Consider the following 458,072-nt stretch of genomic DNA (forward strand, 5'->3'; position numbering starts at 1 on the left):
GGTGAATTCGTCTACCTCAAGCGCAGAGGTGGCATGGCTTGCAAGAGGCGCAAGGGTGGAAACAGCGATCAGCGATAGGCGTTGCAGCAGCATGTAAGTCGTCCAGGTTTTGCAGTGGTTTAGGGGGTTTAACCTGCCCCATTCGGGGCAGCGGGGGTCTTGTTGTGCAACTGGCGGCTATCTGGCAATTGCGTCCAGATTGCGGCCCTTATTTGGTCTGCGCATGGCGACGGCGCAGAAACGCGACGCGATGACTTTACGGGGAAAGTTCCGTCTTTCCTGTCATATGTGCGGATTGGCTGGCATGAGTGGTGACCGGGGGTTGACAACAATAGTGTCTGAATGAAACCTCGGAAATGTTGGGAGACATTGGAAAATTCACAAAGCTGCACCTGCTGAACGGCAGACCGTAAAAGGAATTCCGGCAGACGTCTGGAATAACGTGCAGACGATACGAAATCCTTCTCCCCCAAAATAAGTTGGGAGTTCTTAGATGAAAAACAGCAGCAAGCTTAGCCTCGGCGCATTTGTGACTGCGGCCATGATGGCTCCGGCGGCCTATGCCGAAGAGTTCATTACAATCGGCACAGGGGGTGTGACCGGCGTTTATTATCCGACAGGTGGTGCAATCTGCCGTCTGGTGAACAAAGGTCGTAAAGAACACGGCGTGCGTTGTTCGGTCGAATCGACCGGCGGTTCGGTCTACAACATCAACACCATCCGCGAGGGCGAGCTGGAGTTCGGTGTGGCGCAGTCCGACTGGCAGTATCACGCTTACAACGGCAGCTCGAAGTTCGAAGAGGCGGGTCCGTTTGAAAACCTGCGCGCGGTATTCTCGGTACACCCCGAGCCGTTCACCGTTGTGGCCCGCGCTGATTCCGGCATTGCCAATTTTGAGGACCTCAAAGGCAAGCGTGTCAACATCGGCAACCCCGGTTCCGGTCAGCGTGGCACGATGGAGGTTCTGTTGGGCGAAATGGGCTGGACCACCGGTGATTTCGAATTGGCGACCGAATTGAAGGCGGCTGAACAGTCGGCGGCTCTGTGCGACAACCAGATCGACGCAATGGTCTACACTGTTGGTCACCCGTCCGGCTCGATCCAAGAGGCCACCACGGCCTGTGACTCGGTTCTGGTGAATGTCAGCGGCGACGCCGTTGACAAGCTGGTCAATGACAACTCGTTCTACCGCACGGCAACGATCCCCGGCGGCATGTACCGTGGCTCAGACGGTGACACGGCAACCTTTGGTGTTGGTGCCACCTTCGTGACATCGGCGGACGTTTCGGAAGATGCGGTTTACGCGGTTGTCAGCTCGGTCTTCGAAAACTTCGATGACTTCAAAAAGCTGCATCCGGCGTTTGCCAACCTCAAGCCCGAAGAAATGATCGCGGACGGCCTTTCGGCGCCGCTGCATCCGGGTGCCGAGAAGTACTACAAAGAAAAAGGCTGGGTTCAGTAAACCTTGCCATAGCAGGGCGCCTTTGGGCGCCCTGCCACTCAAAACCCGTATCAAACGGGTGAATCAGAAGGCCAAAAAGGCCGCGACGGGGAGACTTCCATGAGTTCCGATTCACAAACCAATCGTCCGTTATCCGAAGAAGAACTGCAGGATCTGGTCGCCTCATCCGACGCGGGCGGACGCAATCCGGTCGGCAATGTCGGAATTTTTCTTGCGGTTGTGGCCGCAATCTGGTCGATCTTTCAGGTCGTTCTGGCGTCGCCGCTGGCGAACTACGTGCTTCCCGGAAGTGTTGTGAACAATGCCCGCCAGTTTCACTTGGCTTTTGCGATGTTCCTGGCCTTTGCGGCTTATCCGGCGCTGAAGTCCAGCCCGCGCGACTACATCCCAATTCAGGACTGGATCATGGGCCTGTTGGGCACGTTCGTCGCGCTTTATGGGTATTTTTTCTATAACAAGATTGTCGATGCGGGCGGTCTGGCCGACGACACGGACAAATGGGTTGCGTTGGTCGGCCTGCTGCTGCTGTTCGAGGCCGCGAGACGCGCGCTTGGCCCGGCGATGGCGATCATCGCGACAATCTTTCTGGCCTATGTCTTTTTTGGTTCTTCCGAGTGGGTGCCCGAGGTTATTCGCTGGAAGGGTGCCAGCCTGAAAAAGGCCATGAGCCACATGTGGATCACGTCCGAGGGTGTGTTCGGCATTGCTCTTGGCGTTTCGACGAAATTCGTCTTCCTTTTCGTCCTGTTCGGTGCCTTGCTCGATAAGGCCGGGGCAGGGAACTACTTTATCAAAATGGCGTTTGGCGCCCTTGGCCACCTGCGCGGTGGTCCGGCCAAAGCTGCCGTTGTCGGGTCGGCAGCCACCGGTCTGATTTCGGGCTCGTCAATCGCGAACGTTGTGACCACCGGAACCTTCACGATCCCGTTGATGAAGCGCGTTGGATTCAGCAGCGAACAGGCGGGCTCGGTCGAGGTTGCCTCGTCCGTGAACGGACAGATCATGCCGCCCGTTATGGGGGCTGCGGCCTTCCTGATGGTGGAATATGTCGGCATCTCGTATGTCGAGGTGATCACTCACGCCTTCCTTCCCGCGGCGATTTCTTACATCGCGCTGGTCTATATCGTGCACCTCGAAGCCGTGAAGCGGAACATGCCGACTCTCGGAGATCGCGACGTTCATCTCGCCCGGACCGTCGTCGGAATGCTGTCCTTCTTCCTTGTGTTCGCCGGTCTGTGCTACGGCTCGCAATTCCCTGTCGACGCGGTGACGTCGTGGGTGCCCTCGGCGGCTGGTCTCGTCCTCAGCCTGATCGTGTGTGCGGTCTATGTCGGCCTTTTGTACCTGGCCGCGCAAGTTCCCGATCTGGAGCCTGATGATCCGAATGCCAAAGAGGTGACGCTGCCCGTTATCGCGGACATCTACAAGGCGGGCTTGCATTACCTGCTGCCGATCATCGTGCTGGTCTACTTCCTGATGATCGAACAGAAATCTCCGGGCTTGTCGGCCTTCTGGGCGACGTCGCTGTTGTTCGTGATCCTGTTGACTCAGAAGCCGCTCAAGGCGATGTTCCGTGGACAAAGCAACCTCTACGACACGTTCATCGATGGGGTGGCCGACTTGTGGCAGGGCCTGATCGACGGCGCGCGCAACATGATCGGCATCGCCTTGGCGACGGCAACAGCGGGCGTGATCGTTGGCACGGTTACACTTACGGGTGTCGGGCAAGTCATGGCTGATCTGGTCGAGTTCCTGTCGGGCGGCAACCTGATCCTGATGTTGGTCATGGTTGGTCTTCTCAGCCTGATCCTTGGAATGGGGCTGCCGACAACGGCGAACTACATCGTTGTCAGCTCGCTGATGGCAGGCGTTGTTGTCGAGCTGGGTGCGCAAAGCGGTCTGATTGTGCCGTTGATCGCGGTTCACCTGTTCGTCTTCTACTTCGGTATCATGGCCGATGTGACACCGCCGGTTGGTCTTGCGAGTTTTGCCGCCGCCGCCGTATCCGGCGGCGACGCGATCAAGACGGGATTCACCGCGTTCTTCTACAGCTTGCGCACCGTGGCGCTGCCATTCGTGTTCATTTTCAACACCGATCTGCTGCTGATTGACGTGACATGGGTCGAAGGGATCGTTGTCGCCATATTCGCAACCATCGCCATTCTGGTCTTCACGGCCGGCACGATGGGTTATTTCCTGACCCACAGCCGCATCTACGAAAGCATTGCGCTGATCTTGGTCGCTTTCGCGCTGTTCAGGCCCGATTATTTGATGGATCGGGTCGCGCCTCCCTTCACATCTGTCGAGCCAGCGGCGTTTGTCGAGACGATAGGCGAGACGCCACCGGGGACCGAGATACGTCTTGTGATCAGCGGTCCGGACTTCGATACCCTTGAAATGACGGATACAACCGTCGTCGTTCCGGTTGGAAGCGAAGAAGGCGGTGCGGCGCGTGTCGAGGCGATGGGCCTTCTGATGTTCGAAGAGGACGGTCTTATGAAGCTGGAGGAGCCAATGTTCGGCTCGCCGGTCGCAGATGATCTGGATATCTTCGACTATTACGGTGATGACGCCGTTCGCCTGACCTCGGTCAGCCTGCCATCCAGCCAGCCGCCCAAGCAGCTGATGTACATCCCGGCACTGATCCTGTTGGGTCTGATCGCCTTCCTGCAACGCGGCCGCGCCGCAAGACAAGAGGTGCCCGCATGACCAATTCTGTTCTTTGTGCCATCGACATCAGCAACGGCAATCTGGACGCGCAAGTTCTGAAGAAGGCGGCATCTTTGGCTGATTTCGAAGGGGCCGGGCTCGACGTGGTGACGGTGCTGCCCGACTTTGGAGAGTCGTTTGTGAGCAGCTTTTTTGAGCCGCACCACCACGAACAGGCGATGGAGGAGGCGCAGGAAAACCTGACACAGCTGTGCATCTCGACGTTGGGGGAAGACCGCAATGCGTCGATCCGGCACGTTGTTGCAACCGGAACGGCTTATCAGGAAATCCTGAAAACGGCCGAAAGCGCGGGCAGCGACCTGATCGTGATCGGGGCGCACAAGCCGGACCTGAAAGATTATCTTTTGGGTCCCAATGCCGCCCGTGTTGTGCGGCATTCGAATGTGTCGGTTTACGTTGTCCGGTAAGGGACCTCAGTAGCCTGTCATTTCAAGATAGCCCTGCCCGGTGTGACTGCCTGAAACGCGCACCGGGCCCTCCCAGTACTCAAAGCGTGTGCCCATCCACGCGCTGGGCGTGATGGCATTCACGTCAACCTCAACCCCCTTGTCCGGCAGGGATACGCGCCACCGTGTCGGGACGTCCCGGTCTGCGACGTTGTGCGTCGCCAAGGGCGTGAACTGCACCGATCCGTCATCCAGCGTGGCGCTTTTCCCATCCGCTTCGATCCATGTTGCCGAGGTAAAGTCGCCTCGTTCCCCCCGAAGCCGGAATGCCATGAGCTTCTGCCCGCTGTCGAAGCTGAGCGAGAACCAGTCCCATCCGCTTTGATCCTCGGACAAGGGTTGAGACGACCATTCCCGATCCAGCCACCCCTGTCCGGTGACAGCGACATCGCCGGTTGGCAATCGCAAGACACCCTCGACCGTGTAGAACGGTTGAGAATAATAGTGGCTGGCCTGACCGTCAGCAGATTTGACCGAGTAGCCTCGGTCGCCATGAAACACCAGTGGGCCCGATGCGGTCAGCGTCAGGTCATAGCTGAACTCGGTACCGCTTGCGGCCAGGGCCAAATGATCCAGTCCGTCGCCCCGCATATGCCAATCGTCGATCCAGGCGTCGAACGGGTCCGCTTGAACACCGGCCTGCCCGATGCCACCGCGCGACAGCCGTTCTGAAAAATAGTGGTTGTCCGGTGTCGTGACAGCGGCGTGACCCATCCAAAGCTGCGGGCTTTGCCACCCGTCGCTTTCGAAAGGCTTCAGGGCCGAGCGAAACAAGGTCCATTGTATGCCATAGTCTTGCCCGTCCGCGCCCTGCAGGTTTGCCGTCAGGTACCACCACTCGATGCGATAATCGGGATGCGGGCCATGATCTTGCGGGAATTGAAACTCGTACCCGGGCTTGGGTGTGCTGAACCCTTCGGCGCTGGTCCCCAAACCGGCATAGCCCTGTGCGAAGGCACTCAACGGGAAAACCAGAAACACCAGAAGGGCCCTAACGTTCATTGGCAAATACCTTCAAAAGATCTGCAGGCGGCAGACGCAACAGGCGCAATGCGGGCAAGGCGGCGGCGACGGCTGCCGCCAGCATCGTAAGAAGAAACAAACGCAACCAGTCGGCGGGAAACAAGTGCATTGGCAGCCGCCACCCGAATGCCTGTACATTGATGACAGCCAGCAATACCCACGCCAACAAAAGGCCCAGTGGCAAAGCAAGGACAGCAGTCAGGCCCGCCAACAGCACACTACGCACCAGCTCCAGCCGGGCAAGCTGTGCCCGGGTCTGGCCCAGAGCCCAGATCGGCGCGACCTGAGGTAAGCGTTGTGTCCAAAGGGTCAACAGACTTGTCAGAATTGCGAACCCGGCGACGCCCAACGTCAGAACGTTCAGCGCGGATGTCACGACAAACGTCTTGTCGAAAATCGCCAGTGATTGGGCCTTCATGGCGCTTTGTTGCACCACGGCAGACGTGGGCAGGCCGAACCTGTCTCTGAGCGTTTGCGCCAGATCGGTTGCGACCGAAGGGTCCACCCGAATGCCAAAGCGGCGAGTCGGAACCTTTGGCACGATACTGTCCAGTACGGGCATGGCGACGATAGCCTGCCCGGTTGGGTTGCCGTAGTCGGAATAGACGCCGACGATCGGCAGCGTGTGATCGGGGGGAAGGGTCAGAACATCTCCCGGCCAAAGGTTTGCACGACGGGCCAATTGTTCGTTGATCAGAACAGCCCGGTCGTTGTGTACCCGCGCCCATGCCTCTGGCGAACGTGCAATCAGGGGCCAATGCTCGCTGTAGGTCGGGTCATCCACAACACCGTACAAGAACAGCGGGCCGGTTTCGTGGGGCAGTTCGACACTGCGGATGGGCAGAATTGCGTCCGTTTTTGGCGCCAGCCACTCAGAAATCAGCTGACCCTGTGCGTCATCTCCGGCGGTTATGTAAAGCTCGGATACCAACCGTTGATCGAGCCAACCGGTAAAGGTCAGACGAAAGCTTGATACCATTGTGCCCACGCCGATATTGGCGGCCAGCGCCAGCAAGAGAGCCATCATAGCCAATGACAGGCCGGGCAACTGAGACCACATGTCCGCCCAGACCCACTGCGCGACAGGACCGTTGGCGCGTCGCGACAAAGCGGCCAGCAACAGGGAAAGCACCAAGGGCAACAGCAGGGCCGCACCGGTCAACAGGCCCGCCAGCATCACGAACCCGGCCAAAAGCCCGCCGAACATCGCAAAGCAGATGCCGCCACCGGCGATCATGGTGACGCCTGTTACTGCCGTGATCCGCCAGGACGTTGCGCTGCCGCGCCACGCCTGGACCCCGGGACCGGCCAGAAGTGGCATTTCAGACAGGCGCCACAATGCGTGAACGCTTGCTGCCAGCGTGCCCCCAATGGCCATGAGAAGGCCGGCCAAAGCCCAAGCCGGGCGCAGAGACAGCTGGCCATCCACGGGCGCGCCGTAGAGACCACGCAGCGTCGCGGCCACATCGGGCAACAGGGCCCCGGCGATGAAGAACCCCAGCACCAGGCCCAGCACGCCGCCAACAAGTGCCAGCGTCACAAGTTCGAACAGAATGATCCGAACCAGGTGCGGCATCGCGACCCCGAGGGCCCGAAGGGTTCGGATCATGCCGCGACGATGGGAAAAAGCCAATCCGACCGTTCCGTGAACGATGAACAGCCCAACTGCAAAGGACAGCAATCCAAACGCCGACAGGTTCAGGTGGAAACTGTCCGTCAGTTGCGCTGTGTCCAATTGCGAGGCAGGGCTGGTGCGGATCAGGCCGGGGGCGACGTCACCCAACGACGGTATATCCAAAGGTTGCTCCGGCAGGACAATCAGGCGGGAAATCTGCCCTGATCGGTCCAGCAGGCTTTCGGCGACGCCGATATCGGTCAGCACAAAACTGGGCGGCAGGGCCGTGCTGACAATTACGGGCGGATAGCCGTCTAACCCTTCAAAAACAGGCGCAAGGTCGGGTGAAACAAGCAGACGTCCCGGCGCGGTCAAAATGTCGGCGGGCTCTGGCGGTGTCGCGCTTTGTTCCGTCTGGGTCACGGCGGGCAAGGCGGGGGCCGAAACCATGTCGATGCCCATCACACGCACAGTCTGACCCTCTATACGGATCGACCCATCCAGAACCGCAGCGACCTGCCAGCCCGCACGCCGCAGATCGACGTATCGCGACAGCGATATGCTGCCGGCAGGATCGCGGATTTCGTCGAACTGACCCAGTGCAAGCTGGTCGCTGGCGCGCGCATAACTGGCGCGGGCCTCGGCATTGATGGCCTGTACGGCAGACCAAAGCCCGGTCGCCAAAGCGATCCCCGTAAGCAGCGTGACCAGCTGCAGCCGGTGCATGCGCCAATGAGACAGCAGGACCAGAAGGATCGCGCGTGTCATGTGATCTTGCCGCCTGAAAGATGCGCACGTCGGTCCAACCGGGCCGCGATGTCCATTGAATGCGTCACCAAGAGCAGCGCAGCACCAGTTTCAGCGACAAGTCCGAGCATCAGATCCAGAACAACGGCGCTGGCGGTTTCATCCAGGTTTCCGGTCGGCTCGTCCGCCAACAGCAGGGCCGGTTTTGACGCCATCGCGCGCCCAATCGCGACCCGCTGTTGCTGCCCACCGGACAGATGTTCGGGATACCGATCCACAAGCTCGGTCAGGCCCAGCCGATCGGCCAGATGCGCGACCCAATCCGGATCGTATCGGTCGGCAAGACGTGCGTGCAGCGCAAGGTTTTGCGCAACGGTCAGCGAAGGGATCAAATTGAACTGCTGAAAGACCAGAGACAGGCTGTTACGCCGCAATTCGGCCCGTCCGGCATCGTCCAATGGTGACAGGGGGCTGCCCTTCAGCGTGACCTCGCCGCCGTCGAACCCGTCCAGTGCGGCCGCCACGTGCAGCAGTGTGCTTTTGCCGCTGCCGCTTTCTCCGGTCAGGGCCAGCGTTTGCCCGGCATCCAATGACAGTGACACATCGTTCAGAACGGGCCGCCCGCCGGGATAGGATTTCCGTACATGGTCAAGTGTCAGCAGCATGATCAGCCTCATCCGGTGCCCGACACAATGTGCAACCCGCATCGTATCTGTCCAGAGTGGTGATTGGTGCCATTCGCCGCAGGCTCCGACCGAGTGCAGGGTTGTCCTGCGCGGCGTCAGGGCGCATTCTGCTCCGACGACCCAAGACCAGCAAAGGATCAATTACATGTCTCTATCACAGCAGATTTTCTGGGGGAGCCTGTATTTGGGGATCTGCTTTCTGATCGAAATCCTGCTGCTGACGTGGAGCGTTCTGATCATCCGCCGCGTGTTGGAGAAATGGGAAAACAGAAGCACGGTCCTGACCACAGCCGGGCCAATTTGCATCGCGCTTTTGTTCATCGTTCTCACTCATACAGTGCAGGTCTGGATATGGGCCATCGTCTGGGTCACGCGAGATGTTTTGCCGGACTGGAACTCGGCGCTCTATTTCTCGCTGGTGACGTTTACCACACTGGGATACGGGGACATCGTTCTGGGTGATGGGTTGCGCATATTCGGGGCATTCGCCGCTGTGACCGGGCTTTTGGCTTTTGGCTTGTCGACGGCATTCCTGGTTGCCTTGATGACCCGGGTCTTTCAGGAAAAGTTCATCAATTAGAGAATTGGCGCCACCAGCCGCGCAAGCGGGGCGCCATAGCGGATGTGGACCGGTTGCTGGGGCAGGCGGCGGGTCAACTCGTAGCTATTGCCGAAATCGGTCTCGAGCATGTCGGAAACAGCCTTGGCCGCACGTTCGTCAAAGAACAACGCCATCGCTTCAAAGTTCAGCCGAAAGGATCGGTTGTCGAGATTTGTTGTGCCCACGGCCGCCAGAGTGTCGTCGACCACGAACGCCTTTTGGTGAAGGAACCCGTCGGTATAGCGCAGGACCTTGACCCCACACTCGCGAATTTCATCGAAATAGGCAAAGGCAGCAAGCCAGGGCAATCTGTGATCAATAACCTCGGGCACCAGGATGCGCACATCCACACCCCTCAGCGCCGCATGCTGCAAGGCAGACATGATGTCGATATCGGGCACGAAATACGGAGAGGCGATCCACACGCGCTCCTTGGCTCCGGCAATAGCGGAAAAGAACAGCATCGAACCGGTTTCGGTCTCGTCACCAGGACCCGTCGCGACCAAAAGTGCGTTCATGTCTTGCTCAGATTCGCTGCCAGCCCAATCCAGTTGATCAATCAGGTCTTCGTCGCGCGCCCAATGCCAGTCTTCGGTGAAAATCAATTGCAACTGGCGAACGATGTGCCCGGTCATCTTGATGTGCGTGTCGCGCCAGCGCCCGAAGCGGGGGCTTTGGCCCAGATACTCGACACCCACGTTATGACCACCGATGAACCCGGTTTCTCCGTCAACAATCACGGTTTTGCGGTGGTTGCGATAGTTCAGTTGGAACCGGAAATTCGGACCCCGCTGTTCGCGCGGGGCTGCGACGTCGATGCCTTCGTCGCGCATCTTGGCAATGTAGCTGTCCGGCAGCCCATAGCTTCCGACCCGGTCTGTCATGAACCGGACGTGAACACCGCGTTGGGCCGCGGCAATCAGTTTCTGCTGCAACTGCTGGCCCAATGCATCATCGCGAACGATGTAGAATTGGATCAGAATATAGGATTCAGCCGCGTCTATGGCTTCAAAGATCGAGGCGAACGTTGCGTCTCCGTCAATCAGCAACTCAGCACCGTTTCCGCGGGACACCGGCAGATGTGCGAGCGCTTCGAACGGGCGGGGATTGATCCGCATTTTCTGCGGGTCCGGGCGCGAAAAATCAGCGAAGGTCTTGATCCCTTCGACAACCCGCTCGCTTTCACGCCGCGCGATGCGATAGCCGCGAAATCGGTGATGACCCAAAAACAGATAGGCGGGGACTCCGATCATCGGCGCGGACAAAAGAAACACCACCCAACCCACGGCACCCTGCGGCGTACGTGCGGTCTGCGCCGCACGCACGGAAAAGACGACCGCCGTGCAGTAGAGACCAAATACGAATAGCGAAACAAACAAGGTCCACATCAGGGCGACTTTATCCGGGTCGTTCAGTTCGCCCCAGTGTAGACGCGTGACCAGTCGTTCGCCATATCAACAATGACCCATCCCATGTCAGGGCCCTTGTCCAACCCGTCGACAAGCTTTCCAATCGGGCTTTCGCGGTCATAGGCCCATTCGCGTTCGGCGTCCGTATGGTGAACAAGGATCCCAAGACGCGGCCCGTCGCCTGTGGTTGTCCATTGCATCATTGCAAAGTCGCCATCCGAGTTTCCGCCAGCCAGAATTGGGCGGCGCCCGATGGTGCGTTCGATGTTTATGGGTTTGCCTTCCTTGTCGTCGATAAAGGCAATACCCGGCGCCTTGGAGATGACCGGTGTTGCGCCATCCGTGTCAAATGTCGTTTCGCCGTACGTGCCCAGAACTTGTTCCGGCGGGATACCATAGGCTTCTTCCGCGAAAACCCGCATAAAATGCAGACCGCCGCCCGAGACTATGTAGGTTTTGAACCCCTCGTCGCGCAAATAGCGCAGCAGCTCGACCATTGGCTGGTATGTCATCTGATCATAGGGCAGGCCGGTATCTGCGTGTCGGGCACTGTCCAGCCAGTTGGCAACATCAAGCTGGAAGTCTTCGACGCTCATGCCCGAATGTGACGCGTTCACGACTTCGATCAGCGCATCATGACCACCCTGCAACACCGTCGCCAAATCGCCTTTCGCCGCCGCCTCCAATGTCGGGCTGCTGAGGATCGAGGGATCATCGGCGGCCATTTCTGCAAGCCGATCCATCGCGAAGATGAACTGGAAATAGACAGGCTGCTCTGCCCAGAGGGTGCCATCGTTGTCAAACACAGCGATCCGTTCTGCCGGCGTCACGTAATCCGTGCCTTCCGGGTCGGTCACGGCGGTCACGAAGTCGATGATCTGTGACTTTGTTTCCGTGCTGTTCCAACTTGGCAACGGGTCGGCGTGGGTTGTGAATGCGGCACAGGACAAGAACGCGGTTAGAAAAAACTGTCGCATGAAATTCTCATTCGTTTCTCAGATGAAAAGGGCCGCCACGTCTGCGGCGGCCCTTGGGATTTGATGCGTTCGTTTTAGTTGTTTGTCGGCGTGGTCAACTTCTCCATCACCTGATCCAGGTTAAAGCTTGCCGCTTTCTGGCGCGGCGGGAATTCCTGGAACGTGGACAGGAAGTTGCCGACGTATTGCTGTGCCGGGACCAGGAAGTACGCGCGATCCAGCAGCCAGTCGTAGTAGGTGTTGGACGTGCGGTATGCCCGCTCATAGGGATCGCGACGCAGGTTGACGATCAACGGAATGCGCAGCTCGGTCCAAGGCTCGATCCACGCGCGCAGGGTTGCCCAGGCTTTCTGCTCGAGGAAGATCAGCTTCCAGTCGTCGTAGCGCAGCGCCGTCAGGTCGCCGTCATCCGAGAAATAGAAGATCTCGGCGCGCGGGCTTTCGGTGGTTTCACCTGTCAGCAGGGGCAGGATGTTGTAGCCATCCAGATGCACCTTGTAGTCGCGGCCCATACCGGACGAGCTATAACCGGCTTTCAGCTTTTCCTTAATGTCGGGATCGCCGGCAACCGCAAGATAGGTCGGCAGCCAGTCCATGTGGTGGACGATCTCGTTCGTGACCGAGCCTGCCTCGATCTGACCGGGCCAGCGGACCATCGACGGCACACGCCATCCACCTTCCCAATTGGTGTTCTTTTCGCCCCAGAACGGCGTCGCCGCGGCATCGGGCCATGTATTCATGTGCGGACCGTTGTCAGTCGAGTAGTGCACGATGGTGTTGTCCGCGATGCCAAGCTCATCCAGCAGGTCCAGCAATTGTCCGACATGCATGTCATGTTCGATCATGCCTGCCGTGTATTCGTCGGCAACGCCTCCGACAATCTCATTCGCCTGCGCGCGCATCTCGTCCTTGACGTGTGTCCGGAAGTGCATGCGCGTGCCATTCCACCAGACATAGAAGGGCTGACCCTGCTCATGTGCACGCTGGATGAAATCGATCGCCGCGGCGACAGTTTCGTCATCCACCGTTTCCATACGCTTGCGCGTCAGCGGCCCGGTGTCTTCAATCGTGCCATCCGCTTTGGACTTGATTACGCCACGCGGGCCATAGGCCTCGCGGAAGGTGCGCCCATCGGCGAGAACCATGTCGCCGGGATAGTCTTCATTTTCCGGTTCTTCTTCGGCGTTCAGGTGGTAGAGGTTCCCGAAAAACTCGTCAAATCCGTGGTTTGTGGGAAGATGTTCATCCTTGTCGCCAAGGTGGTTTTTACCGAATTGACCGGTGACATACCCGTGGTCCTTCAGCAAACCGGCGATGGTCGGGTCTTCGACCTGCATGCCAAGATCGGCACCAGGCAAACCAACTTTGGAAAGGCCGGTACGGAACACTGATTGGCCCATGATGTACGAGGACCGACCAGCGGTACATGACTGCTCGCCGTAATAGTCGGTGAATATCATTCCCTCTTTCGCAACACGGTCGATATTTGGCGTCTGATACCCCATCAGGCCCATCGTATAGGCCGAGATGTTGGATTGACCGATGTCATCCCCCCAGATCACCAGAATATTGGGCTTTTGATCCTGTGCCCAAGCGGGCACTGCCAGCGCAACAGCGACAGACGCCACAGCAAAACGACGCAAGCTGCTGCGCCATGTGTCTAAGATAGAACGAGGTGGTGACATTGTGTGCTCCTGAACTGACCGGGTCTTAATGACCCCTTGATTGAAAACTCATTGAAGGCGACCCAGATAGCGGAACGAGCTGCCGTCAAGTTGCTGATTCTCGGCAGGAAAAATTTGGACTAGACCGGGAATCGAACGCATTTATCTTAGGATATGATAATGACCGGAAACCTATCATATGATGAGATTGAAGAATACTAATGTTTGATAATCCGGGTGATAAACAACTGCTTCTTGGCTCTGCCTGGTTGTCGGCGCGGGATGCACGATTTCAGGAAGACCTGCTGGAATGCGGGGTCAAGAAGAACTTCGAAACGGGTGAAGCCCTGTATCATTTCGGTGATCCGGCCAATGGCGTTTACGGCGTGTTGGACGGCGCGGTTCAGATTACGGCTCCCGCTGATGATGGACAGGAATTCGTTGTCCATCGTCAGGGCGGTGGGTTCTGGATCGGCGATCTGGCGCTGTTTGCGGGTGCGTTGCGCCTTGTCAGCGTCGTCGCGACACAGGATACACGCACTTTGTTTCTGTCCAGCGCGCGCGTGGACCGGTTGATCCGGGACAACCCGGAATATGTTCGCGATTTCTATGCCTTGTCGCATGAGAACATGCAAACCGCGCTGCGGATCATGGCCAATCTGGCGGTGACGGGAACCGAGAAACGGCTTGTGCTGCGACTGCTGCATCTGGACGAGGGTTCATCGAAATCCGACGGGTGGATAATCGTGTCGCAGGATGAGCTTGCGGAAATGGTCGCCGTTTCGCCGCCGACATTGCACAGAACGCTGCATCGTTTGGTTGATATGGACCTGATCGAGCTTGGCTATGGGCGGGTCCGCTTGAAAGACCGCAGAAAACTCATTGCAAGCTGTCAGAGCTGACCTCAGGGGTTGAGCGGAGGCAGTTGTTCGGTTTTGGGCCGATGGGATTGCCCGAGAAGGCCCAAGGCAGACTTTGCGGCTTGCCAGTGTTCAACTGTGTTCAACGCATGCACGCCGTAACGTGCCGCCCCGATCTGCGTCAGTTCCCGTTCAAGATCCGCAGCGGTCGCAGGTGACGCTGCACGCGCTTTCCAAAGGTCCAGCGCCGCATAGGTGGCGGACAAGTTCCTCTGCTGAATGGCTTCTTTCAACCGTTTCAAAGCGAACTCCGGTGAAGACAGGTATTTTTCGCGGCGCGCATGGTGCCAGGCAACGACCCTTGGGCGAGACCAACGCACGAATGCCCAAGCGCCCAACGCGGCAACCGCGGCCCAGATTGCAATCGTCGCAAGGGTCCTGGCATCCGGCGGTGTCCACTTGGGAGGTGCAAGCGTCAGATCAATGGCGTCTATCTCGATTGTCTCGACCTGATTGGTGCCGAGATTGTACCACTGAACGGATATAGCAGGCAGTTGTGTTTCGCCGCCGTCCTGCGCAAGGTAAACGACCTCATCCTCGCGCTGACCCGAAAGGATGCCCCTGTCTTCGCTCTCGGTAAAGCGCGGTTCCTTTGGATAAGCCTTCAGCAACGGGTCCTGAATTACCGGAATCAGATCGGGGACCAGCATGGGCGTGGTTCCAGTTATCTCTGCGGTCAGTCGGCGCGTTATGGCCCCGCCGAATTCCATGTCGGTTCCCCCTTCGATCTGCTGGTCCAGACCAAACCCGGTCGCGATTATCAGCGGGTTCAGATTGCGGGCGGCGTCGGGGACATCCGCCGTCAGCCTGATATTCGGCAGTTCGACGCTGACTTTGACCGGTGCGTTGGTGTCCGGATCGGCGAAGGTGACGCCAATGGATTGTGGTCCCAGATCGACCTGTCCGGCGTTCAACGGATACAACCGATAACTGCGCTGAACGCCCGACCATGTTTCGCCTTCTACAGTTTCGCTGATTGGGCCCGTTGCCCGTTCCGGCAGGCGGACCAACAGGTTCTCTTGCTCCATCGATGGAAAGACCGGCGGTTCGGGCATGAAAGTCGGGACCAACACCTTGATCCTGACCAAGGCCGGTTGTCCGACCGTCACGGCCTCGGTGGGCGTCTCTACGGTGATTTTCGGCTGAACGTCAGTCTGCGCCAGCAGTCCAGAAGGTAAGAGCATCATGAGGAACAGAATGTATCTCATTGCTGTTGCTCCTGATTTTCCAGCAGAAAGCGATTGCGCAAGAAATCCTGCATATCCGTGTCAATCGTACTGATCCATTGATCGGCAGACAGGGCTTGGGCACCGTCTGTCGGGGCTTGCACGGTGGTGTCCTCGCCGCGACCGGCCTCGTTGTCGAAAACCGTATCGTCGGCTCCAATACCAGCCTCTTCGCCCGTGTCGGATTGCTCGCGTGTGGTTTCGACAAAAGCCAGGATTGCGTTTGCAACCTCCAGATTATGCTGCGCTTCGGGCCAGTCCGGTTGCCGTTCCAACGCGGTCTCGAACGCGGAAATCGCAGGCCGGTATTCGCGGTTGCGGATACGGGCCATGCCTTCAGCAAACGCGGCGTCCGGTGTGTCCAGTTCGGCGAAAATCGCCGCGGCCTCGGGGTATTGCCCGGCTTTTAGATGGGCATAGCCCTTGTGGTAGGGGTCCTTAAACAAATCGGCGGCATCCGCGTATCTTTTCTGGTTCATCGCAATCTGGCCTTGCTGATCCGGCGTCAGAAACCAGTCGCGCCAACCGCCGGCAAACGCGGGGCCAGAGGGCGGTATCAGGAGCAGCGCCAAAAAGGCCCAGCGTATCACCCAACCTTTCCGGAACCACAACAACGACAAAAGCGCCGCGGGCCAGGCCAGTATCCAACCGCGATCCTGCCAATCCAACCGGTCGTCGTCATCAAGTGCTGCGGAATAGGCCGAGTGAATAACACGTTGCAGCCGCGCGATATCCCGGTCGTCCTCTGAGAACGGGACGACAGTTGTGTTACCCAAGCCATCCAATTGTGCGACGCGCTCACCATTGGGGCGCATCGTAAGAACGAAAACCGGAGCGGTTGCCGCCTCGATCCCCGGCACTTGGGACGGGTCGATATCGTCCAGAACGAACAGAATAGCGCCGGGTGTCTCACTATCGCTCAGGATCGTTTCCGCAACGGACAGTGCATCGCTTGCGGCATCGCCGGGTTTTGGCATCACCGCAGGGGTCAGCCCCTCCAACAACGGACGCAGAATGTTCGCATCTTCTGTCAAAGGGGCCACGCGGTGCGGCGTGCCAGCATAAGCAATCAGGGCTGTTCGTGCGTCCGCACGGGCGTTTATCAAATCGGTGATCTTGAATTTGGCACGCTCAAGCCGCGACGGAGGCAGATCAGCCTCCTCCATGCTGTCGGTCACTTTCAAGGCAATGACCAAAGGCGCGGTGTCGGCGACCAGAGGATTTGGCGAGCGGGACCATGTGGGGCCGGCTGCTGCCAACGCAATCAGGATGGCTGCAATCATTGCGACATCAATCGGATAAATCCGCCGCGTGTCGTCTGCGCCCAGTTGAAGCGCCTCTGCCAGGTGCGGGGCGATGCCCGATGCCGAATTGGCTTGTTTCGAGGGCTTTGGCCGGATCAGCCACCAAAGCAGACCAATCGGGGCCAAGAGAAGCAGCCATGCCGCCCGAATGAAGTGAAACTCTGACAAGGCGTCGATCATGCCAAACCTCTGCCCCGGTGTGCGACGTGCAACCCTGTCGCGCCCACCAAAAACAGCAACAGCGCCAGGATAAGCGGATAGTGCGCCAGGCTTTCGCGCGGGCGATAGCTCTGTGTTTCGACGATCCGTGGGTTGAGCTGGTCGATGCGTTGATAGGTCTGCGCCAAAGCGTCTTCATCATCGGCATAGAAATACGCGCCTCCGGTACGATCTGCGATGTCCTGCAAAGCGCCCAGATCAACGCGATCCTCGCCCGACGCTTCGGGGTCGCCGACGCCAATCGTGTAGATGACAACGCCCTTGTCGGCTGCAATTGCCGAAGCATTCACAGGAGTCATACGGCTGGACGTGTCGGCGCCATCGCTCAGAACAATCATCAGGCGCTGGTCGACTTCGCTGGACTCAAATGTCCGGATACCAAGGCCGATCGCGTCGCCCAAAGCGGTGTTTGGCCCGGCCATTCCGACCTGAGTTTGATCCAGAAAGCCATTCAAACTGTTCAGATCTTCGGTAAACGGGGCCTGCACAAAAGCCCGTGTACCGAATATGATCAGCGCCATGCGATCTCCCTGCCGCTGGGCAATGAAATCGCGCAATACATCCTTGACTGCGGCCAATCTCTGTTTCGGAGTTCCGTCCGTCGACTGGAAGTCACGCTGATCCATTGATCCCGAGATATCCAGGGCCAATACCACGTCGCGGGCCGATTTCTCGATCACAACCGGTTCGCCCAGCCGTTCCGGTCGGGCAAGCGCGATCACCAGCAAAACCCAGATAAGGACAACCAAAACCGCAGGGAACCTGGCCCGATTTGGGATGATTGATCCTGCCTGTGGGTCAACACCGGCAGCTTGCGCAACGTGGCGGAAGAAAGGAATACGAATGGCGCTGCTTTCCTCGCGATGAGGGGGCGCAAGGAAATAGATCAGCAATGGAAGCGGAAGCAAAAGGAAAGCCCACAAAGCAGCGAATGTGATCATCGCGCGTGCCTTTCCCGTTTGTGGGTTTTGACCCAGTGCTTTGCAAGTGCGGTCACTTCCGGGTCCGGCGCGGTTGGCTTGTAGGGCGCTTCGGTCAGGCGTTGATACGTGCTTGCAGGAAATCTATTTTTTTCAGAGGTTTGTCTGAGAAATTTCAACCAATCGTCGCCGTACAGCCCAGCAATTTTTCGACGCGGGTAGGCAACCAATGCAGCACGGCGCAGAACCTCTGCGGATTTTGTCGCGCTGATGCCAGGGGCTGCAAGTTCGGTCAGCGCTGCGCGTCGGTACGCGTTAGACCGGCGATGCCTCAGGACCGTGAGAAGGCCCGCGACGATGCAGATTGCCAATAGAACGGCCAGTACGGCCCAGCCCAACGTTTGCGGCGTCATGGACACCGGGGCGGGCACCGGTGCCGGTTCCAGCATTGCCAGCAGTTCGACAAGGGATTTGCCTTCGACATCCACGCTCATCAGCGCCCTCCACGGTGGCCGAACAGCCGCAGCATCTGATCCAGCGTGGGTTCAGCCGTCGTCAGCGGAACAATCGGGAACCCATAGCGGCGCGACCAATCCTTCAGCCGCGCGAGGCGATCATCGAGCGTATTACGGATGCGCTGCGACAGGCCGGGGTCGGTGCTGTCCAGTTCGATCTGCTCGTTCCCGTCGGACACTGTCAGCTTCAAGCCGGGGGCCAGTTGTTGCGCGCTGGGGTCCGAAACCTGGAACAGGATCAGGTCATTTGCGCGGGCCAAACGGCGAAGCCGGGTTTCAGACGCGTCATCAATGCCGTCAAAGTCCGAAAACACGCAGACAAGCGCGTTGGTGTGCACAATACGCGCGGCTTGGTTCAAAACGTCGTTCAGAAACACGGTAGGCTCGCGCCGCATGTCCGCCCTCAGGCTTACGTTCAATGCGCCCACGGACGATAGAAACTGGCTCAGCGCTGCGGCGCGGCGTTGGGGGCGGTGTTCCGCCAGATCGGTGTCACCAAACACAACCCCGCCGACCCGGTCACCCTGTCGCAATATGCAGTGGGCGGCGATCGCAGCCGCTTCGGCCGCAATCACTGATTTCATATAGACCTGCGTTCCGAAAAACATTGAGACACGCTGATCCACCAGCAAAAGAGCCGGACGGTCGCGCTCCTCCGTGTAGATCCTTACATGCGGCTCGCCTGTCCGTGCGGTGACCTTCCAGTCGATTGTGCGAATGTCGTCGCCGGGCATGTAATTGCGGAGTTCCTCAAAGTTCAGCCCTCGACCGCGCAAGCGAGATGCGTGGCGACCGTTCAGAATCGAGCGCGCCGGTTGCCGCGGCAGAAGGCTCAGCGCTCGCGACCGGGCACCAAGGCGCAATAGATGGTCCGCGTCGGCGTGGATGCGAGGATCACTGCGATATGTGACGCTCTGGGCCACGCGTCACGGAAGCGCCACAAGGCGCAGCATCTCGGCGGTCACGTCGTCGGCTGTTTTGGCCGCGCCCTGCGCTTCAAAACTCAGCGTGATGCGATGACGAAAAACGTCATGTGCTATCGCGCGGATATCGGCCGGATCGACATAATCACGCTGGTTCATCCAGGCATGTGCGCGACCGCATTTGTCCAGCGCGAGCGAGGCGCGGGGACTCGCCCCGATTTCGATCCACGCGGCCAGTTCGTCGCTTAGCGCGGCGGGTGTCCGGGTTGCCTGGACCAGATCAGCCATGTACCGATCCATCGCATCAGACACGTGCACCTGGCCGATTTCCGCCCGCGCAGCAAACACCGCGTCCTGAGGGATCGCGGGCGCTGGTTCCCCAGAAGATGCGCCGCTTGCCGCGTTGTCCTCGCCGCGCACCAATCGGATCACTTCAACCTCGTCCTCGACCGGGGGATAGGTGATTTGCACATGCATCAGAAACCGATCCATCTGCGCCTCGGGCAATGGATAGGTGCCTTCTTGTTCGATCGGGTTCTGCGTCGCCATCACGATGAAAAGCGGTTCCATCTTGTGCGTCGTGCCTGCCACGGTGACTTGCCGCTCCTCCATCGCTTCGAGCAGAGCGGCTTGCACCTTGGCTGGGGCGCGGTTGATTTCGTCCGCCAGCACAATGTTGGCAAAGATCGGGCCCGGCTCGAAACGAAAGGTGCCGCCATCGTCGGTTTGCTGAAAAACCTCGGTGCCGGTCACGTCCGACGGCAACAGATCAGGGGTGAACTGAATTCGGCTGAAACGTGCGTCCAGATTGCGTGCCATGGCTTTCACGGCGCGGGTTTTGGCGAGACCGGGCAGACCTTCGATCAGCAGGTTTCCGTTGGCCAACATCCCGATCAACAGGCGGTCAATCACCTCGGTCTGGCCGATAATGGACTGTCCCATTCGGGCCTTGAGATCATTTATCTGATTAAGTGCATTCATCATTCGGTCCATTCGACGTCAATTGAGAATCTGCGTGGCGAGACTGGCGTTGGCTGAAAATATTCCGTGATGACGGAATGTTAGCAGGCTTTGTTTCGCCGATCCACCGTCATATCCGCGCTGCAAGGTACTTCAGATCGGCCCTCAACTCCGGGCGGACAGAGCCGGTGTTTGGGATATCCCGCAGTGTTTCCAGCCAAAGCGCAGGCGGCTGGCGCCCCGCCGCCCTGTTCCAATTCAGACCGCGCAGAATGTGTTGTGCTTCGGTCTCCAGCCGGTCTGGAATGTCGAAGCCATTCAACGTTGCCCAAACGCCGCTCCAAAGCCGTCCGACGGACCAGGGGTTATAGCCACCGCCGCCCAGAACCAGAAACCTTGGTGCCAAATGCATGAGCGCTGCGGCTGTTCTCCAATGGCAGTTGTTGGACAAGGCAAGACGCGACAGCGGGTCTTCGGCTACCGCATCGGCCCCACATTGCAGAACAATCGCTTGCGGTCTGAACGCGTCGGTCGCGGGGAGAATGAGATGGTCGAGGATGAGCGCGAATTCGTCATCATTCAGGTTTCTTCCGACAGGCAGGTTCAGCGCCGCGCCACCGGCGTCGTCGTGTAGTGCGCCGGTGAAAGGCCACCGCCGCGTCTCGTGAACCGAGATCATGCGCACGCGACCCGAACCGTGAAACGCGGCCTCGACCCCGTCGCAGTGATGGGCGTCAATGTCGACGTAGACAATTCGATCCAGCCCCATTGCCTGAAGCGTCAGTATCGCCAGCACCGGGTCGTTCAGATAGCAAAACCCGTTGGCCCGATCGCGTAGGCCGTGATGGGTGCCGCCGGCAGGGTTGTACACAATACCGCCGTCACGGATCAGTTCAGCGCCCAGCATGGAACCGCCGGCAGCGGTTGCCGGTCGGCGGTACATTTCGGGAAACACGGGGTTGGACAAGGTTCCCAACCCATAATTCTCGCGTACGGCGTCGGTCACGTGTTGCGTGTCTTCAGCTTTTTGCAGTTCGGATATGTACTCCCGCGCGTGAAATGCGCTGAGCGCGCTTGGTTTGGCGCAAGGGCTGACCCGATAATTCCCGGTCGTCAGCCAGCCCAGGGCACGGCAAAGGTCGATAACGGTCGAAACGCGCGGAATTGCCAGCGGGTGTTTTGAACCATAGGTGGAGTTCCGATAGATCTCGGACCCTATGAAGACGGGCGCCTGCATCGCTCAAAGGGTAGTTTTTGGCCTGTTGTCATCACCCAGACGACCGTCCAGGGACATCAGAATAGCCACCGGCCTGAGTGCCGGGATGTGGCTGAAAATGATCAGGATGCAAACCGTCAACGGAACGCTCAGGAACGCGCCGATCAATCCCCACACCGTGGTCCAAAAGGTCAGGGCAAGGATGACCAGAAAGGTCGACATATTCAGCGACCGACCCAGCATCGCGGGGTCCAGAAAGTTGCCGATCAGGAACTGTATCGTTCCGCAACCCAGAACAATGATCAGGAACGGGCCGATGGTTTCGAACTGCACGAGGGCAATCAAAGCAGGGAACAGAACCGCGATGATCGACCCGATTGAGGGGATGAAGTTCAGTGCAAAGGTCAGCACTGCCCACGTTTCGGCATATTCAAGGCCCAGAACGCGAAAAACGGTATAGCTGATGCCAGCCGTAGTCAGACTTATAAAGGTTTTGACACCAACATACCGCTGCAAGCTGTAAGAGATCGCGTCCAACACCGATGCAAATTCGCTGCCAAGCTGCGGGTTGCCCGCCGCCAGCTGGATTTTCTTTCGAAAGGCGAGACGCTCGGCCATCAGAAACGCGACATACAGGCTGATCAGGAAGAATTGATTAAGCAGCGATGTCGCGCTGCCCAGCAAAACACGCGCCACGTAGGACATATCGATACTGACGAGATTGTCGCGAATGAAGGTTGTCACATCGTTGCCCACCAGCCCGGTGATGCGGTTTACCGCGCCGTCGAACTGGTTTTCATAAGTATTGATGGACCGGGCGAATTGCGTGGCCTGGCTGCCCAATATGTACATGATCATGAACAAGCCGGCCAAAACCACTGTGACGCCAGCGATGTTCGCCAACCAGACCGGCATTCGAGTCAATGAGACGACCCGGTCGCTGAGTGCCATGATCAATACGTTGACCAGCAGTGCCATCGTCAATGGGATCAGAAATCTGGCACCCGCATAAAGCCCGAGAACGACCAATGTGGCGACAATTGCGATGTCGCGCAGCACCGACAGTTTGAGGCGCGGTTTAGCCTGATTGTCTTGCAACTCGGACGGCATGGGCTGACCCTGATCGACCTCGCCGACCCGTTCCGGCCCGGCGTTCCTGTCGGCGATCCTGCACGGGATAGGGGGATTGTGCAATCCGCTCAGCCGGTTATGGAGGGAAATTAACCACTTGTTTGGGATTGGTTGTTCTGTCTGCCACAAAGGCCGGATAGGCTACGGGGATGAGACTCGGCGCGATTCTGGTGAATAATCGATTTCTGCGCGGCCTGTGGTTGGCCCTGACGCGGTTCAACGACAAGAATGCATTCGTCATGAGCAGCCATGTCGCCATGTCGCTTATGATGGCGCTTTTTCCATTTGTCCTGTTCACCGTTGCACTGGCGGGTGCGCTGTCTCAGGGGTATGTGACCGACGAGTTGATCGAACTTATCTTCGGCGCGTGGCCCAAGGACGTTGCCGAACCCATCGTTAAGGAACTGCGCGCAGTGCTTGAGGGCGCCGGGTCCGGCGTAATCACATTGGGCGGTTTGCTTGCAATCTATTTTGCGTCCAACGGGGTCGCCGCCGTACGCAAGGCGATGACGCAGGCCTACCATGATCAGGACACCTGGCCGTTCTGGAAAGCCCGGCTGCTGTGTTTTGCATTGGTGATTGCGGGCGGTGCCGGCATTCTCGCCATTGCTGCGGTCGAAGTTGTTTTGCCCGTTTACACGCGGTTGGTTTCTGAAAAAACGGCGGTCGACGTTGGTGGCTGGCTGTCTGTAGACCGGTTGCGTTGGACCTTCACGGTCGCGGTTCCGGCCGGTACGGTGATCATTGCCCACCTTGTTTTGCCAACGCGGCGACACAAGCTGACGCAAATTTTGCCGGGCGTTGTTCTGACGCTCGCTCTCTGGGCGGCGGGTGGCTGGGCGTTTTCGGTCTATATTGCGCAATTTGCAACATACAGCGCCACGTATGCAGGGCTGGCAGGGGCGATGGCTGCGTTGATCTTTCTATATCTATGCTCGGCCATGTTGATCCTCGGGGCCGAATACAACGGCGCACTGATTGATCTCGCCAGTCAGTCGAACCCGGAAAGCGGCGCTGAATGAAGGGCTGGTTTGGAAGTCTGTTGCTGACCTTCGCGTTGCTGGCGCAGGCCGGGCAGGCACAGGATTATGTCGGGTCGGACACATGTGTTGCATGCCATCAGGACGAAGCGGCGGATTGGGCCGGTTCGCATCATGCGCTGGCGTGGACCAACGTGGACGCCGGGCACGTTCTGGCAGATTTCGATAACACAGGTTTCGACCACGACGGCATGTCCGTTTCGTTTCTCAAACAAAACGGGTCCTTGCTGGCCGACGTAACTGAAAAGGATGGGGTCACCACCCGATACCCGGTTCATTCGGTTGTGGGCATATCGCCGCTTCAACAATACCTCTTTGAAACCGAACCCGGCCGATTGCAGAGTTTTGACGTTGTCTGGGATACGGAAAACGAGCGTTGGTTTCACCTCTATCCGGATCAGGACCTGCCGCCGGATGATGGGTTGCACTGGTCCGGGCCTTACAAGAACTGGAACGCACGTTGCGCAGAATGCCATGCGACCGGGTTCATAAAGAACTATGACTCGGTAACACGCAGGTATTCGTCGACACAGTCTGAAATCGGCGTCGGGTGCGAGGCATGCCACGGCCCCGGATCGGCGCATATCGAATGGACGACTGGCAAGGAACTGGACGATGGGCTGAACGAGTTTGGTTTTTTGATGAGTTGGGGCAGGGGGGATACGGAGGCCGAGATCCAGCAATGTGCCGGATGCCATTCCCGGCGTGAGGCATTCGGCGATGGCAATCCGCTGCCGGGAACGCCTTACCATGATGCATACAATCTCGCCGTACTCAGGCCGGGTCTCTACCATCCTGACGGGCAGATTCTGGACGAGGTTTATGTCTATGGCTCGTTCCTGCAGTCTAAGATGTACGACAAGGGCGTGGGATGCATGGACTGCCACGAACCACACAGGGCCGAACTGCGTGCCGAGGGGAACGGAGTGTGCACGCAGTGCCATTCGCCAGGGGGCAACCCGGACTTTCCGACATTGAAACTTGTGGATTATGACACGCCCCAACATCATCACCATGCCGAGGGTTCGGACGGCGCGCAGTGCAAAAGTTGCCACATGATCGAACGCGTCTACATGGGCGTGGACGGACGCCATGATCACAGTTTCCGCGTGCCGCGCCCTGATCTGGGACTGGACGAAGATGCTTGCACAGACTGCCATACAGATCAGAATCAGGATTGGGCGGCCCGTGCGATTGAGCGCTGGTTTCCTGAGTCGGATCACCGCGGTGTGCACTTCAGTGCCGCGTTCCAGGCCGCCTCGACGGGGCTATTGCAGGATCCTGCGGCGTTGATGTCCATCGCTGAGAATCCCGAATTCGCGGGGATTATTCGGGCCACAGCCCTTTATCTGCTTCAGAACTTTGAATCCCCCGAGGTGGCTTCTTTGCTCGCGGCCAGTCTTTCTGATCCCGATCCGTTGGTCCGTGCCAACGCGGTGGCCTTGCAGGGGGCAGCCCCAATACCGGATCGAATTGCTCGGCTGGAACCTTTGTTGTCAGACCCGTCGCGCAACGTTCGCTTGGCGGCGGCCAAAGAGTTTCTGTTGATCCCGCCAAACGCCCTGACACCAGATCAAAGACCCCAAGTGCAGCAGGCCGTAACCGACTGGCAACGCAGCACGTCACATCGGCTGGATTTCCCTGAAACCCATTTGGTTTTGGGCGGCTTGGCCCTGTCGTTGCGCAATGCGCAGGCTGCCGAAGGCGCGTTCCGCGAAGTGGTCGCGCTTGACCCACAACGCGCCGAGGCGTGGCCGATGATTGTTCAGCTGGCCCACATAAACCGAGGCCCCCAGGCGGCGGTCGAGGCGCTGGGCGAGGGGTTGTCCATCCTTCCGGACGATCCCAACCTTAACCAATTGGCACGGCAATACGGTCGCTAAATCGGCATCGAACAGACCGAATTGCGCCACGTTACCGGCGAAATTGCAGGCTATGCCGATGGTATTCGAGTTATCTGTTGGTGTCTTATGCCGGAACGTTTCGCCACTAAAGTCCAACCCCTGGCCGGCTCACGCAAGGCCAGCCTTGATGAGCGGATTGCCGAACTGCGATCCAAAAAACCCGTGGATCTGAACCACGGAGAGGCGCTGATGCTGCAAGGCATGGCATCGTCCTCGCTGCGCCAACAGCGTATTTCCGGCAACAAGCTGCACTGGGACTAGGCGCTACCCGCGAAATCCGGTGGCAACGACGAACTTTTCGGAACTGTCCGACCGGGATGCGGGAGGTTTCACATTCGCCACTTTGGTGAACTTCTGCTTGAGCAGCTTTTGCAGGTCGCCCTCAGCCCCGCCCGCCAGAACCTTGGCGACGAATGTCCCGCCTTCTTCCAGAACGTCGAAGGCGAAATAGGCAGCTGTTTCACAAAGGGCCATGATGCGCAAATGATCTGTCTGTTTATGACCCGAGGACGCAGCGGCCATGTCAGACATCACGACATCAGCCTTGCCACCCAGCCAGTCTTTCACCTTCTGATCGGCGTCATCTTCCATGAAATCCAGCTGGTGAATCTCGGCCCCTGCGACGGGCTCGACCTCTTGCAGATCGACACCCAGAACCGTCCCGATGCGCTTACCGCTTTTCTCGCCCAACGCGTTCACACGCTTGACGGCGACTTGCAGCCAGCCACCCGGCGCACACCCCAGGTCAACTACACGCGCACCGGGGACCAGAAAGCGAAATTTCTCATCCAGTTCCAGTATCTTGAAGGCAGCACGCCCGCGATACCCTTCAACCTGCGCGCGCTTCACATATGGATCGTTCAACTGCCGCTCGAGCCAGCGGGTCGAGCTGAGCTTGCGCCCACGCGCAGTTTTCACCTTGACCTTCAGGTCGCGCTGCCCGCGGCCTGAGGTGTTCTTTCCACTCGGTGTCTTCGCCATCAGAACGGTCCGTCTTCCAATACACCGTCCGCGCTCATCTGGGCATACAGCAAACCCTCGCGCAGCCCCCGGTCCGCCACGGAAAGGCGGTCGGTGGGCCAGCAGCGCAGCAGCGCCTGCAAAATGGCCGAGCCGGACATGATCAGGGCCTGCCGGTCATCGCCAATGCGAGGGTCCCGGCGTCGCCCGTGAGGGCCGAGTTCTAGATAGCCTCGTATCACTTTGTCAATCTGATCGCTGGTCATGCGCAGCCCGTCCACCTTGGTCCGGTCATAGCGCTTGAGCCCCAGATGCGAGGCCGCCACTGTGGTGACGGTGCCGCTGGTGCCGACGATCTGGAACCCCTCGCGGGCCTGTTCGTCCTTGTAGGGTGCAAAATCGGCAAGATTTTCCTCGAAAAACCAGCTCATTAACGCAAACCGCGCGGCATCGTCTTCGACGTCGTTGAACTGATCCCGCAAGGTGGCGACACCCAAAGGCACGCTGATCCAGTCGACAACTTTCGCCGCTGGGAAGGGGCTGTCCGAGGTGTGAAACCCGTTGTGCAGCCGCATAATTGCGGCGGGACGGTCGCGGCGGGGAACAGAGGAAATGTCTATCCAGACCAACTCGGTCGAGCCGCCGCCGATATCGACGACCAGCAATTGCTCGGTCTTGGTGGACACCAATGGCGCGCAGGAGATGACGGCCAGGCGGGCTTCTTCCTCGGGCTGGATTATCTCAAGCGTCAGACCGGTTTCGCGTTTGACCTGCCGGATGAAGTCGCGCGAGTTCTTGGCGCGGCGGCACGCCTCAGTCGCGATCAACCGCATACGCCTGACCTTATTGCGCTTGAGTTTTTGCTGACAAATCCGCAGTGCCTGAACGGTGCGCGCCATGGATGCCCGCGACAGCCGCCCGGTGCGTTCCAAACCGGCACCCAATTGCACCGACTTGGAGAAGCTGTCCACCACATGGAACCCGCTGCCCTTGGGCTGGGCTATCAACATGCGGCAGCTATTTGTCCCCAGATCCAGTGCCGCATACAAAGCATCCGGATCGGGTCTTGCCGGCGCGGGGCTTTCGACCGCTTTCGGGAACGCGCCCGCACCCTTGGGACGCTTGGGCGCCATCGTAACGCCCTCCGATTTTCGAGTTACCCCGACCATAGGTCGCGCAATTCAATCACGCAAGATGCTCATTAAGGTCATTAGAATTTTGATGTTCGGATTCGGGGCAGGGGGCGATACAAGCTGCGACATCCCGTTGTGGTCAAAAACGTCGCTGCAAATGCGTCGTGTGTCGAAAATCGACTGACTTGATCCCACATACACGTTTAGAACCGCTCCATCTGGCTAGGAGGAATCAACAGCGATGCCTGACGTCACCATTGTTTACTGGCGCGACATTCCCGCTCAGGTCATTGTCGGCAAAGGCCGTCGGGGCGCAAAGCGGCAGCTGGAAGAACGGTTTGAACAAGCCATCGACCGCGCCGCCATGAAGGTGAATGCCAAGGACAGTGATGCCTATCTGGCCGAATGGCGCAAAGCCGATCCTTTCGCGGTTGAGGGCGATCCGTCCGAAATTGCCGAGGCGGAAGCCGTGCGTCTGGAAACGGAATACGATCAGGACCGTATCAAGGCTCTGATCGCCAATGACGGTTGGGCATGAGCCCGAGACAGCTATGGGAGGCCGCAATGGCTTTGCTGAACTTCAAGAAACGTGATGCGGTCGAAAACGGGCCGGTCAATCCGACCGTCGAAGCCTTTTTGCAAGGCTATTCGATCGAGGTGATGCCCCGCACCGCCGAAAAGGTCGAAGATTTCCGCGCGCTGCTGCCCGAAGGCACCCGCGTCTACATCGCCCATATCGAGGGCACGCCGATCGAAGACATGGTCAAGACCGCCAAGCGCATCGCGGCCGAAGGTTATCCGGTCATGCCGCACTTCCCGGCGCGGATCATCAAGGATGCGGCGACGCTGGAAAACTGGATTTCCATGTATCAGGGCGAAGCGGGCGTTGAGCAGGCGCTGTTGCTGGCTGGCGGCGTTGATAAACCGCACGGAGACTTTGACAGCTCGATGCAACTGCTGGAAAGTGGTCTGTTCGACAAGGCGGGTTTTAAGCGCCTGCACGTGGCCGGTCATCCCGAGGGCAACAAGGACATTGATCCCGACGGTTCGACCAAGAACGTGGATGATGCGCTGCGCTGGAAACAGAAGTTCAGCGAAACCACCGATGCAGAAATGGCGCTGGCCACTCAGTTTGCATTTGACGCCAAGCCGATTATCGCGTGGGCGGACAGCCTGAAAGAGGCTGGTATTGATCTGCCGATCCATATCGGCATCGCAGGCCCGGCCAAACTGCAGACCCTGATCAAATTCGCCATCGCCTGCGGCGTCGGCCCATCGCTGAAGGTTCTGCAAAAGCGCGCGATGGATGTGTCCAAGCTGTTGCTGCCGTATGAGCCGACAGATGTGATCACCGAACTGGCCAATCACAAGGCGGCCAACCCGGACTTCAACATCACCAACGTCCACTTCTTCCCGCTGGGCGGGATCAAGACCAACGCCAACTGGGCGATCAATAATGGCGGCGCCTCGGCGAAGCCAGCCAATGCTTAAGGAACGGACATGACCCGTACAGTCGTAGAATCAAAAACAAAAACCGCCGTTCTGGGCTTTGACGAACCGTTCTGCGTGATCGGTGAACGGATCAACCCGACAGGCCGTAAGAAGCTGGCTGCCGAGCTGGAAGCGGGCGATTTCTCGACCGTTGAAAAAGACGCGTTGGCGCAGGTTGCAGCAGGCGCGACCGTTCTGGATATCAACGCGGGCGTTGTCTACAACTCGAACCCCAACCCGAACGAGACCGAGCCGCCGCTGATGACCAAGATTGTCGAGTTGGTGCAGGGTCTGGTCGATGTGCCGCTGTGCATCGACTCGTCGGTTCCGGGGGCGCTTGAGGCAGGTCTTGAGGCGGCTGAGGGCCGTCCGCTGCTGAACTCGGTCACGGGCGAGGAAGAGCGTCTGGAACTGGTTCTGCCGCTGGTCAAGAAGTACAACGTGCCGGTTGTGGCAATCTCGAACGACGATACGGGCATTTCGGAAGATCCTGATGTGCGCTTCGCGGTTGCAAAAACGATTGTTGAACGTGCAGCCGACCACGGCATCCCTGCGCATGACATCGTTGTTGACCCGCTGGTGATGCCCATCGGCGCGATGGCAACCGCGGGCCAGCAGGTGTTCGCGCTTGTCCGTCGCTTGCGCGAGGAGCTGGGTGTGAACACCACTTGCGGTGCGTCCAACATCTCGTTTGGTTTGCCAAACCGCCATGGTATCAACAACGCTTTCTTGCCGATGGCGATGGGCGCGGGCATGACCTCGGCGATCATGAACCCGGTCGCTCTGCCGGTGACCCAAAAGAAGATTGCCGAAAAGAAAGAGGCCGTTGCGGCGGCTGGCATCATCCTGCCTGAAGGCATGGATGACGAGACGTTCGTGCAGATGTTCGGTCTGGGCTCGACCAAACCGCGAGCGGGCAAAGAGATGGAGGCCATCCGCGCCGCCAACCTGCTGACCAATAACGACGCGCATGGCGGCGAGTGGATCAGGTTCAACAAATCCCCGGACGAAGCCGGTGCATCCGGCGCGGCGGGTGGTCGCCGGGGTGGTGGGCGTCGTCGCCGCGCCTGATCCGGCACAAAGTATTTGACACACAGGCCGGGCCGCGCGCCCGGCCTTTTTCGTTTGATATGGATCAAGGTCACAAAACGCACGGCACGCGACATTGGAAAAGGGTTTGTCCAACAGTTAGGAGCCGCGATGACCTTCGCCCCACCAAAACTTTCCGATGTCGATCTGTCCCTTCGGTTGAGCAAGGGCAAATACCTGGAACGCCTCGTGGACTTGCAAAGTCGCTTGGCACGCATTCAACAGGCATTCCTGTTTCATGGCCTCAAGGGTGTGATCGTATTCGAGGGGTGGGATGCGGCAGGTAAGGGCGGCACGATCCGACGGATCAGTCAGGCGCTGGACCCGCGCAGCTTCAAGGTCTGGCCAATCGGTGCGCCGCGCAATTACTACTTGAACCGCCACTATCTGTTGCGCTTCTGGGAGAGGCTGCCGCCCGAAGGTGCGATCTCGGCCTTTGACCGCAGCTGGTATGGCCGCGTGCTGGTCGAGCGGATCGAGAAGTTCGCGCCCGAAGAACGGTGGCGCGCGGCCTACCGAGAGATCAACGACTTCGAACGCATGTTGGTGCACGACAACACGCGGATCGTGAAACTGTTTTTCCACATATCGCCGGATGAACAGATGAACCGGTTTTCCGAACGTTTGCGCAATCCGCTTAAACGGTGGAAACTGACCTATGAGGACTTCCGCAATCGCGAGAAATGGGCTGAGACCGAAACGGCCGTCGACGACATGTTGGAGCGGACTTCGACGCGGATCGCGCCGTGGCAGGTGATCCCGGCAAACAACAAGAAATACGCGCGGATTGCTGCCATGACGGCAATTGTTGATGCGTTTTCTGACGGGGTGGATTTGAACCCTCAACACCTGGACCGAAAGACGCTTGAGGCGGCAGATAGACTTCTGGATGTCGATCAGGATTTGATTGACAGCCTACGCGCACGGACCGAGTAGTTGCCGTTGGAACCTTGGTTTGGCGTTGCGCTGGTCCGGTTCAGTTGACAGGGATGTCCTGCTTCAGCTTCCCGGTCGTTTTGTCGAAAATCAGAATACGGTTATCGTCCGTGACGACGGCGTACCAGTTGTTTCCGATGGTCAACGCCTGTGCGCGCGCACCGTCTGGCAGATCGATTTGGTCCGGCAGTGTCGGCGCCCTGTCTGATAAGCGGATGACAATCAGTGCGAAGGTCACTAGAACCCCGCCAATCATCACCGCGGTCAACAGCATGACCATGCGTCGCAACAATCGCAGCTGAGGCGTTTCCTGCGGTTCCTGAGGATCGGAAGGGACAGTCATGGGCACCCGCCTGATAGAATTTCGCATTGCGGCCGCGCCGCCACCCCGCCTTGATAAGGCGCTTTCGCGGGATGTACCAGATACGGAAAGCCTGTCGCGTACCCGTCTGGCGCGGTTGATCCAGGAAGGTGCAGTTTCGGTCGACGGCACCGTCGTCAGTGATCCCAAGGCCAAGGTTGCAGAAGACGCCCATATCGCGATCACGGTCGCAGAGGCTGAAGACAGCCATATCGGCCCCGAGGACATACCGTTGGAAGTGGTTTACGAGGATGATGATCTGATCGTCGTGAACAAGCCGGCCGGGATGGTCGTGCATCCCGCGCCCGGATCACCCAGCGGAACACTGGTGAACGCGTTGCTGCACCACTGTGGCGATGCCTTGTCCGGGGTTGGCGGTGTAAAACGACCGGGGATCGTGCACCGCATCGACAAGGATACAAGTGGATTGCTTGTCGTTGCAAAATCCGACGCTGCGCATCAGGGATTGGCCGAACAGTTCGAGGCTCACACAGTTGAACGCCGCTACCTCGCGCTGTGCTACGGTGTGCCCGACGCCAACGACCCCCGCCTGCGCGGCGTGAAAGGCGTCAGCTTTGAGCCCGGTAATGTCATGCGTCTGACCACCCAGCTGGCGCGGCACAAAACAGACCGGCAAAGGCAAGCTGTTCTGTTTCATGGCGGAAAATACGCCGTGACGCGTGCACGGGTGGTCGAAACCTTTGGTGATCCTGCGGTTTTGTCGCTGATCGAGTGCTGGCTTGAAACCGGACGGACGCACCAAATCCGCGTGCATATGGCACATGCGGGGCACGGGTTGGTGGGCGATCCGGTTTATGGCGGCAAGCGAAAACTGGCCATTCGCGCCATTGACGCGGAAACCGCCGAAGCCGTGCGCGGTTTCCCGCGCCAGGCCCTACATGCCGCTGTTTTGGGTTTTGAGCACCCGATCAGCGGTGCTTTCTTGCGCTTTGAGGCCGCCTTGCCGCAGGACATGGACGTTTTGCTGGACGGGTTGCGCCGGCAGATGTCATAATTCGCAAAGACGCGTGATTACGATCTTATCAGCTTTTCTTTATCAATGGTTAATAGCACACTGTTACTGGTTCCTCTTGAATGTACCTGGTTGCGTTACCATATCCTATGTTAATGGATTAAACATTTGTCCAAGGGGCAGAATTAAATGGCAAATTACTCGAATCTTCCCGCGCCGACGCCTGAGGGTGGTCTGAACCGCTATATGCAGGAAATCCGCAAGTTTCCCCTGCTGGAGCCGGAAGAGGAATACATGCTGGCAAAGCGTTGGGTCGAAGAACAGGATACCGAAGCGGCGCATAAAATGGTGACGTCGCACCTGCGTCTGGCCGCCAAGATTGCCATGGGTTACCGCGGCTATGGCCTGCCGCAGGCCGAGGTGATCTCGGAGGCGAATGTAGGTCTTATGCAGGCGGTCAAGCGGTTTGACCCTGAAAAGGGTTTTCGTCTGGCAACCTATGCCATGTGGTGGATCCGTGCTTCGATCCAGGAATATATCCTGCGGTCCTGGTCGCTTGTGAAACTGGGCACGACGTCCGCGCAGAAAAAGCTGTTTTTCAACCTTCGGAAAGCCAAGGCACGTATCGGTGCTTTGGAAGAGGGCGATTTACGCCCCGAGAACGTCAAAAAGATTGCCGAAGATCTGGGCGTTACCGAAGACGAAGTCATCAGCATGAACCGCCGGATGTCCGGGGGCGACGCATCGCTGAACGCGACCGTTGGGTCCGAAGGCGAAGGCACGATGCAATGGCAGGATTGGCTGGAAGACGAGGACGCTGATCAGGCCGGTGACTACGAGGCGAGAGATGAGCTTGAGGCCCGCCGCGAATTGCTGACCGCCGCGTTGGACGTGCTGAACGACCGAGAGAAGGACATTCTCACTCAACGCCGCCTTATGGATCAGCCTGTGACGCTTGAGGAACTCAGCACACAATACAACGTCAGCCGTGAACGCATTCGCCAGATTGAGGTACGCGCATTCGAGAAGCTGCAAAAGAAAATGCGCGAACTGGCACGCGAAAAAGGAATGCTGGGTAAAGTCTAACCCCATTAAACTGCAGGTGCTTTCAAACCGGTCCGATCCATATCGGGCCGGTTTCTTGTTGCGGACGTTTCAGTTTCACCGTGTCGTTGCGCCCAGTTAGGGCGTTGCGGTAGCCCGCGCATTGCGCTAGCGCTAACGCTAACGTGCAGTCACGCGTCAGGAGGGTCGTCATGCAGAAACCGGTTCAATGGGGCATTCTGGGGGCATCGAAATTTGCACGACAGCACATGGCACCGGCCATTCAATCCGCAAAAGGTGCCCGGCTGGCGGGTTTGGCCACATCAAACGCCGCAAAGGCGGAACCGTTTCAACACCTCTGCCCGGATATCTCGGTTTTTGACAGCTATGACGCGCTACTCTCTGACCCGGGGATAGAGGCCGTATATATTCCGCTGCCCAACCACCTGCATGTCGAATGGAGCCTGAAGGCTATGGATGCGGGCAAGCATGTTCTGTGCGAAAAGCCGATGACAATGCAGGCCAGCGAGTTCGACCAATTGATCGCGAAACGAGATCACACCGGCCTGCTGGCTGCCGAAGCCTACATGATCGTTCATCACCCCCAATGGCAACTGACCCGCAAACTTGTCGCGGATGGCGCGATTGGCAAACTGGTCCATGTGGACGGGGTTTTTACCTACGACAATCGATTGGACACGGAAAACATCCGAAACCGCCCGGAGACGGGCGGCGGCGGGTTGCGGGATATTGGTGTCTATACGATCGGCAGCACCCGATTTGTCACCGGGCAAGAGCCGGTCGATGTCAGATCGTCGATCCGGTGGGAAAACGACGTGGATGTCTTTACCGAGATCAACGCCCGTTTCCCCGACTTCACCTACCACACCTACGTCTCGACCCGGATGCATCCCAATCAGGCGATGGAGTTTCACGGCGAAGGCGGCGTCATCCGACTGACCGCGCCATTCAATTCGCGGGTTTTTGGCGAAGCGCGAGTCGAATTGCACCGGCCGGGTTTGGAACTACAGGTCACGCGCTTTCCCGGAGATGATCATTACGCGCTGCAGATCGAGGCTTTTTGCAATTCGGTGCGAAACGGAGATGATTATCCATGTTCATTGGAGTTCTCGCGCGGCACGCAGGCAATGATCGACCGGGTTTTTGAAAGCGCCGAGACCCTTTGACCGAACCCTTGCAAACACTGCGTGGGCAGGCCTAATCTATCTGCCACCACTGCAGGAGAGATGTGATGGCGGGCGGTTGGGCGCGTGACGGCGCGGTAAGCGAACAGATCGAAGCATCCATTTCGGATGAATTGGCGCGCATGCAGGCGTTAAAACGCCCTGTTGGCGAAAGCCTGACGCATTGCGCGGAATGTGACGAACCGATTCCCGAAAAACGACGTCTCGCCCTTCCGGGCGTCAAACTATGCCTGGACTGTCAGCAAGAAAGGGACAGCGCGTTCAAAAGTCGTGGTGGGATCAACCGGCGTGGCTCAAAAGACAGCCAGTTGAAGTAAGCCACAACGCCATGCAGGAAGCGCCCGAAAAACGCCCCTTGTGGTTTCAAAGCGGGTTGGTTTTAGGGTTCGCGGCCGCATTCTTGTGGGGCACCCACAGCGTCATCGTCAGGTATCTGACCTCGGATCTTGGCGGGCTACAGATTGCCGTCGCAAGACTGTTCATCGCCGCACTGGCAATCTATGCGATCCTTCGTGTTTTGCGCGGCTCTGTTTCAATTCAGATGTCGGACTGGAACTTGCGGTTGGCTGTCCTGTCCACAGTGGTGAACTATGTCCTGTTTCATGTCGGTCTCGAATACACCGGCGCCGCCAATGCAATGGTTCTGGAAAACACGGCACCTTTCTTTGTACTGGTTTTCCTGTATTTTTTTGCAAAAGCCCCGGTCGGAAGAACCGAGTTCCTAGCGACATTTCTCGCGATCTTGGGCGTTTTCTTGACTGTGTTCCAGGACTTTCAGGGCGGCGGAGACCCGCTGTTGGGCGACGTGATGGAGATCGGGGCAGGTCTGAGCTGGGCGGTTTTCCTGATTTCCAGCAGCCGAGCCATGCAAACCTCTCAATCCACCGTCGAGCGGTTGAATTTCCTGTTCGGCGTATTCCTGTGTTCTGCCATTCTGATGACACCGGTCGCCATATTTTCGATGCAGGTTCCGTCGGCGGAAGATGTGTTTTTTCTTGTCCTGCTGGGCGTATTGCCGACCGCGCTGGCATACTATCTGTGGTACGAGGCAGCAGCGCGGTTGTCGACCCTGACGGCGACCTTGCTGTTTGCCTCGTCCGTGGTTTTTACTTTCATCAACGCCGCAGTTTTCCTGGGCGCCGCGATAACCGTACCGGCAGTCGTGGGTGCAGCGTTAATTGTCTTCGCTATTTTCCTGACAACGCTTGGTAAATCGGATGGGTGATGCGGGCCGTCCGGCTTGTGCACGGCCCGTTGCCCATCACGCTTCCATTGCCTCCAGTTCGTCAATGAAGCCGGATATCATCGACAAACCCTTGTCCCAGAATTTCGGATCGCTCGCATCCAGGCCAAACGGGGCCAAAAGCTCTTTGTGGTGCTTGGAACCACCGGCGCGAAGCATTTCGAAATACTTGTCTTCAAAACCGTCTGCGCCGCTTTCGTAGACCGAATACAGCGCGTTCACCAAGCCGTCGCCGAACGCATAGGCGTAGACGTAGAAAGGGGAGTGTACGAAATGCGGGATGTACGCCCAGAACGTCTCGTACCCATCCATGAATTCAAATGCGGGTCCAAGACTTTCGGCCTGAACGCTCATCCACAGGGCGTTGATGTCATCCGGGGTCAGCTCGCCCTCGCGCCGGGCGGCGTGGAGTTTGCATTCAAAGTCATAAAACGCGATCTGCCGGACAACCGTGTTGATCATGTCTTCGACTTTGCCCGCAAGCAACACCTTGCGCTGCTCGGGTGTCTCGGCCTGATCCAGCATCTTGCGGAAGGTCAGCATCTCGCCAAAGACGGACGCTGTTTCAGCGAGGGTCAGCGGCGTGGAAGACAGCATTTCACCCTGATCGGCGGCCAGAACCTGATGCACCCCATGACCGAGCTCATGCGCCAGCGTCATGACATCGCGGGGCTTGCCCAGATAATTGAGCATCACGTAGGGATGCACTTCGGTCACTGTTGGATGCGCGAACGCGCCCGGTGCCTTGCCGGGCTTCACAGCTGCGTCGATCCAACCCTTCGAAAAGAAGGGCGATGCGATTTCACCCATACGCGGGTCAAACGCATCATAGGCATCCATGACCGTCTTTTCGGCCTCGTCCCAGCCGATCACGCGGGTATCTTCCATTGGCAAGGGCGCGTTGCGGTCCCAGACCTGCATGACATCCAGACCCAGCCACTTGCGTTTCAACTCGTAATACCGGTGGCTCAGCTTGGGATACGCGGCGACAACCGCCTCGCGCAGGGCTTCGACCACTTCGGGTTCGACATCGTTTGACAAATGGCGGCCGGTTTGCGCCGTAGGCATTTGACGCCAACGGTCCACAATCTCTTTTTCTTTCGCTTGCGTGTTATGTACGCGCGCGAATGTCTTGATGTTGCTTTGAAACACTTGGGCCAGCTCGCGCGCTGCGGCTTCACGCATTCCGCGATCTTGTTCCGTCAGCAGGTTCAGCGTGCCTTCGATATTCAACTCTTCGCCATCTACCGTAAAGGTCAAACCGGCGATGGTTTCGTCAAACAAACGCTCCCACGCATCACCGACAACGCCCAGATCGTGCAGGAATTTTTCCAACTCATCAGACAGCTGATAGGGCTTCATCGCTCGGATACGGCGGAAAACGGGTTCATACCGGGCGAGATCGGCATTTGCTGCAAACCGCGCCCTCAGAACGTCGTCGTCGATGCGATTGATCTCAAGCGTGAAAAAGACCAGCGGCGTGGTGAAGATCGTGATCTTTTCCTGCATATCGGACAGGAACTTGGCGCGGTCGGCGTCCGTGGTCAGCTGGTAATAGCGCAGACCGGCAAAAGACATGATGCGCCCGGCAATTCCGTTTATCTTTTCGTTGCGTTGAACGCAGGTCAGCAGATCGCCAGCATCCAACTCCGCCAGCTTCCCTTCGTAATCCGCTGCAAACGAGGCGCATTCGCCCTCAAGCCAATCCAGATCGCGGGTCAGTTCCGGCGCGTCCTGAGAGGTGTAGAGATCGGTAAGATCCCATTCCGGCAGATCGCCCAGATTGTCAGCACCCCCGACAGCATTTGCATCACGGACGGGAAAAGGAAGATCGCGCATGGAACACCTCGAACAGCTTTGATTTGCAAACATTTAGGCGCGGGCCGCCGGGATCACAAGCGGCCAATCCTCTACGCGCTTACTGTGATAGAACCGGTTGTCGTTGCGTGTCAGAGCAAGCAGCCGTGAAATGCGCGGCCATTTGATCCAGTACCGGGCCGCGAACCTCGGGCGCTTCCATCAGCACTTCGTGTTCGCCGTCGGGAATTTCGACCAGTGTTCCACCAGGCCAGTCGGCCATACGGGCCCGGATGGCTTTGCGGTCGACAATCTGTTCATGGCTGCCCAGAAAAGTCAGGCAGGGGGTTTGCGGTGCCGTCTGCTCCATCAGCCAAGCGCATTCATCCAACGCTTCGCGTAGCCAGATCGTCGATGGCGCGCCAAGGGCAAGTTCGGGATGAGCCGCCAGTTGATCCTGCATCATCTTGTACATTACCGGATCGCGCGTCAGTACGTTACCCTCGAACGGCTGCGATGCCACATAGCTTTCCAGCGACGTCGTCGGAGGTGTTTTTTCGCCCAATCCCACGCGCGGCCCCCAATAGGCGGTCAATCGACTAAGTGGCTTCATGAGCGGCGTAAAGAAGATGCCCCACATCGGCCCGGTGAATGCGCAGGCGGCAAAATCGTGGCCCGCCAGTACAGCGCGCAACCCGATTGCGCCACCCATTGAATGGCCGATCACATGCCAGGGCTTTGGCAGGCCAAGCTCTGCCGCCAGGTCCAGGGTGGACTGCACGTCCTTTTGATAGTCAGGGAACTGGTCCACATGCCCGACGCGCGGATCGTCCAGCAGGCGGTCCGCCAAGCCCTGACCGCGCCAATCGACCGCGAGGCAGGCGAAGCCACGATCGACAAATTCGCCCGCCGTGCTTCCATACTTTTCGATGTATTCAGTCCGACCCGGGAACAGCATCACCGTGCCGTTGGGTGCGTGTTCAGGCAACCAGTGGCCGACGCGAATACGCTTGCCATCCGATGTTGTCACCCAATTGGCCTGGCCACCGGCAGGTCCACCGGCCACGTCTTCAAAGAAAGGGGCCGGCGAAAACTCCATCAGGCCAGCACCGAGGCAAGTTTCATGGCAATCCCCATGTCTCCGTCCACGCTCAGCTTACCGGACATGAACGCGCCGGTGGGGTTCAGGTCGCCGCTGAGGATCTGTTCGAAAGTGTCCGCGTCCGCACTAAGGGTAACATCCGCGTCTTCATCGCTAACCCGTGCACCGTTCTCATCCAGAATGATAGCGCCCAGATCGGCGATGGCAAACTTGGCCGAGGCGTCAAATGCCCCGTCTGCCAGTTTTTCGTTCAGCGCGGCTGCGGCCTTTTCCAAAGTGTCGCTCATGGTGTTCCTCATTTTGTTGGTGCGCCGTGAATGGACATCCTCGGTCGCAACGCTACACTGAACATTGTTATGAGCATTGCAATCTACAATCTCAAAGGTACCGTCGCGGCACTTTTTGCGATAGTCACGTTTTCCACCATGTCATCGGCTCAGCAAGCCGATCTGCGCGACGAATCCGCGTTGTTGGAACAGTTGGCACAAGCCACACCTGAACAAGCCATAGGGTTGGATCGACAGTTGCAGGCGCTATGGTCGCAATCCGGGTCCGCCTCGGCGGATTTGTTGCTGGAACGCGGACGCGAGGCGCTGGATGACGGCGATGTAGACGCGGCGATCGACCATCTGACAGCGCTGACGGATCATGCACCCGACTTTGCCGAAGGATGGCATGTACGGGCGTCGGCCTTTTTCGGTCTCGAGCGTTTTGGAATGGCTGCCGCCGATCTTGAGCATGCCCTGACGCTGAACCCCAATAATTACGACGCAATCTATGGGCTGGGCCTGATCTTCGAAGTATTGGAGCAACCTGAGAAAGCCTATGACGCCTACACGCGTGCGCTGGCTATACATCCCCATCATGAAGAAGTAACCAATGCCGTGAATCGGCTGAAGCCGCAGGTTGAAGGCAAGGCGCTGTAAGTCACGGGGCGCAGGGGGCAAAGGTGAGCGGGTCATCCCGAATCGTGGCCGTTCTGGGTCCGACGAACACAGGTAAAACCCATTACGCAATCGAACGTATGCTGGGGCACCGAACCGGTGTGATCGGTCTGCCGCTGCGTCTGCTGGCGCGTGAAATCTATGACAAGATCGTCGCCGTGCGCGGCCCGTCGGTTGTCGCGCTTGTTACGGGCGAAGAGCGAATCGTGCCGCCGCGCACCCAGTATTGGGTCTGCACGGTCGAGGCGATGCCCGAAGGCATGGGCGCGGATTTTGTTGCGGTCGACGAAATTCAGCTGTGCGCCGATCCCGAGCGCGGCCACGTCTTCACGGATCGCCTGCTGCGGGCGCGTGGGACCAGCGAAACGCTTTTTCTGGGGTCCGACACCATGCGCGGCCCCATCGCAGCCCTTGTGCCCGAGGCGCAGTTTGTCCGGCGCGAGCGTATGTCGCAGCTGGTCTATTCCGGTTCAAAAAAGATCAGCCGTATGCCCGCGCGCAGCGCCATTGTCGGATTCTCGGTCGAAAACGTTTATGCCATCGCCGAGCTGCTGCGCCGCCAAAAAGGGGGCGCGGCTGTTGTGATGGGCGCGCTCAGCCCACGCACACGGAACGCGCAGGTGGACCTCTACCAGAATGGTGAGGTTGATTATCTCGTCGCCACCGACGCGATTGGAATGGGCCTGAACCTTGACGTGAACCACGTTGCTTTCTCGTCGCTGACCAAGTTCGACGGTCGCCGGATGCGGCCCTTGGCTCCGAACGAACTGGCCCAGATCGCGGGTCGCGCGGGGCGGGGTATGTCTGACGGAACCTTCGGAGTGACCGGCGAAGCCCCGCCGCTGGATGAAGGCGTCGCGCAAGCGATCATGGACAGCCGTTTCACGCCGATGAAAAAGCTGAACTGGCGGAATGCCGCCTTGCGGTTTGGCTCGGTTGACGCGCTGATCGACTCGCTTGAGGTCGGCCCAACGGGTGAGCATCTGACCAAGGCCCGCCCGGCGGATGATCTGAATGTTCTCAAATCGCTCTCGCAAGTGATCGAGGTCATGGCCCGCGCCAGCGACGGGCAATCCGTCAGATTGTTGTGGGATGTATGCAGAATCCCTGACTTTCGCGGCATCAGCCACGGCGAACACGCCAGCCTGCTTGAGGTCATTTATGGCCATCTGCACGAACGCGGCTCGATCCCTGATGACTTCATGGCCCGCCAAATCCGCCGCATTGACCGGATGGACGGGGATATTGATGCGCTGTCCAAAAGGTTGGCATATATTCGCACCTGGACATATGTTGCGCAACGAAACGGCTGGGTGCGTGACGAATCCCATTGGCGTGAGGAAACGCGCACTGTAGAAGACAGGCTGTCGGATGCTCTGCACGACCGTCTGACACAGAGATTTGTGGACCGGCGCACATCTGTTTTGCTGCGCCGGCTCAAACAGAAGGAGGCCCTTTTGGCCGAAGTAAATGACAAGGGTGAAGTGACCGTCGAAGGTGAATTCGTCGGTCGTTTGGAAGGGTTCCGGTTTATCCCGGACAAGGCTGCGCAGGGAACCGAGGCGAAAGCCCTGAAATCCGCGTCTCTGCAAGCCCTTGCGCCGCAATTCCATCTGCGTGCCGACCGTTTTTACAACGCGCCCGATACCGAAATTGATTTCACCGATCAGGGTGGCCTGATGTGGGGCGAATATGCCGTCGGCAAGCTGGTTGCCGGGGCAGAGCCTCTTAAACCCGTGGTCGAGGTTTTTGTAGATGAGGCCGCTGGCCCGGACGTCGAACAAAAAGTGCAGCGCCGGTTGCAGCACTTCATCGACCGCAAGGTGGCTGCGCTGTTCGAGCCGCTGTTGAACCTGTCGCGCGATGAAGAACTGACCGGTCTCGCCAAGGGCTTTGCCTTCCGCATGGTCGAGGCTTTGGGCGTGTTGCCGCGTGCGCACGTCGCGCAAGAGGTGAAGGATCTGGATCAGGACGCCCGTGGCGCGCTGCGCAAACACGGCATCCGCTTTGGCCAGTTCACCATCTTCATGCCGCTGCTGCTGAAACCCGCGCCCACGCGCCTGCGTCTGGTGCTTTGGGCGCTGTCCAGCGGTTTGCAGGAATTCCCCGAAGCGCCGCCGCCAGGACTGGTCACGGTCCCTGTCGCCAAGGACGCGCCGCAGGGCTATGACACCATGTGCGGCTACCGCGATGCCGGCGAGCGGTCGATCCGCATCGACATGCTGGAGCGTTTGGCCGACATGCTCCGCGCCGAAGACAGCCGAGGCGGGTTCGAGGCCAAGCCTGACATGCTGTCGATCACCGGTATGACGTTGGAACAGTTCGCCGACCTGATGCAAGGGCTTGGCTACAAAGCCGAACGCGGTGAGCGCGAGAAGGTCAAACCAACCCCGGCTGAGCCCGTGCCCGATACAACGGAAGCCGCTACGCCTGAAACCGCGGCAGATACGCCCGAGCAACCTGTCGCCGAAGAAAACCCGGCCCCGGAAACCACTTCGGAAGAGGTTGCCACACCCGCCGAGGCATCAGCCGAGGCCACCGAAAGCCCAGAGGCCGTAGCCGAGGCTCCTGCGACTGAACCGGCATCGGATGAGCCGGAGGTCGAGGTGTTTTTCACCTTCACCTGGGGCCGCCAGCGCCCGCAAAACCGTGGCCCGCGTCGTGAACAACGGCAGGGGCAGGGCAAGGGGAAACCGCGTGGCAAACCTCAGGAAGGACGCGGGAAGCCTCAGGGCAAAAAGGGCGGCAAACCGCAAGGGGCCAAAACCTTCTCTTCCCGGCCACCCAAGAAAGAAAAGGCGATCGATCCCGATAACCCGTTCGCAGCCGCGCTGATGGGTTTGAAGGACGGCAACTGATCTCTGATGGCCGAGGCCAAGCTGCGGATCGACAAATGGCTCTGGCAGGCGCGGTTCTTCAAGACCCGCAGCCTCGCCGCCAAACAGGTCAGCGGTGGGCATGTCAGGTTGAACGGAAACCGGGTGCTGAAGCCTGCGCAGGCGGTCGCGCCCGGTGACGTTCTGACCTTCCCGCAGGGTCGGATCGTCAGGGTTGTCCGTATCGAGGCCCTCGGCGAACGGCGTGGACCCGCGCCCGAGGCGCAAGCGCTGTACTTTGATATAACCGAAAAGCAGGACGTGCCGCCCAAAAATCCGGGATTCGAGGGAAAAGGTCGTCCAACTAAGAAAGAACGGCGCGCACTTGATCTTTCTCGCACCCCCAAAGGGTGATCTGATCTTGAAGAAGGCCCTTGTCTGGATTAGCTAATCGCCAAAGCGCAAACAGGAAACAAATAATGACCTATGTCGTCACCGATAACTGCATTGGCTGCAAATACACTGACTGCGTCGAGGTGTGCCCGGTGGATTGTTTCTATGAAGGTGAAAACGCGTTGGTCATTCACCCGGATGAGTGCATCGACTGCGGCGTTTGTGAACCCGAGTGCCCCGCAGATGCGATCCGACCGGACACCGAGCCGGGGATGGAGCCATGGGTTGAGTTCAACCGCAAGTATTCGGAAATGTGGCCCGTGATCGTCACCAAGAAAGACCCGCTTCCCGAAGCCGAAGAGCGGGATGGCGAAGAGGGTAAACTTGAGAAGTACTTCTCCGAGGCACCCGGCGAGGGCGGGTAAGCGATTCGCTTACTGAACCGAACGGTTCGAAACCCAAGTGACTGCGCAAAGCCCTGATAATCAAAGGGCTTTCGGTCTCTTATGCATCGCAGTCTTTCGTATGTCGCATTTTTGTGATATACTTCGAAGTTGAACGATGAATGAGATGGGGAAAACTCCGTAAGTATGTTTGCTTTGGAGTTCTGAATTTTTGAACAATTGACTGCCTGACCGGGCCAAGAATGGCGCGGGTCGGTGCGTTTTGTTGTCTGTTCTCCGCTCTTTAACCAAGGATGAACCTGAATGTCTAAGTCGAAAAAGCTTGAGTTCCGCCCGAACGATTATGTCGTCTACCCTGCGCATGGCGTGGGCCAGATCATCTCGATCGAAGAGCAGGACGTCGCGGGATTCACGCTCGAGCTGTTTGTCATTTCCTTTGAGAAGGACAAGATGACGCTCCGCGTGCCAACAAACAAGGTCACCGAATCCGGTCTGCGGTCGCTCAGCTCGCCGGATGTGATCAGCCAGGCGATGAAGACCCTGAAAGGCAAGGCCAAGGTGAAACGCGCCATGTGGTCGCGTCGTGCGCAGGAGTATGAACAGAAAATCAACTCGGGCGACCTGATCTCGATCGCCGAGGTCGTACGCGACCTGCACCGCACCGATGATCAGCGCGAGCAGAGCTATTCCGAACGTCAGCTATATGAGGCCGCTCTGGAGCGTCTGACCCGTGAGGTCGCTGCCGTTTCCGGAGCCGATGAATTGTCGGCGGCCAAGCAGGTTGACGAAGTCCTGACCTCGCGCGCAGCCTGATCGCAGGAAAGCCAATTCAAGGGTCGTCCCAGTATAGGGGCGGCCCTTTTTGTGTCATCGCGCTTGGTATACCGGTAAGCGTCGGGTATTTTCCTGCGAATGCAGGAGGATGCGGGGTCATGATGAAGCAGGCTGTGAAGTTTCTCTACATCAGCCACGAACCGGTATCGGTCTGGTTCCGCTATGGTCTGATCCTGTTCGATATCGCATCGATCATCTTTTTTGTCGCCACTGCCAACATCCCGCACGGGCCGGGCCTGACAGCGGCCAGCCTTGGTGTGGGTCTGATCATCTTGCTGGATTTCTGCGCGCGCCTGTGGATCGCGAAAGACCGCTGGAAACTGCTGCGACAGATCTACACGCTGGCAGATATTGTGGTGATCGTATCCCTGTTGCTCGACCCGTTCTTGACTGGGAATCTGGCTTTCCTGCGGATATTGCGCGCGCTGCGGCTGATCCACTCCTATCATTTGCTGAGGGACCTGCGCCGAGACAGCCCGTTCTTCCGCACCCACGAAGACGCGGTGATCGCGGCAATCAATCTGTTGGTGTTTGTCTTTGCCACCTCGACGGCTGTGCTGGTGTTCTTCGTCCCGGAGAACACGCAAACACCCTACATCGACGCGCTCTACTTCACGATGGCGACGCTGACGACGACCGGTTTCGGGGACATCACGCTGAGCACACCCGGCGGAAAACTGTTTTCGGTCTTCATCATGGTGGTGGGTGTCGCGCTGTTTGTGCGTCTGGCGCAGGCGATCTTCATCCCCCAGAAAGTGCGTTACAAATGCCCCAGCTGCGGATTGTTTCGGCACGATCCAGATGCCGTGCATTGCAAACACTGCGGTGCAACCCTGCGGATCGAAACCGGTGGATCGGGTTAAATCGAAGCCACCAGAACCAGAAGAAAGACGATCTCGGTAACCTGTTGCGTGGCGCCCAAAATATCCCCGGTCTGTCCACCGATCTTGCGTTTTGCGATCCTCCCAACGATGGCCGCGGCGAGCAACGCAAACAGCATAGGTACGATGGCTGACCACCCCAGTAGCAACAGCGACAACACCGCCGCCAAACCCAATCCCGCAAATACGGCAGAGAATGGCGGGACACCAACCGAGTGGCTGAGCCCCGATTGCCGCGCATTGGGCAGTGCACGCATCAGCGCGGGCATTGCGGCGCGGGAAAACAGGCAGGCGGCCAGAACTCCGGTCAGCAGGCCAGACCCAACAAGGGCCGCGATGGTGGTGATCCGCAGAAGTTGGGATAACAGCAGGGCCAACACGCCATAGGTGCCGATATGGCTGTCCTTCATGATCTCCAACCGGCGTTCAGACGTGTATCCTCCCCAAAGCCCATCGGCCGTGTCAGCCAACCCGTCCTCGTGCATCGCGCCGGTGGTGATGATTAGGGTGGCGACAATCAGGCTAGCCGTTCCGAAAGTGGGCAGATGCGCCCAGATCGCGATCCATGCAACACCACAAGCAAGGGCCGCGACCACCAGACCGGCGAAGGGATAGGCCCATGCGGCGCGCGATTGGCGGGCAAACGCATCTTCGGGCAGGCGCGGCAGTGGCAGGCGGGTCAGAAGCACCAGCGCCAGCGGGATATCCCACAAGGAAAACGGGGCGGTGTCGTTTTTGTTCACTCCCAGGCCTTTCCGGGTCTTGTTGCTGTGCCAGCATTGGTTAAACACACACAACCACTCTGATGCAACGAGGCTTTCAATGCTGCCTGAATTCAATGATCTGAACAGTTTCCGCACTGCGCTGACCGGCGCACCTGACCCGGACGCGTCTGCGGCGCAGGGCGCGGAGGAACGCAACGGGCAACTGACCAAACCACCGGGCGCATTGGGGCGGCTTGAGGATCTGGCGATCTGGTACGCAAGCTGGCGCGGCGATGCGCGGCCACAGATCAACGCGCCTCAGGTCATCGTGTTTGCGGGCAATCACGGAGTGACGGCGCAAGGTGTGTCCGCATTTCCGCCCGAAGTGACGGTGCAGATGGTCATGAATTTCGAACATGGCGGCGCGGCGATCAATCAACTGGCCAAGGCTGCAGGTGCAAAGATGGACGTGCATGCGCTTGAGCTGGACCGGCCCACCGACGACTTTACGCAAGGCCCGGCCATGAGCGAGGAAGAGTTGCTCAGCGCCCTGCGCACCGGCTGGCAGGCGCTTGATCCGCAGGCTGATCTGCTGGTGGTCGGAGAGATGGGGATCGGCAATACCACTCCAGCCGCGGCCATTGCCTGCGCCCTGTATGGCGGTGAGGCCGATGATTGGACCGGCCGCGGCACAGGTGTCGACGATGCAGGCCTTGCCAACAAAACGCGCGTGGTGGCGGAAGGTGTGGACCGTCATGGCCGCACGGATGACGGGCTCGAAATTCTGCGCTGTCTGGGTGGACGAGAGATTGCGGCCATGGTAGGCGCAATTTCCGCAGCACGCGTGCTGCGCATCCCCGTCATTCTGGACGGGTTCATTTGCACCGCAGCGGCGGCTTGTTTGGCGCAGATTTCGCCTTCGGCACTGGATCACGCGATCGCAGGCCATCAAAGCGCTGAAGGCGCGCATGGGAAAATGCTTGAAAAACTGGGCAAAGAGCCTTTGCTCAGCCTTGGTCTGCGGTTGGGTGAAGGGTCAGGCGGTGCCTTGGCGATCAACATCCTGAAAAGCGCGATTGCTTGCCATTCCGGTATGGCGACATTTGCCGAGGCAGGCGTTTCCGACGGGTGATTAATCGGCCTGACCGGGCTTCGTCGCGGGTCAGGCGGATTTCTTGGCGTGTTCTTCGGCAAGCTCCAGCAGTGCTGTTTCCAGATCCTTTTCCAACTCTTGCGCGCGCTCGATGTATTTCTTGTTGTCAGCAGTCGGCATTCCGGGAATCCAAAGCTCGGCCAGTTCGCGCACGGATGCGCGGTCGTGATGGTAAAAGGTTTGTTCGGCCTGCGCGGCTTCGTATTCTGACAGACCGATGTTTTCCAGCACGTAGCGGCCTGCGCGCAACGAGCCATCGAACATCTCGCGCACGATGTCATTGGCGCCCGCCTGATACAGTTCGTACACATGAGTGCGGTCGCGGGCGCGGGCAATGATGTGCAGGTCGGGCCGCTGGCGGCGAGCATAGCCAACCAACCGAGTTACCTGTTTGCGGTCGTCCATCGCCGCCACAAGGACAGAGGCTTTCTCGATACCCGCGGCACGTAACAGTTCGGGTCGGGTAGGGTCCCCCAGGAACCCTTTGACGCCGAACCTGCGCATTAGCTGAATGGTCTCGATATCGTGGTCCAGAACCACGGTCTTGAATCCGCTGGCTTGCACCAGCCGGTTCACGATCTGACCAAAACGGCCGATACCTGCGATGATGACGGGCCCTTTTTCGTCAATCTCGTCCGGTTCAACCGCAGGTCCGCTGTCGCCCAGATGACGGGTAATCTGGTCGTAGATGATGAACAATAGCGGCGTGATCAGCATGGTCAGCGCGATAATCATCAGCAACTTTTGAGACAGATCAGGCGGTATGACGTTTTGCTGCGTTGAAAAGGCCAGCAGGACAAAGCCGAACTCGCCCGCCTGTGCCAGACCCAAGGTGAACAACCAATGGTCACGCCCGCGCAGTTTGAAGGCCCGCCCGACAACAAACAGGATGATCCCCTTGGCAAGAATGACCAGCAGCGCCAAACCGACCAATTCAAACGGGTCGTTAAAGAAATACCCGACGTCTATACCGGCGCCGACTGTGATGAAAAACAGGCCCAGGAACAGGCCCTTGAAGGGCTCAAGGTCGCTCTCCATCTCGTGCCGGAATTCCGAGCTGGCAAGCACGACACCGGCAAGAAAGGCTCCTAATGCGGGTGACAGGCCGACCAATGTCATCAGGAAGGAAATGCCGACCACGATCATCAGTGCCAGCGCGGTATACATCTCGCGCAGACGGGTGGTGTGGATGAACCGAAACAAGGGGCGCGTCAGGTAAACGCCGGCCACTATGACAAAGGCGATTGCACCAATCGTCACAAGCGTGACGGCCCAGCCGGGTAAACCTTCGACCAACGACAGGGTGTGATGCGCATGATCGTCATGGGCAGCCACGCCGCGATCAATGGACCCGTCCTGTTCGATATGCACCATTGCGGGCAACGCCAACAGGGGCAGAAAGGCAAGAATCGGGATGACCGCAATGTCCTGCGTCAACAGGACGGAAAAGGTCGCCCTGCCGCCGTTCGTTTGCATCAGTCCCTTTTCTGACAGGGTCTGCAAAACAATCGCGGTCGAGGATAAAGACAGCGTCAACCCGACAGCCAGAGACACGGACCACGGGTGACCCGCGTAGAGGGCGACGCCCGCGATGGCCAGCGTCGATAGCCCAACCTGCAAACCGCCAAGGCCCAGCAGTTTGTCGCGCATGTCCCACAGGGCGCGCGGCTCCAATTCAAGCCCGATCAGGAACAGCATCATGACAACGCCGAACTCGGCCACATGCTGAAGGTTCTCGGTCTCGGCTCCGACCAGACCAAGGATGGGACCGATCGCGATGCCCGCCGCCAGATAGCCCAGAACGGATCCCAACCCCAGCCGCGCTGACAAAGGTACGGCAATCACCGCCGCTGCCAGATAAATTGAGGCTTGGTACAGGAATTCGTTCATTTTGGTCCTTCCCGAGACGTTACGTTGGCAAAGGGGCGTCGCGTTTCAATTGGTCCATCACGATCTGGCTTTGCACCCGTGCAACTGCAGGATGCGGCAGGATGACCTCGTGAAGCAAGCTGTTGAGGGCTGAAAGATCGTCGCAATAGACATGAAGCAAGTAATCTGCCTCTCCTGTCATCGTCCATGCGCTGCTGATCTCGGCGCGTGCATTGACCATTCGGGCAAAGCTGGCGGATTGCTCGGGCCCGTGCGTGCCAAGATGAACCTGGATAAAACCCTGAACCTGCAATCCCAGTTTTAATGGGTCCAAGCGCGCGGTATAGCCGGTGATGTACCCTTCGGCCTCTAACCGCTGGCGGCGACGTCCCGCCTGACTGGCCGAGAGGTTGAGTACATCGCCCAATTGCTGGGCTGTCAGGTGCGCGTCGCGCTGCAGGGCCGCAAGCATTCCAATGTCTATCCGATCCAGCACGTGCGGCGTTTCCTCAATATTCGACTGATATATGCGGGTTTTGCGCGTATTTATCCAGTTTACACGAAAACAATGCGCAGAAACAGCATGGATTAAGGCGTATTTTTGAATCAGCAAAGAATTTCCTGTTTTTGGAGGACATCATGGGCCCTTTCCCGCACAACGCCCCGAAATCCGTCATCAGCGATGAAAACCCGGCCGGAACCGACGGGTTTGAATTTGTCGAATTCGCACATCCCGACCCGCAGGAGCTGCGGGATTTGTTCGCCCGTATGGGATATGACTATGTCGGTTATCACCGCAATTCACCCAAGGTCGAACTTTGGCAACAGGGCGATGTCACATACATCCTGAACGCGGATCCCGACAGCTTTGCCGCCAAGTTCGCGGCTGATCACGGCCCGTGCGCCCCATCCATGGGGTGGCGCGTGGTGGATGCGCAGAAAGCGTTCGAGCTTGCGGTCGCAAAAGGGGCCGAACCCTATGATGGCGCGGACAAGACGATGGATGTCCCCGCGATCAAGGGCATTGGCGGGTCACTGATTTATTTTGTTGACCAATATCACGATACATCGCCCTACAACGAAGAATTCGAATGGTTGAAACAGTCCAAGCCGCGCGGTGACGGTTTTTACTATCTCGATCACCTGACCCACAACGTGTTCAAGGGCAACATGGACAAGTGGTTCAAGTTTTACGGCGAATTGTTCAACTTCCGCGAAATCCGCTTTTTCGACATCCAGGGCAAGTTCACAGGGCTCTACAGCCGGGCGCTGACATCCCCTTGCGGTCGTATCCGTATCCCGATCAACGAAGACCGGGGCGAAACCGGCCAGATCGTTTCGTACCTGAAAAAGTACAATGGCGAGGGCATTCAGCACATCGCGGTTGGAAGCGACGACATCTACAGCTCGACCGATGCAATCGCCGGGAAAGGTCTGAAATTCATGCCCGGACCAAATGAGACATATTACGACCTGTCGTATGAGCGGGTTTCGGGACACGAGGAACCGAAGGACCGGATGATGAAGCACGGCATCCTGATCGACGGCGAAGGCGTCGTGGATGGCGGCGAGACAAAGATACTGCTGCAGATCTTCTCAAAGACCGTGATTGGGCCGATCTTCTTCGAATTCATTCAGCGCAAAGGCGATGACGGATTTGGCGAAGGCAATTTCCAGGCCCTGTTCGAGTCCATTGAGCGCGAACAAATCGAATCCGGCGAAATCTCGGCTGCATAGCGCAAGCAGTACGTACGCATCAGGAATTGGTGCTCAGCCGCGCGGCATTTTCAAAGTTACGTTTTTGCCGCGCTTCTGATACCGCAATTCGCTGTCGCCAATCGCCACGACTTTGCCGCCGTCGATCCGGTCGCCGATTTTCAGCTTTTTGTAGCGACCACTCGGCAGGCGGACCAGAGCGCGCCGATTGGCTGGCGTGCCATATACGCCAATCAGATTCAGGCGGCGAAGATTGATCGCGTTATCAATCGTTGCCTGCCGCGCCACAGATGCAGTCGTCGGGATTTTTGGCGAAACGGCTTTGGGCGTAAAAGAACCGGGTTCGTTCTGCGGTGTGGCCACATTCGCGGTCGAACCGAGGTTGGCCGTGCTTGCGCTTGCGGTCCTCGGGGCCAGGCCGGCGGGGCGCGATTTGGGTCTGGGCACGCGCACGACAGCCAACGCCGTCGGCGTGTAATCAATCTCTGGTTCGGCCTTCAGCGAAGCGGGACGCAGTTTGGGGCGAACTACAGCCAGTTCTGCGCGTGATCGTCCGCCCAGTTGTGTGCGCTCAAACTGATCCACCAGATTGTCGGGCCGTGGACGGGGGCGAAATCCGGAGAGCCTCTCATCAGGCTCCACGGGTTCGGGTTCCGCTTCGAAGCGAACGGGTGGCTCTGGCGGAACCGAGGAGGGGCGGCCCTGATAGACCATTATGCCATCGGGGTTCAGCGCGCCTTCTGGCGTAGCGACGACAAGACCACGGTCATCCAGATCAAATTGCTGGTCCTGCGTGCTTGGTGATGCGGGTTGATCAAACGGTTGATCCGTCACAAGGCTGTCGGCATGCGGCAAGGCCAATGCATCGACCGACAAATCGGAGCGATCGATTGAGGCCAAATACACGTCTTCCGTTTGATCCAACTCTGGCGCAATGAGAACACCCGGCGCGGTTGGCGCCGCGCCTGTGAAGTCGCTGAACACTGTTTGCGGCGCATCGTCCCGAGAGATTGCTTCGACCGGCTCTGGGGCCATATTCAAAGCCTCAAGAATTGCCGGATCGGTTTCGGAGGAAGGGTCCTGATTTTCGGGTGCTGTCTGCGGTTCAACGCTGAGCGCTTCCAGAATGGCCGCGTCCGTCGCGGACAAACCTTCCGAGGGTTCGGGTTCAGAAATGTCTGGCAGCGGCTCGGGCGCGGGCTCTGATGGTTCGGCGGCTGCAACCTCTGTTTGCGGTGGTTCCACGGCCTCGGGTTCAGGTGAGGCCTGCGTCACTTCCTGATCAACGGGCGGGTCGTCTGGCCCCATCAGGGACCATGCGCCAAGTGCCATGCCCAAAAACACGGATGCAGCAACTGCCGGGATGGCAAACCGTTTGATGTCGCGCGCGGGTCGCTGCGCGTTGGCTGCTGCGATTGGGGTCGATCTGAATTTTTCCGGTTCAGAAGTTCCGGCTATCGCATGTACGGGCGGTTCCGGCTCGGCGGAGGGTTCCAAATCCTCGGGTGAGTCAGCCGGGACGGGCTCAGGGGCGGTATCTTCCTGTGTCAGGTCATCTTGAATTTGCAGTTCAGGTTCTGCCGACGGAACCGAATCCGACACTAAGACCGGTTCTGCGTCGTCAGAGGAATCCACATCGGAAGAAGGCTCCGCATCGGGAGTGGGTCGCGCATCGGAAGTGGGTTCCGCATCATCAACCGGCCACTCAAACAGATGTCCCTGAACCGGGGAGTCCGCCTCTCCGCCAGCGCGAAAGGTCTCGGGGATAAAGCCATGCGAAACCGCAAAGGCTCGCGCCTCTGCCAAGGTTTGACGCGCTACGGCGGCAACGTTGGATTCTGTGCCGGCGGACACGGTGGAATAGGCAAGATCAGCAAGCGCGTAGGGCGTGGCATCGGCCAACGTGGTCTGTATCCTGGTGTCGGCGTCTTCGGGCGACAACCCTTGTGTATCGACCGTCAACAAGCGGACCTGATCCGGTGGGATAACCAACGCACATCCAAGGTGATTGGCAAGCGCAAAACCCTGTTCCCGCAGCGCCTGTATCTGTTCCGACAAGTCGGGCGCATCCAAAGGAACGGTGCCCAAGCAATACCAGTCACCATCTGACTGGTGATGCAGTGAAATGCCGTTTTCAGAAAATGACAGCGCAAAAGCGGGTTTCATAATCCGGATGAACCATAATTGTCAGTTTCATTGCAAACGCTTTGACGCCCGCCGCAAGAGCATAAAGCAGGAAACTGCCGAGGGAAAGAAAAAGCCGCCACTCCCCCTTGCCGTGTACTGCCCAAAGACCCCATCTTCAGACCATGTCAGCAGGAGGGATCACCTTGAAGACACTTGCTTTTTTGGCCGCAATCTCCGCAGCGATGGCGACCTTGCCCGCCCATGCGGAAGAACGTCGCATCACCGTTAGTGGCACCGGGGTTGCACTGACCACGCCGGATATGGCGACATTGACACTTGGCGTGACCAATCAGGAGGAAGAGGCGGCGGCCGCGATGGAGGCGACATCGGCGGCGGTTGCTCAGATTTTGAAGCGGCTTGAAGATATGGGACTTGAAGCCCGTGATATACAGACGCGGGATTTGTCCCTTTCACCGGTCTGGGCTGGTCGCAACGGACAGGGCACCGAACCACCGCGTATCACCGGGTTCACCGCATCCAACCGCGTTCTGGTGCGTGTGCGCGATCTGGATAACCTGGGTCAAATCATGGATGCCGTGATCTCGGACGGTGCGAACGACTTTGGCGGGCTAAGCTTCAGTGTGCAGGACCCCAAACCGCTGGAAGCCAACGCGCGTGCCAAGGCCGTTGCGGACGCAATGGAAAAGGCCGAACAACTGGCACAAGCGGCCGGTATCACACTGGGTTCCGTGATGTCGATCAGCGATCAGGCCAGCGGTGTGCGGCCCGTGAACCAGATGCGAGAAATGGCCATGATGGACTCGGCAGGTGTGCCGGTTGCCGGGGGCGAGGTTTCGGTGTCGGTCAATATCTCGATGGAGTTCGAAATCGCAGACTGAGTCACCTGTTGGCGCGGGCCATCAACGGCTGACGTTGCTGGCCCGATGCATCGAAATTGTCGGGCGATAACCAGGTTTCGAACGCCGTTCGAATACCGGGCCACTCGGTGTCGAGAATCGAGTACCAAGCGGTATCCCGATTGCGGCCTTTGTAGTGGGTCGCCTGACGGAAGATCCCCTCAAAGGTGAAACCCAACCGCTCAGCCGCGCGGCACGATGGAGCGTTCAGGGAATCGCACTTCCATTCGTAGCGACGATATCCCAATTCATCGAACACGCGGCGCATCATCAGGTACATGACCTCGGTGGATTTTGGCTTGCGTTGCAAGAGCGGCGAAAAGTGAATGTGGCCCACTTCGATCGCGCCGGCAGCGGGCTCGATCCTGAGGTAGGATGCCATCCCGATCGGTATGCCATCTTGGTCCAGCACCGTGTGAAACATCGGGTCCGCATCGCTGCAATTGGTCTGCGCCCATTCGACAAAATCAGCCTCGGTCTGAAACGGGCCATACGGTAAATAGGTCCAGTTCCGTCCATCGGCATCCTTGGCAAACGCCCGGTAAAGACCGGGCGCATGTCTGTTCACATCAAGGGGCACGACCGAACAATACTGACCTACCATCGGCGTATAGGGCGGGGTCGGGCGCGGAAACGTGCCCTTGACCGGCTTGCCGATGGGTTGGCCCAGTTCATTTGTGTCGTGTCCGGCCATGGTTTTACGCGCTGGCCTTGGACAGGGCTTGATCCAAATCCGCGATCAGGTCGTCCGCGTCCTCGATACCGATGGATACGCGCACCACGTTCGGGCCTGCGCCCGCGGCTTCTTGTTGTTCCGGCGTCAGTTGGCGGTGTGTCGTCGAAGCCGAGTGGATGATCAGCGACCGCGCATCGCCGAGGTTTGCGACGTGGCTGAAGATCTCAAGCGCGTTCACCAACTTGATACAGGCGTCATAGCCACCCTTCACAGCAAAGGTGAACAGGGCACCTGCGCCGCGCGGATAGTTTTTCTGCACACGGTCGTAGTAGGGCGAGGAGGGCAGCCCGGCATAGGTCACGTACTCAACGCGATCATCGTTTTCCAGCCATGCCGCAAGTTTCTGCGCGTTTTCAACATGGCGTTCCATCCGAAGGGACAGAGTTTCGATTCCCATCAACGTGTAATGCGCGGCTTGGGGGTTCATCGTCATGCCCAGATCACGCAAACCAATCGCGATTCCGTGGAACGTAAAGGCCAACGGGCCAAACGTTTCATGGAACTTCAACCCGTGATAAGCGGGCTCTGGTTGCGACAGGGACGGGAACTTGTCATTCGCCGACCAGTCGAATTTGCCTGAATCCACGATGCAGCCGCCGGTTACGGTGCCGTTGCCGGTCAGGTATTTGGTTGTCGAATGCACGACCAGCGTCGCGCCGTGCTCGATCGGGCGGCACAGGAAAGGCGTCGCGGACGTGTTGTCGACAATCAGCGGAATGCCGGCCTCATCGGCCACGTCGGCCAATGCGCGAATGTCAGTGACATAGCCGCCCGGATTCGCGATGGATTCGCAGAACACGGCCCGTGTGTTTTCGTCAATCGCGGCCTTTACAGCTTCGAGATCGTCGGTATCCACGAACGTCGCCGACCAACCGAAACGTTTGATCGTCTGGCTGAACTGCGTGACCGTGCCACCGTATAGACGGGTTGAGGCCACGACATTGCAGCCGGGTCCCATCAGCGGAAACAGCGCCATGATCTGTGCGGCGTGACCGGACGAGCAGCAAACAGCGCCAACGCCGCCTTCCAGCGTGGCGACGCGTTCCTGAAGAACCGCGACAGTCGGGTTCGTCAGGCGGGAATAAATGAACCCAACCTCTTGCAGGTTGAACAAAGCTGCCGCGTGATCGGCATCGCGAAACACATAAGCGGTGGTTTGATAAATGGGTGTCTGGCGCGCTCCGGTCGCCGGATCGGGGCGTGCGCCCGCGTGGATCTGCAGCGTATCGAAGCCGTATTGGGGACCGTCAGACATAGTGAAATCTCCTGTGGGAATCCTTGGTGCTGGATGTCTAGGGCATTGACCGCGCGCGCACAACGCCACTTTCAGCGCTGCCAGAGCCCCTTCGACTTGATCGCTTTGCGAATGGCCTGTTCGCGCTGGGGCAAGTTGTCACGATCAAACATGTCGCGGATTTTCCGACCCTTGCCCTGAAAAACCAGCTTTTTGATCGGATCGTAGGTCTTGAGCACTTTTTTGATCTTGTTTGGTGCGCTCACCGTTTCCAACACGTCGATTACATGATCCGCTTCGCGGGCATAAAGCAGCGGGAAAAGGCGGTAGTGGCAACTGACCGACCCGTCCAGAAACCCACGAGGCAGCGCGTCGCGCCCGCCGCCGAATGAATGAATGACCAAAGGCAAAGCGACCTGATCAAGCCACGGCTCCAGTTTTTGGCCCGTAAGCTCTGGGATTTCTTCGTCGCGAAGGACGCGTGCGAATTCCAGAAAACGCGCTCCGAAAAGGCGGGGACTCTTGTAGTAGAAGTAACCCGCATTAAAATAGAGAAACCGCCGCCAATACCCATCGGGTTGGCTGGTATCCAGTGAGCTTTCGAAATCCAGGTCGAATCGATCATACAAGGCGCGCCAAATTGCTTCGTATCCGGGGCCATACAAAGTGGGCTTGGGCCATGTGCCTTCAACCTTCAACGAAGCGCCGGGCCGGTCAAAGTCAAAAGGTACGTCCGACAGTTCACCTGTTATCAGTGTATCGCTGTCAAAAAAGACGAAAGGTTCGTTCTCTGGCAGGGCCAGTAACGCCTCTATCTTGTTGCCCTGTGGATAGTCCTCTCCGAAGACGTGGTTGTCGAAGCGCACGATCTCGGCCCCCAGATGTTCGAGCGCCTTCAGAACGTCCGGATTTTGTATGCCGGGATCGGTGTTCCAGTGTTGCCCTGCCTGTGGCACAGCCACGATCAGGCGTCCGGAAAACGATGGCGACGAGTGGCGCAGGGATGCGGCGAACAGGACGGCTTCGTATTGAATGCGGTTGTTTTGTCCGATGACGACGACGTTGAACTTTGGAAGGTTCGCCTGCATTAATGCGCTTTCTGGTTGTGGCCTTTGTCGCGGGCCCGCTGATCCGGGATTACATGAACCGGGATGAAGGGTCAAAACCAGATGTTCGCGCCGGTTTGAATTTCGCAAGCCGCGCGCCATGTTGTGTGCAACGACAAGACAGGAGATCTCAGATGCGGATCAATGCAGATTTCAGCAAGCGCGCCGCTGTCCATTTTGAGGATACCGAGTGGGTTGCGTCTCCGTCAGCCGGGGTCGAACGCAAGATGTTGGACCGGATCGGGGACGAGGTTGCCCGCGCCACCACCATTGTTCGGTTTGCTCCGGGCAGCGCATTTGCTGCGCATACACATGATGGTGGTGAAGAGTATCTGGTTTTGGATGGCGTCTTTCAGGACGAGACCGGAGATTTCCCAGTTGGCAGCTATGTGCGCAACCCGCCAACCACGTCGCATACGCCGTCCGCCAGCGAGGGCGCCACAATTCTGGTCAAGCTGCACCAGTTTGATCCAGCCGACCGCACCGAGATACGCCGGTCGATTAACGACACGGGCAATGTGAAACTCTTTCAGGATGCACACGAGGATGTGCAGGTGCAGGATTGGCCCGCCGGAGAGGTCATCCCATTGGATGCGACCAAGGGGCTTGAGGTGTTTGTCGTCGACGGAAGTTTTGCGGAATCGGGGGAAGACTTCTTGGCCTGGGACTGGCTTCGCTTGCCGCCTGGCACACACTCCGAAGCCATTGTCGGCGAGGGCGGGGCGCGGGTTTGGATGAAATCCGGGCATCTCGGCGGACTGGTTTGATCCACCGTTAGCCTGAAAATCAGGCAAAACTCTGACAAATCCGGGATGTGCCGCCCGGATTTGTCATTTTTTGACCAATTGGCAAATTTTACCAATTGATAAAAAATTTCATTGTGGCAAGCTGACCTGCATAACATTCATATCTACAGGGAGTAGAGTGATGGCACAGGGCCAGATGGCACCCGGGATCGTCTCCGGGCGGCTTTCCAGCGATGAGCTGACCTCGAATTTCACCGATCTTCATCCGCCATTGGCCCCGCATGAGGCCGCCGTGGCTGCAGATCGATGCTATTTCTGTTATGACGCGCCATGCGTGACCGCCTGTCCGACGGATATCGATATTCCGCTGTTCATCCGCCAGATTCAGGCCGGACAACCGCAGTCGGCGGGGCGCACCATTCTTGAACAGAACATTCTGGGCGGCATGTGCGCGCGCGTCTGTCCGACCGAGACCTTGTGCGAAGAAGCCTGCGTTCGTGAGGCCGCCGAAGGCAAGCCGGTGGAGATCGGGCGATTGCAGCGATTTGCTACGGATGACGTGATGGCCTCGGGCGTGCATCCGTTCGAACGCGCGGCCCCAACTGGAAAGACGATTGCCGTCGTTGGGGCAGGTCCCGCCGGACTGGCTTGTGCGCATCGGTTGGCGATGCTTGGTCATGATGTTGTGATCCACGAATCCAAACCCAAACCCGGCGGTTTGAACGAATACGGAATCGCGGCTTACAAATCGACCAACGACTTTGCGCAGGCCGAGGTCGACTGGCTGCTGAAAATCGGTGGCATTGCGATTGAAACAGGTTCGGTTCTGGGTGAAACGATCTCGCTGGATGGGCTGGTCGAGAACTATGATGCCGTTTTCCTGTCCATCGGTCTGGCGGGGGTGAACGCGTTGCGCACGCCGGGGGCCGACAAGGACGGTGTGCGAAACGCTGTGGACTTTATCTCGGACGTGCGGCAGGCGAGCGACCTTGCACATCTGCCGGTCGGGCGGAACGTCGTCGTGATCGGCGGCGGCATGACGGCCGTGGATGCCGCAGTGAAATCCAAGCTGTTGGGCGCCGAGCATGTGACCATCGCCTATCGCCGCGACCGCGATGCGATGGGGGCCAGCCGGTACGAGCAGGATCTGGCAGCCTCGCACGGGGTCCGCATCATGACGAACGTTCAGCCTGTTGCCGTGCATGGAAACGGTTCATCCGCCGAGATTGAGTTGGAGTACACCTCCAGCACAGGTGGCACCCTGACCGGGACTGGGGAAACGATCCGCCTGCCCGCTGATCAGGTGTTGAAAGCGATCGGGCAGCAACTGGATGGTGCGCCGGATGGCCTGACCCTTGAAGGCAACAAGATCGCGGTAACCGGCGCGGGACGTACATCACTGCAAAGCGTCTGGGCTGGTGGTGATTGCGCGGCAGGCGGTGACGACCTGACAGTGACGGCAGTTGCCGAGGGGCGGGACGCCGCAATGGACATCCACGCAACGCTGGTTTCGTGATAGGGTAAGGCACTCAACCCACATTGTGTTGCCGAGGTATCGCCATGTCTCAGATCGAAAAAGCCGTCGCCCGTCACTATACGACCGGGGCATTGACTGACAGGGTACGCGATGCCCTGATCGCCAGCGGTGTCGACCCCGACGCGGCCACTGTTGCCGATCTGAAGGCGGGTGATGAGTTCCACACCGGGGGGGTGGCGGCGACCGACAACCTGTTCAACCAGTTGTCACCAACCCATGCGACCCGCGTGCTGGATATCGGATGCGGGATTGGCGGCACCTCGCGCTATGTGGCTGACCGTTATGACTCGACCGTGACCGGGGTCGACCTGACGCCGGAATTTGTCGAAACGGCAAAAGCGCTTAGCGATCTGGTCGGGCTGTCACACAAGGTCGATTTTGTGGAGGGCAGCGCGCTGGATATGCCCCTGGACGATGCCGGGTTTGATCTGGCCATCATGTTGCATGTCGGCATGAACATCGAAGACAAGGCGGGTCTCTTCGCCGAAGTCTCTCGGGTTCTGGCGACCGGCGGGACCTTTGCGCTGTTCGACGTGATGGGTGGGCCCACGGCTGAACCGCTTGCGTTCCCGTTGCCGTGGTCGACGCTGCCCGAAACGTCTTTCGTACACGCACCAGAGGTTTACAAGGAAGCCGCCGAAGCGGCAGGTCTGACCTTGGAAACGGAAAACGACCGCACCGATTTTGCGCTGGCTTTCTTCGAGGAAGTCTTTGCGAAGGTGGCCAAGGACGGACCTGCGCCCTTGGGAATTCACCTGATGATGGGCGAAACCGCGCCCGAGAAATTCCAGAACTACGTCGCAAATCTAGAGGCCGGGCGCATTCGTCCGACCGAGATGATATTCAAGAAAACCGGCTGAGCCGGTGAGGAGGACCCATGGCCGACCTGACAACAGATTTTCTGGGGATTTCCAGCCCGAACCCGTATTGGCTGGCCTCGGCCCCGCCTACGGACAAGGAATACAACGTTCGCCGCGCGTTCGAGGCCGGTTGGGGCGGTGTGGTCTGGAAAACGCTAGGCGAGGATGGCCCTCCGGTCGTGAATGTGAACGGGCCGCGTTACGGGGCCATCTACGGTGCCGACCGCAGGTTGTTGGGACTCAACAATATCGAGCTGATCACAGATCGCCCGCTTGAGGTGAATCTGGAAGAAATGGCGCGCGTGAAAGCGGATTACCCGGATCGTGCGCTGATCGCCTCGTTGATGGTGCCCTGCGAAGAAGGCGCGTGGAAAGCCATTCTGCCGCGCGTGGCCGAGACGGGTGCGGACGGGATCGAACTGAATTTCGGCTGCCCGCATGGCATGAGCGAACGGGGCATGGGCTCGGCCGTGGGGCAGGTGCCCGAGTATATCGAGATGGTCACGCGGTGGTGCAAAAAGCACTATGACCGCCCCGTCATCGTAAAGCTGACGCCCAACATCACGGATATCCGCAAACCGGCGGAGGCGGCAAAAAACGGTGGCGCGGATGCGGTGTCGCTGATCAACACGATCAACTCGATCACCAGCGTCAATCTGGATACGTTCAGCCCCGAGCCCTCGATTGATGGCAAAGGCAGCCATGGCGGTTACTGCGGTCCGGCTGTGAAACCGATCGCCCTGTCGATGGTGTCCGAGATTGCCCGCGCCGAAGCCACGCATGGCTTGCCGATCTCCGGCATTGGCGGCGTGACGACCTGGCGCGATGCGGCAGAGTTCATGTCGCTTGGGTGTGGCACGGTTCAGGTTTGCACCGCCGCCATGACCTATGGCTTCAAGATCATTGATGAATTGACGGCGGGCTTGTCCGAATGGATGGACGAGAAGGGTTACACAAGCGTCTCGCAAATCGTTGGGCGCGCCGTGCCGAATGTCACTGATTGGCAGTATCTGAACCTCAACTATGTGGCCAAAGCCAAGATCGATCAGGATCAGTGCATCAAGTGTGGGCGCTGCTATGCGGCCTGCGAAGATACCAGCCATCAGGCAATTTCGATGTCACCGGATCGGGTGTTCGAGGTTGTCGACGAAGAATGCGTGGCCTGCAATCTGTGCGTTGACGTTTGCCCGGTCGAAAGCTGTATCTCGATGGTGCCGATGGAAGCGGGTGAGGTTGATCCGCGCACCGGCAAGGTTGTCGAGCCGGAATATGCCAACTGGACCACGCATCCGAATAATCCGATGGCCAAGGCTGCAGAGTAGGGAAAACTGGTATACCTGAACTTCTGGCGCGGCGTTACACTGCGGCTGACAGACATGATCAAAGGAGAGTGTCATGCCAGCGTCACCGCCGGGCCGGAATAAGGGTGGCAACCGGGTCTCCAAACTGGATCGGGATCAGTCGAAAAAGAACGTCGCTTTGTCCAAGGCAAAGCAACGGGACGCGATGGCCGCCAAGAACTTTGTGCAGCATCAAAAGCAGATCAAGAAAGATCGCGACAACATTGAAAAGTTGAAAAAATCCATTGATGGCATGCTGGCGAAGCTAAAGCAGGACCGGACCCTGGATCGTCAATTCCTGGGGCAAGTCATCAAGAAGGTCAAAGCGCTTCAGAATTTTGATCAGTATGTGAAAGCCTCGGAAAAACAGCATTCGGCGGGAGTTCAACAGCCCAAGATGTACACGGCCATTGTCAAAGATGCCGGTAAGGTGCCCAAGATAAACACGGTCAAAACAATGGGTGATTTCACGATACTGCTGGCGATGGCGATCGTCATTCTGAACCGGATCTTGGCCCTGAAGCCGTCCAAATAGCTTTTGGAATTAGGGTGTAAGCAGCTTTCGATACAGCGTGTCGATAAACGGTTCCGCGCCCTCGAACGGGTCCTCGTCGCCCAGTATCGCGCGGACCTGAACGTCAAAATCCGCATAATGCTGGGTCAGTGCCCAGATCGAAAAGATCAGATGGTGGGGGTGAAGCCGTGCAATTTTGCCTTCGTCCATCCAGCGGGTCAGAATCTTCGTCTTTTCGTTCACAAGGGTCTTGAGGTCATGTGACAGCGCCTCGTGAATTCGCGGCGCACCCTGGACCAGTTCGTTGGCAAACAACCGGCTTTCGCGCGGCAACTCGCGGCTCATCTGTAGTTTGCGATGAATATAGGACAGAATCTCGTGCATCGGGTCTCCGTCCGCATCGAGGTCGTGAAGCGGAGCCAGCCATGTGTCCAGCAATCCAGACAAAAGCGCGGTGTGGATCGCCTCTTTCGACGGGAAATAGTAAAGCAGGTTCGGTTTGCTGAGCCCGGCTTCGGCGGCGATCTGATCGACGGTTGCACCGCGGAACCCGTGCGCCGAAAAGACGTTCAATGCGGCCTCAAGAATCGCGGCGCGATTCTTCTTTTGTATGCGGGTTGGTGCGCGGTCTTTGGGCATGTTTCCAACGTGTCAGTTTTTGCGCCAAGTTGGCGCGAAACTTGCCGAAAAAACCGGCTGTGTCGCGCAATTTCTTGACTGATGTCGAACCCGTGATAGCGTGAGTTTGACCAGATGGTCAAATCAAGACACCAAAAGCGAGCAAATCGCAAGCAACAGGGAAACAGACCATGGTGGCTCCGGCGCAGAACCTCAGGATCAATGGCGACAGGTTGTGGGACAGCCTGATGGAAATGGCCAAGATCGGACCCGGTGTTGCGGGTGGCAACAACCGCCAGACACTGACGGATGAGGACGCCGAAGGACGCGCGTTGTTTCAAGAGTGGTGCGAAAAAGCCGGGTGTACGATGGGGCTGGATCAGATGGGCAATATGTTTGCCCGCCGCGAAGGCACTGACCCCGATGCATTGCCGGTCTATGTGGGCTCGCATCTGGATACCCAGCCGACAGGCGGCAAATATGACGGGGTGTTGGGCGTTTTGGGCGGGTTGGAAATCATTCGAACTTTGAATGACTTGGGCCTCAAAACCAAGCACCCGATCATCGCCACGAACTGGACAAACGAAGAGGGCACGCGATACGCGCCGGCAATGCTGTCTTCGGGCGTGTTTGCGGGAATGCATACGCAGGATTGGGCCTATGACCGTGAAGATGCCGAGGGCAAAAAATTCGGAGACGAGCTGCGGCGCATCGGATGGCGCGGCGACGAAGAGGTCGGCGCGCGCAAGATGCACGCCTTTTTCGAACTGCATATTGAACAGGGACCAATACTTGAGGCCGAAGGAAAGGATATCGGTGTTGTAACCCATGGTCAGGGTCTAAGCTGGACGCAAGTGACGGTGACTGGAAAGGACGCACATACCGGGTCGACGCCGATGCCGATGCGCAAAAATGCGGGCCTTGCGATGGCGCGGATTCTGGAGAAGGTGGACGAGATCGCCTGGTCACACGCTCCGCACGCGGTTGGTGCAGCCGGGCATATCGATGTCTATCCGAACTCGCGTAACGTCATTCCGGGCAAGGTCGTTTTCACAATCGATTTCCGCTCGCCCGATCTGGCTGTTATTCAGGACATGGAAAGCCGCCTTCGGGTGGCGGCGCAGCAAATCGTGGATCAGATGGGCCTGCAGGTCGAATTCGAGAAAGTCGGGGGTTTTGACCCGGTGGAATTCGACCCGGGCTGCGTGGCCGCAGTGCGCGGCGCGGCCGAGCGATTGGGGTATTCGCACAAGGATATCATTTCGGGCGCGGGGCACGACGCCTGTTGGATCAACCGGGTGGCGCCGACCGCAATGGTGATGTGTCCCTGCGTCGATGGGCTGAGCCACAATGAGGCCGAGGACATCAGCAAGGACTGGGCGGCAGCCGGAGCTGATGTTCTGTTTCATGCGGTCGTCGAGACGGCAGAGATTGTGGAATAGGGGGCGCTGCCCCCGTCGCCCACAGGGCGACTCCCCCGGGATATTTTTGGCCAGATGAAGCAAGCGGCGCAGACCGCATCAGGGAGTTTAAAATGAGCACTGTTATCAAGAACGGAACCGTTTTGACCGCCGATTTGACCTATAAGGCGGACGTAAAGGTCGAAGGTGGCGTCATTACGGAAATCGGGCAGAACCTGAAAGGGGACAAAGAGCTTGATGCCACCGGGTGTTATGTCATGCCGGGCGGGATCGATCCGCATACGCATCTTGAGATGCCGTTCATGGGGACCTATTCCAGCGATGATTTCGAAAGCGGAACGCGGGCCGCATTGGCCGGGGGCACGACCATGGTGGTGGATTTTGCGCTGCCCAATCCCGGTGAAAGCCTGCTGGATGCATTGAAGCGGTGGGACAACAAGTCGACGCGTGCCAATTGCGATTATTCCTTCCACATGGCGGTGACCTGGTGGGGGGAACAGGTGTTCAATGACATGAAGACCGTTGTGGAAGAGCGTGGAATCAATACGTTCAAGCACTTCCTTGCCTACAAAGGCGCGCTCATGGTGAATGATGACGAATTGTTCGCATCGTTTACACGGCTTGCCGAGCTTGGCGGCGTCGCGATGGTGCATGCCGAGAACGGCGATGTTGTAGCCGAACTCAGCGCCAAGCTTTTGGCCGAGGGCAATACCGGCCCCGAGGCGCATGCCTATTCCCGTCCGCCGCAAGTTGAGGGCGAGGCGACCAATCGGGCGATCATGATTGCCGATATGGCCGGCGTGCCGCTCTATGTGGTGCATACGTCTTGCGAGGAGGCGCATGAGGCCATTCGGCGGGCCAAAATGCAGGGCAAGCGCGTTTGGGGAGAGCCTTTGATCCAGCATCTGACACTGGATGAAAGCGAATACTTCCATCACGATTGGGATCACGCAGCGCGGCGCGTGATGAGCCCGCCGTTCCGGAACAAACAGCATCAGGACAGTCTTTGGGCGGGCCTCCACTCGGGCACCTTGAGCGTTGTGGCCACCGATCATTGCGCTTTTACGACCGAGCAGAAGCGGTATGGTGTTGGTGATTTCACCAAGATCCCAAATGGCACGGGCGGGCTTGAAGATCGCTTGCCGATGCTTTGGACTCATGGCGTGAATACAGGGCGTCTGACCCCACAGGAGTTTGTGGCGGTGACATCGACAAATATCGCCAAGATATTGAATTGCTATCCGAAAAAGGGCGCGATACTTGTCGGGGCGGACGCGGATATCGTGGTTTGGGACCCTGAGAAATCAAAGACGATCACCGCCGATACGCAGCAGTCGTCCATCGACTATAACGTGTTTGAGGGAAAAGAGGTCAAAGGCTTGCCGCGCTTCACACTGACCCGTGGTCAGGTCGCTGTTCACGATGGTGAAATTCAAACGCAGGAGGGGCATGGCACCTTCGTGGCGCGCGAGGCGAACAGCCATGTGAACAAAGCCCTGAGCACGTGGAAAGAGCTGACTGCACCACAGCCGATCGAACGATCGGGTATTCCAGCGACAGGCGTATGACGTCTTTTGACCACGGCGTCAGTGGTCAAAAACACTATTTTTCAAGGCGATGGAATGAATACTGAAAGCACGACCCGGCCGGTTATCGAAGCACAACAGCTGGACCTTACTTTCCAAACCAATGACGGGCCGATCCACGCTCTGAAAGATGTGAACCTGACCATCGACCGGGGCGACTTTGTCAGTTTCATTGGCCCATCCGGCTGCGGTAAGACTACGTTTTTGCGCTGCATTGCCGCTTTGGAAAAGCCGACCGGGGGAACATTGACCGTCAACGGCATGACCCCAGATGAAGCCCGACGCAAGCGCGCATACGGTTATGTCTTTCAGGCCGCGGGCCTGTATCCGTGGCGCACCATTGCCAAGAACATCAAACTGCCGCTCGAGATCATGGGATATTCTGCATCCGAGCAGGAGGAAAGGGTGAGCAAAGTTCTGGAACTCGTTGATCTGAAAGGGTTTGGCGGCAAGTTTCCGTGGCAGTTGTCGGGCGGTATGCAGCAGCGGGCCAGCATCGCGCGGGCCCTTGCATTCGATGCAGATATTCTGCTGATGGATGAACCCTTTGGTGCGCTAGATGAAATCGTTCGGGATCACCTGAACGAACAGCTTTTGGCGCTTTGGGACAGAACCGGAAAGACGATCGGGTTTGTCACGCACTCGATCCCTGAGGCGGTGTATCTGAGCACCAAGATCGTGGTCATGAGCCCGCGTCCGGGGCGGATAACGGATGTGATTGACAGCCCTTTGCCGCGCGAACGTCCGCTCGACATTCGGGACAGCGCGGAATTTATTGACGTCGCTCATCGTGTCCGCGAAGGGCTGCGCGCCGGGCATGGGGATGATGTTTGATGTCGACCGATGCGATCAGAAAAGCCACGTTTGAGGATGTTCCGGCATGTGCGCATGTCATCGCGACGTGGGTCACACGCACCGATTGGATGCCAGCAGAATTGTCCGAGGCAGAACTGGCGCAATTGATCGGCGATGCCTTTCCGGCACGCGAAATCTGGGTCGCCGGAGACCCGGTCGATTGCTATATGTCCATAGACCCCAAGGCACAGAAGGTGGGCGCCTTGTATTGTCTGCGGACCGGTCAGGGGATGGGAAAACGGTTGCTGGATCAAGCCAAATCCGGGCGCGATTTCCTTTGGTTGACGACCCATGAGCCGAACAGACTTGCCCAGAAATTCTATCGGCGTGAGGGATTCGTGGCGACGGGCACTGAACCCCCCGTTCCGCCCGAAACCTTACCGGTCATTCGGATGGAGTGGCGCGCATGAAGCAGGTTCTCGCCGTTTTGACCGTCGTCGCCGTCATCGTATTGTTTTGGTACGGCAGCTGCATCCCGATGAACATAAAGGGTGCCTTGACGGAATTGGAACGGGATGGGGCCGAGGTTCAGCCGCCCAAGGCAAGCGCTCGCCGCGATTTAGGCGAATTTGGGCTGGTTCTGAACAACGCTTTTGCCATTCCCGCCACGTGGGATCAAAAGAAGCCGCGCCTTCCATCGCCGCATCAAGTGACGATTGAACTGTGGGAGACGACGATCCAGAAAAAAATCACATCCAAACGCTCGTTGATTTATCACGGTTGGGTCACGTTGAGCGCGACGATGCTGGGCTTTGTAATCGGCACCGGGCTGGGTGTACTGCTGGCAGTCGGGATCGTGCACAGCCGAGTCATGGACCTGTCGGTCATGCCTTGGGCGATTGTGAGCCAGACCATTCCGATCATTGCGCTGGCCCCGATGATCATTGTCGTGCTGTATTCGGTCGGGGTGCAGGGGATCATACCCAAGGCGATCATTTCCGCGTATCTGAGCTTTTTTCCCGTGGTCGTCGGCATGGTCAAAGGACTGCGCAGCCCGGATGCGATGCAATTGGACCTGCTGCGGACCTACAACGCCAGCCGTTCGCAGGGGTTCTGGAAGCTACGCCTTCCCGCGTCGATGCCGTATCTGTTCGCCTCGCTCAAGATCGGAATCGCGGCCTCTTTGGTCGGTGCAATCGTTGGAGAGCTCCCGACCGGAGCGGTTGCGGGACTTGGCGCGCGCCTGTTGGCGGGCAGCTACTACGGCCAAACGGTGCAAATCTGGTCGGCCTTGTTTGCCGCAGCCATTCTGGCGGCCTGTCTGGTCGGATTGCTGGGCCTGATCGAAAAATCAGTGCTGCGGCGGATGGGGATGGCGCAATGATACTGGTGATTGCAGCCATTGTTGTTTGGGTCTTTGGCTGGTGGCTGAACAGCCGACTTGCAAGTGGGCCTCAAGCTGACAGCCAATTGGTTCGGTTCCTGGCGCCATTGATTTTTGGGCTGACGATCATAGCCGCATGGGAGCTTGTCGTGCGCGGCCTGGACGTGCCTCTGGTCATCCTTCCCGCACCATCCGCGATTGCCTTGCGCTTTGGAGACAGCCTGCCGATCCTATGGGCGGACTTCGTGCAAACGATCCTCAAAGGTGCGCTCAGCGGCTACGTCATAGGGTGCGGGGCGGCGTTCCTGATGGCCATTGCCGTCGATCGTTGGGATTTTCTGCGCCTCGGCCTGCTGCCGGTGGGCAATTTCGTTGCGGCCCTGCCAATCGTGGGCACCGCACCGATTTTGGTCATGTGGTTCGGGTTCGACTGGCACTCAAAATCCGCTGTTGTGGTCGTGATGGTGTTCTTTCCGATGCTGGTCAATACCGTGGCGGGCTTGCGAGAGGCGACTGCGATGCAACGCGACCTGATGGAGACTTATGCGGCGACCTATTGGCAGAGTTTTTTGAAACTGCGCCTGCCTGCAGCGATGCCCTTCATCTTTAACGGGCTCAAGATTTCAACGACTCTGGCCCTGATCGGCGCTATTGTCGCAGAATTCTTCGGCTCGCCCATCGTCGGGATGGGGTTCCGGATTTCGACAAGCGTGGGGCAATTGTCACTGGATATGGTCTGGGCCGAGATCGTGGTCGCCGCTTTGGCGGGTACAGCGTTCTATGGTCTGGTGGCAGGGATCGAAAAGGCGGTGACATTCTGGCACCCGTCGCAGCGCGAACAATAAAAAAATCTACAGACCCCATAAAACGGGGCAATCATAAGCAACTAGGAGAAGTGAAGATGAATAAGCTACTAAGCGGGGCGGTCGCCGCCTTTGGTCTGGCAGCCAGTACGGCGTTTGCGGCGGATGAGGTGACATTGCAACTGAAGTGGGTCGGGCAGGCGCAGTTTGCCGGGTACTTCGTGGCCGAGGCAAAAGGCTTCTATGACGAAGAGGGGCTGGACGTAACGATCAAGCCCGGCGGTCCGGATATCGCACCGGAACAGGTTATCGCCGGGGGTGGCGCCGACGTGATCACCACATGGATGGCGGCCGGTCTGGCCGCGCGGGAACGGGGTGTGCCGCTGGTCAACATCGCGCAACCCTTCAAAACCGGCGGTCTGCAGGTCAACTGCCTGAAATCGACTGGTGTAGAGTCGCCCGAGGATTTCCCAGGCCGCACGATGGGCGTCTGGTTCTTCGGCAATGAATATCCGTTCTACGCCTGGATGGCGTCGCTGGGGGTTGAAACGGATGGGGCCGACGAAAACGGTGTTACCGTTCTGAAACAGGCGTTTTCAGCCGATCCGCTGATTCAGGGGCAGGCCGATTGTATTTCGACAATGACATACAACGAATACCGCCAAATCCTGCAGGCCGGTATCACGCCCGAGGAGCTTGTGACCTTCAACTACCTGCAGATGGGCTTTGGCATGCTCGAAGACGGTTTGTACGTCATGGAAGAAAACCTGAGTGATCCTGAATTCGTCGACAAGATGGAACGGTTCGTCCGCGCTTCGATGAAAGGTTGGGAGTATGCGGCGGCAAATCAGGAAGAGGCTGCTGAAATCGTGCTGGAGTTCGATGAGACCGGTGCGCAGGAACTGGACCATCAGGTTTACATGATGGGCGAAGTCGCCAAGCTGATCGAAGGATCAACCGGCGCGCTGGACCCTGCTGATTACGAACAGACCGTCAAAACGCTTCTGTCTGCCGTGTCCGCTGAAAATCCGGCTATCACCAAAGAGCCTGAGGGTGCGTGGACGCACCAGATCACGGATGCCGCCCTGAACTGACGGCTTCCGGTTGGCAATTTTGAACGCGGCCTCAACCGAGGCCGCGTTTCTCGTTCGCATTGTCGTGTTTGTTACGGCACTTGACGGATAACGGCCTAGGTATTCTCATGTAAATCGCCGCATTTCCTGCGGTTTCTGTGATAGATGGGAATTAATGCAAGGATTTGCATCAGAATTCGCAACTGCCACCACTCTGATCCTGACAGGGGATCCAGAGCTTTGGTCGATTGTGCTATTGTCCATGCGGGTTTCGGTTTTTGCGGTTTTGATTTCTGCGGTCATTGGCATGCCAATTGGTGCGGCTTTGGCCGTCGCACGCTTTCCCGGGCGTCGCGCCACGATTGTTCTGATGAACGCCCTGATGGGTCTTCCACCGGTTGTCGTTGGCCTTCTTGTTTACCTTATGTTGTCGCGGTCCGGTCCTTTGGGCGTGTTGGAATTGCTTTACACGCCAACCGCGATGATCATCGCGCAGGTTGTTCTGGTCACACCCATAATCGCCGCGTTGACCCGCCAGGTGGTCGAATTGCTGGCCGAGGAATACGCCGAACAGCTGCGGTCGTTGGGCGTGTCACGGCTGGCATCGGTTCCGGTGCTGCTTTGGGATGCGCGACTGGCGCTCGTCACCGCGTTGCTGGCCGGATTTGGGCGCGCAATTGCCGAGGTTGGTGCGGTGATCATCGTCGGCGGCAACATCAACCATGTCACGCGGGTCATGACGACGACCATCGCCTTGGAAACCTCGCGGGGGAATCTGGCGTTGGCTCTGGCGCTTGGCGCTATCCTTATCGGGATTGCGGTTGCGGTTAACGCCTTGGTCAGCGCGCTGAGTTTGCGGGCAGAACAGGAAGGGTTGCGCCATGCGTGACTTTCCAACAGAGAATGGTGGCGCGTTGCAGGTCGAAAACATCCAAATCGCCCGAAACGGCACAGCCCTGCTGGATGTGCCGTCCCTGCGGCTTGATGGACCCGGGCCGACACTGCTGCTCGGTCCAAACGGCGCAGGAAAAAGCCTGCTGTTACGTTGCCTTCACGGGTTGATTACCCCGGATCGCGGTCGCGTTCTACAGGGCGGAGAGTTGCTGAACCAGGCTCATCGGGCCCGGCAGGCGATGGTGTTTCAACGCCCCGTCTTATTGCGCCGTTCGGTTGCCGCGAATCTTGATTTTGTTCTAAAGCGCAAGGGCTTTCCCCGCGCCACTCGCAAACATCAGATTGCCGAGTTGCTGGCGGAAGGCGGTCTGTCCGACAAGGCGCGGCAATCTGCCCGGTCGCTGTCTGGCGGCGAGGCGCAGCGTCTTTCCATATTGCGCGCATTGGCGTTGTCTCCGGACACGTTGTTTCTGGATGAGCCGACCAGCGCGCTTGACCCCACCGCGACCCAGACGATCGAGAAAATGATCCTGCGCGCCTCGTCCCGCGGGGTGCGCATCTTGATGGTGACGCATGACATCGGGCAGGCCCGCAGGCTTGCAGCGGATGTCGTAATGATGCAGGGGGGGCATGTGGTTGAACACGGTGCCGCCCGGCGGGTATTGAACGCCCCGGAAAGCGCAGCCGCGCGCCGGTATCTGGCCGGCGGGTTGGTTACCTAGTTCAGAATTGACGGAGAAATTCTATGATCCGAAACCTGATCCGGGCCGCCTCTGTCTCGCTTGGCCTTCTGGCACTTCCGGCCAACGCAGAAGAACCATTCATTGTTGTTCAATCCACAACGTCGACCCAAAACTCTGGCCTGTTCGAGCATATCTTGCCGTGGTTTGAGGCGGAAACGGGGATCGACGTGCGCGTCGTTGCCGTTGGCACCGGGCAAGCGATCAAGAACGCCGTCAACGGTGACGGAGATGTGTTGCTGGTACACTCAAAAGCCGACGAAGATCGGTTTGTCGCCGAAGGTTGGGGCGTCGAACGCTTTGACGTTATGTACAACGATTTCGTTCTGGTCGGGCCTCGAACAGACCCGGCCGGAGTGAAAGGTGGAGACGATATCACCGGCGCGCTGACCGCAATATTCGATGCTGAGGCACCCTTTGCTTCTCGCGGGGATGACAGCGGCACGCATAAGGCCGAGATTCGATTTTGGGCCGATGCGGGCATCGACCCCACCGACGCCTCGGGCACTTGGTACAGAGAGACAGGATCAGGCATGGGGGCGACGTTAAATGTCGCAGGCGGCATGGGCGCTTACGCGCTGACCGACCGTGCCACGTGGTTGACGTTTGGAAATCGCGGCGATCTTGAAATTCTCGTTGAAGGCGACCCGCGCCTGTTCAACCAATATGGCGTGATACTTGTAAATTCCGAAAGACATCCGGGTGTTCGGGCGGCCGCCGGGCAACGTTTCATAGACTGGCTGATCGGGCCGGATGGGCAATCTGCGATTGAGACCTACACGCTGGATGGTGAGCAACTTTTTTTTCCGAACGCTGAGTAAGCCGGCGTGTCAGCCACTGGCACCGTTATGGTGAATCTGACCCAAACCGGACACGTCATACCCGCCCAACTCTTCGGCGCGTTGTAAGAAACGCGGCGCATGCAGAAAGTCGATCAAGGTCAGCATCGGCGTTTCAAAAAAGGCGCGACGCCAGATTGCCAGATCCAGCCTTTCGGTATGCGTCGGCTGAAAACCCAACCCATAAAACTTGGCCAAAGCACCGATGCCAAAACCAACCTCGGCTTTGCCGTCACGCAAGGCGAGGGCCAGCTCTTCCTCGGTGCGGGCGCAGACCGGCAGCGTATCCAGATCGTCCCGCGACAAATCGTTGAGCGCCAATTGCGCGTCGAACAGACGTTGACTTGCGGCGCTGTCCTGACGCAAAACAACCCGGCGGCCTTTTAGGTCCGCAAACTGCTGGATGCCTTCGGTTTCGGGTGCCAACAACAGCCCTCGCTGGCGTTGCGCGATTTCGTACAGGATGACGGGCGCTTCTCCCAACGCGCCCTTGACCGAGGTTACGTTGAACCCGTCTGCCTCATGGATATGCAAAACCGTCGCCTGCGCAGTTCGATCACTCAGGCGGTTCAAACCGTCAAACGAGCCGTCATAATAAGTTGCCAGACCCGAGCCGCTTTCGCGCAGCGCCCAATCGAGCAACGGGTCATGACTGCCTGCAACGATTGGGGGCAGCGGCGGTTCGGCAACTTGCGGCCCAGACCGCGACGCGTTCAGCCATGCAACGACCTCGACCTTGGGGAACAACAGTTTGCCCATTGCGCGAACGCACGGGACCTCGCCCGAAGACGCAAGGTCATAGGCTTTTCGCTCGCCGATTCTAAGCAGGTCAGCAAGCTCGCGGGTGGTCAGATATTCGGGCATTCAATCGAGGCGCACAGCCGGGCCTGACCCCGCGTCTGCGGCGCTGAATCCGATCCGGTCCAGTGCAAATGGGGCAGCGACGGTGATCACAACCATCGCAGCGACGGCGGCTAGAAAGGCTTTCATAGTCTCCTCCGGCTCAGTCCTCAGGCGCGGTGGCGCGGCGCATGAACGCGATCAGATCGATGCGGTCCTGTGCGCCGGTGATCCGCTGCATTGGCATCTTTGAACCCGGAATGTAGTGATCCGGGCCCTCGTCGAAAAGAGCATTTATCGTCTCTTCATTCCAAATGATATCAGAGTCTTGCAACGTATCCGAGTACAAATAGTCTGGCAGGCTGCCCGCTTTGCGGCCAAATATCTTATGCAGCGTCGGGCCTGCGCGCCTTTGGCTGTCGGGACTCAGGCTGTGGCAGATTGAACATTTGCGGGTGAATTGACGCTCTCCATTGTCCATTTGATCGGGGTTCTTCAAAAAGCTGGGTTCGGACGCTGCCATTTGCTCGTGCTCCGACAAGGCAGCAACCGGCCAACTGTACATTGCCTCATCAATGCCCCCGGCGTGGATGTTTTGCCCGTCCGCTGAAAAGGACAGCGCCCAGACCGGCCCACGCAGCGTGGCGCGGAAGTCTTGCGCGATACGCCAATCACCCGTGTCGATGACCATGATGTATCCCTCACCATCACCGACCGCCAACAACCTGCGATCAGGGCTGAGGGCGAGGGCCAGGATCGGTCGGCGGTCCAGCGTAAAGTCACGCTCTTCGCCGCTGCTCAGATCAAGGATGCGCGTGACACCGTCCACAGCCCCGTAGGCAATCCAGTTGTCCTGTGCGTTCAGCACCAATTCGTTGATGCCAAAGCCATGCTCGACCAGCCGGTCAATTTCTTGCCTGCTGGCGACATCCCATAAGCGCAGCGTACCGTCGACCCCGGCAGAGTAAAGCTGCGACCCGTCCGGAGTAAACGCAACCGCATTCACGCCGCTGCCCGTTGGACCAAGCATTGACGGCGATGAACCGTCGACGGGCCAAATTCCGATGGTGCCGTCCCAACTGGCCGTTGCAACATGCGTTTTTGAGGCGGCAACGCCCACGATCTTACCCTTGTGCCGCCCGACGATCTGTCCTCCGGGCCATTGACGCAGAGTGAAGTCGTCACCAGCCGAATAGATCGCCGTTCCATTGAAGACGACCGAGTTCACTGCGGCCTCGTGCCCTTCCAGCCATTCGGGGGACTGGTCCGTCCAGATACCGACCGAATTGTCAAAGCTTGCTGTTGCGATACGTCCGTCCGGCGCGGCGGCGATGCCCATGATCGGACCGCCATGACCTTTGAGCGTAAAGAACTCGGCCATCGCGGGCAGCGGCACCAGGGCCAGCGCCAGAACCAGATTTCGCATTTATTCCGCGGGTGAGGCCGCCTGTTTTCCGGCCTCTTTGTCCTGCACTTCCTCCAGCCACAGCGAATGGTGTTCGCGGGCCCATTGCTCTTCTACTTCGCCGGAACCCATGGCATCAAACGCACCCTCCATGCCCACCGATCCGAGATAGATATGGGCCAGAATGATGGCGATAAACACATAGGCGACCATGACGTGCCAGACCTGTGCGTACTGCATTTCTTCGTGCGGTGACATTTGTTCCGGCAGGCTCAGCCCCAGCATCTGGGGGATTCCGGTCGAATTTGCGACCGAGAATGTCTTGGCAAACATCGGCATTTCAAACGGGAACAAAAGGGACAGGCCGGAAAGGCTGATGGAAATACCCAGCAGCACACAGAGCCAGAAGATGATCTTTTGCCCTGCGTTGAATTTCCGCGCAGGCGGGTGACTGCCCTTGGTAAACAGACCGCCGCCTGCGGCCAGCCACTTCAGATCGGTGCGGTTGGGGATGTTGTGCACGATCCAATTGACCGTGATGATCAACAGTCCCAGCATAAACGCCCAGGCAAGGTTGTTGTGCAGCCATTTACAACCTTGGGCTATGACCGCGAAACCTTCCTTGCCGAACAGCGGTATCAGAAAGTCGCGCCCATAAAGCGTGATCAGCCCGGTGATCGCCAGAATGACGAAAGACCCGGCGAACATCCAATGCCCAAACCGTTCGAAGCTGGAAAACCGGGTCACTGTGCGCCCGGTTTTTGTGCCGTCGATTTTGATCCGTCCGCGGATCAGGAAAAACAGCACAAGAATGGCCAGCATTCCGCCCAATATATAGGTGCCGTATTCGCGCAAGGGGCCGGTTCGAAAGTTCAGCCACCACATGCCGCCGTCCTGAATCAGAACGCCGTCTGCGGGGCCTCTGGACGAGACGCTCACATCCGCCGATCCGAACCGAAGGGCGCGGTACACGTCGCTGTCCGAGGCAACTCCGCTTGGGCCAAACTGACCCAACAGGCCTTCGACATTGCCTTGGCCGGTGTTTTCTGACCGAAAGTTGTTGTCCACTGCCTCGCCGCGCTGTCGTGCCAGAATGTCTTCAAGTGTCGATGCACCTCCGGTCGCGGTACGGTCGCTTTCTGCGGCGGGGGTCTCGGTCTCGGCAGTTTGTGCGACACCGATCTGGGCAAACCCAAGTGTTAAGACAAATGCAAGGAGTAAGCGGAACATCTGGACCTCGGTCTAAATTCCTGAAAGGACGACCCGCGCTTGCGGGTCGTCTTGTGCTTGATGAAAGACGCGGTCTTAGCCGTCTTTCTGGTCGTAGGCTGTGCCCCAACCCCACGCGCCCGAACCAAACCCGCGCGCAACGACACGCTCACGGTAGATGGCTGAGACCACATCGCCGTCGCCGGCAAGCAGGGCCTTGGTGGAACACATCTCGGCGCAGATGGGCAGTTTGCCCTCGGCGATCCGATTGCGACCATATTTGGCGAACTCTGCGGTCGAGTGCGTTTCCTCGGGGCCGCCGGCGCAGAAGGTACATTTGTCCATCTTGCCGCGCGATCCGAAGTTGCCCGCCTGCGGGTATTGCGGCGCGCCGAACGGGCACGCGTAGAAGCAATAGCCACAGCCAATGCACAGGTCCTTGGAATGCAGGACGACCCCTTCTTCGTTCTGATAGAAGCAGTCGACCGGGCACACCGCCATGCAGGGCGCATCCGAACAATGCATGCAGGCCACCGAGATTGAGCGTTCGCCCGGGTCGCCGTCATTGATCGTCACCACCCTGCGGCGGTTGACGCCCCACGGCACTTCGTGCTCGTTCTTGCACGCGGTGACGCAGGCATTGCACTCGATGCAGCGTTCGGCGTCGCAGAGAAATTTTGCTCTTGCTGCCATTTTCTCTTCTCCTCCTTACGCTGCCCAGATCTTGCAGAGAGTCGCTTTGGTCTCCTGCATCTGGGTTACTGAATCATAGCCATAGGTCTGGGCGGTGTTGGTGCTTTCGCCCAGCACGTAGGGATCGGCACCTGCAGGATATTTCGCCCGAAGGTCCTCGCCCTGGAAATGGCCACCAAAGTGGAACGGCATGAAGGCCACGCCGGCACCGACCCTGTTGGTCAGCATCGCCATCACCTTGACCTTGCCACCCTCGGGACCTTCGACCCAGACCTGCGATCCGTCCCGAATACCAAGGTTGTTGGCATCGCGCGGATTGATCTCGACGAACATGTCCTGCTGCAGCTCGGCCAGCCACGGATTCGACCGGGTTTCATCCCCGCCACCTTCATATTCGACCAAACGACCTGACGTGAGGATTATCGGATAATCCTTTGAAAAATCGTTTTTTTGGATCGAAGCATAAAGGGTAGGCAGGCGATAGGCGTGCCGGTCCTCGTAGGTCGGATAGTCCGCCACCAGATCGCGCCGGTTCGTATAAAGCGGCTCGCGATGCAGTGGGATCGGGTCCGGGAAGGTCCAGACGACTGCGCGGGCTTTGGCGTTCCCGAAGGGTGCGCAGCCATGCTCGATCGCGACCCGCTGGATACCGCCGGACAGGTCGGTTTTCCAGTTGGTCTCTGGTCCCGCAACGGCGTCGATGGCCGCGCGTTCCTCAGCCGTCAGATCACCGTCCCATCCAAGGTCCATGAGCATCTGCATCGTGAATTCAGGGTATCCATCCTGAATTTCCGATCCAACGCTATAGACCCCTTCGGCCAGCAGGTTGTCGCCATCACGTTCCACGCCAAAGCGCGCGCGGAAGGTCAGGCCACCTTCGGCCACCGGTTTGGACATGTCATAGAGGTTCGGTGTCCCTGTATGACCCATTTCCGGTGTTCCCCAGCAGGGCCAGGGCAGGCCGTAATACTCGCCGTCGTTGGGTCCGCCAATGGCTTGCAAAGTGGTTCTGTCGAACGTGTGCTGGTTGGCCATGTGGCTTTTCAGTCGTTCCGGCGACTGACCCGTGTAGCCGATGGTCCATAGGCCCGAGTTGAACTCACGCGTGATGCTTTCAACATTCGGAGTTTCCGGGTCTTCCATCTCGATATTGCGGAAGAATCGATCCGCCCAGCCGAACTTGTTGGCGAACTTGGCCATGATGACCTCGTCCGGCAGGCTTTCGAACAGCGGATCCACCACCTTGTCGCGCCATTGTAGCGACCGGTTCGATGCCGTGACCGAGCCACGGGTTTCGAACTGGGTACAGGCGGGCAACAGATAGACGCCGTCGGTGCGGTCATGCAGAACGGCCGAGACAGTTGGGTACGGGTCGATCACGACCAGCATGTCCAACTTCTCCATCGCCGTCTTCATCTCCGGCATCCGCGTTTGCGAGTTTGGCGCGTGACCCCACAGAACCATGGCGCGGACGTTGTTGTCCTGATCCATGTTGGCCGGGTCTTCCAGTACACCGTCGATCCAGCGGGAAACAGGGATGCCGCGCTCATTCTGCAGCGGTTTGTCCTTGCCTTCCTTATCCTTGATCGTGGCGAACTGACCCGCCAGCCATTCGGGCTCTTCGCCCCAGACGCGCGCCCAGTGACCCCAAGCCCCTTTCGACAGGCCGTAATAGCCGGGCAGGGTGTGAGACAGAACACCAAGGTCGGTTGCGCCCTGCACATTGTCATGGCCGCGGAAGATGTTGGTGCCGCCACCCGATGTGCCCATGTTGCCCAGAGCAAGCTGAAGCACGCAGTAAGCGCGGGTGTTGTTGTTGCCGTTGGTGTGCTGCGTTCCACCCATGCACCAGATCACGGTGCCGGGCCGGTTGTTGACCAGGGTACGCGCAACGCGCTTGAGCTGCGAGCCGGGCACACCCGTCACACGCTCGGTTTCTTCCGGGTTCCAGTTCGCGACTTCGGTCCGGATCTGGTCCATGCCCCAGACGCGGGTGCGGATGAACTCCTTGTCTTCCCAACCGTTGTCGAAGATATGCCACAACATGCCCCAGATCAGGGCAACGTCAGTGCCCGGACGGAAGCGGACATACTCATCCGCGTGCGCCGCCGTGCGGGTAAAGCGCGGGTCGCAGACGATCAACGGGGCGTTGTTCTGCTCTTTCGCGCGCAGAACATGCAGCAGCGAGACGGGGTGCGCCTCGGCCGGGTTGCCGCCGATGATGAAGATGGCCCGAGAGTTGTGGATGTCGTTATACGAATTGGTCATGGCGCCGTAGCCCCATGTATTCGCAACACCCGCAACGGTGGTCGAGTGACAGATACGGGCCTGATGGTCCACGTTGTTCGTGCCCCAATACGCGGCGAACTTGCGGAACAGATAGGCCTGTTCGTTGTTGTGCTTCGCGGAACCCAGCCAATAGACGCTGTCCGGCCCGGATTCCTCGCGGATGCTCATCATACCGTCGCCGATCTCGTTGATCGCCTCTTCCCAGCTGATGCGCTTCCACTCGCCGCCTTCCTTTTTCATCGGATACTTGAGGCGGCGTTCGCCATGGGCATGCTCGCGAACCGCGGCACCCTTGGCGCAATGTGCACCCAGGTTGAACGGGCTGTCCCAGCCGGGTTCCTGCCCGATCCAGACACCGTTCTGCACTTCGGCGACGACAGTACAGCCGACCGAGCAGTGGGTGCATATGGATTTGATATTCTCAACGGCCTGATTGGCCGCTGTCTGGGCGCTGGCTGGCGTTACGGTTCCACCCGTCGCGCTGATCGCGGCCAAACCGCCAATCGTCAGGCCCGATCCACGCAGGAACGCGCGGCGATCGACAGTTTTCTCGCCGATCTGGGACAGGATACTTGTCCGCTGGGGGCGTCTCGCAACCCCGTTGGTCTTTTTCCTAAGCATTTCTTTCCTCCCTTGCTGGCCACGAACATCATGGCTGGCTTGGTACTGCTGATGCCGACATCAGGGCCAATCGCAACCGTCAGTCGGGTGGTGACATCGTCCGGTTCGCAAACCGGGCGCAGTCGGGGCGGGCTAGAAGCGCGCGCTGTCCAGATACGCGCGCGTGTGCGCGGTATCCTGCATCCGGGTTTCATCCGTCGGCAGCTCGGCTGCTTCGGCTTTCCCGGTCAGGCTGGCGGCGGCAACAGCAGCGGGGGCTGCGGTTCCGGCCAGTTTCAGGAAGTCGCGGCGGGTTGCGCCTTCTTCCTTGGTCTTGCTCATGGGCTCCTCCTGTCCCAATTGCGGTTTGGTGCCCGTTGGGGCACCGGCGAATGGCGGGCTAGGCCGCCGTCATTCGAAACGCCTCGCGCTCGATCTCCATGAACACCCGACCGGCTGTCCCGACCGAGGCATACAGAACCGAGTTTTCGGCGCCTTCCAAATCTGAATAGAAATGCGCGGCCCAGGGACCGATATGCTTGTTCCAGAAGGCGCGCTGCTCATCCAAACTGGCTGCGGGCCCAAAGCGACCGACGATCATTCCAGCCATCATTTCCATGAGCGAGGCGATGTTGTCTTCGGGTTCAAACACGTTTTGGGCGCGCGTTATCCCACGTGCGGCCATGTCATTGCGCAGCTGCGCCAGCGGCTTTTCGTTCAGGAAGCCAGTGAGATAGAAACTTGCGTAGGGCAACAGCTCGCCGCGCCCAAGGCCAATGAACAACGCATTGAATTCCCGCTCGGCTGCGGCGGGTTTTGTCACCTTGGCGACCCGCGCCATTGCCTGAATAGCTTGCCCCAGATCGGTCTCGTCGCCCGACAGTCCGGTCACCTGATCCAACAGCATCTGATCGGGCGGCGCGGCCAGAAGCAAACCCAGAAAGTTATAGAAATCCGCGCGCAGGCGATCCTCGGCCGAGACATCCAGAGTTTGCGCATCACTTGCGGTCATTCGGTCATCCTTCGAATTCAAACGTCATACGGCGTGGGGCAGGCGGCAAGTCTGCTTCGACCGCCTCTTCCGGATCAGGCACCAAAACGGGTTCGGGGTTTTCTTGGGGCGCGAGCGTTGCCAGTTCGGCCTCAGGTTCGGGGTGGTCGTCTTCGAAGTCCACTTCGTCGCCGTCTTCCGCTTCAGTCGCAAGCGCCTCGACGTGGGCGAGCATTCCTTTTCCGATCTGGTAGGCGGTCTGCATGTTCTCGATCACGCAGGCGGCGTCGGTATAATCCTCACCATAATCGACAAGCCCATCCACATTGGCGAGCACAGGGTTCAGCCGCCATAGACGGCGCAAGGCGCGGCGGCGCAGGCGGTCCGGAACGGCTTTGGCCATAAAGCCGGATACGTCGTCACCCGCTTCTAGTGTATCGGGGTCCGGCAAGTCGAACTCGGCCAGTATCTCGGCGTCGGTCTTTTCTTCCAGCTCGGTTCTCTGCTGGGCGATGATCTGTTCTTCGACGGCTTGGGCATCGGCCTCGGCTTCGGCTTGGACAGCGGCTTTGCGCCGAGACCAGAAATCGCTGACCTGGCTCATTGCAGGACCCTCCGCGGCGCGCGAAACACGTCCGAGTCCTGACGAATGCGCGCATCGCCGCGCCCGTCCTCGACCAGATCAACGCGTTTCTTGTCGCGACGGCGCTTAACGAACACCTCATCCTTGTGGTGCTGCAGGGTAAAGTCGCGCACCCAGGCGATCAGGCCCTCGCTCATCGGGATTTTCTCAACGATCTCCTCGCCCGTGTCGGCGTAGTCCTGACCTTCGAAAGGCGAAGCGGTCACGAGAACGGCGTTCAGCGGATGCTCTCCTTTCAACTCGTCCCGCAAAACCAGATACAAGGACGGTTGCCCGTCGGACAAATTCACCATGTAGGCTTCGGTTTCATCGGCCCAAAGCGTCAGCGGCAGAGTGGCCGCGTGATATTCGACAGCCTCACCTTCGCGCCGCAATTCGACCCAATCCGCAGGACCTGCACCCGGCAATGCAGCGACCGCACGCCAGTTCCATCGCGCCCAACGGGTCACGCCGGGTGTTTTGCGCACAATGATGCCGACGGGCATGTCAACTTGGCTTGCGGCCTTGGCCACTGGCTCCTCCCCGAAAAGGCTCTCCCATGCCTTTCTCTTGGTGTACTATGGTACATAAAGTGGCGCTGTGCCAAGTCCACTTGGCGTGGAAAAATGTCGCTTTCACCACGAATTTATTCGTTAATCTTTTGGCTTGGCGACACAGAGCCCGAAAAGGTGAAAGATAGTGCACAATTTCCGCTCGGTTTCTGTGCATTCGCATTGCCTCCGCCCGCATTCGGTCTAAGGTGCGGAGAAGCAGCAAGCAGTCCGAGGGAGGGGCATGGCCAGCAAGCTAATACTTTGCGATTGCGCGGGGACGCAGTCACTCGACGCCGAACGGATTTCCGGTTCGTGCGATGTGGCCTGTTCGAAAATTCACACTGCTTTATGCACGCAAGAGCTGGACGCCGCCGCCGCCTTGCTGCAGCAGGGCGATCAGATCGTTGTCGCGTGTGGACAAGAGCAAACGGTTTTCTCGGAACTGGCCGAAGAACTTGAGGTCGATCAGCCGGGTTTCGTAGATCTTCGCGACAGGGCGGGCTGGTCCGAGGACGGGCAGGACGCGGCGCCCAAGATGGCTGCGTTGGCGGCCGAAGCGTTGTTGCCCCAACCGATGACGCCGGGCGTCGACGTGATCAGCGAAGGCACTTGCTGCATCGTCGGCCCTGGTTCGGTGGCATTTGACCTTGCCGAACGTCTGTCCGCCACATTGGCCATCACCGTTTTGGTTACCGATGACACAGAGCCGCTCAGCCGTTCCTATGACGTCGTTCGGGGGCGGTTGCGCGGATTGTCCGGGGCGCTGGGCGGGTTCACGCTGCGACTGGATCAGGTTCAACAACTTAAGCCCGGCGGTCGCGGCGCGTTTCGTTGGACGCCACCACGAGATGGCGCAACCTCGCGCTGTGATATCGTCGTCGACCTGACGGGTGGAACGCCATACGTTCCCGCCCCTGAAAAGCGCGAAGGGTATTTGCGTGCCGACCCGCGTGATCCGCTTGCGGTGGCAAACCTGGCATTCGAAGCCGCACAGTTGGTCGGCACATTTGAAAAGCCGCTTTATGTCCGGTTGGATGAAACCCTGTGCGCGCATTCTCGGGCCGAGCAGGTGGGATGCTCAAAGTGCTTGGACATTTGCCCGACTGGGGCGATCACGCCCGCGGGCGATCATGTTGCAATTGATCCGATGGTTTGCGCCGGGTGCGGTGCATGCTCGGCGCTGTGTCCGTCCACCGCCATAACCTATGAGGATCCGCCGGTTTCGGCGGTCTTGTCGCGAATGCATATCCTGGCAAGGACCTATCGGCGCGCCGGTGGCAAAGCACCCCGCCTTTTGGTGCACGATGCGCATGGATTGCAGATGATCCAATTGTCCGCCCGGTTCGGTCGCGGCCTTCCCGCTGATGTCATCCCGCTCGAGCTTAATTCGATCGCGGGCTTTGGTCATGCCGAAATGCTGGCCGGGCTGGCGCATGGTTTTGCCCGCGTGGATGTACTGTTGGCTCCAAAAACAGAAAGGGATGCGTTGGGCCGCGAATTGCGGCTGGCGCAGGCAATAGCCGGGGAAGCCGCCCTTGGTCTTATTGACGAAACCGATCCCGATGTGCTTTCCGATGTCCTTTACGGCCAGACCGTGCCTGTTCCTTTGACCGACCCGGTGCTGCCTTTGGGAAACCGCCGCCAAATCGCGCGCCTCGCGGCGCAGGCCTTGAACCCGGGTGCGGTTGCGCCTTTGCCGCTGCCCGAACACGCGCCTTACGGTGCGGTTGCGGTGAATACTGACACATGCACGTTGTGTCTAAGCTGCGTTTCGCTGTGCCCGTCCGGTGCATTGATCGACAACCCGGACAAACCGCAGTTGAATTTCCAGCAGGATGCCTGTCTGCAATGTGGGCTGTGCAAAACGATCTGCCCCGAGAATGCAATTGCCCTGATCCCTCAGTTCGACTTGTCGGACGCTGCCTTGTCACAGAAGGTGCTGAACGAAGAGGAGCCCTTTGAATGCGTCGAATGCGGCGCGGCCTTTGGTGTGAAATCAACGGTCGAACGGATCATGGAAAAGCTGTCGGGCACGCATCCCATGTTCGCGACCTCGGATCAGGCGCGCATGATCCAGATGTGCGACGATTGTCGGGTAAAGGCGCAGTTTCAGAGCCAGGATAATCCCTTTCAGTCCGCGCCCAAGCCGCGCGTTGTCACGACGGACGACTATTTCACGAAACGAAAGGATCATTGAAGTTGCAGCGGCGCGCCAAGATCTGCCGCACGCATCCCCGAAACGAACGCAAGGATGGCTTCGAGGTCCTCCAGTGTCATCTCGACCGGGTGGATCGGCGACGGGCGATCGACGGCAAAGGGCGGGGTCACGTCTTTGACCTGCGTGAAAGCAGGGTGTGGGTTGAGGGCAAAGAAAGCTTCAAACCGTTCGGACCAGTCCGGCAAGGAACGCAGCACTGCAAACGAGGGCGTGGACCCCAACCCGTTCAATCGGTTCTGGGGGCCGATGACATGGCATCGACCGCACAGCGACATCGACAATTCCTGGCCTCGGACAGCGTCCCCATCCACGACCTGTTCGGTCTGGGTCACGGCAATCTCGATGCTGGCACTGAACGGTTCACCCTGGGACGGCGCAAAACTCTCAACCGTTCGTTTGCCAATGTCCGAAAGCAGCCATTCGCGAAACCGGATTTGATCGGCCTCGTCTTCGACTTGAAGGTGATAGACTGTGCCGCCGCGTTGGAACACCGCATCGCCGGGCGGGGCATCGGACAACACCATCTGGCCATTTTCGTCCGCAATCACGCGAATGCCGGTCTTGAGTGAGAAGCGAGGAAGAATATGTTTCAAAAGACCCGAGTCCGACACTTCGTCCGGGGCCGCAAGGCCCAGCACCTCTTGCGACCAAGAGGGGGTGGCAGAGAGCGTCAGGCTCAGGCACAAAAGGGCAAAGCGCATGGCTAAACCTAGCGGGCGATGTGCAAATGCGTCAAATGAACTGAACGAGACGGAGACACATGCAATGAGAAGCAGCCACATGGTTCGGCAAATCAAAGAGTTAGTGGCATGAGTGTCCGCGACGCGGTTCTTGCGAACCTCAAAAAGATCATGGACCCGGTTTCGGGTCAGGACATTGTCAGTGCCGGTGTCGTGCGCGCGCTGAACGTTGAAAATGACTCGGTGCGCTTTGTGCTGGAGATTGATCCAAAGCAGGCGGAACGCATGGAGCCCGTGCGTGCCGCGGCCGAGCAGGCGGCACAGATGGTCGATGGTGTGGCCAAGGTTTCAGCCATGATGACGGCGCATTCCGACAAGGCTCCGCCGGATTTGAAGCCCAAACCCAAACCATCGCAAACCGGGCCGCAAGCTGTTCCGGGCGTTGATCGCATCATTGCGATCGCTTCGGGCAAGGGCGGTGTGGGCAAGTCAACCGTTTCAGCCAACCTCGCCTGCGCTTTGGCTGCTGAAGGCCGACGTGTGGGTTTGTTGGACGCGGATGTTTATGGGCCATCGCAACCCCGGATGCTGGGTGTTTCTGGCCGTCCCGCCAGCCCGGACGGAAAGACCATCCTGCCGCTGCGCAATCATGGCGTAACAATGATGTCTATGGGCCTGATGACCAATGAAGGCCAGGCGGTCGTTTGGCGCGGGCCTATGCTGATGGGCGCGCTGCAGCAGATGATGAATCAAGTGCAATGGGGGGCCCTTGACGTACTGATCGTCGATTTGCCGCCCGGCACGGGTGACGTACAACTGACGCTGAGCCAAAAGTTCAAAGTGGACGGGGCCATTGTTGTCTCAACCCCGCAGGATGTCGCGTTGATAGATGCGCGCAAGGGGATCGACATGTTCAATCAACTCAAGACCCCCATTGTTGGAATGATTGAGAACATGTCGACGCATATCTGCTCGAACTGTGGCCATGAGGAGCATATCTTTGGGCATGGTGGCGTCGCCGCCGAAGCCGAGGCGTTGGGGGTGCCTTTGTTGGGTGAGATCCCATTGCATCTGGACATCCGTCTGACGGCTGATGGTGGAGCGCCCATTGTCGTCAGCAAACCCGACAGTCCGCAGGCCGAGGCATTCCGCTCGATCGCGCGTGACATGATCGCCAAGGGCAACGCATGAACGAGCCGGTGTTCCCCCCTTTGCTAACAGGTCACCCGGTGCAGGGTGGGGAGGACCCCTTTGAGCGTGCGCAGGCAATGGCTGCCCTGGGCTGTGATGCCGGAACGGTCGTGTACAGCGTGCAGGCTGATCGTTTGCGCGTCGCAATCGTTTTGGCCCCCGAAGTGTCCCTGCAGGACGCGATGGCCATGCTGCCTTTGTGTGCGGTCGGTTTCCAGAATGCGCTGGGCGCTCTGGCTCCGCCCGAGGTCGCGGTGCACCTAGGATGGGACGGATTGATTTGCGTGAACGGCGCCAAATGCGGGCGGTTCAAAACAGCCGCGTCTACCGCAGACCCAGATGCGACACCGGACTGGTTGATCGTGGGTTGGGATCTGGCGTTGCTGCAAACAAGCGACGCACCGGGCGAGACACCGGATGTAACAGCGCTTTATGATGAAGGCTGTGCCGACGTGTCGCCAACGCAGCTTGTGGAAAGCTGGTCGCGCCATATGCTGACATGGCTCAACCGTTGGCAGGACGAGGGGAATGCACCCTTGCACGCAGAGTGGATGGGATTGCTGCGCGGCGTGGGTGAGCCGATCGGGGATCAGGGCGTATTTCTTGGGACCGATGAGCGGTTCGGAATGCTGATCCGAAGCGGGGCCGAAACGCATTTGCGCCCCTTGACGTATTTGTTGGAGACCGCCTGATGAAACTGGCCCGCGCAATCCACTTTGACGAAAGCGACATGAATGTCTTTCACTCGCCGGCCCGAACAGGCGAATGGTGCATCTCGGGCGGGTTCGAGTTTTCCAATTGGGGCGAAGGCGATCTGGAAGGCAAGGCGCGGCAGGCGTTTTCCAACGGATGGCTGGGGCTTGAAACCTTTGGCCGCGTTACGTTTGTAGCGGTCACGCAGATTGAACCGGCCGAGGTTGAGCAGGTCGAACAGAACCTTGCCGAACACTTTGTGCGCCTTTACGGCGCGCCATCGGTCGAGGCGGCTGCGGATGTGGCGAAAACCGAAATCCAACATATGTCCGAGATGTGCGAAGACCATGCGCCCAACACGCTGCTTACCGTTGTTCGCGAACTCACCGGGGCAGGCGTGCACGAGGCGTTTCGGGTCATCACGCCGCAGGAAACGCAGTTGGAGGCACTGGCCGTTCACGGATCACTTGACGAGTGATCAGATAAGGTCCGCAAAACCGCCGAACTGCCCGCGCTTGAAAATCAGTCCCTGACCGGGGCGGTGCATCGCTTTTTCGACATGACCGACCAAAATCAGATGGTCGCCTGCATCGTGCACATTGGTCAACCGGCAGTCAAAACGGGCCAGACAGTCCGCCAAACGCGGGCGGCCGGCCTCGTCGGTGTTCCAATTGGCATGAGAAAAGTCGAACCCGTTGCGGGCAAATTGCAGGGCCTGATCGTGCTGATCCTGTGCCATGACATGAATGGCGTAATGCGCGCAGGTGCTGAACGCGTCAAAGCGGTTGGAGTCTTTGGCCAGACACCAAAGCACAAGCGGCGGATCCAGAGAGACCGAAGCAAAGGAATTGACCGTGATCGCGGCAGGCCCGTCATCGGTGTTGGTGGTCACGACGGTTACACCGGTGCCGAAACACCCAAGCGCATCACGGAATTCCAGACTTTGGTCAGGACCTGGTGTGAATGTTGTTTCCGTCATCTGGCGCTCGTCAAAAGGTCTTGCATCAGGTGCCATGCGGCGCGGGGATTGTCTATGGAAAGCTGCACCTGATCAGCTTTTTCGCTTAGTTCAGGTCTTCCAGCAACCGCCCGTGTTTGCGGGTTTCAACGATGACGGCACCGAAAGTTGTCATCCCGCGCGCCTTCAACATCGGCAGCATCCTGACCAACGCCTCGGCCGTGGCGACCGCATCACCCAATGCTGTATGGCGCAATGCCTCGGGAATCGTGACTTCGAGGCGCTCGCACACAGCGTCCAAAGTATGTGTCTCGCTGGCGCCGAACAGCACCGCGGACAGCAGCACAGTATCCAGAATGGGATGGTCCCATTCGACCCCCATGCGACCCGCGTGACGATGCAAAAATGCCATGTCGAAAGGCGCGTTGTGCGCAACAATGACGGCGTCCCTGGCGAATTGGTGAAAGGTTCGACCGGCCTGTGCAATGTCGGGCGCGCCTTGAACCATCGCATCGCTGACCTTGTGAACACGGGTCGAAGCCGGCGGAATCGGAATGCCTGGATCGACCAGAGTGTTCAATTGCTCGCCGGTCACAATCCGGCCTTTGACGACGCGGACGGCGCCGATCTGTACGATCTCATCCTTGTGTGGCAGCAATCCCGTGGTTTCCGTATCGAAGACAACGAAACACAGATCGTGCAGAAGGCGATTGTCAAAGGCGTCATCGACCGGCGTGTCCAGCAAGTCGAAATCATAGATCAATGGACGCGCCTCGTTTGGCCGAATACGAGCCGTGCTGTCATCGAAAATCAGCATATAGCCCGGCGCGTCGCCCAGGGGTTTCATACGCGCCGCATAGGTCTGTTTGCCTTCCGCACTTGTCAGTGTGCAAGCGACCTCTTTCCCGGTCTTGTTCATCTCGGCATAAGCATCCGTCAGGCCCGTGCTTTCGAGATAATCGAACAACGAAGCATTGAGACGTGGATGGGCGATCTGGGCCAGGACTTCTGCCGCTTGAGCATCATAAAGGACAATCTGATGTTTCGGCCCCGCCAGCAGCATCGCGACCGGGATCTCTGTCAGCAGCGCTGTCAACCGTTGCTTCTCGGCGGCCAGATGCGCTGTTTCGGCGGCGACAGCCTCGGCCGTTGTCAGCGCCGTATCGGCAACCTGTTCGGCCAACCCGGCGGCGGCGGGGGCCAGATCACCAAGATAGCGTGCGGCCTTCAGATCCACATCCGTGCTCACGCCTGCATGTGCACGGGCACGCAACTGCGCTGAAAGACGTTCGATTGGCTTGGCCACATTGTCATCAAAAAGCAACCAGACCCCTACGATCAAAGCAAGCAGCCCGAAGGCGATCAGGATCTCGGCAAAGACATAGGCGCCGATCAGATCGGGATCATCCACACGCTCATAACTGACCCAAAGCGCAAGCGAGCTGACACCAATGCCGCCAACGGCAATCAGGCAGAAGAACAGGAAAATCCTGACGCGCAGGCTCAGATCGCTCAGCATGATCAGACCCCGCAGGTGGCCTCGACGACGGGATCATTGGCGTCGACCTTGATCCAGCTGGCATTCAGCAATCGCCCGTCATCACCGAATTCGGCACCGTCCGCAAGGTTGGCACGGCTGTTGTCGGCGCAGTTCACGGCGACGGGCATTTTGGATACCGGTGCCCAGCGGCCAAAGAAATACAGGTCGACAAGCCTTTGATCCGGAACATCATTATTGGTGCGAACCGAGACAGTGTCGATCGCGGCAAAGCGATCAACAAACGGCATCGCATAGGTCCAGGGTCGGTAGAATGCGCGGCTTTCGACCTCCTGCACGACCGACAATTCTTCGGGCAAGGTATCGCGCGTGCGATCATACCAAGAATATTCGCTTGCAATGGTCATGGCGATCATGCCCGTGCCCGCCGCGACCGGAGCCGCCCATCGAGGCAGACGCCCGCCGGTCAGTTTGTTCAGCACCATCACAACACCCGCGAACGCAAAGCCCGCAAAAATTGTGCCGATCAATTCCAGAAACATTATGCCTCTCCGTTCTGTGGGCGTTGTCACCCCTTTTGCCGACTGTTCCTGACCCGGTCAGCCCAGCATGCCTTTTCCATGACCAACCGCCGACTGCATGGTTTTTACCACAACAAAAGCGTCGCGCAGATGACTTCGCTCAAAGTCCGAAAGATCGGATGGCGGTAGATAGTTGTCCGGTGAGCCGCCGGATTTTGCCAGTTTGACCTGATGGTTCAGCCGGGTCTCGGCGATCAGATCATAGGCATCCAGCAAATCGCGCGCGCCCGAGTGGCTGAGAACACCGGTTGTTTCAGCCGCCTTTAGTCGCGCACGTGTATTCGCCTCAGTCAGTTTTCCCTGCAAGCTATAAACGCGCGCGAGGTCGACCACGGGCACAACGCCATTGTGCTTCATGTCCAACGTGTTTCGATGCTCGCCTGATCGAATGGTTGCAAATCCGCGCAACAATCCCAAAGGGGGCGTATGTTTGAGCGAGTTCGAGATCATGTGAGCGACGAAAATCGAGTTTGCATTGGCTTCGGACAGCGTCTCGCCCTGCAGGTCTTCAAACAATTCAAACGCGCCGCCGATGGGACGCAAGTCAAACATCACAGACGCCAGCATCTGCGCCTCGGGGTTTGGTTTCGCGATCCAGCCGCGGAAATAGTCGCGCCAGACACTCAATGGCTGACACCAGCGCGGATTGGTGGCCATCATCTCACCGGGGCAATAGAAATAGCCGCAAGCATCCAGCCCATCCGATACGAATTTTGCCAGATCGGCGAAGTATGGCATGTCGGCCTCGGTCACCGCATCATCCAGAATTATGCAGTTGTCCTGATCCGAAACACCGGTTTGCTCCTGCCGTCCCTGTGATCCACACGCCAGCCACAAATAAGGCACAGGCGCCGGCCCAAGTTTGGCTTCGGCCAGCGCCAACAACCGCCGCGTGGCCGTATCGGCAATGTCGGTAATCAGGCGCGTGACAATTTCGTGACGGTTTCCACCCGCGACCAATTGCACCAGCAGCTGTGGAATTTCCGCGGTAACATCGGCCATTTGATCGGCTGTGTCAGCATGGGCGATGCGCCGCACCAGTTCCGCTGAATTCACGGCCTGATAGTGGGTCAAATCCGTCTGGGTCACGATGCCGACCAGACGACCGCCCTCGGAAATCGGGATATGGCCGATCCCGCGTTCCATCATGATGTGCAGCACGTCCGAGCCGATGTCGGACGGCGACAAGGTCACCGGGTCCCGCGTCATGATCGCGGATATCGGAGTGTCTGCAGCCAACCCTGCGGCCACGTATTTGCCGGATATGTCGCGCAGTGTTGCAATACCCAACAATGTGTCGCCTTCGGTGACGCAAAGCGAAGAAATATGCTTGTCCCGCATGATCTTGGCCGCGTTCTGCACGGGCATGTCGGGCGGGCAGGTGGCCGGATTGTGCGCCATCAGCACGTCAATCGCGCTGGTCGCAAGGCTTTGCGGGCCGCTGCGTTCACCTCTGGTTCGATTAAAGAACTTCGAAACGACGTCGTGATTGTTCATCAGTTCACGCACCAGTTCAGGTGGCAGAACGATCAAAACCGAAGGTGTGTGCGTGCGAGCCTTGGTGGCCGCTTTGCCGTCTTTCAAAAGACCCCGCTCGCCGAACGAATTGCGCAGACCCAGATGGGACACGACCGAGCCGTTTTCGTCGGTGATTTCGACTTGTCCTTCGTAGATCACAAAAACGCCGGGCAGGGGGTGCCCCAAATCGTAGATTGCGGCGTCTTCATCCACTTCCCAGACTTCGATCTGACGGGCCAGATCGTCCAGCGCGTCGGCGGGCAGGGCATCATAGGGGTGCACGGATTTCAGAAACCGGGTGATCTGATCATGGGACAGGGGCATTTACGCTCTCCGGGGTTCTGAAGAAAAATCCCGCCCGGTGGAATGCCGGGCGGGAACAGTAAGTCGAAAGACGCGGTCGAAGACAAGAGCCGCCGACCGCATCACACTCAGTGATCCTGAGCTGCGCCCGCACCGCGGGGAATACGCACGCTTTCGACCAGGTCCTTGATCTCCTGCGGTGTCTCTTTGGTCATGCCTGCAACAGTGTAGGCAACCGCAAAGTTGATCATCGCACCGATCGCGCCGAACGAGGTCGACTTGATCGGACCCAGCAGCGGGTCTGCATCGGTGAACGAGTTGGTTCCCGGAATGAACAGCCAACCTTTGTGCAGGAAGATGTAAACCAGGGTCACAACCAGACCAGCCAGCATGCCGCAAACCGCACCCGTGTTGTTGATGCGGGTCGAGAAGATCCCCATCATCAGCGCCGGGAAGATCGAAGCTGCCGCCAGACCAAAGGCCAAGGCCACCGTTTGTGCTGCAAAGCCCGGTGGGTTCAGTCCCAGATAGGTTGCAACAACAATCGCAACGGCCATTGCGATCCGCGCCGCCAACAGCTCACCCTTTTCAGAGATCGACGGGTTGATTGCGCCTTTGACAAGGTCGTGGGACACCGCCGAAGAGATTGCCAAGAGCAGACCCGCAGCCGTTGACAGAGCAGCCGCAAGACCACCTGCCGCGACCAGACCGATCACCCAACCCGGAAGGTTGGCAATCTCGGGGTTGGCCAGAACCAGGATGTCACGGTTGAACTTGGTAAGCTCGTTGCCGACCCAGCCTTTTTCTTCCGCAAGTGTTTGCATTTCGGCATTCTGATCGTTGTAGTACTGGATCTTGCCGTCACCGTTCTTGTCTTCCCAATCCAGAAGACCCGTCTTCTGCCAGGTTTTCATCCAATCGTAACGCGGATCGGTGTCGATTTCTTCAACAGAAACGGCGCCACCTTCGATGCCACCGTTGGGCCACATCATGTCGGTGATGTTCAGACGCGCCATTGCGCCAACCGCGGGGGCGGTCAGGTACAGCAGTGCGATGAAGACCAGCGTCCAGCCAGCGGACCAACGTGCGTCAGACACTTTCGGCACGGTGAAAAAGCGCATGATCACGTGCGGCAGACCGGCAGTACCGATCATCAGCGACAGCGTGAACAGCACCATGTTCAGCGTGTTCGAATGGTGTGCCGTATAGTCGGCAAAGCCGAGCTCGGTCACGATGGCGTCCAGCTTGGTCAGCAGGGGCTCACCACTTGCGGTGTCACTGAACAGGCCCAGCGCCGGGATCGGCGTGCCGGTCAGCTGCAGCGAGATGAAGATTGCCGGGATGGTGTAGGCGGTGATCAGCACGCAGTACTGAGCGACCTGTGTGTAGGTCACGCCCTTCATTCCGCCAAACACCGCGTAGGCAAACACGACACAGGCACCGATCAGCAGACCGGAAGTGTTCGACACTTCGAGGAAGCGGCCGAAGGCCACACCAACGCCGGTCATCTGACCGATCACGTAGGTCACCGACGCAACGATCAGACAGATCACAGCAACGATACGTGCTGTCTGGCTGTAGAAACGGTCGCCGATGAATTCCGAGACGGTGAATTTGCCGAACTTACGCAGGTAAGGCGCAAGCAGCAGGGCAAGCAGCACGTAGCCGCCGGTCCAACCCATCAGGAAGGTCGAGTTGTCATAGCCCGTAAAGGCAATGAGGCCCGCCATCGAGATGAACGAGGCCGCAGACATCCAGTCCGCTGCTGTCGCCATACCGTTGGTGACCGGGTGAACGCCGCGGTTTGCAGCGTAGAACTCGGATGTGGAACCCGCGCGGGCCCAGATCGCGATGCCGATGTACAGCGCAAAGGACGCGCCGACAAACAGCAGGTTGATGGTAAACTGGTCCATGGCTCGCTTACTCCTCGTCGACGCCGTATTCGGCGTCCAGCTTGTTCATGCGCCAGGCGTAGTTGAAGATCAGCACCAGAAAGACCAGGATTGATCCTTGCTGAGCGAACCAGAAGCCCAGATCGGTACCGCCGATGGCGATGCCGGACAACAACGGACGCAGCAGAATGCCGAATCCGAAAGACACCAGCGCCCAGATCGCGAGGCTGATGTAGATGAGGCGCAGGTTGGCCTGCCAATAGCCCTTATCGGACTGGGCGGCCTGCGCGGAGTTTGATGATTGATCCGCCATCGCGGGTTCCTCCTTCACTTCCTCGTTGGGCGGCCCATTGCTCAACTCCTCCAGTGCGTCGGACCGCTTCTCTGTTGTGCCAAACGCAGTGTCACGTCAGGCAAGACTTCCCTGGTCCGCCAAGGCGGGTCCATTGAAGTATTCTGTTTTAGGATCAAAGCCCTGGGGGCTTCTCTCCTCCCCTTAACTCACGACTTCGCCAACGATTCCTTCCAGATCGCCTGCGATGTCATTGATCTTGCCCATGGCGTCGACGCGTTTCAGAACGCCGTGGTTTTGGTAGTAGTCGATCAGTGGCGCGGTCTGCGCGTGATACGCCTTTAACCGAGACGCCACTGTTTCCGCATTGTCGTCGGCGCGACGCTTGAATTCGGTGTTGCCGCACTTGTCGCAGACGCCTTCGACCGCGGGTGTTTTATAGACATCATGATAACCTTCGCCGCAGCCTGCACAGGTGTATCGGCCCGAGATCCGCGTCACCATTTCGGCATCCTCAACCTCAAGGCTGATTGCGGCGCTGACTTTCTGATCGGTTGCGGCCAGAAGACCATCCAAAGCTTCGGCCTGCACGGTCGTGCGCGGGAACCCGTCCAGTATGACACCCTTGGCGCAATCCGGTTCGGCAATGCGATCGCGAAGGATGGCGATGACGATCCCGTCGCTGACCAGATCGCCCGCCTCCATCACCGCTTTGGCAGCTTTGCCCGCCTCGGTCCCGGCAGCCACGGCGTCGCGCAGCAGGTCGCCGGTGCTGAGTTGAACCAGTCCAAACTTGTCCTCAAGCATACGCGCCTGTGTACCCTTCCCGGCGCCCGGAGGGCCGAGAAGGATCAGAACAGCAGGCGTTGTTGTGGTGGCAGCGTCCATCACACCCTCACTTGTTCGCGCGGTTCTGGATCAGGTCGTCGACAACCGACGGATCAGCGAGCGTTGAAGTATCACCCAGCGATCCAAAGTCGTTTTCGGCAATCTTGCGCAGAATGCGGCGCATAATCTTGCCCGACCGGGTCTTGGGCAGGCCGGGGGCCCACTGGATAACGTCCGGCGATGCGATCGGGCCGATCTCGGTCCGCACCCATGTCCGCAGCTCTTTCAGCAACTCATCGCTGGGTTCGCGATTATTCATCAGAGTGACGTAACAATAGATGCCTTGCCCCTTGATTTCATGGGGATATCCCACCACGGCGGCTTCGGCGACAGCAGCATGGGCGACCAGTGCGCTTTCCACTTCGGCGGTGCCCATCCGGTGGCCGGATACGTTGATCACATCATCCACGCGGCCCGTGATCCAGTAATCGCCATCCTCATCACGGCGGCAGCCGTCGCCGGTAAAGTAGTATCCTTTGTAGTCCGAGAAATAGGTTTTCTCGAACCGTTCATGATCGCCCCAGACGGTGCGCATCTGACCGGGCCAGCTGTCCTTGATACAAAGAACACCTTCGATGCCGTTGCCCTGAATCTCGACACCGGATTGGGGGTCCAGCACCACCGGTTCGACGCCAAAGAACGGCTTCATGGCCGCACCCGGCTTCATCGCATGCGCGCCGGGCAGGGGGGTCATCAGGTGCCCACCGGTTTCGGTTTGCCACCAGGTGTCGACGATTGGGCAATTGCCCTTGCCGACAATCTCATTGTACCAATTCCAGGCCTCCGGGTTGATCGGCTCGCCCACGGTGCCCAGCACCTTGAGATCACTCAGATCGTGCTTTTCAACCCATTCGTTGCCCTGACCCATCAATGCGCGGATTGCGGTCGGAGCGGTATAGAACTGGTTTACCTTATGCTTTGCGCAAACCTCCCAGAACCGTCCGGCATCGGGGAAGGTCGGAACACCTTCGAACATCACGGTGGTCGCGCCGTTCGCTAAAGGGCCATAAACGATATAGCTGTGCCCGGTCACCCATCCGACGTCGGCCGTGCACCAGTACACATCGCCGTCATGGTAATCGAAGGTGATTTCGTGGGTCAGCGAGGCGTAAACCAGATAGCCGCCTGTTGTGTGGACAACACCCTTGGGCTGACCAGTCGAACCGGACGTGTAGAGGATGAACAATGGGTCTTCGGCCGCCATCTCTGCCGGAGCGGAGTAATCATCGGCTTCAAGCGCCATTTCGTTGTAGTCAAAGTCGCGACCATCGATCCACGTTGTCTGACCGCCGGTGCGCTTGACGACAAGGCACTTCACCGTGTCCTTGCAGTGCAGTAGGGCCGCATCTGCGTTTGATTTCAGCGGCGTTTTACGACCGCCGCGCGGGGCCTCATCGGCAGTAATGACCACTTTCGCGTCGCATCCGTTGACCCGAGCGGCCAGTGCGTCAGGGGAAAACCCGGCAAATACAATTGAATGGATGGCGCCGATCCGGGCACATGCCAGCATCGCGTAAGCCGCCTCGGGGATCATCGGCAGGTAAATGATGACGCGATCCCCTTTGCGGACGCCCAGCGACTCCAAGATGTTTGCCATGCGGCAGGTGCGACGGTGCAGTTCGGCATAGGTGATGTATTGCGCCGCATCGTTTGGATCATCCGGTTCCCAGATGATCGCGGTCTGATCGCCGCGGGTTTCCAGATGCCGGTCAAGGCAATTGGCGGATACGTTCAGTGCGCCATCCGCGTACCAGTTGATTTTGACCGATCCAAAATCATAGCTGACATCCTTGACCTGGGAATAGGGCTTGATCCAATCGATCCGTTTTCCATGTTCTCCCCAAAACGCGTCGGGATCGCTGACGGAGGCCGCATACATGTCCGCATACGTGTTGGCGTCGACATGCGCCCGCGATACGGTTTCTGCGGATGGCGGATAAGTCTTGGCATCTGCCTGGGCAGCGGTGGTCATCTTTGAGGCTCCTCCCTCTGGACTGAATCACATGGATCAACGCCGCCCGTCGTTTTGGCTTTGTTGATCCGGCTCCTCCCGGTTTTGAATAATACGGAGATCAGAAAATAAATAAATAAAATGCCGTAATCCTTGAATTTGTTTGTAAAGAAATTTCGCGTTCCCCTGGAATTTTGTAAACTTTCCCCTCATGCGGGTGGCCGATAGCTATGATAAAAAGGGGTGAAGTGTGTAAACCGACTGCGCTGGCAACCGCGCGGATGGCCCGCAGGAACCACAAGGGTGTGCGTATTGCACCGATGCAAAGACCGCCCGTAGCAGGGGTTGGCAGTCCAACGACGACGCGCTAGCTTTCGGATCAAGCGCTTCGGGAAATGGGCGCAGATAAGGGAGAGATCATTATGAAAAAGATGTTGAGTGGCGCGGCAGTTGCCGCCCTTGGGGTGGCTTTTGTCACCGAGGCTGCGGCGACAGAATGGAACGCCTCGGTCTGGGGCAAACGCCGCGCGTTCACCGAGCATGTCGAGAAATTGGCAGAACTGGTCAACGAAAAAACCGGAGGCGATTTCACCATCAATGTCAGCTATGGCGGCCTGTCCAAACCACGCGAAAATCTGGACGGAATTGAAATCGGCGCGTTTGAAATGGCGCAGTTCTGCGCCGGTTATCATCGCGACAAAAACCGTGCAATCACGGTTCTGGAGCTTCCGTTTTTGGGCGTGAACAATCTGGATGAAGAAGTGGCCGTCAGCCATGCGGTCTATGATCATCCTGCCGTCAAAGACGAGATGGCGCAATGGAATGCGCGGATCATCATGACCTCGCCCATGCCGCAATATAACCTTGTGGGAACTGGTGATCCCCGGGATGAACTGGCGGATTTCGACGGAATGCGCGTCCGCGCCACGGGTGGCCTAGGTCAGGCTTTTGAAGCCGTTGGAGGTGTTCCGACATCAGTACCAGCCACCGAAGCCTACAACGCGATGGAATCCGGCGTCGTTGACACTGTGGCCTTTGCACAGCACGCGCATTTGTCCTTTGGCACGATCAACGAAGCAGATTGGTGGACCGCCAACCTGAACCCCGGCACGGTGAATTGCCCGGTTGTGGTCAACATCGACGCGTATGAGGCGTTGTCGCCAGAGCATCGCGAAGCGCTGGACAGTTCGGTTGATGAAGCGATCGAGCACTATCTGGCGAATTACGGCGGCCTGCTTGAGCAGTGGGACAGTGTCCTTGATGAGAAAGGCGTTGCAAAGATCAACATTGACGACGCCGTCATTGATGAGTTCCGCGCCAAAGCCGCAGACCCGATCCGTGAACAGTGGATCGCGGATATGTCGGCGCAGGGCCTTCCGGCCCAAGATCTTTACGATCTGGTCCAGGCGACTTTGCAACAGCAACGCGGCGGTAACTGATCGTCACTGCCGGGCGCTTTCGGGCGCTCGGCTTCTACTAAAGACAGGGGTTCACCGGAATGGCAGGACAGGCCACGGTGTTGGAAGACGGCAGCCTCATAAGCCGTCTGGACCAGCGATTGTTGCGACTCGAGAAACTTCTGGCATTGATCAGCGGATTGGCCGTGTTTGGCCTGATGGTTCTGGCCGTTGTTTCGGTCAGTGGGCGGAATGCGATAAACGCGCCGCTCCCCGGGTACGTTGACTGGATCGAGCAGGCAATGCCGCTGATCGCGTTCCTTGGCATTTCGTATGTTCAGCGGGACGGTGGCCATATTCGAATGGATATCGCGATTTCCCGTTTGCACGGTCGGGCGCTTTGGCTGTTCGAGACGATTTCCGTGGTGTTGATCCTTCTTTTGATGATCGCGTTGGTCTGGGGCAGCTGGTCTCATTTCGATCGGTCCTTTGATTTCGACGCACCGCTTTGGAGCCGCGACAGCTCGATCGACATCGGCATCCCCCTCTGGCCGGCCAAACTGCTGGCACCCGTTGCGTTTTCGGTGCTGTGTCTACGCCTAGTTCTTCAGGTCTGGGGCTACGGAAGGGCCTTTGTATTAGGGCTGGACCATCCCGTTGCCGTGCCGTTGATCCAGGACGCTGCCGCACAAGCCGCGGCCGAGGCGGAACAGTTCGAAGGGCGTTCATAACTCATGGATACGATTGATATCGGGCTTTGGGTCACGGGCGGCCTGTTGGTTCTCGTCGTGGCCGGGATGCGTGTAGCCTTTGCCGCGGGACTGGCGGGGTTGATCGGGCTGATCTGGATTTTCTGGGCAAAGTTCGGGTATGACCCCGAGCGGTTTGGCAAGGCAATGACCGTGGCGGTCAAAACCGCAGGGCAGGTGCCGCATTCCAAGGTCGCCTCTCATACCCTCAGCCTGATCCCAACCTTCATTCTGATCGGATACCTTGCTTATTATGCCGGTTTGACGCGATCCTTGTTCGAAGCCGCCAAACGGTGGATTGCCTGGGTGCCCGGTGGCTTGGCCGTGTCGACCATTTTTGCAACTGCGGGATTTGCCGCTGTGTCCGGAGCCTCGGTTGCGACGTCGGCCGTGTTCGCCCGGATCGCGATCCCCGAAATGCTGAGCGTCGGGTACAACAAACAATTTGCAGCCGGCGTTGTCGCCGCCGGGGGAACGTTGGCCTCGTTGATCCCCCCATCCGCAATTCTTGTGATCTACGCGATTATTGTAGAGCAGGATGTTGGAAAGCTGCTCTTGGCGGGGTTCATTCCCGGCGCGTTTTCGGCCCTGATTTATGGGTTGTTGATCGTTGGCATCGCCGTGATTTTCAAGTCAGTCGGTCCCCCGGTTACAGGATTCTCGTGGAAACAACGTTTCGCCGCATTGCCGGGCGCACTGCCCATCGTTGCCGTAATCCTTATTATCATCTGCTTTGTCTATAACCCGTTCGGAGATCAGGCCTGGGGCACCCCAACCGAAGGCGGTGCAATTGGTGCTTTCATCGTCTTTTGCTTTGCCATGTTCAATGGCATGCGCTGGTCCGAGCTCAAATCCGCGCTTCTGGAAACGGCGAAACTGACGGCGATGATCTTCGCGATCATCTGGGGCGTTTTGATCTACGTGCGCTTTTTGGGGTTTGCCGACCTTCCGGGAGCGTTCTCGGACTGGATCACATCGCTTGAAATGTCACCGATGCTGATCCTGATCTGCATCCTGTTGGCCTACGCCGTTCTGGGCATGTTCATGGACGCAATCGGAATGCTGCTGCTGACTTTGCCAGTTGTCTATCCCGCGGTCATGGCCCTGAATGGGGGCGAAACAGTCAGCGCCGCCGATAGCGCATTTGGCATGTCAGGCCCGATGTGCGCCATCTGGTTCGGCATTCTGGTGGTCAAGATGGCCGAGTTCTGCCTGATCACCCCACCCATCGGCCTGAACTGCTTTGTGGTTGCCGGGGTCCGCCCGGACCTGAGCGTGCAGGATGTCTTTAAAGGCGTCACGCCGTTTTTTATCGCTGATGCGCTGACAATCGCTCTGCTCGTCGCGTTCCCCGGTATCGTTCTGTACCTGCCGTCGCTTGCAGGTTGAGGGATTTTTGCGAGGCTCTGCCTCGCGCTCCGGGATATTTGAGGCCAGATGAAGAGCGGATCCCCTGCTTCATCTGGCTAAAAATATCCCGGGGGAGTCGCAGCTTGCTGCGGCGGGGGTAGAGCCCCCAACCCGATTTTCATTCTGCGCGCATCAGCATACCAAACAGGTCGCGCGGGTCGTCGGGATCGGCCAGCATATCCAGTGGTTCGAAAAATTCGGTGCCTTCAATCGCGCGTTTGACATAGCGAAGGGCCGAGAAGTCTTCGATTGCAAAACCTACACTGTCGAACAGGGTGATCTGGCGGTCATCTGTGCGACCCTGTGCCTGTCCGGTCATGACCTCCCACATTTCGGTCACCGGGTGATCCGCCTCAAGCGCCTGAATTTCTCCTTCGATACGTGTCTGTTCTGGGTATTCCACGAAGATGTCCGAGCGCAGCAGGATATCTCGATGCAATTCCGTCTTGCCTGGGCAGTCGCCGCCGATGGCGTTTATGTGAACACCGGGGCCGACCATGTTGTCGGTCAGGATGGTGGCGTATTTCTTGTCTGCCGTGCAGGTGGTGATGATCTGCGCACCTTCGATTGCGTCTTCGGGCGTCTTGCAGGAAATCACGTTCAGACCTTTTCCCTTAAGATTGGCCGCACATTTCGCCGTTGCATTTGGATCAGTGTCATACAGCCGAACCGTGTCGATCCCGCACATGGCCTTGAACGCCAGGCATTGAAACTCGGACTGCGCGCCATTTCCGATCATGGCCATCACCGTCGCGGACTTCGGAGCGAGGTAGCGGCCCACAAGACCCGAGGTTGCCGCCGTGCGCAGGGCGGTCAGCATCGTCATTTCGGTCAGAAGTGTTGGGTAGCCCGTGTAGACATCGGCCAGCAGGCCGAAGGCGGTGACGGTCTGCAACCCCTCGGATGTATTCTTGGGGTGTCCGTTGACGTATTTAAAGCCATAGGCCTCACCATCCGAGGTTGGCATAAGCTCGATCACGCCATGCGGCGAATGGGCGGGAATGCGCGGGGTTTTGTCGAAGCTTTCCCAGCGTTTGAAATCGGCCTCGATCTGCGCCGCGATCTGGGTGATCATCGTCTCGACACCGATGTGATGGACAAGTCGCATCATGTTGTCGACGGAAACAAAAGGAACAAGGGCCTTTTCGGACGGTTGCATCATGCACTCCTAACGACGGGACAGGTGGATGCCGGCGATCATGCAGCGCACCGATCCACCGGCGGTTTCGATTGTGGGGACAGAAAGGGGCAGCGGCGTGGCGCTGCCCTCGATAATGGAAATCTGATCGGGGCGAAGCGCCTGAAGCGCGCGGGCCGAAAGGGCCAGGACCAAACCATCGCGTCCGCTCAACTCGATCGCGTTACCGGCGAAATTAGCGATTTGTTCATGCGTCAGGTCGATGACGGTGCGACCGGACTCCTCCAGCCGCGACCGAACCGTGGCGCGGCGTTCCGCGTCGGGGATCATGTCGAGACAGATCAGCGCATACTGCGTGCCGATGCCCATCAGCACGTTTGTGTGGTACACATCGCGCCCGTCGCGATCCCGTGCTTCGAAGGCGATCGGTTCATAGTTAAAATGGGTACAGAACCGTTCCAACAGAACCGGATCGGCGCGGTTGGATTTCACCGTGTAGGCGATGCGTCCGACGTGATCCAAAACCATGGCGCCCGTGCCCTCAAGCGCAAGGCCGTCTTGTTCAAGGCCCGAGTAATCAATGATGTCCTGAACCCGGTAATCCTGTTTCAGCATCTCGATCACGTCGCTACGGCGTTCGCGTCGGCGCGACGGGACGAACATCGGGTAGATTGCCACATGGCCACCGGGATGGGTGGAAAACCAATTGTTGGGAAACACGCTGTCAGGCGTGTCGCGGTGGCCGTCATCGTCAAAGACATGGACGGTTACCCCGGCGGCGCGCAGTTGCGCGACAGCTGTGTCGTGTTCGTCTCGTGCGGCGATTGAGGTCGCTTTCGCTGAGGCGTCTGCCAGTGTCTGGAATGCGTTGTCGTGGCTGGTTTCGGGATTGGATTCAAACGCGTGGGGCCGGATCATCACCACGGCAGACGGGGACTGAAGTGAGTGCATCAGAAGCTCCGGGTCGGGCGATCAAAAATGCGGCGCCCCATCAACGAGGCGGTAAGATCGACCATCAATTTTGCGGTTCGGCCCCTCTCATCAAGGAACGGATTCAGTTCGACTAGGTCCAGCGAACAGACCAACCCGCTTTCATGCAGCAATTCCATCACCAGATGCGCCTCGCGCTCGGTCGCGCCGCCGGGGACGGTGGTGCCAACGGCCGGTGCTATTGACGGATCAAGGAAGTCGACATCCAATGAAACATGAAGGACACCGTTTGCCGCGCGCACCTTGTCGAGAAAGGCATTCAACGGCGCCTTTATCCCATGCTCATCGATGCTGCGCATATCGGCCAGCATGGCTTGGTCTTTTTCCAGTAACGCGCGCTCGGCTGGGTCGACGGATCGCAGACCGATCATGCCGACGCGGTTCGTTGGAACGGGTGCGGTCAACGCCGGGAACGCATCAAACCCCGGTTGGCCGGTGACATAAGCGACCGGTGTGCCGTGTAGATTGCCGCTGCTGGTACTGCTTGGTGAGTGAAAGTCGCTGTGGGCGTCCAGCCAGAGCACGAAAAATGGCCGTCCGATCTGCGCAGCATGAGCGGCCATTCCCGAAACCGTTCCCATCGACAAAGCGTGATCCCCGCCGAGGATCACGGGCATCCCGTCTTGCGCGGCATCCTGCACCGCACGTGACAGTGCCATGGTCCATCCGACGCATTCGGGCAGGGCGTAAAGGTGCTCGTCTTCGGGTATTTCGACGGGGTCGGGTGATGTGTCACCCACATCCGTGACGTCATGCCCTAGATCGGCAAGGGCCTGATAAATCCCGGCAACGCGATAGGCGTCCGGACCCATCCGGCAACCCTGACGCCGTTTTCCTGCGTCCATCGGTGCGCCGATAAGTATCAGTGATTTTTTGTCCATATGCCTATTTATCGACGCAGGATGGGTTGCGAGAAGAGTTCAAAATGCTCAAAAAGAAAGGCAGTAACTCGTAATGGGAATTCGCTTTGGACGAATTGGATAACAAGCTGTTGAATGCCTTGAACCGGGATGCCCGCGCATCGCTGTCTGAATTGGCAGAAACCCTTGGTGTGACACGAACGACCGTGCGCAGCCGCTTGCAGCGTCTCAAGCAATCCGGTGAAATTGTCGGATTTACAGTCGTGACCCGACAAGCCGTTGCAGAAAGCCCGGTGCGTGGATTGATGATGCTTGAGATTGAAGGTCGCGGAACTGAACGGATCATGTCGCGGATCGCGGCGCTCCAGCAGGTGAGGGCGGTGCACTCCACCAACGGCAGTTGGGATCTGATTGCTGAAATCGGCGCAGAAACACTGGCGGAACTGGATGGAATTCTGTTCCAGATCCGTCGCATGGACGGAATCAAACGATCTGAAACCAACCTGTTGCTGTCCACCCGAAAGGGCCGGTCCTAGCGCACGGGCGGTAACTGTTTGACCGGTCAGAGATTTGTGTCAATCTCGGTGCAAAGCCCCGATGTTGAGGGTTGCACAAAAAGCAGGACCAAGTTGATGACCACACAGGCCGCACAAGACGAATCGACGCCCGTACGCTTGGCCGAGAAGATCACCGCGCTGCTGGAGAAACCGATTGTTCGCATCGCGGTACCGGTTCTGATCACGGTGATTGCGCTTGTCGTGCTGCATGAACTGTCTGCCCATGTGAAATGGACCGAGGTCAAAGCTGACGCTGCGGACAAGCCCTGGCGCTTTTTGTTGTTTGCCGTGTGTTGGACAGCGTTCAGTTTCTTTTCGCTGTCCTTCTACGATGTCCTGGCCGTGCAGAGCGTCGCGGACGGAAAGGTGCCATTGCCTGTGGCAGGTATGGCAGGGGCAAGCGGCTACGCCGTATCGAACTGTCTGGGTTTTTCATACATAACCGGAACGGCAATCCGGTACCGGATTTACGCATCGTTAGGGTTGGATCTGGGTCGCGTTGCAGGGGTTATCGCAACCTCATGGGTGGCGTTTTGGATGGGGCTGGTTCTGGTTCTGGGCCTTCTGCTGACGGTGCATCCCGACGGCATTTCCAAAGCACTGCCCATCAGCGAAACGTTCGAGACCATAATTGGCCTGTGCCTTCTGACCGGGTTGGTGGTCCTGTTTGTCTGGCTGTCGCGCGGCGGGCGCAGGTTTGGTTTTGCGGGGATTGAATTCAATCTGCCTGGCGGCAAACTGGCCGGTCTGCTGACGCTGGCCGCGATCGGCGACCTGTTCGGCGCTTCCATGGCGCTTTATGTGCTGATGCCCGACGATCTGGGTGTCGGCTATCCGTACTTCTTTACCATTTATATCGCAGCGATTGCCGTGGGCATCCTAAGTCATGCCCCGGGCGGCATCGGTGTATTCGAAGCCACCTTGATCGCAGGTTTGGGCGCGTCCGGGCGCTCTGACGTTATCGCGGCATTGCTGCTCTATCGTCTCATTTACACGTTCCTGCCCTTTGCCATTGCGACCTTGTCTATCGCGGTTGCCTCGGCCCTGACACAACGGCATCGGATCGGCGGGGCAGCAACGTGGGTCTACCGGGTGATCCGACCCATTGTGCCGATGGTGGCCGCCGGGGTGGCCGCGGTTGCAGGCGTGATCCTGCTGGTCTCGGGCGCTTTGCCGGCAAGTTCGCAAAACCTCGGGGTTCTGCGTGAAGTTTTGCCCCTGTCATTTGTCGAAGCGTCGCATCTTGCTGGCAGCGCGATTGGTGTGCTGCTGCTGCTGGTTTCGCGCGGTCTTTTCCGCAAGCTTTACCGCGCCTGGGTCGTCGCTATGTTGCTGATGCTGGCGGGGTTCTTTGCCTCGTTGGCCAAGGGGCTGGACACGCATGAAGCCATATCAATGCTGGCCACCATTGCGTTGTTGGCGATGTTCCGCGGCGCGTTCTACCGGGTCAGCGGGGCTTCGATCTTTCGGCTGAACATCCCTTGGCTTGTCAGCGTGATCGCTTTGCTTGCGGTGATCTTCTGGATCGGCCTGTTTGCCTATTCTCACGTGGAATACCAAAACGCGCTTTGGTGGGACTTTGCGTGGAAGGGTGACGCGTCGCGGTTTCTGCGCTCAAGCCTTGTGGTTGCGGTCATCGTGGGAATTGTCGCAGTGACATCCCTGTTCGGGCGGGACATTCCCGAGCCTGTGCGTACCGAAATCCCGCCGGTTGTCGCCAAGCTGGCATTGGAGAGCGAAGATACCGAGGCGCAGATTTCGCTGACGGGCGACAAACAATTCCTGATCGCGCCTGATGACAGTGCGTTTCTTGCCTATGCCGACACGGGCAACGCGCTGATCACCAAAGGAGAGCCGGTTGGCGATGAAACGGCGGGCAAACAACTGATCTGGCAGTTGCGCGAACGTGCGGATCGTGAAGGCAAGCTTTGCGCGTTTTACAGTGTGTCCACCAAATATCTTCCCACCTTCCTGGACCTCGGACTGTCGATCCTGAAAATCGGCGAAGTGGCGCGCGTACCGCTCAAGGATTTTTCGCTGGACGGAAAGTCGCGCAAACGCTTCCGACAGGCCAAAAACCGCGCCGAACGGGAAGAATTTGTCTTTGAAATCATTCCCAAGGAGCACATGGGGCCGGTCCTGCCGGAACTGCGCAAGATCTCGGACGATTGGCTTCAGCAGAAAGCGGGTGAGGAAAAGGGTTTTGCGCTGGGCGGGTTTGACGATGATTACTTGTCCTATTTCGACTTTGCGGTCCTGCGCGACAGTAAGACCGGCAAGATCTGGGCTTTTGCCAACCTGTTTCAGGGCGGGAACAAGTCCGAACTGTCACTGGATCTGATGCGGTATGAACCTGACAGCCCCAGTTTCGTGATGGACGCCTTGTTCGCAAACATGATGGCCTGGGGATCCGAGCAGGGGTTCCACTGGTTCTCGCTCGGGGCCGCGCCGTTTTCGGGCATCGAAAACCGGCAACTTGCCTCGCTGTGGAACCGCATCGGCGGGTTTGTCTATGAACACGGCGAGCAATTCTATCACTTTGAAGGATTGCGCGCGTTCAAGCAGAAATTCGACCCGGAATGGAGCCCCAACTACCTTGCCAGCCCTGGTGGTTTTGCCGCGCCGCGTATCCTGTATGAGGTCAATATTCTCATCTCGGGCGGTCTTCGTGGACTGACCAAATAGGTATCAGTTCAGGCTGGCGCGGGTCGGAGTCTGCTCCAGTAGATCACCCCAATCCGTGCGATACGCCATTTCTGCCAGAACCGTTTCAGGCAGGAATTCGCGGTTTTGCCGGATCTGCCATCCGCCCCCCAGACCTTTGTAAACGGCCACCAGATTGGCCGAGACCTGTTGGCGTGCCTCGATCAGGTTCGCCTGAGAACGCAGCAGCGCGGTCTGTGTATTCAATATCCGGGAATAGCTGGCGATCCCGTCCCGGTACTGGTCAACTGCGATTTCAGCAGCCCGGCGCGAGGCATCGACACTGTTTTGGTACAGCGCGACCTGTTTGCGGGATTCAGTGTATGCGACCATCGCGCTTTCCACTTCGGAATAGGCGGTCAGAACGGTGTTCTGATAGTTTGCGATCAATGCCTGATAGGCTGCATCCTGTGCGCGGACATTGTTCTTGATCCGCCCGTAGTTCAACACGTTCCAGACAACGCCCGCACTGGTCAGCCCCGTGACGCTGTTGGAACTGAACAGATCCCGCCCGCCGGACGCCTGCAGCCCGAACGATCCCGAAAGGATGAATTGCGGATAGAGATCGGCCATCGCGATGCCGACTTCGGCGGATTGCGTGGCCGCCGCCAGTTCCGCCGCCCGCACATCCGGGCGGCGGCGCAGCAGCTCGGTCGGAACGCCGACTGCCACGTTGGACCGTGCGGTGGGGATACGCCCGGAATTGCCAAGCAATCCGGTCATGCGCGACGGCGTCGTACCCAAAAGAACCGCCAACGTGTTCTTGGCCTGTTGCAGGTCGCTTTGCAGTTCGGGCACGAGCGCCTTGGTATTGTTCAGCAGCGCGGTGGATTCCTGCACGTCCAACTCGGTCGTCACACCGTTGTTGAAGCGCAACTCGGTCAGGTCCAGCGATTCCTGTTGCAGTTGGATGTTTTCGCGGGCGACGGCCAGCGCCTCCTGCAGCGACCGGATATTGATGTAGATTGCGGCGACGTCGCCTGTCAGCGTCACAAGCGCATCGTCGTAATTGGCCACCTGCAGCGCCAGATTGGATCGCGCGGCCTGAACCCCGCGACGTTGCGCGCCCCAGACATCAAGCTCCCATTGCGCATCAAATCCGACTTGCGACGTTGAAAACTCGGTATCCAGCGGGATGATGCGCCGAATGTCCGAGATGGGGCCAAGGTTTTCGCTGATCCGGCGTTGTTCGATCGATCCTCCGGCAACTTGCGACTGCGGATACAGTTCGCCAAAGGCGATGCCCAGTTGAGCGCGGGCCTGCAAAACGCGGGCACCGGCGACCTGCAGGCTCAGGTTCTGCGCATAAGCTTCGGCAATCAACCGGTTGAGCGTCGGGTCGTTGAACGTTTCCCACCATTTGACGACCGGAGCGCTGCGCGAGGTCAAACCGCTGGCGTTGGCATTGGGGCTGTTGACCTCGATCCACTGTTTGACCACAGGAGAGTTCGGGCGGACGAAATCCGGCCCGACCGGAGCGCAAGCGGCAAGAGTTGCGGCGCATATGGCAGTACCCATCAACCGGTGGAGTGTCATGGCACGCATCCTCAGATATCCAATGGCCGGATGAAGTTGGCGAACGAGTAGAGGCGGATGTTGATACGTCTCAGAAACTCAAAACTTTTGCCTTGGCCTGTGTAGATTGCCACGGCTGCATGACCACCTGCCGGGAAAGTGTGACCTTCGGGGACATCCACGGTGATCTGGACAGCAATCCGACCCGGGATTTTGGGCAGTTCAAAGCCGGGCAGGCGACCTGACGGCAAGTATTGCCCCTGCCGCGTGGCCCACCAGATCGCCTCGACCTTGCCGGAAAGGATCTCTCCGGGATACAGGTCCAGCGCCACCTCGACCGGCTGGCCGGGTTCGACGAATTTCAGGTTTTGCTGCCGGAAGGTCGCAAGGATGTAGGGCGCGTCTTCGGTCACGAAACTGGCGATTGCACCCAATCGAATGTCACCCACAACAAGACCCGGACGCGCCTGTTGCGAGACGATCATGCCGTTTTCCGGCGCGTAGATCGTCGTGTTTTCCAGAAAATACTCTGCCTCGGACAGTTGGGCCTGTGCCTGAAGGATACCGGTGTTCACACCGTCTATCTGTGAGTCCAGCGCCAGTTGCGACTTTTCCAGATTGGCCTCGGCCTGATTGACCGAGGCTTGGTCTTCGGTGACCTGTTCATTCCATCTGTCCAATTCGTCCTGCCGCGCACCCCCTGCCGGCACAAGGTTTTCGTACCGTGCCTGTTGTGTCCGCGCATAAGCCAGCTGCGCATTTGCGCGCTCGACCGCTTCTGTCGATGAAATCACGTCTTGCTCAAGGATTTTCGCGTTCTGTTCGGCCGCCACAAGCTGGGCCTTGGCATTGTCAACCGCCAGTGAAAATACTGTGTCGTCAAACCGGTAAAGCGGATCGCCTTTGGTCACTATGGTGTTGGGTTCCACCAACACCTCGGTCAGGATTGTTGGCTGGGTCAGTCTGGGAACGATCTGGATCGTCGAGCGGACAACATGGCTGTCGACGGAAAACGGCTGGAAGAACCGCAAGGCGACCAAAAAGATCAGCAGCAGATGCGCACCAACCCAGAATGAGACAATGCCCCAGGTGATATTGAATTTCAGCCATTGCGCCTTGAAGAAGATGAACCAGACGAAAATGATGTAAAAGAGCGTGATGCCCAGGGCGACGAACATTTTACTTTAATTCCTTTGGGCTTAGCTCTTTTCTGCGTCATCGGATTTGGGCAGGTATTCGTCCTTCACCGTTCCGCCCAACCGCTCGATTTCCTTGCGAATGGCCTCTTTTTCTTCGTCTGTTCCCCGGCGCATATCGACGGTTACGCCGTCATGGAAGGCCCACATGAAAGCATGGACCCAAGGGACAACGGCCAGAAAGCCCATCCAGCCCATGATCTTTACCGCTTCGGCATGGGGGTGGTTGCGTTTGATGGCTATGCGGCCCGGCAGACCCATGAGGAACAAAAACAGCGCCATGACTGCTGCAAGCAGCAAGATCAGTGCCACGAATGTCAGGTAATCGTAGTAGCCGAGTGGCTGTCCCAAAAGTCCCATGCTCGCGCCTCCTGTTGGGAAGGTTGTCCTATCCTCAATTGTTGGTGCCCGGTTCGTCAATCAGTTTATGGCCTGTCGGCAAGTCCGTGCAACCGGTTGGACCGCAACCTTGGCTGGTATTCTCGAACCGTACCACGCGCCAATTGGCGGTCGGTTTTATAGTGTCAGGACCAAATGTGTCTGACAAGGCGCCAGAGCGTTAAGATTTCGGCCACACAGGTGAGGCAGATGCGACGTCATTGACGGATGCAGACAAAAAAAACGCCCCACGTGTTAGGTGGGGCGTTTGATGAATTTAAGCATATGTTCAGGCGGCCTCATCGGCGGGTTCAGGTCCGCCTTTGCTGCCCTTGATCCATTCGCGCAGTCCTTGCATCACGGCATAAAGGACAGGCACAAGGATGACGCCCACAAGCGTTGCAGCCAGCATTCCGCCAAACACCGCCACACCGATTGCCTTTTGGCTGGCCGCGCCGGCCCCACTTGCCGCCAACAGGGGTACTACACCTAAAAGGAAGGACAGTGCCGTCATCATAACGGCGCGGAAACGTTGGAACGCGGCCTCTGCAGCGGCGTCTTTGATCGACAATCCCTTGGCCCTTTGTTCCATTGCGAATTCGACGATGAGAATGCCGTTTTTCGAGGCCAACCCGACCAGCATGATCATCCCGATCTGGGTATACAGGTTGATGTCACTCCCAACGACGGCAACAGCCGCCACAGCGCCGAACAAGGCCACGATAACGGACAGCAGAATGGAAACCGGCATGGTCCAGCTTTCGTATTGCCCGACGAGGAACAGATAGCCAAACAGGATCGCCAGTCCGAGAATGACGATGACGAGCCCACCTGACGCCAATTGCTGTTGCGCGGTCCCCGTCCATTCAAAGGCATAGCCGGGCGGCAGGGCGGTGGACGATTCCTCGGTCATCACATTGATCGCATCACCCGTTGACAGTCCTTCGGCGGGCACAGCGGTCACCGTGGCCGACCGGAACAGATTGTGCCGTTTCAGAAGAACCGGACCCAGGACATTTTCGACGTCGATCAGCGTGCCAAGCGGCACCATCTCGCCTTTTGTCGACCGCACGTAAAGGTTCGAGATGTCCTCGACATTGTCGCGGTACGAGCCGTCGGCCTGAATCATCACGCGATAGACACGGCCAAAGAGGTTAAAGTCGTTCACGTAGTAGGACCCAAGCTGAGCCTGCATGGTCTGGAAAATCTCGGCCACCGAAACCTGCAGTGTCTTCGCCTTTTCCCGGTCAAGGTCGACGAACAGCTGCGGTACGTTGGCCCGGAACGTCGTGTAGGCCTGGCCAATTTCGGGTCGTTGGTTGGCCGCATAGACGAAAGATCCCACGGCCGAGGCCAGATCCTGCGGCGTTCCTCCTCCGGTCTGTTGTACTTCCATCTCGACGCCGGCCGACATCCCAAGGCCCTGAATGGGCGGGGGGTTGAAAGCAACGATCGAGGCAGCAGATTCAGCGTTGGCGATGGCCAGAACCTTGCCAAGGATTGCATCGGCGCTCAGGTCTTCTTCCTGGCGTTCATCCCAGTTGGTCAGGTTGACAAAGATCGCGGCGCCGTTGGTCGTTGTGCCGTTCAACAGTGAATAGCCGTTGACCAGAACCGTACTGGCCACACCCGGGATCTGACGAATTTCGTCGTCCAGCCGCGCGGTTACCGTCTCGGTTCGCTCCAGCGTGGCCGCGTCGGGAAGCTGGATGTCGACAAACAGATACCCGTTGTCCTCCAACGGGATGAAGCCGCTTGACGTGTTTGACATGATCGTTCCGGTGCCCGCGGCGAGGGCTGCGATGATACCCAGCGAAATCACCGGCAGGATCAGCAGTTTGCGCACAATCGCAACATAGCCACCGCGCACCGTTCCGATGAACTTTTCGAACAAGGCCAGCAGCCCTTTGGGCGGGCCAGACCGCGCCTGCAGAACCAACCCGCACAGGGCGGGAGACAGCGTCAGCGCGTTGATCGAAGAGATCACAACTGCGGTCGAGATCGTGACCGCGAATTGTGAATAGAGCCGACCCGAGATACCCGGCATGAAGGTCACCGGCACGAAGACCGCCAGCAGAACCAGCGTGGTCGCGATGACCGGCCCGGTGATCTGTCCCATTGCCTTGCGGGTTGCCTCGGCGGGGGGCAGGCCCTCATCCGCAATGATACGTTCGACGTTTTCGACGACCACAATGGCATCATCAACCACGATGCCGATGGCCAGAACCAGCGCAAACAGCGAGATTGTGTTCAGCGACATCCCGAACAGCAACAGAAAGGCGAATGTCCCAATCAGCGAGACCGGGATCGCCACCGCCGGAATGATTGTCGCCCGCCAACTGCCTAAGAAGACGAACACGACCGAGATAACCAGAATGAAGGTCAGGATCAGCGTTGATACCACGTCACTCAGCGATTGCTCGACAAAGTCGGTGGTGTTGAACGGGACCTGGTACTCCACATCTGTCGGGAAAGATCGGGAAAGGCGTTCCAACTCGGCTTGCACACGCTCAGACACCGCAAGCGCATTTGCGCCGGGGGCCTGATAAATGCCGATAACGGTGGCCGGTACCGCCTGGAAATAGCCCGACGCCGAATAGAACTGTGCGCCAAGTTCAACCCGCGCAATATCGCGAACCCGGACGATTGACCCGGCGTCTCCGGTGCGAATAACGATTTCGCCAAACTCTGCCGCAGACGTCAGGCGGCCCTTGGTCTTGATGGTGTATTGAAAGGTCTGTCCTTCCGGAACCGGAGGTGAGCCAATCGATCCGGCGGAAACTTCGATGTTTTGCTCGCGAATGGCGTTGATGACATCGCCCGGCGTGATCGAAAGTGCGGCCATTTTGTCCGGATCCATCCAGATCCGCATGGCATATTCCAGATTTGTCAGAACATCCGCTTTACCGACACCCTGAACCCGCGCCAGCGCGTCTTTGAGGTTGATCGAGGCATAGTTGGACAGGAAAACGCTGTCATAGGTGCCGTTGGGCGAGGTCAGCGTCACGAGCAAAAGCATGTTGGTCGATGCTTTTTGCGTGACAACACCAGAGGAGGTAACCTCGGTCGGCAGAGATGACATGGCCTGAGCCACGCGGTTCTGCACGTTGACCGAGGCGATATCCGGGTCGGTGCCGACTTCGAACGTTACATTCAGCGAGTAAGACCCGTTATCCGATGACGTAGACGTCATGTAGATCATGTCATCGACACCGTTCACCTGCGCCTCGATGGGTGCGGCAACGGTGTTCTCAACCGTCTCGGCATTGGCGCCGGTATAAGTGGTCGTCACACTGACGACAGGCGGCGTGATGTCAGGGAACTGGGCGACGGGCAGAACCAGATAACCGATGCCGCCCATGATTGTCAGAACAAGCGAAATAACAAGCGCCAGCTTGGGCCGGCTGATGAACAGGGCTGAGAACATCCGTTATTCTCCCGGCTGTTCAGAGGCGACAACCGCATCAACGGCAACACCCGGACGAACCCTTTGCAAACCTTCGACAATCACGCTTTCACCTTCGCGCAAACCGTCCAGCACAATGACGGCCGACCCGACGTTGTCGCCGGTGGTGATGTAACGCTGTTCGACCATCTGTTTGTCATTGACGACCAACACGAAATCGCCGCGTTGGTCGCGTTGCAGCGCTGCTTGCGGGATCAGAACCTGCAATGTCGGCTCCAGCGCTTCGATCTGGACGCTGAGGAACGCGCCGTCGATGATCAGTCGATCCGTGTTCTCGAATTCGGCACGCACGGTTATGGCCCCGGTCAGCGGGTCGATCCGGTTGTCCACAAAGACGATTTCGCCTGTTTCATCCAGATCGGTGCCATTGGGCAGGGTCACGTGAACGTTGGGGCTTTTGTTGCTTTCCGCCAACGAGGCGGCGTTTTCGCCATACTGCTCGAGAACCGAGGTGAACTGCTTTTCATTCAAGGAGAAATTGACATAGATCGGTGCTTCGCTGACCAGATTGACCAGCGGCGGGTTGGTCGGGCCTACGACGTCGCCAACGCTGGTTGTAACGCGCCCGATCCGTCCGTCGAATGGCGCGTGTATCTCGGTGTAGCTCAGATCAAGTTCGGCCTGCTGGATCGCGGCATTGGCCGCTTTGACTTCGGCCTCGGCCACCAGCTCATTTGCGCGGGCGATGTCGCGTTCCGACTCGGGTGTGGCATCGCGCCGATACAGTTCTTCCTTTCGGGCCAAATCGACCTTGGCCAGTTCCAGATTGGCCTCGGCCCGGTCCAAATCCGCTTTACGCGCATCAAGCGTGGCCTGATAAAGGTCGGGCTCGATGGTGAACAGCAGGTCGTCTTTCGTAACCAACGCCCCGTCCTGCACGTTTTGCGTTTCCAAAAAGCCGTTCACCCGCGCGACGATGTCGACCTTGTTGATCGCTTCTGCCCGGCCAATGAACACGGCCTCGTCCGTGATCTCTTCGGTATAGGCGGCGGCGATTGAAACCTTTGGGGGGGCGGCGTCAGTTTGATCCTGTGCCACAGCAAATTGGGCAGACCCAAGGCTGACCGCAAGCGCAAGCACCCCGGATGGCCTGCAATGGCTGAGTATCGAGTTCAGGAAAGCAAATGACATGGTGAACGCCCCGTTCAAACTATTAATCCCGCGCCCGAACAGCTTTGCCACCCGGACGAGTCGTTTTGTTTTGAGATCAGGATGGCCGTTTTGCCCGAATTTCTCAAGCGCGATGAATACTCGATCAATTCAGACGCTGCGCAATTTTCTATTTGTGGTGGCACACTTATAGCGGCTCACCCCGGCGGCGCATCGGGCCCGCGCAGCCGTTCAGTCGTTTAAAGCAATAAGTCCGGGGACAATTCAGGCCCCCGGTCCCATTCGCGCGGAACCTGACAAATCAGGTGCGAATTCCGGCAAAACGCGTTTGCCAATCCTCGCGCTGTTCATCCGCTATTTTGGCGAACAGAACATCGGGAACCGTGAATTCGTGGCCGGCGGGCAGGGCGCTCAGGGCGCCGTCAACGTCTTTGGGCCAGCTGGTGTCCAGCGTGTTCATCGCGCTCAGCATCCGAGCCGAGGCATCGGGGATGAACGGTGCGCTCAGGACGGCGTAAAGCCGGATCAGGTTGAGGCCCAGCCGAACCTGCGCAGCTGCCTGCTCAGGGTCTTCCTTAAAGGTCGACCAGGGGGCCGCTGCCTGCAGGTATTCGTTCCCGGCAACCCAGATCGCCCGCAATTCCTGAGCGGATTTGCGAACCTCCATCGCCTCCATGAAACCTTCATAAGCCCGCACACGTTTGGTCAGTTCCGCGATCAAGGCTTGTTCGCGCTCGCCATACGTGCCGCCTTCCGGAACGGCTTCGCCGAATTTTGACCGGCAGAACTTGGTGATACGGCTGACAAAGTTGCCCAACACGTCGGCCAAATCCTTGTTTACCGATTGCTGGAAATTCTCCCACGTGAATTCACTGTCGCTGCTTTCGGGCGCGTGACTCAGAAGCCACCAGCGCCAGTAATCGGCGGGCAGGATTTCCAGTGCCTGATCCATGAACACGCCGCGCCCCTGAGAGGTCGAGAACTGGCCGCCATCATAGTTGAGGTAGTTGAACGATTTCAGGTGGTCGACCAACTTCCACGGCTCGCCCGATCCCAGGATCGTCGCCGGGAACGACAGCGTGTGAAAGGGCACGTTGTCCTTTCCCATGAACTGAACATAGCGCACGTCATCCGCACCCTTGTCCGTCCGCCACCAGCGTTCCCACTCGGCATCGGTTTTGCCGTTCGCATCCGCCCATTCCTTGGCGCAGGCAATGTATTCGATGGGCGCGTCGAACCAGACATAAAAGACTTTGCCCTCCATCCCCGGCCAATCCTGATCGCCCTTCTTGACCGGAACACCCCAGTCCAGATCGCGCGTGATGCCACGGTCCTGTAGACCGTCGCCGTCATGCAGCCATTTCTTGGCAATCGAGGTGGTCAGGATCGGCCAATCCGTTTTGCTGTCGATCCACGCATCCAGCTGATCTTTCATCGCCGATTGACGTAGATAGAGGTGCTTGGTCTCGCGCACCTCAAGATCGGTCGAGCCTGAAATGGCCGAGCGCGGATTGATCAGGTCGGTCGGGTCCAACTGCTTGGTGCAGTTTTCGCACTGATCCCCGCGTGCACGTTCGTAACCGCAGTTGGGACAGGTGCCCTCGATGTAACGATCGGGCAGGAAGCGGCCATCGGCGTTGGAATAAACCTGCTTCTCGGTCACTTCCCGGATCAGCCCGGCTTCATCCAGTTTTCCCGCGAAGTGTTGGGTCAGTTTCTTGTTCTGCTCACTGGACGAACGGCCAAAGTGATCGAAGCTGAGGCCAAAACGGTTGGCGATATCGGCCTGAACATCATACATCTCGGCGCAGTACTCAGCCACGGGTTTGCCCGCTTTCGCAGCTGCGAGTTCCGCCGGCGTACCATGTTCATCCGTCGCACACAGGAACATGACCTCGTTTCCCCGGCCACGCTGATAGCGTGCGTACAGATCAGCGGGCAATTGCGAACCGATCAGGTTGCCGAGGTGCTTGATCCCGTTGATGTAAGGGATCGCCGAGGTGATGAGAATCCGAGCCATGTTTCGTTTCCACGTATCTAACTGCGCGCCCGTCTACCTTATGTATTCCGGCAGCAAAAGACCGGCTTTCATATTGACGTCACTTTAAACAGCGATGCACGCGAAAAACCTGACGCATCCGGCGCTCGGATTTCGTGCAAAACCGCAGCTAAATCTTCAAAGGGTCGAAGTTTGAGATCACAACCTCTTGAATTCTTTGCAATGACTTCCCATCTGTATTGCATACAAAAGTATACAATAACGGGGACATTCCGCTGATGTTCAGCTTTTTTCTCGAGGGTGCCTTTGTGCCCTTTACCATTTCGCTTGCGCTGTTGTTCGGCCTTTTGGGGTTGGAACTGATTGCGCTGCTTTTTGGTGCAAGCCTGATGGCGGGAGATGGCGAGGTTGATCTGGACGTGGTCGATACCCCGGACTTGGATGCTGCCGACTTTGACCTGGATATCGAGGCGGATGTCGATCTGGGCGAGTTCGAGTTGGCTGAGCTGGAGCCGGATATGCCAGCAGACGCGCCGGTCAGTCCGCTTGCGTGGCTTGGCATCGGTAAAATGCCCTTCATGATCTGGCTGGCGGTTTTGCTTGCGGGCTTTGGCCTGTCTGGCATGGGTCTGCAACTGACCCTGCGCGACCTATTGGGTTTCGACCTGCCCAGTTGGATGGCGGCGATCCCTGCCGGCGCGTTCGGCCTGTGGTTCGCGCGCGGTTTTGGCAGCGTCTTTGCACGTTTGTTACCCAAAACCGAGACACAGGCGATGTCCGAACGGTTGTTGGCCCGCCGCCGTGGTGTCATCACCCAAGGCACTGCTTCGCGCGGACGACCGGCTGAAGTGCGCGTGATGGATCGGTTCGGCAACACCCATTACCTGCGCGCAGAGCCGCTGCAGGACAAAGACACGCTGGAACAGGGCACGGATGTCCTTGTTCTGCGCGACCGACGGCGGGACCGGTTCGTTCTGGTCGGCTTGTCGGACTAACGAAATTTCAAACCCCAAGACGGAGGATTTTGCATGGAACTCACTTTCCTGATAACCACAGTTGCGACCATTTTGGCCGTTGCACTGTTCATAGGCCTTGTTCTTGGCAGGCTTTACAAACGCGCGACCCGCGAAGTCAGCCTTGTGAAAACCGGGGCGGGCGGCAAAAAAGTCATCATGGATGGCGGTGTGATCATCGTGCCGCTTCTGCACGAGGTCAGCCCGGTCAACATGAAGACCCTGCGCCTTGAGGTGCAGCGCAGTGGCGAGGCCGCATTGATTACCAAGGACCGGATGCGTGTGGATGTGGGCGTGGAATTCTACGTCTCGGTCATGGCCACCGAAGAGGGCATCGCGCGCGCCGCGCAGACGCTCGGGGATCGTACCTTTGACGTCGAACAATTGCGCGAGATGATCGAAGGCAAACTGATCGACGGTCTGCGTGCTGTGGCGGCCCAGATGACAATGGACGGTTTGCATGAAAACCGCGCTGACTTTGTTCAGGAAGTGCAGAATGCCGTGTCTGAGGACCTATTGAAAAACGGTCTGTCGCTGGAATCCGTTTCGCTGACCGCGCTGGACCAGACGCCGTTTGAAGCCCTGGATGAAAACAACGCCTTCAACGCGGTGGGTATGCGCAAGCTGGCCGAGGTGATTGCGGTGTCCAAGAAAGAACGCGCTCAGATCGATGCCGAGGCCGAGGTCGAAGTGCGCCGCGCCGCGATGGAAGCGGAGCGCCAGAAGCTGCTGATCGAGCAGGATGAGGCGCAGGCGCGGATTGAGCAGACGCAGAAGGTCGAAACCCTGCGCGTGGCGCAAGAGGCAGAGATTGCTGCTCGGACCGAGGACTCGGTACGAGAAACCGAACATGCCCGTATCGCGCGTGAAGAAGCCATCCGGGCCGCGGATATCGAACGCGAGCGCAAAATCCGCGAGGCCGAAATCTCGAAAGAGCGTGAGCTTGAGGTTGCGGAGCAAGAGCGTCAGATCATTATCGCGCAGAAATCCGAAGAGGAAAGCCGCGCGCGTGCATCCGCCGATCTGGCCCGTGCGGAGGCGACGAAGGCAACCGAAGCTGTAGCAACCGCGCGCGAAGTGGCCGAGGCCGAGCGTCAAAAGCAGATCGCGTTGATCGAAGCGACCCGTGAAGCTGAACGTGAAGCCACCGCGATCCGCCTGTCGGCGCAGGCCGAGAAAGAGGCTGCCGCCGACCGTGCCGAGGCGCGTCGGGAGGAGGCTCAGGCCGAAGCAGATGCGCTCAACATCCGGGCGGAGGCCAAGAAGAACGACATGCTGGCCGAAGCGGAAGGTAAGCGTGCGATTGTCGAGGCCGATAATGCGCTGTCTGCCGAGCAGATCCGCATGAAGGTCGATATGGCGCGGATCGAAACCATGCCGTCGATTATCGCGGAAATGGTCAAGCCCGCCGAAAAGATCGACTCGATCAAGATCCATCAGGTCGGCGGGATCGGTGCTGCCCAGAACGGTGCGGCCGGCGGTGACAAGCCGGTGGTCAATCAGGCACTGGATTCGATCATGGGCATGGCTGTTCAGATGCCCGCTTTGAAGAAGCTGGGTGAAGAGCTTGGTTTGTCGATGGAAAACGGTGTCGGCGGTGTTGTGAACGGGGCGTTGGAACAGACACCTGAGCCGGTAGACGTTGTCGACGTAGCAGACGGTGAAACCCCGCCGACGCAGTAAACCCCGACGGGGCCGGGATCTCCCGGCCCTGCTTTTAGTCTTCTCGCGACTTTTTCAGCAGCCGCCCGATGGTGAAGGATGTACGCGGGGCATACACATAGTTGGTGCGCGCCTCCGGGGTGGGGCGCGACCGCATTCGGGCGACACCAAACACAATCAACCCAAGATGCCCCACGGCCACAAAGCCAAAGAGGGCGCCCGGCCCAAATTGTTGTATCAGCGTGGATGAGATGTAAGGCGAGGCAATCGCACCCAACGCGTACCAGAACATCAAAGCTGCGGCCAGTTCAACGCGCTGTTCCGCAGTGGCAAAATCGTTGGCATGGGCTGACGAGACCGAAAAAATCGGGAAGGTCGTCAATCCAAAGAAACCGGCAGCCAGCATTACGCCCAAGGTGCCGGAACCGCTGGCAAACATGGTGACGCCGCAACTCAGAACGGCGGCGGCGGATAACCAGACAAGCACCCAGCGCCGGTCATATTTGTCCGCCAGCCAGCCCAACGGATACTGCGCCAGGGCACCGCCCAGAACGAATGAGGCGAGGAAAAAGGCGATTTGATCGACGCCCAACCCGACTTCCTGCCCGTAAACCGGGCCGACCATCCGGAAAGATGCAGAACTGAGGGCGGAAACGATGACGCCTGCAACAGCAAGGGGGGAATTCGTCCAGGCCAGTTTTGGGCGTAAGCGCGGTGCGTCCGGCGTCTTGGGCTGGCTTGCCCGTGACAGTGTAAGCGGCAGCAGCGACGCGCAACACAAGATCGCCAAGATGTTGTAGGAAACGTACGAAGCCGGCGGCAGAACAGCGATTATCAACTGGGCGCACAGAGAGGCCCCCAGATCGGCGATCCGATAACTGCCCATGACGCGACCACGGGATTTGTTCGTGACTTTGGCGTTCAACCACGCCTCGATCACTGTGTAACAGCCCGCGACGCAGGTGCCCGAAGCGATCCGCAAGACCGCCCAAATCCGAGGATCCTCGGTCAATGTGTGCCCCAGCAGTCCCATCGCACCAAGGGCTGTACACACCGCGAAGGCGCGGGAGTGGCCGACGCTGCCCATCAGGCGCGGCACCCACCAGCAACCGACAAAGAACCCGATGAAATGCGCAGACCCCAAAAGACCGATCTGTTCCGTCGAAAAATCCAGCGTCAGTCCCGAGATCGCATCTAACGGACCAACACCACCCGTCGACAGTTGAAGAAGAATGACCGAGAGAAAAAGGGCGGCAAAGGAAATGATCGTGCGCATAACAACGGCAGCATTACCGCATCGCTGAGTATTGCGCGTGACAATTCGACCTTGCAGCGTCGTTTTTGTCTTTTTTCAATCAGGATTGGCGAACAAGTTCGGCTTGAATGTCCAGCGACACCGTATCGTCAACCAGGTCAGGATATCCCGAGGCACCAAAGGCATGGCGATCCAACGCGCCGGCAAGACGGATTGAGAGCGCGCTCAGATCATCCGCGTCGCTGCCGGGGCGACGGTACAGGCTCGCTTGCAGCGTTACCGGACGCGTTACGCCGCGTACGGTCAGGTCACCCGTGATCAGCGCACCTTCCGATATTCGGCCATTTGGGCCCAATTGAATACGGGTCGAGGTGAACCTGATCGTGGGATGCTCTTGCACATTCAGGACATCCTCGCTCAGCATCGGGCCGCGGGCAAAAGGCAGTTTGGTACGCGCAGCAGCGACGTTCAGAACCACTGTGACCTTGCTGTTTTGCAAGCGTTTCGTGTCAATTTTGATGTCAGCGTGCTGGATCGGCATGGTGCCGGACTGCGAAATTCCCGAAAGATCGAAGGAAAATCCGACGGACGTGCCGTTTTGGGTCAGTGCGTACGGAATGACCGAGGCATCAGCGGCGCGAACCAAAGGCGCGACCGTCAGGCCCGCAACGAACGAGCGCCGTGTCAGAAATCTCATACCGGAACCTCCTGACTGCGGGGTCGTGAACGCCCGATTATGAACAATAGGATGGCAATATTGAGGCCGTTCCATAAAATCCCGTTGATAAAGGCCAATTGATAACTTCCGGTTAAGTCGTAAATCCAACCTGACATCCAGCCGCCCAAAGCCATGCCCAGGATGGTCATCATCATGACAAATCCAACCCGTGCACCGGCCTCTTTCGGTGGCATGTACTCGCGAACAACCAATGCATAGCTTGGCACGATGCCCCCCTGGGCCAGACCGAATAGCAGGCTGATAACGTAAAGCTGTGCCAGACCGTCATACGGCAGGAAAAGAAAGAGGGCGATGCACTGCAAAACCGAGCCGATGAGCAAAGTGTAGATTCCACCCAGCTTGTCGGCGACCAACCCCGATACGATGCGGCTGACAACACCGCCCATTAACATGAACGACAGCATTTCTGCGCCGATAACCGGACCATAGCCCAGACCCACACAGTAAGAGACGATGTGAACCTGTGGCATGGACATCGCCACGCAACACCCGATCCCGGCCAGACCCAGAACATATTGCAGTGCCCGAGGTGAGATGCCGACGCTACGCGCGTTGATCCGGGCTTTGCTGGCGGCCGCGTCGTGCGCCTCATCCGGAACCTGACGCCGCAAAAGCAATGACAGGGGAATGACGACGGCCAACGTCACGACTGCCAGGGTCAAATAGACCTGCTGCCATCCATCCCGCACCAGAATGCCGGACAGCAAAAGGGGCCAGATTGCGCCCGACAGGTAGTTGCCACTTGCGACCAAGGCCACGGCGATGCCGCGTCGTTTCATGAACCAGTGGGATATGTCGGCGATCAGTGGGCCGAACCCAATCGAAGTTCCCAGTCCAAGAAACAAGTGTGCGACTGAAAGAAGGACCATGTTCGGTGACAGCGTCGCAACCAGAAAACTGAGGGCGCTGAGCGCAGCGGCCCCGATCAACGCTTTTGTAACGCCCATCCGGTCGACCAACTGGCCCAACCACATATTGCCCAGCGCAAAACCGATCATGGCAAGCGTATAGGGCATGGATGCCTCGGCCCGTCCCGCGCCGAACTGTGCCTCGACTGCGGGCATCACGACGATGACCGCCCACATTCCCACATTTGCGACTGTTGCGATCAAAAGTGTGATTGCGAGGCGCAGCCATGAATAGCCACTGTCATGTATTTCGTGATTCATGGGCGCCACGCTAGGGCGCGGATTGCGATTTTACCAGTCACAAGTTTTGTGATTGAAATTGTGTGGAAATTTTTTGGGTATGGGGGCTTTCCCCACGCCCTCGGAGCGCGTCATTTGGTGGCGGTCCGAGGGTTGATTGAAAGGGCTGAAGCCATTGGCTGCCGAGCAGCAAACGGTGAATGCCTAGAGCAGCCGTATCGCCATGCCGCCATCAACCGCGACCGGAGCCCCTGTGACAAAGCTTGCGCGATCCGACAGCAGGAACAGCGCGGATTGCGCAATCTCCTTCGGATCGGCCATACGTTTCATGGGGTGCAATCCGGCGATGAAGTCGTGCGTTGCTGTGTCTGTGCCGGCCATTTCCGTCTTCGTCCCACCCGGCAAGATCGTGTTGATGCGTACACCGTTTGCCGCGTGGTCAGAGGCCAATGACTGGGCAAACCCAATCAGACCCGCCTTTGACGCGGCATAGGCCCCCATACCGGGCATGCCGCCGTTGCTGAAACCAACAAAAGTGCTGGTGAAGACAATGGACCCTTCACCTCGTTTTTCGATTGCAGGTATCTGTGCTTTTGCGGCGTAGAACGCGCTGGTTAGGTTTGTCGTGAGGACGGATTGCCAGTTTTCGGATGCCATTTCGGGAATTGGCCCCATCTCTCCCACGATCCCGGCATTGTTGAACGCGCCATCAAGGCCGCCAAATTCCTGCTCGGCCAGGTCCACAAGGGCTTGGGCATATCCTTCGTCGGTTACGTCGCCGGACAGGCAGACGGCGCGGCCCTTGTTTTGTGCAATCTGGTCGACAATCGCGCTCAACTGCGCCGTGCGTCGTGCGCCCAGAACGACATTTGCGCCTTCTGATGCAAAAAGAAGCGCCGCCGCCGCGCCGATTCCGCTGCTTGCTCCGGTAATGATGATGGTTTTGTTTCCGAGTTCCATAGTGATGCCTTTCGATGGTGTCGTGCCTATCGACTAAGCAATCAGGGGTGTTCTGAACGACCCGTTTCTTGCGGGTGTTCAACGGCCTTGTTTCAATGAGCAGGAAACGGGTCGGAGAAGGAAACTCTTGCGAAAATCTGTGGGGCTTCCTAGCCCGCCTATGACCCAATTCCGCTGTTGAGTTTTTTGACCAAATCCGGACCAGGCAGGATGTTGCGCTGTCTCAGGAGGTGTCCTCGGTCGCAACGCGTCTCAGATGCAGTCCGGCGCGTGATCTGGTCTGGGTGGCGTGCCAGCTGATCGGGGGCAGGGCCCGGGCGCGGCGGCGGGTCAGGGTCCAGCGGCGGGCTTCTGCGTGATGTTTTGCAGCCATGTGCCACCGCGTCTCGACCCCTTGCGCACCACCGTCTCCGGGCGTCAACAACAGCCCCAGCTGAGCTTGTCCCATCGAACCACCTTGTTCAGCAGCCAAATGCATCCGTCGCACCGGTGTCAGCCCCGGCGCGCCGGGCAGGTCACCGATGATCAGCGGGATGGCCCCGCTGCGCAGCGCCTCTTCCATGCACCACAGCAGATCCTCGGCGCGGGTGGGGCGGACAAAGATGAACCGGGCCGGGTCTGCAAAGGCCATCATCCCGTCTGGGTTCAACTGACCCGGCTCCCATGCGGGTGAAATCCACAAGACCGGCCCCCGCGCCTGACCGGCCAGCCACATGGCAAAGCTGCGGCGGGCGGGGCCGCACGCCTCGTGAACACGGGCCAGCTGCAGGGTGATCTGCGGGTGCAGGCTGATCCCCGGTGCCTCACGTGCAGGTTTACGGCTTAGAAGATGTGTAGACATGCCGCCAATCTAGCATGTTCCTATTTTGTTCTCAATCGTCGAGTTGGGCCGCCGACCCATCAACGCGACAAAATCAAACGTCCATTTGCAAACTGAATGTTCGAGAACCGGTGCAGATAGTCCATACCCAGAAGCGACCGATGCAACTCACCCTCGTTAACCCAGGCCGAGACGTTGGTGTCGGTAATTGGTCCCAGCGTCAGCGTTTGCAGACGCACGGGCGCGGTACGCACTTCCCCGTTTGCTGTGGCAGCGCGGCCGAAATAGTTCAATTGATCGGGGTCTATGCCAATGCGTTCCGCGTCCTGTTCGCTCAGGACAATCTGACTGGCGCCGGTGTCGACAAGAAACGTGATCGGTTCTCCGTTTACGGACACCGGAAGATAGTAGTGACCGTCCTGTGCACGGGGCACCTCGATCGTTTCGCCGGTTACGGTCATCTGAGGGGCAGGGCCAACGGTCGTGCGAATGTCTTCCCACAAGCCGACAACGGCAATCACACCAATGAAGATAAAGACCCACGCCATCGCCTGTTGCAGCGTTTTATTCAGCGTTTCGCGGTTTTGCGAAATGAACCAAGCCACGACGGCTGCGCCAAGCAGGCTCAGATACGCCAAACGTGCAATGCTATCGCCATCCATACCAATACCTTTACCCGTTCACACGATTATATATGGGCATTTATGACGCAAAACCAAAGGCCTTGAGGCCATCCAGAATGAACTGAACCGACAAGGCCGCCAAAAGCATTCCCAACAGCCGGGTCAGAACGTTAAGCCCGGTCTTCCCCAATATCCGTGCGATGAGGCCACCGGACAGGAAAAACACAAAAACCACCGCCATGACCGCCAGCATCACGGCACATGCCGCAGCTATTCCCGGGATTCCGGGGTTTTGTCCGGCCAGCAGGATAATCGTGGCGATCGAACCGGGGCCTGCAATCAATGGAATGGCCAACGGAAAGACAGACGGGTCAGGGCGCTCTTCTTCTTCGGCGCGGTTTTCGCGCCGTTTCGTGCGCCGCTCGAACAGCATGTCGAGCGCGGTCAGGAACAAAAGCGCGCCACCGGCAACGCGGAAAGCCGGCATGGAAATACCGACAAACCCAAGCACCGCCTCGCCAAAGGCCGCAAATGCGATCAGGATGAACACGGCCGTCAGACAGGAGCGGATGGCGATTTTCCGTCGGGCGGACGCCTCCATGTCTTGCGTCAGCGCAACGAAGATCGGCGTGGTTCCGAACGGGTCAATGACCACAAACATCGTCGTAAATGCGGTTATGAAAAACGCCAATTCGATCATGCGGCGTTCTCGGCGTTTTCAAGGCGTTCTGCGGCGGCAACCCACAGTGCCTCGGCCTTGTTCATGGCCTCGACCACTTCGGCGAATTTGCGGTTCCAGGTTTCAAGATCGTTGATCCGGTCATCCTCATACAGCGCCGGATCAGCCAGTTTCGCTGAAAGTTTTTCGTGCATATCCGTCAGCTTTTCGATCCGATCCTCGCATTTGCGCAGATCGGCGCGCAGGGCCAGCATGGCATCGCGCGAGGGCCGCTTTGGCTTTGCGGTCTGCGGCTTTGCCTTCACCGGCTTGTCACGGGCCAACAGCATGGCGCGGTAGGCTTCGAGGTCACCGTCATAGGGTTTGACGGTGCCGTCAGAGACCAGCCACAGCCGGTCTGCCACCAGTGACAGCAGGTGCATGTCGTGACTGACCAGCACGACCGCGCCGGTATAAGTGGTCAGGGCCTCGACCAATGCCTCGCGGCTTTCGATGTCCAGATGGTTGGTCGGTTCATCGAGGATCAGCATGTGCGGCGCGTCGATTGTGGCAATCAGCAAAGACAAACGCGCCTTTTGCCCGCCCGACAGCCGACCGACCAGCGTTTCCGCCTGATCGGCGTTCATCCCGAACCCGGCCAGACGTGACCGCCACTTGCCCGGTGCCTCATCCGGGCGCAGTCGTCGCAGGTGATCCAGCGGTGTTTCGTCCACATGCAGTTCATCCACCTGATGTTGCGCGAAATAGCCAATGCGCAGCTTGTTGCTGCGCGTCATCTTTCCGGCCATCAACGGCAGTCGGTCCGACAAGAGCTTGGACAGCGTCGACTTACCCTGACCGTTCTTCCCCAACAGCGCGATGCGATCATCCTGATCAATGCGCAGGTTCAGGCGGCGCAGGACTTCTGTCTCACCATAGCCCGTCACACCGCCTTCAATCTGAATGATCGGCGGCGACAGTTCCTCTGGCTCGGGGAACGAAAACGCGCGCAATGCCGCCTCTTGCGGGGTCGAGACCAGTTGAATGCGTTCGATCATCTTCAGGCGCGATTGGGCCTGCACCGCCTTGGACGCCTTATAGCGAAAGCGATCCACAAAGCTCTGCAAATGCGCGATGCGAGCCTTTGCCTTGGCGTTTTCGGACTCCGCCTGCGCCAGACGCTCGGCCCGGCGCTCGGCGAACTTGTCGTAGGGCACCGCATAGTAGGTCAGCTTGCGGTCTTCCAGATGAAGGATCGATCCCACCGCACGGTTCAGCAGGCCCCGGTCATGGCTGATGATAATCACCGTGTGGGGATACTTCGCCAGATAGCTTTCCAGCCACAGCGCGCCTTCAAGGTCGAGATAGTTGGTGGGTTCGTCCAACAGCAACAGATCGGGCTGCGAGAACAGCACCGCCGCCAGTGCAACGCGCATCCGCCAACCGCCGGAGAAATCCGAGCAGGGTTTTTGCTGGTCTTCATCATCAAAGCCCAACCCCTTGAGGATCGAGGCTGCGCGCGCCTCTGCAGACCACGCATCAATATCGGCCAGACGGGTCTGAATCTCGGCAATACGGGCCGGGTCTTCGGCGCTGTCGGCCTCGGCCATCAGTGCGCTGCGCTCGGTATCGGCGGCCAGCACCGTGTTGATCAGCGAGACATCGGACGAAGGCGCCTCTTGAGCGACCCCGCCAATCCGGGCGCGTTTTGGCAGGACGATATTGCCGGACTCCAGCGCCAACTCACCGCGAATCAAGCGAAAGAGGGTTGTCTTGCCTGTCCCGTTCCGTCCCACAAGCCCAACCTTGTGACCATCGGGAATGGTGGCACTGGCCCCATCGAACAGCGGGCGACCTTCAACGGCATAAGTTATGTCTTCGATCCGTAGCATGCGTGGTGTGTGGCCCAAGCGGCTTGCCGGGTCAATCCACCAAGGGCGGGAGCACCCAACCTTGTACTTGGCAGGGCCCAACCGACGCTGCATACTCACAGCATTTCGAACAAACTGATACTATCGAGGGTTGAGATGGCCAACATTGTGGTGTGCTGCGACGGGACCTGGAATTCTGCCAACAACAAGGATGGGCAACTTCCTGCTCCGACAAATGTCCGCAAGTTCTTTGCGGATGTGGCCGAGAAGGATGACGAAAACGTCGCGCAAAAAACCTATTACAGAAATGGTGTGGGAACCAGTGGCGGCGTCTTCAAGCGTTTGCTCGGCGGGGCGATCGGGCTTGGGTTGGAAGACGGCATCAAGAGTGCTTACAAGTTTCTGTCCGAAACTTATGAGCGCGGCGACAAGATTTTCCTGATCGGCTTCAGCCGGGGTGCCTACACCGCGCGCAGCCTGGCAGGTATGGTGTGCAGCCTGGGCCTGTGCGACCTGACCAACCCAAACCTGTCAGAGGAAGAAAAATGGGCCGCCGTCCGTGCGGCGCTGATCCGTTATCAGACCGAAAAGAAAGATGGCAAGGTCGGCTTCATGCAACGGCATGTCTGGCTGAAACAAACCAAAGAGTTGCAGGGGTTCGATTTCGATCAGGAGGTGCCCGTCCACTTTCTCGGGGTCTGGGACACGGTCGGTTCGCTTGGCATCCCCGATGATCTGGGCCTGTTGAAAGCCCTGATCGGTGATCCGCGCAAACACGCGTTTCATGACACCAAGTTGAGCGACAAGGTCTCTCATGCGCGCCATGCAGTTGCAATCGATGAACGCCGTGTGGATTTCACCCCAACGCTCTGGACCGATGTGGATAGCGGTCAGGCAAAGCAGGTTTGGTTTCCCGGAGTACACGGTGATGTGGGCGGCAGTTATTCAGATCACGATCTGGGCGACCTGACTTTGGAATGGATGATGCGCGAAGCCAAAGACAAAGGTCTGGCTTTTCGCTATGGGGCATTCGTGCGGCTGACAGATAATCCGCAAGGACAGATGCACGACTCCGTCACCGGCTTGTTCAAGGTGCGGCGGACCCGTCCGCGCTCGGTCCCCAGCTTTACGGCCAAACATGACGACCGCTCGGAACTAAGCGCTCCAGCGCTTGTGCGGCACCGGCGCCCGGCGCAGGGCGAGGTGGCATACTGGCCCTGCCGGCATCTGCAGATTGGTGAGTCCGTGCCCCTTAAGATACGCGCCGGAGAGCGGTGGAATCGCACGGGGCTGTTCATCGAAAAAGCGGGCCATTATCGGTTGCAGGCCGAGGGCGAGTGGTTGGATGCCAGTATCAAGGCTGGTCCGGAAGGTGCATATGACGGGTTTCATGTTGCAAAAGGGGCTTACCTGCTGGCTGCGCTGCCCGAGGCGTATCGAGGTGCGTTGCGTGCGTTCCGGCAGACGCGCAATGCCGACAATTCCTTCTCGCGCCGCTTGTCCCGTGCCCCATGGTTCGCGCTGATTGGCGTGGTTTCCAGCGGCAAAGGTGTCAACACCGATACCAAGAAATTGGATACGCATCAGTATTTCGAGATCGGACGGGACTACGATCTATTCGCCGAGGGTGATGGGTTTCTGTATGCGTTCGCCAATGACGCCTGGGCGACGTACGGAAACAACGCCGGGCATCTCACTTTGAGGGTTGAACGGGTCGGGTAAATTTGGCCTGCCCCAAGGTGTGTTCAAGCCCGGGGTGATGTGTTAGCGCTGCTCCGATTGGATTCTAACGGTTTGAATATGCGAGCGGCCCAGACGCCTCCTTCATTGTTTACGCTGATTTTTGCCACGGCGCTGTCGGTTCTTACGCTGAATATGTTCCTGCCGTCGCTGGCGCATATGAGCGAGGATTTCGGCGTCGATTATGGCCTCGTGAACCTCTCGGTTGCGGGGTATCTGGCCGTTTCTGCGGTGCTGCAGCTGATCATGGGGCCTTTGTCGGATCGCTATGGTCGCAGGCCGATCCTGTTGATTAGCATGACGATATTTGTCGCGGCCTCCATCGCCTGCGTGATGGCCGAGTCGATCTGGGCTTTTCTTGGGTTTCGAATGGTTCAGGCCGCTGTTGTGGCCGGTCCAGTGCTGTCCAGCGCCTCGATCCGCGACCTCTATCCGCCTAACGAGGCCGCCAGCAAACTGGGTTATGTCGCGATGGCGATGGCGCTTGCCCCCATGCTTGGCCCGATGCTGGGCGGCGCGCTGGATATGCTCTTTGGCTGGCGTGCCGGGTTTGTCCTTTACTCGGTGCTGGGCGCGGGTTTGCTGACCCTGCTTTGGTTTGACATGGGCGAGACCAACACCAATCGCTCGTCCACCTTTGCGGCGCAGTTGAAGGAGTATCCGCACCTGTTTCGCGCGCGCCGGTTCTGGGGCTATGCGCTGTGTGCCGCGTTTTCGATTGGCGGTTTTTTCAGCTTTATCACCGGCGCACCGCTGGTGGCTGCTGCCTGGTTCGACCTGAGCCCTGCGATGCTGGGGCTGGGTATCGGGATCATCACCGGCGGCTTTATGGTCGGGAACTATATTACCGGGCGCATCGCTGCGCATACGAAGCTGACAACCATGATACTGATGGGCAGGATCGTTGCCTCAACCGGGCCCTTCATCGGGTTGCTTTTGTTCATTGCCGGTCTGGGTTCGGTCTGGGTGTTCTTCGGCTCTGCCATCTGCGTCGGATTTGGCAACGGGCTGACCAACGCCAACGCGTCGGCGGGCGTCATGTCGGTGCGTCCGAAACTGGCGGGCAGCGCTGCCGGGCTGTCGGGCGCGATGATCGTTGCGCTCGGCGCGGTACTGACCTCGATGACCGGGGCTTTGGTCAGCCCCGAGAATGGGCCTTATCTGGTTCTGGGAATGATGTGCGCGAGTAGCTTCATCGGTCTACTGGCGGTGCTTTATGTACGTCGCGTCGACCGCTTGGACCCGCTGCCGGATGCGATCTGATCACCGGGACATCATAACACTTTTCATAGGGCAAATACCGTGATAGGCGGCGCGCGATGGATTTCGGCGCACACCTTGCGCCACATTGTAAGGAGAGGCCGACATGGCACTGGAACGCACATTCTCGATCATCAAACCCGATGCAACCCGCCGCAACCTGACCGGCAAGATCAACGCCAAGTTCGAAGACGCGGGCCTGCGCATCGTTGCGCAAAAACGCATCCACATGACCAAGGAACAGGCCGGCAAGTTCTACGAAGTGCATGCCGAGCGCCCGTTCTATGACGAACTTTGCGAATTCATGTCGTCGGCTCCGGTCGTTGTTCAGGTTCTGGAAGGCGAAGGCGCCATTGCCAAGAACCGCGAAGTCATGGGCGCAACCAACCCGGCGGACGCAGCCCCCGGCACCATCCGCGCCGAATTTGCTGAATCGGTCGGCGAAAACTCGGTCCACGGTTCGGACGCCCCCGAAACCGCGGCGGTCGAGATTGCCTATTTCTTCTCGGGCATCGAACTGGTCGGTTAATCCCGGCATTTGTCACGATCTGGTCGCATCCGGTAACTGGTGCGGCCATTTTTCTGTCTGAGTGCCGTTTTGAGCATCACGCGCTCTCGCGCGGGCGAAGGGATTGGTAGCATGTCTGAAAACAAGCGAATTGTTCTTTCCAGCGACCATGCCGCGATAGGTTTGCGTAAGGCCATTGCAGATTACATTCAAACCAAAGGGTGGGACGCGGTCGATATCGGGCCAATCACGTCGGAAAGCACCCACTATCCAAAACACGGCGCTGCGGCGGCTCACAAAGTCGCCTCGGGCGATTGTCGGTTTGGCATCATCCTGTGTGGGACCGGTCAAGGGATCATGATGGCCGCCAACAAGGTTAAAGGTATTCGTTGCGGTGTTTGCTGCGACCCCTTTTCGGCGCAGATGATCCGGGCACATAATGACGCGAACATGTTGGCGCTGGGCGCGCGTGTCATCGGAGACGGATTGGCGCTTGAGATCGTGGACGCGTTTTTGAATACGGAATTCGAAGGTGGGCGCCATGAAACACGAGTCGAAATGATCTCTTCGCTAGAGCAATAGCGTCCATCAGATCTTTTGCAGATCCTGCGGCGCAACCCGCACGCCAATTGCATCCAGATCCGAAATCAACTGAGATTCCGGTCCTGTGCTGACGCTGGCTTTTATGGCGTCGAATCTTTGGCGCAGCGCTTTCTTTTCCTCGCCCTTGCAATCATTCCAGGGGCGACCCTGCAATCCCATAACAAGAACGTAAAATCCGATGAAATGCGGCCGTGTCCCGGCCTGCAACAAACGGGTATATGCCGCGTCCGCCCCCAATGCGCGCAAGTCTTGTGCAGAGTGGATTCCCGCTTGTGCGCAGGCTTTTTCAAAGGCCGGGCCCAGATTTCGGATTGAAGAGACGGAATCTGACATGAGGCTGTCTTTATCACGAGGCGATGCGCTTTCGCCATCTTGGATTGAAGATGATCGGCATTCCGCAGCTTTGCATTGGATTTACAACAATTGGCCTTGCGAACAGAACCAAGCTGCGCTTTCATGACGTCATGCTGTCATGAGGATTGCGATGTCCAAGAACAAAGACGCGGGCGAAAAGCCAGGCAAAGGCAAGAAGAATACGTCACTCAGGCTGGATGGCAAAACCCTCAAGGCTTTGAAAATTCGCGCAATCGAAGAAGGGACCAGCGTTCAGAAGATCGTTGAAAACCTTGTCGAGGCTTATCTTGAGCAGTCGGGGAAGAAACGGTCATGACGGGCAATCAGTCCGCCTTTTTCGTGGTGCCAGATGGTCTGAGCGCTGAGACCCTCGCGCAGGCTCTGGATCGCTACACCGTAGAATCGCGACCGCGGCAGCCAGAACGGGCCTTTGCGCTTTTGGATTGCCACGATCAGTCCTTGCAGCAATCGGGGCGCTTGCTGATCGAAGCCGCTGGTATGCTGCGGCTTTATGACAACCGCGGTGACAGCGTATCGCAGCGCCTGAAAGGACGCGGGCGGTTTCCCAAGGACTTTCCAGAAGGTCCGATGAAACAGGCGCTGTCCGGCTTTCCCAAGCTGCGGGCGCTAGGCGTTGTTGGCGAAGGGCATATTAGCCGCGCCGATTTTCTTGTCTTGGATGAATTGCAAAAAACGCAGGCTAAATTGCATGTTACAGCGCTTTCTTCACCCAACGAAAGGGTGGAACTTGTGCAAGTCGAAGGGTTGCGCGGATACGATCGGGCGTTTTCGGCGGTCAGTTCTGCCATAGCCGGTATCAAAGGCGCACAAGCCGATGTGGCGGCGGTTTTCCCCCAGCTGTTTCCGGGGCAAGCCCGCTATCAGGCCAAGCCACACATCCCGCTTGGAAAGACAGAGCCGGCATCTGAGGCGGCAACAGACATCATCAGTACCTACCTTGGCGTTGCCCGTCAGAACGAAGCCGGTGTCATCAAGGACATCGACACCGAATATCTTCATGACTACCGGGTTTCCCTGCGTCGTATCCGATCTGTGCTGAGCTTGTTCAAGGGCGTGTACTCCGAGGCAGAGACGGCAGGTTTGAAACGCGTATTTTCCGACCTGATGCAGCCAACAGGACGGGTTCGCGACCTTGATGTTTACCTGTTGGAGAAAGAGAGTTTCTTCAATCTGGTTCCGGTATCCCTGAATGCAGGACTGGAAGAGATGTTTGACGCTTTCCAAAAGGAACGCGCGCGGGAGCTGAACCGGTTGTCACGCTGGCTGCGCGGATCGGAGTATGAAAAAACCATGCGATCTCTGGCCGCTCGTTTTGAGAGCGCCACAGACTTGGCATCGGGTCCGAGCGCGAATTTGGGGGCTTATGAATATGCCTGTGCGCTGATCTGGAAACGGTACCGAAAGGTCTGCAAATTGGCCCGCAGCATCACGCCGGATACCCCGGACGAAGTCGTGCACGATCTGCGCATTCACTGCAAAAAACTGCGCTATTTGATGGAATTCTTCGGTCCGTTGTTTGACGACAAGGGATTCAAAACGATCATCAAGCCCTTGAAAAGGCTGCAGGATAACCTTGGGCTGTTCAACGATTGCTCGGTCCAGCAAGAGGCACTGTTGGAGTTTGTCAGTACGTCCAGTGGGCGATCGGGTCAGATTAACGGGCAACTCGCAATGGCAGTTGGCGGTCTCATTGCAGTTTTGGACCAAAGGCAGCGGCAAGAACGGGATCGGGTGATCGCGAATTTCGAGCATTTCGACAGCCCTAAGATTCGCCAACTGTTCCGAACCCTGTTTCATTCGGCGAAGGAGTGAAGAATGAAAACCATTGCGTGCTACAGCAACAAGGGCGGCGTTGGAAAAACCGCGACATCAGTGAACCTGGCCTACGCATTTGCGCAGGCGGGTCAACGCGTTTTGTTGTGCGATTTAGATCCTCAGGGCGCGTCGGGTTTCTATTTACGCGTCAAACCTTCGAAAAAATTGACCGAGGCTCGGTTCTTTGAAGACGTAAAACGATTCACCAAGTCCATTCGGGCCAGTGATTTCGAGGGGCTGGATGTGCTGCCTGCGAATATGACCTATCGGGACTTCGACGTCTTTTTGTCCCGCATGCGCAATAAACGCTCACGGCTCAAAAAGGCGCTTGTTTCCGTGGGCGGCGATTACGACGTGATCGTTCTGGATTGCCCCCCGAACTTTTCCACTTTGTCCGAGAATATCTTCAAGGCTTCCGACCTGATCGTGGTGCCGGTCATTCCCAGCACGCTGTCCGAGCGCACATTTGAGCAATTGATTGGCTTCTTCGACGCCCACAAGCTGCCCAAGAAAAAGATATGTGCCTTCTTTTCTATGGTGCAACGGCGAAAGAAACTGCACCTCGAAACGATGGAAACGATGCAAAAACAATATCGAAAACGATTTCTGAAAACGGTGGTTCCGTTTTCTGCTGATATCGAACGCATGGGCCAATACCGCGCCCCGGTATTGACTTATGCCGGTCGCAGTGTCGCGGCGTCGGCCTATAAGTCTTTGTTCAAAGAGATCAAAAAAGGGGTAGGACCCGTTAAATGAGCATGGAAATCGAGCGGAAATTCCTGGTCGCCGCCATGCCGGACTTGAGCGGGGCGAAAAAGGCAGTGGTGCGTCAGGGCTATTTGACGGCACCCGACGATTCAACCGAGCTGCGGTTGCGGCAGAAGAACGATGTATATTTTCTGACGCTCAAAGGCGGGGGCGATGTTGCACGGGTAGAACGCGAAGCCGAAATCACAGGCGAACAGTTTGCCACCTTCTGGCCCGAAACGGCCGGGCGCAGGGTTGAAAAGGAACGCTACACCGGTGCCTTGCCAGACGGCCATACTTTTGAGTTGGACGTGTTTTTAGGCGATCTTGCGCCCCTGCGCTTGGTCGAGATCGAGTTTGCGTCCGAGGCCGAGGCGTTGGACTATACGCCGCCGGATTGGTTCGGCGCTGACGTATCGCGCGATAAACGTTACAAAAACAAAACCTTGGCGATTGACGGGATCCCCGCTTAATCCGAATTTGCCAACTTCAATGTTGTCTCAAGACCCGGCTGGCAATTGCGAGCCTTGAACGCGCCGCCGTGCATGTGCGAGATCGCTGCAACCAAGGCGAGGCCCAAACCGGCATTGCGCTGTGTCCGGGCAGGGTCGAGCGTCACAAACGGCATTTGCAAGCGTGGCAATTCGGTTTCCGGAACGCCGGGCCCACGATCACGGACGCTGAGCAATGTGAACGGGCCATCCTCGCGGATGCCGATTGTAATCGCCGAGCCGTAAGGCGCATACCGCATCGCGTTTTCCAGTAGGTTCGACAGGGCCTGAGACAGCAACGGGCGATGTCCCTGTATCGGGTCGGCGGTGCCAACGACCTCAAGCCGGATGCCCTGATCCGATGCGACGGGGTCATAAAGTTCGACGACGTCATCGGCCAACTGGCGCAGGTTCACCGGCTCGAACTGTTCCCGGCCCAGACCAGCCTCGGCCCGCGAGATTTCCGTCAACTGGGTCAGGACGCGAAGCACGTGATCCACTTCTCCGGTGGCACGCGCCATATCGACTTCTCGCTCAGCGTCTGTTTTGCCGGGTTCGGACAGCGCCTCGACCCGTTGCCGCAGACGCGACAGCGGAGAACGCAGATCATGTGCAATCGAATTAGAGGTCGTGCGAAGGTTGCTGATGAGTTCCTCGATCCGGTCCAGCATGTTGTTCAGGGTCCCTGCGACCTGATCAAATTCGTCGCCGGTACCGCGCAGCGGCATGCGCAGCGACAGGTCCCCGGACACGATGTTGTCCGCGGTGTCCGCAAAATCCTTGAGGCGCGAGAAAACCAGCCGTGTCAGCAACCAACCCGTCAACAGGCTCAGGGCAAATGCCGTAAAGAGGGCAAGACCGACGGACCGAAGCAGAATGCGGTCGAATTGCTGGCGCGCCAACGCATCGCGCCCGACCAAAAGGCGCTCGCCGCCGGGCAATCTGATAGAGGCAGCCGAAATCGGTACGTATTCATCGGTGTCGCCCTTGCGAAGCTGCAACTCGACCCAACCGCTGCCTGCCACAACATCGGCAGGCCAGCGCGCGAGGTTTCCAGCCAGCTTTGTGCCCTGCCGCCCGGTCAGCAAGTACAGCGCATCCCGGTCGGCTGCCGTGGGCAGGCGTCTTTCAATCGCGTTCATCAATCCGATCAGACCGCGACGTTCGTATTCGTCGGCAAGGCCGGTTAGTTCGGCGGATACAACCGAACGCGTTTCATTCGCAATCGTGCGATTTGCCGTAACATAGACCATCGCCAGTATAGTCGCGGTCAGCAATGTGCTCAGAACCATACTGGCCAGAACCAATCGTGTCCGCGAGTTTTTCAGCGAAAGCAGTATGTTATGCATCCGATACCATGTATCCGGCACCCCGGACGGTTTCAATTATCGGATCTGCACCTTCCTCGTCCAACTGACGCCGCAGCTTTGAGATATGGACATCGACCACGTTGGTGTTCGGGTCAAAGTGATAGTCCCACACGCCTTCCAGCAGCATCGTCCGCGACACAACCCGGTTCTTGCGTCGCAGGAAAAACTCGAGGATCTGAAATTCGCGGGGGGTCAGGGTGATCTCGCGGTCTCCGCGCGTGACTTTCCGGGTCAACAGGTCCATTTCCAGATCGCGGCAGGTCAGCGTCGGGGTTTCCTCGGCCTCCTGCGGGCGCCGCAACAGCGCCTCGATCCGGGCATGCAGCTCTTGGAACGAAAACGGCTTGACCAGATAGTCATCCGCGCCAGAGCGCAATCCTTTGACACGTTCGTCCACCGCACTCATGGCGGTCAACATCAGAACCGGGGTTTTCAATCCCGCCGCCCGCATCGACTTGATCAATGACAAACCATCCAATCCGGGCAGCATCCGATCAAGGACAACGGCATCGAACCCGCCATCCGTGGCGTGGTACAGCCCTTCGCGTCCGTCCGATGCGGCTTCGACCACATAGCCTTCCTCGCTGAAGCCTTTGGCGATGAAGTCGCGTGTATCTTCGTCATCTTCAACGATCAGCAGGCGTCTGCTCATGGTCGGGGCTCCTTTTACTCGTGATATAAACATAGTCTCTCTCTTAAAAAAACAGGCCGGGTGCGCTGCCGCACCCGGCCGCTCCGTCGGTACGTGGACAATCCGCACCGTTCGGAACAAGCGCGCCAGATTTCCCCATCATGTGGCGCACTTGAGGTTTGGTGTCAGACGATCTCGACGGCGACGAAGATCTGATTGCCGCCACGGTTGATCAAAAGCAGCGCCGGATCGGTTTTTTCGCTTTCCAGTGCCGTTTTCAGAGCGTCAGGCGAAATTGTGTCCTGACCACCCAGCCGTACAATCACATCGCCACGCTGCAAGCCGGCTTTCGCCGCCGGGCTTTCCGGCTGCAGATCGGTCACAACCACACCATCCACGGTTTCGGCAACGCCCATTTCGGCACGCGCGGTTTCGGTCAGCGGTGCGACCGTGACGCCCAGCGAGGTGCCTTCGAGCTTGTCGTCGACGCTGCCATCAACCTGCGCCTCAGCCGACTGATGCTGACCGATGGTGAGTTCGATCTGCTGTTCCTGGCCGTCGCGCAAAACTGTCAGAACGCTTTCGCTTCCAACTTTGGTTGTGCCAACCAGGATCGGCAAATCGCTGCTTGAATCGACAGGCTCGTCATTGAACGTCAGGATCACGTCGCCTTGTTGCAGTGTTCCGTCGGCCGGGCTGCCGTCAACGACATCAGACACCAATGCGCCCGAGGTTTCGTCGATACCCAGTGCCGCGGCCAATTGCGGGCTGACATTCTGGATCGAAACGCCAAGCCAGCCGCGGCTGACCTGACCGTCGTCGCGCAGGTCGGACGTAATATGGTCCACGATGTTGGACGTCACGGCAAAGCCGAGGCCCACCGATCCGCCGCTGGGCGAGTAGATGGCCGAATTCACGCCGATCACTTCGCCGTCCATGTTGAACAGCGGTCCGCCCGAGTTGCCCTTGTTGATGGCAGCATCGGTCTGGATGAATTCCGCATATGGACCTTCCGAGATGTTACGCCCCTTGGCCGACACGATCCCTGTGGTCACGGTCGAGCTGAGGCCGAACGGGTTGCCGATGGCCACGACATCTTCGCCGACGCGGATGACGTCGCTGTCGCCAAGCTGAACGGCCTGCAGGCTTTCACCTGCGTCGATTTTCAGAACCGCTATATCGGTCAGAGGGTCGGTGCCAACAACTTCGGCCTCGAACGTGCGGTCATCGTTCAGACGAACGGTCACGGTGTCGGCACTGTCGACAACGTGATGGTTGGTGACGATGTACCCGTCTTCATCCAGCACAAAGCCGGATCCCAGACCCTGACCAGGGCCGCGGTCGGGCATTTGAAACCCTTCCGGCCCACCAAATCGTTTGAAGAATTCCTCAAAGGGATGCCCTTGAAAATTGAACTCTTGGCCTTGCGCAGGTGCGGGCGCGGCTTTTTGTTCAGCAATGACTGTCACGACCGAAGGCGACACGCTTTCGACCAGATCGGCCAGCGCCTCATCGGCCATCGAGGGCAGGGCGGTGGTGGCCAGCATGGCCGCCCCCAGCGCACCGGCTCCAACCCAATTGGATGTGCGTGGGAAAAGCAGTGAAGATTTACGGATGCTCATTATGACTCCTGTCTGTGTTAGGCGGTTCGATCCGCGCTTATGAACCGGAGATGACCTGTGAGTGTTGGAAGAACCTGAGCAAAAGATTAAGAAACCTTAATTTTGCCACTTTCCGGGTGTGTTGTGGCTTGGTGCCGAAGCGCTCGACAGTCAGAATCACGCGCATCGGATTCGCTCGAATCGGTGGATTGTCGCCGATATGGGTATCAAGGGCGCAAAACGGTTGAATTGAATCTGTTTTGTTAACAAAGAACCTGTTTTGAATAGGCGCTGCCCGGCTTTCAATTTCAGGTTGATTTGACCGTCTATCGACCCTCAGGCTGAGCCCATAGAAATCAATAAAGTCAGCGATTTACAGTTTATTTTTGACCTCTGCCACCGGATGAGCGGGATTTGCTTGACCTAGGGTAATGCAACCTGAACAAGATTCTTGACTTTCGGGATGTTGCGCTTTTGCAAGGCCACCTCCTCGAAAATTAACCGATATCGCCAATTTTACGTTGTTTGATCGCAACTGATGGGCGACGATGATCCTGCCCAAGTGAGGGGGCCTGCGGCACTAGGGGGTGTCAAAGGCATATCTCAGTCTCCAAAGCGCGGAGCGGCATGTTAACGAGGGGGTCTTGTTTAGGTTAGGCAGCGAAAAAGTCTGGAGGTCGTCAAGACCGAATGGCTGCGCTTGTTGAGATTGGTGAAAGTGGTAGTCCTGTTTTTGGGCAGCGGCCCGGTCTGAAAAGGCCGGGTCGCTTTAGTTTTGGCGATCAGTCGAAAAGGATCAGTGGCGCGCGCGCCATGCTGCCCAGTCTTCAGGTGTGTCCAGATCCTGCAAAGCTCTCATATCCGGCAGGGGATGATGATGTACCTTACCGCGGCATGATTTGACGACGGATTGCGCTCCGTCATCGCCGCGCAAAGCCGCCAACGCGCCAAACAACGACTTGTGGAAGATGACCGGATGTCCGGGCACGCCATCCGTTGTCGTCGCGCGCCAAATCAGATTGTCGGGGTGCGTGTCCACTGTTCGGGCGACATCGCTCAAGTCCTGAGCGCTCAGGTCCGGCAGGTCTGAAAGCAGCACCATTACGGTCTCTGCGTCAGGTGCAACGCGCGCCAGCGCGGCACGCAGACTGGCGTTCATACCCTCGACCGCGTCCGGCACCGGCACCATTTGTACGCCCAGTCCTTCCAATGCCTCGTACCGTGGGTGCGGGGCGGGCGGCAGTGCCGCGAAGACTGGGCCCACAGACAATGCCCGCTGGGCCGTGCGGCGCAGCAAGGGCGCGCCGTCAATGGGCTGCATCAACTTGTCGACGCCGACTCCCATGCGGCTGGATTGGCCAGCGGCCAACAGAATGACCGGAACAGGTTTCATGCCATAAGACTGCGGTTTGCAGGCGGAACTGTCATCCCATTGAATTCAATGCCACGGCGTCGGGTCAAAGCGGCCTGACTTTCAAACCGGTGATCCGGTTCCCTTCGCGGGCCGTGACTTCGAACCGGAACCCGTGGAAGGAAAACACCTGCCCGGTTGTCGGGATCATCTGCGCCTCGTGGATGACCAGCCCCGCGACGGTGTTGGCTTCTTCGTCGGGCAAAGACCAGTCCATCGCGCGGTTTACATCGCGGATGGTCATGGCGCCTTCGATCAGGAATTGCCCATCGTCGGTGCGCGTGACTGGTACATCCTCTTCAAGGTCAAACTCGTCCGCGATCTCGCCAACGATTTCCTCCAGGATATCTTCAAGCGTGATCAATCCGCGCAACGATCCGTATTCGTCGACTACCAGCGCGAAATGGCCGTGCATCCGCAAAAACTCTCGCATCTGGTCGTCCAGCGTCGTCGTGTCGGGCACGAAATAGGGGTCATTTGCGACCTTGGAGATATCGAAGCTCTTCAAGAGCTGTGCGTTACCTTCGGCACCGGCTTGCGCATACATGGCACGAAACAGATCTTTTGCGTGGACGACGCCAACGATGTTTTCCGGTTCGTCCCGAAACACCGGCAAGCGCGTGTGCGGGCTTTCGAGGCACTGTTTCAGTATCTCTTCGGGTTCGGCATCGGCATCGATCATTTCGATGTTCGACCGATGCAACATGATCTCTTCCACCGTGCGGTCGCCAAGATCGAGTGCCCCCAGAATTCGGTCGCGATCCTCTTTTTCCACCACGCCTTCCGAGTGGCCAAGTTGTAGCGCGCCGGCGATTTCTTCGCGCACCGCCAGAATGTTGCTATCCGGATCAATCCGAACACCAAAGACACGAAGCACACCGCGCACCAGCAGACGGACTGCCGCGACAACAGGCGAGAAAACAGTGACAGCAACACTGATGACCGGGGCAACGGCCGCAGCCGCTTTTTCGGCATTGGTGATGGCGTAGGTCTTTGGCAGCACTTCGGCAAAAATGAGCACCAGCAGGGTCATAACCAGCGTCGCCAGCGCAACGCCGCTTTCCCCGAAAAGCCGCGTGAAAAGGGCCGTCGCAAGCGAAGCCGCAAGGATGTTCACAAGGTTGTTGCCAAGCAGGACCGAGCCGATCAGGCGCTCGTTGTCGTCCGTGATGTCCAGCGCCTTTTGCGCCCCCCGCGACCCCTTGTCCGCCTGTGCCCGCAACTTGCCGCGGGATGATGCGGTCAGAGCAGTTTCTGATCCGGAAAAGAAGCCCGACAGGACGAGCAGCAGAAGGATGGAGCCAGCGGTAATCCAAAAAGCGCCATCAAGCAAAGAAGGGGTGGGTTCCATCGGTCCTTAAGTTATCTAGTTGCTGCATCCGTTATGGGGGTGCGGTCCCCTGCGATCAAGGGGTTAGCCCTTGTCGGCCCCTTCATCTTTCGCCAATGGGTGATGTTCCAGCACCAGTTCCGACAGTCGTTCGTCCAAAACGTGGGTGTAAATCTCGGTTGTGGCGACATCGGCATGGCCAAGCAATGTCTGGATCGACCGCAAATCCGCGCCATTGGCCAGCAGATGCGTCGCAAAGGCATGGCGCAGGGTGTGCGGCGTGACTTTTTCCGGAGAAACTCCGCCTTGAACCGCCAATTCCTTAACGAGAAGAAAGAACCGGTGCCGCGTCAGGTACCCCGATTTGCCACGCGACGGGAACAGGAACCGGGACCGCTGCCCGCCCTCGGATACGGTTTGATCCTCGGCTGCGTCGCGAAACTCAAGCCAAGCGGCCAAAGCGTCTCTTGCGGGTGGGGAGAGCGGCACCATGCGCTCTTTGCCGCCTTTGCCCAACACCAGCAACATGCGCGGGTCACCGCGTGCGGATGAAACGGGCAATGATACCAGTTCGGTCACACGCATCCCGGTGGCGTAAAGCAGTTCCATCAGGCAGGTGTTGCGCACCTTGTCCGCCGTGCTTCGGCCCGTTCGACGCGCGGCCTCCAGCAGCTTGTCGACCTCGGACACGTCCAGCGTCTTGGGAAGGCGTTTCTGCCGTCCCGGGCCTTTGATCTGGATCGCGGGGTTGGAATCGCGCCAACCCTCCTCGAAGGCAAACCGGTAGAGTTGTTTGATGGCCGACAAGCGCCGTGCGCGGGTCGACCGCGACAGTCCTTGCGCGTCGCAATCAATCAGGTAACCTTCGATTTGATCCCTGTCCGCGGCTTCGAAACTTGCCTTGTGACGGTCCAGCCAGCCGGAAAAGTCCTGCAGATCGCGGCCATAGGCCAGCAATGTGTTTGTCGCGGCCCCCAACTCTGCTGCCTGCGCTTCGAGAAACGTCGATATCCATTGGTCCTGCGAGGATGGCGCAGACATGGTCAGGCTCCGTTCAGGATCATGAGATGCAGCGCTGCCCGCCGGGCCGTATCTTCAAGCCCGACACGGCGGAAAGCGGCAATCGCGGCTGTCAGGTCCACCAGATTGCCGCGTGCGCCATGATCGAACAGGATCATGGATTCCAAAATGGCCTCACCCAGCTGCGAATTGTGCAGCATTGCGTCGATATCCGACGGGATGGGGGGCGACCAGGCAAACCCTTCGGCTATGGCATCTGCCAAGGGGGAAGGGGACTGTGCGCTGCCCGGATCACCCATCGCCAGCGCCGCCAGAAACGGGTTCTCGTCCGGGCCTTCGGGAACAGAACGCGCCGCTTCTTCGTAAAGCTCGGACAGCAACAGGATACGCCAGCGCAGGTTTTCAGCCTCGGCGTCTTTCATCGGCAGGTTCGACAATTCCTTGGCGAACAATTCGGCAAACGGGACCTCAAGGCCAACGCTGTGCATTTGGTCCCAAACATCCATCAAGCGCTTGGCAACCTCGCTCCGATCACCCGATTGCAAGGCTTTTTCGAATTTCTGAACAGCCGCCACGCGATCCCATACCGCGCCAGACGCTGCCGGAGAACGCTCGGTATAAAGACCCAGCAACTGGTTGGGCGTCAAAGCGCCAATGCGGGTCAGACGCTCTGCCGCTTCGATCTGCGCTTTCCACCCGGCTACATCGCGCAGATCCGCGTTGGCAAAGGCGCGGGGCAAAGGTGCGGTGGGCAGCCGTTCCCCGATTGCCTCGAACATGCGAAAGGTCAGCGGGTCGGGGTCTTGAGGCACGGGTAGGTATTCCGCCCCCTCAAAAAGTTCCGGGCTTAGAAAGCGGTCCAGCAGGGCCAACTCCTCGGGCGGCAGAACGTCCAGCGCATGCGCAGCTTCAAGCGTCAACGCGGCCGAAGCCCAATCGCCGCGCCGTGCCCTACAAAAAATCTGCGCCGCATAGTCGCGCGACAGGTTCGGTTGCGCGATCAGTGCGCTGCAACTGCGGTCTTCGTCGCCGGTCAGCAAGGTCGCGTCGAACCACTGCTTGAATCGGCTCTGTGAATCCGTCGGACCGGCCAGTTGAACCAATGACTGCACGGGATCGGCAGCCCCCAATTGTATCAGCCGATCCAACCGGGCCATCAGCAATACATCTTTGGTTTCCGGACCAGAGGGGGGACGCGCCTCGGACAAAAGCAGGGTGAACAGAAGACGTTGCAAGGCCGGGTTCGCTTTGACCGGCACGCTTCGTATCAGTTCGGCCAATCGAGCCGGGTCGCTGCCTTGCCACATGCTGACCGGCAGGCCCGTAACCGATGACGACACCAACCCAAGCGGCGGCGATAAGGATTCAAGCGGCGTGACCTGCACATCCGGTTGCAATCCGGTCTGCGTCACCGGAGGCTCAAGCAGAACCGTGCCAGGCAAATTCTCGGGCGGGTTGGTCAACCAGTCGATGACGGACAGGGGTTCTGACGTCTGAGCGTGCGCCGTTCCGGTCAGAAGAAGCGCCAGCAGGGCAGGCCTAATCAGCATTCAGGATGACCGGCTCTCGGATTTCGCTTTGCGGTGCGGAAAAGTCCGCGCCGAAGAAGGGCCCGATATAGGCGTACCCAACCAACCCGATGAAACAAAGGCAAATTAGGTAAATCAGGAACTTTAACAAACGGCCCATGGCTCAACGCTGCCTCAATTTTTGCTTTTGACCAAGTTATAACTGGCATTTTTCACAAGATCACGTCATTCACGATGAAATGAGCGAAATTAAGCATAATCCCTCGGTGGCCGGTTCTGCGCAGCGATTTGATCTGCACAAAACGGTTGTTTTGGTCGGCATGATGGGTGCTGGCAAGACGGCTGTGGGGCGCGCGCTGGCTGCGCGGCTTGGCGTGCCGTTTCTGGACAGCGATGCCGAGATCGAATCGGCGGCAAATATGACGATCCCCGAGATCTTTGCCCGCGACGGGGAAGCCTTTTTTCGCACAAAGGAAAGCCAGGTGATCGGGCGTTTGTTGGATGAAAAAAAGGGCATTCTTTCAACCGGCGGGGGTGCCTTTCTTTCCGATGCCAACAGGCAGATGATTTCGGACCGGGGCGTGTCGATTTGGCTGCGAGCTGACCTTGAAGTGCTGTGGAATCGTGTGCGCCACAAGGATACGCGGCCGCTTTTGCGCACGGATGATCCGTACGGGACGTTACGGGCGCTGTACGAAACACGCGTTCCGATTTATGCGCAGGCAGATCTTGTGGCGGACTCGGATGGTGAGACCGCAATCGAGGATATGGTGGATCGGGTATTGGCGGCATTGGTCACGCGCCCGGATGTTTTGGAACGGAATTAAATGCATCAAACGGTACATGTTGAACTGGGCGAACGGTCTTATGACGTCGAGATCGGACCGGACCTTTTGGCGCAGGCAGGCGCATGGATTGCACCGTTGCTGCCGCGTCCTCGCGTCGCTGTTTTAACGGACGAAAATGTGGCCAAGCTGCATCTGGACGCGCTTAGGGATGGATTGAGCGCGGCTGGTGTGGATATGACGGTTTTGACCCTGCCCGCGGGAGAGGCCACGAAAAGCTGGCCGCATTTCGAACGCGCTGTCGAGTGGTTGCTGGCCGAAAAGGTTGAACGCCGTGACGTGGTGGTTGCCTTTGGCGGCGGTGTCATCGGCGATCTGGCGGGGTTCGCAGCGGCGGTCATGCGACGCGGCGTGCGGTTTGTGCAAATCCCGACCTCGTTGCTGGCTCAGGTGGACAGTTCGGTAGGTGGCAAGACGGGGATCAACGCGCCGCATGGCAAAAACCTCATAGGATCCTTCCATCAGCCGTCTTTGGTTCTGGCAGACACCTCCATCCTGAGTTCGTTGACGCCGCGGGACTTTTTGGCGGGATACGGCGAAGTCGTGAAATACGGGCTTCTCGGCGACGCAGAGTTCTTTGATTGGCTTGAGGTGAACGGCCCGGCCTTGTCCGCAGGTGACATGGCCGCACGCGTTCAGGCCGTCACGCGGTCAGTGCAGATGAAGGCTGATATCGTCGCACGGGACGAGACCGAACAAGGCGATCGGGCGCTTCTGAACCTTGGTCATACCTTTTGTCACGCGTTGGAGGCGGCCACGGGCTATTCTGATCGACTGCTGCATGGCGAAGCCGTTGCGATCGGCTGCGCATTGGCGTTTGAACTCTCGTCACGACTTGGACTGTGTGCCCAAGAGGACCCAAGCCGCGTGCGTGCGCATCTGCGCAAAATGGGAATGAAGACCGATCTGGCCGATATACCGGGTGAATTGCCGGGTGCAAACGCGCTGGTCGATCTGATGGCGCAAGACAAAAAGGTGATCGACGGGCAGTTGCGCTTTGTTCTGGCGCACGGCATCGGACATGCGTTTGTAACTTCGGACGTCCCGCGCGAAGCGGTCCTGTCCGTGATCGAAGACGCATTGGCCGTCTGTTGATTAGGACTCAACGCCCCTGAATGACCATCAACTCGCCGATGTGTTCGCGGGTGATGTAACCCACCATTTGACCGGCTTTGGTGCAAACGGCTACGGCTGGGGCGCCTTTGTGCAGGCCTTCCAGCACTTTGTTCAGACTGCTGGTCAACGTGACCGTTGGAACGTCGGTTTCCATCAGAGACAGCGCTGAGTCCGAACGAGGGTGTTCGCTGGCAAGGGCTGCCAAAAGCCGGTTGCGTGTCACGAAGCCCATCAGACCGCCATTTTGATCCAGCACCGGAAACTCGTGCTGAGTCGTGTGAATGACCGCCTGCGCGGCGGTGTTCAGTGTATCGTTGGGCGACAGGGCGCGATACTCGGTTATCATCGCGTCGCGGGCCTGGAACTTTCTGGAGGCCGCGCGCAAAGCGACATCCTGACTTTCGGCATTGGCTGCGATGAACACAAACACCGCGATCAGCACCAGAATCGGATTGCCCGACGTCAGACCCAGGAATCCAAGACCCACGGCGACGATCTGGCCGCTGATAGCGGCCAGCCGTGTGGCTTTGACGCGATCCATTTTCAAGCACAACAAGGCCCGAAACACCCGACCACCATCCATCGGAAAGGCAGGGATCATGTTGAACGCGGCCAGCAACAGGTTCACATAAGCCAACCGACCAAGAAGGTCCGCGCGCGCCGAGTCCAGTTGCGCGAAGGCATCCAACTGCGTGCCTGCGCCCAGAAGCAAAAGGATCAACCAGATCACGATATTCACTGCCGGACCGGCCAGCGCGACCCAGACCTCCTGCATCGGTTTCTGGGGCATTCGTTCCAACCGGGCCAGCCCACCGATGGGCAGCAAGGTAATGTCCGGCGTGCGAATGCCATAGCGCCGCGCCATCAGCGCGTGACTGTATTCATGGGCCACGACACATGCGAACAGCGCCAGAACGAAAAACAGATTCTCAACTGCTGCGGTCCAGCCGCCATCGGCGTAAGCAGCAAAGCCAACCCAGGCCAACAGAAGAAAGAAGGTGACATGGACCCGCAGCTCTGAGCCGAATAGCCGACCGAGCGGGTAGGACCATGCCATGAGAAACCTCCGGAGTATTGGGTGAGTTCAGGGTAACATTAACCCGCGGCGATTGCTTGCGGGAATAGGCATTCAGTTCGGTAAGGCAGAGGAGATTTGCCTTTGTCGCGGTGCTTGGCGCTAAGGCGATCACTGGCGTATGTCCGGCCAAAAGCGATCTAAAGGTCGCCACTTTGGGTCAAAGAACCAGTCTCATCAAACGGTCGTTTTTTGCCGTATGGAGCTTGCCTTTGGGTCAAAGCGTGGGGCCTCTTACGCGTCCTTTCGAAGATTAAGGTCAGACAATTTGGTGCTTGGTTTATTGCTGTAAAGCGCGCCGGGTGACGTGAACGCACCCATTGCGAGCCATGATGCGGTTTTTCAGTGCACAACCAGTCCGACAACGCCGCTTCGCGAATTGCGCAATTTGTGGTAATACTGGGAAACATTTTTTCTCGTTTGAAGTTCTTACCAGTAAACAGGCTCACCTTGTTCGACCGGGCCGCACAACAGTTTTCTATTTCGATTTTCGCGGTACGACATGGAAAAGATAGACGAAAGGCTGCATGCCCGACTGGATGAGTTTCTCAGGGCTCAGGCCGGGGAAGATGTGGTCGGGGACCCCGGCGCATTTGTTCTGGATGTCAGGATTCGATATGAAGGCGACCCCGCCGCAATTCTTGCAGCCGGTGTCATGCGCGCAAGCGTCTATCCCCAGACAGTTTATGGCGAGATCAGGGTTTCTGACCTTCCCGCGATAGTGGAAATTCCAAACGTTATCCGGGTTACGCGACCGCTGGAGATGCGTGACTTTCTGGATGAGAGCGTTCCTGATGCCAAAGTCCCGGCTGTCTGGACCGGCTCGCCGGGTTTTACCGGGGCAGGCGTTGTTGTCGGCATCATCGATTCCGGGATCGACATCACGCATAACTGCTTTCGCAGACCCAATGACGGTGCTACTCGGATCGAGGCGATATGGGATCAGACCGTCAATGTCGGACCAAACCCATCAAACTTTTCGTACGGAACCGAATACACCGAAAGCGATATCAACGATGCGTTGAACGCGGACGACGACCTGCCATCGAACACTTTCAAACATATCGACAGCAGCGGGCACGGCACACATGTGGCTGGGATCGCGGCCGGAGATGGTTCGCAATCGGGAAACTGTCATCTCGAGGATCATTATCGCGGCGTCGCATTTGACGCCGATATCATAGTGGTCAAGCGCGGCAGCCAATCCTCGGCGATCCCGGATGCTGTCCAATACGTCTTCGATCTGGCGGGTAGCCGACCGGCCGTCGTCAATATGAGCTTTGGCGGGCAGGGGTCGGGACATGATGGCACTGACGACGACGAAATAGCCATCGACGCGCTGCTCAATCCCAATACCGGCATTCCGCAGGGACGGGTTGCCGTTGCATCTGCCGGAAACGAGGCCGACGATGGCCAGCACGCGCATAAAACGCTCGCGGCGCAAAGTACCGAAGAGATGCGCTTTACCATCTTGCCCGGTGATCGTTTCACCTTCGATGGGTTTGTCTGGTACGGCACATCGCAGCCGCCGGGGCAGAGTAATCCGGGCGATGGCTCTCAGGCGGATATCAGTCTGACGCTGCATGCGCCGGACGGCTCAACGGCTTCGGTAACGTCGACGGGCACAGAAACCACAACGCTGTCTGGAATGAGAGTTCGCCTCGCCGGGCGCCGGAACGATGGGCGCCCTGACAGACATCGAATTCGCGTCTTCATCGAGCCTGCGATCGGGAGCACGTTGATGGCCGGTGAATGGCGGGTCGAACTGGAAGAAACCGGCAATGGCACCGCTGGCGGCGAAGCAACCGAGGTCGATTTCTGGATAGACCCCTGGCATCAATGGCGCGGGCGCGACACCATTTCGGCCAGCGGCAGTCGTACGCTCAGTTTCAAGGTCGGTGAAAACGTGACCGGCACCGGAAACTGTAGGATCAGCTATACCGGCAGCGGGCGCCTTTCGGTCAGCCTCACGACGCCGGACCCCGACAGCACACCTACGGTGACCGCAAATGCAGGGGCAGTGACGCATGATGCAGGCGACGATCACAAAGTCGAATTCAACTGCCAGACAAACGCGCCCTCGAACGGAAATCACCGCATCGAGTTTTCGATTGCCGCCAAGGGCGCCGGTAAGACCGTCGACAAAGGGGACTGGACGGTGACTCTGACCGAAACCGCGGGTCATAGCGTCGATTTCACCGCAGTTTTTCCCGAGGACAGGCCGCATACCACTGTTGAGGACGATGACGGGAACTCGGAAACCGTCGAAAATACACCCAGATTCATCGAAGCGGATCGTGATCCGGGTCGAACTGTCGGCTCGCCAGGCACAGGCAACAGCGTAATAACTGTTGGGGCCTATGAAACCGGCACGGATAACCTCGCAGGCTTCTCATCGCGTGGTCCTACGATTGACGGGCGCCAGAAACCCGAGCTTTCAGCGCCGGGTGTTGCAATCACCGCGCCCAAAACACGGGTCAAGGACGCCTGCTGCGTCTCGGATTGTTGTGAGACGTTTTACACCAACAAACAGGGCACCAGCATGTCAGCGCCCCACGTGGCCGGCGTTGTTGCGTTGATGCTTGAACGAAACGGCGCGCTGACTTTCGAGCAGGCGCGAACGGCTCTCATGGACACGGCGGACGCCGTGGCCGGTGCCAATTCCGACCACTGGGGCAACGGCAAACTGAACGCCGAAAACGCCGTCGGTCATGCGCTTGTTTCTGCTGGTGGCGGGGGCGGAGGCGGAGGTGGCTCCATCGCGCTTTCGGACGAAAACGACCCGGTGTTTTTGCCTGGGCGCGCCACATGGCCGCTTCAGGTGCCGACGACCGAACGCATTGATGCGCTGACACGCATTCTGGCCAGCAGCACCAGCGGCTCGGCTGTTGCGATGCTTGTCAGCACCCATTTCGATGAGGTCAAAGCGATCATCGACAACTCGAAAAGGGCCGCAGTGGCCTGGCATCGCATGCATGGGCCAGAGCTTATGCGCATTGCATTAAGCTGGCAGGGTAATCGCCGACCGATCATTCCCGAGGCGATCAACGGAAACCCGGTCCGAAACGGAATCGAGCGGCTGCTGTCCGCCGTTCGACCGGGTGCCACGCCGGAGCTACGCGCGGCAATGGTGCGATACGCGCCTGTTCTTCTGGCGCTGCCGGGTTCCACGCAGAGCGAAATCGAAGCCCTGTTGGGGGTCACAGATGGCAGATGAAGGCACACTCGAAGCGCTGGGTCGCAACCTTGCATTTGCATTCGAACCGTTGGTGGATCGTCTGTCAGACGGCAATCTTGAGGGTTTCTTTTCAGAGCTGGGCCTTGCACCACCCGCAGCGGTCGCGAACGCGCAGCCGGTCGGGAACGCAGCCGCAACAATCGCGGGTGCGATATCCGCGATGCCGTCCGCGATCGCGGCCTTAGAAGCGGCGGTTCAGTCCGAGGATGCCGGTCAGATCGCCAGTGCCGGTGCGGATCTGTTGCGCGCGGTTCTGGATGCGGTCCGAGGGATAACGGATCTGGGCAATGCCGTGGATCAGGCGGCCGGTGGGTTGAGCGCAGCCGAGCGGGCCGCAGTTCAGGCGTTCGCGGCGGAATTGCCGGGGCGGATCTTTGACTATGTGATCATCGAGTTTATTCGCAGGGCGCATTCCGGCAGTCTTGATGTCTTGCGATTGATCGGCCTCGTCGATGATCAGGTTACATTGCCAGCCGACAGCGCACCGCTTGCAAGACCAGCGCGTCAACGACGCCTGTCGCCCGAGCGTTTGCTGACGATGCTGACAGACCCCGAGCAATACTTGCGCGACCTCTTCCAATGGGGTGAGGCGGGCTTTGACGGCTCCAGGATTTTTCCGCGTATTCAGACACTGCTGGAAAACTATGACACGCCAACAGTTCTGTTGACCGAGCCCGGTTCGCCGCCGGTGTTAGAAGCGTTTATTGCCCGGTTACAGGCAGATAACGGTAATCCGCCGGGCCTGAATATTCGGCTGCGCGTGCCTGCCATTGCAGACTTTGAGCGCCAGTACCGTATTTCGTCGACCATCTCGTTTCTGATGTCCACCAGCGCGCGGTTCGACGCGGGAATGGGCATAACGCTTCGACCACCGCTCGACGTGTCCTTGGAACCGATATCCGGGGACGCGACGTTGGATTTGCTTGCCGGGCTTGAGATTGGCCGTGAAGACGGCGCGATGGAAATCATCGGTCAAACGGGCGGCAGTGGCCTGTTTCTGGAAAGCTTCTCCGGCAGTTTCGGCGTCAGCGGATCGTGGAGTGTGGGCTCAGGTCCGCAGATCGAACCGGCAATCCGGGCGGCGCTGAATGGTGGGCGGCTCAAGATCGACTTTTCCGAGGCGGATGGGTTCTTGAAAACCATCGCGGGCGGTGTCCAAATCGACAGCGAATTCAATTCGGGCCTGTCCTGGACACCATCGAATGGGGTCAGTTTCGAAGGATCGTCAGCCATCGAAGTGGCGATCCCGCTGCATCAGACCTTGGGGCCCTTGAACCTGCAGACGCTTTACCTGATCGGCGGCATTGGCAGCGGTGGGTCTGTCACGCTTGAAATGTCCAGCGGCTTCTCTGTCGAACTGGGGCCGCTTCAAGCGGTCGTGGATCGGTTCGGGGCACAGGTTGAATTGACCTTCCCGTCAGATGGCGAAGGTAACCTTGGGAAGGCCGATCTGGGCTTTAAACTGAAGCTCCCGACGGCGGTTGGGATGTCGATTGATGCAGGTGCCGTTCGGGGTGGCGGATTTCTGAGCATCGATCAGGACCGTGGTGAATACGCCGGTATTCTTGAGCTGAGCATTCTCGAACTTGTCAGTGTCACGGCCATCGCGGTCATATCGACAAAACTGCCCGATGGCGAAGATGGGTTTGCCTTCGTGGCCATCATAAGTGTCGAGTTCAATCCCGGCATCCAGCTTGGGTTCGGCTTCACTCTGGTCGGCGTCGGCGGGATTGTCGGTCTGAACCGCGAAGCGGATATGGAGGCGATTGCCCAAGGGGCCACGTCCGGTTCGGTCGACTCGGTGTTGTTCCCCAAGGATGTGATTGCCAATGCGCCAAAAATAATCAATGACATCAGAACCTTCTTCCCACCGGATCAGGGCACGTTCCTGATTGGGCCGATGATGAAATTCGGATGGGGTACGCCAACGTTGATATCCCTGTCCGTCGGGGTGATCATCGAAATCCCGGGCGCGATCGGGATTGTGGGCAAACTGACCATCGCCATCCCGGACGAACGCGTGCCTCTGATTATTATCAACGTGGCCGTACTGGGCGAGATTGATTTCGACAAAAAGCATCTGTGGTTTCTGGCGGTTCTTTATGAAAGCCGCGTCATCTTCATGCCCTTGCAAGGGGGAATGGGCGTGTATGCGTCCTGGGGCAGCAATTCGCAGTTCATCATAAGCGTCGGCGGGTTCCATCCGCGATACGATGTTCCCGTTTTGCCATTCGGAGACATCCCGCGGCTGGCGATCAATATCCTCGATACGCCCGTGGCAAAGGTGCGGGTGCTTTGCTATTTCGCGGTGACATCCAACACCGTTCAATTCGGTGCGCGGGCCGAGCTGTATTTCGGCATCTCAATTGCCAAGATCGAGGGACACATCGCGTTTGACGCGCTGTTCCAGTTTTCGCCCTTCTATTTTGTCATCACGATCTCTGCATCGCTGAGCGTAAAGCTGTTCGGGGCAGGGCTGTTTTCGGTCCGCTTCCGGGGCGAACTGGAAGGACCGACGCCTTGGCATATCGAAGGCACCGGTTCGATTTCAGTGCTGTTCTGGGATGTCGATGTCGATTTCTCGCACACCTGGGGAGAGGACGAGGATACCCGACTCCCGCCGATCTCGGTCATGCCGATGTTGGTCGAGGAGTTTTCGAAGGATGAGAACTGGACCGCAGAACTGGCCAATGCAAATCAATTGCTGGTCACGCTGCGTCCAGTTGATGCCACGACCGAACTTGTTCTGCACCCAATCGGATCGCTCCGGATCACGCAACGCGCCGTTCCGCTGGAGCTTACGCTGGACAAGATCGGCAGTCAGCGCCCCGATGACGCAAACCGGTTCAGCGTGGATGCGGTCTCGGCCGGTGTTGAAAAACGCGCGACGGTCAAAGAGCAGTTCGCCATCGGGCAGTTCCAGGATCTGGGTGACGGCGATCGGCTGAGCGCGTCCGATTACGAGCAGGAAGAGGCAGGGCTGGACTTGTCCGTTACGGGCAATCAGACCGCCACGAGCTATGCGACCAAGCGCGTCGTGCGCTATGAAACCATCATCATCGACAGCGCGTTGCGGCAAGTGTTCCTGTTCTTCGAGGCGTTTACCAACCTGTTTTTGCACCTTCTTTTGGGAAATTCAGCAGCGCGCAACGTATTGTCGGCGCAGACGCAGGCGCACAAACACCTCTATGACGAGAAGATCAAGGTTGACCCGAACGCATTTGTTGTCGTCAACCTAGCGGACAACACCGCTGTGGCGGATGCCCCGGTCAGCTTTGCCTCCAGAGCGCAGGCCCGCGAGTACATGGCGGAACAAGGTCCGGCTTTCGCGAAACAAGCCCATATCGTGCGTCCGCACGAAATGCGCGAAGCAGCATGAGGAAGGCCCGCAGATGAGCGATACGATCGGCACCTATTCCTTCCTTCCCTGGCTGCGGTTGGGCATCGCGAACTCAATCACCGCTGCGGATGGGGATGCTTCGGTCACGCTGCGTGCAACGATCCCGGTCGACCTTGAAATTACCGGCAAACCGGTCGAAGGCGAAACGGATTTGACGGCCACGGTCAGTCGCAATGTCCAGATGTACGGACCCGGAGATATTGTCGGTATAGACGCGCGGTCCATCGTCAAAAATGAACCTAAAGACTGGATCACCAACTTCGAGCCGAACTACCTGCCGTATATCGAGTTTTACGAAGAGGATTTTCCCTGGCGCTATACGCCTGCGGCACCGGACACAAACCTGCACAGGTTGCGCCCATGGATGGCTTTGATCGTTCTGAAAGAGGATGAATTCGGCGATCTTCCACCTATCGGTTCCCGCCCCTTGCCCGCGATCGAAGTGACGGGCGATCCGGCGCTTGCCTTTCCGCCTTCTGATCAGCTTTGGGCGTGGGCCCATGTTCACGTGAACCGCGACCTGATCCGGCAGGATGGCGTTGTATCCGCCGACACGCCGGCAGCTGTTGATGCTGCAAGATCGCGGTTTGAAAACGTCCTGTCCGCCAATCCGGACAACGCTTATTCTCGCATCGTGGCACCCCGTCGGCTTGAGGCAGATACCGGGTATCACGCCTTTCTGATCCCGTCTTTTGAAACAGGGCGTTTGTCCGGGCTTGGTCTGACCGACGATCTGTCCAATGCTGCGCTTTTTGCGACGCTATCTGCGTGGGAAGATTATGCCGGGCGTCCGGCGGGGAACCAACATCCCTATTACCATCGCTGGTATTTCCGGACCGGCGCTGTTGGGGATTTCGAGTATCTGGTGCGCCTGCTGGAGCCCCGGCCGCCAGACCCGCGCCTTGGCCGCAGGGACATGGATACCCAAAATCCGGGATCAAACCTGCCCGCTATTGCGATACCCGAACTCGATGGTGTTCTGCGATTGGGCGGCGCGTTGAAAGTTCCAAAGGAACGACTGAACGATGATCAGGAACAGGAAGCCGAGGATTATGAGTTCTGGGCTGACGGCAGGTTCCCCGAAGACTTTACCGACGCAATGGCGCGTCGGATCAATCTGGCAGATGATTATGTGCGCGAAGGTGACCCGGACCCGATCATCACGATGCCGCTCTATGGTCGTTGGCCATCGCTGCATGACCGCCTGAGGTTCGAACCCGACGACTCTCCGGTGCCGCAAGGCGACAATTGGGTTCATGAACTGAACCTCGACCCTCAGAACAGGGTTCCCGCCGGTTTCGGCGGGGATGTCGTGCGCAAAAACCAGGAAGACTATATGGACGCTGCCTGGGAACAGGTCGGTGACATAATCGAGGCCAACAAGCGTGTGCGATTGGCAGCGCTGGCACAAGCCAGTTCCGCCGTTTGGCACAAAACGCATCTGAGCGGCACAAATACACTGTCCTCTGAACGGTTCCTGAGCATCGCGGCCCCGGTTCAGCGAAGAGTCGTGTCGGCGGGATTGAACCTGCAGCACCAGATCGCGACAAGCGCAGTGCCGCGCGCGGTGATGACGGCGCCGTTTCGCAGAATGCTGCGGCCCCGCGATCACGTCGCCGTGCAGGCCGGTTTCGGTGATCCCAAGGGCCCGGACCAATTGATCGACCGCATTAACTCGGGCGAGGTCAGCCCGGCTCCGCCGCGCCAGACGCCTGAGGATCTGCCGACAAAAGAAGAAGCGGCCGAGGGCGTGGAAACGCCGGGCATCCCGAACTGGCTTGCCGATCTGGTGAACCGGCATCCTTGGCTGCGTTTGGTTCTGACCCTTCTGTTCGCTTTGCTTGGCCTGATGCTTTTGGTGATCATTCCAGCGCTGGGGATCGTTGTCCTCGTCTTCGCGGCTGCCGTTTTCGAATTGCTTAGAAGGGCGGAAGCCGCCGGTGAACTGATTGATGCAGCTGGTGAAGAAGGCAACAGGCCCGAAGTCATTGACGCCCTGCCCAATTTCCCGGATTTTGAGATCAGGTTCCCGGACGACGGCAAACCTGACCCGGTTCCAGCGCCCGGCGCTGACAGTGCCGAAGCGACACGTTTCAAGCTGGCACTGAAAGACACTTATACGTTGACGAGCTTCAGCGCGGACCTGGGCACGCTGCCGCCCCGGCCACCTATCAGTATATCGGGAATTGCGACGGCCACGTTTGACGCGATCAACCCAGAAATCACCATTCCGGCATTCACTTTCGGGGGGATCACGATCCCTGGCTTCCTGGCCGACATTCAGTTTGAACTGTTTCGCGAGGCGATGGCTTATCCGGTTTTGGACATCCCGATGTACGAACCTCTGGTCGGATTGTCGGATGAGCATTTCCTGCCCAACATCGACAAGATACCGCCCAATACGATCACGCTGCTGGAGACAAACCAGAAGTTCATCGAAGCGTATATGGTGGGCGCGAACCACGAAATGGCACGAGAGCTACTGTGGCGCGAGTACCCGACGGATCAAAGGGGAACGCCGTTCCGGCAATTCTGGGATCCCACTGGTGCTGTCGTGCGTGATGAGGGTCTGATAGGATCTTTGTCGGCCTCGAACACTCTGACAACCGGGACGCCCGAAGACCGTCGCGAGAAACTGCGCGACATCCCACCGCTGCATTTGTGGTCGAGGTTCTCGAACTTGGGTGAACATGACCACCGCGAAGAAAACCCCGGCGAATCCGAGGAAGAGGCAGTTTTGGTGATCAAGGGCGAGCTGCTCAAACGTTATCCCAACACTGTCATTTACGCGCAGCGCGCCCGGTGGCAACTGACGGACGGGGAAATTGATGCAACACTGCCGCGCCTGCTTGAGGACGAAGGGTCAGAAGCCGAAATTCTGCGTACACCCCTGTACGAGGCGCGGGTCGATCCGGATGTGACCTTTATCGGGTTTGATCTTACAACAGCCGAGGCACAAGGCGGCACCGGTGAGGATGGCGATGATGATCCGGGTTGGTTCTTTGTAATCAAGGAACGCCCGGGGGAACCCCGTTTCGGCTTGGATATCGAGCGCGAAGGGTCGTTGAACCTGTGGAACGATCTGGCATGGCCGGACGTTCATGACCCAGTCACCGACAGCGGGTTCCTGCAGATCACCGGCGCGTCGCCCACGCTGGTTTTGCCTGCGGAATTGCCCGAAGAACTTGCCGGCAGCGAGGACGAGACCACGCCTGCCGAAATTCAACATGCCGAGGATGTTGGCCTTCGGTGGCATCCGAACACCAACGCGGCGGAACTTGCCTACATCCTGTATCAGGTGCCAGTACTGGTCGCCGTTCACGCGCGCGAAATGCTACCGAACTGAGGAGGGACAGATGGCTGAATTTGACGATATCCGCCTTGACCTGTCCGAGGCCCGCGCCAGCACGCATTTGGCAGGCCGCGAGTTGTTCCGCATCAAGCAACGCCGCAAGCGGTTGGAAGAAAACCGCAGCCGCCAAGCACGGGTCGCGCGCGAAGGTCAGACAAGCCCTGAACTGGCTGAATTGGATGCTCAGATTTCGGACCTTGAAGGCAGAATTGAAGCAGGTCGTGCGAGGTTGGATCAGGCCAAACTGGCTGAGGCGGACATCTATGGCCGGTTCGAGATATTTACCGACCCGCGCGAACGGATCGAGTTGCTGAACGACAGAACGCCGATCCTGTTGATGCCATTAAGGATTGAGACCCGGTTCAAGCGTGCCGACGAGCACGACGGGGACAGCGATGAAATGTGGGTGCGGGTCTATCCCGATGACATCGCGGTTGACGTCTTCGAGGACACGCTATCCGTCACCGAAGCACAGCAAGCCCGATCCTTTTGGGCCGATCTGTGGTCGGCAGGGGGCGCAGAGGCGGCCGAACGGGCGGCATGGTCGACGCTGTTGGGCGGGCAGGGGTCCGGACGCTCTCATTTCGTGACCGAGACGTATCGCCCACTGAACGAGGCGGAAAAACCCGTCCCGCCAGAGGACACCCCGTGGATCATTCTGAGCGTTGTTTCACAGCCGGCTCTGATCGAACCGGAAAGAACGGCTGTGGGCGATTTTTGGTCGGCGATCTGGTTGGCTGGCGACGATGTCGCGGCTCAGACCGCAGCCTATGATGCATTGCGCCTGACGTTGGGTGACGATCGCGCCGAAGAGATTCAGCGCGACTATCGGCCACGCAACCTGACGACTTTGCCCCCCGATGGTACTGAACGGGGTGACACGACGGTCATCGTCTCGTTCCTCGACTTTCCGACCGATGACGAAATTGATCTGCGTCTGGAAGGTTGGACCCAGGCACCGCAGGTTCATTGCATGCCTGAACGGCTGGTCCTTCTGGGTTACAACAACGGCCAGTTGGACCTAGAGCGCATCGGCAACCGCATTCCGACACCGTTGGCCACCGGGCCCGATCCGTCGGCGGAAGAGGACGTGCAACTGAAGGCCGACGAAGTTGGCAACATACGTCCCGATCCAGAGTTTGAGTGGGTCACGGATTTCGGAAAGGCGATCGAAGTCGGAATGGGATGGCGCGTGCCACTGGACCCGGTGGCCTTTCGTACCGGGTTCGATCGTCTGCTGGTGATTGGCGTTCGCATGCGCTCGGATCAGGCGGACGGTCAGGAGTGCCTTGAGACACTGTTGGACCACCATCACCGATCCAAAGGCGGGCTTTCCATTCTGCCGCAGGGGCGTCCGACGAACAATGTCGAGACCGAAGGCGCAGCCTATAGTTGGCGCGAAGATCCAAATGTAAGCTTTGATCACTATTTCGGCGATGCGCCAGACGACCCAACCAGCTGGACTCAGAAGACGGACGGGCGCTGGTTGGCCGAAATGCTTGGTCTCTCGCCCGCGGCGCTTCGGGCTGTTCCTTTCTATGGCCATACGGACATCTGCGATGCAATGGCGATGAACACCGCGTTGTGGCCTGCCACACTGGGGCACTTCATGGAAAGCGCGATGCACCCGGTGTTTGACGAAGACACGGTCGAGGACACGCGCGAGTTTTTTGTCCGCCATGTGCGGGCCCGTGGGCAATTGCCCGCCATTCGCGTCGGGCAGCAACCTTACGGTATTCTGCCCGCAACCGTCCGGTCGCGTATCGGCTGGCTCAGAGGTGCGCGGGATCCAATTGGGTCGGCACCAACCGCAGCGCCTTTGCAATCAAACTTCCTGCTGCGTCTTTATGGATTGCTTCGAAGGGTCGAAACGGACCTTGAGCCCCAGCTGGAAAAGGTTTCGTTTGTTGGCAAAGGCGGCGTCGACCGGCATCAGGCGTTGCTGGATGTGCTGGGTCTGCATGCAAACTCGGTCGAGTTCCAGCAGCGCTATGGCGAAACCTTTGCGCAATTCTACAATCGCATGTCCCTGATGGGACCAACCGGGGCATTGTTGGCGTTGGCTGTTTTCAACGGCTTCCGCGCGTCGGGCATCGGGTTGCTCGCGTCGCTGGGGTTCACGTTTGATGAACAGGAAGACATCCCCGATTTGCTCGAGAAGATTTTCTTCGACCGTGTGAATCAGCTTAAGGGCCCGTTGATCGACGATCAGGACCTATCAGAAACCGACCCAATCAGAGCGTACACGGAAGGCGGTGAAAACTATCTGGATTGGTTGCGCATGGCAGCCGCGTCCTCGCATGACACACTGCGCAAACAGGAAGGGTTTGCCGATGGCCCGCCAAATGCGCTGCTCTACCTGATGCTGCGCCACGCGCTTGACCTAAGTTATGTTGAGATCAGTGCCCGCTTGTTCCGAAACGCCGGGATCATTTCGGCACAGGATCACATGGCGTTTCGGCGCGAGCCCGCATTTGTCGGCATCCAGGACGAACTATTAGCTCAGCCTCAGTCTGCTGGCGGCAGCCGCTGGCAGTACCTGTACCGCAACGACATTTCCATAACCGGAAACGCGCAGCGCACAGTGGGCACGTTCATTCCGACGGTTCTGAATACGATGGTGGCGACGCAATATCTTGGACGCCAGCTTGACGCCATCGATCACCTTGCCTCTCGCCCAACGGCCGCGCTGGAGCGTGCCTTTGTTGAGCATCTTGATCTGTGCACGTATCGGCTGGACGCGTGGTATGGGGGTCTGCTGAGCAAACAGCTTGAAGACTTGCGCTATGGTCAGTTCGTAGAAAACGAAGCCACGCCAGGGCTTTACCTGGGGGCTTATGGCTATCTGGAAGAGGTCAAGCCCGAGTTCAAGTCGTTGACCCCGGTGGATCTGCCCGATGAGCTGCAAGAGATATTCGGCCCCGGTCGCGACTTGACCACCGACAGTACGAACCAGGGCTACATTCACGCACCTTCGCTGAACCATGCGGTGACCGCTGCCGTGCTCAGAAACGGCTACATTTCGAATGCGACGCCAGAGAACCCCGACAGCCTCAAGGTCAACCTGACGTCCGAGCGTGTGCGACTTGCGCTGTCAGTTATTGATGGAATGAAATCGAACCAATCTCTGTGTGCGTTGCTGGGTTATCATTTTGAACGTGGTTTGCACGACCGCCATGATGTTGAGGTCGATGAATACATCCTCGACCTGCGCAAAGTGTTTCCGTTGTCGGGTGAGCGCCTGAAACCCACGCGCACGCCACGCCTTGACGGGATCGGGCGAAGAATTCGCATGAACCGGGTTGAGGCCAAAAACGTGATCGATGGACTGGCGCTGGTCGAGCAAATGGCAAGCCCCACGACGAATGAATACCCGTTCGGCAAGTCTGAGGACCTGCCCGAAGTGCCAGACATCCCGCAAACTGCCGTGAATGCAATCAATGAAGAAGCGCGCCGGATTGCAGACATTGCGGACGCGGTGGCCGACCTTGCGATGGCGGAAAGCGTACATCAGGTCGTTCAGGGCAACTATGACCGCGCGGGTGCTGTGCTGGATACCTACTCCAAAGGAAAATTCCCCGACACACCGGATGTCATAAAAACCCCCAGGTCAGGCGTTGTTTTGACCCATCGAGTTGCGCTGCATCTCAGAACGGGGCTGGATCCCAATGATGCTGCGCTGACATCGCCTCGCGCGCAGGCTGAACCGGGTTTGAATGACTGGTTGTCCGGACAGTTGCCCGATCCGGCCCGGATCGCGGCAGAAGTGACATTGACGGATCCGTTGGATCAGAGTGAATCGGTCGTGAGCGTCACGGCGGGTGACCTTGGCCTTTTACCGCTTGATCTTCTTTACCTGCTTGACCCTACAGCCGAACGCGCCGCGCGCACGCTGGATGATTTGATAGAAACCTTCGTCATCACGACCCAGGCACCGCGCCCGGATGTGGCGATCAGTATTTCTTACCGCAGGCGGATCGGAACGATCCCGGATCATGTGCCCTTCTTTGAACTTGCCGCGCTGACCCGTGCGCAACGTAAACTACTCTTGCGCACCCGGCCTCTGCGTGTGAGCGACATGAGCATGGTTGCCGACACTGTACGCGATGCCGATCTCGCGCCGATTCTGAACCGGGACCGCATTGCGCGTCCACGCGCGGTTCTGAACGGGGAAATATTGTCGCTGGTTGCGGTTCGCGACCCCCTGCAGGCGCGCGTTGATGCAGAGGAACGCGATCAGATCATTTCGGAAATTGATCAGACAATTGCGGATTTCGCTGCGCGAATGGTCCCTCTGACGGTCTTTGACAATCAGGGGACCGGAACCGCAGCGGTGTTTGCAGACCGACGCTCTATCGCGACCGAGGTTAAGGAAAAACTAACCACGACGATCGAACGGCTGGATACGGCGCTTGCCAGTTTCGACCAACTCATTGCCGATTTTGACGGCGATCCGGGCGCCGATCCCGCAGACCGTTTAACGCTGTTACACAACGCGCGACGTTTGATTATGACGGATCGCTCGGCAATACCTCCCGCCGACCCCGAAGATTTCAGCAATGATCTGGCCGGGCCTGCACGCACAGCATTTGTCGCGCATCGCGATGCATTGGAAACGCTGCACAACACCGCGCCGAACCTATCCGCTCTGTTTGATGGGGCGGTAGTGCTGGCAACGGCGAATACGGCGTTTGATCTGGAACCTGTGGACCTGACCGATGCCGGGAACAGGATCGTTGCACTGGCCGAAGATATGGCTGTCCGCGCGACGGCGCTGATTGACGACCTGACCCGCAGGCGGGATGCGGTTGACGCACAGCTTGCGGCACATGACGCCGCAGCCACTGGCGATCAGCGGGTCGAGGCGTTGGATAAGGCCGCAAAGATATTGTTTGGTGACGAGTTCAAGATGGTTCCGGAGTTTGCGCTGCCGCAGTCTCAGGGTGATGAATGGGCGAACGCGTGGGGCTTGGGGCCACAAGCCGACACATCCATTCTGGATCACCAGCGCACAACGTTGGGCAATCCGTTTCCCGTTGATGACTGGTTCCTGGGCGTCGCGCGTGTCCATGAGCGCCTGCATGATCTCGAGGCAGCAGGTCAACTTGCCGAGGCTTTGGCTGGTGCCGAAATCGAATTGCAACCTGTACAGTTCCCGCATCGTCCCGACGTACCCTGGCTGGCCGTGGCGTATCCAAGGGAAAACCCTGATGGGTCCGAATTCATAATTGATGAAGACAAGCTGCTTTACACGGGGCACTTCCGCGATCCGTTCAATGCGTCAGCACCGCAGGCCGGTCTTCTGATCGAAGAATGGACCGAGACAATTCCCAGCCCGAGCGAGGACACTGGCCTGGCCTTCCATTATGACCGCCCCAACAGCGAGCCGCCGCAGACCATGCTGCTTGCGTTGACACCGCAATACACCGGTGAATGGCGATGGCAGGATCTGGTAGATACGGTGCATGAAACGATGGATCTGGCCAAGAAGCGGGCAATTGAACCAGACCATATCGACACGACGGCATATGCCCGCTTCCTGCCTGCATTGCTTTCAACGGTTACGCTTTATCCGATTACCGCGCAGTTGAACTTTTCGTTCAACAACAATCTGGCATCCACGTTGAATACCGGAGGATCAGATGAATGAGTTTGTTGCCGTTTCTGACCTGAGGGCCGTCTTTGACAAAAAGCGCGTATTGCCCACAATCGTGCTTTGGAACCGTCTGGAAGGACGCCCGCGCACCCACGATTTTGATCGTGCGCTGAAGGCGGAAATACGCGATCCGCTTTGGATGCTGTGCAAACAGTGGCAGATGGGAGAGTTCAGGGGCGATGATGCCGGGTCTCCGGTGACGGCAAAGATACATGCCGAAACAACTGAACTTACCAAATACAAGGCCGCAAATGATCCGGTCGAAGCGTTCCCCGATGATGTACCGCTTGAGGCGCGGGTCGAACGTCGCCCGGTGCGCTTTTCACGCGCGGGCGGGCCGATCGCGTTCGACTTGCGCGTGGCACTGGGTAAGCGATGGCTTCGATTGATTGCCGGTATCGAGGCCGGATTGGAGCAGCAGTTTCGCGACGCGTTGAGCATCGCTGAGCCGGACCCGGACTCGCCGGACGACGCCGCAATCGCAGCGCATCTGGCGGCATGGCAGCATGTCGCGGCTCTTGCCGGTCGCGCGCTCGACGGTGGCGCGCTGATCGAACATCTGGCCGTTCCCGGAAACAGGGCCGTCGATTTGGTGACCTTGGCGGATGCCACAAACGAAGCCGCCGTGGATGCCGCAGAGGCCGCTTTTCTGGCGGATTACGCGCGCAATTTCTACCAACCACCCCCGGATGCGGGCACTGCATGGTTGCCAGAAAGAATGGAATACGCTTTTGAGGTTTCCGCGCCAAAGGGTGGGACCGAAAAACACCTGGTGGCCGACGGGTATCATCACGGGCACCTGGATTGGTACAATCTCGACATTGACCCGCGCGGGCAGGGGATCGGTGATGTTCCTGATGCGCCACTGCCAGAAGATGTCGAACGCACGCATACTTTCGGTTTTCTGCCCGGTCCGATTCAGTTCGATGGCATGCCGCATACCCGTTGGTGGCGGTTCGAAGATGGCCGCACCAATTTTGGCGACATTGACCCGGACACAACGGATATCAACAAACTGCTGCTCATGGAGTTTGGCTTGGTTTACGCCAATGATTGGTTCTTGTTGCCGATCACCCTTCCGGCAGGCACGATATCCAACATCGCGGGTGTCAGCGTGACAAACGTGTTCGGTGAGCGCACGTGGATTGAGGCAGCCGGTCGCGGAAACGACGAAGACTGGCAACGCTGGGCGATGTATGGTCTGGCGACCGCAGGCGACGCGAATGTCCCTGCCGATCAAAGCTTGCTGCTGTTGCCGTCCGTGTCGAAAATTCAGGAAGGTCCGGCGCGCGAAGCGGTGCAGCTTACGCGGGACGAGATGGCAAACATGGTGTGGGGTATCGAAACCAAGGTCCCGATGGCCGATGGCTCGGCCAGACGGGGTATCATCGCCGCCCGCGAGACCCGACGTTATCACAAGCGCATTATTGAGGCCGCAATCCCTGACGAGCCTCCGGCCCTGCCTTTGGAAAACGAGGCCAACATCCGCTACCGCGCGATGACGCGGGTGCCGGAAAACTGGATCCCATTTGTTCCCGTTCACATCGAGGGTTCGACCCGTGAAGTCCAACTGCGCCGCTCTGCGCTTTTGCGCGTCATCGAGGACGATCCAAACCCTGCTTTGCCAGTCAGGCCCCGCACAGATCTTTTGCGGCACAACCTCGATCTGCCCGTTCCAGAAGGCTATGATGTTTTCGAAGAAGAGGTTCCGCGTGCAGGTGCCAAGGTGACCGAGAGCTTTCAGCGGTGTCGCTGGTATGGCGGCGAGGTTTTCCTTTGGATTGGTCGACGCAAAACGACGGGACGCGGCGAACGTTCAAGCAACCTTGCCTTTGACAGAATACGCCGCAAATCCCGCAGATAGCCGCGGCACCTTCGTTGTCGGGGCAGGGCTTCCACGAAATCCTGCTACTGTTTGGCAGGTTTCTTACATCTCAAGCCTTGAACGCGCGTATCAATGCGCAGGTCGATGTATCATTGCAACGCGCCGAATCGCGGTACCCGCAGATCGATCAGTCCACCGCGCTCTGATGAAAATCCCCGGAAATATGGTTCCGGGGATTCACTTCAACAAACGATTCTGCGCGCTGGACAGCCAGCCCGAACACGGGCACTGCTAGAACGGAATCTCGTCGTCGTCGATTCCGCCTGAGGCAGGGGCGGGCGCGCTGGACTGACCGCTGTATGGATCGTCATAACCGCCGCCAGCCTGACCGCCGCCGTATCCACCGCCGCCGCCTTCGCCGCGGGCATCCAACATGACTAGAGTTGAGCCGAAACCCTGCAACACGACCTCGGTCGAGTATCGATCCTGACCCGATTGATCCTGCCATTTACGCGTCTGCAACTGGCCTTCCAAATAGACCTTGGATCCTTTGCGGAGATATTGTTCAGCGACCCGCACGAGGCCTTCATTGAAAATCGCGACCGAGTGCCACTCTGTCCGTTCGCGTCGTTCGCCAGTATTTCTGTCTTTCCATGTCTCGGATGTGGCGACGCGTAGGTTGCAGACCTTTCCGCCGTTCTGGAACGTGCGCACTTCGGGGTCGCGACCCAAGTTTCCGACCAGAATGACTTTGTTGACTGACCCTGCCATGAATTCCCTCGTTCTTGCATATGGTGTTTAGCGCCCGAATCTTGCGCGATACTCTGCTGCCGACCCTATACGTCCTGCGTCATGGTTAAAACATGGTTGATAGCGCAACGGTGGGCATGAAAATCTTACTGCCACGTTTACCAACCTTTCATTTTTGCTGTTAATACCTATAATCCGTCTGGTTGTTGAGCGAGCGGGATTGCTTTTAATGCGTGTTCTGGTTTGTGGGATTGCGGCTTTGTGTCTTTGCCTGACGTCTTTACCGGCGCAGTCACAAGCATTGTCATCCAAGAACCGCAAGGCGATATTCCTCAAGCAGGCCAAAGTCTTGGACAACCGCGCCTCAACGCAATACCGCGATTCCGAACGCTTGAAGCCAAAGACGAAAAGCAAGGGCTTTTCAAAACGTTACACAGGTAACTACAAGGGTCAGTTCTTGACCCATGCCCGCAACGCAGCACGCCAGCACAATGTTCCGGAGGAAATGTTCTTGCGGCTGGTCCAGCAGGAAAGCGGATGGAATCCCCATGCCGTCTCTCACAAAGGGGCCTTGGGATTGGCGCAGTTGATGCCGCAGACGGCGCGATTGCTGGGCGTGGACCCCCACGACCCGATCCAGAATCTGGAAGGCGGCGCGCGCTATTTGTCATGGCAATATCGCAAGTTCAAATCATGGCGCCTGGCACTGGCTGCCTATAATGCGGGTCCCAAAGCGGTCGAAAAGTACGATGGCGTCCCGCCATACGCCGAGACGCAGAATTACGTGAAAGTGATCTGGGGCGGCTGATTTAGTCCGGCAAATTTTGGGTAGGCACACCCTGTACACCCATGCTGGGGACGAAGACCATCGGTTAGTCCCCTATGAGGGCAAATGGCGGGTCACCTACAGGCCGACCGAATTGCCTTCATGCCCAAGCTGCAAAACCTCATTGGCCGGGCGTGACAAGGGCGCCGGAAAAACCGACGCCCCTTGATCATTCAAGCCGGGTCATTCTGCAGCGATCTTGATGACCGGCTCCATCCGGGCCAGAACGTCCTCGGCCAGATGGCATTTGACCTGATGCCCATCCGCGAGCGTTTGTACGGGCGGCACGTGCGATTCACAGCGCCCATCCGGCACTTCGGACTTCCAGCGACAGCGTGTCTGGAACGGGCAGCCCGGAGGCGGGTTCATGGCCGAAGGAATGTCGCCTTCAAGCACGATATGCTGTTTCTCGATTGAGGTGTCAGCAATAGGAACCGCGCTCAGCAACGCCTCGGTATATGGATGGTAGGGCGGGCTAAAGACCTGATCCGTTGTTCCCAGTTCAACGACATGGCCCAGATACATAACCATCACCCGGTCACTGAGGTAGCGCACAATGGACAGATCGTGGCTGATGAACAAAAGGGTCGTCTTTTGCTCGCGCTGGATTTCCATCAACAGATCGGTCACAGCAGCCTGAACCGACACGTCCAGAGCGGATACCGGCTCGTCCGCAACAACGATCCGGGCATCCCCGGCAAAGGCACGCGCGATACCGACGCGCTGTTTTTGTCCACCCGACAGCTGACGTGGCATGCGATCCGCAAAGGCGCGCGGCAGTTTCACCAGGTCCAGCAGTTCCAGCATGCGTTTCTTGCGCTCAGCCTCAGAGTTGCCGATGCCGAATATCTCCAACGCACGAATGATCTGACGACCAACCGTCATCGACGGGTTAAGCGTATCGAACGGGTTCTGGAACACCATCTGAACTTCGCCGACAGTCTTGGCATCCCGTTCCTCAATCGGAACATCCTCGATGTTGCGATTGTCCAACAGGATCTGCCCGTCTGTTGCGGTCTCAAGCCCCATGAGGACCTTGGCGAAAGTAGACTTTCCGCACCCGGATTCGCCAACGATCGCAAGGGTTTCGGACTCGTGCGCCTCGAAACTCAATGTCTCGTTGGCCTTCACGACCTTGGTATCGCCGCCACCAAACAAGGCGTTTGCGGCAACCTCATAATATTTCTTGAGGTTGTCCATTTTCAGAACGGTTCGGCCAATCTCGGCTTTCTCTTTCTGCTCGCCAACGGTAATCGGCGCGTTCCAATCGATCTCCTGGAACTTGAGGCACCGTGTGTGGTGACGGTCGTTTCCGGGAACGGCTTCCATCAGGATGTCCTTGGCGTCACAGCGACCCTCTTCGAAATAGTCGCAGCGCGGGCCAAAGTTACAGCCCGGAGGGCGCTCGTGCGGCAGAGGAAAGTTCCCCGGAATGGCAACCAACGGGCGCGAGTTCTTGTCGGCCCCCGGCAATGGGATCGAACGGAACAGCGCCTGCGTGTAGGGGTGCTGCATCTCGTCGAACACATCCTCGATTGAACCGCGCTCGACGGCCTCTCCGGAATACATGACGCACAGCCGGTCACAGGTTTCCAACACCAGCCCAAGGTTGTGCGAGATGAACAGCATCGAGGTGCCGTATTTCTTGCCCAGATCCTTGACCAGTTCGACGACTGCGGCCTCAACAGTCACGTCCAACGCTGTCGTCGGCTCATCCAAAATCAACAGCGCAGGTTTTGACATCAGCGCCATCGCAATCACGATCCGCTGCTGCTGACCGCCAGACAATTGGTGCGGGAAGGAATTCAGCATGCGTTCGGGGTCGGGCAGGCGCACATCGGTGACAACCTCCAACGCGCGGGCGTAAGCTTCTTCCGACCCAACGCCCTCGTGGATCATCGGCACTTCCATCAACTGTTTGCCAATCTTCATCGCCGGATTCAGCGATGCCATCGGCTCCTGATAGATCATCGCGATTTCATTGCCGCGAATGTCGCGCAGTTCTTCGGTGGTCATCTCACCCAGATCGCGCCCCTTGAACTTGATCGAGCCACCGACAATACGCCCGTTCTTACCAAGATCCTGCATAACGCCCAGCGCCACGGTGGATTTACCGCACCCCGATTCACCCACCAGCCCCACGGCTTCGCCGGGCTGCACGCTGACCGAGAAATCCATAACGGCCGGAATTTCTCTCAATCGCGTGAAAAACGAAATCGACAGCTTGTCGATCTCCAGAATTGGCCCGTCATAATCCGCCAGTTTGTTCATCTTGTTACTCCTCGCGAGAGTCCGGGGGATCCCCTTCATCTGGCTAAAAATATCCTGGGGGTCTGGGGGCAACGCCCCCAGCCACTGTCACATCAGTCCTTCAGACTTTCTTCGCGCAGACCATCGGCCAGAAGGTTCAAACCAAGAACCAGCGACAACAAGGCCAGCGCAGGCGGAAGGGCGGGGTGCAGGTAGATCGACAAGAGCTTGCGCCCTTCGTTGATCGTAGATCCCCAATCCGGGCTTTCCGGCGGCAGTCCCAGTCCAAAGAAGCCCAGGGTTCCCAAAAGGATCGTGGTATAGCCGATGCGCAGACAGAAATCGACGATCAGCGGGCCGCGCGCGTTGGGCAATATCTCCCACAGCATGATGTACCACGGACCTTCGCCACGGGTCTGAGCCGCGGCAACATAGTCCCGCGTTTTGATATCCAGCGCCAGTCCGCGCACGATGCGGAACACGGTGGGCGAGTTCACGAAAACCACCGAGACGAACACCACCAGAATACCGCCTGGAATGTCGAACAGGTCCAGATAGGTCGGCAGACCCCAGATGCGATAGCTGTCCGTGTTGATGATGTAGCCACCGGTCGAGATCAGCGACAAGTAGAACCACAACGCAACACCCAGAACCCCGATCAGCAGAGGGGTGCGGAAATTCGGACGCGTGTAGAAGCGCGAATTCAGCAAGACCGCAAGGAAGATGATCGGGAAAATGAACAATACCGCCGCCATATAGTTCGGCACGCCGGTTGCCACGATCTCGGGCGTGACCAGCAGGTAGAACAGCAGGATGACCGGGAAGGCGAGGATCAGGTTGGCGAGGAACGACAGCAGTGTATCAAGACGACCACCATAGTATCCTGCCGGCAAGCCCAGCGTGATACCCACCATAAAGGCAAACATCGTCGCCAGCGGGGCGATCTGGACCACGATCCACGCGCCTTTGACCATACGGCTGAACACGTCGCGGGCAAGGTTGTCACCGCCGAGCAGGTACCAGGCGTATTCCCCGTCCTCGATACTGGGCAGCGGGGTGCCCGGCACTTTGTTCTTCATCCCCGACACCTGATCCAGCGGATCATGGGTGACGATCAGGTCAAGAGCGCCGAAGACGCCGGTGAAGACCCAGAACATCACAAGGCCAAAGCCGATCATACCGATGGGGCTGTCAAACAGTTTGCCATAAAGGCCCAGCTTGCGTTTGAACGCGATCGACATGGCGTAGAGTATGATGAGCGACAGCCAAACAGGCAGAAATTGCTGGGACATCGCGCCGATGATCCCGGCACTTGTGCCCATGAGGATGCCCAGAACGATGTAGGCCACGGCCAAGGCCACACTGGCCAGAAAGCTGTAGCGCAGCGTCGATTGGATCAGATTGCGAACGCCCGAGGTCGAACTCAGCGTGCCGTCCGCGTTCACCGTCATCTGGGGCTCTGGCAAAACGATGCTGGCCAGTATCCAGACGAGGATCGACAAGGCCATCAATGCCAGCGCGATCATCAAAAGCGGGTTCAGAAAGGCGATAGAGCCGGTCCAGGTAAGAGGTTCCATGTCCTATCCTCCCTTATGAAATGCGGATGCGCGGGTTGAGGTAGACATAGCCGATATCCGATATCAGCTGAGTCACCAGCACCACAAAGACGGACACGACCGAGATCGCCAACAACAACTGGATGTCGTTATTGCCCGCCGCCTGCACCAGCGCCCATCCGAAACCTTTGTAGTTGAACAAGGTCTCGACGATCACCACGCCATTCAGCAGCCATGGGAACTGCAACATGATGACGGTGAAAGGCGCAATCAGCGCATTGCGCAGCGCGTGTTTCATGACGATGTTGGGAAAAGACACACCCTTTAGTCGCGCCGTCCGGATGTACTGCGCGGTCATGACCTCGGTCATTGAGGCGCGTGTCATCCGGGCAATATAGCCCATCCCGTAAAGCGCGATTGTCAGCACCGGTAAGAAGAAATTCTCGAAGGTCGGGTTCTCCATCGCCTGGGTCGCCGTCCCCTTGAACCATTTCAATCCCACCGCTGAGGATGTGAATATCGCGATGAAGATAACGCCCGACACGTATTCGGGGGTTGCCGTCGTCGTAATAGCAAAGGTGGACAGGGTCCGGTCCGTGGCCGAGCCTTCTTTCATCCCCGCAAGAATGCCCAAGATCAGCGCCGACGGGACCATAAGAAGCATGACCCAGAACATCAGCCGGCCGGTCAAGGCAAGTCTTGTTCCAACAACGGTCGAAACTTCTTCCTTGAAGACTGTGGAATAGCCCCAGTACCCTTGCAGCAGGCCGCAGAATCTGGGCGCTTCTTCCGCAGATTGCCCCGGAAGAATACATCTGCCCTGAACGGTTCCGTCTTCGTTTTCGTACCGGAACGACGGCAGGACACCCAGCCATTCGCCGTATTTTATGGGCGTTGCCTGAAGGTAACCGTTTTTTTCAAGATAGCTGCTGACCTGCTCGTCCGACATTCTGAAGTTGCCCTGCGTCTTCGCGAGCTTTTCGAGGTTCGGGTAGAGGTTGGTCAGGAAAAAGACCAGAAACGTCAGACATAATGCTGTCAACAGCATGATGCCGACGCGCCTAAGAATAAATAGTCCCATGTTAGCCCCTGTTGGTAGGCTAGCGTAAATGCCGAGAAGCCCTACGCTTCGCTGTTTTTATGGTCGCCTCACTATAGGCGAAAAGGCCGCGCCTTTCTGGCGCGGCCTGTTTTTTTGGCTTAGGAGATGAGGCCGAACTTATAAATCTGCGGCAGGTCCGCGATGTGCTTTTCGACACCCACCATATTGTCGCGGTGGTGGCGCATCGCCGTCCGCCAATACGGCTGGATGACAACACCCTCTTCGATCATGATGGCCTGAAGCTTGGCCATTACCTCGCGACGCTGGTCCACGTCGGCGATCGAGTTCGCCTCGGCAAGCAGAGTGTCGAACTCTTCGTTCGAGAATCCGGACTCGTTCCAAGCAACACCTGACTTATACGCCAGTGCCAGGATTTGCGTGCCAAGCGGACGGTGGTTCCAGTTCGTGGACGAGTACGGGTACTTGGTCCAGTCGTTCCAGAAGGTCGATCCGGGAAGAACCGTGTGCTTGGCCTTGATGCCTGCATCGTTCAATTGAGCAACAACAGCCGCTGTTGTGTTGCGGCGCCAGTCGTCGTCGATTGATTGCACTTCGTGCTCGAAGTCACCCATGCCCGCTTCGTCCATGAGGGCTTTTGCGCCAGCCGGATCATACGGGATACGTACAATTGACGAGTCATACTCGGGGTGCATCGGGCCAACGTGGCTGTTCTCAGCAGGGATGCCGTAGCCGGACATGCCGAGTTCCAGACATACTTCGTTGTCGACCGCCATGGCCAATGCCTGACGCACACGCTTGTCGGCGTAGATTTTGTTGCCATCTGCGTCTTCGGCCAGCTGGTTTGGGCGAATAACGATCGTAAAGCCCGACGGGATTTCCGAGCGGACAAGACCGATACCATCAAAGATGTCGACAAATTCGCCAACCGACTCCCAGTTCATATCGATCTCTTCGGCCTCGTACGCAGCAAGGAAGGCCGCAGGGTCAGTACCGTAGTCGATGAACTCGATGCGGTCGATATAGCCGCCCTTGCCGGCTTCATAACCCCACCAGTCGAAGTCTTCGTTGCGAACCAGAACGCCTTTAACACCGACCTCGTGGCTTTCGGGTTTCATGAACCCTGTGCCGATCGGGTTGCCGAGCATGTCATTGGCGTCAAAGCTGCTGTGCACGATTGCTGCCGGATAGTCGGCCATGCCCGGAATGATGGTGATGTCCGGCGCGTTGCACTTGAGCTTGACAGTATGGCTGTCGACAACGGTGATCGCGCCATCCGACGCCATCTGCGTGCCTTCATCGATCAGCGATGCCATGCGCGACGCCATCGAGTTCCCTTCGAGCGTGGCGTCACACCAGCCGGTGATGTTGCGCGCAACGTCTTCGGCGGTGAAATCATCGCCATTGTTCCACTTGACGCCTTTGCGCACGTTCAGAGTGTACTCTGTCGCGTCGTCGTTGGCTTCCCAGCTTTCCAACAGCATGGGCTTGAACGAACCGTCATTGTTGTACTCGACCAGATATTCCAGCCAACCTGCGGTGAAGGTTGCGATCTGGGTCCAGTCATATGTACGCGGGTCTTTCAGTGCGCGTACTTCCATCTGGTAACGGATTGTGCCACCGCGCTGGGCTTCCTGCGCCGCAGCGGGGGATTGAAGTCCGATCAATCCGTACGCGGTCGGAACGGCCACACCCAGTGCCGTTGCGCGCGCAATGAATTCACGTCGGCTCAGATGGCCGTCGCGATATTCCTGCGCGTGCATCTCAGCCGCCCAGTGCACCTTTTCTTCGGTGGATAGTTGATTACTCATAGATGTCTCCCTGTGACACTGATTTTTTGATTAACTTTTGCGCTACGCGACCCGGGTCGAGCCGGTCGGTAGGGCGAAGGGTTCTGACTTTCGGATTCTTTGCATCCCCATGTCGGTATTCGGCACCACTTTTTCGGCAACGTCAATGTTCGGAATCGTCATCAATTGTACAAAAGCGACATTCTCCGGGAAAGTCACAGCGGATCACCCTAAAGCCATTGTGATCAGGTAAAGGGCGCCAATCCGGAAATGTGTCTCTGATCGCGGCCCTTCGAAGGGAAAATAAGTATTTGTAAATTAACAAAAAGGACGGATCTCTACGCCGCCTGCACCGAATGCCAAAGCTTCATTCGTGCCCGAAACCACGTTCGTTGCCGCTTGGCGAACTGCCGGGTCGCGATTGTCGCCCTTTCGCGGGCCTGATCAAGCGTCATCTGGCCCCTCAGATAGGCCGACAGTTCTGGCACGCCGATCGCCTTGAACGCTGGCAAAATTGGATCATACCGATCCTGCATCGCGGCCACCTCGTCCAAGGCGCCCATGTCGAGCATGAGGTCAAATCGGCGATTGATGCGATCCGACAACCAATCCTTGTCGGTTTCAAAAACAATGGGGACTGCATCGGCAAGATCCAGAACGGGCGCGGGCGTTTCGTCCTGCCAATCAGCCAGCGGGCGCCCGGTCGCTGTCAGAACCTCCCAGGCGCGTTGAACACGCGCCCGATTGTTGAGGTCCAGCCTTTCCAATGTGCGCGCATCGACGTCTCTTATCAACTCGGCCAGAGGGATCTGATCGGCCTTCGCCCGAACTTCGGGCGGGATTGCCGGAATGTCGGCCATGCCTTCGGTCAGCGTGGTGAAATAAAGCCCCGTGCCGCCGACGATGATCGGACGTTGGCGGCCAGTCAACAAAGGCGTGACTTCCCGCAACCAGTGACCCGCCGAATATGTCTGATCGAACGGAACGTGTCCGTAAAGAAGATGGTTCGCGCGGGCTTCTTCCTGGGGCGATGGACGGGCTGAGATGATGCGCCAACAGTCGTAGACCTGGCTGGCATCGGCATTGACGATCACACCGCCAAGACGTTCTGCGATCTGCAATGCTAGCTCGGATTTACCAGAGGCTGTTGGGCCTGCGATCAGCACCGGTTTGTCGTCAGGTATGGGGGGCAGGCGATCCCAAAGCCGGGTCTTTGACATGTCGGCCATTTCCTGGTGCCTTATTCCTTACCATCCGCATTGAACCTGCGGAGGTTTTGCTTCATTTTGCGCCGGAAATAAACCCGTGCCAGCCCGGAGCGCAACATGACCCTTCCCCCCGCCATTGAAACCACCGAGATGCCGAAAACAAAGTACAATCGCGTGATGCTGAAAATCTCGGGCGAGGCGCTGATGGGCGATCAGGGATTCGGACTGCACCCGCCGACCGTTCAGCGCATCGCGCAAGAGGTCAAATCGGTTCACGATTTGGGCGTGGAAATTTGCATGGTGATTGGCGGCGGCAACATCTTTCGCGGATTGTCAGGTTCGGCGCAGGGGATGGAGCGGACCACAGCAGACTATATGGGGATGTTGGCCACGGTGATGAACGCGCTGGCCATGCAGTCCGCGCTGGAAGGCGTTGGCGTCTTCACGCGGGTGATCTCGGCAATTCGGATGGACGAAGTGTGCGAGCCCTATATCCGCCGCCGCGCCGTGCGCCACCTGGAAAAGAAACGTGTCTGCATTTTCGCTGCCGGAACGGGGAACCCTTATTTCACAACAGATACTGCTGCGACGCTACGTGCCAATGAAATGGCATGCGAAGCCATCTTCATGGGCAAAAACGGTGTTGATGGCGTCTATGACAAAGATCCTAAAACGCATGACGATGCCGTAAGGTACAAAACCGTCAGCTATGACGACGTTCTGGCCAAGCGATTGCGGGTTATGGATGCGTCGGCGATTGCGTTGGCGCGCGACAACAATTTGCCGCTGATCGTCTTCGGGCTGGATGAACCCGGTGGATTCCGCGGCATATTGGCCGGCGAGGGGACTTACACCAAGGTTCAGGGATAGCGCTTTCGACCGCAGCCAGACATTAGAATAGCTGAGAAACAAACAAGAGCCGAGGCATGCGCACACTGGATATCGACTTCGTTCGGGCACAATTCCCCGCATTCTCGGAACCAAGCTTGCAAGGACAGGCATTTTTCCAGAATGCCGGCGGATCATACACCTGCAAGCCCGTCATTGACCGGCTTTATCGTTTTTACACGCAGCGCAAAGTTCAGCCTAATTCTCCTTTCGAGGCCAGCCGGTTGGGCGGCGAGGAAATGGATGAGGCCCGCGAACGCCTTGCTGCGTTGCTGGGTGTGGAAACGGACGAACTGAGCTTCGGTCCATCAACCACACAAAACACCTACGTTTTGGCGCAGGCTTTCCGGCAATGGTTGAACCCGGGTGACGCTGTCGTTGTAACGGATCAGGATCATGAGGCGAATTCCGGACCATGGCGCAGGCTTTCCGAAGACGGCATTGAGATCCGCGAATGGCGGATCGACCCTGAAACCGGCACGCTAGATCCGCAAGACCTTGAAAACCTGCTGGACGAACGTGTGCGCCTGGTTTGCTTTCCACATTGCTCAAACGTTGTGGGTGACATCAATCCGGTCACGGAAATAACCGCAATCGCCCACGCAGCCGGAGCGTTTGTGTGTGTCGACGGGGTATCGTACGTCCCGCACGGGTTCCCGAATGTAGGTGAATTGGGGCCGGATATCTATTTGTTTTCGGCCTACAAAACCTACGGCCCGCATCAGGGTTGCATGGTCATTCGGCGCGCGCTTGGTCAGATGCTTCCCAATCAGGGGCATTATTTCAACGGCGATGTTCTCTACAAGCGTTTTACGCCAGCAGGCCCCGACCACGCCCAGATCGCCGCAAGTGCCGGAATGGCTGACTATGTTGATCTTCTGTGTGACCATCACCAAGGTCCGCAAGCTGGCGCAGCGCAGCGCGGTGGCTTTGCGCATGATCTGATGCGTCGACACGAGACTGGGTTGCTTCAGCCGCTGTTGGATTCGGTCAAGAACCGAAACGCTGTCCGGCTGCTGGGCCCAGCAGAGGCTGTGCGCCGCGCGCCGACCGTTTCACTGGCCCTGAACCGGGCATCTTTGCCGGTGGCGGCTGAATTGGCGGAACACGGCGTCATGGCGGATGGCGGTGACTTTTACGCAATGCGTACCCTGCAGGCGATGGGCATTGACCCCGATCAGGGTGTGCTTCGCCTTAGTTTCACGCATTACACTTCGCAACAGGAAATCAACCAGTTGCTCGAGGCGCTTGACCGGGTTTTGTGATCCGGGTTCAATCCTGTTTCGTACCCCTTGAAAAAACAGGGAAATGTATGGAACCCGAGCACCCTCCGATCATCATGTGGTTCAGGCGCGATCTGCGCTTTTCTGATCATCCCGCTTTGCATCATGCTACGGCATCCGGGCGTCCCATCCTGCCGCTGTACATACTGGATGACCAGGTTGATGCGTTGGGTGCGGCACCAAAATGGCGGCTGGAATTGGGGCTGGAGGGTTTTGGCGAGGCTCTGAAAGACCTTGGCAGTCGGTTGACCCTGCGGCGCGGACCGGCCTTGGACGTTTTGCTGCAGTTGATAAAGGAAACCGGCGCGACATCCGTTTTCTGGACCAGAGCCTATGATCCCGGTTCCATCGAACGGGATACCCGGATCAAGGCCGAACTGACGCGTCAAGGGATTGAGGCACGATCCTTTGCCGGTCATCTGCTGTTCGAGCCTTGGGACGTGGCGACAAAATCGGGGCACCCATTCCGGGTTTTCACACCGATGTGGCGCGCCGTAAGCAATCGGGACATCAGCACCCCAGCCGCTGCGCCGTCCGCTTTGACGCCGCCGACTGTATGGCCGCTGTCGGACCACCTTTCACAGTGGCGGCTGGGTTATGCCATGCATCGGGGCGCCGCAGTTGTTCAGCCCTATGTACAATCGGGCGAAGCCGCGGCGCTGGCGCGGCTGGACGGCTTTCTAAGCCGTATTGGCAACTACGCAGGGGACCGGGACACATTGGATAAGGACGGAACCTCGGATCTGTCCGAATACCTGTCCTTGGGAGAAATTGGCCCGCGAACGATCTGGCACAGGGTGCAGACCGCCGCTGCATTGGGCGCGACCGGCACGGATGCCTACCTGCGGCAACTGGTCTGGCGCGAGTTCGCCTATCATTTGATGTATCACACGCCACATATGCTGACCGACAACTGGCGGCCGGAGTGGGAAGGCTTTCCCTGGAGCGACGACGCCACCACCGAAACGGCCCAGGCCTGGATTCAGGCGCGGACGGGCATTCCAGTGGTCGATGCAGGGCTGCGGCAGATGTATGTCACGGGGCGTATGCATAACCGCGCCCGGATGATTGTCGCCAGCTACCTGACCAAGCATATGTTGGTTCATTGGAAAGTCGGGATGAATTGGTTCGCGGACTGTCTGATTGATTGGGACCCTGCCGCCAATGCGATGGGCTGGCAGTGGGTCGCCGGATCAGGGCCGGATGCAGCGCCGTTTTTTCGGATTTTCAACCCGGAAACCCAGCGCGAAAGGTTCGACCCGAACGGGGACTATGTCAGGCGTTGGATTGCGGAACTTCAACCCAACCCATGCGCCGAGGCGTTGGCCTATTTCGACGCCGTGCCGCAGTCTTGGGCGGTGTCACCGGATACGCCGTACCCGGAACCAATTGTAAGCTTGCGGGATGGACGCGCGCACGCGCTCGCGGCGTACGAAAGCAGAAAATCACCAGTAAGGAATTGAAAACTTGCCAGAAACGAAATCCCGCCCTAGCCTTGCAACGCAACCGCAGAGGGGAGAGCGGATGTTCCTGACGACCACACAAGGGCAGGAAAACCTGCCAAGGTATTTTGCACAAGTCTTCAAGATGCTGGGCAGTATGAATGCCGGTCGTCTTGACATTGCGCTGCCGGATGGGCGCGTTTTCCGCGCCGATGGGCGAGAGCCCGGCCCTGTGGCGCGCGTCGACATCCATGATCCGGACATTTTTGCGCGTCTGGTCCGCGAAGGCGAACTTGGGTTCTCGGATGGTTACCTGGAAGGTGATTGGAGCACACCCGATTTGCGTGCCTTCATGGATCTTGTCCACCTTGGAACGGAAACCGTCTATGACGATTTTACCGGCAAGTTCCTTGTTCGGGCATACGAGCGGCTTCGGTTCTGGTTGCACCGGAACAACAGGTCGCAAGCCAAAAGGAACATTTCTTACCACTATGACTTGGGCAACGCGTTCTATGGGTTGTGGCTGGACGATACCATGACCTATTCAAGTGCGATTTTTGAAACCGGGCAGGAAAGTCTGGAAAAGGCACAGACCGCCAAATACGCGAGCCTTGTGGATGAAATGGGTGCGAAACCCGGCGACCATATCCTTGAAATTGGTTGCGGATGGGGTGGTTTTGCCGAATACGCCGCAAAAGAAAGGGGTCTGCGCGTCACCGGCCTGACGATCAGTCAAGAGCAGTTGAAGTTCGCAACGGAGCGTATTGAAAACGCAGGGCTTTCTGACTTGGTTGACTTCAAGCTGCAGGATTATCGTGACGAGCGCGGGCTTTACGATGGCATCGCTTCGATCGAGATGTTCGAGGCCGTGGGACAAAAGTATTGGCCGGTCTATTTCGAAACGGTGCGAGAGCGTTTGAAACCGGGCGCGCAAGCGACTTTACAGATCATCACTGTGGCCGATCATCGCTGGGAAGTTTACAAGAACGGCATTGATTTCATTCAGAAGTACATCTTTCCGGGTGGGATGCTGCCGGCCCCAAAGATCCTCAAGGAACAAATCGGTATGGCTGGTCTGGAAGTGGTCCGATCGAAGGAATTTGGCAAAAGCTATGATCTGACCCTGCGGCGCTGGTACGAGACGTTCAACGCGAAGTGGGACCAGATATCCGACTTGGGTTTTGATGAGCGTTTTCGCCGCATGTGGAATTATTATTTGACCGCCTGCGGCGCAGCCTTTGACACGGGTAATTGCGATGTGACACAGATCACGATAGCAAAACCCAGTTAAAGGACGGACTTAACGAATGCCTACTGCCGCACGCCTTGTCGCCTCAACCTGTTTGTTGGTGGTGGCGTTCTTGGTTTCGTCAATGATCATGGCAAACGGGGAAGAAGGTAAGTCCTACGGGTATTTTCCGTTCGTCAACATGGCGCTTGGCGTTGCCTGCGGATGGGTCATCATGGGTAAACGGGCAGGTCGCGGCTGGACCGCGGGTCTGAACAACGGCCTGACCGGGGTTGCGGCGCTTGTGTTCTGGGGCCTTTTTGTTCAAGGCACCTATGAGATGGTCCAACAAGCCATGCGCAACCGGTATGGTGGTCCGTTTGAGGCTGTCATCGCCATCTTCGAACTGGGTGTCGGGTTCGCAAGTCAATTGGCGGCGTCCGAAATTATCCTCACACTGATCGTCGGAGCGATCGTGACGGGGTTGCTAACCGAAATCGCCGCGCGGCGCTGGAATTAACCGGCATACGCGCTGCACAAGGAACTTCAAAAAGTGTCTGATCTGTTTTTTTATGGGACGCTGCGGCACAAGCCGTTGCTTGAACTGGTTATGGGACGCCCGATTGGCGAGTTGTCCGTAACGGAAACCGTGTTGCCTGATCACGCGGTCTATTCCGTCAAGGATCACTTTTTTCCTATGATTGTGGCCGAGCCCGGCAGCACCGCGCAAGGCATCATCGCTCATGGGCTTGACGAAAATGATCTGAACCGTCTGGCCTTTTATGAGGGTGGCTTTGACTACGCGTTGGAACCTCGCGACCTGTTGACTACTGACGGTCGAGTTTTGCAGGCCGAGGTGTTCTTTCCGGCACCGGGCGTTTGGACACCGGGTAAGCCATGGTCTTTGGATGAATGGGCCAGCGTATGGGGGCCCGTGACGGTTTGTGCTGCGGATGAGGTTATGGCCCACTACGGTCGGGTGGAAAGCCAGGTTATCGCGCGCAGTTTTCCCGCAATTCGGTCCCGCGCCTGGGCGCGTTTGGCCGCGCAGGAACGCCAAAAAGGCCCTTCGCAAACCTCTGACGCGGACATTGTCGTCCATCAGCGTCAACGGGCGTATATCAACTACTTTGCGATGGAAGAGGTCGATTTGCAGTACCGCCGCTATGACGGTTCAATGGGCCCCACGCTTAGCCGCAACGCTCTGATGCAGGGCAGTGTCGTCGTTGTGCTGCCATACGATCCGGTGCGAGATGTCGTTATGATTGTGGAACAATTCCGCGCGCCGGTGTTCATGATCGACGATCCGGAACCGTGGATGTGGGAAGCTGTTGCCGGAATGATTGATCCCGGAGAAACACCGGAACAGGCCGCAATCCGCGAATCCCGCGAAGAGGCACATATCGATCTTTCAGCGCTGGAGTATGCGGGCGGGGCCTATTCATCCAGCGGCTCTTCGACAGAATTCGCCCATCTGTATGTGGGACTGGCCGAGTTGACCGAGACGACCGACAGCGGCGGCGTCGCCGATGAAGGCGAGGATATTCGAAGCAAAATTCTGCCATTTGACGAGTTTATGGATTTGGTGGATCGCAATGCTTTCAAAAATCTCCAGCTTTTGACACTGGCGAATTGGCTCGCGCGTCATCGCGAACGTTTGCGGACCTGACTATCCCCGCTTGTGGTCGGGGCGGGGCACCTGTAAATCTTCAGCGATACCAAATGACAAGAGGGCGCCATGCGCATTGCACGAGACCTTGCCGACGCAGTCGGAAAAACGCCGTTGATCCGCCTGCGCCGCATCAGCGAAGAGACCGGCTGCGAAATTCTCGGCAAGGCCGAGTTCATGAACCCGGGACAATCGGTCAAAGACCGTGCCGCGCTGTATATTATTCGCGACGCGGTGGCGCGTGGTGAATTGAAACCGGGTGGCACGATTGTCGAAGGGACGGCAGGCAACACCGGTATCGGTTTGGCCCTCGTCGGTGCGTCGATGGGCTTTAAAACAGTAATCGTGATCCCCGAGACGCAGTCGGAAGAAAAGAAGGACATGTTGCGGCTTGCCGGTGCGCAACTTGTGCAAGTCCCGGCCGCGCCGTACCGCAATCCCAACAACTTCGTTCACTACTCCCGTCGTCTGGCCGAAGAATTGGCGCAGACGGAACCCAATGGCGCGATTTGGGCCAATCAGTTCGACAACGTGGCGAACCGTCAAGCGCATGTCGAGACGACCGGGCCGGAAATCTGGGAACAGACCGAGGGCAAAGTGGATGGTTTCGTGTGTGCCGTAGGCTCGGGTGGGACATTGGCGGGCGTGGCCGACGCGTTGCAGCCAAAAGGCGTAAAGGTGGCTCTTGTCGACCCGATGGGCGCTGGTCTCTATTCCTACTACACGACGGGCGAAATTGCGATGGAGGGCGGCTCGATCGCCGAGGGCATCGGGCAGGTCCGCATCACCAAGAACCTCGAAGGCTTCAAACCTGACTTTGCGTACCAGATGACGGACAATGAGGCGCTGCCATACATCTTTGACCTTCTGCGCGAAGAGGGATTGGTCATGGGCGGCTCGACCGCGATAAACATGGCGGGGGCCGTTCGCCTGGCCAAGGACCTGGGACCCGGGCACACAATCGTGACGATCCTGTGCGATTATGGCACGCGCTATCAGTCGAAACTGTTCAACCCCGAGTTCCTGCGCGAAAAAGACCTGCCGGTACCAGATTGGATGACCGAGGCCCCCCGCAGTATTCCCGGCGTGTTTGAGGACGTGTGATGCCGCGCCAGGTCCGCCTGTTTCTTGCGCTGATCGCGGTTTGCCTGATCAGCCTTGCGGGTGCGGCCTCGGCGCAACTTACCGATCGCCAAAGCGACTACTACCAGGGGTGGCTCAGCACGGCGGACCGCGCCGAGTCGGTGATCGAGGCCAATCGGGCTTCGGATGCCGCCTTGGAAAATCTGCGTTCGGAAATAAACGATTACCGCGAAGACTTTAACGTCGCCCGCAGCGCCAATACCGACAGAATCCAAACCTTGGAAGGGCAGCTGAAGGCGCTGGGCCCAAAACCCGAAGAAGGGTCATCCGAGCCTGAAGATATCGCGCAGTTGCGCTCGCATCTGAACGAACAACTCAACAGTCTTCGCGTTCCCCGGATCATCTCGGAAGAGGCATACAGCCGCGCCAACGGTCTGATCAGCGAAATCGACAGGATCATTCGGGACCGCCAAAAGAAAGAGTTGTTGGAGCGCGGTCCGTCTCCACTTAACCCAGTCTATTGGAAACCTGCATGGGTCGACGTGCAGGAAGCTGTTCGGGCGCTGGCCAACGAGACGATCAAGAACCTGCAGACAGACGTGGCACGAGAGCAATTGCACCAGCGCGGCTTGGGCATTTTGCTTTTGGTCGTGATCGCCGGTGTGCTGCTGGTTTACGGACGTCGCTGGTCCGAGGTCGGTGGGGATTATCTTCGCAAGCTTGGCGGTCGTGGCAGCGGCGTATGGACCTTTGTGATCTCGCTGTTTCGCATTTTACTGCCGTGGCTGGGCGTGTGGGTTCTGGTGCAGGCCATTATCATGACAGGCGTTCCGGGCCTGCGCGGAACGCTCTTGATCCAGAACATTCCCTATTGGGCTGCGATTGTCTTTTTCTATGACTGGATCGGTCGGCAGATCTACCTGATGGGGGCCGCGCAGAATTTCAATCGTTTGTCTGCCGCCAAGATCACGGAACTGCGCGTCTACATCGACCTGCTGGCGATGATGTTGATCTTGCACGAACTGGCGATCTTGTTTGAGCAGATCGAGAACATTTCGGACGCGACCCGTGCCGTTGTCTCGTTCCCGGTGATCGTCGCTACGGCGCTGCTGCTGCTTCGGGTCAGGCAGGTCAGGCAACCCGCCCGTCTGGCCGAACAAGCAGATGTGGAATCGAATGCACGCGCCGCCAGCATCTATCAGGTCATAGAGTTCCTGCGTCGCGCTTTGTTCCTGTTGGGTATCGTGTCGCCGATCCTTGCGGCGTTTGGCTATATCAACGCAGCGGAAGCAATCGTTTTCCCAACGGTTAAAACTTTGGTCCTTATCGCTGCGCTGGTGATCCTGCAACGCTTCTTCAGCATGCTGTACGGCTGGATCACGGGGCAGGGCGAGGCTGCGCGGGACTCTCTGTTTTCGGTCCTGATTGGGTTTGCGCTGGCGATCCTTTCTATCCCTGTTTTGGCCCTGTATTGGGGCGCACGGGAAACCGACCTGCTTGAGGCGTGGTCGCGGCTGCTTTTGGGCTTTAACGTCGGCGGCGTAACAATCTCGCCCAGTAATTTTCTGACCTTCGTTGCGGTCTTTGTCATCGGTTACACGCTCACGCGGCTGTTGCAGGGCGGATTGCGGAACTCGCTGCTGCCCAAGACCAGCATCGATCCCGGCGGTCAGAACGCAATTGTTGCGGGCACTGGCTATGTCGGTATTTTTCTAGCCGCGCTTTGCGCGATCATGGTGGCCGGGTTTGATTTGTCCTCGCTCGCCATCGTGGCGGGTGCCTTGTCTGTTGGTATCGGTTTCGGGCTGCAAACCATCGTTTCGAATTTTGTCTCTGGCATCATATTGCTGGTCGAAAGGCCAATCTCGAAAGGGGACTGGATCGATGTGAATGGCATGATGGGATACGTGCGCGACATCTCGGTCAGGTCAACGCGGATTGAAACCTTTGACCGATCGGATGTCATTGTTCCCAACTCAGACCTGATAAGCGGCGTGGTGACCAACTATACGCGGGGTAACACGATCGGGCGCGTGATCGTTCCGGTTGGGGTGGCGTACGGCACCGACACCCGCAAGGTCGAGACCATCTTGGGCGAGATTGCAAACGGGCATCCCATGGTTTTGGCCAACCCAGCCCCTAGCGTGGTTTTCCAGGGGTTCGGAGCAGATTCCTTGGATTTTGAAATTCGTGCCATCCTGCGCGACGTAAATTGGGTGCTGTCGGTCAAGTCCGACATGAACCACGAGATCAACCGCCGCTTTGTCGAAGAAGGTATCGAAATCCCGTTTGCGCAGCGGGACATCTGGTTGCGAAACGCCGAAGTTCTACGCGAGGGCAGAACGCCAAAGCCTGCGGGCACTCTGGATACCACGCCTGATCAAACGCAATCCGACCCGGTTCAAATGACGGAAACGGACCTGGATTCCGGTGACGGCGACGAGCTGTAACTCTGCTGCATTCGGGCCTTGCAAATCCCGTTTCGATGGTCCAAATATCGCCGGCACGGAGAGGTGGCCGAGTGGTCGAAGGCGCACGCCTGGAAAGTGTGTAGGCGGGAAACCGTCTCCAGGGTTCGAATCCCTGTCTCTCCGCCACAAAATACCTGTAAGATACTGTTTTTATATGATTATTGTATTCACTATCGGCGGGTATCCCCCAATTAGCCCGCCATAACGCAATTGTCTGGAGTGCATTCACTTAAGCGATTGCCAAGTGTGAGCCGATTGCGATCATTGAAGAATAGAGGAATTTCTTTACAGCTTTGAACTGAGAAATTTCTTGGCTTTGATCATGTAATGTGATTAGCGCTGCTTTGGATAGGTTGAGTCAAAAGGCGTAGATATGGTGTTGAAAACTTTTCAAAACAAGTCACCGACAACCTCTGTAGAAAAGCCGCCAGAAGAGACACACACCGTAGAGAGGCCAAAAGTCATTTCGCTATCTGACCCATTGGCAGAACGAGTGACCTGTAATGACAGTTTGGTTCTGCCTCACCTGACAGTGGTATAAATTTGATCCACTATCGAAAAGAAATAGACGGATTACGTGCAGTTGCCGTTGTCTCCGTCATTTTGTACCACGCAAAGTTGGAGCTCTTTGGCCGACCGCTGTTTGGTGGCGGCTTCTTTGGAGTGGACGTATTCTTCGTGATCAGCGGATATCTGATCTCAAAGATCCTTTTCGTTGAACTTCATGAAAACGGGCGGATTGACCTTGCAGCCTTCTATGCTCGACGGGCTCGCAGGATTTTACCCGCGTTGATTGCTGTTAGTATAGCCACGTTGTGCATTGGCTGGTTTTTTCTTCTACCTGCCGACTATGTGGATCTAAGTTCAAGTGTATTAGCGACGTTCCTGTTCATTTCGAATTTTTTCTTCTATTTTGAAACCACGGAGTACGGAGCCGATGACGCGCTCCTGGAACCGTTCCTCCACACTTGGAGTTTGGCTGTTGAAGAACAGTTTTACCTTGTTTTTCCAGTGCTACTTCTTGTTCTATTTATGTGGCAACGTAAGTTACTTTTTACTTGGCTAATTGGGCTTTTGATCGCCAGTTTTGTCTCGGCGATCTACTTTACAAGAACTGATCCAGACCTGAGTTTTTTTCTTCCATTCACCAGAGGTTGGGAACTTCTGGCGGGTTCGATTGTGGCTTATAGTGAAAAATTGAATGTTTCGCGTAAACTAAGATTTCAAGCAAAATGGTATGATGCTTTCGCCGCCCTTGGAGCAGGGATGATCATTTTGCCGCTCTTTTTGGTCCATTCGATCGCTCAACATCCAGGCTTTATCACAGTCTCGTCAGTGATAGGCACATCCTTGATTTTGGCATTTGGTTCGGAGCGCGGTATTTTAGGGCGGTTGATGTCATCACGCCCCGCGATTGCAATCGGTCTAATCAGCTATTCCCTCTATCTGTGGCATTTCCCGGTTTTTTCTTTCGGGCGAATGCTCAGCGGTCAGCAGGACCTAGTGGATAAGTTAGTATGGGTCGCCATTACGGTTGTGTTCTCAATCTTAAGCTATCGGTATGTTGAAAGACCGTTTAGAAATCGCGATCTCATTCCCCGTCGCGTATTTGCACGATGTCTCAGTTTTGGCCTTGCGTTAGTGCTAAGCTTTAGCGTTATGACGGTCTACTTTGGAGGTTTTGCTTTTCGTGTACCTCAAGCTTTGAGGCCATATGCAGGAGAAGTTGGCTACCGAACACTAGAGAATGACGGCAAACGATGCCATAATCACCCTAAAGACGTTTGCACTTTTGATATTGACCCGAGTAAGCCCGTGTCTGTGATGATTGTTGGAGACAGTCACGCAGATAGCTTATCGAGCGATCTTTATACCAAGCTTTTGTCTCGCGACATCGGAAAATTCATTCAAATCACCACTAGTGGCTGTCCAATAATACTTGGGTTTTCTATTAAGGGGCGAAAAACATGTACCTTTGAGCGTGTTCAAGAACGTCTTAAAACCGTTGAGTATATGGGGGGAAGAGAACGTTTAATTGTGATATATTTTGCCCGAACACCCGTGTATTTATCCGGTGTCCGTTACGATGGCGGACCAGGCAGAATTGAAGAAGGGCCACCTTTCAAGCACGTTATCTCGGGTAGCCGTGAACAGAATCTCATTCGTACGTTGGACCGCATTTCGCAGGTCTCTGAGTTGATAATTGTCTATCCTATGCCAGAGTTGGGCGTTCATGCTCAACGATATTTTTTGGACCGAATTCGTCCTGTGTTCCCCGGGAAACTGGAGCGCGTAATGGAGAACGAACCGCTAAAAGTATCCGAACAAGTGTTTCGGGAACGAGCGGCCAAATCGTTCGAGGTACTGGATCAAATCACTATTCCAGAAGGGCAAAGAATCTACCCCCATGAGTTTGTTTGTAAGTATGAGTTGGAGGGTTGGTGCTACGCCCATGACAGCGAGCAACTGTTTTACACCGATAGCAACCACCCAAATTGGATACTAGCCGACCAAATAAATAACAGAATTGTTGATCAGATCGACAAGATGATTTCGGTGGGATCAGTTACTAATTAGTCTAGCAGGAATCAGAAAGTCTCATGTTTTCTCGTAGTCGACAAAACCGACACAACCGGCAAAACCTGTCCGCAAGTGAGTTCTGTCAGTTTTGTCGGTTTTGTCATCGGGCTGGTCACGGTGGTGCCTGGTGGATCATCGGATTGGCAATGTAAAGACGCGACCGCCGCCCGCCATTGACGCAAATTAGGTGCTATTCAATCGGGTGAGATCGCTTTTTTCTAGGGACTTGAGGGCCGCAGGTAACTTTATGACGACGGGACTCTGAACAAAGTCGACCGGGCGGCTCCCTGAACCAGATACTGCTCACCGGTTTGTTGCGGAGAATAGGCGCAATTGCAGGAACGACCACGACATGCTGCATTGTCGTCAACTCAGCGCTTACACTATGAGAACGGTTTCTAGAAATTTCTTTATAGCTTAATGCCGTTCTGCCAATGCAAAATCGGAGCCTACTCTCTCCGCCACATCATCTACTGTTCAGCCCAACCGTGATGACCCCTTGCCGCGTTTATGGCTCTGCATGCAGGGTGTTTTGAGAGCTATCGGCAAGGAATCACAAACGCATGGGTGAAAAGTCTGAAAACACAGCCGTGTTTTTGAACGGCAGCCTGATGCGGCATGTGGTTCGGATGTCTTTGACGACCAGCATTGGTTTGATGGCGATCTTCGCCGTCGATTTCGTTGACATGGTTTTCATTTCGATGCTTGGCAACGATGCCTTGGCCGCGGCTGTCGGTTATGCCGGTACGCTTTTGTTTTTCACCAACGCCATAAACATCGGACTGTCCATCGCGGCAGGGGCACTGGTTGCCCGGTCGCTTGGCGCAGGGCGGCCTGACGAGGCAAGGCAATTTGCGTCCAGCGTGGGTGTCTTGGGGATTTGCATAGGTGTTCTCGTATCCTTAGCCGTTCTTGCAAATGTCGATTTCCTGTTGTCCATGTTGGGTGCACAGGACGAGGTTCTGCGCCTTGCGAGCAGGTATGTGACGATAATCCTGCCAACGATGTGGGTCATGTCGGCCGCTATGACGTCGATGGCAGTTCTCAGGGCGCATGGCGACGCACGCCGGTCGATGATGGCCACGATTTATGGTGGCGTAGTCAATGCCGTCCTGGATCCGGTTTTGATTTTTGCCGTGGGACTGGGGCTGGACGGGGCCGCCATCGCCTCGGTCATTGCGCGCGTCACCATGCTGGCCGCGGCGCTTTTGCCCGCGTTGCGTGTGCACAAAGGGTTTTCACGCCCGTCGGTTCGGAAAGTTGCGCAGGATTTCCGAGCGGTAAGAACGATTGCGATCCCTGCGATCCTGACAAATATCGCCACGCCCATCGGCAACGCAATCGTCGTGCGCGAGATTGCCGAATATGGCACGGACGCTGTTGCGGGAATGGCGGTGATCGGGCGGCTTTTGCCTGTGGCATTCTCGGTGATCTTCGCGCTGTCCGGGGCAATCGGGCCGATCATTGGCCAGAATTTTGGCGCCGGACAAAATGACAGGGTCCGCGCCGCATTCCTGGCAGGAATCAAATTCACCGGCACCTATGTTCTGGCCATGGCGGCTGTGCTGTTCCTTCTGCGCGCGCCCATAGCAGACCTGTTCGATGCACAGGGGGAAACACGGGTTCTGATCTACCTGTTCTGCGGGCCGCTGGCATTGGCCTCATTCTTTAACGGTGTGATCTTTGTGACAAATGCCAGTTTCAACAATCTGGGCCATCCCGTTTATTCGACTTGGATCAATTGGGGACGACACACGATTGGAACGTGGTTGTTTGTCGTGATCGGTTCGCACCTTGCAGGCGCGCCGGGTGTTCTATTGGGGCAGGCATTTGGTGGCGTCATCTTTGCCGGGATCGCATGGCTTCTGGTGAACCGTGTTGTATCGAACTTGTCGCGCCCGCGCCCGGCTGAACCATTCTCGGACCAGGGACGCATACACTCGCTCTTTGGCCGTCGCGGCTGGTAGAGAGGGTCGCTGACACGCAGCTTGCAACGTATTGGTTCAAAACCGTTAACAAAACTCGCAATTTGATATAACCTTCCAGTGTTATTGCAATTTGCGGTCCGGTTAGTGTTGTGAGTCAAACGATCTACGAAAAGTACGGCGGGTTCAAAACCATCAGTCGTATCGTGATGACCTTCTACGAGATGGCGTTGGAGTCCGATGAGATCGGGTTTCACTTTGAAGATATAGACCTGCCCCGATTGATCGATCACCAAACCAAGTTTGTCTCTTCCTTGGTCGGCGGGCCTGCAGCGTTCAGTGACGATCGGATCGAAGCTGTACATCGGAACCTGAATATTTCGCACGCGCATTTCGACGAGATGGCGGCGCTGTTCAGCGAAGCGTTGGAGATGCACGGCATGGCGGTTCACGATATCGAGGTTGCGCTGAGTGCCATCGAGTCGAAACGTTCGATTATCGTCGCGCGGGATGCTGCATGAGTATTCTGGCAATCAACGAACACCTGCTTCGGGCCATCGGAGTAGGGGTTGCAGTTTTGCGGGCCTCGGACCTGACGTTCGTGTTTCACAACGGCCCGTTTGCCGAATGGTTCGGAACCCCGGCGGAAGGGCAGACGTTGCTGGACCTGTTGCCTGATCTGGACGCAAAGGAACTGGATGACGTCAAACAATCCGGCCTGCGTTACTCAGTGGAGTTGCAGATCAAACCAAAGCGTCGGACGCTGATTTTCGCGACTTCGGTTTCCCTGGCGAATGGGCTGGAAGAGCAGGTGTTGGTTGTCGAATGCCAGAACATCACCCGAATCCGCGAACTTGAAAGCATGATCGACAGTTACTCGACCATGGTTGAACGCAATACACGCGAGTTGGAACGCGAAAAGGAACGGGTCGAGCGTCTGCTGCTGAACGTCATGCCGCGCGCCGTATATGAAGAGTTCAAGACCTTCGGCGTCGTCACACCGCAACTGTTCGAACAGGTTTCGGTCGTGATGCTGGACTTTGTCGGCTTCACGGATTTTGCCGCCAAAACTGACCCGACGGTTACGCTGAGCGAGTTGAACGACATATTTACAGCTTTCGACCGGATCGTCGAACAATTCGGTTGTGAGCGGATCAAAACCATTGGAGATGCTTATCTTGCTGTGTCCGGAATGCCGGATGCTACGCCGGATCATGCGACCGCTGTCGCCCACTGCGCGGTTAGATTTCTGCGGTATCTGGAACGGCGCAATGAAAGCCATCCACATAAATGGCAGGCTCGGGTTGGACTTGGCATGGGGGCCGCCGTCGGTTCGGTCGTTGGAATTCAGAAATACGTCTATGACGTCTTTGGGCCTGCAGTGAACACTGCTGCGCGTCTACAGGTTTTCGCAAACCCGATGAACATTGTGGCCCCGGCAGAGATGAAGTTTGCCTTAATCGATGAGTTTCAGATCACGGATATTGGCCCTGTGGATATCAAAGGTATGGGGCTAATGGAGTTGATCAACGTCACCTCTCGCCTGAATACGCCCAAACCCAGTCGGGTTTTGTGACCCGGTCATTCGTCCGGTGCGACCAAGCCCAAGCCACGCAAATAGATTCCGATGCCCGATTCCAGCAGGTCTTCCGGAGGGAAAGGTGACGTCGCCCCGGTATTTCGCGCATAAAGTTCGACGACCCCATGACTCATGGCCCAAATATGGGCGCTGAACATCGACGCAGGCGGGCGTTTCTCGGGCGGGATATGGCGCGACAGGTCGGCGGCGGCCTTTTCCAGAACGTCCTTGGCGCGGTTTGCCGCCATCGCCAGTTCGGGCGTGCGGTTCAGGGAAATGCCGCTTTCGAACATCGCGATGTAGTGACCGGGGTGCTTGCGAGCAAACGCCAGATAGGCGCGCCCGGTCGCCTCGAACGCCGAAAGCGCCGATGGTTGCCCCTTGTCATAAGCATGCTGCATCAGGTCCGAAAACATCTCGAACCCCTGGCGCGCCGCCTCGGCGATCAGATCCTCGCGCCCGTGGTAATGGCGGTAAACGGCTGCGGGGGTGACGCCAGCTGTCTTGGCGGCCTCGGACAGGGTGAACCCGGTGGGACCTTTTTCTTCGATCAAGGAAAGCGCAGCCTCAATCAGGGCCTGTTTCAGATTCCCGTGATGATACCCGCGTTTTGTCATTCTGGCGTCAGCTACCTTTTACTAGAGGCCAACAGATAGACCAACATGAAGGCACGTCCAACCTGTGAAAAACGGTTTGCCGTCAAGGCGCTATGCCTCCCAGATTTCCGGACCGCCACTGATTGAAGGATCCGGTTCGCCAAGGGCTTTTTCGTTCTTTTCGTCATAGTCGAGCTGGGTCAGCACTGTTCGAATGGCGGCCAGCCGTGCGCGTTTCTTGTCATCGGACCGCACGATCGTCCAGGGGCAGTTCTCTGTGTGGCTGCGCGTCAGCGTTTCCGAAATCGACTGTGTGTAGTCGTCCCACTTTTCCAAACCCGCAATGTCAATCGGGCTGAGTTTCCATTGCTTCAAAGGATCGGTTTCGCGAGCCAGGAAGCGGTTCAACTGCTCTGCCCGGCCGACGTTCAGCCAGAACTTGAACAGATGGATGCCGTCGTTCACAATTCCCGTTTCAAGCGGCAGAACCTGCCGGAAAAACCGCTCACGCTCCTCGGGCGTGCAAAAACCGAAAACGTTTTCAACAACGCCCCGGTTGTACCAACTGCGGTCGAAAAAGACGATTTCTCCGGCAGAGGGGAGGTGTGGGATGTATCGCTGAAAATACCATTGGCTGCGTTCAGCGTCCGAGGGTTTGCTCAGCGCCACGTTGCGGGCGCCGCGCGGGTTCAGGTTTTCGCGAAACCGTTTGATCGTGCCGCCCTTGCCAGCCGCATCGCGGCCTTCGAACAGGATGGCAATCCGCTGGCCCGTCTCCTTGACCCAGGATTGCATCTTGACCAGTTCGATCTGCAAAGCATCCATCTGCTCGGCATAATCCTTGGTCTTCATCTTTTCCGGGTAAGGGTAGGTGGGATTGACGATATCGCCTTTTTTCGAGTCCTCAATCGCCTTGCGGATATCTTTGGGCGCGTCGTCACGAAAGTACTTTTCGATTGCGCCTTTCTTTGAACGGGTCATGGGCGGCCTCGCGATAAAATCTATAACTTACTATGGATTACCGAACGGTTTAACGCAAACCTGCGCGCTCGGCCGCACGGTCAATGGCGGCGGCAACTTCGGGTGCCGAAACGACTTGTGGCATGTGGCCCATGTTATCAAGTTCAACCAATTCTGCGCCGGGGATCTGCTCGATCAAACGTTCGGAGTGCCATTCCAGCCCAACTGTTGTGTCGGCAGTTCCGTGGACAATTTCCGTGGGTACGGAAATTTCACCGTAGCGGGGTTGAAGCTCGGTTATTTCGACCAGTAGATTTGCGCGCTGTTTGGCGTTCGCGTGCATTGACGCGCGACGGGTCGTCAGGCCCGGGCCGAAGTGTTCCGCATAGCCGTCCGGCGCCTTTTGCGGGGCGAACACGGCATCCAGCGCTTTGTCGACAAACCAGTCCGGCACGAAGGCGGAAACAAACGGCAGTACGATCGCATTACCAAGGCGCGTGGCCGCGATGGTATTGAACGCATCCAGCGGCGTCTCCCACGGAATTGCAGCCGGTGCGATCAGGACAAGGCCCGAGATCGCTTGGGGGCGTGTCACGGCCCATGCCAGCGCGACCGAACCGCCATAGCTTTGACCCGCGACAATCGGCTTGTCCGCACCGAGTTGCGCGGCGGCTGTTTGCAGGATTTCCGCTTGTTCGACAATGGTTTCACCGCTTGGGTTAAAGCTTTGTGAATAACCCAGACCGGGGCGGTCGAAAACGATGACACGATAAGACTTGGCCAGAATCGGTGCGAGCGCAAAGGTCATATCGCGGGTGTTCCCGCTGGAGCCGTGGATCAGTACCACATCCGGGCCATCCCCCATGACCACTGCATGAACCGCGATTCCGCCGACATCCAAGATCTGACCTTCGGGCGGAAATGCTGCTTCGGTCCTTGCTTCGTTTTTGGACGCCCGCCAAAAGGCCGTTACCCACGCTGCGGCCACCAAAATCAGAATAATGACAGCGACGCGCATCATGGTGGTTCAGGCCCTTAGATCGGTTGTGTCCACACCTATCCGGTCTATGTCGAACGGAGTGGTCTCGTAGATTTCGCTGATCCAGTTTCCATACAACAGATGTGCATGGCTGCGCCATCGGTTCTGCGGCACCTGACTGGGATCATCATCCGGGTAATAGTTCATTGGCACGTTGATTGGCGTACCATTTGCAACGTCCCGATCATATTCCTGCTTCAGCGTATCGCTGTCATATTCGAAATGGTTGAAAATATAGAGCGCGCGGTGCGCGGGATCTTCGATCAGGCACGGCCCCACATCGTCGCTGCCCAGCAGGGTTGTCAGGTCATCGGTTGCGTCAATCTCGGCTTGTTTCATCTCGGTCCAGCGGCTGACCGGGATCACGCAGTCATCAGAAAATCCGCGTAAAAACGGGGACGCCGGGGCCAGGTTGCGGTGTCGGAAACACCCAAAGGCCTTTCCGTCAAGCATGTGCTTTTTGACGTTATGGAAATGATTGATCATTGCCATACCGCCCCAACACACGCCAAAGGTCGAATGTACGTTGGTCTGCGTCCAATCGAACACTTCGCGGATTTCGTCCCAATACGTCACATCCGGAAACTCCAGATGCTCGATCGGGGCCCCGGTGATGATCAACCCGTCGAACTTTTTGTCCTTCACGTCCTGAAAGGGACGGTAGAATTCGGCCATATGTTCGGCGGCCGTGTTCTTGGTTTTGTGCTCGGTCATCCGGATCAGAGAAAGCTCGATCTGCAACGGGGTCGCGCCAATGAGACGCGCGAACTGGTTCTCGGTCTGGATTTTCTTGGGCATCAGGTTCAACAACCCGATCCGAAGCGGGCGAATGTCCTGCCGGGCCGCGTGATCCTCGGCCATGACCATGACGCCCTCTTGGGTCAGGACGTCAAAAGCGGGCAGGTCGGAAGGAATCTTGATAGGCATTGGGTCACACTGTTGAAGCTGTTGAGGAAATTCGGAACTTATGCGCGGGCGGCGCGGTTCTCAAGGGCCCGTTCGATCACGTCATCGAAATCGCCGGAATCGCGGATTTGGCTGACGTCGCTGGCCGCGATGGTCAGGCCCCAGTTCGCGGCCATCGCCTGGTATCTGGGCCTGCGGTGCGCCAAAGCCCGTGCGTAGGTCCACCGGATGAACGCATCCGGGTTCACGTCAGTCTCGGTACAGCCCTGCTGTTCCAGGTAGTCCGACCAGACCTGATTCAGGAACTCGGCCTGGTACGACATCGGTTTAGGGGCTTTGTCGAACCGGCGGATCAGTTCCTGTGTGTGCGCCTCGTCGCCCTCGATCCAGATCATCAGGGTGTGGCGGGACAGTTCGGTCAGAATCTGGTCGTTGGGGTCATTTGGGTCCCCCCATTCGCAGATCGACCCGCCGGTATCGCAGATGAAATTGGGGTATTGGTACAAGCGCTCGGCGCGATCAATGAAGTACTTGGTGTCCAGCAGCGCATGTATTTCGGCAAGTCGGAACTGCTCCTGCCGCCGCCGATACTCGGACATCTCAAGCCCGCCCCGATCAGGATCGCCGGGCTTACCCAGATAGGTCGATACCGGAGTCAGATTGTCGAAAGAGATATTGGAGCCGATGTAAATTGAGTCCGACAGCAGAAGGTCCCGCAGAAACGGGACTTTCATCGCCTCGGTCTTGGCATTGTCCGTGATGTACTCGCCCATGTACCGCGTACCGATGCGGTAGTCGATCGAATAGTGGAACCAGTCGCCTGCATCCCGAAGGATATTCGATACATAAGTCTTGCCCAGCCCGGACATGCCGAAAAACAACACTTTCTTGCGCGCTGCATCGCGCCAGTCCTGAGCTGAGGTATAGATCATGTCTCGCCGTCCCTTGTTTTGCCCTAGCTAGAACGGGCCGAACCCGGCGTCAATCTTGTCTGCTTGCCCGGTTGAGGATGAGGAGGCCAACGGCGAGAACTGCGAACCCCGCGAAAGCATTGGGGGGCAGAGATTCGTCGCGGATGACGCTGCCCAACAAAATTGCCACCGGTGGGATAATCAACGTCACGAGCATCAGATTGCCGCTGCCGGCAAGCGCAAGAACGCGGTAGTACAGCAAATACGCCCCGGCGGTTGCGATGACGGAATAGTACCCAATTGCAGTCCAGGTTTTCCACGGCAAGTTCAGGTCCGGCACACCATCGACGGTTACTGCAAGGGGCAGCATCAGAACGGTCGAGGCGGTCAACATGCCGGCGGCTGCGATTTGCGGCGGCAGGGCGCCAAGATAGAGGCGCGCCCAAACTGCGGCAAACGCATAGCATAACGTGCCGGAGAGGATGGCCAACTGACCAAGGTTCGACGGGTTGAGACTGGTAAAATTCCCTAGGCCAATCGCAATTGCGACCCCCAAAAACCCCAGACCTATGCCCAGAAACCGCATTTTGCTTAGTCGTTCATCCTGAAAAAACAGGGCGGCCAACAAAACGCCGAATACGGCGGTCGCGGCGTTCAGGATCGAAGTCAGACCTGTCTCGACATAGAGTTGCCCCCATGCCATCAACGAAAAGGGCAGGACGTTGTTCAGCAGTCCCATGACCAGAAAAGCCGCACATATGCGGGGATCTTTGGGAACGGGCAGGCGCCTTACAAAGATGTAGGCCCACAGCACCAAAGTGGCCCAGAACACCCGGTGCAGGACCGAGGTCATGAACGGGACCGTGTCCAGTGCGATTCGAATGGATAGAAATGAGGCCCCCCAAATCACACCCAACAAGGTGAGTTCGGCCCAGGCCTGTGGCGTCAGTGTCTTTTGCGTCGTCATGACATTTGTCTGTCACGTCGATCCGCGCGGCGCGACCCGTTTTATGCGAAAAACCCCGCCGGTATGGCGGGGGTTTCCCGAAATCAGAGTGGTTGCGAAATCAGTCCAGGGCGTAGGTGACCTGAATGCCGACGCTCCACGCGCTGTTGCCGTCGAACGTGGCGCGGTTGTCCGGCCCGGTGCCGTTCGCTGTTGCATCGCCGATGTCGGTGTAGCGGATGCCACCCGAAACCTTCGCTCTTTCGAACGAATAGGTGCCGCCCAGGCCAATGCTCCAGAACCCGTCTGTCGGACCAAGGTTCGAGACCGAGTTGCCTTGCGACGTTTCATAACCAAGGGTCACAGCGCCCGAAAACTCTTCGGTGAATTGGTAGCCAAGACCGAGGGAGTAGGTGAACGTATCCTCTTCGTAGTCGACAAGGTTGACACCGGTCAGCCCGACATAGACCGGGGGTGCATAGACGGTCTGCGGCCAGTCGACCCAGCGGATCGAACCAAACAGCAGCGTTTTGGGTGCGACACCCGTCTGGAAATCAAGGTTGATCGACTGGGGCGAAACGATTTCGCTGGACGAATCCGCGCTGACGCGGCTTGCGGCCAGACCGGTTGGTGTAAAGCCAACCACATCGTTCGCTTCGGTCTGCGGCAGGTCGTGCGTGATCTTGGAGTTGTAGGTCAACGCGACCCGGGCCGCGATGTCAGGCCGTTCCCACGCGACACCAACAACATATCCAAAGTCGATTTCTGCGTCGGTTTCGACCCGATACCCGCCTTGCGGGAAGGGTGTCGACGATCCGCCTGCGATCGGTACGGATACGCTCGCTTTCAATCGTTGCGCACGTACGCCGCCGATCACGCTGAAGCCGCCGTCAAACTTGTAGCGCAGCAACGCGGTGATCGACTCGGTTTCGGCCTTAGCGCGCAGAACGTCGGTTGTCGCGCCCGGAATTCCCGCCAGTCCGACAACGTTCTGCGACAGCGGGTACGCGGCTGAATAGTCGATATCGGCCCCGAACGGTTCGTCATAGACAAGGGCAAAGTCCAGCTCTTCGGTCAAAGCTGTCTTGTACGCCAGATGTGGTGTCCAGAAACTGTTGGTGACATTGCCCGAGTCGATGGTCTCGCCAAATGTCGGGCTGAGCGGTATCTGATCTTCCATCGAGCCTGTGACGTCTGGTCTGGTGTACGACAGACGGAACTGCACGACCGAGCCTTCTTCGAACAGGATGTTCACACCCTGACCGCTTCGGTCCAGTCCACCGGCCTGTACGGCGGACGCCCCGACACACAATGCGCACGCTTGTATCAGCGCCTTTTTCATTTATTCCTCCCTTTCACTGTCCGATTGCCTGTGATCCACGCTTTGTGCGTATTCCCGGCAAAGTTTCCGGGTATTAACTCTCTTAAACCTTAATTTACCGTCAACCGGTGACGGAACGTTACTTGGAAAGGGTGTCCTGCCGAACTGTTGCGGAATGGATACGGTTTTCCGAGTGAACGTTGAGAAAGATGCCTGAGAAGATCACGAAGGCCCCAAAAAGCGTCCAGTGATCGATGGGCTCGTGGTACAAAATCATCCCCACAATCGCGATAGTCGGCAGACGCGCAAAGTCGAAAGGAACGACCACTGTTGCCGGGGCAATCGCCAGCGCGTTTGTGATGCAATAATGCGCCAGCAAACCCGCAAGCCCCACAAGCAGCAGAAACGGCGCGGTTCTGGCCGTCGGCAAAGTGATCTGGCCGTCTAATCCTGCAGCAACCAAACCCAGCGCGGCCTGCATGACCGTCAGCCAGAACATGATGCATCCGATGCTTGCGATCCGGGTGAGGGATTTCGTGGAAATCGTTGTAAGCGCGAAGAAAATCGCTGACATTGCCGCCGTGATCATTCCGGCGCTTATCGGAACCGCCCCAGGTCTGGCGACGATAAGTATCCCCGCAAATCCGATCAGAGCCGAGGTCATTTTCAAGGCTGTCAGGCGTTCTTTCAGCAACAATGGCGAAAGCAGAATAACCCAGATCGGTTGGGTAAATTCCAGTGCAAAAACCTGCGCCAGGGGGATCACGCTGACGGCATAAAACCACAGGTTCTGCCCGGTGAAATGAAGCACGTTCCTTACCCCGTGGAGGCCCAGTTTCCGGGTCGTTACCTGATGCCATTTTCGCGTCATCGTCAGGACCGTTGCGACGACGAAAATCCCCACCAAACTGCGGAAAAACATGATTTCGAACGTATCATGCGTAACACTAAGCTCGCGTCCGGCAACCGCCATCGACGAGAAGGACGCGATCGCGCCGGTCATCCACAGCGCAGCCTTACCGATTTGGGCCTTATCGCTCATGATCGATCCCGCTGAAGCTGTGTCTCAACATATTGAAATTTATAAGTTTTAGTAATTCAGAAGCGAAAGATGTCGGGGTGCATCACGGGATTTTTCATTCCCACTCTATCGTGCCGGGAGGCTTGGATGTGATGTCGTAAGTACATCTGTTGATGCCTTTGACCTCATTGATGATGCGCGTTGCGGTCTCGCCAAGGAATTCGTGGCTGAACGGGTAATAATCGGCCGTCATGCCGTCAACTGACGTCACGGCACGAAGTGCGCAGGCATAGTCATATGTGCGGCCATCACCCATGACACCGACGGTTTTGACCGGCAGAATCGCCACAAAAGCCTGCCAAATGTCATCGTATAGGCCGTGTTTGCGAATCTGGTCGATATAGATCGCGTCGGCTTCGCGCAGGATATCCAGTTTCTCGCGCGTGATTTCACCGGGGCAGCGGATCGCAAGGCCGGGGCCGGGGAATGGATGGCGACCGATAAAGCTGGCCGGAAGACCCAGTTCGCGCCCCAGTGCACGTACCTCATCCTTGAACAATTCGCGCAGGGGTTCGACAAGCTTCAGGCCCATTTTCTCGGGCAGGCCGCCGACATTGTGGTGCGATTTGATCGTGACCGACGGACCGCCCGAGAAAGAGACGGACTCGATCACATCGGGATAGAGTGTTCCCTGCGCCAGAAATTCGGCCCCGTCGATGGTGTCGGCGTATTTCTGAAAGACGTCGATGAACAGCTTGCCAATGATCTTGCGTTTGGTTTCGGGGTCGGACTGGCCTTCCAACTCGCCAAGAAACAACTCGGTTTCGTCGGCATGGATGACCTGCAGATTCATATTGTCGCGGAACATGCCAACGACTTCCTGCGCTTCATTTTTGCGCAGCAGGCCGTGGTCGACAAATACGCAGGTGAGCTGATCGCCGATTGCTTCATGGATCAATGCGGCTGCGACCGAACTGTCGACACCGCCTGACAGGGCACAGATGACTTTTTTATCGCCGACCTGTTCCTTGATTTTTTCAACCATTTCGGCGCGGTATGCCCCCATGGTCCAGTCGCTTTTGAACCCGGCCAGTTTTACAAAGTTCTCGTAAAGCTTTGCACCCCTTGGGGTGTGGTGAACCTCGGGGTGGAACTGAACCGCGTAAAAGTGGCGATCGGGGTCTGCGGTAATGGCGTAGGGAGCGTTGGGGGAAGTGCCGAAGACCTTAAACCCCGGTGCGATTTTGCTGACGTGATCGCCATGGCTCATCCAGACCTGCTCGTCCCCTTCAGTGAACCAGCCGTCCAGAATATCCAACTTGGCGTTCGGGGTGACAAAGGCGCGGCCGAATTCGGCGGTGCCGCCGCCGCCCGAGATTTTGCCACCTTCGACGGTGCCGCCCAGTTGGTGCATCATCACTTGCTGACCATAGCAGATGCCAAGTATCGGCACGCCATAGTCAAAAATCTCTTGCGGTGCGCGCGGTGAGCCGTCGCGTGTCACGCTGTCCGGACCGCCCGAGAAAATGACAGCGCGGGGCGCCATCTTGCGGACAAAGTCCATCGTGACGTTCTGGTAAGGGTGAATTTCACAGTAGACGTTCAATTCACGCAGGCGTCGAGCGATCAGTTGCGTCACCTGGCTGCCGAAGTCGATGATCAGAAGGCGGTCATGGGTGTCTTGGGTCATGCTTGGCTATTAGGTCGCAAGCCTTGCTTGTGCAAGCGCAATGACGTCAAATACGATGATCGCCTGAACATTGGCGCAAAGGGAATGCGAAATGACAGGAATTTCGTACCGGGCCGCGTCGCCTGATGACACCGAGGCCATTCAAACCTGCATCGCGCGGGCCTATGCCGCCGCCTTGCGCGACATTGCCGATCTGCCGGACGTGACCAGTGGCGTGCGCGAGGACATCGCAGCAAACACAGTCACTGTTGCGGAAGAGGTAAAGCGAATTTTGGGCGTCGTCATCTTTGGGGAAACCCCGGACGCGGTCATGATTTTCAATCTGGCCGTTATACCCGAGGCGCGGGGGCGCGGCGTTGCGCGTCAACTGCTTGACGTAGCCGAGGCGTCGGCGCGTGGCAGCAGCCATTCCTTCTTGCGTCTCCGCACACACAAATTGATGGAAGACACCCGTTCGATCTATGGCCACCTGGGCTGGTCCGAGGTCGAGGTATCCGGCAACACTGTGCTGCTTGAGAAATCCGTGGCCTCACCCGTAACCTGACTTGATCGGGGCTGACACCGTTCATGTCGCTTTTTCCCCGATTACGCCGCTATGAACCTTCGGAACGAAACACTGATCTTGTAACTAACCAGTCAACAATGACCATTCAGACGGGATAATCTCATGTCAGAGGCAAGCACCCGCCGCAGGGCGCGAGGTGGCGGAGGCGCAGCGCGCCGGGCCGAACGTACCGCGGTTGTTATCGAAACGGCGAAGTATATCGAGCGTAACATTCCCAATTTCGAGATTTTGAACGAAGAAGCCCTGGAACTGATCGAAGCCAATGCGGAAACGGTTCTGGCAGAGGTTGGCGTCAATTTCGTGGACAATCCCGGCGCCTTGGAGCTTTGGCGCGAGGCTGGTGCAGACATCGACGGAGAACGCGTCCGCATTCCGCGAGGATTGGCGCGTCAGCTGATCAAAAGCGCCCCATCCGAATTTACCCAGCACGCACGCAACCCCGAGAAGTCGGTTGTGATCGGTGGGCGCAATCTTGTTCTGGCACCGGTCTATGGCCCGCCCTTCGTGCGCGATGCGCAGGGCGGTCGCCGCTATGCCACGATGGATGACTTCAATAAGTTCGTGAAGCTGGCCTATATGTCGAAATGGCTGCACCATTCCGGCGGTACCGTGTGCGAGCCTACGGATGTGCCCGTGAACAAGCGCCATCTGGATATGCTGATGGCGCACATGACCTTGTCGGACAAACCGTTCATGGGGTCGGTCACGGAACCCAGCCGGGCACAGGACTCGGTCGAGATGTGCGAGATCCTGTTCGGTAAAGAGTTCGTTCAGGAAAACACGGTGATGACCTCGCTGACCAACATCAACTCGCCGATGACATTCGACGACGTCATGATGGGGTCACTGGAAGTCTACGCGCGCAACAATCAGGCCTGCATCATTTCGCCCTTTATTGTTGGCGGCGCGATGGCACCGGTCTCGGTGGCGGGAACGTTGACTCAGGTTCTGGCGGAAGTGCTGGCGGGCGTGGCCTACAGCCAACTCGTACGCCCCGGTGCGCCAGCCATCTTTGGCGCGTTCGTGTCTTCGATCGACATGAATTCGGGCGCGCCCACCTTCGGAACGCCCGAGGCGTCCCTGGTCACTTATGGTGCCGGTCAACTTGCCCGTCGCCTGAACCTGCCGTTCCGGTCGGCAGGTTCGTTCTGCGGTTCAAAACTGCCGGACGCGCAGGCGGCTTACGAGACGGCGAACTCTCTGAACATGGGGCTGATGTCGGGCGTGAACTTCATGCTGCATTCCTGTGGATGGCTGGAGGGCGGCCTTGTTGCCGACTTTGAAAAATTCGTTATGGACGCCGATCAACTGGGTGTGCTCCACGGACTGGCCAAAGGCATAGCTTCGGACGAAAACGCGCTTGCGCTGGATGCGATCCGCGAGGTGGGGCCGGGTGGCCATTACCTTGGTTGCGAGCACACGCAGGCGAACTTCAAAGACGCGTTCTGGAAGTCTGAGCTGTTGGATTACAAACCGTTTGAAACGTGGGAAGAAGAGGGCGGTCGCGATACCCGCACTTTGGCTTCGTCGCGGGTCGAGCATTTGCTGGCGAATTACAAACAGCCGCAGATTGATCCCGATATTAAGGCGGCATTGGACGCTTATGTTGCCGAGAAAAAAGCGTCCATGCCGGATGCGTTTACCTGATCACTGAAATTGCGCGGTGCGGCTGGAACAGTACAGCTGCGCCTCGCCAATCAGTGCAATCATAAGATCAAGATGACGCACCAAGGAATAGGCCGCGTCATCCTCTTGGCGTTGCGTGTTCACGTCCTTTTCGAGTTCCATCAGCTGAACGATCGCTGCGCCGGATCCCGGCAGTGATCCGTAACCCAAAAGCCGCTGCAGATGCCTGTCCCGGTCATAGTCCTGTGCCCCAATCTTGGCGGCGCGCGTCAAAAGGCGTGGTCGGCGAAGGGCGGAGATCATCGTCATCAAGTCCTGCACGTGGGGGTCCTTTCCATTCCGGATTGCGGGGAAAGGTGTTGCACAACTTAAGCGGGTGTTGCTGTGTCCCACTTCGCGCCGAACGATGGCTTCACAACTGTTTATCTTTTTGAATCAATTCTGCCGCTTGTCGTCAGCGATTAACGAACAAGTAACAAAACCGATTCTAGTTAGAATTGGTTAACTAAAATTCCGCCGACGAACGCACATGGTTTGGTTGGTCGACAAGGGCGAAGATCTATGGAAAACAGCACGGCTTACACAGTTCCTGCATGGGTCCCTGAAGGGGCTCAGAGATATCTGGATCATACCGAGGCTGGCCGATCCATACGCGATATCGCCCGCTCGGCGGGATGCCATGCATCGACCATCCTCAGGCAGATCAGGCGGATCGAAACACGCCGCGATGATCCACTGGTTGACGCCGCTTTGCAATCACTGGCGCAGACGCACTTCCTGTCAAATGACATGCAAAGCACGCAGTTCGGGGCCGTTGCGGACCAAGAGTCGGCACAGGCAGTAGCAGATACGGAATTTGATCGTGAGGCGCTTCGCGTCCTGCGTCGTTTGTGTGAGACAGGCGCGGTTCTGGCCGTTGCCGAGGATATGGACAAAGCCGTCGTCGTAAGGGATGGCGGTGAGAATGGAACCGCGCGCACGGCTGTTGTTGATTGTTCGGTCGCGCAGGCAATGGCTTTGAATGATTGGATTTCCTGCGACAATCCGGGCCGAATATCGCGTTACCGCATCTCGACACCGGGCCGCGCGGCGTTAAGTCAATTGGTTGCGAAGTCCGAAAATCAGGCCCGCACACGCAGTGAATTCGGCATGTCCGAGGCTCCCTCTGCGTTTCAACATCGCCCGGCGTCGCCCGATACACGCGCAGCGCAAGCTCAGGCGCAGCGGCGCATGCGCTACAGCGCCGCTGAAAGCCCGTTGATTGCGCTGTCCCGAAGACGCGACCGCCAAGGCCAGCCTTTTCTGGATGAAACGCTTGTCTCTGCCGGTGAACGGCTGCGCGAGGATTTTGAATTGGCCCAAATCGGCCCGCAGGTCACCCAGAACTGGGAACGGTTTCTCTCCGGTGGCGTAGGTGAAGGAGCGTCGCGGGATGAATTTGCCGGGCAGGGTTCCTCAGACGCGCGCGACCGCGTGGCGCGCGCGCTTTCCGAGCTTGGACCGGGTTTGAGCGACATCACACTGCGATGCTGTTGTTACCTGGAAGGATTGGAACAAACAGAAAAGCGTATGGGCTGGTCGGCGCGTTCGGGAAAGATTGTCCTGCGCATCGCGCTGCAGCGTCTCAAGCGCCACTACGATGAACAAGCCGAACGGGACCGAATGATCGGCTAAAGCGGCGGCTCACATCCATAGTCATCTGTTGTGGATCGTACGAAAAATGATAATCAGAGGTTATGAATTTTACGCTCAGGCAATTGCAGTACTTTCGCGCTGTCGCGGAACAACGGAATTTCGGCCGAGCGGCGCAGGTCTGCCATGTGTCTCAACCGGCCTTGTCAGTTCAGATCAAGGCGTTGGAGGAGGTGATGGGTGGTCCGCTGTTCGAGCGGCAGGCCCGCGACATCCTGCTGACCCCTTTGGGTCGCGATGTTCTGGACCGCGCAAGGCAAGTCCTGAATGCGGCCAGTGCGCTTGAACGCTTTGCGCGGGATCACTCGGTCGGGCACAGGTCCTTGTCGATCGGAATGATTCCCACGGTCGCGCCTTATTTGCTGCCGGGAGTGTTGGCCGGGCTGCGCACAGGCGATGTTTCCTTGCGCGTTCAGATACGCGAGGCCAGAACCGAGCGGCTGTTGTCGCTATTGCGTGCGGGTGAAATTGATGCGGCCGTTCTCGCATTGCCATCAGGTGGTGGGGATCTTTTTGAGGAAACGCTTTTCGAAGATCGGTTTTTGCTGGCTGGCAGCCCGGATCGCGTGGCGCGGATGGGCCTGAACCCGGACGCGCTGCGCCCGGTCGATCTGGCATCGGCGCAATTGATGCTGCTCGAAGATGGCCATTGCCTGACGGATCAGGCCCTGGAAGTCTGCGGCAAGGATCGAACCAGTGGTCAGATCAATATGGGCGCATCGTCGTTGGCAACGTTGTCGCGCCTTGTGGCAGAGGGGTTCGGCCTGACGCTAATGCCCGAACTTGCCGCCCGATCCGAGACCGAAGCCGTGCCGGGCCTGCACCTTTTGCGCTTTGGCGCGCCGCAACCTTCGCGCACGATTGGTTTGGTGCGCAGGTCTTCGTCTGCTGACGAGGCCTGGTTCTCGGATTTGGCACAGGTCATTCGCGAGGTAGGCGAAGGGATCGTCAACGACGCTCGCGCCTGAAAAAGGCCCGCCGCTTGCAGGCCTCTAACACGGTATCTACAGATCAGGCGAGCGCAGGTTCGCGCGCTTCGTCCAGATGCTTCATCAGGTTTTCTGGCGAGGACTCGCCATATGGGTCCTCAGGGCAGTTATCCATCAGTCCGGGTTCTTCGAACCACGCCTCGACGACGCCGTGATTCACGATGGCCGCATAGCGCCAGGACCGCATTCCGAAACCCAGATTGTCCTTGTCGACCAACATACCCATCTTGCGGGTGAATTCCCCCGATCCATCCGGGATCACGCCGACGTTTTGCAGGCCCTGATCCTGGGCCCATTTGTTCATGACAAAGCTGTCATTGACCGACATGCAATAAATCGCGTCGATCCCCTTGGCGGCAAAACCGGCAAAACCCTTCTCAAAACCCGGCAGCTGATAGGTCGAGCATGTCGGAGTGAACGCACCCGGCAGCGAGAACAGGATAACACGCTTTCCGGCGAAGTAATCGGCGGTAGTCTTGTCTTCCCAGCGGAAGGGATTCGGACCGTCGATTGTGTCATCGCGGACACGTGTGTGAAAGGTGACATGCGGAAGCGTCGTGCCGGCCTTCATGATCAAACTCCTGTGATTCATGTGTTGGTCCGGAGTTAGTTAAAATGATTCTAAGACGCCTTCAATGACGGAATTTCTGCATATGCATATTCAGCTTTTCTGCTGTAAATTGCTAATTTAATGACACAAAATTAACCGCGCCGAAAAGGTTGCTGCGTGTGCAAAACAGCCAGGCATAGCGGCGTTGCGTCGCTGCTATGGTGGCCATGGGCAAACTATGTTAGGCACAGTTGAGTTGACCCATAGTCAGGAAAGCCGCCCGTGCGTGATCTGAAAATTCCCGAGCAACGTCATCCTGAAAAGGCCCACCGCCCCGACAATGCGCAGCCTAAAAAGCCCAAGTGGATTCGGGTGAAGGCACCGGGCGGCAAAGGGTATGCCGAAACACATCGCATCATGCGTGAGAACAATCTGGTCACGGTCTGCGAAGAAGCGGGTTGTCCCAATGTTGGCGAATGCTGGAGCCAGGGCCACGCCACCATGATGATTATGGGCGAAATCTGTACTCGCGGCTGCACGTTCTGCAACATCGCGACGGGACGGCCCGACACACTGGACGTGTTCGAACCGGGGCGCGTCGCGCATGCGGTCGAAAAGCTGGGATTGAATCACGTCGTGATCACTTCGGTCGACCGGGATGATTTGAAGGACGGCGGGGCAGATCATTTCGCGCAGACCATTCGCGCTGTCCGTCATCGCTCGCCCAAAACGACGATCGAAATTCTGACGCCCGACTTTCTGAAGTGCGATCCATCGGTGCTGGAGACGGTGGTCGAGGCCCGACCGGATGTCTTCAATCACAATCTGGAGACGGTGCCGGGGCTGTACCCACAGGTTCGCCCAGGTGCACGTTATTTCCATTCGCTCCGCCTGTTGCAGCGGGTCAAGGAAATGGACCCGTCGATGTTCACCAAATCCGGCATCATGGTCGGGTTGGGCGAGAACGAACAAGAAGTCCGGCAGGTCATGGATGACATGCGCGCGGCGGATATCGACTTCCTGACGATTGGCCAGTATCTGCAACCCACGCCAAAGCATCACGGTGTCGACCGGTTTGTGACCCCCGAAGAATTTGCGGCCTACGAGAAGGCGGCATTCGGCAAGGGTTTCTTGATGGTGTCCGCAACGCCTCTGACCCGGTCTTCTTACCATGCCGGAGATGACTTTGCCCGTTTGCGCGAAGCGCGGCAGAAAAAGCTGAACCAAAGGTGACACCGCAGGAACTGGCGTGGTTGACGGCGCGTCGACATGAACTGCACCAACACCCCGAGGTTTCCGGCGCCGAGCAGGACACTGCAGCAACCATCCGCAACCTGTTGAACGGCTGTGCCCCTGACCGTGTGCTGACAGGGATCGGAGGTCATGGCGTCGCGGCGGTATTCGACAGCGGGCGCGATGGTCCAACGGTCGCAATTCGGTGCGAATTGGACGGGCTGCCGATCCAGGAAACCTCGGATCTTCCTTATGCCTCGACCCGTCCGGGTACGGGGCATCTTTGCGGCCATGATGGCCACATGGTCATGGTTCTTGGTGTTGCCCGTGCCTTGGCCAACGACCGGCCAGCGACCGGATCGGTCGTTCTGATTTTTCAACCGGCCGAAGAAACCGGGAAAGGCGCAGCGGCATATCGGGACGATTCTCAATTCCAGTCCATCGCGCCGGATTACGTGCTTTCGCTGCATAACCTGCCGGGGCTGGAGCTTGGCGCGGTCGAGCTGTGCAAGGGAGCGACCAATTGCGCCTCGCGCGGTATGCGGATCGGATTGACCGGTAAGACGTCACATGCCGCTGCGCCACAGGATGGCGTTTCCCCCGCGCAAGCCCTGGCCGGATTGATCCCGTCACTGGACGATCTGGGGCAGGGTGGTGCATTGGACGACACTTACGCGTTGACCACCGTGACACACGCCAGTCTGGGTGCCGCGACTTTTGGCGTCGCGCCCGGAGATGCGGAATTGTGGGTAACGCTTCGGGCTGTCACGGACGGGCGCATGGCCGAATTGGTTCGTTCTGCAGAAACGCTTGTTGAAAGTATAGCGAAGGATCAAAACCTTGACGTAACTATTGAATATGACGACATTTTCGAGGCTTGCGCCAATGATCCGTCAGCGGTCGCGGTCTTGGCGGGCGCGTGCGCGTCACAAAACGTGCCCTTGCGCATGTCGTCGCAGCCTCAGCGGTTCTCCGAAGATTTCGGGCAGTTCGCCAAAGGGGCAAAATCCGCGATGTTTTGGTTGGGTGCGGGGGTCGATCATCCGCAATTGCACAACCCGGATTATGATTTTCCCGATGCTTTGATCCCCGTGGGAACCGGCATTTTTATGGCTGCAATTACGCGCCTGCTGGGACCTGTCAGCCCTCGATAAAACGGACTTTACCGATGAAGGGCAGGTTTCGATTGCGCTGCGCGTAGTCGATGCCGTAGCCGACCACAAACTCATCCGGTATTTCGAAGCCAATCCAGTCTGACCGAAAATCGACCTCTCGGCGGCTGGGTTTGTCCAACAGTGCAATAGATTTCAACCGCTTGGGTTTGCGGCTGCGCAGCAGTTTCGTGACGTGGTTCAGCGTATGCCCCGTATCCACGATGTCTTCAACGACCAGAACATCGCGCCCTTCGATTGCGCCGCGTAAGTCTTTGAGAATACGCACTTCCCGACTGCTCTCCATCGCATCTCCGTAGGATGAAGCCTCAAGAAAATCCACCTCGATCGGCAAGTCCAATTCGCGCACCAGATCGGCAATAAAAACAAAACTGCCCCGAAGAAGGCCAACGACGACCAGCTTATCGGTCCCTTCGAATTCACGGGTTATTTCGCGGCAAAGTTCCTCTATTCGGGCGGCAATGGCCTTGGCCGAGATCATCTCATCTATCACATATGCGCGGTCGCTCATCGCTGCCCCCTTGATCTTTGGCGCGCAACATACGACATGACGCGCCATTGTCACCTGCAAATGCCGAAAGCCATGCCGACCCATTCCGAAACTCGAAACCTGCCGTACACCGCCCAGCAAATGTATGATCTGGTGGGTGATGTCGCGCGCTACCCGGAGTTTCTGCCATGGTGCGCTGCGGCCCGAATCCGGCGCACCTATGAGGCGGGTGAGGGCAGAGTGATGGAAGCCGATCTCGTGATTTCGTTCAAGGTCTTTCGCGAGCGGTTCGGCAGCCGTGTGACCCTGTTCGACGCGCAAAAACGGATCGATACGGAATATCTGGATGGTCCGTTCAAGTACATGCGTTCGGATTGGCAGTTCGAGGATGCACCCGACGGGGGCTGCGCCGTGTCTTTTCACGTTGATTTCGAGTTCAAGAACGCGGTTTTACAGGGGATCATCGGCGTTGTTTTCAACGAGGCGATGCTTCGCATCGTCCGTGCCTTTGAAAAGCGGGCAGCCGACCTTTACGGCTGACGCTTTACCCGGCGCGCGCCCGCGCTAGACTGCGCCGTATGACCGACTTTACCGCGACCCTAGCCGAGTTTGCTGCCGGCCCTGTTACAACAACGGCCCAGGCGCGTATCATCACCTCTCTGTCTGCATTGGATTGGCTGGCCGTGGGGCGGGCCGGAATTGATGAGCCAGTCTCGCGCATCATTCGTGAGATGATTTTGTCAGAAGGAGGGGCCGAACAAGCGCGTTTGTTCGGGGGCGGGGCCGCGCCGTTGCGCGCGGCGGCTTTGGTCAACGGCACGATTTCGCATGCGTTGGATTATGACGACACGCATTTTGCGCATATAGGCCACCCATCTGTGGCGGTCTTTCCGGCCACGCTGGGTATTGCCGCTTTCGAGGACAGGCCGGTTGTCGACCTGCTTGAGGCCGCGTTGGTCGGAATGGAACTGTCCGTTCGCATCGGCCTTTGGTTGGGGCGCGATCACTATCAGGCCGGGTTTCACCAGACTGCGACAGCGGGCGCTTTTGGCGCGGCGGTTGCCGTAGGTCGCATCCTTGGTTTCGACGCGACCCAAATGCGTCAGGTTTTGGGGCTGGCGGCCACCCGCGCGGCGGGGCAAAAAACTCAGTTCGGTACGATGGGCAAACCCTATAACGCAGGGCTTGCAGCGGCAAACGGGATCGAGGTTGCGTTGCTCATCCAAAATGGATTTCAACCCAATGCACAGGCTCTGGAAGGTCCCTATGGATTCGGCGCGACCCATGCCGGAATGAACGATGTGGCGCGCGCAGTAGACGGTCTGGGTGACGAGTGGCTTTTTGAAAGCGTCAGCCACAAATTTCACGCGTGCTGTCATGGTCTGCACGCAGCTCTGGAAGCGGCGCGCGATCTGGATATCGCCGAGCCCGAGGTGGCTGAAATCAAAATCCGAACCCATCCGCGATGGATGAGTGTGTGCAATCAACTGGCGCCGACAACCGGTCTGGGGGCCAAGTTCTCGTACCGAACTGTCATAGCGATGCAGGCGGTAGGATACGATACGGCTTTGCCGGCAAGTTTCTCGGATAAGACATGCGCCGACCCGCGCCTGATATCGCTGCGCAACAGGATCACGGTCGAAGCTGATGATACCCTATCCGAAACACAAGCCCGACTGGAGCTTTTGCGGCGGGACGGCGTTCGCCGAGAAGCCGAGCATGACCTTCTTGCGCCCTTGTCCTTGCCGGACCGAGAGGACCGGGTGCGCGAGAAGGCGTCAAAGCTGATCGGTGCAGACGAGGCTGACGCCATCTGGTCGATGCTGCGCACTGGCGGGCGTGCAGCGGACTTGGCAGACAGGTTGGACGATTAGACCACGCGCCAGTGCAGCGGGAATCCCGGATCGAACACTGTCACCGGGCCGTCACCCGAGTCGATTTTGGCCGGGTATTCGACCGGATCCCCCTTGGCCAGTGTGATCGTGTGCGCGTTGACCGGAAGTCTGTAAAAGGCAGGGCCGTTCAAGGATGTGAAACCTTCGACCTTGTCCATTGCATCCGCGCGGTCGAAAACCTCGGCCACCAGTGACATGGTGTTTGTTGCCGTGAAACAGCCCGCGCAGCCGCACGCCATTTCCTTGTTGTCGTCTGTATGCGGGGCGCTGTCCGTGCCGAGAAAAAACCGCCGATCGCCCGACGTTGCCGCTGCAACCAAAGCCAGCCTGTGCTCCTCGCGCTTGGCGACGGGCAGACAGTAATAGTGCGGTTTGATGCCGCCAACGAGGATGTGATTGCGGTTGATGATCAAATGATGCGCCGTGATGGTCGCACCAAGATCGGCCTCGTTCGCTTTGACATAGTCTACGCCGTTCGACGTGGTGATATGCTCCATCACCACACGCAGGCCGGGTGTGGCCTTGCGGATTGGGTCGAGAACGCGGTCGATGAAAACGGCCTCACGGTCGAAAATGTCGATTTCGGCATCCGTGACCTCGCCGTGTACGCACAGGGGCAGACCGATCTCGGCCATACGCTCCAGCACCGGCCGGACATTGTCGAAGTTCCGAACGCCCGAAGCCGAATTCGTCGTTGCTCCGGCCGGGTAAAGTTTTACTGCTTTGACCAGACCATCCGAATAGGCCGCGGCCACATCATCTGCGTCTGTATCCTCGGTCAGATACAGGGTCATCAGTGGCTCAAACGTCATGTCATCAGGCAGGGCGGACATGATCCTGTCGCGATAGGCAGCGGCCTGATCGCCGCGAACTACCGGCGGCACAAGGTTTGGCATGATGATGGCGCGGGCAAAATGACGTGCGGTTTCGGGCAGGACGGCCTGCAACATCGCGCCATCGCGCAGATGTAGGTGCCAGTCGTCGGGGCGGCGGATCGTCAGGGAATTGGTCATGGCACTCCGCTAGCACAGCCACTGGGAAAGACCAACCGGACCTTCACGCCTTGCGAAAAAAACTTGTCAACCGAAAGGATCGCCGTAGCTCTCAAAGGCGCAAGGGCTTGACGACCATGAGGTTGCATGACCTGTTAACCGGCAAGAAGGTGAGGGGCCCATGACACAGCCGAATTCCATAGATGCCGTCCAGCAGATGCTGACTGATCAGGGCTATGTCTGTGGTCGGGCGCTGGCGACGGTGGTTTTCCTGTCACTGACATTGGGGCGCCCCTTGTTTTTGGAAGGCGAGGCGGGTGTCGGGAAAACGGAAATCGCAAAGGCGCTGGCATCTGGCCTGAACCGCCGTCTGATCCGGTTGCAATGCTATGAAGGGCTGGATGCGTCCTCGGCGGTGTATGAGTGGAACTTTCCGGCGCAGATGATCGCAATTCGCACCGCCGAAGCCTCGGGAGGCGCAGATCGGGGCGTGTTACAGACCGAGCTGTTCTCGGACGACTACCTGATTGAGCGTCCGCTTCTGCAAGCCATGCGGCCCGACGAAAATGGCGCACCGGTTTTGCTTATAGATGAGCTTGATCGGACGGACGAACCGTTCGAGGCATTCCTGCTTGAGGCGCTCAGCGACTTTCAGGTCACGATCCCCGAGTTGGGCACGGTCAAAGCGCCCCAGCCGCCGATCGTGATTGTTACCTCGAACCGCACGCGCGAAGTGCATGATGCGCTCAAACGCCGCTGCCTGTACCACTGGGTCGACTACCCTGATTTTGACCGCGAAATCGACATTCTGCGCGCCCGCGCACCCGAGGCGGCAGAAGCACTCAGCCGCGAAGTCGTCGCTTTTGTTCAGCGCCTGCGCACCGAAGACCTGTTCAAAAAACCGGGTGTCGCGGAAACGATTGATTGGGCAAAATGCCTGCTTGCGCTAGATGTCCTGAACCTCAGTCCCGAGGTGATTGGCGATACGCTGGGCGCGGTCCTGAAGTACCAGGACGACATTCAAAAACTTCAGGGGTCCGAAGCCAAGCGGATTCTGGATCAGGCAAAAGCCGATCTGGAACCGGTGTGATGTTGTATCGTTTGATACCCCTCATGACACAGCGCCCCTGTGGTTGCTGATGGCAGAGCAGCTTCCTCTCGACATCCCCGACAAACCCAAATTGGCGCAGAATATCACGCATTTTGCGCGGGCTTTGCGGAAGGCCGGGTTGCCGATCGGAACGGGGCGCGTCGTCGATGCCATCCGCGCGGTGCAGGCAGCAGGCTTTACCGAGCGGCGCGACTTTTACTGGACGCTGCACGCCTGTTTTGTCAGCCGTCCAGAACATCGCACCGTGTTTGCGCAGGTCTTTCGCCTCTACTGGCGCGATCCACGCTATCTAGAACACATGATGTCGATGATGCTGCCTGCTGTTCGCGGTGTGCAGGAAGACCGCAAAGCTGACGCGGCAGAAAAACGGGCTGCCGAGGCTTTGCTTGACGGCGTCGAGCGGGAACAGCCCGAGGCGCAAGATCAGGAAGACGGCGAGACCGAGATTGATATTGATGCGACCCAGACCGCCTCATCCGAGGAGCGTTTGCGCAACCTCGATTTCGAGCAGATGAGCACAGCCGAGGTCGCGCAGGCCAAGCGGGTGTTGGCGCGACTGAATTTGCCGGTTCAACCCATCGCCTCGCGCCGGGGGCAAGCCAGTCATCTGGGTCATCGCATCGACCGCGCGAGGACGTTGCGCGGCGCCATGCGTCAGGGTGGTGATCTGCATCAAATCGCCTTGCGGCAGCCAAAACCGCGCTGGCCCAATCTGGTGGCGCTGTGCGACATATCTGGGTCCATGAGCCAGTATAGCCGGATTATCCTGCATTTCCTGCATACGGTCTCGAACGCGAAAGGTGCGGGTTGGGCCAGAGTACATGCGTTCACGTTCGGCACGCGTCTGACCAACATCACGCGCCATTTGCATCAACGGGACGTTGATGCGGCGCTGGCGGCGGCAGGGGCCGAGGCGCAGGACTGGGAAGGCGGCACCCGCATCGGCGATTGCCTGCATCAGTTTAATCGCGACTGGTCGCGCCGCGTGATGGGCCAGGGCGCGGTCGTCCTGTTGATCACCGATGGTTTGGAACGCGGCGCACCCGAGCAACTTGAAAAGGAAATCGAACGGCTGCACCTGTCCTGCCGCCGTCTGATCTGGCTGAATCCGTTGTTGCGATGGGATGGGTTCGCGCCCAAGGCGCAAGGCGTCAGGTCAATGCTGCCGCATGTCGACAGTTTTCGCGCCGGGCACTCGATCGCGTCGCTCGAGGATCTGGCCGTCGTGATATCACAACCCGACGACCAGGGTCAGAAAGCGCGGTTGATGGCCGCGCTGACAGATTGAGCCTTATGAAAGCTGTTCTTCGTTGCATTTGCGGGCCATTTCCATGGCCTTGTATGTGCCGGTCAAATCGACCGTGAAAGCGAATTCCTTTTCGGGGAAAACGATCATGACTTCTTTCCTGGCAAGATCGTCGGCAAATTGAGGATCGTCAGACAGGACATAGCCGCCGGAATAACCTTTAGTGATGTTGCCTTTCATGCCGGTGGCTTCGCCGACATAGATGTTGTCGCCCAACAGAATGGCAACGGCTTCTTTCTCGCCGCGTTTGATATCTGTCTTGGCTTTTGTGAAAACACCGACATAGCCAACGCCGCGGTCTTCCGTCAGACCCATCTGGACCACGTTTTCGTTGTCGTCAACGGCCTCGATCAGACAGGATTTCTTGTCTTCATCAATAAAGACTTTCCAACCTTCGACCTCGCCATAACGCAGGAATGTGTCTGCGGAAACGGTCGTGGCAGCCATCAGGCCGATTGTTGCGGCGATTGAGAAAATGCGTTTCAACTCTCTGTCTCCGTTTGAAAAAATAAGGGGGTCGCGCAGACGCACGTGCGTCTTGCCCACTTACGCTAGAACCCGCGCTAGACATAATCAATGTTTTATCTGTTTGAATGTGAAATGGGCGGATTACCGATCTGGCCTGGCTCGGCCACGGGCTTCGGGACCGCCGATCCTGTCCGTGCGCTTTTCATTGCCATAAAGCTCCCTATGTTGGATCGGAACACCGCCGGAGGTTTCGATGAACAGATTCGATAGCAGCCCAGAAACGGCACTTGAATGGTTTCGCAGCGGCACAGGTGCGGCGCTGGCCACCGTCGTGCAAACCTGGGGCAGTGCCCCACGGCGCGTGGGCTCGCAGCTTGTCATTGGTGGGGATGGCCGGATCGAAGGTTCGGTTTCCGGTGGATGCGTTGAAGGGGCGGTTATTGTCGAAGCGCTGGAAGCCATCGAAGAAGGCGAGGCGCGCCTTTTGGAATTTGGCGTCAGCGACGAAGACGCGTTTGCCGTAGGCTTGGCCTGTGGCGGAACCATTCGCGTTCTTGTCGAACCTGTGGGCAAAGTGCTGCCCGAGGCGATGCTGGCCGACCTTGTCGAAGCGCGGGCGAACCGCCAACCCGTTGCATACGAGGTGAATGTCGAAACCGGTCACCGGGCGCTGCGACGCAATACTTATGCGGATCGTCTGCGCATGGATCGGTCCGGGTTTGAAGAAGATGGCGAAACCTTTGTTGCCGTTCACAATCCGCCACTGCGACTGATCGTTGTGGGGGCAGTCCATATTGCGCAGGCATTGGTGCCTATGGCGCGCATCGCCGGATATGATCCGGCCATCGTCGATCCGCGTGAGACGTTCGCGTCGTCGTCGCGGTTTCCCGGCGAACGCATACTTACAGATTGGCCGGACGAAGCCGTCGTACGCCTCGGCCTGGATTCCCGTACGGCGGTGGTGCTGTTGACGCATGACCCGAAACTTGACGATCCCGCCTTAGAGGCCGCATTGCGAGCCGGGGTGTTCTACATAGGTGCGCTGGGATCGACCCGCACGCATGCCAAACGGGTCGATCGGTTGACCCATGCCGGCTTTTCGGAGGAAGAGATTGCCCAGATACATGGCCCAATCGGGCTGGACATCGGGGCCGCGGATCCGTCGGAGATTGCGGTTGCGATCCTTGCGCAGATGACGGCTGTTCTGCGGGGCAAAGCGTGAAGTTTGGCCCGGTCCCCGTTTCGCGGGCTCAAGGCACAATCCTGGCGCATTCTGTCAAGGCGGGGGATCGCAAACTGCGCAAGGGAGTCCTGCTTACCGGCGAACATATTGCAATGTTGGCACAGGCCGGTCTGTCCGAGGTGACTGTTGCGCAGCTCGAACCCGGCGACCGTCACGAGGACGATGCGGCCCAGTTGCTTGCGTCGGCTTTGGTTCCGGACCCGTCAGAGGCCAACCTGCGGGTGACCGAGGCGTTTACCGGGCGAGTGAACCTTTTGGCCGAAGGGCCCGGCGTGGTCGTACTGGATGTTGGTGCCCTGGAGCAGTTCAATCGCGTCAACCCGATGATCACGGTAGCAACCGTTCCGCAGTATCAGCAGATGGGCGCAGGCGGCATGGTCGCGACGATCAAGGTCATTTCCTACGCGATTCCCGGCGAAGACGTTTTGCAGGCCGCCAAGGTCGCACAAGCTGCGATCCGACTGGTAACGCCAGTGGTTCGGACGGCTGGTCTTGTCGTCACGGATATCCCCGGCGGTCCGCCCAATGAAAAAGGAATTGCTGCAATCCGCGGACGGGTGGAGGCGTTGGGAGTGAACCTGGCGGATGTAAAGATTGTCGAACATAAAGCAGATGTTCTGGCGGATGCTCTGGCTTCGGTCGATGGCGAAGTCGTCATGATTTTGACCGGCTCGGCCACGTCCGATGAACAGGATGTCGCGCCGCAGGCGGTGCGGATCGCGGGCGGTAAGGTGGATCGTTTTGGAATGCCCGTTGATCCCGGAAACCTTCTGTTTCTGGGATCATCGCAGGGTCGTTCCGTGATCGGCTTGCCCGGATGTGCACGCTCTCCCGCGCTGAATGGCGCGGATTGGGTTTTGTCGCGGGTTGTCTGTGGGATCGAAACGTCGGGTGATGACATTTCTGCGATGGGTGTTGGCGGGCTTCTCAAGGAAATCCCGTCCAGACCGCAGCCCCGTGCCAAAAAACGCATGTGACGTTACGGCACTTTTGTCCTTCCGTTTCTCCGACACAGAGTCAGAGAGTCAGACCGCGAACTTGCGGAAAAATCGGACAAATAATTTTGTTCTCAAATAAAAATTCCCGTGTTTAACTCGAACACAAGGGAGAAACATAAAATTGGGAGGAACTCATGACACAGGTCTCAATGACCGTGAATGGAAAATCCGTGAGCGGCGATGTGGAGGGCCGGACCCTGTTGTCCAGCTTTCTGCGCGATCACCTGTCACTAACCGGCACGCATGTCGGGTGTGACACGGCGCAATGCGGGGCATGCGTCGTGCATGTCAATGGCGAGGCGGTTAAATCCTGCAACATGCTGGCGCTGGAAGCTGATGGTACGGACGTCGGCACGATTGAGGGTCAATCGAATGCGGATGGTTCGTTGAATGTCATCCAGCAGGCGTTTCAGGATCATCACGGGCTTCAGTGCGGCTTTTGCACTCCGGGCATGGTGATGAGCGCCGCCGCGTTGCTGAAAGAGAATCCGCGCCCGACCGAAGCAGAGATCCGCAAGTATCTGGAAGGCAACCTGTGCCGCTGCACGGGCTACCACAATATCGTGAAGGCGATCATGGCCGCTTCGGGTCAGGACGCAGGCAGCATCGCTGCCGAGTAATGCCGCTGCGGGCGTAGGAGGAGACGCCCGTGGGATGACATAGGGTGCACAAGCATCCGTTTATGGGAGGAGAACAAGCAATGCCCAAAGACAGTGGCATCGGAGCCAGTTCCAAGCGGCGCGAGGACGTGCGCTTTCTGACCGGAGCGGGCAACTACACCGACGACATCAACGTACATGGCCAGGCCTATGTGTTTTTTCTGCGATCCGATATCGCGCATGGCCGGCTCAAATCAGTAGACACGTCAGCGGCCGAGGGTATGCCGGGCGTAGTCAAAGTGTTCACCGGCAAGGATTTCGAAGGTGTGGGGGGGATGCCCTGCGGCTGGGAGGTCACCGACAAGCACGGCGCGCCGATGCAAGAGCCGCCGCACCCCATTCTGGCGCAGGGCAAGGTGCGCCATGTGGGTGATCCCATTGCCGCCGTTGTGGCAGACAGTCTGGAACAGGCGCGTGACGCGGCTGAGGCGATTGACGTGGACATCGAAGAGCTGACCGCCGTGATCGACATGAAGGCCGCCGCGCAGGACGGTTCGACGCTGGTCCATGACGATCTGAAGAATAACATCTGCTATGACTGGCAGCTGGGCGAGACGGATGATGCCAAAGTTGATGAGGTCTTCGCGAATGCGGCCCATGTGACGACGCTGGATCTGGTGAACAACCGTCTGGTCGCCAATCCGATGGAACCGCGTGTCGCAGTGGGTGAGTACAAGCGCGGCACGGATGAGTACACGCTCTATACGACGTCGCAGAACCCGCATGTGATCCGTCTGCTGATGTGCGCCTTTGTTCTGGGCCTGCCCGAGCACAAGGTGCGTGTGGTGGCCCCGGATGTGGGTGGTGGCTTTGGCACCAAGATCTTCCATTATGCAGAAGAGGCCTTCTGCACCTTTGCCGCCAAGGCCTGCAACCGCCCGGTCAAGTGGACGTCGAGCCGGACAGAGGCGTTCATGTCGGACGCCCATGGTCGTGACCATGTCAGCAAAATCGAACTCGCGTTGGATGCGGAGAATAACTTCGTTGGTCTGCGCACCAACACTTATGCAAATCTGGGCGCGTACTTGTCGACCTTCTCCAGTTCGGTTCCGACATGGCTGCATGGCACGCTGATGGCGGGCAACTACAAGACGCCCGTGATTCAGGTGAACGTGAAGGCGATGTTTACCAACACGGTGCCAGTGGATGCCTATCGCGGCGCGGGTCGCCCCGAGGCGACGTTCCAGCTGGAGCGTGTGGTGGACAAGGCTGCGCGCGAGTTGGGGGTCGATCCAATTGCCCTGCGCCGTCAGAACTTTGTCACCCAGTTCCCCTATGACACACCGGTCGCGCTGACCTACGACACCGGGGATTACAACGGGACGATGGACAAGCTTGAGGCCGCTGCCGATCTTGCGGGCTTTGCCGCGCGCCGTGCGCAAAGCGAGGCCAACGGCAAACTGCGTGGTCTGGGCATCAACTGCTATATCGAGGCCTGCGGGATTGCGCCTTCGAACATCGTCGGCATGCTGGGCGCGCGCGCGGGTCTTTATGATGCCGCAACCGTGCGGGTGAACGCCACCGGCTCGATCAGCGTCATGGTTGGCGCACACAGCCACGGGCAGGGGCATGAGACTGCATTCCCGCAGGTCGTCGCCGACATGATCGGTATCGACGAGTCGATGGTCGAGATCGTGCATGGCGATACCTCGAAGATCCCGTTTGGCATGGGGACTTATGGATCGCGCTCGCTGGCGGTCTGTGGTTCGGCCATGGTCAAGGCGACCGAGAAGGTGATCGAGAAAGCCAAGCGGATCGCAGCACATCTGCTGGAGGCGTCCGAGGCCGATATCGAACTGAAGGACGGTCAGTTCAGTGTGGCGGGCACCGACAAATCGGTTGCTTGGGGCGATGTGACCCTGACCGCGTATGTGCCTCACAACTACCCGTTGGAGGTGGAGCCGGGGCTGGAAGAAACCGCGTTCTACGACCCGGCCAACTTCACCTTCCCGGCGGGGGCCTATGCCTGCGAGGTGGAAGTTGATCCCGAGACGGGTCAGGTTTCCGTGGAAAAATTCACGGCCGCAGATGACTTTGGCAATATCATCAACCCGATGATCGTCGATGGTCAGGTGCATGGCGGGATCGGTCAGGGTATCGGTCAGGCGCTGTTGGAAAACTGTGCCTATGACGAGAACGGCCAACTGCTGAGCGCCTCGTACATGGATTATGCCATGCCACGCGCGGATGACGTGCCGTTTTACGGCGTTGATCATTCCAGCCAGACGCCGTGCACGCACAACCCGCTGGGTGTGAAGGGCTGCGGTGAGGCAGGTGCGATTGGCTCTCCACCGGCAGTGGTCAATGCGGTTCTGGACGCGCTGAACTCGGGCGGCAAGGCGGTCGATCACATCGACATGCCGGTGAGCCCGTCGCGTGTTTGGGCCGCAATGAACGGTTGAGAGGTTGGCGTGCGAGGGGCCAGCCCCTCGCGCTCCCCGGAGTATTTCCAAAAAGATGAAGGGCCAGAGAGTGCCTTTCGGAAAGGAAGACGAAATGTACAGTTTCGAGTTTGAGAAGCCCTCGACCATTGCGGATGCAGTTGCTGCGCTGGCGGCCGAGGATGCGCAGGCGCTGGGCGGCGGGCAGACGCTGATCCCGACATTGAAGCAGCGATTGGCGTCGCCCTCGGCGCTTGTTTCCCTGAGCGGCATAAGCGAGATGCAAGGCGTATGTGTCGAGGATGACGGATCGGTTTCAGTTGGTGGCGCAACCACGCATGCGACCGTCGCATCCGAGGCCGCGAATACGTACCCCGCGCTTGCGGCGTTGGCGGGTCAGATTGGTGACCCCGCAGTTCGCAACCGTGGAACGATAGGCGGATCGGTTGCCAACAATGATCCGGCGGCTTGCTATCCGGCGGGCGTGCTGGGATCCGGTGCAACGATCCGGACAAATACACGAGAGATCGCTGCTGACGATTTCTTTGAGGGCATGTTCAGCACGGCCCTTGATGACGGCGAGATCATCACAAGCGTCCGCTTTCCGGTGCCGCAGGCCGCCAGCTATCAGAAGTTCCTGCAACCGGCCTCGCGATTTGCGTTGGTTGGTGTCTTTCTGGCGCGCTTTGCGGATGGCGTGCGGGTGGCCGTTACCGGAGCCAGCGAAGATGGCGTTTTTCGATGGTCGGAGGCGGAACAGGCCTTGAATACCTCGTTCAGCCCTGATGCGTTGATGGGCTTGCATGTGAACCCGATGAACATGATCGCGGATCTGCATGGCAGCAAGGATTATCGCGCGCATCTTGTCAGTGTCATGACAAAGCGGGCTGTTGCTGCTTGTAGCTGACTTTGGGTGCGGAAAGTAAAAAAGCCCCGGCGGTCAGTCGGGACTTTTTCTGATTCTGGGTGGCTTGGACGGTTGCCAGTAGGCGCCGGTATCCTCACGAGCTTTCAGGTGCCTTTCGGCGCGTTGACGCGCTTTTTCGCCACCCGCATTTGTCAGATGGCCCAGCAGACACTCCAGTACGGCCATTGCGCCGGTGAAGCTTGAAAAGTGGTGAAGCGTTCGCGTGCTGACCGGAAGGACAACGTCAGGTGAAAGGCCGGGCGCGATCAGGTCGCTGTCGGACAGCAGCACAGTCTTGAGGCCCTTGTTCTGCACAAATCGCATCGCCTGGATGATATCGGCAGAATACGGCTGAACGGTGATTGCAAACAGACAATCGCCGTCGTCGGCATCATGCAAATCATCGATCGCGGATCCCACATGACGCGGAACAAGTTGCAGGCCCGGGTGGGCCATCCGGCCCGCGTAGTGAAAGTAGTAGGCTAGGGCGAAGCTTGCGCGCGAGGCGGCGACAAAACAAGTGTTCGAACCTAGAATAAGGTTCGTTGCTTGTCTGACCTTCGCTGGCTCCAGCACACGCAGCGATCGCGTCACCACGTTCACTTCGTTTCGCGCAAAATCCGCCTGGGCCGCACTGAACGCATCTTTCTGGCGCATGGCGAGAAGCCAATCCTGGCCCAAGCGGTCTTCGCTGTCGGTGACCAGCGCGTCGCGAAAGGGCAGGCGAAAGGCATCAAATCCCTCAAACGCCATGCGGTGCGCGAGACGTACGAGAACATTCGAGCTGACGCCGATCTTCGCAGCCGTCACGCGTATTGGGTCAAGCCCGAAATCCCCGGGATGATCAATGATGTACTTTGCGGCGGCCTGTAGCTGCGCGGGCAGGTCATCAATCTCGCGGCGTAGGCGGTCAGTCAATTGGTTTAGGCGTTGGGTCATTCAAGCAAAAAAACATATGTTATGAAAATGGCAAGTTGAAAACGCCATTGTGCACTGTAGATGGAGTTCAACTGCCGAAAGACGAACGTATGACCGAACGCGACGATACCTTTGACAATGGCCTTGGCGATGACGCTGTGCCGCCGTTTGTTTTGGTTGCACCAAATGGCGCAAGACGTGGGCCTGCGGATCATTCGGAGGTGCCGGTCACGGTGGAACAGATCGTGGCAACTGCCCAAGATTGTCATCACGCTGGTGCGCATGGGCTTCACTTGCACGTGCGCGACAACCGGGGGAAACACTCGCTGGACGCCGGGCGGTATCTGGAAACACTGGCTGAGTTGCAGCGCGTTGTGCCGAGGATGGTGGTGCAGATTACGACCGAGGCGGCAGGTGTGTTTGATGTCGATGCTCAAATTCAGTGCCTGAGGGATGTGACGCCCAATTGGGCCTCGATTTCCGTTCGCGAAATCGCGCGCCAACCGGAGCTTGCGCCGCGCGTTTATGCCTTGTGCGAGGATCAGGGGACGCGGGTTCAACATATTCTGTATGACGCTGACGATGCCGCTTTGCTGGCACATTGGCGCGACGAGGGGATTGTTGCCCCCTCGCAAAACGAGCGGCTGTTGGTACTGGGGCGCTATAGGGACAATCAGCAATCGTCGCCGTCGGATCTGGATCGCTTTCCCATGGATGTATCGCCATGGATGGTTTGCGCGTTCGGATCACAGGAACATGTCTGTTTGCACGAGGCCGCCCGACGCGGAGCGGATGTCCGGGTTGGATTTGAAAACAGCTTGATTGGCCCAGACGGGCAAAATTGGTCGGACAATGCTGCATCGGTTGCGGCCTTGGTGGCCCGGATCGGAAGGAAGCCGGAATGAGTCATGTTTTCCCGCGACATACCAAGTCTGAATTGCCGATCGCTGCGGGCGGCGATGGGTGCTATCTGATCGACGCTCAGGGTCGGCGATATCTGGATTGCGGTGATGCCGCGGTCTCGTGCCTGGGACATTCGAACGAGGCGGTGATCAAGGCCGTGCAAGCGCAGGTTGCACAAATCGCTTTTGCACATACCGGCTTTATGACGTCTGAACCGGCTGAGGCGCTGGCCGACTTGTTGATCGAACATGCGCCCGGAGAACTGGATCGGGTCTATTTTGTCTCGGGCGGGTCCGAGGCAACCGAAGCGGCGATCAAACTGGCCCGGCAATACTATCTTGAGATTGGACAGCCCGACCGGCGGCACGTGATTGCGCGACGTCAGAGTTATCACGGGAATACGCTGGGCGCGTTGTCCGCTGGCGGGAACGCGTGGCGACGGGCGCAATTTGCTCCGATGCTGGTGGACATGACGCACATTGCGGCATGCTACGAGTATGCCGAAAAGCCCGAGGGGGAGAGCAGCTTTGAGTATGGTCAGCGCGTGGCCAACGAGCTCGAGAGCGAAATCCTGCGTCTGGGTCCCGAGACCGTCATGGCCTTTATGGCCGAGCCTGTTGTCGGCGCGACATTGGGGGCTGTTCCCGCCGTCGAAGGCTATTTCAAGCGCATCCGCGAGATCTGCGATCAATATGGCGTGCTGTTGATCCTTGACGAGGTGATGTGCGGTATGGGGCGCACCGGGCATCTTTTTGCGTGCACGGGCGAGGGCGTAGCGCCCGATATTCTGTGTATCGCCAAAGGGTTGGGTGCAGGATACCAGCCCATAGGCGCCATGCTTTGCACCGGTGCGATCTATGATGCGATCCGTAATGGATCGGGCTTCTTTCAACACGGGCACACTTATATCGGCCATCCGGTTGCCACAGCAGCGGCCTTGGCCGTCGTGACCGAATTGACGGAAAAAGGCCTTCCGTCACGCGCTGCTGCGATGGGCGAACGGTTGCAATCTGCGCTTGAGGCTGCTTTTGGACAGCATCCTAACATCGGGGATATTCGGGGCAGGGGACTGTTCCGAGGCATTGAGCTGGTTGCGGACCGGGACTCCAAGACGCCCTTTGACCCTGCCCGAGGTGTTGCGGGTCGGATAAAAAAAGCGGCACTGGCAGAAGGCCTGATCTGTTACCCAATGTCCGGTACACGCGATGGTAAAAACGGAGACCATATTCTGTTGGCTCCCCCCTTCATCATCGAAGACACCGAAATCCAAGAGCTTGTGACCAAGCTGAACCGGGCAATAGATGCGGTGATTTGACGAAAAAGGGCTCCTGCCTAATGGCGGAGCCCTCGCAAACGGTTTCGGATCGCCTTACTTCTGCGGAAGCGGGCCGATCATCATGATCATCTGACGGCCTTCCATCTTCGGCATGTTCTCGACCTTGCCAATTTCCTTGATGTCTTCGGCGACGCGTTCCAGCAATTCACGACCCAGGTTCTGGTGCGCCATCTCGCGGCCCCGGAAGCGCAGGGTGACTTTGACCTTGTCGCCCTTTTCCAGAAATTTCACGACGTTCTTCATCTTGACGTCATAGTCATGGGTGTCGGTGTTGGGTCGGAATTTGACCTCTTTCACCTCGATGACTTTCTGCTTCTTGCGGGCTTCGCTTTCGCGTTTCTGCTGCTCATACTTGAACTTGCCAAAATCCATGATCTTGCAAACCGGCGGGTTCGCATTCGGTGAAATCTCAACCAGATCGAGGCCAGCGTCAGCGGCAAGTTGCATGGCTTTGGCGGGATGAACCACCCCGACATTGTCGCCGTCTGCGCCAATCAGGCGGATTTCGGGGGCACGGATTTTATCATTGACGCGCGGTCCGGTATCTCTCTGCGGGGGCGCGTTATGTGGTCTGCGGGCTATGGGTTCATTCCTTTGATGATTGCAGAAATTCGAGCCCGGAATTTAGACCGCCCCGCGCGCCGATTCAAGCGGCATAACGGTCAGACCACCCGAATTTTCCGGCTTTTGTCAGGGGTTTTGGCCGAACCGCGCCCGTTTGAGCGCGGCCGGAGATAACTGTCAGCCGACAAACGCCTTTTCGACCACGAATTCCTTCGGTTCCGAGTTGGCGCCTTCGCGCAGGCCGAACTCTTCCAGAATCTCTTTGATTTCGTGGTTGAAGGCGAGCGAGCCGCAGACCATGGCTCGGTCCGTTTCCGGTGTGATGCCGTCAGCGATGCCAAGGTCGTTGAATACTGTGCCGTCTTTCAGCAGATCGGTGATGCGGCCCATCTTGGGGCTCTCTTCACGGGTCGTGGTTGGGTAGTACCTGATCTTGTCGGCAAAGCCTTCGCCAATCAGTTCCGCCAGCAACTCGTCCTGGCGGATGCTCTCGATCAGCTGGCGGCCATATTCAAGCTCCGCCACTTCGCGGCAGGTATGAGTGATGATGACCTCGTCATAATCCTCGTAGGTCTGCGGTTCACGCAGCAGCGAGGCGAAGGGTGCAAAGCCCGTTCCGGTCGCGAAGAACCAAAGGCGCTTGCCGGGCAGCAAGGCGTCGTGGACCAGCGTTCCGACAGGTTTTGGGCGCAGGATGATCTGATCGCCGGGCTGGATGTGCTGAAGTTTCGAGGTCAGTGGGCCGTTCTGGACCTTGATCGAATAAAACTCCAGCTCTTCGTCCCACGAAGGCGAAGCGATGGAATAAGCGCGCAGCAGCGGTTTGCCGTTGTCGCCCAGCAGACCGATCATCACGAACTCGCCCGAGCGGAACCGCAGCGAGGCAGGGCGCGATACCTTGAAAGAAAACAGGCTATCTGTCCAATGCTTGACGTCCGTTACAGTCTGGGCGTCAGGCAGGACGGGGGCCTTAACGGCGGTTGCTTCGGTCACGGGCTTCATCTCTGTCATCGTTTTCACTGCCGGTCAGCTAAACCGACATCTCCGTTTAATCTTTGATCCAGGTCAGGAAAAGGGGCAGATTGCCCCGTCGTGTTGCAAACAGGCGATTGTCGGGCTCAGCCGCGCAGGCGAGTCTGATAGTCGTGGTTTTCCCAATCAGCCCGGACGAGCCACTGATCCTCGGGCTGTCGATCCGCCAAGGCTTCGTCGATTTCCACCTCGTCAAACCCGCTGCGGCGGGCCATGGCGTATTGATCGGCCAGCACATGACCTTTGGCGCGCAGGCGGCCGGAATACCCCTTCAGCCGCAGCACCCGCGCAATGGTGAAACCGCGCCCATCCGCCGAGGACGGAAAGTCCACACGCACCATCTGGGCGCTGCCCAGACGATCAATCAATTCATCCGGGTCCGTATCCGACGCCACATCCAGGGCGACAACGTCATTTGCCGCGTCTTCCAACGTGACAAACCCATCGGTCCAGTCATCGGGGCTGAACCCTGCATCCGTTACGATTACGTTCATGTTCTCTCTCCGGCGCGGACCATTTTGCCATCGACAAAGTGGATGCCGCACTCTTCCTTGTTCTGATCGCGCCAGCGTCCGGCGCGGGGGTCTTCACCTTCTTTGACTGGCGAGGTGCAGGGTGCACAGCCAATCGAAGGGTATCCTTTGGCCACCAGCGGGTGCCGGGGCAGGTTGTTTTCGGTCATGTAGGTGCGCACGTCCTCGGGCGCCCAATGCGCCAGCGGATTGACCTTGATCCGGCCTGTGCCGTCTTCGACTTCGAAAAACTCCAGCGCAGCGCGTGTGCCCGACTGGAACCGTTTGCGCCCGGTGATCCAGCCGTCATATCCCGCAAGCGCTTTTTGCAGCGGGAAGGTCTTGCGCAGGTTGCAGCACGCATCCGTGTCCCGCAGGCGAAGCGCGCCGTAAGGGTCGTCGCGCTCAATCTCTTCCGCCTCGGCACGGATGACCTGGACATTGCTCAACCCCAACCTTTCGCTGACCTCTTGCTGGTATTCCAGCGTTTCGGTGAACAGCATCATCGTATCGACGAACAGGACCGGCGTCGCCTTGTTCACCACGGCCGCCATATGCAGCAAAACCACGGATTCAGCGCCAAAGCTTGAGACCAAGGCAAGTTGATTGATCTCATCCAGCGCGCCATGCATGACGTCATGGGCGCTATGATGCCGGAACCTGGCATTAAGCGCCTCGACCTGCTCGGTCAGTTCGGCGCGATCCTTGCCCAGTTCGGTTTGGATCAGGTCAAGCGGCATTGGCCTGCGCCTCGGGGTAAAGCGCCGCCTTGAACGGCGCCATGCCTACGCGGCGATAGGTTTCAATAAACGTCTCCTCGTCGCTGTCGCGCTGATCGAGATAGGTGTCAACGATCCGCTCTACGGCCGGAACGATCTCGTCATAGGCAAAGCCCGGACCGGTACGGTCGCCGATAGCAGCGGTTTCGGTGCCATCCCCACCCAGAGTGATCTGGTAATTCTCGACGCCCGCGCGATCCAGACCAAGAATGCCGATATGACCGACGTGGTGGTGACCACAGGCGTTGATGCAGCCTGAGATTTTGATCTTCAGGTGGCCGATATCATGCTCCAGCTTCAACTCGTCAAAGCGAGTTGCGATCTGTTGCGCCACCGGGATCGAACGGGCGGTGGCGAGCGCGCAGTAATCCATGCCGGGGCAGGCGATGATGTCACTGATCAGGCCGATATTGGCGGTGGCCAGCTCGTACTCTTTCAGCCGCGCGTGGATCGCGGGCAGGTCCGACTTGTGGACATGCGGCAGGATCACGTTCTGCTCGTGGCTGATGCGCAGTTCGTCATAGGCAAACTCTTCGGCCAGATCGGCCATCACGCGCATCTGTTCTGCGGTCGCATCACCGGGTGTCGCCCCATGTTTTTTGATCGAGATCGTGACGATGGCGTGGTCCGCGTTCTTGTGCGGCGCAATATTGGTGTCGACCCACGAGCGGAAGACCGGATCGGTGGTATAGGCGCTTTCGAACGACGCAACCGAACCTTCGCGGAAGGCGGGGGCAGCAAAGTGGCCCTTGATTTCTTCCAGCAGGTTCATATCCGCGCCTTTGAACTGCGGGCGAACCTGCAGGAAGCGTTCGTTCACCTTGGCGCGGATGGTTTCGATGCCGTTTTCATGCACGGTGATCTTGATCCGTGCTTTGTATTTGTTGTCGCGCCGACCGATCTGGTTCCAGACCGAGACGATCGACTCGAGATAGGCCAGCAGATCGTCGAAGGCGACGAAGTCCGTGATCTCTTTGCCGATCATCGGGGTCCGGCCCAATCCGCCGCCCACAAGAACGCGGGCGCCCAGAACGCCATCACGCTCGACCAGTTGAATGCCGATATCATGCGCCTTGATCACGGCGCGGTCATTTTCCGAACCGGTGATGGCGATCTTGAACTTGCGCGGCATGAACTGGAATTCGGGGTGGTCGGTCGACCACTGGCGCAGCAGTTCGGCATAGGGGCGCGGGTCGGTCACTTCGTCCGCCGCGGCCCCGGCAAAATGATCGGCGGTCACGTTGCGGATTGTGTTGCCCGAGGTCTGAATGGCGTGCATCCCAACCTCGGCCAGCGCATCCAGCATATCTGGCACGTCTTTTAGTTTCGGCCAGTTGTATTGGATGTTCTGACGGGTGGTGAAATGGCCATATCCCTTGTCCCATTTCTCGGCCAGCATCGCCAGTTGGCGCATCTGAGCGCTGGACAGAGTGCCATAAGGGATCGCGACGCGCAGCATATAGGCATGCAACTGCAAGTACAGGCCGTTCATCAGGCGCAGGGGCTTGAATTCATCCTCGGTGAGCGATCCGTCGATACGACGCTCGACCTGTGCGCGGAATTGTCTGTTGCGTTCTGCAAGGAATGCCGTGTCGAACTCGGAGTAGCGATACATGTCTAGCTGTCCTTAATTGCAGCCCCGAACCATGGGGCCTTTAAAAGGGGGGAGAGGGCCGGGGATCAGGCCCGGGGCTGCGGGGAGTTTTCCTGTTTGCCGTGGGCATAGTTGGACGGGCCCGTCCGGCGGAAATCCTCACGGAAATGCGTCGGCTCGGGGCCGTTTTCACCTGCCACGGCATCGGCGAGATAGGCGCCAACGATCTTGTTGGCTTGACGGGCGGCATCCAGCAGGCGCACCTGGGCGTGCGCCTCGTCAGTGATCAGTTCCGCGTCCGACAGGTCACGCGACCAGCGGTCATCTTCGGTCTGGTAGATGACATCGCCTTCCAGCAGGTCGTTGGCTGTAACCACTTTGGGAGTAAAAGCACGGGGCATCAGGCGAGCTCCTTGTTGAATTCGGTTGTGGCCCGGGCCGCTTCGCGCGGGGCAAGGCCATAAAATGTCAGTGCGGGGCCATTCAGCTCAGCCGCGGCAAGGTCGGTGGGCAATTTATCAAGATTGGTTGCCAGAACCCGTTGGTTCGGGTGTGACGCATTTTCGACAACGGTCACAGGTGTCGTGCGGTCAGCGCCATGCATGATGAGCCGGCCCTGAATGAAACGGGCGGATTTCTTACCCATGTAAATCGCCGCCACCGAACCCGGTTGCGCCAGCGTGGCCCAATCGTGATTGGCAAACCCTTTCATGTCATGCCCGGTCAGGAACCGAACCGAGGCGTTGCGCCCGCGTCGTGTCAGGCTTTGACCGATTGCAGAAACGGCGGCTGAGGCGGCAGTGATGCCCGGGACAATCGACCAAGGGATGCCTGCGGCTTGGACGGCTTCGATCTCTTCATCCAAGCGGCCGAAAACCGTGGGATCGCCCGACTTCAGACGCACGACGCGTTGGCCTTTTCTGGCGTATTCCACCAGCAATGCGTCTATGTCGCCTTGCTGCCACGACGGCCCGAAACCGGCTTTGCCAACGTCGATCAAAGCGGCCTTTTTTCCAGCCAGATCAAGAACCGCTTGGCTGATCAAACGGTCATGCAGCACGACATCCGCCTGCTCGAAAGACAGCAGTGCCTTGACGGTCAGCAGGTCCGGGTCGCCGGGGCCTGCACCGACAAAGTCGACATGTCCTTTGTCACCTGATGTGTTTCCAAGCTGCATTTTTCAGGTCTCGAAGTTGGTTTGACTTGAGGTTCAATATAGGAAATATTCCCACCAATGCGCCATAATGCGCGACAAATAAGAACGCATGTTCCTGTTTTTGGCAAAGCCGGAACATTGGTTTCGAAACGAGAAGGAAAATGGAATGTCGGTGCGAATAGACGCCACAGACCGGAAAATTCTGGCCGAGCTTCAACGCGATGCCAGCCAATCCCTGGACGAAATTGCGGCTCAGGTCGGCAGTTCCAAAACACCGGTTTGGAATCGAATTCGAAAGTTAAAAAGCGCGGGTATCATAGGTCAGCAAACGGTTCTGCTGGATGCCGAGGCGTTGGGGTTTGAGGCCACGTTCTTTGTTTTGATCCGCACGTCGGAACATGAAGCTGACTGGCAGCGCAAGTTCCTGAAGGCCCTGCGCGATCGCCCCGAAGTGCAAGAGGCACATCGGCTTGCTGGCGACATCGATTATATTCTGAAGGTCCGCGTGAAAAACGCACGGGCTTATGATGCGTTCTACCAAAAACTGATTTCTGAAGTGCGGGTCCACAACGTGACCGCACTGCTGTCAATGGAAGAGATAAAGTCCACAACGATGCTGCCGCTCAAAAGCCTGGTGGACGGTTGATTTGCCGCCGAAGCTCAGGCCGTCACCATCAACCGGGTCAGGCCATGAAAATGATAGGTGTCTGAATATTCAGGGTTTTGCGTAATCCGCAGGTTGGGGCATTTTTCGAACAGCATCGGCAGTGCAATACGCAGTTCCAGCCGTGCAAGCGGTGCACCGACGCAAAAGTGCAAACCCGCACCAAAGCTGGTGTTGGCCTCAATCTCGCGGGTTGGATCAAACGTATTTGCGTTTCTCCAGATTGCCGGATCCCGATTGGCCGCGCCCAGCAGGAGGGCAACCTCATCCCCTCGGGCAAAATGATGGCCGAATAGATCAACCTCTTCATAGGCATAGCGGGTGAATTTATGCAGGGGTGGATCGAACCTCAGGATCTCTTCAACCGTTTTGTCGATGGCGCTTTCGGTGAATGCCGATCCGCGAGCACCCAATGCGAGCAGCGTTTTCACGCCGTTTCCAAGGCTATGCACGGTGGCCTCGTGCCCAGCATTCAGCAGCAGAATACATGTCGAAATCAACTCGTTCCGGCTCAGTTTCTCACCGTCCTCTTCGGCCTGTATCAGGCGGGTGATCAAGTCATCCTGCGGGTTATGCCGGCGTTGTTCGATATAAGCTGCCAAAAATTCGGTGAAGTCCTTGGCGGCTTGGGCCGCGATGTCTTCGGTCTGACGCGTGCGCGAGGCCTGATACATGGCGACCATGGCATGTGACCAGCGCAACAGATCCGGCGCCATACCCTCGGGCACGCCAAGTAGGCGGCAAATCGTGACCACCGGAACATGCGTGCAATAGGCTTGCAGAAGGTCGAATGGTTCAGAGGGAAAATCATTGATCAGGTCATCGCACAGTTGGGCGATATCGGGTTCCATCGCTGATATCGCCCGCGACGTGAACGCCCTGAGAACCAACGCGCGCAATCGCGTGTGTCGGGGCGGCTCCAGCTCCAGCATCGAATGTGCCTCGATCGTCAGCCAGGGGGCCAAATGCGCCGGGCCATTTGTTGCGAGTTCAGGCGGGATCTCGCGCCCGAACCGCCTGTCCCGCAACAGCGCGCTGACGGCACGATGAGACACCGCCGCAACCATGCCGTAATCGTCCCAATAGAACAGATCGCCCTGCGCCCGCGCCCGGTCGTAGAACGGGTATGGGTTCTGGATAAAAGCGGGATCGGTCGGGGATTGCTTCAGCGTCTGCATGCGCCGCACACTTGCCATCAGGCGCGGTGAATGCAAGACCCTAGATCATGCAACGGGTTTTCGTCATTTCAGGTTTTCTGTGCGCGGTCGCAATTTTGTCCGCTGCGGTGTGGACCTATGGCTATCGTCAGGCTTTGACGCAACTCAGCCAAAAGGCAGAGGCCGATTTGGAACTGGCCGCTGACCGATTGAGCACGCAAATGCAGGTCTATCAGGAATTGGCGGTTCTGATGGCGAACCACCCGGTCCTGCGCGATCTGCAGACACCGGCGCAGCGACGCGTGGCCGAAATCGTTTTGCTGGATGTGGCTGACAAAACAGCCGCGGTGAATGTGATGTACATGGATCAGGGCGGTCAGGTTCTTGCATCTGCACAGCCCGTCGCGCGGACCAGCATGGCCGACCACCCGGCTTTCATGCGCGCCATGCAGGGGGCGATGGGCAGCGCACATGGCGTTTCGTCAAACAGCAACGATCGGACCTATTCCTATGCGGCCCCCTCGTTTGGCCCTTCGGGACAGGTTGATGGGGCATTTATGGTCGTGGCCGATGTTCAGGACGTCGAACAAACATGGCGCGGCAGTACCGAGGCCGTGTTTTTCACGGACGCGGACGGGGTCGTCTTTATTTCGAACCGGTCCGATCTGCTGTTTTGGCAACGCGATGAAGGTCAGCAAGGATTGACGCCGCCCAGCGGTGAAAAGGTCGACTTTGCGTCCAACCTTGTTGGTCCGCATGAGTTGTGGAATTTGAACTGGGGGAGATACTTGCCCAGCCATGCACTGCATTTGATGTTGGACCTTCCCGTCATCGATATGACCGCCGAAGTGCTGGTGGACGTTGCCCCGGCCCGCCGACTGGCCGGGTTGCAGGCAGCGACGGTCGCCGCGATTTGCCTTGCATTCGGCGCGTTGCTTTTTCTCGCGACCGAGCGGCGGCGTACTTTGGCGCAGGCAAATACGGTGTTGGAAAGCCGGGTTGCAGAGCGCACGCATGCGCTGACTGCCGCGAACACCGCTCTGCGCCGCGAGATTGCCGAGCGGGAAGAGGCAGAAGCCGCGCTGAAACAGGCCCAAGCCGATCTCGTTCAGGCGGGTAAGCTGAGTGCATTGGGCAAAATGTCAGCGGGGATCAGCCATGAACTGAACCAGCCGCTGATGGCGATCCGGCAATTCGCCGACAATGGCTCGGCCTTTCTGGCGCGTGGCAATGAAGGCAAGGCCGGTGAAAATCTGGGCCGGATTTCAGATATGGCAGCGCGTATGGCACGGATCATAAAAAACCTGCGTGCCTTCGCGCGAAACGAAAGCGAACCAATGGGTCGCGTTGATCTGGTTCAAGTTCTGAATACCGCTGTTGAATTAACCGAAACCCGACTGAGTTCTGAAAATGTTGCACTGGATTGGGAGCCGCCAAAGGCTCCGGTCTGGGTCTGGGGCGGCGAAGTTCGACTGGTTCAGGTTTTTGTAAATCTCATCAGCAACGCGGCCGATGCGATGGTAGACGGGGCGGACGCGAAAGTGACAATCAGATTGTCGCAGCACGGTCGGCCCAAGGTTTCAATCCGTGACACGGGCCCCGGAATCGAAGACCCTGATCGCGTGTTCGAGCCCTTTTATACGACCAAAACTGTTGGCAGCTCCGAAGGGATGGGGCTGGGTCTGTCGATTTCCTATGGTCTGGTGCAGAGCTTCGGCGGCGACATTCGCGGCGCAAACACACCCGATGGCGCTGAGTTCACCGTTGAACTGGATCCGTGTCCCAAGGAACAGGCCGCATGACCCGCAAAGTTCTATTGGTCGATGATGACGCCGCCGTGCGTGAGGCTTTGGCGCAAACGCTGGAGCTTGCCGAATACAACCCAGTGTCGGCGGGTTCGTTCGTCGCCGCCAAGCATCACATTCGGCGCGATTTCGATGGTGTCATAATATCGGATATCCGAATGCCGGGCCGCGACGGGTTTCATCTGCTGAACTTTGCCCGCGAAGTCGACCCGGACCTGCCGGTCATTTTGCTGACGGGCGAGGGTGACATTCCTATGGCGGTGCAGGCAATGGGGCAGGGTGCCTTTGATTTCCTGGAAAAACCCTGCGCGGCCGAAGATCTTTTGTCGGTTCTCAGACGTGCTTTGGCTGCGCGGATCGACGTGCTGAACGAGCGTCGACAGAAGCGGGAGCTGGAGCGTGGTGACCCGGCAGCGCGTTTACTGTTCGGTCTTTCGCAAAAGGCGGAAGACTTGCGTGCCCGCGTGCGTTCTGTTGCTCCGACACGGGCCGAGGTGTTGGTGACAGGTCCAGTGGGCAGCGGGATTTCCAAGGTCGCTGAAGTGGTGCATCTGATGTCATCAGATGGGCAGGGACCATTCGTAAAGCGGCCAGCCGCCGGCCTGACAACAGGGGACTTGGTGCAAAGCTGCGAAGATGCGGCAGGCGGATCATTGTTTCTGGACGAAGTGTCTGCGATGCCAGACGCAACGCAGTTCGCGGCATTGGACATGATCGAGCAGGGATCGCCCGCACGCATCATCGCGGGTTCGACCGCTGATCTGACGGAATTGTCCGAAAACGGAAAGTTCAATGCCGACCTGTTCTATCGACTGGACGTCATGCGGGTTCGCATTCCGTCACTGGCGGAACGACCCGAGGACATTCCGGTCATTTTTCGTCACTATGTTGCGCAAGCCGCCGAACAGGCCGGGATCAACGCGCCGGAGATCACGTCGGAACACTTGGCGGCGTTGATGGCGCAGGATTGGCCCGGAAACGCCCGCTCTTTGATGTCGGCGGCGATGCGCTTTGTTCTGGGCATGCCGGAAGATGCCGCCAAAGCCGCTGATCTGGGACTTAGTGAGCAAATGGCGCGCGTTGAGCGTTCCTTGCTGATTGCAGCGCTTGGGCGGCACAACGGCAAGGCATCAGATGCCGCCAAAGCGCTAAAGCTGCCGCGAAAAACATTCTATGACAAGTTGGCCAGATATCAGATCAGACCCGAGGATTACCGCCGATAAGGCCGTATTCGACGGCCATGCCAGAAACGGAGGGTGAAAATCCCGAAGGGTCTGGGACACGGGAATGTCGCGGTGCGCGATCCGATTGATTCGACTTGGTGATTCGGATGTGTGCGGAATTTCGCACAATAGCGGTTTTTCGCTGTGCGGTTTTTCGCACATTGCCATCAGAGAGAATTTTCGCCGCTGTCGCGATTATCATAACGGTTTGTTAAATAACAGAATATTCATCTTATGGCTGCGGCGAAACAAAACGTTGTGACCAGCAGGCTGATTCGCTTCACTGCGCGCAATGCTCGGCGACCCGAGCGTTCAACAGTGATTTCAGAGAAGTCTGGGAGGATGAAACAGATGAAATTCCTGACCACCGCTGCCACCGCATTGGCCCTGTCGGTTACCGCGACCGCCGGGTTCGCAGCCTGCGAAGATGGCGAAATCGTCGTCAAGTTCGCGCATGTGACCAATACCGACAAGCACCCCAAAGGCATTGCAGCCTCGTTGCTGGAACAGCGGGTAAACGACGAAATGCAGGGCGTGATGTGCATGGAGGTTTATCCGAACTCGACGCTCTACAATGACGACAAGGTTCTTGAGGCGATGTTGCAGGGCGATGTTCAGCTGGCCGCACCGTCGCTGTCGAAGTTCGAAAAATTCACCAAACAGTTCCGCCTGTTTGACCTGCCCTTCATGTTCAAGAACATCGATGCCGTGGATGCATTCCAGGCGTCGGACGCCGGACAGGCAATGAAGGACAGCATGCAGCGCCGTGGACTGCAGGGATTGGCGTTCTGGCACAATGGCATGAAGCAGATGTCAGCGAACAAGCCTTTGGTTGATCCGACCGACGCGGATGGGCTGAAGTTCCGCGTTCAGTCGTCGGATGTTCTGGTTGCGCAGATGGAAGCTATCGGGGGCAGCCCGCAGAAAATGGCATTCTCGGAAGTGTATGGCGCGTTGCAGCAGGGCGTTGTGGACGGGCAGGAAAACACCTGGTCGAATATCTACGGCAAGAAATTCTTCGAAGTGCAGGACGGTATCACCGAGACCAACCACGGTATCATCGACTATCTGGTTGTGACCTCGGTCGATTGGCTGGACAGCCTGGACCCTGAAGTTCGCGATCAGTTTACGACTATTCTGGCCGAAGTGACCGAACAGCGGAACAAGGAAGCCTTTGCCGTGAACGAAGCGGCCAAAGCCTCGATCACAGACGCAGGCGGTATCATCCGTGATCTGAACCCCGAACAGCGTCAGGCCTGGGTTGATGCGATGAAGCCCGTCTGGGACAAATTTGCTGACGATGTTGGTCAGGACAAGATTGACGCCGCTCAGGCGATCAACGCCGGGTTCTGATCCGGTAACAAAGCCGCGCATCCGGGGACTGGGGAGTTATCGATGCGCAGGCCGGGCGGGCCGTAGATTGGCCCGCCCCAACTACTCTCATCAAGAAAATGCGGGGACAGAGAGATGTCTGGTGCGAAACCCGGCTCTGGCGGGCTGGTCGACCATATCGAAGAGACAATGATCGCGCTGCTGTTGGGGCTGATGACTGTTGTCACCTTTGCCAACGTGATCGCGCGATTTGTGTTTAACTCCAATATCCTTTGGGCGCTTGAACTGACGGTTTTCACCTTTGGCTGGCTGGTGCTTCTGGGTGCGTCTTATGCGGTCAAAAAGCATGCTCATCTGGGTGTGGATGCGATCCTGAACATGCTGGCACCTGCGCCGCGCCGTATTCTGGCGCTGATCGCGGTTGCCTGCTGTCTGGTGTTTTCACTGCTTTTGCTCAAGGGATCTTATGACTATTGGGCCGTGTTTGCAGACCTGCCGCCGACCTCGGGTCGCTGGTTCCCAACCGGTTTTGACGAAACTGCGCGCAGCCAGAGCTTCTATGAGGTCGACGATATTCCGATGGTCGCACCGCTGCGGTTCCTGGAAGACCTGATCAATTACGGCGAAGGCTACGAGAAAATTCCGAAGGTCATTCCTTACCTCGTGCTGCCGGTGTCGATGCTGCTGCTGGTGATCCGCTTTTCGCAGGTTGCCGTGCAGATCTGGCGCGGCGAGACCGACCGCCTTGTCGCCAGCCACGAAGTCGAAGACGAGATCGAAGAAGTTCGGGCGCAGCAGGGGGAGCATAACTGATGGACGTCGTTCTTCTTTTCTCGATGGTCATCGGCCTGCTGCTGATCGGCGTGCCGATTGCGGTGGCTTTGGGCCTCAGCTCGACCCTTTTCCTGCTGATCTATTCTGACAGTTCGCTGGCCTCGGTTGCTGGCACGCTGTTCGAGGCGTTTGAGGGGCACTTTACCCTGCTCGCGATCCCGTTCTTCATCCTTGCGTCGTCCTTCATGACAACAGGCGGCGTGGCGCGACGGATCATCCGGTTCTCGATCGCCTGTGTCGGGCATCTGCCCGGAGGCTTGGCGATTGCAGGTGTGTTCGCCTGTATGCTGTTTGCGGCGCTGTCCGGGTCATCTCCGGCGACTGTGGTGGCGATTGGTTCCATCGTGATCGCCGGTATGCGGCAGGTGGGCTATTCCAAGGAATTTGCCGCTGGCGTGATCTGCAACGCAGGCACATTGGGTATCCTGATCCCGCCCTCCATCGTGATGGTTGTCTATGCCGCCGCTGTGGAAGTGTCGGTTGGCAGGATGTTCCTTGCGGGTGTCATACCCGGTTTGATGGCGGGTCTGATGCTGATGGTCACGATCTACGTCATGGCCAAGGTCAAAGACCTGCCCAAGGGAGATTGGAAGGGCTGGGGCGAAATCTTCACGTCAGCGCGCGAAGCGGGCTGGGGCCTGTTCCTGATCGTGATCATTCTGGGCGGCATCTATGGCGGTATCTTCACCCCGACCGAGGCTGCCGCGGTGGCCGCTGTCTACGCGTTCTTCATCGCCAGCTTTGTCTACAAAGACATGGGGCCGCTCAGCACCGAAGAAGGTACACAGAACCTGCCGCTGATGAAGAAACCCTATGCGCTGGTTACGGCCTTCTTCCACCCAGATACCAAGCACACGCTGTTCGAGGCCGGCAAGCTGACGGTCACATTGTTGTTCGTGATCGCCAACGCACTGATCCTCAAACACGTTCTGACGGATGAACAGGTACCGCAGCACATCGCCAGCGCGATGCTGTCGGCGGGTCTGGGGCCGGTGACGTTCTTGATTGTCGTCAACGTCATCCTGTTGATTGGCGGTCAGTTCATGGAACCCTCGGGGCTTCTGGTCATCGTTGCACCGCTGGTCTTCCCGATCGCGATCGAGCTGGGCATCGACCCGATCCATCTGGGCATCATCATGGTTGTGAACATGGAAATCGGGATGATCACGCCGCCGGTTGGTCTGAACCTGTTCGTGACTTCGGGCGTTGCCGGTATGCCGATGATGGGCGTGGTAAAGGCTGCGCTTCCGTTTTTGGCGGTTCTTTTCGTATTCCTGATCATGGTGACCTATATCCCGTGGATATCGACCTTCCTGCCCAACACTTTCATGGGGCCGGAAATAATAACCAACTAGGCTTGCAAATCGAGCAGCAGGACCGGGCGGAGAGTTCCGCCCGGTTTTTCATTGAAGGCTTGTATCCGGCAATTGAGCCCTTACCTAAAGGGACGAGGACGACCTCACCATCATGGATGATCATTCGGGACGACCCGGATCGAAAGTGAGGTGTTCTTATGCCCTGGATATTACTCTTGTTTGCTGGCCTTCTGGAAATCGTCTGGGCGGTCGCGATGAAACAAACCGCTGGTTTCACACGGCTATGGCCAACCGCGATCATGGGGGTTTCCATGATCGGGTCTTTCGGCCTGCTTGCTTTGGCGATGCGTGATCTGCCCCTAGGCACGGCCTACACGATCTGGACCGGGATCGGCGCGGTTGGTGCGTTCACCGTGGGGATCATGTTCCTTGGCGAGGCTCTGACGCCGATGCGGATTATTGCGGCGGTCCTGATTGTAACCGGTCTGGTTGTGATGAAGCTGGCCTGACCAGATTCAGGCGCTCTCCAACGCGGTGATAATACCCGAGAAGTCGGCGGCCTTCAGGCTTGCGCCGCCGACCAGCGCGCCATCCACGTTAGACACACCGAAAATCTCGGCGGCATTCGACGGTTTGACTGACCCGCCATACAGCAGGCGCACCGACCGTCCGACACCTTCGCCAAAGCGGCGCTCCAGTCGGGCGCGGATGAAGTCGTGCACATCGCCGATCTGGTCCAATGTCGGAACCTTGCCAGTACCGATTGCCCAGATCGGTTCATAGGCGACCACAAGGTTCTCGCCGGTGGATTGGTCCGGGATCGAGCCCGACAGCTGCCCGCCGATGATGTCCAGCGTATTGGCGGCCTCGCGTTGTTCCAGACTTTCGCCGACACAGATGATCGCCGTTAACCCATTGTCCATTGCGGCGCGCGCCTTGGCCCGCACGGCATCGTCGGATTCTCCATGATCTTGGCGACGCTCGGAATGGCCTAGGATCACGTATTCGGCCCCGGCGTCTTTCAGCATCTCTGCGCTGATGTCGCCGGTATGCGCGCCAGATGCCTGTGCGTGGCAATCCTGACCGCCGACGGAAATCCCGGCACTTTCCAAGGCTTGGCCCGCGCGGTGCAGTAACGTTGCAGGCGGGCATAACAAGATATCAATACGCGGCGAAGGATGTAGTTGAGACAAGGCCTGCAACTCGCCCAATGCGGCCCCGGTTCCGTTCATTTTCCAGTTGCCCGCTGCCAGTTTGCGCCGCATCTTCGCCTCTCTCTGATATCGTGATGTTCTGTATCTCAGTTAACACCCCAATGTGCGGCTTACAATTCTGCTTGCGAAGGCGGAGACAGGTTGGCAGGTAATCCGCGCGGCAAACAGGTGCGTCATGATTGAAAACCTCGACCTTGGAAAGTTGGATCAGCAGGACACAGACGAACTGGCAAAGCTGGCGCGTTGTGTTCCGGACGTCGGATTCCTGACCGTAAGTGAAACAGGATTGCGCGCCGAACGGATTAACGCCGTGCTTGATGCATACCGGGCGTTTTTTCACTTGCCGGACGCCGATAAACGCCTTGTCGATATGGCAAAGACCGGTTCGAACCGGGGATGGGGCGCACCGCGGTCGGAACAGGTCGACCCAACTGCCAACCCCGATTTCAAAGAGGTGTTCGATTGTGGATATGAATTGCCACCGCAGGACCCATACGTGACACGAGGTCTGAGTGTGTATGCGCAAAACCAGTGGCCCAAAAACCCACCTGGGTTTCGCGAAACGATTCAGGCGTATTACTCGGATGCAAGTGATGTCGCGATGCGGGTCTTGCGTGCAATCGCAGTGGCGCTGGATCGGGACGCGGGCAGCTTTGACCGGGCCTTTGATACGCCGATGGCGCTGTTGCGGGGCAACTACTATCCGGAACGCCCGGACTGGGCCGGTGAAAACGATTTTGGGATTGCTGCGCACACCGACTATGGCTGTTTGACGCTGTTGGCGACCGATGGCGCACCCGGGCTGGAGGTCCGCATGCCCGATGGATCATGGCAAATGGTCCAGGCCAAGCCGGGCCGCTTCATCATCAACTTCGGTGAGATGTTGGAATTCTGGACTGCAGGGCAGGTCAAGGCGACGCTTCATCGTGTCAAAGGCGGAACACGGGAACGCCTTTCTGTCCCGCTATTTTTTAATCCGTCTTACGATACAGACGTTGCTCCGCCAGGGTCCGGCAAGACAATCAAAGCGGGCGAACACCTGACCCGCCGGTTCAACGAAACATACGTTCATCTTAAAACGGCGCGTTAACGCTCGGCGGCCAGGCTTTCGTCAAATTTGATGGATTCGCCACAGCCGCACGCGTCGACCACGTTTGGATTGCGGAATTTGAACCCGGACTCCAGCAGCGAAACCTCATAGTCGATTTCTGTTCCGAACAAGAACATCTGCGCCATCGGGGCAATCATGACACGCGCGCCATCTTGTTCGACGACCTCATCATTCGGGTCCGCCTCGTCCACGTAGTCCATTGTGTATTCCATGCCCGCGCAGCCGCCTTTTTTGACGCCGATGCGCAACCCGGCATGGCCGCCTGTCTGCATCAGGCGCACAATCTGCTGGGCGGCTTTGGGTGTTATGGTCACGGCTTGTTTGCCGGGAATACCAAACATCTGGAGACTCCGTTTTCTCGCGCTGCCTCTAATCTAAGGCCGACCGAGGGCGGGCTCAAGAGAGGGTCGTGCAAAGCCGTAAACAATTATGCGAGAATACCACGCGTTCAGCTTGCCACGTACCCATTGATAGTCTTAGCCTGCCTGCAGTTCAGGCCATTTATTCACCTAGGCGGAGAGATAATGAGAAATTCAAACCGTGTGCTCCATTCGATTGCCGCATCAGCTGTTGGGCTTATGTGCCTGACGCACGTCGCGGTCGCAGAGACGCAGCGCCATCCGGTGAACTGTTCAACTGCAGAAGGCGACCTGCGCGCCATTGCTGCCGAGAAAAAACATGCCGAAGATCAACAGGTTGAAAGCGTTGTTTCAATTCTGCCTGCGGGGGCTCTGTTGGGGTTGGTCACGGGAACCGAGAACAAGCGGCTGAAGATGTTGTCGGGCGACTACATCAAGCAACTGGACGCGCGGGCAGCAGAAATCAGATCGACCTGCAATGTAAACTAGCGTCATCAGGACCCGCTGATTTGGGCGCGTGCGCGTATGAAAAAGCGGACCGCCCTCGGGCAAGGGCGGTCCGCAATGGGCCCATTGTCATGGGGAAGGCTCTGGTTAAAGGCCCATGCAGTTCGCGTAATAAGTTACCGTGGCGGGCCAGTCCGAGAATACGCCCTCGACCTCGACGTCCTGCGCCAGGACATGCAGCAGTTGATAATACATGCTGTCGTCATTCGTGACGTCAGAGATCGACTGGAAATACCAACCGCCGCCAGATTTCAACGGACCTGAGCGTTCCAAGGTCCAGGTGATCAGTTTCAAACCGGCGTCCTTGGCCTGTTCGGCCCAGACGGACGGTACGATCTCGCCATCCTCGACCGTGACCAGCATCCACATTGGTGGCGCGATATAGTTGACACCTTTGGCATGTAGATCTTTGAAATCATGGGGAAAGGTCGACGGGTCATTGGGATCGAACCCTTCGATGTCGTAGGATGCGTCAAGGAACACCGCCTGTTTGCCGAATTCAGGTTCGGCGTCGATCCAGTAAAGAACGTCTTCCAGGTTGAAACTCTGCGCCCATACGTCAGACGCAGGAACACCTGCAGCTTTGTATTCGTCGATCAGCTTTTGTGCGTAGTCCTGTTGGCTGAACCCTTCAAAGGGCATGTCGACGGACGGTGATTTCAGTTCGGGTGTGAATTTGGCCCCAAGATCGCGAAACAGGGCGATGGACTCGGCATGAGTCATTGTTTTCGCATCGTCCGCAAACAGCGTCGTCCGCCAATCGGCCACACCGCCCTGATAGTCCTCGGGCGTCTTGGCTGTTTTGTCGGCGCTGTCCATTTTAGGCGTAAGCGTTCTGAACTGCGCCAGCGTCAATTCAGATGTCCGGCACTCCGCCTGCGCTTCTGCGTCGCCTTCAGCAGGTGAGAACGGAACAACGCAGGTGTCGGCCAGGTCGCTGGTCAGGATGTCGGTTGTCGTGTGCAGGTCATTCTGCGCGTGGCGGCAAACCAATTCATGATCTTTGGTAAAGGTCACGTCGCATTCCAGAATTCCGGCACCCATGCGCGCAGCGGCGACGTTGGATTCGACTGTATGCTCGGGAAACAGCAGGGGTGCGCCGCGATGACCGATCGAGAAGTCCGACGTCTTAGGCGTTTGGGCCGCGCAGGCCTGCAATGTGCTCTTGAGCTCGCCTTCGGGCAGTTTGTCGATCAGGTAGGCAGGCCGTGGGCCATAGCTGATCTGAGGTGCCACACCGTTGGCAACGGCAAGTGTTGGCAACAAAAGGGCGGCACAAAGGGTTGGTAAGCTACGCATCGTGATCTCCGGGTCGGTTTGCGAGGGCCTTTTGGCCCAGCAATGTGACGCCCCGAAAACGGTTGCGTGACAGTCAACACACTGTTTTGTAACAGTGATGCAAAATCTGTGGATAAGTCGGCGGTTACATGAAGCCCAGTTCAAGCCGGGCTTCGTCGGACATCATTTCCATACCCCAGGGCGGTTCCCATGTCAGTTCAACGTCGACTTCTTTGACGCCCGCGACGGGCTCGACCGCCTCGATAATCCATCCCGGCATCTCTCCGGCGACAGGGCAGCCGGGCGCTGTCAGGGTCATGATGACCTTTACCGCGTTCTCGTCGCTGATCTCGATCGTGTAGACCAGCCCCAAGTCATAGATGTTCACCGGGATTTCGGGATCAAAGACCGTACGGCAGGCATCCACGATGGAATCGTACAAAGGATGCTCGATTGACGAAGGCGCAATAAGGGGCGTGCCTTCAAGCTGTTCGCTGGGGTGAGTCATTGATGCCTCGGGTCTGTTACCTGACGGATTATATAGGGAAAGTGCCTGTCACCGTCCAGAGGTGCCGTGGCGCCCGGTCAGGGGCGCCATCAACGCCTAGTCGTTAATGTCACGGTCAAAGGTCTTTACCTGACCGTGGGGCGAGGCAAACATGCGACGCAGGCACAACCATGCTGCCAGCGAAAGCGCAGCGAAGATCAGCATCAAAACCGGAAGGACCGGGTTGATGCCGGGTATCAGCAACAAGATACCCGTGATTGCGGCACCAAGGGCAAAGCCCAGAAAGATGAACCCGGGCAGGACCACTTCGAGGATGGCCAGAACCAGCGCAGCCGCCAGCCAGATCCACCAGGTCAACCAAAACGGGTCAGACATTATTTGTTTCCTTTCAGCATGTTGAAGGCGTTGCCGAATGCTTCAATCGCGTTCGCGGGAACAACAATGGTCTGCGAGCCCGATCCGGCCCCCAAGGCGTTCAGCGATTCCACCTGCTTGAGCGCGACCTGATATTGCGCGGCCTCCAGACCATTGTCCTGAATGGCCTTTGCGACGACCTGCGTTGCATAGGCTTCTGCGTCGGCCTGGATACGGCGGGCCTTGGCCGTTTGTTCAGCAGCGTAAAGTTCGGCATCGGCCTGAAGCTCAACCGCACGTTTCTGGCCCTCGGCTTCGGTCACTTGCGCGCGGCGGGCACGTTCGGCGTTCAGCTGTTGCAGCATGGCGTCACGGGTCGCCTGATCCAGGTTCACGTCCAGAATTTCCGCGCGGGTCACTTCGATGCCCCAGTCATCAACCGCCGTTTCGACGCTTTCCTGAATACGCGTGATCAGTTGAGCGCGGTTTGACTGTACTTCGTCCAGATCCATTTTACCGATCTCGGCGCGAACGATGCCTGCAACAGTGGTGGCAATCGCACCATCGACGTCGCGAATACGGTACACCGTCTTTTCAGGTTCGAGGATTCGATAAAAGACCGAGGTGTCGATCTGCACAAGTACGTTGTCTTTTGTGATCGCGTCCTGCGTTGCGTTGGGCAACTGACGCTCCAAGATGGATATCTTGTGACGTGCAACATCCAGAAAAGGAACGATAAAGTTGATGCCGGGGCCGAGGACCGAGTGCAGCCGGCCAAACCGTTCAACAACGTATTTCTCGGATTGCGGAACGATTTTGATGCCTTTGAAAATGACAGCGATGATGAAGGCCGCTGCCAGCAGGTAAATGATGTTTGAAGTAAGCAGGCCGATAATCTGTTCTTCGGTCATATCTGTCCTCTATTATTGTGTACTTTGGTATACATATGGGGATTGAGTCGCCATTTTTCAACTTGGGTATGTATTGTGCGGGCGGTGATTCACATCAATGAAATCGATCGTATCAGTGGTATTTTTGGCGATGTGACCGCTTTGCATCCCGGTTTGATTGCGATATCGGGCGGGGATGAAGCTGATAATTGACACTGACCCCGGAATTGATGACGCCATGGCGATAGCCTACGCCGCGGCTGCGCCCGAGATAGATCTGATCGGGCTGACAACCGTTTTTGGCAACACACTGGTCCACCAATCCAGCCGCAATGCGCGATTTCTGTTGGACAAGCTGAATTTGCCTGTGCCGGTGGCTGAGGGTGCGCATTGGGCTTGGGGCAGGGATTTTCACGATCCGTCAGTACACGTTCATGGCCCGGAAGGATTCGGTGATGTGACCGAAATTCCGGATCTTGATCAGAACCACCATCAGCCGGCCGCCGAGTACTTGGTGGACATGGCACGGCAACACAAAAAAGAACTGGTTGTGTGCGCCGTTGGCCCGCTGACAAATATTGCCGACGCCATTCGCCTTGACCCCCAGTTCGCGTCCAATCTTGGCCGTTTGGTCATCATGGGCGGGGCCGTTTTCCGTCCCGGCAATGTCAGTGAGTTCGCCGAAGCCAACATCCATCATGATCCGCTGGCGGCACAGGCCGTGTTCGAGACCCCGCCAGAAACTGTGCTAGTTGGGCTGGACGTGACCCTGCAGACTTTGTACCGAAGCGCGGATTTTGAGGCGCTGGCCCGCCAATCACCTGAAATCGGGGGATTTTTAAGCGAAATTTCCGAGTTCTACCTTCGCTTCTATCAGGACGTGGCCGGCGAAGATGGCTGCGGGTTGCACGACTCTACAGCGGTCATAGCCTGTAGCCACGAGCATATGTTCGAGACCGTGGAAACCGGCCTGCGGGTGGTCCAGGACGGGCCGAAGAGGGGGCAGACAATTCCCGATCCCGAAAACCCGCCGATCAGGGTGTGTCGGGATGTTGACGGGGCCAGTGTCGTTGATCTGTTTACACGGCGGGTTACGGCTTTGCCCTGACGGGTTGCAAAGCGGGGGGAGATCAGGCAAATCCTGCCCGTTTCCGCGACCCGAGGCGTTAAGATGACCGACCGTTTCTCTTTTGACCTGAAGGCCACCGACGGCAAAGCCCGGACAGGGGTCATTCATACGCCGCGCGGTAAGGTTCGCACTCCGGCTTTCATGCCGGTTGGTACTGCGGCCACGGTCAAGGCGATGATGCCGGAAAGCGTTCGCGCGACGGGTGCGGACATTCTTTTGGGAAACACCTACCACCTGATGTTGCGTCCGACGGCCGAGCGGATCGACCGACTGGGTGGGCTGCACAAGTTTATGAACTGGGATCGCCCGATCCTGACCGACTCGGGCGGTTTTCAGGTCATGTCATTGGCGGGTTTGCGCAAATTGACCGAGAAGGGGGTCACTTTCAAATCTCACATTGACGGATCCCGGCACGAGCTGACACCGGAACGGTCGATGGAAATCCAGCGCCTGCTGGGGTCCGATATCGTGATGTGTTTCGACGAATGTCCGGCTTTACCTGCGGATCGGGACCGGATCGCCGAGTCGATGCAGTTATCGATGCGGTGGGCCGAGCGGTCCAGAGACGCCTTTGGCGACAGGCCCGGACATGCCTTGTTCGGAATCATGCAGGGCGGGTTGGAACAAGACCTGCGCGAAGAAAGCGCCGGGGCATTGAAAGCCATCGGTTTCGAAGGGTACGCCATTGGTGGTCTGGCCGTTGGCGAGGGGCAGGAGGCGATGTTCGGCTGTCTCGATTATGCCCCCGATTTCCTGCCCTCAGACAAGCCGCGCTACTTGATGGGCGTTGGCAAGCCGGATGACATTGTTGGGGCCGTTGCGCGTGGCATCGACATGATGGATTGTGTCTTGCCGTCTCGATCGGGAAGGACCGGGCAGGTCTTCACCCGTCGCGGAGTTGTGAACATCAAAAACGCCCGCCACGCGGATGATCCGAGGCCCTTGGACGAAAACTGCACTTGTCCGGCGTGTTCGAACTATTCCCGGGCCTATTTGCATCACGTGTTTCGGGCGAACGAGATGATCTCGGGTATGTTGCTGACCTGGCACAATCTGCACTATTTCCAGCAGATTATGCAGGAAATGCGCGAGGCTATCGCCGCCGGAACGTTCGAGGCATGGCAAGCCGAATTTCATGCGCTGCGCGAACTGGGTGATATCGAGCCATTATAGCGGGCAAACCGCTTAAAATCGGTGGATATCTTTGCGCGACGCCTTGCAGTCGGTTTGACCTCGGGTCATTCTGGCACGCGTTACATGATGGTGAGGTTGAAAACAGGCGGAAACCGCCCCACCTTTACCGTCCAAGACAGGAGACAGCCAATGGTTGCCTGAATCAGGGACCAGCGCCGTCTTGCCAATGATAAGGATAGAGCATGCAAGAGCCTCTGAACTCCTCATACCCCGTTCTTCCGCTGCGCGATATTGTGGTGTTCCCACATATGATCGTGCCGCTGTTCGTGGGCCGAGACAAATCGGTCCGCGCGCTGGAAGAGGTAATGCAGGATGACAAGCAAATTCTGTTGTCCAGCCAGATCGACCCCGGCGTTGATGATCCGGATGTCGACGGTATCTACCGGTCCGGTGTGCTGGCCAATGTTCTGCAACTGCTGAAGCTGCCCGACGGCACCGTCAAGGTGCTGGTCGAGGGACAGGCGCGGGTGCAGATCACCGAATTTCTTGAAAACGAAGACTTCTTCGAAGCTCGGGCAGAGTATCTGACCGAGATTCCGGGTGACGTGACGACAACTGAAGCGTTGTTGCGCACTGTCGCGGATGAGTTTGAGCGCTACGCGAAAGTGCGCAAGAACATCCCCGAAGAAGCGCTGACCGCGGTCGGAGAGACCACAGAACCCGCCAAGCTGGCAGACCTTGTGTCAGGCCATCTGGGTATCGAAGTCGAGCAAAAGCAGGAACTGCTTGAGACGCTCTCTGTCAGCGAGCGGCTTGAGAAGGTCTATGGCCTGATGCAAGGCGAAATGTCGGTTCTGCAGGTCGAGAAAAAGATCAAGACCCGTGTCAAATCCCAGATGGAGAAGACGCAGCGCGAGTACTATCTGAATGAGCAGATGAAGGCCATTCAGAAGGAACTTGGCGATGGTGAGGACGGCTCCAACGAAGTTGCCGAGCTGGAAGCCAAGATCGCTGAGACCAAGCTGTCGAAAGAGGCCCGCGAAAAGGCTGAGGGCGAGCTGAAAAAGCTCAAGAACATGTCCCCGATGTCCGCCGAAGCAACTGTCGTGCGCAACTATCTGGATTGGATCCTGTCGCTGCCGTGGGGCACCAAGTCGCGCGTCAAAAAGGATCTGGGCCGGGCGCAAGAGATCCTCGACGACGATCACTATGGTCTTGAGAAGGTCAAAGAACGGATCGTCGAGTATCTGGCGGTTCAGCAGCGTTCGAAAAAGCTGAAAGGCCCGATCCTGTGCCTTGTTGGCCCTCCGGGTGTGGGTAAAACCTCGCTGGGTAAGTCCGTTGCCAAAGCCACGGGGCGCGAATTCATTCGCATCTCGCTGGGTGGGGTGCGCGACGAATCCGAAATCCGCGGCCACCGTCGGACCTATATCGGTTCGATGCCCGGTAAGATCATCCAGGCGCTTAAAAAGGCGAAAACCACGAACCCGCTGATCCTGCTCGACGAGATCGACAAGATGGGGCAGGACTTCCGTGGCGACCCTGCGTCCGCGATGCTTGAGGTGTTGGACCCCGAACAGAACAACACGTTCATGGACCATTATCTTGAGGTGGAATATGACCTGTCGAACGTGATGTTCCTAACCACGTCGAACAGCTATAACATGCCCGGGCCTCTGCTGGACCGGATGGAGATTATTCCACTGGCCGGGTACACCGAAGAGGAAAAGAGCGAGATCGCCAAGCAGCATCTGATCGCGAAACAGATCAAGAACCATGGTCTGAAGGCCAAGGAGTTTGAACTGACCGATGAGGCACTGCAGTCGATCATCCGTACGTATACCCGCGAGGCTGGTGTGCGGAACCTCGAACGTGAGATTGCCAAGGTGGCGCGGAAATCGCTGACGAAGATCATCAAGAAAGAGGCGGAAACCGTCACGGTTACCCCGGACAATCTGGATGACTTCCTTGGCGTGCCCAAGTTCCGCTATGGTCTGGCTGAACAGGATGATCAGGTCGGCGTTGTCACCGGTTTGGCATGGACGTCCGTTGGTGGTGACCTGCTGCATATCGAGGCGCTGAAGCTGCCGGGTAAAGGTCGGATGAAGACCACTGGTAAGCTGGGCGATGTGATGAAGGAATCCATCGACGCGGCCTCATCCTATGTGCGGTCGATTTCGCCCAAGATCGGCGTGAAGCCTCCTCAGTTCGACAAGATCGACATCCACGTGCACGTGCCCGATGGCGCGACGCCCAAGGATGGTCCCTCGGCCGGTCTGGCGATGGTGACGTCGATTGTCTCGGTCCTGACCGGCATTCCGGTGCGCAAGGACATCGCCATGACGGGTGAGGTTTCGTTGCGCGGCAACGCGATGCCAATCGGCGGGTTGAAGGAAAAACTGCTGGCGGCATTGCGCGGCGGGATCAAGACGGTTCTCATCCCCGAAGAGAACGAAAAAGACCTGGCCGAGATCCCGGACAATGTGAAGGAAGGGCTGGAAATAATCGCGGTCAAGCATGTGTCCGAAGTTCTCGAGCACTCGCTGATGCGCAAGCCCGAACCAATTGAATGGGATGAAGCAGCAGAGGAGGCGGCTGCCGCTGCGGCTGCGTCCTCGGACACGTCTGGGCCATCAGCTACGGCGCACTAAATGGCGCGATAAATTATCGGAAAAGGCGGGGTGCATGCCCGCCTTTTTTATAGCCCGATCACGGGCTTTCGCGGGTCAAGAACTTCTTCTTCCGCGATGTATTCGTTGAACTTTCGTTTGGGCAGCGCGGACCGAACGGCGAGCGTAAAAATAACAGCCGAGAAAACAACGCACAGCAGAATATCCCATCCGAACGGAATTTGCCTCAACGCGCCGTCTCCGAACTGACCAAAGAGTGAGATCAGGCCAACTCCCGCGAAGTAGGGCATGAGCCACAGCGCCTCGGTGACATCCATGTCGTCAAGGCGCCCTCGGAATCGGACAAGCAAAAGGGCTTTGCCAACCAGCAAAGCGATCCCCAGACGCCAAACGGTGTCCCAACCGCTCCAATACACGATCAATGTTGCGATGGCGAAGGCTGACAGGCCGACAAGGCGAACTGCAGGGATACGGATGGATCTGGGATGATCCGACAGCAGGTCGCGCAGGCAGACGACCGCGATGGGGCCGACGGCAAAGGACATCACGATTGCAGCGCCGTTCAGGGCGATGACAGTCGTGAACGGGACCGTCAACAGAAACAGGGTGCCTATCAGGAAATTCAAAGCCAAGGCCCAAAGTGGCACGCCAAAAGACGACAGAATCTGAATCCGCCGCGGCAAGAACCCGTTCTGAGACAGGGCGAGTGCGATGCGTGCGTTCGATCCGGTTGCGACCAGACCATTGCCGAATGGGCCAATGACCGATCCGACATTCAGCAGGCTGATGAACCAAAGGATGCCGACGGACATGATGACTGCATCCAAGGGGCCTTCGCCTCCGAAATTCAGGTTCGCCCAACCATTGACCAGCATTTTTGGGTCCAAGGCTCCGATGAAGGCCACTTGTAGGCCGATGTATATTGCCGCGCAAAGGACAATGGACAGGATCAGCGCAGCCGGGATCGCGAATTTTGGGTTGCGTACTTCCCCCGCCATATCGACGACATGGCGAAACCCGATGAACGAAAAAATGACGCCTCCGGTAGAGACTGCGGCCATGATGCCTTGCAATCCGTAGGGGGCAAACCCGCCCGGCTCCGAGAAGTTTTCGACAGTGAATCGGGTCGATATGAACAACACGGACAGCACAACGGGAATGGCGATTTTCGCCCATGTGAGCACTGCGTTTACTTGCGCAAAGAACTTAACGCCCAAAGCGTTAACCGCCACGAACAGCAGCATGAAAATCAGCGCCACCAAAACGCCGGCACCCGTCAGATCACCTGTCTCGGCCGCGTGCAACCAGGGCGCATAGGGCGCCAGGTATTTGAGCATGGCTTCCACCTCGATCGGCGCGGTGGTGTTGTATCCGATCCAAGCTGTCCAGCCCATCGCCATTGAGACGATGTTGCCGTGGGAAAACTGCGGCACACGGGCAATCCCACCCGGTATAGGCAGCATGGCGGAGATCTCGGCAAACGTAATTGCCAGAATGAACATCGCGACCGCGCCAATCAACCAGGACAGGATCGCTGCGGGTCCCGCGTTTTGGACGGCCAGCAGCGGTCCGAACAGCCAACCGGACCCGATTATTCCGCCAACTGAAATGAAGGTCAGACCAACAAGGCCGATTTCGCGTTTTAACCCTGCCATTCCGTTTCCAATCTGCGCTTCGTTTCAGCATAGCCATCGGACAGGATTCCGCACAAGTCTTCAGAAACAAGGAAAATTCTGCCTGTCAAACAAAGCAAAGCTGGATGTCTTCGATCAATAGAGTTGGAAAATACCGGTCACCTGGGGCAAGCTTGAAATCGGCGGCCATGCAGGAGAACCCAGGATGCCCCAATACAACGATCTGTTCGAGTTATCGATCGAAGACATGGATTTGATCGAAGAAGCCATGCGTCAAGCAATAGCCGCCAAAACTCATGTGGCCGCAGACGAAACCCCCCAAGACCGAGCCAATCGCGAGGAATTTGTGCGCAGAATGCACGAACTATTGGGACGGTTGCATGATCAGAAGATCTTCTACCGTCCAAAAGAAGGTGTCTATATCGGCGGTTAGAAACGGTGCGTGAAGAACTTGCGTTACGCACAAAAATGACCGTTTGAGTGGTGGGTGATAAGAGATTTGAACTCCTGACATCTTCGATGTGAACGAAGCGCTCTACCACTGAGCTAATCACCCGTGAAGCGGGGTATTACATGCTCTGGCAGGAAGCGACAAGAGGGGTGGTTGCGATAGCGTGCCGGGGCGACCACAAAATCGCGGGTCGCCGGGAAAAATCCGAATTCCGGAAAAAACTTGAAAACCCCGCTTGACGCTGCCCGACCGTGATCATAATACACCCAAACGTTCAACGACGAACGGGCAGCGGGCGGTTGTAGCTCAGTTGGTTAGAGTACCGGCCTGTCACGCCGGGGGTCGCGGGTTCGAGCCCCGTCAACCGCGCCATCGCTGCCAGCCTTTGATCCGGGCAAACGGGTCGCACAGAGACCCTAAATGCGCGGTTGTAGCTCAGTTGGTTAGAGTACCGGCCTGTCACGCCGGGGGTCGCGGGTTCGAGCCCCGTCAACCGCGCCATTTCTCATGTTCTGCACATAATAGAGACAATCGCGCTGTCGGTGCCGATCATGCGCGTAAATCATGTCAGGAGATGTCGGCAATATTGCATTCGTTCACACTTTGTTCTAACTTTTATGTTGGAGACTCAGCGTCGCTCGCCTATTTCTTAGACGTTGGTTGTTGGGGGCCGAAATGGCTGAGCTGAAGAATATTGAGGTGCGCGGCGCGCGCGAGCATAACCTCAAAAGCATCGATGTTGACATTCCACGCGACCAGCTGGTCGTGATCACCGGTCTTTCCGGTTCAGGTAAGTCTTCGCTGGCGTTTGACACGATCTATGCCGAAGGGCAGCGCCGCTATGTCGAAAGCTTGTCGGCCTATGCGCGCCAGTTCCTCGACATGATGGAAAAACCCGATGTCGATCACATCAGTGGTCTGTCTCCGGCGATTTCCATTGAACAGAAAACAACCTCAAAGAACCCGCGTTCAACGGTTGGTACCGTAACCGAGATTTACGACTATCTGCGCCTTTTGTTTGCCCGTGCGGGAACTCCGTACAGCCCTGCGACCGGCCTGCCGATTGAGGCGCAGCAGGTGCAGGATATGGTTGATCGCATCATGACGATGGAGGAGGGCACACGCGGCTATCTGCTGGCCCCGATCGTACGCGATCGAAAGGGTGAGTATAAGAAAGAGTTTCTGGAACTCCGCAAGCAGGGCTTTCAACGCGTGAAAGTCGATGGCGAGTTTTATGAACTGGACGAACCGCCGACGCTGGACAAGAAGTTTCGACATGACATCGACGTGGTGGTTGATCGTCTTGTGGTGCGCGAAGGGATGGAGACGCGGCTGGCCGACAGTCTGCGCACCGCCCTGGATCTGGCAGACGGTATAGCAGTTCTGGAGACTGCGCCGCGTGAAGGCGACCCGGAGCGCATAACCTTTAGCGAGAATTTTGCCTGCCCCGTCAGTGGCTTCACAATTCCTGAGATCGAACCACGGCTGTTTTCCTTCAACGCCCCGTTTGGTGCGTGCCCGGATTGTGACGGGCTGGGGGTTGAGCTGTTCTTCGATGAACGGCTGGTGGTGCCCGACCAGACGTTGAAACTCTACGACGGTGCGCTGGCTCCGTGGCGCAAAGGGAAATCCCCGTATTTCCTGCAGACCATCGAAGCCATCGCGCGCCACTACGAATTCGACAAGAACACACCGTGGAAAGATCTGCCTGAGAAGGTGCAACACGTGTTCCTGCGCGGTTCAGGTGATGAAGAGATTCAGTTTCGCTATGACGAAGGTGGCCGGGTTTATCAGGTGACGCGCAGCTTTGAGGGCGTCATTCCGAATATGGAACGCCGCTATCGCGAGACTGACAGTGCCTGGATACGCGAGGAATTCGAACGGTATCAGAACAACCGGCCCTGCGGTACATGCGACGGGTATCGTCTGCGGGCCGAGGCGCTGGCCGTCAAGATCGCGGGCCTGCATGTCGGTCAGGTCGTCGAAATGTCGATCCGCGAGGCCTTGGCCTGGGTCGAGGACGCGCCCAACCACTTGAGCGCCCAGAAAAACGAAATCGCCCGCGCGATTCTGAAGGAAATTCGCGAACGGCTTGGTTTCCTGAATAACGTTGGATTAGAATATCTTACGCTCTCACGCTCAAGTGGAACGCTATCAGGTGGTGAAAGCCAGCGAATCCGGCTGGCCAGTCAGATCGGCTCGGGCCTGACCGGTGTTCTGTATGTCTTGGACGAGCCTTCGATCGGCCTGCATCAGCGCGACAACGACCGGCTTCTTGGGACATTGAAAAACCTGCGCGATCAGGGGAATACGGTCATTGTGGTTGAACATGATGAGGAGGCCATCCGCGAGGCGGATTATGTGTTCGACATAGGTCCGGGGGCGGGTGTGCACGGTGGTCAGGTCGTCAGCAAAGGAACGCCGGATCAGATCGCGTCAGACGCGGCCTCGATGACGGGTCAGTATCTGGCCGGAACCCGTGAAATCGCGGTTCCGACCGAGCGGCGTAAGGGCAACAAGAAAAAAGTCTCGGTGGTCAAGGCCACTGGAAACAACCTCAAAAACGTTACGGTTGATTTCCCGCTGGGCAAGTTCATCTGCGTGACCGGAGTGTCCGGCGGCGGTAAATCGACACTGACGATTGAGACCTTGTTCAAAACCGCCTCGATGCGTCTGAACGGCGCCCGCCAAACCCCTGCACCGTGTGAGACGATCAAGGGGTTGGAGCATCTGGACAAGGTGATCGACATTGATCAGCGCCCGATCGGGCGAACTCCGCGTTCAAATCCAGCGACTTACACCGGGGCGTTCACCCCGATCCGCGATTGGTTCGCGGGCCTGCCCGAGGCCAAGGCGCGGGGGTACAAGCCCGGACGCTTCAGCTTTAACGTCAAAGGCGGGCGATGCGAGGCATGTCAGGGCGATGGCGTCATCAAGATCGAGATGCACTTTTTGCCAGACGTCTATGTCACCTGCGAAACCTGCAAAGGTGCGCGGTATAATCGAGAAACGCTCGAGATCAAGTTCAAGGGCAAATCCATTGCGGATGTGCTTGATATGACGGTGGAAGACGCGCAGGAGTTCTTTAAAGCCGTGCCATCGATCCGCGACAAGATGGATGCACTGGCGCGGGTCGGGTTGGGCTATATCAAGGTCGGTCAACAGGCGACAACGCTGTCGGGTGGCGAGGCGCAGCGGGTCAAGCTGTCGAAAGAACTCAGCAAACGATCCACCGGGCGCACGTTGTATATTCTGGACGAACCAACAACGGGCCTGCACTTCGAAGACGTGCGCAAGCTGTTGGAAGTGCTGCATGAATTGGTGGACCAAGGCAACACCGTCGTTGTGATCGAACACAACCTGGACGTGGTCAAAACCGCCGACTGGATCATCGATATCGGGCCCGAGGGTGGCGACGGTGGCGGTCAGATCGTGGCGGAGGGTACGCCGGAACATGTCGCAGATGTCGAAGGAAGCCACACTGGCCGCTATCTCAAGCAATTGCTGAATCCCGAAAGGGTCGCGGCCGAATAGGTTTCAGGTACGCGGCTGCTCAGGGGCAGCAAACGGCGTTCTTTCCGATTTTGGGTTTGACCAACGCCTAGTCTTCGGGGAACGTAAGCGCTTCGGACCCTAAGGGTTGCAACATTTTGGATACCGCGACGATGGGGACGGTACCGCCCGCGTATTGCCAACGCGGGCTACGGTCCTTGTCGATGATTTGGGCGCGGATTCCTTCCAGAATGTCGCCGTGCTCAATTGATCGGTAGGTGAACCGGTATTCGAGTTCCAAGGCCTTTCGAAGCGTCAGTGACGGGCCGCGCAACCTGTGCATCATCTCGATGGTGCAGGCCATGGACAGTGGTGAGTTCCGCTCCAGCGCGATGAGGGTTTTGCTGGAAAACTCATTGCCCAGCGTTCTCAGGTTGATCAGGTTGTCGGTCAGTGTTTCCCCGGCAAAACAACTGTCGATGTCCGCTTGCATGTCCGGCAGATCGCCTTTGGGGGGCGTTTTCGAATGCTCTGTGATGATATCGGCGCGGCCCGAGGCCTCGAGCATCTCGATCAAATCGGGCCATTCGCTTTGTGGTATGAAGTGGTCCGCGAATCCGGCCAGAATCGCGTCCGCCGGTCCCATGCGGTGACCGGTTGTGCCCAGATATTCCCCCAATCGTCCGGGGGCCAGCGCCAGCATGAGCGACCCACCCACATCCGGTACCAAACCGATACCGCATTCGGGCATCGAGATCCGAGAGGTTTCGCCAACGACCCTGTGGCTGCCATGGCACCCGATGCCGACGCCGCCACCCATAGTGTAACCCTGCAAAAAGGCGACGACTGGCTTCGGGTATTCGAAAATCAATGCGTTCAGGCGATATTCATCCCGCCAGAACTTGCGGCCATATTCAAGGTCACCGCGTTTGCCTGTTTCATAGAGTTCTGCAATATCGCCGCCTGCGCAAAAGGCCTTGTCGCCTTCGGCGTCCAGTACGATCAGATCGACGGCGTCATCTTCGCGCCATGCCCGCAACGCGCCGTCGATGGCCAAACACATCTCATATGTCAGAGCGTTCAGGGCTTTGGGGCGCGTCAGGGTGATGCGTCCGGCGCGACCGGTTGTACGGATGTCGATGTCGGGCATGGGGTCCTCAGTGATGGGTCAGCATCTGACGCGATACGATGACCCGCATGATTTCATTTGTGCCTTCCAATATCTGATGCACGCGCAGGTCGCGCACAAGTTTTTCGATGCCGTAATCCGCAAGATACCCATAGCCGCCATGCAATTGCAGGCACTGATCCACGATCTTCGATCCGGTTTCGGTCACGAATTTCTTGGCCATCGCGCAGAATTTGGTTGCATCCGGCGCGTTGGTGTCCAGTTTCCAAGCGGCCTGTCGCAGAAAGATCCGCGCCGCCTGCAGTTCGATTTCCATGTCGGCCAGACGGAATTGCAGAGCCTGGAACTGATCGATGCTTTGGCCGAATGCTTTCCGCTCGGACATGTACTGCAAGGTTGCATTCAGCCCCGCCTGCGCCGCACCCAGCGAACATGAGGCGATGTTCAGGCGGCCTCCGTCCAGACCCATCATGGCGTATTTGAATCCGTCCCCTTCGACCCCGACCAAATTGGCAGAGGGGATTTTGCAATCATCGAACTGTACTTGTGCGGTGGGCTGGCTTTTCCAGCCCATTTTTTCTTCCAAGGCCCCGAAGCTGAGGCCTTGGGTGCCGTCCTCGACATAAACAGTCGAAATTCCCTTGGGCCCGTCATCCCCCGTTCTGACCATGCAAACATATGCGTGGGAATACCCACCGCCCGAAATAAAGGCTTTCGTTCCGTTCAGCGTGAAGCCTTCGTTAGTTCGCTCGGCCCGTGTTTTTAACGCCGCGGCGTCAGAGCCCGAGCCTGGTTCCGTCAGGCAATAGCTGAGAACGGTATTCAGGCTAAGAACGTCCGGCATGATCTGCGACTTCAAAGCGTCGCCTGCGAAACTGTCCAGCATCTTGGCGCACATGTTGTGGATCGACAGAAAAGCAGCGACCGAAGGGCAGGCCATCGAGAGCGCCTCGAACACCAGCGTCGCATCCAGTCGGGACAGACCGGACCCGCCTGCATCCTCGGAAACGTAGAGGCCGCCAAACCCCAACTCTCCGACTTTTGGCCACAGGTCTTTCGGGATGGTGCCCTCCGCCTCCCATTGGCGGGCAAACGGGGCGATGTGATCCTGTCCAAAGGCATAAGCCATGTCGAATATGGCTGTCTGTTCCTCGGTCAGCGCGAAATCCATAGCGTCGGGTCCTGTGGTCTGTAGAATTGAACGAGCGTTTTATTCCGCAATTCTTACAGAAGTTTTGCAGGCGGGCAATCGGTCGTCTGTACCATCTTTGACTAAAGATCCGCGTGGAATTCTTCGATCAGATGTTCGACAACCGCCTTGCCGGGATCTGCGCCTCTGGCCGCAGCCTCGGCATAGACCCGTCTTTGCCGCGTTGAGGAGGTTCCGTTCTCGGCAATCTGACGCAGACGGGCCAATTCGGTCATGGTGCCAAGCGCTTCGGCGTCCTCGGCCAACAGCCCCATCAACTCGCCCATCAACTCGGCCATGGGCGTAATCGATCGGTCTCCGAAGTCAATCAAACCTTCTCCCACGCCGTATCTTTGCGCCCGCCAGCGGTTTTCGCCTATCAGAAAGCGATCGTATTGGCGCCAGCGCAGATTGCGGGCCTTCAGGCGGCATAACATACGGGTCAGTGCCTGTGTCAGCGCTGCAAGGGACAGGGTATGTTCCATCCGCGGCTGTACGTCCATGATGCGGGTTTCCAGTGTCGGAAAGCGGTGCGAGGGGCGAAGGTCCCACCAGATTTTCGAGGTGTCCTCGATCACTCCCAGATCAACCAGAACGCCGGTCGTTCGCTCGTATTCCGTCCAGCTTCCAAACACCGGGGGTAGGCCGGTGCGCGGTAAGTTGTCGAAAACGGTCAGGCGGTAGGATGACAACCCCGTATCCTCACCATTCCAATAGGGCGACGATGTCGAAAGGGCCAGCAGATGCGGCAGGAAATAGGCCAGTTGCGGCATCAGGTCAGCCCGCAAAGCCGAGTCCTCAACACCGACATGAACGTGCATTCCACAGATCAGCATGCGGCGCGCCACGCCACCCAAGGCGTGTTGCAGCGCGTCATACCGTTCCTTTCGTGTGTGATGCTGGTCTTTCCAGTTGGCAAACGGATGACATGACACAGCGATGGGGGCGAGGTTGAATTCGGCGGCCCGTTTGGCAACGCAGGATCGCAGGCGCTTGAGATCTTCGCGCGCGCTCTTGATCGTTGCATGCGGGCGCGTTCCAACTTCGATCTGACATTGAAGGAACTCGGGGCTGACCTGGCCTTGAAAGTCTGCCTGGCAGGCATCCATCAGCGCATCCGGGGCTTCGGCAAGGTGAAGGCTGTCCTGGTCAACCAGCAGATACTCTTCCTCGATGCCCAGCGTAAATTCCTGCTGCATGGCGACCCCCGTCGTTCAGGTTGGACCAGTGAATACGGAAATTTCCAGTTTGCCAAGGGTTTGACGCAGTACGGCTTGCGAAGGGCCTTGGTGCAAGGGTATGGAACGCCGGTACAACGAAGCTTCGGAGCCGCCCGCGTGAAACCCAGAAAATTCCCCCGGATCAACGCCGTTCTAGACCGGTTTGGCGTCAAACTGATCGACAAAACGCCTGAACGGCAGGAACGCGCACGGCTAGAAGGCTTTGAACATGCCGGGGGCTTGACGCGTCCGGCCTATGCGCTGTCTCCGGGAATGGAAGAGTTCGATATTTCGCAACTTGTTTCCGAGTATCAGCAACATGCCGATGCGCTTGCTGCGTTGAAGGATCCGGCACGCAACAAGACAGGTTATCGCGTCGGCAATGGTTATTATGACAGTCCGGACGCTGACGCGCTTTACCTGATGGTGCGACGTTTTCAGCCGCAGCGGGTTATCGAGGTCGGTTGCGGCAACTCGACACGGGTGACCCGTCAGGCTGTCATCGACGGCGGATTACAGACAACCATCACGGCGATCGACCCGTACCCGCGCGCCGATATCGCGCACGTCGTCGATACGTTCGAACAAAAACGACTGGAGGAAGTCGACCCGGCGGTTTTCGATCAATTGGAGGCCGGCGACATTTTGTTCATCGACTCCAGCCATGTTGTGCGGATGAGCAATGATGTGGCCCATCTGTTCTGCAAGATCATTCCGTCACTAAATCCGGGTGTCGTGATCCATGTGCACGACGTTTTTCTGCCGTACGAATACCCCAAGCGGTTTTTCTATGACTGTCCCGGCTGGGGCGAGCAGTACATGCTGCATGCGCTGCTTCAATCTGGCGCGTTTTCAATGCTTTGGCCGGGCTATTTCCTGCAACAGACGCGTCCGGATGCCATGGAATCCTTGCCGTTTCTGAACGACGGTCGGGCGCAGAGTATTTGGGTGCAGGTCAAATAAGTTTGATCCTAAAGTGATCCGCCGTCGCAGTGCTGCCGTACCCCTTTCCATAACCAATCGGAGAGGAGAAGTTATCCATGTTTCGCCGCACTTTCATGGGCGCCGCCGCCGCACTGGCATTTGCAATGCCACTCAAGGCAGAGGCCGCTGATATTGTTGATACCGCCGTTTCGGCAGGTTCGTTCAATACGCTGGTCGCTGCTGTTCAGGCGGCTGGTCTGGTAGACACGCTTAAGGGCGACGGCCCGTTTACCGTCTTCGCGCCAACGGATGAGGCTTTTGCGGCACTGCCCGAAGGCACCGTGGAGTCCCTGCTGCAGCCTGAAAACAAGGACCAGCTTGTCTCGATCCTGACCTACCACGTGGTTCCGGCCAAAGTGATGTCCGGTGACATTGCTGGCAAGCGCGCCAAGGTTCTGACCGTTCAAGGCGACCGCCTGAGCGTGAACGCAAGAAATGGCGTCAAGGTCAACGATGCGAAAGTGGTTCAGGCCGATATCGAAGCAAGCAACGGCGTCATTCACGTCGTTGATGCAGTGATCCTGCCCGAATAAGACAAATAAGACCCCCTGACGAGAAAGCCCCGGTCCTTTTGGCCGGGGCTTTTGTATTGGTTGCCGTGGCAGTCAGACCAGACGCACCTGTGTGCCGACTTTGACCAGCGGGTACAATTCTTCCACGTGCTGATTGTACAAACCAATGCACCCGGATGAGCTTTGGCGGCCGATTTTGCGGGTATCATGGGTGCCATGGACCAGATACGCAGGCCAGGCCAGATACATGGCGCGTGTGCCCAGCGGGTTGCCGGGATCGCCGCCTTCCATCCGAACCGGAAGTGACGGGTCACGCTCACGCATTGACGCGGTCGGGGTCCAGCTTGGGTTTTCTGCTTTGCGGACAACTTGGGTATAGCCGCGTTTGGTCAGCTCTTCGCTCATCGGAACAGAACTTGGGTACAATTTGTAAGTCCCGTCGGGACCCCAATAGTGTACGGCCCGGCTGGTTATGTCGGCCAACAGGCACCCGGCGCCGATTTGATCAAAGTGATCCTGCCAGCTCTGTTGAGAAAACGAAGACACGTTGCGGCGCACTGGAAGTTGCGTGCTGATTGCCTCTTCGTCCTGGGGGAACGCGTCGACGCTTTGTGCCCGGACAAGGGCAGGGGTCGCCAACAAGGACGTCACGCCCAACAGGGCAGAGCGGCGGGTCATGCGAGAATTGGACAAGGCTGCCTCCGAAGGTGGATCTGCTCGAAACATTTGGTTGGCGGCAAAATATTGATCTGCGCCTTGTTTTTCTAGGGGGCTGGGGCTGAATTTCTCGTGATTGAGCGATGTTGGCATCTCGGTCGCCCCTGCATGCAAAAACCCGGCCCCAAAAAGGGCCGGGTTTTCGCGAAAATTGCGGCTTTGATCAGTCCATCGCTTTGAAGTTGAACTCGCCGCCTTCCTTGATTCCGGATGGCCAACGCGCGGTCACCGTTTTGGTACGCGTATAGAACTTGAAACTGTCCGGACCGTGCTGGTTCAAATCGCCGAACATGGATTTCTTCCAGCCACCAAATGTGTGATAGGCCAGTGGAACTGGGATCGGGACGTTTATGCCGACCATTCCGATGTTGACGCGGCTGGCAAAGTCACGCGCTGTATCGCCGTCGCGGGTGAAGATGGCAGTGCCATTGCCGTATTCATGATCCATCGCCAGTTTCAACGCCTCTTCATAGGAACCGGCGCGCACTGTCGACAGAACCGGGCCAAAGATTTCCTGCCGGTAGATGTCCATATCAGGGGTGACATGATCGAACAGGTGCGGGCCAACAAAAAAGCCGTTTTCGTAGCCTTGCATCGAGAAGTCGCGATTGTCGACGACCAGCTTGGCCCCCTGTTCCACGCCAGAGTTAATGAGGCCGAGAATGCGTTGCTTCGCAGCGCCCGTCACAACCGGCCCCATGTCGACATCGTCGCCCGCAGTGTACGGGCCGACTTTCAGTTTCTCGACACGCGGGATAAGCTTTTCGACCAGCGCATCTGCAGTCTCTTCGCCAACCGGAACAGCGACAGAAACAGCCATGCAGCGTTCGCCCGCGGCGCCAAAGCCAGCACCGACGAGCGCATCTGCCGCCTGATCCAAATCTGCGTCCGGCATAACGATCATGTGGTTCTTTGCACCGCCAAAACACTGTGCCCGCTTACCGTTTGCGGTTGCCCGGCTATAGATATACTGCGCGATGGGGGTCGAGCCGACAAAGCTGACACCCTGAATGATTTCGCTGTCGAGGATCGTGTCGACGGCCTCTTTGTCGCCATTTACAACCTGAAATACTCCCGCGGGCAATCCGGCCTCGACAAACAATTCGGCCAGCATCAGCGGGACGGATGGATCACGCTCGGACGGTTTCAGAACGACGGCGTTGCCGCAGGCCAAAGCGGGACCAACGTGCCAAAGCGGCATCATTGCGGGGAAGTTGAAAGGCATGATCGATCCGACGACACCCAAAGGTTGGCGCATCGAATACATATCGATACCGGGACCGGCGCTGTCGGTGTATTCGCCTTTCAGCATTTGCGGCGCGCCGATGCAGTATTCAATCACCTCGAGCCCGCGCTGCAGATCGCCTTTTGCGTCAGGAATGGTTTTGCCATGCTCGCGGGACAGAACCTCGGCCAGCTTGTCCATGTCGCGGTTCATCAATGCGACCATCTTCATCATCACGCGCGCGCGTTTTTGCGGGTTTGTTGCGCCCCATTCGACCTGCGCGGCTGCGGCTTGTTCGATGGCCGCGGTGGTTTCGTCCGCGCTGGCCATCGGACATTTATATTGCACCTCGCCCGTTGCCGGGTTGTAGACATCATCAAAACGGCCGGACGTGCCCGCCACCATTGCGCCGTTCAGGAAATGGGTCAGATCGTTCATCGAAAACTCCTCCGGTGGATTTGCGCGCAGAATAGACTTGCAAAAATGGCTTGAACAGAGGCATCTTCCCAAAGGTGTTTTGCAAAAATGCAAAGGTCGAAACGTGACACCTAACTGGGATGACATGCGCGTATTTCTTGCCGTTGCGCGTGAGCAAAGCCTGTCTGCAGCCGGCCGTTCCCTGAGGCTGGACCCGGCAACAGTTGGCCGCAGAATAGCAAGGCTTGAAGCCGCACTGACGGCGACGCTTTTTACGAAGTCGCAGCAGGGGTATGTTCTGACCTCTGTCGGCGAAAGACTGTTGGATCACGGGATGCAGGCCGAAGAGGCAATGCGCGCGGCTGCTGGGGCAATGGCCGGATCCTCAAAAACGTTGAGCGGCCAAATACGCATTGGCGCGCCGGATGGCAGCGCAAATTACCTGCTGCCGCAAGTCTGCGCCAAGATCAGCGACGCCAATCCGGACCTCGACATTCAGATTCTGGCGCTGCCGCGTGTGATCAATCTGTCAAGGCGCGAGGCCGATATGGCTGTGACTGTGAGTGTTCCGACCGCGGGGAAGGTCGTGGTTCAGAAAATCTGCGACTACAAGCTGCACCTTGTAGCAGCCGAGGATTACCTGACATCACGGGAGAAGATCCGAACCGTCTCGGACTTAAAATCGCACCGGATGATCGGATACATCCCGGACATGATTTTTGACCGGGAATTGGATTATCTGGTCGATATCGGCATAGACCGTGTCGCTTTGGCATCAAACTCGGTCTCGGTGCAGTTGCGCCAGGTCAGTTTTGGTACGGGCGTTTGTGTGGCGCATGACTTTACGCTGCCGTTTCACCCAAACCTCAAGAAAATATTGACAGATCAGGTCAGTCTGAGCCGCAGTTTCCATCTGGTGCGCCACCAGGGTGACCAGCGAAACGAGCGTCTGAACCGCTTTGCACAGGCTTTGACCCACGGTTTGCGCGAAGAGGTCGCGCGGCTGGAGGCGCAAGCTTCACCTTGACAGGTTCGGGCATTCCGGCAACGCTTTGGAAAACAGTACGTTATTTTCGGAGGTTTTTTTGTATGCTCGTTCAAGCCATTCTCAAGTCCAAAGCCACAGACGGGGTGGTGACGGTTGAGCCGACAGCCACTGTTTCCGAAGCTGCGAAGATCCTTGCCGAAAAGCGCATGGGTACAGTCATCGTGTCGGAAGACGGCGGGCGGACCGCTGCCGGGATTTTGTCCGAGCGTGATATTGTCCGCGAACTTGCCGCAAGTGGCAGCGGGTGTCTGACGAAACCGGTCAGCACCTACATGACATGTGATCTGGTCACAGCGACGCGCCAAGACACGGTGCAGGATATTCTCTCACGAATGACCGAGGGGCGTTTCCGCCACATGCCGGTGCTGGAAGATGGGCAGCTTGTCGGCATCGTGACCTTGGGCGACGTAGTCAAGGCGCAGTTGACCGAACTGGCAATGGAAAAAGACGCGCTGGAAGGCATGATTATGGGCCACTGAGTGCCCAAAGGGGCCGATCTGCCCCTTGCACCAGCGGCAAAGTTATGTTTGCTTGCGCAGAAATTTTGTTGCGCCGGAGTACCTGATGCGCGTTGGATTATATCCCGGAACATTTGATCCCATAACGCTGGGCCATATCGACATCATTCGCCGCGCCGCGGCATTGGTGGACAAGCTGGTGATCGGCGTCGCAATCAACCGCGACAAGGGCCCGATGTTTTCGCTGGAAGAGCGTGTGGCCATGATCGAAGCAGAATGTGCGCACTTGACCGACCAGACTGGCACAATGATTGTCGCACATCCTTTTGAGAACCTGTTGATCGATTGCGCACGTGATGTCGGGGCCCAGATCATTGTGCGTGGGCTGCGGGCGGTTGCGGATTTCGAATATGAATTTCAGATGGTTGGCATGAACCGCGCGTTGGATAACTCGATCGAAACCGTGTTCCTGATGGCCGAAGCACGGCATCAGGCGATTGCATCGAAACTGGTTAAGGAAATCGCGCGCCTGGATGGAGACGTATCAAAGTTCGTCACGCCCCGCGTTAATGAGGCTTTGCGCGCACGCGTTGGTTAGCGTCGGCAATCACCGCCAGAACGCAAGCCAATCAAGAAAGTCGTAAAGTTTCTTGCCCAGGAACAGCAAATGCTCGGTTCCGACCAATGCCACGTCCAGCATTACGCCTCCTAAAATGAGCACACCGAGCCATATGGCGATTTGATTTGTCATGGGCTGGCCTGAACGAAAATGCCCGCCCAGATAACCTGAGCGGGCGACATGGTTCAAGCGGCGTTGGAGAACTCAGTTAAGGCGTCCCATCGCAACAGCGACATCCGCCATACGCACCGAGAATCCCCATTCGTTGTCGTACCAGGCCAGTACACGGACCATGCGGTTGTCCACCACCCGCGTTTGATCGGGGGCGAAGATCGAGCTTTCCTCGGTATGATTGAAGTCGGTTGAAACAAGCGGCGCAGGCTCATACCCGAGAACGCGTTGCATCGGGCCCTTTGCGGCGTCTTCAACGATTGCGTTCACCTCTTCGACCGTAACATCGCGCGACGCGCGGAAGGTCAGGTCAACAGCTGAAACATTTGGCGTCGGGACGCGAATGGCGGACCCGTCCAGACGACCTTTGAGGTTCGGCAGCACCTCACCCAATGCTTTTGCAGCACCGGTCGAGGTCGGGATCATCGACATCGCGGCAGCCCGGGCGCGGTACAGGTCGCCATGGCGACGGTCAAGCGTCGGTTGATCGCCGGTATAGGCGTGGATCGTGGTCATGATACCATGCTCGATGCCGATGCCTTCGTCCAAAACCTTGGCAAGCGGGGCAAGGCAGTTCGTGGTGCAGGACCCGTTGGATACCATTCTGTCGTCGGTATTCAGGCTGTTGTGGTTGACGCCGAACACAATGGTCTTGTCGACATTCTTGCCCGGTGCGGACAGCAGAACCCGTTCTGCGCCGCGCTCAAGGTGTGTTTTGGCCTTCAGCCCGTCATTGAATTTGCCGGTGCATTCCAGAACAACGTCGCAGCCATCCCAATCCAGCTCGTTCATGTCATAGGTCGAAAACATCTCCATCGGACCACGGCCCAAATCCATGGTGTTGCCGTTGATCATGACATCGCGGGGAAAGCGTCCGTGGATGCTGTCATACTTCAATAGGTGCGCCGAGGTTTCCAATGGGCCGGTTGCGTTGACCTTGATCACTTCGATGTCGTTCCGGGCAGAAGCCGCGATATGCGACAGGGTACAGCGGCCAATGCGGCCAAAACCATTGATACCGACCTTGATGGTCATGGGACGTCTCCAAATGCGCTTGCTTTCCCGGCCATATAGCCGCGAATTGAGAATCTCAAAAGGGCAAAAATGGCATATTTTGAAGGTGTTAGCGCAAACCTGGGCCGATTGCGCTAACGCTTGCGCTAGCCGTCGGATAAGGTAGGGTCCGTGATGAAGCCCGTGCTGTGAAAGGACACACAATGAGCGGTTTGTTGGCCCTGTTGGACGACGTTGCAGGGATTGCCAAAGTTGCGGCGGCATCGGTAGACGATGTGATGGCGGCGGCCGGCAAGGCAGGGGCCAAAACGGCAGGTGTGATCATCGACGATGCCGCAGTTACGCCGAAATACGTGCAGGGTTTCGCACCGGCCCGCGAATTGCCGATCATCTGGCGCATCGCACGCGGGTCGATTTTCAACAAGATAATCCTTTTGCTTCCGGTCGCGCTGCTGCTGGCGAATTTTGCACCCTGGCTGATTACGCCGCTGCTGATGATCGGCGGGTCGTATCTGTGTTTCGAAGGGGCGGAGAAGATTTTTCACGTCCTGTTCCCGCATGGCAGTACTGAAATCAACAAGGACATGTCGGTCCGCGACCCGGGCCATTTGGAAGAGCAGAAAGTCAAAGGCGCAATCAAAACCGATTTCATCCTGTCTGCTGAAATCATGACAATTGCTCTTGCCGCGATCGAGGCACCCAATCTGTGGATGCAGGCCGCAACCTTGGCCGTGGTCGGGATTGGCGTGACCGTCGCCGTTTACGGCTCTGTTGCTCTGATCGTGAAGATGGATGATGTCGGGCTTTACTTGGCGCGAAACGCACCAACACCCGTCGGTCGCGGTTTGGGCCGAGGTTTGGTTCGCGCGATGCCGACTGTTATGAAGACCCTGTCTATTGTCGGCACGGCTGCAATGCTCTGGGTCGGCGGATCAATCGTGATCCACGGGATGGAGGTGTTGGGCTTTGGCTGGCTGGGCCACCACAGCCACGATTGGGCCTATGCGATAGGTCACTCCGTTTCGGAGCAGTGGGTCGGAGCGGTGGAATGGATCGCGAAGGCTACGATGGATGGGATCTTTGGTCTGATCTGGGGATTGGCCTTGATCCCGATTGCCACAAAAGTCATCGGGCCGATTGTTGGAGCCTTTTCGGGGAAGTCTGCTTAGAGGCCAAACTTACCATGCCCAGAGTATTGCAGAAGTTCAATGTTCGCACTATGTTCCGGTGACTGAAATTGAGGCGAAAGGGATGAAATTACAGTGCGACGAACGCTAAGAACAAAAGCAATTGCAGTCTGCAATGAGAAGATTGCGAAGAAGGGTGAGACGGTAGGCCTTTCGTTTTATGCATTTTTTGCCAACAAGAATGACGACCCGGAGCTGCTTATGGAAGCGGCGGAATGGTGGATCAAAACTCACGAGCTTGATCATTTCGAGAAGGCCGTAAAAATTCGAGACATGATCGACTCTGGCGTTTGAGTAACAGCAGCTTCGTCCGCAGAGCAGACATCCAAGCCTAAACACCCTATGACACAACAAAGGGCGCTCGCCAGAGCGCCCTTTCTGCTACCACATCATTAGCCTGGATCAGCCCAAAAGTTCCTTGACCTTAGCTGCCGCTGCCTCGGCCGTAATGCCAAAATGCTTGTACAGCTCACCCGCGGGGGCCGAGGCGCCAAAGCTGGACATGCCGATGAACCCGGCCTTGGCTTCGCGGCCGCGCTCGCCCAGCAGCCAACGGTCCCATCCGCCGGCGCGTACAGCAGCTTCGATACCCACGCGCACGGGGCCGCCCGGCAGAACACGCTTGCGGTAAGCTTCGTCTTGTTGCGCAAAGAGTTCCATGCACGGCATCGAGACGACGCGGGTGCCGATCCCGTCCGCTTCCAGCATCGCCTTGGCCTCCATCGCCAGAGACACCTCGGAACCGGTGGCGATAAGGATCGCCTGACGTTTGCCTTCGGCTTCGGCAAGAACGTAAGCGCCTTGGGCGACAAGGTTCTTGGTTTTGTGCTGTGTTCGCACAGTTGGCACGCCTTGACGGGTCAAAGACAGAACCGAGGGGCTGTCCTTGAAGGTCAGCGCCAGTTCCCAGGCCTCGGCGGTTTCAACAGTGTCGGCGGGGCGGAACACATAGGTGTTCGGTGTTGCGCGCGAGATCGCCAGATGCTCGACCGGCTGGTGGGTCGGGCCGTCCTCGCCCAGACCGATCGAGTCATGGGTCATCACGAAAACCGATGGGATCTTCATCAGCGCTGCCAGTCGCATCGACGGGCGGGCATAGTCAGTGAACGCCATGAACGTGCCGCCATAAGGGCGGATGCCGCCATGCAGCGCCATACCGTTCATCGCTGCCGCCATGCCATGTTCGCGGATACCGTAGTGGATGTAGCGACCCTTGCGGTTTTCCGGCAGGAAGACGCCCATATCGGCCGATTTGGTATTGTTCGATCCGGTCAGGTCGGCCGAGCCACCAACGGTTTCGGTCATGATCGGGTTCACGACGTTCAGGACTTTTTCGGACGAGGCGCGTGTCGCGAGTTTCGGCTGATCCTCGGCGATCTGCTTTTTGAATGCGCGGATGGCACCGGCCAGTTTCTTGGGCGCCTCAAACGCGTAGGCACGGTTGAACTCGGCCTGTTTGCGCTCGGACAGCTGAGAGAAGCGTTCTTCCCATGCGGCCCGCTCGGCCGCGCCGCGGGCACCGATGGCCTCCCACGCAGATTTGACATTGGCGGGAATTTCGAACGATTCGTGCGGCCAACCATAACCGTCTTTGGCAGCCTGCAACTGATCCAGATCGGTCAACGCGCCGTGGCCCTTGGCTGTGTCCTGAGCCGCGTGTCCCAGCGCAATGTGGCTGTCGCAGGCAATCATCGTCGGTTTTTTCGAGGATTTCGCCTTTGTGATCGCGGCGTCGATGGCCTGAGGGTCGTGCCCGTCAATCTCGATAACCTGCCAGCCCGAAGCGGCAAACCGTTTCACCTGATCGGTGCGGTCTGCAATGTCCACGGGGCCGTCGATTGTGATGTTGTTGTTGTCCCAGAACACGATCAGCTTACCCAGCTCATGACGGCCCGCGAGGGTAAGGGCTTCTTGACTGACGCCCTCCATCAGGCAACCGTCGCCCGCGATGACGTAAGTGTAGTGATCAACAACCTTCTTGCCGTAATGCGCGCGCTGGATTTCCTCGGCCATGGCAAAGCCTACCGCGTTGGAGATGCCTTGTCCCAGAGGTCCGGTGGTTGTTTCGATCCCGTCGACAAGAAAGTTTTCCGGGTGGCCGGCTGTCTTGGAGCCCAACTGTCGGAAATTCTTGATTTCATCCAGAGTCACGTCAGCGTGGCCTGTCAGGTAGAGCAACGAATAGACCAGCATCGACCCATGACCTGCAGACAGGATGAACCGATCGCGGTCCGGCCAATTCGGCGCGGTCGCGTCGAACTTCAGGTGCTTTTCGAACAGCACGGTTGCGACGTCCGCCATACCCATCGGCATGCCGGAATGGCCGGAATTGGCAGCGGCGACAGCGTCAAGGGTGAGGGTGCGGATGGCCGCAGCCTTGTCCCAGTGTTCGGGGTTTGCATTGCGCAGCGCAGTCAGGTCCACGGGCGTTGTTCCTTTGGATTACAAGCAGATTGCGGGCTCAATACCATCCACCCCTCAAAGTGCAAGCGGAACCCGGTGTGACGGCTCAGGACCGCTTCAAGAGCGTGGCCCAAGCCCTTGAAAGCAAACAGTGGGTATTTTCCGCCACATTCCGTTAGACTAGACCTCAGAACCGCCGCCCGTGATTCGGTCAGGCGGGCAACAGAACGAACCTTGGTTAAGAGGTGACAGGGGCATGAGCCAAATCGAGGAATTGCAACGCCGTATCATGGCGGCGATGGAACGGATCGGGACCGGCGTTGAACTGCTGGGAAATGCGGCACGACCGGACGGCGAAGAAGGCTTGCGGGTCGCCTTGGAAGAAGAGCGTCTGGCGAACGCTCAGCTGGAAGAACGTCTGAAAGCGCTGAAGGAGCGCCACGATCAGGAAGTCGACGCGATGCGCGCGGATCTTGAGACACTGCGCGGCCAGCCGGCGCCCGGCAACGAAACCGATCAACTGCGCGCACAATTGGCCGAGGCGACAGCCCGGCTTGCCACTGTTGAAGCTGCCCGTGCCGATCTGGCCGAGGCGAAAGCCGCGCTTGAAAACAGCAGCGAAGTAGATGAACTGAAGGCCGAGATTGAAAGCCTGCGTGAGGCTTCGAGCAATTCGGAAGAAACGGCGTCGCTCCGGTTGGAGATTGAACGACTTACGCCTATCGCAACCCGGGCAGGGACGCTGGAAGAAGAACTTGTCAAACTTCGCGCCGAAATGGTCGATAGCGAGCGTTTGGGCGATCTGAACGCCGAGTTGGAGATGTTGCGGGCCGAACGCACCAGCCATGGCGCGGCGATGTCGCGACTGGACGACGATTTGCAGAGAATGCGCAAAGCAAACGAAGAGCTGCGCCATGCGGTTGATGAGTTGCGTGCCGCAGCCGAAGACGGAATGCCGGACGCCGCGCTTTTGAACCGCGCCACGGTTGCCGAGCTTGAGGCGACCCGCGCCGCGCAGGCCACAGACGCAGCCGAGGCCCGAGCGGTGCTTGCCCGGCTGGAACCGTTGCTGACCCAAGCCAACCTGGCGGAAGGAGAGGTAGAGTAATGCCCGAGGTAACAATCAACATCGGCGGTCGCGGTTTTGACGTTTCCTGCCGCGATGGCGAAGAAGAGTTTCTACAGGCTGCGGCCAAGTTGCTGGATGATGAGGCGCAGGTTTTGTCGGACCAGATGGGCCGGATGCCCGAATCGCGGATGCTGCTGATGGCGGGTCTGATGCTGGCGGACAAAACTGCTGGTCAGGAAGAGCGCATGCAAGCGGCCGAGGCCCGGGTGGCCGAAGTCGAAGCGGAACTGAACCGATTGCGCAGCGCACCGCTGCCCGAGCCGGAACGTGTTGAGGTCGCAGTCGTGCCGCCGTCGGTGACCGATACCTTGGCGGAAATGGCTGCCCGGGCCGAAGCCGTGGCTGCGGTCATTGAAGAAAAAGCAAGGGGTTAAGCGGCATGCACAGGTTTCTATGCAGCGCGGCCTTTTTCGCCTTTGGCTCAGCAGCTTTTGCGGAAATCGACATCCTGTCTGTGACGTTTACCTGCGAGAATAACACTCCAGTCCCGGTATCCTATTTCAATGCATCTGACGGCTCGGGCGCGGCGGCAATGTTGATCGACGGACAGCTTATCGCAATGCGGCAAGCGGAAAGCGGATCGGGCATCCGGTACGTGTCGGAAGGTGGCGAGGGCATCTATACCTTGCGTTCAAAAGGCTGGGATGCGTCGATTTCCTATCAAGGTTCCGCCAGCACAGCCCCCGAACAGCTTGTATACGGGAACTGCACCAGCAAATAGGTAAATCAGGCGTTTGCTTCGCGGATTTTGTCGGCCGCATCTTTGTCGTAGCCGACACCATTTTCATCAAACAAAGTGTCCAGTTCGCCAGACAGGGTCATTTCCGTGATGATGTCGCAACCGCCGACAAATTCGCCTTTGACGTAAAGCTGCGGCACGGTCGGCCAGTCCGAATAGTCCTTGATGCCTTGGCGCACGTCTTCGTCTGCCAATACGTTCACGTCGGTATAGTCGACGCCCATGTAATTCAGCACACCAGCGACGCGCGAGGAGAATCCGCATTGCGGCATCTCTTTGGTGCCTTTCATGTAAAGCACAACGTCATTGGCTTTGACGGTCTCGTCGATCTGGGTTTTCACGTCAGTCATTTCGCGTTTCCTTTGCTCTTCGGCATCATCGCTTTGGCATAGTCTTGAGGATCATTCGGGACGCGGTATTGCGTGGAATGTCCACCGCCAGACCCGCCTGAGTCATAAATTGTGAAAATAGTGCGATATCCCAATCCTGGGCGGGTTCCTCGTTTGGAATGGGGGTCATTTCTGGATCGGCTTCGTGCCAATAGTGCCGTCAAAATAATAACGGCCGCGATACCAACGACGATGCCAGGTCCAAGCTCCATTTTACTCCGGCACTTTGGTGGTTAAAGCCAGCGCATGCAGTTCCCCATCTGGCCCATCCATCTTGCCTTTCAAGGCCGCATACACAGCGCGTTGTTGTTGCACCCGGTTTTTTCCGCGAAAGCTCTCATCCACGACCATGGCGGACATGTGAACGCCATCGCTGCCGCCAACCTGAATTTCCGCGTTGGGAAAGCTCTCGCGCAGCAGGGTTTCAATCTCGTGGGCGCTCATCGGCATGTAGGTTTACTCCAATAGGTCTTTCCCAAGACTTAGAGCGCCGGGCAGGGGGGCGCAAGACGTAGCGGCGCAGGGATTGGAAAACCTGCGCCCTATGTCGTCTGCTTCGTTAGCCGCCTTGTGCCCTGCCGGAATGCGACAGCGTCAGGCGACGGCTTCGGCAAAGCTGGTCCGGAATGTCTCGGACAGTTCGGCAAGCGGTGCCTCTGAATTGCCAATCCTGACCGCGTCGCCTGTAAATCGACCGACCGAGACCAGCGGCACGCCAGCCTGACCGGCAGTGATCATAAGCGCCTCGGCCTGATCAAAGTTGCAAGCAACCAGATACCGCGCCTGATCTTCGCCAAACAGAAACTCGGTCGCGGCGTCGTCCAGGTGCAGCCCGACGCCCGCTGCTTCGGCCAGCTCGAACGCAGCCAGGGCAAGACCACCGTCGCCAAGATCGGTGCAGGCCTTGATCATATCCCGGTTCGTGCGGATGAAATCGCCATTGCGCCGTTCGGCATCCAGATCAACCTGCGGGGCATCGCCGTCTTCACGGTTGAACACTTCTGCCAGCAGGGCGGATTGGCCAAGGTGGCCCTTCGTTTCGCCGATAAGCAGCGCCACATGTCCCTCGCGCACTTCGTTGCCGATGACATCATCCGTGTGCGCCAGCAACCCAACCGCGCCGATGGTGGGAGTCGGCAGGATCGCCTGTCCATCGGTTTCATTGTAAAGTGATACGTTGCCGGAAACGATTGGCATATCCAACGCTGCCACCGCGGCCCCAATGCCCTGGATCGCACCGACGAACTGGCCCATGATTTCGGGCTTTTCCGGGTTGCCGAAATTCAGGTTGTCGGTTGTCGCAAGGGGCGTGGCCCCAACGGCGGTCAGGTTGCGGTATGCTTCGGCCACAGCTTGCTTGCCGCCTTCGACCGGGTTGGCGCGGACATAACGCGGGGTGACGTCGCTGGTGAAGGCCAAGGCTTTGTCTGTTCCGTGAACACGGATCATTCCTGCGCCCAGTCCCGGAGTACGGGCAGTGTCGGCCATGACCATCGTGTCATATTGTTCATAGACCCATTGCTTGCCCGCATAGTTGGGCGACGCCAGAAGGGCCCGCAACCCGTCGATAGGGTCGATCTGGGGTACTTCCTCAAGTGGGGTCGCTTCGGGTGTTGGTTCCCATGCCCGGTCATATTCGGGCGCCGTCGAGGAGAGTTTCGACAGGACCAGATCGGCTTTGACCTCGCCGTTATGCATGATCAAAAAGCGGTCTTCGGCGATCGTTTCACCAACAATAGCAAAATCGAGGTCCCATTTTTCGAACACGGCGCGGGCTTCGGCCTCAAGTTCGGGCTTGAGAACCATCAGCATGCGTTCCTGAGATTCAGACAGCATCATTTCATAGGCCGTCATATTCTCTTCGCGCTGGGGCACGTTTTCCAGGTCAAGACGCACGCCAAGGCCGCCCTTGTCGCCCATTTCCACGGCCGAGCAGGTCAGGCCCGCCGCGCCCATATCCTGAATAGAAATCACAGCGCCTGTTTGCATCAGCTCCAGCGTCGCTTCCATCAGGCGCTTTTCGGTAAATGGATCGCCGACCTGCACCGTGGGGCGTTTTTCTTCGATGGTGTCGTCAAATTCGGCCGAGGCCATTGTTGCGCCACCTACACCGTCACGCCCCGTCTTGGCGCCAAGATAGACAACCGGCATCCCGACGCCCGAAGCGGCTGAGTAAAAGATCTTGTCACTGTCGGCCAAACCGGCGGCAAAGGCATTCACGAGACAGTTGCCGTTATAGGCCGGGTGAAACCGTACTTCCCCACCAACGCAGGGCACGCCAAAGCAGTTGCCATAGCCGCCAATACCCTCGACAACGCCGTTGACCAACTGGCGGGTTTTGTGATGTCCCGGCTCACCGAAGGACAGGGCGTTCATCGACGCAATCGGTCGCGCGCCCATTGTGAAGACATCCCGCAGGATACCTCCGACACCGGTCGCGGCACCCTGATAAGGTTCGATGTAGGACGGGTGGTTGTGGCTTTCCATCTTGAACACCACGGCCTGGCCATCCCCGATGTCGACAACGCCTGCGTTTTCGCCGGGACCGCAAATGACCTGCGGGCCAGACGTTGGCAGCGTGCGGAGCCATTTCTTGGACGACTTGTACGAGCAGTGTTCGTTCCACATGGCCGAGAAGATACCCAACTCTGTAAATGTGGGTTTGCGCCCGATGATCTCGAGGATCATGTCGTATTCCTCGGGCTTGAGCCCATGTGCGGCAATCAGATCGGGTGTGATGGCGGGCTCTTGCATCGTCTGTCCTGTGTCCAAGTGGGCCGAGATTGCGCGCCTTTTAGGGCAAGGGGCCGCCAGTTGAAAGGGTCAAGTCCGCACAGGTCGGTTATGGCAAAGAAAAACGGAACCCACGAGATGGCAGGTTCCGTTTACGGTATCCCGGTCGAAGCGGTGTACCGCGCGCGCGGCAACAGCGTTATGCCGGATTCTGAGCCTTGTTTGACGCGTCAGCCGCAGCGGCGCCAATGGCTGCCTTCTGCTCCTCTGACATGTTTTCAGCTTCCTCCAGCCCCGGGATCGCGACGCGCACTTCGCGGCGCGCAAAGTCGATGCCGTTTTCCTTGAACGCAGCTTTGACCCTGTTGAAGATTTCCTTCCGAAGGGTGAACTGCTTGCCGGGTTTGGCCATGAACTTGCCACGGATAATCATGCCGACATCATCAAAATCGAACACGCCCTGTGACTTGAAGGGCTGCAGGAACCCATCCTTGTGGGTTTCGTCCTCCATCATCTCGGCGCCGATCTTTTTGAAGATCTTTTTGACCTTGTTGGGGTCAGTGTCGAACGGCACAGTGAACTTGAGCTTCATGATGACCCAGTCGCGGCTGTAGTTGGTCAGCTTCTGAATCTCGCCATAGGGAATGGTATGGACCGGCCCGCGATGGTGGCGCAGCTGCATTGACCGGATCGAGATCTTTTCGACCGTGCCCGTTGTCCCGCCTACGTCGACATATTCTCCGACGCGAAAGGCATCGTCGATCAGGAAGAAAATACCACCCACAATGTCCGATACCAGTTTCTGCGCACCAAAACCGATGGCCAAACCCAAGACACCGGCACCGGCAAGCAGTGGCGTGATATTGATGCCCAAAGCACCAAGCGCCAGCAACCCGAAGATCACGGCGATTGTGACCTGAGCGGTCACCCGCAGCAGCGGCAGAACGGTGGCCAGACGAGACCCGCCGGATCCACCGCCTTCGCCAGCTTCTTCGTCCGGGCTTTGATCCGCGGTTTGTTCCTTGGCCAAACGGCGGTTGATCCAAAGCGAAACAACCTCGTTCAGGATGTATCCCACAGCGATGATGATGAAGAACTGGATCAGCTTGCTGCCGGATTCGTCGCCACCGCCCGCGATTTCTTGCAGATCGAGGTCCCAGGCCCGGGCGATCATCAGGATGACAAGAATACCGGCCAGAACGCGGCCAATCCGAATGTAGCTGCGTTTTGTCGACTTATAGGCCCGTTCGGCCACCGGACCTTCGCCCATCATCGGAGGCTGAAGGTGGCGCACCAATCCACGGATCAAAGTGTCCAGCGCTGGTGCGATCAACAACCAGAACATCGTCGCGAAGTGAGCGCCTTGTACCAGCAATGCTAGGGTCGAGGGATGGCGCTGCGCCACCAGAAATTCGACAAGCAGCCAGATCACCGCCGACACGCCAATGGCGAAATAGGGGTAATAGTGCGCCACCTCTTCGTCGAACTTTGTATGATCGGGGTCGGTGCCCAGCATCATCTGCGACAGGCCTTCGCGCGCCTTCCAGGCGATCAGAGCAATGTAGATGTGGATACCCGCATTCAGCCAGAAGCCAATGCGCGTCTCACCGCTTGTGATGCCGTTCAGCCGGTTGAAATGCAGCAGGAACAGCGTGAAGCCAATCAGGATCAGCAAGCCGATCAGGTTGCGATGCAGGTACTTGGCCCAATGATCGTCAATATTGACCAAGCGGTAATGCGGCTTTTTGGGCGCCAGTACAAAACGCGACGCGGCCGCGCCAACACGCGGTATCCAGATCAGATAGAAAACGAAGGGCGCGGCGTATGTAATCTGTTCCGGTGTCAAAAGCCCTCGGCCAACGGCGCGAATGACCACGTAGAAGACCACCAGACCGGCTATTTCACGGCAAAAGCGGGCAAAAAGATAACGAACAGCGCCCCAAAGATCGCCATCGTTGTCAGCCTCGTTCAGCACGTGCCACCGCCGTGTCAGGAACTCGAACGCCTTTTCCGCAATGAAACCAACGACCAAAACGCTAAGGATCAAGCCCATCAAGGCGAAGGCGCCGGCCGTTCCGAAGGTTGACGTAAAGTTGCTTACGGCATCAACCTGCGCATGGAAAATGTTTGGAACGGTCATGATGACTTGCGTCCACGACGCGACCATCTCGGCCCAGATTTCATTGATTTCCGTGATCGGATCTTCGCGTTCTTCCGCCTCTGCCGCATTTTTTTCTGCGACGGCATCCAACCGTTCCAGCAGTATCGAGCGAACCTGATCGTCCGACATGCGCGCAACGAGATCGTCAACCTGTTCCGGCGTCAGATCTTCTGGAATGGAAACCGGAGCTGTCGTGGTGCTGTCCTGCGCGTAAACCGGAAATGCAAGAAAAATCACCGAAGCCAGCGCCAGAATAAGGCGGAGTGGGTGGAACATTGATTTGCCCTCGAATGCAAAATTTTGGTCGTTTTTTCCGCATCATAGGAGCAGTTGGCTGATTTTGACAGCGCGATGTGTTGGAAATGGCAAAAAACCAAAAAAAAGGCCGAGCACTAAGCTCGGCCATAGTCCAACAGGGAGGTATGAAGATGATGAGCGTTTCAGCATCACCGCCTTCGATTGCTCATTTAGGGATCACACTGTGAACGATCAAGGGATTTTCTCTAAGATTGATACATGCCTGCTATGCTGCAGGCGCATAGCTAGAGTTTTCCCAATTGCCTCAACTGCTTGCGATGCACGATGATCTCGTCCTGAACAAAGTCCCGGAAGGCGGCAATACGCTTGGAATGGCGCAGTTCCTCGGGGTAGGCGAGATAGACGGGAACATCCGCGCCGCTGATATCGGTCGGCACCTGTACAAGATCGGGGAAATCCTCGGTCACATAGTTTGGAAGCACGCCGATCCCCAGATCGTGCAGGACACCCTGAAGTACGCCGAAATAGTTGTTCACCGTCATCAGAGAACCGGGGTTGTACGTCATCAGTTGCCGGACCATCGCTGCGCTGGCCGAGACCTGCGCGGCAGACGGGGTTTGGCAAATGAGCCTGTGATTTGCGATATCCTCAAGCGTTTCCGGCGGTCCGCCACGCTCGTCCAGATAGGCGCGGGTGGCAAACAATTGCATCTGAACCGTCATCAGGCGTTTGCGCACAAGGTCGGCCTGGCTGGGTTCCTTCATCCGAATGGCGACGTCTGCCTCGCGCATCGGCAAGTCCAGAACGCGTTCTTCCAGCATCAGGTCGACATTTATATCGGGGTACTTTTCATAAAGCTTGGGAAGGCGAGGGGCCAACCACAGTGTTCCGAAACCGAAGGTCGTGGTCACACGCAGAACGCCAAAAACCTCATCCTCGCTGTCGCGAATCCGCGCGGCTGTTGCGTCCAGTCGCTTGGTCATCGCCTTGGTCGCATCGAACAGCAATTCGCCCTGCTCGGTCAGAATCAGGCCGCGGGCATGGCGATGGAACAAGGTCGCATCCAGTGATTCTTCCAGTGCGCGGATCTGGCGGCTCACGGCAGATTGAGACAAATTGAGCTTGTCTCCTGCGTGTGTCAGGCTGCCCGCATCCGCGACGGCGTGAAATATTCTGAGTTTGTCCCAATCCATCAACGCAACTTTCGTTATCCGTTTGCAGCCCTATATGAAAGACGTGGCAAATTCCATAATCAAACCCGGAAATCGTTACAGCAAAGGGGAAAAATGCTATACAGGTCAGCAATTGTGACCTAAAATGCATGATAATGAAGCACACTAATCCGACGAGGGGAGACGTCAGATGAGTCAGCCAAAAGTATCCCTGAATGACAGGTTCGATCTGTCTAAAAGCCCCGTCTTGATGAACGGCACCCAAGCGCTTGTGCGTTTGATGCTGATGCAGAAGGCGCGCGACAAAAACGCGGGGTTGAATACGGCAGGTTTGGTGACGGGTTATCGCGGATCGCCGCTTGGCGCCGTCGATCAACAGATGACACGCGCTCAAAAGCAACTGACAGAAAGCGACGTCACCTTTCAGTTCGGATTGAACGAAGATCTTGCAGCGACGGCGCTTTGGGGCAGTCAGCAAGCCGGGCTGCGGGGTGACGGCAAGTATGATGGCGTTTTCGGCCTGTGGTACGGCAAGGGCCCGGGCGTTGATCGCTCGGGTGATGTCATGCGCCATGCCAACATGGCGGGCACGGCCAAACATGGCGGCGTGCTGATGGCAATGGGCGACGACCACACCGGCGAAAGCTCGACCGTCCTGCACCAGTCCGAGTGGTCGCTGGTTGATATGTACATGCCCGTGGTCAGCCCTGCCGGTGTGCAAGAAATTCTGGACTATGGCGTCTACGGCTTCGCGCTTAGCCGGTTCGCGGGTGTTTGGGTCGGCCTGAAGACCATGAAGGACACGATCGAGGTTACGTCCGTTGTAGATGGGTCCATAGATCGCATGAACGTGGTGACGCCAGAGTTCGATATGCCCGAGGGTGGCTTGAACATCCGCCTTGGCGATACGCCGCACCTGCAGGAAGCGCGTGTGATCGACTACAAACGATTTGCCGCAGAAACGTTTTCGCACGCCAACAAGCTGGACAAAAGGGTATGGGGCAAGCCCGGGGCCAAGATCGGTATAGTCGCCGCCGGTAAAAACTGGCTGGATCTGGTTCATGCGATGTCACTGCTGAACATTGATACAGATGAGGCCGAGCGTCTGGGTATTACCACCTACAAAGTCGGCCAGACCTTTCCTTTGGATATGAAAGGGTTCCACGATTGGGCCGAGGGTCTGGATCTGATCGTGATCGTCGAGGAAAAGCGCAAGCTGATCGAAGTTCAAGTCAAAGAAGCTATTTTTGACGATCGCCGCGGACGGCGCGTGTATGGCTGGTACAAGGGCGGCGCGGGAACGCTGCATCGCGAAGAACTGTTCCCAACCCGTGGTGCGCTCGACCCGATCATGATTGCCGAAAAGCTGGGCGGTATCCTGATCGAAGAAGGACGCGACACCGATGGCGTTCGGGCCGGTCTGGAAGCCTTGACCGAAGCGCGACGGGCGGACAACGCGCAGGAAATTGCAGCCCGACTGCCCTATTTCTGCTCGGGTTGCCCGCACAACAGTTCGACCAAGCTGCCGGAAGGCAGCCGAGCCTATGCCGGTATCGGTTGCCACTACATGGTTCAGTGGATGGACCGCGAGACCACTGGTTTCACGCAAATGGGTGGTGAAGGGGCGAACTGGATCGGCGAAGCTCCGTTTTCGACCACCGAGCATGTGTTTCAGAACCTTGGTGACGGAACCTACAATCACTCGGGCGTGCAGGCCATCCGGGCGGCTTTGGCAGCCGGAACCAATATGACCTTCAAAATCCTGTTCAATGATGCTGTCGCAATGACCGGCGGGCAGGACAACGACGGCGACCTGACCGCAGAACGGATCGTGGACGAGGTCAAGGCGATGGGCGTTCAGAAAGTCGCGCTTGTCTATGACGAAAAAGAAGATGTGAACCTAAAAGCGCTGCCGGCCGGTGTCGAAACACACGAGCGGGCAGAGTTGAATTCGGTGCAGGAAAAGTTCAGGGAAATCAAAGGCGTTTCAGTCATCGTTTACGTTCAGACCTGTGCTGCCGAGAAACGCAGGCGGCGCAAGCGGGGCACGTTCCCTGATCCAGACAAGCGCGTTTATATTAACCCGGATATCTGCGAAGGTTGCGGCGATTGCGGTGTGCAATCGAATTGCGTGTCGATCGTTCCCAAGGAAACCGAACTGGGCCGCAAGCGGGCCATTGATCAATCCAGTTGCAACAAGGATTTTTCCTGCCTCAACGGGTTTTGTCCGTCTTTTGTCACCCTGGAAGGTGCACAAATCCGGAAAGAGGCCACGACCGAGGTCGACCTGCCCGACCTGCCGGACCCGGACCTGCCAGAGATCAACGGAACGCATAACGTGGTGATCACCGGTGTCGGAGGAACGGGCGTGGTCACGATAGGTGCGGTTCTTGCACAGGCCGCACAGGTTGACGGAAAAGGCGCTGGGATGATGGAGATGGCCGGGCTCGCCCAGAAGGGCGGCGCGGTGCATATCCACTGCCGTCTGGCCAACGCGCCCGAAGATATCAGTGCCATTCGTGTTGCCACCGGCGAGGCGCATGCGCTGATTGGCGGCGACCTTGTGGTGTCGGCGGGTGCCAAAACACTTGGTCTGACACAGACAGGCCAGACCGGGGCGGTCGTGAACAATCATGAAATCGTAACCGGTGACTTTACCCGGGATACCGAGTTTCGCATCCCCGGCGATCAGCTTGAGCTGGCCTTGCAGGCGCGTCTCAAGAACCGTCTGGACCTGTTTGATGCCAGTGCCCTGGCGCGGGCAGTCATGGGGGATTCAATCTACTCCAACATGATGGTCTTTGGTGCGGCGTGGCAAAGAGGACTAATTCCCATTCGCCATTCTGCCATTCAGCAGGCCATCGGACTGAACGGCACTGCCGTTGAACGCAACAAACGCGCTTTTGAAGTGGGTCGCTGGGCCGTTCTGCATCCCGAAGCGGTCGACGGAATCTTGGGTCAAAACGTGACCGAACTGCCGAAGACGCTGGATCAGATCATCGCGTTCCGTGCCGACCATCTGGTTGCGTATCAGGGAAAGGGTCTGGCCAAACGCTATCGCAAACTGGTCGACGCAATTGAGGATGAAGAAGTTCGCGAAGCCGTTGCGAAAGGCTATCATAAGCTGTTGTCCTATAAGGATGAATACGAGGTTGCCCGGCTATTGCTTCAGACGCGCGACAAAGCCGCGGCCGAGTTCGATAGCGACTTTAAAATGACGTTTCATCTTGCGCCGCCTGCCATTGGCGGCAAGGAAACGAACGGGCGCCCGCCAAAACGCGCGTTCAGCGAACGGTTCTTGGGGCTGTTCAGGCTTTTGGCCCGTTTGAAATCGCTGCGCGGAACACCGCTCGATATTTTTGGCTACACGGCCGAGCGCAAGATGGAGCGGGCGCTGATCAAGCAGTACGAAAAGGATATGAATGAAGTTCTGCCGAAAGTGAGCGCCGAAACAAGGGACGCTGTCGCCGCGCTGGCGCGGCTGCCTCTGGACATTCGCGGTTTCGGGCCGGTCCTCAAGGCGAACGAAGCCAAGGCTGCAAAGCGGCGCGAGGAACTGCTGGCGGTCATACGCGACGGAGGCCCCGACATCCGGGCTGCGGCGGAGTGAAGCGTCACGACCTTGTCATGTTTTCTGGGCAAAATTGTTACCTACGTTTAAAGTACAGGCAGTCAACCGGAGATACTGATGCCCTCGCGCCGCCACGTCGCACGTGACATTTCTTATGCCTATTCCGCCGAGACAAAAGGCGGACGGATGGTCATCAAGCTGATGGAGAACACGACCGGGCGTCTGCGCCTGATCAAGCGCGCGGATGGTTACGAACGCGATGTGGCCAACGGTCGGGACTTTTGGAGTGTCATGGTCGAGCGGTACGGCCTGTCTTTGGATGTGGTCGATGGCACCCTGTCGAACATACCGAAGGATGGTCCACTGATTCTGATTGCCAATCACCCATACGGGATCTTGGACGGGCTGATGATGGGACATATACTGTCGCAGACCAGGGATGATTTCCGCATTCTGGCGCATCGCGTTTTCCGCAAGGCTGAGGACCTCAACGAGATTATCCTGCCGATCTCGTTCGACGAGACGAAAGAGGCGATGAAGCTGAATCTGGAAACCCGCAAAACATCGCTGAAATACCTCGGAGAAGGCGGTGCCATAGGCATTTTCCCGGGCGGAACTGTCAGCACCGGTGTGAAACCGTTTTCACACCCGATGGATCCCGGTTGGCGCGGGTTCACGGCACGAATGGTGGCAAAGTCAAACGCGACCGTCGTGCCCGTTTTCTTTGACGGACACACGTCGCGCTTGTTCCAGGTGGCAAGCCATTTGCACAATACGCTTCGCATGGGTTTGCTGATCAAAGAGTTCAAAAAACGCGTCGATACCCCTGTTCGGGTCGTGGTGGGTGAGCCGATCGGTCGTGACGTTCTGGACCCGCTGGCCAAAGACTCGCGCAAGATGATGGATTTCCTGCGCAAAGCCACGTATGAGCTGTCCCCAGAGCCGTTGGAGTCATATGACTACGGCTATGAATTTGAGGAACGGCATCGCGCCTGAAGGGGCAAATGGCAGTTGGTATCTTTGATTCCGGTTTGGGCGGCTTGACTGTCCTGAACGCCGCGCAGAAACGTCTGCCGGACGTTGATTTCCTGTATTTTGCCGACAGCGCACATGCACCTTACGGTGTTCGCAACGCCGAAGATATCTATCAGCTCACCCGCACTGCAGTGCACGACTTGTGGGCGCGCGGGTGCAATCTGGTGATTCTGGCCTGTAACACCGCCAGCGCAGCGGCTCTGCGCCGGATGCAGGAAGAGGGTGTACCCGAAGGCAAGCGCGTCCTCGGCGTTTTTGTCCCCCTGATCGAGGCGCTGACCGAACGGCAATGGGGTGACAACTCGCCGCCGCGTGAGGTCGAAGTGCAGCATGTCGCGCTGTTCGCAACGCCTGCCACGGTGTCCAGCCGGGCGTTCCAGAGAGAGCTGGCCTTTCGGGCGATCGGTGTTGATGTCGAGGCTCAGGCATGCGGCGGGGTTGTCGACGCGATTGAGGATGGCGACATGATCCTGGCCGAGGCTTTGGTCCGGTCCCATGTCGACGCGCTCAAGCGCAAGATGCCGGCCCCGCAGGCGGCCATTCTGGGCTGTACACATTACCCGTTGATGGCGGACACCTTCCAGCAGGCGCTTGGCCCGCAGGTCACCGTGTACAGTCAGGGGGACCTGGTCGCCGAAAGTCTTGCTGATTATCTGACCCGACATGCGAACATGCAGGGTGATGGCGAAAGCGGTTTTCTGACGACCGGCAAGCCCGGCGTGGTCAGTGATCGGGCGACGCAATTCCTCCGACGACAAATCACTTTTGCTGCCGCCTGATCCAGGTCAAGGACGGCGTGGAAAACTCCTATAACTCACAGACCGTCGCATCGGCGGTCGTGACATGTGACACTCAAGTAAAAGAGGTCTGATATGACCCATAAAATCGCAATCCTTGGCGCTTCGGGATACACCGGCGCGGAATTGGTGCGGCTGATTGCCGAGCACCCGAACATGGACATCGTCGCGCTTTCAGCGGAACGCAAAGCCGGGCAATCCATGACACAGGTTTTCCCGCATCTGCGGCATCTCGATCTACCTGTGCTCTGCAAGATTTCCGAAATCGACTTTTCCCAGGTCGATCTGTGCTTTTGCGCCCTGCCGCACAAGACCAGCCAAGAAATCATTCGGGACTTGCCGGCAACATTGAAAATCGTCGACCTGTCTGCGGACTTCCGGCTCAGTGATCCCGAAGAATACGAAAAGTGGTACGGCAATCCCCATTCTGCCGTGGCGCATCAGGAAGAGGCCGTTTACGGCCTGACCGAGTTTTACCGCGATGAGATCCGCGCGGCCCGTTTGGTTGCGGGCACTGGCTGCAACGCTGCGACAGGGCAGTTTATGCTGCGGCCCTTGATCACCGCGGGCGTAATTGATCTGGACGACATCATTCTCGACCTGAAATGCGCAGTCTCGGGCGCCGGGCGCGCGCTGAAGGAAAACCTGCTGCACGCAGAACTCAGCGAGGGTGCCAACGCCTATGCCGTTGGCGGCGCACATCGGCATCTTGGTGAGTTTGATCAGGAGTTTTCGAAGCTGGCCGGGCGGACTGTGCATGTTCAGTTCACCCCACACCTGATTCCGGCCAACCGCGGTATCTTGGCGACCTCATACGTAAAAGGCGATCCTCAGAGCGTCTTTGAGACTTTGCAGTCCGCTTATGAGAACGAGCCATTCATTGAAGTCCTGCCGTTTGGCGAAACGCCCTCATCCCATCATGTAAGGGGGTCGAATTTCTGCCATATCGGTGTTGTAGGCGACCGGATCGAACGTCGCGCCATTATTGTTGGCGCGCTCGATAATCTGACAAAAGGTAGCAGCGGCCAAGCCTTGCAGAATGCCAACCTGATGTTAGGTGAGGACGAGACTCAAGGGCTGATGATGGCCCCCTTGTTCCCGTGAGGACGGAATGAAAACACTCAAGAAACGCCGTCGAGTACAGATCATTGTCCTGGCTGTTGTGGCTTTGGCATTGTCGACGGCGTTGATTGGGTACGCAATGCGTGATGGGATCAATTTCTTCCGATCACCCAGCCAAGTCATAGCCGAACCGCCCAAACCCACCGAGGTGTTCCGGATTGGCGGCCTCGTAGAAGAAGGCTCGATTGTGCGCGGGCAGGGTGAAACGGTGCGCTTTGTGGTGACGGATGGGGGCGAAAGCGTTCCAGTCGCCTTTACTGGTGTTCTGCCCGATCTCTTCTCTGAAAACCAAGGGATGGTTGGCACCGGCAGTTACGTGAACGGCGTGTTCGAAGCCACTGAAATACTGGCGAAACATGACGAGACTTACATGCCAAAAGAAGTCATGGACGCGTTGAAAGAACAAGGTGTTTATAAGGAACCCGGCGAAAGCTGATCGCGGCAGGACTTTGTGGCCTTGACGACCACAACTATCAAAAGCGATTTAGGCGAGCGTTTTGCGGCCAGACCTGCCGCAACGTCCTTACTGTTTTCAACGATTTAACGTGTTCCCCGGACGGTTTGGACCACCGCAAACAGGGGGGATGCCATGCAAAGCGTGCGCGAAATCGCCAATGCAATCGTTGACCGTGAAGGGGGGTTCGTAGACGACCCTGACGATCCGGGTGGGGCCACTAAACATGGTGTGACCATTCACACCCTGCGGCGTTTGGGGTTGGACCTGACGGGCGATGGCGCCGTCGACCGCGCGGATGTGCGAGCGCTGACAAAACGGCGTGCGGTCGAAATCTTTGTGACCCATTACTTTGACAGGCCCCGTATCGACCTGGTTCCGGGGTCTCTGCAACCGTCACTATTCGACATGTATGTCAATGCTGGAGCGCAGGCCGTCAAAACGCTTCAGCGCTTGTTGTGCGAAATGGGGTTTGATGTTTCCATTGACGGGGCAATCGGACCACAGACAGCTTCTGCATCTCACAAGGCCGCCGGATCTGATGGTGAATTGCTGCGCGACGCGTATGGCGTTGCCCGGCGCAACTATTACTTCCGTCTGGCAGATAGTCGCCCCTCGCTTCGAAAATACGCCCGAACGCGTGCGGGATCAAAAGGGGGATGGATCAAACGCGCCGAAGAGTTTCTCTCGCCGCGATACCACCTCAGTCAATCGGAGTTTGAAAAAAGGGTTTCGGCATGGGACTGATTTCCGGAATTTTTAGCCTGCTGTTTGGCGGTGGGCGCAACGTTGTGCGTGAGACGACCGAGGTGTTCCGCGAAAATGCCGACAATGCGGCGGAACGTTCTGTCATCCTTCGGGATCAGGTCATGGCCCAGTTTGGGTCCGAGTTTCAATCGGACCGCAAGGGCGCGTTCGACCGGTTCATGGACGGGCTAAACCGTTTACCACGGCCAGCTATGGCGTTAGGGACACTGGCGCTTTTGGCCGCGGCCATGATCGACCCGCTCTGGTTTGCGGCGCGGATGCAGGGGATCGCTTTGGTGCCAGAGCCGCTTTGGTGGCTTTTGGGTGTGATCGTCTCGTTCTATTTCGGCGCACGACATCAGGCCAAGGCGCAAGACTTCCAGCGCCAGATCGGCGCGACCTTGCTGAATGCGCCCACGGTTTTGGAGAATTTGGACGCTCTGAAAAGATTGAGCGACGCCGCCGAGGTTTCTGCCGAACTGTCGACTGGGGACATAGACCCAAATCCGGCGTTGGATGACTGGAAACGCAAACGCGAAAGCAGGGCCGCGACATAATGTGCGGTGGCTAAAGCCGAATGTGAATGGCGCAGGCCTTCTGCGGGCTATATATTCAGCGCATGATTACCGAGCTCGGCCATTTCGCACTGATCCTAGCCTTCCTTGTCGCCATCGTGCAAAGCGTGGTGCCCTTGATCGGGGCGGCCAAGCGCTGGACCGGGTGGATGGCCTTTGCCGAACCGGCGGCGATTTCGCAGTTTTTGCTGACCGCATTTTCGTTCGCAGCGCTTGTTTGGGCGTTTACGACGTCCGACTTCTCGCTGCGGATTGTGGTCGAAAACAGCCATTCGTTGAAACCGATGCTGTACAAGGTCAGCGGAACGTGGGGAAACCACGAAGGCTCCATGCTGCTTTGGGTCCTGATCGTTACGATTTTCGGTGCCATGGCGGCCGTTTTTGGCGGTGGGTTGCCACCAACCCTGAAAGCGCGGGTGCTGGCCATTCAGGGCGCAATCGGCGTTGCGTTTTTTGCGTTTATCCTGTTCACCTCGAACCCGTTCGACCGGTTGGCCGTGCCGCCCTTTGACGGGCGTGATCTGAACCCGCTGCTGCAAGACCCCGGTCTCGCGTTCCATCCTCCGTTTTTGTATCTCGGTTATGTCGGCCTGAGCATGGCATTCAGCTTTGCCGTGGCCGCCCTGATCGAAGGGCGCGTGGATGCGGCCTGGGGCCGTTGGGTACGCCCATGGACGCTTGCGGCCTGGGTTTTTCTGACAATCGGAATCGCGCTAGGGTCCTGGTGGGCCTATTACGAACTGGGCTGGGGCGGGTTCTGGTTCTGGGATCCGGTCGAGAACGCCAGTTTCATGCCTTGGCTGCTGGCGGCAGCGCTGTTGCATTCCGCAATCGTGGTGGAAAAACGCGAGGCTTTGAAAAGCTGGACAATCCTGTTGGCCATCATCGCCTTTGGCTTTTCATTGATCGGTACTTTCATCGTTCGTTCGGGGTTGCTGACATCCGTTCACGCCTTCGCAAACGACCCCGAGCGTGGGGTGTTCATCTTGTTAATCATGGTGGTGTTTATCGGCGGCGCCTTGACGCTTTTCGCGGCGCGGGCGCAAGCGATGGAAGCCAAGGGTGTGTTCGGCATGGTCAGCCGAGAAAGCGCCCTGATCCTGAACAACGTCCTGTTGGCCGTAAGCTGTTTTGTGGTGTTTTTTGGAACCATGTGGCCGATGGTTGCTGAAATGGCCTTTGACCGAAAACTCTCGGTTGGGCCGCCGTTTTTCAACGCGGCTTTCACACCTTTCATGGTTGCATTGGGAATAGCGCTGCCTGTTGGCGCAATGTTGCCGTGGAAACGCGGCCGGTTGGGTCGCGCGGCCTGGTCACTGCGCTATGCGTTCATTCTGGCCGTCGCGCTGGCGGTTCTGGTTTGGGTCATGCAGACCGGGCGCAGCGCCCTTGGCCCCATTGGTCTGTTTCTGGGCGCCTGGATCACCTTCGGCGCTCTTGTCGATCTTTGGAGCCGTACAGGCCGATCCGGCAGTATCGCCCGGCTGTTCCGGTTGCCCGGCGCGGATTGGGGTAAGGCGGTCGCTCATACCGGGTTGGGGGTCACCATGTTCGCCGTCGCCGGTCTGACCGCGTGGGAGGTCGAGGACATCCGCGTCGCACAGCCCGGACAACCTTTCGAAGTCGGCCAGTTCACGCTGACCCTGCAAGACGTTCGCCGCGTTCAGGGACCGAACTATTATTCGACGATGGCAGACATTGGTGTTCGGAAAAACGGGCAGGAAATCACGACGCTGCACCCCGAAAAGCGCGAATATCCGGTGGCGCAGATGCCCACGACCGAGGCCGCGATCGACTATCGGTTCTTGCGTGACCTTTATGTCGTGATCGGTGATCAGCAGTCTGACGGTGGTTGGGTCGTGCGCACGTATATCAAACCATTGGCCAACTGGATTTGGGCCGGGTGTATTTTGATGGCACTGGGTGGTGCGCTCAGCTTGTCGGATCGGCGTTTCCGCGTGGCGGCAGGTGCGCAAAAGTCATCCAAATCCGGGGTTCCCGCCGAATGAAACGGCTGGTTCTCATAGTTTTGCTGTTGGCATCCCCGGCACTGGCCGTGCAGCCGGATGAAATTCTGGATGACCCGGCGCTGGAGGCCCGCGCCCGCGACCTGAGCACCGGCTTGCGGTGTCTGGTCTGTCGCAACGAAAGCATCGATGAAAGCAATGCAGAGCTGGCCCGCGACCTGCGCATCCTTCTGCGCGAGCGTTTGGTGGCGGGCGACACCGACCAGGAAGCCGTGGACTTTATCGTCGCGCGGTATGGTGAATATGTGCTGCTAAAACCGACGACCTCGGGCGCGAATATTCTTCTGTGGCTGGCTGGTCCTGCGATGTTGCTGATCGCAGGTGCTGTTGGCTTTGCATTTGTCAGCAAGCGCGCGCGGTCCCAGAAAGCGGACACAGCTGATCGTCTGACCAAGGAAGAACAGGACCGCCTGCGGCAAATTCTGGAAGACTGACGTCCAGTTACGCTTTCCCTCGGGTCCGAATTGCGTCAGGGTTTGCCAAACTCTGTGCAGGCGAGGTTTTACATGGAATACGAAACGGTCCACCTGGACATCACTGATGGTTTGGCTGTCCTGACTCTGAACCGGGCCGACAAGATGAATGCGCTGACCACGCGTATGCGGGCCGAGATCACCCATGCGATGAACCACGCTGCAGGCAATGCGCGTGCCGTTGTGTTGACGGGTGCCGGGGATGCGTTCTGTTCCGGCCAGGATCTGGGCGATGCGTCAAGCACCGGAAAGATCGACCTTGGACGCGCGTTGCGGGACGAATACGAACCCATGCTGAAATCGGTCTATGACTGTCCGGTTCCGACCATTGCGGCGGTCAATGGTCCGGCAGCCGGGGCAGGGGCCAATCTGGCGCTTTGTGCCGATGTGGTGATCGCGACCGAAAGCGCCTATTTCCTGCAGGCTTTCGCGCGGATCGGTTTGATCCCGGATGCCGGTGGTACGTGGTTCATGCCGCGTCAGATGGGGTTCGCCAAGGCGATGGGGGCTGCGTTGTTTGCGGACAAGATCTCGGCGCGGCAGGCTGACGACTGGGGCCTGATCTGGGAGGCCGTCGCAGACGATGAGTTCGAATCCCATTGGCGCAAGCGTGCAGCTTACCTGACAAATGGCCCGACTGCAGGGTTTGCCGCGATCAAACAGGCCATTCGTGGCACCTATGACAAAACGCTGCCACAGCAACTGGCGACCGAGGCGGATTTGCAGGAAAACTGCGGAAGAACCCGCGACTTTGCGGAAGGTGTCGTTGCTTTTCTGGAAAAACGGCCCCCGAAGTTCGAGGGCCATTGAGCGCGTCAGGCGCGACGGCGACGTCTGCCGCGCCGCTCAGGCTGGACGCCTGTCTCTTCCGTGCCGTCCGAGTCGGATGAAAAGGCGCCCAGTGCCTGGGTTATCTGGTCCAGCGTAGGGCGTGTGTTGCGCGGGATCGTGTCCAGCGCCTCACGCATTTTACGAAGGTGAACCGGCATGGTTCCACAGCAACCACCGATGATTGTTGCGCCCGCATCGCGGGCCATCACCGCATATTGTGCCATCAAGTCCGGCGTCCCGTCGTAGTGGATGCTGCCGTTGACGTATTTAGGAATGCCCGCGTTCCCTTTTGAGATCAAAGGACGTTCGGTACCCTGTGCAACAAATCCCAAAACCGTGCGCAGAATATCCGATGATCCGGTGCCGCAGTTTGCACCAAATGCGATTGGGGGATTTGGCAGAGTTTCAATAATCATTGCCAGATCCGCGGATGTCACGCCCATCATCGTGCGCCCGGCGGTATCGAAACTCATGGTTCCGCACCACGGCATGTCGGCAAGAGCAAAAGCCTCGGCTGCCGCGCGAAACTCTTCCGGTGCGCTGATGGTCTCGACCCACAGAACGTCCGCTCCGCCTTCCTTGATGGCCTCAGCTTGTTCATGGAACATTTCAACAGCGTCGCTGTGCGTCAGGCTGCCGACCGGCTCCATGATTTCGCCCGTCGGGCCAACCGATCCGGCCACGACAACCGTGCGCCCGGCCTGATCCGCCAATTCGCGTCCCAATTCGGCCCCGATCCGGTTCAATTCGGCCACGCGGTTCTGGGCGTCGTGAAGTTTCAGACGCGCTGCGGTGCCACCGAATGTATTGGTCAGAAACAGATCGCATCCCGCATCGATCCATCCTTTGTACAAGGCGCGAATCTTGTCTGGCGAGTCGACGTTCCAAAGCTCGGGCGCGTCGCCGGACTGAAGACCCATGTTGAACAGGTTCGTACCGGTCGCACCATCCGCCAGAATTGCGTCGTTGGTTTCCAAAAGCTTGCTGAGCGCGTTTGTCATTGGACTATTCCGAAAATTGGCCAAAAAGGCCGACAAAAACAGAGACGCCCCGTGTCTCATGACCGGGGCATCAAATCAAATTCATAAAACTCATGAAGATCATGAGTGTGGCGCAAATTGCGTCAGTTGACCTCGCTCAGGATCTGCGCTTTGGCTTCGGGAAGAAGTTCTGCCATCTTGGCGCGGATTTCTTCGGCCGACGACAAGCTGCCCAGATCGCCCGATACTTTGCGAACGACATCCTCGTGGCCGGCTTCTTCCATGTCGGCGATCACCACGGTTTTGGCATAGTCTTCTGCGTCGCCACCGGACTTGCCCAGCTTTTCAGCAGCCCAAAGGCCCAGAAGCTTGTTGCAGCGCGCTTGCGCCTTGAACTGCATTTCCTCGTCATGAGCGAATTTCGCTTCAAAGGCGTTTTCGCGTTCGTCAAAGGTGGTCATTGGTTGAGGACCTCTTGGGTTACACATCGTTTACTGATGATATGACTGTACACTGCGCAAGGTTCAAGGGATTTGCGCTGCGTCAAACTCCCCCGGTGCCGCGAACTTGCGGGAAAGCGGGGGTTGCACTATGAGGGCGCCAACGCAGAGGGACTCATTCCTTCGCCCCGGACTGGAAAGGTCGCAAATGGCGCGTCGCAAGAAAATCTACGAAGGCAAAGCCAAAATCCTCTATGAAGGCCCCGAACCGGGTACGATCGTGCAGTATTTCAAGGACGACGCTACCGCGTTCAACGCCGAAAAGAAGGACGTGATTGACGGCAAGGGCGTGCTGAACAACCGCCTCAGCGAGTTTTTCATGACCGGCCTGACGCAGATCGGCGTGCCAAACCACTTTATCCGCCGCCTGAACATGCGTGAACAACTGGTGCGCAACTGCGAGATTGTGCCGCTGGAAGTGATTGTCCGCAATTATGCCGCCGGAACGATGTCGAAACGTTTGGGGATTGCCGAAGGCACACAGTTGCCGCGTCCGATTGTCGAATATTGCTATAAGGACGATTCACTGGGCGATCCGCTGGTCACCGAAGAGCATATCGCCGCCTTTGGCTGGGCCAGCCAGCAGGACATGGACGATATCCTGAGCCTTGCGTTGCGCGTGAACGATTTCATGAGCGGTGTGATGCTGGCCGTCGGGATTCGGTTGGTGGACTTCAAGATCGAGATCGGACGTATTTTCGACGGCGACTACCAGCGATTGATCGTGGCCGATGAAATCAGCCCTGACGGCTGCCGCCTGTGGGATATCGAAACCGGTCAAAAGCTGGACAAAGACGTTTTCCGACGCGATCTGGGCAGTTTGACGGACGCGTATTCCGAAGTCGCGCGCCGTCTTGGCGTTTTGCCCAAAAGCAACGTCACGAAGCCGACGCTGATAAACTGAAGCAACCCTGCCACGCAGGGTTGTCCAGACAATTCAAGCGCGGTATCCCGCGCGCAAATAAACGGGCTGGCAATCGGTCCCAGAGTGGAGTTTTCGAAAATGAAGGCACGGGTGCATGTGATGCTCAAAAACGGGGTGCTGGACCCGCAAGGCGAAGCCGTTCGGCACGCATTGGGTGCCATGGGCTTTGACCAAGTCGAAGGCGTCCGTCAGGGCAAGGTGATCGATCTGGAACTGGCCGAAGGTTCCACCGAAGCAGATATCACCGAGATGTGCGAAAAGCTGTTGGCCAACACGGTCATCGAACGGTACGAAATCGAATTGGTCTGAGTTTTCTCAGGGTCCGACCTAGGAGGGTCCATCATGCGCGCAGCCGTAATCGTTTTTCCCGGGTCCAACTGTGACAGGGACCTCGCCGTTGCCTTCGAACGGGCCGGGTTTTCGGTCGATATGGTTTGGCACAAGGATTCCACCTTGCCCGATGGCGTCGATATCGTTGGGGTCCCGGGCGGTTTCTCTTATGGCGACTATCTGCGTTGCGGCGCCATAGCCGCACAATCGCCGATTTGCAAAGCCGTGGTGGAACACACTGAACGCGGCGGCTATGCGATGGGCATATGCAATGGGTTTCAGGTTTTGACAGAAACCGGCATTCTGCCGGGCGCTCTGCTGCGCAATGGCGGCCTGAAATACATTTGCCGCACCGTAGGGTTGAAGGTTGAAACCAGCAACAGCGCTTTCACCGAAGGATACAACGCCGGCGACGTGATCGACATTCCTATTGCGCATCATGACGGCAACTATTTTGCTGACGACGAAACGCTGGCCGAGTTGAAAGATCAGGATCGTATTGCGTTCTCTTACACCGACAATCCCAACGGTTCGCGCGACGATATCGCTGGCATCCTGTCGCACAACCGGCGCGTGTTGGGGATGATGCCGCATCCCGAGCGGGCGGCGGATTCAGGCCACGGAGGCACCGATGGGGTGGCGCTGTTCCGCGCATTATCTGGTGTCCTGACGCCAGCGTGACTTGAGGTCGATGTCGCGGACGCGTAGCGTCGAGAGATGAGTTCAGACGTTCAATCAGACGGCTCCGGGTTCCTGAACCGGCTCCGCGTGTCGCCACTCGGCTGGCGACTGCGTCTGGCGATTGCCATACTGTTGATTGTCACTGTGGCGACGGTCTGGATTACCAATGGCCTGTTGACCAGCCGCTTCACGGAATCGACGCGCAACCGGGCCGAACTGCGCCTGGCGCTGTATTCCGGCAACTTGCTGAGCGAACTGCGCCGCAACGCCATTGTTCCGCAATTGCTGTCGCGTGACCCAACGCTGATTTCAGCGCTGCAATCGAGCGATTACACTTTGTCCAGTCAGCGCCTGATTTCATTCGTCGAAGAAATCGGTGCCGCCTCGCTGGTTCTGTTGGACAGCGACGGGCTGACACGCGCCGCAACCGACCGCAACAAGCTGCAGGAAAGTCACCGAAATACTCCGTATTTTATCGACGCGATCCGGTCGAACGCCACGATTTTCTCGGTCATTCCACGCGAGTCGGGGGGGTATAGCTTCCTGTATTCGCGTCGGATCGAAGCCAATTCCGAGATTCTGGGCGTAATTGTGGTCGAAGTCGACTTGCAAAAGTTCGAACGTGCCTGGGCGGGTATCTCGGACGCGGTCATGGTCACGGACAGCACCGGAACAATTATTCTGTCGACCGAGCCTCAGTGGCGCGGGTTGGATGAGAATGCGGCGATGCTGCGCCAACCGCCGCAGGGCGCGATCCAGCGCGCGATCCGGGCAACGACGGATTGGACCGCGCTGCCCCCGGACGCCTATCTGCAGGGCGAGGCGGTGATGCGGATGGAGACGCGCATTCCGTTCCGCGGCTGGCAAATGACCTCGTTCACCACATACTCGTCAATTCGCGAACGGGTTAACAGCGTTCTGGCGCTGGAAATCATGGCATTTGCGATTCTTCTGGCGCTGGCCTTTTATGCCCTCAGCCGCAGGGCCACGTCGCGCATGACATTGTTCCAGCGCGAGTCGGCGGAGCTTCGCGCATTGAACTCGAGGCTACAGCGGGAAATTGCTGAGCGCGAAAGGGTTGAAAAGACGCTGGAAGTCGCCGAGCAAACGCTTGCCCAAAGTTCAAAACTTGCGGCCTTGGGCGAGATGTCGGCGGCAGTCAGTCACGAACTGAATCAACCGCTGGCGGCGATGAAAACCTATCTGGCGGGGGCGCGGCTTTTGCTGCGTCGCGATCGGTCCGAAGAAGCACTGGCCAGCTTTGGCCGGATTGATGGGCTGATCGAACGAATGGGCGCGATTACGCGTCAGTTGAAGTCTTATGCCCGCAAGGGTGCTGACGCATTTTCCCCTGTAAATCTTGGCGAAGCGCTGGCTTCCTCGTTGTCCATGATGGAACCTCAGCTGCGGCAGCGCCATGTGAAAATTACCCAGATCCTGCCGGATGAACCCGTTATCGTGATGGGGGATCGCATGCGGATCGAACAGGTCATGGTCAACCTCTTGCGCAATGCGCTGGACGCGACCAAATCTGTTGATGAGCCCGATGTGGAAATTATTCTTGCGGCAGGCGATACTGCCGTCCTGACGGTGCGGGATAATGGCCACGGTATCGAGGACATCGAGAACCTGTTCGAGCCGTTCTACACCACCAAGCGACCCGGTGACGGGGTCGGCCTGGGGCTTGCCATCTCGTCCGGGATCGTGAACGACCACGGGGGACGACTGACCGCCCGCAACGGACAGCACGGGGGCGCTGTTTTTGAAATGCAGCTCCCGATACTTGGAAGCGACGGCCTTGAGGCCGCGGAGTAACGAGGAATGACTATGGCACAGGCCATGAAAATCGCCATTGTGGACGACGAACAGGACATGCGCCAATCCATCAGCCAATGGTTGGCGTTGTCCGGCTATGATACTGAAACCTTTTCCAGCGCAGAGGATGCGCTCAAGGTTTTGGGCCCGGAATACCCGGGCATTGTGATCTCGGACATCAAGATGCCCGGTATGGATGGAATTCAGCTGTTGAAAAAGCTGATGGGGGCAGACAGCACGCTGCCCGTCATCATGATCACCGGCCATGGTGATGTGCCTATGGCGGTCGAAGCCATGCGTGTTGGCGCGTTCGATTTCCTTGAAAAACCGTTCAACCCAGACCGCATGTCCGAGTTGGCGAAACGGGCCAGCAACGCGCGGCGTCTGACGTTGGACAACCGCGCCCTGCGGCGCGAATTGTCTGGCGGCACGCAGATCATGAACAAGCTGATCGGCGCTAGCCCGGTCATGGAGCGGCTGCGCGAGGATATTCTGGATCTGGGGCAGGCTGACGGGCATGTTCTGATTGATGGTGAGACCGGCACCGGCAAGACGTTGGTTGCTCACGCGCTGCACGCGGTTGGCAGCCGGGCAGGAAAGAAATTCGTTCTTGTGTCCTGTGCGGCGCTGGAAGAAGACGCGCTTTCGAAACGCCTGTTTGGCCCGATGATGCCGGAAGACACCCAACTGCCCGCGATCGAAGAAGCGCGCGGTGGAACGCTGGTTCTGGAAGATGTCGAAGCCCTGAGTGATACTTTGCAAGCCCGTTTGCTGAGCGTGATGAACGAGCAGGGCACGCCAGCGGAGACGCGCATTGTCGCGATCTCGAACTTGCAGGAGGCAGGCAAGACCAGCGAAGACGTGCTGCGCCCGGATCTGTTTTATCGACTGGCCGCGCTTCGCATCACCATGCCGCCGCTGCGTCAGCGGGGTGAAGACATTCTGACGCTCTTCACGCGCCTGAGCGAACAGTTCGCGGAAGAATACGGCTGCGACTCGCCACAGGTCAGCGCACAGGAAGCTGCGCAGCTGTTGCAGGCCCCGTGGCCCGGTAACGTACGGCAGTTGATCAATATTGCGGAACGGGCCGTGCTTCAGTCCCGGCGCGGGTCCGGTACGATTGCATCGCTTCTGATGTCCGATCATGAAGAAATGCAGCCGGTGATGACGACCGAAGGCAAGCCGCTGAAGGAATATGTCGAAGCGTTCGAACGGATGTTGATCGACAATACGATGCGTCGCCACAAGGGTTCGATCGCGTCCGTGATGGAAGAACTCTGCCTGCCGCGTCGAACGCTGAACGAGAAAATGGCGAAGTACGGATTGCAACGCTCGGATTATCTGTAGGGCAGGCGAGGGGGCCAGCCCCCTCTTGAGCCGCAGGCTCAATTCACCCCCGGGATATTTATGGCCAGATGAAGGGATCCTGCGCAGCGTTCTGCGGGCGCTGTGCAGTTTGCCCATTGTCTTTTCCACAGGACTGCTTTTATTGTGACCGAACGGGCCGGGCATTTTTGCGCCCTTAAGCCCCGAATCTTTGAGTTTCGCTGCTTTGCCGCTTGTGACGAACAACCAGGATGGCTTGGCAGACCGATTGTGCCCCAAGCGGGCAGTAGAGCACCTGAGCCCCAATTGTGGGTGAAAGGAATAAATGGGCAGGCCGCGCAAGACCGCGCCTGTCGGAGAAGAACCGCGATGACGCGCGCGCAACGATTGAGTATACGGGCAGGGGGCCAATGCGCCACACCCTGCCGCGCGCCGTCCGATATCGCCCAGACAAGACACCACCCCAAATGCGCCTGTCCACCCGGACGGGCCAGGACGACGCGTTTGGCGCGGTGCACCAAGGACAAATGGCTAAGAAAATGCTTATCGATGCCACCCACGCGGAGGAAACCCGCGTCGTGGTGGTTGACGGAAACAAGGTTGAAGAATTCGACTTTGAGTCCGAAAACAAACGTCAGCTTGCCGGAAACATCTATTTAGCAAAAGTTACCCGGGTCGAACCGTCGCTGCAGGCGGCCTTTGTCGATTACGGTGGGAACCGGCATGGTTTTCTGGCGTTTTCGGAAATCCATCCGGACTATTACCAGATTCCGGTCGCAGATCGCGAAGCGCTGATGGAGGAAGAACGCGCCTATGCCGAGGCAATGAAGGCGCGGGATGAGGCAGAGGACTCCAAACCGAAAAAGCGCCGCTCCCGGTCGCGCAGCAAGGCAGCGGACGTGAAATCCAATGATCCGGTGGAAACGCTTGACGTGACTGCCGAACCAACCGGCATGGAAACAATCGACCTGGACGACGGTGACGAAGCCGAGGAAGGTTCGGTTCCGGAAGGCACGTCGCCGATGGAGATCGTGGCCGAAACGCCGGTCGAAGAGCCTGTCGACGCACCAGATGACGCGGCGGACGATGCGTCGGGTGACGAAGATCAGCCCGAAGAGACAGTCGATGTGGCGGCGGAAGTTGCGGACGAGGCCGAAGACGCGGAAACGGACGCCGACGACTCTGATGCGGGTGAAACCGAAACGACCGACGACGAAGGCGGGGATGAGCAAGACAAGTCGCCCGAGGCCGAGGACGCCGACCCGGAAAACGACGAAGAAGTTCAGGACGACGACGCCGGAGCCAAGGCATCAGACAAGGACGAGACGATAGAGTCCGTCGCGGATGATGATGACAGCGACGATATTCGCCCCCCGCGGAAACCACGCCCACGTCGCTACAAAATCCAGGAAGTAATCAAAGTTCGTCAGGTTCTTCTGGTGCAGGTTGTCAAGGAAGAACGCGGCAACAAGGGTGCCGCGCTGACAACCTATTTGTCTCTGGCAGGACGTTATTGCGTTTTGATGCCCAACACCGCTCGGGGCGGCGGTATCAGCCGCAAGATCACCAATGCCGCCGACCGCAAGAAGCTGAAAGACATCGCCGCCGAAATTGACGTTCCAACGGGTGCAGGCCTGATCGTACGTACGGCTGGCGCCAAGCGCACCAAATCCGAGATCAAACGCGATTATGAATATCTGCAACGGCTGTGGGAACAGATCCGCGAGCTGACTTTGAAGTCCATCGCGCCGGCGAAAATCTATGAAGAGGGCGACCTGGTCAAACGCTCGATCCGGGATTTGTATAACCGCGATATTGACGAGGTGCTGGTTGAAGGCGAAGGCGGGTATCGCATCGCCAAGGACTTCATGAAAATGATCATGCCGTCGCACGCGAAGAACGTGAAACGGTACGAAGATGCGCTGCCACTGTTCGCGCGCTATCAGGTCGAAAGCTATCTGGCGGGGATGTTCAACCCGACCGTTCAGCTTAAATCGGGCGGTTATATCGTGATCGGCGTGACCGAGGCCTTGGTGGCGATTGACGTGAACTCGGGTCGGGCGACCAAGGAAGGCTCGATCGAGGATACGGCGCTTAAGACTAACCTCGAAGCGGCCGAAGAAGTTGCGCGTCAACTGCGTCTGAGGGATCTTGCGGGCCTTATCGTGATCGACTTCATCGACATGGACGAGCGCAAGAACAACTCGGCCGTTGAGAAGCGGCTGAAGGAAAAGCTAAAGACCGATCGCGCGCGGATTCAGGTGGGCCGGATTTCTGGTTTCGGCCTGCTTGAAATGAGCCGGCAGCGTCTGCGTCCCGGCATGATCGAAGCAACGACCCAGCCGTGTCCAGCGTGTCATGGCACTGGCCTGATCCGATCGGACGACAACATGGCGCTGTCGATCCTGCGTCAGATCGAGGAAGAAGGCACGCGCCGCCGCTCGCGCGAGGTACTGGTGCGTTGCCCGGTCAGCATTGCGAACTTCCTGATGAACCAGAAGCGCGAGCATATTGCTCAGATCGAGCTGCGTTATGGCCTTTCGGTTCGGATCGAAGGCGATGTGCATCTGGTCAGCCCGGATTTTTCGATGGAGAAATTCAAGACCGCCAGCAGAAACGTACCCGAGGCGACCGCGCCGGTGGTTTCGGTGGACGCATCGCTGATGGATCTCGTGGATTCCGTCGACGAGGAAGAGGTCGCGGAAGACACCGTACAGACCGAAGAGGAAACCAAACCCAAGCGCAAACGCCGCCGTCGTCGTCGAAAGAAGAGTTCGTCAAGCTCTGATACGTCCGATGCGAATGAAGCGGACAGTTCGACGGCATCCGAAGATGATGATGCCGATCAGGCGCACACGGCAGCCGAAGAAGCTGGTGACGTTTCGGAAGATACCGAGAAGGCGGAAAAACCCAAGAAGCGCCGGGCACCGCGCCGAAAGAAGAAGGATGTGGAAGCGGTTGAGGCTGATGCGGAGGACGCGTCTCAGCCCGAAGCCGAACCGGTACCGGCTGAGGCCTCTGACGCGGCCAATGGCGCTGATCCGGCGCAAGACGTGCAAGAGGCACATTCAGAGGCACCTGAGCAACCACAGGAAGCTGTTGCTGAAGCTGCGGTTGAGAATACGGAAGCGGATACCGCGCCTGAGGCGGCAGAGCTCGAAGAAACGATCGAGGAGCCCGAGGCAGTGCAAGCCGCAATGGAGGAGCCTGCGCCGGTGGAAGCGCCATCCGAACCGGTGCTTGAGACGGTTAACGAAGACCCTGAACCGGCACCAGATAAGCCCAAGCGCCGCGGATGGTGGTCGTTGGGTCAGTAATATTGATCAGACAGGATCAAGGCGGGCTCACCAGCCCGCCTTTTTCTTTTCGCACAGCGAGATGATGCGGTTAGCTGGCTTTTCGGATCACATAGACTTGATGGTCCGAATCCTGTTCCTGCGCTAGCAGCGTATGCCCGGCCTCGGCGCAGAAATGCGGCACGTCGACTATCGCTGCCGGATCATCCGCCAGCACGCGCAACACAGCGCCGGCTGGCATTGACTTGAGGCGCTTTCGGGCTTTCAGAACAGGCAATGGGCACAACAGGCCAAGCGCGTCCAAGGTTTCGGTGATCTCGCTCATACCATTGGGAATATGTGTTGCGCCAGAAACTGTCCAGCATGCAACCACGAGGATGTGACCGAATTGCCCCGTGACGAAGGCTGCGTGATACCATATGTCCTGATCCATGTTCGGAATTGATATCATCGACGCGGGCCTGTTGCCGGCCATGCTCATCGCCATGATCGGGGGATTGATCAGCTTTCTGTCCCCTTGCGTCCTGCCAATTGTGCCACCCTACCTGGCCTATATGAGTGGCGTCACGATTCACGAGATGCAGGATGAGGCTCGTGCCCGTCGCAAGGCCACGCTGTCCGCATTGTTCTTTGTTTTGGGATTGTCGACGGTTTTCTTACTGCTTGGGTTTACGGCCTCGGCGTTTGGGGCGTTTGTCCTTCAAAACCAGGTATTGTTCGCCAAGCTGTCGGGTGCGGTTGTCATCGTTTTCGGACTGCATTTTCTGAACGTGTTTCGCATCCCCTTGCTGGATCGTGAGGCGCGCGTGGAGACCGGAGACTCGGGCGGGTCGGTATTTGGCGCGTATATTCTGGGCCTGGCGTTTGCTTTTGGATGGACACCCTGTATCGGTCCACAACTGGGCGCGATCTTGTCGCTGGCTGCGTCCGAAGCCTCGGTCGCGCGCGGTACTCTGTTACTGGGTGTTTACGCGGCTGGGCTGGGTATTCCGTTTCTTCTGGCCGCGATGTTCCTGAACCGTTCGATGTCGGTGATGAACCGGATCAAACCCTATATGGGGACGATCGAAAAGGTCATGGGCGGCCTGCTTCTGTTCGTCGGCATCATGCTGATCACCGGTTTGTTCACCGAATTCAGCTGGTGGTTGCTGGAAACTTTTCCTGCTCTGGCAACGCTGGGTTAACCTGAGGACGTTTTGGTGGACCTCAACTGGTGCGGGTCTTACCTTGGCCGTCGCGCTGGGTTAACCTGCGGGCCAAAGGCCGGGACATGAGCAGTCAGAAACGCCATCCGCAAATCTTCAGACGCCGGGTATTCTATATCCCCGGTTACGACCCGTTTCCGCCTCGCCGCTATCGCGAACTCTATCGGGCTGAGGGGCGCGCGCAGGCCGAGATTTCGGGATATTCGGTAAGCATCGCGGGGCGCACCGGACCGGGGCCCTATGGCTGGCATGTCACGTCCCTGCAGGAGAACACCGAAATCCAAACCGAATTCGAGGTTCTTGCGTGGTCAGATATTGTGCAAGGCAGCATGGCACAATCCGTACCGGCGACCTATTTGCGATTGGCGCGAACCGCCTGGGTCTATATCTCGACCGGGGCGCTGCAGCGATTGATGCGGCTGCGCAAGGGACCGGTGATCGCGGCACTTTATCCGGTTGGTATGTTGTTACTGCAACTTGCAGTAGCCGTGTTGGTCCTTTTGGGATGTCATGCGTTGTTGTCGCTGGTCATGGGCGCATTGTCCTGGGTTCCGGCGGTGGCGGTTGCCTATGCCATTCTCTTGCTTTTCCGGCGATTGGATAACCGCCTTTTCGCCTATTACCTGATGTTGGACTACGCCCATTCGGCCCATCTGTACGGCGCGGTTTCGCCTGATTTGGATGACCGGTTGTCGCAATTTGCGGACCGAATTGAACAGGCGCTTGCAGAGAGTTTGGATGAAGTTCTTGTGGTCGGCCACAGTTCGGGCGCGCATTTGGGCGTGATGGTCCTGGCGGATGTTTTACAGCGAAAAAGGGCGTTGGCCCACAAACCCTCGCTGTCTTTTCTGACCCTTGGGCAAGTTGTGCCGATGGTGTCGTTCCTGCCCAAGGCCCAACGGTTGCGCGGCGATCTGCAGCTAGTTTCGGTCAGCCCGGACGTGACTTGGGTTGACGTGTCGGCCCCCGGTGATGGGTGCACCTTCGCGTTGTGCGACCCGGTTGGTGTCAGTGGTGTCGCAAGTCCCGATCAGCGCTGGCCTCTGATCCTGTCAGCGGCGTTTACACAAACGTTGTCACCGGACCGATGGAAAGCGTTGCGTTGGCGGTTCTTCCGACTTCATTTCCAGTACCTGTGCGCGTTCGATCAACCGGGGGATTACGACTATTTCAGGATTACTGCCGGGCCCAAAACGCTGAGACAACGGTTTGAGGCGCGTGCGCCGTCGCGGTCCCGCATCACCAATGCGGTGTCCAAGTACACATCGGTTCAGGCATGAAGCCACCGAAACCAACACCTCGGGCAGACAAAGTGTCTCTCTGGCGGTACGCAAAACTGTTTCGGCAGGACTTGCTTTCGGCGCAGCCCCAACGACTTTACCGGGCCTGGATGGCCGAATTTCGCACACCGTTCTTCCGGTCTTACCTGGTCAATCAGCCCGCGTTGGTCGACGAGGTGTTGAAACAGCGCACAGACGCGTTTCCCAAATCCGACCGGATCAGCGAAGGTTTGCGCCCGCTGCTGGGCAATTCGGTTTTCCTGACCAACGGGGATGTGTGGAAGCGCCAGCGCCGCGTGATAGATCCCGCTTTTGCCGGTGGTCGTATGAAGGATACTTTTCCTGCCATGTTGGCGGCGGCAGATCAGGGCGTACACCGTTTGGCTCAGCGCCTCGGGGCAGACATCGAAATTGAAGAAGTCACCAGCCATGTCGCAGCGGACGTGATCTTTCGGACGCTCTTCTCGGTCCCGATAGACCACGAAATCGCCGCGCAGGTGTTTGCGAAGTTCAAGGCGTATCAGCGGGAACAACCGCTTTTGAATATCGCTGCGTTTCTGCGGATGCCGCGTTGGATGCCTCGGTTGCACTCAAGGAAAACCCGCGAAACGGCGCGGGATATTCGTCACCTGATCGGACGTCTGACCGAAGAGAGGGCGAAGTTGATTGCCGCTGGCAAAGCTCCGGACGATCTGGCGACAAAAATCATGACGACACCGGATCCTGAAACAGGCCGTTGTTTTGATACCGATGAGATGATCGATCAGGTCGCAATCTTTTTTCTGGCCGGTCATGAAACCAGCGCGTCGGCGCTTGCCTGGGCCCTGTATCTGTTGGCGCTATACCCGGATTGGCAGGATAAAGTCGCGGATGAGGCACAAGCCGCGGGTCGCCCGGGCTTTGCGTCGATGTCTCAACTGAAGATCTGCCGCGATGTGTTTCGTGAGGCGCTGCGCCTGTATCCGCCGGTGCCAATGATGGTGCGCGAGACGACATGCCCCGAAGGCTTCCGCGGTCGCAACATCGAAAAAGGATCGCAGATTGTGCTTAGTCCCTGGCATCTGCATCGTCACGAACGGCTGTGGGACAACCCCGATGATTTCGATCCCGAGCGCTGGCAGACCGAAAACGGCAAAACTTGCCAAAGGTCGGCGTTCCTGCCGTTCTCCGCGGGTCCTCGCGTCTGTCCGGGCGCCGGTTTCGCTATGATTGAAGGGCCGCTGATTCTGTCGCAGTTATTGCGACGCTACCGTTTCGAAACAATTCCCGGCAAAAGCCCGGTACCGGTCGCGCATCTGACAGTGCGTTCGAAAGATGGGATTTGGTTGCGTCTAGGTGGGCGCTAACAATCTACCATCATCGAAATTCATGCTGTATTCGGGTGAAGAAAGCGGAATCATTTTTTGAACGGGATTGACTCATGTCCAATGCAGAACAACGCGCGCAAATGACGAATGGCGCAGGATTTATTGCGGCGCTGGATCAAAGCGGTGGGTCGACGCCCAAGGCTTTGGCGCTGTATGGGGTTGATGCCTCTCAGTACGGCTCGGACGAAGAAATGTTCGACGAGATCCAGAATATGCGCGCGCGGATCATTCTGGCCGACGACTTCGTCAAGGAAAAGGTCATCGGCGCGATCCTGTTTGAACGCACCTTGGGCGAGGAAATCGACGGTCGCAAAGTGGCCGATTACTTGTGGTCTGTGAAAGGCATTGTTCCATTTCTGAAAATCGACAAGGGCCTGGAGGACACCGCAAACGGTGTTCAGATGATGAAGCCCATTCCGGGATTGGCAGACACTCTGGCCAAAGCCGACGGCGTATTCGGCACCAAAGAACGGTCCGTCATTCACGAGGCGAACGCGGAAGGGATCGCCGCAGTGGTGGCGCAACAGTTTGACGTCGCCCGCGAAGTCACCAACGCGGGCATGGTTCCGATCATTGAGCCCGAGGTGAACATTCACAGCGAAACGAAGGCCGAGGCCGAGGATATTATGAAGGCAGAAATCCTCAAAAACCTGGACCAATTGGGCGAAGGGCAGGAGGTTATGCTGAAGCTGACGATCCCGACCAAGGCGAACCTTTTTGATGATCTGGCCGACCATCCGCGTGTGCTGCGGGTTGTGGCGCTGTCCGGCGGTTATTCCACCGATCAAGCCTGCGATCTGCTAAGCCAGAACGGCAAGATGATTGCTTCGTTTTCGCGTGCATTGACCGAAGGTCTGTCGAAGCAGCAATCAGATGCGGAATTCAACTCCGCGCTTGGCAACAACATCAACAAAATCCACCAGGCATCGGTCTGAGTTAAACGGGTTTTTGGAACGACCGGCGCAGTCGCGTCGCCTTTTCCCGCATGATGCAGCCGTGGGCGTGATCGTTGATCAGGCCCATGGCCTGCATGAATGCAAACACGGTTGTCGGACCAACGAATTTCCAGCCTCGTTTCTTCAGCTCTTTTGACATCGCAACCGACTCGGGTGATGTCGAAGCGGTTTGCGGCTCCGGCGGCGTTTCGGTCTCGTACCGCCACACAAACGCGGCCAAGGACCCTTCGGCATCAACCAGTTCCTGCATTCGGTGCGCGTTGTTTATGACCGCCTCGATTTTCCCGCGATGTCGGATTATGCCTGCATCCTGCAAAAGCCGCGCAACATCCGTTTCGGTGAACGCGGCGACCTTATCGGGGTCGAAGTTGCAAAAGGCTTTTCGAAAGTTTTCGCGTTTGGCCAGGATGGTGCGCCAGCTCAGCCCCGATTGAAAACTTTCAAGGCACAGCTTTTCGAACAGACGCTGATCATCGGCAACCGGGTAACCCCACTCTTTGTCGTGATACTCATAGAACTCTGGCGCGGAGGCACACCAGGCGCAGCGCGGTTGACCATCTGGCCCTAGAACGGTCTTGGACATGGATGTACCCCTTTTGTTCTATCTACGTTAACTGTCCGATACATGATCAAGCAAGCGGAGATTACAGATCGCGATACCAATTCAGGATGAAAACGCGAATGGCCGAGGCGAGCCCCGTTTCAGGGTCACGCGCCACATCAATTTCGGCGGCCAACACGTTGATCGGCATGTCTTTCTGTTTCGCGATGTCTCGAAAAGCCTGCCAGAATTCGTCTTCCAACGACACGGATGTCCGGTGCCCTTTCAAGGTCAACGAGCGTTTGACGGGCCGGCCACTCATTCGTCGAGCTTGTGACCGTCCAGGTCACGGCGTTGTTTGTCCCGGTGCTGCTCTGCCGCATTTTTGTGGTATTTGCTTTGACCAAACCGGGCAGAGTTGCGGTCGGCGCGGGCTTTCTTTTCGGCCCGCGCTTTTTCTTTTCGGTACCGGTTCAGGTTGACCGGCTTGCCCATCAGCCCTTGGGTCCGATCATATGTTCCGGGCGGACGACGGCGTCAAAGGTCTCCTCATCCACGAAACCAAGGGCAATTGCCTCTTCCTTGAGAGTGGTTCCGTTTTTGTGCGCCGTCTTGGCTACGGTCGTTGCGTTGTCATATCCGATGGTCGGTGCCAGTGCCGTGACCAGCATCAGCGACTCTTTCATCAGTTTGTCGATGCGCGGTTCGTTGGCTTTGATGCCCAGCAACATTCGCTCGGTAAAGCTGTCGGTCGCGTCACCCAGCAGTTGGATAGACTGCAGAAGGTTGTAGGACATCATCGGGTTATAGACGTTCAGCTGAAAATGGCCCTGCGAACCGGCAAACTTGATCGCCGCGTCATTGCCCATAACATGGGCTGCCACCTGTGTCAGAGCCTCGGCCTGGGTCGGGTTGACCTTTCCAGGCATGATCGACGATCCCGGTTCGTTTTCCGGCAGGATCAATTCGCCGAGGCCCGACCGCGGACCGGACCCTAACAAGCGGATATCGTTGGCGATTTTGTAGCAGGAACCGGCAATGGTCGCCAAGGCGCCGGACAGGAACACCATCGCGTCATGGGCTGCCAGCGCCTCGAACTTGTTGGGCGCGGTGACGAAAGGCAAGTCCGTGATGTCGGCCATGTTTTTGGCCACCGCATCATCCCAACCGTTATGGGTGTTCAGACCGGTTCCAACCGCCGTTCCGCCTTGGGCAAGCTCATAGATGCCGGGCATGGACGCCTCGACCCGCACTATGCCCTGACGGATCTGATGGGCATATCCGCCGAATTCCTGCTCAAGCGTCAGCGGCGTGGCGTCTTGGGTGTGCGTGCGGCCAATCTTGATTATGCCTTTGAACTCGTTTGCTTTTGCTTCAAGCGCCTCAGCGAATTTCCGCAATCCGGGAAGCAGCACGTCGCGCACGCTCATCGCTGTGGCAATGTGCATGGCGGTGGGGAAAGTGTCATTCGATGACTGCCCCATATTGCAGTGGTCATTTGGATGAACAGGGTCTTTTGATCCGATCTGACCGCCTAAAATCTCGATGGCGCGGTTGGCGATGACCTCGTTCGAGTTCATGTTGGACTGCGTGCCCGATCCGGTCTGCCAGACGACCAGCGGGAAATTGTCGTCAAACTTGCCCTCAATGACCTCGCCTGCGGCCTGAATGATTGCGTCGGCGATTCTGGCGTCCAGCTTGCCGATTGCCTTGTTCTCGATGGCGCAGGCCTTTTTGATTACGCCCAGCGCACGAATGATCGCAACGGGCTGCTTTTCCCAACCGATTGGAAAGTTCATGATCGAGCGCTGCGTTTGCGCGCCCCAGTATTTGTCCGCAGGGACTTCGAGCGGGCCAAAACTGTCGGTTTCGGTGCGGGTCTGAGACATCGGTCACTCCGTCAGGTATGCGATTGTATGCCGTTTAGCCCCGGTCGAGACCCAAGACAATCGGCCACTTGCGCGCACCATAAACACAGACCCGTCAAAGGTATAGACGATGGGCCGCAGCAAATAATCCAAGTTAGCGAAAACAGTGTCTTTGTGCTGGATCGGGCTAGAGTTAAGGTGAGAGTGCAACCGCGACGGAGTCCATCATGCGTGCATCATTTTTCGACCGCCCATTGCATGTCATCGCATCAGCACTGGTTTTGGCTTTTTGCCTTCTGATCACAACCGGACCTGCGCGTTCTGCAGATATCACGCCGTTCGTGGGGGACTATGTCGGTTCGGCTGACGTCGTCGATGCGGATGGCACTGAAACCCCTCGCGACATGAGTGTCTCGATCCACAAGAACAGAAACGGCTTCAACATAAGTTGGAAGACGACGACCTACAAAGGCGACGGTCGCGTGAAGGAAGAGAAATACTCGGTCGATTTTCAGCCTTCGGCACGGCCAGAAGTCTTTTCTGCCGCAATGAAGCGCAATGTTTTCGGCCACGAAGTGCCGTTGGATCCGATGGCGGGGGAACCATTTGTCTGGGGGCGAATCGACGGGGATACTCTGACGGTTTTTTCTTTGTTCATTGATCAGAACGGCGGCTACGAGTTGCAGCAATATGACCGCACTTTGACCGAAGGTGGATTGAACCTGTCATTCTCGCGCTTTCGCAACGGCGAAAAATCACGATCGGTTCAGACATTCTTGCAAAAAGAATAAACCCCGCGCTGGACGGGGTACTGGTTATTTGCGGAAACTATCCAACGACACAACATCGGCGTCGTGATGCGGCTGTTCCTCTTCCGGTTCCACCTCAATGGACTCTTCTGGAACAAAATCGGCTTCATCTTCGTCTTCGGGGCTTTCAAAGCGCAGGCCGAATTCGACTGAAGGGTCCACAAATGTCTTGATCGCCATGTAGGGAATATACAGCGGTTCCGGCGCGTCGCCGAAATTCAGCGTGATTGAAAACCCGCTGTCGCCAACTTCTAGGTTTTCGAACCAGTGCTGCATGACGATTGTCATTTCTTCAGGGTACCGATCACGCAGCCAATCGGCAATTTCGACACCGTCCTGCCGGGTGTCGAAAGTGATGAAGAAGTGATGCGCGCCGGGCAGACCGTTTTGGGCGACATCCGTCAGCACAGTCTTGATCAGACCGCGCATGGCCGTGTGCATCAGGTTTCCATAGTCGATGTCTTGCGACATGTGTGTTCCTCGAAAGTGGTTGCCATCAGCATAAGGGATTTGGCCGGAAACGAAAGGCTGCGATGCTGGTGATTGGTTACAAAATCTCCAACGCCAGTCCGGCCAAACTCATCAACGCAAGTGCCGTTGCAAAACCGAATTTAAGCCGAAAAATCAAGACGCTTGCTGCAATGGTCAGTGCCAGCGCTTTGATATCTAACGAGGACAGGTCGGGCAATGGCACGGATAGCGGACCCCAAGCCAACACGCCGACTTGTCCGAACAGAACGTTCATCCCGAACCACACGGACAGGTTGAGAATCACGCCGACCACGGCAGCCGTGACACCGCGCATCGCAGCCGCAAGACGTGGGCGCGCCGCTATTTTGTCGAGATAGGGACCCGCCAGAAATATCCAGAGAAAACAGGGAACGAATGTCGCCCAAAGCGCCACCGCCCCGGCGGCAAGCCCCAAGGCAACACCGCCTGATTGTTGGCCGGTCAGCATTGCGACGAATTGCGTGACCAGAATAAGCGGGCCGGGTGTTGTCTCGGCCAGACCCAAAGCGTCGATCATCTGATCGGTGCTGATCCAATGATAGGTTTCGACCACCGTTTGCGTCATATAGGCCAGAACCGCATAGGCCCCGCCAAATGTGACCACGGCCAGACGTGCGAAAAACCAGCCCAGATCGGCCAACAGATCCTGCCCGGCCAGCCCAAGTGCCACCAATGGCATGAGCCAGAGCGCCATCCAAATTGCGGCCGTTTGCACAGGGTGCGCCAATGCCGGGGATGATGTGTGTTCGGTGACGGATGTATCGCCCGCGGTGACATATCCCCAGAGTGCCGCGCACAGGATGATCAGGGGAAAGGGTAAGTTAAGTGCGAATATGGCCAGAAACCCCAGCCCCGCGATAAGCCGGTATCGCGGCTTGGTCAGCGCCTTGCGCGACAGTTTGCGAACCGCCTGAATGACGATGATGATGACCGTCGCCTTGATGCCCAGAAAACCGGCCTGAACCATCGGAAGGTCACCGTATGCGGCATACAACCCAACCAAAACCGTGATGATCAAAGCACCGGGCAACACAAACAGGCTGCCCGCAATAAGCCCGCCGACGACACCTTTCAGCCGCCAACCGGCATAAGTTGCCAATTGCATCGCTTCCGGTCCCGGCAACAACATGCAAAGGGACAAGGCACGCAGGTAGGTCTGTTCGTCCAGCCAAGGTCTGCGCTCAACCAACTCCTGATGCATCAGCGATATTTGAGCCGCCGGACCGCCGAATGACAGCATCCCGATGCGGCCAAACACGCGACAAAGCTCGGGCAGTGTCGGGGTCATTGGCCGTGGCCCGTTGGCCAGTCATGCGTTTCTTCGAACCCGTCTCGCGCCCAACGATACAGCGCGTCATACAGGCTCATTCCAGCCTCAAGCTGCTGGTGGTCGTCTTTGTATTGCCGCGACAAGCCGACCGACAGCGCCAGCAACCCGGCGGCTTGAGGGGCAGCGTCGTGCTGGTTTGTGTCGGCAGCGCGCACGATGTTGGCCAACCGGTCTAAAGGTTCAGATCGGATTCCAAACGCCTCCAACATTGCATCGAAGGTGCATTTCTCGCCACGATGACCAAAGAAGGCACCGTCCACATCAAAGGGTGTCGCGTCGAAGTTTTCCGCCACGCCTTGAATCTCGGATGGCGCAACAAACAAAAAGCGGGCCATGGGATCGACGAATCTGCGGATCAGCCAGGGGCAGGCGATGCGATCAATTTTGGGGCGATGACGCGTCACCCACAACGAACTGCCGTTGACAGGTGCGGGCAGGGCGGTCAGGTCAACGAGTACGGTGTCCGGCATGTCGCGCCAGGCAAAATGCCCACCTTCCAGATATTCTGCCGCGCAACCCGCGCTGCGCAGCCAGGACACGACGCCCTGGCTCAGCTTTTTGCCTTTCTGACAAATGATGACACCCAGACCGGAGCCGATCAGAGCCTTGAGGCCGTCAATGTCTTTGTGAGAATGCCGGATCGAACCGGGAATGATTCGCGGGTCATCCGCAAAATCCGGGTCGATGCGAATATCGATCAGAACCGGTGAATTCGGTGTGCCGACGAGCCTTGCAAGTTGTCGCGGCGTGATTGCATTGGGCGCAGCCATGGCATGTCTCCATTTTGACTTCGGATACATGCGAAACTTGGGCTGCCGCCTCACGGGGTGTTCGCAAGCTGACCCCTTGGCGTGGTGCTAACGCGGAACCAAAGGTGGGGTCAAGCGCGTGAAAACCGGGTTTACGCCCAATCCAGCTGCTGTCCGGTCATACAGACCGGCAAAGTGTCCTGTGGGAACTGGCCAAGCTGCTCAAACAGCGAGATGAAGTCGAACTGATTATAAGCCTCGACCATTTTTCCGTCTCTGAACCGGGCCATAACCTGTCCCGTAACCTCAAGCGGAGCCCCATTGTCGGCGCGAAAGGTGCGTACATGCAAAATCGCCGAAACCCAGTTTTCATGCTCCAAAATCTTGGGCAGTTCGACCTTGATGTCGCCCAGGACATGACGAAACGCCATCACCAGATCACGAAAGTCATCCGCGCCGACCTGCATTTCGGGGATCAAGCCTTCTGCCATCGTGTCCGGAGCAAAGAAATTTTCAATCGCCTCGGTATTTCCGTTTTCCCAAACTTCGGAATACCACGCGCGAAGTACGTCTGTGTTCGTCATCCCGACTCTCCTGTCCTGAAGCGGCAGGATGGAGAATAGATGTGAACAAACTCTGAACATCGACAGAGGTTGATTGCAAATCACAGGCATGAGTCGGGAAAATGCAGGTTTCTGTTGCCAGGTACCTGCGAACCCCGCCTTACGCGGCTAGGCGCAAGGGCTTAGATTTCGGTCTTGCTACTGCTTACGCAGCAACTGCAACCGGAGCACGATTGTCGTTTGCAATTGTACTGTTTTCGCCGGTAACGGTGGCAGACAGCCGAGACAAAGCTAACCCCTTTAGACGTTCGTCGATCCTATTTCGGCCCCATGATCTTCAAACGAAAGATGTTGGTGGAGCCGCCGGGTACCGCCCCCGGGTCCGATCCGCTTATTACGAGCGCGTTTATGTCCATAGTCCCGAAGGACATGTCCTATATAGGTGAGCGCGCGGGCGGATGCAAACCGGGATTGTCGCTGGCAAAACTCTTTTAGGCGCAGAATCTTACGCCGCTCTGTTGATGTTCGCCAGGATCAGCCAGATTGCCAACGCCAGTTCGATTCCTCCGAATGTTGCGGCTTTGACCAATGGTGGATTGTCGAGAACGACAGATACGAACCGGCCCAAAGCCGCACCGCCATAGACGACGCCCAACATCGCGTAGGCCATTGGGTTGTTCAGGAAAAGAACGACCAGACCCGTCACAACAAACAACCCGCCGACCGAGGCACGCATTTCGCTGAGCCCCATGTTGCTGTCCGTCGGGGCCAAATCCAGCGCAGAGGCCGTAAAGCTGGGTGCCAAAAAACCAAACAATCCAAAACCGATGGTCAAAAGCGCAGCAATCACATTCAGGGCAGTAATCATCATCCGTTCCTCAGGCTGGCTTGCGCCATTTCTGGGCCACATCCCGTGCCAGTTTGCGGGTGTAGTTTTCAAGTTCGACCAACGTTGCGTCTACCTCGGACCCGTCCCGCTTTTCCAACGCGTCGGCAATTCGGTTGTGCAAGGTAATGATTTCCTCGCGCGAGCGCGCGGTGAAAGTGATCATGTTCATCAACGGCTGCATGGCCTCGACGGCACCGGCCAGTTGGTAGGACAGCACGGGGTTTCCGGCGCCATCCACGAGGGCACGGTGAAAGTTGACATCCGATGCACAGAACGCCTCATCCGTGAGGCCGGGCTGCGCCTGCCTGTGGATCTCGGCCCGCATCGTGGCCAGTTGATCTGCGGTTCGCCTTTGCGCGGCCAAGGCGGCGCAGGCGCGTTCCAGCGCAAAACGGGCCTCGCAGGCGGTGTCGAAACTGACTGCATTCATGGACAACAGCAGCGTCGAAGTTGTGATTTGCTGAGAATAGGCGTCTTCAAAGCTCAAACGGTTAACGAATGCGCCACCGGTCGCGCCGCGTTGCGTTCGGATCAGCGATTGCGCGGCCAGACGTTTCAACGCCTCGCGCACGGTCGGGCGCGAAACCTCGAACTGATCTGCAAGCTCGGCCTCGGACGGAAGCCGTTCATCCACGATCAGATCGCCCGAGACAATCGCGTCCCGGATGGCCTGAGCAATCTGCGCTGACAGGTCGGCGCGGTTTTGGGGATCGATTTTCATATTCGCAGGCCCGCAGGTCAGATTTTATTTGTCTGACATTTAAAAGTCTGACATTTGAAACGCAAGGACTGAGTCGGGAGGGATGCATGAGTCGCGCGGTTCTACGCAATGCCGGATGGCTGGGCTTTTATGCCGCGATCCTGTGGGCGTGGTGGGTCATGTTCTCGATGAGCCGCGACATGAACCTCGACTGGATCGGTCGCCCCGGTCCGATGGGGCAGGCCATGGCGGCGATGGACCCGCGCATGGACATGTACATGCCGATGGCCGAATTCGGGCCGCTTTTCTGGATGTGGGCGATCATGATGGCGGCGATGATGCTGCCGACCTTGGTGCCGACGTTGCGCAGCTATGATGATCTTATCCACAGTGCCAACGGAACCCGCGCGGGCTGGTTGGGCGTTCTGGCCGGGTATTTCGTGGTTTGGGTGGGATTTGCTGCCGCAATCACTGGGTTGCAACTGGCACTGCTTTTCGGAGGCGCCGTTGACATGCTGGGCATCGCGAAATCGCCATACCTGGCGGGCGGTTTGCTGATCGTCGTCGGCGCGTTCCAATTCACCCGCGCGAAAGAGGTTTGCCACGGCGTGTGCCACGCGCCAATGACGTATTTCCTGGGGCATTGGAAAACCGGCTTTTCTGGCGGTTTGCGCATGGGCGTGGGCTTGGGCGCGTTTTGCGTGGGCTGCTGTTGGGGGTTCATGGCGCTTGGTTTTGTCGGCGGCGTCATGAGCCTGTTGTGGATGGGCATGGCGACCCTGTTCATGGTTCTGGAAAAACTCCCCCAGATCGGTCATGCGGTGACCCGTCCAATGGGGTTCGCTTTGATCGCGGGCGGCGTTGTACTGCTCGGGCATCACATAATTTACGGAGGATAACGCAATGGCAAAAAACAGAAAACCCGAAGCAGACAAGCTGCCGGTGAGCCAGCGGATCGACAGTCGGATGCCCAACCCGAAACGGCGCGAGATGAGCCCGACGGACTGGGCAATCAAGGGCGAGTTGATTCTGAACTGCTCCTGCGATGTGTTTTGCCCTTGTGTTGTGTCGCTGGGTGCGCATCCACCGACCGAAGGTCATTGTCACGCCTGGATGGGCGTGATCATCGACGAAGGCCACTATGAGGGCGAAGATCTGTCAGGTCTGAACGTTGGCCTTCTGGTTGATATCCCCGGTCGCATGGGCGAAGGCCAGTGGCAGGTCGCAGCATATGTCGACGAACGTGCCAGCGGAAAAGCCTACAATGGCCTGTTGCAGATTTTCAGTGGTCAGGCCGGTGGAACAACCGGTTTGTTCACCATGCTGGTCAGCGACATAATCGGGGCCGAGCGGGCTCCGGTCCAAATTGAGCGTGATGGCACGAAGCGCAGGATCATCATCGGACGCAAGATTCAGGGTGAAATTGAGATGTTGTCGGGGAAAGACCCCGATCACCCCGTGATGGTCTCGAACTCGAAATACTGGATGGGACCGGACATCATTGTTGCGCGCGGAACCAAATCCAAGGTGCGCGATTATGGGCGGGTCTGGGATTTTGGCGGCAAGTCAGCCGAAATCTGCCCGATCGACTGGCACGGTCCCAAGTAGAGCGAGCCGGGCCATGCCCAACGCTCCGCAAAATTTAAACTGAAACAAAGGCTTGAAGTGAATGTTTAAGGCGCCCGTGCTGCAGTGGCCAAAATTGCAACCGGCGCGTCCCGACGCGAACCAGACCTAACGCACGAGGAGACTCGAGTGACTCAAATATCATTGTCCCGTCGTCTGAGACGCACCCCGTTTTCGGAAGGCGTCGAGGCTGCAGGTGTCAAAGCGTACACGGTGTATAATCACATGCTGCTGCCGACGGTCTTCGAAAGTGTCGAAGCGGATTACCGGCACCTCAAGGACCATGTGCAGGTCTGGGATGTTTCCTGCGAGCGGCAGGTGGAATTGCGTGGACCGGATGCGGCCCGTTTGATGCAGATGCTGACGCCGCGTGATTTGCGCGGCATGCTGCCGGGTCAGTGCTACTATGTTCCTATCGTCGACGAAACCGGCGGGATGCTGAACGATCCGGTTGCTGTCAAACTGTCCGAGGATCGGTGGTGGGTGTCCATCGCTGACAGCGATTTGCTGCTTTGGGTCAAGGGTTTGGCCAATGGATACCGGCTGGATGTGCTGGTGGATGAGCCTGATGTTTCCCCGTTGGCGGTACAGGGCCCCAAAGCCGATGAGTTGATGGCGCGTGTTTTCGGGGATCGCGTGCGGGACATAAGGTTCTTTAAGTTTGACATGTTCCAGTTTCAGGGACGCGATCTGGCGGTTGCCCGGTCCGGGTATTCGAAACAAGGCGGGTTCGAGATTTACGTGGAAGGCGGCGATATCGGCATGCCGCTGTGGAACGCGCTGTTCGAAGCCGGCGCTGATTTGAATGTCCGTGCAGGCTGTCCAAACCTGATTGAGCGTATCGAGGGCGGTTTATTGTCATTTGGAAACGACATGACCGATGACAACACGCCGCATGAATGCGGGTTGGGCAAGTTCTGCAACACGCATACGGCAATTGGGTGCATCGGCAGGGACGCCTTGTTGCGGGTCACCAAGGAAGGTCCGGTTCAACAGGTGCGTCCGATCGCCATTGACGGAACGGCGGTCCCGCCCTGCGTCGAGCCATGGCCGGCCTATGCCGATGGAAAGCGGGTCGGACAGGTGACCTCGGCAGTTTGGTCGCCGGACTTTGAAACCAATGTGTCGATTGGCATGTTGCGGCTGAGCCATTGGGAAGCCGGAACGGCCCTGGAAATCGAAACGCCGGACGGGATGCGCAAAGCCACCGTTCAGGCGGCGTTTTGGCTGTAACAGGATTTAGGACAATGGGGCGTTGGTTCTGTCGGCGTCGACCAAAAGTATGAAAGGAAATCAAATGTTTAATGCGTTGTTGATGGTCCAGGACGAGGAAAGCGGAAAGGCCAGCGCCGAAATCAAGCAAATTTCCGAAAGCGACCTGCCGCAGGGCGAGGTTACGGTCGCCGTTGAATATTCGACCGTGAACTACAAGGACGGTCTGTGCCTGTCGCCCAAAGGCGGTGGTCTGGTTCGCAACTATCCACATATTCCGGGCATCGATTACGCTGGAACGGTCGAGGCATCGACAGATGACCGATACAAACCCGGTGACAAGGTCGTACTGACTGGCTGGCGTGTGGGTGAGGCACATTGGGGCGGGTATTCGCAAAAGGCCAACGCACGGGCAGATTGGCTTGTTCCCTTGCCGGACGGCTTGAGCACTCGGCAAGCGATGGCTGTCGGAACTGCCGGATTCACGGCGATGCTGGCGGTCATGGCGCTGGAGGATCATGGGTTAGAACCCGGGCATGGCCCCGTGCTGGTCACCGGCGCAGCAGGCGGTGTCGGTTCAGTTGCTACCGCTATTCTCGCGCACCTCGGCTATGAGGTTGCCGCCGTGACAGGTCGGCCGGAAACCGAAGATTACCTCAAGTCGCTGGGTGCGACCACAATCGTTCCGCGCGAAGACCTGAACGAGACGACCAAACGCCCGCTGGAAAGCGAAACCTGGGCGGGCTGCGTTGACGCCGTTGGCGGTGACATGCTGGCTCGAGTGCTGGGACAGATGAAATACGGTACGTCGGTGGCGGCGGTTGGTCTGGCCGGCGGCGCGGCCTTGCCCGCGACCGTCATCCCGTTCTTGTTGCGCGGTGTAAACCTGTTGGGGATCGACAGTGTCATGCAGCCCTATGACAACCGTCTGCGCGCGTGGCAGCGTGTGGCAACCGATCTGCCGATGGACAAGCTTGAGGCGATGATCCGACCGGCGGTTCTCGGCGATCTGCCAAAGCTGGGCGCGGACATCCTGCAGGGTCAGGTCAAGGGCCGTGTCGTGGTCGATATCAACGGTTGATTGCATGCGTTTCGTCGGCGGGCGGGCATGTCCCGACCGTCGACCCTTAATCGTTCTGTTCAAAAAAGAACGCCTAAACCTCTGGCCTTCGCCACAATTCGCAATCATGATTGCTATACAACCCAATTCCGATGGCTTATGACGCACCGGAATAGCACCTGAATACGGGGAGTGAGCAGCATGTCTGACGATTTCGAACTGGACACCGACGATCTGAAACGCCGCATGGATGGCGCGATGGCCAATCTCAGAACCGAATTTGCATCGCTGCGTACGGGTCGTGCCTCGGCTTCCATGCTCGAACCCGTCATGGTTGACGCGTATGGCTCGATGACACCGATCAACCAGGTCGGAACGGTCAATGTGCCGGAACCCCGGATGGTGACCGTCAACGTCTGGGACAAGTCGTTGGTCGGCAAAGTCGAAAAAGCGATTCGAGAAAGCGGGTTGGGCATCAACCCGCAGCTGAACGGCACAATCATCATGTTGCCGATCCCGGAGTTGAACGAGGAACGCCGTCGCGAGTTGGGCAAAGTTGCGGGTCAATATGCCGAAAGCGCCCGCGTTTCGATTCGAAACGTGCGCCGGGATGGCATGGATCAGATCAAAAAGGCCAAGGCGGACGGTATGTCGGAAGACGACCAGAAGCTGTGGGAGAGCGAGGTTCAGGATCTCACCGACGAGATGATCAAGTCGGTGGATGACGCCTTGGAAACCAAGCAATCAGAGATCATGCAGGTCTGAGGACTTTTGATGCCCAAAGATCCCGATACGCCAGCGTTGCAAGGCCCAAGGCATGTCGCCATCATAATGGATGGCAACGGGCGTTGGGCACAGGCGCGGGGCCGTCCGCGGTTGTTTGGTCACCACGCCGGGGCACGCAAGGTCCGCGAGGTGGTCGAAGCCTGCCCGGGTCTTGGGATCAAGTATCTGACGATTTTTGCATTCTCGACCGAGAACTGGAAACGCACTCAGGTTGAAGTTGCCGGCCTGATGAGCCTGTTCAAACGGTACATCATCAAAGAAACCCAGACCCTTAAGGACAACGGAATCCGTGTCCGCTTTATAGGGGATCGGGTTCGGTTGGACAGCAAGCTGACCGGTTTGATGGACATGCTTGAACAAGAGACCAAGGACAACGATCTTGTTCACCTGACCGTCGCATTGAACTACGGGGGCCGGGACGAGGTCGCGCGTGCGGCAAGACGACTTGCCCGCGATGTCGCCGAAGGGCGTCTGCAACCCGACGAAGTGGATGTGGAAACGCTGCCAAAATACCTTGATACGCGCGTGTTACCCGATCCTGATCTGGTCATTCGCACCAGTGGCGAGGCGCGGATTTCGAACTTCCTTTTGTGGCAGTCCGCATATTCCGAGTACGAATTCATTGAAACGCTTTGGCCTGATTTCACAGCCGCCGAACTGGAACGACTGTGCCGGAACTTTGGCGCGCGTGACCGGCGGTTCGGGGCGGTTCCGGCATGAGCGAAGGCCGATGGTCTGACCTGACCACACGGGTTTTCTCGGCGGCTGTTTTGGTCGCGCTTGGCGCGGTTGAGGTCTGGCTGGGCGGGTTGTGGTTCGAAGCATTCATTGCCGTCGCATGCGCGATAATGACCTGGGAATTGGTCCGAATGGTCGATCCTCAGCGCGGCGGTGTCGCGTTGCAACTTGCCATACTCACGGGAATTGCGGTCGTCCTAAGCTATCACTTGCCGCCCCTATACAAGCTGCCGTTTCTGTTGGCCCCGGCGCTGGTCGGGGCAGGGCAGATCAAGCAAAATCGCGGTGTCTTTGTTGCTTTTGCAATCTGGATTGCCGCCTCCGGCCTGGGCTTCATCACGATCCGCGAGAACATGGGGTTCGGATGGATGGTTTGGCTGATCGCGGTTGTGGTCGCGACGGATGTGGCCGGTTACTTCGTCGGTAAATCCCTTGGCGGGCCAAAGTTCTGGCCTAAAGTCAGCCCCAAGAAAACATGGTCCGGCACAGCCGGTGGATGGGCTGCGGCGGCACTTGTTGGGGCGGCCTTTGCGTATCACGCCAATTTCGGGGTCGTTTTCGTGCTAGTATCGGTTCTGACATCGATGGCGAGCCAGATGGGAGATATCGTGGAAAGCGCGACCAAGCGCAGGATGGGTGTCAAAGACAGCTCGGCCCTGATCCCCGGACATGGCGGTTTTCTGGACCGGTTCGACGGCATGATGGGGGCCGCCCTGTTTGTTCTGATCGCCGGGCTGTTTTACACGCCCGGAGTGATGTGATGCGCAAGGTCTCGGTCTTTGGTGCCACCGGATCGATCGGGCAGAATACGATTGATCTGATCGCTCGGGACCCGAGTTCTTACGAGGTCGTTGCTCTGACCGGCGGGTCCAACATCGCCCAGCTGGCTGAAGATGCCCGGAAACTTGGGGCGCAACTTGCTGTAACCGCGCACGAGGACCGATTGCAGAATCTGCGCGACGCATTGTCCGGCAGCGGTGTTGAAGCAGCCGCAGGGCAGGCGGCCCTGATCGAAGCTGCGAACCGCCCCGCTGACTGGGTTATGTCTGCCATAGTCGGATCGGCAGGGCTGGCCCCCGGGCTTGAAGTTTTGAAACAGGGCGCGACGCTGGCATTGGCCAACAAGGAAACACTGGTATGTGCAGGCCCGCTGGTTCTGGAAACCGCGCGTGCGCACGGGGCTGATTTGTTACCGGTGGACAGTGAGCATTCCGCAGTTTTCCAGGCATTGGCGGGCGAGGACATGGCCGCCGTCGAACGGATCGTGATTACAGCCAGCGGCGGTGCTTTTCGCGACTGGCCGCTACCGGATCTGGCCCGCGCTACGGTCGAACAGGCGTCCAGCCATCCCAACTGGAACATGGGGCAACGGATCACCATCGACAGTGCCTCTATGTTTAATAAAGCGCTGGAAATAATAGAAACAAAAGAGTATTTTGGCGTCTCCCCCCGGCAGATCGAAGTGCTCGTTCATCCCGAATCCATCGTGCATGCGCTTGTAGGCTTTCGCGACGGCGCATTGATGGCACATCTGGGTGCTCCCGACATGCGTCACGCCATAGGTTACGCGCTGCACTGGCCGGAACGACGTGAGCTTCCGGTCCAACGGCTGGACCTGACGGCGCTGGGGCAACTGAATTTCTCCTCTCCGGACGATGCGCGTTACCCCGCGCTGAGACTGGCCCGCGAAGTCATGTCGCGTGGCGGTCTTTCCGGCGCTATCTTCAATGCCGCAAAGGAACGCGCGCTTGATCTTTTCATTCAGCGTCGGATCGGGTTTCTGGACATGGCGGACATCGTTGCGACCGTACTTGAGCGGTTTGAAGGCACCGATAGCCTTATTGATGCCGATATGACCCTTGATAACATACAGCAAACGGACCATCTGGCACGTCATTGGGTCGATGAAGCCGTACTAAGAAGAGCAGGATAGGATTTTGGATATACTTTCTCTGATCCCACAATTTGGCGGGCTACTTTACACGATTGCAGCCTTTGTTGTGGCGTTGTCGGTGATTGTCGCAGTGCATGAATATGGCCACTACATCGTTGGTCGGTGGTCCGGTATCCATGCCGAGGTGTTCTCGATCGGTTTCGGTCCTGTGCTGTGGAGCCGTGTCGACAAGCGCGGCACCAAGTGGCAGATCGCGCTTCTGCCCTTTGGCGGGTACGTCAAGTTTCTGGGCGATGCCAACGCCGCATCTGGCAAAGACGAAGATGCGATGGCGGAAATTCAGCAGCAAAGCCCCGAAGAACTGCGTCGCACCATGCATGGCGCACCGCTGTGGGCGCGCGCAGCTACGGTTGCAGCGGGACCGGCGTTCAATTTTGTCATGTCCATACTGGTGTTTGGCCTGATTTTCTGGTCCCAGGGCGTGTCACGGGAACCGTTGACGGTTGGCACCCTGAATCCATTGCCGGGCGCAATTCAGGGCTTGGAGAACGGTGACGAGATTATCGCGGTTGGCGGTGTTGCGACGCCGGATGGTGACAACGACGTAACGTGGTCAGATTTCACCGAAGCGCTGCCTGTTGAACCCGTCCTGGACTATACGGTCATTCGCGATGGTCAGACGTTGGATGTCCAGGCACCTTGGCTGTTCCCCCCGTTGATACAGCAGGTTGCACCTCGCAGCGCGGCGATGGATATCGAATTGCAAGCCGGTGACGTGATCACCGCCGTGGACGGAGATCCGATTTTCGCCTTCGCGCAGCTCAAGGACAAGGTCGAAGGGTCGAATGGGCGGGCATTGTTGCTGAACGTCTGGCGCGACGGTGCCGATCTTGAGTTTGCTTTGGTCCCGCGTCGGACCGACGAGCCGCAGCCCGATGGCGGTTTTGTCACGCATTGGCGCATCGGTATCGTCGGTGGAATGATGCTTGAGCCTGCGACCGAACCCGCGGGTGTCTGGGATTCGTTCGCCGGTGGCGTAACCCAAACCATTCGCATCATCGAAGGCTCATTGTCCGGGATGTGGCACATGATTACCGGGGCGATAAGCACCTGTAACATATCCGGGCCGATCGGCATCGCAGAGACGTCCGGCGCGATGGCAAGCCAGGGCGCGCAGAATTTCATCTTCTTTATCGCGGTTCTGTCGACAGCGGTGGGGTTGCTGAACCTGTTTCCGATCCCGGCGTTGGATGGCGGACATCTGGTGTTTTATGCTTACGAAGCGGTGGCGCGAAAACCGCCCAGCGATAGGGCGCTTCGGGTTCTGATGGCGGTTGGCATCACGCTTATCCTGTCTCTGATGGTTTTCGCGTTAAGCAACGACCTGTTTTGCTGATTATGGCAAACACGGCACGGCACGGACGCAAAATTGCCTCAATTCACGGTTATGTTTCGTACCGAGTTTAATTCGGACACCCCTGAGATGACCAAGGCTTTTAGAAAATCCTATCAGAGTTTCAGCACTCTTTTTGTCCTCAATTGGGACATGTTGCTGAGCTTTGGCATCACCGCACTGGCGTTGGCGCTTGGCGCCTATCTCGTCGGTTTGTGATTCTTCGCCACATGTAGTGAATTTGTGAAGCGGCCCAATGGGCCGCTTTGCCGTTTTGTGCTTTTGACAAGGCCCCTTAATCCCGCTACTCAGCAGGTAAAGTCTGAAAATTCTGGGTAGTGAAAAAAATGACTAACAGCAGGGGCACGGGCACATTTCGCGGCTCTGACCGGCCGCAGGCCAATATTTTGTGGCAGGCACTAACGTTCTTTTTTCTCTTTGCAACAGTGGGTTTTATGTCGGTTCCGCAGACCGCGCAGGCACAGACCTACACGATCAATTCGTTTGAGGTTGAAGGCAATCGCCGGATCGAAACTTCGACCATTATCGCGCGCACGGGAATCGAGCCGGGACAAACCGTAACTGCCGGGCAGTTGAACGACAGTTTCCAACGTTTGCTTGACAGTGGTGTTTTTGAAACAGTCGAATTGGACCCGAGGGGAAATACCCTGGTCATATCGGTCGAGGAATACCCCACGATCAACCAGATCAGCATCGAAGGAAACCGCCGGGTCAAGGACGACATTTTGCTTGAGGCAATCTCGTCCCAACCGCGCCGCGTGTTTACGCCACAGGTCGCTGAAACCGATGCAGATCTGATTGCAGATATCTACTCGGCACAGGGACGTGTCGCGGCAACCGTCATCCCCCGCATCATCCGCCGCAGCGACAACCGTGTCGATCTGGTGTTCGAAGTTGCCGAAGGATCGGTGATCGAGATCGAACGCGTTAGCTTTGTCGGGAACCGCGCCTATTCGGACCGACGCCTGCGCCGGGTTCTGGAAACCAAACAGGCCAATATTCTGCGGACATTCCTGCGCGGCGATACCTTCATTGCCGACCGTATCGAATTCGACAAGCAGGTTATCCGCGATTTCTACCTGTCGCGCGGCTATGTCGATTTTCGCGTCAACAGCGCCAATGTTGAATTCACGCGCGAGCGTGATGCCTTTTTCCTGGTGATGAATATCACCGAGGGGCAGAAATTCGCATTCGGCAATATCTCGACAGTCAGCGAAATACCGGGTGTTGACGCGGCCGCCTATCAGGCTGCGTTGAAAATCAAGCCGGGTGTCACGTACTCTCCATCGCTGGTGGAAAATTCGATTGCGCGGCAAGAGCGCCTTGGTATCAGACAGGGTGTTGATTTTCTGCGGGTCGAACCGCGCGTGACCCGGAATGACCGCGATCTGACCTTGGATGTTCAGTTCGTATTGACCCGTGGGCCGCGCATCTTTGTTGAACGGATCGACATTGAAGGGAACACGACGACCTTGGACCGTGTTATCCGCCGGCAATTCGACACCGTCGAAGGCGACCCGTTCAATCCACGTGAAATCCGCCAAAGTGCCGAACGTATTCGCGCCCTGGGGTTCTTTGCCGTTGCGGATGTCGAGCCACGTGAAGGATCGACGCCCAGTCAGGTCATCGTCGACGTGGATGTCGAAGAACAGCCAACAGGGTCTTTGAACATCGGCGGCAGCTACTCGGTCTCGGATGGTTTCGGGGTGGCAATCGGTCTGAGCGAAAGCAACTTCTTGGGACGCGGGCAAACGCTAGGATTGTCGCTCTCCACGGCTCAGGACTCGGAACGCTACACCATCAACTTTACCGAACCCTACCTGTTGGGACGCAGGCTTCAGTTCGATCTTGGGTTGGGTTTGACGACCACAAACTCGAGCTTTGCCAGCTATGACACGAAAAGCGTGTTCTTCAATCCGCAGCTCAGCTATCGGATTGGCGAATTGTCGTCGCTGCGGCTGCGCTATGGCTGGGACCGCAGCGAGATGACCCAGCAGGATAACGAAGCCAACGGTGCCGTGATTTCGTCGGAAATCGATCAGGGCAAGCGGACTGCCAGCTCACTTGGCTTGTCTTACATCTATGACAGCCGTTTGGGTGGTCTGAACCCCAATGCAGGCGTTCTGTTCGAAGTTGGCGTTGATGCCGCTGGTCTGGGTGGTGACAGCGAGTTCATCAAAACCACGGCGCGGGCGATCGCGCAGCAACGTGTACTGAACGAAGAGGTGGTGCTAAGGGCGACCCTGGAAATGGGCGCGCTCAACTGGACGGGTGACGATTTCAGCCGCACCATCGACCGTTTTGTTCTGGGGCCGAGTACCTTCCGCGGCTTTGAGCCCGCTGGCCTTGGTCCGCGCGACCTGTCCAACGGTCAGGATGACGCAATCGGCGGAAACTACTACTGGGTCGCCAGGTTCGAATCCGACTTCCCGCTTGGGCTGCCCGAAGAATTCGGCCTGCGCGGCGGTTTGTTCTACGACGTCGGCAACCTTTACAACATCGACAATGTCGACACCGCGGGCGCAGACATCGTCGGCTCCGGTGGCTCGATCCGCCATGTCATCGGCGTCTCAGTTCTGTGGACAACGCCATTCGGACCGCTGCGCTTCAACTTCTCGAAGGCGTTGAAGAAAGAGGATTTCGACAAGGAACAGAACTTTGACCTGACCATTCAGGCCCGGTTCTGATCTTCGGATGGCGTCCCGGATCATGACGTACATGCAGGGCCCCTTACGGGCCCTGTACATCTTTCTGGCACTTGGATTGGCAATGCCCGCAGGGGCGCAGCAATTGGGTGTTCCCCAGTCCACGATCCTGACGATTTCGAGCGATCGGTTGTTCGCGGAGTCGCAATTCGGCCAACGGGTGTTCCGCGAGTTCGAAGCCGAAAACGCGCTGTTGAACGAGGAAAATGAACGCATTGTTCAGGCATTGAGCGATGAAGAGCGCGAGCTGACCGAAAAACGCGCCGAGCTTGATGCCGAAACATTTCGCCCCCTTGCCGAGGCATTCGACGAAAAAGTTCAATCCCATCGCGAAAGCCAGCGGGCCAAACTGGACACGCTGGCCCGTCGCAGCGAACGGGCGCGCGCGATGTTCATACAGTTGGCCGAACCGGTTTTGATTGACCTGCTGCGCGATACCGGCGCCTCGGTCATTCTGGAACGGTCGAACGTTTTTCTCAGCCCGGATGCGCTGGACATTACAGATACCGCGATATCGCGGATCAATGCTGCAATCGGTGATGGCAAGGACTTGCAGACTGAAGGCGATGAATAGGTTTGCTTGCCCTTGAGGGGCTGTATTGCTAACCACGCCAGAAAGAAACATCAGACACAGGACTTGTGCAAATGACCACGGAAACCAAGAGTGCCGACATTCAGCTGATTCAGCGGATATTGCCGCATCGCTATCCGTTTCTGTTGGTGGACAAGGTGGTCGATATCTCGGGCTATCACTCGGCGGTGGGCGTCAAAAACGTCACGATGAACGAACCGCATTTTCAAGGCCACTTTCCCGGCACTCCGATCATGCCTGGTGTCACGATCGTCGAGGCGATGGCGCAGACCGCCGGCGTTATGCTTGGGGTCGGCATGGATGTGATCGACAGTGAGTTGCTGATCTACTTCATGAATATCGACAAGTGTAAATTCCGCCGCAAGGTGGTTCCGGGCGATGTGCTTGAGATGCATGTCGAAACCGTGCGCGGTAAAAAGGGCGGCAAGATCTTCAAGTTCAGCGGCCGCGCGACCGTAGATGGTGAGGTCGCTGCCGAAGCCGAGTTTTCGGCCTATGTCGATTGGGACATGGAAAAGACGACATGAGCAATATTCACCCCAGCGCAATCATCGAAGAGGGGGCGCAGATCGGGGCCGACTGCAAAATCGGTCCGTTTTGCTTTGTCGGCCCTCAGGTCCGCCTCGGCGATCGGGTGGAGTTGAAGTCGCATGTCGTGGTTACTGGCGACACCTCGATTGGCGAAGACAGTGTGGTTTTCAACTTTTCGGTCATCGGTGAAATTCCGCAGGATTTGAAATTCGGCGGCGAAAACACCAAGCTGGAGATCGGCAAACGCAATCGCATTCGCGAACATGTCACGGTTAATACGGGCACGGATGGCGGCGGCGGTGTAACACGGATCGGTGATGATTGCCTGCTGATGGCGGGTGTTCACGTCGCCCATGACGTGCAAATCGGCGACCGGGTTATTATGGTCAACCATTCCGGCGCGGCTGGTCATTGCATCGTCGAAGATGATGCAATCATCGGGGGCATCTCGGGTTTGCACCAATTTGTGCGCGTTGGTCGCGGGGCCATCATCGGCGCACTGACCATGGTGCCAAAGGATGTCATACCCTATGGCCTGGTTCAGGCGCAGCGCGGCGAACTGGACGGATTGAATCTTGTCGGATTGAAGCGGCGCGGCGTTTCCCGCGACGATATCTCGGCCCTGCGTTCGGCGTTTCGCGAATTGTCCGAGGGCGAGGGCACTTTCATGGATCGCGTAAATCGGCTGGAAGACACAGACAGCGATTATGTGCGCGAGATTCTGGAGTTTGTTACCGGCGCGTCCGACCGATCGTTCCTGACACCCGGAAAGTAGCAACATGCTGGCTTTGATTGCAGGTACAGGCGCTTTGCCTGATGAGTTGGTTGCCCGGTTGGACACGCGCCCGTTGGTTTGCGCGCTGGAGGGTTTTCTTCCGGACAATCTGACACCGGACATCGAGTTTCCCTTGGAACAGCTTGGCAGCTTCATCGCCGGGATTAAGGCGCGTGGCGTAACCGAGATTTGCATGGCAGGCGCGATCCGTCGCCCACCGGTGGATCCGACGCGAATTGATGCCGCCACCATGCCGCTGGTTCCGATCCTGCAGCAGGCCATGATGTCGGGCGACGACAGTGCGCTGCGGGCGGTCATCGGTGTTTTCGAACAAGCCGGTTTCACGGTTCGGGCTGCGCATGAGATCGCGCCGGACATTCTGCCTCCGTTGGGCTGTCTGACGCAAGTGACCCCGTCCAAGGATGATTTGGCGGACGCCGACCGCGCCGCAGGCATTCTGCGCGCCATGGGTGCGGCTGATATCGGTCAGGCCTGCGTCGTCCAAAAAGGGCAGGCGCTGGCGGTCGAGGGGATATTTGGAACGGCGTGGATGCTGAAATCCCTAACGCAACGCCCGGACGCTGGCGGTGGTGTGCTGTTCAAGGGTCCAAAGCCGGATCAGGATCGGCGCGTGGATATGCCAACGATCGGACCAGAAACAGTTACCGAAACCGTGGCTGCAGGCCTCTCAGGCATCGTAGTTGAAAAGAGCGGCGTCATCGTTCTGGATTGCGCTCGGGTCGTTGAGGAATGCGACCGGCTGGGCCTGTTTCTGTACGTGCGCGAGCGGGCCGTCTGATGCGCGTTTTTCTGGTCGCCGGAGAACCCTCGGGCGACCGGCTGGGTGGCGCGTTGATGGAAGGGCTGAAGACTCTGGTCCCCGAGATCGAATTTGACGGTGTCGGTGGGCCGCTTATGCAGGCGCAAGGGTTGGTCAGCCGCTTCCCGATGTCCGAACTCAGCGTTATGGGTTTGGTCGAAGTCCTTCCCAAGTTCTTTCATCTCAAACGCAGGATCACGGAAACGGCGCAGGCCGTTTTGGACAGGCAACCCGATGTTCTGATCACCATTGACAGTCCTGACTTTTCGCTGCGCGTGGCGAAGCTGGTCAAAGCGGATAGCGCAATCCGTACCGTTCACTACGTCGCCCCCAGTGTCTGGGCCTGGCGACCGGGCCGGGCCGACAAAATGGCCAAGGTCATTGATCATGTCCTGGCCCTGCTGCCGTTTGAGCCGCCCTATATGGAGCGTGCGGGAATGGAGTGCGATTTTGTTGGTCACCCCGTCGCAAGCGAACCAGTGGCCACAGATCAGGACATTCTGGAGTTCCGTAAGTCCCGTGGGTTGGGAGAGGCACCCATTGTTCTTGCCTTGCCGGGATCGCGCCGGGGCGAGGTGGACCGATTGGCGCCGGTTTTTGGTGAAGCCTTGAGTCTGTTCTTGCAATCGCGGCCCGACACGCGCGTGGTTGTTCCCGCTGTGGCGCACATGGTGGAAACGGTGCAAGAGCATGTCCAGCGCTGGCCCGGATCGCCAGTTGTTGTTGACCCGCGAAACGTCGCAGCCGATGTAGCGGCACGACAAAAGAGGGCCGCATTCGCATCCGCCGATCTGGCATTGGCCGCATCGGGCACTGTTTCTCTGGAATTGGCAGCACAAGCCACACCGATGGTCATTGCTTATCGGCTGAGTTGGCTCACTCAGAAAATGGCCGAACGGATGGTCAAGCTGGATACCGTGACTTTGGTTAATTTGGTGTCCCAGACGCGCTCGGTGCCGGAGTGTCTGCTGGACGACTGTCAGCCTGCAAACATCGCGCAAGCCTTGAATGACGTGTCAGACCACCCTGACGCGCAACGCGACGCCATGGACCTGACGATGGATCGGTTGGGGTGTGGTGGAGAGGCACCCGGTTTGCGCGCTGCGCGTGCCGTTTTGAAAAGGTTGCCGCACCGACATGATTGACCACATCCTGTTCGCGATTTCGGCAGGCATCGTGACCGTGTCGACCAATCTGGACAACCTCTTTGTCTTGTTCGGCCTGATCATGGTGATGAGTACACGCCGGGCCGTCGCAGGCTTCGCCGTCGCGCAGACGATTATCCTGTTGCTCGCACTTGTCATTGCCAGCGGGTTGGACCAAAGCGGGTTGTTGAATTGGGTCGGTTATCTAGGGATCATTCCTCTGACGATTGGTCTTTACGGAATCTGGCAGCAGATTTCCGGCGCGGAAGGCCGAAAGATGCCCGATACAGGCGCGATAACGTCGGTGGTGATTTTGTTTCTTAGCCTGTCGATCGACACGCTGGCCGCCATGACCCCATTGTTTGCCGACTCGACCCCGGCATTCCGTTTCTCCGCGCTGATAGGGGCGTTCTTTGCCCTTGCGATGTTGATCGCGCTCGCAAGCTGGGGGGCACCGCGTGCGCAGGTGCTTGGTCCCCGCATTGCCCGGCTCGACCGGATTGCGCCCTACATCATGGTGTCCGTCGGGCTGTATATCCTGGTCAACAGCCCCACGGATGTTTTGTAAAACGGTCCTGCGTCAGTAGCCGCGCCAAATCCAGCCACCGCCAAAAATCCGGCTGCCTTCGTTGGCGTAGAAAACACACGCTTGACCGGGCGAGATCCCCTCTTCGGGCGTCAGCAATTCGACTTCGGCGGTGGTATCCGACAAAGGTCGCACAATCGCCTCGCGCGGGGGGCGGGTCGACCGGACCTTGACCGACAAATTCCACTCCGCTTTCGAGGTGAAGGGTGCGTCACCCAGCCAATTGATCTCGCGGACGGGAACGGTTCTTGTGGCCAGCAACTCTTTCGGCCCGACCACGACCTGTTTTTTGTCCACGTCCAGCTTTACCACATACAGCGGCTCGCTCAGTCCGCCGATACCCAAACCGCGACGCTGGCCGATCGTATAGTGGATCACGCCGTTGTGTTGCGCCAGTACGCGCCCATCGGCATGGACAATCTCGCCCGGTTCTGCCGCTCCGGGGCGCAGCTTTTCGATCACGCTGGCATAGTTGCCATTGGGAACAAAGCAGATGTCCTGGCTGTCTGGCTTGTCTGCGACGGCCAGTCCGTATTGCGCCGCCATTTCGCGGGTTGCGTCTTTTGACGGCAAATGCCCGAGTGGAAAACGCAGAAACTCCAACTGCTCGGGCGTCGTCGAAAACAGAAAATACGATTGATCGCGATTGGCGTCTTCGGCGCTGTGCAATTCTGGCCCATTCGCCCCAACTTTGCGCTGGATGTAATGACCGGTTGCCATGCAGTCGGCCTCGAGATCCTTGGCGGTTTCCAGTAGGTCCTTGAACTTCACACGCTCGTTGCACCGAATGCAGGGCACCGGAGTCGCGCCGGCCAGATAACTGTCGGCAAACTCGTCAATGACCGCGTCCTTGAAGATATTCTCATAGTCCAGAACATAGTGTGGAAAGCCACGTTCCTCGGCCACGCGTCGCGCGTCATGAATGTCGATCCCCGCGCAACACGCACCTTTCTTGGCCAACGCCGCGCCGTGGTCATACAGCTGCAGCGTTACACCGACCACGTCATAGCCCTGTTCCGCCAGATGCGCGGCCACAACGGAACTGTCCACGCCGCCGGACATGGCAACGACAACCCGCGTCTCTGACGGTGGTTTTGCGAATCCAAGCGAATTCAACGGTGCTTGTGCGGCGAGGGCCATCGGTGATCCAGTCCGGGTTAAGAAAGACCGGCAGAATATAGGAAAATTCTACGCACTCTCAAGGGGTCGTTTCACGTCCTTTTAAGTAGGCTGGGGTCAGCTTTGTTGCAGTAAGAAAAGGGTTGAATGATGTATTTGCACAAAGTGGAAGGGCCACGGTCGGTTACCTTGCCCGATGGAACCATTCTGTCGCGCGCGGATCTTCCGTCAGCGGACACAAAGCGATGGGTCGCATCCAGAAAGGCCTTGGTTGTCAGGGGCGTCTTGTACGGCCTTATTTCGCTGTCAGATGCCAAGAAGCGGTATCGCATCAGTGATGAGGAATTCAACACCTGGGTCGCGGCCGTGGCAGAGCACGGCGTGGAAGCTTTGAAGGTCACAACATTAAAAAGATATCGACAACTTAAAGGAGAGCGTGAATAATTGATTCAACGGTAACGTCAGATTAACCATTTTTATTCAGCCTCTTATCAGTTGAAGAATTTGACCAAATGGAGCAGTGACATGCGCATACTACTTGTCGAGGATGATCCCACAACGTCCAAAAGCATCGAATTGATGCTGACCCATGCAAACTTGAACGTTTATGCGACGGATCTCGGCGAAGAAGGTATCGATCTGGCAAAGCTCTATGATTACGACCTGATTCTGCTGGACCTGAACCTGCCGGATATGAACGGCCACGAAGTTCTGCGGCAGCTTCGTATAGCAAGGGTCGAGACGCCAATTCTCATTTTGTCCGGCGCGGATGACACCGAAAGCAAGATCAAGGGCTTCGGATTCGGGGCAGATGACTATCTGACAAAGCCATTTCATCGCGAAGAACTGGTTGCCAGAATTCACGCCATCATCCGGCGCTCCAAAGGGCATTCCCAATCAGTCATTCACACAGGCCGGGTGGCTGTGAATCTGGATGCCAAAACAGTCGAAGTCGAAGGCAAGACCGTCCATCTGACTGGAAAAGAATACCAAATGCTCGAATTGCTGAGCCTTCGAAAGGGGACAACCCTGACGAAAGAGATGTTCCTCAATCATCTTTATGGTGGCATGGATGAGCCAGAACTGAAAATCATCGACGTGTTCATTTGCAAATTGCGAAAGAAACTCAGCAACGCGACTGGTGGCGAGAACTATATCGAAACGGTTTGGGGCCGGGGATACGTTCTGCGCGATCCACAAGCTGCGGCCAATTCCGAAACGCGCATGGCTGTCGGGGCCTAGCCCAAACCTTTGCCGTCGCAGGTCCGGGGCGGCGCCGCCACTCACGGAAAAGCACAACACTGGACCTCGCCAAAGCCTCGCCCTATCACTGGGTTTCAGAACGACGTGACAGGGCGAGGCGATGAGCGAAACGACTCCGGTATCAGAATTGAACGAGGCCGAGGCCCGCGCTGAACTGGCACGCCTGGCAGCTCAACTACAGCGTGCCAACCGGTTATATCACGCGGAAGACGCGCCGGAATTGTCGGATGCCGATTATGATGCCCTGAAACGCCGGAATGCCGATATTGAATCCCTGTTTCCTGCGTTGAAGCGGCCAGACAGCCCTTCGGATCAAGTAGGCGCGCGCGCGGCGGATGGGTTTTCCAAGGTATCGCATGCGGTTCGGATGATGTCGTTGGGCAATGGCTTCGACGATGATGACATCGCAGACTTTGACCGCTCGATCCGAAAATACCTTGGACTGTCGAGTGATGCGCCCCTGTCTTATACTGCTGAGCCGAAAATCGACGGCTTGTCGCTCTCGCTGCGGTACGAAAAGGGCCGGTTGGTTCAGGCGGCCACCCGCGGCGATGGCGAAGTCGGCGAAAATGTCACGGCCAACGCCCGAACGGTCGGAGATATTCCGCATGATATCGAAAACGCGCCGGACATCTTTGAAGTTCGCGGCGAAGTTTACATGTCCCACGCCGACTTTGATGATCTGAACGCGCGTCAGGTGGCGTCGGGGGGCAAAACCTTTGCAAACCCCCGCAACGCTGCGGCAGGGTCTTTGCGCCAACTGGATGCCTCCATCACCGCGTCCCGGCCTCTTCGGTTCTTCGCCTATGCGTGGGGCGAGCTTTCTGCACCGATTGCCGCAACTCAGATGGAAGCGATTGATCGCCTTCGGGCCTTTGGATTTCAGACCAACGACCTGACGCGCTTATGTCCGTCGCTGTCTGACATGTTGGCGCATTACCGCGACATCGAAGCGCAGCGTTCCACCTTGGGGTATGACATCGACGGTGTCGTCTACAAGGTGAACGATCTGGCTTTGCAAGCCCGGCTTGGGTTTCGGTCGACAACGCCGCGTTGGGCCATCGCCCACAAGTTCCCGGCTGAACTGGCCTGGACCCGGCTGGAGGGTATCGACATTCAGGTCGGTCGCACAGGGGCTCTCAGCCCGGTTGCGCGGCTTCATCCCGTTACCGTGGGCGGCGTCGTTGTCTCGAATGCCACATTGCACAACGAAGACTATATCGCAGGTCGCGATGCAAAGGGCGGCGCGATCCGGGGCGGCAAGGACATCCGCGTCGGCGACTGGGTTCAGGTTTATCGTGCCGGGGATGTCATACCCAAAGTAGCGGATGTCGACCTGTCCAAGCGCCCGAAAGACAGCGTGCCCTACGCGTTCCCGACAAAATGTCCGGAATGCGGAAGCGATGCCATCCGCGAAGACGGTGATGCGGTAAGGCGCTGTACGGGCGGTTTGATTTGCCCGGCGCAAGCTGTTGAAAAATTAAAGCATTTTGTCTCTCGCAAAGCCTTTGATATCGAAGGTCTGGGAGCCAAACAGATCGAAATGTTCCACGGCGACCCCGTTCTGCCAATCAACACACCGGCTGACATTTTCACGCTGCAGAACCGGGACGCCAGCAACCTTGCGCGCCTGAAGAACAGGGACGGTTGGGGCGAAACATCCGCCAGCAATCTGTTTGCGGCCATTGACGAGAAGCGCGCGATCGAATTGGGGCGCCTGCTTTTTGCGCTGGGTATTCGCCATGTCGGCGAGGTCGGCGCGCGGGACCTTGCGCTGCACTACCTTGATTGGGACGCGATGGCGCAAGCCATTGATGCGGCCCGACCAGCGGCGCTTGCACAACGAAAGGCGGATGCCGCCGAAGAGGCCGAGCGGCAAGCTGCCGCTTCGGACAATCGGCGCGCCCGGGTAAAAGAGGCGCGGGACGCCGCGATTGCAAACTCGGATGTTCCTCCTGCGGCGGCTTCGGCCTGGTCCGATCTTATCGGGATAGATGGCATCGGAACCACCTTGGGGCTGTCTTTGTCCGATGCTTTTGCAAATCCGGATGAACGCCGGGCCTTTGACGACCTAAGGCAGCATCTCACGATAGTGTCTCCTGATGCACCGGCCTCTGACAGCCCGGTCGCGGGTAAAACCGTTGTGTTCACCGGAACGCTGGAAAAGATGACCCGGGCCGAGGCCAAGGCGCGGGCAGAGGCTTTGGGCGCGAAAGTCTCTGGTTCGGTCAGCCAGAAAACCGATCTGCTGGTGGCCGGCCCCGGTGCTGGATCAAAGGCCAAAAAGGCCGCTGATCTGGGTATTGAAACGCTGGATGAAGACAGCTGGCTGCAACTGATTGGCGACGCATGAGCGGTCGCCCAGAGGTCTTGTTTCCCCTCTTTGCCGGGCTCGAAACACTCAACGGTGTTGGCCCTAAAACGGCGCAATTGCTGGCGCAGTTGGGGATCGAAACACCGCGGGATGTCCTTTTCGCGCTGCCCTATGCCGTCATCGACAGGCGACGGCGCGAGACGATCCAAGGGGCCGATCTTCCGACCACGCTGACCGTAGAAGTCACCGTGGGTGCCCACCGTCCGCCGCGCAATCGCGGTGGTGCATATCGCATTCACGTCGAAGACAGCCAAGCCGATTTTCAACTCGTGTTTTTTCATGCGCGCGGCGACTATCTTAACAAGATTTTGCCCCAGGGGTCGCGCCGTGTCGTATCCGGCAAGCTCGAGCTGTTCGACGGTATGGCGCAGATGGTTCATCCCGACCATGTGGTTGCACTGGGTGATGCTGCGGAATTGCCCGAGTTCGAACCGGTTTACCGGTTGACGCAAGGGGTGACGCAAAAGACCGCGTACAAGGCCGCGCAAAGTGCCTTGGCCCGCCTTCCCGATCTGGCAGAGTGGGCAGATCCCAACCAGATCGCGCAGAAAGGCTGGCCGGGCTGGGCCGCCGCGATCCAAGCCGCCCATCACCCGCAAGGCGCCGATGATGTTGTGCAATTTGCACCGGCCCGAGAACGATTGGCCTATGACGAACTGCTGGCGCATCAACTGACGCTGGCCTTGGCCCGGCAGCGGGAAAAAAAGGCGCGCGGGGTCGTCAGTGTCGGGACAGGCGAATTGCAGAGACACGTTTTGCAATCCCTTCCATATCGCCCGACCGCCGCGCAAGACCGTGCGATTGGAGAGATCGTCGATGATATGGCGTCGACCGAGCGGATGAACCGCCTGTTGCAGGGCGATGTGGGCGCAGGCAAGACGCTGGTTGCATTCATCGCCTTGCTGGTCGCGGTCGAAGCTGGCGGGCAGGGCGTAATGATGGCGCCAACCGAAATACTGGCACGCCAACATCTCGACGGGCTGCGACCGCTTGCCGAAGAAGCCGGGGTCGTTCTGGAGATTCTGACGGGTCGTGACAAAGGGGCCGAGAGAAAAGCCAAATTGGCGGCATTGGCCCGCGGGGACATCCAAATTCTTGTTGGAACGCACGCTGTTTTCCAAAGTGATGTTTCGTTCAAGGAATTGCGCTTGGCCATCGTTGATGAACAACACCGGTTCGGCGTGCGCCAACGGATGGAGCTGTCGGAAAAAGGGCAGGGCGCGGACGTTCTGGTCATGACCGCGACACCGATTCCGCGCAGCCTTGCCCTGGCGCAGTATGGCGACATGGATGTTTCGGTCCTGGACGAAAAACCACCGGGTCGCAAACCTATCAAAACTGCGATTCTAAGCACGCAGCGCATGGATGAAGTGGTCGATCATCTCAGGCGCGCTCTTGCAGACGGGCGGCAGTGTTACTGGGTCTGCCCGTTGGTGGACGAATCCGAGGTATCAGACCTGACAGCGGCTGAAGAACGGTTCAAACGGCTGAGGGCATTGCTGGGCGATCAGGTGGTCGGGTTGGTGCACGGACAAATGCCGCCCGCCGAAAAAGATGCGGCGATGGCCGCGTTTCAAACAGGTCAGACCAAGGTGTTGGTCGCAACAACGGTCATTGAGGTCGGGGTCAACGTCCCCAACGCGACAATCATGGTCATCGAGCGTGCTGAGATCTTTGGCCTCGCGCAGCTGCACCAACTGCGCGGTCGTGTGGGGCGGGGCGAGGGTGCCTCGACCTGCTTGCTGATGTATCAGGCGCCGATCAGCGAAAGCGGACGCAAACGCCTCGAGGTTTTGCGGGAGACGGAAGACGGGTTTCGCATCGCCGAAACGGACCTGCAGATGCGGGGGGCCGGTGACCTGATCGGAACGGCCCAGTCCGGCCTTCCCAAGTTCAGGATCGCGGATCTGGAACGACAGGCCGGTTTGATGGCCGTGGCACAAACGGACGCACGGGCGCTGCTGTCGAGCGACCCGAAACTGACGTCAGAACGAGGGCAGGCGGCCCGTGTCCTATTGTGGCTCATGAAACAGGATCAGGCGATCCGTTTGATTTCAGTGGGTTAAGCAGGAAGTTCCGCAAAGTTCACAAATGTTCTTAAAAAGTTCTTTACCGACTCGGAAAAATGTGAGAACAAAAGAGCAACAGAGGATTAAACCCTGACCGGAGGTGAGACCATGCTGACCCAGATCAAGACCGCATTCTGCCGCTCGCAAGCCACGTTTTTGCAAGATGCCGTGGGTGCCGTCTCTTTGGTGGTCATGCTGGTGGTTGCCCTTCACCTGCCGATGGGGTTCTAAGCCTTTCTGCCTGCGATCTCGTGCCGTTCAACCCGCGTATGTCATCCCCATTTCAGTCAAGGGTGACCTGCCTGTCCCAAACCCCTTGAGGGGCCTGCCTCGGCCCCACGCGGATATCCGGATCCCACGCGAGACACGCAATACCTGCCGCCGCCCTTTCCGCCCGGAAGGAGCGGCGGTTTTTTCATAGCTGTCCGGTTTTCATTATTTCCAGCATCGCCGACAGCACCGAGTTGACTGCGACCGAGGCCAGTATCATACCCATGACCCGGCTGACTATGGCCGCGCCGGAATGACCGATCAGGCGAATGATCGGTTCCGCGATCAGCATCAGCAGAAACGCAATCATGATCACACTCAGCATCACAAGCGCGGTGATGCCCTGATCGGCGGCACTGTAGCGGTGATTGTCGGTCAGAATGACAATGGCCAGCATTGCACCGGGCGAAGCCAGCGACGGTACGGCCAATGGAAAAATCGCGGGATTGGACTGGTGAATTTTGTCTTCCTGATCTTCTTCAGCCTGACGCTGTTCGATGTCCTGCTTGCTTTCGCCGAAAATCATCGTCAGTGCGAACAGGAACAAAATAATGCCGCCCGCGACCTGAAAGGAATTCAGGCCGATGTCCAACGCTTCGATCAGAAGCTGACCGAATACGAGAAAGAAAAGAAGAACGCCGGCGCTGATTGCGGCAGCCAACAATGCAGTACGCCGCCGGGCTGCTGCGTCGATGCCGGCGGTCACAGCAATGAAGACAGGGATGGTGCCAATCGGATCGATCACGACCCACAGGGTCACGAAATGCTCAAGCAGATTGTTCAAACCGTATCCCCCGAATTTTGCCCGAGGTTACACGGGTTTGCGGGAAAAGACCACGTTCAGGCGCAGTTAGCCTGTTCAGCCTGCGCCATGGCTTCGGCGGTCGCCTCAAGCGCCAGAAGAATCGAAGCGTGACGGTTTTTGTAGTCGCGCGCTGGCATCAACACCTCTAGCCCGTCAAACGGCGCATCCGGCGCAGGCCCGTCGGATTTCAGCATGGCTGCAAGTTGATCCCGTGCTGTTTCCACCTGCGCACGTGTCGCCCCGATCACAGCGTCGCCGACAACCGAAGCAGAGGCTTGACCCAGGGCGCAGGCTTTCACGTCCTGAGCGAAATCCGCAACTTTCCCGTCGCGCAATGCGACATCTACTGTCACCGTTGATCCGCAGAGAGGTGCACGTTTCTTGACCGTTGCATCGGGATGTTCCAAACGGTCCAAATGAGGAATGTCCGCTGCCAACGCCAAAATGCGTCCCGAATATAGCTTGATTAGGTCGGTTTCGCCGGACATGGGTTTCCCTCGCTGACTGTTCCACATACATAGTGGCCAAACCCGACGATGCAAAAGGTTTTTTGGAATGGCACAGACAGTCACGTTCGACCTGTCGACACTCAAATTTGACGACGCCGGTCTGATCCCCGCTATTGCGCAGCAGGACGGCTCGGGCGAGGTGTTGATGATGGCCTGGATGAACGCACAGGCGATTGAGCGGACGCTTGAGACCGGGCGCGTAACCTATTGGTCGCGCTCGCGTAAATCGTTTTGGATCAAGGGCGAAACGTCGGGCCATGTGCAGGAATTGGTCGATCTTCGGGTTGATTGTGACCGCGACTGCATTTTGGTTGTTGTGCGTCAAACGGGTGCCGCTTGTCACACAAACCGTCGGTCCTGCTTTTACACAGCCATTCGCGGCGGTGAAGAAGTTGAGCTGATGGCTCCGATGGGGTGAATGGCTCTTTCCGAGCCATGCCTGCGGCGCGAATATTTGTCAAAAAGATGAAGCCTTGTCACAGACCGAGTTCGCGCCGGATGTCGTTGGGGGTTGCGCCGTCTTCTTGATATTTTGAGATGGCGCGTGCATCGTCGCGCTTGGCGAGACGCTTGCCCGTATCATCCCGGATCAGGCGGTGATGGACGTAAATCGGGGTCGGCAGGTCTAGGACAGCTTGCAGCAAGACATGGATTCGGGTCGCCTCGAACAGGTCCTGACCGCGTACGACATGCGTTATGCCCTGATCGGCATCATCCAGCACGACAGACAAGTGGTATGACGTGCCCATATCACGGCGCGCCAGCACAACGTCGCCGATTGTCTGCGACAAGTCCTCGGGCGACAGGGGGATAAGTCCCGTCTCTCCGTTTGGACCGGATCCCAGTTCCTGAAATGCCGGAAGGCGTGTTTCGACCATTCGGGCGGCCTTTGCGATATCGAGCCTGAGCGGGATGTCCAGCGGCCGATTGTACTGTTCAGGGTCTCGCTGCTTCAAGAGCGCGCGACAGGTGCCGGGATAAATGATGCCGTCCGGACCATGCAGCGGGACACCCTCCTGAGGCGCGCTGGCCGCCGCCGCAATATCCTTTCGATTGCATGTGCAGGGGTACAACAGCCCAAGGTTCCAAAGTCGGTCGAGCGCCGTCTGATAAACGGGCAGACGTTCCGATTGACGCATGACGGGTTTTGGCCAGGTCAGGCCAAGCCATGCGAGGTCGTCGTAGATTTGCTGTTCCCAGTGCGCACGCGCGCGCGTTTGGTCGATATCTTCAATCCTGAGCAGGAATTCTCCACCCGAAGACGCCGCAAGATCATAGGCCAGTGTCGCCGAAAAAGCGTGACCCAAATGAAGCGGTCCGGTTGGTGATGGTGCGAAACGGGTTCTGAAATTCACGCCTTTTCCAGCACATAAACATCGGACTTCATGTCCATGCCTTTGAGGTGGGGGCCGTTTTCCCGAAACAGAAGGCGTGCGTGACCCATATCCAGCCAATCCCCCAAGCGTGTGGTGTAGCTGCGATCTGCAAGGGTCAGATCATTGAACGAAAAAGCCAATAGACCGTCTTTGGGCAGTGCATGCATCAACATGTCAAAGGTTTCAGGTGGTGCCGCCCCTGTCCCGATCACGCCGATGGCCGTGATGACCCCGTAAGAGCCTGGCTCAACCGGGTTGGGGTCGGTTAGCTCAAACCCTGTCAGTTTGCGGTAGACACCTTTGGCCTCGGCCTCCTTCAGCATCTCAGGTGTTGGGTCCATGCCGTCGATAACCCGATATCCGGCCACGGTTAACGCCTTGCCGGACAGGCCCGTGCCGCATCCGTAATCCAAAATCGGCACATCAGGCTGCGGCTTCTGGGACCACAAAGCAGCAGCTACCCGTTTTGGCGTCTCGTAACCCTGCTCACCGATTTCGTCATCGTAAGAGGAGGCCCATTTCTTGTAATGGTCCTGCCTTTCCTGGGCAGTTCCGAGCTCATAAACATCCTTGAGGTACTTGTTGCTCATGAACACATGTTAGGCGGTCTAAGGGGCTAGCGTCCAGCCAGCCATTCGGTCCACGCGGATTTGGCGCGATCCGTATAGGCTTTGTAACGATCCTTGCGGCCGCGTCGCCCGCCTTTGAGGCCATCGACAGGGCGAAACAGGCCGAAGTTGACGTTCATCGGTTGAAAGGTCTTGGCCTCGGCCCCGCCTGTGATGTGATGAATCAATGCCCCCATCGCGCTGTCCTGGGGAACGGGCGGCAGAGGGGTTTCCAGAATCTCCGCTGCTGCCAGGCGCCCGGCGAGCAGGCCCATTGCCGCGCTCTCAACGTAACCTTCGACGCCTGTGATCTGGCCGGCAAAACGTATATTTGGGCGCGATTTCAGCCGCATCTGTTCGTCCAAAAGCGTTGGCGAGTTGATGAACGTGTTGCGGTGAATGCCGCCCAATCGGGCAAAACTGGCATTCTCCAAACCCGGGATCGTGCGGAATACATCAGTTTGGGCGCCATATTTCATCTTGGTCTGAAAGCCCACGATGTTGAAAAGCGTCCCCAGCGCGTTGTCGCGTCGCAATTGAACCACGGCGTACGGTTTTTCATCGGGTTGATGCGGGTTGGTCAGGCCAACCGGCTTCATCGGCCCATGGCGCAGTGTTTCCCGCCCGCGTTCGGCCATTACCTCGATCGGAAGGCAACCGTCGAAGTAACCCGCTGTTTCGCCTTCGTGAAATTCCGTCTTGTCTGCGGCAAGCAGGGCGTCGATGAAGGCCTCATACTGTGTGCGGTTCATCGGGCAGTTCAGATATGCGGTCCGTTCTTCTTCGGTTTCACCCTTGTCATAGCGTGACTGCATCCAAGCCCGGCTCATGTCGATGCTGTCCGCATAGACAATTGGGGCAATCGCGTCGAAGAAGGCCAGTGCCTCGGCCCCGGTTTCGGATTGAATGGCCGCGCCCAGCCCCGCCGACGTCAAAGGACCAGTTGCAAAGATCCAATGCCCGTCTTCCGGCAAGGTTGTGACTTCCTCGGCAGTGATGGATACGCGGGGATGGTTCTGCAACTTGGCGGTGACAGTTTCCGCAAAGGGTTCCCGGTCGACCGCCAGCGCCCCACCTGCGGGAAGCCGGTGTTCATCTGCCGTGGTCATGATCAAGCCATTTGCCGCGCGCATTTCCCAATGCAGCAGCCCGACGGCGTTTTGTTCGTCGTCGTCCGAGCGAAAGGAATTCGAGCACACCATTTCGGCCAGATTGCCGGTTTGATGGGCAAAAGTGCCAACTTTGGGGCGCATTTCGTGAATTACGACATCCACGCCCATGTGCGCCGCTTGCCAGGCCGCTTCGGACCCAGCCATGCCGCCGCCGACGATATGCAATCTTTGTGTCATGCGCAGCCACATAGGGCAGGGCACACAAATGCGCAATGCGGGTTTGGGGCTGAATTACAGGGAAGTCTTGGGGTCGCCGCTGCGGGAATGTCTGCGCCGGTGAGAGAAACCAGCCTGGAGGGACCTTCCGCCCACGGCGACCCAAAAGTGTTCTTTAGGCCATCGCCTTGACCCACCATTGCCACAGTGTCGCCGCTTTGGAAAGTGAAAAATTGCGAACAGTTTGTAAAATTGTGTCAAATAATCGCGTTACTGCTGCCAATTGGGCGGTCGTTTCTCGATAAAAGCGTTTATGCCTTCTTCTGTATCCCGATGCAGCATATTCTGTGCCATTACCTCGGCTGTATAGGCATAAGCCTGTTCAGTTGGCATCTGAAGTTGTTGATAAAACGCCTCTTTTCCGATTTTGACGGCTGAACCCAGTTTCTCGGCCAGATGTTCGGCCAAGGCGGTGGCATCCTGTTCCAACTGCGCCTCGGGCACCACGCGATTGATCAAACCCAGCGCGGCGGCGCGGTCCGCTGCGATGAATTCTCCGGTCGTGAGCATTTCAAACGCCAGTTTTCGCGGGATGTTTCGGCTGAGGGCGACCATCGGCGTCGAGCAAAAAAGCCCGATATTCACGCCGTTTACGCCAAACCGCGTACCTTCCGCCGCAAGCGCGAGATCGCAGGTCGCAACCAACTGGCAGCCTGCCGCTGTGGCGATCCCGTGGGTTTGGGCAATGACGGGTTGGGGAAGCGTCTGAATTGACATCATCATTTTGGCGCAACGATCAAACAGGTCCTGAAAGTAGGAAAGCCCGCCATCACTGGCCTGCCGCCCTTGGGTCATCTGTTTCAAGTCATGGCCGGCACAGAACGCTTTACCGGCCCCGGCAAGAATGACGGCGCGAATCGACCGATCTTGGCGCAGCGCATCCAGTTCGCCTTGCAGTGCGGCCAGCATCTCGTCGCTTAGGGCATTCAGCCGCTCGGGCGCGTTCATAGTCAGACGCGCGACAGCGCCGGTGTCGTTACGTTCCAGAATTGCCATATTGCCCTCCCGCTGGCTGTGGGCCAACTCTAGGGCGGCACGACGAGGAGGGAAAGCATGTCATTGGTTCTGAACAAGGCAGAATTGGCCGACTATCTGGTGCAGGTCTTTCCGCAGGTGCACGAAGATTTCGTTATCGAAGATCTGACTGAAACCACCATTACAGTGCGCCTTGTTGTGGCAGACCGTCACCTGCGACCGGGCGGCACGGTTTCGGGACCTTCGATGTTCGGACTTGCCGATGTGAGCGTCTACGCCATGGTTCTCGCGCGAAAAGGCAGACAATCGCTGGCGGTTACGACCAACAGTTCAGTTGATTTTCTGCGAAAACCCATTGGTGGCGCCGACATGATCGCCCATTGCAAGCTGTTGAAACTGGGGCGCAGCCTGGCTGTGGGTGATGTTCTGATGTATTCCGACGGATCCGACGACCCGGTGGCGCGGGCCACGATGACCTATTCTATTCCGCCAGTTGGGTCTGCCGCGGCCTCGTTTGGATAAAAAAGGCCGGGGACAAGCCCCGGCCAAGGAAGAGGTCCCAAAATAGGGACTGGGGATAACTCAGTTCATCCAAAAGTAGCGGTTTACTTCGTCGCGCGCCTGATACCGCGTCAGTCCGACGTCGCGCAGCAGGCGATCGTCCAGCTTTCCGAGGTTAACGCGGCTGCGGCGGCGCTGTTCCCATTTGGTGACCATCGCTGCAAACTGCACGGCCAGCGCTGCAATCAGCGGCAGCCGAGGACTGTCGTTCAGCAGTATGAGGGCGGGTGTGTGCGTTGCGCGTGTCATCTTGGGTATCCTTTCAAATTGTATTGACACAAAGCGTTGATGTTCGGTACATGTGATTGATACATTCATGATTGTGTCAAAAGCAAAGGAAGAATTGTAATGGATACAATTTGGCCAGAGGCGCTGCCGAAATCCAAGAATCCAAAGTATGCCATTGTGGCTGACACAATCCGAAAAGCAATAGATAACAAAATACTAGAGGTCGGAACGAAGCTTCCGCCAGTGCGGGAACTTGCGTATCGGTTACAAATCACGCCCGGCACGGTCGCGCGGGCGTACACGATTTTGACGGACGAAGGGCTGTTACAAGCCGAAGTCGGGCGTGGTACATTTGTAGCTGCGCCAAAGTCGCCGATTATGGACGACGTCTGGGCCCGACAGCTTCACTTGCGGGACGACAAGTACAACGCCAATGTCAGCCTTTTCAGCCCACGCCTGGCCGATGTCGGGCAGGTGAAGCTGATCCGGGAATGCCTTGAAAAGGTGTCTAAATGCGATCCAGGCCTGTTCATGAACTATCCGACACGCGACGCTTACATACCGATGCGCCAGGCCGTTGTGGATTGGTTGTCTGACCTTCCGCTTGGGCATCTGACGCACGACGACATCGTTCTGACCCATGGCGGTCAGAATGGGCTGTGTCTGGTGTTTCAGACGATTCTGCGGGGGGCGAAGCCGGTCGTGTTGGTCGAGGACCTGTCCTATGCCGGATTCCGCCGGGCTGGCGAGTTGATGCGTGCCGAAGTGGTTGGCGTCAAAATGGACAAATGGGGCGTCGACCCGAAAGCAATGGAGCACATCCTACGGCAGAAATCTGCGCAGGCTGTTTGCGTTTCACCGGAGGTGCAGAACCCGACAGGAACGCACACGCCGCTTGAGCGCCGAAAAGAGATCGTGGATGTTGCCCGCCGATTTGACCTGCAGATCATCGAAGATGACTGCTATCGCATGGGCGATGCGCGCGAGCCCAGCTTTCGCGCGCTCGCGCCGGAACGGGGCTGGCATGTGTCTTCGATCTCAAAAATACTGACACCCGCGTTGCGCGTCGGCTTCGCCATTGCGCCGAGGGAACGCAGTGTGAATCTGCGCCGTTCGGCTGAATACGGGTATTTCGGTCTGGCCCAACCCTTGGCTGAGTTGACCAGGCTTCTGTTGACTGATCCCAGAACCCGCCAAGTCGCGCGGGATGTGCGGTCAAGGATGCGTGAATATGTTCGTGTTGCCGTCAACGCCTTGGGTGGGTTTGAACTCAACTGGGCGACCGACGTTCCGTTTGTTTGGCTCAGCCTGCCTTCGGGCTGGCGTGCCGCAGCGTTCAGCCGCGCGGCCGAGCGGGAAGGGATACAATTGCGGTCCGCCGACGAATTCGCGCTGCGCGATGGACGTGCCCCAAACGCGGTGCGCATCGCAATGAACGGGCATGTCTCGCTGGAACGGTTTGAAGATGCAATGCAGCGCCTGCGGTCGTTGTTGGATAACCCTCCAGAACAGATCAGCGTCTGACAATCAGTTCAAAGGCTCCGGATCTCCGAAAAAGCCAGCCAGATGAACGATCTTACCTTCAGCATCCAAATGAACAAAGTCATGGCCGGACACGTAAATACTGCCGTCCGGACCAGTCATATGCCACGTAAAGTGAACCACGTCGTGGTGATTGGTTGGTTGGCTTGTCAATTCGACCGTTCCGTCCGAGCCTGTTAGCACGTTCCCAATGTGATCATTCAAGGCTGCGCGGCTCGTGACGTCCGCAGTCGGGTCGACATAACGACCGTTCTCGGCAAAGCATGTGTTCAACAGTTCAAGACGCGCTTCAGCATTTGGTTCCTGCCAGGCCGCACCATAGGCGGCTATGGTTTGTTGCCATTCCATGATTGAGGCTCCATTCGAATGGATGTTTGCCGTAAGTATAACGAATGATGTTCACCGAAGGCAAAACAGCGCGTGGCATTTGGGGTAAAATAATACCTATTTTTTAACCTTTTGTTTTTGAATACTTAAATTCACTTTGCGGTTCTTGACGCGCAATTCGACTGCCTCTAAATACGCTCCATCGAATTCGGGCCGGTCTGTGTTCAGGCCGGTCTTTCACATCAAACAGGACTATCCTGCCATGAAAACCTTTTCTGCAACACCTGCGGACATCGACAAGAAATGGATCCTGATCGACGCCGAGGGCGTTGTTCTGGGCCGTCTTGCCTCGATCGTCGCCATGCGCCTGCGTGGCAAGCACAAAGCGTCGTTCACCCCGAACATGGACATGGGCGACAATGTCATCGTGATCAACGCTGACAAAATCCAGATGACCGGCAAGAAGCGTGACGAGAACTTCTACTGGCACACGGGCCACCCGGGCGGCATCAAGTCGCGCACCAAGCAGCAGATCCTGGAAGGTGCACACCCCGAGCGCGTCGTGACCCAGGCGGTCAAGCGCATGCTGCCGGGCAACCGCCTTGCACGCAAACAGATGACCAACCTGCGCGTTTATGCCGGTGCCGAGCATCCCCACGAGGCGCAAGCGCCCGAAGTTCTGGATGTTGCATCCATGAACAAGAAAAACACCCGGAGCTAATGACCGATGGCTGATCAGATCAATACTCTCGAAGAGCTGAGCGCCGTCGCAGGCGTTGAAACCGTGGCCGAAGAGGTCATCGCACGCGAACCCGTGCGTGACGAGCTGGGCCGTTCCTATGCCACCGGCAAGCGTAAAGACGCTGTTGCCCGCGTTTGGATCAAGCCGGGTTCCGGCAAGGTCACCGTGAACGGCAAAGATCAGGACGTTTATTTTGCACGCCCCGTTCTGCAGCTGATCCTGCGCCAGCCGTTCCAGGTTGCCGGTGTCGAAGGTGAGTTCGACGTTGTTGCAACCGTCAAGGGCGGTGGCCTGACCGGTCAGGCCGGTGCGGTCAAGCACGGCATCTCGAAAGCGCTGCAGCTGTACGATCCGAACCTGCGCGCCGCCCTGAAAGCCGCTGGCTTCCTGACCCGCGACAGCCGCGTTGTGGAACGTAAGAAATACGGTAAGCGCAAAGCGCGTCGTTCGTTCCAGTTCTCGAAGCGCTGATTTCGAACGTCGTTTCGGCGCACAATATTTTACGGCCGCAGTCCGCTGCGGCCGTTTTTCTGTTTTTTGGCCAGTGAAGCATCAAGGCGTGATGATCACCTTGCCGTCACTTTTCTTCAGTGCATCCGCCAGATTTGGGACCACGTCCCGAAGGGCAAGGCGCTCAGATACATCGGTTTTCCAACGTCCATCTGCGAAACGTGATTGAACCTCGGCCACGACACGCAATTGGTCGGCGGGTGGCGTGGACATCATCCAACGCGTGAGCCAGAAACCTTCGATCCGTTTACTCATAAAGATCAGCTGTCCGGTTTGGGTCAGGGTCGGGAACTCGGTGCTCAACTTCCCATAGCAAATCCAGCGGGCGTTGTTGGGCATCGCGCAGAAGATCTGTTCCGAAAGCTGATCCGCAACAGCATCCAGGAAAATACGGGGCTTAAGTTCGGCGCTCAGGGACGCGAATTTCTGTGTGATGTCGGGGTCAGAGGTTACCAGAACTTCGGTCGCGCCGTGGTCTTTCAGGTTTTCGACCGTTTCTGGCCGACGAACCAATGCGATCGGCTTCAACCCCAAATCCCGCCCAAGGCTGCACATCAGTTTCCCCAATTGGCTGGTGGCCGCCGAGACGATGAATGCGTCGCCATCGTTTCGCGCGATATCGACCATTGCCATTGCGGTCAGTGGATTGACGATTTGCGCAGCGCCATCTTCGTCCGAGATTTCGGGGCGCAAGGGGATGCACATCTGCGCCTGCGTGACAGCATATTCAGCCCAGGCGCCTGATCCGGCTGCGACAAAGGCGACGCGCTGGCCTTGCAATGCTTCGGCCCCTGAGCCGGTTGCGACTACATCGCCACACCCCTCGAACCCGGCGGGGGCTCCCTTGGTTCTGGGTTGTCCGTATTCTCCTTTTACAAAGTGAATATCGGACGGGTTGACCGATGCGGCGCTTAATCGGATCAAAACCTGCCCCGGACCGGGTGACGGCACAGGAATTTCTGCAGCGGCAAGCCAGTCTTCCGCCTTATCCAAGGTCGGTCCGGTTCTGGTGTCTGCAAATCCGTCCTGCGTTTGAAGGACGGCAAACATCGTCGTTGGCAAATCTGTCATTTTTCCTCACCCATGTGTTCAAAAACCGCGTTTACGCTGCAAAGGACAAGCCAACTCAGGACGAAGAAAAATCGGATCGGAGTTGGTTGCTTGATCCCATCAAACAAATGCGGATTTGAGCGTCAACGACTGTCTTGAGTGACGAAAGGGAACGGGCCGCTCATCCGAGCGGCCCGTCGATGTTCACTGTTGCGTCAGCAACGTGCGCAGTTCCTGAATCTTTTGCGCGACAGTTTCCGGCGCGGCTTTGATATCGTCCAGAATCGCAACGGCTTGCGTCTTGATCTCTTGTGACAGGGTGCTTTCCTGAACAGCGGTGACCATGGTTTCATAGTCAAATTGCTGCGCCGTAAGCTTGCCGTCTTCAATCCAAGAGTTGAACAGGTCCTGACCTTGATCCACCAGCGAGGCGACCTGATCGCCAGCTTCCGCTGCGGCCTGATTTGCCTGATCTGCGACGGATGACGCGGCTTCGCCGGCCTGTTCGGTCACGGAAGAGGCGGCTTCGGATGCCTGCTCTGCCACGGAGTTCGCCGTGTCAGTCACCTGTTCCGAGACGGCTTCGGCTGCATCTCCGGCTGCCTCTTGCAGGGCTGATGCAGCCTCGCTCACGGCGTCACCGGCATCATGGGCCGCTGTTTCCAGCTGTTCGGCCGGCGTTGGTTCGGGTTGGTTGAGATAATAGTACGCGCCGACACCAATCGCCGCGACAATAATGATGAGCAATACACGGGACATGAGGGTCTCCTTCCCAAAAAGATATGCGCCCGACATGGGGTGAGTCTTTCAGATCGAAAAGGGGAAAACCGCGAAATTCCGGTCATTTACTGGGTTTGGGCCACTGGGCGCTGATTCAAACCTTGCGCGGTGGCGAGTTCATGCCGCTTTGGCATCGAGCCCAAGAAAATCGAAGCTCAGGTTACGAAATTGAAACGATCCGTGGAAATCAAGTGGCGGAGAGACAGGGATTCGAACCCTGGGTGGGCTTGCACCCACAACGGTTTTCGAGACCGCCCCGTTCGACCACTCCGGCACCTCTCCGCGGGGGTCTGTGAGGGGGGGATTTAGTCAGGAACGGGCAGGGGTGCAAGCAGAAAATTCCCGATTCGAGGCGCTCCCGGATTTTCCATTGCCTGTGGGCCGAAAACACCTAGGCTGATAGCTATGACCTATTTTCTGCATCGTCTGTTTTTGCCCGCACTGTTATCTGTGTCCGCAGTTTGCCTGGCGGCGACTGCTTCGGAGTCTGCCAGCCGCGATCGGATCGAAGCGTTCCTGACCACAACAGGATTTGATGTTGCTTTGGAAAGCATTGCGCTGGCTTCGGCGTCGGCTCCGCAAATGTTGGGGATCGACCCTGACGGGTTTGGTGCCGATTGGACGCGGTTGACCGAGGAAGTGTTCGACACCACCGAAATGCACGAGACCGCGGTGTCAATTCTGGAGCAAACGCTGAGCGATGAGGCGTTGGGGCATGCAGTGGACTTCTACGCATCGGACTTGGGTCAGCGCCTTGTTGTGGCCGAGAATGAGGCGCATATGGCCGATGACGATGCGGCACGTCAGGAAGAGGGGCAGCGGATCGTATCTGAACTGATCCAACAAGGGTCACAGCGCGTCGAAAGCCTGAAACGCATGAACCGCGCCGTCGACTCAAGTGGCACGTCCTTGCGGGCCCTGCAGGAAATCCAGCTTCGATTTCTGCTGGCAGCCAGCGCGTCCGGCGTGATCGAGCTGCAATTGAACGGCGATGAGTTGCGCGAGATGATGAAGCGGCAAGAGCCGGAAATGCGTCGTTCGTTGCAACTTTCCGCATTGGCCGGCGCCGCTCAGACCTATCAGAGCTTTTCGGACGCGGATGTTGACGCCTACGCATCCGCGCTGGAACACCCGCTTATGCAGGAGGTCTATGAACTGCTGAACGCCATTCAGTACGAAATCATGGCGATGCGCTTTGAAGTTCTGGCCGCCAGAATGGCTGAACTGAGACCTGCGCAGGACATCTGATGCGGTATCTTATTGCTTCCATAGTGACTTTCGCGTTCTGGGCGGCACCTGTCATCGCAAACGAAAAGGTCAACCGCCTCATGAGCGCCATGCAGGTTCAGGACGTCATGGAAATTATGGGGAAGGAAGGCCGCGCGCAGGGAGACGAATTGAACAGGACCGTTCTGAACGGCATGGGCGGCACGTTTTTCCGAACGCAGATCGAAGACATCTATGATCCGGTGTGGATGCAGGATCAGATGACGGCAACGATCGGCGAAAACATGGATGATGGGCAACTGGAACAGGCCGCTTTGTTTTTTGAAAGCGATCTTGGCCAAACGATTGTATCGCTTGAAAATTCGGCTCGCAGTGCGTTGATGGACGACGCAATTGATGAGATGGCCCGGGACGCGTATCGGCAATTTGATCGCGACACATCATTTTTCAAACTCATCGACGAGTATGTCCACGTGAACGATCTGGTGGAACAAAACGTCCAGGGATCGCTGAGTGCCGATTTCAATTTTTATCTAGGTATGTCGTCCGGTCAGGCCACGCCGGTGGATGGCGATGCGCTTCTTAGCCATCTTCTGACCCAAAAGTCCGAGGTGACCGAAGAAACGGAAACGTGGATTTATTCCTTCCTGTTGATGGCGTACCAGCCACTCAGCGAAGCGCAAATGCGCGAGAACATCGCTTTCTCCCGCACCGATACGGGGCGTGCGTTGAACGAAGCATTGTTCCTGGGATTCGACGACATGATTGATGCGATCTCCTATCGGCTGGGCGAGGCAGTTGCTCACGCCATGAACGCGTCCGATTTGTAAGCCGAAAACCGGTTGACTTTGCGCCCGAATGCTTGGATAAGCCCGCATCCCGGCCGGAATCTCCGCGCCGGGTCTCGTTATTGTTTGACCTTGGGGTTGTCCTGAGGTCGTCACACAGCCCGAAAAGGGCGCGCTGTTCGAGGTGGCGAAAGCCAGCAACACCCAAACGGGGACCACAGAACGCGGTTTGGAAAAGGAAAGACGCATGTTTGCGGTCCTCAAGACTGGCGGCAAGCAGTACAAGGTTCAGGCGGGCGACGTGCTCCGCGTTGAAAAACTGGCTGCCGACGCAGGTGAAACAGTTCAATTCAACGATGTTCTGATGCTGGGCGGCGACGCTCCGGTTGTTGGCGCACCTTTCGTTGAAGGCGCAGGCGTACAGGCCGAAGTGATCGAACAGATCAAAGGTGACAAGGTCATCAAATTCGTCAAACGCCGTCGTAAGCACAGCTCGAAGCGTACCGTGGGCCACCGTCAGAAGCTGACATTGGTCAAAATCACTGACATCCTGTCGTCGGGCGCTGACAAGTCGGGCATCAAGGCAGCAACCGGTTCCGCTCCGGCTGGCGAAGCGGCTCCTGCTGCAAAGCCTGCCAAGAAAGCCGAAGCCAAAGCAGAGGCACCTGCCGCTGCGACTGCTGCTGACGATCTGACCCAGCTGAACGGTGTCGGTCCTGCCGCTGCCAAAAAGCTGGCCGAAGCCGGTATCGAGAGCTTTGCCGCTCTGGCCGCCTTGTCGGACGAGCAGATTGCTGCTATCGACACCATCAAAGTGAAACCCGAATGGGTTGAGCAGGCCAAAGAACTGGCCAAAGGCTAAGGAGAGAGAGAATGGCACATAAGAAAGCTGGCGGTTCCTCCCGTAACGGTCGCGACTCAGCGGGTCGTCGCCTTGGCGTGAAACTGTATGGTGGTCAGGCCGCAATCGCAGGCAACATCATCGTACGTCAACGCGGCACCAAGTTCTGGCCGGGCGAAGGCGTAGGCATGGGCAAAGACCATACCATCTTTGCAACTGTCGATGGCGCTGTGAAGTTCCACAAAGGCCTCAAGAACCGCACCTTTATTTCGGTCCTGCCAGTGGCGGAGGCCGCAGAGTAAGCCGAGACCCAGAAGGTTAATAAAAAATTCATGGGGGACCGGCAGAAAATGCCGGTCCCCTTTCTCGTTTTCAGGAGTGGTCTTATGACCGAAGTGATCAAAACAGAACGTCTGATCCTGCGCCGCTTTCGGCGTGAGGATGCCGCGCGTTTGGTCACTCTGATCAATGATCTGGATGTGGCCCGCTGGTTGACGAGGGTGCCGCATCCTTATCGGGACGAAGACGCGATCGAATTCATCGATACCTTGTCCCACAATCAGGACGCCTTTGCCGTAACGCAGGATGATCTTTTGATCGGCTGCGTTTCGACAGGCACAGAGCTTGGGTACTGGATCGAAAAGGGCTCTTGGGGTCGGGGTTACGTGACCGAGGCGGCGCGGGCCATGATCAACCGGTTCTTTGGCTCCGACGCGCAGGTCCTGAATTCCGGCTATCATCTGGGCAACGCGCGATCCAAGGCGGTTTTGACCAAACTTGGCTTCGTTCCCAGCGGGAAACGCGAGGCCAAATCGCACGCGACTGACGAAACTGTGACAATTCAAGAGATGGTGTTGAACCGGACCGGCTGGGAGGCGCTGCAATGACCGTCGCAACCACCAGTTTTCTGATCTTTGCCGCCAGTCAGGTCGGCACGCCGGGACCCGCCAACATGGTCCTGTTGGGAACCGGGGCACGCTATGGCTTTCAGGCCGCATTGCCGTTTGTGGCCGGGGTTATTCTGGGTAAACAGTTGATCATCTGGCCGGTCGGGTTCGGATTGATGCAGGTGGCCGAACAAGCGCCGCTTGTGTTTTCGGTGCTAAAATATGCGTCTGCCGCGTATATTATCTGGCTGGCGTGGAAAATCGCCAACCTGCGTTTGTCGCGCGGTCACGCGGATGAAGATGTGCCCGGCTTTTGGGCCGGATTGATTGTGCACCCGCTCAATCCCAAAGCCTGGGCGATGATCATCGCAGGATTTACCGGGTTTGTCGCCGCCGGAACACCCAGCCTGAATGCGACGGTCACGATCGCACTCTGCTTGTTGTTATGTCAGGCGGTTTTGCATCCGATCTGGACATTTGCCGGAGATAGAATTGCCCATGCGGTTGAAGGTCGGCCCGTGGAAAAATATCTGATGTGGACGTTAGCGAGTCTCACTGTTGCGTCCGTACTTTTTGTGTTGTTCGGAGGAGGAACGCACTCATGAAACTTGAGACGATAATCAATCAGCCGGTCATCGAAACCGAGCGGTTCGATCTGCGCCCGTTGCGCCGGTCGGATATGGGTCTCATTGAACATTACGCAGGGGACGAGCGGGTGGCGCGGATGACCACGTCAATTCCGCACCCGCTGCCGCCGGGCTCGGTCGAGGCGTTTGTCACGCGCTCGATGTCGGAAGAGCGGGCCGAGGATGTATGGGCATTGGATGCCACCAAGGACGGCGGTCCCGAATTGATCGGGCTGATTTCTTTGGAAAGGCTGGATCGGAACCAATCCGAGGTCGGCTATTGGGTTGCACCGGTCTATTGGAACACCGGCGTCGCTTCGCTGGCGGTCGAAGCATTGCTTCTGGCCAATCCGCTGGAAAACTCGACCATGTTTGCCAGCGTGTTTCAGGACAATCCGGCCTCGGCACGGGTGCTGACCCATTGCGGGTTTCAGTACCTTGGGGATGCAGAAAGCTATTCGGTGGCACGTGACGCAAACGTGCCCACCTGGACATACAGCAAGAAACTCTGACTTGTGGCCGGTGGGGCCTTTGCAGTAGGGGACGGACATGAAATTTCTCGATCTCGCAAAGGTCTACATCCGGTCCGGGGCCGGAGGTAACGGCTGCGTCAGCTTCCGACGCGAAAAATACATCGAATATGGCGGTCCCGATGGTGGGGACGGCGGCAAAGGCGGCTCGGTCTGGGCTGAAGTCGTGGATGGGTTGAACACCCTGATCGACTTTCGGTACCAGCAGCACTTCTTTGCCAAGAACGGCCAGCCCGGCCGAGGACAGCAGCGTACCGGCAAAGACGGTGATGACATCATCCTTCGGGTTCCCGTCGGCACCGAAATCTTGGATGAAGACGAAGAAACGGTCATCTGCGACCTGACCGAGGTCGGGCAGCGGTTCCTGTTGGCCAAAGGTGGCAATGGCGGGTTCGGTAACCTGCATTTCAAGTCATCAACCAACCAGGCGCCGCGTCGCGCCAATCCGGGGCAGGGCGGCATTGACCGGACCATCTGGTTGCGGTTGAAGTTGATTGCTGATGTGGGGCTGTTGGGTTTGCCCAATGCGGGTAAATCGACGTTCCTTGCCGCGACTTCGAATGCACGCCCGAAAATCGCGGATTACCCGTTCACGACGCTGCATCCGAATCTGGGTGTTGTTGGTGTGGACAATGTCGAATTCGTTGTGGCGGACATCCCCGGCCTGATTGAGGGTGCACACGAAGGGCGCGGGATTGGCGACCGTTTTCTGGGCCATGTCGAGCGATGCGCCGTTCTGCTGCATCTGGTGGATGGAACCTCGGAAACGGTGGCCCAGGATTACCACACGATCATTCATGAACTTGAGGCCTATGGTGGTGCCTTGGCCGAAAAGCCCAGGATTACCGTGCTCAACAAAATCGACGCGCTGGACGATGAAGAACGCGATCTTGCCAAAGCCGAGCTGGAAGCGGCTGTGGGCGGTCCGGTTATGACGATGTCCGGCGTTGCGCATCTGGGTGTAACCGACGTGTTGCGCGCGCTGCGCAGCAAGATCGACGACAGCCGCGTGCGCCGGAAGCCCGTTGAGGAGGCGAAGCCTTGGCAACCCTGACGTCCGCCAAACGCCTGGTGGTCAAAATCGGCTCCGCGTTGCTGGTGGACCGGACCACGGGGTTGTTGCGCTCCGATTGGTTGCATTCGTTGGCGCAAGACGTGGCCTGGCTCAAAGGGCAGGGGGCGGATGTCATCCTTGTGTCTTCCGGGTCCATAGCCTTGGGCCGTGGCGTTCTGAACTTACCCTTTGACGCGCTTCCGTTGGAAAAGTCGCAGGCTGCGGCTGCTGTCGGTCAAATCCGATTGGCGCGAGCCTATGAAGAAGCGTTGACGCCGCATGACATCAAGACCGCTCAGGTTCTTGTGACTTTGGAAGACAGCGAGGACCGGCGGCGATATCTGAACTCCCGCGCGACGTTGGAAACGCTGTTGGGCCTTGGCGTCGTGCCGATCGTCAACGAAAACGACACGGTTGCGACAGATGAAATCAGGTACGGCGACAATGATCGCCTGGCGGCGCAGATCGCAGTAACGGTTGGGGCGGACCAACTGGTTCTGCTATCCGACGTGGACGGCTTTTATACGGGTAATCCGAACGAAGACACCAAAGCCAAGCGTTTTGACGTGATCGAAGACATCACGCCTGAAATTGAAGCGATGGCCGGCGATGCGGGATCCGGGTTGTCCAAAGGCGGCATGAAGACGAAACTCTTGGCCGCCAAGATGGCAACGGCGGCGGGTTGTGATATGGCGATTACCGAAGGATCGGTTCTGAACCCCCTGAAATCGCTGGAAAACGGTGCGAACAGCACGTGGTTTACGGCTGCACTGGACCCGCACGCTGCGCGAAAGCGTTGGATATCGGCCATGAAGCCAAGAGGCGAAATCGTGGTGGACGCTGGCGCGGCACGGGCGCTTGCCAATGGCAAAAGCCTGCTTCCCGCGGGAATTGTCGAAGTCACGGGGGATTTCGGTCGTGGCGATCCCGTTGCTATACTGGACCCGGCGGCGCGCCGTTTGGCACAGGGGCTGAGCCGCTATACCGCGCAAGAAGCCGACGCGATCAAAGGGCGCAAGTCATCCGAGATCGAGGCGACGTTGGGCTATCCGGGGCGGGCGGCCCTGATCCACAGGGACGATCTGGCGCTGTGATAAGATTGACGGAAATGAAGGCACTTGAGAGGCTGATGAGATGAAGGACTTTGAAACCATTCCCGCACTGATGGCCGATCTTGGACAGCGGGCAAAGACGGCATCGCAAGACCTGGCTTTTGCCAGCGCCGAACGCAAACACGCCGCTCTGATTGCAGCTGCGGACGCTGTCTGGTCCAACAGGGTCGAGATAATTGCGGCCAACAAGAAGGATCTGGAATTTGGCCGCGAAAAGGGGCTGGGCCCTGCGATGATGGATCGTCTGATGCTGGACGAAGCCCGTGTTCAGGGAATGGTGGACGGTTTGCGCGCGGTTGCCGACCAACCCGATCCTGTTGGTGAAGTTCTGGCCGAATGGGACATGCCATCGGGTTTGAACATCCGGCGGGTACGGACTCCACTTGGCGTTATCGGTGTCATTTATGAAAGCCGTCCGAATGTGACTGCGGACGCCGGAGCCTTGTGTCTGAAATCGGGAAATGCCGTGATCCTGCGCGGCGGATCCGAGAGCTTTCACTCCTCAACGGCCATACACGCCTGTCTGGTCGAAGGGTTGAAAGCCGCGAACCTGCCCGAAGACTCGATTCAACTTGTGCCGACCCGCGACCGCGCAGCGGTTCAAGAGTTGCTAACGATGACGGACTATGTTGACGTGATCGTTCCGCGTGGCGGCAAAGGCCTCGTTGGCCTTGTTCAACGCGAGGCGCGCGTGCCTGTTTTTGCGCATCTCGAAGGTATCGTTCATATCTATTTGGACAAAGCCGCTGACCCTCGGAAGGCGCTGGATGTCGTTTTGAATGCCAAAACCCGACGGACCGGTATTTGCGGGGCCGCTGAATGTCTTTTGGTGCATCAGGATGTGGTTGAAACGCTTGGCCGCGATTTGATTTCTGCTCTCATCGCCGCGGGCGTTGAGGTCCACGCTCAAGGGCCTTTGGCGTTGGAGGGCAGCGTGGCGGCAACCGAGGCCGATTGGGGCAAAGAATATCTCGATTGCATTATCGCCGCCAAACCGGTCGCTGACCTGGATGCGGCCATTGCGCATATCCGGCAGTATGGCTCGAACCACACCGATTGCATCCTGACCGAGGACCCGGACGCGGCGTCTCGCTTCTTCGAGCGGTTGGATAGCGCGATCCTGATGCACAATGCGTCGACCCAGTTCGCCGATGGCGGAGAGTTTGGCATGGGTGCCGAGATTGGTATCGCAACCGGCAAAATGCATGCGCGGGGGCCGGTCGGCGCAGCGCAGCTAACCAGTTTCAAGTATCTCGTGCGCGGCGACGGAACGATCAGAGACTAAAACCGGATGACCACGCGGGTTGCGGCTGTCTCGGTCGCGACCCGTCGACCCAGCATCGATGCCGTGTGCGGCAGCAAGGCGAATTGAACGTGGGCTGCATCGATCTTCGTGGAAAAGCGACCGGTGGCAACGTTCTTCCACAAGTCAACATCGGTGTTCAACCTGTCCGCTGTTCCGGTGATCGTCCAGTTTTCACCATTGCTTTCGACAGTTGCCTCACCCCCCATCGGCATGGCGCTTTCGCAGCACATCAGCGCCAGAAAAACCAGTTTGACCTGGTTTCGCGGCACCGCATCGTCCAGACGCCAATGTACACGCAGGCGACCGGAATGTTGCACATCGTGTAGAAGGCTGGCCACCTCGGTCCGGCCCAAGGGCTGATCGCTGGCGACCCCGAATGCGACACGAAAGAAGCGTATCTTTGCTGCCGCATTGCCGACACTGCCCGAGATCAAATCCATCTCGGGGCCCTGCATGGAACCAACCATTTCCAGCAGTTCCAACCCATTGGTTATCGCGCCGACCGGGCTGATCAGATCGTGACATATTCGGGATCCGATCAGGTCCGTCAGGTTGACGTCCGTGCTGCCCATGCGTACCTCCTGATACATCTGCCCACGGACCGGAGCCCTTGCATGACAGATCTCAATGCTATTCTTGCACCAGGGATGTTTGTCCGTCACCCGGACTTCCCCGAATGGGGCGTCGGACAGGTTCAGTCCAACATCGCGGGTAAGATCACCGTAAACTTTCGCGAGCAGGGGAAAGTGGTAATCGACGGGACACGCATCACCTTGGTGCCGGTCTTTGATCCGTGAAACTGGTTTAGGAAAGGTTAACAGCCTTGGCCAGAGCGCAGTTATTGCCTTGGCCGGGAAAGTTGAGGTATCAGCGCCCAACACGAACAACGGACAACAAGAATGCCGGCCGCAGGCCCCTCTTTCACAGTCAAACTCGCCGAAACGCCCGCCGAGCTTAGGGCCGCACAGCGCCTGCGCTATGACGTGTTCGTTAAGGAACTTGGCGGCGGTGGAGACATGGTGGATCACGCAGCGGGTCTGGAACAGGATCGCTTTGATCCATACTTTGACCACATGCTGGCCATTGATGACTCATCAGGCGAAGTTGTCGGTGTTTACAGGCTGTTACCGGGTGAACGTGCAGCCGAGTTGGGACAGTTTTATTCCGAAGACGAATACGATCTGTCGGTCCTGAAACGTTCCGGCCGGAAGCTGTTGGAGCTTGGCCGATCCTGCCTGCACCCAGATTATCGTGGCGGCACGGCAATGTTCCACCTTTGGAACGGTTTGGCAGCCTATGTGGCCGAGCGTGAAATCGAAGTTCTGTTTGGCGTGGCGAGTTTTCATGGCACCGACGTTCAAGCGCTGGCTCAACCGCTGTCCATGCTGCATCACAACCATCTTGCGCCGCCCGACCTGCGGGTCAGGGCACAACCGGACGTGTTCGAAAGTATGGATTTGGTCCGACCGGACGAGTTGGATCGCCGCGCGGCAATGGTGCAGGTCCCCTCTTTGATCAAAGCCTACCTGCGACTGGGCGGCTTCGTCGGCGAGGGCGCATTTATCGACCATGCCTTCAATACGACCGACGTTTGCCTGATACTGGATACCCAGCGCATGAACGAACGACAGCGTCGCATTTACGGGGGAGCGTGAAGCGTTGAGCCAGACTTCGTGGCAGAGCGACGACGCACCCGATCCCGTGGAGTTGGGCCTCATCGGATGGTTGCTTGTCTTTGTGCGGGGCGTACCGCTGGCTCTGCTGGTATTCGGTGGGTTATTGGTTCTTTTGTCTGTGCGACTTGTTGAACGCCCGATTTACGGCGTAAGACGCCCGATCACGCCCTACATATCGCAGTTCGTGTGTCGGAATGCTTTTCGATTGCTGGGTATCAGCTTTCACAGCTCGGGTGAGTTGATGCGGGAACGAGGGGCCGTTGTCGCCAACCACCAATCCTGGTTGGACATCTTTGCACTCAATGCTCGAAAACGGATCTACTTTGTCTCAAAGGCCGAGGTTGCAAACTGGCCCGGCATCGGTTGGCTCGCCAAGGCGACGGGAACGGTGTTTATCGAGCGCAATCCAAAGAAAGCGCAGGAGCAGACCCGCATATTCGAGGAACGGCTTAAAGCCGGGCACAAGCTGCTGTTTTTTCCCGAAGGGACTTCGACTGATGGATTGCGGGTTTTGCAATTTAAAACAACGCTTTTCGCCGCGTTCTTCACAAATGAACTGCGGGATTTCATGTATGTGCAACCCGTGTCGGTGGTCTTTCATGCGCCCAAGGGACAGCCTGATCGGTTTTACGGCTGGTGGGGAGATATGGATTTCGGGCCGCATCTGTTGAAGACTCTTGGCGCACGCAGGCAGGGCGCGGTCGAATTGATCTATCACGCACCGGCCAGAGTCAGTGATTTTGAAAATCGCAAGGCGTTGGCGGCCCATTGTGAAGAGGCGGTGCGCCACGCGCATAGCTTGGCGCGGCTTGAAAAATAAGGGCATTTGGCCCTTGCGCAACCTGAAAACCTGCCGTATACGCGCGGCATTCAAATCCGCAGGTGGGGTTTGGGCCTTTTAGGGGAGACATCCTTATCAGGCCCGCCGGTTGGAGCATCCGCTTCTTTCACCCCCGCCCAGGCGTAAACCGGAAAAGGAAAACATAGCATGGCTCTTCCCGAGTTCACCATGCGTCAGCTGCTGGAAGCTGGCGTTCACTTTGGTCACCAGACACAGCGTTGGAATCCCCGCATGGGCCCGTTCATCTACGGCTCGCGCAATGGCATCCACATCATGGACCTGACCCAGACCGTTCCGATGCTGGATCAGGCGCTGCAGGCCGTTCGTGACACCGTTGCAAAAGGCGGGCGCGTTCTGTTCGTCGGCACCAAGCGTCAGGCCGCTGGCCCGATCGCTGAAGCGGCTGAAAAGTCAGCTCAGTACTTCATGAACCACCGCTGGCTGGGCGGCACGCTGACCAACTGGAAAACCGTTTCCCAGTCGATCAACCGTCTGAACCAGATCGACGAAGCGATGGAATCGGGCGCCGAGGGCCTGACCAAGAAAGAGCGTCTGGGCATGGAGCGCGACCAGCAGAAGCTGCAAGCGTCGCTGGGCGGTATCCGCGAAATGGGTGGCGTTCCGGACCTGCTGTTCGTCATTGACGTTAAGAAAGAAGCGCTGGCGATTGCCGAAGCCAACAAGCTGGGTATCCCGGTTGTGGCCGTTGTCGACACCAATTGCTCGCCCGACGGCGTTGACTACATCATCCCCGGCAACGACGACGCCGCGCGCGCCATCGCGCTTTATTGCGATCTGGCCGCACGCGCCGCGCTGGACGGCATGACCGCTCAGCTGGGTGCCGCAGGCGTTGATCTCGGTGAATTCGAAGAAGCACCGGTTGAAGAAGCCGTCGCTGAAGAAGCACCCGCCGAGGAAGAAGCCGCGCCAGAGGCCAAAGCCGAAGCGTAAGCTGCCCGTCACGTAATTGACATATGGGGCAGGGTATGACCTGCCCCAATTCCGTTTGAATTGAGGAGAGCCAAAAGATGGCAATCACAGCAGCAATGGTTAAAGAACTGCGCGACTCGACCGGCGCAGGCATGATGGACGCGAAAAAAGCGCTGACCGAAACCGAAGGCAACATGGACGAAGCCGTTGACTGGCTGCGCACCAAGGGTCTGGCCAAGGCGGCCAAGAAATCGGGCCGTACAGCGGCCGAAGGTTTGGTTGCGGTGCACGTCAACGGTGGCAATGGTGTTGCTGTCGAAGTGAACTCGGAAACCGACTTTGTCGCGAAAAACGGCGAGTTTCAGGAAATGGTCGGCAAGATCACCTACGCGGCGGAAGGCGTCGACAATGTCGAAGCTCTGCTGGCGGCTGATCTGGGCGGCAAATCGGTTGCCGACACGCTGACCGACAAGATCGCCACCATCGGCGAGAACATGTCGGTGCGCCGCATGTCGAAGCTGTCCGGCGAAACGGTTGTATCCTACGTCCACAACGCCGCGACCCACGGTATGGGAAAAATCGGCGTTCTGGTCGCTCTGACCGGTGGCGACGAGGCGATCGGCAAGCAGGTTGCGATGCACATCGCGGCTGTGAATCCGGCGGCCCTGTCCGAAGCGGACATGGACCCTGCCGTTGTCGAGAAAGAAAAGCAGGTTCAGATGGACATCGCCCGCGAATCCGGCAAGCCGGAGCAGGTGATCGAGAAGATGATCGAAGGCCGCATGAAGAAATTCGTCGCCGAATCGACCCTGCTGAACCAGCAATTCGTGGTGAATCCGGATCTGACCGTCGAAGCCGCAGCCAAAGAAGCGGGTGCAACCATCACCGGATTCGTTCGGTTGGAAGTTGGCGAAGGCATTGTTGTCGAGAAAGAAGACTTCGCGGCAGAAGTTGCCAAAGCCGCACAGGGCTAAACCTGATCATGGCCCCGCAAGGGGCCATAAACGCCAAACCGGTTGCTGAGACGCAGCCGGTTTTTTCTTTGTCATCGGTGACAGTTACAACGACTTTGTAGGTTTGGAGAAGAGGGACCCCGCATGATGGGGATGGACAGGGTCCCTCAAAATTCCGACTGACAGACGCGGACGAATAGGCGCCTCTCATTCAGAGCGATCGGAGAGCTTTGGTATTGCAAAGATCCAATCAAATCGTTCCCTGGCTAAAGCCACCACTCACGGAACAGTCTCAATCTGCAATTTTTTGTTCGTGATGGGAAGTCATGTTTTCCTTACCTAAGGTAAACTGACGAATTTTTGCGAAAAAAGGCGTCAAACTTCCATTACGAACATCTGATTTTGCAGTGATGCCTTCAATACGGCCTGCGCCGTGGTCTCGACGCTCAACGCCTCACGTGCAAGGCGAAGGTGCTTTTCGACGGTGGCTGCCGTCAGCCCCATAAGCAACGCAATGTCCTGCGTCGTCTTGCCATCCCCAACCCATTGCAGGGCCTCTCGCTGACGCTTCGTCAATGCGCGGTTCGGTGCGCTGTAGGGCAGGGTCAGGATCTTCAGATGCGCGACGTTGTTCATCAGCAGAATGTCGTCGCCATGCTCTTCCCAGATCGCATCGACATCATCCTGCGTTTGGTCACCGTAGGACGCCATTGAAATGGCCCCCTTTGAACGCATCGAGACCGAGTTGAAGCTGACAGTGAAGCCAACCGTCACACCTTTGGAGCGGTTGAACTCGTAAACCTGCCGTTCCTCTTCGGTCATGGTTCCCGTGGACATCATCTCTTGAATCATGCGCCAGCTTGCCGCGCCTTCATGTTCAAGCGCCCATTTCAGCATCGGGGCATGAAAATACAGACCGGAATGCAAGAACCCGTCCAGGTAGTCGTTGCAGTGATTGGTCAGGATGACAAAATCCTCGGGGTCGCCCAAAGAGGTTTCGGTGCGGTACTGCGTATGTCCATACAGCAGGCGGTCAAACCCGTATTTCGCCATCTGGCGGCAATGCGCGTCCCAAAGCTCTTCCAGCGTTTTGGTGTAGCTTATGAAGTTCAAGTACTCGTTCAGGTTCAAACCGCGTCCTCCCCTGAAAGATGCGCTGCCAATGCCTGCAATGCCAGCACATAGCTGTTGACGCCAAAGCCGCAAATCTGTCCGATTGCCACAGGCGCTATGTACGAGTGGTGCCGAAAGGTTTCGCGCGCGTGGATGTTGGACAGATGCACCTCGACAACTGGGACCTGAGCCGAAGAGATCGCATCCATGATTGCAATCGACGTGTGGGTATAGGCCCCGGCATTCAGGACGATACCGTCCTGCGTACCGCGCGCGTTGTGAATGGCGTCAATCAAGGCACCTTCGTGATTGGATTGCATATGCGTAACTGTCTGGCCCAGCGTCACGCCATGCGAAACGCATCGGTCCATCATCATGTCCAGCGTCGTGTGGCCATAGACCTCGGGCTGTCTGGTGCCCAGCAGGTTCAAATTCGGGCCGTTCAGAACCAATATCTTCGTCATCTTCAATCCATCCCCGTGCCTTTGTGATAAACCCGAAACAAGGGGGCGTCCAGCAGACTATTCATATGTAAAGTAAGGTTGTGCTGAGATGGATCATTTGTACCGCAGGGATGAAATGCCTATGCGGTCATGTCCCTTCCATGGTGATCACGATTTTGCCAAGGGCAGATCGGCCTTCGAGCAACCTCAAGGCCTCTCCGGCGCGGTTCATGGGGAATGTCGCGCTTATTTGCGGCCTGATTTTTCCCGAGGTGTACATCGCAAACAATTCGGACAGGTTCTCGGCGTGCCCCTTGGGGTCGCGCAGTACCGATGCGCCCCAGAATACGCCGACGATTTGGCACCCTTTGAGCAAGGGCAGGTTCAACGGAATACTTGGGATGCCTGCAGGAAACCCGACAACCAGAAACCGTCCGTTCCAGGCCATGGCGCGCAGGGCAGGTTCGGCATAATCGCCGCCGACGGCGTCATACACAACATCCACGCCTTCGCCCCCTGCAAGGCGCTTGATGTCGGACGAAAGAGCCTTCTGACCATTCCGGTCGATACTTCGAGGGTAGATCAGCGTCTCGTCAGCGCCGATTTTCTTGCAGAAATCCGCCTTTTCAGTCGAAGATACAGCGGCTATCACACGCGCGTCCGATGCTTTGGCCAACTCGATGGCTGCTGATCCAACGCCGCCAGCGGCCCCCAGAATCAATACGGTTTCGCCCGCCTTCAATGCCGCGCGATCTTTCAGCGCGTGGTGGGACGTGCCGTATGTAAAGACAAAGCACGCCGCATCCTCATACGGCATTGTATCCGGAATTTTGACCGCGGACCGGGCTTTCAGCGTCAGGTGCGTCGCAAAGCCACCGTGACCCACCAGCGCCAACACGCGGTCGCCGGGCGCGAAATCCGCAACTTTCTCTCCGACCGCGATGATTTCGCCTGCAACTTCACCTCCTGGTGCAAAAGGGCGGGACGGTTTCATCTGATAAAGATCACGGATCATCAAGGCGTCGGGAAAATTCACCCCGGCCGCGTGTATACGCAACAGAATCTCATCCGGTGCCGGGACCGGATCGGGCAGGGAGGTCAGTTCCAAAGTCTCGGGACCGCCTTTTGTGACGCTGAGTAATGCCCGCATGTGCCTCTTGCCTCTTGCCTCGTTGGTCTTGAAATCGTTGGATTGTCTTCAAAGGTTGTCAAGTGATTAGCCTGCGGCAGTCTTTTGACCAACCCGTTTGCGGGAGAGGAGGACCCATGACGCCCGATACCCTGTTTTCACTTAAAGGAAAAACCGCGCTCGTAACCGGTGGCGCGACAGGTATTGGCAGGATGGCCGCTGAGGCGCTCGTTCGTGCCGGTGCGCATGTCCTGATCGCATCGCGCAAGGCCGACGCATGTGAGGCTGTTGCAAACGAGCTGAACAGCTTGGGTGTGGCCGGGTCAGCCGAGGGTTTTGCCGGTGATGTGGGAACCGAAAACGGGATTGACGGGTTGGTTGATCAGGTTCGTAACCGTGCGCAATCTCTTGAAATTCTTATGAATAATGCAGGTGTTGCTTGGGGTGCACCTTTGGGCGACTTTCCCTACGCCGCCTGGGACAAGGTTATGTCCGTGAATGTCGCAGGCGCTTTCGATCTGACACAGAAACTGCTGCCGTTGTTGACAACATCAGCCTCGGATGACGATCCCGCCCGCGTGGTCAACGTGGGTTCGGTCATGGGCGAGGTTCCGATGGGGGACGGGGCCTATAGTTACTCGGCGTCGAAAGCTGCTGTTTTGCATCTGACGAAGATCATGGCCAAGGAACTTGCGCCCAACCGCATCACGGTCAATGCGCTTGCCCCCGGCCCGTTTGTGTCGCGCATGACCGAGTTTGCCACGGGGGAAGAGGGAAAAAGAGACCGGGTTGGACAATCGGTTCCCCTTGGTCGTGTTGGACGACCCGAAGACATAGCGGGTTGCATGTTGTTTTTGTGCGGACAAGGCGGAAGCTATGTCACCGGAGCCGTTATCCCTGTTTCCGGCGGTATCAACGTCCAAACCGCTGACGACATTTTTGCCGCCGCGCATTGATTGCGGGAAGGGGTGGGCGCGATGGATCAGAGCGAAAAAACGTTAAACGTCAAATCAGTAGATGACTATCTTCACAAAAACCTCGCCGGATATGCGGGTCCGCTTGAGGTCGAGAAATTCGCGGTGGGGCAGTCCAACCCGACCTACCTTCTTGAAACACCGAACAAACGCTACGTCCTGCGTCGAAAACCGCCGGGTGTACTTTTGAAGTCGGCCCATGCGGTTGATCGAGAGTTTCGCGTTCAATCCGCGCTGGCGGGTAGCAAGGTGCCAGTACCGGACATGTATCTGCTGTGCGAGGAGGACACGGTTATCGGTTCTGCCTTTTACGTGATGGAGTATCTGGATGGTCGCGGATTTACCGATCCGACGATGAAAGGCGAAACCAACGCCACGCGGACCGGAATTCTGGACGAAATGAACCGCGTGCTGGCCGAACTTCACATGGTGGACATCAATGCCGCAGGATTGTCGGATTACGGACCGCCGGGAAACTACTTTGAGCGCCAGATCTCTCGCTGGGCGGGCCAGTACCGTGCGTCGGAAACCGAGAAGATCGCAGACATGGACCATTTGATTGCGCGTCTTGAGGCCCAATTGCCCGAGGATGACGGGCAGCGGACGTTGGTTCATGGGGATTATCGGATCGACAACCTTTTGTTTCAGAAAGACGGGACAAGTTGCATCGCCGTTCTGGATTGGGAATTGTCCACGATTGGCCACCCCTACGCGGATCTGGCGGCAGTCATAATGCAATGGCAACTGCCACCGGGAAAGGAAGGGCGCGGTCTGGCCGGCGTGGATCGTGATACGCTTGGTTTGCCCTCGGACGAGGCCTTCATCGCGAAATATTGCGCGCGAACTGGTAGATCAGGCATTGCGAACTTCGGATTTTATCTGGCTTTTAACTTCTTCCGAATGGCAGCGATCTTGCAGGGCGTCTACAAACGTGCCTTGGATGGCAATGCATCAGACCCGGTGCAGGCAAAAGCGTTTGGTGCCTATGTTCCGGTTTTCGCGCAGCATGGCTTGGCTGCATTAGAGCGGGAATAGCGCCAACTTGTGCGCGTCGGCTTCAATTGCGCGCACCGCTCATTTGGCCTGATTCAACTCCAACTCGAGGTTGCCGAGGCTGTTCTTGCCAAAAAACATCTCTGTCCCCGCAAACAATGTGGGCACACCAAAAACGCCCCTTCGAACAGCTGCTTTTGTCTGGTCTTTCAAGGCCTGTTTGACTTGAGGGTCTGTTGCCGCCTCACGAATTTTTCGCGCGGGCAAACCGGCCTCGTCCACAACATCGGTCAGAACATTCAGATCGTCGAGTTTCTGACCATGCACCCAAATCGCATCAAACACGGACTTTATATATTTGTTCTCCCACGGTTTTCCTTGCGCAAAACATGCGCCACGCATCGCAAACTTGGTGTTCAGTGGGAAATGCGGGCTCATATGAAAACTAAGACCCCGCCGGCGGGCATATCTGTGCAGATCATGTGTAAGGTAAGATGTTTTCTGGCGGTTCTCGGAAAACGCCTGAAACGGGCTTTGATTGTGAGTTGCCTTGAAAACGATGCTCAGCAGCACCGGCGCAAAGCTGATTTCGGCGTTTTGCCGTTTGGCAAGTTCCGGCAGGACCTTGTAGGCAAGAAAGGCATTCGGACTGCAAAAATCATAGATGAATTCAATTTTCTTCGCCATCTGCCTGCTCCATCCTGGCGCGAAATTCGGGGGAATCAATGTCGCCCCGGGCTGTTTTCGCTGACACTTTAACAGGTCGCTCTGTGGAGTGATTAAAATAGGCAGCGACTATTTGATTTTTCTGTTTTTTCCGGGATTTGCACGGCAAGATCGAACGACAAGCAGGAACCGGGGCACGCGATGGTGTTTGATACCGCACGATTGGACCGCATTCAGAAATGGATGCAACACTATGTAGATCAAAGAAAATACCCTGGATGCTCTCTGCTTTTGCAGCAGCACGGGCAAGAGATTTTCTTTCACAGTTGTGGCCTGCGTGATGTTGAAAACACTCTGCCGTTTGACCGTGAAACAGTGGTGCGGATCTATTCGATGACCAAACCGGTCACATCGGTCGCACTCATGATGTTGGCGGAACGCGGGTTGTTCCATCCGGACGCTCCACTGTCGGATTTCCTGCCGGGTTTCGACAACATGCAAGCGCTTGTGCCCGGGGCTGAGGCCATTGACCAAACTGAACCGGCCCCGACACCTACATTGCACCAGTTGCTGACCCACACCAGCGGACTGAGCTATCCGTTCAATCCCGGCCTTTTGCCGCGGGCGATGGACGATCTGGATCTGATTTTTTCACCCGATCAAGGGCCTTTGAAGGACCGGGTCGCGCAACTGGCGGGATTGCCACTGGCTTTTCAGCCCGGCTCACGTTGGGAATACTCGGTCGGAATTGATGTGATCGGTCGCGTAATCGAAGTTGTTTCCGGCAAACCGTTGGAGCGGTTTTTCGCGGATCACATTTTTGAGGCCCTGGGAATGACCGAAACAGGTTTTTCCCTACCCAAAGGGGCAGGGGACAGGTTTGCGTCACTCTATACCCCGCTGGAAGGTGACGCGATGGCGCTGAACGCCGCCAAATCGGGGTCGGAAACCCTGCGTCTTGTTGACCGTGCCGGTGAATCCCCATTTGAAAAGGCGACCACGTTTTCTGGCGGCGGCGGGCTGGTCAGTACGATCGACGACTTTGCGACTTTTGCAGAAATGTTGCGCAACAAAGGTGCCAACGAACGTGTCCGGTTGTTGGGCGCGTCGACGGTGGATTTCATGATGCGCAATCACTTGCCGGTCGACATAGCCTCAATGGGGCCGCAGAGCTTTGCGGAACAGCCGATGGACGGTACAGGGTTTGGTATTGGCGGTGCAGTCATCCTCGATCCTGCCCGGGCGCGGGCGCCCGGCTCGGTGGGTGATTATGGTTGGGGCGGCATGGCCTCAACCTATTTCTGGATCGATCGCAAACACGATATGACCGCCGTCTTTTTCACACAGCTTTCACCGTCCAGTTCTTATCCTTCACGCGCCCAACTTAAGGCGCTTGTCCACGGGGCAATGATTGAATGATCCCGGCGCAGATGCTAGGCGATGATCAAGATATCCGGAGAAAGACGATGACCGAAGCGGAACGCATCCTGTTGGATTTGCTCAATATTGAGGCGTTGGAAGTCGATCTTTTCCGCGGCACAGGCTCGGGCGGTGAAACGCCGACGCGGATCTTTGGCGGGCAGGTCATTGCGCAAGCGCTTGCCGCCGCATACCGAACCGTTGAAGGGCGACTTTGTCATTCGTTGCATGCCTATTTCATCCGTGCCGGTGATCCGTCAATTCCCGTGGTTTATCAAGTTGATCGCGCCCGCGATGGCGGGTCGTTCACCACGCGCAGGGTGGTTGCGATTCAGCACGGCAAGCAGATTCTGAACCTTTCGGCATCTTTCCATGTTCAGGATGACGGCTGGGACCACCAACATCCGATGCCGCGCGTCGTTGCGCCAGATCAGTTGCCAACACGCAACGAATTGCGCCGCCAATATCTGAACCGCGTGCCCGAGAAGTTTCACTCCGAGCTTTTGCGCGAGCGTCCTATCGAGGTCAGCGAGATTGAACCGCTGGATTTTCTGACGCCAGAGAAAGCGGATGATTGCCATCATCTTTGGTTCAGAATGGCTGCAGCTGCCGAGGCTGACCCGGTCATGCAGCATTTGTTGCTGGCTTATGCGTCGGACATGGATCTGCTGAGCTCCGGTTTGCGTCCGCATGGTCTCAGCTGGTTGTCCGGCCAAGTTGATGGGGCCAGCCTGGATCACGCGATTTGGTTTCATGCGCCGATGCAGTTTCAGAATTGGCATCTGTATTCCATGGAATCGCCATGGACGGGGCAGGGCCGCAGTTTCAATCGCGGTTCAATCTATTCGGAAGATGGGGTTCTGGTTGCTTCGATTGCGCAGGAAGGTCTGATGCGGAAAAGGAAGCAGAGGCATTAAGTATCACCGATATACTTTTGATTTAATTTCGACATTCCGTCTATCCACCGGTCATAGTCGGTCGATTTGGAGTGCATGTATCCCAGAACTTGTTCGTGCGGCAAAACGAGAAATCGTTCGGCCTGAATGGCATCAACGCAGGATTGCGCGACATCCAATGGCTCCATCACGCCATCAATCGAAGCGACAGACTCTTCGTGACCATCAATCATGTCCGTTCTCACGGCCTGGGGGCACAGAACCGATACACGAATTCCGTCGTTCTTGTATGTCAGCGCCAACCATTCCGCGAAGCCGACAGCGGCATGTTTTGTTACGGCATACGGCGCAGCGCCGGGTTGATTGAGCAATCCGGCCGCAGATGCGGTTGCCAAGAAATACCCGCCGCCGCGCGCAATCATGCGCGGGATCACATGCCGGGCGGCCCAGACATGTGACATGACGTTGACCTTCCACGTCCGGTCCCAATCCAGATTGGGTACATCCATACCGCCAAGAGTCAGAATTCCGGCATTGGCGCAGAACAGATCAATCGGACCGATCTGCCCTTCAACGGTTTCGATCAGCGCCAGCGTGGATTCCTCGGTGGATACGTCGCATTCCTGGGCGTGGCCTCCGATGTCCTTGGCAACGGATCGGGCGCCATCAACGTCAACGTCTGCGCAGACAATCCGCGCACCTTCATCTGCAAAACGATGCGCCAAACCTCTGCCGATGCCGCAGGCGGCACCGGTGATGACTACAGTTTTTCCGTGCAACTGCATGAAAACGTGGGCCTTTCAGCGTTTCAGAGGGCTGGCAAATCCATTGGCGCGGAAAGCCACAAAGCATTTGGGTATCTGTAAAATTTACATAATACCGATTATGCGGTTTATGTATGCCATCAGTAGAACGCCTGCAAACCTGTTTGAGCGCGACCCAGGATTAATGCATGAACGTCATGTGTCCCCTCATAGGTGTTCACGGTCTCAAGATTGATCATGTGGCGCACGACCTGGAACTCAAGTGAAATTCCGTTCCCGCCGTGCATGTCGCGGGATTGCCGGGCAATGTCCAATGCTTTGCCGCAATTGTTGCGCTTGATCAGCGAGATCATCTCGGGTGCAGCTTCGGCCTGATCCATCAACCGACCAACCCGCAGGCTGGCCTGCAGTCCAAGTGCGATTTCGGTCTGCATGTCGGCAAGTTTGCGTTGGAACAGCTGTGTTTGCGCCAGCGGTTTGTTGAACTGCTTGCGGTCCAATCCGTATTGTCTGGCTGCGTGCCAACAGCATTCAGCCGCGCCCATCACCCCCCAGCTGATCCCATAGCGAGCTCGGTTCAAACAACCGAACGGCCCCTTCAGGCCCTGAACGTTCGGCAGCAGCGCATCCTCGGGCACCTCGACATTGTCCAGAACGATCTCACCGGTAACCGATGCACGCAGGCTCAGTTTGTTTTCGATTTTTGGCGCGGTCAGCCCTTGGGTGCCTTTGTCCAGAACAAAGCCGCGTATCTTACCGTCATGCGCGTCTGATTTGGCCCACACCACGAACACATCAGCAATTGGAGAGTTCGAGATCCACATCTTGCTGCCGTTCAGTCGATAGCCGCCGTCGATCTTTTCAGCACGCGTTTTCATTCCCGCCGGGTCCGACCCTGCGTCTGGCTCGGTGAGGCCAAAGCAGCCGATCCACTCACCGCTGGCCAGTTTTGGCAGGTATTTCCGCCGCTGATCTTCGCTGCCGTATGCGTAGATCGGGTACATCACCAGTGAACTTTGCACCGACATCATGGACCGGTAACCGGAATCAACCCGCTCGATTTCACGGGCGACCAGACCATAGCTGACATAGCCTGCCCCGACCCCGCCGTATTCTTCGGGGATCGTTGTGCCCAGCAACCCCATCTCGCCCATTTCCCGGAAAATTTCGGGGTCAGTTGCCTCATCCTGAAATGCCTGCGTTACCCGAGGCTGCAGTTTTTCCTGCGCGTACGCCCGCGCACTTTCTGCAACCAATCGTTCGTCTTCTTCCAGCTGATCGGCAATGCGAAACGGGTCGTCCCATGTGAACGACCCCAGATCCGGAGCATCCTTGGCGCGCAAAGTTGGCTTGGGGTTGGGGGCGTTCATTTGAAGTCTCCGCTGGTCCGTGGGGTTTGCCGTAACTTACCCCGGCGAACCCGCAAACAACAGCGAGACTTTTTCAAGAACGCATGACCATCTCGCATAAGCAGGGTTTGACGACCGCCCTGCCCTGACTTTGTTCAACCCAGCGCGTAGCCTGCACCGCGCACGGTGCGTACCGGATCTTCGCCGCCGTGCTGCGTCAAAGCCTTTCGCAAACGTCCGATATGGACGTCAACGGTGCGGGTATCCACATAGATGTCGCGGCCCCAAACGCGGTCCAACAATTGCTCGCGGCTCCAGACCCGGCCTGGTTTTTCCATGAAGGTGCTCAGCAGCCGAAACTCGGTTGGACCCAGCTTCAACGGCTTGTTGCCGCGGCTCACCTTGTGAGTTTCCGAATCCAGAATGATGTCGTCGAATTCCAGCCGCAAACCGACGGTCGCCGGACGAACGCGTCGCAACTGTGTCCGCACGCGGGCCATCAGTTCCACAACCGAATAAGGTTTGACCACATAGTCATCCGCGCCGGTTTCCAATCCGCGAACCTTGTCCACCTCTTCTGAGCGGGCAGATAGCATGATGATCGGGATTGAACGCGTGTCGGGGCGGGTCTTCAATCGACGGCACACCTCGATCCCGCTGAGGTTTGGCATCATCCAGTCCAGCACGATAATGTCTGGATTGTCCTCATCGACCAGCAACAGGGCTTCGTCCCCGCTGGCAGCCTTGGATACGCTGAACCCTTCGGCTTCGAGGTTGTAGGCCAGCACTTCCCGCTGCGCCAATTCGTCCTCTACCACCAGAACTGTGGGTTGATCGGCGGACATCTTCGACTACTCCTAGGCGGTTTGCGAGGTCACGTCGGCTTTGGGACGTGCTTCTGGCGGCCGCTCGCCGGTTACAAGATATACAACCTGTTCGGCAATGGATGTCACGTGATCGCCCATGCGTTCGATGTTCTTGGCAATGAAGTGCAGGTGCATACAGGCTGAGATATTGCGCGGGTCCTCGGCCATGAAGGTCAGGAATTCGCGAAACAAGCCATTGTACATCTGGTCGACTTCTTCATCGCGGTTGATCACATCTGTCGCCAATTCGGCGTCGCGTTGAATATAGGCGTCCAGGGCATCGCGCAGCATCCGTTCAACCTCACGCGCCATTCGGCGCAGGGCCGCCGCGCTGCCGTTGATCTCGCCTGCGTTGACCAAGACCGTGGTCCGTTTGGCGATGTTCTTGGCATAGTCGCCGATCCGCTCGAGGTTGCCGGACACTTTCAGTACCGACAGGACCAATCGAAGATCGCTTGCGGTCGGTGCGCGCAACGCAATCAAACGCGCGGTTTCTTCGTCAATCAGCTCTTCCAGCGCATCAATGGCTTTGTCGCCCTGGCGCACTTCTTGCGCCAGTTCTTCATCGCGGGTTTCCAACGAGCGCGCTGCGCTCATGATGGCAGCTTCGACCAGGCCGCCCATCTTCATGATATGAGCCTGAATGGCTTCGAGATCTCGGTCGAAAGCAGAAGCAATATGTTGTTCGTTCATATCTCAATACCTGTGTTCAGCCGATACGGCCGGTAATATAGCTTTCCGTGCGGGGATCTTCCGGGTTGGTAAAGATTTGTCCGGTCTCTCCGAACTCGACGAGGTTGCCCAGGTGGAAGAACGCCGTTTTCTGGCTGACCCGCGCGGCCTGCTGCATCGAGTGGGTTACAATGACGACCGAATAACGCGAGCGCAAATCGTCAATCAGTTCCTCAACCTGTGCAGTCGCAATCGGATCCAGCGCCGAGCAGGGTTCGTCCATCAGCAGAACTTCGGGTTCCGTCGCAACCGCCCGCGCGATGCACAAGCGCTGCTGCTGACCACCTGACAGGCCTGTACCGGGGGCGTCCAGCCGGTCCTTCACTTCATCCCAGATCGCGCCGCGGCGCAGGGACTTCTCGACAATCTCGTCCAATTCCGCCTTGTTCTTGGCCAGCCCGTGAATGCGCGGACCATAAGCGACATTGTCATAGATGGACTTTGGGAATGGGTTCGGTTTCTGGAACACCATACCGACCTTGGCACGCAACTGAACCGGGTCGACCCGCTTGTCATAGATGTCCTCGCCGTCAAGTTTGAACGATCCATGAACGCGGGCCACGTCGATCGTGTCGTTCATTCGGTTCAGACACCGCAGAAAGGTGGACTTTCCGCAACCCGACGGGCCGATGAATGCGGTAACGGTCTTATCTTCGATATCGACGTTTACATCTTTGATGGCGTGGGTGTCGCCGTAGTAGACTTGGCAGTCACGGCACTCCAGCTTGATATCCTTGGTGTCCACGTCTCTCTCCACTCGCGACATGTCATTCATTGTATTGGCCCCCAATTACCACCGGCGTTCAAAGCGGCGGCGCAGGATAATTGCGATAATGTTCATGGTGAGCAGGAAGATCAAAAGAATGATGATCCCACCCCAGGCTTTTTCATAGAAACCCACATCCGCGCGGGCTGCCCATGTGTAGATTTGCGCCGGCATGGCGGAGTTGGGCTCGGTAAACCCGGCCAGGAACCCATCGGGATAGCCGCGGGCGACAAAACCAACCATCCCGATCAACAGCAGCGGCGCGGTCTCTCCCAACGCCTGTGCCAAACCGATGATGGTGCCGGTCAGGATACCGGGCGCGGCCAGAGGCAGAACGTGATGGAACACGGCCTGCATTTTCGAGGCCCCCACCCCCAGTGCGGCATCCCGGATCGACGGCGGAACCGCCTTAAGCGATGCGCGGGTCGAGATGATGATTGTCGGCAAGGTCATCAGCGTCAGAACCAATCCGCCAACCAGCGGCGCGGATTGCGGCAGATGCATGAACTGGATGAACACCGCAAGACCAAGAATACCGAAGACGATGGATGGAACAGCTGCGAGGTTCGAGATATTCACCTCGATCAGATCCGTGAACCTGTTCTGCGGGGCGAATTCCTCAAGGTAGATCGACGCGGCCACACCGATTGGCAGCGACAGCGCCAACACAACCAGCATCATGAAGAACGAGCCGATGACCGACGCTCCGATCCCTGCACCGCCCGGGTTATCCACCCCAGAGTCCGCACCAGTGATGAACGGCCAGTTGAAGGCCTGTTTGATTATGCCCGCTTCCTTCAAGGCATCCACCAGATCCAGATCGCTTTTCTGCAGGAAACGGCTGTCCTGAAGGGTGTCGCGCGACACGCGGCCCTTGAAATATCCGTCTACGCGGCTGGACGCTGCCAGATCGAATTGGATTGGTTCGCCCAGTTTGTCTGGGTTTTCGCTGTAGAAAGTCCGGATCGTTCCACCGATTTTACCAAGAAGACGTTCAATCGCGGCCTCGTCGAAATCGACGTTGATCCCGCTTTCGGCAAGTTCCTTGTTCAATTCGGCGATGAACAGATCGGAATACGCCTTGGTCTTGAACAGAGTAGATTCTGCTTCTTCTTGCTGCGGTTCAGTCAGGGTGAATTCCACGCTAACGACGGTACGCGTAAACGCGGGTATCCCTTGTGACAGGATCGAGGCGAACAGTACCACCAGAAAGAACAGCCCGGTTGCGATGGCGATGATGCCGTAGGCACGGAACCGTTTTTCTGCTGCGGCGCGCTTGCGTGTTCTGGCATCCCCTTCGGTCAGAGAGACAGTATGTCGACCGGTTTCGGGGCTTTGCATGCTTGCGTCGGTCATTCGTACTGCTCCCGGTACTTACGCACGATGTAAAGGGCAAAAACGTTGAGCCCCAATGTCAGGATGAAAAGGGTCATGCCAAGGGCGAACGCGACCAATGCCTCGGGCGAGGCAAAGTCGGCGTCGCCGGTCAACTGGCTGACAATTTTGGCGGTCACGGTTGTCATCGCCTCGAACGGGTTGAGGCTGAGGCGTGCGGCGGCACCGGCCCCCAAAACCACGATCATGGTTTCGCCAATCGCGCGCGAGGCGGCCAGCAAAACGGCACCCACGATGCCTGGCAATGCGGCAGGCAGGACGACTTGGCGAATGGTTTCGGACTGCGTTGCGCCCAACCCGTAAGAGCCATCGCGCATGGCTTGCGGCACCGCGTTAATGATGTCGTCAGAAAGCGACGAGACGAACGGGATCAGCATGATGCCCATAACCAGACCGGCTGTCATAACAGCAGTGCCTGCCTTCATCCAGCCCAGCCCGTCGTCGCCGAATATGCCCAGCAAAAGCGGCCCAACCGTCAACAAGGCAAACAGGCCGTAAACGATGGTCGGGATACCTGCCAGAACCTCAAGCAAGGGTTTTGCGAAGGAGCGAACGCGCGGTGATGCGTATTCACTGAGGTAGATGGCCGCAAACAATCCAATTGGTACGGCCACCAAAAGTGCAACCAGCGAGATGTAGAACGTACCCCAAAGCAACGGGATGATGCCCAGAGCCGAGGACCCGCCCCGACCCGAAAAACTGGGGGCCCAGGTTGTTCCGAAAAAGAAGTCGGATGCAGGATAGAGTTTGAAGAATTCCCAGGTGTTGAAGACCAGGGACAGAACGATGCCGACCGTTGTGAGGATGGCAATCGAAGCAGCCCCAAGCAAAAGGACGCGGACGCCCTGCTCGACCACATTGCGGGCTCGATACTCTGAATGAGTTTGCCACCAGCTGAAGGCCGCACCGGCAAAAGCGACAAGAATGACCGCAATCGACATGATCGCGTAACCGGTTGCATTCGTGATCCGATAGCTCTGTGCCGCGCGCAACACCGGTTGCGTAATATCCGACGTCACGACCTGTCCCGCGTCCTTCAGACGCTGGGTCATATCTGTAATGTCGGCGCGTGCGTTGCGGGCCAGTTCTTCGGTCAATTGTCCTTGAGCGACGGCATTATCCATACCGTGCGCGGTGCGGCGCACCTCGGCCATCACAAGGCTCAGGGATGAGCCCTCTTTGATTGCCGATTCCGGGATCATGCCGGACACTTGGGAATTCACGTACAATGGCTGAACCAGCAACCACACAATCAAAAGGCCAAATGCAGGAACCAACGTCTTGAGCGCGACATTTGCGCCGTAGAATGACGGTAACGAATGCAGATGCCGGCTGTCGCCTCCTGCACTTTGCAATGCGCGCGACCGTCCAAGCACGTAACCGACTGCCGCGATCGCGAGGACGATCAGAAAAAGCCAGAGTATCGGCATACCAACCCCACGGGTATTGAATGGGAACAAAAAAGCTGCGTTGGGGGCGACACGTCCGGTCGCCCCCTGCAGGTTAAACCAGTGTCGGGATTAGCTGCCCGAACCCATGGTTTCTTCGTTTGCAATGGCGTCCTGAGTTTTGGCCAGCTCAGGATCGGCAACCAGCCCGTAGTTGGCCAGCGGGCCTGAACCGCCTGCGATCTCGTCAGCGACGAAGAACTGGGCGTATTCTTTCAGGCCGGGGATCACGCCGATATGCGCTTTCTTGACATAGAAGAACAGCGGACGCGAAACAGGGTATTCACCCGACGCGATGGTCTCGGTCGAAGGTGCGATACCGCCCATGGTGGCCACTTTCAGCTTGTCTGTGTTGTTCTCGTAGAACGCCAGACCAAACACGCCGATGCCGTTCGGGTTGGTGTCGATACGTGCCAGGGTTTCGGTGTAGTCACCGTCGATGTCGACCGACTTGCCGTCGGTGCGGACGTCCAGGCATGCATCTTCGGCGTCATCTTCGCTCATGCCGCCTGCAACCATGGCTTCCATGGCGCCGGTTGCTTCACAACCTGCCAGCAGAACCTTGTCTTCGAACACTTCGCGGGTGCCGTGCTTGGTGCCCGGGATGAACATCGCGATTTCAACATCCGGCAGGTCGCCGTTGAACTCGGCCCAGCTGTTAAAGCTGTTGTCGACCAGAGCGCCGTCTTTCATCACCTTCGAGCCGATGGCGTTGTAGATGTCCGCAGGCTGGAATGCAGTGAAGGCAGGGCCCGACTGCTGGCTTGCAAATACAATACCGTCATAGCCGATGCGCACTTCCATGATGTCGGTCACACCGTTTTCGGCACAGGCTTTGATCTCTTTTTCGCGGATCGCGCGCGAGGCGTTTGCAACGTCGATGGTGTTTTCGCCAACACCTTCGCAGAAACGCTTCAGACCGGCCGAGGAGCCACCCGATTCAACAACCGGTGTCGGGAAGTCAGTGTTTTCGCCAAACAGTTCGGCAACAATGGATGCGTAAGGCAGAACAGTCGAAGAACCAGCAACCTGAACGTTGTCACGAGCTGCAGCAGTGGTCGCCGAAACGGCAGCAATTGCCAGCGCAGAAGCCGACAGTTTCACAAAGGACATCTCAGTCTCCTTGAAAGTACATTGAATGATCACCCCCATGATGATCTTGGCGGCACGCCTAAGGACCGCGCGTAAGCCTTTTGTGACAGGTTAGTAACAGTTTTATGACAAGCCACAGTTTTGTTAACTTTTTTTAATTTGACCCGCTGAAATGCCATTGCTCGGATCAAATTTCGTCGGATCAGCGCGGCAGGATCACCGTAAAGACCGAACCTTTGCCAAGCTCGCTTTCGACGCGAAGCCGACCGCGATGGCGATTCACGATATGCTTGACGATGGCCAGCCCCAGACCCGTGCCCCCCAACTCACGCGAGCGATGGCTGTCCGCGCGGTAAAACCGTTCCGTCAGACGCGGCAAATGGATGGCATCTATTCCCGGTCCCTTGTCGACGATTTGCACCCGGACGGCCGGACCCCGCATTGCTGTGTCCCGCTCCGACGGCAGTACTCTGACGTCGACACGCCCGCCACTGCCACCATATTTTATCGCGTTTTCAATCAGGTTCGTGAAAACCTGACGCAATTGGTCGCTGTCCCCGGTCAACATCACGGGTGTTGCAGGTGTGTCCAGCGAAAGTTCGACGGACGCATCATCCGCCAATGGTCGCAGGGAATTCAACGTGGATTGAAGCAGGCCCGACAGTTCCAGCTGTTCCTTTGGCCGCACCCGCTCTTCGCTCTCGACGCGGTTTAGCGACAGTAAGTCGCCCACCAGGCGGTTCATCCGGTTGGCCTCGTCATCCATGATGTGCAGGAACCGTTCGCGGGCGACGCTGTCCTCGCGCGCCGGGCCGCGCAGCGTTTCAATGAAACCCATCAGGGCCGTCAACGGCGTGCGCAACTCGTGGCTGACATTGGCAACAAAGTCGCGGCGCATATGATTGGCTTGCTCCAGATGAGTTACATCCTGAAACACAACCAAAACCGCGCCTCCGTCGACGGCGCCGATCCCGTTCATGTACCTGCATTCCACGTTGAACGTAGTGTCCTGTGCCCCGTCATTGGACAGATGCCTTGTGCTGGACGGGCTTTTGTCGCGCAGGCTTTGTTCGATCGTTTCGATCACCTGCGGTTGCCGCAGGAAAGTGGCGAAATGGCGGCCCTGAATGCTCTGACCCAAAAGGGTTCTTGCGTCGGTGTTTGCTGCGATAATCCGCTCGGTTTGATCCACCATCAGCGCAGGCAAGGGAATTGCCGAAACGAATTCGTCGATCAGATCGGAAGACATGTCGCGGCCTTTGTTTGCTAACTGCGTGTTGGCACAGGAACCAATTCGTCCCGGAACCGGCGCATATTGTTCTGATAGTGCAAAGCGCTAAGGGTCAGTTTTTGCGCTGCCGCCTCATCCAGTTGTCGAACGACCTTGCCCGGTGATCCCATAACCAGCGAGTTGTCGGGGATTTCCTTGCCTTCGGTAATTAACGCCCCTGCCCCAATCAGGCAGTTCTTGCCGATTTTTGCCCCGTTCAGAACAATCGCACCCATGCCAATCAAGGTGTTTTCCCCAATCGTGCATCCGTGCAGCATGACCTTGTGGCCGATGGTGCAGTTTGCCCCGATCACAAGCGGATAGCCGGGGTCGATATGCATGACGCAGTTTTCCTGCACGTTACTGCCAGCGCCGACGCGTATTTCTTCGTGGTCCGCGCGGATCGTGCAGCCAAACCAGACTGAGGCACCTTGTTCTAGGACCACATTGCCGATCAGATTGGCGTCCGGCGCGACCCAGGTGTCTTCGTGAATCCGGGGCGCATGCTCGCCCAAGGCGTAAAGGGTCATGTCTGGGCCTCGAATTCGTTTTGCAGCATGCGGACGTGGTCCTGAAGTTTCGGTTGCTGTATCCGGCGCATTCGCTCGGCGCTGACGATTGTTTTCAGCTTTTCTTCGGTGGCATCCAGATCGTCATTGACCAGAACATAGTCGTAGTAGCCCCAGTGACTGATCTCATCCCAGCTTTTCTGCATCCGTTTGGCGATTACGTCGGAGCTGTCCTGACCGCGGCCTTCCAACCGGCGGCGCAGTTCGGGGATTGAGGGCGGCAGAATGAAAATCGACAAGGCATGTTTGCCGAGGTCCGAGTTTCGGATTTGCAGGTCGCCCTGCCAATCCACGTCAAAAAGCACGTCCCGACCATTGTTGATCGACTCCCGCACCGGTGCGATGGGCGAACCGTAGAAATTACCGAAGACATGGGCGTGTTCCAGCATCTGTCCTTCGGTGACCTGCTGTTTGAACGCCTCTTCGGTCAGAAAGAAATACTCGCGTCCATGCTCTTCTCCCGGACGTGGCGCGCGGGTCGTGGCCGAGATCGAGAATTCCAGATCGCCGTCCCATTGCATCAGCCGCCGCGCCAAGGTGGATTTGCCAGCGCCCGACGGTGATGACAGAATGATAAGTAGGCCCCGGCGATCTGCCATGTTGGTATTCCCGTTTCTATTCCACGTTCTGCACTTGCTCGCGCATCTGATCGATAACAGCCTTCAACTCAAGCCCCACCGAGGTCAAATCGGCATTTTGCGACTTTGAACACAGCGTGTTTGCCTCGCGGTTGAACTCCTGTGTCAGAAAATCGAACTTGCGTCCAACTGGTCCGTCCTGAGCCAACAATGCCCGCGCGGCCACAATATGCGCTTTCAGGCGGTCCAACTCTTCCGTGAGGTCCGCTTTGACCGAGATCAGCGCCAGTTCCTGCGCCACCCTGTCTGGATCGGCCCCCTGCGCGTTGTCCAGAACGCGCGCCAGGTTTTCGCGCAGGATCTGACCCATTTCATCGCGCCGCTTCTCGGCCAACTCCAACGCCTGCGCCGTCAGTGTTTCGACAGTGTCGAGTTGCGCATTCAAGATTGCGGCCAGCGCCTCGCCTTCGGTCCGGCGCATGTCCAGAAAATCCGCCAACACGGCCGGGAATTCGGACCGCAGTTGTTGGACAAGCGGGCCAGCGTCATCTGCGTCTGCGCTTGCTTCGAGCATGCCCTTCAGAGACAGCAGATCACTGCCCGTTGACTGGGTCAGCGTCACACCATGTTCTTTAGCCATGGCTTCGGTTTGCGCCAATGCCGCCAATGCCGCTTCCATAGCCGCTGCGTTCAAGCTGAGGTCAGAGGCGGTTTCTTCCCGGCTCAGACGCAGCGAAAGTGTTACGTTCCCGCGTGCAAGGGCCTTTGAAAGGTCGGCGCGTAATCCGGCTTCGAGCCCGGTCAGCCAATCGGGTACGCGCAGGCGCAGGTCCAGGCCTTTGCCATTTACGCTGCGCAATTCCCAACTCCAGCTATGAGGGCCGTGCGCCCCTTTGCCCGAGGCGAACCCGGTCATGGATTTGATCATGCCTGCCCTTTCAAAACTGCCTGCCGCACCTAAAGCCATCCGCCTCGCGGGGGCAAGACCCTGCTTATTCCTCGATTCATATCCAGTGGTTAACCAATCGTTAAAGAATTGCTCCAAAATTGTATCAACCCGTGCCAATCTCGCTGGTGCAATGATTGGAATGCCGACGATCCGCCAAATAGCTGGCATTTTATGAAAATCGCGAAAGATCGGCGTTAGGGTGAGACTATGAAAAGCTTTTTTGGAACGGGATCCAACTCTGGTTTTGGAAAGATCGTCGCAATGGACCGCTTTGACAGTGGACGCAGCTTATCTCCGATCCGTCAGGCCGAGGCGTATTGGACCGCCTTGCTGAACGGCGCCGAGGTTCCGATGCGGTCGCAGATTGATCCGCGCGGACTTGAGAATATCCTCGAATACACATTTGTCCTGGAAAAGATCGCGCCGGGTCTGGCCCGATTTCGGCTGGCGGGAAGCCATTTGACAAAAATTGCGGGTATGGAGGTCAGAGGGATGCCTTTGACGGCGTTTTTCGAACCAAGCGCCCGCAATGATGTGACCGCGCACTTGAACCGCGTTTTTGACGAACCTGCGGTGACAGAGCTGGGCCTCGTCTCCAATGGCAAATTGGGACGCAGCCGATTGCAGGCGCGGATGCTGCTTTTGCCGCTGAAAAGTGATCTGGGGGACATTAGTCGCGTTCTGGGTGTCATGATCAGCGACGGTACAATCGGTGCGACGCCTCGACGATTTGGAATTACGGACGCGCGTATCAAACCGGTCAACGACATTCAAAAGCAACCCCAACAGCAACATCACGAACAGGCCGGGTTCGCCGAAGAAGAGACCGAATTCAAGCCTTCGGTGTCCCATCTAAGGCTCGTTTCTTCCCGGGATAACTAAACAAAAAACGGCGAACCCAAAGGTCCGCCGTCTTGAAGTCATTGTATGTTGTCTTTAGCTGGCCGCGCGTTTTGCACCATTGCGGCGCAGGTTCGTGAGTTCTTCGGCGACCAGGAATGCCAGTTCCAGAGATTGCGTTGCATTCAGCCGCGGGTCGCAGGCTGTATGATAGCGATCGGAGAGGTCTTCTTCGGTCACTGCCCGTACACCGCCTGTGCACTCGGTCACGTCCAGACCGGTCATTTCGAAATGAACGCCACCGGGGACGGTGCCTTCTGCGTGATGAACGCCAAAGAAGTCGCGAACCTCGCGCAGGACCGAGTCGAACGGGCGTGTCTTGTAGCCTGTTGCCGACTTGATCGTGTTGCCATGCATCGGATCACAAACCCAAGTGACCGCAGCGCCCTCGTCCTTGACCGCTTTGATCAGGCGCGGCAGGTGTTCACCGGCCTTGCCAGCCCCGAAACGCGCGATCAGGGTCAAACGCCCTTCTTCGTTTTCTGGGTTCAGCTTGGCCATGAGCAGCTTGAGGTCTTCGGTCGTCATCGTCGGGCCGCACTTCAGACCAATCGGGTTCTGTACGCCGCGGCAGAACTCCACATGCGCCCCATCGGGCTGACGCGTCCGGTCGCCGATCCAGATCATATGGCCGGAGCCCGCAAGCCAGTTGCCCGAGGTCGAGTCGAGGCGTGTCAGGGCTTCCTCATACTCAAGCAGCAAACCCTCATGGCTGGTATAGAACTCGACCGTCGAAAACTCATGCGTCGTGTCCGCGGTAATTCCAGCGGCGTGCATGAAGTCGATCGTATCCTGAATACGGTCGGCGATTTCCGAGTACTTCTGAACATCCTGCTCATCAGTAAAGCCAAGGGTCCAGGAATGAACGCGGTTCATGTCGGCGAAACCACCCGTGGAAAACGCCCGCAACAGGTTCAATGTCGCCGCCGCCTGCGTGTAGGCCTGCAGCATTTTTTCCGGGTTGGGGATGCGCGCCTTGGGCGTGAACGCCAGTTCGTTGATGATATCACCGCGGTAGCTGGGCAGTTCGACGCCATCCACAACCTCGGTCGGCGCGCTGCGCGGTTTGGCAAACTGACCCGCCATCCGGCCAACCTTCACAACCGGAACCTTGGCCCCGAAGGTCAGGACCATGGCCATCTGCAACATCACCTGAAACGTGTCGCGGATCGCGTCGGCGCTGAATTGATCGAAGCTTTCTGCGCAATCCCCGCCTTGCAACAGGAAGGCCTCACCCCGCCCGGCGGCCCCCAGATGTTGCTTCAACCGTCGCGCTTCGCCCGCAAAAACCAGCGGGGGATACTGCGAAAGCTGGGCCTCGACTTTGGCCAGCGCGGCCGCGTCGGTATAGTCGGGCATTTGAACTCGGGGCTTGTCGCGCCAGTTCGTTTTTTGCCACTCGGTCATAGCTTTGATCTCCGCTGAAGTAATTCAGGTTGTCTCTATACAAAAAGCTTTGATGAGTGACCATATCCCATTTGCGCCTCTTGACGCCGCAAACAAGCTTTGAGCATGGTTGTGGGCACATACGCCACCGGGAAATATCCCGGCACGCACCGAATCAAGGACAGTTCGCCATGCAAGAGCAACGCCAAGTTGTCACTGTGGACAGCAGCACTGCAAAGCCCAATCACTTCGTCTTCGTTTTGCTGAACAAGTTTTCGTTGCTGTCTTTCGCCTCGGCGCTGGACAGTCTTCGCATCGCCAACAGGATGGCGAACCGCGAACTGTACCGCTGGACCTTGGCGGGCGAAGGCGGTGAAGAGGTGCAGTGTTCGGCCGGTACAACGTTCAAGCTGGACAGTGATCTGGACGAGCTATCGCGCGATGATGTTGTTCTGATTTGCGGCGGCGTGGATGTGCAGGCAGCGACAACCAAACGTGTGCTGAACTGGGTCAGGCGCGAGGCGCGCAAGGGCCTCAAGATCGGCGGATTATGTACGGCAGCCTATACGTTGGCCAAGGCAGGGTTGCTGGACGGCAAACGCGCCACGATCCACTGGGAGAACTCGGATAGTTTTTCCGAAGAATTCGACTCGGTCGAATTGACCAAGGCCGTCTTTCAGATCGACGGAAACCGCATGACGACGGCCGGCGGCACATCATCCATCGACCTGATGCTCAAACTGATCGCGGATGACTATGGCGAGGATCTGGCAAATGCGGTTGCCGATCAAATGATCTATTCCTCGATCCGAACCGATCAGGACACCCAGCGCCTGTCGACGCCGACACGTATAGGCGTGCGTCATCCCAAGCTGAGCCAGGTCATCCTGATGATGGAAAAGAACATCGAAGAGCCGATTTCGCCTTCCATCCTGGCTAAGGAAGTTGGCATGTCGACGCGCCAGCTGGAGCGTCTTTTTCGGCGTTACCTGAGCCGTTCGCCCAAGCGCTATTACATGGAATTGCGTTTGCACAAGGCGCGGAACCTGCTGATGCAAACCGATATGAGCGTCATCAACGTGGCACTTGCCTGCGGCTTCGCCAGCCCGTCGCATTTCTCGAAATGCTACCGGGCCCATTACAACACCACGCCCTATCGAGAACGCGGTGCGCAGGCGGGGCGGTTGTCGGTCTAACTGGCGGGGGTCATCCGATAAACAGCACCCTGCCCGACTGAGATAAACCAGATCGACCCGTCCGGTGCCTCGACGATGTCCCGAACCCGCTCGGTCGCTGGGTCTTTGATCTGTTCGACTTCGCGCAACGGCTGACCGGACAGTCTGGCTATATAGTCAAACTTCAGCGAGCCGACGAAAAGGTTGCCCTTCCATTGCGGCCAGAGCTTGCCGGAATAGACCAGCAGACCGGATGGCGCAATTGAGGGGTCCCAATAGTACTCCGGCTGCTCCATTCCCTGCCGCGACGTGCCTTCGCCGATCTTCTGGCCCGAGTAGTGAACCCCGTAGGAAATAACCGGCCAGCCGTAGTTCGCGCCCCGGCGCACGCGGTTCACCTCATCACCACCGCGCGCGCCGTGTTCGGAGACCCAAAGTTGGCCTCGCGCATCCAGCCCTGCGCCCTGCGGATTGCGGTGACCGTAGCTCCAGATTTCTGGGCGCATGTTCTCTTGCCCGACAAACGGGTTATCGCCCGGCACCGTTCCGTCGCGGTTGATGCGGATCACCGTGCCCATGTGGTTTGATCTGTCCTGCGCCTGCGGCCGGTCGCCGCGATCCCCAATGGTGATGAACAGCGTCCCGTCCTGCGCTTCGACGACGCGCGAGCCGAAATGCCGTCCGCCGCTGCCACCAGGGTTTGCCTCGAAGATGACGCGCAGGTTGGTCAATCGGTCGCCCGATTCCGACAAACGTGCGAGGGCTACGGCGGTGCCCGCACCGCCGCTTTGCGGCTTGGAAAAGGTCAGAAACACCTCGCGGCTGGTTGCAAAGTCGCGTGCAATGGTCACGTCAAGCAACCCGCCCTGCCCTCTGGCCGCGACCTTTGGTACGCCTCTCACGCGTTTTGACTTTCCATCGCTGACGTAAAGCAACTTACCGTCGCGTTCGGTTACAACAAAGTCTCCGTTTGGCAGCAGCCCAATGCCCCAAGGCGTATCAAGTCCTTCAACCATAGGTGTCACCTGCACAGGCCCGGCGGAGGTCTCCAAAACTTCGGCAGAGGTTAATCCAGCCCAAAGAAACAGGATTACGGTTGCGCAGGTTCTCAGCATGGTGACACTCCGATTCTGAATACTTGGACTTCGGTTGGCTGCAAATCCATTAAATCAAATAGGATTGTCCCTTGGGAAAGCACAGTTGCGTTAGCACTTTTCTTTTCTGAACAGCTTGCCTAGGTTCGTGCGCAGAACGAAGACGTTCACATAGGGAGTAACCAAATGAGAAAGCTGCTTACAGCAACTGCAGCAACCGCTCTGCTTGCCGGAACCGCCATGGCAGATGACGTGAAACTGGGCATTCTGTTCGGATTCACAGGTCCGATTGAATCGCTGGCGCCAGCGATGGGCTCGGGCGCGGAAATGGCGATGGCCGAAGTGACGGAATCAGGAAAACTGCTTGACGGGGCGACCGTAACCGGCACTCGCGCCGACACCGGATGTATCGACAATGGTCTGGCGACTTCGAACGGCGAACGCATGATCGCTGATGGCGTTGCCGGTATCATTGGCGGCGACTGCTCGGGCGTGACCGGCGCGATCCTGCAAAACGTCGCTATTCCGAATGGCATGGTCATGATCTCGCCCTCGGCAACCTCGCCCGGCCTGTCGACCATGGAAGACAACGGCCTGTTCTTCCGCACCGCTCCGTCGGATGCGCGTGAAGGTCAGGTGATGGCAGACATCCTGAACGATCGCGGCATCAGCTCGATCGCTTTGACCTACACAAACAACGACTACGGCAAGGGTCTGGCGGACGCGATCCAGTCCTCTTTCGAAGCCGCGGGTGGTGAAGTGACCATTGTTGCGGCGCACGAAGATGGCAAAGCCGACTATTCGGCCGAAGTTGGTGCGCTGGCCTCGGCCGGTGGCGACATTCTGGTTGTTGCAGGATATCTGGACCAGGGCGGTCTGGGCATCATCCAGTCGGCTCTGGACAGCGGTGCGTTTGATACGTTCGGTCTGCCCGGTGGCATGATCGGCGACTCGCTGCCCGCCAATGTTGGCCCCGACCTGAACGGCTCGTTCGGTCAGATCGCAGGTTCGGGTGGTGAAGGTGCCGAGAAGTACTTTGCCATGGCCGAAGCCGCGGGCTTTGACGGTTCGTCGCCCTACTCGCCCGAATCCTACGACGCCGCCGCTCTGTTCATGCTGGCCATGCAGGCCGCAGGGTCGACCAACCCGGCAGACTACGGTGGCAAGATTCTGGATGTCGCCAACGAACCGGGTGAGAAGATCTATCCGGGTGAACTGGCCAAGGGTCTGGAACTGCTGGCTGCTGGTCAGGACATCGACTATGTCGGCGCATCGGGTGTCGAGCTGATCGGCCCCGGTGAAAGCGCGGGCTCGTATCGTGAGATCGAAGTCACCGACGGCGAGAACAAGACCGTCAACTTCCGTTGATCCACGCTTAGACCTCATAAAAACAAGCAGCCCGGACCTTGTGTCCGGGCTGTTTCAATGACAAAAGGCCGCACCTTTTGCAGGGGATGGGACAATAACGCCGAAAACGGCGGCTAGGGGAAAATATGATCGTCGTCGAAGACGTGCATAAGCATTTCGGCGGGTTTCATGCGGTGGACGGGGCATCGCTGGAAATCCAAAAAGGCTCTGTCACCGGGCTGATCGGGCCCAACGGGGCTGGAAAGACCACTCTGTTCAATGTGATTGCGGGCGTTCTGCCACCCACCAGTGGCCGCGTGTTCATGGATGGTGAAGAGATTACCGGGCTTCCGCCGCATGACCTGTTTCACAAGGGCCTGTTGCGCACTTTCCAGATCGCGCACGAATTTTCGTCGATGACCTGCCGTGAGAACCTGATGATGGTTCCCGGTGCGCAATCGGGCGAGTCGCTTTGGAACACCTGGTTCGGCCGCAAGCGCATCGCCGACGAAGAACGCGCGCTGAGGGCCAAGGCAGATGAGGTGCTGGAGTTTCTGACCATCGAGCATCTGGCCGATCACAAGGCCGGACAGGTCTCGGGCGGGCAGAAGAAACTGCTGGAACTGGGCCGCACCATGATGGTCGACGCCAAGATCGTGTTTCTGGACGAGGTCGGCGCGGGTGTGAACCGCACCCTTCTGATGACCATCGCCGACACGATCCTGCGCCTGAACAAGGAGCGCGGCTATACCTTTGTCGTCATCGAACATGACATGGATTTCATCGGCAAGATCTGCGACCCGGTCATCTGCATGGCCGAAGGCAAGGTTCTGGCCGAAGGTACTCTGGACGAGATCAAGGCCAACGAACACGTGATCGAGGCCTATCTGGGCACCGGCCTGAAGAACAAAGACAAGCTTGAGGCACAGACATGACCGCCGGCGCGAGCGACAACCCCTATCAGGACGACAAGGGCAACAAGGATGCCTCGATCACCAATACGCATGGTGTCGGTACGATGACCCCGGCCCATCGCAAAAGCGGCGAAACGCGTAGGGTCGAAGGTGGTCCCTTTCTGATCGGTGACACGATGACAGGTGGGTACGGCAAAGGGCCGGACATCCTGCATGACTGCTCCATTGCCGTTGACAAAGGTGAGATCGCGGTGATCGTCGGGCCGAACGGGGCCGGTAAATCCACTGCTATGAAAGCGGTATTCGGCATGCTGGACGTCCGCTCGGGCGCGGTTCGACTGGATGGCGAAGATATCACCAACCTTTCTCCTCAGGACCGGGTGATCAGGGGGATGGGGTTTGTGCCGCAAACCTCGAACATCTTCACGTCTATGACGGTTGAGGAAAACCTTGAGATGGGCGCGTTCATCCGCCGCGATGATATCAGCCAGACGATGGAGCAGGTCTTTGACCTGTTCCCCATTCTGCGTGACAAGCGTAGCCAGGTCGCCGGAGAGCTGTCGGGCGGACAGCGCCAACAGGTCGCCGTCGGACGCGCTCTGATGACCCAACCCAAGGTGCTGATGCTGGACGAACCGACTGCCGGGGTCTCGCCCATCGTGATGGATGAATTGTTTGACCGGATCATCGAGGTCTCGCGTACCGGGTTGCCGATCCTGATGGTCGAACAGAACGCCCGTCAGGCGCTGGAGATCGCGGACAAGGGATATGTGCTGGTTCAGGGGCGGAACGCCTATACCGGCACGGGCAAAGAACTGCTGGCCGATCCCGAAGTGCGTAAGAGTTTTTTGGGGGGATAGCGTGAAGATATCTGTACCACTGATTATGGCCTCCCTATCTGGCGCTGCTGATGCTGAAGGATGTTTTCTAAGTGAAGTCTGTGAAGTCGAAGAAGAGTGCGTGGGTTCAACATTCGATATTGAGTTCGTTGGCAATCCGCCCAATCAAGTTCGAAGTAATTTCGGGGAATTCACAATTGATGGCACCTCCGCGGCCGGTGAAACGACTTCCAAGTTACGCCTTTCGACTGGAACAGAGTATGTTGTCACATCCAACACCTCATTGATGATTGCTTCTCAGAAGAAGGAGAATGGCAACTCGATCGTTTACTTTGTTCGAACACCACCATCAATGCTGACGGCTACACTCGTTGTCGTTCCACAGCAATATGTCGAATACTCTGAGACCTTCAATGCGCGTCGCGTATTTGAAGGCGATTGCGAGCAGGTGTTTTAATGGACTTCCTCAACGCCCTTGTGGCGCTCTCCAATTTCGTCCTTGTTCCCTCGATTGCCTATGGCAGCCAGTTGGCGCTGGGCGCGCTCGGGGTAACGCTGATCTATGGCATCCTGCGATTTTCGAACTTTGCCCATGGCGACACGATGGCCTTTGGCGCGATGATTGCTGTGCTTGTCACTTGGGGTCTGCAAGCCCTAGGGGTCAGTTTCGGGCCGCTGCCAACCGCTCTGCTGGCCCTGCCCTTTGCCATTCTGGGCTGTATCGTTCTGGTACTGGTCACCGACCGGCTGGTGTACAGGTTCTACCGGGAACAAAAGGCCAAACCGGTCATTCTGGTGATTGTTTCGATGGGCGTCATGTTCATCATGAACGGCCTTGTGCGGTTCATCATCGGACCGGATGATCAAAGATTCTCGGACGGCGCGCGCTTCATCGTCTCGGCGCGGGATTTCAAAGCGATGACCGGGCTGCGCGAGGGGCTGGCGATCAAAACCTCTCAGGGTATTACCGTAATCGTGGCTGTGGTCGCTGTGGTGCTGTTGTTCTGGTTTCTGAACAAGACACGCACGGGCAAATCGATGCGGGCCTATTCGGACAACGAAGATTTGGCGCTGTTGTCCGGCATCAACCCTGAACGCGTCGTGATGATCACTTGGATCATTGTTGCGGCGCTGGCGACCACGGCGGGTGTGCTGTACGGGCTGGACAAGAGCTTTAAGCCTTTTGTCTACTTCCAGCTTCTGCTGCCCATTTTCGCGTCGGCCATCGTCGGCGGACTGGGCAACCCGCTGGGCGCCATCGCAGGCGGGTTCATCATCGCGTTTTCCGAGGTCACCGTCACGTACGCCTGGAAGAAGGTGCTGACCTATCTGGCTCCGGAAAATCTGGAACCGTCGGGATTGGTGCAGTTCCTGTCCACCGACTACAAATTCGCTGTCAGCTTTGTCATCCTGCTGATCGTTCTTTTGTTTAAGCCCACGGGACTGTTCAAGGGGAAAGTGATATGAGCGAGTCCGTCAAGAACAGCCTCCTCTTCGTTATCGTTGGTTTCCTGATCCTGCTGACCGGTTTCACCCAAAGCTGGAACGCTGCGATCCTGATCCTGAACATGGGCCTGATCTCGGCGATTATGGCGATTGGCGTGAACCTGCAATGGGGGTTTGCGGGCCTGTTCAACGTTGGCGTCATGGGGTTTGTGGCCTTGGGCGGTTTGGCTGTCGTACTGGTGTCGACACCGCCAACACCGGGGGCTTGGGCGGCTGGCGGCTATGGTGTCGTTCTGTCTCTGCTGCTGGGTGCGGCCACTGTAATCGCGGCGGTCATGGCGGCCAAGAAAATGCCCAAGGGGCGTGCTCAGACACTCACGATCATCGCCATCCTGATCGTCGGTTTCTTTATCTATCGTTCGATCTTTGATCCCAGTATCGCGGCGGTAGAGGCCATCAACCCAGCGGTCGAAGGCAACCTTGGCGGTCTCAACATGCCGGTGCTGTTTGCATGGCCGGCTGGCGGGTTGCTGGCGGCAGGTGCGGCTTGGTTGATCGGTAAAACAGCCCTTGGTCTGCGCTCGGACTACCTTGCGATTGCGACGCTTGGTATTGCCGAAATCATCCTTGCCATCCTGAAAAACGAAGACTGGCTGGCCCGTGGCGTCAAGAATGTCTACGGCATTCCGCGTCCCGCGCCTGTTGTGGGCTACGAAGTCGACTTGCAACAGGACCCGTCCTTTATCGCGCGGGCGGAATGGTTCGGCCTGGATCCCATCACGGCCTCGACCCTGTCGGTCAAGCTGGGCTACTCGCTTCTGTTCATGATCGTATTGCTGATGTTGCTCTGGATGGCACAGATGGCGTTGAAAAGCCCTTGGGGCCGCATGATGCGCGCCATCCGCGATAACGAAGTTGCGGCCGAAGCGATGGGCAAGGATGTCACCCGCCGTCATCTGCAGATATTCGTCCTGGGCTCGGCCGTTTGCGGGATCGCAGGCGCCATGATGACCACTCTGGATGGACAGCTGACCCCCAGCGCGTATCAACCCTTGCGCTTTACTTTTCTCGTCTGGGTGATGGTCATTGTGGGTGGATCGGGCAACAATTTCGGCGCAGTTCTGGGCGCGTTTCTAATCTGGTTCCTTTGGGTCCAGGTCGAACCGATCGGTCTGTGGCTGATGAACGTGATCACCATTGGTCTGCCGGATGGAAGTGGGCTCAAGGCACACCTGATCGAAAGCGCTGCGCATATGCGCATGCTGACCATGGGCCTCATTCTGCTGGTTGTGCTGAGATTCAATCCAAAGGGCCTGATTCCAGAGAAATAGCCCACAACGCGGGGAATTTCGCGCACTGCGCCTCAATATCGGCAGGGTTTCTTGCCTGAATGGTTAATTTTTTGTAAATTCCGGGGTCACCACTCACCAATCGGACGGTATCTGACGTTTTGCTGTTCAGGACCGCTCAGGCGGGCTTGGCCGGACTTGCATGTTAACTATTACAGGACGTTAGTGAATTCTATGAGACGCCAGATCAAAGCCGCGTTGATCGCGTTGCCGCTTGCGGCGGTTGTGGCCGGTTGCATCCCGACCCCCGAAAGCCTCGAGACGACGCCGGTTCAGGTGCAGACACCCAAGGGTGTGGTAACCTGCCAATTATATAGCCAAAGCCGAGTGTCGTGGGATCGCGCGATTGATTTCCCCGCAACGAAAATGTCTGTACCCGAGGCCGATGGTTATTGCCGTCAAGAAGGTCAGCGTCGCCTGAACGGATGATCCTGTGAATGCCCTGCGACAAAGGAATCGCAGGGCACTCGTTCGACCAGTCTAGCGGTTTTTGAACAAGCTGCCGAGAATTCCGCGAACCATTCGGCGGCCTGTGGTTCCTTTCAGTTCCTTGATCACTGCCTCGCTCATCGCCGATGCAAAGGTGTCCTTGCGCCGTGTCGTTCGTGCAGAGGAGCGTCCAACCCTGCTGCCGGAATAGCGTCTGGCGGCGCTGAACTCACGTTCCATGGGCGATTGGCTGGAAATGACCTCATCTGCTTCGGCTTGTTCCGCTTCTTTGGCGGCAGCTGTCGCGCGGGCCTGCAGAATTTCATAAGCGGATTTTCGATCCACCCTTTCACCATACTTGGCTGACATCGGTGACGCCGCAATGAAGGCTTTACGTTCGTCCTGGGTGACCGGCCCGAGCTGCGAGCCAGGCGGCCGGATCAGCGTCCGTTCGACGACACCGGGAACGCCTTTTTTCTCGAGCATCGAGGTCACGGCTTCGCCGACGCCAACCTCACGGATCGCCGTCTCGGTGTCGAAGTTTGGATTTTCACGATAAGTTTCGGCGGCCAAACGCAGGTTCTTTCGATCCTTGGCAGTGAAGGCGCGCAGGGCGTGTTGAATGCGATTGCCCAATTGCCCCAAAATATCTTCGGGTATATCAGCAGGGTTCTGCGTGATGAAATAAACGCCGACGCCCTTGGACCGGATCAGGCGGGCGACCTGTTCGACTTTGTCGACCAGAACCTTGGGCGCATCGTCAAACAGCAAATGCGCCTCGTCAAAAAAGAACACCAGCTTGGGTTTGTCCGGATCGCCGACCTCGGGCAGTTCTTCGAACAACTCGCTGAGAAGCCACAACAGGAACGTCGCATAAAGTCGCGGCGCACCCATCAATTTGTCCGACGCCAGGATGTTCACCATCCCCTGACCGTTTTCATCCGTTCGCATGAGATCGGACAAATCCAGCGCAGGCTCACCAAACAGGTTATTGCCGCCCTGATTTTCAAGAACCAGCAGGCGGCGTTGAATGGCACCGATGGATGCTGTCGAAACATTACCATAGCGCAAGGACAGTTGCTCTCGGTTCTGGCCTATCCAAACCAACAGCGCCTGCAGGTCTTTGAGGTCCAGCAATGGCATGCCTTCCTCATCCGCTGCCCTGAATGCGATGTTCAGAATGCCCTCTTGTGCCTCGCTCAGTTCAAGCAGGCGCGACAACAGCAGCGGGCCCATTTCGGTTACCGTGGTGCGTACCGGATGACCCTGTTCGCCGAACAAGTCCCAATACGACACCGGGCACGCCGCATAGGAAAACGCGTCGAACCCGATCCGGGTAGCGCGGTCCTGGAACGCCTGATGCAACTTGTGGTCAGTGCTGCCCGGCTTTGCCAAACCGGAAAGATCGCCTTTGACATCTGAAAGGAAAACCGGGACGCCCGCCTGCGAAAAGCCTTCGGCCAAAATCTGAAGGGTCACCGTTTTGCCGGTGCCGGTAGCCCCGGCAATCAGACCGTGCCTGTTAGCATAGTCCAGAGCCAAACCCTGTGGTTGCCCATACGCGTTTCCGCCGCCCCCGACGAAGATCTTATTGCTCATCTAATACCTGTCCCAAATTCTATCGATCTGACCAAAGCATACAAAGTTAACCTTTGAGTGCGATAGTCAATCTGCCTTCCAAGCGGCGCTTCGTTCGGAGGGCATACTTCCTCCCTGTCGACTGGCCGTGCCTTCGGGCACGGCTTTTTTCCAAAAATGGCGGTTTATTATACGAAATGCATCACTTTCTTCGGTTTGCAGTTGACCACTGGGTTCCCCTTTCGTAACGTCCCGCCATAACTAAGTCGGCCAGTCCGACGGGGAGAAACTTAACGTGAAGGGAGCCGCTCCACCGGCTCCCTTTTCTGTTGAGTGAACCAGTGGAATTTCAGCTAAACCGGCAGGAATCCGTTTATTTGAAGCCTTGAGAGTCGGTTTGATCCTGACACGCCCAAACAGGGATGATAGACGGAACAAAAAGCTGGATCAGCAATATGAGGCATTCATGATCAGGAAACTTGTCCCATTCAATTTGATAGCTGCCGCCTTGTGGTGCAGCGTCGCCCACGCACAGGAAAGCACCCAGACCGAGGCAGCTGAAACGGAAGCCCCCGCAACTCAGCAAGCCGATCCCAATGATCTGGACTTGGGCGAAGAAGGTCCGCGCGTCGGCCAGCAATACGCCAAGGATACGTCTGGCGACTGGGAAGTGTCGTGCTTCAAAACCGAAAACGACAATGACCCTTGCGCCCTGCGGCAGATCCTGACCGGAGAGCAAGGCCAGCCAATCGCTGAAATGACTGTTCAGAAACTCCCCGAGGGCAGTGCCGCCGCGGCGGCTGCAACCGTGGTCGTTCCACTGGAGACACATTTGCCATCGCAGCTGGCTTTGTCCATCGATGGCGCCCCGGGCAAGCGTTACAACTATCACCATTGCAACCCGGTTGGCTGTCTTGTTCAGCTTGGCTTCACGCAAGGTGATCTGGACGCATTGAAAGCGGGCAACAAAGCCATCATCTCGCTCGTTTCGGTTTTGGCACCGACCCAAGTTCTGGAAATCGACGTGTCCCTGAGCGGCTTCACCGCAGGGTTTGACGGGTTGCCGTTGAACCAGAACTGATCGTCAGAGCGACGACTTCCGAAAGAGCGCCGCTGGTAATCCGCCTGCGGCGCTTTCTTTTGCCTTATCTAGACACGCTTCAACGCCAGCACAGCGTTCAACCCGCCAAATGCAAAAGCATTGCTGAGCGCCACGTCGATCTTTGCTTCTCGTGCCTCGTTGGGAACAACGTCCAAGGCGCATTCCGGGTCGGGTTCTTCATAGCTGATTGTGGGTGCGATGATACCGTCGCGCAGGGCCATGATACAGGCCAACAGCTCGACAGCCCCAGTGCCTCCGATCAGATGGCCGTGCATCGACTTGGTGGATGAGATCATCAGATCATCGGCATGCTTGCCAAACACATCTGCGACAGCCGCGCACTCTGTCTTGTCATTTGCCGCCGTGCCGGTGCCATGCGCGTTGATGTAGCCGACATCGCTGGCGTTCAGGCGGGCATCGGCCAACGCCCCGGCCATCGCACGCGATGCACCCTGTTTGCTGGGCATTACGATGTCTGCCGCGTCCGAGGACATGGCGAACCCAACCACCTCGCACAAGATGTCAGAGCCCCTGTTTTTCGCGTGTTCGTATTCCTCAAACACGAAAACACCTGCGCCTTCACCCTGGACCATCCCGTTGCGGTTCGCGCTGAAGGGGCGGCAGGCGTCCTTGGACATGACGCGCAGCCCTTCCCATGCCTTGACGCCGCCAAAGCACAACATGGATTCCGATCCACCGGTCAGCATTGCGGGCGCTGCGCCGCTGCGCACCATCTGGAACGCCAATGCCATTGCGTGATTCGAGGATGCGCAGGCGGTTGAAACGGTAAAGCTGGGTCCCTTGAGGTTGTGCTCCATCGACACGTGGCTGGCAGCCGCGTTGTTCATCAGTTTGGGCACAACGAAGGGATGCACACGGTTTTTCCCGTCTTCATAGACCGAGCGGTAATTGTCGTCCCAGGTTGAGACGCCGCCCCCTGCCGTGCCCAGAACCACCCCGGACCGGGCGGCGAGTTCGCCGTGGAATTCTATGCCGGACTGTTGGATAGCCTCTTTCGCGGCGGTCAACGTGAATTGCGTGAACCGGTCGTACAGCGACATTTGCTGGCGGTTGAACCGGCCTTCGGCCTCGAACCCGCGCACCTGACCGCCGATCTTGATCGCCAGCCGTTCGACGTCACGAAACTCAAGCTCGGATATTCCGCAACGCCCTTCCCGCATTGCTTCCAACGTGTCGGGCACCGAATGCCCCAGCGAGTTGATGGTGCCGGCACCCGTAATGACAACGCGTTTCATGTGTGGTGTCAGACCTTTTCCGACACGAGCTTTTCGATACCCGCAATGATGGCCGCAACATTCGAAATGTCGAAGTCGCTGGCCGATGGCTCATTCGCATTGAACGGGATCGAGATGTCGAATTCTTCTTCGATGGCAAAGATACTTTCGACCAGACCCAGACTATCGATACCCAGATCCTCCAGCGTGCTGTCGGGTTTGACGTCCGATGGCTCCAGAACGGCCTGCTCTGCAATGATTGCGATGACGCGGTCGCTGATGCTCATGTCGTTCCTCTGATTGTCGCGTTGAGGATGATTTAATCGCTCGGCGGCTGTTTGAAAACAGCCTTTTTAAGGGCCGCAATGTCGCGCGCAAGACGCGGAAGTCGGCGCTGCGCTTTGTAGATTTCGGTATGGCTGTCCATTTTCACGCCGGGATATCCCATAATAACACGACCGGCGGGCACATTGGACAGAATTTTGGTTCCACCGCCCGAGATCACGCCGTCCCCGATGAAAATGTTATCGACCACGCCGGTCTGGCCGCCTAGGACCACGTTATTGCCAATTTCGACCGAGCCCGAAACGCCGGTCTGCCCGCACAGCAGGCAATCCCGCCCCACCCTGGTGTTGTGGCCAACATGCACGAGGTTATCCAGCTTCGTGCCGCTGCCGATCACCGTGTTTCGGATCGTGCCATTGTCGACCGTACAATTCGAGCCGACTTCGACGTCATCGCCAATTTCCACGGCCCCCAGAGAATGAATGCGCAACCAACTTTGCGCTTTGGCTTCGCCCTGATCGCCCAAGGTCTTACGTGCATTCTCGGCCCCTGACACTTCGGGCGTTACAAAGCTGAAACCGTCGCCGCCAATCCGTGCACCGGGTTGAGCTATGAACCTGTCTCCAATCTGGCACCGTGCCCCAATACTGACCATCTCACGCAGCAGGGCATTTGCACCAATTGTGGCGTCCATTCCGATCACGCAATGTGACCCGATCACGGACCCCGCGCCGACCTTTGCCCGCGCACCGATAACGGCCAATGGGCCAATAGAAACGTCAGCGCCCAGTTCAGCCGATGGGTCGATTATGGCCGAGGGGTGTATCCCTTTGGCAATGCCCTGCCCTCGATCAAGCATTGACGTAACGCCAGCCATTGCCATGCGCGGCCGTTTTACAAATATCGCGGCTTCAAGGCCAAGGGCCTTCCAATCCGCGCCTTCCCACAACACGGCGGCGCGTGCGCTGCCCGCGGACAAGGACTCGGCAAACTTGGGGGCCATTGCCATTGCAAGGTCTGTCGGTCCGGCATCTTTCGGCTCTGCTGCTCGCAAAACCGCCAGATCCGTAATCCCTTCGGCCTCGGCACCTAGGGATTGTGCGATCTGTTGGACGGTGAACTGCATGACGGGCTTCCTTGCGGCAGGATTTGGCCCGTGATTACCCCTGAACGTCGGGAAGAACCACCCCTGCCTTTTGAAGCGCGTCCCAGATTTTCCGATCCCGGTCGTAAACGTCGCGGCGATACTGAACCTCGCCGCGCGGTCCGATATAGGCGGTACGGTAGATCAGGTGCACAGGCACCGACTGTTCAAGCTCCACCTTGGTCTCTTTCCCGGTGTTCAACACGCGATGGAAAAACGCCTTTGGATCTTCTTCCTGACGCGCCAGCAGGGCGTAGGCAAATTCGAACGGTTGCGCCAGCCGGATGCAGCCATGCGAGAACGCCCGGACCTCACGCGCGAACAGACTTTTCTGAGGCGTATCATGAAGATAGATGTTGTACTTGTTGGGGAACATGAACTTCACGAGGCCCAAAGCGTTGCTTTTGCTGGGGGGCTGACGCATCGAGAAGGGAAAATTCCGCTCGGTGAATTGGTTGAAGTCCACCGCGCCACGGTTCACCTGACGCCCCCGACGGTCGGTGATCTGGATGTGCCCCACGGCATTTGGGTTCGCTCGCAGTTTTGGAAGGTATTCCTTGGTGATGATCGAGCGTGGTACATACCAGCTCGGGTTGATCACCATATGCTCCATTTCATCCGAAAACTCGGGACTGCGGCGATCATGCGTGTTCTTGCCGATGACTGCGCGTGTCTCAAAAGTCACGCGCCCATCGTCCACGATCTTGGCTGAGAAATCAGCCTGATTGACCAGAACGTGGCGTTCACCGCGCTCTTCGGGCAACCAGCGCTCACGCTCCATCGCGACCAGAACAGCCTTCAAACGGTCCGATGCCGGACGGTTTAGCTCCGTGATGGTCCCTTTTCCGGCGACACCGTCCGCTTCAAGCCCATGGGCCGTCTGAAACGCCTGCACTGCGGCGACAAGCTTGTCGTCATAGTCCGGGCTGGCCGTAGGTTTGAGGTATCCCATCGCCACGAGACGATTGCGGAGCTTGATCACGTTCGCTCCTGAATCACCACGTTCAAGCTTGGTCACAGGCACGGTCGCGCCCCACCCGCCTTGCGCCATCAGGTCCTTGAGCGCCATCTTCTGCTTCATCAACGCACGATATTGCGGAGAATCCGGACCCAGTTGCTGGATGTATTTGCCGCCCTGCCCGTTTGCCAGCTGCTGCAAATGGTCCGACGCCGGGTGCCGGTCCACATTGCGTACCAAGCCAGCGTCGATTTTGGACGGTTGAACGGTGCCCGCCTGCAAGTCGCTGGCGTAACGCACAAAAACGCGGCTCAATTCTGCTTCGACAGCACCCAGATCACGCGTTGTGCGGGCCTGCTCCATCTGCTCCATAAGCGACTTCGCATCGTAGCGTCCGGACGGTAAGCCGTGCCGGTCGGTACTTGACAGCGCCTGCATCAGCGCGGCGCGACGCGCTTTGTGTTCTGGTCCCGTCCCAACCCACAGCGGTTCATAGCCGTTCTCGCGGTAGTATGCAGAGATCGCGGGACTTGAAACCGTGCTTTCGGCCAATGCCATTTGAAACGCGGTTGGGCTTGTGTCGCCTTTCGCAACGGATGCGGACAATGCAAACCCTATGGCAAACAGGAAACGGGTCGTTGAACGGGAAACGGACGGCATGGGATGACCTTGATTATTCAATAACTTGGATGCCTTCTTCGAAGGCGTAGGGAAAATAATGTTCGTTCGCTGCGATGTTGTCTATTCACAAATGTATCACCAAACTGCATCTTTCTCGCGCTGATGCGCGTTTGCATCTTGGCATGACGCAACTGCCCATGAAATTAACACTCCTGTGTCAATTGCGCAAAAATCTGCCGAAAATTCCCCCTTGAAATCGTCTGAGCGAAAGACTGCTTGGCTCGCGAATCCGCCTGTGTCATAAAAACCGCATCTGGGATGGGAAAAAATTAAGACGGCGCGCGTAACATCGTGTGCAGGCAGGAACAGTACGGGACGAAACAAAAATGACCAAGAGCAGTAGTCCGGGCCTTACCCGGCGTGCCCTATTGGGCGCATTCGCCGCTACGGCAGTGATCGCGGCACCCACGTATTCCAATGCAGCAGGATTTCTTCGCGGCGGTGGCGATATTCGTCGCATCCGCATGTACTCGGGCCGGACCGGCGAACGGATCGATATGGTCTATTGGGTCGACGGCAAATACATCAAAGACGCCGTTAAAGAAGTTAACCATTTCATGCGTGACTGGCGCAACGATCAGGTCAAAAGCATGGACCTGCGGACAATCGACATCATGGCGGCCTCGCACAACCTGCTGGATGCCAGTGAACCATACATGCTGTTGTCCGGATATCGGTCGCCAAAGACCAACGCAATGCTGCGCTCTCGTTCGCGCGGCGTAGCTCGGAATTCCCTGCACGTTAAGGGACAGGCCGCGGACCTTCGTCTGGCATCACGATCCGTTTCCCAGATGGCCAAGGCCGCAATGTCCTGTCGCGCTGGCGGTGTAGGCCAATACTACCGTTCGAACTTTGTACACATGGACTGTGGTGACGTCCGTACTTGGCGGGGTTAGACCCCCTCCCCGCCAGGTGCAGACGGAAGACTTGTTCTTGATCGGTTGTCAGGGGCGTTAATGCGCCCCATCCTGCGTTAGCAATTGCCGCTTACTTCTTACCATTCCCGAAAGCGCCTGTGGCGCTCAATTGACTTCGTGGCAATCCGCGACGGTATTCTGTCGCCTTTGGCTGGCCCCGGACACGTCCGTGCACCGGCTTTACCTCTTTCGTGCTTGCTTGCGAAACGCGCTCAAAAGAAATTAATCAGCACGGTCACCCAATATATTGACAACCTCTTACCGCGGCACCCAATATAGTGTTGCTTCGGTTCTTTCGATTCCTATCGAAAGCTAAGAGGGAAACCGGTGAAATTCCGGCGCTGCCCCCGCAACTGTAAGCGGATAGTTCGGCTGATGACGCCACTGAAAGCATGCTTTTGGGAAGGCCAGTCCGAACGGTGATCCGCAAGCCAGGAGACCTGCCGCAAGCGCGAACGATAACCACGAACGGAGGGTTCGGGGGCGCATGTCGGGTCTTTTTTGCCCGCACGTCCTCGACTTGAAAAAAGGGTACAGAGGACAAATGAGCATTACCGTATATTCCAAACCCGCATGTGTACAATGCACCGCCACCACCCGTGCGCTGGATGCCAAGGGTATTTCCTATGACGTGGTCGACTTGACCGAGGACGACAGCGCCATGACCCATGTGACCGAGCTGGGCTATCGTCAGGCCCCGGTTGTTGTCGCGGGCAGCGATCATTGGTCGGGGTTCCGCCCCGACATGATCGCGCAGCTGGCCTGATCCGTGGCCGCGCCGATCCCGGCGCTGGTCTATTTCTCATCCAAGTCCGGAAACACACATCGATTTGTCACACGGCTGGGATTGCCCTCATTCCGCATCCCGATGGGAAAAGACCCGCTGCCAGACCCCGGATACCCGTTTGTTCTGATCTGCCCGACCTATGCCGATGGCGAAGGGCGCGGCGCGGTTCCAAAACAGGTGATCCGGTTTCTGAATGACCCGGACAGACGCGCCGGGATCGTCGGGGTGATCGGCGCTGGCAATCGAAACTTTGGTGCGACCTACGCCCTGGCCGGTCGCATCATCGCCCAGAAGTGCAACGTGCCGCTGCTGTATTCATTTGAGCTGTCCGGCACTGAAACTGACATCGCCCGCGTCCGCGCAGGGCTTGCGAAACTAGGGAGACACCAATGCTCGACAGCAGCGTAAACGAGCAGGACTATCACGCGCTGAACGCGATGCTGAACCTCTATGACGGTGAGGGGAAAATTCGCTTCGACGCTGATCGCATGGCCGCGCGGCAGTATTTCCTGCAGCACGTCAACCAGAACACCGTGTTCTTTCATTCGCTGGATGAAAAGCTGGGGTATCTGGTATCCGAAGGCTATTACGAAGAGGCTGTTCTGGATCAATACTCCAAGAACTTTATGCGCAAGATCTGGGACGCGGCTTATGCCAAGAAGTTCCGGTTCCCGACCTTTCTGGGCGCGTTCAAATACTACACCTCTTACACGCTGAAAACGCGCGACGGGCAGCGGTTTCTGGAACGCTATGAAGACCGGGTGGTGATGACCGCGCTGGCGCTTGCGCGCGGGGATGAGGCGCTGGCCATGTCGTTCATGGAGGAGATTCTGGAGGGACGGTTTCAGCCTGCAACACCTACCTTCCTGAATGCGGGCAAAGCCTCGCGCGGGGAGTTGATTTCGTGCTTCCTGCTGCGGCTTGAGGACAACATGGAAAGCATCGGGCGGGGCATCAACTCGGCCCTGCAACTGTCCAAGCGCGGTGGGGGTGTTGCTCTGCTGCTGACCAACATTCGCGAACATGGCGCGCCGATCAAGGGGATCGAAAACCAGTCCTCGGGCGTGATCCCGGTGATGAAACTGCTGGAGGACAGCTTTTCTTACGCCAACCAGCTGGGCGCGCGTCAAGGCGCAGGGGCGGTGTATCTGAATGCGCATCACCCTGATATCATGCGGTTTTTGGATACCAAGCGGGAAAACGCGGATGAGAAGATTCGCATCAAAACGCTGAGCCTTGGCGTGGTGATCCCCGATATCACCTTTGAGTTGGCCAAGAAAAACGCCGATATGTACCTGTTCTCACCGCATGACGTGGAAAAGGTGTATGGCGTGCCCTTCTCGGAAATCTCGGTGACCGAGAAATACAACGAGATGGTGGATGACAAACGTATCCGCAAATCCAAGGTCAATGCGCGAGAATTCTTCCAGACCATTGCCGAGATCCAGTTCGAATCCGGCTATCCATATGTGATGTTCGAAGACACGGTGAACCGGATGAACCCGATTGCGGGCCGGATCAACATGTCGAACCTGTGTTCCGAGATTTTGCAGGTTAATGAAGCGTCAGAGTTCAACGATGATCTGAGCTATGCGCATCTGGGCACTGATATCTCGTGCAACCTCGGGTCACTGAACATCGCCAAGTCGATGGATGGCGGTGATCTGGGCGGGACCGTGGGTGCCGCGATCCGGGCGCTGACGGCGGTGTCTGAAATGTCGGCGATTGACTCGGTGCCGTCGGTGCGTCGGGGCAACGACGAAAGCCACGCGATTGGTCTGGGGCAGATGAACCTGCACGGGTTTTTGGCGCGGGAACATATCCACTATGGCTCTCCCGAGGGGGTTGAGTTCACGTCGGTCTATTTTGCCACCGTGGCCTATCACGCGATCCGCACCTCTTGCGACTTGGTGAAAGAGCGGAAAGCGGCGTTCAAGGGGTTTGAGGACTCGGACTACGCCTCTGGCACGTTCTTTGACAAATACACCACCCGCGACTGGTTGCCGGAGAGTGACAAGGTCAAAGCGTTGTTCGAGGGCATGACTCTGCCAACGCGCGGCGATTGGCAGGTTTTGAAGGCCGATGTGATGAAACACGGCCTCTATAACCGCAACCTTCAGGCGGTGCCGCCGACCGGATCGATCAGCTATATCAACAACTCGACCTCTTCGATCCACCCCATCGTGTCCAAGATCGAGATTCGGAAAGAGGGCAAGATCGGCCGTGTCTATTATCCGGCGGCGTTTATGGATAACGACAATCTGGAATATTACCGCGATGCCTATGAGATCGGCCCCGAGGCGCTGATCGATACCTATGCCGCAGCCACCGAGCATGTCGATCAGGGCCTGTCGCTGACCCTGTTCTTCCCGGCTGAGGCCACAACCCGCGATATCAACCGCACGCAAATCTATGCGTGGAAGAAGGGCATCAAAACCATCTATTACGTGCGTCTGCGCCAGGAGGCCCTTGAAGGGACCGAGGTGCAGGGCTGCGTCTCTTGTACTTTGTGATCGGAGCCAGACCATGAAAGACACTCTTGCAACCCGCATCCCCCGCGCGATCAACTGGAACCGGCTTGACGACGAAAAGGACCTTGAGGTCTGGAACCGGCTGACGGTGAATTTCTGGCTGCCCGAGAAAGTGCCGCTGTCAAATGACATCCAAAGCTGGGCCACGCTGACGGATCACGAAAAGCAGCTGACCATCCGGGTGTTTACCGGCCTGACCCTGCTCGACACGATCCAGAACACGGTTGGGGCCCCGGCCCTGATGCCCGATGCGGTGACCCCGCATGAAGAGGCGGTGCTGACCAACATCGCCTTTATGGAGGCGGTGCATGCGCGCAGCTATTCCTCGATCTTCTCGACGCTGTGTTCGACCAAGGAAATCGACGAGGCGTTTCGCTGGTCCGAGGAAAACCCGCATTTGCAGGCCAAGGCCGAGGCGATCCTGAACACATACGCTCCGGGTAACGATCCGCTGAAACGCAAGATTGCTTCGGTGTTTCTGGAAAGCTTCCTGTTTTATTCGGGCTTTTATCTGCCGATGTACTGGTCCAGCCGCGCCAAGCTGACCAACACCGCCGACCTGATCCGCCTGATCATCCGGGACGAGGCGGTGCACGGGTATTACATCGGCTACAAATTCCAGCGCGGGTACGAAAAGCTGACCGAGGCGGAACAGCAAGAGCTGAAGGATTATGCCTTCTCGCTGATGTTCGAGCTTTACGGGATCGAAAACCAGTATACCGAAGAGCTCTATGACGAGATCGGCCTGACCGAGGATGTGAAGGTCTTCCTGCATTACAATGCCAACAAGGCATTGCAGAATCTCGGGTTCGAAGCCCTGTTCCCGCCAGAGGTTTCTGAAGTGAACCCCGCCATTCTAGCCGCGCTCAGCCCCGACAGCGAAAACCATGATTTCTTCTCGGGCTCGGGGTCGTCTTATGTGATCGGCAAGGCGGTCGCGACCGAGGACGAGGATTGGGATTTCTGATGCCGAAAGACACGCTTTCCATCGTCAGGGAATGGCACGAGGCGTTTGACGTCCCTGTCGTCGACGCCCCATCCATTCCCGAAGACCGCGCCCAGATGCGGTTGGCGATCCTCGAAGAGGAAGTGGCCGAACTGCGCGAAGCGGTTGAGGCGGGCGATATGGTCGAAGTGCTCGATGCGCTGTGCGACATTCAATACGTGCTGGACGGCACGTTTCTTGAATTCGGCCTGCATGGCGTCAAGCAAAACGCGATGGAAGAAGTGCATGCCTCGAATATGTCCAAACTGGGCGCGGATGGCCGACCGGTTTTGCGTGAGGATGGCAAGGTGCTGAAAGGGCCGGACTTTCGGCGGCCCGATCTTGGGCGTGTTCTGGAACGGCCCTAGACCTCGCCGAATGTCGATGTCTCAAGGGGCCCGTCCAAGCGGGCCCCGGCTGGTTTTAGGTGTGGTGCGAAGCCCCTAAACCTCGACCTCGACCTTGCCGATCGGGTTCGAGCAGCAGGCCAGAATGTAGCCGGCTTCGATATCATCGTCGGAAATTCCGCCATTGTGGACCATATGCACCTCACCCGCGGTTTTCCTGATCTTGCAGGTGCCACAGACCCCGAAAGTGCAACCTGATGGGATGTTCAGGCCAACCGAGCGCGCAGCGGCAAGCACCGTCTCGGTCTCGGCCACCTTGGCTGTGACGCCCGAGCTTGCAAAGTGGATTTCGGCATTGTTGTCATCATCGGGAACGACGTCATCCAGTTCCGGCTGGTCGGCCTCGGTCTCGACAGGTGCGCCAAAGCTTTCCTGATGGTACTTGTCCATGTCAAAGCCAAGGCCGGTCAGCGCATCGCGCACAGCCTGCATGAAGGGTTCGGGGCCGCAGCAATACACCTCTCGGTCCAGATAATCGGGGGCCATCAGGCCCAGCATCAACTGATTGAACTGACCCTGATACCCGGTCCAGGGGCGGTAGGGGTCGGGCTCTTCAACGACAAACTTCAGATCCAGACCATGCGTCCGGCTGGCCATCTGTTCAAGCCGCTGGCGGAAGATGACTTCCGAAGGGCGTTTGGCGCAGTTGATGAAGACCACATCCAACGCGCGGCCTTCGTCCCACATGCAGGTCGTCATCGACATCATCGGGGTGATGCCCGAACCTGCGGAGATGAACAGGTATTTGCCCGCCGCGCTTTCGGCATTGGTAAACAGCCCGGCCGGGCCCAGCGCCTTGATCCGCATACCCGGTTGCAGGTTGTCCAGCATCCAGCGTGTCCCGATACTGTCGGCCTGCGCCTTCGCCGTGATCGTAATCGACCGCGGCCGGGACGGTGAGGACGAGATCGTATAGGTCCGGTGAACGACTCCGCCCGGCTGGCCGGGGGCCGGAATTTCAAGGGTCAGAAACTGACCGGGATGGTATGCGAACATGGCCCCCGAAGGGGCCCTGAAGGTAAAGCTGGCGGTGTTCGGCACCTCGGGCACGACCGAGACGCATTCCAGCGTTTCGCTGTCCTGCCAGAGCGTTGCTGCGGCGCTGAGGTCTTTCATCGCCCCTACTCCGCCGCCATCACGTCAGGCGCAAGGCGGTCCGACAAGATGCGGCAATACCAATCGACAAACTGCATGACGCCAGCTTCTTGAATGCCCGAGTACGGACCGGGCACATAGGCCGGGCTGTTGATGCCCAGCTGATTGTCCTCGACCACCTGGCGGTCTTCGTCATTGGTCGCGATCCAGACCTCGGTCAGGCGTTTGAGGTCATAATCGACCCCTTCAACCGCATCCTTGTGCACCAGCCATTTCGTCGTGACCTCGGTTTCGGTGGGGCTGATCGGGGTGACGCGGAAAACAATGGAATGGTCAGCCAGGAAATGGTTCCACGTTGTCGGATAGTGGAATTTCAACAGCGATCCCGCATCCGCAAACGGGGACCGACCCAACCAGCGGCGCACGGCGGATTTGCCGTCCATCGTATAGCTTTCGGCCCCTTCTTTCAGCGGCATCCGGGCCACGCGATATTGCCCGTCATCGTGCAGGTAAAACTTAGACGGCAGCCCGACAGTTTCGCAACGGTCGAAATGGGCCTGCAAATGCGCCGGGGTGTCACCGCCCTCGATACCCGTGATGGTCGGATCATCGGGGAAGGTGCGGCACAAGGCCGGGTGGTTGCCGCCACAGTGATAGCACTCGCGGTTGTTTTCCCAGACCAGTTTCCAGTTGCCGTTTTCGATGATCGAGCTTTCGAAGGCCACCTTGGCGTTGTTCAGGTCATGCGGTTCCAAATAGGGGCGTGCAACAGAGGCAAAGCTGTCAAAGTCGGGCGCGTCCTCTGCCAGACAGATATAGACCAGCCCGGCCAGTTCCCGACAGTGAACGGTCTTCAGACCATGCTGTTTCGGATCGAAGTCCGGCCCCATATCGCGCGCCCAAAGCAATGAGCCATCAAGCTCATAAGTCCATTGGTGGTAGGGGCACACCAGTTTGGGCGCATTGCCCTTTGCCGCTTTGCAGATCACCGAGCCACGGTGGCGGCAGGTGTTGTGAAAGGCGCGTATCTGGTTATCGGCGCCCCGCACGATGATCACGCGATAGGCCCCGATGCTGTAGGTGACATAGTCGCCGGGCTTCACCAGCTCGCACGCCGGAATGGCAAACAGCCAATCCCGGTAATGGATGGTTTCAAGGTCGGTCTGAAAGATCGCGGGATCGGTGTAAAACGCCTGTTCGAGGGCATACCCCGGATTTCGACGTGCCAACAGGCTTTGAATGCTGTTCACTTTTGGCTCTCCTGCCGCGCCCCGCGGCGTTGCTTGGGCAGATGACAAGGGAGAACCGCCCGGATACGTGCGAGGAGCACATCCGAAACCTGCGCCCCCACCGCCACCCGCGGTTTGACATATCCATGAGGCTGGTTTCCGGACTTGGAAGGGGCTTGCGCCCGGTGCCGACACCTTCCCGGGATCCTCGTCCCAGTGGCTGATTGCCGGCCCTATCCTTCTTTACCGTTGCGGGGGCAGTGCCGGACTCTCACCGGCTTCCCAATTCTCCGCTGCCTGAGACTCAAACAGCGGCACCTCATGCCTACAAGATAGTTTCAACCCGCCTTGGCGCTGAAAAACTTGCGACATTTTCAGGTGCAAAACAGACATCAGTCGTTTGACTGTGAATAAAAACTAGCGCTCTGCACCCCGGCTCACCAGAGGTGTTTTTTTCAACAAGCCAAGGCGATTACGGCAATAAAGCTGATTGCTTGCCAAACAGGCGGATTTATCCAATTGGGAGTGTCAAGCCATGTTGGATTCAGTGCGGCTTGGGCTCGCGCGCGACGGCAATCGCTGCGTTGATCGACACGTGGCAGACTCGCCATTGGCTGACCATGCTGGACCCGACAGAGTTTTCCGTATCCCTCTTGTGATTGTTATTATATGACGCGGCGAAAGCACATTTCGGATCACGTTTATGGCAGTCCCAACAACGATTTTGAACGGATTTCTCGGCGCTGGGAAAACCACCTTGATGCAAAGCCTGCTGGTGCAGGCGCGTAATCTGCCGGAAGTAACGCTTGGGATTGTCGTCAATGAAATGAGTATGCTGGACATTGATGGGTCAGTGCTCGACACCAGCGAGGTGATCTCGCGCAATAGTCCATATTTCGCTTCGATCCCGGGTGGCAGTATCAGCAGCACAGATGGTTTGAACCAGTTTTCCCGGGCCGTGCAACAGGTTCTGGCGGACGGCAAGGTCACGCATCTTTTGATCGAAACATCAGGGAGCACACATCCCTGGCCCCTGCTGAGTGCCTTGAAAAAGATGCCCGATCTTCGGCTTCATGGGTTTTTGTCCGTCGTTGATACGGTTGTGCTTCAACAGGATCACGATTTCGGGCGAGCAATCCATCCCAACGCAAGTGCGAACCTTCAGGCCGGAAAGCGGGGCGTTGAGAACCTGTTGGCGGAACAGATCATGTTTGCCAATCGCATCCTTTTGAGCAAAACCGACAAGGTTTCCCGCGACGTCCTGCAGCAGGTTGCCGAAGCAGTACATCCACTGAACCCTTATGCAGATATTCTGGCCATGCAATGGGGCAATCTAAGCCTCGAGAAAATCCTCGATATGCCTGCCTACGACTTTGGCAGGGTCGAGACGCTGGGCGCGGAATTGGCCCAATGGGACGCGGAGAATGCGGGTTTACCGCTGGCGCAGCCTGAGAGCTACAAGATCGGCAGCCGTATCCTCCGCGACTCGCGCCCGTTCCATCCGCAGCGGCTTTGGGACGTGTACAACACCTATCTGGGCATCGGAATTTACCGCAGCAAAGGGTTCTTCTGGCTGCCGACCCGGGACAACCTTGTGCTTTTGTGGAACCAGACCGGCGGCAGCGTGGGCCTCGAGATCGTGAACTACTGGAAGATCAGCGCATTGGAGGATGGTAGCTTAAATCTGTCAGATTGGGAAAGAGAGGCAATGCAGGCAAAACTGGCCGAAGCCCATCCTGATTTTGGCGATCGGCGTTGCCAGCTGACCGTGCTTGGAAATGAGGCTGAACTGGATGCCTTTGTCGAGGCCTTGCAAGGCTGTTTCTGCACAGACGAAGAGATTGCCGCGTGGAAACAAGGCGCGGATTTTGAAGATCCCTGGCCCAAAAGCGCGGCAACACTCAGTACGCCGGGATAACCGACTTGCTGCTTGTGATATTTGGCCCAATGATTTTGGCAACATTTCAATAATTGTTTAAATGTTTGGATATGGTGGAGACACACCTTCATATCGACCAAACGGCCGAATTGGCGGAAACCTTCGGGTTGCTTGCCGATCCGACACGTTTATCGATTGTTATCGCCTGCATGGATAAAGAACGTTCGGCTGGCGAAATAGCTGAAAAACTTGGGTCTTCGCCGTCCCTCACCAGCCATCATCTGCGTCTGCTGCGATCAGGTCGGATTCTCAAATCCGAAAGACGCGGAAAGCAGATTTTCTATACGATGGCGGATGCCTGCGTGCGCAGTGTTCTGGAAATCATGATCGAACATATCTTCGCGCACGGCATCAGCCTTTCCAAGAAAATCTGAGCGATTTGCCCACGACGAGTGGCGCAAGAAACCACTGTGTGAGGATACCGCGCGACACGGTCCTTTAGGTCGAAGGCTGGGATGAAGCATCCGCGCCTCGTGATCGTCGAGCGACTTGCTGTCACTTTGGAAGGTGGCGAGCAGAGAACTAAGGGACAGGGCGTCCTTCGCAATTCTTCGTGTTGTAAGTTCCACTTTGTATCGTATGCTATGATATAACATTGCATTAATACTCGGAATCGAACATGCCGGATTCGCACCCTTCCGCACCACCTGCGATCAACACGCTATTTCGGACGTTTCAGGCATAGACGCCGTTTGTTTTGTGGCCGAGGAACCCGCATGACTGTTCACCGCAAAATCGTCGATGAAACCGCAGCCGCTGTTAAAATAGTGGACTCGCCCGAAGGTCTGTCTGCGATCAAAAAAGCCAGTTGCGCGGCCACCATTTGGAGGCGCCAGCCCTTGCCGCGGTTTCGGAACTGGATTGATAGGCTGCGCGCCGAGGATCTGCCGAGGGCGCGGGTTGTTCTACGGCCAGAACGGGTTCGCACCGCCATGGTCGATCTTGTCGAATCCTTCGAACTTCCTGCTTGTGACGAACGCAGCATGCTTGTGGACGATACCGCCGCTTTGGCCGATATTTTTGCCAGAGTTATTCGTGCTCCGTATCTGAGGTTACGACTGGACGTCATAAAGACAAATTCCTGCCGAAAATTCCACATTGATGCGATAACTGCGCGTCTGATCTGCACCTACCGTGGCAGCGGAACCCAGTACGGTATATCAACGCATGGGGCGGACCCGCGCAATGTTCGCAGCGTTCCCACGGCTTCGCCGATGGTCATGCGCGGCACGCTTTGGCCTGCCGACGCACAACCCGGGTTTGTTCACAGATCACCGCCGATCGAGGGAACGGGAGAAACGAGGCTCGTCCTTGTTCTCGACCCTGTCGCGGATCTTGAGTCCGACTTGGGCGAAAAATTCTTGCACTAATCGTAAAGCACAGGGAGACCTTAAATGAAAACACGTGCCGCCATCGCATGGGAGCCGAACCGTCCGCTTGAAATCGAGGAAGTTGATCTCGAAGGTCCAAAAGACGGCGAAGTGCTTGTTCGGATCGTGACCACAAGCCTTTGCCACACAGATGTTTTTACGCTTTCAGGAGAAGACCCCGAAGGGCTGTTTCCTTGTGTATTGGGTCATGAGGGCTGCGGCATCGTCGAAGAAGTTGGCAAAGGCGTAACCTCGGTCAAACCGGGTGACCACGTCATACCACTATACGTGCCAGAAGACCCAAACTGCCCCTACATCCAGTCCGGCAAGACAAATTTGTGCCAAACAATCCGCGCAACCCAAGGCGCCGGCGTGATGCCGGATGGGACATCACGGTTTTCGTACAAGGGCAAACAGATCCTACATTATATGGGCACCAGTACGTTTAGCGAGTATACCGTGCTGCCGGAAATCTCGGTCGCCAAGATTTCCAAGGATGCGCCGCTGTCCAAAGCGTCCGTCATGGGATGTGCTGTCCCGACCGGAATTGGCGCGGTGCGCAACACGGCTAAGGTTGAACCTGGCTCATCAGTTGCCGTCTTTGGTTTGGGCGCAGTCGGAATGGCCGTCATTCAAGGTGCCGTGCTCAAAGGCGCATCGCGCATCATCGGCGTTGATGTGAACCCGAATAAATTCCCGTTGGCCAAATCGCTTGGGGCAACAGAATGCGTGAACCCCAAGGATCATTCTGCCCCCATCCATGAAGTTCTGATCGATATGACCAACGGTGGTCTGGACTATACCTTCGAAGCCGTTGGAAATGTTGAACTCATGCGCTCGGCCCTTGAGGCATGCCACAAAGGCTGGGGCGAATGCACGGTGATCGGTGTCGCAGGTGCCGGACAAGAGATTTCCACCCGCCCGTTTCAGCTGGTCACCGGTCGTGTCTGGCGCGGGACGGCATTCGGTGGAGTATTGGGGCGCAGCCAGCTGCCTGGCATGGTCGACGAATGGCTGCGTGGCGACTTCAGCGTCGATCCGTACATCACCCACCATATGAACCACAGCCAGATCAACACCGCATTCGATCTGTTGAAGGCGGGTGAGTCGATCCGCTCTGTCATTCACTTCCAACCGAACGATACTATGACGGTAAACTCGCTTCCGGGTCAGATTGTTCCCGAGTAGCGTCCGGACTTTGGACCGCTGTCTGATTGGCTGCCGGAGGCTCTTTTGCGTCCGGCAGACCAGTTGTCCCTTTCGATATCAGGACACAACCGAATTATCCTGTTCGCAGCCTCAGGTGGCCTAGGCTCGCCGGTTGAAAGTGCGCCTGTCACGCCCGTTTGAAAAGTTCATTCGGCCACGGAACGCAAACCTTCTATCACGGCCGCGACCATTCTTGTGTTCGACATCTATCGAGACCTTTGCGTTTGTTTAGCCGCGCCGCACCCGAGATGGTTTTTGTGCCAATCAAACCTTCGCCTAACGCTGTAGTTTATTCGGTAAATCAACCGCCGCCGGTTCGTGACGTAGCCTTGATGGAGCGCCACAGCTCATTCGCCTTTGCGCGCAGTACTTCTTTAGAGCTTTTTGGTCTTCGCTCCAATGCGTCGGCTTGCTCTAACAAAGGAACAAGTGCGGTTAAGTTCTCTACCAGATTGCTATCTGGATAACTCAGCGCGGATTTGGTGTCATTTGTGCAAAGCGGGTCGAACAATTGTGCTCGACCGGCGAAACAAACGCTGCGCAATTGCTCAATGCCTGCGTCGAACTGTTTCAGATACTCCGCGCGCGCGTTTTGGCTTTCCCACAAGTCGCAGCCACGGTTATTGTCCAGGTATTCTTCGACCAACGACCGAACCTGAGCGTTCTCCAGCCAAGAATTCATCCTGCTTGAGCCTCGGTTCGAAGCGCCCTTGAGAATGTTAAGGAGTACGGCTTCTGCAGGATTGATGCTCTCGCGCACTATTCCGGGCAGTTCCAGGTCGGACACATCAATACCAAGGTGGCGAAAGAACGAAGTGATAAGACCTTCATTCGACAGGTCTTCGTAGAGCAGGCATTTGATCTTTGAAAAGTGGCGCGCGAGCAGACAATGGTTGGTCCAGTAGTCAGCGCTCCGCGATTTGATGTTTTCGCGGTAAGTCTTGAAATCAGACTTAACTCCCCCTCTGGAAGAGTTTTCCAAAAAGAGTGATTTCGCAAAATTGTCAGGGCGGCGGAATACCAAAACCAGGGTGACATCGAAAGGTGTCAGCGCTTCCGCCAACCGAGAGATATAGGCGTCGCGAGCGCCGTCCCAAAGGGAGTTGGCTATACCGTAGGTGTGCCGCCAGATCGGTTCGGCACTGATGAGTACAGGTTTGCCACGACGCTTTGCATCCCTTGCGATATCGGCCAGTGCGGTCTGTGCCGCGGGCGCTGTCAGCTTGGCGGGTGCGTCAGAAAACGCATGCGCCAGGCTTAAATGGCGATCATCAAGTTGTTTTCCTGTTTTGACCTTGGGATAGAGTAGCCCACGCTGAGCCAGTTCCTTACGATTTCTTGTGCAGAAAGTCTGAATCGCTGTTGTGCCGGTTTTATGTGTTCCAGCATGTAAAAATAGCTTTGGCTTCATACGTAATTCTCGATGAGAGCTAGTGCTCGATCGTTTTCTAAGACCATGACTACACGAGAGAGGCAACCAAGTATTTTGGCAAATTGTCTGATTTTCATGGATAAAAACCACTTCGATACAAGTTCCCGGATGCTCTTGGCAATTACGTATCCGCTGGTCGCGGCAGAAAACTCTCAAAGTTTGTCGAGTGGTTTGATCTTCGTCACTATGCCATGAGGCATTTAGTCGGAAATCCAGATCAAACGGTCCCGCAGAAGGCGCGGCCAGTGCGATGGTCATTGATCGGTCTGATTTTGCAACGGTAGCCATGCGGGGAAATTCGCCCCACAAACTCCGTCACCAAATACACACTGGATTGCTCGAAGCTGATCGCAGTCAGTTTGGCGATATAAGGCGAGCTGAAAATCGTGACTGCTGAGGCGTTGAAGAACTCGAATGTGACTTGATCCAGCGCCGAAATGAAACCCTGACAGATATGATCAGGCGGCAACGGAGAGGTCAGCGCAAAGGACAGGTTGTCCGTGGTCTGGAACCCGTTGACCGCAACAACGATGCTTTCCGATGCGCCAGCCGCCAGATCAACGGGATTGACCGATGCCCCACCCTGTTGGATATCCGTGACAACCGAACCAGTGGAGCCAGTTAGCGTCACCCGCCGCAAGTCAATCGGAGCGTCCTTCAACAGTGCAGCACGGGTGACTTTCTTGGAGTTCTTCGAACCCTCGGAGGTATCGTAGATGACTAATTCGTCACCGTCCGCGTCCACCGCAAGTTCTGTCAGTTCGGTTATATCTGCCATTTTGACCTCGTTTGCGGCCAAAACATCCGGCAGGGTGGCAAATCCTCCAACGCACAAATTAGATGGATCAGTAGACAAACCCGAGTTTTGACTGAATTGGATTTCCTAAATGCCTGAATTTTCTGCGATGTATCTGGTGGCGATTTTGAGCCCACTCAATTTGCTTGCCAACGTTCTTTTTACAATCGTCGTATTTGGCATGACCTTGAGAATGTCCCGAATTGTTTACTTTGTCGGGATAGTCGTTGCAGCGGTCATTGTTGACGGCTTGCTAGGTTCACCTGCGTTTTTTGTGCCATCGATACTTGGGAACCTGACCGTCAACTTAGTTTTTGGCTTCCTGTTGGGTAGATGGCACCGGAAAAACCCGGGCAGACTGAAATCGGTTTTCCGTCATCCATACGACCTCAGTTCTGAGGACGAACCATCCCGTAAAATCTGACGTCAACCAATGCAAAAAAAGAGGCAACCCAAGCCGCCCCTTATAACCGCATCACCCGGCCATTCATTGCGCGGCGTTGTATGGAGAATAAACTTTGCAAGATTATCCTATTTGGCCCGCGATGTTGCTCATACCTGCGTTTATTGCTGTGGGAATATTCCAGGCGATAGTCGGCGGGTTGGGGCTGGACTACCTGATCGGCGCGTGGGCGATGTGGTTGGCACTGTTCGCACTGGCGTTTTTTCGGTTTTCGTTGCCATTGGTCGTCGGAGCTTACTTCGGTGCTACGGAAGTACTTGAATGGCCTTGGTACGTTGGCCTTCTTTGCACTCTTCCTGGCCTAATTTTTAGAATACCCGGGCTGGTAATCGAGACCATCCAAACCGTAGTTCTCCGAAAAACCGTGCTAGAACAGCGCAGGCAATTCTTGGAACGGCGAGTCATCGCGTTGGAGGACGAGGCGTCCCGTCGGTCAGATCAACAGTAGCGTCCTCGATTTTCTGGAACATGGGCGATACAGAACGGCGCGCGCATGGAAGACGCCGCCAGCTTCTTCTCGACGTCCACCGATACCATTGAGCGGGTTTACTGGCACCGCTCGCCATTCTGTCAGGAATCGGCAGTCGAGGCTGTCAACAACCCTTCCAAGACCCCGAAAGAGGGGCGTTTCAAGGGCCATCGTAAAAACTAAATGCTTAGATTATCGCGTAAGTTACTGATTTTGTGGCGCACCTGAGAGGATTCGAACCTCTGGCCTCTGCCTTCGGAGGGCAGCGCTCTATCCAGCTGAGCTACAGGTGCGTTGTCGGTTAGCTATCGTTCTTCGAAACGGGGTGCAACTGAAAATGCGTGTGCCCCGAGAGGGTTTCTGATCCCAGTTAAGCAAAAAGATCATGCGCCAGTTCAAGCGCGTCGATCAGGGTATCGACCTCGGCTTTGGTGTTGTACAGGCCGAAACTCGCCCGACAGGTGGCAGTCACACCAAGAAAATCCATCAGCGGCCCGGCACAATGATGACCCGCGCGGACGGCCACACCTTTCTTGTCCAGAATGGTTGAAACGTCATGCGCGTGCCCTGCCCCGTCGAGCGAAAAACTGAAAATCGCTGCCTTAGTCGTTGTGGTGCCCTGAACCTGAAGCCAGTTCAGGCCGGTCAAACGTTTCATGGCGTAATCGCGCAGATCCGCTTCGTGGGATGCGATGGCATCCATACCCAGATCCATCATGTAATCCAATGCAACGCCCATGCCGATCGTTTGCACAATGCCGGGCGTGCCTGCCTCGAATTTCATGGGCGGATCGTTGTAAATGACCCTGTCCTGGGAAACCTCTTTGATCATGTCGCCGCCACCGATGAAGGGGCGCATCTCGGCCATGCGTTCCGACTTGATGTGGATCGCACCTGATCCCGAGGGACCATACAGTTTGTGGCCTGTGATCGCATAGAAATCGCAGCCGATCTCATCCAGATTGACAGGCATATGAACCGCGCCCTGGCTGCCATCAACCAAGACGGGCACACCCTTGGCGTGCGCACCTTGCGTGATCGCTTTTACATCAACAACTGTGCCCAGAACGTTCGAGCAATGTGTCACCGCCACCAGCTTTGTGCGCGGACCAATTGCGTCAATGACGGCTTGCGGGTCCAGATGGCCCGTTGCGTCGACATCGACCCACTTCAGGATAACACCCTGACGTTCGCGCAGAAAATGCCATGGAACGATGTTGGCGTGATGCTCCATGACGCTCAGCACGATCTCGTCACCGGCTTGCAATCTCGGCATGGCCCAACCGTAGGCGACCAGATTGATCCCTTGCGTGGTACCTGAATTCAGAACGATCTCGTCCTCTTTCGACACGCCCAAGAAGCGGGCGACCGTCCCGCGCACAGCTTCGTATTTCTCGGTCGCGAGATTGGAGAGGAAGTGCAACCCGCGATGGACGTTGGAATATTCCTGAGAATACGCTTGGGTAACCGCGTCGATTACGACCTGGGGTTTTTGCGCCGATGCCCCATTGTCCAGATAGGTCAGTGGTTTGCCGTTCACTTCCCGGGACAGGATGGGAAAGTCAGCGCGGATTTTCTGAACGTCATACATTGGCGGGCAACCCCAGAATCGACCCGCCGACCAGCGACAGCAGGATTGTGATAACGATGGCGATAGCAAGCGCAGACAGGACCAGAACTCCCAGCGACTTTAGCGGTGAGTCAAAGCGATGGGCCTGATCTATGAAATGCACGGTGATGTAGAGGCCCAGCAGGAAAATCCCGATGGCCAAAATGGCAAGTAAACCCGGTGCAACGATCAACACCACGATGTTGATGGCCTGCACCAACACGCGCAGAAACTGCAGCCAGACCATGACGATCATCATGTCATTGAATGAGGCCGTGCCCCCCATCTTGCGCCCCACCTGGTAGAACGCAGCTATGGACAGCACCAGACCACCGCCGACAACGACGACGAACACCACAAGCGAGTTGGTCAACCCTTGTATGTCAGGATCCTGTAAAGGCGTCAGAATGTTGGACAGCACATGCATCAGGGCGTTCAGAACCACCGCCAGTGCCAAGGCAAGCCACAGGGTTTCGCGCCCAAGATTCAACGACATCAGCTGACGGGCGGCCAGGGCCGGATTTGTCACGGTCGTTGTGATCAAAGAACGCAAGGATAAGGTATTCATGCGGCGCGACCTTCTGCTCGGATCAAACCCGACATCCAAAACCACAAAAAGACAAGGAACCACAAGAGGCCCGTCGCAGTTTGCGTGGGTCCCGGCCCTATGAATCCAGCCACCAAACCATTCAACAGGATCAGCGGTGCAGTCGCCAACAGGGCCCAGAACAGAGACAGGCGCGCGCCGAACCAATCACCCTTGCCACCGAAAATCCGCGCTATGAGGTGTGTCAGCCCGGCCAGAAGGTAAAGAACCAAGGGCATACAAATCACCCAGGCGAACAATCCGCCCGCCAGCAGAGCATTCAGCTCCTGCCCGGTCACATGAGCCTCGCGGGCCAAGCGCGGTGTGTCTGCGATGAACACGATTGCACAGGCGATCATGACGAACGCCAATGCCCGGTCTTCGCGCGGGCCCATGTCCAGCAATCGGCGTACGACACGGCCCGGACCTCGGTATGTGGCGACGATATCCTGCGTAACAGGCATCAGCGTCGGCGTGCCAGCCAATCTTGCAAACGCGATACGATCACGTCGGCCAATCCGTCATCCTCGATCTCTTCTACCGCTTCGGCCAGGAACGCCAAGGTCAGCATGTCAGTGGCATCATCCGTAGGAACCCCGCGCGAGCGCAAATAAAACAACGCTGTTTCGTCAATCGCGCCCGAGGTCGAGCCATGCGAACACGCGACATCGTCTGCGTAGATTTCCAACTCGGGTTTGGCGAGGAACTGACTGTCGTCATCCAGCAGAAGTGACTGGCTAATCTGATACCCGTCGGTCTTCTGCGCGCCTTCCTTGACCAGAATCTTGCCCTGGAACACACCCGTCGCGCCATTTCGCAGCACTTTCTTGAACACCTGACGGCTTTCGCAGTTCACGGCATCATGGGTGATGAACACAGTATCGTCATGGTGAAAGTCGCCATCCCCGACGCATGCACCGGCCACATGAGCAACCGCATCGTCACCGGTCAGTTCGACCACCTGCTCGTTGCGCGTCAGAACGCCGTTTACCGTGAGCGTGAACGATTTATAGACCGATTCCTGCCCCATTCGGGTAAACATATGCGTGGCAGCACGGCGCTGATGATCGCGACCTTGCGCCCGGACGTGGTGCAGCGTGCCGCCGTCGGCAATGTCGATCTCCATGCACTTGTTGAAGCGCGACGCCGCCGGACCGCTTTCCAGAATGGTGACTTCCGCATCGGTTTCAACGCGGACGATATGGTGCAGAATTGCGTCCGATGTTTCGGACGCGTGCCGATAGTTCAAGCTGATCGGCTTGGTCGGCTTTCCAGTCACATGAATGGCCACGCCGTCCGAGGCAAAGGCGGTATTCAATGCGGCCAGCGGGCGTTGCACCGGGTCTTGGCCGTTTGCTTCAAGAACGCCGTACAACTCTTTGGCCCAATGGATGTCTTTGCAGCAAATGTCCTCCAGCCGGTCAATCGTGACGCCCTCCAGCTCCAGATCGTCGGATTCCTCAGGGCTGAAGACACCGTCGATGAACACGATCTTGAGACGATCGAATTCATGGAACATCGAAGGCTCATCGGCATTGAAAACTGCCGCTTCCGGCGCCGCGGTCGACACCAGCGTGTCCGGTCGGGTGTATTTCCAGTACTCATCGCGCCGTCCCGGCAAACCCATTTCGCGCACACGCGCCAGAGCCGCTTCGCGCGCTTTACGGGTGCATCCGGCGTCCGGCATGGTCAGAGCGGCCAACCGCTCTTCGGTTGCCGTCTGTTTCGCTTGGGGCAATGCCATTAGTCCACCTCGGCCAGAATATCTGCGTAACCGTTGTTTTCGACTTCCAGCGCCAGTTCGGGACCGCCGGACTTCACGATGCGACCATCGGCCATGATGTGCACAACATCCGGTTTGATGTGATCAAGCAGTCGCTGGTAGTGCGTGATAACCAAAAAGCTGCGCCCTTCTCCGCGCAGTGCGTTCACGCCTTCGGCGACCAGCTTCATCGCGTCCACGTCCAGACCCGAGTCCGTTTCGTCCAAGATGCACATCTTGGGTTCCAGCATCGCCATCTGCAAAATTTCATTCCGCTTCTTCTCGCCACCCGAGAAGCCGACATTCACAGGGCGCTTCAACATCTCTGCATCGATCTTGAGCGCCTTGGCGCGTTCGCGGATGATTTTGAGGAATTCCGCTGCCGAAAGTTCTTCTTCTCCGCGTGCTTTGCGTTGCGCGTTCACCGCAGTCCGCAGAAACGTCATGTTTCCGACACCGGGAATTTCGACCGGGTATTGAAAAGCCAGAAAAAGTCCGGCTGCCGCGCGTTCTTCGGGTTCCAGATCCAGAAGATCCTCACCTTCCAACTGCGCCGAGCCTTCGGTCACTTCATATCCATCCCGGCCTGACAGAACGTAACTCAGGGTCGATTTTCCCGATCCGTTCGGACCCATGATCGCATGAACCTTGCCAGCCTCAACCGTCAGGTCCACGCCCTTAAGGATTTCCTTCTCTTCTTCCTCAAGTCTGACGTGCAGGTCTTTGATTTCCAGCATTTTTTGTCCTTTTGCGTATCGCAAGGGGCCGTGCGACCCCGATTGTCTCAATGTTCAGATAGAAACCGGGGGTCAGCCCACCGAGCCTTCAAGACTGATCGCCACCAACTGCTGCGCTTCCATGGCAAACTCCATCGGCAGCGCCTGCAGAACGTCCTTGCAGAACCCGTTGACGACCAACGCCACAGCCTCTTCCTCGTCCATGCCGCGCTGGCGGCAATAGAACAGCTGATCGTCGTCCACCTTGGATGTCGTCGCTTCGTGTTCGACCCGTGACGAGTTGTTGCGCACCTCAATGTAAGGCACTGTATGCGCGCCACATTTGTCGCCGATCAGAAGACTGTCGCACTGGGTATAGTTGCGCGAATCCTTTGCTTTGGGGTGCATCGACACCAGCCCGCGATAGGTATTTTGCGCCTTGCCGGCACTGATCCCTTTCGAAACAATCCGCGATTTGGTGTTTTTGCCCAGATGCACCATCTTCGTGCCGGTATCCGCCTGCTGATAGTTGTTGGCGATCGCGATCGAATAAAACTCACCCTGACTGTCATCGCCACGCAGGATGCAGGAGGGGTATTTCCACGTCACGGCTGACCCTGTCTCAACCTGGGTCCACATCACCTTGGACCGATCGCCCCGACAATCGGCGCGCTTGGTCACGAAGTTATAAATCCCGCCCTTGCCGTTCTCGTCACCGGGGAACCAGTTTTGGACGGTCGAGTATTTAACCTCGGCGTCTTCTTCGATGATGATTTCGACGACAGCGGCGTGCAGCTGCGCGGTGTCACGCTGCGGTGCTGTGCACCCTTCGAGGTAAGAGACGTAAGAGCCTTTGTCTGCGATGATCAAAGTACGCTCGAATTGACCGGTGTTCTCTGCGTTGATGCGGAAATAGGTGCTCAATTCCATTGGGCAGCGAACACCCGGCGGGACGTAAACGAACGAACCGTCCGAGAAGACGGCGGAATTCAGCGTGGCATAGAAGTTGTCGGAAACGGGAACCACAGTGCCCAGGTATTTCTTGACCAGCTCGGGATGTTCTTTGATCGCCTCGGAAATCGAGCAGAAGATGACACCGGCTTTCTTCAGCTCTTCCTGAAATGTCGTTCCGACCGAAACCGAGTCAAAAACGGCGTCGACAGCGACCTTGCGTCCTTCGGCCGGGGCATCCTCGGCCCCTTCGACACCGGCCAGAATCATCTGTTCTTTCAGCGGGATACCCAGCTTTTCGTAAGTCGCAAGCAGCTTGGGATCGACCTCATCCAGCGACTTGGGCTTTTCTTCCATCGATTTCGGACGGGCATAATAATACTGATCCTGAAAATCGATTTTCGGATAGCTGACCATCGCCCACTGGGGTTCTTCCATCTGTGTCCAGCGCTCGAACGCGGCCAAACGCCATTCGGTCATCCACTCGGGCTCTTCATTCTTTTCCGAGATCAAACGGACGATATCCGGATTCACACCCTTGGGCGCGTATTCCATCTCGATATCGGTTTCCCAGCCATATTTGTAGGTACTGACCTCGCGAACCGCATCAACGGTTTCCTGATCGACACCCTCTTTTACCTGGGTCTGGTCCAAAGCGGCCATGTAACACCCTCCGTCAGATCACGCGGCACGTGCGCGATGCTTTTTCTCTTTTCCGAGCCACGTTTCGGCGAACCGCAGCACATCTTCTTCTGTCGTCTCCGGCCCCAGCGATACACGGATCGCACCGGCTGCCGTCGCTTCATCATATCCCATCGCGGTCAGGACCGCGCTGGCGCGCACCTTGCCACTTGAACACGCCGATCCCGCGCTGATCGCAAAACCGGCAAGATCCATCTGCATGACCTGAGTCTCGCCTTTCCAACCCGGCGTTGCGAAACACAAGGTGTTTGGCAGGCGTTGCTGATCTTTCCCGACAAAAATAGTCGCTTCCGATCCAGCCTCAAGGGCGTTTTCTAGAATATTTCTAATTTCTGCAACCTTTTCCCAAACACCATTGGCAAGGTCTTGCGCGGCTGCTTCAGCTGCAGCCCCGAAACCTGCAATTCCAATGACATTTTCGGTTCCTGAACGGCGCCCCATCTCTTGCCCGCCGCCCTTGATTTGTGCGGCCAACTCGGTGCCGCGCTGCACAACGACAGCGCCAATGCCCTTGGGCCCGCCAAGCTTATGCGCGGAAACAAGCGCCATTTGTGCGCCCAGCCAATTGAACGCAACGGGCCGCTTCCCGAAAGCTTGCGTTGCATCCGTCACTGCAAGCCCGGCGGGCAATTGTTGCACAAGCCCGGTTTCGGAATTGGCAAGCTGCAACGTAGACCGGGATGGATCAGTCACATCGACTGAACCATCAGCAGCCACCGGCAGAACCTCTTCCGTCCAGGCCCGGACGGCATCATGTTCAATGGCTGCACCCTGCAGATGACGTCCGCCCAAGGCCAACGCCGCACCTTCGGTCGCGCCAGAAGTAAAGATGATGTCTGCGCCATCCGCGCCAAAGGCCGTTGCAACCTGCGCCCGTGCCTTTTCGACAAGCGCCTTGGCGGCACGCCCTTCCGCATGGACGGACGACGGGTTTCCACATAGTTCCATCGCCGCAATCATCGCCGCGCGGGCCTCGGGCCTCAGCGGTGTTGTGGCGTTGTGATCAAGATAAACACGTGTCATGGATTCATCTTTGTCGGCAAACAGCTCTCGATTGCAGAGATGTCGGGTTTCTTCAACGGATCACTCGTCAACTACGGCAAACAGGCTCGGCACGGCCGGGCAAGGGGCAAGGTCATTACGGATCACGTCAGACAATCTTGTCTGATGCAGGAACACATAAACGTGGGCGCTTAGGCTTTCCCACAATCGATTCGTCAGGGACTGGGCCCGGCTGCCCGACGACCCGCCCGATGCCCCGGCCCCTTTGTGCATTGCGTCTACAGTTTCATCAACGGCGGACAAAATTTCGACAACACGAATATCCGACGCCGGACGTGCCAGTCTGTATCCACCACCCGGACCGCGCACAGAAGACACCAATTCAGCCCGCCGCAGCTTGACAAACAGCTGTTCCAGATAGGGCAATGATATGTCCTGCCGGTCCGAGATTTCACCCAATGTCACAAGCTTGTCTGACGGTTGGAGCGCGATATCCGCAAGGGCGACCATTGCGTAACGGCCTTTGGTCGACAGCTTCATTTCATCCCCTCACGGCAAGAACGGTGCGAAAACATTGACGCCGCCGCAGCCAGTGCGTATCTCCGACTGACAGCGCAACACGCGAAAGCGTCGTAATTAGAACCGTTCTAAGGTGGCCAGGGTTAGCAGTCAAGTGTATCCGGGCGCCAACGAGAAAAAGACAGGACCAAAGCCCATATGCCCGAGGTGATTTTTCCCGGACCCGAAGGCCGCCTGGAAGGCCGCTACCACCCGCAAAAGGAAAAAGACGCACCGATCGCCATCGTTCTGCATCCGCACCCACAATTTGGCGGGACCATGAACAACAAGGTGGTCTATAACCTGCATTATGCGTTTTACAACATGGGCTTTACCGTGTTGCGGTTCAACTTTCGCGGTGTCGGACGCAGTCAGGGCGAATACGATCAGGGCGTCGGTGAACTAAGCGATGCGGCCTCGGCGTTGGATTATCTTCAATCGATGAACAACAACTCGAAACACTGCTGGGTTGCGGGCTTTTCCTTCGGCGCGTGGATCGGGATGCAATTGCTGATGCGCCGCCCCGAAATCACAGGCTTTATCAGTGTTTCACCGCCCGCAAACATGTATGACTTTTCGTTCCTGGCGCCCTGCCCGTCATCCGGCCTGATCATCAACGGATCAGCCGACCGCGTCGCACCGCCTGCGGACACCACTACGTTGGTCAGCAAACTGCATGAACAAAAAGGCATCACAATCACGCATAACGAAGTCGAAGGCGCGGATCACTTCTTCCAGGATCGCCATATGGACACGTTGATGACTGATGTGACCGGCTACGTTAAACGCCGCCTGACCGAGACGACACGATAATGTCTGACACCATTACCACCCTTGCCGCCAAACTGGCCGAAGACACGATGAAGGTAATGGACGAGACCGGCGAAGATCGTTTCTTTGTCGAAGTCGGTGAAGTTCTGGGTGCGGCGTCCCAGTCGTTGGAAGAGGCGTTCCTGACCGAAATCCGCGTGCGTTTGGCGGAACGCAAAGCCCGCCAGTTTGTCGTAGAACGGTTGACCAAGCACAGATCGCGACTGAAAGCGATCGAAAAGCAGTAGACCAAAAAAAAGGAGCTTTTGAGCTCCTTTTTTTCTGTCTCGGTAGAACTGGCGCTTAAACCGAGATACCAAATAACCGTTCAACATTTTTGGCTGCATCTATGTCGACGGACCCCCCGTCTGCAAGCCACCCAAGCGCCACGATCAACACCGAAACACCAATGACAGATTTTGCAAAAATCGTCATTTTCCCAAACTCAAATAAATGAATTAACGCAATAATTGTTGTTGGTAGCACGGCCGCCAACGTTAAGCATAGTAGGGATTACCTGACCTTGGTGAATTCAAGGTGAACAATTGCACGAATGAAATGCCTTGCCGGATTGCTTTGTCGCGTGTTCAAACGAGGCAAACCCCAGCATCAGGAATTTCGCCGTGCCCCATGTATATCTGATCCTGCTATTGGCCGTCGCGGCAGAGACCATCGGAACCACCGCCCTACAAGCCAGCCAGCAATTCACGCGGTTCTGGCCGTCGGTTTTGGTGATCGTGGCTTATGGATTGGCATTTTATCTGTTGGGGCTGACGCTCAAAGTGATGCCTGTGGGCGTTGTCTACGCCATATGGTCCGGGCTTGGGATTGCGCTGATTGCCCTGATTGGGTTTGTGGTTTTTGGTCAGCGGCTGGACTGGCCCGCAATCCTTGGCCTGGCAATGATTCTAGGCGGTATTCTGGTCATCCATCTGTTTTCCGCAACGACGGGGCACTAATCGCCGGTTTGGGCTGGTATCTTTGCGTGGCCCGCGTTATGCGCCGGGCCAACTTCCGTTCAAAGGCTGACCTCTCATGGACCTGCGCAACATCGCAATCATTGCTCACGTGGACCACGGCAAAACGACCCTGGTTGACGAACTGCTCAAACAATCCGGCGCGTTTCGGGAAAACCAGACCGTGGCCGAACGTGCCATGGACAGCAACGATCTTGAGCGGGAACGCGGGATCACGATTCTTGCCAAGGCTACAAGCGTCGAATGGAAAGGCACCCGGATCAACATTGTCGACACACCCGGCCACGCGGACTTTGGCGGCGAGGTTGAACGGATTCTCAGCATGGTTGACGGTGTCGTGCTTCTGGTGGACGCAGCCGAGGGTCCGATGCCGCAGACCAAATTCGTGACATCCAAGGCGCTGGCGCTGGGTCTTCGTCCCATCGTCGTTTTGAACAAGGTGGACAAACCGGATGCCGAGCCGGACCGGGCTTTGGATGAGTGTTTTGATCTTTTTGCCAATCTAGGCGCCGATGATGATCAGTTGGACTTCCCCGCGATGTACGCGTCGGGCCGCTCTGGCTGGGCCGACATGGAACTGGACGGGCCACGTACTGATCTTACCGCATTGTTCGACCTGATCGTCGATCACGTCCCGGCCCCCAAACAGGCCGAACGCAAGGACGAACCCTTCCGCATGTTGGCAACGACTTTGGGCAGTGATCCGTTCATTGGCCGCATTCTCACCGGCCGCGTGGACAGCGGTACCTTGAAAGCCGGCGACAGTGTCAAGGCGCTGTCCCGTGATGGAACTTTGATCGAGAATTTCCGCGCCTCAAAAATTCTTGCTTTCCGGGGTCTGGCGCAACAGCCAATCGACGTGGCCGAAGCGGGTGACATCGTCACCATTGCGGGCATGAGCAAAGCCACTGTGGCGGATTCGCTGGTCGCCCCTCAGGTAGACGAGGCTCTGCCGGCGCAGCCGATCGATCCGCCAACAATTACTGTCACGTTCGGAATCAATGACTCACCGCTCGCAGGGCGCGACGGAAAAAAAGTGCAATCTCGGGTCATTCGCGATCGCCTGATGAAAGAGGCCGAGTCCAACGTGGCGATCCGCATCACCGATACACCCGGTGGCGAAGCCTTCGAAGTCGCGGGTCGTGGCGAATTGCAGATGGGCGTGCTGATCGAAAACATGCGGCGCGAAGGGTTTGAGCTGAGCATTTCGCGCCCGCAGGTTTTGTTTCGCGACGAAAACGGCCAACGGATGGAGCCGGTCGAGGAAGTCACAATTGATGTCGATGATGAATTCTCGGGCGCGGTGATCGAAAAGGTCACAGGTGCACGCAAGGGCGAATTGGTCGAAATGCGTCCGGCCGGGGTTGGAAAAACCCGAATTATTGCTCATGTCCCGTCGCGCGGATTGATCGGGTATCATGGCGAGTTCCTTACTGATACCCGCGGCACTGGTGTTTTGAACCGTGTGTTCCACGGATGGGCCGCCCACAAAGGACCGATCCCGGGACGTCGCGCCGGTGTTCTGATTTCGATGGAGAAAGGCCAGGCCGTGGCCTATGCCCTTTGGAACCTGGAAGAGCGCGGCCGGATGTTTGTCGGGCCCCAGGCGGAAGTCTATCAGGGGATGGTTATCGGCGAACACTCTCGCGATAACGATCTGGAAGTGAACCCGTTAAAGGGCAAGAAGCTGACAAATGTCCGCGCAAGCGGATCGGACGATGCGGTGCGGCTGACGCCGCATGTCCAATTTTCGTTGGAAGAGGCGATAGCTTATATCGACGATGACGAATTGGTGGAGGTTACCCCGAATGCAATCCGCTTGCGGAAACGGTTCCTGGACCCCCATGAACGCAAGCGCATGGCAAAATCCGCTTAAAACTGTTGCCACAGCGAGAACAATGCCATGTTTGTGACATTTTTGCTCGCCTAAGAAAAATTCGCACAAACGCAAAACCCGGCCTCGAGCCGGGTTTTCTATTTGTTTTTGCAAGATAATCAACTTTGAAGGGAGTAAATTTTAAGTCGATCACCTTTGGCCATTCTTGTAATTCCGGCCGCAGAAAGGTGTATTTATGACCAAACTGTGACGTTGTTCACTGCCAACTAGAATCACAGGGTCTATAAACGGACCGAGTTAGTAAAGAGTTCCAAGGAGTAGCGCGATGCGCATCAAATCTAGTATCTTATCCGCAGTTTTTGTTTCGGCGACCCTGCCATTCATCAGTGCAACACCTGCAAGCGCGATGTGCACCGTCGCAACAGCAAAACAATCTGTATCGGCAAACACCCTCTGCGCCTGTGACGTCGTCAGCTCGCGCATGCTGAAGTACATTCAGCGTCGCGCAGACTTTGAAAGCATTCTGGAACAGACGTTGATCGAGTGCCCGGCCTTCGCAGCCGTCCTGACAGACATTCCAACGGCATCGATCGGTGTGAACGCTCAACGCTCTGGCGATGGCCCGTCCGATGAACGTTCCGAAGGCGACAATAACCCAGGCGGAGACGATACGCCGGACACCAACGATCCGGATGATGACGATACGCCGGACACCAACGATCCGGATGATGACGATACACCGCGCGATAATGATCCGAAGAACGACGACCCAAAGGACGACGATCCGAAGGACGACAACCCGAAGGACGCTAAAGAAGAGCGCAAAAAAGCTAAAGAGAATCGCTCCAAAGCTAAGAAAGAGCGGGAAATTGCAAAGAAGTTCCGCGAAGACGCCAAAAGAAATAGGAATGGAGCCAAAGAGCTTCGGCAAACGGCTAAAGATCTTTTTGAAGACGCCAAAAAAAGGCAGAAAGCTGGCGACAAAAAAGGTGCAAAACTTGCGAGGGAAAAAGCACGGAAAATCGCTGAAGATGCGAAGGCACATCGCGCTTGGGCCAAACAGTCTCGAGCAGGCGCTCAAAGTGCAACTGCTGCTGCCAAGAAATACCGCGCTGCAGCTCAGGAGCATAGAGAAGCCGCGAAGGAATCTCGAGACCGCTCGAGAGAGGATCGCATCGCGGACAACCGCTGATCCGAAGCTCGCAGACATTCAATCAAACTATGGGGCGGTTCGCTTAAGCGACCGCCCCAATTTCTTTGTCAGGTTTTGGTTCGTTCCAGCGCGCCAAAGCGCCGTGCGTGATCAGCTGCGTCCGTAAACGCCCACCCAATTGCGGGGCTGGTTCGGGTCTTGCATCCGCAGGAACAAGTACCGCGTTGCGTTCCACGGCTTTATTCGGTTGGTGAGATTGTCGAGAACCAGATCGCCCTGGCTGGAACGGTAGACCAACACGGCATGCGCGTTCCGGCGGCTGTCCAATACAGTTGCCAGCAGCAACTTGCGTGGGTCGATACCTGCTTTGATGAGATCCCGTTTTTTCAACAGAGCGAAATCTTCGCAGTCGCCGCCGAGGGACGTCGGCAATGCCCAGAACTCGCGGGTTTTGTATTGCCGCTGGTCCGTGACTTCGCGGGTAGAGCGATTCACCCGGTTGTTGATTTCCTTGACCAGGCGCAGTTCCTGACTGCTTGACATGGTAACCGAGGCCTTGTGCGCACAGGCCCATGAATATTGGCGGCACAGCTGCGCGGCACCGGACGGCGGCGGCGAAGCAGAAACGCTTGAAATGAAGGCAGAGCCAGTTGCCGAAGCTGTTGAACCGACAAGGACGGAGCTTCCTAATACAGCCGCTGCCAACGCTGTACGCCAGCGGAAGGTTTCAGTGCGCTTCAAAAAAGCGTCCAGTACGTTCGCAACGGGTATCATGCCTGTCCCTCGATCCTGTGACATCCAATCGATCGGCGTAACTCAGGACCACAACCAATTTTCGGAAACTATTCCTAAACCGTGGCCAATACGCAATCTGCAGTCAAGGTTACGGGGAAAAACGGCGGAATTTCGTCACTTTTGGTGGCCATTTCCGTGCAACAAAATGGCAAAGCCGGACACATTTGTGATTTCAGATCACCGATGACGACGAAAGAATCGATGTTAAGATACTGATAAAAGGCATTTTTAAGCCGCGAAGTCGACAATGTCCGTTCCCGCCACGTTGGCCCAGCAATCCCGAGCTCAACGCAGCGGAGCGACGTTACGTTAACTCTGCGGTGATTCTCACTCGGTGATTTCTACCACGACCAATTCCCGCTCGCTCGCGCCGCGTGCGTGTTCCAGGGCCGATTGGTATTGTTGGGAGTTATAGCAATCGACTGCGGCCTCAACCGAAGGGAAACGCGCGATTACATTGCGGGGGCGGTCCTTACCTTCAAGTTGAACATACCGCGCAGCCCTTGCAATGAATTCGCCGCCATGAGCGGCAAGAGCAGGTCCAGCCAGCTCGGCGTATTTTCCATAAGCCTCGGCATCCGTCACCGAAACATGCGCGATCCAAAGTGCTGCCATTTTATCCTCCCAGAACCTTTTCTGCGGCTTTGATCGCCGCCTCTGAATTTGCCGCGTCCTTGCCGCCGCCCTGAGCCATATCCGGACGACCGCCGCCGCCTTTGCCGCCCAACTCAGACACGGCGGCGCGGACCAGGTCGACTGCCGAAACGCGGTTGGTCAGGTCGTCGGTCACACCCGCTGCCACTGCGGCTTTGCCGCCCGTATCCGCAATCAGCAGAACCGCCCCCGATCCTAACCGGTTTTTGTGTTCATCAATCAACGCGGGCAAGTCCTTGCCCGAGACACCGGACAAAGCTTGCGCCAGGAAAGGCACGCCATCGACATCTCGCGCCTCTGCACCGCCGCCCTGCCCCGCGCCACCGGCCATTGCCAGATCGCGGCGCAGTTGAGCGACTTCCTGTTGGAGCGACTTGCGTTCTTCCAGCAGCGACTTCACACGGTCTACCACCGAGTCCGGCTGAGCCTTGAGCTCGGAGGCGACTTGCGCCAAGCGATGATCCTGTGCTGACAAATATTGGAAAGCTTCTTCGCCGGTCAGCGCCTCGATCCTGCGCACACCTGCGCTGCTGGCGCTGTCGCCCAGAACAACAAAGGTGCCAATATCGCCTGTCTGGCGCACATGGGTACCGCCGCACAGTTCGATGGACCAGGTTTCGCCGTCCTGCCCCTTGCCGGTCGGCGCTTTGCCCATTGAAACAACGCGCACCTCGTCTCCGTATTTTTCACCGAACAAGGCCTGCGCACCCAGTTCGCGGGCATCGTCCGGAGTCATGATACGTGTTTCAACTGCCGAGTTTTGACGGATGAATCCATTAACTTCACGTTCTACCTTTTGGATTTCCTCAAGGCTCAGCGCCTTTGAGTGGCTGAAGTCAAACCGCAACCGATCTGCAGCGTTCAGCGATCCGCGTTGGGCCACGTGATCGCCAAGCGTTTCGCGCAAGGCTTCATGCAGCAAGTGCGTTGCCGAGTGATTGGCCTGAATGGCCGTGCGACGCGCGTGATCAACTTCCAGCTCTACCGCGTCACCCTTCGAGATTTCGCCCTGACGGACAGTCACGCGATGCGCATAGACTTTGCCGTCTGCAAACTTGCGCGTGTCCTCGACAGTGGCCACATCCTGAAGGTTTTCGACACGGCGAACCTCTCCGGTATCGCCGATCTGACCGCCTGCTTCGCCATAAAAAGGTGTTTGATTAACGACGACCCATCCGCTGCCGCCCTGTTCGATCTTGTCGACCATCGCGCCATCAACAACCAACGCTGCAACTTGGCCCTCGGCCTTCTCTGTATCATATCCAAGGAAGTCAGTGGCGCCCGCCGCGTCGAGAACGTCGAACCAGACTGCCTGATCAGCGGATTCCCCGGATCCGGCCCAAGCCGCACGCGCCTTGGCCTTTTGTTCGGCCATAGCTGCGTCAAACCCATCGGTATCAACGGTGCGACCTTTTTCGCGCAAGGCATCTTGCGTCAGGTCCAGTGGAAACCCGTAGGTGTCATACAGCTTAAAGGCCGCATCCCCCGGCAGGGCTGCCCCTTCCGACAAGCCGGACACTTCGTCATCCAACAGCTTCAGGCCGCGATCCAGAGTCTGCTTGAAGCGCGTTTCTTCAAGCAACAGCGTTTCTTCAATCAGTGCCTGTGCCTGTCCCAATTCCGTGTACTGCGCGCCCATGAGCTGCACCAGGGTCGGCACCAGCCGATGCATAACCGGATCCTTTGCCCCAAGCAGATGGGCATGGCGCATGGCGCGGCGCATTATTCGGCGCAGCACGTACCCGCGCCCGTCATTGGACGGCATGACCCCATCCGCGATCAGAAAAGACGTGGATCGCAGATGATCCGCAATAACCCGATGGTGCACATTCTGATCGCCGTACGGATCAACGCCCGTCGCGTCGGCGGATGCCTCAATCAGGGTTTTAAACAGGTCGGTGTCATAGTTGTCGTGACTGCCCTGCAGCAATGCGCCGATCCGTTCCAGCCCCATGCCTGTGTCGATCGACTGCATATCCAGTTCGACCATCGAGCCGTCCTCAAACTGCTCGTTCTGCATGAAAACCACGTTCCAGATTTCGATGAAGCGGTCGCCATCTTCGTCTGCTGATCCGGGCGGGCCACCCCAGATGTGATCGCCGTGATCATAGAAAATTTCGGTGCACGGACCGCAGGGGCCCGTCGGCCCCATCTGCCAGAAGTTGTCGCTTGTGGCGATCCGGATGATCCGATCCTCGGGCACCCCAACTTTCTTCCAGATTTCAAAGGCTTCGTCGTCGGTGTGATAAACCGTTGTGAGCAGACGGTTTTTGTCGATCCCGAATTCCTTGGTGATCAACTCCCACGCAAAGGGGATCGCTTCGGGCTTGAAATAGTCGCCGAACGAAAAATTGCCCAGCATCTCGAAAAAAGTATGGTGACGGGCCGTATACCCGACGTTGTCCAGGTCGTTGTGCTTGCCCCCTGCCCGGACACATTTTTGTGCCGTTGTGGCGCGTTGATAGTCTCTGGTTTCGACACCTGTGAACAGGTTCTTGAATTGAACCATGCCAGAGTTGACGAACATCAGCGTTGGATCATTGCGCGGGACCAGAGGGCTGGATGCCACCACTTCGTGCCCTTGCTTTGCGAAATAGTTCAGAAATGTTGATCGGATATCGTTCAGCGTGGGCATTTGGGCTCTCTCGACGCACATTAATCGTAATCAGGGACGGGTTTATCGCTGTCCCAACAGAGTGTCCACAGGCGAGGCATTCCGGAAATAAACAAGGCGGCCCGCCGGACCGCCCTGTTCATGTCTCCTGGGTCACTGGCGATACGCCGGTGTGTCCCGCAAATTTCGAACGTGCCACCTAGGCTTCAAGGATGTCGTCTTCTTCAGCCTCTGGCGGCATGTCAAAGTCGAGACCATGCGCGGCCCGAATCTTGTCCTCGATCTCTAGCGCCGCGCGGGTGTTTTCGCGCAGGTATTGCTTGGCGTTCTCGCGCCCCTGCCCGATCCGTTCATCGCCATAGCTGAACCACGAGCCGGATTTCTCGACCACGCCAGCTTTGACGCCCAGATCCAGCAGTTCGCCCATTTTGCTGATGCCTTCACCATACATGATGTCGAATTCCACCTGCTTGAATGGCGGCGCGACCTTGTTTTTCACCACTTTGACGCGGGTCTGGTTGCCGACCACTTCGTCGCGATCCTTGATTGCGCCGATGCGACGAATGTCCAGACGGACCGAACTGTAGAATTTCAGCGCGTTGCCACCGGTTGTTGTTTCCGGGCTACCGAACATGACGCCGATTTTCATCCTGATCTGGTTGATGAAAATCACCATGCAGTTCGAACGGCTGATTGATCCGGTCAGCTTACGCATCGCCTGGCTCATCAGCCGGGCCTGCACGCCGACATTGCTGTCACCCATGTCGCCCTCAAGCTCGGATTTCGGCGTCAACGCCGCCACCGAGTCAACCACGACCATATTCACAGCACCCGACCGCACCAGCGTGTCAGTGATTTCCAGCGCCTGCTCGCCGGTATCCGGCTGCGAAATCAGCAGTTCGTCCAGATCGACGCCCAGCTTGCGGGCATATTGCGGGTCCAGCGCGTGTTCCGCATCGACAAACGCACAGACCCCGCCGCGTTTCTGTTGCTCTGCAATACAGTGCAGCGTCAGCGTGGTCTTACCCGAGCTTTCCGGCCCATAAATCTCGACAATCCGGCCCATCGGCAGACCACCGATCCCCAGTGCGATATCCAGACCCAGTGAGCCGGTCGAGCTGGCATCGATGTCCTGCTTGGCATCTTCGCCCAGCTTCATGATCGAGCCCTTGCCGAACTGCCGTTCGATCTGTGCCAGCGCGCTGTCGAGCGCCTTTTGCTTGTCTGCGTTTTTCTTGTCGCTCATCGTCAGAAGATCCGCCATTGTCCTGTCACTATCCCTTTTGTCACACCCTTGAACGGGCGGCAATCGCTGCTTTGTTCGCCTCTTGTTCCTTATGGGACCAAAAAGAGAACATTTCAACAAAAACTTCTGAAATCCAATGTTGGGCAATTGTGTTAAGGAGTCGTTTACGACAATTTGGAAGAGCAACTGCATTGAAGGTCGTCTGCTAAATGCTTGTTTTTTTTGAAGAGCGCCTTGTGCTTCTTTCTGCGCCCAAGACCGCAAGCACAGCGTATCAAGCAGCCCTGAGCGATCGCGCCGATTTGGTCGTAACCAACCCCCCGGAATTAAAGCATCTCACCGTTCGCAGGTTTGATCGGTTTTTCCAGAACATGTTCCGAAAGATGTTTGATGCAGAGATGGAGGTCATGGGCATCGTGCGCGAACCCATTGATTGGCTGGGCAGTTGGTATCGCTATCGCAGCCGAGCAGAGCTGATCGGCCATCCGAATGCAACGCACGATCTGAGCTTTGACGCGTTCGTTCGCGCCTATCTGTCGCCTCGCCGTCCGGCTTTTGCGGATTTCGGCACCCAGGCGGCGTTCTTTCAGCCTCGAAGCAATGGTGCAGGTGTCACGCATTTGTTTCGGTACGAAAGTCAGGACAAGATCCTGGCGTTCCTGCAAGAACGTTTGAGATGCGAGATCAATCCGCCACGTTTGAACGTGTCCCCCAAGCGGACGCTGGACCTGAGTGATGATATGCGCAAACGATACATGGCAGTGCACTCTGACGATTTCAGGCTTCACGACTCTGCGCAATGAAGCCTTAACTGAGTTGCTGAAACACGGCCTCGGTCAACTGTGTCAGGGAAAATGGTTTGGGCAGGAAAGTCGAGTTCGGAATTTCCGGGACGGTCTCACCGAACGCACCTTCTGTATAACCGGACATGAAGATTACCCGGACATCCGGGCGCGTTTCCAAAGCCCGTCGAACCCATGTTGGGCCATCCATACCGGGCATTACGACATCCGTAACAAAGACATCAACGGTCAGGTTCTTGTCTTCCAAGAGGCGTAACGCCTCTTCGGCGGATGCCGCGTCGAGCACAGTGTAGCCTTTCAAGCGCAACGCTCGCGTGGCGAAAGCGCGCACCGGGGCCTCATCCTCGACCAAAAGCACAACGCCTTCGCCCTGGCGCGGGCTTTGTTCAGGCTGCATTTCGGAATGCGTTGGCGCCTGGGCCTTTGGTGTACAGCAGACCGGCAGGAACACGGTGAATTCGGTACCGCGGTTCGGGATGCTATCGACAAAAATGAAGCCGCCGGTTTGTTTGACGATGCCGTACACGGTCGACAGGCCCAATCCGGTCCCCTCGCCTGTTCGCTTGGTCGTGTAAAACGGCTCGAACACTTTTTGAACTTTGTCCGGAGGGATACCGACACCGCTGTCTATGACCTTGACGGTGACATATTCTCCGGGCGGGACCGTTGCACGGCTGCGTGCCATGGGCTGGTCCAGCAGCAGCACTTCGGTTTCGATCCGGATGTCCCCGCCTTCGGGCATCGCGTCGCGCGCGTTGACAACAAGGTTCATCAAGACCTGTTCAAGCTGGCGTTTGTCCGCCCGTACGGGTTTGAGAATGGGATCGTGGCTCAGGACCAGGCGGACTTTCTCGCCAACCAGTCGGTTCAAAAGATGGATGAGATCAGAAATCGTATCGCGCAGGTCCAACACTTCGGGTCGAAGGTTCTGTTTGCGCGAAAACGCCAGCAACTGGCTGACAAGCGCCGCCGCCCGGTTTGCGTTCTGGTTGATTTGAACCAGATCACCGTAATTCGGATCGTTCTGATCGTGCCGTAGCAGCAAAAGGTCGCAATGCCCTGAGATTGCAGTTAAAAGGTTGTTGAAATCATGGGCAACGCCCCCCGCCAATTGACCAACCGCCTGCATTTTTTGCCCCTGCACGAATTGCGCCTCAAGCGTCTTCAACTCTGTCGCATCATTCAGAACAGCGATAAGGCCCACCCGGCCGTCGTTAACAAATTTGGATAATGTGACCTGCACAAAGACCTCCTGATCTTTCCGCGAAAGGCGCAGGAATTCGGATTGTGGGGGCAGGTCCTGTTCCACCGTTCGCGCCAGCCAATCCTCGATTGAGTGACCGAGTCCCTGCATGACATCTGAAATACTTGCTTTTCCAGACAGGTCTTCGCCGATCAAGCGCGCCGCAGGGCTGTTCATTTCCTCGATCTCGCCGTGCCTTGATATCCTCATCATGGGAACCGGCAGGTTTTGGTAGGATACGCCGGAATGGCCCGTTGGATCACCTGAAACCGGCAGGATAATGAGATCACGTTCAGCGCCGTTATGTCTTAGCGTTGACACAACTGCCGAGCGGTCGCCATCTTTTGTGCGTACAGGAGCCAGGCACCCCTCTCGTTGCGATCCATGCGGCAAAACCTCAGACAATTCGGCCGGGCGACCAAAAAGGCGCTGTGCGGCGTCATTGCTTCCGACGACGACATCGCTTCGGCCCAACGACAGAACCGGGATCGCGACGGATTTCCATCTCTGCTCGGTTTCGGGACTTATGCGCCAGAAAAACAGATCGCCGCCCAGCCAGGTGGACTTGACCGGAATTACCCAGTCGCGGTTTGCCACATCTTCTCGTGCGCTGCCTCGGCCAAGCGCCTTGGATTGAAGGCGCAACAGAATTGCGGGGGGATTTGCGAACAAGGATCGAAGGCAGTGATCCAACCGCCCGCCCGGTTCAGCCCCAAAACGGCTTCGTGCAACGGAATTGGCAAATGAGATTTTGCCTGAACTGTCTGCGAAAAAACAAGCGTCTGTTTCCTGTTCCGCGAGTGTTCTCAGGACGTGATGAACGCGACCCTCGGCCCGGGTGTCGATCAACTGACGTAATTGGACAAACATCACAGAGGCCAGAAACGTAAGACCCACGGCAAAGAAACCTGCAGACCAGGTTTGAGGGACGATTTTCAGGAAAGGTAGGCAGCAAAGCGTTAACGCAAAGACCGTCAAAACCATGCTACGTCGGAAACCGGTTCGCCACCTGCGGGGTCGAAAAATAGTTACTGTGGAAGTATTTAACATCAAATGCTCAGGTTGAGGTCTTTTTGACCAGTCATGAGCCTTAATAGTTAACGACGCATTAACCTAACAAGACAACTAATTCTATTTTTAGTTGTTTAACCTAGTTTTTCCTCACCAAGTGGGCAGAATAGAACCCATCTGTTCCCTCGGACACTCGCCATTGTTTTCGCCACGTTCGCCCCCATTCCGGACGTTCGGCAACAAACGCGTCGATGATTTCATCGTTTTCGATGCTTAGCATCGAACAAGTTGCATATGCCAAGACGCCCCCTTCGGCCACGAAGGGCACAACGTCCCGGAGAATTTGGAGTTGCGTTTGCGCCAAACTATCAAGCCTATCCCGGGTCAGTGCCCACTTCCCTGCGGGAGAACGTCTCCAAGACCCGCTTCCGGAACAGGGAACATCTGTCAAAACCACATCGAACGCAGTTTGGCCGCGCAACTGTTCCGAGGTCACAATCGCGACTTTGGCCCCTGCCCGTTCGGCGCGTACTGGAAGATCCCGCATTCTGTCCGGATTGGCGTCATGTGCAAAGACTTGCACGCGCTCGGGGCGTGCGGCGATCGCCAGAGCCTTGCCGCCACCGCCCGCGCAATAATCGAGCACACGCATCCCCGGACGAAGGGGCAAGGCTGCGACAACTGCCTGACTGGCGGCATCCTGCAACTCGACCAAGCCGGATAAGTACGACCGACTTTGGGCCACCTTTCGCACGCCTTCAGTGACGTCCAAAGCAGTATCGCAAGCCGGGTGCGGTCGTGTTTGAATCCCTTCCCCTGCCAATTCTGATGCGGCTTGTTCGCGATCGCCCTTGGCTTGATTGACACGTAAATGCACCGGTGCACGGGACTGCAATGCGCGCGCTGCGGCGTTTGCCTCCCGCCCCAGTGAGCTTTCAAACTCGGGCCAAAGCCATTCCGGGATGTCCAACCGTTCCGCTTCGGACGCAAAGTCTCTTGGGGTTTCGCTTGGCTTTAAAGTGTCTGGCGCGTGACGTTCACCGGTAAACAGTAGGTTTGGATCGGCGCCCGCCGCCCTTTGCGCGCCGATCATCAATCCACGACCGGAGCCCGTGCCACCAAGGGCCGCAAAAGACCTGCGGCAACGCAATGCGTCGAACACGTGATCGCGCACCGCGGCGCGGTCTTTGGATCCGGCGAACCGGCTGCGCCGCGCCCACCCAGTCAGGGCCTTTTCGACCGGCATCCCGGAAAGATATTCGTCCAGAATTTCGATCGAGGCCTGAATGCGGGCTGCAGGGGTCATAACCGAGTCCAATACTGAACCAAAACGCGATTTTTCGCTTTGGTTTACATGCGTTTGAAAGGATCACATAACCCGGTAGTTCGGACTTTCTCGCGTGATCTGCACATCATGCACGTGGCTTTCCTTGAGGCCCGCACCGGTGATTTTTACGAAGTTACAGTTGCTGCGCATCTCATCAACAGTTGCACAGCCTGTGTATCCCATAGCCGCGCGCAAGCCACCAACCAGTTGGTGGATGACAGCGCTGGCAGAACCTTTGTAGGGCACCTGACCTTCGATCCCTTCCGGCACGAGCTTGTCGTTGGCCGCGTCCTTCTGGAAATACCGATCTGCCGAACCGCGCGCCATCGCGCCAAGGCTGCCCATGCCACGATAGGACTTGAAAGAACGGCCTTGGTACAAAATGACCTCGCCGGGGCTTTCGTCGGTTCCTGCGATCATTGATCCCACCATGGCGCAAGAGGCGCCCGCCGCAATTGCCTTGGCAAAGTCACCAGAGAACTTGATGCCGCCATCAGCGATAACCGGAACATCACCGGCGGCGGCGGCGCAGTCCATGATCGCCGTCAACTGAGGGACGCCGACACCGGCCACCATCCGCGTTGTGCAGATTGATCCCGGTCCTATTCCAACCTTGATCGCGTCAGCACCCGCGTCGACCAACGCGCGCGCAGCTTCGCCGGTCGCAACATTCCCGGCGATAATCTGCACCTCGTTCGACAGGGTTTTCGCCCGTTTGACCGCATCCAGAACGCCCTGCGAATGTCCGTGCGCTGTATCAACGACGATAATGTCCACGCCCGAGTCCACCAACTGCTCGGACCGTTCAAATCCCGCGTCACCGACCGAAGTCGCCGCGGCCACACGCAGCCGTCCCAAATGGTCTTTGCAAGCTGTTGGGTTCAGAACAGCCTGTTCTGTATCCTTGAGCGTCAACAGGCCCGTCAGTTTCCCGTCCGCGTCGACGACCAAGAGCTTTTCGATCCGACGCGCGCGCATCAGGCTCTTTGCCTCTTCAAGATCTGCAGGCTCTTGCAGCATCGCAAGATTATCGGACGTCATCATTGCCTTGATCGGGGTGTCGGCCGACGTTGCAAAACGCATATCGCGATTCGTGACGATGCCAACCACGCGCCCGCTATCGTCAATGACGGGAAAGCCGGTGAAGTTATAACGCTCTACCAATGCTTGCGCATCGGCCAGCGTCTGATCTGCCTTGAGCGTGACCGGGTTATAGACGATGCCGGACTCGAATCGTTTGACGCGGCGCACCTCGCGGGCCTGTTCTTCAACTGACAGGTTTTTGTGTACCACGCCAATCCCGCCCGCCTGCGCCATTGCAATGGCCATACGCGCCTCGGTCACGGTATCCATCGCCGAGCTCAACAGCGGGATGTTCATCGAGATCGCCCGCGTCACGCGGGTGGTGGTGTCCGCCGTTGCCGGCAGCACAGAAGATGCGCCCGGAACCAAGAGAACGTCGTCAAAGGTGAGTGCCTCACGAATCTGCATCCGATAACCTCATGCAAAAGCCCGTTTGGCGGTGACCCTATTACATGGATTTGCCCCAAGGAAAAGCCCCCGCCGCCAAGTTGTTGCAGTCCGCGCGCGGATGCCACGGCGGAAAACGACGCAAGCCGTGCAAATCGTGCCGCTGACAGCCCTTTCCCTTTTCGCTCAAACCCATATCTTGCGCCCAACACGCGCGAATATCAAAAGGCAGGCATCAATGACCACCGATCCTCTTGTCGTCTTTACCCCATCGGGCAAACGCGGGCACTTTCCCGTTGGCACGCCGATTCTGACCGCTGCACGGCAGTTGGGTGTCGATCTGGATTCGGTCTGCGGCGGGCGCGGGATTTGCTCGAAATGCCAGATCACGCCCAGCTATGGTGAGTTTCCCAAGCACGGCGTCACAGTGTCTGAAAACGCGCTGAGCGAATGGAACGCGGTCGAGCAGCGCTATGACGACAAACGCGGCTTGAAACCCGGTCGCCGCCTCGGCTGCCAGGCGTCGGTTCAGGGCGATGTGGTGATCGACGTGCCGCCGGAAAGCCAGGTGCATCGACAGGTTGTCCGCAAGGCCGCTGCTGCGCGTGCGATCACAATGGACCCGGCCACGCGGTTGTATTTCGTCGTGGTCGAGGAACCCGACATGCACTCCCCCACCGGTGATCTTGAACGGTTGGAGCGTGCGTTGCGCGAACAGTGGAACATCGACGCCGTTACGGCTGATTTGTCATTGATGTCCAAATTGCAGCCGGTATTGCGCAAGGGAAAATGGGAAGTCACCGTCGCCGTTCACAAAGGCCACAAGGACAGCGTTGCCCGCGTGGTCGAAATCTGGCCCGGCCTGCATGAACAGGGTCTTTACGGGTTGGCGATCGACCTCGGGTCGACCACCATCGCCGCCCACCTGACCGATCTGGAAACGGGTGAGGTCAAGGCCTCGTCCGGCCTGATGAACCCCCAGATTCGCTTTGGTGAGGACCTGATGAGCCGCGTTTCATACGCCATGATGAACCCCGGCGGGGATCAGGAGATGACAAGGGCGGTACGCGAGGCAATCAACGACCTGACCACCTCAATCGCTGAAGAAGCGGGAATTGACGCTGCGCTCATCGTGGAAACCGTGTTTGTGTGCAACCCGGTCATGCATCATTTGCTGCTGGGGCTGGACCCGGTTGAACTGGGTCAGGCCCCGTTTGCGCTGGCAACCTCCGAAAGCATGTCCCTACCCGCCCGTGAAATGGATCTGACCACCATGAATCCGCGGGCCCAGGTTTACATTCTGCCCTGTATTGCCGGTCACGTGGGGGCAGACTGTGCTGCCGTTGCCCTGTCCGAAGAACCCGGTAAATCAGACGATCTGGTTCTGATCGTCGATGTCGGCACCAATGCGGAAATCCTGCTGGGTAACACGCACCGGGTTCTGGCCTGCTCATCCCCAACCGGTCCGGCCTTTGAGGGCGCCCAGATCAGCTCGGGCCAACGCGCGGCCCCCGGTGCGATCGAACGGATCGAAATTGATCCAGCCACCAAAGAGCCCCGCTTTCGCGTCATCGGCTCTGACAAGTGGTCTGACGAAGATGGATTCGATCAGGACATTGCAACAACCGGTATCACCGGCATCTGCGGCTCGGGCATTATCGAAGCCGTGGCCGAGATGCGCATTGCCGGATTGCTGGACGAAAGCGGACTGATTGGCTCGGCCGAACAAACCGGCACCCAGCGCAGCGTGCCCGAGGGGCGCACGCATGCCTATCTGATCCACGACGCCAGCGCCGAAGGTGGTCCGCGCATCACGGTCACGCAAGGCGACATCCGCGCAATCCAACTTGCGAAATCCGCGCTTTACGCCGGTGCCCGCCTGCTGATGGACGAGATGGAAGTTGACCGCGTGGATCGCGTCGTTCTGGCTGGTGCATTTGGTGCCCATATCTCGACCAAACACGCGATGGTGCTGGGCATGATCCCCGATGCGCCGCTGGAAAAGGTGTCCAGCGCCGGAAACGCGGCGGGCACAGGCGCGCGGATTGCGCTGTGCAACATCAGCGCACGGGCGGAAATCGAACGCGTCGTGCGTGAGATCACAAAGGTTGAGACGGCGATCGAGCCGAAATTTCAGGATCACTTTGTCGCCGCCAATGCAATCCCGCACAAAACCGATCCTTTCCCGGAACTGGCTCAGGTCGTCACCCTGCCCGCCCCCTCGTTCAACACCGGAGGCGGTGACGAGGAGAAATTTGGCCGCCGTCGGCGTCGGCGGTCGTAGCGTCCCGATCCTTTTTTCGCCCAATTGATGCTGTTGCAAAGTCGCGCCTAAGCTGGTTGGATCAGTTTGGGCACGATTGTGCGACATGCAATGATCATCGGCCCGTGCCCTGGTCGCAATATTCGCTGACAAACTTGCACCCGCGTTGGTGCCAACCCGCCGTTTGGTCCGCCCGATCAACGGCTGGCATCTATCCCCGAAATGCAAACCTATTGGAAAGGATTAGCCTGATGGCATTCCCAAATCCTCCTTACGCGGGCTCTTGCTTGTGTGGATCGGTAAAGGTTCGAGTGACTGCACTGCCACTTCTGACGCTGGCATGCCATTGCCGTGCCTGCCAGAAATTCAGCGCCAGCGCCTATTCGCTGACAACGATGTTTCCCAAGGACAGTTTCATCTGTTCCGGAGAATTGGTTCAGGGTGGCCTGCGATCACCGGGGCGCAATCACTATTTCTGTAAATCATGTATGAATTTCATATATTCCCGGGTCGGAGACGCTTCTCCGCGTGTGAACGTACGTACGTCAATCTTGGACAATGCATCTTCATTCGCGCCGTTTGTTGAACTGATGACGAAATACAAGATGCCTTGGGTGACTCTTGGGCTGCCCCGTGGTTTCGAAGAATTTCCAGATACCGATGCCGAGCTTCAATCGCTTTTTGACGGGTACGCCAGTTACCTTGACGCGTTGTGAGTCTGGAAACGATCAGATGAACGCCAAAGGTGATCGAAGAACCACAGATACATGATTCTAAACGGCAAATGTATTGTCGTCGAAAGGTGTGGTGCCCAAGGAGAGACTCGAACTCTCACGCCCGTGAAGGCGGGGGATTTTGAATCCCCTGCGTCTACCATTCCGCCACTTGGGCCACGAACACTGGATTAGCGCTCATGATCGGGAAGGTCCAGAGGCAAAAAACAACCATATCCCAGATTGTTTATTCTGCGGCGGTTGACGGTAAGACGGGTGCGTGGTTTGGCTTGCGGCACCTTTGATTTGGAAGACTGCATCCAATGTTGCGATCGCTTTATGACTGGACCATTCGTCTGGCCGAACATCCTCATGCGCTTTGGGCGCTTGCGGTCGTGGCCTTTATCGAAAGCTCGTTCTTTCCGATACCGCCGGACGTTTTGATGATTCCGATGATCCTTGCGCGTCCGTCCCGCGCCTGGCTGATCGCAACGGTTGCCCTGGTTGCCTCGGTGCTGGGCGGATTGCTGGGCTATGCAATCGGCGCGTTCTTTTACGAGAGCATTGGCCAACCCATTCTCGAGTCCATGGGCAAAGCGGACGCGATGGAAGAGTTCAACCATCGTTTCAACGATTTTGGTTTCTGGGCTGTGCTTGCAGCAGGTGTAACACCCTTTCCCTACAAGGTTATCACCATCATGTCCGGGTGGACCGGAATGCCGTTGGGAACGTTTATTGCAACCTCGATTCTTGCCAGAGCGCTGCGCTTTTTTCTTGTCGCTGGCTTGCTTTGGAAGTTCGGGGAACCAATCCGGGACTTTATTGAAAAGCGGCTGGGCTTGATGTTCACGCTGTTCATCATTTTGTTGTTCGGCGGGTTCCTTGCGGTGCGTTACTTATGACGAAGCGAAATCTCTTGATCGTCTTTGCTGCCGGCGGGTCAGCCGCGATGCTGCTGGCGGCGTTTGCGTTTCAACACCTTGGCGGGCTCGCACCCTGCAAGATGTGTATCTGGCAGCGTTACCCGCACGGAATTGCCGCAGTTCTGGGTGTTGTCGCCATCATCCTGCCCGGCATCCGCGTTCTGCCGCTTTTGGGCGCACTGACCGCAGCGATCACCGCCGGGATCGGCGTGTTTCATGCGGGCGTCGAACGTGGCTATTGGGAAGGTCCGTCAACCTGTACATCGGGCGACATCGGCGGTTTGTCACAGCAAGATCTTTTCGATCAGATCATGTCGGCACCGTTGGTAAGGTGCGATGAAATTCCGTGGGAGTTGTTTGGGCTGTCCATGGCGGGCTGGAATGCGTTGGTATCAGCGGGCCTAGTTTTAATTTGGTTGGCTGCCTGGCGGGCGAGCTGAACGCAATTAGGCGTCCAGTTCGGCGTCCCAATACAGAAAATCAATCCAGCTTTCGTGCAAATGGTTTGGTGGAAATTTGCGTCCGATGTTTCGCAAGGCCTCGGCATCCGGTTGGCGGGGTGGTTTGTTCAATGACATACCCGCTTGACGCAACGATTTGGAACCCTTGCGCAAGTTGCAAGGACTGCAAGCCGCAACCACGTTCTGCCAGCTGGTCACACCGCCCGCAGCGCGTGGCACCACATGGTCAAAGGTCAGGTTATCGCGGCTGCCGCAATACTGACATTTGAATTCGTCCCTCAGAAATAAATTAAAGCGCGTGAAGGCCACGCGCTTTCTGGGTTTGACATAGTCTTTCAGAACAACGACCGAGGGTATTCGTATCTCGGTACTCGGGCTTCGGACGACTTCGTCGTATTCGGCCACAATGTCCACCCTGTCCAGCCAGGCCGCTTTGATCGCTTCCTGCCACGGCCACAGGGACAACGGATAGTAGGACAAGGGGCGGTAATCGGCGTTCAAAACCAAAGCCGGATGATGCTTGAGCGCACCTGTTTCCCTGACAAATTCGGTCCTGAAGTCTCCATCCATCTCAGAATCGCTCCTCGCTCTGCTCTGCCCGTTTTTGACATCAGAGCGGGGAACACCCGCCCCGGCCTTATCATGACTATATATCGTGTTAAAACTCTGACAAGCCCTGAGTTTCCACAATATCTCGGTGATTGCTTATGCCGAATCCGTAACAGGTGCATGACAGTTATCCACAGGTTGCAACAGTGTTGCCAGAGGGCTATGGCGGGGATCATGTCCTGGTTCATCCGCTTCAATAAACCCTTCGATGTGCTGCCGCAGTTCACCGATCGCGACAATGCCGACTCGCCGCGCCACACCCTGTCGGACTTCATTGATCTGCCCGGCGTGTATCCCGCAGGTCGCCTGGACCGGGACAGTGAAGGATTGATGTTGTTGACAGACAATGGCCGCCTGCAGGCCCACATCTCGGACCCCAAGCACAAGATGACCAAGACCTATTGGGTTCAGGTCGAAGGCATACCGGATGCGGCGGCACTGAAGGCGCTTCGGGAAGGCGTAGAACTCAAGGACGGCCTGACACGTCCTGCCAAAGCGCGCCGCATTGACGAACCGCTAGACCTCTGGCCGCGCACCCCTCCGATCCGGGTGAGGCAGACAGTGCCGGACAGTTGGATCGAGCTTTCGTTGCGCGAGGGCCGCAATCGTCAGGTGCGCCGTATGACTGCTGCTGTGGGGCATCCCACTTTGCGCCTGATCCGCGCCCGGATCGGAGATTGGTCACTTGCCGGGCTGGATCCCGGTCGGTGGGAAAGCCTGCCGATGCCAGCACTCAGCCCTGCACCCACGCGCAAGCGAGACCGGCGCCCACGACGATGACAGGGTATGGCCCGACCTGATAGACTGGCATCATGAAAGTGACGCCAGACATACCCGCCCCATCCGCCATACTCGAAGCTGCGCTGTATGTTGACGATCTTGACGCGGCTGAGCGGTTTTACGGCGACCTTCTGGGCCTCGTGAGGATTCAGCGGGTTGCAGAGCGTCACGTCTTCTACCGAGTTGGCGCATCGATACTGCTGATTTTCAATGCAGATAAGACCGAAGAACCACCGTCGAACCCTGATTTGCCGGTCCCGCCGCACGGCGCGCGTGGTCCGGGCCATGTCTGTCTGGTTCTGACCCGGCCCGAGATCGACGCGATGCGAAAACACCTGCTGGACTGGAACATCCCGGTCGATGCCGAATTCGACTGGCCAAACGGTGCGCGCTCACTCTATGTCCGCGATCCTTCTGGTAACTCTGTGGAATTCAGCGAAGGGCATCTTTGGGACTAACTCAGGTCCAATCGCTTGGATATCCGGTTTACGGGCGTCCCGTCCCGCAGCGGTATGCCGTAATCTACTGAAAAATCACGAAAGCCCATCTTGTCATAATAGCTTAGACCTTGTGCGTTATCGGCCCGTATGGTCGCGTTGACGCTTTTGAACCCCATCGCACGGGCCATCTTTTCCGTTTCGTGAAACAAGGCCCGACCAGCCCCTTTCAAAACGCGCACCCGGCGCGTGAAGGTTGCGATGTCGGCGCAATCCTCCGGCAGATTTTCGTAGGTGCCCAGCCATTGGAACCCTGCAACCTGACCATCGCTATCCACCGCAACATGGCAACTGACCTTATCGGTCCCTTCAAGATAGCTTTGAATAAACAACGTCTCAGAAAAGGGAATTTCGAATGCCGTCGTGCCGCCGATCTCAATGATCTGATTGAGGATGGCGCAGGCCTCTGGCACATCCTCTCTCATCATTGGACGGACGACGATCATCTTAGAGGCTCAGCTTGTCGCGCATGAAGGCCAAGGCCACGCTCAGACCATCCGGCGCAATGCCGTGGCCGGTGCCTTTCATCACATGGGCGTAGACCTCTTTGAAACCGGCATTCTGCAGCGCCTCTGCCGCTTCGGGCAGTGACTGCGGCGGCACCACATCATCGGCGTCCCCGTGGACGAGCAGGACCGGCATCCGGCTGACAACCTCGTCCGGCAACAGATCGGGCTCCAGCAACCGGCCCGAGAATGCGACGACCCCGGCCACCGGATCCTCGCGACGCGGGGCAACGTGCAGGCTCATCATTGTGCCTTGTGAAAAGCCAAACAAAACAACTTGTTCGGGCAGGACGTCCTCATCCACCATCAATGCATCAAGGAAGGCATTGAAATCCTCAACGGCCATTTCCATGCCTCGCCGCGCCTCTTCTTCAGACGAGCCGTCGATCCAAGGGATCGGGAACCACTGAAACCCGTTTGGCATACCGGGGATCTGCTCTGGCGCGTCGGGCGCGACAAACAGGGTATCCGGCAGATGCTCACCCAGCGGATCGGCCAACCCCAGCAGATCGGCGCCATTGGCACCATAACCGTGCACGAACACTACGACCGAGCGTGTGTCGCCTGAAACCGGCTCTTTCCGGAGCGCGTTCAAAACTCGTGTCATCTGATCCCTTCTCTGTCTTTCGCGACCCGGTAGTAGGCAAACAAGACCCGCGCCGCAACCGAGCGCCAGGGCGACCACGCCTCGGCCATCTGGCGCAGTTCCTTTGGTGTCGGTCTTTTGGGCAGTTCGTATAGAATGCGTGCAGCTTCTTGCAGGGCCAGATCACCGGGTGCAATAACGTCGGCACGGCCCAACGAAAACATCGCATAAATCTCGGCCGTCCAATCACCGATACCGGGCACTTCGGTGAGGGTCGCAATGACCTGTTCGTTCGGAGCGTCCCGCAGCGCCTTATAATTTATGCGTGATTCGGCCAGTGCACGGGCATATCTGATCTTTTGGCGGCTTAGGCCAACAGCGCGCAGATCGTCATCCGAGGCCCAGATGATCTTGCGCGGCCCGGTCAGTTTTGCCGCCTTCAGCCGTTTCCAAATCGCACTTGCCGAGGCGACGCTGACCTGCTGGCTTACGATTGCGCTTAACAGCTCTGCAAACCCATCCGGCTTGCGCCGCAGCGGCAAAGGTCCCGTCTGTTCGATCGCATAGGCCATACGGGGGCAGGATTTGGCCAACCAATCAGCGCCCTCAGCGACACAGTCAGGAGTTTCGATGATGCGTCCGACAGACATGCGCGCTCCGGTTCTTCGAGTCGCGCTCACGTTAGGTTGCTTTACCGCAGATGCAACCCGCTTGTACCACTGGCTTTTCGGGGATAGGCATGAGCCCATGACAATGTCGACGACCACTGCAGACAACAGCCAAGCCAAACGCAATGTTGCCGTATTGGTCGCCGCGCAGGCCATTCTGGGTGCGCAGATGCCGATGATTTTTATCGTCGGTGGGTTGGCAGGGCAGTCTTTGGCAACCAACGCCTGCCTGGCAACGCTTCCCATCTCGCTGATTGTGCTGGGGTCCATGCTGGCCGCAACGCCGGTGTCTGCCATAATGCAACGCTGGGGACGCCGTGCCGGTTTTTTGGTTGGGGCAACCGCAGGCGCATGTGGCGGTATCGTTGGTGCTTACGGCCTCTTTCTGGGATCGTTCCCGGTGTTCCTTTTGGGAAGTCTGCTGACCGGGATCTACATGAGCGCGCACGGGTTCTACCGTTTTGCAGCCGCCGATACCGCATCGGATGATTTTCGCCCCAAGGCAATTTCCTACGTGATGGCTGGCGGCCTTGCAGCAGCAGTAATTGGACCGCAGATCGTCAAGCTCACGTCCACGGCCTATGTCATTCCCTTTTTGGGTACGTATATTGCCGTCATCGCGCTGAACATTTTTGGCGCGGCGTTGTTTTTCTTGCTGGATATTCCGACGCCGGATCGCCCGACGGCAGATGCCCCGAAAGGCCGTACGCGGCTGGAATTGCTCAAAACGCCGCGCATCGCCGTCGCAATCATCTGTGCCATGGTATCGTACGCGCTGATGAACCTCGTCATGACCTCGACGCCGCTTGCCGTTGTGGGTTGCGGCTATACCGCAAATGACGCGGCAGACGTTGTTACAAGCCATGTGCTGGCGATGTATGTTCCAAGTTTTTTCACCGGCCATCTGATTGCCCGGTTTGGTGTCGAAAGAATCGTGGCCATCGGGCTCGCGATCCTGGCTGCCGCCGGGGTTGTTGCACTGCAGGGCGTCGAGCTGGGCAATTTCTTTCTCGCCCTGATCCTGCTTGGGGTCGGCTGGAATTTCGGATTCATCGGTGCCACCAGCATGCTCGCCGCCTCGCACGACCCGCATGAGCGCGGACGCATGCAGGGCCTGAACGACTTGCTGGTATTCGGCGGGGTCACCGTGGCTTCGCTTGCTTCGGGTGGATTGATGAACTGCTCGGGCGGATCACCGGTGGAAGGGTGGACTGCGGTCAACCTCGCCATGATCCCACTGCTGACCCTTGCAGGCGGGGCGTTGCTGTGGCTGGTTCTCAAGCCTTCGGATGCGCGGACGGCCTGACCGGTCTACCATCGACCTGTCGCTGCCACGCGCATAAGCGACAGCCTGCGACGCAGCTCACCCTGCCTCAAAGCTCCGGCTGCAACGTGAAGCGGATTGGCCAAAACGCGTTTCAGAACCCATTCGGCTTGCCACCCGGAATAAAGCGCTGGTCGCGCTGCGTCTGACACCTTGCCCCGGGCAGCGCGTGCCGCATTCAGCCGGTCCAACGCCTTTTGCGCCAACGACCGAACACCGTTTGGCGTGCCGTCCAGCAACGGAATGCGACCGCGCGCCTCAAGATCCGGAATCGCACGCAACCAGTTCGCAATGCCGACGGCATATGCAAAATCTCGTACGACCGTCTCATCTGCAGTTCCCAAGGCGAGTGCTGAAACCGCCATCAGTGTCCCGGTGCTTTGGTTGATATAGGACTCAAAGTGATCCCGGTTCTCAAACGGATCACGGTATATATCCCAACGCCTTACGGCGATATATTCATCCAGCGTTTCAGCAAGGCTGGGAGATAAAACCCGAGACAAAGGCGTGACAACTTCGTGACGGCGCACGGTCGGACCTGTTGCGATCTCGCTCACTGCATCGCGCCACCATTGCAACCGCATTTCAGCGATCATTGGCTCTTGGGTTACCCAAGGAGCGCGCGCCACTTCGGCATTCAGCGCATAAATCGGAAACAGAACCGCCCGCGCCGAGACCGGTGCCGCCATCGCCGCCATGAACCTGTCGGGATCGGCGCGATGCACAAGGGCGGCACAGGCTTTGACGTCGTCGTCAAACTTCACGATTGCTATTCAGCCGCCGCTGACTGTGGATCACAGTCGCGCACCAGCTTCCATTGTATCGCTTCCAACAAAGCCTCGAACGAGGCGTCGACTATGTTTGCACTGACGCCTACGGTGGACCAGCGCCGTCCTTGCCCGTCTTCGCTGTCGATTATGACGCGAGTCACCGCCTCGGTTCCGCCCTGCGTTATTCGCACCTTGAAATCCACCAGATGCATGTCGTCCAAAATCGGGGAATACCGCCCCAGATCCTTGGCCAACGCCCTTGCCAACGCGTTTACCGGACCGCGGTCGCTGCCACTGTCATCCATCGACTCGCTGACCGACAGTTTCTTTTCGCCGTCAACTTTCACCACAACAACCGCCTCGGACAGGCTGACCATCTTGTTGTACTTGTTCTTGCGGCGTTCCACGGTGACTTTGTACCGTTTGACTTCGAAAAACTCGGGCATCTGCGCAAGTTCATCCCGCGCCAACAGCTCAAAACTGGCCTGCGCGGTGTCGTAGGAGTATCCCTCTGCCTCGCGCGCCTTGATCCGTTCGAGGATCCGCCCAAGCGCGGGATCACCTGCTGCGACGGTCAAGCCGGCCTCGGTCAGACGTTTTCTCAGGTTCGACTGACCGGCCTGGTTCGACATCGGTATGATCCGCGCATTGCCGACGCTGGCCGGGTCCACATGCTCGTAAGTCGAAGGGTCCTTAAGGATGGCGCTGGCGTGCAACCCGGCTTTATGCGCAAAAGCGGACGCGCCGACATAGGCTGACTGCTTACTGGGGACCCGGTTCAGAATATCGTCGAGCATCCGGCTGATACGGGTCAACCCGGCCAAAGCATCCGGGCTGACGCCGATCTGATATTTCGACGCGTAGGGTTCTTTCAAAAGCAACGTGGGGATCAACGCCGTCAGGTTCGCGTTGCCACAGCGTTCGCCCAAACCATTCAACGTACCCTGAATTTGCCGCGCACCCGCATCGACGGCGGCCAGGGAACAGGCAACTGCGTTTTCCGTGTCATTGTGCGTGTGAATTCCCAGCCTGTCGCCGGGAATTCCGGCATCAATTACTTCGGACACAATTCGCCCAACCTCGGCAGGAAGTGCGCCACCGTTGGTGTCACACAGAACAACCCACCTGGCACCGGCGTCGAAAGCCGCCCGGCAAACGCGCAGCGCATATTCCGGATTGTCCTTGTATCCGTCAAAGAAATGCTCGGCATCAAACAGGGCCTCGCGCCCCTGCCCGACAATATGCGCGATTGAGGCCCGGACATTTTCAACGTTCTCGTCCAGATCAATGCCCAACGCGTGCACAACGTGATAGTCGTGCGATTTGCCCACCAGGCATACCGCTTGCGTGCCTGCATTCATGACTGCCGCCAGGACATCGTCGTTGTCGGCGGATCGCCCCGAGCGCTTGGTCATGCCGAACGCGGTCAAACAAGCCGACGTCTTTGGCGCCGTCTCGAAAAACGCGCTGTCGGTGGGGTTCGCGCCGGGCCAACCGCCTTCGATATGATCAATACCCAAAGCGTCCAGAGCCTGTGTGATCTGCACTTTCTCAGCGGTTGAAAACTGGACACCCTGAGTTTGCTGCCCGTCCCGCAGCGTCGTATCGTAAAGGTATAGGCGCTCTTTTGTCATGTTCTGGCTCTTTGGCTAGACAGTTGCGTTGGGTGCATTTGCTCTGTTCAGATGCTCTCCAGCTTTGCTGGATCAAAGTCGGTTCCGGCGACCAATTCGACCGAGTCCTTGCTCATCCGCACTTCGAGGCCCGCCGCCAGAAACACCGACTTCAACCGGTCAACTTCCGAAAAGTCCTTGCTGACCATCGCAGCAGCCCGCGCCGAGGCCAGCCTTTCTTCGTACGAAGAAAAGTCGGCTGTCTCGACTTCAGCCCAGGCCCCCAGCTCATCTGACAGCAAACCCAAAACCTGAGCGCTTGCCAGCAATCCCGCGGCATCGCCGTCCGCAGCCAGACGGTGCAGCTCTGTGATGGCACCTGCCGTGTTCATGTCATCTGCCAGCGCATCGATAACGGCGGGTGCCGCGTTGGCGGCGGGCTCGCCCCCCGCTGTCAGCGCCCGCCACTTTCGCAGCGTTGCCTCAGCATCACGTGCCTTTTTCTCGGTCCAGTCCATCGGCTTGCGATAGTGCGTCTGCAAGAACACAAAACGGATCACTTCACCCGGAACGCCCTTTTCCAGAAGGTCATGCACGGTGAAGAAATTGCCCAGAGATTTGGACATCTTTTTGCCCTCGACCTGCAGCATTTCGTTGTGCAGCCAGACCCTTGCAAAGTCGCCCTCGGGATGCGCGCAGCAGCTTTGCGCGATCTCGTTCTCGTGGTGCGGGAACATCAGATCGTTGCCACCACCGTGGATATCAAAGCTATCGCCAAGCAACTCATAGCTCATCGCCGAGCATTCGATGTGCCATCCCGGCCGACCACGTCCCCAAGGGCTGTCCCACCCCGGCAATTCATCGGTCGAAGGCTTCCACAGCACGAAATCCATCGGGTTTTTCTTGTAGGGCGCAACCTCGACCCGCGCGCCAGCGATCATGTCATCGACAGATCGGCCCGAAAGCTTGCCATAGTCCGCTTTCCACGTATCGACGGCAAATAGAACGTGACCTTCGACGGCATATGCATGTCCCTTTTTGATCAAGTCTTCGATCATCGTGATCATCTGCGCGATGTATTGCGTCGCCCGCGGCATTTCATTGGGCTCCAATGCGCCCAACGCGCCCATGTCGTGAAGGTACCAACCGATTGTTTCGTCGGAACGCTCCGCGACCAATTGCTCGAGCGTTCCTTTTGCCCCGGCTTGCTTCCGAGACAATGCGGTCGCGTTGATCTTGTCATCCACGTCGGTGAAATTCCGTGCATAGGTGACGTGATCCGGACCATAGACATGCCGCAGCAGCCGGAACAGGACGTCAAAGACGACCACCGGGCGCGCATTGCCAAGATGAGCACGGTCATAAACCGTCGGGCCACAGACATACATCCGCACGTTCTCGGGGTCGATCGGCACGAAGTCTTCCTTCGTCCGCGTCCGTGTGTTGTGCAGTTTGATCGTGGTCATCAGGCTAAGCTCCTAAAACAGCGTATACGTCTCGCGTTGGCGCGGGCTTAGCAACTTGTCTCAGGGATGAAAACGAAAGAAACCGGCCCGCTTGATAAATCAGCAGGTAATGCAGCAGATAATGATGCAGGTCATCGGGTTCATGGGGGACCAGATAGCACGAGATGCGCGTCGAGCCAAGCCTTGAGTTCAAACGCAACAGGCTGCATCCTTCCGGGCATGAGCCGCGAAATCGTCAACGCCATTTGCGCCGAACTGCCGGGCGCGGACCTGTCCGACCCTTGGGGCGGCGGGCATGACGCGTGGAAAGTAGGCGGTAAGATGTTCGCCTGCATCGGCTCGGTCGGCGATGGCGTATCCGTCAAAACACCGGATATCGAAACCGCGCAAATGTTGATAGATGCGGGTGTTGGGACCAAGGCCCCCTATTTTCACCGCAGTTGGATTCGGCTGCCCTGGGATGTGGACCCCGACGAAATGCGGCATCGCCTTATCGCGTCTTACGATCTTGTACGGTCGTCGCTCACCAAGAAAGCCCAGGCTCAGCTACCGCCACGAACCTGATTGACAATCCTTCGCCGCTCTGTCCCATTTCGCCCAAGACACTGAACGGAGGCGCGCCATGAAACTGTCGCATCGCATCACACATTTGACCGGCGGTGGGCCGGACGGTTGGGACGTTTTTTACCGAGCGCGTCGAATGGTGGCCGAAGGTCACGCGATCACTGAACTGACCATCGGCGAACACGACATTCCTACCGATCCCGAAATCCTTGGCGCAATGGACGCGTCGGCGCGTGGCGGGCATACCGGTTACGCCATGGTGCCAGGAACTGATCTGTTGCGCGATACAGTGGCGGCACGGTTACAAGTCAGAACCGGCGTAAAGACAACCCGCGACAATGTTCTGATCACTCCGGGTGGTCAGTCGGCATTGTTTGCCGCCCATGTCGCTGCGTGTGATCCCGGCGACGTCGGGCTGTACCTTGATCCCTATTACGCCACCTACCCCGGTACCATTCGCGGTGCGGGGGCCATCGCACGCGCGGTTGAAACCCGTGCCGAGGACGCCTTTCAGCCGCGTGCCGACGAGATCGAAGCCGTGTCGGACGGTGCGGTATCCCTGTTGATCAACACACCAAACAATCCAACCGGTGTCGTCTACTCTGCGCAGACACTGCACGCGATATCGGGTGTCTGTCAGCGTCGTGACTTATGGCTCATCTCGGATGAGGTGTACGATACTCAGGTTTGGGAGGGCAGCCATCTGTCCCCGCGCGCCATTCCGGGCATGGCCGAGCGCACGCTGGTCGTTGGTTCGATGTCCAAATCCCACGCGATGACCGGATCGCGCTGTGGTTGGATTGTGGGCCCGACCGAGGCGATCGAACACCTGATCAATCTTGCAACGCATACCACTTACGGTGTGCCCGGGTTCATTCAGGACGCCGCCAGTTTCGCCCTGAATGCCGGGCGGGAATTGGAAGAAAAGATTGCAGCCCCGTTCCGCCGTCGGCGCGAATTGGCGATGCAGGTTCTGAGCGCTCAGCAAACTGTTGGTCTGATCCCGGCCCAGGGCGCGATGTACCTGATGCTGGACATTCGTGCCACGGGACTAAGCGGCGAAGCCTTTGCCAACGCCCTGTTGGATACACATGCAATTGCTGTCATGCCCGGCGAAAGCTTTGGAGGCGCGGCCGCCGGACATATTCGCGTGGCCATGACCATTGATGATGACCGGTTTGCCACTGCCCTGCAAACCGTATGTGATTTTGCGGCTCAATTGGCCGCAAACAAAGGGGCCGCGTGACGATCAAAATCTGAAAGTTGTGCGCAGATTGAAAACGTTGGTCTCGACTGACCCGCTTGATCGCGCCGGGACGTCAAAGTCCTGGCGCAGTGCCTCACCGCTGATCACGAAATTATCGGTCAGCGGGTAAGCCACGCCAATTCCGTAAACAGCCGCCGTGTCGCTGTCGCCCGACGTGTCCGCGCGCGCCGTGCCGACCACAACATAGCCCAAGGCCGGGCCGAAATCGTAACCCCCACGAAGCTTCAGGCGGGATACGCCATCCAGGCTGCCTTCGCCTTGACCTAAATCCAGGTTGAGCCAGTTGTACTCCAACTCGCCGCCCAGTACGAAACTGCCGAAATCGTAGTCATACCCGATATGAGGGCCAAAGGCAGAATCGCTGCCGCCAACACCGTCGGACCCGTCAGCGTCGGCGTAACCGAAACTGAATCCCGCATAGGGCCCTGTCCAATCCTCGGCAAATGCCGGGACAGCGCCAGTCAGCATCAAAGCAGCCAGTATCGCCTTTGTTGGTCTCACGCGGACCTCCGAACAGCTGACGCCGGATCGAACACTGCAGCCAAAGCAACGCGCCGACATGCCCGACAGCCAGAAATTTGAACAACCTGCCTTTACATAACTATGTCTATCTTAACAGATTTCTATCAATACGGGAAAAAACATTTCCTCACGCTGTGTTGTGTCTTTGTCAGCAGATAACCCGAAAAATCCGATAAAATTATGTCGTGACCACGTCGCAAACAGAACAGAATTTGCCACCGAGGTTTGGAAGGTTTAATCAAGGTTAACGAGGGAACCGATGCAAAACGAAGTCTGGAAGATCCAACTGATCAGTCTGACTATCGGCGCTGATCGGGGCCGTGCCGCGCGTGGTCGTCCGGCCTGCGCGTGATTTTGATGCGCAATCAACAACGATTCCCCTGAACCGGACAAACACTCATGAATGAACAAACCCGCACCCCATCTCGCAGCGGAGGGCGCTCGGCCCGCCGTGCCGCACGCGCCTCGGCCCTGCCCGAGCATCTACGCCCCGTCCGCCCCGGAATGGAGGGTGGTGTTCTTAAAGTTCTGACCGACGTTCAGGTCGAACAGATACATCAGGCTGCGCTTACCGCGCTGGAAACCATCGGCCTTGCAGACGCACCGCAAAGCGGCATCGACTATTTGGTTGGTGCGGGCTGCACGCTGGGCGATGACGGGCGCATCCGTTTCCCGCGCGCGTTGGTCGAGGATACGCTGGCCAATGCCAATCGCTCGGTTACCCTCTACAGCCGCGATGGCAAAACCGACCTCGAACTTTCGGGAACGCGGGTTCACTATGGCACCGCTGGTGCCGCCGTCAGCATGGTTGATATCGAGGGCAACGCTTATCGCGATTCGACGGTGCAAGATCTGCATGATGCCGCGCGCATTTGCCAAGAGCTTGATAATATTCACTTTGTTCAGCGTCCGATGGTCTGCCGCGACATCGCTGACAACCTAGAGATGGACTTGAATACGATCTACGCGGCCTGTTCTGGCACCTTCAAACATATCGGCACCTCATTTACCGAACCCAGCCATGTCCCGCCCGCGCTGGAAATGCTCCACATGATTGCCGGTGGCGAGGATAAGTACCGCGAACGTCCGTTTGTGTCGAACTCGAACTGTTTCGTCGTCCCGCCGATGAAATTCGCCACCGAAAGCTGCGAAGTGATGGAACTTTGCATCAAAGGCGGTATGCCGGTTCTGCTGCTGTCGGCCGGAATGGCCGGGGCAACTGCGCCTTCGACAATCGCCGGTGCCATCACGCAGGCGACCGCCGAATGTCTTGCCGGATTGGTTTATGTAAACGCCGTAAGCCTTGGTGCCCCTGCGATTTTTGGCACTTGGCCTTTCGGGTTGGACCTGCGGACAGGTGCCATGTCGATCGGCTCGGGCGAGCAAGCATTGCTGACCGCAGGCTGCGCGCAGATGCACCACTTCTACAACCTGCCGGGCGGGGCCGCGGCAGGCGCGTCCGACTCCAAGCTGCCCGACATGCAGGCCGGGTGGGAGCAGATGTGTTCTAACGTCATGGCCGGCTTGTCCGGGGTCAACATGGTCTATGAGGCGGCGGGAATGCACGCCTCACTGCTCGGCTTCTGCTTTGAAAGCCTGATCCTGGCGGATGACCTGATCGGACAGGCACAGCGATGCGTCAGAGGCATCGAAGTCACGGATGAGACGCTGGCGCTGGATCAGATCGCCGAGGTCTGCATGGGCGGTCCGGGTCACTATCTGGGAACCGATGCCACCCTCAGCCGGATGCAGGCCGACTATGTCTATCCCACATTCGGGGATCGCACCTCTCCGAAGGAATGGGCGGAACTTGGCAAGCCGGATTTGTTGAGCAAGGCCGCAGCCCGAAAAGAAGAGATCCTGTCTTCTCGGCCCGCTGCCAAATTTGATCCCCTATTGGACTCAGAGATCCGGAGCAAGTTCCACATTCACTTACCTGCGTAACATGTTGAAAAAGCGGCCCGTTATCTAACGGGCCGCCTGACTTGTGGCAGTTAGCCGTTGCTGGGCGGCAGCAGACCCGCCTCCTGTGCTACGGCGATTTCATCGGCATCCAATGCACCGTCACCGTTTGCATCCATAGCCGAAAAGCCGTCTGTATCGACTTCGGGCATCACGGCCTGAACTTCTTCGATGGTCAGAACGCCATCGCCATTTGTATCTGCACTGGACTGAGCCAGTGCCAGTGCGGGCAGACCAAAGGCGATTGCGGAAATGACGGCAAGATATTGCGGTTTCATGAGTGTGCCTCCTGAGTGGATTTCTGTGTTTATGTCCGGACACCGCACAGAAACACGCAGTCAGCTTGCCGAGTCACCCTGCCCCGGCCGCAAACAAGAATTCGCGCCATTCTCCGCGTGTTTGTCCGAGTCGCATCTGCAATCAACCGCTGGCTGAAACAGGAAAATGCTGCGTCGGCGGTTCTTTCCCGAAGGGTACAGGCAAATCCGGCAAAGCCTTGCCGGAAACGGCGACTCGGATCCAAGAAAAAGAAAGGGGGCCGAAGCCCCCTGTCAGTTTCGCCTTCCAGGCTCATTTCGTTGACCGCCCGGTGTTTTTTTGCCTGCGGCCTGGACTGCGCATGGGACGAGCGCACCCGCCCCCTGAAAGAGTGGGAGGGAGCTAATATTCCGCCCCACCCTGTTTTCGGCCAACACGGGCATGTCGACCGGGTGGACCAAGGCATCTTTGGTAAGTCTCAGCGCCTTGACCCTGTGTTCGGCGGGACCGGAGATCCGGGGGGAAATCACGGTCCCTGCACCCCGGGTTGTCGGGGCGCTAATTCTAGCTACACCCGCTTGTGGCCCCGCAGGTGTTGCACTTCATGCAGGTGCCGTTGCGCACCAGCGTGTAGTTTCCGCATTCGCCGCAAGGGTCGCCCTCATATCCCTGCATCTTGGCCTTGGTGCGCGCGTCCATGCTGGTCGCAGTGGCGGCTTCAATCGCTGGCGATTGGAACACAGCCGCTGTCTCTGCCATCCCCGTCGTTTCGGCCTGACCACCATTCAGCACCATCAGGTCCTGCGGCAGGCGCTTGCGGAGATACCCGGTCGAGCTGATTTGTTTCAGCACTTCCAACGACTTAGTCGCCGCGCTTTCGCTGATTTCGGACACATTGGGCAATCCGTCTTCCTCACCCCGGCCCAGATCGTCAAAGGTCGCCCCTTCGGGCTTCACATGGGCCAGATCGGTGCGGTCCAGATAGGACACGGCCAATTCGCGGAAGATGTAATCCAGGATTGACGTCGCATTCTTGATCGAGTCGTTGCCCTGCACCATCCCCGCCGGTTCGAACTTGGTGAAGGTAAAGGCATCCACGAACTCTTCCAGCGGCACGCCGTATTGCAGGCCGACCGACACCGCGATGGCAAAGTTGTTCATCATCGCCCGGAAGCCAGCGCCTTCCTTGTGCATGTCGATGAAGATCTCACCCAGCTTGCCGTCTTCGAACTCGCCGGTCCGCAGGTAAACCTTGTGGCCGCCCACGATTGCCTTTTGGGTATAGCCCTTGCGGCGATGCGGCAGTTTCTCGCGATGGCTGCGGATCATTTCCTTGACCACAACCTTTTCGATCACCTTTTCGGCCAGAACGACCGCTTTTTCCTGCGCCGAACCGCTTTCCAGCACTTCCGCCGCTTCGTCGTCATCCTCGACCAGCGCCGCGGCCAGAGGCTGAGACAGTTTCGAGCCGTCACGATAGAGCGCATTGGCCTTCACACCCAGCGACCAGCTGAGTTCATAGGCCTTCTGGCAATCCTCGATGGTCGCGTCGTTCGGCATGTTGATCGTTTTTGAGATCGCGCCCGAGATGAAGCTCTGCGCCGCCGCCATCATAGTGATGTGGCTATCAACCCCCAGGAAACGCTTGCCTTTCTTGCCGCACGGGTTGGCGCAGTCGAAGATCGAATAGTGCTCTTCCTTCAGATGCGGTGCGCCTTCCAGCGTCATTGTTCCGCAAACGTGATCGTTGGCCGCGTCGATATCAGCTTTGGTGAAGCCTAGATGGCGCAGCAGGTCGAAGGTGGGATCATTCAGCTTGGTCGCCGGGATACCCAGCACGCCGGTGCAGAAATCTTCGCCCAGCGTCCACTGATTGAAGACAAACCGGATATCGAACGCGCTTTCCAGCGCAGCATCCACCTTGGCCAGCTCATTTGTGCCAAAGCCATGACCGGCCAGCGAGGTGTGGTTGATCCCCGGCGCGTTGCCTATGGTGCCGTGACCAACTGCGTAGCTGACGATCTCTTCAATTTGAGACGAAGAATAACCCAGCTTTTCCAGCGCAGACGGCACTGACCGGTTGATGATCTTGAAGTAACCGCCACCGGCCAGCTTTTTGAACTTCACCAGCGCAAAGTCTGGTTCAATCCCGGTGGTGTCGCAATCCATCACCAGACCGATGGTGCCGGTTGGTGCAATAACCGTGGCCTGCGCATTGCGGTAGCCGTTTTTCTCGCCGAGGCTCAGCGCTTCGTCCCAAGCCGACATGGCCAGATCGACCAACCGTTTGTCCGGGCAGTTGCCGTGGTCCAGCGGCACCGGCTTCACCGCCAGCTTCTCATACTCTTCGGTCACACCCTGTGCGGCCCGGCGGTGATTACGCATAACGCGCAGCATGTGGTCTGCGTTGCGCTCATAGCCTTTGAAGGCACCCAGTTCACCGGCGATTTCAGCCGAAGTTGCATAAGCCACACCGGTCATGATCGCAGTCAGCGCGCCACAGATCGAACGCCCCTCGTCCGAGTCATAGCTGTAACCCATGTTCATCAACAGACCGCCGATATTGGCGTAACCCAGACCCAAGGTGCGGAAGTCATAGGAAAGCTGCGCGATTTCCTTCGACGGGAATTGCGCCATAGTCACCGAGATTTCCAGCGTCAGGGTCCACAGGCGCGAGGCGTGCATGTAATCCGCCGCCTGGAACTCACCGTCCTTGAGGAAGGTCAGCAGGTTCATCGAGGCAAGGTTACAGGCCGTGTCATCGAGGAACATGTACTCCGAACACGGGTTCGAGCCGCGAATCTCACCATCTTCGGGGCATGTGTGCCATTCGTTTACCGTGTCATGGAACTGAATGCCCGGATCAGCACAGGCCCACGCGGCATGGCCGACTTTTTCCCACAATTCCCGTGCCTTGACGGTCTTGGCGACCTTGCCATCGGTGCGGTTGATCAGTTCCCAATCGGCGTCTTTCTCAACAGCCGTCAGGAAAGCGTTCGTCACGCGGATCGAGTTGTTCGAGTTTTGCCCCGAAACCGAGCTATAGGCTTCCGAATCCCAGTCCGTGTCATAGGTCGGGAATTCGATGCTGTCATGGCCCTGCCTGGCGTAATCCAGCACGCGCTTGATGTAAGTCTCGGGGATCGCGACCTTTTTCGCCTCACGTACCGCTTTTTTCAGGCGGTCGTTTTTGTTGGGGTCATAGGCGTCATCCGCCGTGCCGTCCCATGACCGGATGGCCTCGAAAATGCCGTTCAGCATCTTTTCGTGCATCTTCGATCCGGCGACGATCGAGGCCACCTTCTGCTCTTCCAGCACCTTCCATTCGATGAACTGCTCGATATCGGGGTGATCGGCATCGACAATCACCATCTTTGCTGCTCGACGGGTTGTCCCGCCTGATTTGATCGCGCCAGCGGCGCGGTCGCCGATCTTGAGAAAGCCCATGAGGCCGGAGGATTTGCCGCCACCCGACAGCGCCTCACCTTCGGCACGCAGATGGCTGAAGTTGGTGCCGGTGCCCGAGCCGTACTTAAACAGGCGCGCCTCGCGCACCCACAGATCCATGATGCCGCCTTCGTTCACCAGATCATCGTCGACGGACTGGATGAAGCACGCATGTGGTTGCGGATGTTCATAAGCGGATTTCGATTTGGTCAGCTTGCCAGTCTTATAGTCAACATAGTGATGCCCCTGCGCCGGGCCGTCGATCCCGTAAGCCCAGTGGAGACCCGTGTTGAACCATTGCGGCGAGTTCGGCGCAGCGCGCTGAGTGGCCAGCATATAGCGCATCTCGTCAAAGTAAGCGCGTGCGTCTTCCTCGGTCGAGAAATAGCCGCCTTTCCAGCCCCAGTACGCCCAGGCACCTGCCAGACGATCAAAAACCTGCTTCGACGACGTCTCACCGTCGAATTCAGCGCCTTCCGCCGGAACCGAGCGCCACAGGAATTCTGGAACGTCTTTTTCTTTGACCTTCTTCAGCTTTGACGGGACACCGGCCTTGCGGAAATACTTCTGCGCGATGACATCGCTGGCCACCTGGCTCCATTTCGCTGGAACCTCGATCTCGTCAAGACGAAAAACAATCGTGCCATCGGGGTTACGGATTTCCGAAGTTGCGGACACGAAGTCCAGCTCCGCATAAGCATCCTGCCCCGATTTGGTGAATTTTCTTTCAATTTTCATGTCCGCTGCCCCAGCTTCAATCTGTCCAAATTCTAGTCTCAGGCACAAAATCTTGAGGTGCGGGGTGCCGCCCGCTTTACCCACCCGAGTTCGAACACAGGGAACCCGCCGCTGCCCTTAACAGCGCAAAACCGACAATCCGGTTGCACGTCTTAATGGTTTGTTGTCCGTCCCTTGCCCGGCGCGTTTTCCGGTCATTTCTACCAGATGTAGTGGCGCGTCTCTCGGCCTATACAATCTGACGTATCTTGGCATAGTTGGTCAACGGCCTTTTTCTCAGTTTTTTGGAATCTTTTTTGTTGACCAATCCTTGAAAATCGGCGGGAAACCGCCGTTGAGCGATTCCTGAACCGTCAACGGATGGGCGCCTGACCCGCTTGGGTCATTCCAGGCAATTCGTTTTTTTGTTTCACCCGCAAAAGTTAGCGGAAGATGATCATGCAGAATGGAATTAACGAATAATTCAGAGAATCATCGCCCCGGGTTCCGGTCGCGTGCCATAGTTGAAGACAGTGATGTTTTTTGATCAAAGAACCGGTATCAGTATGCGCCTGTTATGTTTTATTCCCGTCTTGGCTCTGATCGTGTCCTGTACATCACAGGATGACCTTCCCGGTTCGCGCAGCGCTCAGTTCACGGATTTCCCCAAACAGATGTTCAACTCGTTCCAAACGGATTGCAAAGGGCCCGGTGAGGACCTTGTAAACATCGGACGGGATAGTTTTGAATGCCGTGAACATCTTTCGCCCGAAGCAACGGCGTTCCTGATTCTATCCTATGACGGATATCCTCAGAGCCTTCCGAAGATAGTGACACGGCTGAAATCGACGAGGAATCAACGCGGTTATCGTGTGGATGCGGACCTGTATTTTCTGGTCCCTCAGCAAGGCGGCGGCACTTTAAAGATCCCGGTTCAAAGTGACACGCTGGATCAGGACTTTAGCCGCCTCTATGCGAGATTTGGCGGAACGCCGATATAGGTTGAAAGTGGTCGGGGCGGCAGGATTCGAACCTACGACCCCCTGTACCCAAAACAGGTGCGCTACCAGACTGCGCCACGCCCCGGACCGTGCGCCTTCCTAACGATGCCGATCTGATTTGAAAAGCCCTAACAGGGCCAAATTGCAGGCCCTTGCGAAAAAACTTCGTGCCGTAAATGCGTTCCAGGCCGGATACCATAGCGCGCGGCGAGACCGGCATTGATTTCCAGTACGGTATAGACCGAATCGCCGCCATCGATCGGCGTCAGATCACCGGGAATCGCGCCTTCGTGGACATGGGTTACCGTGCCTGTCCGATCAGTGAAAATCATGTCCAAGGGGATTAGCGTATTTTTCATCCAGAACGCGACACGTTGCGGTGGATCAAAAACAAAAAGCATCCCGGCCCGCGTTGGCAGCTGCTCGCGAAACATCAAACCGCGTGATCGTTCCTGCGGGGTTCTGGCCACTTCGATGTCAAACCGAATCTGGGCGGAGTCATTTCGCAACTCGACCCGGTCTGCGCGACACTCTGCCCCCGCGGCAGTACCCAGCAACACCAGAATGACTGCAACCGCCGGGAAAACTCTCGCCATTGCGTGGGATCAGCCGTTCAGGGCTGCCTCCCAAGCCAAGACCTGAGCCGCCATCCGGCCCCTCTTGCCATCGATGACCCGCATCGCCAAGGCTTCGCCCGGTTGAAGATCGGCCAATCCGGACCGGCGCAGGACTTCGATGTGTAAAAAAACATCCTCGCTGCTGCCAAACACGTTGGCAAACCCGAATCCCTTGCCCTTGTCGAACCATTTTACCCGCGCGGCCTCGAGCGGTGCCTGCGCGATCACGCCGGGATCAAGCTCGGCGAAATCGGCCAGCATCATCGTATCTGCACGTTCGGGCGGATCGACACTGACAACCTCGACCGCCTGAACGCCCCGGTCCGTGCGGTGAGTCATGATCTCGATTCCCGCGCCATCAGCGACCGAACTTTGGCCGAAATTACGCAGAACATTGACGTGCAGAAGAATATCCGGGCCGCCTTCGTCGGACACAACAAATCCGTACCCCTTTGCGGGGTCGAACCATTTTACGTGTCCACGGACGCGATACATGCTGTTCAGATCTTCTGGCACTGTTTTCCCATCACGATAGAGCGCAAGTCGTCAGGGGTCTGTTGTTGATTGAAACGGCCCGCAAATTCAAGCCGAAAAAGTTCTTTGTTTCTGGGCTGTTGCATTTCACGATACGTGAGAGTCATGGATTTAACCTCTGCACTTGCCATTCAGACTCCGGTGAACTCCTGGTCCAGCGGAATCTGTCGTGTAGCCGGAACGCACCATCGGCCCAAAATTCAATCTCGACCGGCGTCAGTCGATAGCCGCCCCAAAATTCAGGGCGAGGTGGATTTGGCCCGAGCTTCGCCGTTACTTTGGCAACCTCGGCCATCAACGAGGCCCGGCTGTCCAACGGCTGCGACTGGTGAGAGGCCCAAGCCCCCAACCTGCTTTTGAGCGAACGAGACGCAAAGTAAGCATCCGCCTGCGGCCCATCCTCGCGTGTGATTGTACCACGAACGCGCACCTGACGCCGCAATGATTTCCAATGCATTACAAATGCAGCATTTCCGGCGCTATCCAGTTCTGTGGCCTTCGCACTGTGATAGTTGGTGTAAAAGACAAACGCTGTGGGCTCGATATCTTTCAGCAGAACCATGCGGACGTTGGGCATGCCATCGGAATCGACGGTTGCCAACGCAATCGCATTCGGATCATTAGGTTCCGCTTTTTCAGCTTCTTCCAGCCACCGACCCGCGATTTCAAACGGATCGGCACCAGCAAAAATGCCACTACGCTCGCTCATTTCCATCCCCTGGAAACTGTTGCCTGTGACACTAAGGCGAGAACCCGCTGCGGGCAAGAGCGCATGGCCTTGATGCAAGGCAATCAATGGCATAAACCAACCGAACACATCGCGAAGACAGGCGGAGAACCAAACATGTCAAATCAGTTGATGGCCGGAAAACGCGGCCTCATCATGGGACTGGCCAATGACAAATCAATCGCATGGGGAATCGCCCGGGCCTTGTCCGATGCCGGGGCAGA

434 protein-coding genes, 8 tRNA genes, 1 other RNA gene and 2 riboswitches (2 of these 445 only partly in view) are annotated in these 458,072 nt (G+C 57.7%); of the genes, 232 read left to right on the forward strand and 211 right to left on the reverse strand.

Annotated features, from left to right (window positions below; all coding sequences use genetic code 11):
- Positions 1-93 carry the start of a hypothetical protein gene (locus RA28_RS14125; protein WP_039530077.1) on the reverse strand. Its footprint begins 255 nt before the window's first position, so only the first 93 of its 348 coding nucleotides appear in the window; its start codon is at positions 91-93; its stop codon lies beyond the left edge, outside the window.
- 400 nt (positions 94-493) lie between these two features.
- On the opposite strand from RA28_RS14125, the gene RA28_RS14130 reads away from it, so the two are divergent.
- The 3 genes from RA28_RS14130 (at position 494) to RA28_RS14140 (ending at position 4,599) form a co-directional block, all read left to right on the forward strand.
- Entirely contained in the window at positions 494-1,462 is a 969-nt protein-coding gene (locus RA28_RS14130) for a TAXI family TRAP transporter solute-binding subunit (RefSeq protein WP_039530080.1), read from the forward strand.
- Between the two features lie 99 nt (positions 1,463-1,561).
- Complete coding sequence (locus RA28_RS14135; RefSeq protein ID WP_039530083.1) at positions 1,562-4,171, forward strand: TRAP transporter permease; 2,610 nt, start codon at positions 1,562-1,564, stop codon at positions 4,169-4,171.
- Entirely contained in the window at positions 4,168-4,599 is a 432-nt protein-coding gene (locus tag RA28_RS14140) for a universal stress protein (RefSeq protein ID WP_039530085.1), read from the forward strand. The genes RA28_RS14135 and RA28_RS14140 overlap by 4 nt, the downstream gene beginning before the upstream one ends.
- 6 nt (positions 4,600-4,605) lie before the next feature.
- Here RA28_RS14140 and RA28_RS14145 read toward each other — a convergent pair whose 3' ends face one another.
- Genes RA28_RS14145 through RA28_RS14155 form a run of 3 tightly spaced genes read right to left on the reverse strand, consistent with a single transcriptional unit; the run spans position 4,606 to position 8,688 of the window.
- Positions 4,606-5,640, reverse strand: a complete 1,035-nt coding sequence (locus RA28_RS14145; RefSeq protein ID WP_039530088.1) for a lipocalin-like domain-containing protein — start codon at positions 5,638-5,640, stop codon at positions 4,606-4,608.
- Positions 5,630-8,044, reverse strand: a complete 2,415-nt coding sequence (locus RA28_RS14150) for an FtsX-like permease family protein (protein ID WP_039530091.1) — start codon at positions 8,042-8,044, stop codon at positions 5,630-5,632. The genes RA28_RS14145 and RA28_RS14150 overlap by 11 nt, the downstream gene beginning before the upstream one ends.
- Complete coding sequence (locus tag RA28_RS14155; protein ID WP_082029851.1) at positions 8,041-8,688, reverse strand: ABC transporter ATP-binding protein; 648 nt, start codon at positions 8,686-8,688, stop codon at positions 8,041-8,043. Before RA28_RS14155 ends, RA28_RS14150 begins: the two co-directional genes overlap by 4 nt.
- Positions 8,689-8,854: 166 nt before the next feature.
- Between RA28_RS14155 and RA28_RS14160 the strand changes: the two genes are divergently transcribed.
- Complete coding sequence (locus RA28_RS14160; RefSeq protein WP_039530094.1) at positions 8,855-9,289, forward strand: potassium channel family protein; 435 nt, start codon at positions 8,855-8,857, stop codon at positions 9,287-9,289.
- Here RA28_RS14160 and cls read toward each other — a convergent pair.
- The 3 genes from cls to RA28_RS14175 all read right to left on the reverse strand — a co-directional run bounded on the left by cls (position 9,286) and on the right by RA28_RS14175 (position 13,381).
- The gene (cls, locus tag RA28_RS14165; RefSeq protein ID WP_039530097.1) at positions 9,286-10,698 is read right to left on the reverse strand and encodes a cardiolipin synthase; all 1,413 of its coding nucleotides are present in this window, start codon (positions 10,696-10,698) and stop codon (positions 9,286-9,288) included. The genes RA28_RS14160 and cls overlap by 4 nt on opposite strands.
- A gap of 23 nt (positions 10,699-10,721) precedes the next feature.
- Complete coding sequence (locus tag RA28_RS14170; protein ID WP_039530099.1) at positions 10,722-11,696, reverse strand: HAD family hydrolase; 975 nt, start codon at positions 11,694-11,696, stop codon at positions 10,722-10,724.
- Positions 11,697-11,770: 74 nt separating this feature from the next.
- The gene (locus RA28_RS14175; protein WP_052261467.1) at positions 11,771-13,381 is read right to left on the reverse strand and encodes an arylsulfatase; all 1,611 of its coding nucleotides are present in this window, start codon (positions 13,379-13,381) and stop codon (positions 11,771-11,773) included.
- Positions 13,382-13,581: 200 nt separating this feature from the next.
- On the opposite strand from RA28_RS14175, the gene RA28_RS14180 reads away from it, so the two are divergent.
- On the forward strand, positions 13,582-14,262 hold the full coding sequence (locus tag RA28_RS14180; RefSeq protein WP_039530104.1) for a Crp/Fnr family transcriptional regulator: 681 nt from the start codon (positions 13,582-13,584) through the stop codon (positions 14,260-14,262).
- 2 nt (positions 14,263-14,264) lie between these two features.
- Here RA28_RS14180 and RA28_RS14185 read toward each other — a convergent pair whose 3' ends face one another.
- From RA28_RS14185 to RA28_RS14220, 8 genes are all read right to left on the reverse strand, one after another.
- Positions 14,265-15,488 carry a BatD family protein gene (locus tag RA28_RS14185; protein ID WP_039530106.1) on the reverse strand — a complete coding sequence of 408 codons (1,224 nt, stop codon included), beginning with the start codon at positions 15,486-15,488 and terminating at the stop codon, positions 14,265-14,267.
- Positions 15,485-16,990 (reverse strand): VWA domain-containing protein, encoded by a 1,506-nt coding sequence (locus RA28_RS14190; RefSeq protein ID WP_039530108.1) that lies wholly within the window; start codon positions 16,988-16,990, stop codon positions 15,485-15,487. Before RA28_RS14190 ends, RA28_RS14185 begins: the two co-directional genes overlap by 4 nt.
- Positions 16,987-17,970, reverse strand: coding sequence for a VWA domain-containing protein (locus RA28_RS14195; protein WP_039530110.1), 984 nt, complete (start codon positions 17,968-17,970; stop codon positions 16,987-16,989). Before RA28_RS14195 ends, RA28_RS14190 begins: the two co-directional genes overlap by 4 nt.
- A complete protein-coding gene (locus RA28_RS14200) occupies positions 17,967-18,443 on the reverse strand; it encodes a DUF4381 domain-containing protein (RefSeq protein ID WP_039530113.1) in 477 nt (158 codons plus the stop codon). Before RA28_RS14200 ends, RA28_RS14195 begins: the two co-directional genes overlap by 4 nt.
- On the reverse strand, positions 18,443-19,387 hold the full coding sequence (locus RA28_RS14205) for a DUF58 domain-containing protein (protein WP_039530117.1): 945 nt from the start codon (positions 19,385-19,387) through the stop codon (positions 18,443-18,445). Before RA28_RS14205 ends, RA28_RS14200 begins: the two co-directional genes overlap by 1 nt.
- Before the next feature lie 3 nt (positions 19,388-19,390).
- The gene (locus RA28_RS14210) at positions 19,391-20,368 is read right to left on the reverse strand and encodes an AAA family ATPase (protein ID WP_039531603.1); all 978 of its coding nucleotides are present in this window, start codon (positions 20,366-20,368) and stop codon (positions 19,391-19,393) included.
- A 109-nt stretch (positions 20,369-20,477) separates the two neighbouring features.
- Complete coding sequence (locus RA28_RS14215; RefSeq protein WP_039530120.1) at positions 20,478-21,584, reverse strand: acetoin utilization protein AcuC; 1,107 nt, start codon at positions 21,582-21,584, stop codon at positions 20,478-20,480.
- Between the two features lie 3 nt (positions 21,585-21,587).
- Positions 21,588-22,757, reverse strand: coding sequence for an AI-2E family transporter (locus tag RA28_RS14220; protein ID WP_241481146.1), 1,170 nt, complete (start codon positions 22,755-22,757; stop codon positions 21,588-21,590).
- A gap of 86 nt (positions 22,758-22,843) precedes the next feature.
- Here RA28_RS14220 and RA28_RS14225 point away from each other — a divergent pair, with 86 nt between their 5' ends.
- From RA28_RS14225 to RA28_RS14235, 3 genes are all read left to right on the forward strand, one after another.
- Positions 22,844-23,716, forward strand: a complete 873-nt coding sequence (locus tag RA28_RS14225; RefSeq protein ID WP_052261468.1) for a YihY/virulence factor BrkB family protein — start codon at positions 22,844-22,846, stop codon at positions 23,714-23,716.
- Positions 23,713-25,617, forward strand: coding sequence for a cytochrome c3 family protein (locus tag RA28_RS14230; protein ID WP_052261469.1), 1,905 nt, complete (start codon positions 23,713-23,715; stop codon positions 25,615-25,617). Before RA28_RS14225 ends, RA28_RS14230 begins: the two co-directional genes overlap by 4 nt.
- 87 nt (positions 25,618-25,704) lie before the next feature.
- Positions 25,705-25,899 (forward strand): hypothetical protein, encoded by a 195-nt coding sequence (locus RA28_RS14235; RefSeq protein WP_039530123.1) that lies wholly within the window; start codon positions 25,705-25,707, stop codon positions 25,897-25,899.
- Between the two features lie 3 nt (positions 25,900-25,902).
- On the opposite strand, the gene RA28_RS14240 is transcribed toward RA28_RS14235, so the two are convergent.
- Together RA28_RS14240 and RA28_RS14245 are read right to left on the reverse strand one after the other, a co-directional pair.
- Positions 25,903-26,619, reverse strand: coding sequence for an RlmE family RNA methyltransferase (locus RA28_RS14240; RefSeq protein WP_039530126.1), 717 nt, complete (start codon positions 26,617-26,619; stop codon positions 25,903-25,905).
- The gene (locus RA28_RS14245; RefSeq protein ID WP_039531612.1) at positions 26,619-27,731 is read right to left on the reverse strand and encodes a Ppx/GppA phosphatase family protein; all 1,113 of its coding nucleotides are present in this window, start codon (positions 27,729-27,731) and stop codon (positions 26,619-26,621) included. The genes RA28_RS14240 and RA28_RS14245 overlap by 1 nt, the downstream gene beginning before the upstream one ends.
- Before the next feature lie 241 nt (positions 27,732-27,972).
- Here RA28_RS14245 and RA28_RS14250 point away from each other — a divergent pair, with 241 nt between their 5' ends.
- The 4 genes from RA28_RS14250 to RA28_RS14265 all read left to right on the forward strand — a co-directional run bounded on the left by RA28_RS14250 (position 27,973) and on the right by RA28_RS14265 (position 31,247).
- Complete coding sequence (locus RA28_RS14250; protein WP_039530128.1) at positions 27,973-28,269, forward strand: virulence factor; 297 nt, start codon at positions 27,973-27,975, stop codon at positions 28,267-28,269.
- Positions 28,270-28,295: 26 nt separating this feature from the next.
- Complete coding sequence (locus RA28_RS14255) at positions 28,296-29,222, forward strand: methylenetetrahydrofolate reductase (protein WP_039530132.1); 927 nt, start codon at positions 28,296-28,298, stop codon at positions 29,220-29,222.
- 9 nt (positions 29,223-29,231) lie between these two features.
- Positions 29,232-30,293 (forward strand): methyltetrahydrofolate cobalamin methyltransferase, encoded by a 1,062-nt coding sequence (locus RA28_RS14260; protein ID WP_039530136.1) that lies wholly within the window; start codon positions 29,232-29,234, stop codon positions 30,291-30,293.
- 129 nt (positions 30,294-30,422) lie between these two features.
- A complete protein-coding gene (locus tag RA28_RS14265) occupies positions 30,423-31,247 on the forward strand; it encodes a polyphosphate kinase 2 family protein (protein ID WP_039531613.1) in 825 nt (274 codons plus the stop codon).
- 40 nt (positions 31,248-31,287) lie between these two features.
- On the opposite strand, the gene RA28_RS14270 is transcribed toward RA28_RS14265, so the two are convergent.
- Positions 31,288-31,590 (reverse strand): DUF6476 family protein, encoded by a 303-nt coding sequence (locus tag RA28_RS14270; protein WP_039530138.1) that lies wholly within the window; start codon positions 31,588-31,590, stop codon positions 31,288-31,290.
- On the opposite strand from RA28_RS14270, the gene RA28_RS14275 reads away from it, so the two are divergent.
- From RA28_RS14275 to RA28_RS14295, 5 genes are all read left to right on the forward strand, one after another.
- On the forward strand, positions 31,589-32,623 hold the full coding sequence (locus RA28_RS14275; protein WP_039530141.1) for an RluA family pseudouridine synthase: 1,035 nt from the start codon (positions 31,589-31,591) through the stop codon (positions 32,621-32,623). The two genes, RA28_RS14270 and RA28_RS14275, sit on opposite strands and share 2 nt — an antisense overlap.
- Before the next feature lie 147 nt (positions 32,624-32,770).
- Positions 32,771-33,667, forward strand: coding sequence for an RNA polymerase sigma factor RpoH (gene rpoH, locus RA28_RS14280; protein WP_039530144.1), 897 nt, complete (start codon positions 32,771-32,773; stop codon positions 33,665-33,667).
- A gap of 170 nt (positions 33,668-33,837) precedes the next feature.
- Positions 33,838-34,812, forward strand: a complete 975-nt coding sequence (locus RA28_RS14285; protein WP_039530147.1) for a Gfo/Idh/MocA family protein — start codon at positions 33,838-33,840, stop codon at positions 34,810-34,812.
- A gap of 65 nt (positions 34,813-34,877) precedes the next feature.
- Positions 34,878-35,147 (forward strand): DksA/TraR family C4-type zinc finger protein, encoded by a 270-nt coding sequence (locus tag RA28_RS14290; RefSeq protein ID WP_039530151.1) that lies wholly within the window; start codon positions 34,878-34,880, stop codon positions 35,145-35,147.
- An 11-nt stretch (positions 35,148-35,158) separates the two neighbouring features.
- Positions 35,159-36,055 carry a DMT family transporter gene (locus RA28_RS14295; RefSeq protein WP_039530154.1) on the forward strand — a complete coding sequence of 299 codons (897 nt, stop codon included), beginning with the start codon at positions 35,159-35,161 and terminating at the stop codon, positions 36,053-36,055.
- A gap of 36 nt (positions 36,056-36,091) precedes the next feature.
- Here RA28_RS14295 and RA28_RS14300 read toward each other — a convergent pair whose 3' ends face one another.
- The 3 genes from RA28_RS14300 to RA28_RS14310 form a co-directional block, all read right to left on the reverse strand.
- Complete coding sequence (locus RA28_RS14300; RefSeq protein WP_039530157.1) at positions 36,092-37,912, reverse strand: M3 family oligoendopeptidase; 1,821 nt, start codon at positions 37,910-37,912, stop codon at positions 36,092-36,094.
- 79 nt (positions 37,913-37,991) lie between these two features.
- Positions 37,992-38,969, reverse strand: coding sequence for an alpha/beta hydrolase (locus RA28_RS14305; RefSeq protein WP_039530160.1), 978 nt, complete (start codon positions 38,967-38,969; stop codon positions 37,992-37,994).
- The gene (locus tag RA28_RS14310) at positions 38,969-39,259 is read right to left on the reverse strand and encodes an SCP2 sterol-binding domain-containing protein (RefSeq protein ID WP_039530163.1); all 291 of its coding nucleotides are present in this window, start codon (positions 39,257-39,259) and stop codon (positions 38,969-38,971) included. Before RA28_RS14310 ends, RA28_RS14305 begins: the two co-directional genes overlap by 1 nt.
- 30 nt (positions 39,260-39,289) lie before the next feature.
- Here RA28_RS14310 and RA28_RS14315 point away from each other — a divergent pair, with 30 nt between their 5' ends.
- The 6 genes from RA28_RS14315 to RA28_RS14340 all read left to right on the forward strand — a co-directional run bounded on the left by RA28_RS14315 (position 39,290) and on the right by RA28_RS14340 (position 45,226).
- Positions 39,290-39,898, forward strand: a complete 609-nt coding sequence (locus tag RA28_RS14315) for a tetratricopeptide repeat protein (RefSeq protein ID WP_039530166.1) — start codon at positions 39,290-39,292, stop codon at positions 39,896-39,898.
- A 23-nt stretch (positions 39,899-39,921) separates the two neighbouring features.
- Complete coding sequence (locus RA28_RS14320; RefSeq protein ID WP_039530168.1) at positions 39,922-42,774, forward strand: helicase-related protein; 2,853 nt, start codon at positions 39,922-39,924, stop codon at positions 42,772-42,774.
- Positions 42,775-42,780: 6 nt separating this feature from the next.
- Complete coding sequence (locus tag RA28_RS14325) at positions 42,781-43,146, forward strand: RNA-binding S4 domain-containing protein (protein WP_039530171.1); 366 nt, start codon at positions 42,781-42,783, stop codon at positions 43,144-43,146.
- Between the two features lie 65 nt (positions 43,147-43,211).
- Complete coding sequence (gene fdxA / locus RA28_RS14330) at positions 43,212-43,550, forward strand: ferredoxin FdxA (protein ID WP_039530173.1); 339 nt, start codon at positions 43,212-43,214, stop codon at positions 43,548-43,550.
- A gap of 282 nt (positions 43,551-43,832) precedes the next feature.
- Complete coding sequence (locus RA28_RS14335) at positions 43,833-44,342, forward strand: CarD family transcriptional regulator (RefSeq protein WP_039530178.1); 510 nt, start codon at positions 43,833-43,835, stop codon at positions 44,340-44,342.
- A gap of 122 nt (positions 44,343-44,464) precedes the next feature.
- Positions 44,465-45,226: an ion channel gene (locus RA28_RS14340; RefSeq protein WP_039531616.1), complete on the forward strand. Its 762-nt coding sequence runs from the start codon at positions 44,465-44,467 to the stop codon at positions 45,224-45,226.
- Here the strand turns inward: RA28_RS14340 and cobS are convergent.
- On the reverse strand, positions 45,223-45,987 hold the full coding sequence (gene cobS / locus RA28_RS14345; RefSeq protein ID WP_039531618.1) for an adenosylcobinamide-GDP ribazoletransferase: 765 nt from the start codon (positions 45,985-45,987) through the stop codon (positions 45,223-45,225). The two genes, RA28_RS14340 and cobS, sit on opposite strands and share 4 nt — an antisense overlap.
- A gap of 79 nt (positions 45,988-46,066) precedes the next feature.
- Between cobS and cobT the strand changes: the two genes are divergently transcribed.
- Entirely contained in the window at positions 46,067-47,080 is a 1,014-nt protein-coding gene (cobT, locus tag RA28_RS14350) for a nicotinate-nucleotide--dimethylbenzimidazole phosphoribosyltransferase (RefSeq protein ID WP_039530181.1), read from the forward strand.
- A gap of 30 nt (positions 47,081-47,110) precedes the next feature.
- On the opposite strand, the gene RA28_RS14355 is transcribed toward cobT, so the two are convergent.
- Both RA28_RS14355 and RA28_RS14360 read right to left on the reverse strand, forming a co-directional pair.
- Positions 47,111-48,991, reverse strand: a complete 1,881-nt coding sequence (locus tag RA28_RS14355) for a cation:proton antiporter domain-containing protein (protein WP_039530185.1) — start codon at positions 48,989-48,991, stop codon at positions 47,111-47,113.
- A gap of 19 nt (positions 48,992-49,010) precedes the next feature.
- Positions 49,011-49,466, reverse strand: coding sequence for an Lrp/AsnC family transcriptional regulator (locus RA28_RS14360; protein WP_039531621.1), 456 nt, complete (start codon positions 49,464-49,466; stop codon positions 49,011-49,013).
- A 143-nt stretch (positions 49,467-49,609) separates the two neighbouring features.
- Between RA28_RS14360 and hppD the strand changes: the two genes are divergently transcribed.
- The gene (hppD, locus tag RA28_RS14365) at positions 49,610-50,707 is read left to right on the forward strand and encodes a 4-hydroxyphenylpyruvate dioxygenase (RefSeq protein ID WP_039530188.1); all 1,098 of its coding nucleotides are present in this window, start codon (positions 49,610-49,612) and stop codon (positions 50,705-50,707) included.
- Between the two features lie 33 nt (positions 50,708-50,740).
- Here the strand turns inward: hppD and RA28_RS14370 are convergent, their stop codons facing one another.
- A complete protein-coding gene (locus RA28_RS14370; RefSeq protein ID WP_039530191.1) occupies positions 50,741-52,852 on the reverse strand; it encodes a hypothetical protein in 2,112 nt (703 codons plus the stop codon).
- A gap of 164 nt (positions 52,853-53,016) precedes the next feature.
- Between RA28_RS14370 and RA28_RS14375 the strand changes: the two genes are divergently transcribed.
- Entirely contained in the window at positions 53,017-53,712 is a 696-nt protein-coding gene (locus RA28_RS14375) for an SIMPL domain-containing protein (protein WP_039531622.1), read from the forward strand.
- A gap of 1 nt (position 53,713) precedes the next feature.
- Here RA28_RS14375 and RA28_RS14380 read toward each other — a convergent pair whose 3' ends face one another.
- The 3 genes from RA28_RS14380 to RA28_RS14390 form a co-directional block, all read right to left on the reverse strand.
- Entirely contained in the window at positions 53,714-54,424 is a 711-nt protein-coding gene (locus tag RA28_RS14380; RefSeq protein ID WP_039530194.1) for a GNAT family N-acetyltransferase, read from the reverse strand.
- A 4-nt stretch (positions 54,425-54,428) separates the two neighbouring features.
- Positions 54,429-55,721, reverse strand: coding sequence for an O-acetylhomoserine aminocarboxypropyltransferase/cysteine synthase family protein (locus tag RA28_RS14385; protein ID WP_039530196.1), 1,293 nt, complete (start codon positions 55,719-55,721; stop codon positions 54,429-54,431).
- A 71-nt stretch (positions 55,722-55,792) separates the two neighbouring features.
- On the reverse strand, positions 55,793-56,788 hold the full coding sequence (locus RA28_RS14390; RefSeq protein ID WP_039530198.1) for a hypothetical protein: 996 nt from the start codon (positions 56,786-56,788) through the stop codon (positions 55,793-55,795).
- Positions 56,789-56,940: 152 nt separating this feature from the next.
- Here RA28_RS14390 and RA28_RS14395 point away from each other — a divergent pair, with 152 nt between their 5' ends.
- The 5 genes from RA28_RS14395 (at position 56,941) to RA28_RS14415 (ending at position 61,824) form a co-directional block, all read left to right on the forward strand.
- Entirely contained in the window at positions 56,941-57,573 is a 633-nt protein-coding gene (locus RA28_RS14395) for a cupin domain-containing protein (protein WP_039531625.1), read from the forward strand.
- A gap of 160 nt (positions 57,574-57,733) precedes the next feature.
- A complete protein-coding gene (locus tag RA28_RS14400) occupies positions 57,734-59,068 on the forward strand; it encodes an NAD(P)-dependent oxidoreductase (RefSeq protein WP_039530201.1) in 1,335 nt (444 codons plus the stop codon).
- A 44-nt stretch (positions 59,069-59,112) separates the two neighbouring features.
- Positions 59,113-59,949 (forward strand): class I SAM-dependent methyltransferase, encoded by an 837-nt coding sequence (locus RA28_RS14405; protein WP_039530204.1) that lies wholly within the window; start codon positions 59,113-59,115, stop codon positions 59,947-59,949.
- Between the two features lie 17 nt (positions 59,950-59,966).
- On the forward strand, positions 59,967-61,271 hold the full coding sequence (preA, locus tag RA28_RS14410; protein WP_039530208.1) for an NAD-dependent dihydropyrimidine dehydrogenase subunit PreA: 1,305 nt from the start codon (positions 59,967-59,969) through the stop codon (positions 61,269-61,271).
- A gap of 73 nt (positions 61,272-61,344) precedes the next feature.
- Positions 61,345-61,824, forward strand: a complete 480-nt coding sequence (locus tag RA28_RS14415) for a hypothetical protein (protein ID WP_039530209.1) — start codon at positions 61,345-61,347, stop codon at positions 61,822-61,824.
- Positions 61,825-61,833: 9 nt separating this feature from the next.
- Here the strand turns inward: RA28_RS14415 and RA28_RS14420 are convergent, their stop codons facing one another.
- The gene (locus RA28_RS14420) at positions 61,834-62,442 is read right to left on the reverse strand and encodes a TetR family transcriptional regulator C-terminal domain-containing protein (RefSeq protein WP_039530212.1); all 609 of its coding nucleotides are present in this window, start codon (positions 62,440-62,442) and stop codon (positions 61,834-61,836) included.
- 170 nt (positions 62,443-62,612) lie between these two features.
- Here RA28_RS14420 and RA28_RS14425 point away from each other — a divergent pair, with 170 nt between their 5' ends.
- The 10 genes from RA28_RS14425 to RA28_RS14470 all read left to right on the forward strand — a co-directional run bounded on the left by RA28_RS14425 (position 62,613) and on the right by RA28_RS14470 (position 71,938).
- The gene (locus tag RA28_RS14425; protein WP_039530215.1) at positions 62,613-63,863 is read left to right on the forward strand and encodes a Zn-dependent hydrolase; all 1,251 of its coding nucleotides are present in this window, start codon (positions 62,613-62,615) and stop codon (positions 63,861-63,863) included.
- 92 nt (positions 63,864-63,955) lie between these two features.
- Positions 63,956-65,410, forward strand: coding sequence for a dihydropyrimidinase (gene hydA, locus RA28_RS14430; RefSeq protein WP_039530218.1), 1,455 nt, complete (start codon positions 63,956-63,958; stop codon positions 65,408-65,410).
- Between the two features lie 54 nt (positions 65,411-65,464).
- Positions 65,465-66,262 carry an ABC transporter ATP-binding protein gene (locus RA28_RS14435; RefSeq protein WP_039531627.1) on the forward strand — a complete coding sequence of 266 codons (798 nt, stop codon included), beginning with the start codon at positions 65,465-65,467 and terminating at the stop codon, positions 66,260-66,262.
- Complete coding sequence (locus RA28_RS14440; RefSeq protein ID WP_039530220.1) at positions 66,262-66,693, forward strand: GNAT family N-acetyltransferase; 432 nt, start codon at positions 66,262-66,264, stop codon at positions 66,691-66,693. The genes RA28_RS14435 and RA28_RS14440 overlap by 1 nt, the downstream gene beginning before the upstream one ends.
- Positions 66,690-67,607, forward strand: a complete 918-nt coding sequence (locus RA28_RS14445) for an ABC transporter permease (protein WP_039530223.1) — start codon at positions 66,690-66,692, stop codon at positions 67,605-67,607. Before RA28_RS14440 ends, RA28_RS14445 begins: the two co-directional genes overlap by 4 nt.
- Complete coding sequence (locus RA28_RS14450; RefSeq protein ID WP_039530226.1) at positions 67,604-68,452, forward strand: ABC transporter permease; 849 nt, start codon at positions 67,604-67,606, stop codon at positions 68,450-68,452. Before RA28_RS14445 ends, RA28_RS14450 begins: the two co-directional genes overlap by 4 nt.
- A gap of 56 nt (positions 68,453-68,508) precedes the next feature.
- Positions 68,509-69,504: an ABC transporter substrate-binding protein gene (locus RA28_RS14455; RefSeq protein WP_039530229.1), complete on the forward strand. Its 996-nt coding sequence runs from the start codon at positions 68,509-68,511 to the stop codon at positions 69,502-69,504.
- Between the two features lie 154 nt (positions 69,505-69,658).
- The gene (locus RA28_RS14460; RefSeq protein ID WP_039530231.1) at positions 69,659-70,372 is read left to right on the forward strand and encodes an ABC transporter permease; all 714 of its coding nucleotides are present in this window, start codon (positions 69,659-69,661) and stop codon (positions 70,370-70,372) included.
- Positions 70,365-71,099 (forward strand): ATP-binding cassette domain-containing protein, encoded by a 735-nt coding sequence (locus tag RA28_RS14465; protein ID WP_039530233.1) that lies wholly within the window; start codon positions 70,365-70,367, stop codon positions 71,097-71,099. Before RA28_RS14460 ends, RA28_RS14465 begins: the two co-directional genes overlap by 8 nt.
- A gap of 23 nt (positions 71,100-71,122) precedes the next feature.
- Positions 71,123-71,938: a substrate-binding domain-containing protein gene (locus tag RA28_RS14470; RefSeq protein ID WP_039530236.1), complete on the forward strand. Its 816-nt coding sequence runs from the start codon at positions 71,123-71,125 to the stop codon at positions 71,936-71,938.
- Positions 71,939-71,947: 9 nt separating this feature from the next.
- On the opposite strand, the gene RA28_RS14475 is transcribed toward RA28_RS14470, so the two are convergent.
- From RA28_RS14475 to RA28_RS14515, 10 genes are all read right to left on the reverse strand, one after another.
- Entirely contained in the window at positions 71,948-72,820 is an 873-nt protein-coding gene (locus RA28_RS14475) for a helix-turn-helix transcriptional regulator (RefSeq protein WP_039530239.1), read from the reverse strand.
- Positions 72,821-72,946 (reverse strand): hypothetical protein, encoded by a 126-nt coding sequence (locus tag RA28_RS23050; protein ID WP_275041383.1) that lies wholly within the window; start codon positions 72,944-72,946, stop codon positions 72,821-72,823.
- 13 nt (positions 72,947-72,959) lie between these two features.
- Complete coding sequence (locus tag RA28_RS14480; protein WP_039530241.1) at positions 72,960-74,222, reverse strand: c-type cytochrome; 1,263 nt, start codon at positions 74,220-74,222, stop codon at positions 72,960-72,962.
- Positions 74,223-75,431, reverse strand: a complete 1,209-nt coding sequence (locus RA28_RS14485; RefSeq protein WP_039530243.1) for a formate dehydrogenase subunit gamma — start codon at positions 75,429-75,431, stop codon at positions 74,223-74,225.
- A 75-nt stretch (positions 75,432-75,506) separates the two neighbouring features.
- Positions 75,507-76,103: a formate dehydrogenase FDH3 subunit beta gene (gene fdh3B / locus RA28_RS14490; RefSeq protein ID WP_039530246.1), complete on the reverse strand. Its 597-nt coding sequence runs from the start codon at positions 76,101-76,103 to the stop codon at positions 75,507-75,509.
- A gap of 15 nt (positions 76,104-76,118) precedes the next feature.
- On the reverse strand, positions 76,119-79,013 hold the full coding sequence (locus RA28_RS14495) for a formate dehydrogenase subunit alpha (RefSeq protein ID WP_039530249.1): 2,895 nt from the start codon (positions 79,011-79,013) through the stop codon (positions 76,119-76,121).
- 132 nt (positions 79,014-79,145) lie between these two features.
- Positions 79,146-79,334, reverse strand: coding sequence for a ubiquinol-cytochrome c reductase iron-sulfur subunit N-terminal domain-containing protein (locus RA28_RS14500; protein ID WP_039530250.1), 189 nt, complete (start codon positions 79,332-79,334; stop codon positions 79,146-79,148).
- 58 nt (positions 79,335-79,392) lie between these two features.
- A complete protein-coding gene (locus tag RA28_RS14505) occupies positions 79,393-80,004 on the reverse strand; it encodes a TorD/DmsD family molecular chaperone (RefSeq protein ID WP_039530253.1) in 612 nt (203 codons plus the stop codon).
- A gap of 4 nt (positions 80,005-80,008) precedes the next feature.
- Positions 80,009-80,587: a DUF3306 domain-containing protein gene (locus tag RA28_RS14510; protein WP_039530256.1), complete on the reverse strand. Its 579-nt coding sequence runs from the start codon at positions 80,585-80,587 to the stop codon at positions 80,009-80,011.
- A complete protein-coding gene (locus tag RA28_RS14515; RefSeq protein ID WP_039530258.1) occupies positions 80,584-81,138 on the reverse strand; it encodes a DUF3305 domain-containing protein in 555 nt (184 codons plus the stop codon). Before RA28_RS14515 ends, RA28_RS14510 begins: the two co-directional genes overlap by 4 nt.
- A 262-nt stretch (positions 81,139-81,400) precedes the next feature.
- On the opposite strand from RA28_RS14515, the gene RA28_RS14520 reads away from it, so the two are divergent.
- Entirely contained in the window at positions 81,401-83,356 is a 1,956-nt protein-coding gene (locus tag RA28_RS14520; protein ID WP_039530261.1) for a 4Fe-4S binding protein, read from the forward strand.
- Here the strand turns inward: RA28_RS14520 and RA28_RS14525 are convergent.
- Complete coding sequence (locus RA28_RS14525) at positions 83,350-84,078, reverse strand: hypothetical protein (protein ID WP_039530264.1); 729 nt, start codon at positions 84,076-84,078, stop codon at positions 83,350-83,352. The genes RA28_RS14520 and RA28_RS14525 overlap by 7 nt on opposite strands.
- A 108-nt stretch (positions 84,079-84,186) precedes the next feature.
- On the opposite strand from RA28_RS14525, the gene RA28_RS14530 reads away from it, so the two are divergent.
- Genes RA28_RS14530 through RA28_RS14540 form a run of 3 tightly spaced genes read left to right on the forward strand, consistent with a single transcriptional unit; the run spans position 84,187 to position 86,419 of the window.
- Positions 84,187-85,248 (forward strand): Mrp/NBP35 family ATP-binding protein, encoded by a 1,062-nt coding sequence (locus tag RA28_RS14530; protein WP_039530267.1) that lies wholly within the window; start codon positions 84,187-84,189, stop codon positions 85,246-85,248.
- Positions 85,245-85,940, forward strand: a complete 696-nt coding sequence (locus RA28_RS14535; protein ID WP_039530270.1) for a biotin/lipoate--protein ligase family protein — start codon at positions 85,245-85,247, stop codon at positions 85,938-85,940. Before RA28_RS14530 ends, RA28_RS14535 begins: the two co-directional genes overlap by 4 nt.
- The gene (locus RA28_RS14540) at positions 85,940-86,419 is read left to right on the forward strand and encodes a DUF6505 family protein (protein WP_039530274.1); all 480 of its coding nucleotides are present in this window, start codon (positions 85,940-85,942) and stop codon (positions 86,417-86,419) included. The genes RA28_RS14535 and RA28_RS14540 overlap by 1 nt, the downstream gene beginning before the upstream one ends.
- Here RA28_RS14540 and RA28_RS14545 read toward each other — a convergent pair whose 3' ends face one another.
- The 8 genes from RA28_RS14545 to acs all read right to left on the reverse strand — a co-directional run bounded on the left by RA28_RS14545 (position 86,420) and on the right by acs (position 95,843).
- Positions 86,420-86,920, reverse strand: coding sequence for a flavin reductase family protein (locus RA28_RS14545; RefSeq protein WP_039531630.1), 501 nt, complete (start codon positions 86,918-86,920; stop codon positions 86,420-86,422).
- 85 nt (positions 86,921-87,005) lie between these two features.
- Positions 87,006-88,418, reverse strand: a complete 1,413-nt coding sequence (locus RA28_RS14550; RefSeq protein WP_039530278.1) for a 3'-5' exonuclease — start codon at positions 88,416-88,418, stop codon at positions 87,006-87,008.
- A gap of 2 nt (positions 88,419-88,420) precedes the next feature.
- Positions 88,421-88,939 carry a hypothetical protein gene (locus tag RA28_RS14555; protein ID WP_039530280.1) on the reverse strand — a complete coding sequence of 173 codons (519 nt, stop codon included), beginning with the start codon at positions 88,937-88,939 and terminating at the stop codon, positions 88,421-88,423.
- Positions 88,940-88,996: 57 nt separating this feature from the next.
- Positions 88,997-90,820 carry a DUF294 nucleotidyltransferase-like domain-containing protein gene (locus tag RA28_RS14560; protein WP_039530281.1) on the reverse strand — a complete coding sequence of 608 codons (1,824 nt, stop codon included), beginning with the start codon at positions 90,818-90,820 and terminating at the stop codon, positions 88,997-88,999.
- 107 nt (positions 90,821-90,927) lie between these two features.
- Entirely contained in the window at positions 90,928-92,712 is a 1,785-nt protein-coding gene (locus RA28_RS14565) for a sodium:solute symporter family protein (RefSeq protein WP_039530283.1), read from the reverse strand.
- Between the two features lie 7 nt (positions 92,713-92,719).
- Entirely contained in the window at positions 92,720-93,004 is a 285-nt protein-coding gene (locus RA28_RS14570; RefSeq protein WP_039531632.1) for a DUF4212 domain-containing protein, read from the reverse strand.
- Positions 93,005-93,187: 183 nt separating this feature from the next.
- Positions 93,188-93,871: an adenylate kinase gene (locus RA28_RS14575; protein WP_039530285.1), complete on the reverse strand. Its 684-nt coding sequence runs from the start codon at positions 93,869-93,871 to the stop codon at positions 93,188-93,190.
- A 7-nt stretch (positions 93,872-93,878) separates the two neighbouring features.
- Entirely contained in the window at positions 93,879-95,843 is a 1,965-nt protein-coding gene (gene acs / locus RA28_RS14580) for an acetate--CoA ligase (RefSeq protein ID WP_039530288.1), read from the reverse strand.
- 401 nt (positions 95,844-96,244) lie between these two features.
- On the opposite strand from acs, the gene RA28_RS14585 reads away from it, so the two are divergent.
- Genes RA28_RS14585 through RA28_RS14595 form a run of 3 tightly spaced genes read left to right on the forward strand, consistent with a single transcriptional unit; the run spans position 96,245 to position 99,357 of the window.
- Positions 96,245-97,261 (forward strand): C4-dicarboxylate TRAP transporter substrate-binding protein, encoded by a 1,017-nt coding sequence (locus tag RA28_RS14585; RefSeq protein WP_039531635.1) that lies wholly within the window; start codon positions 96,245-96,247, stop codon positions 97,259-97,261.
- Positions 97,262-97,320: 59 nt separating this feature from the next.
- The gene (locus RA28_RS14590) at positions 97,321-97,950 is read left to right on the forward strand and encodes a TRAP transporter small permease subunit (RefSeq protein ID WP_039530290.1); all 630 of its coding nucleotides are present in this window, start codon (positions 97,321-97,323) and stop codon (positions 97,948-97,950) included.
- Between the two features lie 3 nt (positions 97,951-97,953).
- Entirely contained in the window at positions 97,954-99,357 is a 1,404-nt protein-coding gene (locus RA28_RS14595) for a TRAP transporter large permease (RefSeq protein WP_039530293.1), read from the forward strand.
- 139 nt (positions 99,358-99,496) lie between these two features.
- On the opposite strand, the gene RA28_RS14600 is transcribed toward RA28_RS14595, so the two are convergent.
- The 3 genes from RA28_RS14600 to rocF are packed head-to-tail and all read right to left on the reverse strand — an operon-like array spanning position 99,497 to position 102,387.
- A complete protein-coding gene (locus RA28_RS14600) occupies positions 99,497-100,540 on the reverse strand; it encodes an ornithine cyclodeaminase (protein ID WP_039530296.1) in 1,044 nt (347 codons plus the stop codon).
- A 6-nt stretch (positions 100,541-100,546) separates the two neighbouring features.
- The gene (ctlX, locus tag RA28_RS14605) at positions 100,547-101,467 is read right to left on the reverse strand and encodes a citrulline utilization hydrolase CtlX (RefSeq protein ID WP_039530299.1); all 921 of its coding nucleotides are present in this window, start codon (positions 101,465-101,467) and stop codon (positions 100,547-100,549) included.
- Positions 101,467-102,387, reverse strand: coding sequence for an arginase (rocF, locus tag RA28_RS14610; RefSeq protein WP_039530302.1), 921 nt, complete (start codon positions 102,385-102,387; stop codon positions 101,467-101,469). The genes ctlX and rocF overlap by 1 nt, the downstream gene beginning before the upstream one ends.
- Before the next feature lie 86 nt (positions 102,388-102,473).
- On the opposite strand from rocF, the gene RA28_RS14615 reads away from it, so the two are divergent.
- Together RA28_RS14615 and mprF are read left to right on the forward strand one after the other, a co-directional pair.
- On the forward strand, positions 102,474-102,902 hold the full coding sequence (locus RA28_RS14615) for an Lrp/AsnC family transcriptional regulator (RefSeq protein WP_039530307.1): 429 nt from the start codon (positions 102,474-102,476) through the stop codon (positions 102,900-102,902).
- A gap of 96 nt (positions 102,903-102,998) precedes the next feature.
- Entirely contained in the window at positions 102,999-105,608 is a 2,610-nt protein-coding gene (gene mprF / locus RA28_RS14620; protein ID WP_039531638.1) for a bifunctional lysylphosphatidylglycerol flippase/synthetase MprF, read from the forward strand.
- 3 nt (positions 105,609-105,611) lie between these two features.
- On the opposite strand, the gene RA28_RS14625 is transcribed toward mprF, so the two are convergent.
- The 6 genes from RA28_RS14625 to metG form a co-directional block, all read right to left on the reverse strand.
- On the reverse strand, positions 105,612-107,162 hold the full coding sequence (locus RA28_RS14625) for an efflux transporter outer membrane subunit (protein WP_082029852.1): 1,551 nt from the start codon (positions 107,160-107,162) through the stop codon (positions 105,612-105,614).
- An 11-nt stretch (positions 107,163-107,173) separates the two neighbouring features.
- Entirely contained in the window at positions 107,174-108,319 is a 1,146-nt protein-coding gene (locus RA28_RS14630; protein WP_039530309.1) for an HlyD family secretion protein, read from the reverse strand.
- Between the two features lie 21 nt (positions 108,320-108,340).
- Positions 108,341-108,697, reverse strand: coding sequence for a DUF3302 domain-containing protein (locus RA28_RS14635; protein ID WP_039530311.1), 357 nt, complete (start codon positions 108,695-108,697; stop codon positions 108,341-108,343).
- Positions 108,698-109,004: 307 nt separating this feature from the next.
- Positions 109,005-112,142, reverse strand: a complete 3,138-nt coding sequence (locus RA28_RS14640) for an efflux RND transporter permease subunit (RefSeq protein ID WP_039530314.1) — start codon at positions 112,140-112,142, stop codon at positions 109,005-109,007.
- A 3-nt stretch (positions 112,143-112,145) separates the two neighbouring features.
- Positions 112,146-113,312 carry an efflux RND transporter periplasmic adaptor subunit gene (locus RA28_RS14645; RefSeq protein ID WP_039530316.1) on the reverse strand — a complete coding sequence of 389 codons (1,167 nt, stop codon included), beginning with the start codon at positions 113,310-113,312 and terminating at the stop codon, positions 112,146-112,148.
- A gap of 280 nt (positions 113,313-113,592) precedes the next feature.
- Positions 113,593-115,311, reverse strand: coding sequence for a methionine--tRNA ligase (gene metG, locus RA28_RS14650; RefSeq protein WP_039530318.1), 1,719 nt, complete (start codon positions 115,309-115,311; stop codon positions 113,593-113,595).
- Between the two features lie 257 nt (positions 115,312-115,568).
- Between metG and RA28_RS14655 the strand changes: the two genes are divergently transcribed.
- Both RA28_RS14655 and RA28_RS14660 read left to right on the forward strand, forming a co-directional pair.
- The gene (locus tag RA28_RS14655; protein ID WP_039530320.1) at positions 115,569-116,285 is read left to right on the forward strand and encodes an OB-fold-containig protein; all 717 of its coding nucleotides are present in this window, start codon (positions 115,569-115,571) and stop codon (positions 116,283-116,285) included.
- Positions 116,286-116,318: 33 nt separating this feature from the next.
- On the forward strand, positions 116,319-117,986 hold the full coding sequence (locus tag RA28_RS14660) for a flotillin family protein (RefSeq protein WP_039530323.1): 1,668 nt from the start codon (positions 116,319-116,321) through the stop codon (positions 117,984-117,986).
- A 34-nt stretch (positions 117,987-118,020) separates the two neighbouring features.
- Here RA28_RS14660 and RA28_RS14665 read toward each other — a convergent pair whose 3' ends face one another.
- The 8 genes from RA28_RS14665 to RA28_RS14700 form a co-directional block, all read right to left on the reverse strand.
- Entirely contained in the window at positions 118,021-119,241 is a 1,221-nt protein-coding gene (locus RA28_RS14665) for an MFS transporter (protein WP_039530325.1), read from the reverse strand.
- A 79-nt stretch (positions 119,242-119,320) separates the two neighbouring features.
- Complete coding sequence (locus RA28_RS14670) at positions 119,321-119,917, reverse strand: YceI family protein (RefSeq protein ID WP_039530328.1); 597 nt, start codon at positions 119,915-119,917, stop codon at positions 119,321-119,323.
- Entirely contained in the window at positions 119,914-121,128 is a 1,215-nt protein-coding gene (locus tag RA28_RS14675; RefSeq protein WP_039530329.1) for an MFS transporter, read from the reverse strand. The genes RA28_RS14670 and RA28_RS14675 overlap by 4 nt, the downstream gene beginning before the upstream one ends.
- A 183-nt stretch (positions 121,129-121,311) precedes the next feature.
- Positions 121,312-122,067: an SDR family oxidoreductase gene (locus RA28_RS14680; RefSeq protein WP_039530330.1), complete on the reverse strand. Its 756-nt coding sequence runs from the start codon at positions 122,065-122,067 to the stop codon at positions 121,312-121,314.
- A gap of 223 nt (positions 122,068-122,290) precedes the next feature.
- Positions 122,291-122,908: an ImuA family protein gene (locus RA28_RS14685; protein WP_039530331.1), complete on the reverse strand. Its 618-nt coding sequence runs from the start codon at positions 122,906-122,908 to the stop codon at positions 122,291-122,293.
- A gap of 59 nt (positions 122,909-122,967) precedes the next feature.
- A complete protein-coding gene (locus RA28_RS14690; RefSeq protein WP_039530332.1) occupies positions 122,968-123,549 on the reverse strand; it encodes a retropepsin-like aspartic protease family protein in 582 nt (193 codons plus the stop codon).
- A gap of 40 nt (positions 123,550-123,589) precedes the next feature.
- Positions 123,590-124,210, reverse strand: coding sequence for a MarC family protein (locus RA28_RS14695; protein WP_039530334.1), 621 nt, complete (start codon positions 124,208-124,210; stop codon positions 123,590-123,592).
- Positions 124,207-126,060 carry an ABC-F family ATP-binding cassette domain-containing protein gene (locus RA28_RS14700; RefSeq protein WP_039530336.1) on the reverse strand — a complete coding sequence of 618 codons (1,854 nt, stop codon included), beginning with the start codon at positions 126,058-126,060 and terminating at the stop codon, positions 124,207-124,209. The genes RA28_RS14695 and RA28_RS14700 overlap by 4 nt, the downstream gene beginning before the upstream one ends.
- Positions 126,061-126,195: 135 nt before the next feature.
- Between RA28_RS14700 and RA28_RS14705 the strand changes: the two genes are divergently transcribed.
- The 4 genes from RA28_RS14705 to rpiB all read left to right on the forward strand — a co-directional run bounded on the left by RA28_RS14705 (position 126,196) and on the right by rpiB (position 130,129).
- Positions 126,196-127,761, forward strand: a complete 1,566-nt coding sequence (locus tag RA28_RS14705; protein ID WP_039530338.1) for a DUF2235 domain-containing protein — start codon at positions 126,196-126,198, stop codon at positions 127,759-127,761.
- Between the two features lie 78 nt (positions 127,762-127,839).
- Positions 127,840-129,042 carry a multidrug effflux MFS transporter gene (locus tag RA28_RS14710; protein WP_039530340.1) on the forward strand — a complete coding sequence of 401 codons (1,203 nt, stop codon included), beginning with the start codon at positions 127,840-127,842 and terminating at the stop codon, positions 129,040-129,042.
- 103 nt (positions 129,043-129,145) lie between these two features.
- A complete protein-coding gene (gene ndk, locus RA28_RS14715) occupies positions 129,146-129,568 on the forward strand; it encodes a nucleoside-diphosphate kinase (RefSeq protein ID WP_039530342.1) in 423 nt (140 codons plus the stop codon).
- Between the two features lie 111 nt (positions 129,569-129,679).
- Positions 129,680-130,129: a ribose 5-phosphate isomerase B gene (gene rpiB, locus RA28_RS14720; protein WP_039530344.1), complete on the forward strand. Its 450-nt coding sequence runs from the start codon at positions 129,680-129,682 to the stop codon at positions 130,127-130,129.
- Between the two features lie 6 nt (positions 130,130-130,135).
- Here rpiB and RA28_RS14725 read toward each other — a convergent pair whose 3' ends face one another.
- Positions 130,136-130,483 (reverse strand): TfoX/Sxy family protein, encoded by a 348-nt coding sequence (locus RA28_RS14725; protein ID WP_039530346.1) that lies wholly within the window; start codon positions 130,481-130,483, stop codon positions 130,136-130,138.
- Between the two features lie 151 nt (positions 130,484-130,634).
- On the opposite strand from RA28_RS14725, the gene RA28_RS14730 reads away from it, so the two are divergent.
- The 4 genes from RA28_RS14730 to RA28_RS14745 are packed head-to-tail and all read left to right on the forward strand — an operon-like array spanning position 130,635 to position 133,560.
- On the forward strand, positions 130,635-130,820 hold the full coding sequence (locus RA28_RS14730; RefSeq protein WP_039531639.1) for a hypothetical protein: 186 nt from the start codon (positions 130,635-130,637) through the stop codon (positions 130,818-130,820).
- Positions 130,817-132,337 carry a CHAD domain-containing protein gene (locus RA28_RS22265; RefSeq protein WP_052261470.1) on the forward strand — a complete coding sequence of 507 codons (1,521 nt, stop codon included), beginning with the start codon at positions 130,817-130,819 and terminating at the stop codon, positions 132,335-132,337. Before RA28_RS14730 ends, RA28_RS22265 begins: the two co-directional genes overlap by 4 nt.
- A 3-nt stretch (positions 132,338-132,340) precedes the next feature.
- On the forward strand, positions 132,341-133,096 hold the full coding sequence (locus tag RA28_RS14740) for a ParA family protein (protein ID WP_039530348.1): 756 nt from the start codon (positions 132,341-132,343) through the stop codon (positions 133,094-133,096).
- Positions 133,093-133,560 (forward strand): CYTH domain-containing protein, encoded by a 468-nt coding sequence (locus tag RA28_RS14745; protein WP_039530350.1) that lies wholly within the window; start codon positions 133,093-133,095, stop codon positions 133,558-133,560. Before RA28_RS14740 ends, RA28_RS14745 begins: the two co-directional genes overlap by 4 nt.
- Here RA28_RS14745 and RA28_RS14750 read toward each other — a convergent pair.
- From RA28_RS14750 to RA28_RS22830, 8 genes are all read right to left on the reverse strand, one after another.
- Positions 133,557-134,927 carry an ATP-binding protein gene (locus RA28_RS14750; protein WP_039530352.1) on the reverse strand — a complete coding sequence of 457 codons (1,371 nt, stop codon included), beginning with the start codon at positions 134,925-134,927 and terminating at the stop codon, positions 133,557-133,559. The genes RA28_RS14745 and RA28_RS14750 overlap by 4 nt on opposite strands.
- The gene (locus RA28_RS14755) at positions 134,920-135,600 is read right to left on the reverse strand and encodes a response regulator transcription factor (RefSeq protein WP_039530354.1); all 681 of its coding nucleotides are present in this window, start codon (positions 135,598-135,600) and stop codon (positions 134,920-134,922) included. The genes RA28_RS14750 and RA28_RS14755 overlap by 8 nt, the downstream gene beginning before the upstream one ends.
- A gap of 164 nt (positions 135,601-135,764) precedes the next feature.
- Positions 135,765-137,201 (reverse strand): DegQ family serine endoprotease, encoded by a 1,437-nt coding sequence (locus RA28_RS14760; RefSeq protein ID WP_052261471.1) that lies wholly within the window; start codon positions 137,199-137,201, stop codon positions 135,765-135,767.
- Between the two features lie 775 nt (positions 137,202-137,976).
- On the reverse strand, positions 137,977-138,573 hold the full coding sequence (locus RA28_RS14765) for a nucleotidyltransferase family protein (RefSeq protein ID WP_039530356.1): 597 nt from the start codon (positions 138,571-138,573) through the stop codon (positions 137,977-137,979).
- Between the two features lie 64 nt (positions 138,574-138,637).
- Positions 138,638-139,942: an HlyC/CorC family transporter gene (locus RA28_RS14770; RefSeq protein WP_039530357.1), complete on the reverse strand. Its 1,305-nt coding sequence runs from the start codon at positions 139,940-139,942 to the stop codon at positions 138,638-138,640.
- A 63-nt stretch (positions 139,943-140,005) separates the two neighbouring features.
- Positions 140,006-140,962: a site-specific tyrosine recombinase XerD gene (locus tag RA28_RS14775; RefSeq protein ID WP_039530358.1), complete on the reverse strand. Its 957-nt coding sequence runs from the start codon at positions 140,960-140,962 to the stop codon at positions 140,006-140,008.
- A gap of 2 nt (positions 140,963-140,964) precedes the next feature.
- Positions 140,965-142,491 (reverse strand): hypothetical protein, encoded by a 1,527-nt coding sequence (locus RA28_RS14780; protein ID WP_039530359.1) that lies wholly within the window; start codon positions 142,489-142,491, stop codon positions 140,965-140,967.
- Entirely contained in the window at positions 142,481-142,630 is a 150-nt protein-coding gene (locus tag RA28_RS22830; RefSeq protein ID WP_193747410.1) for a hypothetical protein, read from the reverse strand. The genes RA28_RS14780 and RA28_RS22830 overlap by 11 nt, the downstream gene beginning before the upstream one ends.
- Positions 142,631-142,709: 79 nt before the next feature.
- Here RA28_RS22830 and RA28_RS14785 point away from each other — a divergent pair, with 79 nt between their 5' ends.
- Entirely contained in the window at positions 142,710-143,297 is a 588-nt protein-coding gene (locus RA28_RS14785) for a shikimate kinase (protein WP_039530360.1), read from the forward strand.
- On the forward strand, positions 143,298-144,410 hold the full coding sequence (gene aroB / locus RA28_RS14790; protein ID WP_039530361.1) for a 3-dehydroquinate synthase: 1,113 nt from the start codon (positions 143,298-143,300) through the stop codon (positions 144,408-144,410). It abuts the gene before it with no gap.
- Positions 144,411-144,417: 7 nt separating this feature from the next.
- On the opposite strand, the gene RA28_RS14795 is transcribed toward aroB, so the two are convergent.
- Positions 144,418-145,488: a site-2 protease family protein gene (locus RA28_RS14795; protein ID WP_039530362.1), complete on the reverse strand. Its 1,071-nt coding sequence runs from the start codon at positions 145,486-145,488 to the stop codon at positions 144,418-144,420.
- Positions 145,489-146,008: 520 nt separating this feature from the next.
- Here RA28_RS14795 and RA28_RS14800 point away from each other — a divergent pair.
- From RA28_RS14800 to RA28_RS14820, 5 genes are read left to right on the forward strand one after another with little or no spacing between them, the layout of a single operon-like run.
- A complete protein-coding gene (locus tag RA28_RS14800; protein ID WP_039530363.1) occupies positions 146,009-148,723 on the forward strand; it encodes a S8 family serine peptidase in 2,715 nt (904 codons plus the stop codon).
- Positions 148,713-152,123, forward strand: coding sequence for a DUF6603 domain-containing protein (locus RA28_RS14805; protein ID WP_039530364.1), 3,411 nt, complete (start codon positions 148,713-148,715; stop codon positions 152,121-152,123). The genes RA28_RS14800 and RA28_RS14805 overlap by 11 nt, the downstream gene beginning before the upstream one ends.
- Positions 152,124-152,136: 13 nt before the next feature.
- Positions 152,137-155,490, forward strand: a complete 3,354-nt coding sequence (locus tag RA28_RS14810) for a hypothetical protein (RefSeq protein ID WP_039530365.1) — start codon at positions 152,137-152,139, stop codon at positions 155,488-155,490.
- 10 nt (positions 155,491-155,500) lie between these two features.
- The gene (locus tag RA28_RS14815) at positions 155,501-161,146 is read left to right on the forward strand and encodes a hypothetical protein (RefSeq protein ID WP_039530366.1); all 5,646 of its coding nucleotides are present in this window, start codon (positions 155,501-155,503) and stop codon (positions 161,144-161,146) included.
- Positions 161,139-163,016, forward strand: a complete 1,878-nt coding sequence (locus tag RA28_RS14820; RefSeq protein WP_039530367.1) for a hypothetical protein — start codon at positions 161,139-161,141, stop codon at positions 163,014-163,016. Before RA28_RS14815 ends, RA28_RS14820 begins: the two co-directional genes overlap by 8 nt.
- Positions 163,017-163,268: 252 nt before the next feature.
- Here the strand turns inward: RA28_RS14820 and ssb are convergent, their stop codons facing one another.
- Positions 163,269-163,748, reverse strand: a complete 480-nt coding sequence (ssb, locus tag RA28_RS14825; RefSeq protein WP_039530368.1) for a single-stranded DNA-binding protein — start codon at positions 163,746-163,748, stop codon at positions 163,269-163,271.
- A 208-nt stretch (positions 163,749-163,956) separates the two neighbouring features.
- Here ssb and RA28_RS14830 point away from each other — a divergent pair, with 208 nt between their 5' ends.
- Entirely contained in the window at positions 163,957-164,535 is a 579-nt protein-coding gene (locus tag RA28_RS14830; RefSeq protein WP_039530369.1) for a lytic transglycosylase domain-containing protein, read from the forward strand.
- Between the two features lie 201 nt (positions 164,536-164,736).
- On the opposite strand, the gene RA28_RS14835 is transcribed toward RA28_RS14830, so the two are convergent.
- The 5 genes from RA28_RS14835 to miaA form a co-directional block, all read right to left on the reverse strand.
- Entirely contained in the window at positions 164,737-166,824 is a 2,088-nt protein-coding gene (locus RA28_RS14835; RefSeq protein ID WP_039530370.1) for a dipeptide ABC transporter ATP-binding protein, read from the reverse strand.
- Between the two features lie 92 nt (positions 166,825-166,916).
- A complete protein-coding gene (locus tag RA28_RS14840; RefSeq protein ID WP_039530371.1) occupies positions 166,917-168,380 on the reverse strand; it encodes an ABC transporter permease in 1,464 nt (487 codons plus the stop codon).
- 13 nt (positions 168,381-168,393) lie between these two features.
- Complete coding sequence (locus RA28_RS14845) at positions 168,394-169,440, reverse strand: ABC transporter permease (RefSeq protein ID WP_039530372.1); 1,047 nt, start codon at positions 169,438-169,440, stop codon at positions 168,394-168,396.
- 119 nt (positions 169,441-169,559) lie between these two features.
- Positions 169,560-171,230 carry an ABC transporter substrate-binding protein gene (locus RA28_RS14850; RefSeq protein WP_039530373.1) on the reverse strand — a complete coding sequence of 557 codons (1,671 nt, stop codon included), beginning with the start codon at positions 171,228-171,230 and terminating at the stop codon, positions 169,560-169,562.
- Between the two features lie 317 nt (positions 171,231-171,547).
- Positions 171,548-172,438 carry a tRNA (adenosine(37)-N6)-dimethylallyltransferase MiaA gene (gene miaA, locus RA28_RS14855; RefSeq protein ID WP_082029834.1) on the reverse strand — a complete coding sequence of 297 codons (891 nt, stop codon included), beginning with the start codon at positions 172,436-172,438 and terminating at the stop codon, positions 171,548-171,550.
- Positions 172,439-172,534: 96 nt separating this feature from the next.
- Between miaA and pyrH the strand changes: the two genes are divergently transcribed.
- The 13 genes from pyrH (at position 172,535) to RA28_RS14920 (ending at position 188,562) form a co-directional block, all read left to right on the forward strand.
- Positions 172,535-173,287: a UMP kinase gene (gene pyrH / locus RA28_RS14860; RefSeq protein WP_039530374.1), complete on the forward strand. Its 753-nt coding sequence runs from the start codon at positions 172,535-172,537 to the stop codon at positions 173,285-173,287.
- 56 nt (positions 173,288-173,343) lie between these two features.
- Positions 173,344-174,570 (forward strand): aminotransferase class V-fold PLP-dependent enzyme, encoded by a 1,227-nt coding sequence (locus RA28_RS14865; protein WP_039530375.1) that lies wholly within the window; start codon positions 173,344-173,346, stop codon positions 174,568-174,570.
- A 47-nt stretch (positions 174,571-174,617) separates the two neighbouring features.
- The gene (locus tag RA28_RS14870; protein ID WP_039530376.1) at positions 174,618-176,051 is read left to right on the forward strand and encodes a cryptochrome/photolyase family protein; all 1,434 of its coding nucleotides are present in this window, start codon (positions 174,618-174,620) and stop codon (positions 176,049-176,051) included.
- A gap of 61 nt (positions 176,052-176,112) precedes the next feature.
- Positions 176,113-177,321, forward strand: a complete 1,209-nt coding sequence (locus RA28_RS14875) for an SAM-dependent methyltransferase (RefSeq protein WP_039530377.1) — start codon at positions 176,113-176,115, stop codon at positions 177,319-177,321.
- A 16-nt stretch (positions 177,322-177,337) separates the two neighbouring features.
- Positions 177,338-177,778 (forward strand): TrgA family protein, encoded by a 441-nt coding sequence (locus RA28_RS14880; protein WP_039530378.1) that lies wholly within the window; start codon positions 177,338-177,340, stop codon positions 177,776-177,778.
- A 33-nt stretch (positions 177,779-177,811) separates the two neighbouring features.
- Positions 177,812-178,927: an NUDIX domain-containing protein gene (locus tag RA28_RS14885; RefSeq protein ID WP_039530379.1), complete on the forward strand. Its 1,116-nt coding sequence runs from the start codon at positions 177,812-177,814 to the stop codon at positions 178,925-178,927.
- A gap of 69 nt (positions 178,928-178,996) precedes the next feature.
- Positions 178,997-180,031, forward strand: a complete 1,035-nt coding sequence (locus tag RA28_RS14890; RefSeq protein ID WP_039530380.1) for a cysteine synthase A — start codon at positions 178,997-178,999, stop codon at positions 180,029-180,031.
- Entirely contained in the window at positions 180,031-182,460 is a 2,430-nt protein-coding gene (locus RA28_RS14895; protein WP_039530381.1) for a DUF3772 domain-containing protein, read from the forward strand. Before RA28_RS14890 ends, RA28_RS14895 begins: the two co-directional genes overlap by 1 nt.
- 57 nt (positions 182,461-182,517) lie before the next feature.
- Positions 182,518-182,607 (forward strand) — tRNA-Ser (locus RA28_RS14900).
- 417 nt (positions 182,608-183,024) lie between these two features.
- On the forward strand, positions 183,025-185,058 hold the full coding sequence (locus tag RA28_RS22270) for an acyltransferase family protein (protein ID WP_052261472.1): 2,034 nt from the start codon (positions 183,025-183,027) through the stop codon (positions 185,056-185,058).
- A 566-nt stretch (positions 185,059-185,624) separates the two neighbouring features.
- Entirely contained in the window at positions 185,625-187,028 is a 1,404-nt protein-coding gene (locus RA28_RS14910) for an MATE family efflux transporter (RefSeq protein ID WP_039530382.1), read from the forward strand.
- 110 nt (positions 187,029-187,138) lie between these two features.
- Positions 187,139-187,507, forward strand: coding sequence for a group I truncated hemoglobin (locus RA28_RS14915; protein WP_039530383.1), 369 nt, complete (start codon positions 187,139-187,141; stop codon positions 187,505-187,507).
- Positions 187,504-188,562 (forward strand): adenylate/guanylate cyclase domain-containing protein, encoded by a 1,059-nt coding sequence (locus RA28_RS14920; RefSeq protein ID WP_039530384.1) that lies wholly within the window; start codon positions 187,504-187,506, stop codon positions 188,560-188,562. The genes RA28_RS14915 and RA28_RS14920 overlap by 4 nt, the downstream gene beginning before the upstream one ends.
- Before the next feature lie 5 nt (positions 188,563-188,567).
- Here RA28_RS14920 and RA28_RS14925 read toward each other — a convergent pair whose 3' ends face one another.
- The 9 genes from RA28_RS14925 to guaA form a co-directional block, all read right to left on the reverse strand.
- Positions 188,568-189,182, reverse strand: a complete 615-nt coding sequence (locus RA28_RS14925; protein ID WP_039530385.1) for a TetR/AcrR family transcriptional regulator — start codon at positions 189,180-189,182, stop codon at positions 188,568-188,570.
- Between the two features lie 90 nt (positions 189,183-189,272).
- Positions 189,273-190,142, reverse strand: a complete 870-nt coding sequence (gene ppk2 / locus RA28_RS14930; RefSeq protein WP_039530386.1) for a polyphosphate kinase 2 — start codon at positions 190,140-190,142, stop codon at positions 189,273-189,275.
- Between the two features lie 49 nt (positions 190,143-190,191).
- Entirely contained in the window at positions 190,192-191,139 is a 948-nt protein-coding gene (locus RA28_RS14935; protein ID WP_039531651.1) for an alpha/beta fold hydrolase, read from the reverse strand.
- A 9-nt stretch (positions 191,140-191,148) separates the two neighbouring features.
- Positions 191,149-192,087 carry a homoserine O-acetyltransferase MetA gene (gene metA / locus RA28_RS14940; RefSeq protein WP_039530387.1) on the reverse strand — a complete coding sequence of 313 codons (939 nt, stop codon included), beginning with the start codon at positions 192,085-192,087 and terminating at the stop codon, positions 191,149-191,151.
- Between the two features lie 38 nt (positions 192,088-192,125).
- The gene (locus RA28_RS14945; protein ID WP_039530388.1) at positions 192,126-192,998 is read right to left on the reverse strand and encodes a hypothetical protein; all 873 of its coding nucleotides are present in this window, start codon (positions 192,996-192,998) and stop codon (positions 192,126-192,128) included.
- Positions 192,999-193,047: 49 nt separating this feature from the next.
- Positions 193,048-193,944, reverse strand: a complete 897-nt coding sequence (locus RA28_RS14950; RefSeq protein ID WP_039530389.1) for a DMT family transporter — start codon at positions 193,942-193,944, stop codon at positions 193,048-193,050.
- A gap of 100 nt (positions 193,945-194,044) precedes the next feature.
- The gene (locus tag RA28_RS14955) at positions 194,045-195,265 is read right to left on the reverse strand and encodes an OmpP1/FadL family transporter (RefSeq protein ID WP_039530390.1); all 1,221 of its coding nucleotides are present in this window, start codon (positions 195,263-195,265) and stop codon (positions 194,045-194,047) included.
- A 118-nt stretch (positions 195,266-195,383) separates the two neighbouring features.
- On the reverse strand, positions 195,384-196,286 hold the full coding sequence (locus RA28_RS14960; RefSeq protein ID WP_039530391.1) for a DMT family transporter: 903 nt from the start codon (positions 196,284-196,286) through the stop codon (positions 195,384-195,386).
- A gap of 94 nt (positions 196,287-196,380) precedes the next feature.
- Positions 196,381-197,955, reverse strand: a complete 1,575-nt coding sequence (guaA, locus tag RA28_RS14965) for a glutamine-hydrolyzing GMP synthase (protein ID WP_039530392.1) — start codon at positions 197,953-197,955, stop codon at positions 196,381-196,383.
- Positions 197,956-198,046: 91 nt separating this feature from the next.
- Between guaA and RA28_RS14970 the strand changes: the two genes are divergently transcribed.
- On the forward strand, positions 198,047-198,499 hold the full coding sequence (locus RA28_RS14970; protein WP_039530393.1) for a GNAT family N-acetyltransferase: 453 nt from the start codon (positions 198,047-198,049) through the stop codon (positions 198,497-198,499).
- 123 nt (positions 198,500-198,622) lie between these two features.
- On the forward strand, positions 198,623-200,167 hold the full coding sequence (locus RA28_RS14975) for a trimethylamine methyltransferase family protein (protein ID WP_039530394.1): 1,545 nt from the start codon (positions 198,623-198,625) through the stop codon (positions 200,165-200,167).
- On the opposite strand, the gene RA28_RS14980 is transcribed toward RA28_RS14975, so the two are convergent.
- Positions 200,168-200,455: a DUF6477 family protein gene (locus RA28_RS14980; RefSeq protein WP_342585423.1), complete on the reverse strand. Its 288-nt coding sequence runs from the start codon at positions 200,453-200,455 to the stop codon at positions 200,168-200,170.
- Positions 200,456-200,707: 252 nt separating this feature from the next.
- Here RA28_RS14980 and RA28_RS14985 point away from each other — a divergent pair, with 252 nt between their 5' ends.
- Positions 200,708-201,820 (forward strand): DUF6456 domain-containing protein, encoded by a 1,113-nt coding sequence (locus RA28_RS14985; RefSeq protein WP_039530396.1) that lies wholly within the window; start codon positions 200,708-200,710, stop codon positions 201,818-201,820.
- 62 nt (positions 201,821-201,882) lie between these two features.
- Positions 201,883-202,806 carry a hydrogen peroxide-inducible genes activator gene (locus RA28_RS14990; RefSeq protein WP_039530397.1) on the forward strand — a complete coding sequence of 308 codons (924 nt, stop codon included), beginning with the start codon at positions 201,883-201,885 and terminating at the stop codon, positions 202,804-202,806.
- A 43-nt stretch (positions 202,807-202,849) separates the two neighbouring features.
- Here the strand turns inward: RA28_RS14990 and RA28_RS14995 are convergent, their stop codons facing one another.
- Positions 202,850-203,398, reverse strand: coding sequence for a peroxiredoxin (locus RA28_RS14995; protein ID WP_039530398.1), 549 nt, complete (start codon positions 203,396-203,398; stop codon positions 202,850-202,852).
- Between the two features lie 261 nt (positions 203,399-203,659).
- Here RA28_RS14995 and lipA point away from each other — a divergent pair, with 261 nt between their 5' ends.
- Together lipA and RA28_RS15005 are read left to right on the forward strand one after the other, a co-directional pair.
- Positions 203,660-204,610 carry a lipoyl synthase gene (gene lipA, locus RA28_RS15000; protein ID WP_039530399.1) on the forward strand — a complete coding sequence of 317 codons (951 nt, stop codon included), beginning with the start codon at positions 203,660-203,662 and terminating at the stop codon, positions 204,608-204,610.
- The gene (locus RA28_RS15005; RefSeq protein WP_039530400.1) at positions 204,607-205,764 is read left to right on the forward strand and encodes an amidohydrolase; all 1,158 of its coding nucleotides are present in this window, start codon (positions 204,607-204,609) and stop codon (positions 205,762-205,764) included. The genes lipA and RA28_RS15005 overlap by 4 nt, the downstream gene beginning before the upstream one ends.
- Here the strand turns inward: RA28_RS15005 and hpt are convergent.
- Positions 205,751-206,293, reverse strand: a complete 543-nt coding sequence (hpt, locus tag RA28_RS15010) for a hypoxanthine phosphoribosyltransferase (protein WP_039531654.1) — start codon at positions 206,291-206,293, stop codon at positions 205,751-205,753. The genes RA28_RS15005 and hpt overlap by 14 nt on opposite strands.
- A 72-nt stretch (positions 206,294-206,365) precedes the next feature.
- Here hpt and RA28_RS15015 point away from each other — a divergent pair, with 72 nt between their 5' ends.
- Together RA28_RS15015 and RA28_RS15020 are read left to right on the forward strand one after the other, a co-directional pair.
- Positions 206,366-206,812 carry a type II toxin-antitoxin system RatA family toxin gene (locus RA28_RS15015; RefSeq protein WP_039531657.1) on the forward strand — a complete coding sequence of 149 codons (447 nt, stop codon included), beginning with the start codon at positions 206,366-206,368 and terminating at the stop codon, positions 206,810-206,812.
- 38 nt (positions 206,813-206,850) lie between these two features.
- The gene (locus RA28_RS15020; protein ID WP_039530401.1) at positions 206,851-208,146 is read left to right on the forward strand and encodes an MmgE/PrpD family protein; all 1,296 of its coding nucleotides are present in this window, start codon (positions 206,851-206,853) and stop codon (positions 208,144-208,146) included.
- Here the strand turns inward: RA28_RS15020 and pyrC are convergent.
- Complete coding sequence (pyrC, locus tag RA28_RS15025; protein WP_039530402.1) at positions 208,143-209,180, reverse strand: dihydroorotase; 1,038 nt, start codon at positions 209,178-209,180, stop codon at positions 208,143-208,145. The genes RA28_RS15020 and pyrC overlap by 4 nt on opposite strands.
- A 160-nt stretch (positions 209,181-209,340) precedes the next feature.
- Between pyrC and RA28_RS15030 the strand changes: the two genes are divergently transcribed.
- A complete protein-coding gene (locus RA28_RS15030) occupies positions 209,341-210,249 on the forward strand; it encodes an AAA family ATPase (RefSeq protein ID WP_039530403.1) in 909 nt (302 codons plus the stop codon).
- A 49-nt stretch (positions 210,250-210,298) separates the two neighbouring features.
- On the forward strand, positions 210,299-211,558 hold the full coding sequence (locus RA28_RS15035; RefSeq protein WP_039530404.1) for a vWA domain-containing protein: 1,260 nt from the start codon (positions 210,299-210,301) through the stop codon (positions 211,556-211,558).
- Between the two features lie 3 nt (positions 211,559-211,561).
- Here the strand turns inward: RA28_RS15035 and RA28_RS15040 are convergent, their stop codons facing one another.
- Positions 211,562-212,062: a hypothetical protein gene (locus RA28_RS15040; RefSeq protein ID WP_152612093.1), complete on the reverse strand. Its 501-nt coding sequence runs from the start codon at positions 212,060-212,062 to the stop codon at positions 211,562-211,564.
- A 235-nt stretch (positions 212,063-212,297) separates the two neighbouring features.
- Between RA28_RS15040 and RA28_RS15045 the strand changes: the two genes are divergently transcribed.
- The 5 genes from RA28_RS15045 to RA28_RS15065 all read left to right on the forward strand — a co-directional run bounded on the left by RA28_RS15045 (position 212,298) and on the right by RA28_RS15065 (position 218,232).
- Positions 212,298-213,266 (forward strand): XdhC family protein, encoded by a 969-nt coding sequence (locus tag RA28_RS15045; RefSeq protein WP_039530405.1) that lies wholly within the window; start codon positions 212,298-212,300, stop codon positions 213,264-213,266.
- Positions 213,263-214,264 (forward strand): molybdopterin-binding protein, encoded by a 1,002-nt coding sequence (locus tag RA28_RS15050; protein ID WP_039530406.1) that lies wholly within the window; start codon positions 213,263-213,265, stop codon positions 214,262-214,264. The genes RA28_RS15045 and RA28_RS15050 overlap by 4 nt, the downstream gene beginning before the upstream one ends.
- A 155-nt stretch (positions 214,265-214,419) precedes the next feature.
- Positions 214,420-214,905 carry a (2Fe-2S)-binding protein gene (locus RA28_RS15055; protein WP_039530407.1) on the forward strand — a complete coding sequence of 162 codons (486 nt, stop codon included), beginning with the start codon at positions 214,420-214,422 and terminating at the stop codon, positions 214,903-214,905.
- 80 nt (positions 214,906-214,985) lie between these two features.
- On the forward strand, positions 214,986-217,346 hold the full coding sequence (locus RA28_RS15060) for a xanthine dehydrogenase family protein molybdopterin-binding subunit (RefSeq protein WP_039530408.1): 2,361 nt from the start codon (positions 214,986-214,988) through the stop codon (positions 217,344-217,346).
- 94 nt (positions 217,347-217,440) lie between these two features.
- Positions 217,441-218,232, forward strand: coding sequence for an FAD binding domain-containing protein (locus RA28_RS15065; RefSeq protein WP_039531663.1), 792 nt, complete (start codon positions 217,441-217,443; stop codon positions 218,230-218,232).
- A gap of 33 nt (positions 218,233-218,265) precedes the next feature.
- Here RA28_RS15065 and RA28_RS15070 read toward each other — a convergent pair whose 3' ends face one another.
- Positions 218,266-219,171 (reverse strand): MurR/RpiR family transcriptional regulator, encoded by a 906-nt coding sequence (locus tag RA28_RS15070; RefSeq protein ID WP_039530409.1) that lies wholly within the window; start codon positions 219,169-219,171, stop codon positions 218,266-218,268.
- Positions 219,172-219,260: 89 nt separating this feature from the next.
- On the opposite strand from RA28_RS15070, the gene RA28_RS15075 reads away from it, so the two are divergent.
- Complete coding sequence (locus RA28_RS15075) at positions 219,261-220,055, forward strand: 3-keto-5-aminohexanoate cleavage protein (protein ID WP_052261473.1); 795 nt, start codon at positions 219,261-219,263, stop codon at positions 220,053-220,055.
- Complete coding sequence (locus RA28_RS15080) at positions 220,052-221,368, forward strand: aspartate aminotransferase family protein (protein ID WP_039530410.1); 1,317 nt, start codon at positions 220,052-220,054, stop codon at positions 221,366-221,368. The genes RA28_RS15075 and RA28_RS15080 overlap by 4 nt, the downstream gene beginning before the upstream one ends.
- A 54-nt stretch (positions 221,369-221,422) precedes the next feature.
- Here the strand turns inward: RA28_RS15080 and infC are convergent, their stop codons facing one another.
- The 7 genes from infC to cobA all read right to left on the reverse strand — a co-directional run bounded on the left by infC (position 221,423) and on the right by cobA (position 227,047).
- The gene (infC, locus tag RA28_RS15085; RefSeq protein ID WP_446737317.1) at positions 221,423-222,013 is read right to left on the reverse strand and encodes a translation initiation factor IF-3; all 591 of its coding nucleotides are present in this window, start codon (positions 222,011-222,013) and stop codon (positions 221,423-221,425) included.
- Positions 222,014-222,130: 117 nt separating this feature from the next.
- A complete protein-coding gene (locus RA28_RS15090) occupies positions 222,131-222,964 on the reverse strand; it encodes a ferredoxin--NADP reductase (protein ID WP_039530412.1) in 834 nt (277 codons plus the stop codon).
- A gap of 107 nt (positions 222,965-223,071) precedes the next feature.
- Positions 223,072-223,479, reverse strand: coding sequence for a DUF934 domain-containing protein (locus tag RA28_RS15095; protein ID WP_039530413.1), 408 nt, complete (start codon positions 223,477-223,479; stop codon positions 223,072-223,074).
- Positions 223,476-224,237 (reverse strand): phosphoadenylyl-sulfate reductase, encoded by a 762-nt coding sequence (locus RA28_RS15100; protein WP_052261474.1) that lies wholly within the window; start codon positions 224,235-224,237, stop codon positions 223,476-223,478. Before RA28_RS15100 ends, RA28_RS15095 begins: the two co-directional genes overlap by 4 nt.
- Positions 224,227-225,891: a nitrite/sulfite reductase gene (locus RA28_RS15105; RefSeq protein ID WP_039530414.1), complete on the reverse strand. Its 1,665-nt coding sequence runs from the start codon at positions 225,889-225,891 to the stop codon at positions 224,227-224,229. Before RA28_RS15105 ends, RA28_RS15100 begins: the two co-directional genes overlap by 11 nt.
- Before the next feature lie 65 nt (positions 225,892-225,956).
- Positions 225,957-226,271, reverse strand: a complete 315-nt coding sequence (locus RA28_RS15110) for a DUF2849 domain-containing protein (protein ID WP_039530415.1) — start codon at positions 226,269-226,271, stop codon at positions 225,957-225,959.
- On the reverse strand, positions 226,271-227,047 hold the full coding sequence (cobA, locus tag RA28_RS15115; protein ID WP_039530416.1) for a uroporphyrinogen-III C-methyltransferase: 777 nt from the start codon (positions 227,045-227,047) through the stop codon (positions 226,271-226,273). The genes RA28_RS15110 and cobA overlap by 1 nt, the downstream gene beginning before the upstream one ends.
- 145 nt (positions 227,048-227,192) lie before the next feature.
- Here cobA and RA28_RS15120 point away from each other — a divergent pair, with 145 nt between their 5' ends.
- Complete coding sequence (locus RA28_RS15120; RefSeq protein WP_039531670.1) at positions 227,193-227,672, forward strand: Lrp/AsnC family transcriptional regulator; 480 nt, start codon at positions 227,193-227,195, stop codon at positions 227,670-227,672.
- 14 nt (positions 227,673-227,686) lie between these two features.
- On the opposite strand, the gene RA28_RS15125 is transcribed toward RA28_RS15120, so the two are convergent.
- Positions 227,687-228,868 (reverse strand): cytochrome P450, encoded by a 1,182-nt coding sequence (locus RA28_RS15125; RefSeq protein ID WP_039531672.1) that lies wholly within the window; start codon positions 228,866-228,868, stop codon positions 227,687-227,689.
- 47 nt (positions 228,869-228,915) lie between these two features.
- On the opposite strand from RA28_RS15125, the gene RA28_RS15130 reads away from it, so the two are divergent.
- The 6 genes from RA28_RS15130 to RA28_RS15155 all read left to right on the forward strand — a co-directional run bounded on the left by RA28_RS15130 (position 228,916) and on the right by RA28_RS15155 (position 235,866).
- Positions 228,916-230,649, forward strand: coding sequence for a sensor histidine kinase (locus RA28_RS15130; RefSeq protein ID WP_039530418.1), 1,734 nt, complete (start codon positions 228,916-228,918; stop codon positions 230,647-230,649).
- The gene (locus tag RA28_RS15135; RefSeq protein ID WP_039530420.1) at positions 230,646-231,875 is read left to right on the forward strand and encodes a sigma-54-dependent transcriptional regulator; all 1,230 of its coding nucleotides are present in this window, start codon (positions 230,646-230,648) and stop codon (positions 231,873-231,875) included. The genes RA28_RS15130 and RA28_RS15135 overlap by 4 nt, the downstream gene beginning before the upstream one ends.
- A 351-nt stretch (positions 231,876-232,226) precedes the next feature.
- A complete protein-coding gene (locus tag RA28_RS15140) occupies positions 232,227-233,228 on the forward strand; it encodes a DctP family TRAP transporter solute-binding subunit (RefSeq protein ID WP_039531675.1) in 1,002 nt (333 codons plus the stop codon).
- 114 nt (positions 233,229-233,342) lie between these two features.
- Positions 233,343-234,020 (forward strand): TRAP transporter small permease, encoded by a 678-nt coding sequence (locus RA28_RS15145; RefSeq protein WP_039530423.1) that lies wholly within the window; start codon positions 233,343-233,345, stop codon positions 234,018-234,020.
- Positions 234,020-235,396 carry a TRAP transporter large permease gene (locus RA28_RS15150; RefSeq protein WP_039530426.1) on the forward strand — a complete coding sequence of 459 codons (1,377 nt, stop codon included), beginning with the start codon at positions 234,020-234,022 and terminating at the stop codon, positions 235,394-235,396. Before RA28_RS15145 ends, RA28_RS15150 begins: the two co-directional genes overlap by 1 nt.
- 158 nt (positions 235,397-235,554) lie before the next feature.
- Complete coding sequence (locus RA28_RS15155; RefSeq protein WP_039530428.1) at positions 235,555-235,866, forward strand: DMT family transporter; 312 nt, start codon at positions 235,555-235,557, stop codon at positions 235,864-235,866.
- Between the two features lie 6 nt (positions 235,867-235,872).
- Here the strand turns inward: RA28_RS15155 and tpiA are convergent, their stop codons facing one another.
- Positions 235,873-236,622, reverse strand: a complete 750-nt coding sequence (gene tpiA, locus RA28_RS15160; RefSeq protein WP_039530431.1) for a triose-phosphate isomerase — start codon at positions 236,620-236,622, stop codon at positions 235,873-235,875.
- Between the two features lie 124 nt (positions 236,623-236,746).
- Here tpiA and RA28_RS15165 point away from each other — a divergent pair, with 124 nt between their 5' ends.
- Positions 236,747-237,661, forward strand: a complete 915-nt coding sequence (locus RA28_RS15165; protein ID WP_039531677.1) for an isopenicillin N synthase family dioxygenase — start codon at positions 236,747-236,749, stop codon at positions 237,659-237,661.
- Here the strand turns inward: RA28_RS15165 and RA28_RS15170 are convergent.
- Complete coding sequence (locus RA28_RS15170; protein ID WP_039530433.1) at positions 237,658-238,023, reverse strand: HesB/IscA family protein; 366 nt, start codon at positions 238,021-238,023, stop codon at positions 237,658-237,660. The genes RA28_RS15165 and RA28_RS15170 overlap by 4 nt on opposite strands.
- Before the next feature lie 183 nt (positions 238,024-238,206).
- On the opposite strand from RA28_RS15170, the gene RA28_RS15175 reads away from it, so the two are divergent.
- Entirely contained in the window at positions 238,207-238,530 is a 324-nt protein-coding gene (locus tag RA28_RS15175; protein ID WP_052261475.1) for a hypothetical protein, read from the forward strand.
- Between the two features lie 105 nt (positions 238,531-238,635).
- Here the strand turns inward: RA28_RS15175 and RA28_RS15180 are convergent, their stop codons facing one another.
- The 4 genes from RA28_RS15180 to RA28_RS15195 form a co-directional block, all read right to left on the reverse strand.
- The gene (locus RA28_RS15180; protein ID WP_039530435.1) at positions 238,636-239,847 is read right to left on the reverse strand and encodes a glycerophosphodiester phosphodiesterase family protein; all 1,212 of its coding nucleotides are present in this window, start codon (positions 239,845-239,847) and stop codon (positions 238,636-238,638) included.
- A gap of 124 nt (positions 239,848-239,971) precedes the next feature.
- The gene (locus tag RA28_RS15185) at positions 239,972-240,334 is read right to left on the reverse strand and encodes an SUF system Fe-S cluster assembly protein (protein WP_039530437.1); all 363 of its coding nucleotides are present in this window, start codon (positions 240,332-240,334) and stop codon (positions 239,972-239,974) included.
- Between the two features lie 96 nt (positions 240,335-240,430).
- Positions 240,431-240,709, reverse strand: a complete 279-nt coding sequence (locus RA28_RS15190) for an NfeD family protein (protein WP_039530439.1) — start codon at positions 240,707-240,709, stop codon at positions 240,431-240,433.
- Positions 240,709-241,599, reverse strand: a complete 891-nt coding sequence (locus RA28_RS15195; RefSeq protein ID WP_039530441.1) for an SPFH domain-containing protein — start codon at positions 241,597-241,599, stop codon at positions 240,709-240,711. The genes RA28_RS15190 and RA28_RS15195 overlap by 1 nt, the downstream gene beginning before the upstream one ends.
- A 42-nt stretch (positions 241,600-241,641) precedes the next feature.
- Here RA28_RS15195 and RA28_RS22835 point away from each other — a divergent pair, with 42 nt between their 5' ends.
- From RA28_RS22835 to lon, 4 genes are all read left to right on the forward strand, one after another.
- Positions 241,642-241,791 carry a hypothetical protein gene (locus tag RA28_RS22835; protein WP_193747411.1) on the forward strand — a complete coding sequence of 50 codons (150 nt, stop codon included), beginning with the start codon at positions 241,642-241,644 and terminating at the stop codon, positions 241,789-241,791.
- Positions 241,775-242,686, forward strand: coding sequence for a nucleoside hydrolase (locus tag RA28_RS15200; RefSeq protein ID WP_039530443.1), 912 nt, complete (start codon positions 241,775-241,777; stop codon positions 242,684-242,686). The genes RA28_RS22835 and RA28_RS15200 overlap by 17 nt, the downstream gene beginning before the upstream one ends.
- Before the next feature lie 63 nt (positions 242,687-242,749).
- Positions 242,750-243,880 (forward strand): tRNA guanosine(34) transglycosylase Tgt, encoded by a 1,131-nt coding sequence (gene tgt, locus RA28_RS15205; RefSeq protein ID WP_039530445.1) that lies wholly within the window; start codon positions 242,750-242,752, stop codon positions 243,878-243,880.
- Positions 243,881-244,083: 203 nt separating this feature from the next.
- Entirely contained in the window at positions 244,084-246,492 is a 2,409-nt protein-coding gene (gene lon, locus RA28_RS15210) for an endopeptidase La (protein ID WP_039530447.1), read from the forward strand.
- Between the two features lie 47 nt (positions 246,493-246,539).
- Here lon and RA28_RS15215 read toward each other — a convergent pair whose 3' ends face one another.
- Complete coding sequence (locus RA28_RS15215) at positions 246,540-248,126, reverse strand: APC family permease (RefSeq protein ID WP_039530449.1); 1,587 nt, start codon at positions 248,124-248,126, stop codon at positions 246,540-246,542.
- 184 nt (positions 248,127-248,310) lie between these two features.
- On the opposite strand from RA28_RS15215, the gene RA28_RS15220 reads away from it, so the two are divergent.
- On the forward strand, positions 248,311-248,538 hold the full coding sequence (locus RA28_RS15220) for a hypothetical protein (RefSeq protein ID WP_039530451.1): 228 nt from the start codon (positions 248,311-248,313) through the stop codon (positions 248,536-248,538).
- Between the two features lie 48 nt (positions 248,539-248,586).
- Here the strand turns inward: RA28_RS15220 and RA28_RS15225 are convergent.
- Positions 248,587-248,661, reverse strand: a tRNA-Val gene (locus tag RA28_RS15225).
- A gap of 190 nt (positions 248,662-248,851) precedes the next feature.
- Here RA28_RS15225 and RA28_RS15230 point away from each other — a divergent pair.
- From RA28_RS15230 to uvrA, 3 genes are all read left to right on the forward strand, one after another.
- Positions 248,852-248,928, forward strand: a tRNA-Asp gene (locus RA28_RS15230).
- A 52-nt stretch (positions 248,929-248,980) separates the two neighbouring features.
- Positions 248,981-249,057, forward strand: a tRNA-Asp gene (locus RA28_RS15235).
- A gap of 174 nt (positions 249,058-249,231) precedes the next feature.
- On the forward strand, positions 249,232-252,090 hold the full coding sequence (uvrA, locus tag RA28_RS15240) for an excinuclease ABC subunit UvrA (RefSeq protein WP_039530454.1): 2,859 nt from the start codon (positions 249,232-249,234) through the stop codon (positions 252,088-252,090).
- Between the two features lie 67 nt (positions 252,091-252,157).
- On the opposite strand, the gene RA28_RS15245 is transcribed toward uvrA, so the two are convergent.
- The 3 genes from RA28_RS15245 to RA28_RS15255 all read right to left on the reverse strand — a co-directional run bounded on the left by RA28_RS15245 (position 252,158) and on the right by RA28_RS15255 (position 255,565).
- Positions 252,158-253,198 (reverse strand): enoyl-CoA hydratase/isomerase family protein, encoded by a 1,041-nt coding sequence (locus tag RA28_RS15245; protein ID WP_039530456.1) that lies wholly within the window; start codon positions 253,196-253,198, stop codon positions 252,158-252,160.
- A gap of 7 nt (positions 253,199-253,205) precedes the next feature.
- The gene (locus RA28_RS15250; protein WP_039530458.1) at positions 253,206-254,348 is read right to left on the reverse strand and encodes an acyl-CoA dehydrogenase family protein; all 1,143 of its coding nucleotides are present in this window, start codon (positions 254,346-254,348) and stop codon (positions 253,206-253,208) included.
- A 101-nt stretch (positions 254,349-254,449) separates the two neighbouring features.
- Positions 254,450-255,565 (reverse strand): carboxylate-amine ligase, encoded by a 1,116-nt coding sequence (locus RA28_RS15255; RefSeq protein ID WP_039530461.1) that lies wholly within the window; start codon positions 255,563-255,565, stop codon positions 254,450-254,452.
- Positions 255,566-255,703: 138 nt separating this feature from the next.
- Between RA28_RS15255 and RA28_RS15260 the strand changes: the two genes are divergently transcribed.
- Both RA28_RS15260 and RA28_RS15265 read left to right on the forward strand, forming a co-directional pair.
- Positions 255,704-256,549: a class I SAM-dependent methyltransferase gene (locus RA28_RS15260; RefSeq protein WP_039531682.1), complete on the forward strand. Its 846-nt coding sequence runs from the start codon at positions 255,704-255,706 to the stop codon at positions 256,547-256,549.
- 77 nt (positions 256,550-256,626) lie between these two features.
- Entirely contained in the window at positions 256,627-257,103 is a 477-nt protein-coding gene (locus RA28_RS15265; protein WP_039530463.1) for a fasciclin domain-containing protein, read from the forward strand.
- A 72-nt stretch (positions 257,104-257,175) separates the two neighbouring features.
- On the opposite strand, the gene RA28_RS15270 is transcribed toward RA28_RS15265, so the two are convergent.
- Together RA28_RS15270 and RA28_RS15275 are read right to left on the reverse strand one after the other, a co-directional pair.
- The gene (locus tag RA28_RS15270; RefSeq protein WP_241481148.1) at positions 257,176-257,808 is read right to left on the reverse strand and encodes a L,D-transpeptidase; all 633 of its coding nucleotides are present in this window, start codon (positions 257,806-257,808) and stop codon (positions 257,176-257,178) included.
- A 154-nt stretch (positions 257,809-257,962) separates the two neighbouring features.
- A complete protein-coding gene (locus tag RA28_RS15275; protein WP_039530465.1) occupies positions 257,963-259,462 on the reverse strand; it encodes a CoA-acylating methylmalonate-semialdehyde dehydrogenase in 1,500 nt (499 codons plus the stop codon).
- Between the two features lie 103 nt (positions 259,463-259,565).
- Between RA28_RS15275 and RA28_RS15280 the strand changes: the two genes are divergently transcribed.
- The 3 genes from RA28_RS15280 (at position 259,566) to coaD (ending at position 261,545) form a co-directional block, all read left to right on the forward strand.
- Positions 259,566-260,468, forward strand: a complete 903-nt coding sequence (locus RA28_RS15280) for a LysR family transcriptional regulator (RefSeq protein WP_039531687.1) — start codon at positions 259,566-259,568, stop codon at positions 260,466-260,468.
- A gap of 62 nt (positions 260,469-260,530) precedes the next feature.
- Positions 260,531-260,968 carry a CBS domain-containing protein gene (locus RA28_RS15285; protein ID WP_039530467.1) on the forward strand — a complete coding sequence of 146 codons (438 nt, stop codon included), beginning with the start codon at positions 260,531-260,533 and terminating at the stop codon, positions 260,966-260,968.
- Positions 260,969-261,053: 85 nt separating this feature from the next.
- Positions 261,054-261,545 (forward strand): pantetheine-phosphate adenylyltransferase, encoded by a 492-nt coding sequence (gene coaD, locus RA28_RS15290; protein WP_039530469.1) that lies wholly within the window; start codon positions 261,054-261,056, stop codon positions 261,543-261,545.
- A 225-nt stretch (positions 261,546-261,770) separates the two neighbouring features.
- Here the strand turns inward: coaD and gap are convergent, their stop codons facing one another.
- Entirely contained in the window at positions 261,771-262,772 is a 1,002-nt protein-coding gene (gap, locus tag RA28_RS15300) for a type I glyceraldehyde-3-phosphate dehydrogenase (RefSeq protein WP_039530474.1), read from the reverse strand.
- A gap of 182 nt (positions 262,773-262,954) precedes the next feature.
- Between gap and RA28_RS15305 the strand changes: the two genes are divergently transcribed.
- Together RA28_RS15305 and RA28_RS15310 are read left to right on the forward strand one after the other, a co-directional pair.
- Entirely contained in the window at positions 262,955-263,920 is a 966-nt protein-coding gene (locus tag RA28_RS15305; protein WP_039530477.1) for a DUF808 domain-containing protein, read from the forward strand.
- A 93-nt stretch (positions 263,921-264,013) separates the two neighbouring features.
- The gene (locus RA28_RS15310) at positions 264,014-264,232 is read left to right on the forward strand and encodes a DUF6500 family protein (RefSeq protein WP_039530479.1); all 219 of its coding nucleotides are present in this window, start codon (positions 264,014-264,016) and stop codon (positions 264,230-264,232) included.
- Positions 264,233-264,340: 108 nt separating this feature from the next.
- Here RA28_RS15310 and tkt read toward each other — a convergent pair whose 3' ends face one another.
- On the reverse strand, positions 264,341-266,362 hold the full coding sequence (gene tkt, locus RA28_RS15315) for a transketolase (RefSeq protein WP_039530482.1): 2,022 nt from the start codon (positions 266,360-266,362) through the stop codon (positions 264,341-264,343).
- A 235-nt stretch (positions 266,363-266,597) separates the two neighbouring features.
- Here tkt and RA28_RS15320 point away from each other — a divergent pair, with 235 nt between their 5' ends.
- From RA28_RS15320 to RA28_RS15330, 3 genes are read left to right on the forward strand one after another with little or no spacing between them, the layout of a single operon-like run.
- Positions 266,598-267,449, forward strand: coding sequence for a hypothetical protein (locus RA28_RS15320; RefSeq protein WP_039530485.1), 852 nt, complete (start codon positions 266,598-266,600; stop codon positions 267,447-267,449).
- Positions 267,449-267,844: a cell division protein ZapA gene (locus RA28_RS15325; protein ID WP_039530487.1), complete on the forward strand. Its 396-nt coding sequence runs from the start codon at positions 267,449-267,451 to the stop codon at positions 267,842-267,844. Before RA28_RS15320 ends, RA28_RS15325 begins: the two co-directional genes overlap by 1 nt.
- A gap of 5 nt (positions 267,845-267,849) precedes the next feature.
- The gene (locus RA28_RS15330; RefSeq protein WP_039530490.1) at positions 267,850-268,191 is read left to right on the forward strand and encodes an MliC family protein; all 342 of its coding nucleotides are present in this window, start codon (positions 267,850-267,852) and stop codon (positions 268,189-268,191) included.
- Between the two features lie 5 nt (positions 268,192-268,196).
- Here RA28_RS15330 and grxD read toward each other — a convergent pair whose 3' ends face one another.
- The 6 genes from grxD to RA28_RS15355 form a co-directional block, all read right to left on the reverse strand.
- Positions 268,197-268,559 (reverse strand): Grx4 family monothiol glutaredoxin, encoded by a 363-nt coding sequence (gene grxD / locus RA28_RS15335; protein ID WP_039530492.1) that lies wholly within the window; start codon positions 268,557-268,559, stop codon positions 268,197-268,199.
- A gap of 25 nt (positions 268,560-268,584) precedes the next feature.
- Positions 268,585-268,728: a hypothetical protein gene (locus RA28_RS22840; RefSeq protein WP_193747412.1), complete on the reverse strand. Its 144-nt coding sequence runs from the start codon at positions 268,726-268,728 to the stop codon at positions 268,585-268,587.
- Between the two features lie 83 nt (positions 268,729-268,811).
- Positions 268,812-269,048 carry a BolA/IbaG family iron-sulfur metabolism protein gene (locus tag RA28_RS15340; RefSeq protein WP_039530494.1) on the reverse strand — a complete coding sequence of 79 codons (237 nt, stop codon included), beginning with the start codon at positions 269,046-269,048 and terminating at the stop codon, positions 268,812-268,814.
- Positions 269,049-269,192: 144 nt separating this feature from the next.
- Positions 269,193-271,352 (reverse strand): phosphoribosylformylglycinamidine synthase subunit PurL, encoded by a 2,160-nt coding sequence (gene purL, locus RA28_RS15345; protein WP_039530496.1) that lies wholly within the window; start codon positions 271,350-271,352, stop codon positions 269,193-269,195.
- A 178-nt stretch (positions 271,353-271,530) separates the two neighbouring features.
- The gene (locus RA28_RS15350) at positions 271,531-273,768 is read right to left on the reverse strand and encodes a mechanosensitive ion channel family protein (RefSeq protein WP_039530498.1); all 2,238 of its coding nucleotides are present in this window, start codon (positions 273,766-273,768) and stop codon (positions 271,531-271,533) included.
- A 266-nt stretch (positions 273,769-274,034) separates the two neighbouring features.
- Positions 274,035-274,943, reverse strand: a complete 909-nt coding sequence (locus tag RA28_RS15355; RefSeq protein ID WP_039530500.1) for a LysR family transcriptional regulator — start codon at positions 274,941-274,943, stop codon at positions 274,035-274,037.
- Between the two features lie 169 nt (positions 274,944-275,112).
- Here RA28_RS15355 and RA28_RS15360 point away from each other — a divergent pair, with 169 nt between their 5' ends.
- The 10 genes from RA28_RS15360 (at position 275,113) to RA28_RS15405 (ending at position 286,533) form a co-directional block, all read left to right on the forward strand.
- A complete protein-coding gene (locus RA28_RS15360; RefSeq protein ID WP_039530502.1) occupies positions 275,113-278,532 on the forward strand; it encodes an indolepyruvate ferredoxin oxidoreductase family protein in 3,420 nt (1,139 codons plus the stop codon).
- Between the two features lie 78 nt (positions 278,533-278,610).
- On the forward strand, positions 278,611-279,489 hold the full coding sequence (locus RA28_RS15365) for a lysophospholipid acyltransferase family protein (protein WP_039530505.1): 879 nt from the start codon (positions 278,611-278,613) through the stop codon (positions 279,487-279,489).
- Between the two features lie 8 nt (positions 279,490-279,497).
- Positions 279,498-280,307 carry a glutamate racemase gene (locus tag RA28_RS15370; protein ID WP_039530507.1) on the forward strand — a complete coding sequence of 270 codons (810 nt, stop codon included), beginning with the start codon at positions 279,498-279,500 and terminating at the stop codon, positions 280,305-280,307.
- Positions 280,308-280,400: 93 nt separating this feature from the next.
- Positions 280,401-281,429 carry an N-acetyl-gamma-glutamyl-phosphate reductase gene (argC, locus tag RA28_RS15375; protein ID WP_039530510.1) on the forward strand — a complete coding sequence of 343 codons (1,029 nt, stop codon included), beginning with the start codon at positions 280,401-280,403 and terminating at the stop codon, positions 281,427-281,429.
- A gap of 7 nt (positions 281,430-281,436) precedes the next feature.
- Positions 281,437-281,883, forward strand: coding sequence for a cytochrome c maturation protein CcmE (gene ccmE, locus RA28_RS15380; protein WP_039530512.1), 447 nt, complete (start codon positions 281,437-281,439; stop codon positions 281,881-281,883).
- A 153-nt stretch (positions 281,884-282,036) separates the two neighbouring features.
- Complete coding sequence (locus tag RA28_RS15385) at positions 282,037-282,648, forward strand: holin-associated N-acetylmuramidase (protein WP_039530514.1); 612 nt, start codon at positions 282,037-282,039, stop codon at positions 282,646-282,648.
- Positions 282,639-283,205: a holin family protein gene (locus tag RA28_RS15390; protein WP_039530517.1), complete on the forward strand. Its 567-nt coding sequence runs from the start codon at positions 282,639-282,641 to the stop codon at positions 283,203-283,205. Before RA28_RS15385 ends, RA28_RS15390 begins: the two co-directional genes overlap by 10 nt.
- A gap of 62 nt (positions 283,206-283,267) precedes the next feature.
- On the forward strand, positions 283,268-285,232 hold the full coding sequence (locus RA28_RS15395) for a heme lyase CcmF/NrfE family subunit (RefSeq protein WP_039531689.1): 1,965 nt from the start codon (positions 283,268-283,270) through the stop codon (positions 285,230-285,232).
- The gene (locus tag RA28_RS15400) at positions 285,229-285,684 is read left to right on the forward strand and encodes a cytochrome c-type biogenesis protein (RefSeq protein WP_039530519.1); all 456 of its coding nucleotides are present in this window, start codon (positions 285,229-285,231) and stop codon (positions 285,682-285,684) included. The genes RA28_RS15395 and RA28_RS15400 overlap by 4 nt, the downstream gene beginning before the upstream one ends.
- Before the next feature lie 72 nt (positions 285,685-285,756).
- Positions 285,757-286,533, forward strand: a complete 777-nt coding sequence (locus RA28_RS15405; protein ID WP_039530522.1) for an enoyl-CoA hydratase-related protein — start codon at positions 285,757-285,759, stop codon at positions 286,531-286,533.
- Between the two features lie 5 nt (positions 286,534-286,538).
- Here the strand turns inward: RA28_RS15405 and bmt are convergent, their stop codons facing one another.
- Both bmt and RA28_RS15415 read right to left on the reverse strand, forming a co-directional pair.
- Positions 286,539-287,555: a betaine--homocysteine S-methyltransferase gene (gene bmt / locus RA28_RS15410; protein WP_039530523.1), complete on the reverse strand. Its 1,017-nt coding sequence runs from the start codon at positions 287,553-287,555 to the stop codon at positions 286,539-286,541.
- A gap of 122 nt (positions 287,556-287,677) precedes the next feature.
- A complete protein-coding gene (locus RA28_RS15415) occupies positions 287,678-287,995 on the reverse strand; it encodes a DUF1476 domain-containing protein (protein ID WP_039530525.1) in 318 nt (105 codons plus the stop codon).
- A 187-nt stretch (positions 287,996-288,182) separates the two neighbouring features.
- Between RA28_RS15415 and purC the strand changes: the two genes are divergently transcribed.
- The 6 genes from purC (at position 288,183) to RA28_RS15445 (ending at position 296,428) form a co-directional block, all read left to right on the forward strand.
- On the forward strand, positions 288,183-288,938 hold the full coding sequence (gene purC, locus RA28_RS15420; protein WP_039530528.1) for a phosphoribosylaminoimidazolesuccinocarboxamide synthase: 756 nt from the start codon (positions 288,183-288,185) through the stop codon (positions 288,936-288,938).
- 99 nt (positions 288,939-289,037) lie between these two features.
- Positions 289,038-289,268, forward strand: coding sequence for a phosphoribosylformylglycinamidine synthase subunit PurS (gene purS / locus RA28_RS15425; protein WP_039530530.1), 231 nt, complete (start codon positions 289,038-289,040; stop codon positions 289,266-289,268).
- A 33-nt stretch (positions 289,269-289,301) separates the two neighbouring features.
- Entirely contained in the window at positions 289,302-289,970 is a 669-nt protein-coding gene (gene purQ / locus RA28_RS15430) for a phosphoribosylformylglycinamidine synthase subunit PurQ (RefSeq protein WP_039530532.1), read from the forward strand.
- A gap of 36 nt (positions 289,971-290,006) precedes the next feature.
- Positions 290,007-291,785, forward strand: a complete 1,779-nt coding sequence (locus RA28_RS15435) for a sensor histidine kinase (protein ID WP_052261476.1) — start codon at positions 290,007-290,009, stop codon at positions 291,783-291,785.
- A gap of 12 nt (positions 291,786-291,797) precedes the next feature.
- The gene (locus RA28_RS15440; protein WP_039530534.1) at positions 291,798-293,132 is read left to right on the forward strand and encodes a sigma-54-dependent transcriptional regulator; all 1,335 of its coding nucleotides are present in this window, start codon (positions 291,798-291,800) and stop codon (positions 293,130-293,132) included.
- A gap of 506 nt (positions 293,133-293,638) precedes the next feature.
- Positions 293,639-296,428: an Rne/Rng family ribonuclease gene (locus tag RA28_RS15445; RefSeq protein WP_039531695.1), complete on the forward strand. Its 2,790-nt coding sequence runs from the start codon at positions 293,639-293,641 to the stop codon at positions 296,426-296,428.
- 70 nt (positions 296,429-296,498) lie between these two features.
- Here the strand turns inward: RA28_RS15445 and RA28_RS15450 are convergent, their stop codons facing one another.
- Complete coding sequence (locus tag RA28_RS15450) at positions 296,499-296,732, reverse strand: sulfurtransferase TusA family protein (protein WP_039531697.1); 234 nt, start codon at positions 296,730-296,732, stop codon at positions 296,499-296,501.
- 106 nt (positions 296,733-296,838) lie between these two features.
- Between RA28_RS15450 and RA28_RS15455 the strand changes: the two genes are divergently transcribed.
- The 4 genes from RA28_RS15455 (at position 296,839) to RA28_RS15470 (ending at position 301,194) form a co-directional block, all read left to right on the forward strand.
- Positions 296,839-297,591: a cytochrome c biogenesis CcdA family protein gene (locus RA28_RS15455; RefSeq protein ID WP_039530536.1), complete on the forward strand. Its 753-nt coding sequence runs from the start codon at positions 296,839-296,841 to the stop codon at positions 297,589-297,591.
- 86 nt (positions 297,592-297,677) lie between these two features.
- Positions 297,678-298,892: a hypothetical protein gene (locus tag RA28_RS15460; protein ID WP_039530538.1), complete on the forward strand. Its 1,215-nt coding sequence runs from the start codon at positions 297,678-297,680 to the stop codon at positions 298,890-298,892.
- On the forward strand, positions 298,889-300,238 hold the full coding sequence (locus RA28_RS15465) for a cytochrome P450 (protein ID WP_039530540.1): 1,350 nt from the start codon (positions 298,889-298,891) through the stop codon (positions 300,236-300,238). The genes RA28_RS15460 and RA28_RS15465 overlap by 4 nt, the downstream gene beginning before the upstream one ends.
- 74 nt (positions 300,239-300,312) lie before the next feature.
- A complete protein-coding gene (locus tag RA28_RS15470; protein WP_039530542.1) occupies positions 300,313-301,194 on the forward strand; it encodes a fructose bisphosphate aldolase in 882 nt (293 codons plus the stop codon).
- A 1-nt stretch (position 301,195) separates the two neighbouring features.
- On the opposite strand, the gene RA28_RS15475 is transcribed toward RA28_RS15470, so the two are convergent.
- From RA28_RS15475 to fumC, 4 genes are all read right to left on the reverse strand, one after another.
- Positions 301,196-301,798, reverse strand: coding sequence for a DNA-3-methyladenine glycosylase I (locus tag RA28_RS15475; protein WP_039530544.1), 603 nt, complete (start codon positions 301,796-301,798; stop codon positions 301,196-301,198).
- Between the two features lie 61 nt (positions 301,799-301,859).
- Positions 301,860-302,078, reverse strand: coding sequence for a ribbon-helix-helix domain-containing protein (locus RA28_RS15480; RefSeq protein ID WP_039530546.1), 219 nt, complete (start codon positions 302,076-302,078; stop codon positions 301,860-301,862).
- Positions 302,075-302,251, reverse strand: coding sequence for a DUF4169 family protein (locus RA28_RS15485; protein ID WP_039530549.1), 177 nt, complete (start codon positions 302,249-302,251; stop codon positions 302,075-302,077). Before RA28_RS15485 ends, RA28_RS15480 begins: the two co-directional genes overlap by 4 nt.
- Positions 302,251-303,645 carry a class II fumarate hydratase gene (gene fumC / locus RA28_RS15490; protein ID WP_039530551.1) on the reverse strand — a complete coding sequence of 465 codons (1,395 nt, stop codon included), beginning with the start codon at positions 303,643-303,645 and terminating at the stop codon, positions 302,251-302,253. Before fumC ends, RA28_RS15485 begins: the two co-directional genes overlap by 1 nt.
- 206 nt (positions 303,646-303,851) lie before the next feature.
- Between fumC and RA28_RS15495 the strand changes: the two genes are divergently transcribed.
- Positions 303,852-304,415: a hypothetical protein gene (locus RA28_RS15495; RefSeq protein ID WP_052261477.1), complete on the forward strand. Its 564-nt coding sequence runs from the start codon at positions 303,852-303,854 to the stop codon at positions 304,413-304,415.
- Positions 304,416-304,439: 24 nt separating this feature from the next.
- Here RA28_RS15495 and RA28_RS15500 read toward each other — a convergent pair whose 3' ends face one another.
- The 7 genes from RA28_RS15500 to RA28_RS15525 form a co-directional block, all read right to left on the reverse strand.
- Positions 304,440-304,904 carry an SspB family protein gene (locus RA28_RS15500; protein WP_039530554.1) on the reverse strand — a complete coding sequence of 155 codons (465 nt, stop codon included), beginning with the start codon at positions 304,902-304,904 and terminating at the stop codon, positions 304,440-304,442.
- Positions 304,905-304,980: 76 nt separating this feature from the next.
- Positions 304,981-306,231 (reverse strand): chromate efflux transporter, encoded by a 1,251-nt coding sequence (gene chrA / locus RA28_RS15505; RefSeq protein WP_052261478.1) that lies wholly within the window; start codon positions 306,229-306,231, stop codon positions 304,981-304,983.
- On the reverse strand, positions 306,228-307,043 hold the full coding sequence (locus RA28_RS15510; protein WP_039530559.1) for a chromate resistance protein ChrB domain-containing protein: 816 nt from the start codon (positions 307,041-307,043) through the stop codon (positions 306,228-306,230). Before RA28_RS15510 ends, chrA begins: the two co-directional genes overlap by 4 nt.
- Positions 307,044-307,174: 131 nt before the next feature.
- The gene (locus RA28_RS15515; RefSeq protein WP_039530561.1) at positions 307,175-307,606 is read right to left on the reverse strand and encodes an ester cyclase; all 432 of its coding nucleotides are present in this window, start codon (positions 307,604-307,606) and stop codon (positions 307,175-307,177) included.
- 100 nt (positions 307,607-307,706) lie between these two features.
- Positions 307,707-308,053, reverse strand: a transfer-messenger RNA (tmRNA) gene (ssrA, locus tag RA28_RS22525).
- Between the two features lie 37 nt (positions 308,054-308,090).
- Positions 308,091-308,453 (reverse strand): DUF4345 family protein, encoded by a 363-nt coding sequence (locus tag RA28_RS15520; protein WP_039531702.1) that lies wholly within the window; start codon positions 308,451-308,453, stop codon positions 308,091-308,093.
- A gap of 10 nt (positions 308,454-308,463) precedes the next feature.
- Positions 308,464-309,195: a FadR/GntR family transcriptional regulator gene (locus RA28_RS15525; RefSeq protein WP_039530563.1), complete on the reverse strand. Its 732-nt coding sequence runs from the start codon at positions 309,193-309,195 to the stop codon at positions 308,464-308,466.
- 86 nt (positions 309,196-309,281) lie between these two features.
- Here RA28_RS15525 and RA28_RS15530 point away from each other — a divergent pair, with 86 nt between their 5' ends.
- The 17 genes from RA28_RS15530 (at position 309,282) to RA28_RS15605 (ending at position 325,040) form a co-directional block, all read left to right on the forward strand.
- On the forward strand, positions 309,282-310,073 hold the full coding sequence (locus RA28_RS15530) for a DUF2182 domain-containing protein (RefSeq protein ID WP_039530565.1): 792 nt from the start codon (positions 309,282-309,284) through the stop codon (positions 310,071-310,073).
- 4 nt (positions 310,074-310,077) lie between these two features.
- Complete coding sequence (locus RA28_RS15535) at positions 310,078-310,782, forward strand: DUF1326 domain-containing protein (protein ID WP_039530567.1); 705 nt, start codon at positions 310,078-310,080, stop codon at positions 310,780-310,782.
- Positions 310,783-310,929: 147 nt separating this feature from the next.
- Positions 310,930-312,033, forward strand: a complete 1,104-nt coding sequence (locus RA28_RS15540; protein ID WP_039531704.1) for a dimethylsulfoniopropionate demethylase — start codon at positions 310,930-310,932, stop codon at positions 312,031-312,033.
- Positions 312,034-312,097: 64 nt separating this feature from the next.
- Positions 312,098-313,093, forward strand: a complete 996-nt coding sequence (gene acuI / locus RA28_RS15545) for an acryloyl-CoA reductase (protein WP_039531706.1) — start codon at positions 312,098-312,100, stop codon at positions 313,091-313,093.
- A 180-nt stretch (positions 313,094-313,273) separates the two neighbouring features.
- Positions 313,274-313,837, forward strand: coding sequence for a ribosome recycling factor (gene frr, locus RA28_RS15550; protein ID WP_039530568.1), 564 nt, complete (start codon positions 313,274-313,276; stop codon positions 313,835-313,837).
- Positions 313,838-313,846: 9 nt separating this feature from the next.
- Positions 313,847-314,578, forward strand: a complete 732-nt coding sequence (gene uppS, locus RA28_RS15555; protein WP_039530570.1) for a polyprenyl diphosphate synthase — start codon at positions 313,847-313,849, stop codon at positions 314,576-314,578.
- Complete coding sequence (locus RA28_RS15560) at positions 314,575-315,357, forward strand: phosphatidate cytidylyltransferase (protein ID WP_039530572.1); 783 nt, start codon at positions 314,575-314,577, stop codon at positions 315,355-315,357. The genes uppS and RA28_RS15560 overlap by 4 nt, the downstream gene beginning before the upstream one ends.
- Positions 315,357-316,529, forward strand: a complete 1,173-nt coding sequence (gene dxr / locus RA28_RS15565; RefSeq protein WP_039530574.1) for a 1-deoxy-D-xylulose-5-phosphate reductoisomerase — start codon at positions 315,357-315,359, stop codon at positions 316,527-316,529. Before RA28_RS15560 ends, dxr begins: the two co-directional genes overlap by 1 nt.
- 4 nt (positions 316,530-316,533) lie before the next feature.
- Positions 316,534-317,886: an RIP metalloprotease RseP gene (rseP, locus tag RA28_RS15570; RefSeq protein WP_039530576.1), complete on the forward strand. Its 1,353-nt coding sequence runs from the start codon at positions 316,534-316,536 to the stop codon at positions 317,884-317,886.
- A gap of 51 nt (positions 317,887-317,937) precedes the next feature.
- On the forward strand, positions 317,938-318,102 hold the full coding sequence (locus RA28_RS22845) for a hypothetical protein (RefSeq protein ID WP_193747413.1): 165 nt from the start codon (positions 317,938-317,940) through the stop codon (positions 318,100-318,102).
- A 128-nt stretch (positions 318,103-318,230) separates the two neighbouring features.
- Positions 318,231-320,591: an outer membrane protein assembly factor BamA gene (gene bamA, locus RA28_RS15575; protein WP_039530578.1), complete on the forward strand. Its 2,361-nt coding sequence runs from the start codon at positions 318,231-318,233 to the stop codon at positions 320,589-320,591.
- Positions 320,592-320,598: 7 nt separating this feature from the next.
- Positions 320,599-321,183 carry an OmpH family outer membrane protein gene (locus RA28_RS15580; protein WP_039530580.1) on the forward strand — a complete coding sequence of 195 codons (585 nt, stop codon included), beginning with the start codon at positions 320,599-320,601 and terminating at the stop codon, positions 321,181-321,183.
- Positions 321,184-321,254: 71 nt separating this feature from the next.
- On the forward strand, positions 321,255-321,728 hold the full coding sequence (gene fabZ, locus RA28_RS15585; protein WP_039530582.1) for a 3-hydroxyacyl-ACP dehydratase FabZ: 474 nt from the start codon (positions 321,255-321,257) through the stop codon (positions 321,726-321,728).
- Positions 321,725-322,507: an acyl-ACP--UDP-N-acetylglucosamine O-acyltransferase gene (lpxA, locus tag RA28_RS15590; protein WP_039530584.1), complete on the forward strand. Its 783-nt coding sequence runs from the start codon at positions 321,725-321,727 to the stop codon at positions 322,505-322,507. The genes fabZ and lpxA overlap by 4 nt, the downstream gene beginning before the upstream one ends.
- A gap of 4 nt (positions 322,508-322,511) precedes the next feature.
- A complete protein-coding gene (locus RA28_RS15595) occupies positions 322,512-323,306 on the forward strand; it encodes an LpxI family protein (protein ID WP_039530587.1) in 795 nt (264 codons plus the stop codon).
- Positions 323,306-324,472 (forward strand): lipid-A-disaccharide synthase, encoded by a 1,167-nt coding sequence (gene lpxB, locus RA28_RS15600; protein ID WP_039530589.1) that lies wholly within the window; start codon positions 323,306-323,308, stop codon positions 324,470-324,472. Before RA28_RS15595 ends, lpxB begins: the two co-directional genes overlap by 1 nt.
- Positions 324,465-325,040 (forward strand): hypothetical protein, encoded by a 576-nt coding sequence (locus tag RA28_RS15605; protein ID WP_039530590.1) that lies wholly within the window; start codon positions 324,465-324,467, stop codon positions 325,038-325,040. The genes lpxB and RA28_RS15605 overlap by 8 nt, the downstream gene beginning before the upstream one ends.
- A 12-nt stretch (positions 325,041-325,052) precedes the next feature.
- Here RA28_RS15605 and mnmA read toward each other — a convergent pair whose 3' ends face one another.
- Complete coding sequence (gene mnmA, locus RA28_RS15610; RefSeq protein WP_039530592.1) at positions 325,053-326,198, reverse strand: tRNA 2-thiouridine(34) synthase MnmA; 1,146 nt, start codon at positions 326,196-326,198, stop codon at positions 325,053-325,055.
- A gap of 129 nt (positions 326,199-326,327) precedes the next feature.
- Between mnmA and sciP the strand changes: the two genes are divergently transcribed.
- From sciP to RA28_RS23055, 5 genes are all read left to right on the forward strand, one after another.
- Entirely contained in the window at positions 326,328-326,621 is a 294-nt protein-coding gene (gene sciP / locus RA28_RS15615; protein WP_039531709.1) for a CtrA inhibitor SciP, read from the forward strand.
- 81 nt (positions 326,622-326,702) lie between these two features.
- Complete coding sequence (gene ctrA, locus RA28_RS15620) at positions 326,703-327,419, forward strand: response regulator transcription factor CtrA (protein ID WP_039530593.1); 717 nt, start codon at positions 326,703-326,705, stop codon at positions 327,417-327,419.
- Between the two features lie 121 nt (positions 327,420-327,540).
- Positions 327,541-329,793 carry an NAD-dependent DNA ligase LigA gene (ligA, locus tag RA28_RS15625; RefSeq protein WP_052261479.1) on the forward strand — a complete coding sequence of 751 codons (2,253 nt, stop codon included), beginning with the start codon at positions 327,541-327,543 and terminating at the stop codon, positions 329,791-329,793.
- Entirely contained in the window at positions 329,790-331,880 is a 2,091-nt protein-coding gene (gene recG, locus RA28_RS15630) for an ATP-dependent DNA helicase RecG (protein ID WP_039530595.1), read from the forward strand. Before ligA ends, recG begins: the two co-directional genes overlap by 4 nt.
- Before the next feature lie 111 nt (positions 331,881-331,991).
- Positions 331,992-332,114: a hypothetical protein gene (locus RA28_RS23055; protein WP_275041384.1), complete on the forward strand. Its 123-nt coding sequence runs from the start codon at positions 331,992-331,994 to the stop codon at positions 332,112-332,114.
- Positions 332,115-332,298: 184 nt separating this feature from the next.
- Here the strand turns inward: RA28_RS23055 and RA28_RS15635 are convergent, their stop codons facing one another.
- Both RA28_RS15635 and RA28_RS15640 read right to left on the reverse strand, forming a co-directional pair.
- Positions 332,299-332,937: a MarC family protein gene (locus tag RA28_RS15635; protein WP_039530597.1), complete on the reverse strand. Its 639-nt coding sequence runs from the start codon at positions 332,935-332,937 to the stop codon at positions 332,299-332,301.
- Between the two features lie 56 nt (positions 332,938-332,993).
- Positions 332,994-333,446 (reverse strand): iron-sulfur cluster assembly scaffold protein, encoded by a 453-nt coding sequence (locus RA28_RS15640; RefSeq protein WP_039531713.1) that lies wholly within the window; start codon positions 333,444-333,446, stop codon positions 332,994-332,996.
- Positions 333,447-333,513: 67 nt separating this feature from the next.
- On the opposite strand from RA28_RS15640, the gene hisI reads away from it, so the two are divergent.
- Positions 333,514-333,885 carry a phosphoribosyl-AMP cyclohydrolase gene (gene hisI / locus RA28_RS15645; RefSeq protein ID WP_039530599.1) on the forward strand — a complete coding sequence of 124 codons (372 nt, stop codon included), beginning with the start codon at positions 333,514-333,516 and terminating at the stop codon, positions 333,883-333,885.
- A gap of 58 nt (positions 333,886-333,943) precedes the next feature.
- Here hisI and gluQRS read toward each other — a convergent pair whose 3' ends face one another.
- The 4 genes from gluQRS to RA28_RS15665 all read right to left on the reverse strand — a co-directional run bounded on the left by gluQRS (position 333,944) and on the right by RA28_RS15665 (position 337,862).
- Positions 333,944-334,822 (reverse strand): tRNA glutamyl-Q(34) synthetase GluQRS, encoded by an 879-nt coding sequence (gluQRS, locus tag RA28_RS15650; RefSeq protein ID WP_039530602.1) that lies wholly within the window; start codon positions 334,820-334,822, stop codon positions 333,944-333,946.
- Positions 334,819-335,433: a class I SAM-dependent DNA methyltransferase gene (locus RA28_RS15655; RefSeq protein ID WP_039530604.1), complete on the reverse strand. Its 615-nt coding sequence runs from the start codon at positions 335,431-335,433 to the stop codon at positions 334,819-334,821. Before RA28_RS15655 ends, gluQRS begins: the two co-directional genes overlap by 4 nt.
- 26 nt (positions 335,434-335,459) lie before the next feature.
- On the reverse strand, positions 335,460-336,800 hold the full coding sequence (gene trmFO, locus RA28_RS15660; RefSeq protein ID WP_039531715.1) for a methylenetetrahydrofolate--tRNA-(uracil(54)-C(5))-methyltransferase (FADH(2)-oxidizing) TrmFO: 1,341 nt from the start codon (positions 336,798-336,800) through the stop codon (positions 335,460-335,462).
- Between the two features lie 249 nt (positions 336,801-337,049).
- Positions 337,050-337,862 carry an enoyl-CoA hydratase gene (locus RA28_RS15665; RefSeq protein ID WP_275041385.1) on the reverse strand — a complete coding sequence of 271 codons (813 nt, stop codon included), beginning with the start codon at positions 337,860-337,862 and terminating at the stop codon, positions 337,050-337,052.
- 30 nt (positions 337,863-337,892) lie between these two features.
- Here RA28_RS15665 and RA28_RS15670 point away from each other — a divergent pair, with 30 nt between their 5' ends.
- The gene (locus RA28_RS15670; RefSeq protein ID WP_039530606.1) at positions 337,893-338,336 is read left to right on the forward strand and encodes a PaaI family thioesterase; all 444 of its coding nucleotides are present in this window, start codon (positions 337,893-337,895) and stop codon (positions 338,334-338,336) included.
- Positions 338,337-338,396: 60 nt separating this feature from the next.
- On the opposite strand, the gene RA28_RS15675 is transcribed toward RA28_RS15670, so the two are convergent.
- Positions 338,397-338,624 (reverse strand): DUF1127 domain-containing protein, encoded by a 228-nt coding sequence (locus RA28_RS15675; protein WP_039530608.1) that lies wholly within the window; start codon positions 338,622-338,624, stop codon positions 338,397-338,399.
- Positions 338,625-338,723: 99 nt separating this feature from the next.
- Between RA28_RS15675 and RA28_RS15680 the strand changes: the two genes are divergently transcribed.
- The gene (locus RA28_RS15680; RefSeq protein WP_039530610.1) at positions 338,724-340,127 is read left to right on the forward strand and encodes an aminotransferase-like domain-containing protein; all 1,404 of its coding nucleotides are present in this window, start codon (positions 338,724-338,726) and stop codon (positions 340,125-340,127) included.
- A 3-nt stretch (positions 340,128-340,130) separates the two neighbouring features.
- On the opposite strand, the gene RA28_RS15685 is transcribed toward RA28_RS15680, so the two are convergent.
- Positions 340,131-340,493, reverse strand: coding sequence for a nuclear transport factor 2 family protein (locus RA28_RS15685; RefSeq protein ID WP_052261480.1), 363 nt, complete (start codon positions 340,491-340,493; stop codon positions 340,131-340,133).
- Between the two features lie 241 nt (positions 340,494-340,734).
- Here RA28_RS15685 and rplM point away from each other — a divergent pair, with 241 nt between their 5' ends.
- Positions 340,735-341,193, forward strand: coding sequence for a 50S ribosomal protein L13 (gene rplM / locus RA28_RS15690; RefSeq protein WP_039530611.1), 459 nt, complete (start codon positions 340,735-340,737; stop codon positions 341,191-341,193).
- Positions 341,194-341,199: 6 nt separating this feature from the next.
- Complete coding sequence (gene rpsI, locus RA28_RS15695) at positions 341,200-341,685, forward strand: 30S ribosomal protein S9 (protein WP_039530612.1); 486 nt, start codon at positions 341,200-341,202, stop codon at positions 341,683-341,685.
- Positions 341,686-341,766: 81 nt separating this feature from the next.
- On the opposite strand, the gene RA28_RS15700 is transcribed toward rpsI, so the two are convergent.
- From RA28_RS15700 to RA28_RS15710, 3 genes are all read right to left on the reverse strand, one after another.
- The gene (locus tag RA28_RS15700) at positions 341,767-342,795 is read right to left on the reverse strand and encodes a zinc-binding dehydrogenase (RefSeq protein ID WP_039530613.1); all 1,029 of its coding nucleotides are present in this window, start codon (positions 342,793-342,795) and stop codon (positions 341,767-341,769) included.
- A 183-nt stretch (positions 342,796-342,978) separates the two neighbouring features.
- Positions 342,979-343,533, reverse strand: coding sequence for a hypothetical protein (locus RA28_RS15705; protein WP_039531719.1), 555 nt, complete (start codon positions 343,531-343,533; stop codon positions 342,979-342,981).
- A 213-nt stretch (positions 343,534-343,746) separates the two neighbouring features.
- Positions 343,747-343,836, reverse strand: a tRNA-Ser gene (locus tag RA28_RS15710).
- A 123-nt stretch (positions 343,837-343,959) separates the two neighbouring features.
- Here RA28_RS15710 and RA28_RS15715 point away from each other — a divergent pair.
- The 10 genes from RA28_RS15715 (at position 343,960) to RA28_RS15760 (ending at position 351,904) form a co-directional block, all read left to right on the forward strand.
- Complete coding sequence (locus tag RA28_RS15715; protein ID WP_039530614.1) at positions 343,960-344,802, forward strand: DUF2059 domain-containing protein; 843 nt, start codon at positions 343,960-343,962, stop codon at positions 344,800-344,802.
- Complete coding sequence (locus RA28_RS15720; protein WP_039530615.1) at positions 344,802-345,611, forward strand: DUF2059 domain-containing protein; 810 nt, start codon at positions 344,802-344,804, stop codon at positions 345,609-345,611. Before RA28_RS15715 ends, RA28_RS15720 begins: the two co-directional genes overlap by 1 nt.
- A 205-nt stretch (positions 345,612-345,816) precedes the next feature.
- Complete coding sequence (locus RA28_RS15725; protein WP_039531722.1) at positions 345,817-346,431, forward strand: 50S ribosomal protein L21; 615 nt, start codon at positions 345,817-345,819, stop codon at positions 346,429-346,431.
- A gap of 11 nt (positions 346,432-346,442) precedes the next feature.
- Complete coding sequence (rpmA, locus tag RA28_RS15730; RefSeq protein WP_010440093.1) at positions 346,443-346,712, forward strand: 50S ribosomal protein L27; 270 nt, start codon at positions 346,443-346,445, stop codon at positions 346,710-346,712.
- Positions 346,713-346,796: 84 nt separating this feature from the next.
- Positions 346,797-347,297, forward strand: a complete 501-nt coding sequence (locus tag RA28_RS15735) for a GNAT family N-acetyltransferase (RefSeq protein ID WP_052261481.1) — start codon at positions 346,797-346,799, stop codon at positions 347,295-347,297.
- Positions 347,294-347,902, forward strand: a complete 609-nt coding sequence (locus RA28_RS15740; RefSeq protein WP_039530626.1) for a LysE family translocator — start codon at positions 347,294-347,296, stop codon at positions 347,900-347,902. Before RA28_RS15735 ends, RA28_RS15740 begins: the two co-directional genes overlap by 4 nt.
- The gene (locus RA28_RS15745) at positions 347,899-348,435 is read left to right on the forward strand and encodes a GNAT family N-acetyltransferase (protein WP_039530628.1); all 537 of its coding nucleotides are present in this window, start codon (positions 347,899-347,901) and stop codon (positions 348,433-348,435) included. The genes RA28_RS15740 and RA28_RS15745 overlap by 4 nt, the downstream gene beginning before the upstream one ends.
- 37 nt (positions 348,436-348,472) lie before the next feature.
- Positions 348,473-349,507, forward strand: coding sequence for a GTPase ObgE (gene obgE / locus RA28_RS15750; RefSeq protein ID WP_039530629.1), 1,035 nt, complete (start codon positions 348,473-348,475; stop codon positions 349,505-349,507).
- Positions 349,495-350,601 (forward strand): glutamate 5-kinase, encoded by a 1,107-nt coding sequence (gene proB / locus RA28_RS15755; RefSeq protein ID WP_039530631.1) that lies wholly within the window; start codon positions 349,495-349,497, stop codon positions 350,599-350,601. Before obgE ends, proB begins: the two co-directional genes overlap by 13 nt.
- 40 nt (positions 350,602-350,641) lie before the next feature.
- The gene (locus tag RA28_RS15760) at positions 350,642-351,904 is read left to right on the forward strand and encodes a glutamate-5-semialdehyde dehydrogenase (protein ID WP_039530633.1); all 1,263 of its coding nucleotides are present in this window, start codon (positions 350,642-350,644) and stop codon (positions 351,902-351,904) included.
- Here RA28_RS15760 and RA28_RS15765 read toward each other — a convergent pair.
- A complete protein-coding gene (locus RA28_RS15765; protein WP_039531726.1) occupies positions 351,901-352,497 on the reverse strand; it encodes a histidine phosphotransferase family protein in 597 nt (198 codons plus the stop codon). The genes RA28_RS15760 and RA28_RS15765 overlap by 4 nt on opposite strands.
- A 42-nt stretch (positions 352,498-352,539) precedes the next feature.
- Here RA28_RS15765 and RA28_RS15770 point away from each other — a divergent pair, with 42 nt between their 5' ends.
- The 5 genes from RA28_RS15770 to tsf all read left to right on the forward strand — a co-directional run bounded on the left by RA28_RS15770 (position 352,540) and on the right by tsf (position 356,346).
- Positions 352,540-352,722 (forward strand): DUF3553 domain-containing protein, encoded by a 183-nt coding sequence (locus RA28_RS15770; RefSeq protein ID WP_039530635.1) that lies wholly within the window; start codon positions 352,540-352,542, stop codon positions 352,720-352,722.
- Between the two features lie 102 nt (positions 352,723-352,824).
- Positions 352,825-353,580, forward strand: coding sequence for a GNAT family N-acetyltransferase (locus tag RA28_RS15775; RefSeq protein ID WP_039530637.1), 756 nt, complete (start codon positions 352,825-352,827; stop codon positions 353,578-353,580).
- Between the two features lie 4 nt (positions 353,581-353,584).
- The gene (locus RA28_RS15780; protein ID WP_039530639.1) at positions 353,585-354,421 is read left to right on the forward strand and encodes a lysophospholipid acyltransferase family protein; all 837 of its coding nucleotides are present in this window, start codon (positions 353,585-353,587) and stop codon (positions 354,419-354,421) included.
- A 168-nt stretch (positions 354,422-354,589) separates the two neighbouring features.
- Complete coding sequence (rpsB, locus tag RA28_RS15785; protein WP_039530641.1) at positions 354,590-355,393, forward strand: 30S ribosomal protein S2; 804 nt, start codon at positions 354,590-354,592, stop codon at positions 355,391-355,393.
- Between the two features lie 77 nt (positions 355,394-355,470).
- A complete protein-coding gene (gene tsf, locus RA28_RS15790; protein WP_039530643.1) occupies positions 355,471-356,346 on the forward strand; it encodes a translation elongation factor Ts in 876 nt (291 codons plus the stop codon).
- Between the two features lie 354 nt (positions 356,347-356,700).
- Here tsf and RA28_RS15795 read toward each other — a convergent pair whose 3' ends face one another.
- The 3 genes from RA28_RS15795 to RA28_RS15805 form a co-directional block, all read right to left on the reverse strand.
- The gene (locus tag RA28_RS15795; protein WP_039530645.1) at positions 356,701-357,456 is read right to left on the reverse strand and encodes an autoinducer binding domain-containing protein; all 756 of its coding nucleotides are present in this window, start codon (positions 357,454-357,456) and stop codon (positions 356,701-356,703) included.
- Complete coding sequence (gene aroQ, locus RA28_RS15800) at positions 357,453-357,902, reverse strand: type II 3-dehydroquinate dehydratase (protein ID WP_039530647.1); 450 nt, start codon at positions 357,900-357,902, stop codon at positions 357,453-357,455. Before aroQ ends, RA28_RS15795 begins: the two co-directional genes overlap by 4 nt.
- A 127-nt stretch (positions 357,903-358,029) precedes the next feature.
- A complete protein-coding gene (locus tag RA28_RS15805) occupies positions 358,030-359,031 on the reverse strand; it encodes an NADPH:quinone oxidoreductase family protein (RefSeq protein WP_039530651.1) in 1,002 nt (333 codons plus the stop codon).
- 116 nt (positions 359,032-359,147) lie between these two features.
- Between RA28_RS15805 and RA28_RS15810 the strand changes: the two genes are divergently transcribed.
- Both RA28_RS15810 and RA28_RS15815 read left to right on the forward strand, forming a co-directional pair.
- The gene (locus RA28_RS15810) at positions 359,148-359,966 is read left to right on the forward strand and encodes an SDR family oxidoreductase (RefSeq protein ID WP_039530653.1); all 819 of its coding nucleotides are present in this window, start codon (positions 359,148-359,150) and stop codon (positions 359,964-359,966) included.
- Between the two features lie 21 nt (positions 359,967-359,987).
- Entirely contained in the window at positions 359,988-361,019 is a 1,032-nt protein-coding gene (locus tag RA28_RS15815; protein WP_039530655.1) for a phosphotransferase family protein, read from the forward strand.
- 39 nt (positions 361,020-361,058) lie between these two features.
- Here the strand turns inward: RA28_RS15815 and RA28_RS15820 are convergent, their stop codons facing one another.
- Positions 361,059-361,664 (reverse strand): 2-hydroxychromene-2-carboxylate isomerase, encoded by a 606-nt coding sequence (locus RA28_RS15820; protein WP_039530657.1) that lies wholly within the window; start codon positions 361,662-361,664, stop codon positions 361,059-361,061.
- A 180-nt stretch (positions 361,665-361,844) separates the two neighbouring features.
- Here RA28_RS15820 and RA28_RS15825 point away from each other — a divergent pair, with 180 nt between their 5' ends.
- Together RA28_RS15825 and RA28_RS15830 are read left to right on the forward strand one after the other, a co-directional pair.
- Positions 361,845-363,062: a serine hydrolase domain-containing protein gene (locus RA28_RS15825; protein ID WP_039530659.1), complete on the forward strand. Its 1,218-nt coding sequence runs from the start codon at positions 361,845-361,847 to the stop codon at positions 363,060-363,062.
- Positions 363,063-363,109: 47 nt separating this feature from the next.
- Positions 363,110-363,979 (forward strand): acyl-CoA thioesterase, encoded by an 870-nt coding sequence (locus RA28_RS15830; RefSeq protein WP_039531728.1) that lies wholly within the window; start codon positions 363,110-363,112, stop codon positions 363,977-363,979.
- Here RA28_RS15830 and RA28_RS15835 read toward each other — a convergent pair.
- The 12 genes from RA28_RS15835 to RA28_RS15890 all read right to left on the reverse strand — a co-directional run bounded on the left by RA28_RS15835 (position 363,976) and on the right by RA28_RS15890 (position 375,715).
- Complete coding sequence (locus RA28_RS15835; RefSeq protein WP_039530661.1) at positions 363,976-364,743, reverse strand: SDR family oxidoreductase; 768 nt, start codon at positions 364,741-364,743, stop codon at positions 363,976-363,978. The two genes, RA28_RS15830 and RA28_RS15835, sit on opposite strands and share 4 nt — an antisense overlap.
- 119 nt (positions 364,744-364,862) lie before the next feature.
- Complete coding sequence (locus tag RA28_RS15840) at positions 364,863-366,092, reverse strand: acyl-CoA dehydrogenase (RefSeq protein ID WP_039530663.1); 1,230 nt, start codon at positions 366,090-366,092, stop codon at positions 364,863-364,865.
- Between the two features lie 134 nt (positions 366,093-366,226).
- Positions 366,227-366,916, reverse strand: a complete 690-nt coding sequence (gene phoB / locus RA28_RS15845) for a phosphate regulon transcriptional regulator PhoB (protein WP_039530665.1) — start codon at positions 366,914-366,916, stop codon at positions 366,227-366,229.
- A gap of 12 nt (positions 366,917-366,928) precedes the next feature.
- Positions 366,929-367,630 (reverse strand): phosphate signaling complex protein PhoU, encoded by a 702-nt coding sequence (gene phoU / locus RA28_RS15850; RefSeq protein WP_039530667.1) that lies wholly within the window; start codon positions 367,628-367,630, stop codon positions 366,929-366,931.
- A gap of 16 nt (positions 367,631-367,646) precedes the next feature.
- Entirely contained in the window at positions 367,647-368,444 is a 798-nt protein-coding gene (pstB, locus tag RA28_RS15855) for a phosphate ABC transporter ATP-binding protein PstB (protein ID WP_039530669.1), read from the reverse strand.
- Positions 368,445-368,459: 15 nt separating this feature from the next.
- Entirely contained in the window at positions 368,460-369,791 is a 1,332-nt protein-coding gene (gene pstA / locus RA28_RS15860) for a phosphate ABC transporter permease PstA (protein ID WP_039530671.1), read from the reverse strand.
- Entirely contained in the window at positions 369,788-371,260 is a 1,473-nt protein-coding gene (gene pstC, locus RA28_RS15865; RefSeq protein WP_039530673.1) for a phosphate ABC transporter permease subunit PstC, read from the reverse strand. Before pstC ends, pstA begins: the two co-directional genes overlap by 4 nt.
- Positions 371,261-371,350: 90 nt before the next feature.
- Complete coding sequence (locus tag RA28_RS15870) at positions 371,351-372,391, reverse strand: substrate-binding domain-containing protein (protein WP_039530675.1); 1,041 nt, start codon at positions 372,389-372,391, stop codon at positions 371,351-371,353.
- 181 nt (positions 372,392-372,572) lie between these two features.
- Positions 372,573-373,619: a sensor histidine kinase gene (locus RA28_RS15875; protein ID WP_039530678.1), complete on the reverse strand. Its 1,047-nt coding sequence runs from the start codon at positions 373,617-373,619 to the stop codon at positions 372,573-372,575.
- Between the two features lie 17 nt (positions 373,620-373,636).
- Positions 373,637-374,170 (reverse strand): gamma carbonic anhydrase family protein, encoded by a 534-nt coding sequence (locus RA28_RS15880; protein WP_039530680.1) that lies wholly within the window; start codon positions 374,168-374,170, stop codon positions 373,637-373,639.
- Positions 374,167-374,808: a guanylate kinase gene (gmk, locus tag RA28_RS15885; protein WP_039530681.1), complete on the reverse strand. Its 642-nt coding sequence runs from the start codon at positions 374,806-374,808 to the stop codon at positions 374,167-374,169. The genes RA28_RS15880 and gmk overlap by 4 nt, the downstream gene beginning before the upstream one ends.
- A 16-nt stretch (positions 374,809-374,824) precedes the next feature.
- Positions 374,825-375,715 carry a YicC/YloC family endoribonuclease gene (locus RA28_RS15890; RefSeq protein WP_039530682.1) on the reverse strand — a complete coding sequence of 297 codons (891 nt, stop codon included), beginning with the start codon at positions 375,713-375,715 and terminating at the stop codon, positions 374,825-374,827.
- 228 nt (positions 375,716-375,943) lie between these two features.
- Here RA28_RS15890 and RA28_RS15895 point away from each other — a divergent pair, with 228 nt between their 5' ends.
- Positions 375,944-376,618, forward strand: coding sequence for a PAS domain-containing protein (locus tag RA28_RS15895; protein WP_039530683.1), 675 nt, complete (start codon positions 375,944-375,946; stop codon positions 376,616-376,618).
- Positions 376,619-376,672: 54 nt separating this feature from the next.
- Here the strand turns inward: RA28_RS15895 and RA28_RS15900 are convergent, their stop codons facing one another.
- Entirely contained in the window at positions 376,673-378,043 is a 1,371-nt protein-coding gene (locus RA28_RS15900) for a class II 3-deoxy-7-phosphoheptulonate synthase (RefSeq protein WP_039530684.1), read from the reverse strand.
- 170 nt (positions 378,044-378,213) lie between these two features.
- Between RA28_RS15900 and RA28_RS15905 the strand changes: the two genes are divergently transcribed.
- Positions 378,214-379,218, forward strand: a complete 1,005-nt coding sequence (locus RA28_RS15905; RefSeq protein ID WP_039530685.1) for a GlxA family transcriptional regulator — start codon at positions 378,214-378,216, stop codon at positions 379,216-379,218.
- Here the strand turns inward: RA28_RS15905 and RA28_RS15910 are convergent.
- Complete coding sequence (locus RA28_RS15910; RefSeq protein WP_039530688.1) at positions 379,215-380,312, reverse strand: PQQ-dependent sugar dehydrogenase; 1,098 nt, start codon at positions 380,310-380,312, stop codon at positions 379,215-379,217. The two genes, RA28_RS15905 and RA28_RS15910, sit on opposite strands and share 4 nt — an antisense overlap.
- A gap of 165 nt (positions 380,313-380,477) precedes the next feature.
- Between RA28_RS15910 and RA28_RS15915 the strand changes: the two genes are divergently transcribed.
- From RA28_RS15915 to RA28_RS15945, 7 genes are all read left to right on the forward strand, one after another.
- A complete protein-coding gene (locus RA28_RS15915) occupies positions 380,478-381,659 on the forward strand; it encodes an ABC transporter substrate-binding protein (protein ID WP_039530691.1) in 1,182 nt (393 codons plus the stop codon).
- A gap of 125 nt (positions 381,660-381,784) precedes the next feature.
- A complete protein-coding gene (locus tag RA28_RS15920) occupies positions 381,785-382,573 on the forward strand; it encodes an ABC transporter ATP-binding protein (protein ID WP_039530694.1) in 789 nt (262 codons plus the stop codon).
- On the forward strand, positions 382,570-383,412 hold the full coding sequence (locus RA28_RS15925) for an ABC transporter ATP-binding protein (protein ID WP_082029838.1): 843 nt from the start codon (positions 382,570-382,572) through the stop codon (positions 383,410-383,412). The genes RA28_RS15920 and RA28_RS15925 overlap by 4 nt, the downstream gene beginning before the upstream one ends.
- Before the next feature lies 1 nt (position 383,413).
- A complete protein-coding gene (locus RA28_RS15930; RefSeq protein ID WP_152612094.1) occupies positions 383,414-383,848 on the forward strand; it encodes a hypothetical protein in 435 nt (144 codons plus the stop codon).
- Positions 383,848-384,858: a branched-chain amino acid ABC transporter permease gene (locus RA28_RS15935; RefSeq protein WP_039530700.1), complete on the forward strand. Its 1,011-nt coding sequence runs from the start codon at positions 383,848-383,850 to the stop codon at positions 384,856-384,858. The genes RA28_RS15930 and RA28_RS15935 overlap by 1 nt, the downstream gene beginning before the upstream one ends.
- Positions 384,855-386,168, forward strand: coding sequence for a branched-chain amino acid ABC transporter permease (locus tag RA28_RS15940; protein ID WP_039530703.1), 1,314 nt, complete (start codon positions 384,855-384,857; stop codon positions 386,166-386,168). The genes RA28_RS15935 and RA28_RS15940 overlap by 4 nt, the downstream gene beginning before the upstream one ends.
- 192 nt (positions 386,169-386,360) lie before the next feature.
- Entirely contained in the window at positions 386,361-386,615 is a 255-nt protein-coding gene (locus tag RA28_RS15945; RefSeq protein ID WP_039530706.1) for a hypothetical protein, read from the forward strand.
- A 51-nt stretch (positions 386,616-386,666) separates the two neighbouring features.
- Here RA28_RS15945 and RA28_RS15950 read toward each other — a convergent pair whose 3' ends face one another.
- Positions 386,667-388,214 (reverse strand): helicase HerA-like domain-containing protein, encoded by a 1,548-nt coding sequence (locus RA28_RS15950; protein WP_039530710.1) that lies wholly within the window; start codon positions 388,212-388,214, stop codon positions 386,667-386,669.
- 445 nt (positions 388,215-388,659) lie between these two features.
- Here RA28_RS15950 and RA28_RS15955 point away from each other — a divergent pair, with 445 nt between their 5' ends.
- The gene (locus RA28_RS15955; protein WP_039531732.1) at positions 388,660-389,274 is read left to right on the forward strand and encodes an invasion associated locus B family protein; all 615 of its coding nucleotides are present in this window, start codon (positions 388,660-388,662) and stop codon (positions 389,272-389,274) included.
- Positions 389,275-389,342: 68 nt separating this feature from the next.
- Here the strand turns inward: RA28_RS15955 and RA28_RS15960 are convergent, their stop codons facing one another.
- From RA28_RS15960 to RA28_RS15975, 4 genes are read right to left on the reverse strand one after another with little or no spacing between them, the layout of a single operon-like run.
- Positions 389,343-390,551: a beta-ketoacyl-[acyl-carrier-protein] synthase family protein gene (locus tag RA28_RS15960; RefSeq protein WP_039530713.1), complete on the reverse strand. Its 1,209-nt coding sequence runs from the start codon at positions 390,549-390,551 to the stop codon at positions 389,343-389,345.
- Positions 390,552-390,559: 8 nt separating this feature from the next.
- Entirely contained in the window at positions 390,560-390,817 is a 258-nt protein-coding gene (locus RA28_RS15965; RefSeq protein WP_039530716.1) for an acyl carrier protein, read from the reverse strand.
- Positions 390,818-390,849: 32 nt separating this feature from the next.
- Positions 390,850-391,941: a UDP-3-O-(3-hydroxymyristoyl)glucosamine N-acyltransferase gene (gene lpxD, locus RA28_RS15970; protein ID WP_039530720.1), complete on the reverse strand. Its 1,092-nt coding sequence runs from the start codon at positions 391,939-391,941 to the stop codon at positions 390,850-390,852.
- Between the two features lie 34 nt (positions 391,942-391,975).
- Positions 391,976-393,577, reverse strand: coding sequence for a L,D-transpeptidase family protein (locus RA28_RS15975; protein ID WP_039530723.1), 1,602 nt, complete (start codon positions 393,575-393,577; stop codon positions 391,976-391,978).
- Positions 393,578-393,924: 347 nt separating this feature from the next.
- Between RA28_RS15975 and RA28_RS15980 the strand changes: the two genes are divergently transcribed.
- The 6 genes from RA28_RS15980 to RA28_RS16005 all read left to right on the forward strand — a co-directional run bounded on the left by RA28_RS15980 (position 393,925) and on the right by RA28_RS16005 (position 399,186).
- On the forward strand, positions 393,925-394,494 hold the full coding sequence (locus RA28_RS15980; protein WP_039530726.1) for a YcbK family protein: 570 nt from the start codon (positions 393,925-393,927) through the stop codon (positions 394,492-394,494).
- A 291-nt stretch (positions 394,495-394,785) separates the two neighbouring features.
- Positions 394,786-394,977: riboswitch (cobalamin riboswitch) on the forward strand.
- 82 nt (positions 394,978-395,059) lie between these two features.
- Entirely contained in the window at positions 395,060-395,281 is a 222-nt protein-coding gene (gene nrdH, locus RA28_RS15985; protein ID WP_039530729.1) for a glutaredoxin-like protein NrdH, read from the forward strand.
- Positions 395,282-395,296: 15 nt separating this feature from the next.
- The gene (nrdI, locus tag RA28_RS15990) at positions 395,297-395,710 is read left to right on the forward strand and encodes a class Ib ribonucleoside-diphosphate reductase assembly flavoprotein NrdI (RefSeq protein ID WP_039531733.1); all 414 of its coding nucleotides are present in this window, start codon (positions 395,297-395,299) and stop codon (positions 395,708-395,710) included.
- Positions 395,692-397,815, forward strand: coding sequence for a class 1b ribonucleoside-diphosphate reductase subunit alpha (nrdE, locus tag RA28_RS15995; RefSeq protein WP_039530731.1), 2,124 nt, complete (start codon positions 395,692-395,694; stop codon positions 397,813-397,815). The genes nrdI and nrdE overlap by 19 nt, the downstream gene beginning before the upstream one ends.
- Before the next feature lie 13 nt (positions 397,816-397,828).
- Positions 397,829-398,800 (forward strand): class 1b ribonucleoside-diphosphate reductase subunit beta, encoded by a 972-nt coding sequence (gene nrdF, locus RA28_RS16000; RefSeq protein ID WP_039530734.1) that lies wholly within the window; start codon positions 397,829-397,831, stop codon positions 398,798-398,800.
- A complete protein-coding gene (locus RA28_RS16005; RefSeq protein ID WP_206539637.1) occupies positions 398,788-399,186 on the forward strand; it encodes a nucleoside triphosphate pyrophosphohydrolase family protein in 399 nt (132 codons plus the stop codon). The genes nrdF and RA28_RS16005 overlap by 13 nt, the downstream gene beginning before the upstream one ends.
- A gap of 75 nt (positions 399,187-399,261) precedes the next feature.
- Here RA28_RS16005 and RA28_RS16010 read toward each other — a convergent pair whose 3' ends face one another.
- Together RA28_RS16010 and RA28_RS16015 are read right to left on the reverse strand one after the other, a co-directional pair.
- Positions 399,262-400,341, reverse strand: a complete 1,080-nt coding sequence (locus RA28_RS16010; protein WP_039530740.1) for a hybrid-cluster NAD(P)-dependent oxidoreductase — start codon at positions 400,339-400,341, stop codon at positions 399,262-399,264.
- Between the two features lie 5 nt (positions 400,342-400,346).
- Positions 400,347-401,570, reverse strand: coding sequence for an aromatic ring-hydroxylating oxygenase subunit alpha (locus tag RA28_RS16015; protein WP_052261500.1), 1,224 nt, complete (start codon positions 401,568-401,570; stop codon positions 400,347-400,349).
- 112 nt (positions 401,571-401,682) lie between these two features.
- Positions 401,683-401,886: riboswitch (cobalamin riboswitch) on the reverse strand.
- A 366-nt stretch (positions 401,887-402,252) separates the two neighbouring features.
- Between RA28_RS16015 and RA28_RS16020 the strand changes: the two genes are divergently transcribed.
- From RA28_RS16020 to RA28_RS16035, 4 genes are all read left to right on the forward strand, one after another.
- The gene (locus tag RA28_RS16020) at positions 402,253-403,467 is read left to right on the forward strand and encodes a CobW family GTP-binding protein (protein ID WP_039530742.1); all 1,215 of its coding nucleotides are present in this window, start codon (positions 402,253-402,255) and stop codon (positions 403,465-403,467) included.
- A 71-nt stretch (positions 403,468-403,538) separates the two neighbouring features.
- The gene (locus tag RA28_RS16025; RefSeq protein ID WP_052261482.1) at positions 403,539-403,862 is read left to right on the forward strand and encodes an ArsR/SmtB family transcription factor; all 324 of its coding nucleotides are present in this window, start codon (positions 403,539-403,541) and stop codon (positions 403,860-403,862) included.
- A gap of 342 nt (positions 403,863-404,204) precedes the next feature.
- Positions 404,205-404,858: a DUF1826 domain-containing protein gene (locus tag RA28_RS16030; RefSeq protein WP_039530745.1), complete on the forward strand. Its 654-nt coding sequence runs from the start codon at positions 404,205-404,207 to the stop codon at positions 404,856-404,858.
- 24 nt (positions 404,859-404,882) lie between these two features.
- A complete protein-coding gene (locus tag RA28_RS16035) occupies positions 404,883-406,046 on the forward strand; it encodes an S-(hydroxymethyl)glutathione dehydrogenase/class III alcohol dehydrogenase (protein ID WP_039530747.1) in 1,164 nt (387 codons plus the stop codon).
- Between the two features lie 322 nt (positions 406,047-406,368).
- Here RA28_RS16035 and RA28_RS16040 read toward each other — a convergent pair whose 3' ends face one another.
- Positions 406,369-407,757 carry a hypothetical protein gene (locus RA28_RS16040; protein WP_152612095.1) on the reverse strand — a complete coding sequence of 463 codons (1,389 nt, stop codon included), beginning with the start codon at positions 407,755-407,757 and terminating at the stop codon, positions 406,369-406,371.
- The gene (locus RA28_RS16045) at positions 407,717-408,277 is read right to left on the reverse strand and encodes a hypothetical protein (protein WP_152612096.1); all 561 of its coding nucleotides are present in this window, start codon (positions 408,275-408,277) and stop codon (positions 407,717-407,719) included. Before RA28_RS16045 ends, RA28_RS16040 begins: the two co-directional genes overlap by 41 nt.
- A gap of 109 nt (positions 408,278-408,386) precedes the next feature.
- Here RA28_RS16045 and RA28_RS16050 point away from each other — a divergent pair, with 109 nt between their 5' ends.
- Together RA28_RS16050 and RA28_RS22850 are read left to right on the forward strand one after the other, a co-directional pair.
- Positions 408,387-408,719 carry a hypothetical protein gene (locus RA28_RS16050; RefSeq protein ID WP_039530754.1) on the forward strand — a complete coding sequence of 111 codons (333 nt, stop codon included), beginning with the start codon at positions 408,387-408,389 and terminating at the stop codon, positions 408,717-408,719.
- Positions 408,720-409,251: 532 nt separating this feature from the next.
- On the forward strand, positions 409,252-409,410 hold the full coding sequence (locus tag RA28_RS22850; protein ID WP_193747414.1) for a hypothetical protein: 159 nt from the start codon (positions 409,252-409,254) through the stop codon (positions 409,408-409,410).
- A gap of 33 nt (positions 409,411-409,443) precedes the next feature.
- Here the strand turns inward: RA28_RS22850 and RA28_RS16060 are convergent.
- The 9 genes from RA28_RS16060 to RA28_RS16100 form a co-directional block, all read right to left on the reverse strand.
- Positions 409,444-409,520, reverse strand: a tRNA-Arg gene (locus RA28_RS16060).
- Between the two features lie 77 nt (positions 409,521-409,597).
- A complete protein-coding gene (locus tag RA28_RS16065; protein ID WP_039530760.1) occupies positions 409,598-410,818 on the reverse strand; it encodes a cysteine desulfurase in 1,221 nt (406 codons plus the stop codon).
- A complete protein-coding gene (locus tag RA28_RS16070; RefSeq protein WP_052261483.1) occupies positions 410,811-411,404 on the reverse strand; it encodes a YIP1 family protein in 594 nt (197 codons plus the stop codon). The genes RA28_RS16065 and RA28_RS16070 overlap by 8 nt, the downstream gene beginning before the upstream one ends.
- On the reverse strand, positions 411,401-411,886 hold the full coding sequence (locus RA28_RS16075; RefSeq protein ID WP_039530763.1) for a YIP1 family protein: 486 nt from the start codon (positions 411,884-411,886) through the stop codon (positions 411,401-411,403). Before RA28_RS16075 ends, RA28_RS16070 begins: the two co-directional genes overlap by 4 nt.
- Positions 411,886-413,166 carry a SufB/SufD family protein gene (locus tag RA28_RS16080; RefSeq protein WP_039530766.1) on the reverse strand — a complete coding sequence of 427 codons (1,281 nt, stop codon included), beginning with the start codon at positions 413,164-413,166 and terminating at the stop codon, positions 411,886-411,888. The genes RA28_RS16075 and RA28_RS16080 overlap by 1 nt, the downstream gene beginning before the upstream one ends.
- Positions 413,166-413,921, reverse strand: coding sequence for a Fe-S cluster assembly ATPase SufC (gene sufC, locus RA28_RS16085; RefSeq protein WP_039530769.1), 756 nt, complete (start codon positions 413,919-413,921; stop codon positions 413,166-413,168). Before sufC ends, RA28_RS16080 begins: the two co-directional genes overlap by 1 nt.
- A gap of 72 nt (positions 413,922-413,993) precedes the next feature.
- Positions 413,994-415,514 (reverse strand): Fe-S cluster assembly protein SufB, encoded by a 1,521-nt coding sequence (gene sufB / locus RA28_RS16090; RefSeq protein ID WP_039530772.1) that lies wholly within the window; start codon positions 415,512-415,514, stop codon positions 413,994-413,996.
- A gap of 18 nt (positions 415,515-415,532) precedes the next feature.
- Positions 415,533-416,576, reverse strand: coding sequence for a cysteine desulfurase family protein (locus tag RA28_RS16095; protein ID WP_039530775.1), 1,044 nt, complete (start codon positions 416,574-416,576; stop codon positions 415,533-415,535).
- A 60-nt stretch (positions 416,577-416,636) separates the two neighbouring features.
- Entirely contained in the window at positions 416,637-417,095 is a 459-nt protein-coding gene (locus RA28_RS16100) for an Rrf2 family transcriptional regulator (RefSeq protein WP_039530777.1), read from the reverse strand.
- A gap of 177 nt (positions 417,096-417,272) precedes the next feature.
- Between RA28_RS16100 and RA28_RS16105 the strand changes: the two genes are divergently transcribed.
- Entirely contained in the window at positions 417,273-417,926 is a 654-nt protein-coding gene (locus RA28_RS16105) for an alpha/beta hydrolase (protein ID WP_039530780.1), read from the forward strand.
- Positions 417,926-418,171 carry a hypothetical protein gene (locus RA28_RS16110; RefSeq protein ID WP_039530784.1) on the forward strand — a complete coding sequence of 82 codons (246 nt, stop codon included), beginning with the start codon at positions 417,926-417,928 and terminating at the stop codon, positions 418,169-418,171. Before RA28_RS16105 ends, RA28_RS16110 begins: the two co-directional genes overlap by 1 nt.
- A 55-nt stretch (positions 418,172-418,226) precedes the next feature.
- On the opposite strand, the gene RA28_RS23060 is transcribed toward RA28_RS16110, so the two are convergent.
- On the reverse strand, positions 418,227-418,358 hold the full coding sequence (locus RA28_RS23060; RefSeq protein ID WP_275041386.1) for a hypothetical protein: 132 nt from the start codon (positions 418,356-418,358) through the stop codon (positions 418,227-418,229).
- A gap of 188 nt (positions 418,359-418,546) precedes the next feature.
- Here RA28_RS23060 and RA28_RS16115 point away from each other — a divergent pair, with 188 nt between their 5' ends.
- From RA28_RS16115 to RA28_RS16130, 3 genes are all read left to right on the forward strand, one after another.
- Entirely contained in the window at positions 418,547-418,882 is a 336-nt protein-coding gene (locus tag RA28_RS16115) for a DMT family transporter (protein WP_039531738.1), read from the forward strand.
- 76 nt (positions 418,883-418,958) lie between these two features.
- Entirely contained in the window at positions 418,959-420,776 is a 1,818-nt protein-coding gene (gene typA, locus RA28_RS16120; protein ID WP_039530786.1) for a translational GTPase TypA, read from the forward strand.
- Positions 420,777-421,062: 286 nt separating this feature from the next.
- Complete coding sequence (locus RA28_RS16130; protein WP_152612097.1) at positions 421,063-421,929, forward strand: hypothetical protein; 867 nt, start codon at positions 421,063-421,065, stop codon at positions 421,927-421,929.
- A 111-nt stretch (positions 421,930-422,040) separates the two neighbouring features.
- Here the strand turns inward: RA28_RS16130 and RA28_RS16135 are convergent, their stop codons facing one another.
- From RA28_RS16135 to recA, 4 genes are all read right to left on the reverse strand, one after another.
- Positions 422,041-422,688: a transglutaminase-like cysteine peptidase gene (locus tag RA28_RS16135; RefSeq protein ID WP_342585424.1), complete on the reverse strand. Its 648-nt coding sequence runs from the start codon at positions 422,686-422,688 to the stop codon at positions 422,041-422,043.
- 324 nt (positions 422,689-423,012) lie between these two features.
- On the reverse strand, positions 423,013-423,300 hold the full coding sequence (locus RA28_RS16145) for a DUF1330 domain-containing protein (protein ID WP_039530797.1): 288 nt from the start codon (positions 423,298-423,300) through the stop codon (positions 423,013-423,015).
- 1 nt (position 423,301) lies between these two features.
- A complete protein-coding gene (alaS, locus tag RA28_RS16150) occupies positions 423,302-425,974 on the reverse strand; it encodes an alanine--tRNA ligase (RefSeq protein ID WP_039530800.1) in 2,673 nt (890 codons plus the stop codon).
- Between the two features lie 178 nt (positions 425,975-426,152).
- A complete protein-coding gene (recA, locus tag RA28_RS16155) occupies positions 426,153-427,217 on the reverse strand; it encodes a recombinase RecA (RefSeq protein WP_039530803.1) in 1,065 nt (354 codons plus the stop codon).
- A gap of 191 nt (positions 427,218-427,408) precedes the next feature.
- Between recA and RA28_RS16160 the strand changes: the two genes are divergently transcribed.
- The gene (locus RA28_RS16160; protein WP_039530805.1) at positions 427,409-428,002 is read left to right on the forward strand and encodes a hypothetical protein; all 594 of its coding nucleotides are present in this window, start codon (positions 427,409-427,411) and stop codon (positions 428,000-428,002) included.
- A gap of 4 nt (positions 428,003-428,006) precedes the next feature.
- On the opposite strand, the gene RA28_RS16165 is transcribed toward RA28_RS16160, so the two are convergent.
- The 3 genes from RA28_RS16165 to guaB form a co-directional block, all read right to left on the reverse strand.
- Positions 428,007-430,295, reverse strand: a complete 2,289-nt coding sequence (locus tag RA28_RS16165) for an ATP-binding response regulator (protein WP_039530808.1) — start codon at positions 430,293-430,295, stop codon at positions 428,007-428,009.
- Positions 430,296-430,395: 100 nt separating this feature from the next.
- Positions 430,396-431,562 carry an RsmB/NOP family class I SAM-dependent RNA methyltransferase gene (locus RA28_RS16170; protein ID WP_039530812.1) on the reverse strand — a complete coding sequence of 389 codons (1,167 nt, stop codon included), beginning with the start codon at positions 431,560-431,562 and terminating at the stop codon, positions 430,396-430,398.
- A 63-nt stretch (positions 431,563-431,625) separates the two neighbouring features.
- On the reverse strand, positions 431,626-433,074 hold the full coding sequence (gene guaB, locus RA28_RS16175) for an IMP dehydrogenase (protein WP_039530814.1): 1,449 nt from the start codon (positions 433,072-433,074) through the stop codon (positions 431,626-431,628).
- Positions 433,075-433,291: 217 nt separating this feature from the next.
- Between guaB and RA28_RS16180 the strand changes: the two genes are divergently transcribed.
- A complete protein-coding gene (locus RA28_RS16180; RefSeq protein ID WP_039531742.1) occupies positions 433,292-435,337 on the forward strand; it encodes an ASKHA domain-containing protein in 2,046 nt (681 codons plus the stop codon).
- Positions 435,338-435,567: 230 nt separating this feature from the next.
- A complete protein-coding gene (locus RA28_RS16185; RefSeq protein WP_039530817.1) occupies positions 435,568-436,032 on the forward strand; it encodes a GFA family protein in 465 nt (154 codons plus the stop codon).
- An 89-nt stretch (positions 436,033-436,121) separates the two neighbouring features.
- Here the strand turns inward: RA28_RS16185 and RA28_RS16190 are convergent.
- A tRNA-Leu gene (locus RA28_RS16190) sits at positions 436,122-436,207 on the reverse strand.
- A 145-nt stretch (positions 436,208-436,352) separates the two neighbouring features.
- On the opposite strand from RA28_RS16190, the gene RA28_RS16195 reads away from it, so the two are divergent.
- Positions 436,353-436,931, forward strand: a complete 579-nt coding sequence (locus RA28_RS16195) for a YqaA family protein (RefSeq protein ID WP_039530820.1) — start codon at positions 436,353-436,355, stop codon at positions 436,929-436,931.
- The gene (locus RA28_RS16200; protein WP_039530821.1) at positions 436,928-437,392 is read left to right on the forward strand and encodes a disulfide bond formation protein B; all 465 of its coding nucleotides are present in this window, start codon (positions 436,928-436,930) and stop codon (positions 437,390-437,392) included. The genes RA28_RS16195 and RA28_RS16200 overlap by 4 nt, the downstream gene beginning before the upstream one ends.
- A 6-nt stretch (positions 437,393-437,398) precedes the next feature.
- Here RA28_RS16200 and RA28_RS16205 read toward each other — a convergent pair whose 3' ends face one another.
- Entirely contained in the window at positions 437,399-437,983 is a 585-nt protein-coding gene (locus RA28_RS16205) for an HNH endonuclease (protein ID WP_039530824.1), read from the reverse strand.
- A 213-nt stretch (positions 437,984-438,196) separates the two neighbouring features.
- Here RA28_RS16205 and RA28_RS16210 point away from each other — a divergent pair, with 213 nt between their 5' ends.
- The gene (locus tag RA28_RS16210; protein ID WP_039531745.1) at positions 438,197-438,802 is read left to right on the forward strand and encodes a pseudouridine synthase; all 606 of its coding nucleotides are present in this window, start codon (positions 438,197-438,199) and stop codon (positions 438,800-438,802) included.
- Between the two features lie 32 nt (positions 438,803-438,834).
- Positions 438,835-439,260 carry a VOC family protein gene (locus RA28_RS16215; RefSeq protein ID WP_039530826.1) on the forward strand — a complete coding sequence of 142 codons (426 nt, stop codon included), beginning with the start codon at positions 438,835-438,837 and terminating at the stop codon, positions 439,258-439,260.
- Here the strand turns inward: RA28_RS16215 and RA28_RS16220 are convergent.
- The 3 genes from RA28_RS16220 to RA28_RS16230 are packed head-to-tail and all read right to left on the reverse strand — an operon-like array spanning position 439,257 to position 441,041.
- Positions 439,257-439,745, reverse strand: coding sequence for a GNAT family N-acetyltransferase (locus RA28_RS16220; protein ID WP_039530829.1), 489 nt, complete (start codon positions 439,743-439,745; stop codon positions 439,257-439,259). The two genes, RA28_RS16215 and RA28_RS16220, sit on opposite strands and share 4 nt — an antisense overlap.
- A gap of 1 nt (position 439,746) precedes the next feature.
- Positions 439,747-440,412 (reverse strand): alpha/beta hydrolase, encoded by a 666-nt coding sequence (locus RA28_RS16225; RefSeq protein WP_039530832.1) that lies wholly within the window; start codon positions 440,410-440,412, stop codon positions 439,747-439,749.
- Positions 440,409-441,041 carry a DNA-3-methyladenine glycosylase family protein gene (locus tag RA28_RS16230; RefSeq protein WP_039530836.1) on the reverse strand — a complete coding sequence of 211 codons (633 nt, stop codon included), beginning with the start codon at positions 441,039-441,041 and terminating at the stop codon, positions 440,409-440,411. Before RA28_RS16230 ends, RA28_RS16225 begins: the two co-directional genes overlap by 4 nt.
- Before the next feature lie 97 nt (positions 441,042-441,138).
- Here RA28_RS16230 and RA28_RS16235 point away from each other — a divergent pair, with 97 nt between their 5' ends.
- Positions 441,139-442,365 carry an MFS transporter gene (locus tag RA28_RS16235; RefSeq protein ID WP_039530839.1) on the forward strand — a complete coding sequence of 409 codons (1,227 nt, stop codon included), beginning with the start codon at positions 441,139-441,141 and terminating at the stop codon, positions 442,363-442,365.
- A 5-nt stretch (positions 442,366-442,370) separates the two neighbouring features.
- Here the strand turns inward: RA28_RS16235 and RA28_RS16240 are convergent, their stop codons facing one another.
- From RA28_RS16240 to cysS, 3 genes are read right to left on the reverse strand one after another with little or no spacing between them, the layout of a single operon-like run.
- Entirely contained in the window at positions 442,371-443,147 is a 777-nt protein-coding gene (locus RA28_RS16240) for a squalene/phytoene synthase family protein (RefSeq protein WP_039530842.1), read from the reverse strand.
- A gap of 5 nt (positions 443,148-443,152) precedes the next feature.
- Positions 443,153-444,787, reverse strand: coding sequence for a citramalate synthase (cimA, locus tag RA28_RS16245; protein ID WP_039530844.1), 1,635 nt, complete (start codon positions 444,785-444,787; stop codon positions 443,153-443,155).
- A gap of 47 nt (positions 444,788-444,834) precedes the next feature.
- Positions 444,835-446,232 carry a cysteine--tRNA ligase gene (cysS, locus tag RA28_RS16250; protein ID WP_039530847.1) on the reverse strand — a complete coding sequence of 466 codons (1,398 nt, stop codon included), beginning with the start codon at positions 446,230-446,232 and terminating at the stop codon, positions 444,835-444,837.
- 219 nt (positions 446,233-446,451) lie between these two features.
- Here cysS and RA28_RS16255 point away from each other — a divergent pair, with 219 nt between their 5' ends.
- Both RA28_RS16255 and RA28_RS16260 read left to right on the forward strand, forming a co-directional pair.
- Positions 446,452-446,796 (forward strand): MmcQ/YjbR family DNA-binding protein, encoded by a 345-nt coding sequence (locus RA28_RS16255; protein WP_039530850.1) that lies wholly within the window; start codon positions 446,452-446,454, stop codon positions 446,794-446,796.
- Positions 446,797-446,854: 58 nt separating this feature from the next.
- Complete coding sequence (locus RA28_RS16260) at positions 446,855-448,042, forward strand: pyridoxal phosphate-dependent aminotransferase (protein WP_039530853.1); 1,188 nt, start codon at positions 446,855-446,857, stop codon at positions 448,040-448,042.
- Between the two features lie 3 nt (positions 448,043-448,045).
- On the opposite strand, the gene RA28_RS16265 is transcribed toward RA28_RS16260, so the two are convergent.
- Positions 448,046-448,564, reverse strand: coding sequence for an outer membrane protein (locus tag RA28_RS16265; protein WP_039531747.1), 519 nt, complete (start codon positions 448,562-448,564; stop codon positions 448,046-448,048).
- Between the two features lie 420 nt (positions 448,565-448,984).
- Between RA28_RS16265 and RA28_RS16270 the strand changes: the two genes are divergently transcribed.
- Positions 448,985-450,529 carry a trimethylamine methyltransferase family protein gene (locus RA28_RS16270; RefSeq protein WP_039530855.1) on the forward strand — a complete coding sequence of 515 codons (1,545 nt, stop codon included), beginning with the start codon at positions 448,985-448,987 and terminating at the stop codon, positions 450,527-450,529.
- A gap of 50 nt (positions 450,530-450,579) precedes the next feature.
- Here the strand turns inward: RA28_RS16270 and RA28_RS16275 are convergent, their stop codons facing one another.
- Both RA28_RS16275 and RA28_RS16280 read right to left on the reverse strand, forming a co-directional pair.
- Positions 450,580-450,825, reverse strand: a complete 246-nt coding sequence (locus tag RA28_RS16275; protein WP_039530858.1) for a hypothetical protein — start codon at positions 450,823-450,825, stop codon at positions 450,580-450,582.
- Between the two features lie 544 nt (positions 450,826-451,369).
- Positions 451,370-454,990, reverse strand: a complete 3,621-nt coding sequence (locus RA28_RS16280; RefSeq protein WP_039530862.1) for a vitamin B12-dependent ribonucleotide reductase — start codon at positions 454,988-454,990, stop codon at positions 451,370-451,372.
- A 545-nt stretch (positions 454,991-455,535) separates the two neighbouring features.
- Here RA28_RS16280 and RA28_RS16285 point away from each other — a divergent pair.
- Positions 455,536-455,970: a hypothetical protein gene (locus RA28_RS16285; RefSeq protein ID WP_039531748.1), complete on the forward strand. Its 435-nt coding sequence runs from the start codon at positions 455,536-455,538 to the stop codon at positions 455,968-455,970.
- 8 nt (positions 455,971-455,978) lie between these two features.
- Here the strand turns inward: RA28_RS16285 and RA28_RS16290 are convergent.
- The 4 genes from RA28_RS16290 to pdxH form a co-directional block, all read right to left on the reverse strand.
- Positions 455,979-456,055: transfer RNA gene (locus RA28_RS16290), tRNA-Pro, on the reverse strand.
- A gap of 43 nt (positions 456,056-456,098) precedes the next feature.
- The gene (locus RA28_RS16295) at positions 456,099-456,566 is read right to left on the reverse strand and encodes a DUF192 domain-containing protein (RefSeq protein WP_039530866.1); all 468 of its coding nucleotides are present in this window, start codon (positions 456,564-456,566) and stop codon (positions 456,099-456,101) included.
- A gap of 9 nt (positions 456,567-456,575) precedes the next feature.
- Positions 456,576-457,103 (reverse strand): cold-shock protein, encoded by a 528-nt coding sequence (locus RA28_RS16300; RefSeq protein ID WP_039530869.1) that lies wholly within the window; start codon positions 457,101-457,103, stop codon positions 456,576-456,578.
- A gap of 121 nt (positions 457,104-457,224) precedes the next feature.
- Positions 457,225-457,830 carry a pyridoxamine 5'-phosphate oxidase gene (gene pdxH / locus RA28_RS16305; RefSeq protein ID WP_039531750.1) on the reverse strand — a complete coding sequence of 202 codons (606 nt, stop codon included), beginning with the start codon at positions 457,828-457,830 and terminating at the stop codon, positions 457,225-457,227.
- Positions 457,831-457,965: 135 nt separating this feature from the next.
- Here pdxH and fabI point away from each other — a divergent pair, with 135 nt between their 5' ends.
- Positions 457,966-458,072: the beginning of an enoyl-ACP reductase FabI gene (gene fabI / locus RA28_RS16310; RefSeq protein ID WP_039531752.1), read on the forward strand. It continues 700 nt past the right edge of the window; only the first 107 of its 807 coding nucleotides appear in the window; the start codon lies at positions 457,966-457,968; its stop codon lies beyond the right edge, outside the window.

It is taken from the genome of Ruegeria sp. ANG-S4 (assembly GCF_000814005.1).
GTDB lineage: Bacteria > Pseudomonadota > Alphaproteobacteria > Rhodobacterales > Rhodobacteraceae > Ruegeria.

Bases quoted from the DNA above. Each gene is read 5' to 3' on its own strand.
- RA28_RS14130 (WP_039530080.1), top strand. From the start codon at position 494: ATGAAAAACAGCAGCAAGCTTAGCCTCGGCGCATTTGTGACTGCGGCC.
- RA28_RS14135 (WP_039530083.1), top strand. From the start codon at position 1,562: ATGAGTTCCGATTCACAAACCAATCGTCCGTTATCCGAAGAAGAACTG.
- RA28_RS14140 (WP_039530085.1), top strand. From the start codon at position 4,168: ATGACCAATTCTGTTCTTTGTGCCATCGACATCAGCAACGGCAATCTG.
- RA28_RS14145 (WP_039530088.1), bottom strand. From the start codon at position 5,640: ATGAACGTTAGGGCCCTTCTGGTGTTTCTGGTTTTCCCGTTGAGTGCC.
- RA28_RS14150 (WP_039530091.1), bottom strand. From the start codon at position 8,044: ATGACACGCGCGATCCTTCTGGTCCTGCTGTCTCATTGGCGCATGCAC.
- RA28_RS14155 (WP_082029851.1), bottom strand. From the start codon at position 8,688: ATGCTGCTGACACTTGACCATGTACGGAAATCCTATCCCGGCGGGCGG.
- RA28_RS14160 (WP_039530094.1), top strand. From the start codon at position 8,855: ATGTCTCTATCACAGCAGATTTTCTGGGGGAGCCTGTATTTGGGGATC.
- cls (WP_039530097.1), bottom strand. From the start codon at position 10,698: ATGTGGACCTTGTTTGTTTCGCTATTCGTATTTGGTCTCTACTGCACG.
- RA28_RS14170 (WP_039530099.1), bottom strand. From the start codon at position 11,696: ATGCGACAGTTTTTTCTAACCGCGTTCTTGTCCTGTGCCGCATTCACA.
- RA28_RS14175 (WP_052261467.1), bottom strand. From the start codon at position 13,381: ATGTCACCACCTCGTTCTATCTTAGACACATGGCGCAGCAGCTTGCGT.
- RA28_RS14180 (WP_039530104.1), top strand. From the start codon at position 13,582: ATGTTTGATAATCCGGGTGATAAACAACTGCTTCTTGGCTCTGCCTGG.
- RA28_RS14185 (WP_039530106.1), bottom strand. From the start codon at position 15,488: ATGAGATACATTCTGTTCCTCATGATGCTCTTACCTTCTGGACTGCTG.
- RA28_RS14190 (WP_039530108.1), bottom strand. From the start codon at position 16,990: ATGATCGACGCCTTGTCAGAGTTTCACTTCATTCGGGCGGCATGGCTG.
- RA28_RS14195 (WP_039530110.1), bottom strand. From the start codon at position 17,970: ATGATCACATTCGCTGCTTTGTGGGCTTTCCTTTTGCTTCCGCTTCCA.
- RA28_RS14200 (WP_039530113.1), bottom strand. From the start codon at position 18,443: ATGAGCGTGGATGTCGAAGGCAAATCCCTTGTCGAACTGCTGGCAATG.
- RA28_RS14210 (WP_039531603.1), bottom strand. From the start codon at position 20,368: ATGAATGCACTTAATCAGATAAATGATCTCAAGGCCCGAATGGGACAG.
- RA28_RS14215 (WP_039530120.1), bottom strand. From the start codon at position 21,584: ATGCAGGCGCCCGTCTTCATAGGGTCCGAGATCTATCGGAACTCCACC.
- RA28_RS14225 (WP_052261468.1), top strand. From the start codon at position 22,844: ATGAGACTCGGCGCGATTCTGGTGAATAATCGATTTCTGCGCGGCCTG.
- RA28_RS14230 (WP_052261469.1), top strand. From the start codon at position 23,713: ATGAAGGGCTGGTTTGGAAGTCTGTTGCTGACCTTCGCGTTGCTGGCG.
- RA28_RS14235 (WP_039530123.1), top strand. From the start codon at position 25,705: ATGCCGGAACGTTTCGCCACTAAAGTCCAACCCCTGGCCGGCTCACGC.
- RA28_RS14240 (WP_039530126.1), bottom strand. From the start codon at position 26,619: ATGGCGAAGACACCGAGTGGAAAGAACACCTCAGGCCGCGGGCAGCGC.
- RA28_RS14245 (WP_039531612.1), bottom strand. From the start codon at position 27,731: ATGGCGCCCAAGCGTCCCAAGGGTGCGGGCGCGTTCCCGAAAGCGGTC.
- RA28_RS14250 (WP_039530128.1), top strand. From the start codon at position 27,973: ATGCCTGACGTCACCATTGTTTACTGGCGCGACATTCCCGCTCAGGTC.
- RA28_RS14255 (WP_039530132.1), top strand. From the start codon at position 28,296: ATGGCTTTGCTGAACTTCAAGAAACGTGATGCGGTCGAAAACGGGCCG.
- RA28_RS14260 (WP_039530136.1), top strand. From the start codon at position 29,232: ATGACCCGTACAGTCGTAGAATCAAAAACAAAAACCGCCGTTCTGGGC.
- RA28_RS14265 (WP_039531613.1), top strand. From the start codon at position 30,423: ATGACCTTCGCCCCACCAAAACTTTCCGATGTCGATCTGTCCCTTCGG.
- RA28_RS14275 (WP_039530141.1), top strand. From the start codon at position 31,589: ATGGGCACCCGCCTGATAGAATTTCGCATTGCGGCCGCGCCGCCACCC.
- RA28_RS14270 (WP_039530138.1), bottom strand. From the start codon at position 31,590: ATGACTGTCCCTTCCGATCCTCAGGAACCGCAGGAAACGCCTCAGCTG.
- rpoH (WP_039530144.1), top strand. From the start codon at position 32,771: ATGGCAAATTACTCGAATCTTCCCGCGCCGACGCCTGAGGGTGGTCTG.
- RA28_RS14285 (WP_039530147.1), top strand. From the start codon at position 33,838: ATGCAGAAACCGGTTCAATGGGGCATTCTGGGGGCATCGAAATTTGCA.
- RA28_RS14290 (WP_039530151.1), top strand. From the start codon at position 34,878: ATGGCGGGCGGTTGGGCGCGTGACGGCGCGGTAAGCGAACAGATCGAA.
- RA28_RS14295 (WP_039530154.1), top strand. From the start codon at position 35,159: ATGCAGGAAGCGCCCGAAAAACGCCCCTTGTGGTTTCAAAGCGGGTTG.
- RA28_RS14300 (WP_039530157.1), bottom strand. From the start codon at position 37,912: ATGCGCGATCTTCCTTTTCCCGTCCGTGATGCAAATGCTGTCGGGGGT.
- RA28_RS14305 (WP_039530160.1), bottom strand. From the start codon at position 38,969: ATGGAGTTTTCGCCGGCCCCTTTCTTTGAAGACGTGGCCGGTGGACCT.
- RA28_RS14310 (WP_039530163.1), bottom strand. From the start codon at position 39,259: ATGAGCGACACTTTGGAAAAGGCCGCAGCCGCGCTGAACGAAAAACTG.
- RA28_RS14315 (WP_039530166.1), top strand. From the start codon at position 39,290: ATGGACATCCTCGGTCGCAACGCTACACTGAACATTGTTATGAGCATT.
- RA28_RS14325 (WP_039530171.1), top strand. From the start codon at position 42,781: ATGGCCGAGGCCAAGCTGCGGATCGACAAATGGCTCTGGCAGGCGCGG.
- fdxA (WP_039530173.1), top strand. From the start codon at position 43,212: ATGACCTATGTCGTCACCGATAACTGCATTGGCTGCAAATACACTGAC.
- RA28_RS14335 (WP_039530178.1), top strand. From the start codon at position 43,833: ATGTCTAAGTCGAAAAAGCTTGAGTTCCGCCCGAACGATTATGTCGTC.
- RA28_RS14340 (WP_039531616.1), top strand. From the start codon at position 44,465: ATGAAGCAGGCTGTGAAGTTTCTCTACATCAGCCACGAACCGGTATCG.
- cobT (WP_039530181.1), top strand. From the start codon at position 46,067: ATGCTGCCTGAATTCAATGATCTGAACAGTTTCCGCACTGCGCTGACC.
- RA28_RS14355 (WP_039530185.1), bottom strand. From the start codon at position 48,991: ATGAACGAATTCCTGTACCAAGCCTCAATTTATCTGGCAGCGGCGGTG.
- hppD (WP_039530188.1), top strand. From the start codon at position 49,610: ATGGGCCCTTTCCCGCACAACGCCCCGAAATCCGTCATCAGCGATGAA.
- RA28_RS14370 (WP_039530191.1), bottom strand. From the start codon at position 52,852: ATGAAACCCGCTTTTGCGCTGTCATTTTCTGAAAACGGCATTTCACTG.
- RA28_RS14380 (WP_039530194.1), bottom strand. From the start codon at position 54,424: ATGGCCGGACACGACACAAATGAACTGGGCCAACCCATCGGCAAGCCG.
- RA28_RS14385 (WP_039530196.1), bottom strand. From the start codon at position 55,721: ATGTCTGACGGTCCCCAATACGGCTTCGATACGCTGCAGATCCACGCG.
- RA28_RS14390 (WP_039530198.1), bottom strand. From the start codon at position 56,788: ATGCAGGCGAACCTTCCAAAGTTCAACGTCGTCGTCATCGGACAAAAC.
- RA28_RS14395 (WP_039531625.1), top strand. From the start codon at position 56,941: ATGCGGATCAATGCAGATTTCAGCAAGCGCGCCGCTGTCCATTTTGAG.
- RA28_RS14400 (WP_039530201.1), top strand. From the start codon at position 57,734: ATGGCACAGGGCCAGATGGCACCCGGGATCGTCTCCGGGCGGCTTTCC.
- RA28_RS14405 (WP_039530204.1), top strand. From the start codon at position 59,113: ATGTCTCAGATCGAAAAAGCCGTCGCCCGTCACTATACGACCGGGGCA.
- preA (WP_039530208.1), top strand. From the start codon at position 59,967: ATGGCCGACCTGACAACAGATTTTCTGGGGATTTCCAGCCCGAACCCG.
- RA28_RS14415 (WP_039530209.1), top strand. From the start codon at position 61,345: ATGCCAGCGTCACCGCCGGGCCGGAATAAGGGTGGCAACCGGGTCTCC.
- RA28_RS14420 (WP_039530212.1), bottom strand. From the start codon at position 62,442: ATGCCCAAAGACCGCGCACCAACCCGCATACAAAAGAAGAATCGCGCC.
- RA28_RS14425 (WP_039530215.1), top strand. From the start codon at position 62,613: ATGGTGGCTCCGGCGCAGAACCTCAGGATCAATGGCGACAGGTTGTGG.
- hydA (WP_039530218.1), top strand. From the start codon at position 63,956: ATGAGCACTGTTATCAAGAACGGAACCGTTTTGACCGCCGATTTGACC.
- RA28_RS14435 (WP_039531627.1), top strand. From the start codon at position 65,465: ATGAATACTGAAAGCACGACCCGGCCGGTTATCGAAGCACAACAGCTG.
- RA28_RS14440 (WP_039530220.1), top strand. From the start codon at position 66,262: ATGTCGACCGATGCGATCAGAAAAGCCACGTTTGAGGATGTTCCGGCA.
- RA28_RS14445 (WP_039530223.1), top strand. From the start codon at position 66,690: ATGAAGCAGGTTCTCGCCGTTTTGACCGTCGTCGCCGTCATCGTATTG.
- RA28_RS14450 (WP_039530226.1), top strand. From the start codon at position 67,604: ATGATACTGGTGATTGCAGCCATTGTTGTTTGGGTCTTTGGCTGGTGG.
- RA28_RS14455 (WP_039530229.1), top strand. From the start codon at position 68,509: ATGAATAAGCTACTAAGCGGGGCGGTCGCCGCCTTTGGTCTGGCAGCC.
- RA28_RS14460 (WP_039530231.1), top strand. From the start codon at position 69,659: ATGCAAGGATTTGCATCAGAATTCGCAACTGCCACCACTCTGATCCTG.
- RA28_RS14465 (WP_039530233.1), top strand. From the start codon at position 70,365: ATGCGTGACTTTCCAACAGAGAATGGTGGCGCGTTGCAGGTCGAAAAC.
- RA28_RS14470 (WP_039530236.1), top strand. From the start codon at position 71,123: ATGATCCGAAACCTGATCCGGGCCGCCTCTGTCTCGCTTGGCCTTCTG.
- RA28_RS14475 (WP_039530239.1), bottom strand. From the start codon at position 72,820: ATGCCCGAATATCTGACCACCCGCGAGCTTGCTGACCTGCTTAGAATC.
- RA28_RS23050 (WP_275041383.1), bottom strand. From the start codon at position 72,946: ATGAAAGCCTTTCTAGCCGCCGTCGCTGCGATGGTTGTGATCACCGTC.
- RA28_RS14480 (WP_039530241.1), bottom strand. From the start codon at position 74,222: ATGCGAAATCTGGTTCTGGCGCTGGCCCTGGTGCCGCTGCCCGCGATG.
- RA28_RS14485 (WP_039530243.1), bottom strand. From the start codon at position 75,431: ATGTTCCGCTTACTCCTTGCATTTGTCTTAACACTTGGGTTTGCCCAG.
- fdh3B (WP_039530246.1), bottom strand. From the start codon at position 76,103: ATGGCAGCAAGAGCAAAATTTCTCTGCGACGCCGAACGCTGCATCGAG.
- RA28_RS14495 (WP_039530249.1), bottom strand. From the start codon at position 79,013: ATGCTTAGGAAAAAGACCAACGGGGTTGCGAGACGCCCCCAGCGGACA.
- RA28_RS14500 (WP_039530250.1), bottom strand. From the start codon at position 79,334: ATGAGCAAGACCAAGGAAGAAGGCGCAACCCGCCGCGACTTCCTGAAA.
- RA28_RS14505 (WP_039530253.1), bottom strand. From the start codon at position 80,004: ATGACCGCAAGTGATGCGCAAACTCTGGATGTCTCGGCCGAGGATCGC.
- RA28_RS14510 (WP_039530256.1), bottom strand. From the start codon at position 80,587: ATGAGCCAGGTCAGCGATTTCTGGTCTCGGCGCAAAGCCGCTGTCCAA.
- RA28_RS14520 (WP_039530261.1), top strand. From the start codon at position 81,401: ATGGCCAGCAAGCTAATACTTTGCGATTGCGCGGGGACGCAGTCACTC.
- RA28_RS14525 (WP_039530264.1), bottom strand. From the start codon at position 84,078: ATGCGCTTTGCCCTTTTGTGCCTGAGCCTGACGCTCTCTGCCACCCCC.
- RA28_RS14530 (WP_039530267.1), top strand. From the start codon at position 84,187: ATGAGTGTCCGCGACGCGGTTCTTGCGAACCTCAAAAAGATCATGGAC.
- RA28_RS14535 (WP_039530270.1), top strand. From the start codon at position 85,245: ATGAACGAGCCGGTGTTCCCCCCTTTGCTAACAGGTCACCCGGTGCAG.
- RA28_RS14540 (WP_039530274.1), top strand. From the start codon at position 85,940: ATGAAACTGGCCCGCGCAATCCACTTTGACGAAAGCGACATGAATGTC.
- RA28_RS14545 (WP_039531630.1), bottom strand. From the start codon at position 86,920: ATGACGGAAACAACATTCACACCAGGTCCTGACCAAAGTCTGGAATTC.
- RA28_RS14550 (WP_039530278.1), bottom strand. From the start codon at position 88,418: ATGCTGAGCGATCTGAGCCTGCGCGTCAGGATTTTCCTGTTCTTCTGC.
- RA28_RS14555 (WP_039530280.1), bottom strand. From the start codon at position 88,939: ATGTTTCTGGAATTGATCGGCACAATTTTTGCGGGCTTTGCGTTCGCG.
- RA28_RS14560 (WP_039530281.1), bottom strand. From the start codon at position 90,820: ATGCCCCTGTCCCATGATCAGATCACCCGGTTTCTGAAATCCGTGCAC.
- RA28_RS14565 (WP_039530283.1), bottom strand. From the start codon at position 92,712: ATGGACCAGTTTACCATCAACCTGCTGTTTGTCGGCGCGTCCTTTGCG.
- RA28_RS14570 (WP_039531632.1), bottom strand. From the start codon at position 93,004: ATGGCGGATCAATCATCAAACTCCGCGCAGGCCGCCCAGTCCGATAAG.
- RA28_RS14575 (WP_039530285.1), bottom strand. From the start codon at position 93,871: ATGGACGCTGCCACCACAACAACGCCTGCTGTTCTGATCCTTCTCGGC.
- acs (WP_039530288.1), bottom strand. From the start codon at position 95,843: ATGACCACCGCTGCCCAGGCAGATGCCAAGACTTATCCGCCATCCGCA.
- RA28_RS14585 (WP_039531635.1), top strand. From the start codon at position 96,245: ATGAAAAAGATGTTGAGTGGCGCGGCAGTTGCCGCCCTTGGGGTGGCT.
- RA28_RS14590 (WP_039530290.1), top strand. From the start codon at position 97,321: ATGGCAGGACAGGCCACGGTGTTGGAAGACGGCAGCCTCATAAGCCGT.
- RA28_RS14595 (WP_039530293.1), top strand. From the start codon at position 97,954: ATGGATACGATTGATATCGGGCTTTGGGTCACGGGCGGCCTGTTGGTT.
- RA28_RS14600 (WP_039530296.1), bottom strand. From the start codon at position 100,540: ATGATGCAACCGTCCGAAAAGGCCCTTGTTCCTTTTGTTTCCGTCGAC.
- ctlX (WP_039530299.1), bottom strand. From the start codon at position 101,467: ATGCACTCACTTCAGTCCCCGTCTGCCGTGGTGATGATCCGGCCCCAC.
- rocF (WP_039530302.1), bottom strand. From the start codon at position 102,387: ATGGACAAAAAATCACTGATACTTATCGGCGCACCGATGGACGCAGGA.
- mprF (WP_039531638.1), top strand. From the start codon at position 102,999: ATGACCACACAGGCCGCACAAGACGAATCGACGCCCGTACGCTTGGCC.
- RA28_RS14625 (WP_082029852.1), bottom strand. From the start codon at position 107,162: ATGACACTCCACCGGTTGATGGGTACTGCCATATGCGCCGCAACTCTT.
- RA28_RS14630 (WP_039530309.1), bottom strand. From the start codon at position 108,319: ATGTTCGTCGCCCTGGGCATCACGCTCTTTTACATCATTTTCGTCTGG.
- RA28_RS14635 (WP_039530311.1), bottom strand. From the start codon at position 108,697: ATGGGACTTTTGGGACAGCCACTCGGCTACTACGATTACCTGACATTC.
- RA28_RS14640 (WP_039530314.1), bottom strand. From the start codon at position 112,142: ATGTTCTCAGCCCTGTTCATCAGCCGGCCCAAGCTGGCGCTTGTTATT.
- RA28_RS14645 (WP_039530316.1), bottom strand. From the start codon at position 113,312: ATGTCATTTGCTTTCCTGAACTCGATACTCAGCCATTGCAGGCCATCC.
- metG (WP_039530318.1), bottom strand. From the start codon at position 115,311: ATGGCTCGGATTCTCATCACCTCGGCGATCCCTTACATCAACGGGATC.
- RA28_RS14655 (WP_039530320.1), top strand. From the start codon at position 115,569: ATGTTCAGCTTTTTTCTCGAGGGTGCCTTTGTGCCCTTTACCATTTCG.
- RA28_RS14660 (WP_039530323.1), top strand. From the start codon at position 116,319: ATGGAACTCACTTTCCTGATAACCACAGTTGCGACCATTTTGGCCGTT.
- RA28_RS14665 (WP_039530325.1), bottom strand. From the start codon at position 119,241: ATGCGCACGATCATTTCCTTTGCCGCCCTTTTTCTCTCGGTCATTCTT.
- RA28_RS14670 (WP_039530328.1), bottom strand. From the start codon at position 119,917: ATGAGATTTCTGACACGGCGCTCGTTCGTTGCGGGCCTGACGGTCGCG.
- RA28_RS14675 (WP_039530329.1), bottom strand. From the start codon at position 121,128: ATGAATCACGAAATACATGACAGTGGCTATTCATGGCTGCGCCTCGCA.
- RA28_RS14680 (WP_039530330.1), bottom strand. From the start codon at position 122,067: ATGGAACTCGGAAACAAAACCATCATCATTACCGGAGCAAGCAGCGGA.
- RA28_RS14685 (WP_039530331.1), bottom strand. From the start codon at position 122,908: ATGTCTACACATCTTCTAAGCCGTAAACCTGCACGTGAGGCACCGGGG.
- RA28_RS14690 (WP_039530332.1), bottom strand. From the start codon at position 123,549: ATGGATGGCGATAGCATTGCACGTTTGGCGTATCTGAGCCTGCTTGGC.
- RA28_RS14695 (WP_039530334.1), bottom strand. From the start codon at position 124,210: ATGATCGAATTGGCGTTTTTCATAACCGCATTTACGACGATGTTTGTG.
- RA28_RS14700 (WP_039530336.1), bottom strand. From the start codon at position 126,060: ATGCTACGGATCGAAGACATAACTTATGCCGTTGAAGGTCGCCCGCTG.
- RA28_RS14705 (WP_039530338.1), top strand. From the start codon at position 126,196: ATGGCCAACATTGTGGTGTGCTGCGACGGGACCTGGAATTCTGCCAAC.
- RA28_RS14710 (WP_039530340.1), top strand. From the start codon at position 127,840: ATGCGAGCGGCCCAGACGCCTCCTTCATTGTTTACGCTGATTTTTGCC.
- ndk (WP_039530342.1), top strand. From the start codon at position 129,146: ATGGCACTGGAACGCACATTCTCGATCATCAAACCCGATGCAACCCGC.
- rpiB (WP_039530344.1), top strand. From the start codon at position 129,680: ATGTCTGAAAACAAGCGAATTGTTCTTTCCAGCGACCATGCCGCGATA.
- RA28_RS14725 (WP_039530346.1), bottom strand. From the start codon at position 130,483: ATGTCAGATTCCGTCTCTTCAATCCGAAATCTGGGCCCGGCCTTTGAA.
- RA28_RS14730 (WP_039531639.1), top strand. From the start codon at position 130,635: ATGTCCAAGAACAAAGACGCGGGCGAAAAGCCAGGCAAAGGCAAGAAG.
- RA28_RS22265 (WP_052261470.1), top strand. From the start codon at position 130,817: ATGACGGGCAATCAGTCCGCCTTTTTCGTGGTGCCAGATGGTCTGAGC.
- RA28_RS14740 (WP_039530348.1), top strand. From the start codon at position 132,341: ATGAAAACCATTGCGTGCTACAGCAACAAGGGCGGCGTTGGAAAAACC.
- RA28_RS14745 (WP_039530350.1), top strand. From the start codon at position 133,093: ATGAGCATGGAAATCGAGCGGAAATTCCTGGTCGCCGCCATGCCGGAC.
- RA28_RS14750 (WP_039530352.1), bottom strand. From the start codon at position 134,927: ATGCATAACATACTGCTTTCGCTGAAAAACTCGCGGACACGATTGGTT.
- RA28_RS14755 (WP_039530354.1), bottom strand. From the start codon at position 135,600: ATGAGCAGACGCCTGCTGATCGTTGAAGATGACGAAGATACACGCGAC.
- RA28_RS14760 (WP_052261471.1), bottom strand. From the start codon at position 137,201: ATGAGCATCCGTAAATCTTCACTGCTTTTCCCACGCACATCCAATTGG.
- RA28_RS14765 (WP_039530356.1), bottom strand. From the start codon at position 138,573: ATGAAACCTGTTCCGGTCATTCTGTTGGCCGCTGGCCAATCCAGCCGC.
- RA28_RS14770 (WP_039530357.1), bottom strand. From the start codon at position 139,942: ATGGAACCCACCCCTTCTTTGCTTGATGGCGCTTTTTGGATTACCGCT.
- RA28_RS14775 (WP_039530358.1), bottom strand. From the start codon at position 140,962: ATGTCTGCGCCATCCTCGCAGGACCAATGGATATCGACGTTTCTCGAA.
- RA28_RS14780 (WP_039530359.1), bottom strand. From the start codon at position 142,491: ATGCTGATTAGGCCTGCCCTGCTGGCGCTTCTTCTGACCGGAACGGCG.
- RA28_RS22830 (WP_193747410.1), bottom strand. From the start codon at position 142,630: ATGGGCCGTTTGTTAAAGTTCCTGATTTACCTAATTTGCCTTTGTTTC.
- RA28_RS14785 (WP_039530360.1), top strand. From the start codon at position 142,710: ATGAGCGAAATTAAGCATAATCCCTCGGTGGCCGGTTCTGCGCAGCGA.
- aroB (WP_039530361.1), top strand. From the start codon at position 143,298: ATGCATCAAACGGTACATGTTGAACTGGGCGAACGGTCTTATGACGTC.
- RA28_RS14795 (WP_039530362.1), bottom strand. From the start codon at position 145,488: ATGGCATGGTCCTACCCGCTCGGTCGGCTATTCGGCTCAGAGCTGCGG.
- RA28_RS14800 (WP_039530363.1), top strand. From the start codon at position 146,009: ATGGAAAAGATAGACGAAAGGCTGCATGCCCGACTGGATGAGTTTCTC.
- RA28_RS14805 (WP_039530364.1), top strand. From the start codon at position 148,713: ATGGCAGATGAAGGCACACTCGAAGCGCTGGGTCGCAACCTTGCATTT.
- RA28_RS14810 (WP_039530365.1), top strand. From the start codon at position 152,137: ATGAGCGATACGATCGGCACCTATTCCTTCCTTCCCTGGCTGCGGTTG.
- RA28_RS14815 (WP_039530366.1), top strand. From the start codon at position 155,501: ATGGCTGAATTTGACGATATCCGCCTTGACCTGTCCGAGGCCCGCGCC.
- RA28_RS14820 (WP_039530367.1), top strand. From the start codon at position 161,139: ATGAATGAGTTTGTTGCCGTTTCTGACCTGAGGGCCGTCTTTGACAAA.
- ssb (WP_039530368.1), bottom strand. From the start codon at position 163,748: ATGGCAGGGTCAGTCAACAAAGTCATTCTGGTCGGAAACTTGGGTCGC.
- RA28_RS14830 (WP_039530369.1), top strand. From the start codon at position 163,957: ATGCGTGTTCTGGTTTGTGGGATTGCGGCTTTGTGTCTTTGCCTGACG.
- RA28_RS14835 (WP_039530370.1), bottom strand. From the start codon at position 166,824: ATGAACAAACTGGCGGATTATGACGGGCCAATTCTGGAGATCGACAAG.
- RA28_RS14840 (WP_039530371.1), bottom strand. From the start codon at position 168,380: ATGGAACCTCTTACCTGGACCGGCTCTATCGCCTTTCTGAACCCGCTT.
- RA28_RS14845 (WP_039530372.1), bottom strand. From the start codon at position 169,440: ATGGGACTATTTATTCTTAGGCGCGTCGGCATCATGCTGTTGACAGCA.
- RA28_RS14850 (WP_039530373.1), bottom strand. From the start codon at position 171,230: ATGAGTAATCAACTATCCACCGAAGAAAAGGTGCACTGGGCGGCTGAG.
- miaA (WP_082029834.1), bottom strand. From the start codon at position 172,438: ATGGCCGACATGTCAAAGACCCGGCTTTGGGATCGCCTGCCCCCCATA.
- pyrH (WP_039530374.1), top strand. From the start codon at position 172,535: ATGACCCTTCCCCCCGCCATTGAAACCACCGAGATGCCGAAAACAAAG.
- RA28_RS14865 (WP_039530375.1), top strand. From the start codon at position 173,344: ATGCGCACACTGGATATCGACTTCGTTCGGGCACAATTCCCCGCATTC.
- RA28_RS14870 (WP_039530376.1), top strand. From the start codon at position 174,618: ATGGAACCCGAGCACCCTCCGATCATCATGTGGTTCAGGCGCGATCTG.
- RA28_RS14875 (WP_039530377.1), top strand. From the start codon at position 176,113: ATGTTCCTGACGACCACACAAGGGCAGGAAAACCTGCCAAGGTATTTT.
- RA28_RS14880 (WP_039530378.1), top strand. From the start codon at position 177,338: ATGCCTACTGCCGCACGCCTTGTCGCCTCAACCTGTTTGTTGGTGGTG.
- RA28_RS14890 (WP_039530380.1), top strand. From the start codon at position 178,997: ATGCGCATTGCACGAGACCTTGCCGACGCAGTCGGAAAAACGCCGTTG.
- RA28_RS14895 (WP_039530381.1), top strand. From the start codon at position 180,031: ATGCCGCGCCAGGTCCGCCTGTTTCTTGCGCTGATCGCGGTTTGCCTG.
- RA28_RS14910 (WP_039530382.1), top strand. From the start codon at position 185,625: ATGGGTGAAAAGTCTGAAAACACAGCCGTGTTTTTGAACGGCAGCCTG.
- RA28_RS14920 (WP_039530384.1), top strand. From the start codon at position 187,504: ATGAGTATTCTGGCAATCAACGAACACCTGCTTCGGGCCATCGGAGTA.
- RA28_RS14925 (WP_039530385.1), bottom strand. From the start codon at position 189,182: ATGACAAAACGCGGGTATCATCACGGGAATCTGAAACAGGCCCTGATT.
- ppk2 (WP_039530386.1), bottom strand. From the start codon at position 190,142: ATGACCCGTTCAAAGAAAGGCGCAATCGAAAAGTACTTTCGTGACGAC.
- RA28_RS14935 (WP_039531651.1), bottom strand. From the start codon at position 191,139: ATGCGCGTCGCTGTCATTATTCTGATTTTGGTGGCCGCAGCGTGGGTA.
- metA (WP_039530387.1), bottom strand. From the start codon at position 192,087: ATGCCTATCAAGATTCCTTCCGACCTGCCCGCTTTTGACGTCCTGACC.
- RA28_RS14945 (WP_039530388.1), bottom strand. From the start codon at position 192,998: ATGATCTATACCTCAGCTCAGGACTGGCGCGATGCAGCGCGCAAGAAA.
- RA28_RS14950 (WP_039530389.1), bottom strand. From the start codon at position 193,944: ATGACGACGCAAAAGACACTGACGCCACAGGCCTGGGCCGAACTCACC.
- RA28_RS14955 (WP_039530390.1), bottom strand. From the start codon at position 195,265: ATGAAAAAGGCGCTGATACAAGCGTGCGCATTGTGTGTCGGGGCGTCC.
- RA28_RS14960 (WP_039530391.1), bottom strand. From the start codon at position 196,286: ATGAGCGATAAGGCCCAAATCGGTAAGGCTGCGCTGTGGATGACCGGC.
- guaA (WP_039530392.1), bottom strand. From the start codon at position 197,955: ATGACCCAAGACACCCATGACCGCCTTCTGATCATCGACTTCGGCAGC.
- RA28_RS14970 (WP_039530393.1), top strand. From the start codon at position 198,047: ATGACAGGAATTTCGTACCGGGCCGCGTCGCCTGATGACACCGAGGCC.
- RA28_RS14975 (WP_039530394.1), top strand. From the start codon at position 198,623: ATGTCAGAGGCAAGCACCCGCCGCAGGGCGCGAGGTGGCGGAGGCGCA.
- RA28_RS14980 (WP_342585423.1), bottom strand. From the start codon at position 200,455: ATGACGATGATCTCCGCCCTTCGCCGACCACGCCTTTTGACGCGCGCC.
- RA28_RS14985 (WP_039530396.1), top strand. From the start codon at position 200,708: ATGGAAAACAGCACGGCTTACACAGTTCCTGCATGGGTCCCTGAAGGG.
- RA28_RS14990 (WP_039530397.1), top strand. From the start codon at position 201,883: ATGAATTTTACGCTCAGGCAATTGCAGTACTTTCGCGCTGTCGCGGAA.
- RA28_RS14995 (WP_039530398.1), bottom strand. From the start codon at position 203,398: ATGAAGGCCGGCACGACGCTTCCGCATGTCACCTTTCACACACGTGTC.
- hpt (WP_039531654.1), bottom strand. From the start codon at position 206,293: ATGAGCGACCGCGCATATGTGATAGATGAGATGATCTCGGCCAAGGCC.
- RA28_RS15015 (WP_039531657.1), top strand. From the start codon at position 206,366: ATGCCGACCCATTCCGAAACTCGAAACCTGCCGTACACCGCCCAGCAA.
- RA28_RS15020 (WP_039530401.1), top strand. From the start codon at position 206,851: ATGACCGACTTTACCGCGACCCTAGCCGAGTTTGCTGCCGGCCCTGTT.
- pyrC (WP_039530402.1), bottom strand. From the start codon at position 209,180: ATGACCAATTCCCTGACGATCCGCCGCCCCGACGACTGGCACCTACAT.
- RA28_RS15030 (WP_039530403.1), top strand. From the start codon at position 209,341: ATGACACAGCCGAATTCCATAGATGCCGTCCAGCAGATGCTGACTGAT.
- RA28_RS15035 (WP_039530404.1), top strand. From the start codon at position 210,299: ATGGCAGAGCAGCTTCCTCTCGACATCCCCGACAAACCCAAATTGGCG.
- RA28_RS15045 (WP_039530405.1), top strand. From the start codon at position 212,298: ATGAACAGATTCGATAGCAGCCCAGAAACGGCACTTGAATGGTTTCGC.
- RA28_RS15055 (WP_039530407.1), top strand. From the start codon at position 214,420: ATGACACAGGTCTCAATGACCGTGAATGGAAAATCCGTGAGCGGCGAT.
- RA28_RS15060 (WP_039530408.1), top strand. From the start codon at position 214,986: ATGCCCAAAGACAGTGGCATCGGAGCCAGTTCCAAGCGGCGCGAGGAC.
- RA28_RS15065 (WP_039531663.1), top strand. From the start codon at position 217,441: ATGTACAGTTTCGAGTTTGAGAAGCCCTCGACCATTGCGGATGCAGTT.
- RA28_RS15070 (WP_039530409.1), bottom strand. From the start codon at position 219,171: ATGACCCAACGCCTAAACCAATTGACTGACCGCCTACGCCGCGAGATT.
- RA28_RS15075 (WP_052261473.1), top strand. From the start codon at position 219,261: ATGACCGAACGCGACGATACCTTTGACAATGGCCTTGGCGATGACGCT.
- RA28_RS15080 (WP_039530410.1), top strand. From the start codon at position 220,052: ATGAGTCATGTTTTCCCGCGACATACCAAGTCTGAATTGCCGATCGCT.
- RA28_RS15090 (WP_039530412.1), bottom strand. From the start codon at position 222,964: ATGACAGAGATGAAGCCCGTGACCGAAGCAACCGCCGTTAAGGCCCCC.
- RA28_RS15095 (WP_039530413.1), bottom strand. From the start codon at position 223,479: ATGAACGTAATCGTAACGGATGCAGGGTTCAGCCCCGATGACTGGACC.
- RA28_RS15100 (WP_052261474.1), bottom strand. From the start codon at position 224,237: ATGCCGCTTGACCTGATCCAAACCGAACTGGGCAAGGATCGCGCCGAA.
- RA28_RS15105 (WP_039530414.1), bottom strand. From the start codon at position 225,891: ATGTATCGCTACTCCGAGTTCGACACGGCATTCCTTGCAGAACGCAAC.
- RA28_RS15110 (WP_039530415.1), bottom strand. From the start codon at position 226,271: ATGCCCCGTGCTTTTACTCCCAAAGTGGTTACAGCCAACGACCTGCTG.
- cobA (WP_039530416.1), bottom strand. From the start codon at position 227,047: ATGCAGCTTGGAAACACATCAGGTGACAAAGGACATGTCGACTTTGTC.
- RA28_RS15120 (WP_039531670.1), top strand. From the start codon at position 227,193: ATGTCGGTGCGAATAGACGCCACAGACCGGAAAATTCTGGCCGAGCTT.
- RA28_RS15125 (WP_039531672.1), bottom strand. From the start codon at position 228,868: ATGCAGACGCTGAAGCAATCCCCGACCGATCCCGCTTTTATCCAGAAC.
- RA28_RS15130 (WP_039530418.1), top strand. From the start codon at position 228,916: ATGCAACGGGTTTTCGTCATTTCAGGTTTTCTGTGCGCGGTCGCAATT.
- RA28_RS15135 (WP_039530420.1), top strand. From the start codon at position 230,646: ATGACCCGCAAAGTTCTATTGGTCGATGATGACGCCGCCGTGCGTGAG.
- RA28_RS15140 (WP_039531675.1), top strand. From the start codon at position 232,227: ATGAAATTCCTGACCACCGCTGCCACCGCATTGGCCCTGTCGGTTACC.
- RA28_RS15145 (WP_039530423.1), top strand. From the start codon at position 233,343: ATGTCTGGTGCGAAACCCGGCTCTGGCGGGCTGGTCGACCATATCGAA.
- RA28_RS15150 (WP_039530426.1), top strand. From the start codon at position 234,020: ATGGACGTCGTTCTTCTTTTCTCGATGGTCATCGGCCTGCTGCTGATC.
- RA28_RS15155 (WP_039530428.1), top strand. From the start codon at position 235,555: ATGCCCTGGATATTACTCTTGTTTGCTGGCCTTCTGGAAATCGTCTGG.
- tpiA (WP_039530431.1), bottom strand. From the start codon at position 236,622: ATGCGGCGCAAACTGGCAGCGGGCAACTGGAAAATGAACGGAACCGGG.
- RA28_RS15165 (WP_039531677.1), top strand. From the start codon at position 236,747: ATGATTGAAAACCTCGACCTTGGAAAGTTGGATCAGCAGGACACAGAC.
- RA28_RS15170 (WP_039530433.1), bottom strand. From the start codon at position 238,023: ATGTTTGGTATTCCCGGCAAACAAGCCGTGACCATAACACCCAAAGCC.
- RA28_RS15175 (WP_052261475.1), top strand. From the start codon at position 238,207: ATGAGAAATTCAAACCGTGTGCTCCATTCGATTGCCGCATCAGCTGTT.
- RA28_RS15180 (WP_039530435.1), bottom strand. From the start codon at position 239,847: ATGCGTAGCTTACCAACCCTTTGTGCCGCCCTTTTGTTGCCAACACTT.
- RA28_RS15185 (WP_039530437.1), bottom strand. From the start codon at position 240,334: ATGACTCACCCCAGCGAACAGCTTGAAGGCACGCCCCTTATTGCGCCT.
- RA28_RS15190 (WP_039530439.1), bottom strand. From the start codon at position 240,709: ATGTCTGACCCGTTTTGGTTGACCTGGTGGATCTGGCTGGCGGCTGCG.
- RA28_RS15195 (WP_039530441.1), bottom strand. From the start codon at position 241,599: ATGACCGAAGAACAGATTATCGGCCTGCTTACTTCAAACATCATTTAC.
- RA28_RS15200 (WP_039530443.1), top strand. From the start codon at position 241,775: ATGAAGCTGATAATTGACACTGACCCCGGAATTGATGACGCCATGGCG.
- tgt (WP_039530445.1), top strand. From the start codon at position 242,750: ATGACCGACCGTTTCTCTTTTGACCTGAAGGCCACCGACGGCAAAGCC.
- lon (WP_039530447.1), top strand. From the start codon at position 244,084: ATGCAAGAGCCTCTGAACTCCTCATACCCCGTTCTTCCGCTGCGCGAT.
- RA28_RS15215 (WP_039530449.1), bottom strand. From the start codon at position 248,126: ATGGCAGGGTTAAAACGCGAAATCGGCCTTGTTGGTCTGACCTTCATT.
- RA28_RS15220 (WP_039530451.1), top strand. From the start codon at position 248,311: ATGCCCCAATACAACGATCTGTTCGAGTTATCGATCGAAGACATGGAT.
- uvrA (WP_039530454.1), top strand. From the start codon at position 249,232: ATGGCTGAGCTGAAGAATATTGAGGTGCGCGGCGCGCGCGAGCATAAC.
- RA28_RS15245 (WP_039530456.1), bottom strand. From the start codon at position 253,198: ATGCCCGACATCGACATCCGTACAACCGGTCGCGCCGGACGCATCACC.
- RA28_RS15250 (WP_039530458.1), bottom strand. From the start codon at position 254,348: ATGGATTTCGCGCTGACCGAGGAACAGACAGCCATATTCGACATGGCT.
- RA28_RS15255 (WP_039530461.1), bottom strand. From the start codon at position 255,565: ATGCAGCAGGAATTTACGCTGGGCATCGAGGAAGAGTATCTGCTGGTT.
- RA28_RS15265 (WP_039530463.1), top strand. From the start codon at position 256,627: ATGTTTCGCCGCACTTTCATGGGCGCCGCCGCCGCACTGGCATTTGCA.
- RA28_RS15270 (WP_241481148.1), bottom strand. From the start codon at position 257,808: ATGTTTCGAGCAGATCCACCTTCGGAGGCAGCCTTGTCCAATTCTCGC.
- RA28_RS15275 (WP_039530465.1), bottom strand. From the start codon at position 259,462: ATGAACGATCTGACCCATTTCCTGAACGGCGCAATGGTGGCGGGCACG.
- RA28_RS15285 (WP_039530467.1), top strand. From the start codon at position 260,531: ATGCTCGTTCAAGCCATTCTCAAGTCCAAAGCCACAGACGGGGTGGTG.
- coaD (WP_039530469.1), top strand. From the start codon at position 261,054: ATGCGCGTTGGATTATATCCCGGAACATTTGATCCCATAACGCTGGGC.
- gap (WP_039530474.1), bottom strand. From the start codon at position 262,772: ATGACCATCAAGGTCGGTATCAATGGTTTTGGCCGCATTGGCCGCTGT.
- RA28_RS15305 (WP_039530477.1), top strand. From the start codon at position 262,955: ATGAGCGGTTTGTTGGCCCTGTTGGACGACGTTGCAGGGATTGCCAAA.
- RA28_RS15320 (WP_039530485.1), top strand. From the start codon at position 266,598: ATGAGCCAAATCGAGGAATTGCAACGCCGTATCATGGCGGCGATGGAA.
- RA28_RS15325 (WP_039530487.1), top strand. From the start codon at position 267,449: ATGCCCGAGGTAACAATCAACATCGGCGGTCGCGGTTTTGACGTTTCC.
- RA28_RS15330 (WP_039530490.1), top strand. From the start codon at position 267,850: ATGCACAGGTTTCTATGCAGCGCGGCCTTTTTCGCCTTTGGCTCAGCA.
- grxD (WP_039530492.1), bottom strand. From the start codon at position 268,559: ATGACTGACGTGAAAACCCAGATCGACGAGACCGTCAAAGCCAATGAC.
- RA28_RS22840 (WP_193747412.1), bottom strand. From the start codon at position 268,728: ATGACCCCCATTCCAAACGAGGAACCCGCCCAGGATTGGGATATCGCA.
- RA28_RS15340 (WP_039530494.1), bottom strand. From the start codon at position 269,048: ATGCCGATGAGCGCCCACGAGATTGAAACCCTGCTGCGCGAGAGCTTT.
- purL (WP_039530496.1), bottom strand. From the start codon at position 271,352: ATGCAAGAGCCCGCCATCACACCCGATCTGATTGCCGCACATGGGCTC.
- RA28_RS15350 (WP_039530498.1), bottom strand. From the start codon at position 273,768: ATGTTCCACCCACTCCGCCTTATTCTGGCGCTGGCTTCGGTGATTTTT.
- RA28_RS15355 (WP_039530500.1), bottom strand. From the start codon at position 274,943: ATGGATTGGGACAAACTCAGAATATTTCACGCCGTCGCGGATGCGGGC.
- RA28_RS15360 (WP_039530502.1), top strand. From the start codon at position 275,113: ATGAGTCAGCCAAAAGTATCCCTGAATGACAGGTTCGATCTGTCTAAA.
- RA28_RS15365 (WP_039530505.1), top strand. From the start codon at position 278,611: ATGCCCTCGCGCCGCCACGTCGCACGTGACATTTCTTATGCCTATTCC.
- RA28_RS15370 (WP_039530507.1), top strand. From the start codon at position 279,498: ATGGCAGTTGGTATCTTTGATTCCGGTTTGGGCGGCTTGACTGTCCTG.
- argC (WP_039530510.1), top strand. From the start codon at position 280,401: ATGACCCATAAAATCGCAATCCTTGGCGCTTCGGGATACACCGGCGCG.
- ccmE (WP_039530512.1), top strand. From the start codon at position 281,437: ATGAAAACACTCAAGAAACGCCGTCGAGTACAGATCATTGTCCTGGCT.
- RA28_RS15385 (WP_039530514.1), top strand. From the start codon at position 282,037: ATGCAAAGCGTGCGCGAAATCGCCAATGCAATCGTTGACCGTGAAGGG.
- RA28_RS15390 (WP_039530517.1), top strand. From the start codon at position 282,639: ATGGGACTGATTTCCGGAATTTTTAGCCTGCTGTTTGGCGGTGGGCGC.
- RA28_RS15395 (WP_039531689.1), top strand. From the start codon at position 283,268: ATGATTACCGAGCTCGGCCATTTCGCACTGATCCTAGCCTTCCTTGTC.
- RA28_RS15400 (WP_039530519.1), top strand. From the start codon at position 285,229: ATGAAACGGCTGGTTCTCATAGTTTTGCTGTTGGCATCCCCGGCACTG.
- RA28_RS15405 (WP_039530522.1), top strand. From the start codon at position 285,757: ATGGAATACGAAACGGTCCACCTGGACATCACTGATGGTTTGGCTGTC.
- bmt (WP_039530523.1), bottom strand. From the start codon at position 287,555: ATGACAAACGCGCTCAGCAAGCTTTTGGAAACCAACGACGCAATTCTG.
- RA28_RS15415 (WP_039530525.1), bottom strand. From the start codon at position 287,995: ATGACCACCTTTGACGAACGCGAAAACGCCTTTGAAGCGAAATTCGCT.
- purC (WP_039530528.1), top strand. From the start codon at position 288,183: ATGGCGCGTCGCAAGAAAATCTACGAAGGCAAAGCCAAAATCCTCTAT.
- purS (WP_039530530.1), top strand. From the start codon at position 289,038: ATGAAGGCACGGGTGCATGTGATGCTCAAAAACGGGGTGCTGGACCCG.
- purQ (WP_039530532.1), top strand. From the start codon at position 289,302: ATGCGCGCAGCCGTAATCGTTTTTCCCGGGTCCAACTGTGACAGGGAC.
- RA28_RS15435 (WP_052261476.1), top strand. From the start codon at position 290,007: ATGAGTTCAGACGTTCAATCAGACGGCTCCGGGTTCCTGAACCGGCTC.
- RA28_RS15440 (WP_039530534.1), top strand. From the start codon at position 291,798: ATGGCACAGGCCATGAAAATCGCCATTGTGGACGACGAACAGGACATG.
- RA28_RS15445 (WP_039531695.1), top strand. From the start codon at position 293,639: ATGGCTAAGAAAATGCTTATCGATGCCACCCACGCGGAGGAAACCCGC.
- RA28_RS15450 (WP_039531697.1), bottom strand. From the start codon at position 296,732: ATGAGCGAGATCACCGAAACCTTGGACGCGCTTGGCCTGTTGTGCCCA.
- RA28_RS15455 (WP_039530536.1), top strand. From the start codon at position 296,839: ATGTTCGGAATTGATATCATCGACGCGGGCCTGTTGCCGGCCATGCTC.
- RA28_RS15460 (WP_039530538.1), top strand. From the start codon at position 297,678: ATGAGCAGTCAGAAACGCCATCCGCAAATCTTCAGACGCCGGGTATTC.
- RA28_RS15465 (WP_039530540.1), top strand. From the start codon at position 298,889: ATGAAGCCACCGAAACCAACACCTCGGGCAGACAAAGTGTCTCTCTGG.
- RA28_RS15470 (WP_039530542.1), top strand. From the start codon at position 300,313: ATGTCCAATGCAGAACAACGCGCGCAAATGACGAATGGCGCAGGATTT.
- RA28_RS15475 (WP_039530544.1), bottom strand. From the start codon at position 301,798: ATGTCCAAGACCGTTCTAGGGCCAGATGGTCAACCGCGCTGCGCCTGG.
- RA28_RS15480 (WP_039530546.1), bottom strand. From the start codon at position 302,078: ATGAGTGGCCGGCCCGTCAAACGCTCGTTGACCTTGAAAGGGCACCGG.
- RA28_RS15485 (WP_039530549.1), bottom strand. From the start codon at position 302,251: ATGGGCAAGCCGGTCAACCTGAACCGGTACCGAAAAGAAAAAGCGCGG.
- fumC (WP_039530551.1), bottom strand. From the start codon at position 303,645: ATGTCTCAGACCCGCACCGAAACCGACAGTTTTGGCCCGCTCGAAGTC.
- RA28_RS15495 (WP_052261477.1), top strand. From the start codon at position 303,852: ATGCGTGCATCATTTTTCGACCGCCCATTGCATGTCATCGCATCAGCA.
- RA28_RS15500 (WP_039530554.1), bottom strand. From the start codon at position 304,904: ATGTCGCAAGACATCGACTATGGAAACCTGATGCACACGGCCATGCGC.
- chrA (WP_052261478.1), bottom strand. From the start codon at position 306,231: ATGACCCCGACACTGCCCGAGCTTTGTCGCGTGTTTGGCCGCATCGGG.
- RA28_RS15510 (WP_039530559.1), bottom strand. From the start codon at position 307,043: ATGGCTGCGCCCAATGCAATCACGCCGCGACAACTTGCAAGGCTCGTC.
- RA28_RS15515 (WP_039530561.1), bottom strand. From the start codon at position 307,606: ATGACGAACACAGACGTACTTCGCGCGTGGTATTCCGAAGTTTGGGAA.
- RA28_RS15520 (WP_039531702.1), bottom strand. From the start codon at position 308,453: ATGATTACTGCCCTGAATGTGATTGCTGCGCTTTTGACCATCGGTTTT.
- RA28_RS15525 (WP_039530563.1), bottom strand. From the start codon at position 309,195: ATGAAAATCGATCCCCAAAACCGCGCCGACCTGTCAGCGCAGATTGCT.
- RA28_RS15530 (WP_039530565.1), top strand. From the start codon at position 309,282: ATGAGTCGCGCGGTTCTACGCAATGCCGGATGGCTGGGCTTTTATGCC.
- RA28_RS15535 (WP_039530567.1), top strand. From the start codon at position 310,078: ATGGCAAAAAACAGAAAACCCGAAGCAGACAAGCTGCCGGTGAGCCAG.
- acuI (WP_039531706.1), top strand. From the start codon at position 312,098: ATGTTTAATGCGTTGTTGATGGTCCAGGACGAGGAAAGCGGAAAGGCC.
- frr (WP_039530568.1), top strand. From the start codon at position 313,274: ATGTCTGACGATTTCGAACTGGACACCGACGATCTGAAACGCCGCATG.
- uppS (WP_039530570.1), top strand. From the start codon at position 313,847: ATGCCCAAAGATCCCGATACGCCAGCGTTGCAAGGCCCAAGGCATGTC.
- RA28_RS15560 (WP_039530572.1), top strand. From the start codon at position 314,575: ATGAGCGAAGGCCGATGGTCTGACCTGACCACACGGGTTTTCTCGGCG.
- dxr (WP_039530574.1), top strand. From the start codon at position 315,357: ATGCGCAAGGTCTCGGTCTTTGGTGCCACCGGATCGATCGGGCAGAAT.
- RA28_RS22845 (WP_193747413.1), top strand. From the start codon at position 317,938: ATGTTTCGTACCGAGTTTAATTCGGACACCCCTGAGATGACCAAGGCT.
- bamA (WP_039530578.1), top strand. From the start codon at position 318,231: ATGACTAACAGCAGGGGCACGGGCACATTTCGCGGCTCTGACCGGCCG.
- RA28_RS15580 (WP_039530580.1), top strand. From the start codon at position 320,599: ATGGCGTCCCGGATCATGACGTACATGCAGGGCCCCTTACGGGCCCTG.
- fabZ (WP_039530582.1), top strand. From the start codon at position 321,255: ATGACCACGGAAACCAAGAGTGCCGACATTCAGCTGATTCAGCGGATA.
- lpxA (WP_039530584.1), top strand. From the start codon at position 321,725: ATGAGCAATATTCACCCCAGCGCAATCATCGAAGAGGGGGCGCAGATC.
- RA28_RS15595 (WP_039530587.1), top strand. From the start codon at position 322,512: ATGCTGGCTTTGATTGCAGGTACAGGCGCTTTGCCTGATGAGTTGGTT.
- lpxB (WP_039530589.1), top strand. From the start codon at position 323,306: ATGCGCGTTTTTCTGGTCGCCGGAGAACCCTCGGGCGACCGGCTGGGT.
- RA28_RS15605 (WP_039530590.1), top strand. From the start codon at position 324,465: ATGATTGACCACATCCTGTTCGCGATTTCGGCAGGCATCGTGACCGTG.
- mnmA (WP_039530592.1), bottom strand. From the start codon at position 326,198: ATGGCCCTCGCCGCACAAGCACCGTTGAATTCGCTTGGATTCGCAAAA.
- sciP (WP_039531709.1), top strand. From the start codon at position 326,328: ATGTATTTGCACAAAGTGGAAGGGCCACGGTCGGTTACCTTGCCCGAT.
- ctrA (WP_039530593.1), top strand. From the start codon at position 326,703: ATGCGCATACTACTTGTCGAGGATGATCCCACAACGTCCAAAAGCATC.
- ligA (WP_052261479.1), top strand. From the start codon at position 327,541: ATGAGCGAAACGACTCCGGTATCAGAATTGAACGAGGCCGAGGCCCGC.
- recG (WP_039530595.1), top strand. From the start codon at position 329,790: ATGAGCGGTCGCCCAGAGGTCTTGTTTCCCCTCTTTGCCGGGCTCGAA.
- RA28_RS23055 (WP_275041384.1), top strand. From the start codon at position 331,992: ATGCTGACCCAGATCAAGACCGCATTCTGCCGCTCGCAAGCCACGTTT.
- RA28_RS15640 (WP_039531713.1), bottom strand. From the start codon at position 333,446: ATGTCCGGCGAAACCGACCTAATCAAGCTATATTCGGGACGCATTTTG.
- hisI (WP_039530599.1), top strand. From the start codon at position 333,514: ATGGCACAGACAGTCACGTTCGACCTGTCGACACTCAAATTTGACGAC.
- RA28_RS15655 (WP_039530604.1), bottom strand. From the start codon at position 335,433: ATGAGCAACAAGTACCTCAAGGATGTTTATGAGCTCGGAACTGCCCAG.
- trmFO (WP_039531715.1), bottom strand. From the start codon at position 336,800: ATGACACAAAGATTGCATATCGTCGGCGGCGGCATGGCTGGGTCCGAA.
- RA28_RS15670 (WP_039530606.1), top strand. From the start codon at position 337,893: ATGTCATTGGTTCTGAACAAGGCAGAATTGGCCGACTATCTGGTGCAG.
- RA28_RS15675 (WP_039530608.1), bottom strand. From the start codon at position 338,624: ATGACACGCGCAACGCACACACCCGCCCTCATACTGCTGAACGACAGT.
- RA28_RS15680 (WP_039530610.1), top strand. From the start codon at position 338,724: ATGGATACAATTTGGCCAGAGGCGCTGCCGAAATCCAAGAATCCAAAG.
- RA28_RS15685 (WP_052261480.1), bottom strand. From the start codon at position 340,493: ATGGAATGGCAACAAACCATAGCCGCCTATGGTGCGGCCTGGCAGGAA.
- rplM (WP_039530611.1), top strand. From the start codon at position 340,735: ATGAAAACCTTTTCTGCAACACCTGCGGACATCGACAAGAAATGGATC.
- rpsI (WP_039530612.1), top strand. From the start codon at position 341,200: ATGGCTGATCAGATCAATACTCTCGAAGAGCTGAGCGCCGTCGCAGGC.
- RA28_RS15700 (WP_039530613.1), bottom strand. From the start codon at position 342,795: ATGACAGATTTGCCAACGACGATGTTTGCCGTCCTTCAAACGCAGGAC.
- RA28_RS15705 (WP_039531719.1), bottom strand. From the start codon at position 343,533: ATGTCCCGTGTATTGCTCATCATTATTGTCGCGGCGATTGGTGTCGGC.
- RA28_RS15715 (WP_039530614.1), top strand. From the start codon at position 343,960: ATGACCTATTTTCTGCATCGTCTGTTTTTGCCCGCACTGTTATCTGTG.
- RA28_RS15720 (WP_039530615.1), top strand. From the start codon at position 344,802: ATGCGGTATCTTATTGCTTCCATAGTGACTTTCGCGTTCTGGGCGGCA.
- RA28_RS15725 (WP_039531722.1), top strand. From the start codon at position 345,817: ATGTTTGCGGTCCTCAAGACTGGCGGCAAGCAGTACAAGGTTCAGGCG.
- rpmA (WP_010440093.1), top strand. From the start codon at position 346,443: ATGGCACATAAGAAAGCTGGCGGTTCCTCCCGTAACGGTCGCGACTCA.
- RA28_RS15735 (WP_052261481.1), top strand. From the start codon at position 346,797: ATGACCGAAGTGATCAAAACAGAACGTCTGATCCTGCGCCGCTTTCGG.
- RA28_RS15740 (WP_039530626.1), top strand. From the start codon at position 347,294: ATGACCGTCGCAACCACCAGTTTTCTGATCTTTGCCGCCAGTCAGGTC.
- RA28_RS15745 (WP_039530628.1), top strand. From the start codon at position 347,899: ATGAAACTTGAGACGATAATCAATCAGCCGGTCATCGAAACCGAGCGG.
- obgE (WP_039530629.1), top strand. From the start codon at position 348,473: ATGAAATTTCTCGATCTCGCAAAGGTCTACATCCGGTCCGGGGCCGGA.
- RA28_RS15760 (WP_039530633.1), top strand. From the start codon at position 350,642: ATGAAGGACTTTGAAACCATTCCCGCACTGATGGCCGATCTTGGACAG.
- RA28_RS15765 (WP_039531726.1), bottom strand. From the start codon at position 352,497: ATGGGCAGCACGGACGTCAACCTGACGGACCTGATCGGATCCCGAATA.
- RA28_RS15770 (WP_039530635.1), top strand. From the start codon at position 352,540: ATGACAGATCTCAATGCTATTCTTGCACCAGGGATGTTTGTCCGTCAC.
- RA28_RS15775 (WP_039530637.1), top strand. From the start codon at position 352,825: ATGCCGGCCGCAGGCCCCTCTTTCACAGTCAAACTCGCCGAAACGCCC.
- rpsB (WP_039530641.1), top strand. From the start codon at position 354,590: ATGGCTCTTCCCGAGTTCACCATGCGTCAGCTGCTGGAAGCTGGCGTT.
- tsf (WP_039530643.1), top strand. From the start codon at position 355,471: ATGGCAATCACAGCAGCAATGGTTAAAGAACTGCGCGACTCGACCGGC.
- aroQ (WP_039530647.1), bottom strand. From the start codon at position 357,902: ATGACGAAGATATTGGTTCTGAACGGCCCGAATTTGAACCTGCTGGGC.
- RA28_RS15805 (WP_039530651.1), bottom strand. From the start codon at position 359,031: ATGCGGGCATTACTCAGCGTCACAAAAGGCGGTCCCGAGACTTTGGAA.
- RA28_RS15810 (WP_039530653.1), top strand. From the start codon at position 359,148: ATGACGCCCGATACCCTGTTTTCACTTAAAGGAAAAACCGCGCTCGTA.
- RA28_RS15815 (WP_039530655.1), top strand. From the start codon at position 359,988: ATGGATCAGAGCGAAAAAACGTTAAACGTCAAATCAGTAGATGACTAT.
- RA28_RS15820 (WP_039530657.1), bottom strand. From the start codon at position 361,664: ATGGCGAAGAAAATTGAATTCATCTATGATTTTTGCAGTCCGAATGCC.
- RA28_RS15825 (WP_039530659.1), top strand. From the start codon at position 361,845: ATGGTGTTTGATACCGCACGATTGGACCGCATTCAGAAATGGATGCAA.
- RA28_RS15830 (WP_039531728.1), top strand. From the start codon at position 363,110: ATGACCGAAGCGGAACGCATCCTGTTGGATTTGCTCAATATTGAGGCG.
- RA28_RS15835 (WP_039530661.1), bottom strand. From the start codon at position 364,743: ATGCAGTTGCACGGAAAAACTGTAGTCATCACCGGTGCCGCCTGCGGC.
- RA28_RS15840 (WP_039530663.1), bottom strand. From the start codon at position 366,092: ATGAACGCCCCCAACCCCAAGCCAACTTTGCGCGCCAAGGATGCTCCG.
- phoB (WP_039530665.1), bottom strand. From the start codon at position 366,916: ATGTCCGCCGATCAACCCACAGTTCTGGTGGTAGAGGACGAATTGGCG.
- phoU (WP_039530667.1), bottom strand. From the start codon at position 367,630: ATGAACGAACAACATATTGCTTCTGCTTTCGACCGAGATCTCGAAGCC.
- pstB (WP_039530669.1), bottom strand. From the start codon at position 368,444: ATGAATGACATGTCGCGAGTGGAGAGAGACGTGGACACCAAGGATATC.
- pstA (WP_039530671.1), bottom strand. From the start codon at position 369,791: ATGACCGACGCAAGCATGCAAAGCCCCGAAACCGGTCGACATACTGTC.
- pstC (WP_039530673.1), bottom strand. From the start codon at position 371,260: ATGCCGATACTCTGGCTTTTTCTGATCGTCCTCGCGATCGCGGCAGTC.
- RA28_RS15870 (WP_039530675.1), bottom strand. From the start codon at position 372,391: ATGTCCTTTGTGAAACTGTCGGCTTCTGCGCTGGCAATTGCTGCCGTT.
- RA28_RS15875 (WP_039530678.1), bottom strand. From the start codon at position 373,619: ATGTCTTCCGATCTGATCGACGAATTCGTTTCGGCAATTCCCTTGCCT.
- RA28_RS15880 (WP_039530680.1), bottom strand. From the start codon at position 374,170: ATGACCCTTTACGCCTTGGGCGAGCATGCGCCCCGGATTCACGAAGAC.
- gmk (WP_039530681.1), bottom strand. From the start codon at position 374,808: ATGGCAGATCGCCGGGGCCTACTTATCATTCTGTCATCACCGTCGGGC.
- RA28_RS15890 (WP_039530682.1), bottom strand. From the start codon at position 375,715: ATGATCAAATCCATGACCGGGTTCGCCTCGGGCAAAGGGGCGCACGGC.
- RA28_RS15895 (WP_039530683.1), top strand. From the start codon at position 375,944: ATGAAAAGCTTTTTTGGAACGGGATCCAACTCTGGTTTTGGAAAGATC.
- RA28_RS15900 (WP_039530684.1), bottom strand. From the start codon at position 378,043: ATGACCGAGTGGCAAAAAACGAACTGGCGCGACAAGCCCCGAGTTCAA.
- RA28_RS15905 (WP_039530685.1), top strand. From the start codon at position 378,214: ATGCAAGAGCAACGCCAAGTTGTCACTGTGGACAGCAGCACTGCAAAG.
- RA28_RS15910 (WP_039530688.1), bottom strand. From the start codon at position 380,312: ATGCTGAGAACCTGCGCAACCGTAATCCTGTTTCTTTGGGCTGGATTA.
- RA28_RS15915 (WP_039530691.1), top strand. From the start codon at position 380,478: ATGAGAAAGCTGCTTACAGCAACTGCAGCAACCGCTCTGCTTGCCGGA.
- RA28_RS15920 (WP_039530694.1), top strand. From the start codon at position 381,785: ATGATCGTCGTCGAAGACGTGCATAAGCATTTCGGCGGGTTTCATGCG.
- RA28_RS15925 (WP_082029838.1), top strand. From the start codon at position 382,570: ATGACCGCCGGCGCGAGCGACAACCCCTATCAGGACGACAAGGGCAAC.
- RA28_RS15935 (WP_039530700.1), top strand. From the start codon at position 383,848: ATGGACTTCCTCAACGCCCTTGTGGCGCTCTCCAATTTCGTCCTTGTT.
- RA28_RS15940 (WP_039530703.1), top strand. From the start codon at position 384,855: ATGAGCGAGTCCGTCAAGAACAGCCTCCTCTTCGTTATCGTTGGTTTC.
- RA28_RS15945 (WP_039530706.1), top strand. From the start codon at position 386,361: ATGAGACGCCAGATCAAAGCCGCGTTGATCGCGTTGCCGCTTGCGGCG.
- RA28_RS15950 (WP_039530710.1), bottom strand. From the start codon at position 388,214: ATGAGCAATAAGATCTTCGTCGGGGGCGGCGGAAACGCGTATGGGCAA.
- RA28_RS15955 (WP_039531732.1), top strand. From the start codon at position 388,660: ATGATCAGGAAACTTGTCCCATTCAATTTGATAGCTGCCGCCTTGTGG.
- RA28_RS15960 (WP_039530713.1), bottom strand. From the start codon at position 390,551: ATGAAACGCGTTGTCATTACGGGTGCCGGCACCATCAACTCGCTGGGG.
- RA28_RS15965 (WP_039530716.1), bottom strand. From the start codon at position 390,817: ATGAGCATCAGCGACCGCGTCATCGCAATCATTGCAGAGCAGGCCGTT.
- lpxD (WP_039530720.1), bottom strand. From the start codon at position 391,941: ATGCAGTTCACCGTCCAACAGATCGCACAATCCCTAGGTGCCGAGGCC.
- RA28_RS15975 (WP_039530723.1), bottom strand. From the start codon at position 393,577: ATGCCGTCCGTTTCCCGTTCAACGACCCGTTTCCTGTTTGCCATAGGG.
- RA28_RS15980 (WP_039530726.1), top strand. From the start codon at position 393,925: ATGACCAAGAGCAGTAGTCCGGGCCTTACCCGGCGTGCCCTATTGGGC.
- nrdH (WP_039530729.1), top strand. From the start codon at position 395,060: ATGAGCATTACCGTATATTCCAAACCCGCATGTGTACAATGCACCGCC.
- nrdE (WP_039530731.1), top strand. From the start codon at position 395,692: ATGCTCGACAGCAGCGTAAACGAGCAGGACTATCACGCGCTGAACGCG.
- nrdF (WP_039530734.1), top strand. From the start codon at position 397,829: ATGAAAGACACTCTTGCAACCCGCATCCCCCGCGCGATCAACTGGAAC.
- RA28_RS16010 (WP_039530740.1), bottom strand. From the start codon at position 400,341: ATGAAAGACCTCAGCGCCGCAGCAACGCTCTGGCAGGACAGCGAAACG.
- RA28_RS16020 (WP_039530742.1), top strand. From the start codon at position 402,253: ATGGCAGTCCCAACAACGATTTTGAACGGATTTCTCGGCGCTGGGAAA.
- RA28_RS16025 (WP_052261482.1), top strand. From the start codon at position 403,539: ATGGTGGAGACACACCTTCATATCGACCAAACGGCCGAATTGGCGGAA.
- RA28_RS16030 (WP_039530745.1), top strand. From the start codon at position 404,205: ATGACTGTTCACCGCAAAATCGTCGATGAAACCGCAGCCGCTGTTAAA.
- RA28_RS16035 (WP_039530747.1), top strand. From the start codon at position 404,883: ATGAAAACACGTGCCGCCATCGCATGGGAGCCGAACCGTCCGCTTGAA.
- RA28_RS16040 (WP_152612095.1), bottom strand. From the start codon at position 407,757: ATGACCATCGCACTGGCCGCGCCTTCTGCGGGACCGTTTGATCTGGAT.
- RA28_RS16045 (WP_152612096.1), bottom strand. From the start codon at position 408,277: ATGGCAGATATAACCGAACTGACAGAACTTGCGGTGGACGCGGACGGT.
- RA28_RS16050 (WP_039530754.1), top strand. From the start codon at position 408,387: ATGCCTGAATTTTCTGCGATGTATCTGGTGGCGATTTTGAGCCCACTC.
- RA28_RS22850 (WP_193747414.1), top strand. From the start codon at position 409,252: ATGGAAGACGCCGCCAGCTTCTTCTCGACGTCCACCGATACCATTGAG.
- RA28_RS16065 (WP_039530760.1), bottom strand. From the start codon at position 410,818: ATGTATGACGTTCAGAAAATCCGCGCTGACTTTCCCATCCTGTCCCGG.
- RA28_RS16070 (WP_052261483.1), bottom strand. From the start codon at position 411,404: ATGAATACCTTATCCTTGCGTTCTTTGATCACAACGACCGTGACAAAT.
- RA28_RS16075 (WP_039530763.1), bottom strand. From the start codon at position 411,886: ATGCCTGTTACGCAGGATATCGTCGCCACATACCGAGGTCCGGGCCGT.
- RA28_RS16080 (WP_039530766.1), bottom strand. From the start codon at position 413,166: ATGGCATTGCCCCAAGCGAAACAGACGGCAACCGAAGAGCGGTTGGCC.
- sufC (WP_039530769.1), bottom strand. From the start codon at position 413,921: ATGCTGGAAATCAAAGACCTGCACGTCAGACTTGAGGAAGAAGAGAAG.
- sufB (WP_039530772.1), bottom strand. From the start codon at position 415,514: ATGGCCGCTTTGGACCAGACCCAGGTAAAAGAGGGTGTCGATCAGGAA.
- RA28_RS16095 (WP_039530775.1), bottom strand. From the start codon at position 416,576: ATGACACGTGTTTATCTTGATCACAACGCCACAACACCGCTGAGGCCC.
- RA28_RS16100 (WP_039530777.1), bottom strand. From the start codon at position 417,095: ATGAAGCTGTCGACCAAAGGCCGTTACGCAATGGTCGCCCTTGCGGAT.
- RA28_RS16105 (WP_039530780.1), top strand. From the start codon at position 417,273: ATGCCCGAGGTGATTTTTCCCGGACCCGAAGGCCGCCTGGAAGGCCGC.
- RA28_RS16110 (WP_039530784.1), top strand. From the start codon at position 417,926: ATGTCTGACACCATTACCACCCTTGCCGCCAAACTGGCCGAAGACACG.
- RA28_RS23060 (WP_275041386.1), bottom strand. From the start codon at position 418,358: ATGACGATTTTTGCAAAATCTGTCATTGGTGTTTCGGTGTTGATCGTG.
- typA (WP_039530786.1), top strand. From the start codon at position 418,959: ATGGACCTGCGCAACATCGCAATCATTGCTCACGTGGACCACGGCAAA.
- RA28_RS16130 (WP_152612097.1), top strand. From the start codon at position 421,063: ATGCGCATCAAATCTAGTATCTTATCCGCAGTTTTTGTTTCGGCGACC.
- RA28_RS16135 (WP_342585424.1), bottom strand. From the start codon at position 422,688: ATGTCACAGGATCGAGGGACAGGCATGATACCCGTTGCGAACGTACTG.
- RA28_RS16145 (WP_039530797.1), bottom strand. From the start codon at position 423,300: ATGGCAGCACTTTGGATCGCGCATGTTTCGGTGACGGATGCCGAGGCT.
- alaS (WP_039530800.1), bottom strand. From the start codon at position 425,974: ATGCCCACGCTGAACGATATCCGATCAACATTTCTGAACTATTTCGCA.
- recA (WP_039530803.1), bottom strand. From the start codon at position 427,217: ATGGCGGATCTTCTGACGATGAGCGACAAGAAAAACGCAGACAAGCAA.
- RA28_RS16160 (WP_039530805.1), top strand. From the start codon at position 427,409: ATGCTTGTTTTTTTTGAAGAGCGCCTTGTGCTTCTTTCTGCGCCCAAG.
- RA28_RS16165 (WP_039530808.1), bottom strand. From the start codon at position 430,295: ATGTTAAATACTTCCACAGTAACTATTTTTCGACCCCGCAGGTGGCGA.
- RA28_RS16170 (WP_039530812.1), bottom strand. From the start codon at position 431,562: ATGACCCCTGCAGCCCGCATTCAGGCCTCGATCGAAATTCTGGACGAA.
- guaB (WP_039530814.1), bottom strand. From the start codon at position 433,074: ATGCAGATTCGTGAGGCACTCACCTTTGACGACGTTCTCTTGGTTCCG.
- RA28_RS16180 (WP_039531742.1), top strand. From the start codon at position 433,292: ATGACCACCGATCCTCTTGTCGTCTTTACCCCATCGGGCAAACGCGGG.
- RA28_RS16185 (WP_039530817.1), top strand. From the start codon at position 435,568: ATGGCATTCCCAAATCCTCCTTACGCGGGCTCTTGCTTGTGTGGATCG.
- RA28_RS16195 (WP_039530820.1), top strand. From the start codon at position 436,353: ATGTTGCGATCGCTTTATGACTGGACCATTCGTCTGGCCGAACATCCT.
- RA28_RS16200 (WP_039530821.1), top strand. From the start codon at position 436,928: ATGACGAAGCGAAATCTCTTGATCGTCTTTGCTGCCGGCGGGTCAGCC.
- RA28_RS16205 (WP_039530824.1), bottom strand. From the start codon at position 437,983: ATGGATGGAGACTTCAGGACCGAATTTGTCAGGGAAACAGGTGCGCTC.
- RA28_RS16210 (WP_039531745.1), top strand. From the start codon at position 438,197: ATGTCCTGGTTCATCCGCTTCAATAAACCCTTCGATGTGCTGCCGCAG.
- RA28_RS16215 (WP_039530826.1), top strand. From the start codon at position 438,835: ATGAAAGTGACGCCAGACATACCCGCCCCATCCGCCATACTCGAAGCT.
- RA28_RS16220 (WP_039530829.1), bottom strand. From the start codon at position 439,745: ATGATCGTCGTCCGTCCAATGATGAGAGAGGATGTGCCAGAGGCCTGC.
- RA28_RS16225 (WP_039530832.1), bottom strand. From the start codon at position 440,412: ATGACACGAGTTTTGAACGCGCTCCGGAAAGAGCCGGTTTCAGGCGAC.
- RA28_RS16230 (WP_039530836.1), bottom strand. From the start codon at position 441,041: ATGTCTGTCGGACGCATCATCGAAACTCCTGACTGTGTCGCTGAGGGC.
- RA28_RS16235 (WP_039530839.1), top strand. From the start codon at position 441,139: ATGACAATGTCGACGACCACTGCAGACAACAGCCAAGCCAAACGCAAT.
- cimA (WP_039530844.1), bottom strand. From the start codon at position 444,787: ATGACAAAAGAGCGCCTATACCTTTACGATACGACGCTGCGGGACGGG.
- cysS (WP_039530847.1), bottom strand. From the start codon at position 446,232: ATGACCACGATCAAACTGCACAACACACGGACGCGGACGAAGGAAGAC.
- RA28_RS16255 (WP_039530850.1), top strand. From the start codon at position 446,452: ATGAGCCGCGAAATCGTCAACGCCATTTGCGCCGAACTGCCGGGCGCG.
- RA28_RS16260 (WP_039530853.1), top strand. From the start codon at position 446,855: ATGAAACTGTCGCATCGCATCACACATTTGACCGGCGGTGGGCCGGAC.
- RA28_RS16270 (WP_039530855.1), top strand. From the start codon at position 448,985: ATGAATGAACAAACCCGCACCCCATCTCGCAGCGGAGGGCGCTCGGCC.
- RA28_RS16275 (WP_039530858.1), bottom strand. From the start codon at position 450,825: ATGAAACCGCAATATCTTGCCGTCATTTCCGCAATCGCCTTTGGTCTG.
- RA28_RS16280 (WP_039530862.1), bottom strand. From the start codon at position 454,990: ATGAAAATTGAAAGAAAATTCACCAAATCGGGGCAGGATGCTTATGCG.
- RA28_RS16285 (WP_039531748.1), top strand. From the start codon at position 455,536: ATGCGCCTGTTATGTTTTATTCCCGTCTTGGCTCTGATCGTGTCCTGT.
- RA28_RS16295 (WP_039530866.1), bottom strand. From the start codon at position 456,566: ATGGCGAGAGTTTTCCCGGCGGTTGCAGTCATTCTGGTGTTGCTGGGT.
- pdxH (WP_039531750.1), bottom strand. From the start codon at position 457,830: ATGAGCGAGCGTAGTGGCATTTTTGCTGGTGCCGATCCGTTTGAAATC.